We start from the raw sequence: 452861 nt of genomic DNA on the forward strand, positions 1-452861 counted from the left end.
CCTCGTCGTAACGGCCGCCCAGAAGGGCCACCCAGTGCGGCCCGAACTTCAGCTGGTCCTGCAGGTAGATTCCGGTCTGTTTCTGGTTCTGCAGCGCGCGGGTGGGGCCGGCCAGCGTGACGGCGCCACCGTAGACCGGGTTGTAGAGGTCGAGCGTAGTGCCGCTGCCGGTGCGCTGGTTGCGATGGAAGTCACGGTTGCTCCAGTCGACGCCGAACAGCAGCGTGTGGTCGATTGCGCCGGTCGCCAAACGGCCGACCAGCTGGTTGTCCAGGCTCAGGCCGCGGTCGGTGTCGTAACGTGCGAAGGCGCTGCGCGCGATGGTGCGCTGGCTGGCGCCGGTGACGCGCTGCGGAATGCTCAGGAACGCGTTGTCGCTGGTGAAGTCGAAGCCCAGCAGGTTCTGCCTGAATGCCCAGCCATCGGCGAACCGGTGTTCGAAAAGATAGCCCAGAGTGGAACCCTCGGTGTCGAACTTGTCGAAGCCCGGCTCGCCCACGAACAGCTTGCGCGAGATGCCGCCGTTGGCGTTGGGCAGCAGCGTTCCGTCCAAGGGCTTGCCGTAGTCGTAGACGCTCCTGCCCTTGTTGTAGCCCGCCAGCACCGTCAGGTCGGTGTCGCGACCGATCTTCCAGCCGAGCGCGGCATTCACCAGGGTGCGGTCGTCCGGTATCGCACGGATCATCGCGTCGCTGTCGCGTTTGAGCGCGGTCAGGCGATAGCTGAACCGGCCGTCGGCGGTCAGCGCACCGCCCAGGTCGGTGGCGACCTGCCTGCGGCCCCAGCTGCCGGCCTGGACCTCGACCTCGCGCAAGGGCTCGGTGGTCGGCCGTTTGCTCACCAGGTTGATCAGCCCGCCCGGCGCGGCCTGGCCGTAGAGGATGGAGGCCGGTCCCTTCAGCAGTTCGATGCGTTCGAAGGCGTACGGCTCCATGGTTCCGCTGAGCGAGTTGATGGGGAACCGGCTCCCGTTCAGGTAGAGCGGTGCCGAGCCGGTGACGTTGAACCCGCGGATGGTGAAGCCGGTGGCGGTGCGCCGCTGCACGCCGCCGCTGAGCGGCATGATGCCTGCCGTGTATTCGAATGCCTGGTCCAGCGAGTCGGAGGCGGTGGCTTCGAGCTGCTGGCGTGTGACTACTGAGACCGACTGGGGTGTCTCGTGGAGCGGGGTATCGGTCTTGGTGCCGGCGGTGGCGCGCCGGGCCCGGAAACCGGTGGTCGGCCCGGTGGAGGAGTCCTGCTGTCCGCTGACCTGAACTTCGGGCAAGGTGGCGGTGGTCTGGGCCGCGGCGGGTGCGGCCAGCAGGCAGGGCATGGCGGCGGCAAGGGCATGCGGGAGCCACGGGCGGGCGGCCCGTCGGAACGGATGGTGGGTCATGGCAATCGTCGTCAGCAGGGAAGGGGCCGGTCCACGTGATGGAGGGACCGGATCTTTTCGGTGGCTGGCGACCGCATCGCGCGTCGGCTGGCGTCCGTTTTGTCGCAGCGCGGATTGTAGATGGATGACAACGGTTCTCATCTGCGCGACGCAGGTTGAATTCGTCAGCGGTAACAATCACCGCCATGAAAAGGACCGACGCATGCTGAAATTCCTGCACACCGCCGACTGGCAGATCGGCCGGGTGTTCGCCCAGTTCGACGAGGACGACGCCGCAGCGCTGTTCGAGGCGCGTTTCAAGGTGATCGAACGCATCGCCGCCATCGCCACGCAGGAGTCGGTCGATGCGGTGCTGGTGGCCGGCGACGTGTTCGACGCGCAGACCGTGGCCGACAAGACCATCCGCCGCATGTTCCTGGCGATGGCAGGCTACACCGGGCCGTGGGTGATGATCCCCGGCAACCACGACGCCGCCCTTGCCGAATCGGTCTGGGAACGTGCCCGGCGGCTGCAGGCGGTGCCCGCCAACGTGGTCGCCTGCCTGACCGCGACGCCCCATGTGATGCCCGGCAAATGCGTGCTGCTGCCGGCCCCGCTGACCCAGCGCCATACCCACCACGACCTCACCGCCTGGTTCGACGGCGCGCCGACCGAAGCCGGCCTGCCGCGCATCGGCCTGGCGCACGGCAGCGTCACCGGCATCCTGGCCGAGGACATCGACTCGTCCAACCCCATCGCCGCCGACCGGGTGGCGACCGCCCGGCTGGACTACCTGGCGCTGGGCGACTGGCACGGCGCAAAACGGGTCGATGCCCGCACCTGGTACGCCGGCACGCCCGAGACCGACCGCTTCAAGGGCAACGATTCCGGCCAGGCGCTGCTGGTCGACATCGCCGCCGTGGGCGCCGAGCCGCAGGTGCGGATGCTGCCCACCGGCGACTACCGATGGGGCAGCCGCGACATCGTGCTGGCCGGGCCGAGCGATGTCGAACTGGTGCTGGCCGAACTGGCCGCGCTGGGCCGGCAGGACGTGGTGCAGATGCGCCTGAGCGGCAGCACCGACCTGGCCGGCCATCGCCGGCTGCGTGACGCCTCGGCCGCCGCTGCCGCCCAGGTGCGGGCGCTGCTGTGGGACGACGAGGCGCTGCGTCTGGAACCCACCGACGACGACATCGCGGCGCTCGACGCCAGCGGCTACGTGGGCGAGGTGCTGGCCGTGTTGCGGGCCGAACAGGCGGGTGGCGCGGGTGGCATGGCCGATGCGGACATCGCCCGCGACGCCTTGCTGGCCCTGGCGCGGGTGCTGGACGACAGCGGTCGGGTGGCGGCATGAACCGCGCGAACCACATGACCATGAAGATCCAGCGCCTGCGAATCGAGTCCTTCAGGCGTTTCCGCAAACCGCTCGAGATCGACGGTTTCACCGACGGCCTGAACCTGTTCGCCGCGCCCAACGAATCCGGCAAGTCGACCGTCGCCGATGCCATCCGCGCCGCCTTCCTGGAGCGCCACCGGTCCAGCGCGGTCGACTACCTGCGGCCCTGGGGCGAGGGTTCGGCATCGCCGTCGGTCGACATCGCCTTCACCCTGGGCGACCGCAACTGCCGGCTGACCAAGGTGTTCCTCGGCAAGAAACGCTGCGACCTGACCATCGACGGCGAGACCTTCACCGGCAATGCGGCCGAAGACCACCTGGCCGGGCTGCTGGGATTCCGTTTTGCCAGCCGGGGCGCCAGCGCGGCGCAGGACATGGGGGTGCCGGGCCTGCTGTGGATTGCCCAGGGAACATCGCACCAGATCACCGAAGCCGCCACCCATGCCGGCGACCATCTGCGCAGCGCGCTGGGCAGCTCGCTCGGCGACCTGGCCAGCACACGGGGCGACGATGTTCTGCTGGCGGTGGAAACCCGGCGCAACGCCCTGCTGCACGCCGGCAACGGCTCTCCCAAGGGCGACTACGCGGCGGCCCTGAAACGGCAGGAAGAACTGGGCGCCGAACTCGCGGCGATGCTGGCACGGGTCGCCGAATACCGTGAAGCGGTCGACCGGCTGGCCACCCTTCGCGCCGAACACATGCGGCAGGAGGCCGCGCGTCCCTGGGAAACCGCTGGCCGTTCGCTGGCCGAAGCGCAGGTCCGCCTGGCCGCCGCGGCCAGCCTGGAAACCCGGAAGCTGGACGCCGAACAGGGCCTGCGCCGGGTGACCTCCCAGGCCGATGCCTTGCGCCAGAAGCTCGCGTCCTTCGACAAGGACGAGCAGGACCACCAGGCGCGGCGCAGCGCGCTCGACGCAGCCGGGCCGCTGGCGGTTTCGGCGCGGGAAGCCGTGACCGCCCGCGAGCCCCGCCATGCCCAAGCCGTGGCGGCCGACCGCCTTGCGCGGCAGGTGCAGACCCAGGTCCGCAGCGCCGAGGCGCGCGCCCTGAAGGCCGGCGCCCTGGTCGCCGCCGACGAAGCCGTGGCGGCTGCAGCCGATGCGCTGGAACGCGCACGGCAGGCCCAGTCGGCGCACGGCAGACTGACCGCCGAGATGGCGGCGCTGCGGATCGACGAAACCGCCGTCCGCAAGCTGCGCAAGGCCGCGGATGCGGCACGCGATGCCGCTACCCGGCTGGAGGTCGCGGCCACCACGGTCGGCTTCGAGCTGCTGCCGGCGGCAAGCATCACGGTCGGGAACGAAGCCCTCACCGGCAGCGGCAGTCGCACGCTGATGGCGCGCACCGCGATCGAACTGCCGGGCATCGGGCGGCTGGAAATCTCGCCCGGCGGCGCCGGCATCGACGCACTGGCCGCGGAACATGAACGCTGCGCCGCGGAACTCGCGGCCCAGCTGCGTTCGCTCAACGTCGCCGGCGTCCACGAGGCGGACGAACGCCTGCAGCAGTTCAACCGCCGCAGCGCCGACGTCGCCGCCGCGGCCGCGGTGCTGAAGGCCCATGCACCGGCCGGTACCGGCGTACTGGAGACGTCGCTGGCCACGGCCACCGGCCAGCAGGCTGCCGCCCGGTCGGCACTGGAGTCCGACGGCGCGGCCCCGTCGGCAGACCCGGCCGGACAGCCCAGCCTGGCCGAAGCCGACCGCGAGGCCGACCGTGCCCGCGCAGCGCTCGATGCTTCCGGCGACACCCTGAACGCCGAACGCCTGCGGGTCGTCAAGGCCGAAGCCGACCTTGCCAACGCCCGCACCGAATGGCAGGCCAGCGCCGACCGGCTGGCCGATCCGGCCTGGCAAAAAGGTCGCGAGCAGGCGTCGGCCGATCTGCTCGAAACCCGTGCCCAGGAAGACGCCGCCCGCAGCACGCTCGACGGCCTGCTGGCCCTGATCCGCGACGCGCGGCCCGACCTGCTGCGCCAGGATGTGGAGCGTTTCGAAGCCAGCGTCCGCCAGACCCAGGCGGCGCACGCCAGCCGCGCGGTCGATATCACACGCCTGACGGCCACGCTGGAAACCACCGGCGCGCTGGGGTTGGAAGAGGCCGCAGCGGAACACCGGCGTGCGCTGGACCAGGTGGGCCGCCGGGTCGACGACCTGCGCCGCCGCGCCCGCGCGCTCGACCACCTGCTGCGGCTGCTGCGGCAGAAACGCGCGGCCCTGGCGCAGCGGTTGCGGGCACCGCTGCAGGTGCATCTGAACCATTACCTGCAGATATTGTTCCCGGGCGCCAGCGTGGAGATCGGCGACAACCTGGTGCCTTCGGCCATCACCCGCCAGGGCGCCAACGGCGGCGAGAGCGGTGCCTTCGACGACCTCAGCATGGGCGCCCGCGAACAAATGGGCATCGTCGCCCGGCTGGCCTATGCCGACCTCATGGCGGCGGCCGGCAAACCGACGCTGCTGATCCTCGACGACGCCCTGGTGCATTCCGACGATGACCGCCTGGAGCAGATGAAACGGGTGCTCTACGACGCCGCCAAAAGGCACCAGCTGCTGGTGTTCACCTGCCATCCGGAAGCCTGGAACGACATGGGTGTGGCGGTGCGCACGCTTCCATGAGCATGGATTGAGGTTCCGGAGTAGTAAGTGCTTGTGTCGGTGGTACGCGGCTTGCTTTAATGCCCTCCTTGCCGTTACGACTCCGCGTGCGGCTGGTTTTTGGGATCCCACTTTCGTGCCTAACGTGCCTTCCGCCGCGCCCCCGCTGCTCTCCGTCCAGGGGCTTTCCGTCGAGTTCGACACACCGAACGGCGTGTTCCGTGCGGTCGACGACCTGAGTTTCGACGTGGCGCCGGGCCGCACGCTGGCCATCGTCGGCGAGTCGGGTTCGGGCAAGTCGGTCACCTCGATGGCGATCATGCGGCTGACCGATTTCTCGCGCGGCCGCATCGCCCGGGGCCGCATGCTGTTCCAGCCACGTGCCGGCGCCGAAGTCGACCTGGCCAAAGCCGGCACCGACATGCTGTCGCAGATCCGCGGCAACCAGATCGCGATGATTTTCCAGGAGCCGATGACGTCGCTCAACCCGGTGTTCACCGTAGGCAACCAGATCGTCGAGGCCCTGGTGCTGCACCAGCGTCTGTCGCCGCGCGAGGCCCGCGCCCAGGCGCTGGCGCTGCTGCAGAAGGTGCGGCTGGCCGATGCCGAACGCCTGCTGGACGCCTATCCGCACCAGCTTTCGGGCGGCATGCGGCAGCGGGTGATGATCGCCATGGCGCTGTCGTGCCGGCCGGCGCTGCTGATCGCCGACGAACCCACCACCGCGCTCGACGTGACCATCCAGGCGCAGATCCTCAACACCATCCGCGAGCTGCAGCGCGACTTCGGCACGGCGGTCATCTTCATCACCCACGACATGGGGGTGGTCGCCGAAATGGCCGACGACGTGGTGGTGATGTGGCGGGGCCGCAAGGTCGAGCAGGGCGCGGTGGAGCAGATCTTCAACGCGCCGCAGCATCCGTATACCCAGACCCTGCTGGCAGCCGTGCCCCGCCTGGGCAGCCTGCGCGGGCAGCCCCTGCCGCTGCGCCAGCCGCTGGAAGTGCTGGAAGACGGCGTGCGCCGCGTCGTCGGCACGACGCAGGTGCAGGACACCGCGCGATACGACAAACCGCTGCTGCAGGTCGAGAAACTGACCACCCGTTTCGATGTCAAACGCGACTTCCTGGGGCGGGTCACCCACCGGGTGCATGCGGTCGAAAGCGTCAGCCTCGACATCTGGCCGGGCGAGACGCTGGCGCTGGTCGGTGAATCCGGCAGCGGAAAGTCGACCATCGGCAAGACGCTGCAGCAACTGGTCGATCCGACCTCGGGCTCCATCCGTTTCGACGGCCGCGAACTGGCCAGCCTGGACGCCGCCGGCAGACACCGGCTGCGGCAGGACATCCAGTACATCTTCCAGGATCCTTACGCCTCGCTGGATCCGCGCAAGACGGTGGGTTTCAGCATCGCCGAACCCATCCGCACTCATGGGCTGCTGAACGCCGACGAGGCCATCGACGAACGGGTGGCCGAACTGCTGGTGAGCGTCGGCCTGAAACCCGAGCACGCAAAACGGTTTCCCCACGAGTTCTCGGGTGGCCAGCGCCAGCGGGTGTGCATCGCCCGTGCGCTGTCGTGCAACCCGCGGCTGATCATCGCGGACGAATCCGTGTCGGCCCTCGACGTGTCGATCCAGGCGCAGATCATCGACCTGCTGATGCAGTTGCAGGCCGAGCGCGGGCTGGCTTTCCTGTTCATCACCCACGACATGGCGGTGGTCGAGAAGATCAGCCACCGGGTGGCGGTGATGTACCTCGGCCAGATCGTGGAGATGGGCACCCGGCAGGCGATCTTCGAGACGCCGACCCATCCGTACACCCAGAAGCTGCTGGCGGCGGTGCCAGTGGCCGAGCCCGGCCGGCACAAGAACCTGGCGCTGATCGAGGGCGAGATCCCCAGCCCGATGCGGCGTGTCGGCGACGAGCCGGCCATCCTGCAACTGGTCGATGTCGGCGTCGGCCACCAGGCCGCGGTGACTGCCGCGACGGCCTGAAATCCTTTCGAATTTTTCCCTGTTTCATCCACCAAGGACACCCCATGCGGACCTTCAAGAAAACCCTTCTGGCCGCCAGCCTGGCCATTGCCTCGCTGTGCAGCCCCCTGGCCATGACCAGCGCCCACGCCGCGGGCACGCTCACCGTCGCCCTGCACCAGGACCCGGGCAACTGGGACCCCATCGCCACCTTCCTGGTCGCCTGGGGCGCCGTGGGCGGCCAGGTCTTCGACGGCCTGATCATGCGCACCCCCGAGATGAAACTGGTGCCCGGCCTGGCCACCAAATGGGAGTTCATGGACAAGAACACCAAGATCCGTTTCACCCTCCGGCCCGGCGTCAAGTTCCACAACGGCGAACCCTTCGACGCCGAAGCCGTCAAGTTCACCTTCGACCGCCTGCTGGGCGAAGAAGGCAAGAAGGGCCCGCAGCAGAGCAACTATGCGGCCATCGACAAGGTGGTGGTGGTCAACCCGATGACGGTCGACATGCTGCTGAAGTCCCCCGACCCGGTGCTGCTGACCAAACTCGCCGGCTACGGCGCGATGATCGTGCCACCCAAATACATCAAGGAAAAAGGCAGCGAGTATTTCGGCATGAACCCCGTCGGCACCGGCCCCTTCAGGTTCACCGAATACAAACCCAAGGTGTCGCTGAGCTTCGCCCGCAACACCGACTACTGGGGCGGTGCGCCGAAGGTCGACAACGTCGTCTACCGTTTCATCGCCGAGCCGGCCACCCAGGCCGCCGAACTGCAGGCCGGCCGTGTCGACGTTGCCAACCAGGTGCCGCTGGCCATGCTCGAAACCCTGAAGAAGGACCCCAAGCTGGCGGTCGTCAGCATGGGCGGGCCGGTCGCCCTGGCCCTGCGCTACAACACCCAGCGCGGCATCATGAAGGACCGCGAGGTGCGGCGCGCGCTGATCATGGCGGTCGATCGCGACGCCATCATCAAGACCATCCTGCTGGGCCAGGCCAAACCCATCGCCAGCTTCCAGGGCGAGCTGTCGTTCGGCTACGACCCGTCGCTGAAACCGCTGCCTTTCAACCCGGTCCAGGCCAAGGCGATGCTGGCCAAGGCGGGCGTGAAACCCGGCACGCAGGTCCAGCTCGACTTCCGCGGTCCGGACAGCAACTTCCGCGAGGTTTCGCAGGCCGTGGCCGCCTACCTGCAGGGCGTGGGCATCAATGTTTCGCTCAAGCCTTACGAGACCAACGTGCTGCTGAACGACATCATCCCCAACGGCAAGACCGGCGAGATGTGGCAGAACCAGTGGGGCGGCTGGACCTTCGACTACGACAACACCGCGTACTCGATGTACTACACCAAACAGCGCTGGAACCCGTTCGACGACGACACCAAGCTGAACGCGTTGCTGCACACCCAGCGCAACAGCTGGGACCAGCCGGAACGCGAGAAGACGCTGCGTGAAATCGGCCGCTACGTGGCCGACCAGGCGCTGGAAATGCCGCTGTACAGCCTGAACACCGTGTACGGCGTCAACAAGCGCGCCAAGAATCTGGCGCTGCCGGCGGACGGCCGTTTCCGTTTCGTCGAAGCCACCGTCGAATAAGCGCCGAGCGCTGAAAGTAGCACCGCACCATGATCGGTTTTTTTGTCAAACGTTTGCTGCAGGCCGTGTTCGTGGTGCTGGTGGTGACCTTGTTCGTCTCCTACGCGGTGCGCCTTTCGGGCGACCCGGCGATCATGCTGGCGCAGGGCGCCGGCAGTGTCACCGAGGAGGACCTGCGCAACATCCGCATCGGACTGGGGCTGGACCGGCCCTTTCCGGTGCAGTACTTCGAGTTCGTCAAGGGCATGCTGGTCGGCGACTTCGGCCGCAGCTTTCTGGGCGGCACGCCGGTGTCGCGCCTGCTGGCCGATGCGCTGCCGGCCACGCTGTCGCTGGCGGCGTGTTCGCTGCTGCTGTCGCTGCTGATCTCCATCCCGCTGGGCATCCAGGCGGCGGTGCACCAGGGCGGCCCTATCGACCAGGTGATACGCATCGGCTCGCTGGTGGGCTTGTCTTTCCCCAACTTCTGGCTGGCCATCATGCTGGTGCTGCTGCTGTCCATCACCTTCCCGATCTTGCCGCCCTCGGGCTGGGACGGGCCGGTGAGCCTGATCATGCCGACGCTGACCATGGCCATCATCTTCTCGGCCACCAACATCCGGCTGGTGCGCACCTCGATGCTGGAAACGCTGTCCGCGCAATACATCATGGTGGCGCGCGCCAAGGGCCTGAAAAACCGCGTGGTGCTCTACAAACACGCGCTGCGCAACTGCGCCATTCCGCTCATCACCTACATCGGGCTGCAGTTCGGCAAGATGATCGGCGGCCTGGTGGTGGTCGAGAAAGTCTTCAACTGGCCCGGCATGGGCACGCTGGCCTTCGACGCCATTTCGGCACGTGACTACCCGGTGCTGCAGGCCTCGGTGACGGTGCTGGCGCTGCTGGTGGTCACCGCCAACCTGCTGGTGGACGTGGCTTACGGGCTGGTCGATCCCCGCATCCGCAACCGCTGAGATCGGCGTACTTCCTCATGTCCAACGTCGCCACTCCTGTCGTTTCCGCCACGCCGCGCTCGCTGCGCTGGCGCCATCTGCGCTCGCTCGAATTCGTCGTCGGCGTGCTGCTCACCCTCACCATGATCCTGCTGGCGCTGCTGTCGCCGCTGATCTTTCCCGACCAGGGCACCCGCATGGACCTGGCCGCCCGCCTGGTGCCGCCGCTGACCCAGTGGGCCCATCCGATGGGCACCGATCCGCTGGGCCGCGACGTGCTGGAACGGGTGCTGCTGGGCGGCCGCATCTCCTTGTTCGTGGGTTTCGTGTCGGTCGCCGGATCGGTCATCGTCGGTGTGGCCGTTGGCCTGATCGCCGGTTTCTATCGCGGTTTCTGGGACATGTTCCTGATGCGCTGCGTCGATGTGCAACTGGCCCTGCCCTTCATCCTGATCGCGCTGACCTTCATCTCGATCCTGGGCGGCGGCATCGGCAACATCATCCTGTTCATGGTGCTGTCGCAGTGGGTGCAATACGCCCGTCTGGTGCGCGGCCTGGTGCTGTCGCTGCGCGAGCGTGAATTCGTGCAGGCGGCGCGGGCCTTCGGCGTGCGCGACTTCTCCATGATCCGCCACCACATCGTGCCCAACGTGCTGGGGCCGGTGGTCATCCTCATGACCTTGAACGTTGCGGAAAATATCCTGCTGGAAAGCAGCCTGACCTTCCTCGGCCTGGGCGTGGATCCGCAAACTCCCAGCTGGGGTGGCATGCTGGCCGACGGCCGCACCTACCTGCAGACCGCCTGGTGGGTGAGCGTGATTCCCGGCCTGGCCATCATGCTGACCGTGCTCGGCCTGAACCTGCTGGGCGACTGGCTGCGCGACCGGCTCGATCCCCTGGGGCGACCATGAACATCCTGCTTGAACTGACTCTCCCGCGCACCCTCGACACCTGGGTGGCCGAACTGCTGGCGCATCGCCCGCACGGCACGGTCGAAGGCTGGTTGTTCGAAGGGCCGGCGGCCCGCCGCGCAGCCGAACGACGGCTGGCCGAAGCGGGCGTCAAGGCGCGTTTCTTCAGTGCCTACAAACCGCTGGTGTTCCATTTCCTGGAACAGGTCGACATGCCGGGCCTGAAGCGGGCGACGGTGCGTTATCCGCTGCATCCCAAGGCCTCGCCGCGGCGTTTTGCGCTGGAAGCCTACCCGCTCGCTGACATGCTCGCGGGCGTCGAGTTCTCGCTGCTGCCGCAGCCGCTGCCTACCGAAAAAGCCATCTACGAAGTCGAGCTCGAATGGCTCGACGGCCGGCACCGCAGCGACCATGTGTTCGCGCCCAACCACCTGCACCTGGACCCCATCGGCGAGACCTTGCTGTCACCCACCGCCTGGCTGCAGGACCTGCCGCGGGATTCCGACTACCAGGAGGTCTTCCGGCGCATCGTCGACTGCGTGCAGCAGCACGAATGGCCGACTGCCGAGCCGTATTTCGAGCGCCTCGACCTGCAGGTCGAGATGCCCGGCATCCAGCACCATCCGGACGCTGAAACCGGCTGGATCGACAGCCACGAGGCACTGCACGAAGACCTGTATTTCTCGCTGCTGGAAGTCTTTCAGCGGCGCAGCGGCCGCCCCACGGGCGACCGCCGGCTGCAGCCCGGGCAGATCGTGCCGGACGTTCGCGGCAGCGACGGCACGGTGCACCTGCGGGTGTCGACGCGGCCCTATGCGGCGGTGCCGGCGTTGCTGCCTTCCACCGGCGCCGAGCCGCTGGCCCAGGCCCTTGCGCCGTTGTCCGCCGAACGCATCGCACAGGCCTTCGAACGCATCGACGGACAACGTTTCCAGGCCGCCAGCCGGCAGGGCCGTACGGTGCTGGGCGTGTACCGCCGGGGTTCGGATCCGGCGGTCATCATCAGCGGCGGCCAGCATGCCAACGAGACGTCGGGTGTGGTGGGTGTGTTGCGGGCGACCGAGGCGCTGGCCGCCCGGCCCGGCAGCCATTTCGCGCTGATCCCCCTCGAGAACCCCGACGGCCATGCGCTGCACCACGAGTTGTGCGAACACGCGCCGCGACACATGCACCACGCGGCCCGCTACACCGCGCTGGGCGACGACCTGGAGTTCCGCGAAGCGGCGCCTTTCTACGAACGCGAGGCGCGGCACCAGGCGCTGGCGCTGACGGGTGCCACGCTGCACATCAACCTGCACGGTTATCCGGCGCATGAATGGACCCGGCCGATGTCCGGCTACATCCCGCGCGGCTTCGACCTCTGGACCGTGCCGAAGGGCTTCTTCCTGATCGTGCGGCACCACGCCGGCTGGGGCGAGAAAGCCCGAAAGCTGCTGGACCAGGTGTGTTTTGCGCTGAGCGAAATGCCCGAACTGATGGCGTTCAACGAAAGGCAGCGGGCGGTCTATCGCAAGCACGCCGGTGAACTCGGCTTCGAGATCATCCACGGCACCGCCTGCACCGTCAGCGAGGTCGACCGGCCGGGCGCGCCCATGACACTCATCACCGAATATCCGGATGAAACCGTCTACGGCGAGCCCTTCCGGCTGGCCCATGACACACAGACCGCCACCGTGCTGGCGGCGGTCGAGGCGCTCAGGACGCTTTGAGCGCCAGCGGTCTCAACGTGTCGCGGTCAGGCCGCGTTTGCCTCGGTGGCCCTGCTGGCCGGCCGAGCGGGCCTTGCTGATATTCTGCTGCTTGAGCATCTGGTTGACCAGCAGCGAAGCCTCGATGGCCATCTCGACCGCGGCCGGGCCTTCCGGGAAGGATTCGGGCATGCGGTAGGCCAGCCAGGCGTAGGCCGAATAGATCTTGCAGGCGTCTTCGGCGTCCTGCAGCGAACTGCGGCCCTGGCGCAATCCAACGGCTTGGATACGCGAAGGTTTTTTCGTTTCGACGCCTTTCGCCCAACCCCAGAGCTGATCCTGGAACTTCGGCAGCCGGGTCGACAGAGGCACCAGCGAAAAGTGGAAACGCTCGTCGAGCGACATCTTCATGCCGTCCAGCCACTTGGCCCGGTCCAACTGCTCCGTCAGCGAGGTCGGCACGAAGAACACGTCGTTCACGTCGATGTTGCGGCGGAACAGGGTGAGCAGTTCGAACAACCGCTGTTCGCCGGTCACCAGGGCGATCTGCTTCAGGTGTTCCTGCGACGGCGCGACATAGAAACCGGTGCGCGGAATGGGTTCCAGCGGCGCCGACAACTGCTTGCGGATACCTTTGTGCACCGGCCCGCCCAGGCCCAGCACGGTGCCGGTCTCGGCCATGCCGAAACGGCCGGCGCGGCCGCCGATCTGCTGCACCAGCCAGGCCGGGATGGGTCCTTCCTCCACGCCGTCGTACTTGCTGTCGGTGGTGAAGATCACGCGCGAGATCGGCAGGTTCAGGCCCATGCCGATGGCGTCGGTGGCCACCAGTACCTGCGCCTGGCCGCAGCGGAAGGCCTCGGCCTGCGCCTGGCGCACTTCGGGCGACAGGTTGCCGTAGATGGTGGCTACCGAAAAACCGGCCTGCGACACCTGCTCGGCCAGTTGCAGCACCTCGCGGCGCGAGAAGGCGATGACCGCGTCGCCGGCTTTCAGCTGGCGCAGCGATTCGAGCGGCTTCTCGCCCATCGCCAGCTTGGACTTGCGTTGCAGTTCGCGCACTTCGCATTCGCAGCCCAGGCGTTTGGCCAGCGATTCGATGGCGGCGCGGGCCGACGCCGAGCCCACCAGGTAGATGGTGCTGGCCGGCACGCCGCAGACAGCGGCGGTCCAGGCGGCGCCGCGGTCGGTGTCGCCCAGCATCTGGATCTCGTCGATGACGGCGACCTCGACCTGCGTCTGGGTATCCAGCATCTCGACGGTGCTCGCCACGTGGGTGGCGCCCGGCTGCATGCGGCGTTCTTCGCCGGTGATCAGGTTCACCGGCACCTGCACGCTGCGCATGCGTTCGTAATTCTCGAGCGCCAGCAGCCGCAGCGGTGCCAGGTAGACGCCCGACTTGGCGCTCTGCAGCGCCAGCATGGCTTCGTGGGTCTTGCCGGAATTGGTCGGGCCGAGCAGCGCGATGATCTTGCGGCGCATGCCGGCGGCGGTGCGGAAGGTGTCCGGAAACTGCGCCAGGTTGATCGACTGGCGGGTTCGGTCGGCGGCCAGCTCGGCCTTCTTTTCGACCGCGCGGGCGTCGATGCGGTCCATCGCCAGCTGGAAGGCGATGTCGGCGCGTTCGCGGGGCCGCGTAAGTGCGTCCCAGCAGTAGGCGCCGGTATCCACGCCGATGTCGGCGGCGCGGCGCAGCGCATTCATGACGAAGGTGGTGACCTCGCGTTCGAAGTCCTGCGCAGTACGCTCGTCCAGGCGGCTGGCCAGCAGCGCCACCTGTTTGTACGGTGCCAGTTTGACCCAGCGGCTCAGCTGCGACAGGACTCCGCCGACCGGTATGAGCGCGTATTCGACGGTGTGGCCGGCCACGCTGACGCTGCCCTTCACGCTGAAGGCGACGGCGGTGTCGGTCTTGACCAGGGTGGCCTGGGTCCTGGCCAGCAGTGCGTTGAGTTCGCGGACCTGGGCGGCGAGCGCTTCGGCGCTGGGTTCGTGCGCGTCGGCAGGGGCGTGCGGCACGGCGGAAGATGCCGCGTGGGCGGTGTTGGATTCTTTGTTCACGGAGGGTGTTCGGCCCTGAGACGGGCAGGGTGGGCGGGGCGTCGAGGCGGCCCGCAGAGCCCTATAGGGTAACCCCCTCCTGTGCCAATCGCGCAATCGACACAGTTCTGGCGTTTGTCGGGCGATCTGTACTGGTACTGTGATGGTCGCTCACTTTAAAGTAGAGCCCCTGTCACGGCCAGCCAAGAAAACGCTGGCCGCACCCCGTATTCCTGAGGATTTCCCGATGACCTGGACCCTGGCGGCACGTACCCGCAAGATGACGTCTTCCGCGATCCGCGACCTGCTCAAACTGACCGAGCGGCCCGGCATCATCAGTTTCGCCGGCGGCCTGCCGTCGCCCGAAGCCTTCCCGGTCGACGCCTTCGCCGCGGCCTGCGACAAGGTGCTCACCTCGTCCGACGCCCGCAGCTCGCTGCAATACGCCACCACCGAAGGCCTGCCCGCGCTGCGCGAAGCCGTTGCGGCTTCGCTGCCCTGGAAGGTCGACCCGGCCAACGTGCTGATCACCACCGGCTCGCAGCAGGGGCTGGACCTGGCCGCCAAGGTGCTGATCGATCCGGGCAGCAACATCCTGGTCGAGTCGCCCACCTACCTCGGCGCGCTTCAGGCCTTCCAGCCGATGGAGCCGAACGTGGTGAGCGTCGACTGCGACGACCACGGCGTGATCGTCGACGACCTGGTGGCCAAGGCGCCGGGTGCCCGTTTCCTCTATGCCTTGCCCAACTTCCAGAACCCCACCGGCCGCACCATGGACGAGGCCCGCCGCGCGGCGGTGTCCGAAGCCGCCCAGCGTGCCGGCGTGCCCATCCTCGAAGACAACCCGTACGGCGAACTCTGGTTCGACGCGCCTCCGCCGCTGCCGATGTCGGCCCGCACACCCGAAAACTGCCTGTACATGGGTTCGTTCTCCAAGGTGCTGGCGCCCGGCCTGCGCCTGGGTTTCCTGGTCGCTCCGACCGACATCCACTACCGCCTGACGATGGCCAAGCAGGCCGCCGACCTGCACAGCCCGAGCTTCAACCAGCGGGTGGTCGCCGAAGTGCTGAAAGACGGCTTCCTGGACCGCCACGTGCCCACCATCCGCGCGCTTTACAAGGGCAAACGCGATGCCATGCTGGCCGCGCTGTCGCGGGAGATGCAGGGCCTGGGCGCGCAGTGGAACAGCCCGGCGGGCGGCATGTTCCTGTGGGCCCGGCTGCCGGCCGGCCTGTCGGCCACCGCGCTGTTGCCGCGTGCGGTCGAAAAGGGCGTGGCCTTCGTGCCGGGCGAACCTTTCTACGCCGGCCATTCCGACAGCCGCACCCTGCGCCTGTCCTTCGTGACGGCCACCACCGAGCAGATCGACCGCGGCGTCGCCGCGCTGGCTGCCGCGGTGCGCGAGGCGCTCGACGCCCTGCCGCGCGCCGAGCGCGAAGCCGCGCTGGCCGAAGCCTGAGGACCGACGCCATGCTGCATCTCTGGGGACGCATGTCCTCCATCAACGTGCGCAAGGTGGTATGGGCGGTGCAGGAGCTCGAGCAGCCGATGCAACGTACCGACGCCGGTGGCCAGTTCGGCCTGGTGCGCGAGTCCGACTTCCTGGAACGCAACCCGAACGGCCTGGTTCCGCTGCTGGAAGACGGCGAGGTGCGGCTCTGGGAATCCAACGTCATCGTGCGTTACCTGTGCGCCCGGTACTCGCCGGGCCTGCTCTACCCCGAGCCGTTGCCTGCGCGCTTCGACGCCGAGCGCTGGATGGACTGGCAGCAGACCACACTCAACGCAGCCGGCAGGCATGCCTTCCTGCAGCTTTTCCGCACGCCGGCCGAACAGCGCGACGACTCGGTCATCGCCGAATCGATCCTTGCGATGGAGCCGCTGCTGGCACTGCTCGACAGCCATCTGGCCACCCGTGCCTACCTGACCGGCGACGAATTCACCATGGCCGACATTCCGGTGGCCTGCGAAATCCATCGCTGGTTCGCGCTGCCCTTCGAACGCAGCAGCTGGCCGGACCTCGAACGCTGGTTCCGGCAACTGGCCGACCGGCCGGGCGCGCGCGGCATTCTCGACATCACGCTGAGCTGAGCCGATGGTCGCCACCCGCCAGCGTGCGTTTCGCCAGGTCGATGTCTTCACCGACCAGGCCGGCTGGGGCAATCCGCTGGCGGTGGTGCTCGACGGCACCGGCCTGGACGACGCGGCCCTGCAGCGTTTCGCGCGCTGGACCAACCTGTCCGAAACCACCTTCGTCCTGCCGCCCACCCGGCCCGACTGCGACTACCGGGTGCGCATCTTCACGCCGGGCGGCGAACTGCCTTTCGCCGGGCATCCGACGCTGGGCACCTGCCATAGCTGGCTGACGGCGGGCGGCAAGGCCCGCAACCCGCGCTGCATCTTGCAGGAGTGCGGCGCCGGGCCGGTGCGTATCCGCAATACCGGCGGCCGGCTGGCGTTTGCCGCACCCGAATGCCGTCGCAGTGCCCCCGCGCCCTCGCAGCTGGCGCAGGTGGCCCGAGCGCTGGGCCTGGCACCACAGCAGATCAGCGTGGCCCAGCTGCTGGACAACGGCCCGGTGTGGCTCGGGCTGGTGGTCGACAGCCGCAGCACCGTGCTGGCGCTGGAACCCGACCACGCACGGCTCAAACAGCTGGGCGTGAAGGTCGGAGTGGCCCATGTGCCGGCGGATACCGCGGCCGACATGCTCACCGTGCGTGCTTTCGCAGCCCCCATCGGCGTGACCGAAGACCCGGTCACCGGCAGCCTCAATGCCAGCCTGGCGCAATGGCTGATCGCCGATGGCCTGGTGCCGCCGAGTTATGTCGCAAGCCAGGGCGAATGCCTGGGCCGCGCCGGCCGGGTGTTCATCGAACGCGACGCTGACGGCCAGTTGTGGGTCGGCGGCGACGTGGCCGACTGCATTTCCGGCACCGCGCTGCTTTAGCTCAGGTCGCCGGGCCGGAAATCTCTTCCAGCGACTTGCGTTCGGCATCCACGCCGTAGCGCCAGGCCAGCAAACCGGCTGCCATCGCCATGGCCGCGCCCACTGCATAACCGACGGCGACGGCGCCCCGGTTGCCGGTCTCGATCAGCAGGCCGAAAATCCACGGCGCGGCGAAGCCGCCGGCACCGGTGCCGACGGCATAGAAGAGCGAGATCGCCAGCGCCCGCATCTGCAACGGAAACACTTCGCTCACCGTGAGATAGGCCGAGCTGGCGGCAGCCGATGCCAGGAAGAACACACCCGACCAGGCCAGCGCCTGGGTCGTCGCATTCAGGTAACCGGCCATGAAGGCCCAGCCCGTCAGCGCCAGCCCCAGGCCCGACAACACATAGGTCAGCCCGATCATGCGGCGTCGTCCCCAGCTGTCGAACAGCGGGCCCAGCAACAACGGCCCCAGCACATTGCCCAGCGCGAACGGGAAGATGTAGAGCGCCACCCGGCCTTCCGGGACATGGTGGAAGCGGGTCAGCACCAGCGAATAGGTGAAGAAGATGGCGTTGTAGAAAAACGCCTGCGACACCATGAGGGCCAGCGCCACCACGCTCCGGCGGCGATAGCGGTGCAGCAGTGTGTGGGCGACCTGCCGGAAGGTGGGCGAGGCGGTGCCGGAGGGCGCAGCGCCCGCCGGCATTTTTGCCAGCGGCCCCGTTTCGCGGGACACCTCGGCCTCGATCCGATCCAGGATGGCCCGTGCTTCGTCAAGCCGGCCGTGGGCAGCCAGCCAGCGCGGGCTTTCCGGCACATCGCGGCGCACCAGCAGCACGGCCACCGCCAGCACCGCGCCCAGCCCGAAACCGACCCGCCAGCCGAGCACCGGCCCCAGCACACGCGGGTCGAGCAGGACCAGCGCCAGGCCCGCGCCGAGTGCAGCGCCCAGCCAGAAGCTGCCGTTGATCGCCAGGTTGACCCGGCCGCGGACCCTGGCCGGAATCAGTTCGTCGATGGCCGAGTTGATCGCCGCATATTCCCCGCCGATGCCCAGCCCGGTCAGGAAGCGGCACACCGCAAAAAACGCGAAACCGGGCGACAACGCGGTCGCCAGGGTGGCCGCGGTGTAGACCAGCAGCGTGAGGATAAACAGGCGTTTGCGACCCAGCCGGTCGGCCAGCCGACCGAAGACCAATGCGCCGGCCACCGCGCCGCCAATGTAGAGCGAGCCCGAAGCGCCGACCTGAGCAGCGCTCAGGCCCAGCGTGTCGCCGCGCTCCAGCACCGAGCCGATCGAGCCGACCAAAGTGACTTCCAGCCCGTCCAGCACCCAGGCCACGCCGAGGGCGATGACGACACGCCAGTGCCAGCGGGACCACGGAAGGCGGTCGAGGCGCGCAGGAATGTCGTCGGCGGGGTTCTCGGCGGCTGGGGCGGCGATTGTCATGCCGCCATTTTTCGGGAGGCCTCTGCCGGCCGTGTCAGAACCTGTTCGGTGGATCAGGAGCCGAACGCCTGCGATGCCAACACCGCGCTGCGGCGACGGCGGCTCCAGCCCCACACCAGCCCGCCGGCCACGGCCAGGGCCAGCAGCACCATCGCGCCAGTGGACGGGTCGATGGCGGAAAGCCTCTTCAGCAAGGCTTCGACTTCCTTGCCGAAGATGGCGCCCAGGCCCATGAATGCCAGCGTCCAGACCAGCCCGGACACCACCTCGGCCACTACGAAACGTTTGAGTGTCATGCCCATCGCGCCGGCCATCGGCGGCGCCACCGTCGACACACCCGGCACGAACTTGGCAGCCAGCAGTGCGCCGGCGCCCCAGCGGTTCATGGTGCGGGCACCGCGTTCGGCGCAACGGTCGTCCGCCTTGCCGCCGCATACCAGTTTCATGACACGGGCGCCGTGGCGGCGACCGGCCCAGAACCACACACCGTCACCCAGCACATTGGCCAGCACCGACAGTGCCACCAGCAACACCACGAAGGCCGGCGACCAGTGGCCGGCGGCGGCCATCGCGCCGGCGGCCATCAACAGCGCCGATGCCGGAACCGGCACGCCGATGCGCGCGGCCACCGTCACACCCAGCACCAGCAGGGGGCCGTTCTGCTGGAGGAGTGCGGGGAGGGCGGCGGCGGTCATGGTGTTTTCCGATGAGGGTTCAGGCAGGGCGGGTGGATTTACTGGGCCTTGGACGACGAGCCGTCGCTGTCGCCGACCACGGTGTTGGCCTGGCCGTTGCGGATGGCGCGGATGGTGTCTTCACGCACTTCGGCGCGGCTCAGGGTGCTGGACGCCTTGGCGGCCGCTGCCTGGATCTGGCTGCGGCCTGCTTCCTGTGCCGTCGCGGGCACGGCGGAAACGGTGCCGATGAAGGCGACGGCTGCGGCGGCGAAAGCGTTGCGGGCGTAGAGGGTGCGGGTGTTGTTCATGGCGGTCATTCTGGTGCGGTGCCGGGCTGGCGATGGATGAACTTTATTGTCCGGAGGCGAAGAGATAAACCACCTGATCTGAATAAGATCGTCAACGGATTGGAGACAATCCGCCGCATGGATGCACTCGACGACATGAAGATCTTCGTGGCCACGGTGGACGCCGGCGGTTTCACACCGGCCTCTGCGCGGCTGGGGCTTTCCAAACAATTCGTCAGCCGTCGGGTGGGTGCGCTGGAAGAACGTCTCGGCGTGCGCCTGCTGCTGCGCACCACACGCCGGCTGAGCGTGACCGACCTGGGCCGGGCCTATTACGAACGGGCGGTGAAGATCGTCGAGGACGTGGCCGACGCGGAGGGCCTGGTCAGCAACCTGGGCGGCCCTCCGCGCGGAGTGCTGCGCATATCGGCGCCCATGTCCTTCGGCACCCTGCACCTGGGGCCGGTGGTGGGCCGGTTCCTGGCAACCCATCCGCACATGCGGCTGGAGGTCTCGCTGAACGACCGCATGGTCGACATCATCGGCGAGGGTTTCGACATGGCGCTGCGCATCGGCGTGCTGCCGGATTCTTCCCTGGTGGCCCGCGCCATCGGTCAGACGCGCCTGGTGGTGTGCGGCAGCCCGGATTACTTCGAGGCCCGGGGCACGCCCGAGGCACCGGACGACCTCTGCGGCCACGACTGCCTGCTGTACGGCCACACCCGCAGCGTCGACTGGGGGTTCGTGGTGGACGGTCGGCCGCACCATGTCTCGCTGACCGGGCGGCTGCTGGCCAACAACGGCGAAATGGCGCTGGCTTCGGCGCTGCAGGGCATGGGCATCGTCATGTTGCCGCGTTTCATCCTGGGCGACGCGCTGGAGCGCGGCCTGCTGGTGCCGGTGCTCACCGGGTTCACGCCGCCACCGATCACCATCTATGCGGTCTACCCGCAGCACCGCCAAAGCTCGCGGGCCATCCAGGTTTTTGTCGATTCACTGAAGTCTGCTTTCAAGGGCGAGGAATGGCACCTGGGGCCGGGCGCCTGAAAGATAAGATCGCCGCGATGAACGCACAGCCCCTCCCCAGTCGCTACTGGCAAGACCTGAAGACCACGGACTTCCAGCGCCTGGCGCAGGACGGCATGCTGCAGCGAACCGTGGCGGTGCTCCCGGTTGCGGCCATCGAACAGCACGGCCCGCACCTGCCGTTGGGGGTGGACACGCTGCTGCTCGAAGCGGTGCTGGCGCAGGCGCTCGAACAGCTGCCGGCGGAGCTGCCCGTTCTGGTGCTGCCCATCCAGGCCGTCGGTTTCAGCCCCGAACACACAGCCTTTGCCGGCACGCTGACCTTCAGCTCCGAGACCCTGATCCGGATCTGGACCGAGATCGGCGAGGCGGTCGCCCGCACCGGCGTGCGCCATCTGCTGCTGCTCAACGGCCACGGCGGGCAGGTCGGCGTGATGGACATCGTCGGCCGCGACCTGCGCGCCCGGCTGGGGCTGACGGTGTGGTCGTCCAGCTGGTTCTCCCTGCCGCAGCCGCCGGCCGTGGCCGCTTTGTTTCCCCCGCGCGAACACCGCTACGGCATCCATGCTGGCGACACCGAAACCTCGATGGTGCTGGCCTTGCGCCCGGATCTGGTCGACATGTCGGCCGCCCGCGATTTCGCATCCGCCTCCGAGGCCCGGGCCGGCAGGTACACCCTGTTGGCGGACGGTCGCAGCGCCAAGCTTTCGTGGGCCATGCAGGACTACAACGCAGATGGAGCGGTCGGCAATGCAGCCGCCGCGTCGCCGGAAAAAGGCCGCGCGGTGATCGATGCCGCCGCCGCGCAACTGGCCCTGCTCATTGAAGAGGTCGCGGCCCAGGCGCTCTGAGTGAAACGTAACAGTCGCTTCAACCCTTGACTGAAAGCGCTCTCAGGCACAGCGGTTGCTATATCACGGCATGCCCGCGCCCCCGCATGTTTCCACTCCCTCCTTGCCAACGCAGGGGCCGCCGGCCCGAGTGGCTGCCGAATTACGCGACAGCTTCGGTTCGCTGCTGGTCGACCTGAGACTCGAACTGGTATGGCTCGATCAACGCCTGGCCGAACAGGCCGCGAGCAGCGGAGACGCGGTTCACACCCTGCGGATGGAAATGCGCATGCGCTGCGACAGCATGGCCGAGCAGATCGACCGGGCGGTGCACCGACTGGAACGCATGGCGGGCGAGCAGGGCGGCGCATAGAATCCCGGCCATTGCCGCCGTTCCCAGCAGCGGTGGTCGCAGCATCAACCGGATTCTTGCCCTTGCACCCACGCCTGCCCGTCCTGCCGCAATACGCGCTGCCCAAGAAGGCCCTGACCCGTTTCGCCGGCCGTGTGGCCGGAGACCAGGGCGGCGCCCGCACCACACGGCTGATCCGCTGGTTCATCCGCAAGTACGGCGTGGACATGTCCGAGGCCGCCGACCCGAATCCGTCGCACTACGCCAGCTTCAACGAATTCTTCACCCGCGCCCTGCGCGACGGCGTGCGCCCCATCGCATCGGCCGACCTGGTGAGCCCGGTCGACGGCGCCATCAGCCAGTTCGGCGCCATCAGCCACGACCAGATCTTCCAGGCGAAGGGGCATCGCTACTCGACCACCGCGCTGGTTGGCGGTGACGAAGTGCTGGCCAAACGTTTCGAGAACGGCCACTTCGCCACCATCTACCTCAGCCCGCGTGACTACCACCGCATCCACATGCCCTGCGACGGCATGCTGCGCCGCATGGTCTATGTGCCCGGCGACCTATTTTCGGTGAACCCCGTCACGGCGCGCGGCGTGCCGGGGCTGTTCGCCCGCAACGAGCGGGTGGTGTGCTTGTTCGACGGACCCTCCGGCCCGTTCGTGCTGGCGCTGGTCGGCGCCACCATCGTCGGCAGCATGGCCACCGTATGGCACGGCACCGTCAACCCGCCGCGCGGCACCGAGGTCAAGACCTGGAACTACGCCGACGGCGAAGTCAGCCTGAAGAAGGGCCAGGAGATGGGCCGTTTCATGCTGGGCTCCACCGTGGTGCTGCTGTTCCCGCAGGCCGGCCTGCAGTTCGAGCCCGGCTGGGTGCCGGCCGGCGCGGTGCGGCTGGGCGAGCCGATGGCCGACTGGCCCGCGAACTGAGCTCGGGCGCCGCAGGGCCGTCCCGCGGTCTCAGATCGCGCCGACGCTGCCGGTCACGGGCAGCACGATCCCGGTGATGTAGCTCGAACAGGCCGGAGCCGCCAGGAACACATAGGCCGGCGCCAGCTCTTCCGGCTGTGCGACCCTGCCGATATCGGTCTCCTTGCCGAACTTCTTCACGTCCGCCGGCTTCTTGTCGGCCGGGTTCAGCGGTGTCCATACCGGGCCCGGCGCAACTGCGTTCACTCTGATACCGCGCTTGATCAGGTTCGACGCCAGTGCCTTGGTGAAGGCGTGGATGGCGCCCTTGGTGGCGGAATAGTCCAGCAGGTTGGCGCTGCCCTTCAGACCGGTGGTCGAACCCGTGTTGATGATGCTGGCGTTCTTGCCCAGGTGCGGCAGGGCTGCCTGGACCATGTGGAAATAGCCGTGCACATTGGTGCGCAGCGTCAGGTCCAACTGCTTTTCGCTGATGTCCCCGATGTCGTCGGCATGCGACTGGAAGGCCGCGTTGTTGACCAGCACGTCGAGCCGGCCGAAAGCCTTCACCGCCCTGGCGACCGCCCGCTTGCAGAAGGCGGCGCTCTTCACGTCGCCGGGAATCAGCACGCAGCGACGGCCCTCGGCCTCGACGTGGCGGGCGGTTTCCTCGGCGTCGGCATGCTCGTTCAGGTAGACGATCGCCACGTCTGCGCCTTCCCGTGCGAACAGCACCGCCACCGCGCGGCCGATGCCGGAATCGCCGCCGGTGATGACGGCGCCCATGCCCTCCAGCTTGCCGCTGCCGAGATAACCGGGCGCGGTGAAACGTGGCCGCAGGGCCATGTCCGCCTCGCGGCCGGGCTTGGACAGCCGGCGGGCCGGCAGCGGTGCTTCCGGTTGTTTCGTGAGTCCGGCCTGCAGCGGCTTGCTGGCCGCAGCAGTGCCGGACGACGCGGCGTCGCGCCGTACCTGGGCGCGTTGCACCTTGCGCTGGCTGTCGACCAGCGTGCGGACCTCCGCAGAGTCCTTGACGGCTGAGGCCTTGCGGCCGGTTTTGGGGGAAGCAGTTGCGCGGGCCATGGTTGAATCCTTTCAGAAAGCTGACGACCCATGCTAGAGGTGGCGATCACTTCCCCTGTAACCGATGCCTGCATCGTCTCGGTGCATATCCAAATTAGGTGTTTACACCCTCCTTGAGACGATAAGCATATGAATATCATCGGCGCCCATTTGCACGTCCTTTCCACCTCTCTTGCCGCGCGCGAGGAACCCTTTCCATGCAAAAGCTTTTCTCCATTTCCGCCATCGCCGCGGTGACCGCACTGGTGTCTGTCGGTGCCCAGGCCCAGGAATTCCCGGCCGCCGGCCGCACCATCACCATCGTGGTGCCCTTCACCGCCGGCGGCCCGACCGACCGCGTGGCCCGTGACCTGGCCCAGGCGCTGATCAAGCCGCTGGGCGGCGTCACCATCGTCGTGGACAACACCGCCGGCGCCGGCAGTTCCATCGGCACCGCCAAGGTGGCCCGTGCCAATCCGGATGGCTACACCCTGCTGCTGAACCACATCGGCATGGCCACCATGCCCGGCCTGTACCGCAAGCTGCCTTTCAGCGTCGAGAACGACTTCGCCTACCTGGGCGTGATCAACGACGTGCCCATGACCCTCATCGGCAAGCCTTCCCTGCCTGCCAACACCTACAAGGAACTGACCAGCTACATTGCCGCCAACAAGGCGACGATCAACCTGGCCAACGCCGGCATCGGTTCGGCTTCGCACCTGTGCGGCCTGCTGTTCCAGAGCGCCATCAAGACCGAACTGACCGGCGTGCCGTACAAGGGCGCTGCCCCCGCCATCGCCGACCTGATGGGCAACCAGGTCGACCTGCTGTGCGACCAGACCACCAACACCAGCCAGCAGATCGAGGGCAAGAAGGTCAAGGCCTATGCCGTCACCACTGCCAAGCGCCTGACCACGCCCGGACTGAAGGACCTGCCGACCATGCAGGAAGTGGGCGTTGCCAACTTCGAAGTGACCATCTGGCACGGCCTGTATGCCCCCAAGGGCACTCCGGCGGCAGTCGTCAAGAAGCTCAACGACGCACTGAAGGTCGCGTTGAAGGATCCCGCGTTCGTGAAGAACGAGGAAGGTCTGGGCGCCGTGGTGGCCACCGATAAACGTATCGAGCCGGAAGAACACAAGAAATTCGTCGCCGCCGAGATCGCCAAGTGGACGCCGATCATCAAGGCTGCCGGCGTGTACGCCGACTGAACCGGCTGACCGGTTTTGACCAGACCGCCCGCGCCGCAAGGCCGGGCGGTTTTTTCATGCCGCCGCCAGCAGGCGGCGGTTGCGCTGGCCCATCACGCGGCGGCGGCGCAGCAGCCAGGTGAGGCGGTCGGCCATGGCGGCCACGCCGACTGCCGATACCCAGCCGATGGCCGCACCGACCACCACGTCACGCGGGAAATGCACACCCAGGTAGATGCGGCTCCAGGCGATGGCCAGTGCCAGCACCAGGCCGATCAGTCCCAAGGACGGGCGCACCCGCAATCCCGGCGAGATGGCCAGCCCGGCCCAGCAGGCGAGTGCGCCGGCAGCATGGTGGCTGGGGAAACCCGAGCTGCTGCTGTGCTGCATCCACTGCCAGCCCATCTTCAGGGCGGCCGGGCGTGGCATCGGGAAGCCGCGGCGCAGTGCCGACACGACCATCCACGAAAGCATCATGCCCAGCAGGCAGCGCACGACCGTCCTGCGTGCTGCCGGACCGCCGACCACCGCAGCGACCAGCAGACCGATGCCAGCCAGGTTGGGTGCGACGTCTGACATGAAGGTCGCGAAATACAGCATCGCGACATGTGGAGAGGGACCGGCGTTCAGCCAGAGGAAGAGGGTGTTGTCGAAACTGTTCAAGAGAATGTGTCCTGCTGGCAGACTCTTGCCACCAAGGCGGTATTCTGCTTCGTACTGGAAAACTGTAGGCGAAGGCTGACAATTTTTGACGAAAAAGCCTTACCCGGCGCCCGTTGTATCAGCGCCTTCTTTCAGCTTCGTGACACCTTTCCCGAACGCGGCTCAGTCGCGCGACGGTCGCCCGGTCTTGATGATGGGCACCTGGGCCAGCATCGTCAGCAGCGCCTTGTCGTTCAGCGCCTTCAGGGCCTGGATGCCGGCGCGCAGCACTTCGCTCTTCTTGGCCGGCTGGCCCAGGGCGGCGGCGCGTGCCTTGAGTTCCTGCAGCAGCGAGTATTCGGCGCGCGGGATGGTGAAGCTGTCACGCACCAGTTTCTCGGCTTTGGCGGGCTTGGCCGTCTTTTCAGCTTTTTCGATCTTCTCGCTCTTTTCTGCCTTCGGCGCCTTCACCGCCTTCGCGGCTTTTTCGACAGGCCCGGCACCGGCTTTTGCGACCGGCCTGGCGACCGTCTTCGCCGCAAAGGGAGCCTTGGCCGGAGCTGTTTTCCTTGCCGGTGATGCCTTCGCAGGGGCTGCGGTCTTGGCTGGAATTGCGGTGGCCGCCGGTGCGGCAGCCTGGGTCTTCTCGACGATGACGGGATCCATGGAAACTCCTTAAACGATATAAACAGTTTATACCGTTTAGCGGGGCTTCCTCGAAGCGGCGTCCTCAGTAGGTCTGCGGCACGATCATCGAAGCCGCCGGCGGATGGCGCAGGTAATCCGGATTGCGCACCCGGGCCGGCAGTTCGACCGGCGCGTGTTCCACCGCGTGGTAGGGCATCTGGCCCAGCAGGTGCGAAATGCAGTTCAGCCGCGCCTTCTTCTTGTCGTCGGCCGGCACCAGCCACCAGGGCGCTTCGGTGATGTGGGTGCGTTCGAGCATGGTTTCCTTGGCCTTGGTGTAGGCCTCCCAGCGGCGGCGGCTTTCGAGGTCCATCGGACTCAGTTTCCACTGCTTCAGCGGGTCGTGGATGCGGCCCAGGAAACGCAGATGCTGCTCTTCGTCGGTGATCGAGAACCAGTACTTCACCAGCTTGATGCCAGAACGCACCAGCATGCGCTCGAAGTCGGGCACGGTGCGGAAGAATTCCTCGTATTCGGCGTCGTCGCAGAAACCCATGACCCGCTCGACCCCGGCACGGTTGTACCAGCTGCGGTCGAACAGCACCATCTCGCCGGCCGCCGGGAGATGCGCGACATAACGCTGGAAATACCATTGCGTGCGTTCGCGGTCGTTGGGTGCCGGCAGCGCCGCCACGCGGGCCACACGCGGGTTCAGCCGCTGGGTGATGCGTTTGATGACACCGCCCTTGCCGGCTGCATCGCGTCCCTCGAACAGGATCACGACCTTCTGGCCGGTGTTCTGTACCCAGTCCTGCAACTTGACCAGTTCGCCCTGCAGGCGGAACAGCTCGCGGAAATACGCCTGGCGTGCAGCCTTGTCGCCGACGTCGCCGTCCAGCACGCGGTCGTCGAATTCCAGTTCCAGCTCTTCGTCGTAGCTGTCCACCAGGTCGCGCGACATGCGGCGCAACATATCCTGGTTGGCGGAGGTTTCTTGCAGGGACATCGGCTGGCTTTCTTCGGTTGGCCCGCCATGTTCTGCGTTGCCCGTGACCGGCATGTGACGCCGGTCACAAGGCGGGTCAGCCCTGCGTGTCGAGATTGGCCTGCACCTTGCGCAGCAGGCGCGCCAGCTGTTCACGCTCGGCCGTGCTGAAACCAGCCACCGCATCGCCGCCCAGCTGAAGAGCGCGTTCGCGCAACGATGCATGCAACGCCTCGCCGTCGGCGGTCAGGGCCAGGCGCACGTTGCGGCGGTCTTCCTCGTCGGCGGTCGCGGCCAGCAGCCCACGGTCGCGCAGGCCCTTCACAAGCCGCGCCAGCTGTGCCTTGTCGCGCCCGCTGTGGGCTGCCAAGTCGCTCTGCGTGGCTCCGGGATGACGGCCGAAATAGCCGAGCACCCGGCTGTCCATGTGCGTGATGTCGTGCGGTCCGTCGCGCAAATGCCGGTACTGCAGGGACCGCACCTGGTGCATCACGGTGTGCACGAGGTCGAGCACATCATCGCCGGAATGGTTGACAATATCAATTGCTTTGGTCATTATGGATGACATTGTCAACTACATGGCGGCAACACGCCACCACTTTCATCATGGCTTCCCTTCCCGAATCCGAATCCTTTCCGTCGCCGCGCCGGGTGCAGCGTGTGCGCCACGAGATCGTGCGCCGCCAGTTGCAGGTGCTGAACGTCGAGGACATCAGCCCGAGCTTCCGCCGGGTCACCCTCGGCGGCCCCGAACTGGCCGGTTTTGTCAGCGCATCGTTCGACGATCACCTGAAGTTCATCACCGATCCGGGCACCGGCACGCAGGCCATGCGCGACTACACCCCGCGCCATTACGACCCGGCGGCCAACGAACTGGTGCTCGAGTTCGTGCGCCATGGCGACGGGCCCGCCGCCACCTGGGCCGAGCGGGCGCAGGTCGGCCAGACGGCCACCATCGCCGGCCCGCGCGGCTCGACCGTGGTGCCGACCGACTTCGCCTGGCACCTCCTGGCAGGCGACGCTACCGCCCTGCCGGCCATCGCCCGCCGGCTGGAAGAACTGCCCGCGGGTTGCCGCGCCATCGCCGTCATCGCGGTGCCGCAGATCGAAGACCGCAGGACGCTGAGCAGCCGGGCCGACCTGGACGTGACCTGGGTCGACGGCAACGACGCGCTGGTCGCCGCCGTCCGCGCCCTGACGCTGCCGGCCGGTGACGGCTATGCCTGGTGTGCCGGCGAAGGCCATGCATCGGCTCTGCTGCGTTCGGTGCTGGTCGAGGAAAAAGGCCACGACCGTTACGCGATCACCGCCGCCGCGTACTGGAAGCTGGGCGAAGCGGGCCACGAACCGCGACGTGGCGGCTAAGCTTCGCGCCCCATGCCTTTCATCGTGACCGAGCCCTGCATCCGCTGCAAATACACCGACTGCGTCGAAGTCTGCCCGATGGACTGTTTTGTCGAGGGACCCAACTTCCTGGCCATCGACCCCGACGGCTGTATCGACTGTTCGGTATGCGTGGGCGAATGCCCGGTAGGCGCCATCGTCAATGCGGCGGAGGCCACCGAGGCGCAGCGACCTTTCATCGAGATCAATGCCCGACTGGCGCGCGACCCTCGCTGGACACCCATCCGGCGCCGCAAGCCGCCGCTGCCCGACCATGGCGACTGGCACGACGTGCCCGACAAGTTGCAGCTGCTGGAAGGTGCCGAATAAGCCCATCAGCCTACGGACGGCGACCCGGCCGTCCGACGTAGCTGTGGCGGGGCGGGCGCATCATCGGGTTTCTACCAAATCTTCAGGGGAACACGATGTCCGTCCACACTCTCCGCCGCGGTGGCTCGCTGGCTTCCCAGACCGCCGAACTGGCCTTCGCCGTACCGCAGGTGGTGGCGCACCGCATGGCCCGAATGGCGTTGGCGGGCTTGTCACCATCCAAGATCGACCAAGCCGAATTCAAGCTGATGAGCGATGAGAAATTCGCTGCCTTCCAGGAATCCTGGATTGCCATGGCCGGCCAGGTGATGCAGGTGCAGCAACAGGCGATGCTGCAGATGATGAAGGCGTTCTTCACGCCCACGGGCTGGAAGGCGCCCAGCTATCGCTCGATGGAACGCCAATGGAGCAATGCTTCCATCTCGGTGCTGGGCAAGGGCCTGGAGCCGATCAGCCGACGGGCCGTAGCCAACGCCAAGCGACTCGGCAGCATTTAAGGCGTCCCTGCGCTTTCCGGGCCGCTTTCAGGGCCGCTTTCCCAGCCGCCTCCCAGTGCCATGAACAGGTTGATCTGGTCGTCGGCAAGCTGCGCGTCGGAAGCGGCCAGGGCAGCTTCGCTGGCGGCCAGGACGCGCTGCGCATCCAGTGCTTCCAGGGAACCGGTCCGGCCGTTCAGATACAGCTGGCGCGCCTGCCCTGCCACGATGGAAGTCTGGTCGCGCGCTGCCTGCAGAGCGGCGCGTCGGTCGAGCTCACGGGCGTAGACGGTGAGTGCGGTCTCGGTCTCGCGCAATGCGGTCAGCACCACGCCGTCGAACTTTGCCACCGCGGCGCGGGTACCTGCTTCCGCCTCGCGGATGCGGGCATGGGCCGCGCCGGTGTTCGGAATGGTCCAGGAGATCAAGGGACCGAGGCTGTAGTTGAAGGTGTCCGAGCCGCCGAAGTCCTTCATCTTCCCGGCGCTGACAGCGCTGATGCCCAGCGATACCTTGGGGTACAGGTCGGCAGTGGCCACGCCGATACGGGCCGTCGCTGCGGCGATGTTGCGTTCAGCCTGCCGCACGTCGGGCCGCCGGCGCAGCAGCGCGGCGCCGTCGCCGACCGGGATGGCACCGGCCACGCGCGGCGGTGTGGCGCAGTCGGCGACCTCTGGCGGAAACTCGCGCGGCGGCGATCCGGTCAGGGTGGACAGCCTGAAAAGCGCACTCTGGCGCAGGGCCTGCAGCGGCGGCAGCGAGGCTCGCAGCTGTTCCAGCTGGCCACGCGCCCGGGCGGCATCGATGGCGCCGACCCGGCCGGCCTTCTGCAGCCGGTCCGACAGCTCGACGGTTTCCTGCTGCAGTCGCACCGAGGTGTTGGCGCTCTGCAGTCGCAGGCCGCTGGAGCAGACGTCGGCATAGGCATGAGCGGTGCCGGCTGCGACATTCACCTTCACCAGGTCGACGGCGGCCTGGGCCGATGCGGTGCCGGCTTCCGACGCCTCGATGGCGCGCCGGATCTGGCCGAAAAGGTCGAGCTGGTAGGACAGCCCGGCGGACACACCGTAGTTGAAGGTGCTCGGCGGTTCGTAGCCCGGCTTCACCAGGTCGATGCCCGACTTGTGCCCGAAGGCCGGGCCGCCGCTGACGCTTGCCGTCGGGTATTGGGCGCCACGCACCTCGTCGTCGACCGCTTGTTCGCGTTCGAGGTTGGCGACCGCCTGGCGCAGGTCGGTGTTGTGGTCCAGCGCCCGTTGCACCAGGGTGTCGAGTTCGGGGTTCCGGTACAGCCGCCACCAGTGCGCGGGCAGCGGGTCGGCCGATGCGGTGGTCGTTTCGGCCGATATGAAACGACCTGCCGACGAGGCGTGTTCGGGTGCCAGTACCGGCGGTGCCCGGTAGTGCGGCCCTACCGGCGGGGTGGTGCAGCCGGCCATCAGCATCGCCAGGGCCAGGGTGCCGATTACGGCGGTTTTCATGGCGTCACCACTTTCTCGATGGCGGGATGCCCGCCGGCCTCCAGCACTGCCACGGTAACCGTCTGGCCGGCGACCAGGCGTGTGTCGGCCGGCAGCGGGTCGAGTTTCACCCGCACCGGGATGCGCTGCGCCAGCCGAACCCAGTTGAAGGTCGGGTTCACGCTCGGCAGCAGGTTGCTGCTGGTGCTGCGGTCATGGTCGGCGATGCCGGCGGCGATGCTTTCGACCGTGCCCATGAGGTCGCTGCCGCCCATCGGTTTGACCCGAACCCGGTCGCCGATGTGGATGCGTGGCAGCTTGGTTTCCTCGAAGTAGCCTTCGACGTAGACCGAAGCGGTGTCGACCAGCGCCAGCACTGGATGGCCGGCGGCGGCATAGCTGCCCTGGCGCAGGTCCAGGTTGGTGATGCGGCCGTCGATGGGTGCGTGCACCGAGGCACGTTCCAGGTTCAGTTTCGCGCCGTCGAGCGTGACCAGCGCCTGCGTCAGGTTGGCCTGGGCGACATCCACCCGCACACGGGTCTGTTCGCGCACTTCCTGCGACACCAGGTTGCCGAGGTCGACGTTGCGGGCGTTCTCGCGTTGCGCCTGCGAAACCGCCACTTTCAGCGCGCCGATGTTGACTTCGGCCTGCCGCACCGCCAGGCCGTAGCGGGCGTGGTCCACCTCGAAAAGCAGGGCGCCGGCCTTCACTGCCTGGTTGTCCTGGATGGGGACCGAGGTGACCAGCCCGGCGACATCCGGTGCGATCTGGACCACGTTGGCGCGCACCCGGCCGTCGCGGGTCCAGGGGGCGAGTTCGTAGTGGTCCCACAGTTGCAATGCAGCCCAGACGGCGGCCAGCACGACGATCACGGTGAGGGCCACCCGGGCGAGCCGGGTCAGCCAGGTTTGCAGGAAGGGGCGGGAGTTTGCGGGGGCGGTCATCGCGGTCTCGGTACTTCTAGAATTTCAAACTTCACAAGGGGGCGACGGCTGGGGCGGTAAGCCGCACCAGGCCGTACAGCAGCAGGACGAAAAGACCCAGGTCGAACAGCGCCGGATGCCAAACCCAGCGATAGACGCCGGCCGCGGCGAGCAGCCGCCGCAGCAGCCAGTTGACGCCCAGCGCCACGCCGCACAGCAGCATCAGCCAGGGCAGATAGAGGCCATAGAAGCTGGCTTCGCCGATCATGGATTCGTCACTCCGGAAATAGCGGAAACAAGCGCGGCGGGCGCTTGCGGAAACAGGTTGCGGCGCAGGCCGACCAGGGAGGAAACCGCCTTGCGCGGGTCGCCGGCCGCATCGCCCGTTTCCCGCAGGGCGGCGCCCAGCATGCGGTCGAGTTCGGCGAGCAGAGGCGGCACGGTGGCGGGGGCGGCGCCCATGTCATCGTCACGCCCGGCGATGCGTTCGCGAAAGATGCCGCCCACGCCCGTCAGCAGCCCGGCGATGCTGGCGTGCGGCAGCCGGGTACGCACCTGCTGCAGCAGGGCGATGTCGTCGCCCACCCGCAGGTCGCGCAAGGCGCGCTGGGTGCGCGGCGAATCCGGCGCCGAGGCTCCCTGCGCCACCCGCGGCGCCAGCAGCGACAGGCGGTCGAGCATGCGGGCCGCATAGGCGTCGCGCCGAACCTCGCCGCGCCGCGCCTGCGCCATGCCTGCCAGGTCGACCCAGGTCGCGCGGCGGATGCGTTCGGCGGTCCAGTCGGCGCCCACCGAGCGGATCAGCCGGGTGACCCGCGCGGCCACCACGATGCCGACGATCTGCGCCAGGTTGGTGTTGAGGAAGGTGGCGATGTCGGCGGTGGCGGTGTCGTGCAGCGCCAGCGATCCCGATATGCCCATGATCATTCCCAGGCCGAGCAGCATGCTGGCCGGCCGGCTGGCATAACAGCCCAGCACCAGGAAGACCGGTGCGCACAGCAGCACCAGCATGCCGAAGTCGTGGATCAGCGGAAGCCCGACCAGCACGTAGATCGCAGCGATGGGGATCGACCACAGCGTGGCGATCAAAAAGCCGTGGATCGCCGGCACCGGGTCGTCCATGGTCGCGAAGAAGCTGCAGAAGACGCCGGCCATCATGGCCGCGACCGAACCGCTGGGCCAGCCGGTGGCGATCCAGAAAACGCAGCAAAGGCCGACCGCCACGATGGCCGCGAAGGCCGACAGCAGTGCCATGCCGGCATCGCGGTGCAGCACCCGCCGGCCGAGTGCGGCCGACCGGCGCAGCGGTGCGGCGCTGCCGGCCAGGCCGGCCTCGATGTCACGGCGCAACGCGGCGCAGGCGCGCCAGCCCGCGAACAGGTCGTCCAGGCGGATGGCCAGGTCGATGCGCAAGGCGCGGACCCAGGGTGCGGGTTGCGCCGGTACGGCCCCGGCCGCCTCTGCCAGTGCATTGGTGGCGGTGCGCAGGGCCGGCAGCCCGGCCGGATCGCCGCCGGCTTCCAGCCATTCGGACGCCTGCGCCAGCACCGCGATCACGTCCGGCGGCAGGCCGCCTTCGGCCTGTTCCATGGCATTCAGCCGATCCTCCACCGACGACAGGATGGGCGTCAAAGCGGCGATCCTGTCCTGCATCTCGCGGATGGCGCCGGCAGTCCAGCGCACATGGCTGGTGTCGAAGGGGATGTGGGTGGAAAGAATGCGCAACTGCGTGATGTCCAGCGCCAGCCGGCGCCGGTCCACCGCCAGCGCCTGTCGCCGGTCGGCCGCGCCGGCACCCAGCAGGTCGGCCAGCCAGCGGCGGGCGTCGCCGGTGGCGCGGTCCAGCATCGAGATCAGGGTCGGTCCCAGGCCCACGGGCAGCACGATGCTGTGGACCACGCTCGCACAGATGATGCCCAGGCCGATTTCGGTCACCCGGGCGCTGGCGGTGTCGAACAGCCGCGTCGGCGCTTCCACCGAAGGGAACCCGATCAGGCAGGCGGTGTAGCCCGCCAGCATGAAGACGTACGAACGCGGCGTGCGGTCGAGCAGCGACATGAAAAGGCAGAGGCCGAGCCACAGGCACAGGCACAGCGACAGCAGTTCGGGGGAGTTGGCCAGTGCCGGCACGATGAACAGGGTGGCGGTGCAACCCAGCAACGTGCCCAGGAAGCGGAACAAAGCCTTGGACCGGGTTGCGCCGGCCAGCGGATTGGCCACGATATACGCGGCCGTCATCGCCCAGAAAGGGCGCGGCAGGCCGGCCCGGCTGGCGATGTACATGGCCAGCATCGCGGCGGTGAAAGCCTTGACCGAAAACAGCCATTCCGCGCGGTTGAAGCGCAGGAAGGGCGGCAGCATAGTCGCGTTCATGCCGATGCGGCTCCCTTGCCGACGCGAGATTCGAGCACCGCGAGCACCCGCAGGCAGGCGGCCAGGTCGCCGTCTTCCACACCCTCGAACAGGTCGGCGCGCAACACATGGAGCGCCTTCTCGATCTTGCTGGTGGCCTCTTGCCCCGCAGCGGTCATGTAGAGGCCCTTGGCGCGGCGGTCCGACGTTTCTTCGCGGCGTTCGACCAGGCCGGCATCGACCAGCTGGTCGAGCGGGCGCACCAGCGACGCGCCCTCGATGTTCAGCAACTCGGCCAGCGCGCCGGCCCGAACACCGTCGCCCATGCGGCCGATCATCACCAGCGGCCAGGCCATCGCCTGAGACACACCGACATGGGCCACCGCCTTGTCGGCCGCGGCGCGGTAGCCGCGCTGGAGCACGGCCAGCAGGGTGGTCAGCGCCATCAGCGAGGCAGCGCGGTTCCTGGTGTCGGCGGATCTGGTCATGGGGTTTCTACCAATTTAAATTAGTTAGCTTGCTATCTATTTTAGGGGGAAATGGGCCAATAGACTTCACGTTGTTGTTTTTCCCCTGATCGCCGTGACCCTTTCCGACCCACCTGCCAGCCTCATCCGCCAGTGTTTCCGCCAGCCCGGGCTGCCCGCCGCACACGCTGCGGACGAGCTCCGCACCCTGCGGCTGCTGCTGGCCCAGGACGGTTCCACCACCCGCCTGTGCGAAACGGTGGCCGGCGGCCCGGTACAGCTTTATGTGCCGCACCAGATCGTCACCGGCGACGTGCCGGAGATCGTGCGCCAGCGCCTGCCGGGCCGCCGTTTCATCGAACGCCGCGTCTGCCTGGCGGCGCACGGCCAGGCGCTGATGGACAACCTCAGCTACATCGCCCTGGACGGACTGCCGCCCGACATGCGCCGCGACCTGGAAGCCGGCAGCGCGCCCATCGGCCATCTGCTGGAGCGGCTATGGGTTCGGCGGGTCTTCGATGCGGTCGGAGACGAAAGCGCCGAAGCGCTGCGGCGGAAGCTATGGCTGGCTTGCGGCCAGCCGGACCCCGAGGCCACCCGCACGCACACGCTGCACACGCCCGACGGCCCGCTGATGCTGATCACCGAAACCTGGCGGCGCGGCATGCTGTTTGCGAGGCCGTGACACTCGCACGAACACACCGGTAGACTGGCCGCACAGCCGGCCCGCCGGTGACAGGAACCCCGCATGACTTCCCCAGCCACCCTTCAGGCCGATCTGCCGGCCATCATCGCGTTGCGACGCGACATCCACGCCCACCCCGAGCTCGGTTTCGAAGAGATCCGCACCTCGAACCTGGTCGCCGAAAAACTCCAGTCCTGGGGCATCCCGGTGCACCGCGACATCGGCAGGACCGGCCTGGTCGGTGTCATCCGCGGCCAGCGCGACACCGGCAAACGCACCATCGGCATCCGCGCCGACATGGATGCGCTGCCGATCCAGGAAAAAAACACTTTCGGCCATGCCAGCCTCAACCCCGGCCGCATGCATGCCTGCGGCCACGACGGCCACACCGCGATCCTGCTGGCCGCAGCCCAGCATCTGGCGAAGAACCGCGACTTCGACGGCACCGTGCACCTGATCTTCCAGCCCGCCGAAGAAGGCGGAGGCGGCGGCCGGCTGATGGTCGAGGAAGGCCTGTTCGAACGTTTTCCGTGCGAAGCCGTGTTCGGCCTGCACAACTGGCCCGGCATGAAGGCCGGCCAGATGGCGGTGAGCGCCGGGCCGGTGATGGCGTCGTCCAATGAATTCAAGATTGTCATCCGCGGCAAGGGCTGCCACGCCGCCATGCCCAACATGGGCATCGATCCGGTGCCGGTCGCCTGCCAGATGGTGCAGGGTTTCCAGAACATCATCAGCCGCAACAAGAAGCCGCTGGATGCGGGTGTCATCTCGGTGACCATGATCCATACCGGCGAAGCCACCAACGTGGTGCCCGACACCTGCGTGATCGAAGGCACGGTGCGCACCTTCAGCATCGAGGTGCTCGACCTGATCGAACGCCGCATGCGCCAGGTGGCCGAACACACCTGCGCCGCCTTCGAGGCCAGCTGCGAATTCATTTTCGACCGCAACTATCCGCCGACCATCAACCACGCACATGAAGCCGACTTCCTGCGCGGCGTGGCGCAGCGGGTGCTGGGCGTCGAAAACGTGCCCGAGCAGGAACCCACCATGGGCGCCGAAGACTTCTCGTACATGCTGATGGCCAAACCCGGCGCCTATGCCTTCCTGGCCAACGGCGACGGTGGCCACCGCGACGCCGGCCACGGTCTGGGACCGTGCATGCTGCACAACCCGAGCTACGACTTCAACGACGAACTCATTCCGGTCGGCGCCAGCTGCTGGGTCGAACTGGTGAAGAGCTGGTTCGCGGCACCGGCGCCACAGCGCTGACTCAGGCCGGCGCCAGCGCCTGCAGCGCGGCAAGGCGCTCGGCCGCGGGCAATGCAGACAGTCGCCTGACCTCCGCATAGAACAGCGGCCACGCCTGCTGCGGCGTCGGGGCCTCGGCCGCCACCCTCGCGAACAGCGCCTCGAAGGCCGGCACCAGGGTGTCGTAGGCCGCCAATGCGCCGAACGACGCGTTGTTGGCTTCGGCCACCCAACGGTCGTATCCCGCCACGCCGGCCCCATCGCCTCCCCATTTTTCACGCAGCACCGCGTATCGCGCGCGGAAGTCGGCCATGACCCGCTGTTTCTGTTCGGTCTTTTCGGCAGCGGGTGCGTCGTCGGCGCGGTACACGTCTTCCAGCGCTCGCCGGGTGTCGCGGGTCAGGTCGCGGAAATCGTGTTGCCGGCCGGCGAAACGTGTGTAGACCGCCCGCGCTTCGGGCGAGGCTTCGCTGGCCAGCCAGCGGTCGCGGCCCAGCTGTTCGACCGCGGTGGCGAAGGACTCGTTGAAGGTGGTGTCGCCCTCGGCATAGACCACCTGGTGTGCCAGTTCATGGAAGACCATGCGGGCCAGTTCGCCCTCCGGGTAGCCGATGAAGGTGCTCAGCAACGGGTCTCCGCCGGCCCAGTTCAGCCAGCCCAGCGTCGAATAGGCCGGTACACCGTAAACCGACACTTCCAGCCCCTGGCCCGCCAGCCCGGCGGCTTCTTCGCGTGCGGTCGCCTCGCTGTAGTAGCCGCGATAGCCGATGCATCCGGTGATCGGGAAACACCAGGTCTCCAGCTTCAGCGACAGCGGCGGCGCGGCCACCACGTTCCAGACGGCGGCCGTGCGGTGAAGGTCGGCATACCGGCGATAGCTCGGGTTGTCGGGCAGGCCCAGCTCACGCGAGGCGAAGGCGCGGATGCGCTGCGACAGGCGCAAGCGGTCTTTCAGCGCGTTGCTGGTGCTGGCATCGTTCAGCCAGTCGTCCACCGGCCGTGCGGATCGCATCAGCTGCAGATGGCCGCTGAAGGATTGCCAGTAATAACCCACGCCACTGCCGCCAGGGCCGGCGCAACCGGCCAGTACCCCCAATGACGCAGCAAAGACCAACGGCCGTGAAAACTTCGAAATGAATGCCATGGACATGAATTTAAAAGCGAGTTGAAAGCCAGGTGGATGCCGATTGAAAGTGTTTCGAAAGATTCGGCATTTCTTAAAGTTCCGAGCTGATCTGGAGAGGGAAGTTGCGCATTTGTCTGACATGCAGGCTGTTGACGTTTCTTAACACCAGTAGAAAAATTTATCCCATGCATGCTTTCCAACGACAGATCGAGGAACGGCTGCGGCGACTTCCGGTAAGTGTCGCGCTGCAGCTACCCGGCGGTGAACGTCTCGGCCCGGCGCAAGCCGCGGTCATGCTCCGCATCGGTGACATGACGACCCTGGCCCGCCTGGTGGCTGGACAGATCGGCAGCCTGGCCGAGGCGGTGGTCGAAGGCCGGGTCGAGATCCAGGGCCGCATGCGCGACCTGATGCAGGTCGCGGCCGGCCTGCTGACCGGCGATCCCACACAGGACGACCGGCGATGGTGGTCACCCATTCTCCGCAAGGCCCGCTCCCTGGCGGCCCATACCAGGGAACGCGATGCTGCGCAGATCGAGTTCCACTACGATGTTTCAGACGACTTCTATGCGTTGTGGCTCGACCCGCGCCGTGTCTATTCGTGCGCCTATTACCGCGACACCGACATGACCCTGGCGCAGGCCCAGGAAGCCAAGCTCGACCACATCTGCCGCAAGCTCGACCTGCAGCCCGGCGAGCGTTACCTGGACGTCGGTTGCGGCTGGGGCGCGCTGCTGCTGTGGGCTGCCGAGCATTACGGTGTGAATGCCACCGGGATCACGCTGTCGCGCAACCAGCATGCCCATGTGCAGAGGCTCATCGAAGAGCGCGGGCTGGGTAGCCGGGTGCAGGTCAGGCTGTGCGACTACCGCGACCTGCCGACGGAACAACCGTTCCAGAAGATATCGTCGGTCGGCATGTTCGAACACGTGGGCCGTGCACGCATGGTCGAATATTTCGGCCAGCTGATGCGCCTGCTGCAACCCGGCGGCATGGTGCTGAACCACGGAATCACCGCTGGCGGGCTGGACAACCAGCAGCTCGGCGCGGGCATGGGCGACTTCATCGAGAAATACATTTTTCCCGGCGGCGAACTCATCCACATCAGCAATGTGCTGCACGACATGGCCGAAGCCGGCCTGGAGTCGGTCGACGTCGAAAGCCTGCGGCCGCATTACGCCCGCACGCTGTGGGCCTGGTCGGATGCGCTGGAAGCCCGGCTCGACCCGGCGCGCGAAGTGCTGACCGCCGCCGGCGGCGCCGAGCGGGCGGAGAAGGTGCTGCGCGCCTACCGGCTCTACCTGTCGGGTTGCGCCATGGGTTTCGAACGCAACTGGATCTCCCTGCACCAGATTCTGGCGACCCGTCCCGACGGCAACCTACATACAGGGCGTCTGCCCGGCGCACAATCGGTGTATCCCTTCGAGAGGGGATACATCTACACAGAAGAAAGGAAGGTCGCATGCTGAAGTTCAAGTCACGCGCCACGGCAGAAGTCATCTTGCTCGAAACGAGCGCACAGCAGGTCCTGCGCATCATCGGCAAGGATCCCGGCCCCCAGGGCATCATCACCGTGGACCAGATTCCCGACGCTGTCGCCGCACTGCGCAAGGCGGTCGCCGAGCACGATGCGCAGCCCGACGTTGCCGAATCCATCGGCGACCACCACCAGGGCGACGACCACATTCACACCGAAGGCAATATCAGCCTGCGCCGCCGGGTGGCTCCGTTCATCGACATGCTGACCCGCAGCCATGCCGAACACCAGGACGTCGTCTGGGGCGTCTGACACCCCTCCGGCGTCGCGCCTGAGACACAGTGGCACGCAGGGCCGGCACCGCAAGGTGGCCGGCCTTTTTTGATTCGCGTGCCGCGCGCTGCACAATGAATCCACGGCACACAGATGCCGGTCTGGAGACAAGCAGCGTGGATGAATTCACCTTCGACTACATCGTCATCGGTGCCGGCACCGCCGGCGCCCTCATGGCCAACCGCCTGTCGGCCGATTCGCAGAAGCGAGTCCTCCTCATAGAGGCCGGCCGGAAGGACGACTATCACTGGATCCACATTCCGGTCGGTTACCTCTACTGCATCGGCAATCCGCGTACCGACTGGCTCTACAACACCGAGGCCGAGGCCGGACTCAACGGCCGTGTGCTGCGTTACCCACGCGGCAAGACGCTCGGCGGCTCGTCCAGCATCAACGGCATGATCTACATGCGCGGCCAGGCGCGTGACTACGACGGCTGGGCCCGCATCACCGGCGACGACACCTGGCGCTGGCAGAACGTGCTGCCGGCCTTCAAGAAACACGAAGACCATTACCTCGGCGCCAACGAAATGCATGGCGCCGGCGGCGAATGGCGGGTCGACAAACAAAGGTTGCGCTGGGACATCCTCGACGCCTTCGCCCAGGCCGCGCAGCAGGCCGGCATCCCGCACAGCACCGACTTCAACCAGGGCGACAACGAAGGTGTGGGCTACTTCCAGGTCAACCAGAAGAACGGCCTGCGCTGGAACAGTGCCAAGGCATTTCTGCGGCCGATCTGTTACGGCCGCCCCAACTTCGAGCTGTGGACCAATGCGCAGGTGATGCGCCTGCTGATCGAGCCGCAGGCCGACGGTAGCCAGCGATGCGCCGGCGCCGAGGTGTGGACCGGCCACGAGGCCGTCACCGTGCATGCCGGGGGCGAGGTCATCCTGTGCGCCGGCGCCATCGGCTCGCCGCAGCTGCTGCAGCTGTCCGGCATCGGCCCCGGTGCCTTGCTGCAGCAGCACGGCATCGGCGTGACGGCCGACCTGCCCGGCGTCGGCGCCAACCTGCAGGACCATCTGCAGATCCGCGCGGTCTACAGGATCGAGGGCGCGCCCACCCTCAACATCCTGGCCTCGTCGTGGTGGGGCAAGGCGCGCATCGGCATGGAATACCTGCTGTCGCGCACCGGCCCGATGAGCATGGCGCCCTCGCAGCTGGGCGCCTTCACCCGCAGTTCGCCCGACCGGCCCTGGCCCAACATCGAATACCACGTGCAGCCGCTGTCGCTGGAAGCGTTCGGCGACCCGCTGCATGCCTTCGGCGCGTTCACCGCCAGCGTGTGCAACCTCAACCCGACCAGCCGCGGCAGGGTCGCCATCAAGGGCCCGGGCTGGGCCGATGCGCCGGCTATCGCACCCAACTACCTGTCGACCGCGGAAGACCGCCAGGTGGCGTCCGATTCCCTGCGGGTGACGCGCCGCATCGTCGCGCAGGAGGCACTGGCGCAATACCAGCCGCAGGAGTTCAAGCCCGGCATCCAGTACCAGAGCGACGAAGACCTGGCACGCCTGGCCGGTGAAATCGCCACCACCATCTTCCACCCGGTCGGCACGGCGGCCATGGGTGCCGACGGCGACCCGATGGCGGTGCTGGACGCCCGCATGCGGGTGCGTGACGGCAAGGGCGGTGTCATCGGCGGCCTGCGTGTGGTGGACGCCAGCGCCATGCCCACCATCACCAGCGGCAACACCAACAGCCCGACGCTGATGCTGGCCGAAAAGGCCGCCGAATGGGTGCGCGCCGACGCCCTGCGACGCGGCTGAACTATCCTTTTGCCTCCGCGCACGCTGCGCCCAGAAACGCCATGCCATCCATGAAGATCGTCTTCCTCGACCGCGACACGCTTTCACCGCAAACCGTGCTGCGCGCCGCCGCCTTCGAACACGAACTGCAGGTGTTCCACCGCACCGACCCCGGGCAGGTCGCCGAACGTATCGCCGATGCCGACATCGTCATCGTCAACAAGGTCAGGCTGGGCGCCGATGCCCTGGCAGCGGCGCCGAAACTGCGCATGGTGGCCGTGGCCGCCACCGGCACCGACAACCTGGACATCGCCGCCTGCGCCGCGCGCGGTATCGTGGTCAGCAACATCCGCGACTACGCCCGGAATGCGGTGCCCGAACACACCTTCGCGCTGATCTTCGCCCTTCGCCGCAGCATCGTGGCGTACCGCGACTCGGTGCGCGCGGGGCGCTGGCAGGCATCTCGACAGTTCTGTTTCTTCGATCATCCCATCCGCGACCTGGCCGGCTCCACGCTGGGCATCGTCGGCGATGGCGCATTGGGCAATGCAGTCGCCGACATCGGCCGCGCCCTGGGCATGAAAGTCCTGTTTTCAGCGCACAAGGGGCGCAGCGGCCAGGGTTCGCTCTACACACCGTTCGAGGAAGTTCTGGCGCGCTCCGACGTCATCACGCTGCACTGCCCGCTGCGGCCGTCCACCCGCGGCATGATCGGCGCGCCGGAGTTCGCGTCGATGGCCAGGAAACCGCTGCTGATCAACACCGGGCGCGGCGGACTGGTCGACGAATCGGCAGTCGGCCCGGCGCTGGAAGCCGGGCAGATATCAGGCGCCGGTTTCGACGTGGTCAGCGTCGAGCCACCGCCGATGGATCACCCCTTCATGGCGCTGCTCGACCGCCCCGATTTCATCCTCACGCCGCATGTGGCGTGGGCCAGCGACGAGGCGGTGCAGGCCCTTGCCGACCAGCTGATCGACAACATCGAAGGCTTCGTGCGCGGTCAGCCGGCCAACATGGTGAAACCCGCATGAACCCCTCCGTCGACCCGCGTGCGCTGTTGCGCCAGCTTTACGACGCCGCCGTGCAGCGCGCCCAGCCTTCGCACACCGTGCCTGCGTTCCTGCCGCCGCCACCGAAGGGCCGCACCGTGGTGATCGGCGCCGGCAAGGCGGGCGCCGCCATGGCGCAGGCGGTCGAGGCGCTGTGGCCTGCCGATGCACCGATGTCCGGCCTGGTGGTCACCCGCTACGGCCATGTTCCGCCTCGGCCGGCCGGGCTCGCCGAACGTATCGAGGTGGTCGAGGCGTCGCATCCGGTACCCGACGAAGCCGGGCAGCGCGCCGCGCAACGCATGCTGGACGTGGTCGCCGACCTGACCGCCGACGACCTGGTGCTGTGCCTGATTTCCGGCGGCGGTTCGGCCCTGCTCACGCTGCCCTGCGACGGCCTGACGCTGGCCGACAAACAGCGTATCAACCGTGAACTGCTGCTGTCAGGCGCCCACATCGGCGAGATGAACTGCGTGCGCAAACACCTGTCGCGCATCAAGGGCGGCAGGCTGGCGGCTGCATGCGGCCCGGCGAGGCTGGTGACTCTGGTGATCAGCGATGTGCCGGGTGACGATCCGGCGGTGATCGCCAGCGGCCCTACGGTGGCCGACCCCGGCACCTGCGCCGACGCCTTGCAGGTATTGCAGCGCTACGGCATCGACATTCCGCCAGCAGTGCATGCCGCGCTGGCATCGGGTTCGCTGGAGACCCCCAAACCCGGCGACGCGGTGTTCGACCGCAGCGAGGTACGGATGATCGCCGCGCCGCAGCAATCCCTCGAAGCCGCGGCCAGCGCTGCGCGCGTGATGGGTTTTGACGCCCACATCCTGAGCGATGAGATCGAAGGTGAATCGCGTGAAGTCGGCAAGGTTCATGCGGCGCTGGCGCGTGCGGTGGCGCGGCGCGGCGCGCCCTTCCGGGCACCCTGCGTGATTCTCTCGGGTGGCGAAACCACGGTGACCGTGAAGCCTCGACCCGCTGGCATGCCCAAGGGCAGGGGCGGTCGGGCCGGGGAGTTCTGCCTGGGCCTCGTGCAAGCCCTGCAGGGCGAACCCGGAATCTGGGCCATCGCCGCCGACACCGATGGCATTGACGGCATCGAGGACAACGCCGGCGCATTCGTCACGCCCGACACCCTGGAGCGGGCCGCCGCCGCAGGTCTTTCGGTCGCGGCCCACCTGGACCGCAACGACGCCCATGGGTATTTCGACACCCTGGATGACCTGGTCGTCACCGGCCCGACCCACACCAACGTCAACGACTTCCGCTGCCTGCTGGTGCTGGCGCGGCCGAGCGCGGGGTGATCACTCGCCCGATTTCTCCAGCACGTCGAGGAAGGTGCGCCGCCACCAGTGCACGTCGTACTGGCGGATGCCGGCCAGCAGTTTCTGATGGCGCTGCTGGCGTTCTTCCAGAGGCATGCGCAGGGCGCGCTGCAGGCTTTCCGCGGTGCCTTGCGTGTCGTACGGATTGACCAGCAGGGCTTCCTTCATCTGCTCGGCAGCACCGGCAAAACGCGACAGCACCAATACGCCCGGGTCGGCCGGATCCTGCGCCGCCACGTATTCCTTGGCCACCAGGTTCATGCCGTCGCGCAGCGGCGTGACCAGTCCGACCGCAGCCGCGCGGCAGAGCCCCGGAATCCGTTTGCGGGCCACCATCCGGTGGATGTACCGGATGGGCATCCAGTCCAGTTCGCCATAGTCGCCGTTGATGGCGCCGCACAGGCCTTCCAGCTCGACCCGGATGTCGTTGTAGGCATCCACGCTCTCACGGGTCGGCGATGCGATCTGGATCAGCGTTGCGCTGTCGCGGTTCTCGGGGTACTGCTTCAGCAGTTCACGGAAGGCCCGCACCCGGTGCGGAATGCCTTTCGAATAATCCAGCCGGTCGATGCCCAGCAGCAGCCGGCGTTTGGCGTATTCCTCCTTCATGCGGACGTAGGTGTCGCGGCCCTCCTTGGCATGGGTCAGGGCGGCGAACTCATCCACGTCGATGCCGATCGGGAAGGCCTGGCAGGTGATCGTGCGGCCGAAGGCCCTGAAGCGGTGGTTTCCCAGCGGTTCGGCACCCATCTCCGCTTCGGCATATCGGCTGAAGTGGGTCGCGTCGGCTTCGCTCTGCAGGCCTACCACGTCGTACGCGAACAGTGAACGCATCAGCCACTCATGCTGCGGAATGGCAGCCAGGATCAGCTGCGGCGGCAGCGGGATGTGCAGGAAGAAACCGATCTTCTGTTTGCAGCCCATGGCGCGCAGTTCGGCGGCCAGGGGGATCAGGTGGTAGTCGTGCACCCAGATCGTGTCGTCTTCCTTCAGCAGCGACATCAGCTTGCGCGCGAACAGCTGGTTGACCCGCCGATAACCGCCGATGTGGTCGGCATCGAAATGCGCCAGGTCGAGGCGGTAATGGAAAACCGGCCACAGAACGCCGTTGCTGTAGCCCAGGTAATAACTGTCGTGGTCTTCGCGGCACAGGTCGACGGTGGCGAGCTTGACCGGGCCGGCCTGCTGCTGGTGCAGCTCGCCTTCGCCGGGTGTGCCGCCTTCGACGATGTTGCCGCTCCAGCCGAACCACATGCCACCGGTCTTGTTGAGGGCTTCACCCAGGGCCACTGCCAGGCCGCCCGCAGCTTGTTTGCGCGGATCCGCCACGCGGTTGGATACGACGACTAATCTACTCATGCATGCACTTTCTCTAGATCACGCTGTCCCAGGGAGCGGACAGGCGCATGGCGGCATTGATGATGCCGACCATCGAATACGTCTGCGGGAAATTGCCCCACATCTCGCCCGTCTCCGGGTGGGTGTCCTCGCTCATGATGCCCACGTGGTTGCGGGCGGCGAGCATGGTCTCGAAGATGCTGCGGGCTTCTTCCTTGCGGCCGATGCGGGTGAGGGCGTCGATCAGCCAGAAGGTGCAGATGTTGAATGCGGTCTCCGGTTTGCCGAAGTCGTCCGGTGCCTCGTAACGGCGCATGTACGGGCCGTCGCACAGGCTCTTCTGCATGGCCTCTACCGTGGCGATGAAACGCGGGTCCTTCGGATCGATGAAACCCACCTCGGCCATCAGCAGCACACTGGCGTCGAGGTCACGGCCGCCGAAGCTTTCGGCGAATGCCTGGCGCTCCTCGCTCCACGATTTGGCGATGATCTCTTCCTGCATGCGTCTGGCATGGCCGTGCCAGTAGGCCGCGCGTTCGGGCAGCTTCAGGTGGTCGGCGATCTTGGCGATGCGGTCGCAGGCGGCCCAGCTCATCAGGGCCGACGAGGTGTGGATGCGGGCGCGGGTGCGCAGTTCCCACATGCCGGCGTCGGGCGTGCCGTAGACGGCAATGGCCTTTTCACCGATGTCTTCCAGCTGGTAGAACTCGGCCTTGCCGGCACGGTGAAGCAGGCGCTGGTCGTGGAAGGCCTGGGCTGCGCCCAGCACGATGTTGCCGTATACGTCGTGCTGGAAATGCTCCTGCGCCTGGTTGCCCACACGCACCGGACCCATGCCGCGATAACCGGCCAGATGGTCGACGAAGGATTCAGGCAGGTTCTGCTCCATGCCGATGCCGTACAGCGGCTGCACATGGCCGCCGCGCGCCGACACCACCACGTTGCCCAGCCAGCGCAGGTAGTCTTCCATGGTGCCGAGTTCGCTCAGGCTGTTGAGCGCCCGCACCACGAAGAAGGCGTCGCGCAGCCAGCAGAAACGGTAGTCCCAGTTGCGCTGGCTGCCCGGCGCTTCCGGAATGCTGGTGGTCATGGCCGCAACGATGGCGCCGGTCTCTTCGTAGAGCGACATCTTCAGGGTGATGGCGGCGCGGATCACCGCGTCCTGCCACTCCAGCGGCAGGTGCAGCCGCTGGGTCCACTTCTGCCAGTATGCGATGGTCTCGCGCTCGAAATTGCGGGCCGTCTCGGAGATGCCGTCGTGCAGCGTTTCATCCGCGCCCAGCATGAAATGCAGGTCCTGCGTCAGCATGAAAGGTGTCTTCGACAGGATGTGCGACACCGGTGCGTCGGTGTTCAGCCGCAGCGTCATGTCCTGCCCGACGAACCGGATGTGGTTGCTGCCGCGGGTGATCTTGGGAGTCTCGCGGCCCCAGTCGAAACGCAGGTCGAGGTTGACGCGGATGCGCGGAGAACCGTGCAGCGCCCGCACGCGGCGCACCAGCATCTGAGGGCGGAAGAAACGCTGGCGCGCGAAGAAGCGCGGCGCGAAGTCGATCACCTCGATGGCATGGCCCGACTTGTCGTACAGCCGGGTGCGTAGCACGGCGGTGTTGGGTTCGTAGTTCTGTTCGCTGCGGTCGAAATCCTCGATCTCGATGGCGAAGGCGGTGCCGTCGGTGCCCGGTTGCAGCAGGGCGTTGAAGACCGGGTCGCCGTCGAAGCGCGGCATGCATGACCAGACGATGCGGCCGCGGATGTCGACCAGCGCGCTCAGGCCGCAGTTGCCGATCATGCCGACCCGCAGGGACGGCGCAGCCGGCGGGCCGAAGCCGACGACCTGGGCGGATTCACGGGCGGCCTGACCGGCGATCTCGCCGGCCGACGCCGCCGCGCTGGTGGGGGTTTCGGGAAGGCTCATTCGGCAGTTCCTTTGCCAGACTCTGGATGGGATGGCGTGCCGGGCAAATCGCCCCAGCCGCCGGATTCGGCCAGCGGTGCCAGCGTGGTGCGGGCATTGGCCAGCCAGCCGCGCAAGGCGGCCGAACTGAGGCAGCGGTGCAGCGCCTGGCTGGCGCCTTCGCCGATCTTGATGCCGCGACCGCCCAGCTGCTGCACGGCGGCAAAACCGGATTCGTCGGTCACGTCGTCACCCGCGAAAATGGGCACCCGGCCGGCGAAAGGCGCGGCGGACATGAAGACGCCGATCGCCTGCCCCTTGTGAACACCGGCCGGTTTGACCTCGACCACGCACTTGCCGTAGAGCAGTTCGACGCCAGGCTTGCCGGCCACGATTTTCTGCATGCTGGAGCGGCACAGTGCTTCCAGGTCTGGCGCGTGGCGGTAGTGCAGGGCGACCGAATGCGACTTGCGTTCGACCAGCAGTCCGGCGTGCTGCCCGGCCATGGCGTTCATGGCCACTACCGCTTCTTCCAGCGGAGGCTGGTCGATGGCGGGGCTGCTGCCGTCCGCCATGCGGTATTGCGCGCCGTGCTCGCCCGCGATGGGCAACTGCAGCGGGTGCAGGAAGTGGTCGATATCGGCGATGGGTCGACCGGTAACAATGGCCAGCGCACCCCCGAGCTGCCTGTGCAGGGCGGCGAGGGTGGACACCAGTCCGCCCGGCACCTTGACGGCATCGGGCGTCGGCGCGATGTCGGCGAGAGTGCCGTCGAAGTCGAGAAAAAGGGCGGAGTCGGGGAGGACGGTAGGCAGCAATAACATCGTCCAGGACCTTACCAAAGGGCGGTGACGCCTTGCGTAGGCGAATTTCGCCGGTGCCGTCACCTGGGCGCCATCGGCAGGATTCAGCCCGTAAAGCCCCCGTAAAACCGGGTCGTCGCTGGGCGGCGCCTGCCAGCTGTCCGCGTAACATTCCGTTGTCACGCCCCACCCCAGCAAGCGCCCATGTCTTCACCCCTGCCACCCGAGTCTCCCCAACCCGTGCCCGCCCGCCCCACGCTCCGCCGCCGTCGATCGGGTGCCGGCTGGGCCTGGCTCGCGGTCATCGTGGCGCTGGCCGCGGGCGGCGGCTGGTACTGGAAACATCAGCGCGATGCCAAGGCCGCAGCGGCGGCGGTCCCCGGTTCGGTGCCCGGGCCGGGCATGTCGCAGGGGCCGGGTGGCATCGGCGGGCCGGGTGCACGGCGTTTCGCGCCCGGTGCGGCACAGCCGGTATCGGTCGGTGTGGTGCGGCGGCAGGACGTCCGGGTGCTGCTGCAGGCCATTGGCACCGTCACCGCGCAGAACACGGCGGTGGTGCGCACCAAGGTCGATGGGGAACTGAAGGCCATCCGTTTCCGCGAGGGCGACACCGTCAAGGCCGGCGCCTTGCTGGCCGAGATCGACCCGCGCAGCTACCAGGCCGCGCTGGCCCAGGTGGCGGGCGGGCTGGCGCGTGACCAGGCGCAACTGAAAAACGCGCAGATCGACCTGCAACGCTACCAGGACCTGCTCGGCCAGGATTCCATCGCCAAACAGCAGGTCGACACCCAGGAAGCCCTGGTGCGCCAGCTTCAGGGCACGGTGCAGGTCGATCAGGCACAGGTCGACGCAGCGAAACTCAACCTCGGCTACACCAGGGTCACCGCGCCGATCTCGGGCCGGCTGGGGCTCAAGCAGGCCGACCTGGGCAATGTGGTGCATGCGTCCGACACCACCGGCATCGTCACCATCACCCAGACGCAGCCGATCAACGTCATCTTTTCCATCCCCGAGGCCAGCCTGCCGCGCGTGACCGGCCCGCTGCGGGCCGGCCAGTCGCTGGCGGTCGAAGCCTGGGACCGCGACCGCCGCAACAGGCTGGCCACCGGCCAGGTCGACTTCATCGACAACACCATCGACAACACCACCGGCACCATCAAGGTCAAGGCGGTGTTCGCCAATGCCGACGCCCGGCTGTACCCCAACCAGTTCGTCAACATGGCGCTGCAGACCGATGTGCTGAAGGACACGCTGGTCGTGCCCAGCGCGGCCGTGCAGCGGGGCACGCAGGGCACCTATGTATACGCGGTGGACGATGCCGGCAAGGTGGCGGTGCGCAAGGTCACCCTGGGCCCGGTCGAGAACGACCGCACCAGCGTGACAGGCGACCTGCACGAGGGCGAGAAGGTCGTCACCGACGGCGCCGACCGTCTGCGTGAAGGCGCTCAGGTCGAGGTGATCGCCGCCAATGCCGCGGCTGCAGCCGACGCGGCCGCCGCGCAGCCCCGCCAGCGCAGCCTGGACCGGCTGCCGCCCGATGTACGCGCCAAGGTGCTGGCCATGCCGCCCGAAGAACGACGCGCCTATCTGCAGAAACTGCGTGAACAGCGCGGCGGCGCGCCAGCGGGTGCGAGGCCCAACACGCCCAACGCGTCCAACGCGGGGCCGGCCAGCGCCCCGGTCAGCCCCACGCCGCCGCCCGCAGCCGCCGCGCGCTGATCTTCAACGTCGGCCGCCGCGCCTCGCGCCATGAACCTGTCCCGCCTTTTCATCCTGCGGCCCATCGCCACCTCGCTGCTGATGGTGGCCGTGCTCATCGCCGGCCTGCTGGCCTGGCGTCAGCTGCCGCTGTCGGCGCTGCCGGAGGTCGACTACCCGACCATCCAGGTCACCACGCTCTACCCCGGCGCCAGCCCGGACGTGATGACCTCGGCCGTCACCGCGCCGCTGGAACGCCAGTTCGGCCAGATGCCCGGCCTGTCGCAGATGTCGTCCACCAGTTCGGGCGGCGCATCGGTCATCACCCTGCGTTTTGCGCTCGACCTGGGCCTGGACGTGGCCGAACAGCAGGTGCAGGCGGCCATCAACGCCGGCGGCAACCTGTTGCCCGCCGACCTGCCGATGCCACCCATCTACAGCAAGGTGAATCCCGCCGATGCGCCGGTGCTGACCCTGGCCATCACCTCGCCGTCGCTGCCGGTGATCAAGGTGCACGATCTGGTCGAGAACCGCATTGCGCCGCGTATCTCGCAGGTGGCGGGCGTCGGGCTGGTGGCCATCGCCGGTGGACGCCGGCCGGCGGTGCGTATCCGGGCCAACCCCGGCGCCCTGGCCGCCGCAGGCATGACGCTGGAAGACGTGCGCACCGTCATCGCGGCGGCCAACGTCAAGCAGGCCAAGGGCAGCTTCGACGGCCCGCTGCGTGCGTCCACCATCGACGCCAACGACCAGCTGCAGTCGGCCGCCGAATACCAGTCGCTGATCCTGGCCTTCAAGAACGGCAACCCGATCCGCCTGGCCGACGTCGCCGAGATCGTCGACGAGGCCGAGAACACCCGGCTGGCCGCCTGGGCGGGCACCACCGAATCGGGCATGAAGGCGGGAGTCATCTTGAATATCCAGCGTCAGCCCGGCGCCAACGTCATCGAGACGGTCGACCGGGTGATGGCGCTGCTGCCGCAGCTCAAGTCCACCCTGCCAGCATCGCTGGACGTGCAGGTGCTGACCGACCGCACCACCACCATCCGCGCATCTGTCTTCGACACCCAGCTCGAACTGCTGCTGGCGGTGGTGCTGGTGGTGGCGGTCATCTTCGTCTTCCTGCGCAGCGTGCGGGCCACGCTCATCCCCGCGCTGGCGGTGCCGCTTTCGCTCATCGGCACGCTGGGCGTGATGTATCTGCTGGGCTTTTCCATCAACAACCTGACGCTGATGGCGCTGACCATCTCGACCGGTTTCGTGGTGGACGACGCCATCGTGATGATCGAGAACATCGCACGTTACGTAGAGCAGGGCGAGACGCCGATGCAGGCCGCATTGAAGGGCGCGAAACAGATCGGTTTCACCATCATCTCCTTGACCATCTCGCTCATCGCGGTGCTGATTCCGCTGCTGTTCATGGGCGACGTGGTGGGCCGGCTGTTCCATGAATTCGCCATCACCATGGTGATCGCCATCCTGATTTCGGCTGTCGTGTCGCTGACGCTCACCCCGATGCTCAGCGCCCGCCTGCTGCGCCACGAGGAAAACGAAAGGCACGGCCGGCTGTATCACGCGGTCGGCAACTTTTTCGACCGCACCATCGCCGGCTACGGCCGCCTGCTCGACAAGGTCATCGACCACGGCGTGCTGACCATGCTGGTGTTCGCCGCCACGCTGGCGTTGACCGTGCTGCTGTACTTCGTCGTGCCCAAGGGTTTCTTCCCGGTGCAGGACACCGGCGCCATCCAGGCGACCACCGAGGCCGCGCAATCGGTCTCCTTCGCCGCCATGTCGGAACGCCAGCAGGCACTGGCAGACAAGGTGCTGGCCGACCCGGCGGTGGCCAGCGTGTCGTCCTTCATCGGTGTCGACGGTGCCAACGCCACCCTCAATACCGGCCGGCTGCTGATCGGCCTGAAACCCAAGGACCAGCGCGGCAGCATGTCCGAAGTGCTGGCCCGGCTGACCGAAATGACCCGCGATGTGCCCGGCATCCAGCTGTATCCGCAGCCGGTGCAGGACCTCACCATCGAGGACCGGGTGGCGCGCACGCAGTACCAGTTCCTGCTGTCGTCGCCGGACACGGCCGAACTGCGCACGGTGACCAGCGGCCTGCTGGAACGCCTGCGCGGCATTCCGGAGATCACCGACGTCGCCAGCGACCTGCAGGACCGGGGCCTGCAGGCCTGGGTGGAGATCGACCGGGCCGAGGCCAGCCGGCTGGGCGTGACGGTGGCGGCCATCGACACCGCCTTGTACGACGCCTTCGGCCAGCGGCTCATATCGACCATCTTCACCCAGTCGAACCAGTACCGGGTGGTGCTGGAGGTGGGGTCGCAGTTCCGGCTGGGTCCGGAAGCGCTGGCGTCGATGTACGTGCCCAGCACGACGGCCGCGATGCCGATTCCGCTGTCTGTCGTCGCGCGGGTCAGTGAGCGGCCTACCGCGCTGGCGGTGAACCATGTGGGGCAGTTGCCGGCGGCGACGATTTCCTTCAATGCGGCGCCAGGGGTGTCGCTGGGCGATGCGGTGAAGGCGATCCAGCGGGAGCAGGCGGCGATGAACCTGCCGATCAGCGTGGCGACGAGTTTCCAGGGGGCCGCGCTGGCGTTCCAGGCGTCGCTGGGCAACACGCTGCTGCTGATCCTGGCGGCCGTGGTGACGATGTACATCGTGCTGGGAGTGCTCTATGAAAGCACCATTCATCCGGTGACGATTCTCTCGACCCTGCCTTCGGCGGGGCTGGGGGCCTTGCTGGCCCTGCTGGTGGGCAGGCTCGACCTGGACATCATCGCCATCATCGGCATCGTGCTGCTGATCGGCATCGTCAAGAAGAACGCGATCATGATGATCGACTTCGCGCTGGATGCCGAACGGGAGCAGGGGTTGACGCCCCGGGAGGCGATCCGGCAGGCCTGCCTGCTGCGGTTCCGGCCTATCCTGATGACCACCCTCGCGGCGCTGCTCGGGGCCTTGCCGTTGATGCTGGGGTCCGGGGTCGGGAGTGAGTTGCGACACCCGCTGGGGGTGACGATGGTGGGGGGGCTGATCGTCAGTCAGCTGCTGACCCTGTTTACCACGCCGGTTATCTATCTGGCGTTCGAGGGGGTGGCCCGGCGGTGGCGTTCTTCTTCTTCTGCTTCTTCTGCTTCCGAGGTCGCTCATGGGGAGTGACGGTTTTCTGCGCTTCGCTCTGATGTTTCTTCTGCTACGCCGCAGGGGTGAGCCGCTTGCGCGCGGGGCGGTCACTTTCTTTTCTGGCAAAAAAGAGAGTGACCAAAGAAAGTTGCCTCGGGAGCGGGGAGTAGCTGGACGCTACATCGGACGTTTGTTCCACTTCGCTTCGCTCGTTCCCTCTCGGCCTCGCCAAAAGCTTCACGCTCCGCCGTCGGACTCGTTTGATCAACCACCGCCGTACGACCTGGTTGAAAACACGGCTCGGAGCGTGATCAAGCGCACTGCCGATTTGCGCGCAGAGCGTGCGACGGTCAGGCCGCCGGCCAGGCGTGGCGGGCGCATCCACCCAGGTGCATGTTCTGGCGCCAAGCTGAATTGCCAACAAACCGTACGGCGGTGGTCGGTCAGACCGAGCGAAGCGAAGAGCAGGACGAGCAGAACGGCGCCCTCCGCCCAGGGAGAGCGTCGGTGAACCTGTCAGAACCCTTCATCAGACGCCCCATAGCCACCACCCTGCTCACGCTGGGCATCGCCATGGCCGGCGTCATAGCCTTCCTGCTCCTGCCGGTCGCCCCGCTACCCCAGGTCGACTACCCGGCGATAACCGTCTCGGCCAGCCTGCCCGGCGCCAGCCCCGACACGATGGCGGCAACCGTGGCGACCCCGCTGGAAAGAGCCCTGGGCGCCATCGCAGGGGTCAACGAAATGACCTCGAGCTCTTCCCTGGGCAACACCCGGGTCAACCTCCAGTTCGACCTGGACCGCGACATCGACGGTGCGGCAAGAGACGTGCAGGCCGCCATCAACGCAGCCAGGGCCCTGCTGCCCACCGGCATGCCCAGCAATCCGACCTACCGGAAAGCCAACCCGGCCGACACTCCGATCCTGATCCTCGCGCTCACGTCGAAGACCATGACGCGCGGCCAGATGTACGACGCCGCCTCGACCGTGCTGTCGCAAAGCATCGCCCAGGTCGAAGGCGTGGGCAACGTGCAGATCGCCGGCGGCGCATTGCCCGCCGTGCGGGTCGAACTGGATCCGACCCGGCTCGCAGCCAATGGCATCGCCCTGGAAGACGTCCGCTCCGCCATCACCAACACCAACGCCAACCGGCCCCTGGGTTCGGTCGAGAAGGGCGAGCGCTATTGGCAGGTCGGCACCAATGACCAGGCCCGCAGCGCATCGGAATACGCGCCGCTGGTCATCCGTTACCAGAACGGCAATGCGGTCCGGCTGCAGGACGTCGCCGAGGTGGTCGACTCGGTGCAGGACGTGCAGAACTACGGCGCCACCGACGGCCAGCCGTCCATCCTGCTGCAGGTCTACAAACAGCCCAACGCCAACATCATCCGCGCCGTCGGCGAGATCAAGGCGATGCTGCCGCGGTTGCAGGCGTCGATCCCGCAGGCCATCGATCTCACCGTTGTCAGCGACCGCATTCCCACGCTGCGCGCCTCGCTGCAGGAGGTGGAAAGCGCGCTGGCCATCGCGGTCGGCCTGGTGGTGCTGGTGGTGTTTTTGTTCCTGCGCGATCGCCGCGCCGCGCTCATCCCCAGCGTGGCGGTGCCGGTGTCGCTGGCCGGCACTTTCGGCGTGATGTACCTCTGCGGGTACACGCTGGACAACCTGTCGCTGATGGCGCTGACGGTCGCCACCGGTTTCGTGGTCGACGACGCCATCGTAGTGCTGGAGAACATCACCCGCCACATGGAGCGCGGCAAGAGCGCGCTGCAGGCCGCGCTCGACGGCGCGCGCGAGATCGGCTTCACCGTGGTGTCCATCAGCCTGTCGCTGATAGCGGTGTTCATTCCCATCCTGCTGATGGGCGGCATCGTCGGCCGGCTGTTCCGCGAGTTCGCGGTGGTGCTGACATCGGCCATCCTGGTGTCGATGGTGGTGTCGTTGACCACCACACCCATGATGTGCGCCACGCTGCTGCGCCACCCGCCGACAGCGCGTCGGCCGCCCGGCCGGCTGGCCCGCGGCTGGGCTGCCTTCACCCATCGCCTGCAGTTGGCGACCGGCCGCACCTATCGCCGTTCGCTGGCCTGGAGCCTGCGCCACCAGCCGGTCACGCTGCTGGCGCTGGCGGCGGTGATCGGGCTCAACGTCTACCTCTACGGTGTCATCGAGAAAGGCTTCTTCCCGCAGCAGGACACCGGCCGGCTGAACGGTTTCATCCGCGCCGACCAGGCCACTTCGTTCCAGGCCATGCAGCAGCGGCTGCAGCGTTTCATGACGGTGGTGAAGGACGATCCGGCGGTGGCGCACGTGGCCGGTTTCACCGGTGGCGGGCAGCGCAATACCGCCTATATGTTCATGACCCTGAAGCCGCTTTCGGAGCGCACCGAAAACGCCGAACAGGTGCTGACGCGTTTGCGCGAGAAGCTGGCGCACGAACCCGGTGCGCGCTCCTTCATGAGCGCCCAGCAGGACATCCGCATCGGCGCGCGTGGCTCCAACGCGGCCTATGAATACACCCTTCAGGCCGACAGCAACGAGGAGCTGCGCACCTGGGAGCCGCGCATCCGCGCGGTGCTTTCGGCGCTTCCCGAAATCACCGACGTCAGCAGCGACCAGCAGGACAACGGCCTGCAGACCTCGCTGGTGCTGGACCGCGACGCCATCGCGCGCCTGGGGCTGTCGGTGCGGGTGGTCGACGCCACGCTGGGCGATGCCTTCGGGCAGAAGCAGGTCGGTGTGATCTACAACCCGCTCAACCAGTACCGGGTGGTGATGGAGGCGGCGCCGCGTTTCCTGCAGAGCCCGGAGACGCTGCGCGGCTTCTTCTTCATCAACAACGTCGGCCAGCAGATTCCGCTGTCGGCCTTTGCACGGCTGGAGCTGACCAATACGCCGCTGTCGGTCAGCCACGACCGGGGCACACCGGCCAGCACCATCAGTTTCAACCTGCCGGAGGGCGGAACGCTTTCGGCCGCATCCGATGCGGTGACCAGTGCGGTCGCCGAACTGGGCGTGCCGGTGGCGATCCGCGGCAGCTTCGGCGGCACGGCGGGTGCCTTCAAGGATTCGTTGTCGAGCCAGCCGTTGCTGATACTGGCTGCGCTGGTCGCCATCTACCTGGTGCTGGGTGTGCTGTACGAGAACCTGGTGCACCCGATCACCATCCTGTCGACACTGCCGTCGGCGGGCGTGGGTGCGCTGCTGGCGCTGATGCTGTTCGGCATCGAGTTCTCGCTGATCGCGCTCATCGGCATCATTCTGCTGATCGGCATCGTCAAGAAGAACGCCATCATGATGATCGACTTCGCCATCGTGCGGCAGGCTGCCGGCATGAACGCGCCGCAGGCGATCTTCCGCGCCGCCCACCTGCGGCTGCGGCCCATTTTGATGACCACCATCGCCGCGCTGTTCGGCGCCTTGCCGTTGGCGCTGGGCCACGGCGACGGTGCCGAACTGCGCAAGCCGCTGGGCATCGCCATCGTCGGCGGCCTGGTGCTGAGTCAGCTGCTCACCCTTTACACCACGCCGGTGGTTTTTGTGCTGCTCGACCGCCTTGCCCGGCGCGTCAAGGGCAGCGCCGCACGCCTGCCGCGCCTGATGCGGCAGAGCCGCCCCCCTGAGGAAACACCGAATGCGCCAGATGCCGTCTGAGCACCGCCACCTTCCTGTCCATCGCTGCGCCGTGCTGCTGGCAGCCGCCTTGCTGCTGGCCGGCTGCAAGATGGCGCCGACCTATGTCGTGCCACCCGTCGACATGCCGGCCAACTACAAGGAAACCGGCATTTGGCGGCAAGCCGACCCGGCAGCGGTGCCCGACCCGGCGGCGGTGCCCGAGGCCTGGTGGACGCTGTTCAACGATCCCGAGCTGAACCGGCTGCAGGACGAGGCGGTCGCCGGCAACCAGACCCTGGCCTCGACCATCGCGCAGCTGCGGGTCGCACAGGCCGCGCTGGACACCAGCCGAGCGCCCCTGCTGCCAACGCTGGGCCTGAACGCAGGCGGCACACGCAGCAAGACCGGCGGTGCGTCCAGCGGCACGGTGGATGCCAACGGCAACGTGGTCGGCAGCACGGCCAGCCGGCCGCGCAACCTCTACACCCTGCAGGCCAGCGCCAGTTGGGAACTCGACCTGTGGGGCCGGTTGTCGTCTGCGGTCGATGTGGCGGCCGCCCGGGCGCAGGCCAGCGTGGACGACCTTGCCGCGGCCCGGCTGTCCCTGCAGGCCAGCGTGGCGCAGACGTATTTCGCAGTGCGGGCGGCGGACGCCCAGCTGGCGGTGCTGGACGAGAACCTGACGGCCTACCAACGGTCACTGGACCTGACCCGCAACCGGTATCGGGCGGGAGTGGCGAGTGCGGCGGACGTGGCGCAGGCCGAGTCGCAGCTGTATTCCACCCGGGCGCAGCGGCTGGAACAGGTGGCCAGCCGGGCGCAGCTGGAGCATGCGTTGGCAGCCTTGCTGGGGCGGGTTCCGTCGGCGTTTTCTCTTGCGGTGACGGGCGTCCTGCCGGACGCGCCGGCCGTGCCTGTTTCCCTGCCTGCCACGCTGCTGCAGCGCCGGCCGGACATTGCGGCGGCCGAGCGGCGGGTGGCGGCGGCCAATGCGCAGATCGGTGTAGCGAAGGCCGCCTTCTTTCCGGCGCTGACCTTGTCTTCTGCGGTCGGGTATCGCAGTTCCACGGTCAACGACATCGTGAGTGCGCCCAACCTTTTCTGGTCCATCGGGCCGGCGTTGGCCTTGACCGCCTTCGACAACGGAGCGCGGCGGGCGGCTGTGGATTCGGCCACCTTTGCCCGCGATCAGGCGGCGGCTGTCTACCGGCAGGCGGTGATTACCGCCTTGCAGGAGGTTGAAGACAATCTGGTCGCCGCTGCGGTGCTGCAGGACGAACTGGTGGTCCAGCAGCAGGCCCTGGTTGCGTCTCGCAAGGCGCTCGAGGTTGCCAACAATCAATACCGGGCGGGAATCGTTTCGTACCTGAACGTGGTCACGGCGCAGGCGTCTGTCCTGTCGGCGCAGCGCTCGGTTCTGGATGTTTCCAATCGGCGGTTGGTGGCGGTCAATATTCTCCTGAAGAACATCGGCGGGCGTTGGGGGTAAAACAACCTCACAGAACTGTCACGAACGTATGTAAGAATAAAAATAGAAACCTCATACAACATTAAGTGAAGCTCCGTCCCTTCCTGCTAAGGCTCCTCTTGATCGCGGTGTTCTTCACCGGGTCGGCAGGCACGCCACTGCACGAAGCCGCGCACCTCCGTCAGCTGGCCGACGTCATCCGGCAGGCCGCCATGGCGCAGCATCCGGAAAACGAAGGCGGCGAGCCGCCCGCACAGGAAGCCGACGCACCCTGTGCCTGGTGCCTGGCCAGCTCCGTCGCAGCACTCGCGACACCCGCTCAGAACACCGCAGCGGCGACGCCCGAGACCCGCGGGTTGCCTGCAACCCCACGCAAGACGGCGTTCATCGTGTCCTCCGGCCGTTGGCGTTTCGCCTCCCGGGACCCGCCCGCCAGCAGCTGAAAGCCCCACCACCCGTGGTGGCGCGGTCGCAGAACGACCGCTCCGTTTTCAAAAATACCTCTCTCCGGCCGGGCCGCTGAACACCGCCCCGGCGGAGCGTTCCTGTCTGGCATTCCATGAAATTCCCTTCCGAGAACAAGCGGCCGTCTGCCCGCGTTCCCATCGCACTGGCGGCGGCTTTCTGCGCTTCACCGCTTCAGGCGCAAACCGAACTCTCCACCGTCCACGTCAAGGCAAACGCAGACACTCCGGCGTACCACGCCGAAGAAATCTCCGGCGCCAAGACCGAACTCCCGCAGCGCGAACTGCCACAGGCGGTCAAGGTTCTCAACCGCCAGGCCATCGACGACCTCGGCGCCACGCGGCTTGACGAAGTGCTCGACTACGCCAGCGGTGTCAGCCGGCAGAACACCGTCGGCGGGCTGACGGACGCCATCGCCATCCGCGGTCTGCCGGGCAATGAAGACACGGGCATGAACATGCTGCTCAACGGCTTCGCCGCCGCCCGTGGCTACAACGCTCCGCGCGACCTGGCCGGTGTGGAAAGGGTCGAGTTCCTCAAAGGACCGGCCGCAGCCCTGTACGGGAGCAGCGAACCCGGCGGCACCCTCAACATCGTTTCCAAACGCCCGTTGTGGGCCAACTACAGGTCGGTGCAGGTGCAGGGCGGCAACCAGGGCCTGCGGCGTGCGTCGGTCGATCTGAGCGGGCCGGTCAGCGACAACTTCGCGTACCGCCTGAACCTGGCGGCCGAGAAACGCAATGGTTTCCGCGACTACACAGGCTCCGAACGCGAGGTGGCGGCCCCGGCGTTCACCTGGAAGATCAACCGCGACACGGCGCTGGAATATGCCGGTGAATACCTGCGCCACTCGGCCCCGTTCGACCGTGGTGTGGTGGCCGTCAACAACCAGCTGGGCGCGCTGCCCGTCAGCCGTTTTCTGGGCGAGCCCGCCGACGGCGACGCCACCGCGCTCAACCAGAGCCACCAGTTCATCCTGTCGCATGACTGGAACGCCGACTGGCGCAGCCGGGTGTCGCTGTCGCAGCGCGAGGCTTCCATCAAGGGGTTCTCGACCGAAGCCACCGCGTTGCAGGCCGGCGGCCTGCTGACCCGCCAGCGGCGCTATCGCGACTACGGTTCGGACGACACCGCGATCCAGGCCGAACTGCAGGGCAAACTGAAAACCGGCGGCATCGAACATGAACTGCTGTTCGGCCTGGAGAGCTACCGCTTCAAGCTCAACACCTATCTGCTGCGGGCCAACCCTACGGCGGCCGCGCCTTACGGCATCGACATCTACCACCCGGTCTACGGCCAGGCGCAGCCCGACCCGCCGCTCAACACCAACACCCGCGAACTGCAGCGCAACACCGCCTTCTACGTGCAGGACGTGCTGAAGCTGTCGCCGCAATGGCGGCTGATGGCCGGCCTGCGGCTGGACCGGTACGAACAGACGCTGCTCAACCGCCGAACCAGCGGCAGCACACACCAGGAGCCATCTTCCACTTCGCCACGCATCGGCCTGAGCTGGCTGCCGACCGACCAGTGGACGGTGTATGCCAACGCCGGCAAGTCATTCCGCCCCAACAGCGGAACCGACGCGGCGGGCAACGGTTTCGACCCCGAGACCGGCCGGGCGATGGAATTGGGTGCCAAGTGGGAAAACGCCGAAAAGACGCTGGGTGCCAACGCCGCGTTGTTCGACATCCGCAAACAGAACGTGGTGACAGGTGACCCGGCCAACCCGGGCTTCTCGGCCGCTGCGGGTGAAGTCAAGAGCCGGGGTGCCGAGTTGGACCTGTCCGGCCAGGTCGGCCGTCACTGGCGCATCAACGCCGCGCTGGCATACACCGACGTGACCGTCGCCCGCGACAACACGCTGCAGGTCGGCGGCCGCCTGCTGAACGCGCCGCGTGTCAACGGCAGCCTGCTGGCGCTGTATGAAAACGCCCTGGCCGACGGCCGGCGCTACAGCTTCGGCGGCGGCGTCACCCATGTCGGCAAACGCCTGGGGGCCGCGCGCACCCAGGCCGAGGCCAATGCCGGCACACCGGCCTTCGAGCTGCCGGGCTACACCACGGCCAAGCTGGTGGCGTGGTGGCAGGTGTCGCCCAAGGTGCGCCTGACATTCGACGTGGACAACCTGTTCAACCAGACCTATTACGCCAGCTCCTACAGCCGGGTGTGGGTGGCCCCGGGCACCGCCCGGCTGGTCACCGCCGGGCTGCGGGCGCAGTTCTGACCGATGCCTGAAATGACCCTGACCGATCGCTCCGGACGACGTTTCCCCATCTCCCGCCGCCATGCGCTGCAGGCCGCCGTGGCCGGGCTGGCGACCGGCTCGCTGCGGGTTGCCGCGCAGCCCCCGGCCGCCGAACCCCGGCCGCTGCAGATCGTCGGTTCCTGGGAGATCACCGGCCTGGCGCCGGCCAACAGCGGCTACATGTTCACGCGACTGCAGGTGACCGAAACGCTGATGGGCGCCGCCGACGACGGCACGCCCGAGGCGGCCCTGGCCGAGCGCTGGGCCGTGTCGGCGGACGGCCTGGTATGGCGTTTCTTCCTGCGGCCGAAAGCCCGTTTTCACGACGGCACGCCCGTCACCGCAGCGGCGGCGGTGCGCTGCCTGCAGACCGCCCGCGTGGCACCTTCGCTGCTCAGCATCGCACCCATCCAGGCGGTGGAGGCCGAGGGCGACGGCACGGTGGTTTTCAGGCTCGGGTCAGCTTACGCCGGCCTGCCGTCGTTGCTGGCGCACAGCAGCACCATGGTGCTGGCGCCTTCGAGCTACGAACCCGGTGGCAAGGTGCGGCGCGTCATCGGCAGCGGGCCTTACCGCATCGAGACGCTGGCCCCGCCGCAGTCGGTGGAGACGGTGGTTTTCGATGGTTACGACGGTCCGCTTCCGGCTGTCCGGCGGGTGCGTTACCTGACGGTCAGCCGGGCCGAGACCCGCGCCCTGATGGCCGAGAGCGGCCAGGCCGACCTGGCCTGGGCCATCGACCCGGTCAGCATGACGCGGCTGAAGAAACGGGCCTCGGCGCACATCGAGGTGGCGACCCTGCCGCGCACCGCCGCCCTCAAGCTGAACGCCGGCCATCCGGCCATGAAGGATGTGCGGGTGCGCCGTGCGCTCAGCCTGGCCATCGACCGTGCCGGCATCGCCAGGGCCCTGCTGCGCGACCCGGAGCTGGCGGCCGGCCAGCTGTTCCCGCCCACCCTGAAGGGCTGGCATGACCCGAGCCTGCCGCCGCTGGTTCATGACCCCGCAAAGGCGGTGCACCTGCTGGCCGAGGCCGGCTGGAAACACGGCCCGGACGGCCTGCACGATGACCGGGGCCGTCCGCTGCGCCTGGTCATGCGCACCTTCGTCGACCGGCCCGAACTGCCCGTCCTGGCGTCGGCCCTCCAGGAGCAGTTCCGGCAGGTCGGCATCGCGGTGCAGGTGGCCGTCGGCAATTCGGGCGACGTGCCGCTGGGCCACCGCGACGGCAGCCTGGAACTCGCCCTCATCGCCCGCAACTACGCCACCGTGCCCGACCCCACCGGCACGCTGCTGCAGGACTTCGGCCCCGGGGGCGGCGACTGGGGTGCGATGGGCTGGTCCAGCCCGGCGCTGCAACAGGCGCTGACCGAACTGGCGCACGGCACGGCCGGCGCCGACCGCATGCTGGCCCGGCGCAGCCAGGTCGCCCGTGTGCTGCAGGACGAACTGCCCATCATCCCCGTCGCCTGGTACCGCCAGCAGGTGGCGGTCAGCCCGCGCCTGATGGGCGTGCAGCTGGACCCGCTCGAACGTTCCTATCGACTGACCCGCATGGCGTGGCAAGCATGAAATCCTCAAGTTCCGCCTGGACCACGCTGCTGCTGCAGCGGGCTTTCCAGATCGTGGCGCTGGCCTTCCTGGTCGGCACCCTGTGTTTTTTCATGGCGCGTTCGCTGCCCGGCGACATGGCGACCCGCATCGCCGCCGGTCGTTACGGTTACGACCTCGTCAACAACGCCGCCGCCGACGCGGTACGGCTCGAACTGGGACTCGACCGGCCGCTGTGGCTGGCGCTGCTGCATTGGTGGGGCGAGATCGCCCGGCTGGACCTGGGCCTGTCGGTGGTCTCCGGCAACACGGTCTGGGCCGAGGTGCTGCACCAGCTGGGCACGACACTCGAACTGTCGGTCGCCTCGCTGCTGGTCGCGGCGGCGGTCGGCCTGCCGCTGGGTGTGTGGTCGGGCCTGCACATCGGTGGCTGGGTCGACCGCGCCACGCTCGCCCTGGCGGTGCTGCTGCGCGCCATGCCACCCTTCCTGCTGGCAGTGCTGCTGATGGTGTTGCTGGCAGTGCAGCTGGACATGGTGCCGGTGGCTGGCGACGACCACCACGGCAGCGTGCTGCTGCCGGCGCTCACGCTGGGCCTGGGCCTGGCTGCCGGGCTGGCGCGGGTCACCCGTGCGGCCATGCGCGATGCGGCGGCCTCGCCTTCGTTCGAATTCGCCCGCATCAAGGGGCTGACCGACCGGCAGGCGCTGCTGAGGCACGGTTTGCGGCAGGCGGCGGTGCCGGTGATCGCCTACCTGGGCGTGCATGCGGTGTTCCTGGTCGAAGGCGCCGTGGTGGTCGAAACCCTGTTCGCCTGGCCCGGCATCGGCCACGCGCTGGTGCATGCGGTGTTCGGCCGCGACGTACCGATGATCCAGGGCACGGCGCTCTGCATGGGCCTGCTGTTCGTGTTGTTCAACCTGCTGGTCGATGCGGCCTGTCTGGCGCTCGACCCGCGCCGCCGGACGGGAGCCTCGTCATGAGCGCCGTGCTGGACATTCCGGAAGTGACGCACCGCCTGCGCCGCCGCCATTCGCTGCGCCGGCGCGCCGGACTGGTGCTGCTGACGGTGGTGGCGCTGTTCTCGTGGTTCGGCCCGTGGCTGATCGGCATCGATCCGCGGGTGCAGACCCTGGCCGACAGCCTGTCTCCGCCCGGTGCCACGTACTGGCTGGGCACCGATGTGCTGGGCCGCAGCGTGCTGGCGCGGCTGGCGGCTGCCGCGCAGCTGTCGCTGGGCCTGGCGCTGCTGGCGGCGCTCACCGCGGCTGTGCCCGGCGTGCTGCTCGGCGTGACGGCCGCCTGGCGCGGCGGGCGTGTGGAACGTGCGCTGGTCATGCTGTCCGACGCGGTGCTTTCGGTGCCCGGCCTGCTGCTGGTGCTGCTGTTCGCCGCTCTGGCACCGGGCCGGCACTGGGCGCTGTATGTCGGCCTGTCGCTTTCGCTGTGGGTCGAATATTTCCGGGTCAGCCGTGCGGCCGCACGGCCGGTGCTGGCGGGGGATGCGGTGCAGGCATCGCGCCTGCTGGGTTTCGGGTCCGGTCACCTGCTGCGCCGACACCTGCTGCCGGCCCTCGCGCCGGTGCTGGCCACCTTGCTGGCCTTCAGCGCCGCACAGGCCGTGCTGGCGCTGGCCGCGCTGGGTTTCGTGGGCGTCGGCCTGCAGCCCCCCACACCCGAGCTGGGCTTGATGATGATCGAATTCCTACCCCACTACGAAGAAGCACCGTGGCTGATAGCCGCCCCGGTCGCGCTGCTGATGCTGCTGGTGCTGGGCATGATGCTGCTGGCCGGCGACGGAGAAGAAACATGAGCGCCGCATCCGTCGATTCGGCCCTGCTGGCGGTCGAAGGCCTCAGCGTACGCATCGGGTCGCGTCACCTGCTGCGCGAACTGTCTTTCACCCTGCGCCCCGGAGAGGCGCTGACCCTGCTGGGCGAGAGCGGCGCCGGCAAATCGCTGCTGGCCGAGGCGGTGATGGGCAGCCTGCCCGACGCGCTGCAGGCCGGCGGTTCGGTGGTGATGGAAGGCCGCCGCAGCCGTGCCGACGACCAGCGGGCGCGCCGGTCCCTTTGGGGCCGCACGGTGGCGCTGCTGCCGCAGGAGCCGGCCATCGCGCTCGATCCGCTGATGCGCATCGCGCCGCAGTGGGCCGAGACCGGACGGCTGGTGCGTGGCCTGCCGGCGGCAGCCGCCGGAGCGGCGGCCCGGGCCGGGCTGGCCGGTGCGGGCCTGGCCGGTTCGGACGACAAGTTCCCCTGGCAACTTTCCGGCGGCATGGCGCAGCGCGCGGCGGCCGGCATCGCCATGGCGGGCGGTGCCCGGATCCTGCTGGCCGACGAACCCACCAAGGGCCTGGACGCCCACTGGCGCGACCGCACCGTCGACCTGCTGCGTTCGGTGCAGCAGGCCGGCGGTTGTGTCGTGGTCATCACGCACGACCTGCGTGTGGCGCAGGCGCTGGGCGGCCAGCTGATGGTGCTGCGCCAGGGCGAAGTGGTGGAGCAGGGCGACGCCCACACCATCCTGGCCCGGCCCGTCCATGCCTTCACCCGGCAGCTGATCGCGGCCGACCCGGCCCGCTGGCCGCGGCGGACGGCACCCAGGCAGGGCTCGCTGCTGCTGGATGCGCAAGGCCTGGGCAGGAGCTTCGGCGACAACATGCTGTTCGACGGCATCGACCTGCAGCTGTCTGCCGGCGACAGGCTGGTGGTGCAGGGTTCCAGCGGCTCCGGCAAAAGTTCGCTGGGCAATGCCCTGCTGGGGCTGCTGCCGCTCGATCGGGGCACGGTGAAACGCAGCGCCGGCGTGTCGGCCACCAGCTTCCAGAAGCTCTACCAGGACCCCGCCGCTTCCTTTCCGCCCAGGGTCAGCCTGGGCACCGCCCTGCGTGATGCCGCACGGCTGCACGGCACGGCCTGGTCGTCGGTGGAAGACCGGCTGGGCAGGCTCGGCGTGGCGGGCGACCTGCTGGCGCGGCGGCCTGCGCAGGTGTCCGGCGGCGAACTGCAACGCATCGCTCTGGCCCGGGTGCTGACCGCCCGACCGGCGCTGCTGTTCGCCGACGAACCGACCTCCCGGCTCGACCCGGTCACCCAGCAGCAGGGCGTGGCCGTGCTGCTGGACGCGCTGGACGAAACCGGCGCCGCCTTGCTGCTGGTCACCCACGACGACGACATCGCGCAGTCGGTGGGCACGAAATTCCTGCGCCTGGGGCGCATGCTTGCATGAGATTGCCTGCCCGGCCTCGGCCGTCAGCTGGCGCCCATCGCTCAGGATGTCGACCGAACCCGGCAGCGGCATCTGCACCAGGAAGAAATCGTCGAACGCACCGGAGTTGATCTCGACCTTGGGGCCGTAGTGCAGGATCATCATCTTGGCCCTGCGTGAATGGGCGATGTGCAGGCTGTAGTCGATGTCGCCCGCGCCGCAGCGCAACCGGTGCTCCGACAACTCGTGCCCCAGCTGGCGGCAGAAATCGTGGATGCTGGTGGTGCGGAACACCGGGCTGCGGTAGACCCGGGACAAATCCATGGCGTGGGGAACACGCTCATATCGGCCTCGTCGATGGGCTGTTTTGTGGAAGGGTTCAAGCAACATGCATGCCGATGGCGCGGCGGATCCCCTGATGCGATTTCTGGCCAGCAGACGCCATTTCCGGCTAGCGCGAGCTGGTGAATCCGTGTCTCATGCCACCATCGCACCCCACCCAGAAATTCAGTAACCCATGCATTCCACCTTGACCGTCACCGCCCTGGATGGCACCGGAATTTTCTCTGCCCACATCGCCTTCCCGGCCTCCGGCCGTGGCCCCGGCGTGGTCATCTGCCAGGAGATCTTCGGCGTCAACGCCGACATGCGCGCAGTGGCCGCGCAGTACGCCGAAGAAGGCTACGTGGCCATCGTGCCCGACCTGTTCTGGCGCGAGAAACCCGGCATCGAACTGGGCTTCGGCCCGGCCGATTTCGAGCAGGCCGTCGGCCATCTGCAGAAGTTCGACCTGGACAAGGGCATCGAGGACATCCAGGCCTGCCTGAACCTGCTGCGCACCCTGCCCGAGGTGGACACCACCGTGGGCCAGGGCCTGGTCGGCTTCTGCCTGGGCGGCCGGCTGGCCTACTTCGCCGCCTGCCGCACCGACGCGGCCGTGTGTGTCGGCTACTACGGCATGGGCATCGAAAACGCACTGCCGGAAGCGGTCAACATCGAGGGCCGGCTGGTGCTGCATTTCGCCGAGCTGGACCACTACTGCACGGCCGACGCGCGGGCGCAGGTCGCCGCCGCCATCGGCGGCATGAAAGGCGTGGAGATCTACACCTACCCCGGCGTGGACCATGCCTTCGCGCGCGCCGGTGGTGCGCACTTCGACAAACTCGCGTCGGCGATGGCGCACCAGCGCACCATCGCCGCGCTGAAACGCGAGATCGGCCCCGAGTTCGACCTGTCGGCCCTGTGGGAAAAACATTGCGAATACGAGTTCGGCACCCGCAATGTCGAAGACACCATGGCGACCATGGTGGCCGAGCCTTACGTCAACCACATCCCCACCATGACCGGCGGCGTGGGTTACCGCCAGCTCTACCGTTTCTACAAGCACCACTTCGTGCACGGCAACCCGCCGGACATGGCCATCAAGCCCCTGTCGCGCACCATCGGCGCCAATCAGATCGTGGACGAATTCATCATGGAATTCACCCACAGCACCGAGGTCGACTGGATGCTGCCCGGCCTGGCGCCGACCGGCCGCAAGGTGGCGATTCCCATGCTGGGAGTCATCCGTTTCATAGGCGACAAGCTGAGCCACGAACACATCTACTGGGACCAGGCAAGTGTGCTGGTGCAGATCGGCATGCTGAACCCGGCCGGGTTGCCGGTGGCGGGTGCCGAGACCGCGCACAAGCTGCTCGACGAAACCCTGCCGTCGAACACGCTGATGGCGCGCTGGAGCGGCAGCGAATCGCTCTGACCCAGGCATCCAGAAGCGGACAGCCGTCGGCTGTAAACGGATAGCGGCGGCGGGCGGCGGTTCCTAGACTGACTGCATGGAAACCACCGCCACCCACCGCATCCACCTGTTGCCCAGCGGCCTGGGCTTCGACTGCGGCGCAGAAGAACTCCTCCTCGACGCCGCGCTGCGCCAGGGCGTGCTGCTGCCGCACCAGTGCAAGACCGGCAGCTGCCGCAGTTGCCGGGCAACCGATACCGCGGACGGCAGCCCGCTGCTGTTGTGCCAGGTACGTCCGTCATGTGACATGCGCCTGAATGCCACCGTGCTGGCCGAGGGCCAGGTGGTCCGCAAGCTGCCGGTGCGGGTGCAACAGCTGCAACGCCTGGCAGACGACGTGGCGGTGCTTTTCCTTCAGCCGCCCGAGGGCCAGGAACTGGCCTTCCAGCCCGGCCAGTATGTCGACGTGCTGCTGCCCCGCGGCCTGCGCCGCAGCTATTCGCTGGCCGCCCGGCCCGGCGCCGGCCCGGTGCTGGAGCTGCATGTGCGGCATCGGCCCGGCGGCACCTTCACCGAACAGGTCTTCGGGCGTCTGAAGGAACGCGACGTGCTGCGTCTGGAAGGCCCTTACGGCGCCTGCGGGCTGCAGGTCGAGGGCGAAAGCCCGCTGCTGCTGCTGGCGACCGGAACCGGTTTCGCGCCGGTGAAAGCCATCGTCGAACACGCCATCGCCACCGGCAGCGAGCGGCCGATGACGCTCTACTGGGGCGGCCGTACCCCGGCCGACCTCTATCACCATGCGCTTTGCAAGGCCTGGGCGGCGGCGCATCCGTGGCTGGTCTATCGTCCGGTGCTGAGCCGGGCATCGCCCGAACACGCCTGGGGCGGCCGCACCGGGCGCATCCACGACGCGGTGATGGCCGATTTCCTGGACCTGTCGGCCTATGCGGTCTATGCCTGCGGTTCCCCGGCGATGGTGGACGAGGCCCGCTCCACGCTGTGCAGCCAGCGCGGGCTGCCGGCCGATGCTTTCCATGCCGACGCCTTCACCAGCGCGGCGGCGCCGGCCGCGGTCGCCTGAAGGCGCTCAGGCGTCGATCACCTTGCGGGTGAACAGCGTCAGGTAGTCCATCAGCTGGTTGGCGCCCTCGGCCGCCTCGGGGCCGTCGCCGCGGGCGATGCTCTCGGCCATGATCAGGTGGGCCTCAGCGCCTCGCACGATCTCTCCCTCGTGCTGGTAGGCGTACCAGAAACGTCGGCACTGCACGGTCAGCGGCACCACCGCGTTGACGGCGGCGAGGTTGTTGCAGGCCTGGTGGTTGACATGGTCGAGGTCCTGGTCGGCGGCCATGTAGTCGTCGAGGTTGCCGCGCTCGGCGGCCTTGACCATCTTTTGGGCGCAGGCCACCAGGGCCTTGCGCTGCACCGGGCTGGCGCGGCGTGCCGAATAGCTGGCGATGAGGCGTTCCAGCACCCGGCGGGTCTCGATCACGTCGAGGTGGTCGGCCACGTCGATGTTGGATACCAGCAGGCCGCGCCGGGGCTGCTGCACCACCAGGCCGATGGACACCATGCGCATCAGGGCCTCGCGCACGGGGGTGCGGCCCAGGCCGGTGAGTCCGGCCAGTTCGGCTTCGACGACGGGGCTGCCCGGCTCGATCTGCAGCTTGCAGATGTACGACTCGATCTTGTCGTAGGCCAGGTCGGCGGCGCGACGTTTGGGTTCGCGTTTGACGATGCTTACGGGCATGGAGAGTCGTGGAAAGAAGACAGTTGGAGATTATCCGGCCAGGGCCGGGCACCCCTGCCGGACGGTCACGCAGGTTTACAGCGTGGCGCCGACGGTGCGCAGTTCGGCGATGGCCGGTGCCTTGGGCAGCCAGGCCTTGTCGAAGGCCTCGATGGCGGGTTTGGTGTCGAAGCTCGACAGGTCGCGGAACACGATGGGCGTCTGCTTGAACTTCTCGATCAGGCCGGCCTCGGTGGTCACGATGTCGTTGATCTGCAGGTCCAGCGCCTGGCCGGTCAGCTGGCGGATCAGGTCGCGGTCCCTGACGTCCAGCGTGGCCCACACCCGGCCGGAGAAAAGCGGTGCGAAGGGCATGAACAGCGCGTTCATCGGCATCAGCACCTTGGACACCTTGTCGAAACGCTGGTTCCACGACAGTTCGACGTCGGCTTCCAGGCCATCGACCTGGCCGTTGGTCATGGCGTCGAACACACCCGGCGTGGGGATGGGCGTGGGCGCCGCACCGAAATATTGGTAGAAGTCGCGGTACACCGGCGTGGGGTTGATGCGCAGCTTCAGGCCCTTCAGGTCGTTGGGTGTCTTGATGTCCTTGGTGGACAGCACGATACGCATGCCGGTGATGCCCCAGCCCAGGCCGACGCAGCCGGTTTCGCGCGGCAGGACGTCGAGCAGCCTGACGGCGGCGGGGGTCTTCACCAGTTTGGCGACGGCCGGCGTGGAACGCACCAGGTAGGGCGCGTTGATGGCCGCCACGGACGATACCCGCGAGCCCAGTTCGGCCGCCTGGATCCAGCCCATGTCGAGGGCGCCTGACTGCATCTGCTGCATCATCACCGACTCGTTGCCGAGCTGGCCCGAGTGGAAGACGGTGACCGTCAGCCGGCCGTCGGTGGCCTTGGCCAGCGCCTCGCCGAACTGCAGCGCGGCCCGGTTCCACGAATGCCCGGCGGGCGTGATGATGCCCAGGCGAAGCTCCCTGGCGGCGGCCGCGCGCGACGGCGTGACGAAGGCCAGCGGCGATGCCGCGGCGGCAGTTGCGGCGGTGGTCTGCAGGAAATGACGACGGTTCAGGGTCATGGAAAAAGCTCCGTGAAGAACGATGGGTGGCGAGGACGGGAAACGGGCGAAGCCGGCGGTCAGAGCAGGCCCAGCGAGAGGCCAGGGAACAGCGACAGCATCACCAGCGCGACGCAGCTGATGACGAAGAAGGGAAGGGTGACGATGAACATCTTTCCGGGCTTGGCGCCGGTCACCGCGGCGGCTACGAAGAAGCTCAGGCCGACCGGCGGGGTCATGAGCCCGAGCACCAGGTTGATGACGATCACCACGCCGAAGTGGCGCGGGTCGATGTGATAGACCTCGGTGGCGATGGGCAGCAAGATCGGTGCGGTCATGATCAGCCCCGGAATGCCGTCGATGACGGTGCCGATGACCAGCAATATGACGTTGACCAGCAGCAGGAAGGTGACCGGGTCGTGCGCCACGGTCTGCACCCACGCGGCCACCATCTGCGGCACCTTGCCGTAGATCAGCAGCCATGAAAACACCGAAGCGGCCGCCACCAGGAACAGCACGATGGCCGAATAGATGGCCGAACGCAGCATGATCCCGCCGAGGTCCGAAAACCTGAATTCGCGGGTGACATAACGGCCCACCAGCACCGCGCTGACGGCACCGACGGCCGCCGCTTCGGTGGGATTGGCCAGGCCGGTCAGGATGGAGCCGACGATGACCAGGGGAATCAGCAGCGTGGGGCTGGACACCAGCACCGTATGGGCCCGCTGGCGCAGGGTGCGTTTCTCGCTGCGCGGATAGTTGTAGACCATGCCCATGCAGGCGATGACCACGAAGAAGAGCGCAGTCAGCAGAAAGCCGGGGAGGATGCCGGCGATCAGCATGTCGCCCACGGCCACCTGGGCCAGCACGCTGTAGACCACGAACATGACCGACGGCGGGATGATCGGGCCGAGCATGCCGCCGTACACGGTCAGGCCGGCGGCGAAGGTCTTGTCGTAGCCCTGCTTTTCCATCTCCGGAACCATCACCTGCGACATGATCGCCACCTGTGCGGTGGCCGATCCGATGATGGAAGACACCAGCATGTTCGCCAGGATGTTGACGTACGCCAGGCCGCCCTTGACCGAGCCCACGAAGGCCATCGACAGGTCGACCAGCCGGCGGGTGATGCCACCGCTGTTCATCACCTCGCCGATGAGGATGAACAGCGGGATGGCGATCAGGCCGTAGCTGTCCACACCCGCGAACATCTGGGTGGCATACGACTGCAGCAGCACCGGGTTGCCGGTGGCGTAGATGTAGAAGATGCCCGACAGGCAGAGGCACAGGCCGATGGGCACACCCACCAGCATGATCACGACGAAGAAGATCGAGGTCAGCATGTCAGTTCACCGCTTCGGGGTTGGCCGCGGCGAACGCGGGGTGCTTGCGCTGGGGTGCCAGCCGCAGGTCTTCGAGCAGGTTGGCCAGGGCGTGCAGGCTCATGCACAGGGCGAAGATCGGCATGATCAGCTGGAGCATCCACACCGGCCATTCGAGTGTCTGGGTGCGTTCGGTGTAGAGGAAGTTGAAGGAATCCGCCGCGTATTCCTTCGCATCGAAACCCTTGCGGGCGATGCCCACCGGGTCCATCCAGATCCAGCACATGGCCAGCAGCGCCAGCGCGAAGATCAGCACGCCGGCAGTGGCGACGATCTTGGCGATGCGGGCGTTTTTCTCGCCCAGCTTGTCGGTCACCATGGTCACCGCGAAGTCGAGCCGCAGCCGGGTCATGGCGGAGGCTCCGACGAAGGTCAGCCATACCACCGCGTACACCGACGCCTCGTCCACCCAGTAGAGCGGGAAACCGCTGTAGCGGGTGACCACGTTGAGCAGGATCAGCGCGGTCAGCAGCGACATCAGGAAGGTGAGCAGCCAGCGCTCCAGCCGCAGCAGGGCGTCGGAGGCGTTCAGTACCCAGCGCACGGGTGCCGGGGGCGGGCGTAGCGAGACGTTCGAGCTTGCGGTTTCGGCCATGTGCTTCTTCTGGACTGCGTGTTGTAGGAGCGGCTGGTGACTGCGGTCGTGGTCTGAAAATACCGTCGATATATTTTCGATATCCGATGAGAGGCCCAAGCAAATTGGATGCCCGGGGCCGCCTGCGGCGGGCGGTGTCAGGCCACCGACTGGTAGCGGGCCGGCCGGGTTTCCAGCGCCTTGCGTACCACGGCCTCGACGTAGGCGCGTTCGTCACCCACCAGCGGCAGGCGGGGGCGGCGGCAATGCTCGGTGCCCACGCCGACCAGTGCGTCGATCAGCTTCAGGTTCTGTACCAGCTTGGTCGACACGTCGAGGTGCAGCATCGGAGTCATCCACTGATACAGCTTCAGGGCTTCGGTGTAGTCGCCGGCCTTCATCAGGTCGTACAGGGCCACCGTCTCGCGCGGGAAGGCGCAACCGACGCCGGCCAGCAGGCCGTCGCAGCCCAGGGCCAGGCCTTCGAAGGCCAGGTCGTCCACGCCCAGGAACAGCTGGTAGCGGTCGCCCACGGTGTTGCGCAGGTCGGTTATGCGCCGGATGTTGTCGGTGCTTTCCTTGATGGCGACGATCCATTCGCAGTCGGCGAGTTCGACCATGTGTTCGGGCTTCAGGTCGACCCGGTAAGCCACGGGATTGTTGTAGACCATGATGGGTTGCTGCGCGGCCTCGGCCATGGTGCGAACGTTCAGCATGGCTTCACGGGCATCGGCCACGTAGATCACCGAGGGCATGACCATGAAGCCGTTCACGCCCAGCTTGTTGGCACCGTCGATGTAGCGCAGGGCTTCGGTGGTGCGGGTCTCGGACACGTTGGCCAGCACCGGGATGCGGCCGGCCGAAGCCTCGATGGCGATTTTTGCGACCTGCAGTTTTTCTTCCAGCGACAGGGTGCTGGCCTCGCCCAGCGAACCGCAGGTGACCAGGCCGTGGATGCCGTTGCGGATCTGGAAGTCGATGTGCCGCGCGGTGCCTTCGGCGTCGATGCTTTCGTCCGCATGGAACTTGGTGGTGATGGCGGGGAAGATGCCGGTCCAGGGCTTGGTCGTCATGGTCTGTGGTGCTCCGTTGAAAGTGCCGTTGGAAATACTGCAAATATATTTACAGTATGTTGACGACGTATCAGCACAAACCATGCCCGGCTTTTCCGGGTTTTCGGCAGTTTTCGGGCACCGGCCCGGGGCAGCACGATCCGTGGCGGTGCGCCGGGCGACTCAGCGGCGTGGAGTCCTCAGGGTGTGACCCAGCGGTCGGCCGCCGCACGGATGTGCGAACGCATGGCAGCTTCGGACGCCAGCGGGTCGCGCGACTGCAGGCAACGGAAGATGGCCTCGTGTTCGGCCAGGGCTGCATGCCAGGTGGGCTGGTCTTCCAGGCGTATGCGCATGTGGCTGGCCAGCGGACCGCTGCGTTCGTCGAAGAGGGTGCCCACCAGGGTCACCAGCACCGAATTTCCACTCATCTCGGCGATGCGGACATGGAATTCCCGGTCGTGTTCCATCACGTCCCGACCGGCCGCGATGTCGGCCCGCATGGCCTCGATGCTTTCCTGGATGCGGGCAAGTCCCTTGGCAGTGGCGTTGACGCAGGCCAGCACGATGACCGCGCCCTCGACCGCCGCCCGCGCCTGCATCAACTCGGCCGGGCTTTCGCCCATCGACGTCGGGAGCGCGCTGCGCCGTGTCGGCCGGTTGCAGACATAGACACCCGAACCCATGCGGATCTCGACGCTGCCTTCGATCTCCAGCGCGATCAGCGCCTCTCGCAACGATGGCCGAGACACCCCCAGTTGCTGTGCCAGGTCGCGTTCGGGCGGTAGCCGGCTGCCTTCCCGGTAGTCGCCCTGCTGGATCAGCAAACGCATCTTGTCGGCGATCTGGTGGTAGAGGCGGCGGGTGGGATCGTCCATCGGGATTGAGAAGAAAGGGAATTGGTCGACCGGATTGGCCTGACCAGACAGCCGGTCGATGGGTGATTGTCCGGTCGTTTTGCCGGTGTCTGGGCGGAATACTGCGAAATCCGGGTAAACACGGTAAGGCCAATTTTGATATTGGCTTCAAATTGGCCTGACCAAGAAACACGCCACAACACGCCACAAACGCGCAGCCCCGGCTGCCGTCCTTGCCGGGCCCCGCCTTGAAATATTCCTTCGACTTCTCCGCACCGCTGGCCTATTGGCCCGACCTGCTGGCCGGTGCGTGGACCACCCTCACGCTGTCGCTGGCCGCCACCTTCTTCGGGTTCCTGCTGGGGGTGTTCTGCGCGCTGGCCACCACCGGCCGCGCGAAGTGGGCGGCGCGGGTCGCCACCGTCTATATCGAGCTGATCCGCAACACGCCGCTGCTGGTGCAGGTCTTCATCGTCTACTTCGGCCTGTCGTCGCTGGGGTTTCAGGTGGGCGCGTTCACCGCCGCCACGGTGGCGCTGGTGGTCAACGTCGGCGCCTACACCAGCGAGATCGTGCGGGCCGGCATCGAGTCCATTCCCAAGGCGCAACTCGAAGCCGCCGACTGCCTGGGCCTCAGCCGCTGGCAAATGCTGCGCCACGTGGTGCTGCCGCCGGCCATCGAGAGGGTGTTTCCGGCGCTCACCAGCCAGTACGTGCTGCTGATGCTGGCGTCTTCCATCTGTTCGCAGATCTCGGCGGAAGAGCTCACCGCAGTCGCCAACCGCATCCAGTCGGACACCTTCCGGTCGGTCGAGACCTATGTGCTGGTGGCGGTGGCCTACCTGTTCATGTCGCTGGTGATGCGCGGCATTTTCTGGCTGGTGGCCATGGTCGCGTTCCCGCGGCTGCGCCGTCTCGGCACCGCGTTGTAAGGCGAAGACACCATGGGTTTCCTCTCCTTCCTGACCGCCGCGCACCTGAAGTTCCTGGTCGACGGCCTGCTGTGGACCGTCGGACTTTCGCTGATCGCCTTCGTCGGCGGCGGACTGCTGGGTTTCCTGGTGGCGCTGGGTTCTTCCTACGGCCCGCGCTGGTCGCGTTTCGCGGTATCCATCTACATCAAGCTGATCCAGGGCACGCCGCTGCTGGTGCTGCTGCCGCTGGTGTATTTCGGCCTGCCTTCGCTGGGCTTCAACATCGCGCCGCTGGCGGCTGCGGGCATCGCCTTGTCGATCTATGTGTCGGCCTACCTCGGCGAAATCTGGCGCGGCTGCATCGCCTCGGTGCCGCTCACGCAGTCCGAAGCCGCCGAATGCCTGGCGCTGCGCTGGCACCACCGCGTGCTGTTCGTGCTGCTGCCGCAGGCCGTGAAGATCGCCACGCCGCCGACCGTGGGTTTCATGGTGCAGATCGTCAAGAACACCTCGCTGGCTTCGGCCATCGGTTTCGTGGAGCTCGCCCGCGCGGGGCAGATCATCAACAACTCCACCTTCGAGCCCTTCGTCATCTTCGTGATCGTGGCGGCCCTGTATTTCGCCCTGTGTTATCCGCTGTCGGTGCTGAGCCGTCGCCTGGAGAGGAGTTTCCATGTCGCCCATCGTTGAAATCCGGAACATCTCGAAGTGCTTCGGCACCAACCGGGTGCTGGAGGACGTTTCCTTCACCGTGAAGAAGGGCTCGGTCGTGGCCATCATCGGCCAGAGCGGCTCGGGCAAGAGCACCGCGCTGCGCTGCATCGACCGGCTGGAAACCGTGGACAACGGCCACATCAGGGTCTGCGGCCACGAGGTCACGTCGGACAAGCTCGACCTGCACCAGCTGCGGCGCGACGTCGGCATCGTGTTCCAGAGCTACAACCTGTTCCCGCACCTGACGGTCGAGCAGAACATCATGCTGGCGCCCCGGCTGGTGAAGAAGACCGGCAAGGCCGAAGCCCGCCAGCGCGCCCTGGCCGTGCTGACCCAGGTCGGCCTGGCCGAAAAGGCCGACAGCTATCCGTCGCAACTGTCCGGCGGCCAGCAGCAGCGGGTGGCCATCGCCCGTTCGCTGGCCATGCAGCCGCAGCTGATGCTGTTCGACGAAGTGACTTCGGCGCTGGACCCGCAACTCACCGGCGAGGTGCTGCGGGTGATGGAAAAACTGGCGGCCGACGGCATGACCATGATCCTGGTCACCCATGAAATGGCCTTCGCCCGCAAGGTCGCGGACGAGGTGATCTTCATGCACAAGGGCCGCGTGTGGGAACACGGGCCTGCTTCCATCCTCGACCAGCCGGCGACCGTCGAGCTGCGGGATTTCGTCGGCAACGGGCTCTGAACCGGCCCCATTTTTCAATCAAAAAACGGAGACCACCATGACCAAGACATCCATTCGTTTCGCCAGCCTCGTCGCCGCATCGGCCTTCCTGATGCTGGGCGCCGGCGCGGCCCACGCCGACCTGCTGAAAGACATCCGCGACGCGAAGAAGATCCGCATTGCGCTCGACACTGGATCGCCACCCTACGGTTTTGTGAACGACGCCATGAAACCCGTCGGCTCGGACGTGGAAACCGCCCAGATGCTGGCGCAGGACCTGGGCGTGGCGCTGGAGATCGTGCAGACCACCAGCCCCAACCGCATCCCTTTCCTGCAGACCGGCAAGGCCGACATCGTGGTGGCTTCGTTGTCGGTGACGCCCGACCGTGAAAAGGTCATCGACTTCTCGACGCCCTATGCGCAGATCCTCGCGGTGGTGGCCGGCCCCAAGGCAATGCAGATCACCGGCTTCGACGACCTGAAGGGCAAGAAAGTCGCCACCACCCGCGGTTCGAACAACGACAAGGTGGTGACCACCGGCGCCAAGGACGCGCAGATCGTGCGTTACGACGACGACGCCACCCTGGTGACCGCCGCCGTGAGCGGCCAGGCCGACATCATCGCCACCTCGCCGGCCATCGTCAGCACCGTGCTGCAGAAGGCACCGCAGAAGGACATGGTCACCAAATTCACCATGTCGACCGTGCCGCTGGGCATCGGCCTGCGCAAGAACGAGCCCGAACTGAAGGCCTGGATCAACGACTGGGTGGTGAAAAACACCGCCAACGGCAAGCTGACCGCCATCTACAAGAAATACCACGGCAACTGAGCCGAGGCTCGCCCGTCGTCCCCACATCTTTTTTCCCCCTGGACACACCATGCTGACCGTCATCTGTGAAACCCCCGGCACCCTGCGGGCCGAACAACGCGAGCGCCCGGTGCGCGGTGACGGCGAAGTGCTGCTGCGGGTGAAGCGTGTGGGTGTGTGCGGCACCGACCTGCACATCTTCACCGGCAACCAGCCCTTCCTGCAGTACCCGCGGGTAATGGGCCACGAGCTGTCCGGTGTCATCGAGGAAGGCGTTCCGGGCGGCCGCCTGCAGGCCGGCGACGTCTGTTATGTGATGCCCTACCTGTCGTGCGGCAAATGCGTCGCCTGCCGCCAGGGCAAGACCAACTGCTGCGTGAACATCCAGGTGCTGGGCGTGCACCGCGACGGCGCCTTCACCGAATACCTGTCGCTGCCGGAAGCCTTCGTCCACAAGGCCGAAGGCGTGTCGCTGGACCAGGCGGCGATGGTCGAATTCCTGGCCATCGGCGCCCACGGCGTGCGGCGTGCGGACGTCAGGCCCGGCCAGCGTGTGCTGGTCGTCGGCGCCGGTCCCATCGGCATGGCGGCGATGATCTTCGCCAAGGCACGCGGCGGCATCGTCACCGCCATCGACGGCCGGCAGGACCGGGTCGATTTCTGCCAGCGCGAACTGGGCGTCACCCACGCCGTGGCGCTGGGCGAAGGTGATGTCGAGAAACTCTCGGCCGTGACCGACGGCGAGTTCTTCGACGTGGTGTTCGACGCCACAGGCAACGGCAAGGCCATCGAGCGCGGTTTCGGTTTCGTCGCCCACGGCGGCACCTATGTGCTGATCTCGGTGGTGCGGGACACCATCAGTTTCTCGGACCCCGAATTCCACAAGCGCGAGACCACGCTGCTGGGCAGCCGCAACGCCACGACGGAAGATTTCGAGACGGTGATCGCCGCCATGCGTGACGGCCTGGTGCCGACCGCGGCGCTCAACACCCACCGCATGGCGCTGGCCGACGTGCCGACCGATTTCCAGCAACTGCTGGACCCGGCACGCGGTGTCGTGAAGGCCATCGTCGAGGTCTGAAATTCGTATGGCGCAACCCATTCTCCAGTTCGGCACCAGCCGCTTCTTGCAGGCCCACGTAGACCTGTTCGTGTCCGAGGCGCTGGCAGGCGCGCCGGGCGCCGGCGATGCGCTCGGCGGCATCACGGTGGTGCAGACCACCGACCGGCCGGACGGTGCCGCGCGCATCGCCGCGCTGGCGGCTGGCGGCGGTTATCCGGTGCGCATCCGCGGGCTGGCCGGCGGTGAACGCATCGACCACACGGTGACCTGTTCGGCGGTGCGCGAGGCCTGGCAGGCCGGCGCGCAATGGCCGGCAGTGCGTGCCGCGGTGGCGGGCGAGGTGCAGGTCATCGTCTCCAATACGGCGGACAAGGGTTACCTGCTGGACGACCGCGACGGCCCTGCCGCGCTGGTGGATGGCAGCCCGGCGCCGCACAGTTTCCCGGCCAAGCTGCTGGTGCTGCTGTTCGGCCGCTGGCAGGCCGCGCCCACTTCGCCGCTGACGCTGCTGCCCTGCGAACTGGTGGAGAACAACGGCGATGTGCTGCGAGAGGTGGTCACCGGATTGGCCCGGCAATGGGGCCTGCCTGCCGAGTTCATCGAATGGCAGCGCGGCTTCTGCGTGTGGGGCAATTCGCTGGTCGATCGCATCGTGTCCGAAGCCATCGAACCGGTAGGCGCCGTGGCCGAGCCCTATGCCGTCTGGGTCATCCAGCGGCAGGACCGGCTGGTGCTGCCCTGCCGGCATCCTTCCGTCCTGCTGACCAACGACCTGGCCTTCTACGAGCGCCTGAAGCTGTTCCTGCTGAACGCCGGCCACACCTGGCTGGCCGACCGCTGGTTGAACGACGGACTGGCCCCCGGCCTCACCGTGCGTGAAGCCATGGCCGACCCCGTTCTGCGCGCCGGCCTTGAAGCGCTGTGGGCGGACGAAATTTTGCCGGTGTTCGGTGCCCTGAGCCCGGCCGCGCGGGTGCAGGCCGAGGCTTATCTGGTCGATGTGCGCGAGCGTTTCAGCAACCCCTTCCTGGACCACCGTATCGCCGACATCGCACAGAACCACGCGCAGAAGAAACAGCGCCGTTTCGGCCCCATCGTGGCGCTGGCGGCCGAACACGCGCCGCAGCTGTCCCAGCCGGTGCTGAAGGCGGCCCTGGCGACTGCCTGAGCCGATAAAGACATGAACATCCCCGTGAACTCTGCGCCGCTGGCCCTGCAATTGGGCGTGACCGACAACGTGGCCGTGGCCCGGCAAGACCTGGCGGCCGGCACGGTGCTGATGGTCGGCGGCCACACCGTCAGCCTGCTCCAGGACATCGCCTCCGGACACAAGCTGGCGTTGACGCCCATCGCGGCCGGCGCGCCGGTGCTGAAGTACCAGCAGAGCATCGGCATCGCGACCGCCGACATCGCGGCCGGCGAGCATGTGCACGTCCACAACGTCGGCATGGCCGAGTCGACCCACCAGCACAGCTTCGGCGCTGGCTACCGGGCCACGGTGGCGGTGGCCGAGCCGCTCACCTTCGAGGGTTATGTGCGCGACGACGGCCGGGTGGCCACCCGCAACTACCTGGGTGTGATTTCCAGCGTCAACTGCTCCGCCACCGTCTGCCGCCACATCGCCGATGCCTTCCGGGGCGAGGCGCTGGCCGACTGGCCGCATGTCGACGGCGTGGTCGCCATCACACACGGCAGCGGCTGCGGCATGGGCGGCAACGGCGAAGGCCTGGAATTGCTGCAGCGCACCCTGCGCGGTTATGCCAACCACCCCAATTTCGCCGGTGTGCTGGTGATCGGCCTGGGCTGCGAGGTCAACCAGATCGCGCCCCTGGTCGAGACGCTGACGGCCCGCGCGCCGGGCATGTTCGCCACCCTCACGATCCAGGAAGAAGGCGGCACCCGCGAGACCATCGCGCAGGGCAAGGAAATCATCCGGGACATGCTGGGCCAGGCCGAACAGGCACGCCGCCGGACGGTGCCGCTGAGCCACCTGGCGGTCGGGCTGCAATGCGGCGGTTCCGACGGTTATTCGGGCATCAGCGCCAACCCGGCGCTGGGTGCGGCGGTCGATCTGCTCGTGCAGCACGGCGGCACCGCCATCCTGTCGGAAACACCTGAAATCTATGGGGCCGAACACCTGCTCACCTACCGGGCGGCATCGCCCGCGGTGGCGGACAAGCTGTTGAAACGGCTGCGCTGGTGGGAAGGCTATGCCGAGATGCACGGCGGCGACCTCAACAACAATCCGTCGCCCGGCAACAAGGCCGGCGGCATCACCACCATTCTTGAAAAGTCGCTGGGCGCGGTCGCCAAGGCGGGCACCAGCGGGCTGATGGAAGTGCTCGAATATGCCGAGCCGATACGTGCCCACGGCCTGGTGTTCATGGATACCCCGGGCTACGACCCGGTGTCGGCCACCGGGCAGGTGGCGGGCGGCGCCAACCTCATCTGCTTCACCACCGGCCGCGGTTCGACCTACGGATGCAAACCCACGCCGTCGCTGAAGCTGGCCACCAATTCGGCCATGTTCAACCGCATGCGGCTGGACATGGATTTCGACGCCGGCGCCATCGTCGAAGGCAGGCAAAGCATCGCCGAGGCCGGCGCCGCCCTGCTTCAGCTGATGATCGCCACGGCCTCCGGCCAGGCCAGCAAAAGCGAGGAGAACGGCCTGGGCGACAACGAGTTCTTGCCGTGGCAACTCGGCGCGGTGATGTGATGGCGAGCGTGGAATCCGGTTCTCTCGACGTGCTGACCGTCGGCGAACCCATGGCCATCTTCATGGCCCATGCGCCGGGCGAGCTGCATGCCGTCGAACACTTCCAGCGGGGTGCCGCCGGAGCAGAACTGAACGTGGCGACCGGCCTCGCCCGGCTGGGGCTGCGCACCGGCTACATCACCCGGCTGGGCCACGATTCCTTCGGCCGTTTCCTGCAGGACCACCTGGCGCGCGAGAGCATCGATGGCCGTTATGTCGGTTTCGATGACAGCCGGCCGACCGGTTTCATGCTGAAGACCCGTGCGCACGATGGCAGCGATCCGCAGATCGAATATTTCCGCAAGGGTTCCGCCGCCAGCCAACTGGCGGTGCACCATGCGCCCGAAGGAACCGGTTTCCCGGCGCGCCACCTGCATCTGACCGGCATCACGCCCGCGCTTTCGGACAGCTCGCGTGAACTGGTGCTGCATCTGGCGCAACGTGCCCGCGACGCGGGTGCCGGCATCTCCTTCGACCCCAACCTGCGGCCACGGCTGTGGCCTTCCCGGGCGGCGATGGTCGAATGCATGAACGACCTGGCAAGCCGTGCCGACACCGTCCTGCCCGGCCTGGCCGAGGGCACGCTGCTGACGGGTGAAACCACGCCCGAGGGCATCGCCGATTTCTACCTGTCGCGTGGCGCCCGCCAGGTGGTCGTCAAGCTGGGGCCGCAGGGTGCGTTCTTCGCGCGCGAAGATGGCCTGCGGGGCATGGCGCCGGGCGTGCGTGTCGAACAGGTGGTCGACACCGTGGGTGCAGGTGACGGTTTTGCGGTGGGGATTGTCAGCGGCCTGCTGGAAGGGCTGGACCTGGCCGATGCCGTCGCCAGAGGCAACGCCATCGGCGCGCGGGTGGTCCAGTTCGCGGGCGATTCAGAAGGCTTGCCGAGGCGCCACGAACTGGGGTGAACCGGCGGCGGATGAGGGGCTGCACGAGGGTGTGGACGATACAATGCAATGAGATTCATTCTCATGACCGTGACCTCCTTCACCCCACTTGCTCCCGAAGACGCGCAACAGGCGCGCGACCTGTTCGTCGACCACCAGCCCTGGTTGCTGGGCCGGCTGCAGCAGCGGCTGCGGGACCACGCACATGCCGAGGACATGACCTCGGAAACCTTCGTCAAGGTCATCGCCCATCGCGGGCTGGACAGCATCCGCGAGCCGCGTGCTTTCCTGACGACGGTGGCAAAACGGGTGTTGTACGAGTTCTGGCGGCGGCGTGACCTGGAGCAGGCTTACATCGACGCATGCGCCCATCTGCCGAAGGCCGTGGCGCCATCCCCGGAAGATCGTGCGCTGCTGCTCGAATCGTTGTCCCAGGTGGCAGAGGCGCTCGACGGCCTGAGCGACAGGGCGCGCCAGGCCTTTCTGCTGAGCCAGCTCGACGGCCTGACCTATGCCGAGATCGCGGAACGCACGGGCGTGTCGGCCAGCATGGTGCGCAAGTACATGGTGCAGGGCTGGCGCGCCTGCGCTCTGGCCACCGGCGAGGCGGCTTGAGCATGTTGCTGGACACGGTCGTCGAACAGGCCATCGACTGGCTGGTGCTGATGCGTTCGGGCGAGGCGACGGCGGAAGACCGGCACGAACTCGAACATTGGCTGGGCCGGGCGCCGGCGCATCGCCAGGCCTGGGCGCGTCTGACCGGGCCGGTCGATGCCGCTTTTTCTGCGGCGCGGCAGGTCAACCAGCGGCATCCGGGACAGGCCGAACTGATCCATGCGACGGTGGCCGGCAGCGCAGCACATGCCGGCCGCCGCAGACGTTTGTTGCGTGGCGCGCTGGCCGTGGGCGGCGTGGGTGTGGCGACCGGCCTGCTGGTCGATCGCCAGATGCCTTTGCAGGAACTGCTGGCCGAATGGCGCACCGGCACCGCCGAGCGGCGTGTGGTGCGCCTGGCCGACGGCAGCAGCCTGCTGCTGGATGCGCGGTCCGCTGCGGACGATGCCACGACAGCGGTGCAGCGTGGCGTGCGTTTGCGCAGCGGCCAGGCCATCGTCGAAGCGGTTTCCGGACGGCAGCCTCTGGTGCTCTCCGGCTGGCACGGAAGCCTGTCCGCGGCAGGCGGGCAGGGCGCGCGTTTCCTGCTGCGCCAGGAAGAAGGGCGCAGCCTGGCGGTGGCCTTGCATCAGCCCTTGCGGATGGCTTCGGTCAACGGGCTGAACCGCAGGTTGTCCGAGGGCGAGGCGGCCTGGTTCGGCCCATCCGGCATCGAGTCGGCACCCGACATGGCAATGACCGCCGCCGCCTGGGAACACGGTCAGCTGGAGGTTCACGACCGGCCGTTGGGTGAGGTCGTCGCGGCGCTGCGAACGTATCGTCGCGGGTTCATCCGCATCAGTCCGGAGGCGGCGCGGCTGCGGGTGTATGGCAGCTATCCGCTGGACGACCCGGACCGCGCGTTGACGGCCATCGGCGAGACGCTGCCGGTGGCGATGCACCGCCATTCGGGCGGCTGGCTGGTGCGCATCGACGTCGCCTGAAGTTTTTTCAGGCGAATCGCTGACGCTTTTTCCGGCTGGCAACACATGCCAGTTGAGGAACCTGATTTCTCGCCAACCGGAAACCCTTTCTTCCCATGCACCGAGTCCCCGTTTTCCCTTTCCGTGGTCGCCTGCTGGCGGCGAGCATCGCCCTGGCCTTGCTGCACGCCACGGCCTCCCTGGCACAGCCCGCCGTTGCCACCGCTGCGCGTGCCTACGACATCCCCGCCCAGCCCCTGGGTGCGACGCTGGCGCGCATCGCCACCGAAGGCGGGCGGCCTATCTCCATCGACGCTGCGCTGGTGCAGGGGCTGTCGGCACCGGCCGTGCGTGGCCAGTTGAACGTCGAAGAGGCGGCGCAGCGGGCGCTAGACGGGAGTGGGCTGCAACTGGCGCGCACCCCCAGCGGAGCCCTGACCTTGCAGCGCGCTGCGGCGGCCGTGCCGGTGGCCACCTCCGTCACGCCGTCCCGGGAGGCGAACGCCGCCTATTCGCTGCGTGAAGTGCGGGTGGCCGGAAAACGCGAAGGCGAGACAGAAGGCACCGGCTCGTACACCAGCGACGGCATCACCATCGGCAAGACGGCCCAGGCCATGCGCGAGATTCCGCAGTCGGTCTCGGTGATGACCCGGCAGCGCATCGAGGACCAGAACGTCACCGACCTGGGCAAGGCGGCCGAACAGATCGTCGGCCTGACGGTGCAGGATTCGGGCCACCGGGTGACGGACATCTACTCGCGCGGCTTCGCCATCAACAGCGTGCAGATCGATGGTGGCGCGCCGATGTCGACCGACAACTACGCCTTCGTGTCCTACGACATGACCGAGTACGACCGGGTGGAGGTGCTGCGTGGCGCCACCGGCCTGGTCAACGGCACCGGCAACCCGGGCGGCGCGGTGAACCTGGTGCGCAAGATGCCCACGGCCACGCCGCAGTTCAAGTTCACCGCCAGCGCCGGCCGCTGGGACAACTACCGCACCGAGTTCGATGCCTCGGGTCCGCTGGCCTTCGACGGCAAGGTGCGCGGGCGGGCGGTGGTCTCGTATGAGAACCGTCATTACTTCACCGACCGACGTTCCACCGAGAAACCCACGCTCTACGGCGTGATCGAAGCCGACATCGGGCCGAGGGCCGTGCTGACGGTCGGCGGCCGCGACCAGGTGATCCACGAGAACGGCACGCCGCAGGGCTTTCCGCGCTACAGCAACGGCGCCGACCTGCGCCTGCCGCGCAACACCGCGCTGACGGCGCCCTGGGCCTACCAGGACAGCACCTCGCGCGAGATCTTCGCCAAGCTCAACTGGCGCCTGGCCGACCGCTGGACCCTGCGCGCCAACGCCACCCGTACCCAGGAGAAAGGCGACATCGACGGCGGTTACGTGTCGGGCGCGGTCAACCCGATCACGCTGGCCGGCTCCCGCTGGGTAGGGTCGGACGTGGCCTTCCAGAACGAACAGACGCTGCTGGACGTCAACCTGAGCGGTGCCTTCGACCTGCTGGGCCGCACCCATGAAGTGCTGGTCGGCGCCGACATGCAGGACATCGGCAGCCGCTGGCAGAGTTTCGTGGTGGCGCGGACCACCGGGCAGGCGGCCAACCTGTTCGACATCGGCAGCACGCCCTATGTGTCGGGCAACCTGGCGCGCGGCCAGATGTTCCGCAGCTACGACCCCAACGGCACCAGGCAGTACGGCGCGTACGGCACGCTGCGGCTGGACGTGGCCGACGGCACCAGGGTCATCGTCGGCGCGCGGGCCAACAAGTACAAATACAACCAGGTCTACGGCACCTACCTGAACAGCAGCTGGGTGATGACCGACACCTGGAGCGTGGCCAGCGCCACCCAGTACACCGAGCCCACGAAGATCGTGCCCTTCGCCGGGGTCATCCAGGACATCACGCCGGAGTGGTCGGCCTACGCGAGTCATGCGGAGATCTTCAATCCGCAGGCGTACTACAAGTCGGGCCCCGCGCCGGGTGTCGGCCTGGACCCGATGCACGGCAGCAATACCGAGTTGGGCGTCAAGGGCGAACTGCTGGACGGCAAACTGAACACCTCCCTCGCCCTGTACCGCGTGGTGCAGAAGGACCGGGCGGTGCAGGACGGCCGTTACCCGACGTCGGAGACGCTCTACGCCGGCTCGTGCTGTTACCTCAACGCCGGAAAGGTGGTGAGCCAGGGCGTTGACATGGAGGTCAACGGCGAGGTGGCGCGGGGGGTGAACCTGTATGCGGGCTACACCTTCAACAGCAACCACGACAAGACCGAGAACGCGGTCTTCAGCACCATCACCCCGAAGCACCTGCTGAAGTTCTTCGGCACCTGGCAACTGCCGGGCGTGGCATCGGCCTGGAAGGTGGGCGGCGGGGCGACCGTCAACAGCAGCCAGTATGTGAAGGGCACGGCGGTGAGCTGGAACGCCAGCACCCAGAGCTGGACCGGGCCGTCGGTGCCGTATTCGTACACCCAGCCGGGTTATGCGGTATGGAACTTCATGTCCGAATACCGCGTCGACCCGCGCTGGACGGTGTCGCTCAACCTCAACAACGTGTTCGACAAGTGGTACTACCGCACGGTGGGGAGTTCGGTGCTGAACAACTACTACGGTGACCCGCGCAACCTGGTGGTGACGCTGCGTGGGAAGTTCTGACTGCGGCGCGGACGGGCATCCCTGCCCATGCTGCCGCAGGCGTCAATCCAGGCCCGCGTCGATGCCTGGCCGAAGCCACCGGCCCAAATCCTTTTGCTGACCGATAGCATCGGCGTGTGCATCACCTGACTTTCCATCACTGGCTGTTCTCCGCCGCCCTGATCGCCGTGCACGGCGTGGCCGCTGCCCAACTCGACCTGGCGCGCGACAACGGCTGCCTCGTCTGCCATTCGATAGAAAAGAAGGTGATCGGCCCGGCCTGGCGGGACGTGGCACTCCGCAACGCGGGCCGCCGCGATGCCGAAGACGCCTTGCTGGCAGCCATCCTGCGCGGCAGTGTCGGCCGCTGGGGCACCGCGCCGATGCCGCCGAACCCGGATGTCGGCGAAGCCGATGCCCGCCAGCTGGCCCGCTGGATATTGGCTTTGCCTCCTTCCTGACTGAATCGTCGGGGAACCGCGCCTGGCGGCATGGCCGGTGGCGGCGCGGGCTGTCCGGAAATTGCGGGCGGTCGCGGCGCCGACCGACTGGCCCCGTTGCGGGCGGCCGGCGGACTTTTTTCAAAGTATTTTCAGGCGGGCTTTGACAAACGCCAAAAACATTGCATAATACGAGTCTTGGCGGCTGTAGCTCAGTTGGATAGAGTACTTGGCTACGAACCAAGGGGTCGTGGGTTCAATTCCTGCCAGCCGCACCAAAAATGAGATGCCCTGAAGTGGAAACGCTTCAGGGCTTTTTCATTTGTGCCGCCCGGTTCTTGCGCACGAGCGAAGTCACCCGGGAAACATCACACCGGCGCCAGGCTGGCTTCCTTCATCGTCCGCAGCACGAAGTGCGATTTGCTGTGGCGGATGCCCGGAATCTTGTAGAGCCGCTCCCGCAGCAGCCTCTCGTAGTCGCGGGTGTCGCGTACCGCCAGGCGGATGTAGTAGTCGTAGTCACCCGACACCAGGTAAGCCTCCATCACTTCCGGGATCTCCGCCAGGATGCGCCCGAATTCATACAGCGTTTCGTCGGTATGGCTCTCCAGGGTGAGCTGCACGATGACCGAATCGCGGTAGCCCAGCCGAGCCGGGTTCACGTCCACCGTGTAGCGGCGGATCACACCCTCTGTCTCCAGTCGTTTGATGCGGGTCCAGCAGGCGGTGGACGACAAACCCACATCCGCACCGATTTCGTTCAGCGTCTTGCGGCTGTCCTGCATCAGCAGCCGCAAAATGGCCATGTCGAGTTTGTCGAATGATTTTTCGGTCGAATCGCCCGATGATGGTTTGATTTTCGGCATGGCTGGCTAATTGGCTGAAAAAGACGAAGCATATTCCGGTCGTTCTCCGGAAAAATCTCCAGATGGAAAAAGTTCTGGAACGACCTCTCGGATTGCCCGCGCTGCCCGCGCTGGTTGCACCCCTCAACGGCGCGCAGACCTTGCTGGGCGCGCTGGTCGAAGCCGGCGTCGACACACTCTTCGGTTACCCCGGCGGCGCGGCCTTGCCGCTGTACGACGCCCTGCACGGCGAACCCCGCCTGCGCCACGTGCTGGTGCGCCATGAACAGGCGGCGGTCCACGCGGCCGAGGGTTACGCCCGCAGCACCGGGCGGGTCGGCGTCGTGCTGGTCACCTCCGGCCCGGGTGTGGCGAACACCATCTCGGGCCTGCTCGACGCCATCAGCGATTCGGTGCCCCTGCTGTGCATCAGCGGACAGGTGGCGACGGCGGTGATCGGCACCCAGGCCTTCCAGGAAAGCGATGCGCTCGGCATGTCCCGCCCGGTGACCAAGTGGAACCACCAACTGCGTTGCGCCGACGATGCGGCCGCCATGGTGGCCAAGGCGCTGGCCGTGGCGGCCGACGGCCGGCCGGGGCCGGTTCTGCTGGACGTGCCCAAGGACGTGCAACTGGACCTGGTCCGCCACACGCCCGTACCGTCGCAACACTGGAAACGCGCAGAGCCGGAACCCCCGTCACCGGCCAGCATCCAGCGAGCGGCGGAACTCATCGCCAGCGCTCGCCGGCCGGTGTTCTACGGCGGTGGCGGTTTGGTCAACGCCGGTCCCGAGGCCTGTGCCGATTTCACCGAACTGGTCCACCGCCTGGGCGCGCCCTGCACCCTGACGCTGATGGGCCTGGGCGCCTTTCCCGCTTCCGACCCGGCCTTTGTCGGCATGCTGGGCATGCACGGCACGGTCGAGGCCAACCTGGCGATGCACGAGGCCGACCTGGTGATCAACATCGGCGCGCGTTTCGACGACCGTGTCACCGGCAGGCTGGCCGACTTCTGCCCGCAGGCCCGCAAGATCCATGTCGACATCGACCCGGCCAGCATCCATCGCACGGTGAAGGTCGACGTGCCGGTGGTGGCCGATTGCGGCAGTGCGCTGAAGGCGCTGCTGGCCGAACCCGCGCTCGCTGCCGGCCAGCACGACCCGGCGCGGCTGACGCCATGGTGGGCCCGTATCGAAGCCTGGCGCAGCCGCGACTGCCTGGGCTTCACGCCGCGCAGCGATGCCATCCTGCCGCAGCAATTGATGGCCGCGCTGCAGCAGTCCCTCGCGGGGCACGATGCGTCGGTGTCGACCGATGTCGGCCAGCACCAGATGTGGGCGGCTCAATACCTGCGGTTCGACCGGCCGCGGCGCTGGCTGACTTCGGGCGGAGCCGGCACCATGGGTTACGGGCTGCCGGCGGCCATCGGCGCGCAGGTGGCTTTCCCCGAACGGACGGTGGTGTGTGTCAGCGGCGATGCGTCCATCCTGATGAACATCCAGGAGCTGTCCACGGCGGTGCAGCATGCCGCGCCGGTGAAGGTGGTGCTGTCGAACAACGGCTACATGGGCATGGTGCGGCAGTGGCAGGAGCTGAACCACGGCAACCGTCTGAGCCACAGCTGGAACGCGGCCCTGCCCGATTTCGTGGCCCTGGCAAAAGCGTTCGGATGGGGCGCGCGGCGGGTGGACGACCCGGCCGAACTGCGGGCCGCGCTGGACGAGTGCCTGGCGTATCCCGGTCCGTTCTTCCTCGACGTCCGGGTAGCGGCACAGGAGAACTGTTACCCGATGATCCCGGCCGGCTGTGGCCACCACCAGATCATGCTGGCCGGAGGTGTGTGGATGGAGCCAGAACCGCCTGTCAGTCCCGCGTGACGCGCAGCACTTCTTCGGGTGAGGTGATGCCTTCTGCCACCAGCCGTTCGCCGTCCTGGCGCATCAGCTGCATGCCGTTGGCCAGTGCGGTTTCGCGGATCTTGGCTTCGGCCGCCTGGCCGTGGATCTGCTCGCGGATGGCGTCGTCCACCACCAGCAGTTCGAACACGCCGGTGCGGCCGCGGTAACCGCTGACCTCGCCCGGGTCGAGCTTGCGCACCAGCCGCTGGGCCAGCACGCCCAGCAGCGAGCTGGACAACAGGAAGGGCTCGACCCCCATGTCGATCAGCCGGGTGACGGCGCTGGCGGCATCGTTGGTGTGCAGCGTGGCCAGCACCAGATGGCCGGTGAGGGACGCCTGGATGGCGATCTGCGCGGTCTCGAAATCGCGGATCTCGCCGATCATCACGATGTCCGGATCCTGCCGCAGGATGGCCCGCAGGGCGCGCGCGAAGTCCAGGTCGATCTTGTTGTTGACCTGGGTCTGGCCGACGCCGGGCAGCTCGTATTCGATCGGGTCCTCGACCGTCATGATGTTGTTCTGCGTGGCGTCCAGCCGCGCCAGCGACGCATACAGCGTGGTGGTCTTGCCCGAGCCGGTGGGGCCGGTCACCAGCACGATGCCGTGCGGCTGGCCGATGAGCTTCTGGAACCTGTGCAGCACCTCGCCCTGCATGCCGACCGACTCCAGGCTGATCTTGCTTTCGCTCTTGTCCAGCAGCCGCAGCACCGCACGTTCGCCGTAGGCCGAAGGCAGGGTGGACACCCGCACGTCGACCGCCCGGGTGCCGATGCGCAGCGAGATGCGGCCGTCCTGCGGCAAGCGTTTTTCGGAGATGTCCAGGTCGGCCATGATCTTCAGGCGCGAGATCAGGGCGGCATGCAGGGCCCGGTTGGGCTGCACCACTTCACGCAGCGCGCCATCGACCCGGAAACGCACGCTGGAATGGCGTTCATAGGGTTCGATGTGGATGTCGCTGGCGCCGTCGCGCGCGGCCTGGGTGAGCAGGGCGTTGAGCATGCGGATGATGGGTGCGTCGTCGGCGGTTTCGAGCAAGTCCTCGATCGCCGGCAGCTCCTGCATCATCCGCGACAGGTCGGCGTCGCTCTCGACCTCGCTGACGACCGTGGCGGCGCTGGATTCGCCCTGGGCATAGGCGGCGCTGATGCGCTGGGCCAGTGCAGGGGCGTCGATGCGCTGCAGTGAACGCACCGCATGGCGGCGGAGCACCTCACCGCAGGCAGAAGCGTCGGGCGCCGGGCCGTGCCACAGCGTCAGTTCGCCGTCGGTGTCTTCCAGCAGCAGCTGGTGCGCGCGGGCAAAACCGTAGGGCAGTGGATAGCGGGTCACTGGGTTTCCTGGCGGGACAGCGGGTCGGCGGTGGGGGCCAGGACACCACGGCGCGGCGGGCCCGAAGGGGCGGTGACGGTCGGCGGCATCGGCGGTGGTACCAGCGTGGTGCCGGTGATGGAGTCGTCGCCGCGGGCGCGCGAGTTGCCCGCGGGCTGCGGAAACACCGGCAGCACCGGCGCGGCGTTGATGCTGTTCAAGACCGGGCTCGGCGCGGGTTGCACGTTCTGCTGGAGTGTGCGGATGGCGTCGTAGCGGTCCTGGGTGAGCGCATCGCTTTCGGATGCGTCACGCACCACCACCGGCCGCAGGAAAACCATCAGGTTGCTCTTGTTGCGGGTGCGTTTCTCGCTGCGGAACAGGGCCCCGAAAACCGGCACGTCACCGAGGCCGGGAACCTTGTCCTGGCTGAGTGAGTAGTCATCGGCCAGCAGGCCGCCGAGCACGACGATGCTGCCGTCCTCGACCAGCACGTTGGATTCGATGGAGCGTTTGGTGGTGGTCGGTCCGTTGGTATTGGTGAGCGTGGCCGAGTCGACGCTGGAGACTTCCTGGAAGATCGCCATCTTCACCGTGCCGTTGGCGTTGATCTGCGGTTTGACCCGCAGCGTCAGGCCGACGTCCTTGCGCTCCACCGAGGTGTAGGGGCTGGTGGTGGCACCCGACGTCAGGATGGTCGAACCGGTGACGAAGGGGACGTTCTGGCCGATGACGATCTTGGCTTCCTCGTTGTCGAGCGTCAGCAGGTTGGGTGTCGACAGGATGTTGGCATCGCCAGTGTTCTGCAGGAAGGTGGCCAGCGCACCCAGGTAGTACTTGCCATTGATGCGGGGAACGATGGCCGCGTTGAAGCCGTTGCCCAGGCCGGACGCAGCCGATGCCAGGGCGGTGGTGCCGCTGGCGGCGGCCACGGCCGCGCTGATGATGTTGGTGCCGGCCACACTGGAGTTGGTGCCCAGCACGCCGATGGTGCTGCCCGAGTTACCCAGCACGCTCTGCCACTGGATGCCGAAGTCGGCCACCTTGTTGGCGTTGACTTCCACGATCAGGCTTTCGACCAGCACCTGTGCGCGGCGGCCGTCGAGCTTCTCGATGACGGCGCGCAACTGGCGATATTGCGGTTCGGTGGCCGTGATGATCAGCGAGTTGGTGGCCGGGTCCGCCTGGATGCTCCCGCCGGTGGACGGCATGGCGCTGTTGGCAAAGTTGCCCGATGCGCTGCTGCCCAGGGTCGAGCTGTTGCTGCTGGAGTTGCTGCTGCCGCTCAGGTTGGTGAGTGCGGTCGGCAGCGCGGTGGTGCCGGTCGACGCGGTGGGCGTCGACTGCGTGGCACCGCTGGTGCCAGCGGTGCCGCTGCCGGCCGTCAGCGAAGCCAGCGCCGCCCGCAGGGCAACCGCGATGCGCGTGGCTTCGGCGTTCTTCAGGTAGACGACATAGATGTTGCCGGCATCGCCGTTCGGGCCGAGCGCGGTCGGTGCGTCGAGCCTTGCCACCAGCGAACGCACCAGCGCCAGCCGTGCCGGGTTGGCGCTGCGCACGATGAGGGCATTGCTGCGCGGTTCGGCGATCAGCGTGGTGCGGTAGCTGTTGTCGCTCTGGCCGCCCGCGGCAGCGCCGCCGGGGGCCGCGCCTGCAGCGGCGGTAGACGTCGAGCCGGTGCCTTCGATCAGCCGCGACACCAGCGGCACCACATCGACCGCATTGGCATAACGCAGCGGAATCACCTCGACATCGGTGGCGTTGGACACGTCCATCGACGCGATGATCCGCGCCAGCCGCTGCAGGTTGTCGGCGTAGTCGGTGATGACCAGCGAGTTGTTGCCCGGGTTGACGTTGATGGTGTTGTTGGGGCTGATCAGCGGGCGCAGCACCGGCACCAGGTTGGCTGCGTTCTCGAAGTTCAGCCGGAAGATCTGGGTGACCACCTGGTTGCCGCCGGTGCGCGGTCCGTTGCCCACCGTCACCGATCCGCCCTGCAGCTTGGCGTCGGCCTCGGGCACCACCTTGTACAGGCCGGCGGATTCGACCACCGTGAAACCCTGCAGGCGCAGGGCGGCCAAGAACTGGTCGAAAGCGATGTTGGGCGGCACCGGCCGCTCGGTCATCAGCGACATGGTGCCCTTCACCCGCGGGTCGACCACCATGTTGCGGCCGGTGATGGTCGACAGCGTACGCGCCACCGCCTCGATTTCGGCATTGGTGAAATTGAGGGTGACCGGTTCACGCGAACCGACCACCGAAGGCAGCGCGCCGCGTGCGACCTGGGCGAACACCGCGCCCGGCTGGGCCAGCAGGATGGACAGCAGCGCGGCCATGGAGGCACGGGCAAAAGGCGCCGGACGGAACGAGGAGGGCGGGAAAGATGGCATGGCGTTAGCCCAAGGTGATGACGGAGGTTGCGCCGACGCGGCGCCCCAGGAGATTCAGGAGGACGGAGAGCGCGGCTTCGCGCTCCGGCAGGGCCCGTGCCTCGCCGATGAACCGCAGGCGGTTGCCGACCCACTGGCCGGTGCCCGAAAGCCGCAGCGGGCCGTCGAGTGTGCTGAGGTCCAGCCCCGGCACGTTGCCGCCCTGCACCGACAGCCGGTAGCTGCCCAGCGGGCGCAGCGGCGACAGGCTGGAGGCCATGTCGCGCAGGTTGAAGTCGGCACGGCCGGCGACCGACAGGCGTCCGGCGGCCAGGTGCAAGGCCAGTCCGCTGGTGCTGAGCGCCAGCGTGCCTTCGGGTTGCAGCGTGTTGAAAGGCGTGCCCAGGCCGCTGAGCAGGGCGGCGGGCCAGGACGACTGGCCGTTGTCGACGCGGATGCGGACGCCGTCGAAACCGGCATCGGCATGCAGCACCAGCGGCTGTGCCGTGCAGCAGGCGGCACGCAGGTGCAGCCGCAGGCCGGCGAGGGCCGGGCGCAACTGCCATTCGATGCGGTCGGGCAGGGCCGCGGCGTCGGTGCTGCCGCTGCCGCCGGCCAGCACCATCTGGGCCGAGCCGTTCCAGACGGTGCCGCGGGCATCGGTGAACAGCAGGTGGCCATTGCTGACGGAAGCGGCGGTCTGCGCCAGCCAGCGGGCAGGCGCGAACAGCACCAGCGCCAGCACGGCGCCCAGCACCGCGCCGATCAGCCCCGCGACGGTGATGGGCGTGCGGCGGCGCGCGGTGCGCGGCACCTCGCTGCGGATGTGGGCGGAGCGGCGGACCATCGGGCGGATCAGGAAGCCGGCAGGGCCAGAACCACCGTGCCGTCCCAGCGGGCGTCGTTGACGACGGCCGGGGCGGGTGCAGCGACTGCCGGCGGCACGTTCTGCATGAGCTCGGCCGCGGGTTGGCCACCCGGTGCGGCGGCGGCCGGGACATTGGGGCGTGCCGGCGGAGTGCCACGGCTGCCGGCCGTGGCCGACGTACGCACCGGGCTGCGCACCAGCCGGACCTCGACCGGAATGGCGCGTGCGTCGGTGCGGGCCTGGCCGAGCCATGCGGCAACGCTGGCGGCCGGCACGTTCTGCAGGGTGACGATGGCCCGTTCGCCGCTCGACTGCATCTGGGCGCCGGTGCCCAGTGCGGCGACCGATTCGCGCAGCGCCTTCTGCGCGGCGTCGCGGCCGATCTTCGGCTGAGCGGCCAGTTGCCTGGCTTCGGCCTGCAGCGCCAGCATCTGCTGCATCTGGCCGTCGAGCACCACCCGTTGGGCCTGGCTCTTCTGCAGCGACTTGAGGGCCGGTGCCAGCGCGATGGCCCACACCAGCAGGATGCCGACGGCCGATGCGGCGAGGGTGCTGAGATACCGCTCGCGCGGCGACATCAATGCCCAGCGGGCACGTAGTGGTGCCAGGGCGGCGTCGGCTCGGGCGGCCAGAGGCGACGTTGCGGTCGGGCGTTTCATGGCGCGGTCTCGGTGTGCAGCATCAGGGCTTCGCCCTCGGTGCGGGCGGCGATGCCGCGGGTGCGCAGGGCGCTGATCAGGTTGCCGGCTTCTTCGCCCTGCAGTTGCAGGCCGACCAGGCGGAGTTCGGTGCCCGAATATTCGAGCGCAGTGGCGCTGTGGCCGGCGGGCAATGCCGCGCCGACGGTCGCCAGCAGGGCTTCGGCGCCGGATGCCGAAGCGGCGCCGCTGGCCTGGCGCAGGTTCACCAGTTCGCGTTCCATCTGGACCGGAGCATCGACCACCACCCGCACGTTCGGGAAAGTGGTGGTGAGCAGTCCGCGCACCATGGCGTCCTGGGCCTGCACCGCGTTGTTTTCCTTCCAGGCCCAGGCGTTCAACCCGACGACCTGCGCGGCCACCAGCAGGCCGGCGCCCCAGCGGGCGGCACGCCATTGCGGGGCGCGCATCAGTTCGCCCATCAGGGCTCCGGCACGTTTGACGACACGGGTGCGGCCGCTGCTGGCCAGGTCGAATTGCGCCAGGTCCCATCGGCCTCGGGCGGCGGACAGCCAGCGGGCGGCGGGCGTTTCGAGTTGCGCGGGCCGGCCGGCGCAGGTTTCGGCCAATACGGCGATGGCGGGTTCTGCCAGCAGGGGCGCGGCGGCGACATCCAATGGCAGGATGGCCAGCGAACTGGCGGCCAGCGGCATCAACGACAGCGCGCCGCCGGGTGGCATGCCGGTGGCCAGCAGCCAGGCTTCGTCTGGTGTGCCGAAGGCGTGCAGCAGGGTTTCGTCTCCGCCCGGCGCCCATTCGGGCACCACGCGCGCGGCGGGGTGGCCGGCGGCCTCGAGCGTCAGCAGTGCGTTGCGCAGCCAGGCGCGGTTGCAGACGGCGATCCAGGCGGCTTCGCCCGCCGAAAGGTCGGGTGCCAGTGCGAAATGCAGCTGGGCCGGGTCATCGAGCAGGTGTTCTTCGAGCAGGCCGTCGAGCACGGCCCGCAGGCGTGGTGCCCCGTTGCCGCGCGATGTCGGCCGCACGCCCGGCGGCAGGGTGATGCGGTGCCACGACAGCGCGCGGACGGGCACCACTGCGACGGTCTCCCCGGCGCGGCCGGTGTGGGGCAGCAGGGCGGCGGGGGCGGCGGACTGCTGCAGTACCGAAACACCGTCGCCGGTCAGCACATAGGAGAAGTCCGCACTGCTGGGCGAGACGCCATCGGCCGCCGGCAGGGGAATGGAAACAATCAGTGTGCTCATGGGAAGTGCGCGCGATTGTAGAGAGGGCCTGTGACAGTCCGCCAGGCAGAAATGCGGTTCATCGCGCGACCGCCGGCAGGCTTTGCAAGCCCAGCGCGGCCCGTTCGCGCCAGATGATGCTCAGGGTATTGCCGTCGCGTCGCACCAGCGAACGTTCTTCGACGACGGCCTGCTGCAGGCGCAGCCGCCCCCGGACCTCGAAATAATGGGTGACGGTGGCGGTCTGGTCAGCCGTCGTGACGGGTTCGACATTGGCTACCTTCAGCGCTGCATCCACGCTCTTGAAAGGCGCATTGGTGCGTGCCGTCACCAGTCGCTGCGCCACCGACATGCCGGTTCCCAGCACCGCGGCCAGCACCGGCGCGGGCGCGGTGTTGAGGTTGATGGCGGTGTTGCGTTCGGGGAGGATGGTGGCGTAGGGTTTCAGTGCCTCGATGGTCGCAGGTGAAACGCCCAGCCAGCTCAGTTCCTGCAGCCGCTCGGGCATCAGCGGAGCGTCGGTCGATTCTCCCGCCAGGGCCGAAGCCAGGCCGCGGGCAATCAGTTGCGCCTGCTGTTCGGGAAGGTTGAGCTTGCTGAACAGCTGCAGCAGGACGGTCAGCCAGGTTTCGTCGACGACGTTCTTGACGTTGACCAGGTTGCGAAGATTGAACAGGGCCTGCGCATCGGAAATGGTGCCCGACAGGAACACGTCGTCGTCGCTGCCGTCGCCGGTGTCGTTCTGGTCGGCCGCCAGGAAGCTGGACAGGCGGGCCTCCTGGAGCGGCACCGCCCAGGGTTCGGTCAGGTCGTCCGACTGCGCGGTATTGGCAGCCACCGCCCGCACATCCTCGCGCAGGATCAGCCGCGACCAGTCGAGCGCGCCGCCCAGCATCCAGGCCGCCTGCACCCGGGCGCGTTCGGAAGTTTCGATTTCAACGTCGCGCCACTGCTGCCATAGCGCCGATGCCGCCAGCGTGGCGACCAGGGTGACGGTCAGCATGGCGGCCAGCAAGGCGGCGCCGTGCTGGCTTCGGAATGGTCGGCGGCGCGGTTTCATTGCTGCGACGGCGTGACGGTGGGAGCGACCCAGTCGCGGGTGAGGTTGCCCGAAAAGGCCTGTCCGGGCGACAGCGAAAGCACCAGCCGGACGCCGTCGGGAATGCTGGACGAAGTGACGGCGGTCGTGCTCCCGATGGACTGGGCGACCGCGGTCAGGTTGGCGGAATCATCCGAGGACAGCGGATTCGACCAGGCGTTGTTGCGGTAATAGAAAAGCTGCCAATTGTCGGCGCGCGCCACCGGCACCTCGCGCAGGCGCTCGGCTTCGCCCGGGTTCTGGGCCCACAGCGCCGCCTGGTTCCATGCCTGGCTCCACTGCGCGACCGAGACCAGGGGGCCGGAATCCCAGCGCAGCCACCAGCTGTTGCCGTCCGCCAGAGTGCGGCGCGACCAGGCGGCCACCCGCAGGCCGTCGGTGGGGTCGCCGTTGCCGCGGCGGGTGATGCGCAGCGCACGGCCGTCCCAGTCGATGGGCCTGGTGTGGGGGCGCTCGGTGATGGCGTCCAGGTCGACGCCCCATTGCGACAGTCCGGCCTGCAGCGCCAGCACTTCGTCGCCCCGCACGCGGGCCTGTTCGCGGGCGCGGGACAGCCCGTCGATTCCGCGCCAGCTCAGCACGGCCAGCAATGCCATCACCGCGATGGCGACCAGCACCTCGATCAGGGTGAAGCCCTGGGAGCGTCGTCTCGAACCCATCAATAGCGGCCCACCACGGTGGAAATGCGCAGGATCGGGAAACGCCCGTCGTCCACGTTGGCGTCGACCCTGCGGAAGCTGGGGTTGGGCGTGGGGCGGACCGACAGCCGCACATGCAGCACCCGGCCGGCCTGTTCGCAGTTGACGTCGTTGTCGCCGATGCCTGGCCACTGGCGCGCCAGACGGATGCGCGTGAGTTCGTTGCCGGCGCACAACTGGGCCAGCACCACTTCGGACTGCCGCTGTGCATTGCGGGTGAGCGCGCTGGTCGCCTGCAGTCCGGCGATGAGGGCGATCGACACGATGGCCAGCGCCACCAGCACTTCGATCAGGGTGAAACCGGCTTCGGCGCGGTCGGTGGGAGGGTGTTTCACGGAGCGGGTGTCAGCACGGTGAAAGGCCGTAGCCCGTCGGTGGCGATGCGCAGCACCCGCTCGGGTTTGGCCAGCACGGCGATGGTGATCTCCTGTCTTCCGATCAGCGGGTCGGGGCCCAGGCGGAGGACCGGATTGGCGCTGACGGTGCCGGTGCCGGACTCCAGCCAGCGGGTTGGCAGTGTGCCGGCCGGAAGCCCGTCGAACGCGAAACCTTCAGGCGTGGCGCGCCACACCACCGGAATGCCACTGGCGCGCGACTGTCCGCGCGCCGATTCCAGCAGGGCGGCAAGCCGGCTGGCCTCCCGCTCGAGACGGGTCTCGGAAGGATCGCGCATCGACAGCGCCACGCCGGCCGTGCCGAAGGCGATGATGGCCAGAACAACCAGCAGTTCGAGAAGGGTGAAGCCGGCGTCGCGGCGCTTGCCACTCGGTGGCGATGGAGGTGGGAGGCAGGACACACAGCCGCCCTAGGAATCGGTCGCCGTGCGGCCGCCGCCGGGCCGCCCCAGGGCGAGCCGCGCCGTCCCCACGGGGGATGGCGAATGACACGAAGTGAAGAGCCGGAGGGCCACTTTTATTGCCAGCTGCCGATATCCGCATTCTTCCCCTCGCCGCCCGACTGCCCGTCGGCACCGAAGGACATCACATCGACCTCGGCCTTCACACCGGGGTTGAGGTACTGGTAGGCGCGGCCCCAGGGGTCGTTGGGCAGCTTGTCCAGATAGGGTTTCCAGTTGGCCGGCACCGGTGCGCTGGTGGGCCGGGCGATGAGTGCCTGCAAGCCCTGCTCGGCGCTGGGGTAGCGCTGGTTGTCGAGGCGGTACAGCTTCAGCGCCTGGACCAGATTGTTGACGTCGGTGCGGGCGGCGGTCACGCGGGCGTCATCGGCGCGGTCGAGCACGTTGGGCACGATCAGCGCTGCCAGCACGCCGATGATGACCAGCACCACCATCAGTTCGATCAGGGTGAAACCCGCTTGCAGGCGTTTCGGAAGGCGTCGGAAGGTGCGTGAATTGAGGCGGGACATATGTCGGGAATGTGACGATGAAGCCGGGCACGAAAAGGATCGGCCGGGGCCGTCGCACCATGATAATCCCGTCATGCGACAGATCTTCCCCTCCCGTTTCGTGCCTCCGCTTACCACCACCGCCTTGTGGGCGCTGGCTTTCGGCAGTTGCGTGTTCTGGGGGCTGCGCCTTTCGGCGCCTGCGGCAGGCTCGCCGTATCCGCCTGCCGCGCGGTCGTCGGTGCCGGCGCCGGATACGAATGCACTCGCCCGCACGCTGGGTGCCTTGCCCGATGCCGGGCCCGCGGCTGCAGCGCCCGCCGCCAGCCGTTTCGTATTGCTCGGCGTGCTGGCCGGCAGCAGCCACGGCGGTGCTGCGCTGATGGCGGTTGACGGGCAGCCGGCCAAGACCTATCGGGTCGGCAGCACGGTGGTGCAGGGTTTCGTGCTGGAATCTGTCTCGCCGCGCCGTGTGGTGCTGGGGACCGATGGCAATGCTTCCGGCGGCCGCAGCCTGACGGTCGACATGCCCGCCCTGCGCTGAATCAGCAGTTCAGGCCGACCGATCAAGTTCCGGCAACCGCAGCCTGATCCAGCTGCCGAAGGCGATGGCCTGTGACGGCCAGTCTTCGGCCGACCTGATCTGCCGGCGGCCAGATGCGATGAGTCCGGCCGCGCGCACCACACCCGCATGGGTGATCCATACGGTGTCGCCTTCCGGCACCTCGTCCATCGCTGCCGCGACCCTGCCGATGAAGCCGCGCACCGTCTCGCCGCCTCCGGGCGCGTGATCGGCGAAGTCCGCAGTCCAGGCGTCGAGTGCGGCTGCGCCGATGTCCTGCCAGCTGCGACCTTCCCAGCTTCCGAAATGCATCTCCGCCAGTCTCGGATCGTGTCGGACCGGCATTGCGTTTTGGCGACTGGCCCACACGGTCGCCAGTTGCCGGCAACGCTGCAGAGGGGATGAAACCAGCATCGCGCCGGGCGGAAGCGCCAGGTCCAGGGCATCGGCGACGGTCGAGGTGTCTGCTGCATCGGCCGCGACGTCGAGGCTTCCGTAACAGGTTCCAGGCTCGATCAACGGCGTCGCATGACGCACCAGCCAGAGTGTGCGCATGCCGTGGATCAACGCAGGGCCGCAGCGGCCCCGGCATAGAAGGCGATCTCGCAGACCTGCTGCGCGGCGCCGAGGCAATCCCCGGTGAAGCCGCCCAACCGCCGCAGGAAGATGCGCCGCAGATGCCAGAGCGCGGCCACGGCGAAGACCAGGCCCAGCGCCACGAATGCCAGTCCCTGGCAGGCCGGCAGAACGACGAGAACCGGCAGGCACCAGAGCGCCGCGACGGTCAGCGTGTTGCGACTGATGCGGTCGGCCAGCGGCTTGCTCTTGGAGCGCGCGGTGTCGCCCACATGCGCCATCGAGCGCACCAGCAACAAGGGCAGAAAACGTGAGAAAACGTGGCCCCCGGCCAGCGCCGCCAGCACCGGACCCGGGCCGTGCCCGCCCAGCACGGCCAGCAGCGAAACCTTGGCTGCGATCGCCAGCACCAGGGCCAGCGTGCCGTAGGCGCCGATACGCGAGTCCTTCATGATGTCCAGCGCCCGTTCGCGGCCGGCGCTTCCACCCAGTCCGTCGGCTACGTCGGCCAGACCGTCTTCATGGAAGGCGCCGGTCATCAGCGCGGTCACGACGGTGCAGGCGACTGCCGCAGCCATCGGCACCGCCGGACCGCTGCCCCACAGCCACCAGGCTGCCGCGTAGGCAGCGCAGGCGCACATCGCCACGAGCCAGCCGACACCCGGGAAGTGCCCAGCCGCCGCCCGCAATCCTTGCGGCGTGAAACCGGCCCAGTCCGCCAGTGCACCCGTGACCGGAATGCGGGTGAAGAACTGCAGCGCCAGCAGGTAATGCCGCAGGGCTTCGGTCAGCATGGCGTATCAGTCCCGCAAGAACAGGCGGTAGGCGGGGTTGTCTGTCTCTTCGACCCAGGGGTAGCCGAGCGTGCCGAGGAAATCGGCAAACGCCGCGTCCTCCCCTTGCGGCACCTGCATGCCGACGAGGATGCGGCCATAGTCGGCGCCCTGGTTGCGGTAGTGGAAGAGGCTGATGTTCCAGCTTGGCTGCATCAGGCTCAAGAACTTGAGCAGTGCGCCCGGGCGTTCCGGGAAAACGATGCGCAGAAGTCGTTCGGGTGCACCGCTGTCGGCACCCAGCCGTCCGCCGACCAGGTGGCGCAGGTGTTCCTTGGCGATCTCGTTGTGAGTCAGGTCCAGCGTGGGGAAACCCAATCCGCCGAAATGCGCGGCGATGCTGGCCGATTCGCCGCGGGCGGCGGTGGTCAGCCCGACGAACACCTGGGCTTCGCGGGCATCGGCGCTGTCGCGCATGCGGTAATTGAATTCGGTCACGTTGCGCGGGCCGCCTGGCAGTTCTCCGATGGATTCGCAGAATCGACGGAAGCTGCCGCGTTCTTCCGGCACCGTCACCGCGAACAGGGCCTCGCGCTCTTCCCCGACCTCCGCCCGCTCGGCGACGAAACGCAGGCGGTCGAAGTTCATGTTGGCGCCGCAGAGGATGGCTGCATACGTCTCCCCCTGCGTGCCGTTGCGCGCGGCATATTGCTTGATGGCCGCAACCGCCAGCGCGCCGGCCGGCTCGACGATGCTGCGGGTGTCGACGAAGACATCCTTGATGGCGGCGCAGACAGCGTCGGTGTCGACCGTCATGAATTCGTCCACCAGGTCGCTGGCGATGCGGAAGGTTTCTTCACCGACCAGCTTGACTGCGGTGCCGTCCGAAAACAGGCCGACGTCGGCCAGCGTCACCCGCCGGTGCGCCGCCACCGACTGCATCATGGCGTCCGAGTCGTTCATCTGGACGCCGATCACCTTCACGCCCGGTCGCACCGCCTTGATGTAGTTGGCGACACCCGAGATGAGGCCGCCGCCGCCGATGGCGACGAACACCGCGTCGAGCCGGTCCGAACCCGGGCCCTGGCCGATGCCCTGCACCTGCCGCAGCACTTCCATGGCGATGGTGCCCTGGCCGGCGATCACGTCCGGGTCGTCGAAGGGGTGGACGAAAGTCAGGCCCTGGGCCTTTTCGAGCTCGACCGAATGCACATAGGCGTCTGAATAGCTGTCGCCGAACAACACGACTTCGCCGCCCAGCGCGCGCACCGCGTCGACCTTGAGTTGCGGCGTGGTGGTCGGCATGACGATCACCGCACGGGCGCCGAGCTTGCGGGCGCTCATGGCGACACCCTGAGCGTGGTTGCCCGCTGATGCGCAGATCACGCCGCGTGCCAACTGATCGGCTGAAAGGTGCGCCATCTTGTTGTAGGCGCCCCGCAGCTTGAAGCTGAACACCGGCTGCTGGTCCTCGCGCTTGAGCAGCACGGTGTTGCCGATGCGCTCGCTGAGATTGCGGGCGCGCTCCAGCGGAGTCTCGACAGCGACGTCGTAGACGCGCGCGTTGAGGATGCGGGTGAGATATTGGGCAGGGGTGAGCGGCAGCGGAGTCGGCGTTGACATGGCGAACGTATAAGCGCGGCGGTACGGCGACCGCCAGAGGCGCGAATGATAGGCGGCCAAGAAAAAAGCCCCGAGTTTTGCAACTCGGGGCTAAATCCACCAAAGGAGGAGGTGGAGGAGACAACTGGTGCGGCGCCGAATTTCCGGGCTCGTTTCCTGTTAGGGAAAGCACATCGGGAAAATCCTGATGGGCGCTGCGATGGTGTGAAGTATAGCGGTGTCTTGCTGCGACGCAACAACCCCCGAACCCATATGTAGGCGAAATGCCACAAAAGCGACAATGGCGTCTCCAAAGGTCGGAAGGAACTCAAACGATGGAATGCACAGTGAGCTGGACAGGCGGAGCGGGAACCCGTTCGCCGATGGGCTTTGCCGCCGAGACCGGCAGCGGCCATGTGATCAACATGGACGGCGCACCCGACGAGGCGCGCCCGGAAAACGGCGGCCGGAACCTTGCGCCGCGACCGATGGAGTTGCTGCTTGCAGGCACGGGTGGATGCACCGCCTATGACGTCGTGTTGATCCTCAAGCGTGGTCGCCACGATGTGCGCGGCTGCAATGTGCACCTGAGCAGCGAGCGCGCGACGGTCGATCCCAAGATATTCACCAGGATCCACATGCGCTTCGTGGTGACCGGTAAGGGAATTCCAGCCGGCGCAGTCGAGCGCGCGATCGCGTTGAGCCACGAAAAATATTGCTCGGCCAGCATCATGCTGGGCCAGATGGCCGAAATCACGACCAGCTTCGAACTCGTCGAAGCCGATTGAGAGCGAGGCCGGCCCGGAAGTCGTCAGATGTGGTGTGCCGTAGTCGTCATGACACGCGCCGCTCCGCGCATCAGCAACTTCACCGGGCCGGGCAGTTCGATCCCGCCAGCGCGCCGTGCCTCCTGGGCATGCTCTTCCTCGTCGAACTTCATCTGCGCGACGACGGCGCGTGACGCGAGGTCGTTGGCCGGCAGCTGTTTAAGGTGTTTGCCGAGATGCTCGCTGACCTGGTCTTCGGTCTCGGCGACAAAACCGAGGCTTACCCGGTCGCTGATCTTGCCGGCCACGAGACCCAGCGCAAATGCGCCCGCGTACCACAGCGGATTCAGCAGGCTGGGCCGCGAGCCCAGTGCGTCCAGCCGCTGCCGCGTCCAGGCAAGGTGATCGGTTTCTTCACGGGCCGCGGCTTCGAGCTGCTCGCGAAGGGCGGCATTGCGGGTCACGGCGGCCTGGGCGGTATAGAGCGCCTGGGCGCATATCTCGCCGACATGGTTGACCCGCATGAAACCTGCCGAGAGTTTCTTCTCTTCGGTGCTCAATTCGCCGGCACTCTGAGCCGAAGGTGGGGTCGGGCGGGCAGCCCGGTGCTCGGCAAACAGGGTGCGCAACGCCGCATCGGCGGTCACGAGGATTTTTTCCATGGTCTATTTCTCCGGTTCGGCTCAAGCATAGGCGCACTGCGGAGCCGGCCGGTTTCAGAGGAAATCGGTCCGTATCGCTCCACATCGGCAACAGCCTTTGTCGCTCACAAGCAACCGGGTTTGACGGCGTTGCCATTCACTCTGTAGGAGTCCTCCCACATGGCTGTCGGCGGTTGCCGATGGCTTGGTTTATCCGTTGTTGTGATGCAACGAAACCACGCTTTGTGACTGTTTCGCCTCACAAATGCTTTGCGCCACATCGGTCGGTCTGGTGGAATACGCCCAACTTCCGAAGAGGAGGTTGGCCCGGGGAACCGGTGGGAACATGGATGCGCGAAACAGCGCACGAGTGCTTCCTTCGATCCGGCGCCCTCTGTTTAACCTTGGAGAAACTCGCAATGAAAAAATCTCTGATCGCCCTGGCTGTGCTGGCTGCTTCCGGCGCCGCAATGGCTCAATCGTCGGTGACCCTGTTCGGTATTATTGACGCTGGCGTCGGCTACGTTAAGAACGAAGGCGCTGGCCACACCACCGGCCTGCTGAACGGCGGCAACGGCACCAGCCGTCTCGGCTTCCGCGGCACCGAAGACCTCGGTGGCGGCCTGGCTGCCAGCTTCTGGCTGGAAGGCGCTCTGAACAACGACGTCGGCGGTGGCGCTTCGCAAACCACCGGTTTCGACTTCCAACGTCGTTCGACCGTCAGCCTGTCTGGCACCTTCGGTGAAATCCGTCTGGGTCGTGACTTCGCTGCCACCTACCTGCCGTCCATCTCGTATGACGTGTCGGGCCAGCGCGGCTTCGAACAGATCGAACAGTACGGTGTTGCAGGTTCCGGTGTTACCGGCCTGAACGGCGCTACCCGCGTCAACAACTCCATCGCTTACTTCCTGCCCGCAACCCTGGGTGGCTTCTACGGTAACGTGCAGTACGCCTTCGGCGAACGTAACTCGACCACCACGGCTGTCACCCTGCCGAACGGCCTGAGCACCACCGCTGCTAACGCAATCACCGACAAGACCGGTAACTTCATCGGTGGTCGCCTGGGTTACGCAAACGGCCCGCTGGACGTGTCCGGTTCTTACGGTTCTTTCTCTGACGCAGTGCGCACCGTTGGTGCCGCTTCGTACGCAGAAGACTACAAGATCGCCAACATCGGCGCTTCGTACGACTTCGGTGTTGTCAAGCCCATGATCTTCGTCCAGCAAGACAAGATCGACGGCCGCGCAACGGTTGCTGATTACAAGCTGAACACCTACGCCATCGGCGCTACCGCTCCCCTGGGTGCTGGTGTCCTGCGTGCACAAGTTTCGCGTTACGACGTGAAGAACAGCAACAACGACGCTAACAAGTTCTCGCTGGGCTACGTGTACAACCTGTCCAAGCGCACCGCTGTGTACGCTGACGTTGCTCGTATCAACAACAAGGGCGGCGCTACGTACAACTTCGCCGGCGTGGGCGGCCTGGCAACGGCTAACCCCGTCGCTGGCGGCAACGCTACCGCTTTCGCTGTCGGCGTGAAGCACTCCTTCTAATCAAACGCTGGCCTTGTGCCAGTGTCTGTATAGAAACAAAAGCCCCCGGCGAAAGCCGGGGGCTTTTTTCATGGTTCATCCTTTTCTGGCTGGGGGAGGTAGACCAATCGGAGGGGATAAGACGCCAGGCCGCGTCGGCAGCGATTAAGCTTCCATCCCATGCCCCTGTATGAACGTACTGGCCTTGCTTTCCTGCCTGCTCTCTTATGCGCTGCTGCCCTTGCAGGTTGTGCATTCCATATGCCTGACCAGGTTTCAAGCGAGCCCGAAGAAACGGCCGAGCCGGCGCGTGTGCAGCCGGTTGCGATCACACCGGAAGAGCGCTCCTGGGGGCGTTCCCTGGGCAACGTCGCAGGCCGGATGCAGGCCTTGCCGGTTTGGGAGCATTACCGGCTTCCTGGCAAGGAAGCGACCCGATACGCCTTCGTTCGGGGTGACGGGCCCGAAGGCCGCGTGGCGGTACAGGCTTCCGCTGCCTCTTCCGCCAGCATGTTGCGCGCCGCCATGGCAGTCACTCCCGAGCAGATGGGGCAATTTCATTTTTCCTGGAAGGTCAGTTCGCTGATCGAAGGGGCCGACCTGGGCGCCCGTGAGTCCGATGACGCGCCTGCCCGGGTGGTGCTGGCTTTCGACGGTGATCGCAGCCGGTTTACCGCACGTGAATGGGCGATGGCCGAACTGGCACGCACGCTGACAGGCGAAGAGATGCCCTATGCCACGCTGATGTATGTCTGGTGCAACCAGCGTCCGGTCGGCACGGTGATCGTGCATCCGCGCAGTTCGAGGGTGCGCGCGATCGTCGTGGAATCCGGTCCCTCCCGCCTAGGCCAGTGGACGCTGTACCAACGCGATGTCAAAGCCGATTTCGAGCGTGCATTCGGCGAAACGCCGTCCAGGCTGACCGGCGTTGCGCTGATGACCGACAGCGACAACACCCGAACCAAGGCGCAGGCCTGGTACGGACCGTTGCGTTTCGATGTGGCTGCCGTGGCGCGCTGAAGCCCGGGGCTAGAAAAAATAGACCAGCACCGTGGTCATGATCAGGTAACGCAGAAACTTGCCGATCAGCATATAGGCGAGGCAGGGCCAGAACGGCAACCTCAGCCATCCGGCAACCGCACATAGCGGGTCGCCCACCAGCGGCAGCCAACTCAGCAGGCAGGCCTTCGGGCCCATCCTTTTCAGCCAGTCGATCACCCTTGTGTGATGTTTTGAGTGGCTGTATCGGTCGGTCACCTTGTGGGCTCCGTAGCCCATCCACCAGTCGAGCGCGCCCCCCAGCGTATTGCCTGCGGTGGCCACCAGAATGGCTGACCAGAACAGGTCGGGATTCAGATGAAGCAGGCCATACAACACTGGTTCCGAGCCGATGGGCAACAAAGTCGCCGAAATGAACGACGCGATGAAAAGTGTGCTCAACCCGAACTGAGGCAGTGCGAGGAACGAAAGGAGGGTGTCTAGCCAGGATTGCATGTGCTTGCCAGTATCGCAGCGGGTGTCCGAGCGCTGTAACGGCATTTGGTTTGCTGAAGTTTTAGGCAGCTAGAATCACGCCCTTCGCCCGCCGCGACCCCCTTTCGTTTTTCTGCTTTGCACCCTGTCCGCGCCATGCAAATAGGCCCCATCAAACTCACGAACCGTCTGTTCGTCGCTCCCATGGCGGGTGTGACGGATCGGCCGTTCCGGCAGTTGTGCAAGTCGCTGGGAGCCGGTTATGCGGTCAGCGAGATGGTGACTTCACGGCGTGATCTGTGGAACACCCTGAAGACTTCCCGACGGGCCAACCACGAAGGCGAGACGACGCCGATCTCCGTCCAGATCGCCGGCACCGATGCAGCCATGATGGCCGAGGCCACGGCCTACAACATCGACCGCGGTGCGCAGATCATCGACATCAACATGGGTTGTCCGGCTAAGAAGGTCTGCAACAAATGGGCGGGTTCGGCGCTGATGCAGGACGAACCCCTTGCGCTGTCGATCGTCGAGGCGGTGGTGGCGGCGGCGGCTCCGCACGGCGTCCCGGTGACCCTCAAGATGCGCACCGGCTGGGACGACGCACACCGGAATGCGGTGTCCATTGCCCGTGCGGCCGAGTCGGCCGGCGTGCAGATGCTGACCATCCACGGACGCACGCGCGAGCAGGCCTATCGCGGCCATGCCGAATACGAAACCGTGACCGCGGTCAAGAACGCGGTGCGTATTCCGGTGGTCGCCAACGGTGACATCAGCACGCCCGAACGCGCCCGCGACGTCTTTGCCGCGACCGGCTGCGACGCGGTGATGGTCGGCCGCGCAGCCCAGGGCCGTCCGTGGATCTTTCGCGAGATCGCGCATTTCCTGGAAACCGGGGAACACCTTGCCCAGCCACTGGTCATCGAGGTGCGCCGCCTGCTGCTGGATCACCTCGAAGACCACTACGCGTTATATGGCGAACTGACCGGTGTGCGCAGTGCCCGCAAGCATATCGGCTGGTACGTGCGCGGCTTGCCGGACGGCGACGAGCTTCGCCACCGCATCAACCGCATCGAGGACTGCCGCCTGCAATCCCTGGCCGTGGCCGATTATTTCGATGGCCTGGGCACTGTGTCCGACCGGCTGCCGGCGCCGCTGGCCACCGGCGACCCCGAAGAAGAATCCGTGCCCGCCGACAGCTGCGGCTAGCCGGTCGCGCACGGGCTGCCGGGCGCGGCGGCCGATACGAACACAAGAACATAAAGAGCACACAAGAGAAGAGCATGAGCAAGCAAATGATCGAAACCTGCATACGCGACAGCCTGCAGGGATATTTTCGGGATCTCGGCGGCGAACAGCCGCATGGCATGTACGACATGTTGATCCAGGTGATGGAACGCCCGCTGCTGGAAGTGGTGATGGCCGAAGCTGCGCAGAACCAGTCGCGCGCCGCCGACTGGCTGGGCCTCAACCGCAACACCCTGCGCAAGAAGCTCGTCGAACACAAACTCATCAAATAAGAAACCCGTCCTCATGAACGCACTGCTTTCCGTATCCGACAAGACCGGCATCGTCGACTTCGCCCGGGGCCTGCACGCCCTGGGCATCCGCCTGCTGTCCACCGGCGGCACTGCCGCGCTGCTGGCCAAGGAAGGCCTGCCGGTCACCGAGGTCGCCGAAGTCACCGGTTTCCCCGAGATGCTCGACGGCCGGGTCAAGACCTTGCATCCGATGGTGCACGGCGGCCTGCTGGCACGACGTGATCTACCCGAGCACATGGCTGCGCTGAAAGAACACGGTATCGCCACCATCGACCTGCTGGTGGTCAACCTGTACCCGTTCGAAGCCACCGTGGCCCGTCCCGGCTGCACGCTGGAAGACGCCATCGAGAACATCGACATCGGCGGCCCGGCCATGGTGCGCAGCGCCGCCAAGAACTGGAAGGACGTCGGTGTGGTGACCGACGCTTCGCAATACGCTGAGGTGCTGGCCGAACTGCAGGCCGGCGAGTTGTCGAAGAAAACCCGTTTCGCCCTGTCGGTGGCCGCGTTCAACCGCATCAGCCAATACGACGGCGCGATCAGCGACTACCTGTCGCGCATCCAGGACGACGACAGCCATGCGCTGTTTCCCGGCCAGTCCAACGGTCGATTCATCAAGCTGCAGGACCTGCGCTACGGCGAGAACCCGCATCAGCAGGCTGCGTACTACCGCGACCTGTACCCTGCGCCCGGCTCGCTGGTCACCGGCCAGCAGCTGCAGGGCAAGGAACTCAGCTACAACAACATCGCCGACGCCGATGCCGCATGGGAATGCGTCAAGAGCTTCGAACAACCGGCCTGCGTGATCGTCAAGCATGCCAACCCCTGCGGCGTGGCCGTCGGCCGCGATGCGCTCGACGCCTATTCGAAGGCCTTCAAGACCGACCCGACCTCGGCCTTCGGCGGCATCATCGCCTTCAACCAGCCGGTGGATGCCGCCGCCGCGCAGGCTGTTTCCAGGCAGTTCGTCGAAGTGCTGATGGCGCCTTCGTTCTCGCCGGAAGCGCTGGAGATCTTCAAGGCCAAGGCCAACGTGCGCCTGATGCAGATCGCGCTGCCGCCGGGCGGCGACACCGCCTGGTCGCAAGGCCGCAACGCCATGGACGTCAAACGCATCGGCTCCGGCATCCTCATGCAGACCGCCGACAACCGCGAACTGACCCTGGCCGAACTGAAGGTCGTCACCAAGGTGCAACCCACGCCGCAGCAACTGCAGGACCTGCTGTTCGCCTGGAAGGTCGCGAAGTACGTCAAGAGCAATGCCATCGTGTTCTGCAAGGACGGCATGACCATGGGTGTCGGCGCCGGACAGATGAGCCGCCTCGATTCCGCCCGCATCGCCAGCATCAAGGCCGAACACGCCGGCCTGGCGTTGAGCGGCACGGTGGTCGCGAGCGACGCGTTCTTCCCGTTCCGCGACGGCCTCGACGTGGTGGTGGATGCCGGCGCCAGCTGCGTCATCCAGCCGGGCGGCAGCATGCGCGACCCCGAAGTCATCGCCGCAGCCGACGAGCGTGGCGTGGCCATGGTGTTCTCCGGCGTGCGGCACTTCCGCCATTGATGCGGCTGCGCGAACTGCCGCTGCTGGCGTTTTCGCTTTGCAGCCTTTCCGCATTCGCCCAGGCGACTGCGGATACATTGCCCGTCGTCGAGGTCGAAAGCAGCGGCGCTGCCCAGCGGCGTTTCGATTCGGCGGCCAGCCAGACCAGCGTCGCGGTCGATGGTTTCCGGTCTGCGTCGCCGCTGGTGAACCTTTCCGAACTGCTGATCGGCCAGCCCGGCGTGGTGGTGATGGACCGCCAGAACTATGCGCAGGATCTGCAGATCGCGGTGCGCGGTTTCGGTTCGCGTTCCACCTTCGGTGTGCGTGGCGTGCGGATCCTGGTCGACGGCATTCCCGCCACCTCGCCGGACGGCCAGGGCCAGGCTGCGACGGCCCAACTGGCGTCCGCGGCGCGTGTAGACGTGTTGCGCGGCCCGCTTGCGCAGCAATATGGCAATTCAGCCGGCGGTGTGGTGCAGGTCTTCACACGCGACCCCAAGCCGGGCGGCGGTGCCAGCGCCTCGTTCTCGGCCGGCGCTTATGGTCTGCGGGCTGGTGATGTATCGGTCGACTTCGGCGACCGCACCCTCGGCGGCCTGCTCGACATATCGCACATGGAAACCGACGGCTGGCGCGATCACAGCGCCGCCGAGCGCACCCAGATCAACGGCAAGCTGGTGGCCCGCCCCAGCAGCGACACCAAAGTCACCGCGCTGGTGAACCTGTTCGACTCGCCCAAGGCGCAAGACCCGCTGGGACTGACCGCGGCACAGCTGCGCGCCAATCCACGGCAGGTGACGTCGGTGGCCAACACCTTCGACACCCGCAAGACCATCGGCCAGAACCAGCTCGGCCTGGTGATCGAGCAGAAGATCGGCGCGCAGGACCGTATCGAGGGCCGCATCTATGGCGGCACCCGCGATGTCACCCAATATCTTTCGATGAACGGCGCGGCCCTGACCAGCGCCGGCGGCGTGGTCGACCTGCAGCGGCGATACGGCGGCGTCGGCCTGCAATGGACCCATGACCTGCGCACCGCCGCCGGCCTGCCGCTGTCGGTCACCGCGGGTGTCAGCGTCGACCGGCAGCGCGAACGGCGCCAGGGTTTCGTCAACAACAACGGGATCCCGGGTGCCTTGCGTCGAGACGAGATCGACCGCGCCGGCAACAACGACCTGTTCGCCCAGATCGACTGGCAGGCCACGCCCGACTGGCGTTTCATCGGCGGCCTGCGCAACAGCCGGGTGCGGCTGTCGGTGGACGACCACTACGTCACCGCCGTCAATCCGAACGACAGTGGCTCACGCGATTACCGGCAGACCAGCCCGGTGCTGGGGGTCGTGTGGAGCGCGGCCGACAACCTGAACCTTTACGCCAACGCCGGCCAGGGTTTCGAGACACCGACGTTGGCCGAACTCGCCTACAGCGCCAACAACACCGGTCCCAATTTCGGGTTGAACGCTGCCAAGAGCCGGCAGCTCGAAATCGGAGCCAAGTGGCAGCAGCCGCGGTTCAACCTGGAAGCCGCGCTGTTCAACGCCCGCAGCCGCGACGAGATCGTGCCGGCCGCCACCGTCAATGGCCGCACGGTGTACCAGAACGCGGATTCGGTGGTGCGGCGCGGAGCCGAACTGGCGGTGACCGGCAAACCGATGGGCCGTTGGCAGGTCGCACCGCGGCTGGCCTATACCCGCCTGGACGCCTTCTTCGACAGCGCATATGCCAACGCTGCGGGCACCACCATCCGGCGCGGCAACCGGCTGCCCGGCACCGCGCGCGACACGGCGCAGCTGATCGTCGATGCCGCACCCGGCTTCGGCTGGAAGCTGGGCGCCGAGCTGCAGATGTCGGCCAAGGCTTTCGCCGACGACCTGAACAGCGAGGCGGCTGCCGGCTACGGCGTGCTCGCCCTGCGCGCCGGCAAGGAATTCAAGTCGGGCGGCATCGCCTGGTATGCCTGGGGCCGCATCGACAACGTGTTCGACCGCGGTTATGCGGGATCGCTGATCGTCAACGACGGCAACAGCCGTTTCTATGAATCCGCCCCCGGCCGCCGCCTCACCGTGGGGCTGCGCGGCCGGTTCGATTAGGACGTGTCAAAGGCCGGCGAAAACCTCGCCGGCTGCCGCCACCGTCTGGTCGATGTCGGCATCGGTGTGGGCGCCGCTGACAAACCCGGCTTCATACAGCGCCGGTGCGATATACACGCCACGGTCCAGAAGGCCGTGGAAGAGGCGGCCGAACCTGGCCGTGTCGGTGGTCATCACCTGCGTGTAGTGGCTGGGCAGGCTGTCCAGCAGGAAGAATCCGAACATGCCGCCCTGGCTGTCCTTGGAGAAGGGCAGGCCGGCCTTGGCGGCCTCGGCGGCCAGGCCGTCCACCAGGCGTGTGGTGCGGGACGAAAGCGCCTCGAAAAACCCGGGCTTGCTGATTTCGTTCAGCGTGGCCAGTCCGCAGGCGGTCGCCACCGGATTGCCCGACAGGGTGCCGGCCTGGTAGACCGGCCCCAGCGGCGCCAGGTGTTCCATGATGGCCTTCGATGCACCGAAGGCCGCCAGCGGCATGCCGCCGCCGATCACCTTGCCCAGCACGGTGATGTCGGGGCGGATGCCCATCACGCCCTGCGCGCTGTTCAGGCCCACCCGCAGGCCGGTCATCACTTCGTCGAAGATCAGCATCGCGCCGTGACGGGTGCACAGGTCGCGCGCGGCCTGGGCGAACGCCGGGCTGGCGCGTACGAAGTTCATGTTGCCGGCGATCGGCTCCAGGATCACGCAGGCGATGTCCACGCCGTATTCGGTGAAGGCCTGTTCGAGTTGTTCGACGTTGTTGAACTCCAGCACCAGCGTGTGCTGCACCACTTCCGGCGGCACGCCGGCCGAGGTGGGATGGCCGAAGGTAGCCATGCCCGAACCGCCCTTGACCAGCAGCGCATCGGCGTGCCCGTGGTAGCAGCCTTCGAACTTGATGATGGTCTTTCGGTTGGTCACGCCGCGCGCCAGGCGGATGGCGCTCATGCCGGCTTCGGTGCCCGAACTCACCAGGCGCACCATTTCCACCGAAGGCACCAGCTCGATGATCTTCTCGGCCAGTTCGATCTCGCGTTCGGTCGGCGCGCCGAACGAAAATCCGTCCAGCGCCGCCTTCTGCACGGCCTCGAGTACGGCCGGGTGGCCGTGGCCCAGGATCATCGGGCCCCAGGAGCCGATGTAGTCGATGAAACGCTGGTCGTTGGCATCCCAGAAATACGCGCCCTGCGCACGTTTCACGAATCGCGGCGTGCCGCCCACGGCCTTGAAGGCGCGGACCGGCGAATTGACGCCGCCGGGAATCACCGTGCGGGCGCGTTCGAAGAGGGGAAGGTTGCGGTCTTCTGAAGTCATGGCGATGGAAAAGGCAAAAGAGTTTCGGTGGCGGGTCAGTGTTTGGTGTCGGGCAGCGGCATCACGAAGCTTTCGAGCGCCTTGGTGACGTCCGAAGATGCAGCTTCTTCGGCCTCTTCGTCCTCGTCCGGCTGCGCCCAGAACAGGCGGTCGGGCAGCACGTTGCCCATGCCGGGGCGGAAACCTCCGTCCAGGCTGCGGTCCAGGTAATGCAGGGCTTCGCCGACGGCCTCGACCAGGTCGCTGCCGTTGGCGACCAGCGCCACCAGTGCGGCTGAAAGCGTATCGCCAGCTCCGGAGAACACGGCGTCGAAGAGTTCGAACTTCGCCGTGGCCATCACTGCGGTAGGCGATGCCAGCGTGTTCTCGACGAATTGTTCCGGCAGGGGAATACCGGTCACCAGGGTGTAGGGCACGCCCGATTCGCCGGCGGCGCGGGCGATGTCGCGGGCGGTGGGCGCACGCTGGTTCGACCAGTCCGGCAGCAGCCAGCGCCACAGCGTGCCGTGATTGCCGATGAGGACGGTGGTCTGGGGCAGCAGCAGTTCGCGGAAGGCGTCGTGATAGGCGTCGATCTCGTCTTCGGTCCACCACGACAGGTCGGGCATGTAGGCGATCAGCGGCAGGTCGTCGTAGTCGGTGGCGATCTCGGCGATGGCACCCAGGTTGGCCGGCGTGCCGGCAAAACCCACCTTGATGGCGTCGACAGGAACGTCTTCGAGCACCACCCGCGCCTGTTCGGAAACGGCTTCCTCGTCCAGCGGGAAGTGTTCGAAGATCTTCGCGCTGTCGCGGGCGTAGGCGCCGGTGGCCACCGCCAGGGCGTGGCCGCCGACCGAGGCGATCGCCAGCATGTCGCCCGACAGGCCTCCGGCTCCGCTCGGGTCGTTGGCGTTGAACACCAGCACGCAGGCCGGGCGGCCGTCGTCTTCGTCGTCCTGGAGTTCGTCGGGGGAGAGGTCGGGAGCGGAGGAGGGCGGCAGGGGCATGGGTCGGTGCGGGTGGAGCGCGTGAGGCACGTGGAGTACGTGAATGGGCAACCGGGTAGCAGGCTTCCATTGTGCAACGTGTCGCTTCGAGGCCGGTTCCAGCGCAGCGAGTTTGGTAAGCAGGCTGCAACGTCGGAACCAGTCGATACAATCGTTGCTTCGAATGTGAACGACCTATAAGCTGTGACTGACCCCAAAACCTGGATGTGCTTGATTTGCGGATGGATCTACGACGAGTCCGCCGGCGTACCCGACGACGGTATCGCACCCGGCACGCCGTGGGATCAGGTCCCGATGAACTGGACCTGCCCGGAGTGCGGGGCTCGCAAGGAAGATTTCGAGATGGTGCAGATCTAAACCGGTCTTCTTGCGCGAAGCCGGGCCTTTCCTTTCTGCAGACAGGAGCAGCTGTGAGCACAAGCGCAAGACGTTGCCGCGTTCTGGTGGTGGACGACAGCAACACCATCCGCCGTAGCGCCGAGATATTCCTGAAACAGGGCGGGCATGAAGTATTGCTGGCCGACGACGGCTTCGATGCGCTGGCCAAGGTCAACGACTACGAGCCCGAGCTGATCTTCTGCGACATCCTCATGCCCAAACTCGACGGCTACCAGACTTGCGCGATCATCAAACGCAACCCGCGTTTCGCCGCTACTCCCCTGGTCATGTTGTCCTCCAAGGACGGTGTGTTCGACAAGGCTCGCGGCCGCATGGTCGGCTGCCAGGACTACCTGACCAAGCCCTTTACCAAAGACCAGTTGCTCACGGTGGTGCAGCAGCTGGCGCCATCGCAGCCAGGAGTCCTCTGATGCCTATCCAGAAGGTGCTTGTCGTCGACGACTCCAAGACCGAACTGATGTTTCTCACCGACCTGCTGCAGAAAAACGGCATGGCGGTGCGCACCGCCGAAAACGCCGAGCAGGCCTTGAGCCGGCTGGCCGAGGAAAAGCCCGACCTCATCCTGATGGACGTGGTCATGCCCGGCCAGAGCGGTTTCCAGCTCACGCGCACCATCACCCGCAATCCGGCCTATGCCGACGTGCCGGTCTTCATGTGCACCAGCAAGAACCAGCAGACCGACAAGGTGTGGGGCATGCGCCAGGGCGCGCGCGCCTATCTCACCAAGCCGGTCGATCCGGCGGAGCTCAAGGCCCGCATCGCCGAGCTCGGCTGAGCCCCATGGCCAACCGCCAGGCGCTGCGCGAACTCCAGAGCCGCCTGGCCAGCCGTCTCCAGGCTGCACGCGACGAAGGCCCGTCGGTCGCCTGGCTGGCCGCGGAAGCCGGCGGCGCCGGTTACCTGTTCCCGCTGGCGCAGGCCGGTGAAATCCTTCCGTGGACGGCGGTCCAGCCGGTGCCCTATACCCGACCCTGGTTCCTGGGCGTGGCCAACCTGCGCGGCAACCTGTCCGGCGTGATCGACCTGGCTCAGTTCCTGTCCGCCGTGGCGGCGCCTTCCGGCAAAGCCGCGCCGCTCCGACCGGCAGAGGCACTGCGGGCCGATTCGAGCCTGCTCACCTTCAATGCCGCGCTCGGCGTGCAATGCGCGCTGGTGGTCGACCGGCTGGCCGGCCTGCGCGGCGGCGAGGCATTCGTGTCCGTTTCGCCGCGTGCGGACGAAGCGCACGACTGGCACGGCTCTGTCTACACCGATCCGCAGCAACGCAGCTGGCAGGAAATCGACCTGCAGGCACTTGCTGAATTCCCGCGTTTTCTCGACATCGCACTCGGCCTCGAAGGCTGAGCACGTCACCGTTCATTTCCGCCACATTTCCGCCAGGACCGCCATCCATGTCCGTCGCCGACAAACTCGGAAAAATCTTCGCCCGCAAACGGGGTCGGCCCGAAAGCGCCGGCACCGCCGGAATCGCCCGAGCCCGGGCCGGCGGTTTCGACCTGCCGCGCGGCGCTGCGGCTCCGCCGGCGGTCGCCGCCAGCGCACCGGCTGCACACGCCCCACACGCTGTCGACGCCGACGCCGCCTTCCAGCCCACCCGCATGGTCGAAGCCGGCACTTTCGAAGACTCCGAACTGGTCGCCTTGCCCGGCCTGGGTCTGGCTTCCATCAACCGGCACCAGCGGGTGCTATACCTCATGCTGGCCGCGTCCGTGCTGGCGCTGGTCGGCCTGGCGGCCTATGCCCTGCGCCAGGCCAACACCAACGCACAGCAACTGGCGGCTACCGGCCAGGCGCTGATGCAGTCGCAACGGCTGGCCAAGTCGGTCTCGCAGGCCATCGTCGGCAGCCAGCAGGCTTTCCCGGACGTGGCCGACAGCGCCGCCACGCTCGACCGCATCGGCACCGCGCTGCAGGAGGGCGACAGCGAACTGCGCATCGCCCCGGTGGCCTCGGGCTACAGCGAAGAACTCGAAGCCGCCGAGCCGCTCATCGCGCGCGCCGCCCGCAATGCCCAGGTGGTGATGAAGCAGGAAAAGACGCTGACCCAGGTCGGCTCGGCCCTGCGCGCCATCAACGGCCAATCGGCCGACCTGCTGGAGATCGCCGAGAACATCGCATCGCTGAAACTGCAGCAGAACGCATCCGACGGCGATGTGTCCGCCGCCGGCCAGCTGGTCATGCTGACCCAGCGGATCGGCAAGTCGGCCAACCAGTTCCAGACGGCGGAAGGTGTCAGTCCCGAAGCGGTTTTCCTGCTCGGCAAGGACCTGAATTCCTTCCGCGAGATCGCCCAGGGACTGCTCGACGGCAGCGTCGACCTGCGGCTGGCCGCCACCCGCGACCCGCAGACCCGCGAACAGCTGCAGGCGCTGCTGACGCAGTACCGCGAGACCCGCAGCCAGGCAGCCACCATCCTCGGCAACCTGCAGGGCCAGGTGTCCGCCCGCGAGGCGCAGGTCGCCATCGTGGCGGACAGCGAACCGCTGCGCCGCGCGCTCGAGGCTTTGCAATCGCACCTGTCGCGTGAAGCCGGCCTGAGCCTGCCGGTGCTGCTGGCCATGTTGCTGGCGCTGCTGGTGCTGCTCACCTCGGCCTTCGGCCTTTCGCGTGTGCTGCTGCTGGACAGCCGGGCGCGCCAGACGGCTTCGGACCAGCGCCGTGTCTCCGCCGAAGCCCAGCAGGTCCAGGCCGAGCAGATGCAGCAGGAAGCACGGCGGGTGAACGACGCCAACCAGGCCGCCATTCTTCGCCTGATGAACGAGCTTCAGGCCGTCGCCGAGGGCGACCTGACCCAGCAGGCGACGGTGACCGAAGACATCACCGGCGCCATCGCCGACTCGGTCAACTACACCGTCGAGGAATTGCGCGCCCTGGTCTCCGCGGTGCAGAACACCGCGGCCCGCGTGGCGCAGACCACCTCCCAGGTCGACAGCACCTCGAGCGACCTGTTGAACTCGTCCACCGAACAGCTGCGCGAAATCCGCGAGACCGGCAAGTCGGTGCTCGACCTGGCCGGCCGCATCACCGACGTGTCGACCCAGGCGCAGGAATCCGCCTCGGTGGCCCGCCAGTCTCTGCAGGCGGCCGACTCGGGCCTGCAGGCGGTGCAGAACGCCATCGGCGGCATGAATGCCATCCGCGACCAGATCCAGGACACCTCCAAACGCATCAAGCGCCTGGGCGAGTCTTCGCAGGAAATCGGCGAAATCACCGAACTCATCTCGGACATCACCGAGCAGACCAACGTGCTGGCGCTCAACGCCGCCATCCAGGCCGCATCGGCTGGCGAGGCCGGTCGGGGGTTTTCGGTGGTGGCCGAAGAAGTGCAGCGGCTGGCCGAACGTTCGGGTGACGCCACCCGGCAGATCTCGGCGCTGGTGCGCACCATCCAGACCGACACCCAGGACGCGGTGGCCGCGATGGAGCGCTCAACCCAGGGTGTGGTCGAGGGCGCCCGGCTGTCCGACAGTGCCGGCACCGCACTCAGCGAAATCGACCGCGTGTCGCGCCGGCTGGCCGACCTCATCGAGGCCATCTCGTCGTCCGCATCGCAGGAAGCCCGCCTGGCCAACGGCGTGGCCGACAACATCCAGCACATCTTCGCGGTGACCGAACAGACCGGCGAGGGCACACGTTCCACCGCGCTGCAGGTGCGTGAACTGTCCCGCATGGCCGACGAACTGCGCCAGTCCGTCGCCCGCTTCAAGATCGTCTGAACGACAGAACGGTAGCCTCGCCATGGCCATCAGCCACGAAACCCCGCCCCGGGCCGCCATGCCGGCGCGTCCCGACCTGGACATGGCGCCGCTGGCGTGGATCGAGGCGGAACTGCGGCGCCAGCTCGACTCGGCACTGAAGGGCCTGCGCCGCTATCTGCTCGACACCGGCCGGGCCGACGACCCCGATGCTCCCGGTCCGGACGAAACGCTGCTGCGGTCCGCGCGCCAGCATCTTCATCAGGCATCGGGTGCGCTCGAGATGATCGGACTGCGACCGCTGGCGCGCCTGCCGATTGCCATGGAAGCGGTGGTGCAACGTTTCATCGACCAGCCCGAAAGCTGCAATCCGGCAGCGGTCGGCATGGTCGAGCGCGCCATCTTCGCCATCGGCGAATACCTCGATGCGCTGCTGGCCGGCAAACACCATTCGGCGGTCGGGCTGTTTCCGCAATACCGTGAACTGCAGGCCCTGGCCGGCGTCGACAAGGTGCATCCGGCCGAGCTGTGGCTGGCAGATGCCGCGCCCGCCACGCCGGCGCTGATCGGCGAGCCCGCGCCGCTGGCCTACGGACCGGCCGCGCGCAGCCAGTTCGACCAGAAGGTGCTGAGTGTCGTCAAGACCGGCGACAGCGCCGCGGCCCGCACGCTGTCTGACCTGTCCCTGCGCCTGGCGGCCGGCCTGCCGGCCGGGGATGCGCGTGTGTTCTGGCAGGTCTGCGGCGGTTTCTTCGAAGCCCAGGCGCTCGACCTGCTGCCACACGACCTGCATGCCAAGCGGGTCGCATCGCGGGTGCTGATGCAGTACAGCGGCCTGGCCCGCGGCGACGCCGGGGTTCAGCCGCAACTGTTGCAGGACATGTTGTTCTTCTGCGCCCACGCACGGCCGGCGCCGGCCGGCGCGGCTCCGGCGCTGGCAGCGGTGCGGCATGCCTGGTCGATGCCGGCCGATGCGCCGTCGGACTATGAACGCCGCCGTTTCGGTCGCTTCGAGCCGGCCCTGCTGGCCCAGGCCAGAAAACGGATCCATACCGCCGCCGAAACCTGGTCGGCGCTGGCCGGCGGCGACCGCGCCCGGTTGCAGGCCGCGGCCGACCAGTTCGGCCTGGTCGCCGATTCGCTGCGCCGCCTGCATGCGCAGGACAGCCCGCTGGCCGACGCCCTGACCCGCGCGCTGGACACGGTGGTGCGGCGCGGCGAAGCACCCGGCACCGCCCTGGCGATGGAAGTGGCCACCTCGGTGCTGTACCTGCAGGCCGCCTACGAGGCCCTCGACACGCCCGAAGAAGTGATGGCCGAACGCGCTGTACTGCTGGCCCGCCGGCTGGACCGCGCCAGCGCGCCGGCCGCTGCGCCCGAAGCGCTCGACGCCTGGATGGAGGCGCTTTACCACCGCGTCAGCGACCGCCAGACGATGGGCAGCGTGGTGGACGAACTGCGTTCCACGCTGCAGCAGGCCGAACAGTCCCTCGATGCGTTCTTCCGTGCGCCCGACAACACCGCGCCGCTGGGACCGGTGCCCGGCCACATGGCGCAGATGCGGGGTGTGCTGTCGGTGCTGGGCCTGGACCAGGCGGTGCTGGCCGTGGTGCAGATGCGCGAACAGGTCGAACACCTGCTGGCGGGCGAACCGGCGGATGCCGGGGCGCGGGCCGGGGTTTTCGAAGCCCTGGGCAGCAGCATCGGTGCGCTGGGTTTCCTGATCGACATGCTGGCCTACCAGCCGATGCTGGCGCGGCGGCTTTTCGTGTACGACGAAAAGCAGGGAATATTGCGGGTGGTGATGGCGCAACCGACCGCAGCCGAACCCCTTGCCGAGCCGGAACCCGAACCGCAACCCGCGCCCGAAACCTCCGCCCCCGCCGCCGCCCTGGACAAGGACGAGGACGAGGACGAGGAATTCGACCTGCGCGAGGTCTTTCTGGAAGAAGCCCGCGAAGTCATCGCCGCCGGCCTGGAAGCGCTGGACGCACTTGATCGCCATGCCGAGGGCCTGAGCGAGCAGACCGCGCTGCGCCGGGTTTTCCACACCCTGAAGGGCAGTGCCCGCATGGTGGAACTGAACGATTTCGCCGAGGCCGCCTGGGCGATGGAGCAACTGCTCAACGTCTGGCTGGCCGAACAGAAGCCGATACCCGAGCCGCACCGTGTCCTGTCGCGCCAGACCCTGCTGGACCTGCGCCGCTGGGCGGACGACATCGAGCAGGGCACCGACGCCGGCTGGGATCCGCAGCCCTTCCGCGCCGCCGCCGATGCGCTGCGCACCGGCGTCGAACTTGCCGAGGCCGCAGCGCCGGTGGCCGGCGCGGACCGAACGGACGATCCGGACTTCCCCGCGCTGCCCGAGCTCGCGCCTTCGATGCCGCCCGCCGACGAGGACGAGGACGAGGAGTACGGGCCGGAACTGCCCGTGCTGGATGAAGTCGTCGAATGGCCGGAGCCGGAGCCGGAGCCCGTGCCGGAAGAAACGCACGAAGACGAGACCAAGGTCATCGGCGACTTGCGTATCTCCATTCCGCTCTACAACGTCTACCTCAACGAAGCCGACGAATGGTCGCGCCGGCTGCTAACCGAACTCGGCGAATGGTCGCTGGAACTGCACCGCCCGGTGCCTCCGACCGCCAGTCCGCTGGCGCATTCGCTGGCCGGCAGTTCGGCCACCGTCGGGTTCGAGCCACTGTCCGCACTGGCACGCCTGTTGGAGCTGGCGCTGGACCACATCCAGCACCAGCGCAGCGGCACGCCGCACCAGGCGGGCGTTTTCGTCGACAGCGCGGAAGACATCCGCCGATTGCTGCACCAGTTCGCTGCCGGTTTCCTGAAGGAGCCGACACCGCGGCTGCTGCGTCAGCTGCAGGCCATCATCGACACCGAACCGCATGACGTGGAGACGCCCGGCGCGGCTTTCTTCCTGCGCGATGCGGAGGTGAAAACGCTCGACGACCTCGATGCCTTCGATGCCCCGGAAGATCTGGAGCCCGAAGCCATGGCGGTTACCGCCGTCGAGGCTGTCGAAGCGCCTGCAGCGGTCCGGCCGGCCGATTTGCCGCCGCTGCCGGACACCATCGATCCGGACCTCTTCCCCATCTTCGAGGAAGAGGCGCAGGACCTGCTGCCCCGCCTCGGCACCGCGCTGCGCGATTGGGCCGGCCAGCCCGGCGACAAGGCGGCGCGCAGCGAAGTGCTGCGGCTGCTGCACACCCTCAAGGGCAGCGCACGCCTGGCCGGCGCCATGCAGCTGGGCGAACTGGCGCACCGTTTCGAGACGGTCATCGAAGGCCTGGATGCAGGCGACCTGCCGGCCGCCGAGGTCCAGGCGCTGTTCGTGCATGCCGATGCGCTGCAGGCCGAGTTCCAGGCGCTGTGCGAAAAGGATGCGCTGGCGCAGCTGGGTTCGGCCGCGGTCGAGGCCGTCATCGAGCCGGAAACCGATGCGCCGGCGGTGGAAACCAGCGCTCCGCCGCGCGGCGTACCGGTGCCGGAAAGGGCGCCTCTGGTCGCGCCGGCGCGCAATGCGGGCAGTTCGGTGCGGGTGCGCGCCGGCCTGCTCGACCGGCTGGTGAACGAAGCCGGCGAAGTGATGATCAGCCGTTCACGCATCGAGGCCCGCCTGGGCCAGATGCAGGGCTCGCTGGCCGAACTGACCGGCAACCTGGACCGCCTGCGCCGCCAGTTGCGGGACGTGGAAGTGCAGTCCGAATCTCAGATGCAGTCGCGTCTGGCGCTGGCCAAGGACAGCGCCGCCGGGTTCGACCCGCTGGAGTTCGACCGTTTCACCCGGGTCCAGGAACTCACCCGCATGATGGCCGAGTCGGTCGAGGACGTGGCGACGGTGCAGCGCAACCTGCAGCGCACCATGCAGGGTGCCGAGGACGACCTCGTCGCCCAGGGCCGCCAGGCCCGTGAGCTGCAGCGCGACCTGCTGCGCACCCGTATGGTCGAGTTCGACAGCATCGCCGAACGCCTGCACGCAGTAGTGCGCCAGACCGCCCGCGAAACCGGCAAGTCGGTGGCGCTGGAAATCATGGGCGCCAGCGTCGAAATGGACCGCGGCCTGCTCGAACGCCTGCTGCCGCCTTTCGAACACCTGCTGCGCAATGCGGTGGTGCACGGCATCGAGCCGGCCACCGTGCGGCTGGCGGCGGACAAACCTGCCGTCGGCCGCATCACGCTGGCCGTGCGGCAGGAAGGCAACGACGTCGCCATCGATGTCGCCGACGACGGCGCGGGCCTGAACCTCGACCGCATCCTCATCAAGGCCCTCGACATCGGCCTGCTGCCGGCGAACGCCGAGCCCACGCCTGCGGCGCTGTCCGAGCTGATCTTCACGCCCGGTTTCAGCACCGCAGCCGAAGTCGACGAACGCGCCGGCCGGGGCATCGGCATGGATGTGGTGCGCAGCGAGGTGCAGGGCGCCGGCGGCCGCATCGAGATCCACACCGAAGACGGCAGGGGCACCCGCTTCGCGCTGGTGCTTCCCCTGACCACTGCGGTCACCCAGGTGCTGCTGCTGCGGATCGGCAGCCTCACCATCGGCGTGCCGGCAACGGTCGTCGAACTGGTGCGGCGTGCCACGGCGCCGGAACTGGACGCGGCCTATGCCGACGGCACGGTGTCGCATGCCGGCGAGACCGTGCCCTTCTTCTGGGCCGGTGCGCTGCTGCAGTCTTCGGCGGCCAGCGACGAACCTGCCGGGCGCACCCGGCCGCTGATCGTCTTCCGCAGCACCCAGCAGCGGGTGGCCTTGCATGTGGACGAAGTGCTGGGCCAGCAGGAAGTCGTGGTGAAGAACCTCGGCCCGCAACTGGCGCGGCTGCCGGGCCTGTCCGCCATGACGGTGCTGCCGTCCGGCGCGGTGCTGCTGGTCTACAACCCGGTGGCGCTGGTGCATGTGGTCGGCGAACGGGTGCGAGCCCGGCAGGCGGCTGCCGCGGCGGGCCACGCTGGACAGGCCGACGGCCTGCCGGCGGTGGCCGAAACCGTGGTGCAACTGCCGCTGGTGCTGGTGGTGGACGACTCCATCACCGTACGCCGTGTCACCCAGCGCCTGCTGCGGCGCGAAGGCTACCGGGTGGCATTGGCAGCGGACGGCCAGCAGGCTCTGGAACGTCTGCGCGAAGAGCGGCCGGTGCTGGTGCTGTCCGACATCGAGATGCCTCGAATGGACGGATTCGACCTGCTGCGCCACCTGCGGGCCGACCCGACGACGGCCGACCTGCCGGTGGTGATGATCACCTCGCGCACGGCGGCCAAGCACCGTGAATACGCCGCCTCGCTGGGCGCCAGCCATTACCTGGGCAAGCCCTACCCGGAAGACGAGCTGCTGGCACTGGTGAGGCGTTACGCACTGATGGGGCCGCAGGCCTGAATCCGGCCCGGAGCGCGACGGCGCATGGTGCCGGTCGGCCCGCCACCACCGGCAGACCCGGGCCGAACCCCACCTCTGCCTGCACTGCCATACCGCACAGCTGGCAGTGCTGCTGGAGCCCGGGGGCCCATCTCAATCCTTCCGGGGACGCACCGCCGAATAACGCGCCAGGGTCTTCTGCCGCGCGGTTTCGTGCTCCACCAGCGGTTGCGGGTAGTCGCGACCCAGCACCACACCCGCGGCTTCCAGCTCGATCGGTGCGGCGGTCCACGGCGCATGGATCTCGGCGTCCGACAGGCGCGCCAGCTGCGGCAGGTAACGCCGGATGAACTTGCCCTGCGGGTCGAAACGGCGGCTCTGGGTGACCGGGTTGAAGATGCGGAACCAGGGTTGCGCATCGCAGCCGGTCGATGCCGCCCATTGCCAGTTGCCGTTGTTGCTGGACAGTTCGAAGTCGTTCAGGTGTTCGGCGAAATACGCCTCGCCGCGGCGCCAGTCGATGCCGAGGTCCTTGATGAGAAAACTCGCCACCACCATCCGCAGGCGGTTGTGCATGTAGCCGGTCTGGTTGATCTGCGCCATGGCCGCATCCACCAGCGGGTAGCCGGTGCGGCCCTCGCACCAGGCCTTGAAATGCGCGTCCGCCTGCTTGCCGTGTTCCCACTTCAGCGCGTCGTATTCGGGCCGGCAGGCGTGGCCGATCACATGCGGCTTGTGAAACATGATCTGCGTGAAGAAGTCGCGCCAGACGAGTTCGCTCAGCCAGGTTTCCGCGCCCTTGCTGCCCTGCTGCATGCGGTCCAGCGCGGTGGCTGCCAACGCGCGGATCGACACCGTGCCGAACCGCAGGTGCATGCCCAGGTAGCTTGGGCCTTTCACCGCGGGGAAGTTGCGGGTGTCGTCATAGCCGTCGATGCGGTCGATGAAGGCATCCCACAGCTGCCGGCCGCCGCTCATGCCGGTCGGGATCTGCAGGCTGTGCAGGTTGGTTTTCTCGAAACCCAGCGCGGCCAGTGGCGGCACCGCCTCGCGGAACTGATCCGGCCGCGGGGCCAGCAAATGGGCGTATTTCTCGATGGGATAGGGCCGCAGGTAGAAGCTGTCGGCGACCTTCTTCAGCCAGGCGCGTTTGTAGGGCGTGAAGACGCTGAAGACGGTGCCGGCCAGCGTCAGCACTTCGTCGCGCTCGAAGATGGTGTGGTCCTTGCCCAGCTGCAGCAATATGCCGGCATTGGCCAGCGCCCCCAGCACCTGGGCGTCGCGGTGCTGGGCATAGGGTTCGTCGTCGTGGCTGGCGAACACCGCCTGCACACCGAGATCGCGGGCCAGTTGCGGAAGCACCTCCTGCGACTTGCCGTGCAGCGTGATCAGCCCGGCGGCGGGGTCGTCTGCCAGCGTGCGCAGAGCCTGGTCCAGCTCGACCACCGAGTCGTGGATGAACTCCACCCGTCGGTCGGAGCGCGGCAGTTCGTCGAGGATGGCAGTGTCGAACACAAAGGCGCAATACACCTTGGCGCAAGTGCGCAGGGCGTGGTGCAGGGCGGCGTGGTCGTCGACGCGGAGATCGCGCCTAAACCAGACCAGACCCGCGGAATACTTCTTGTCCATTGAAGGGGTGTCTTGTAGCGGGCCTAAAATCGGGCCATGTCTGCCGATTCTGCCCCCATCAACCTGACGCATCATTTCCTGATCGCCATGCCGGGGCTTGAAGATGCCCCGTTCGTGCGCAGCGTGATCTACCTCTGCGAACACAGCCCCAAGGGTGCCCTGGGGCTGATCATCAACAAACCCAGCGACATCAGCCTTAAAAAGCTGTTCGACAAGGTCGAACTTTCGCTGGACCGCAGCGACCTCCGCGAGACGCCGGTGTTCAACGGCGGCCCGGTGCAGCAGGAGCGAGGCTTCGTGCTGCACGAGGCGGTCGAGGCCATCGGCGTGCCGGCCGACGAATCGGTCTACGCCTCCACCATGACCATTCCCGGCGGCCTGGAGATGACCACCTCCAAGGACGTTCTTGAAGCCATCTCTACCGGCGCCGGCCCCAGACGGGTGCTGGTCACCCTGGGTTATTCGTCCTGGGGCGAAGGCCAGCTTGAAAGCGAACTGGCCGAGAACAGCTGGCTTACCGTCGGCGCCGACCTGTCGGTGATCTTCGACACCCCGGTCGAAAAACGCTACGACGTCGCCCTGAAGCTGCTGGGCCTGGAGTCCTGGATGATCTCGCCCGAAGCGGGGCACGCATGAGCGGTGGCCCGCCTGCCGCTTCCCCCGTCCCTGCCGGCGTCCAGACCTTCCTCGCGTTCGACTACGGCCAGAAGCGCACCGGTGTCGCCAGCGGCAACCGGTTGATGAAGATGGTCACGCCGCAAGCCACCGTCAAGGCCGAGGGCGATGCCCGCTGGCCGCTCATCACCGCCCGCATCAAGGAATGGCAGCCCGACGCCCTGGTGGTCGGAGTGCCTTTCCACCCGGACGGCGCGGAACACGAAAACACGGTGAAGGCCCGCCGCTTCGCACGCCAGCTGCACGGCCGTTTCGGTCTGCCGGTGTTCGAGGTGGACGAACGCTACAGCACCACCGAAGCGCTTTCTCTGGGCGCCCGCGATGCCGACGCCGCGTCGGCCTGCATCATCCTTGAACAATTCCTCAGGAGCCTCGATTGAGTTCATCCACTCCATCCTCCACGGGCGCTTCGGGCGCCCTTTTTCTGGACGCAGAGGCGCTGTATGCCGACCTGCTGCGTGGCGTCCGCGGCCTGCTGACGCCGCGTACCCGGCTGGTCGGCATCGCCTCGGGCGGTGTCTGGCTGGCCGAGCGGATGCAGCCCGAACTGGGCTTGCCCGACGCGCCGGGTGTTATCTCTTCGGCCATGCACCGCGACGACTTCGCCCAGCGCGGCCTATCGGCCAGCGCGCACACCACTCTGCCGTTCGATGTCGACGGCGCCGACGTGGTGCTGCTCGACGATGTGCTCTACACCGGTCGCACCATCCGCGCGGTGCTCAACGAACTGTTCGACTACGGCCGTCCCGCCAGCGTCAAGCTGGCGGTGCTGGTCGACCGCGGCGGCCGCGAGCTGCCGGTACAGGCCGACTACGCCGCCGCGCGTGTGGCTCTGCCGGCGTCGCAGCAGCTGGCGCTGGTGCGCAGCGAGGCCGGCGGCAAATTCAACTTCCAGGTCGAGAGCGTCTGACATGCTCCAGAAACACAATCCCCAACTCAACAGGAACGGCGAGCTGATCCATCTGCTGTCCATCGAGGGACTGCCGAAATCCATCGTCACCCATATCCTCGACACCGCCGCCAACTTCACCAGCGTCAACGACCGCGAAGTGAAGAAGGTTCCGCTGCTGCGCGGCAAGAGCGTGTTCAACCTGTTCTTCGAGAACAGCACCCGCACCCGCACCACCTTCGAGATCGCGGCCAAGCGACTGTCGGCCGACGTGATCAACCTGGACATCGCGCGGTCTTCGGCCAGCAAGGGCGAATCGCTGCTGGACACCATCGCCAACCTGTCGGCCATGGCCGCCGACCTGTTCGTGGTGCGGCACAGCGAAAGCGGCGCGCCCTACCTGATCGCCCAGCACGTGGCGCCGCATGTGCATGTGATCAACGCGGGTGACGGCCGGCATGCGCATCCCACGCAGGGGCTGCTCGACATGTTCACCATCCGTCACTACAAGAAGGATTTCAGCAATCTCACCGTGGCCATCGTCGGTGACGTGCTGCATTCGCGCGTGGCGCGTTCGGACATCCACGGCCTGACCACGCTGGGCTGCCCCGAAGTGCGGGTGGTCGGCCCCAAGACCCTGGTGCCGAGCGACATGGCGCAGATGGGTGTGAAGGTGTTCCACAACCTCGAGGACGGTATCCGAGGGGCCGACGTGATCATCATGCTGCGGCTGCAGAACGAACGCATGACCGGCGCGATGCTGCCGTCCTCGCAGGAATACTTCAAGCACTTCGGCCTGACGCAGGAGAAGCTGCGGCTGGCCAAGCCCGACTGCATCGTGATGCATCCGGGGCCGATCAACCGGGGCGTCGAGATCGACTCCGCCGTGGTCGACGGCAAGCAGAGCGTGATCCTGCCGCAAGTCACTTTCGGCATCGCGGTCCGCATGGCCGTCATGTCCATCGTCGCCGGTAACGAAGCATAGACATGGTCCAACCCCAGGCTTCGCGCACTTCGTGTCGCCTCGCCAACCCCCTTCGAGGGGGCAGCACCGGCAGCCCGGCAAAGCCGGTTCCGCGGTGCTTCCCTGAAATGCCGCCCTTCGCACTGTCACTGGACATGCCATGAAAATTTTGATCAGCAACGGCCGTGTCATCGACCCGGCAAGCGGCTTCGACGGTGTTGCCGACGTGGCCATCGCTAGCGGCCGCATCGTCGGCATCGGTGCCGGTTCGGCACCCACCGACTTCACGCCCGACCGCACCATCGACGCCACCGGCCTGGTGGTCGCGCCCGGCCTGGTCGACCTGACCGCCCGCCTGCGCGAGCCCGGCTGGGAACACGAACGCATGCTCGAATCCGAGATGGCGGCGGCGGTGGCCGGCGGTGTCACCAGCCTGGTCTGCCCGCCCGATACCGACCCGGTGCTGGACGAACCCGGCCTGGTCGAAATGCTGAAGTTCCGCGCCGAAAAACTGCACCAGGCGCGGCTGTTCCCCCTGGGCGCGCTCACCCGCGGCCTGGCCGGCGAGGTGCTGACCGAAATGGCCGACCTCACCGAGGCCGGCTGCGTCGGTTTCGGCCAGGCAGACGTCGCGCTGCAGAACCCGCAGGTGCTGCAGCGCGCGCTGCAATATGCCGCGACCTACGGCTACACCGTCTGGCTGCGGCCGCAGGACGGCTACCTGGGCAAGGGCGTGGCAGCCAGCGGTGCCCTGGCCACTCGCCTGGGCCTGTCCGGCGTGCCGGTGGCGGCCGAGACCATCGCGCTGCACACCATCTTCGAACTTCAGAAGACCACCGGCGCCCATGTGCACCTGTGCCGCCTGTCCAGCGCGGCAGGCGTGGACCTGGTGCGCCGCGCCAAGGCCGAGGGCCTGCACGTCACCTGCGACATCAGCATCAACTCGCTTCACCTGACCGACAACGACATCGGTTTCTTCGACAGCCGCGCCCGCCTGACGCCGCCGCTGCGCCAGCAGCGCGACCGCGATGCGCTGCGTGCCGCACTGGCCGACGGCACCATCGACGCGCTGGTGTCCGACCACGCGCCGGTCGACGAAGACATGAAGGTGCTGCCCTTCGCCGAAGCCGAGCCGGGCGCCACCGGTCTCGAATTGCTGCTGAGCCTGGCGGTGAAGTGGGCAGATGAACGCGGTACGCCCGACGCGATGGCGCGTGCCATCGCCACCCTGACCAGCGCGCCTGCCGGTGTACTGGGCGCTGCGCTCGGCACGCTGCAGGCCAGTGCCGGACGTCTGGCGGTGGGCGGCGTGGCCGATGTCTGTGTGTTCGACCCGACGGCCCGCTGGACGGTGACCGACGCCGCCCTGCACAGCCAGGGCAAACACACGCCGTTCACCGGCTACGAACTGCCGGCCCAGGTGCGTTGCACGCTGGTCGGTGGGGTAGTGGTCTACGAAGCCTCGCCCGCTGCCTGAGATCCAGAGGAACCGGGTGGGATTGCTGCGTGACCTGAAGGCCGCCGGTCGCATCCTGCGTGCGGCCGCACACGGCGTGGGGGGGCTGTGGCTCATCCGTACCCGTTTCGGCCGCTTCAGCCAAGCCGAACGCGAAGCCTGCATCGAACGGTGGGCGGCCGGCATGCTGGCCATTCTCAACATCGACCTGCAGGTGGAAGGCGTCCGGCCGACCGACGGCCGCCTGCTGATCGTCGCCAACCACACCTCTTGGCTGGACATCCTGGCAATCCAGTCGGCGCGCTGCTCGCGGTTCATCGCCAAAGCGGAAATCCGCTCGTGGCCGCTGATCGGCGTGGTGGCCGACGGCGCCGGCACGCTGTTCATCGAACGCGCCCAGCGGCGCGACGCATTGCGCACCGTGCACCGTACCGCCGAGGCCCTGGCCGCCGGCGACGTGGTGGCGGTGTTTCCGGAAGGCACGACCACCGACGGATCGTGCATGCTGCCCTTCCACGCCAATATTCTTCAGGCGGCCATATCGGCGGATGCGCTGGCCTTGCCGGTTGGAATCCGCTTCGTCGATGCGGCCAGCGGCCGTCCTTCTTCGGTGGCGGCCTATATCGCGGACGACACGCTGATCGGCTCCCTGTGGCGCACCTTGCGGGCCGATCCGCTGAAGGCGGTGGTGCGATTCGGCTCGCCCGAACCTGCCGACGGCCGGAATCGCCGGCAATGGGCGGCGGACCTCCATGAGCGGGTCGATGCCCTGCGCCGCTGAGCCGCTTCGCAACGCCCTGAAACAACTCGGCGGGCCCATCGCGCCGTAAGCGCTCCGGGCTCGCGCATCATTGCCGGCTTTGCCGCAACCCTATTGCCGAGCCTCTGGGCGCGGCCGCATTTTTTCGACCCATGAGTGTGATCGCCCGAACCAAGAATCTGTTGCTGCAACCCCGAGCGGAGTGGCGTCGCATCGACGAGGAGCCGGCCGGCATCGGCCGTACGGTGGTACGCACGCTGCTGCCGCTGGCCGCCATACCGGCGATCTGCAGCGCCATCGGCTTGTGCCTGGTCGGCATCCGCGGCGGCGGCGCAGCCGTCACGTTGCCGTGGTCGGTCGGGGCGCTGCAGGCGCTGTCGTTGTACCTGCTGGCGGTGATCGGGCTGGCGGTCGTGGCCGTCATCACCACCCTGGTGGCGCCCACCTTCGGCGGCCGGGCCGAACGGGCGCGGGGTTTCAAGCTGGCGGTTCACGGAGCCACCGCGGCGTTGGTGGGTGGCATATTCCTGCTGGTGCCGCCGCTGGCGCCGCTGGCTTTGCTGGCGGCCTTGTATTCGGCCTATCTGGTGTTCACCGGCCTGCCGGTGATCATGCGTTGTGCGCCCAAGCGCTGCGTACCTTATACGGCGGTGGTGGTGCTGGCGGGGGCCGTGGTGGGACTTCTGGGTTCGTCGGCCATGACACACTTCCTGTCGGTCGGCCTGGGCGGCGCCGAGATCGCGCTGCACACGCCCGGCGGCCTGTTGCGGCTCGACGCTGCCGGCATGGTCACCGCATCGCAGCAGATGGCCGACGCGGCCCAGAAAATGGCCACGGCCAGCGAAAAGCAGGAAGCCGCTGCAGCCCAGCAACAGAAGACCGGCACGCCGCCGGTCACCGGAGGCGACCCCGACAAGGGCGTGGTTCCCGCCGCATCGCTGAAGGCCGCGCTGCCTGAAACGCTCGGCCCTTTTGCCCGCAAGTCGATCGAGATGCAGGGCGGCCGCGTCGGCGAGCGCGAATCCAGCAACGCCAGGGCCGACTACGCCAGCGGTGAACAGCGGCTGCGGGTCGAACTGACCGATCTGGGCCATATGCGCCGCCTGATGGCCGACGCCGGCGCGGTGGTGCAGGGCGAACGCGAGAATGCGGTCGAATCCGAGCGCACCTGGCAGGAAAACGGCCGCATCCTGCATGAGAACTACCGAAAGGACGGTAGTTTTGCGCAGGTGACCACCACGCTGCGCAACGGTGTGGTGGCCGAACTCACCGGCCAGCGCATGAGCCTGGACGAGGTCAAGGCCGCGTCCAGCCAACTGGACCTGAACCTGCTCGAGAACCTGAGGCGTAGTACGGCCCCATAAAAAACGGCCACCGCGAGGGTGGCCGTCAATGGCCTCTGTTCAAGCCTTGGAGAAAATTGTCCGGGTCGGTCGGTCAGAAGACGCCGAAAATCTTCAGCAGAATGATGACGGTGATCGGCACGCCGCAGATCCAGAGAATGAGTGATTTCATGTGGGTTCCTCTTCGATGTGGTTCGTTGTTGTCTTGTTGTCGTGTTGTGATCCGCGGTGATCTGCAACGGTTTCGAATATGCCGATTTCCCGGATTTCGGTGTGACAGCCAATAGGCGGAACAGACGTCCGTCCACCACCGACAGCCGAGGCCGCCAAGCATCTATGAGCCGCCGCTGACACGACGAGGCCCGGCTCGCTGAGGGACGGTTACACAAGGTCGGTTTAATCTTCGACGATCGATTCACTCGCATCGGAGCGCCCCATGGCCTTCTATCCTGTTCCTTCTGCCGCACGCGCTGCGCGGTCGGCTCTTCGGCTGCTCAGCCGTAGCCTGGTACTTGCTGCCGCCGCCTACGGTCTTTCCGCTACCGCCCAGGTATCTGTTGGCGCGGCTGCCGCGGCCAGCGCTCCGGGCGCCAGCAGTTCGGCCAACGGAGGCACCGGTGGCGTCGGATTGGGAGGCGTAGGCCAGGGCGTCACCATCAACCCGGGCGTGAACTCTGGAGCCGGCATCAATGTGCAGGGCCGGAACGTCGGCAACAACGCACTCAACGGCCCACGTGCCCGCAGCAATGCACAACGCGATCTTCCGCCCGTGGCCGACCCCCAGCTTGGACCGCAGAACAGCGGCCAGCGGGCTCTGGCGCTGGACCAGGCCAGCCGCGCCCGGCAGAACGCCCCGGCGCTCGACCAACCGGTGCCCGCCGCACGATGAGGACGGTCATTCTGTGCAGCGCCGGAGGCCTGTTGGCGCTGTCGCTGGCCGGCTGCATGGCGGCTCGCCAGGCGCCCATGCTGCCGGCAGTGCCTGACCCCTCGCTGGAGGTCGGCGGCACGTGCAATGCCGATGCCGCCCGTTTCCTGCTGGGCAAGACGGTCGACGAACGAATCGGCGAACTGGCGCGTGTGCGCTCCGGTGCCCGGCTGGTGCGGGTGCTGCGGCCGGGTATGCCGGCCGACGATGACAAACGTGACTCGCGTCTCGACCTGGAAGTCGATTCGCTGGGTCGTGCCGTGGCCGTGCGCTGCGGCTGATCAGATCTATCTGGAAGGAGACCCACCGTGAACGAACATCAACCCGACCCGGTAGAGTCCGACAAGGATCCGCATCCTTCGGACGCCCCGCCGGTGAAACATCCCAAACCCGGTACCGACGAAGCGCGCAACGAGGAGCGCAAGACCCAGCCCTCGCGCAACCGGGGCGTGACGGACGTCTGACGGATCAGACGTCGGTCGCGGCGGTCAGGTCGCTGGTGCAGGTCACAGCATTGGCTCGCAACGGAGCCACGGGCGATGGCGCGTAACCGGCCACCACCATATAGAGTGTCTGGCCGATGGCGGCCGCCCGGCAACCGGCAGCGATCTGTGCCGCGTCGGCCTGCACCGGCACACCCCGCAGGACAAAGTTCACCGAAGCCGACGACCAGTCGACACCGGACAGCAGGCCTTTGAGTTCCGTCACCGAACCGGTGCCGTCGTCGCCCGGCTGGCCGATGGGCGAGCGGCTGCGTTGCATCGCGCTGGCATCCGCGGTGATGCTCGCGGTGTTGGCCCGCACGAACTGCCCCACCGCCAGTGACGTGCTGTTCGAGTCCAGCCTCAGCGGCGTGCCCTGGATGGTGACGGTGGCGCTTGACGGATCGTACGCATTGGCCAGGCCGCCCAGCCGCAGGCTTTTGTAGCCCGAGAGGTCGGATGCGCTCAGGCTGGCATCCCTCACATCGTCCACGGTCAGGCTTCCGACGACCCCCCGGAACTGTGCGATGGCTTTTTCGGCCATGACATTGCTGCGGGCGGTTAGAAGCGCCACGATGGTGCCGGTGGCCAGGCTTGGCAGTCGCGCCGCGGAAACCTGTGTTCCGTCAGCGGAGCCGAGGCGGAAGCCGTTCGGGCCGGTCGCCGCCACGACGCCGCCGAGCAGCACCGGGTCGGCCGCCACCGCCAGCTTTTCGATGCGGGTGGCGACCAGCACGTAGGCCGCCTTGCTGTTGTCCCACACCCATGAGCCAAACACCACCGCATCGTCGCCTGCCGAAATGACGGGGCTGTTGGTTTCGGTGTCCGCGAAGCCTTCGACCAGCGTGATGCCGCTGCGCGAACTGTCGTCGTTGTTGTCGATCACCCGCACCCACTGGCCCGCCAGGCGCAACCAGCCGCTGTCGTCCAGCGACGCGGTGACGGGGCCGCGCAATTGCGGCAGTACCTCGATCGACTGCGCCGCGTTGTTGCTGTCGAACACCAGCCGCACCCGCTGGCCCAGACGCAAGGTGCTGCGTTCTGCCTGGCTCAAGGCCAGTTCGCCGTATTCGATGCCGTCCACGATGACACTGCCGAAGCCGCTGAGGGTGCCTTCGGCCACGCCGCTGCCGCCGCTGCCCACACCGGCTGTCAGGCCGCCGCCGCAGGCACTCAGCAGCGTGCAGGCCAGGGCCATGACCGCCTGGGGGAGACAAGAAAATACGGGCCGCTTCACGGAGGAGGATCTTTCAGGGCAGGAGCCGCCGGCAGCGATTGCAGCGACTCCATGCGGGTCGAATAACAGAACATGCCCAGCCGCAGGCGCTGGTCGGCTCGCGGCACCGCCACCGACGGGGATGGTCGACGGGCGGAAGCCGCCGCGTCACGCGCTTCCAGGACGGTAGCGGCCTTGACCATGTCGGCCAGCACCTTCTTCCACAGCTGGTTGCCCAGCGCTTCGAGTTCGCGTACCGAGGCTTCGCTCAGCTGGTCTGCGAACACGCTCTGTTCCAGGAAACGCACCGGGCCGTCGCCGGTGAGGTTGTGTACGCCTGCGGCCAGATGGTCGGCGGCGCTTTCCGACAGCAGCTGCCCGGCTTCGTCCAGCCGCCGGTCGGGCACGAAGGCTTCGCGACGCAGTTCGAGCTGGCCGTCGGCCTCGGTGGCAACCCCCAGTCGCAGCAGTTCGCGCATCAGCGTGCGGGGATGCACGTCGACCGATACCAGCCGGGCGAGTGCGTCGAACGAAGGCGCGTCGCCGGCGACAGGCATGCGATTCGGCAGCCCTTCGGCCAGCCAGCGGCTGACCAGCACCTGCGCAGGCGTGGCACGCGCGGGGCGCTCGGCAGGCACTCCCGCGGGCAGGGCCGTGCCGAGTGCCCGCACATCCTTGCGGTGCAAGCCGGAAAGCACACTCAGCGCCGAATCGGTCTCGCGCTGGCCGTGGCGCTGCATTTCGGCACGGGCGGCCTCCAGAAAAACAGCTTTCAGCGCATCGGCCAGCACCTTGTGGCCGATGCCGACCCGTACCAGCCATCGCGCCAGCGGACGCATCACCCGCAGCACATGGGCCAGAGCGGGCGAGGGCCCGTCAGGCGTCTCGGTGGATGCGGGATCGGTGGACATGGAAGCGTGGATTGTCGCTGGCCGGCGGCTGGGTCAGAGCGCCAGGCCGACCACCATGCTCCGGCTTGACGGAGCTTGTTCATGGTCGTGCGGCACCGCGCGGCCCTGGTGAAGCGCAGATTTCAACATATGTGTTTCTGGAAAAGTAACCGGGTATTTCTTGACTGTATGGGAAAAAATCCCATACAGTCAACGCACAAATGATGTTGTCCTGGGTTCGCGCCAGGCGCCTGCTCCCATGAAAAGTGCCGCTTCCAACCCCTTGCCGCCCCGTCGCCCGCTGGTATTGCTGGTCGATGACGACGTCGAACACACCGACCGCCTGGCCGACTATCTGCTTGATTTCGGATTCGATTCGCGGGTGGTTCAAGATGCCGCGGCAGTGCAGTCGGTGCTGGCCCAGCAGGCGGTCGACCTGGTGGTGATGGACGTCGTGCTGTCCGGCTGCAACGGCCTGACGCTGCTGCAGGACATCCGGCGCGCGGGGCGCATGCCGGTGGTCATCCTCAGCCGCCGCAGCGAGCCGGCGGACCGCATCGTCGGGCTCGAGCTGGGAGCGGACGACTATGTGTCCAAGCCCTGCGAACCACGCGAACTGCTGGCTCGGCTGCGGGCCATCCTGCGCAGGCTGCCCGAACCGTCCGCACAGCCCGCAGCGGCCGTCAGCACGGTGGAGGTCGGCCGCTGGCAACTGCGGCGCGACGAGCGCCGGCTGGTGTCGGCCGACGATGAGAAAGTGGCGCTGTCGGCGTCCGAATACCGGCTGCTCAACGCCTTCCTGGCGGCACCCGGCGTGGTCTTGAGCCGCGAACACCTCATGACCCATGCCCGCGGCCGCGAACTGCACAGCCTGGACCGCGGCATCGACCTCCTGGTGTCGCGCCTGCGCCGCAAGCTGGAAGACGAGACGGCGAGGGCGCCGCTGATCCGCACGGTGAGGGGTCGCGGCTACATCTACGAGGCGCCGCAGCGCGCGGGCGAGCCGCGCGTGGGTTTCGGTGCGCCGCGCTTCTTCGGCATGCCGTCGGCGTCGGGCTTCGGCCCGGCTTACGCGTAGCGTTTGCTGCGCAGGTTGGCCTTCATCTGCTGCAGCTGCGGTTGCAGCGGGCTGCCGATGCGCAGCGCCACGCAGGTGGCCAGGATGTCGATGATCAACAGGTGCAGCAGCCGGGACACCATCGGGCTGTAGCGGTCATAGCCTTCGGGATGATCGGCTGCCAGGTGGATGTGGCCGGCGGCGGCCAGGGGCGAGCCGCTGGCGGTTACCAGGATGGTGGTGGCGCCGTTGCGGCGGGCGATGTCGGCGGCGTCCATCAGGTCGCGGGTACGTCCCGAATTCGAAATGATCACCACGCAGTCGCCCGGGCCCAGCATGGTGGCGCCCATCACCTGCATGTGGCCGTCGCTGTAGGCGATGGAGGTGATGCCGAGGCGGAAGAACTTGTGTTGTGCGTCCTGCGCCACGATGCCCGAATTGCCGGCGCCGTAGAACTCGATGCGGCGGCCGGTCTGCCAGGTGGCGGCCAGCGCATCGGCTGCGCGCTCGAGCTGTGCAGTGCTGGCCTCGTTGCGATAACGCAGGAAGGCGGCGACGGTGTTGTCGATCACCTTGACCATCACGTCGCCGGTCTTGTCGTCGGTGTCCACGCTGCGATGCACGAAGGGCACGCCTTCGCTCACGTTGCCGGCAAGTTTCAGCTTGAAGTCGGAAAGCCCGTCATAGCCGATGCTGCGGCAGAAACGCACCACCGTCGGTTTGCTGACATGTGCGCGGTCGGCCAGTTCGGTCACCGGCAAGGTCGCGAACACCCGCGGATCGGCCAGCACCAGCCGCGCCACGCGCTGCTCGGCCGGCGCCAGGGAAGGCAGCGAAGCGCGAATGCGTTCCAGCATGCCGTTCGGTTCAATCATGTCGGTCAGCCGTTTTCTTCTGACCAGTTATGGCCGTCTCTGGCGATCATGGCGCTGGAAGCACTGGGGCCCCAGGTTCCTGCCGCGTAGCTGCGCGGCTTGCCGCTCTGCCAGTGGTCGAGGATGGGTTCGACCCAGCGCCAGGCGGCTTCCTGTTCGTCGGAGCGCACGAACAGGTTCAGGCGCCCGGCGATCACGTCGAGCAGCAGCCGTTCGTAGGCACCCACACGCTCGGAGCCGAAACGTTTGTCGAAGTCGAGGTCGAGCTGCACCGGCGACAGCGCGGTGCCGTCTGCCCGTGCGCCCTTGCCGCGGGTGTCCTGGCCCTGCGCCAGCAGGTGCAGTTCGAGCCCGTCCTTGGGCTGCAGGCTGATGGCCAGCTGGTTCGATGCACCTGCGGGCGTCGGGAAGATCGGGTGCGGTGTCGGCCGGAAATTGACCTCGATGCGGGCGTCGCGCGAGGCCAGCCGTTTGCCGGTGCGGATGTAGAAAGGCACGCCGCTCCAGCGCCAGTTCTCGATCTCGGTGCGCAGGGCCACGAAGGTCTCGGTGCGGCTTTCCGGGTCGACGCCGGGTTCGTCGCGGTAACCGGCCACCCGTTCTCCGTAGGCCGTGCCGGCGACGTACTGGCCGCGCACCGCATGACGTTCCAGCGATTCCTGCGTCCAGGGCTTGAGCGAACGCAGCACCTTGAGCTTCTCGTCGCGGATGGCGTCGGCGCCCGCGTTGATCGGCGGCTCCATCGCCACCGCGCACAGGAGTTGCAGCGCGTGGTTCTGCACCATGTCGCGCAGGGCTCCGGTGTTTTCGTAGAAGGCGCCGCGTTTCTCGACGCCCAGATCTTCGGCGATGGTGATCTGGATGTTGGCGATGTATTCGCGTTTCCAGATCGGCTCGAACAAGGCGTTGCCGAAACGCAGCGCGAACAGGTTCTGCACCGAAGGTTTGCCCAGGTAATGGTCGATGCGGAAGATCTGTTCTTCGGCGAACACCGAACGCACCGTCTCGTTGATCTGGCGGTTGGATGACAGGTCGTGGCCCAGCGGTTTTTCCAGCACGATGCGGGTGCGCGCCGTGGCCAGGCCGGACTTGCCGATCTGTTCGCAGGCCTGGGTGAACAGCGCGGGCGAGGTGGCCAGGTACATCACCACCGTGTCGGCCGAACGGGTGTCGAGCCGCTCTTTCAGCCGCGAGTAGTCTTCGGGTTTGGACAGGTCGAGCCGGACGTAGTGCAGCAGGCCCGCGAACTTGTCGAATTCTTCTGCATTGGGCCGCTTGGAGCCTTCGACCTCTTCGAAACGAGCGCGGATCAGGTCACGATAGGCCTGGTCGCTCAGGTCGTCGCGCGCCACGCCGATGATGCGGCCGCCCGCCGGCAGGCTGCCGTGGCGGAAAGCCTGGAAAAGCGCCGGCATGAGCTTGCGCCAGGCCAGGTCGCCGGTGCCGCCGAAGAGAACGAGGTCAAAGGACATGGGTGGGTTCCGGGGAAAGACGCCGCACTGTAATCGAGTTTCTTCGACTGTCGGCCGGGTGGGTTCCTGCCCGCTGGGAAGCGGTGATCGGGGCATTTTCCGACACAAAAGGCTTTGTAATCCGGTTACAGTTTTGGGGCCTTGATTTGCCTTGCTGCAGACAGAGCAGCGGCACCCGATCCAGTCCGAACGACCCATTGCCCATGACTCAACTTGATTCCCTGAAGCAGTTCACCACCGTGGTCGCCGACACCGGGGACTTCCGGCAACTGGCAACCTTCCAGCCCCAGGACGCCACCACCAATCCGTCGCTGATCCTGAAGGCGGTGCAGAAAGCCGAATACCGGCCCCTGCTGGACGAGACCGTGGCGCGTTTCAAGGGCCAGCCGCTGGAAGACATCGTCGACCGCCTGCTGGTGCGTTTCGGCACCGAGATCCTGTCCATCATCCCCGGCCGCGTTTCCACCGAAGTGGACGCCCGCCTGTCGTTCGACGGAGACGCCACCTACAGCCGTGGCGAACGCCTGATCGAGTTGTACGAGGGGCAGGGCGTGCCGATCGAACGGGTGCTGATCAAGGTGGCAGCCACCTGGGAAGGCATCCGTGCAGCCGAGCGGCTGGAGCGCCGCGGCATCCACACCAACCTGACGCTGCTGTTCTCCTTCGCCCAGGCCGTGGCCTGCGGCCAGGCAGGCGTGCAGCTCATTTCGCCGTTCGTCGGCCGCATCTACGACTGGCACAAGAAGAACGCCGGTGCCGCCTGGGACGAAGGTGCCAACGCCGGCGCGCGAGACCCGGGTGTGCTGTCGGTGCGCCGCATCTACGACCACTACAAACACTTCGGCATTCGCACCGAGGTGATGGGCGCCAGCTTCCGCAATGTCGGCCAGATCACCGCGCTGGCGGGCTGTGACCTGCTGACCATCAGCCCCGACTTGCTGGCGCAGCTGGCCGCAAGCGATGCGCCGCTGCAGCGTGCACTCGACCCGGAATCCGCAAAGTCCGCACGCCTCGACGCCTTCGACTACGACGAAGCGGGTTTCCGCTACGCCCACAACGAAGACGCCATGGCCACCGAAAAACTGGCCGAAGGCATCCGCGCATTCGCGGCGGACGCCGTCAAGCTCGACGCGCTGCTCTGCGCCTGAAACTCAACCACGGACCCTGAACGATGACATTCGTGCGTTGCGACAAGACCGCCGCCTGGCAACAGCTGCAAGACCATTTCGACCTCGTCGGGCGCGGCTTCGATGCCCGCCATGCCTTCGTCACCGATCCGCTGCGTTTCGCTGCTTTCAGCCAGCAGGCACCGCACGTTTTCGCCGATCTGTCGAAGAATCGCACCGACGCTGCGACCGAAAATCTGCTGCTCGACCTCGCCCGTGAATGCGGCCTGGAAACCCGGCGCGACGCCATGTTCGCGGGTGCCCATATCAATGCCACCGAAGACCGTGCGGTGCTGCACACGGCGCTGCGCAAACCCGGCGCCGGCGATGCCGAAGTGGCTTCGGTGCGCGACGCCATGCTGGCCTATGCCGAGCAGGTCCGCGCCGATGTGCAGATCACCGACATCGTCAACATCGGCATCGGCGGATCCGACCTGGGACCGCAGATGGCGGTGCTGGCGCTGGACGAGTTTCGTGCGCCGGGCAAACGTTTCCATTACGTCTCCAACGTCGACGGACACGAACTGGCCGGCGTGCTGAAAGGCCTGAAGGCCGAGAACACCCTTTTCCTGATCGCTTCGAAGACCTTCACCACCATCGAGACCATGACCAACGCGCTGAGCGCCAAGGCCTGGTTCGAGGCGGCGGGCGGGCGCGATGTTTCGCGTCACTTCGCGGCGTTGACCACCAATGTCGAGGCCGCTGCAAAGTTCGGCGTCGACACCACCTTCGGTTTCTGGGACTGGGTGGGCGGCCGGTATTCGTTGTGGTCGTCCATCGGCCTGTCCATCGCCATCGCCATCGGCGCGGACGGCTTTGGCCGTCTGCTGGCTGGTGCACACGCCATGGACGAACATTTCCGCACCACGCCGCTGGCGGGGAACCTGCCCGTGCGCCTGGGACTGCTCGACGTCTGGTATCGCAACTTCCATGGCTTCACCAGCCGTTGCGTCGCGCCCTACCACCAGGGACTGCGCCGGCTGCCGGCCTATCTGCAGCAACTGGAGATGGAGAGCAACGGCAAACGGGTCGACCATGACGGCGAGCTGCTGCCCTACGCCACCTCGCCCGTGGTCTGGGGCGAGCCCGGCACCAACGGCCAACATGCGTTCTTCCAGATGCTGCACCAGGGAACCGACGTGGTCCCGCTCGAGTTCATCGCCGTGCGCGACGCGTCCCACGAACTGCCGGGCCACCATCCCAAACTGCTGGCGAACGCACTGGCGCAAGCCCAGGCGCTGTTGCAAGGCAAACAGGACAACGGCGGCCACAGGAACTTCCCGGGCAACCGCCCCAGCACCTTCTTCGTGCTGGAAAAGCTCAACCCCGAAGCCCTGGGCGCGCTGATCGCGCTCTACGAACACCGCGTCTTCGTGAGCGGCGCCCTGTGGGGCATCAACAGCTTCGACCAGTGGGGCGTGGAACTTGGCAAGGTGCTGGCCAAGGAAATCGAGCCCCGCCTGACCAGCGGCGACACCACCGGCCTGGACCCATCCACAGCCGGCCTGCTGGCCAGACTGCGCCAGCCCAACTGATCGTCCCGGCGCAGGCTGGCGTCCAGCCCAAAAGTAAAAAACCCCCGCCGTCGAAAGACGCGGGGGTTTTTACTTGCCGGCTTCGTCACCGAACTGCATTCCTCCTGTGGAGTCGGACCACCCCCCTCGGGGGTGGCGAACCATACGGAGCGGCAGCGCAGTAAGAAGCTGGGGGGCTGAATTACATGCCCATGTCGCCCATGCCGCCCATGCCACCCATGCCGCCGCCAGGCATGCCGCCGGCGCCGGATTCGTCCTTCGGTGCTTCGGCGACCATGGCTTCGGTCGTCAGCAGCAACGAAGCGACGGATGCTGCGTTCTGCAGGGCAGTGCGCGTCACCTTGGTCGGGTCCAGGATACCCATTTCGATCATGTCGCCGTAGGTGTCGTTGGCGGCGTTGAAGCCGTAGTTGCCAGCGCCTTGCAGCACGGCATTGACCACCACGCTGGGCTCGCCGCCGGCGTTGTAGACGATTTCGCGCAGAGGAGCTTCGATGGCCTTCAGGATCAGCTTGATGCCGGCGTCCTGGTCAGCGTTGTCGCCCTTGATTTCGCCAGCAGCTTGCTTGGCGCGCAGCAGAGCCACGCCGCCGCCAGCGACGATGCCTTCTTCGACGGCAGCGCGGGTAGCGTGCAGGGCGTCTTCGACACGTGCCTTCTTTTCCTTCATTTCGACTTCGGTGGCAGCGCCGACCTTGATCACGGCAACACCGCCGGCCAGCTTGGCCACGCGTTCTTGCAGCTTTTCACGGTCGTAGTCGCTGGTCGCTTCTTCGATCTGGATGCGGATCTGCTTGACGCGGGCTTCGATATCACCGGCAACGCCGGCGCCGTCGATGATGGTGGTGTTTTCCTTGCCCACTTCGATGGTCTTGGCAGAGCCCAGGTCGGCCAGGGTCACCTTTTCCAGGGTCAGGCCGACTTCTTCGGCGATGACCTTGCCACCGGTCAGGATGGCGATGTCTTCCAGCATGGCCTTGCGACGGTCGCCAAAGCCCGGAGCCTTGACGGCCACGACCTTCAGGATGCCGCGAATGGTGTTGACCACCAGGGTAGCCAGGGCTTCGCCTTCGACTTCTTCGGCAATGATCAGCAGGGGACGGCCGGCCTTGGCGACTTGCTCCAGCACGGGCAACAGGTCACGGATGTTGCTGATCTTCTTGTCGAACAGCAGGACAAACGGGTTGTCCAGCAGCGCGGCTTGCTTTTCAGGGTTGTTGATGAAGTAGGGCGACAGGTAGCCGCGGTCGAACTGCATGCCTTCGACGACGTCGAGTTCGTTGTCCAGCGACTTGCCGTCTTCGACGGTGATCACGCCTTCCTTGCCGACCTTGTCCATCGCGTCAGCGATGATCTTGCCGATGGATTCGTCAGAGTTGGCCGAGATGGCGCCGACTTGAGCGATTTCCTTGGAGGTGGTGGTGGCCTTGGATGCGTTCTTCAGCTGGGCGACCAGGGCAGTGACTGCCTTGTCGATACCGCGCTTCAGGTCCATCGGGTTCAGGCCGGCGGCAACGTACTTGCTGCCTTCGCGCACGATGGCCTGGGCCAGCACGGTCGCGGTGGTGGTGCCGTCACCGGCGTTGTCGCTGGTCTTGGAGGCCACTTCCTTCACGAGCTGGGCGCCCATGTTCTGCAGCTTGTCCTTGAGTTCGATTTCCTTGGCGACGGACACACCGTCCTTGGTGACGGTGGGGGCGCCGAACGAGCGCTCCAGGACCACGTTGCGACCCTTGGGGCCCAGGGTGACCTTGACCGCGTTGGCCAGGATGTTCACGCCTTCGACCATACGGGCGCGGGCTTCACCGCCGAAGACTACGTCTTTTGCTGCCATGATTTTTAACTCCGAAATTCAGTAAATGAGGGATGGAATGAAACGAGTCGCGGGGAGGCCGATCAGCCTTCGACCACTGCGAACAGGTCTTCTTCCTTCATGACCAGCAGCTCGTCGCCGTTGACCTTGACGGTCTGGCCCGAGTACTTGCCGAACAGGACGCGGTCGCCGACCTTGACGCCAGGCGCCGAAACTTCGCCCTTGTCGTTCTTCTTGCCAGGGCCGACGGCCAGGACTTCACCTTGATCAGGCTTTTCAGCGGCGTTGTCAGGAATGATCAGACCGGAGGCGGTCTTGGTTTCTTGTTCGAGGCGCTTGACGATCACACGATCGTGCAGAGGGCGAAGGTTCTTCATGGCAACTCCTTGGAGGAAGCGAATCTGACGGACAAATGTTTTTTGCGCCTTGGCGCACCGCGTGGAAGCGGCTCTCGGCACGCCAGGTTGGTGTCGCAGCCTGTTTGGCATTGTTGGCACTCGTCCCCGGCGAGTGCTAATGATAGCGACGTTTTCTTGGGTTTCAAGAGGGCGATGGGCCCTAGGGCGGGTCGTCGGGTCGCCGCGTGGTGATGATGTCTGCCGTTGCTCTTCCCGCACGGCCAGCGTTGCATCCCGAAAAAACGAGCGCCGGCATGGGGGATCGCGCTGGTCGCGCCCACGGCGGTGGCGCCTTGCTACATTGCCGGGCATGTTCGTCGACGCCGATCCAGCAGGGCCCGTGAAGGGTCGTCTCCGCTCCTTTTTCTGGAGTGGCGAAGTCATCCGCAGCCGCAGCGTCGGCACCCGCGTTCTGCACTCCGCGCTGGACCTGCCGGTGTTGCCCCCCCGGCTCGTGGACGATTGCAGCCGAGAGATTTCAACCCGGCTGGCAATGGAGCCGGGCGATGTCAAGCCTCTGTCCCTGGCCCGTGCCCGCAGCCGCTGGCCCGATTACCGGCTGTGTGTCCGGACGCTTGCCCACTGGTTGCAGGCTTTCGGCCTGCAGGATCTCCTGGCCGATGCCGACCAGGCACTGATGGCTTGCCGCGGTGCGGCGCTCCACCACGATGGCGATCAATACGGCGGCGCTGCCTTCTGCAACCTGTTTGTCAGCGAGGACCGTGGACTGGATGTGCTGTTCCCGCTGGCCGAACTGCGTATTCCGCTGGTGCGGGGCACGGCCCTGGTATTCGACACCTGCCAGCCGCATGCGGTAGTGCCGCGAGGTCAGCATCGGTTCGATCCGGCGGAGTTCACGCCCGGACGTGACTGGGATCAGCTTTTCCTGACGTGGGAGCTTCCCATCGAGACAGCTCCCGTGGCGAAGGCATTCGGCATCGCCTTCGACATCGACCCGCTCGCCGCATCGGCGCTGGACAAGGAACAACTCCAGTTCGACGGTGCGCCGCTGGTCCTGTAGTTCAGGTCAGCCGGAACACGCCGATGCTATGCGCCGGTTGCTCGGCCTGGGGCCGCATCGCGGAGACCGCCAGCAGACTGGCCGGCCGGGCGTTCTCGGCCCTGTGCATCACGGTGCGGGCGGACAGGTCGTGGCTGCCCGTGTTTGCCCGAGCGATTTCGCCCGCGCATGCCGACTACAGGCGTTTCCCGGTCGGGTCCTTGTTCTCGGACAGGTTCTTGCCGTCGAGTCGGGCCGCATCGGGTGCATGAGCATGGTGGGCGTGAAATCGTTGATGCATAAATACTCGTCGCCGCCGTAGCGCATGGACTCGAGTGGGTCCATGACCTGCTGCCTGGCGGCTGCTTCGGTCAGCTTGGCCTCGGTACCCAGCTTGTGGAAATGCACCACCAGTGTGCGCACCGGCCAATGCGCTGGCGACCAATATGCCAGGCTGTTTGCCGGTGCGTAGAGGGTGCCGGCTGGACTGCAGTGCTCGGTGCGGCGACCCCCCAAACCCTCGTGTGCGGACCGCGACACGCCGAGTTTGCCGGCTTGCAGAGCCGCCTCAGGCCTTGACCGTTTCGGCGTTCTGTTTCATTGCCGAAGTAATGCCGGGGACGGTGCGCAGTACATGGGCGCGCATGCTGTTTTCCATGGCGGCGGCATCTCCGGCCTGCAGGGTCACCAGCAGGTCTTCGTGGACATCCTGCACATAAGAAGACGAAGGCCGGTTGTCCAGCCAGATGCGCATCAGCGGCTCGACGACCGAGTGGAGGGCGGAGATCTGGTACATCAGCCGCGGCGCATCGCTGATGGCGCACAGGCGTTCATGGAACTGGCGGTGCACCGTGATCCAGTCGGAAATGCTCGACGCGGCGTGCTGCATGCGCATCAGCAGTTGCTGCAGGTCCTGGATGTCGGCCGGGGTCACCCGGCTCACGGCCATGGATGCGGCCAACCCTTCGAGCACGGCGCGCATCTCGAACACTTCGCGGACTTCCTTCTCCGTCAGCCCGCGCACCACGGCGCCGCGGTTGGGCCGCATCACGATGAGGCCCTCTGCCGCCAGCCGGTTCAGCGCCTCGCGCACCGGCATGCGGCTCATGCCGATGGAGCTGGCGATTTCTTCCGGAACCAGCCGCACGCCCGGCCGCATGACACCCATCCGGATGGCGTGGCGGATGTGCTGGTAGGCCTCCTCCTGCGCGGTCGAATGCGCTGACTCGAAGGGAGGAGGGCGTTGCGACAGCATGAAGGGATCCTGGAATTTGAGCGCGGAAGCCGCGGATTTTAAAGGCCGTGAAGGCCGAGCCGGCAGCCGCTCCGTTTTTGGCACGTTTTCTGCTTTGACGGATTGACCAAAAATTGGATCCACGTATCCTGCGTCGGTCCATCCAGACGTTCCACTTCCGCCGAGGACTTATTCAATGCTTCTGAAGACAATGCGTTTCCCGATCCTTTCGGCCTTGCTGGCGGTCGCCGGCACATTCGCCCAGGCACAGGCGCCCGCCGCTGCCTGGCCGACCAAGCCGGTCCGGATCGTGGTGCCCTTCCAGGCCGGATCGGCCACCGACTTGCTCAGTCGTCAGATCGGCACGGGTTTGAGCCAGGCGCTGGGCCAGACCTTCCTGATCGACAACAAACCCGGCGCGGCCGCCATGATCGGCAGCGATGCCGCGGCCCGTGCGCCCGGCGATGGCTACACGCTGTTGATGAGCGGCCCGGCCTCGATGGTCACCAACCGGTTCCTGTACAAGAACCTGAGCTACGACCCGGACGCTTTCGAAAAGGTGGCCATCGTGGCCATCACACCGAACGTGTTGCTGTCCAACCCGTCGCTGCCTTTCAAGACGCTGCCGGAAATGGTCGCCTACGCCAAGGCCCACCCGGGTCAGCTGACCTATGCATCGTTCGGTGCCGGCACCACCTCGCACATGGCCGGCGAACTGCTGCGCCAGGTAGCCGGCATCGACATCGTGCATGTGCCGTACAAGGGTGCGGCCGAGGCCATTCCGGCATTGCTTTCGGGTCAGGTCTCGATGTATTTCGACACCATCATGACGGCGCTGCCGCAGGTCAAGGCCGGCAAGCTGCGTGCGCTGGGTGTCTCGAGCGCCACCCGTGCCGTGATGGCTCCCGACATCCCCACGATCGCCGAACAGGGCTTCGCGGGTTACGACATTGCGCCGTGGTATGGCATCGTGGCCAGCCACGGCACACCGCCGGCGGTGGTGAGCCGTCTCAACACCGAGATCAACAAGCTGCTGAAGACGCCGGAATTCAGGGATCGCCTGATCGCGACAGGCGCCGAGGCTCGGGGCGGAAGCGTCGCCGACTTCGACGCCTTCATCAAGTCCGAAATACCGCGCACCGAAAAACTGGTGCGTCAGTCCGGCATCGTCATGCAATAAGCGGTTGCGAATCCGCTCAGATGAGGAAAAGGCTGCGGTCCTTGCCGGCGATCCACAGCGGTGGCTTGCCGCGGCCGGTCCAGGTCTTGGCGGTTTCCGGATCCTTGTATTTGGCCAGCACCGGTGTCTTGGTGGCCAGCGGTGCGCGGGAAATGCTGCGGCTGAAAAGCTGGTATTCGGTGATGTCGTAATCGGCGATCAGCGCCTTGGCTTCTTCGATGGCACCTTGTTTCTCGGCTTTCTGGGCAGCTGCGATCTGTGCGTCGAGTGCGGATTTTTGTGCGGAGAGTTCTTTGTATGACAGGGACACGGATTTTCCTCGGGATGTGGATGGGAGTCAGCCGGTAATTGTACTGACCGGTCGACCTGGGCCATTGGGGGTGTCGGCAATCGCGTCGGCATTCGTGCGATGCAGTAACGATTCTAATTGAATTTATTATCTGAAGATAATCCTGACAAATTAAAGGGCGCAGCCGGATGTTTCGAACGATCTAATCGATTTCCGATTGGAAGAATGTGAGATATCCCGATGAAGTCTGCTCTACGATATTTGATTACCGTGACCGGAAGCTGGCTTTCACTTGCGTTCGCAGGCCGGTGCACCGCCGCCATTCCCGATCTATCCGATTTCCGCGACGCTTCGCAATCACGCTGGACCCTCTACGCTAGCCGGCTCGCCGATAACGATCTGCCGGGCTTTGCCGGTGACACCTTGCGCGGACGGTTGCGCTGGCGTGATTCATATTTTGTCGGCGCCGGTTATCTGCAGCCGATCACGCCGCCCGTTTGGCTGCGTGAGGCGGCCGGCCGAATCGGCCTGAAGCATGTTTCCCACGATATCGAATGGGCCGGGTTCCAGCATTTCAGCGGCCAGCACAATCCCGAAATCACGGTGGCTTATATGGTGCACACGCCGAAGGTGAACTGGGCCGGAATGCGGTTGCGCGTCGGCGGCGGTGTCGGCCCTTCACTGGCGTTGGGGCGGCCGTCGGCGGAAGACGGGCCGGATCGGCAGCCGGATAAACGTTCGCGGCTGCAACACTACATCGCGCTGGAAATCGAGGCGACCATACCCGAGCTGTCTCCCTATTCGATGGTGCTGCGGATGCACCACCGCTCGGGCGTGTATGGCATGGTCGCACCGAATGGCGTTGGTTCCAACTTCGTCACGCTGGGGCTGCGTGTCCCTTTCTGAGGGCCGGACGAAAACTCAGACCATCGGCGGCATGCCGAGCGTCGCATTGCGGCTGCGGATGAATTCCACCAGGTCCCGCATCGCCATCGGCCGGGCGAAAAGCCAGCCCTGGGCGTACTGCACGCCCGCTTCCCGCAGGATCTCGCGCTGCTTTTCGGTCTCCACGCCCTCGGCGATCATCTGCAGACCCAGCGAACGGGCGATTTCGATGATGTGGAAGGCGACCCGTTTGGTCGGCGCGTCCGAATCCAGCGCGTCGACGAACATCTTGTCGATCTTCAGGAAGTCCAGGTCGTAGGTGGCCAGGTAGGACAGACTGGAATTGCCGGTGCCGAAGTCGTCGATGGCCACCTTGAAACCGCTGGACCGCACCGAAATCAGCACGTCCTTGGCCTTCTCGGGTGTCATCAGTCCGCGCTCGGTGGCCTCGATCATGATGTTGCAAGAATTGGCCCCGGCGTCCCGGATCATCTTCTGAAGCCGTGCCTCGGTCTCGGGCGACTGCAGGTCCTCGGCCGAGAAGTTGATGGCGATATGCGTTTCGGGGTTCTCGCGGATCAGGTCGGCCGCGTCGCGCGCCACCATGTCCATCACCTGCAGGGTGACCTGCTGGATCAGCCCGCTTTCTTCGGCCGCCGGAATGAACACCAGCGGGCTGACCACCTGGCCGTCGCGCTGGTGCCAGCGGATGAGGGCCTCGGCACCGACGCAGCGGCCGGTCGTCAGTTCGATCACCGGTTGGTAGACCATGAAGAATTCCTTCTTCTGCAGCGCATATTGCAGCGCTGCCTTGAGCGACAACTGGCGGCGCGCCACCAGGAAGACCGCCACTGCCAGGGCCGCGCCGATCACCAGCCCGACCGGCCCGAAACGCCAGGCCGCATGCATCACCCGGCGCTGGGCCTCGGCCTGCGGCATGGCGGCGATGGCAAATGAATTGCCGGTGTTGGACATCTGCATCGCCAGGATGGTGTCGTCGAGTTCCAGGATGAGCGGCTGGCCGTGGAAAAGCGAAAACCATTCGGTCTTGTAAACACCTCGCGAGCGCACCACCCGGTGGTTGCGGGTGCCTACGTGGACTACCGAAACGGTGGAGTCGGGTCGCAGGAAGTCGATGATGCGGCCCGGCAGCGACAACGCGGCGTAGCCGTTCCGGGAAGCCAAATTGAACTGTTTTCCGGGAATGTCTGGGAACTCGACCTCCTCCCACCATGCGGTGCCGTCCGGGTCGATGCGGCTGGGTTCGTCCAGCACCACGGCTTCGCCGATGGTGGAACACTTGAGGCTGCCGTCTTCGATGAAACCCAGGCCTTGCAGGTAATCCGCCTTGGCGGCGATCACCCGCATCCTGTTCAGGTTGCCCGGCGAACAGGGCGTGCCGCCCGGATGGGCCAGCAAGGCATCGAAGGCGGCATGCGACTGCTCGCGTGATGCGCGCACCCGCTGCAGCAGATCGGTACTGATGTCCTGCAGATAGATCGCGGTCTGTTCGTCGGCGTAACGATGGGCGAACTGCAGCGCCCCGACCACCGGTGCCAGCAGCAGCAGCAGGCCGATGGCCCAGGCCGACAGGATCAACCGTTTCTTGTGGCGCGAAAGAGGCTCGTCTTTTTTCACTTGAGGGGCGAGCCGGTCGGCGTCAGGGGGCGCGGCGCGGCGCCGGCGGTCGATGCGGTGATCCAGTCGCTCAGCGTCACGACGATGCGTTTCCGCTGGGTTTTCAGGTAGCGGTCGGTTTCGAAGGTGCCCGGATTGTCCAGCGCGAACTGGCCGGCGAGGGCGAGCCGTTCGATGCGGCAGAGCCGTATGGCGGCGCTGGCGCTGGACTCCGGGTCACGGATCTGCCCGAAGTCTTCCGGCAGGTGCAGGGTGGCGCACATCTGGTAGCTGTCGAAGAACGCCCGCTGGGACGCCGAATCCACCACCGGCTCGGCAGCATGCGCGCCCGGTGCCAGGCAGGCCAACGCCAGCATCGACGCCGACACCAGCACCACTGCCGCAGCAGGTCTCGACTTCATGCCGCGGGCCTCATTCCGGGCGAAGTTGTACGGCGGGGCGTGCGGCTGCGGATTCAAACCAGCATCAGCCCACGGTCGCGGCTGAAGGCCTGCACCTGTTCTTCGCTGAACACCGACATCGCCTTGACCAGCTGTTCGGCCTGGGCGCGCAGGCCGGTGGCAGCGGCGGCGCTTTCCTCGACCAGTGCCGCGTTCTGCTGGGTCACCTGGTCCATCAGCACGACCGACTCGCCGACCTGCCGCACGCCCTCGCTCTGTTCGGCGCTGGCAGAACTGATTTCGCTCATCAGGCTGCTCACCCGCTGGATGGCGCCCACGACTTCCTTCATGGTGGTGCCGGCGTCGTCCACCAGATGGGTGCCGCGCGAAACCTGTTCGACGCTTTCGGTGATCAGGGACTTGATCTCCTTGGCGGCTGCCGCACTGCGGCCGGCCAGGTTGCGGACCTCACTGGCGACGACCGCGAAACCGCGCCCCTGTTCACCGGCGCGGGCAGCTTCGACGGCAGCGTTGAGCGCCAGGATGTTGGTCTGGAAGGCGATGCCGTCGATCACGTTGATGATGTCGCCGATCTTGCCGGAGCTGGCCTGGATGCCCTTCATGGTCTCGACCACCTGGTCGACCACATCGCCGCCGCGGATGGCGATGACCGAAGCCTCCGATGCCAGCTGGTTGGCGCTCTGGGCGTGGGCAGCGTTGTTCTGCACGGTGGAGCCGAGCTGCTCCATCGAGGCAGCGGTCTGCTGCAGGGCCGATGCCTGCTGTTCGGTGCGACGGCTCAGATCATGGTTGCCCTCGGCGATCTCGGTGCTGGCCGAGGCCACCGCCACCGCATTGGTGCGCACCGTGCCGACGATGCCGGTCAACTGCTCCTGCATGTTGCGCAGCGCCATCAGCAGCTTGCCGGTCTCGTCGTTGGTGACGATGACGATCTGGTTGTTCAGGTTGCCTTCGGCGATGTGGTCGGCCACCGCCACTGCCTGGTCGAGCGCACGGGTGATGCTCATGGTGATGCGGTAGGCGATGGTCAGCGCGATGCCCGCGGCGATCACGCAGAAGGCGATGATCATCATCCGCTGCTGTTCGAACTGGGTGGTGGCGTCGGTGATCAGTTCACGGGCGCGGCCTTCGGTGAACTTGGCGAATTCCTCGCTGGCCTGCACCAGTTGCTGCAGCAGAGGATTGCACTTTTCCATGATGGCGGCGGTGGCCTCGTCACGTTTCTGGTCTTGAGCCAGCTTCACGATATCGAGGGCGACCGGTGCGTATTTCTGCTCCACCGTCTGGATTCGATTGAAGAGCGTATTGGCGGTTTCGTTGGGGTCGGACGCGTTCCTGAGCATGTCGCCCAGCTTGGCCATGGAGTCGTGCACATCGGCATGCGACTTGACCACCTGGTCGTATTCGGCCTTGCGGTCTTCCGCCTTGACGGCCAGAACCAGGTTGCGCGCCGCGATGGCGCGTCGGTCGACGGAGGTCCGGACCTGTTCGGCCATGAGCGCCCGTGCATTCAGACCGTTGACGTAGCTGCTGAACTGAGCGTTGGCTTTTCCCAGCGCCAAAAGACAGGCCACGGCCACTACTGTCAGCAAAGCGGTGAGCGCGCCGAAATTCAAGGCGAGCTTGGCCTTGACGGAAATGTTCTTGAACATGAAAGACTCCTATATGAACGCTATGGACTCGCGACCATCGGTTGCCATTGAAGATCATGTAACCAGAAACGTCAATCGTTAAAAGTCAAAATCAGGCCCTTGTTCGGAGATGCCCTTCTTATTCAGGTTTATCCCTGACGAGCTGTCTCAAAATCAGGCCGATGAAGACAATGTTTTTGTATCTGGCCACCGCGCTCGCCGAGATCGTGGGCTGCTATTTGCCGTGGTTGTGGCTGAAGCAGGGCCGCAGCGCATGGCTGTTGTTGCCGGCGGCGGCCAGCCTGGCGCTATTTGCCTGGCTGCTCACGCTGCACGACAGCGCATCGGGCCGGGTGTACGCCGCTTACGGTGGTGTCTACATCGCCGTCGCGCTGACGTGGCTATGGGCGGTGGACGGTGTGCGGCCCAGCACCTGGGACTGTGCCGGCGTGGCGCTGGCGCTCGGCGGCATGGCGGTGATCGTGATGCAGCCGGGGCGCTGACTTCGCAGGTGGGGGCGCGGCCTCAGTCTCGCCAGAGTTCGACCAGCAGGCTCTTGTAGACGCCTTCCAGGGCCACTGTGTATTCGGGGTCGTATTGCCAGTTCTGCGGTGTGCCTTCCGGCAGTTCCAGCGCCATGCCGGTCAGGGCGTTGGCCAAGGCTTCCTTCTGGTCGAGCGTCAACAGGGGCAGCAGGGTGTCGACCACGTTTTCCATGGCTTCGGCCCGGCCGACATAGGTTCCCAGCAGGTTGGAGGTGGAAGAGGACATGTGGGGTCAAAAGCTTTAGGCGGCTGCAGCTGGCAGGGGAAGCCGATATTCTCGCGGCCGGCCGATGCGGGCGGAACCCGGCATCGAAGTTTTTATCCCACCCGGCCCTGGGCCTCGCTGTTTATGTCTACTCCCTTGCGCATCGATTTCGTGTCCGACGTGGCCTGCCCCTGGTGCGCCGTCGGGCTGGCCGGCCTGGAACGTGCGCTCGAAGAGTTGCAGGGCACGGTGTCCACCGAAATCCATTTCCAGCCGTTCGAACTGAACCCGGCCATGCCGCCGGAGGGCGAGGACGTGACCGAGCATATCGGCCGCAAGTACGGATCCACGCCCGAGCAACAGGCAGCCAACCGTGAAGCCATCCGTCAACGCGGGGCGTCGGTCGGGTTCACTTTCAACCCCGCGGGCCGCGGCCGCATCTGGAACACCTTCGACGCGCATCGCCTGATCTTCTGGGCCGGCCTGCAGGGGCTGGAGCACCAACACAGGATCAAACGCGCGTTGCTGGAGGCTTATCACGGCCTTTCGCTGAACCCCAACGATCCGCAGGTGCTGGTCGATTGCGCGGTGAAGGCCGGACTGGAGGCAGGGCAGGCGAGGGCGGTGGTCGACAGCCAGCAATACGCGGAGGAAGTCCGTGAGCAGGAGCAGTTTTTCCAGGAACACGGCATTACTTCGGTGCCGTCGGTCATCGTCAACAACCAGTACCTGATCCAGGGCGGCCAGCCGGCCGAGGCCTTTGTGCAGGCCTTGCGGCAGATCGCCAGCCAGGCCGAATAGCCCGAATCCGCCGCTCAGGTGTTGTTGAACCCGCCGCCGAGGCGCTGCTGCAGGAAGTCCAGAAAACAGGCGATGCGCGCCGCCAGCTGGGTGTTGAGGTAATAAACCGCGCTGATCGGCTGGCGCGACTCCACCGTGTCGCGCGCCAGCAGCTGCACCAGCGTCCCGGCGTCGCGGTCTGAGGCGCTCATGAAGTCCGACAGGCAGACGATGCCCGCGCCGGCCAGGGCCAGTTGCCGCAGGGTTTCGCCACTGGACGCCGTAATGTTCGGTGTGATCTGCCATTCGTCACCCAGGCTGCTGCGCAGCGGCCAGCGGTTGAGCGCTTCGGGCTGGGTGAACCCCAGAAGGCTGTGGCCGGCCAGTTCGGCCACGCTGCGCGGCTGGCCGTGCGCCGCCAGGTAGGCCGGGCTGGCCATCACCCGGATTCGGCTCGTACCCAGCGTGCGCGCGTGCAGGGTCGAATCGCGCAGCGCGCCGATGCGGATGGCGACGTCGGTGCGGCGCTGCAGCAGGTCGATGTTGAGTTCGTCGGTGTCCAGTTCCAGCTCGACCTGCGGGAAGGCGGCGCGGAAATCGGCCACCAGCGGCACCACCACATGCAGCATGAAGGGAGTGGCCGCATTCACCCGCAACCGGCCTGCGGGTTGCTGCCGTCGCGCCGCCATCTGGTCTTCGGCCTCGTCGATGGACGCCAGAATGACCCGGGCGCGAGCCAGGAAAACGCTGCCTTCTTCCGTCAGCCGCAGCCGGCGGGTGGTGCGGCTGAGCAGGGTGGTGTCCAGCTTTTTCTCGAGCCGCGCCAGCGAGCGGCTGATGCCCGAAACCGTCTGACCCAGCTGTTCGGCGGCCGCCGTGATGGATCCGGCATCCACCACCGCCGCGAAGGCCAGCAGTTCGTCGAGGGTGGTTTTCATGGGCCGATTATTGATCTGCAGGCAAGTATCTTCTGCTCGCGACCCCGTTTTTCTGCAAGGAAGAAACTTCGACACTGCCTCCATCAACCTGTTTGTGGAGAGTGTTCCCATGCCCATTGCCTTGCTCGCGCTGACGCTCAGCGCTTTTGCCATCGGCACGACCGAGTTCGTGATCGTCGGCCTGATCCCTACGGTGGCATCCGACCTCGGCATCGGACTGCCTTCGGCCGGCCTGCTGGTCAGCCTGTACGCGCTGGGCGTCGCGATCGGTGCGCCGGTGCTGACCGCGCTCACCGGCAAGCTGCCGCGCAAGGCGCTGCTGCTGGGCCTGATGGCGCTGTTCACGGTCGGCAACCTGCTGGCCTGGAAAGCACCTGGGTATGAGTCGCTGGTGGCCGCCCGCGTGTTGACCGGGTTGGCGCACGGTGTCTTCTTTTCCATTGGTTCGACCATCGCCACCGGCCTGGTGCCGCGCGAAAAAGCCGCCAGCGCCATCGCCGTTATGTTCACCGGCCTCACCGTGGCGCTGGTCACCGGCGTGCCGCTGGGCACTTTCATCGGGCAGCATTTCGGCTGGCGCGAAACCTTCCTGGCGGTATCCGCGCTGGGTGTCATCGCCTTCATCGGCAGCGCGATCTTCGTGCCGCGCGACATCCGCCATACGCCGCCGGCCTCGCTCGCCGAACAGGCCCGGGTGCTGGCGGAACCACGGCTGCTGCTGGTGTATGCCAAGACGGCCATCGGTTACGGCGGGAGCTTCATTCCCTTCACCTTCCTGGCGCCGATCCTGACCGACGTCGCCGGCTTCAGCGCCGGTGCGGTCGGCTGGGTGATGCTGGTGTACGGCGTCTCGGTGGCGGCGGGCAATCTGTGGGGCGGCCGGCTGGCCGACCGTCTGGGCGCCATTCCGGCGCTGAAAATCATCTTCGCCCTGCTGGCAGCCGTGCTGCTGTTGCTGCAGTTCACCGCGCCGCACAAGTGGCTGGCGCTGGTCACGGTGCTGCTGTGGGGAGCGGTCGCCTTCGGCAACGTACCCGGACTGCAGGTGTACGTGGTCAAGCAGGCCGAAAGGTTCACGCCACAGGCGGTGGACGTGGCCTCGGGCCTGAACATCGCGGCCTTCAACCTCGGCATCGCCGGCGCCGCGTGGGCGGGCGGTCTGATCGTCACCCACCTCGGCCTGATGCACACGCCCTGGATCGGAGCCCTGGTGGTGCTGGTATCCCTGGCGATCACCTACTGGAGCGGTGCGCTCGACCGCCGCGATTCGGCCCCTGAATTCAAGTTGCAAGGAGAACTCTCATGAATGCTTCGACCCGTCTTCCGATGTTCGGCCTGGGCACCTTCCGCCTGAAGGGCGATGTCGCCATCGACTCGGTGCGCACCGGACTCGAACTCGGCTACCGCCTGGTGGACACCGCGCAGATCTACGGCAACGAAGCCGAGGTCGGTCAGGCCATCGCCGCCAGCGGCGTGCCGCGCGACGACATCTTCATCACCACCAAGATCTGGACCGAGAACTACGCATCCGACAAACTCGTCCCCAGCCTGAAGGAAAGCCTGCGCAAGCTGCGGACCGACCGGGTCGATATGACGCTGATCCACTGGCCGTCGCCGGGCAACGCGGTGCCGGCGGCCGAGTTCATGGGCGCGCTGGCCGAAGCCAAACGGCAGGGGCTGACCGGGCTGATCGGAGTCTCCAACTTCAACATCGCGCTGCTGACGGAAGCCATCGCGGCGGTCGGTGCGGCGGAGATCGCCACCAACCAGGTCGAGCTGCACCCCTACCTGCAGAACCGCAAGCTGGTCGATTTCGCCGCCACGCAAGGTGTAGGCATCAGTTCGTACATGACACTCGCCTACGGCAAGGTGCTGGCCGACCCGCAGGTGCACGAAATCGCCGAACGCCGTGGCGCCACGCCGGCCCAGGTGGTGCTGGCCTGGGCAATGCAGTCCGGCCATCCGGTGATCCCGTCCTCGACACGGCGCGCAAACCTGCAATCCAACCTGGCTGCACAAGATCTGCGCCTGGAAGACACTGAAATGGTGCGGATCGCCGGCCTGGACCGGGGCGACCGCCTGGTCAGTCCGGAAGGGCTGGCACCGGCCTGGGATTGATGAAGCTAAGGTAAAGCCCAGGAGGCCTTAAGAAGATATTCACGTTTCTACGGTAGAAATTGGGAGTGAGTCCGCGCCGTCGTCAGGCCAGAATGGCGAGGGCGCGGAATTTGCAACAAAATGCTATGGCGTCCCCGGTGAAACCTTCGCCCCGCCTCAGGCTCCTAACTACCCATGACTGTCTTTCGCCCGCTGCGCAGCGCAGCGCAACGGCTGCCCGCGCTTGGCGCGATGGCGGCAATCGCCTTCATTGTTGCCGCCTGCTCGGACAAGGCCGCGCCTCCGCCGCCCGCTGGCCCACCCGAGGTCGGTGTCGTCACCCTCAAGCCGGAACCCATGGTGTTCACCACCGAGCTTCCGGGACGCACGAGTGCGTACCTCAGTGCCGACATCCGTCCGCAGGTCGGCGGCATCGTGTTGCAGCGGCTGTTCACCGAAGGTGCGACGGTCAAGGCCGGGCAGCCGCTGTACCAGATAGATCCTTCGACTTACCAGGCGGCACTGGCCAGCGCCCAGGCCGCCCTGGCGCGCAGCAAGGCGACGGCAACTGCGGCGGACGCCACGGCCGGCCGTAATGCCGAACTGGTGAAGATCGACGCGGTCAGCAAACAGATCAACGACCAGAGCCAGGCCGCGCTGGCCCAGGCCAAGGCCGACGTGTCGACCGCCCAGGCTTCGGTGCAGACCGCCAGCATCAACCTGGCCTTCACCCGGCTGACTTCGCCCATCACCGGGCGCATCGGCACTTCGACCGTGACGCCGGGCGCCCTGGTCACCGCCAACCAGACGGTGGCGCTCACCACGGTGCAGCAGATCGACCCGCTGTACGTGGACGTCACCCAGTCCAGCGCCGAAGTGCTGCGCCTCAAGCGCGACTTCGCCGCCGGCCGCCTGACAAAAAGCGGTGCGGATGCCGCCCGCATCCGCTTGCTGCTGGAAGACGGCAGCAACTACGGCCGTGACGGCAAGCTGCAGTTCGCCGGCATCAGCGTGAACCCCACCACCGGCGCCGTCACCCTGCGCGCCACCGTTCCCAACCCGGACGGCCTGCTGCTGCCAGGAATGTATGTGCGTGCCGTGGTGGAAGAGGGCGCCGACCAGGACGCCCTGCTGGCACCCCAGCAAGGCGTGCTGCGCGATGCGGTCGGCCGGGCCACCGCCCTGGTGGTCGACGCAGAAGACAAGATCGCCCGCCGCGCGGTGACTGTCGGCCGTGCCGTGGGCAACCGCTGGCTGGTGCGCGACGGGCTGAAGGCAGGCGACCGCCTGGTGGTCGAAGGCTCGATGCGGGTCAAGCCGGGCGACAAGGTGAAGGTGGCCGAAGCCAACCTGCAGGCTCCGGCCGCCGGTGGCGGCGCTGCCGCGCCTGCTGCCCCCGGTGCACCCACCGCAGCCACCGCAGCCACCCCGGCAGCCGCCGCGGCGGCCCGCTGATCCCGGGGCCGCGCGCAAATGGCACGTTTTTTCATCGACCGGCCCATCTTCGCGTGGGTCATCGCCATCGTCATCATGCTGGCGGGCGCCATCTCCATCCGCACTCTGCCGCTGGAGCAATACCCCAACATCGCGCCGCCTTCCATCTCGATCACCGCCAACTACACAGGCGCATCGGCCAAGACGGTGGAAGACTCGGTCACCCAGGTGATCGAGCAGCAGCTGAAGGGCCTGGACAACCTCATCTACATGGGAGCGACCAGCAGTTCGTCCGGCCAGTCGCGCACCACGCTCACCTTCAATGCCGGCACCAATGCCGACGTGGCCCAGATGCAGGTGCAGAACAAGCTGCAGCAGGCCATGCCGCGCCTGCCCACGGCGGTGCAGAGCCAGGGCGTGACGGTCACCAAGGCCGGCAACGATTTCCTGCTGATCGTGTCGCTGTATTCCGAAGACCCGGCCATGACCCGGACCGACATCGGCGACTACATCAACAGCAACCTGGTCGACCCGGTCAGCCGCCTCGACGGCGTCGCCGAAGTGCAGGTGCTGGGCTCGGGTTACGCCATGCGTATCTGGCTCGACGCCACCAAGCTCGAGAAATACGCTCTCATCCCGTCGGACGTCACTGCCGCCCTGAACGCGCAGAACGCCCAGGTTTCGGCCGGCCAGCTGGGCGGCCTGCCGTCGGTGGGTTCGCAGCAGCTGAGCGCCACCGTCACCGCCCGCAGCAAGCTGCAGACGCCGGAGCAGTTCGGCAACGTGGTGCTGCGTGCAGGCACCGACGGTTCGCTGGTGCTGCTGAAGGATGTCGCCCGGGTTGAACTGGGGGCGGAAAGCCTGACCGTGCAGAGCCGGCTCAACGGCCGCGCCGCCGCCGGCATGGGCATCGTGCTGGCCAACGGCGCCAATGCGCTGAAGGTGTCCGACGCGGTGATCGCGAAGGTCAAGGAACTGGAGCCGTACTTCCCCAACCAGATGAAGTCGCTGGTCGGCTACGACACCACGCCTTTTGTGCGCGCATCCATCCACGAAGTGGTCAAGGCGCTGATCGAGGCCATGATCCTCGTGGTCCTGATCATGTATCTGTTCCTGCAGAACTTCCGCGCCACGCTGATTCCGACGATCGCGGTGCCGGTGGTGCTGCTGGGCACCTTCGGTGTGCTTTCGGTGCTGGGTTATTCCATCAATACCCTGACCATGTTCGGCATGGTGCTGGCCATCGGCCTGCTGGTGGACGATGCCATCGTGGTGGTCGAGAACGTCGAGCGGGTGATGACCGAAGAAGGCCTTTCGCCCAAGGAAGCCACCCGCAAGTCGATGGACGAAATCACCCCGGCGCTGATCGGCATCGCGATGGTGCTGTCGGCGGTGTTCATTCCCATGGCGTTCTTCGGCGGCTCGACCGGCATCATCTACCGGCAGTTCTCGATCACCATCGTGGCCGCCATGGCGCTGTCGGTGCTGGTGGCGCTGACGCTCACCCCTGCGCTGTGCGCCACCATGCTCAAGCACCACGAGCACGACGAAACCGGCCACAAGAAGATCCGCCGCGGCCCGCTGGGTTGGCTTGACCGGTTCTTCGCGTTGTTCAACCGGGGTTTCGACCGCACCGCAGCCGTCACCGAATCGGGTGTCAGGCAGGTGGTCAAGCGCGGCAAACGCAGCATGCTGCTGTACTTGCTGATCGCAGGCGTGATGGCCTTCATGTTCGTGCGGCTGCCGACCTCTTTCCTGCCGGTCGAAGACCAGGGCACGCTGCAGGCCGACATCCGCCTGCCGCCCGGCGCCACCGATGCGCGTACCCAGGCGGTCATGCGGCAGTTCGAGGACGTGATGCGCCGCCAGCCCGAGGTGGTCAACATCAACACCAGCACCGGGCAGAACGGCGACCAGGCTTCGGGCCGGGCGTTCATCAAGCTCAAGTCATGGGAAGAACGGCCGGGCGAAGACCACACCTCGGCGGCCATCGTCAAACGCGCCAACGCCGAGCTGGCCAAGATCCGCGACGCACGGGTGCTGCTGCTGCTGCCGCCCGCCGTGCGGGGGCTGGGCGCCTCGTCGGGTTTCAACTTCTATATCCAGGACACCGCGGCGCTCGGCCACAACGCCCTGGTGTCGGCCACCAGCCAGTTCCTGCAACTTGCCGGCAAGGACAGCGAGCTGACCGGCGTGCGCAACAACAACCTGGCGGACACGGCGCAGTTCGCGGTGGACATCGACGACCGCCGTGCCGGTGCGCTGGGCCTGGCCACCGCCGACATCAACACCACGCTGTCGGCCGCGCTGGGCGGCACTTATGTCAACGACTTCCTGGACCGTGGCCGCGTCAAGCGGGTCTACATCCAGGGCGACGCTCCCTACCGCATGCTGCCGACCGACGTGAACAAATGGACGGTGCGCAACGCTACCGGCCAGATGGTTCCCTTCTCGTCTTTCTCGAGCCAGCGCTGGGACTTCGGTTCGCCGCAGCTGCAGCGCTACAACGGCCTGCCCGCCTATGAAATCCTGGGCGCCTCGGTGGCCGGCGTCAGCTCGGGTGTCGCCATGGACAAGGTGACGAAGATGATCGACCAGCTGCCGCAGGGCATCGGCATCTCGTGGACCGGCTCGTCGTTCGAGGAGCGCCGCTCCGGTGCACAGGCACCGCTGCTGTACGCGGTGTCGATCCTGTTTGTCTTCCTCTGCCTGGCGGCGCTGTACGAAAGCTGGTCGGTGCCGTTCTCGGTGATCCTGGTGGTGCCGCTGGGCATCATCGGCGCGCTGGCGTTCACCGGGTTCCGCGGCATGTCGAACGACGTGTATTTCCAGGTGGGCCTGCTCACCACCGTCGGCCTGTCGTGCAAGAACGCCATCCTGATCGTGGAATTCGCAGTGCAGCTGATGGACCAGGGCCGCACGCTGATCGAGGCCACGCTGGAATCCGTGCGCCTGCGGCTGCGCCCCATCCTGATGACCTCGCTGGCCTTCGGTTTCGGTGTGCTGCCCCTGGTGGTCGGCACCGGCGCCGGTGCGGCCGGCCGGCAGGCCATCGGCACGGCGGTCTTCGGCGGCATGGTCACTGCCACGGTGCTGGGCATTTTCTTCGTGCCGGTGTTCTTCGTGCTGATCCGCAGCATCTTCCGCAAACGTGAACCCGAGCCGAAGGACGATCAGCCGCATGGCGACCAAATTCACGGCGAAGTGGCGCACGGAGGTGCCGCATGAAAAAGCTGCACCTGATTCCATTGATCGGCGCATTGTCGATGGCCGGCTGTACCAACCTGGCACCCGCCTACCAGCAGCCCGTCGCGCCCATCGCCGAAGGCTGGAAGGCCAACACCGTGCCGGTCGCCGGTGCGGTGGCCACGCCTGCGCCGGCCCTGTCGTACGAATCGTTCTTCGTGGACGACCGGCTGCGCCAGGTGGTCACGCTGGCGCTGGCCAACAACCGCGACCTGCGGGTGGCGGCGCTCAACATCGAACGTTCGCGGGCGCAATACAACATCCAGCGCGCCAGCCTGCTGCCCACCATCAACGCGACCGGCTCGGGCACCCGCACCCGGACGCCGCAGGACCTGACGGCCAACGGCCGGGCCACCACCCTCAACACGCTGAACGCCAGCGTCGGCCTGTCCAGCTACGAACTCGACTTCTTCGGCCGCGTCGCCAACCTCAACGATGCCGCGCTGCAGGCCTACCTGTCGCTGGACGAAACCCGCCGCAGCGTGCAGATCAGCCTGCTGTCGGACGTGGCCAACGCCTGGCTCGCCCTGGCCGCCGACCAGCGCCGCCTGCGGCTCGCGCAAGAGACGCTGCGCAGCCAGCAGGCGTCCTATGACCTGACCGCCAAGGCGCGCGAGATCGGCAACGAATCCGGGCTGACGCTCGCGCAGGCCCGCACCACCGTCGATAGCGCCCGTTCCGATGTCGCGGCCTACACACGCGCCGCCGCGCAGGACCGCAATGCGCTGACCTTGCTGGTCGGCTCTGCCGTGCCCGAGGTTTTGCTGCCGGCGGTCGATGAAGGCCTGAAGTCGGTCACCGCGCTGGTCGACGTGCCGGCCGGCCTGCCTTCCGAGTTGCTGCAGAAACGCCCGGATGTGCTCGCCGCCGAACACACGCTGCAGGCGGCCAACGCCAACATCGGCGCGGCGCGTGCGGCTTTCTTTCCACGCATCAGCCTGACGGCCTCGGCCGGCAGCGGCAGCCGCGACCTGGGCGACCTGTTCAACAGCGGCAACGGCGCCTGGACCTTCGCGCCGCAGATCGTGTTGCCGATCTTCAGCGGCGGAGCGTTGCAGGCCAGCCTCGACGTCGCCCGGCTGACCCGCGACATCAACGTGGCGCAGTACGAGAAGTCGGTGCAGACGGCTTTCCGGGAGGTGTCCGACGCACTGGATGCCCGGGCCACGCTGGGCGAGCAGCTCGATGCGCAACGCTCGCTGCGCGATGCCTCGGCAACGGCCTACCGGCTGTCGCAGGAGCGCTACCGCACCGGAGTCGACAGCTACCTCGACACGCTGGTCACCCAGCGCGCCTTCTACGCAGCCGGGCAGACACTCATCACGCTCGAATTGGCCGAACAGGCCAACCGGCTGCAGCTCTACAAGACCATGGGCGGAGGCTGGCAATGAGGCGTCCGGCTGCATGCGCGATGTGAGCGGAAACAGGCGTTTCTCCGGATGACACGCACCCGGGTAAACACTCCTAATAGCCCATCGGCCATGAGCCGTCGGACAGACACAGGAGACACCCCGAAATGCAACGCCGCCACATCGTAAAAGGCGCCCTCGCCGTCGCCGCCACCACGGCCCTCGGCGCGCAGGCCCAGCCCGCGGGCAAGTTCCCCAGCAAGCCGATCCGGCTGGTCATCGCCTTCCCCGCCGGCGGCCCCACCGACATCACCATGCGCCAGCTCGCCGAGAACGCATCCAAGGTTCTGGGCCAGCCGGTCATCGTCGAGAACAAGCCCGGCGCCGGTGGCACCCTGCCGGCGCAGATGCTGCAGAGCAGCCCGGCCGACGGCTACCTGCTGGCGCAGATTCCGCTGGGCGTGTTCCGCATCGGCTACACCACCAAGATCGCCTGGGACCCCATCAAGGACATCCGCTACGTCATCAACGTCACCGGTTATGCCTTCGGAATTGTGGTGCCGGCCAACAGCCCGTTCAAGAACTGGGCCGAGTTCGTGGCTTATGCCAAGGCCAACCCGGGCAAGGTCAACTACGGCTCCACCGGCACGCTGACCAGCCCGCACCTGACCACCGAACTCATTGCCCAGAAGCTGGGCATCGAACTCACCCACGTGCCCTTCAAGGGCAGCGCCGACCTGATGCAGGCGGTCGTCGGCGGCCACGTGATGGCAGCGGCCGACTCCACCGGTTTCGCCCAGCAGGTCGACGCCGGCAAGCTGCGGGTGCTCAACACCTGGGGCGAACATCGCCTCGAAAAATTCCCCGACGCACCCACGCTCAAGGAGCTGGGCCTGGACATCGTGCAGAACTCGCCCTTCGGCATCGGCGCACCGCGCGACACGCCGAACGACGTGGTGGCCACGCTGCAGGCCGCCTTCAAGAAAGCCATGGACGACCCGGCCTATGTGCAGGCGCTCGGCCGCTACGACATGGTGCCCAACTACATGGACTCGGCCCAGTACACCCGCTTCGCGCAAGACACCTTCAACCGCGAGAAGGCGCTGATCGAGAAGCTGGGACTGGCCAAGCCGGTCTGACCCGGCGGTTCCGGCCTGTTCAGGCTTTCGCCAGGCCGCTTCGACATGACAATCCCCCCATGTCCGCCGACGCCTGGCAACCCATCCTCATCCACCGCGCCGCCCCGCCCCATCCAGGGCTGGGGCGGCCCTGCAATGGCTGCGGGCAGTGCTGCCTGGTGGAGCCCTGTCCGGTCGGCATTCTGGTGTCCCGCAGACGCAGCGGCGCCTGCCGGGCACTGCGCTGGAACGACGCCGGCCAGCGTTACCTTTGCGGCCTGGTGGCCGAACCCCGCACGGTGATGGGAAAAGGCTGGCGCTGGCTTTCGCCGGTGGCCGCACGGCTGGCGCGGCGCTGGATTTCCGCCGGTTCCGGCTGCGATGCCGAACTGCTGGAAGAACCGGACAACCCGCCGGCCTGAACGCCTCCACCATTCGTACACAAACACTCGACTTCCGATCAAGGTTGCCGCCGCAGACTGCGACTCACTTGCCCGCGGCCCATGTCTGGAACGCCGGGTTTTTCGAGAGACCACCCCGGAGTTTTCTGTTCATGGATAACGCACAGCTGCTGGCGGACGAAGCAAAATATTGCTCGTTCGGCGATACCGTCCACTACGTCACGCCCCCCAAGATCTTCGCCGGCTGCGACGGCAGCTACATGCACGACGACCAGGGCGTGCGTTACCTCGACTTGCAGATGTGGTATTCGGCCGTCAACTTCGGCTACAAGAACAAGCGCCTCGAAGACGTGATGATCAAGCAGCTGCAAGAGCTGCCGCAGATCGCCAGCCAGTACCTGCACCCGACCAAGATCGAACTGGCCAAGTGGATCGCCCAGGATGCGCAGGCAAAGTGGGGCAACGAAGGCCGCGTGCATTTCAACGTCGGCGGTGCGCAGGCCATCGAAGACTCGTTGAAGGTGGTGCGCAACGCCAGCAACGGCAAGAGCCTGATGTTCGCCTTCGAAGGCGGCTACCACGGCCGTACCCTGGGCGCTTCGTCCATCACCTCCAGCTACCGCTACCGCCGCCGTTTCGGCCACTTCAGCGACCGCGCCCAGTTCATTCCGTTCCCTTACCCGTTCCGCCGCCCCAAGGGCATGACGGCCGAGGAATATTCCGAATCCATCGTCAAGGACTTCGCCCGCAAGTTCGAGAACGAATACCACGCCATCTGGGATCCCAAGACCAACCAGTGCGAATACGCCGCCTTCTATGTCGAGCCGATCCAGGGCACCGGCGGCTACGTCATCCCGCCGCAGAATTTCTTCAAGGGCCTGAAGAAGGTGCTGGACGACCACGGCGTGCTGCTGGTGGTCGACGAAATCCAGATGGGTTTCTGGCGCACCGGCAAGCTGTGGTCCATCGAGAACTTCGGTGTGAAACCCGACGTGCTGGTGTTCGCCAAGGCGCTGACAAACGGCCTGAACGCCCTGTCGGGCCTGTGGGCTCGTGAAGAACTCATCAATCCCACCATCTTCCCGCCGGGCTCCACCCATTCCACCTTCGCGTCCAACCCGCTGGGCACCGCGCTGGGTCTGGAAGTGCTGAAGATGACCGCCGAGGTCGACTTCGGCAAGCAGGTCTGCGAAAGCGGCGCCTACTTCCTGGAGGGGTTGAAGGACCTGCAGAAGCGCCACAAGGAAATCGGCGATGTCGACGGCCTGGGCCTGGCGCTGCGTGCCGAGATCTGCACCGAAGACGGCTTCACCCCGAACCGCGCCCTGCTCGACAAGATGGTCGACATGGGACTGGAAGGCAACCTGGAATACCAGGGCGAGAAACGCGGCCTGGTGCTGGACGTCGGCGGCTACTACAAGAACGTGATCACCTTCGCACCGTCGCTGATGATCAGCCGCAGCGAAATCGACGAAGCCATGGTCCTGCTGGACCAGTTGCTGACGCGTGCCAAACGCGCCTGACAGGCCGCTGAACTCGCTGGAGCCGACGACACTGCTCCGGCAGTTCGCGGCCTTCCCGCCAGACGGTTTCGCGGTCGGCGAGGTCGCTGGTGCACCACTCTTCGTGGCGCCCTTCGACCTGCTGACCACCGCCGACGACGACCTGAAGAAACGCGCTTCCGCACTGCCCGGTTTTGCCTGGTGGTCGCGGTTTCTGCGCATCCGGACCGCCTTCGTCGGCACCACGGTTTCCGAATACGCACCGATGCCGCCCGACGTTGCGCCGTCGCTGCTGGCCGATGCCCTGCGCGCCGGCCCGGGACGCCGCCACAGGCTGACCATCGTCAAGGATCTGCCGCAGCAGTCTCCGCTGCTGTCGCCGCATGAAAACGCCGCGGCCGACGCATTGGTCACGGCGCTGTCTGCCAGCGGATTCGTCACCGTCGAAGGCCAGGCGCTGGCCTATGTGCCGATCGACTTCGCCGATGGCGAGGCCTACCTCTCGCGGCTTTCCACCAGCCGCCGCAAGAACCTCAAACGCAAGCTGCGCAGCCGCGCCGAGATGCGCATAGAGCGGCTGCCGACCGGTGCCGCGTATGCGGACGACAAACGTGTGGATGCGTACTACGCGCTGTACGAAGGCGTGTTCGCCCAGAGCGAGATCCACTTCGACCGGCTGGGCCGCGAGTTCTTCGCCGCGCTGCTGCGCGACGGCAGCAACGGCGGCATCGTGTTCGAGTACCGGCGCGCCAGCGACGACCTGCTGCTGGGCTGGAACCTCTGCTTCGAATACGGCGGCAAACTGGTGGACAAATACATCGGCCTGTCCTATCCGGCCGCCCGTGAGGCCAACCTGTATTTCGTGAGCTGGATGGTCAACCTCGAACACGCGGTCGAACGCGGACTGAGCCACTACATCGCCGGCTGGACCGACCCCGAGGTGAAGGCCCAGCTGGGTGCGAAGTTCACCTTCACCCGTCACCTGGTCTATGTACGCAACCCCTTCCTGCGCGCCCTGGCGAAGCGGTTCTCGGGCCATTTCGAAAGCGACCGCGCATGGAGCGAACAGGCGTGAACCATCCGCTGCATCCGGTGGTGCTCGACATCGACCGCTCCATCGGCGCGCTGCCGCACGAACAACGCATCGACATGGCCGACTGGCAGGAAAGCCTGCGTTTCGGCTGCCGCCTGCCGCGCCTGAAGACCTTTGCGCAGGCGCTCGACGCCTGCCTGCCGCCGGCCCAGACACACGGCACCGTGTTCTTCGGCAGTGGTGACTTCCATCACCTCAGCTGGCCGCTGATCGCCCGTGCCGTCCGCCAGGGCCGTTACCGCGCCGACCGGCCACTGCGCATCGTGGTGCTGGACAACCATCCGGACAACATGCGCTTCCCGTTCGGTGTGCATTGCGGCTCGTGGGTGCGCCGGGTGGCACTGATGCCCGAGGTGTCGCATGTGTTCGTCGCCGGCATCACCTCGACCGACATCGGGCGTGGCCATGCCTGGGAAAACTACCTGCGCCCGCTGGCCGCCGGCAAGCTGAGCTACTGGAGCTGCGGTGTCGACACCGGCTGGGGCAAACGCCTGGGACTCGGCCGGGCCTTCCGGAATTTCGACGACCTGGCCACGCTGTCGGCCACGCTCTGCGAAACACTGGCGGCCGATCCCCGGCCCACCTACCTGTCCATCGACAAGGACGCGCTGTCGCCCGACGTGGTGCGCACCAACTGGGACCAGGGCAGCATGACCGAGGCGCAGGCGATGGCCATCGTGGCGTCGCTGCAGGGCCGCATCGTCGGCAGCGACGTGACCGGCGAGGTTTCTTCCTATCGCTACACCACGGCCTGGAAACGCTGGCTCAGCGCCGGCGACGGACAGGACACCGAGATCGACGCGCACACCCTGCGCCAGTGGCAGCACGGCCAGACGAGCTTCAACCAGCGCTTGCTGGCGGCCATCCGGCAAGCCTCCGCGGCACCGGCCTGACGCCGGGTCCGTCGCAGTCACTACACTGCCGCCCCATGCCCTGGCACGCCCGACTCCAACTCGACTACACCCGCGACCCGTCCGACCTGCAGAGGACAGTGGCCCGTTACCGCCACGAAGGCCCGCTGCGGATCCTGCAGAGCCTGTACCCGGAGGGCGACGGCGTCTGCCACAACGTGCTGGTGCATCCGCCCGGCGGCCTGGTCGGCGGCGATGTGCTGGACATCACGGTGAACGTGGGTCCGGGCGCTCACGGCCTGGTCACCACACCCGGCGCCACGCGGTTCTATCGTTCGCAGGGCGAGGTTGCGAAACAGGTCACCCGCATCACGGTGGGCGAGGCCGCCCGCATCGAATGGCTGCCGCTGGAAGCCCTCTGTTATGACGCCTGCGATGCCGAGAACCACCTCAGCTTCAGCCTGGCGCCCGATGCCGGCCTGATCGGCTGGGACGTCAGCGCCTTCGGCCTGCCGCACGCCGGCCTGCCGTTCCTGCGCGGCCGGCTGCGCCAGCACATCGAGATGCCGGGCGTGTGGCTGGAGCGTGGCGCCATCGAGGCATCCGACAAGCTGTTGCTCGACAGCCCGCTGGGCCTGGCCGGCCACCGCTGCATGGCGTCCATCTTTCTGGCCAGCGGGACGCCGCTGTCGCGCACCGAACGCGAGCGCGCGCTCGATGCGGCACGCGCCGTCATCGACAGCCACCCAATGCGCGACACGGCCGGCGCCACCAGCCCGGACGGCCGCCTGGTAGTCGTGCGGGTGCTGGCACCGGTGGTCGAACCCGCGATGGACCTGCTGCGTTCGGTGCGCGCGGCCTGGCGCGGTGCTTGCTGGGATATGGCGACCACCACGCCGCGCATCTGGAGCATGTAGGCACCCGCCTGCCTGCCGGCTGCATACGCCATCCGCCGTACAAGGCGGCGCGGCAATACGCCGCGGCCTGATTTACCATCGTTTTTTTACCGACACGCCAGCCTCCGAGGCCGCCCGCATGGAACTCACGCCCCGCGAAAAAGACAAGCTGCTGATCTTCACCGCCGCTCTGCTGGCCGAGCGCCGCAAGGGCCGCGGCCTGAAGCTGAACTATCCCGAGGCGGTGGCGCTGATCAGCGCGGCCGTGATGGAAGGTGCCCGCGACGGCAAGACCGTCGCCCAGCTGATGAGCGAGGGCCGCGAGGTTCTCAGCCGTGCCGAAGTGATGGACGGCGTCGCCGAGATGATCCCGGACATCCAGGTCGAGGCCACCTTTCCGGACGGCACGAAACTGGTGACGGTACACCAGCCCATCCCATGAAATCCCTGACCACTGGAGAACGCCGATGACCCCCGGTGAACTGCTCGTCGACGACGGCGAACACGTGTTGAACCCCGCCCGCGAACCGGTCGCCGTGCTGGTGAAGAACGCCTCCGAACGGCCGATCCAGGTCGGGTCGCACTACCACTTCGCAGAAACCAACGGCGCGCTCGACTTCGACCGCGTGCTGGCACACGGCAAACGCCTCAACATCGCCAGCGGCACGGCGGTGCGTTTCGAGCCGGGCCAGCAGCGCACGGTGGAACTGATCGACTATGCCGGCGACCGCGTGGTCCATGGTTTCAGAGCACTCGTGCAGGGAGCCCTTTGATGGCCACCATCGGTAAACGCGCCTATGCCGAAATCTTCGGCCCCACCGTCGGCGACCGGGTCCGCCTGGCCGACACCGACCTCCTGGTGGAGGTCGAACGCGACTACACCCTGCTGGCCGGCGGCTACGGCGAAGAAGTGAAGTTCGGCGGCGGCAAGACCATCCGCGACGGCATGGCGCAAAGCCAGCGCACCAACGCTGCCGGCGCGATGGACCTGGTGCTGACCAACGCGCTGATCATCGACCACTGGGGCATCGTCAAGGCCGACATCGGCATCCAGGGCGGGCGCATCGTCAAGATCGGCAAGGCGGGCAATCCGGACACGCAGCCAGGCGTGGACATCGTCATCGGCCCGGGCACCGAGATCCTCAGCTGCGAAGGCAGCATCGTCACCGCCGGCACCATCGACAGCCACATCCACTTCATCGCTCCGCAGCAGATCGACGAAGCCCTGGCGGCCGGCACCACCACCATGCTGGGCGGCGGTACAGGCCCGGCGACCGGCACGCTGGCGACCACATCCACACCCGGCCCGTGGAATATCGAACGCATGATGCAGGCGGCCGATTCGTTCCCGATGAACCTGGGTTTCCTGGGCAAGGGCAACGCCAGCCGGCCCGAGGCGCTGCGCGAGCAGGCCGAAGCCGGCGTCATCGGCCTGAAACTGCACGAAGACTGGGGCACCACGCCGGCCGCCATCGACAACTGCCTGGACGTGGCCGAAGAACACGACATCCAGGTGGCAATCCACAGCGACACCCTGAACGAATCGGGGTTTGTCGAGAACACCATCGCAGCCACCCGGGGCCGTGGCCTGTGCGCCTTCCATACCGAAGGCGCGGGCGGCGGGCATGCACCCGACATCCTGCGCGTGGTCGGCGAGGCCAACTTCCTGCCTTCGTCGACCAACCCGACGATGCCCTACACCGTCAACACGCTCGACGAACACGTCGACATGCTGATGGTGTGCCACCACCTGGACGCCGGCATCGCCGAAGACCTGGCCTTCGCCGAAAGCCGCATCCGCAAGGAAACCATCGCGGCCGAGGACGTGCTGCACGACATCGGTGCGATCAGCATGTTCAGCTCCGACAGCCAGGCGATGGGCCGGGTCGGCGAGGTCACCATCCGTTGCTGGCAGACGGCCCACAAGATGAAGGGCCAGCGCGGCACGCTGCCCGAAGACAGCAGCCGCCACGACAACTTCCGGGTCAAGCGCTACATCGCCAAGCTGACCATCAACCCCGCGGTGGCGCACGGCATCAGCCATGAAGTCGGCAGCATCGAAGAGGGCAAATGGGCCGACCTGGTGTTGTGGAAACCGGCTTTCTTCGGCGTCAAGCCGAGCGTGGTGCTGAAGGGTGGCTTCATCGCGCTGGCCGCCATGGGCGACCCGAACGCTTCCATCCCCACGCCGCAGCCGGTGCATTACCGGCCGATGTTCGGTTCGTTCGGCCGGGCGATGCACCGCAGTTCGTTCACCTTCGTATCGCAAGCCGGCCTGGCCAACGACATCGGCGGCAAATACGGGCTGCAGAAGATGCTGTCGCCGGTGAAGAACGTGCGCGGCGTCCGCAAGCAGCACATGGTGCACAACGCCGCCCTGCCGGTGATGGAGATCGACGCGCAGACCTATGCGGTGCGTGCCGACGGCCAGTTGCTGACCTGCGAGCCGGCCAGGGTGCTGCCGATGGCGCAGCGGTATTTCCTGTTTTGAGTCTTCATGCTTACCGTCAACAAACTCATGCCCCAGGGCAAGGGCCTTGCGCCCGTGCTGCTGAAACGTGCCACCACCGTCGAACTGGACTGGGACGTGCGCCAGAAGAGCCGTTTCGACGCCGAGGATTCCGGCGGCCGCCGCCTGGGCGTGTTCCTGCCGCGCGGCACTCTGGTGCGCGGCGGTGACGTGCTGGTGGCCGATGACGGCTCGCTGGTCCGCGTCATTTCCGCGCCGCAGAAGGTGCTGCGGATCACGCCTTGCGCCAACCACGGCAGCCCGTTCGACCTGGTGCGGGCGGCCTACCACCTGGGCAACCGCCATGTGCAGATCGAACTCAAGCCCGATCACCTGAAGATCGAGCCAGACCATGTATTGGGCGACATGCTGCGGTCCATGCACCTGATCGTGGTGGATGCGGTAGAAGCCTTCGAACCGGAAGGCGGGGCTTATGCGGCGGGTGCGCACTCGCATGGATCCCAGGATCACGGTCACGACCACGGCCACGGCCACGGCCAACCCAAGACGAAGCCCCATGTGCACGGCCCGGATTGCAAACACGACCACCATGACCATGGTCATTCGCACGCTCCGGCTCCGGCCGTCCTGCAGTTCCACAAGACCCGTCCCGACTCCCTGTGAACGCCTTCACTCCCGGCCTGCTCCAGCTGATCTGGCTGGCATCGCCTGCGCTGCCGGTCGGCGGTTTCTCCTATTCGGAAGGGCTCGAGGCGGCCGTCGAATGGGCCGGTGTCTCCACCGAGGCGAGGGCGGCGGACTGGATCGCCGACCAGCTGCACCTGAACCTGTCCCGCTGCGACCTGCCGGTGCTCCTGCAGGCAGTGACGGCCGCCCGGGCCGGTGAAGGCGAACGCCTGAAGCAACTCGACGCCTGGGTGCGCCAGACCCGCGAGACCAGCGAGTTCCGTCTGCAGACCGAGCAGATGGGCCGTTCGATGGCCGACTGGCTACGAGGCCTGCATGCCGACGACGCGGTGCTGTTCACCGGCTGGCAGCCGAGCTATCCGGTGGCCTTCGCGGTCGCCGCGGCACGCACGCAGGCGGCGGCCGCCGACATCGCCGCAGCCTTCTGTTTCGGCTGGGCCGAGAACATGGTGCAGACCGCCATCAAGTCGGTTCCGCTGGGCCAGAGCGCCGGGCAACGCATGCTGGCGCGGCTGGCCGATGAAATTCCCCGGGCGCTGGCCCATGCGGCCACGCTGGACGACGACGACCGGCAGGCGCTCAGCCCGATGCTGGCGATCCTGTCAGCGCGCCACGAAACCCAATACTCCCGGCTCTTCAGAAGCTGACCGAACCCATGACCTCCGCCTTCCACACCATCCCCAACCGCACCAAGAAACTCCCGCCGCTGCGGGTCGGCATCGGCGGCCCGGTCGGATCCGGCAAGACCACGCTGCTCGAAATGCTCTGCAAGTCGATGCGCGACAAATGGGACCTGGTGGCCATCACCAACGACATCTACACCAAGGAAGACCAGCGCCTGCTGACGGTCAGCGGCGCGCTGGACGCGGAGCGCATCGAGGGTGTGGAAACCGGCGGTTGCCCGCACACGGCGATCCGCGAGGACGCCTCGATCAACCTGGAAGCCATCGACCGCATGCTGGAGAAATTTCCGGACGCCGACGTGGTGTTCGTCGAATCCGGCGGCGACAACCTGGCCGCCACCTTCAGTCCTGAACTGAGCGACCTGACCATCTATGTGATCGACGTCGCGGCCGGCGAAAAGATCCCGCGCAAGGGCGGCCCCGGCATCACCAAGAGCGACCTGTTCGTCATCAACAAGACCGACCTGGCGCCCTATGTCGGCGCCGACCTGTCGGTGATGGAGGCCGACACGAAACGCATGCGGCCCAACCGTCCCTACGTGATGACCAACCTCCGCACCAACGCCGGCCTGGCCGAAGTGGTGGCCTTCATCGAGAAGAAAGGCATGCTGATTTGAGCGCCTGGCAGACGTTCTCGAAGCCGGTCTCGTCCAGCCACGGGCTGTTGCTGATCGCCAGCAGGCGCGAGGCCAGATCGCGTGCATTGGGCAGCGCGTCGTGTGCGGCGGCGGGCACTACGGAGGCATAACGTTCGTAGTCGGCCAGGGTGTGCACGAACGGCAGCGAGACGCCGCAGCCAGCGCCCCACAACTGGCCGATGGCGCGGTCGCGCGAGGCGGCGTCGGGCATCAGCACCATCAGCACCGGCCAGCTGCCGGCGGCCCCGGTGACGGCGGGACTGTCGCCCAAAACCTTCAGGCCCCTGTTGGCGGAAAGGCGGGTCGCCCGGCGCCGTCCGCGTTCCGCGGCCGAAGCCAGGAAAGCGGGCAGCCGGGCCAACGCACGAACGCCCACCGCCCGGCGCCAGCGGCCGACGGTGTGCATGGGGATGTCGGTGTCGAAGTCGTCGCCTGCAGCCGCCACCCAGTCGCCCCTGGCGAGTTCACGGCGCAACGGATTTCCATAGGCGCGGCGCAGGCCCGAAGGCCGGTACAGCGCGGCATAACCCAGCAGTTCGGCACTGCGGCGCAGTTCCCAGCCGGGCTTGTGCGGTGCCAGCTCGGCAGACACCTCACGCAGCTTGCCGCGTAGTCCGGCGTCGCGCGCCAGCAGCACGCCGCCTTCGAAAATGGTCAGTCCCTTGCCGACGGCGAGGCTGAAGAAGGCGATGTCGCTGTCCAGCCCGACACTGCGCCGGCCGACCCTGGCGCCCAGCGCCTGGGCAGCGTCTTCGATCACCCAGGCACCGGCGGTGCGGGCGAGGATGCGCACCCGCGCGACGTCGCTGACCCGGCCGCCCAGGTGGGTGGGCAGCACGGCGAGGGTGTCGGGCCCGCACAGCGCGGCGAGGGCGCCGGGGTCCAGGTCCAGCGACTGCGGCTGAAGGTCGCACAGCGCCAGCTTCAGGCCGCAGCGTGCCACGGCCAGGGCCACCAGGGGGCAGGTGTAGGCGGGCACGACGACAGTGCGGCGCTGCGGCGCCATGCGGCTGAGCGTGGTCAGCGCGATGACCAGCGCCGAGGTGCCCGAGCATTCGACCAGCACCTCGGGGGCGCCGATGAAACGCGCCAGCGCGCCGGCCAGGTCGGCGTCGCCGCGCCAGCCCAGGTCGGACTTCAGCAGGGGCAGGCCGGCGGTGGGCGGAACGTCGAATTCGGTTTTGGGTGTCTTGTCAGTCATGCGCCAGGGCGGCTCCGCCGGTGGGTTCGTCGTCCGCGGTTTCGGAGACCGCCAGGCAGCCGATACCGGCGACGATGAACAGCCCGCCGACGATCTGCGGCCAGCCGATGGTTTCGTCGAAAAGCCAGACCGATAGGGCCAGCACCGAGATGATCTCGAGATGCGACGCGGCGAAAGCCGGCCCGATGGGCGCATGTTTCAGCAGCGTCATCCAGGTGAAGAACGCACCGATGTAGCCGATGAAGGCGCCGTAGATCCAGGGCTGGCCGAACACGCGGGCCAGCCAGGCCGGGCTCATTTCCAGCGGCAGCGCATGCATGCCGGCAGTCTTGAAGCTGAGCTGGGCGAGGGTGTCGAATGCCATCAGCACCAGGAAACCGATGATGTAGAACTTCTTGCTCATAGTGATCAACCCGGCAGACCGACGACGGCCACTCCGATGGACACCAGCACGATGCCGGTCACCCGCATCGGCGAGAGCTTTTCCTTGAACAGCAGTCGGCCGGCCACCATGATGGCGACGATGTTGATGGAGCCCAGCAGCACGCCTTCGGACAGCGGCACCAGCGACAGGAAGGCCAGCCAGACGACGAATTCGGCGACGTAGCAGGCGACGCCGATCCACAGCCAGGGTCGCGCCGCCATGAACTTCCAGCGGGCCAGTCCGTCACCGGCATGCGGGTCGCCGGCAGCGGCCTTGAACGCCAACTGGCCGGCGCTGTCGACCAGCACGTTCAGCACCCACAGCACCCCGACCAGGACGCTCATGCAGCCGCGCCCTGCAGGCCCTGCACGAAGGTGACGGTGCGGCGGATGACGGTGCGGCGCTCGCGGTCAACCGTCACCATGTGATAGCTGTCGTCGAGCAGCACCAGTTCGACCGGCGCGTGTTTCACGCCACGGACGATGGCACGGGCGTTGTCCACCGTGGCGACATCGTCTTCGCGCGCGTGGATGACGAGGCAGGGCGCGCTGACCAGCGACAGACGGCTCAGCACGCGGCGCGACAGGGCACGCATCTCGACCACCGACCACCACGGATTGCCCGGCAGGCCGGCCGCCGCGCTGTCGCCAGCATGCATCTGCGCGACGATCTGGCGGCGCAGCGCCTCGTCCTTGATGCCATAAGGCGGCTGCTCCATGAACACCTTGTGTCTGCCGATGCCCAGCGCGCGGAACAGTGGCAGCAGGAAGTCGCCCATGCGGGTGTAGACCGGCATGCTCCAGCCGTCATAACGAAAGATGACCGACAGCGCTGCGACGCCATGCACCAGCTCTGGCCGGTCCTCGGCCAGAGCCAGCGACAGCACCGCGCCCATCGACAGACCCGCCACCACCATCTGGTCGACCTGGCCGCGCAGACGTTCGGCGCCGGCTTCGACCGCGCCGTACCAGTCCTGCCAGCGGGTGGCCAGCAGGTCGTCCATGGTGCCGCAGTGGCCGGCCAGCTGTACCGCGTAGACGGTGAAGCCGGCCTTGTTCAGGCCACGCGCCAGCAGGCGCATTTCGTTGGGGGTGCCGGTCAGGCCGTGAACCAGCAGCACGCCGGTGCGACCTGCGGCACCGCTGCCCTGCAGGAAGAATTCATGCGGCGTGACACAGACGCCGGCCGGCGCTGCGGCGTAGCGGGCGTCGTCGTTGGCGGCTGTGTCGCGGGCGATGTTCAGGGCGGCTGTCATGGGGGAGTCTTCAGGCGGCCATGCTCGCGGCGGACATGCTGACCGTGGCGGGCAGCAGGGCCAGCGCTTCGCCGAAGTCGGCATACACGGCGTGCGGAATGCCGCGGGTGCGGCAATAGTCGATAAGTTTGTATTTGGCGAACACGAAGTCGGCCTTGCCAGAGACGCAGAAATCCGACGTGCTGTCGCCGACGAACAGCACCCGGCCGCCGACATTCTGGGCGGTGGCGGCGCGTTCGCACTTGCAGTTGCCGCTGGCGCGCACGCACGCGGCGTTGGCATGCGGCGACTGCAGCTGCCAGCTGCGCGCGCCGGTCTGCACCAGGCGGTTGGCATACACCGGCAGGTCACCCAGGCCATTGAGCGCCAGCACGGTGGAGATGCAGTGGTCGATGCCGTCGCTCACCACCTGCACCGGCAGGCCCATGGCGCGGGCAGCGCGGGCAAAGGCGGCGAAGTGCGGGTCGACCTGGATAGTCGCCAGATGGGCCTGCAGTTCGGACAGAGACATGTCGAGCAGGGCAACCTGGCCCTTCATGCATTCGCGCGAACCGATTTCGCCGCGTTCCCAGGCGTCTTCGAGTTCGATCCAGCCGGGTTTGCCGAAGCGCTGCAGCAGGGAATCGGTGACGTCCTCGACGCTGATGGTGCCGTCGAAGTCGCACTGGATGGTCCAGGGGCCGTCGGCCGGCTGGCGGGCCTGGCCTGAGGTCGGCGAAACCGGCGCAGCCGGTGCGATGGGGATGGAGCGGCGCAGGGCGGGCTTGGAAACCGGTGCGTCGACAACAAGCATTTCATTCATGGAAGTTCACCCTGACGTTTTGGCCGACGCGCCATGCGACGGACCCGTTCGCGCCTGCTGCAGGCGCCTGCTCTAAAACCAGAAAACAATCGACGACCCGCTGACCGGCGCGCGATGCACCGTCGTCCTCGAGCCGCGTGGGGCCGACCAGCGGCGCCACGCGGACCACCTTGGCCTGGCGCGACGGGGAGGCGGCACCGACGGTGCTGTCCAGCGTCACCTCGGCGACCATGCCGGGGCGCACGGCCGACGCAAAACTCTCGTTGAGTTCGGCACGCACCATCAGCGGTTTGTTGGGCAGCAGCACCAGCAGGCTGTGGCCGGACTGGGCATCGACCCGGGTGCCGGCGTGCACCGACAGGCGCACCACCGTGGCATCGGCAGGTGCGGACAGCACCAGCCGCGACAGCAGGGCACGCGACTGGGCAAGCTTTCCGGCGGCCACCTGGACATCGGCGGCAGCCACGGCGGCAGCGGCTTCGATTTCACGGGCGGCCTGCTGGGCGTCGTCGGCGCGCTGGCGGTCGATGCCGCCGGCCGCGGCGGCCTCGGCCAGGCGTGCGGCGTATTGGCGGGCTGCCGGCAGCCGCACCGACTGGGCCTGCTGGCGGGCCTGCGCCGCCTTCAGTTCGGCCTCGAAGACGGTAGCGTCGGCGCGGGCGGCATCGGCCTCCAGCCGCACCAGCGGCTGGCCCTTTCTGACCGTGTCGCCTTCATTGACGGTGACCGACTCGACCAGGCCATTGGCCGGTGCGGCGAGTTCGATCAGGCCGCCCTGGACTTCGATCTTTCCGCGTGCGATGGCGATGCTGCGGGGGCCGGCGGGCATCTGGGCCTGGCCCTGGGCCTGCGCGATGGCGATGGGCCGGTCACTGCCGCCGCAGGCTGCCAGCATCAGGGCGGCGAGCAGCGGCACGGCGCGCAGGGCGAACTCTTTGGGATGGAAATTCACGAAGCGTGGGCTCCAGAAGCGGCGCGGCCCAGCGTGTCGGCGGGCTGCCAGTCGTTGCAGATCAGGCCGTCCTCCATGCTGAGCACGCGGTCTGCGTGGCGCACCGCGCGCGGGTCGTGGCTGACGCACAGCACGGTGGTGCCGTGCGAACGCGCGATGCGGTGCAGGATGTCGATCACGCGCTGGCCGTTTTCGGCGTCCAGCGCGCTGGTGGGTTCGTCGGCGAACAGCAATTGCGGTTCCTTGGCCAGTGCCCGGGCGATGGCCACCCGTTGTTTCTCGCCGCCGGAAAGCTGGGCCGGGCGCAGGTCGGCGCGGTGTGCCATGCCGACTTCGTCCAGCACCTGCAGGGCACGAGCGGCGGACTTCTTGTTGTCCATGCCCAGGTAGCCCAGGGGCAGCTGCACCTGTTCGCGGGCGGTCAGGGCCGGGAACAGGTTGAAGCCCTGGAACACGAAGCCGGTGTGCAGCAGACGGAACCGCTCGAGCGCGCGTTTGTCCATCTTGGCGAGGTCTTCGCCAAGGGCCCGCACCTCGCCGGCGTCCGGCGCCTGCAGGCCCGACAGCAGCGACAGCAGCGTGCTCTTGCCGCAGCCGGACGGACCGGAAATCAGCGTGAGTTCACCCGGATAGATGGACGCCGACAGGCCGTGCAGCACCTGCGCCCGCACCACGCCGGTGACAAATGACTTGTTGACCCGACGGGCTTCCAGCGTCGGCGCGACGGCGCGGCGCGGCGCGGCGTTCGGGCGCTGGTTGGGGCTGATGACACTCACCGCAGCAACTCCGCCGGATTGGCGCGCAGCAAGCCGCGCATGGCCAGCAGGCCGGACACCAGGGCCAGCACGGCGACCAGTGCGGCGCAGAGCAGCGACACCCGCAGGTTCATGGCGACCGGAACATCCTGGCTGCCGGCCACCGAAAGCAGGGCCGCGCTGAGGACGCTGGCCATCAGCAGGCCGAGGCCGCCGACCCAGCAGGCCTGTTCGACGACCACCCGGCCCAGCGCCACCATGCTGGCGCCCAGGGCGTGCAGCACGGCGTATTCACGCGACGAAGAAGCCACCACGCCCATCAGCGACTGGCTGGTGACCACCGCGCCGACGACACACACGATGACGGCCATGAACAGCACCGCGACGCCTGCCCCGGTGCCGAACAGCCAGTAATGCTGGGACTGGCGGGCGAATTCGGCCGCGGTCCAGACCTGGAACGGGCCGAAGGCGCGGTCGGGTTGCAGGCGGGCGCGCACGGCGGCGGGGTCGACGCCGCTTCGCACCTTGCCGACGTAATAGGTGGCGCCGCGCGGCACATCGGCACCGGCGATGCCGCGGGCGGTGTCGAGCGAGGCCAGCACGTTGACGCCGCCCAGCGCACGCAGGCCCGGCAGTGCGGCGATCACACGAACCTGGTGGCCGCCGATGTCGCCGCGGCCGCCGATCACCACACCGAGCTGGTCCAGGTCGGCCCGGTCGACGATGACGGCACCGGGCTCGTCCAGCCGCTGGCGCAGGCTGACGGGCAGCAGTTCGGAAAACAGCATGCCCTCGGCCTGGGTGCGGATGCCCGATACATAGACACCGACGGTGCCGCCGGTCGTGCCGGCCGTATGCCAGTCGCTTTCGACCCACTGATAAGGCTCGACGTCGGTCACGTCGGGGTCCATCCGCAGGCGCATCTCGACATCGGGCGACACCGCGCGGCCGAAACTGACGCTCTGGGTGCCCGGATAACCGGCCCAGACATCGGCCGACGACTCGCTGACATACAGGGCGGCGCTGTCGAAGATGCCCAGCACCAGCGCGGCCTGCACGGTCAGCAGCACGCCCGAGAAACCCAGCGCGAACACGGCGGGCAGGAAACGGCGCCATTCGTAGACCAGGGTCTTGCGGGCGAGCGCGATCACCGGGCCACCTCGGGGGCTGGGGCGGTGGATGCCACGGCGCTGGTGTCGACTGCCGGAAACGGTGCGCCGCCGAGGGCCTTGTAGAGGTCGACGAAAGCCAGCGACTGGGCAGCCTGCGCTGCGCTGCGTTCCGCCTCGGCCTGGAGCGCGGAGCGGTCGAAGGACAGCTGTTCGTAGTCGCTCGAAAGACCGCTGGCCAGCAGGCTGCGCTGGCTGCGCGAGCGGCGCTTGAGCGCGGCCGATGCGTCGGTGAGATGGATCAGGCGTTCGCGCTGCTGGGCCAGCGCCGACAGCGCGGTCTCGGCTTCGGAAACGCCTTGCAGCACCGTCTGGCGATAGGCCAGCACGCTGGCCTGCAGTGCTTCGCCACGGGCGTCGGCACGTGCACGGCGCAGGCCCCAGTCGAACAGCGGCAGGTCGATGAAGGGACCGAATGCGGGGATCTGGTCGGTGGTCGAGGCGCGCCGGTTCTGCGTGATGTTGAAGGCGTAGAGGTACGAGGCGCCGAAAGAGATGCGCGGGTACAGCTCGGCGTTGGCGACGCCCAGTTCGCCGGCAGCCTGCAGCACCGCGGCTTCGGCCTGGCGTATGTCGGGGCGCACACGAAGCAGGTCCGAAGGAAGTTGCGCCACGGCGACCGCGCCCAGCTGGGGCTGTCGGGCCGGCTGCATCCATGCGGCGTCGGGCGCGGTGCGGCCCAGCAGCACGGCCAGCGCCTGCGCCGCCTGCACGGCGGCCTGGCGCGAGGGCGGCAGCAGGGCGGCGGTCTGGGCCTGGCGCGCGCTGGCTTCGTCGGCTTCGCTGGCGGCGCCGACGCGGCTGCGGGCGCGCACGCCCGACAGGTCGAGCGCACGGCCGTCGATGGTCAGCAGCTGTTCCAGCAGGGCGGTCTGGCGCTGGGCGCCGCGCAGCGTCAGGTACTGGTGGACCACTTCGGAGACGACCGAAACCCGCGCTGCCTGCACCGCGGCTTCGCTGGTGTCGAGTTCGGCCTTGGCCATCTGCTGCGCGCTTTCGCGCATGCCGAACAGGCCGAGTTCCCAGGTCACGTCGAGGCTTGCGTGCAGGTAGGAGTCGGTGGCCGACACGTCCTGGAGGCTGCGCATGTTGGCGGAAACGGTCGGCAGGTAGGGCGCATCGGTGCGCAGGGCCAGCCGACGCGCCTGGCGCAGCTTGCTGCCGGCCTTGGCCACGTCGATGTTCTGTGTCAGGGCTTCGTCCACCAGCCGGTCGAGCTGCGGATCGCCCAGCAGCTTCCACCAGGACTGCAGATCGACCGGCGGCGTGCCGGGTGCGACCGCGGGCGCGGCGTGGTTCCAGGCGGCGGGCAGGTCGGTCGGCAGGGTGGGTGGGGCCATGCCGCCGCATCCGGCCAGCGTCAGCACCAGGGCCGCCACGGCAACGGCCGCTTCCGCACGCGAAAACGGCAGGGCGATAGTGGAGCGGTGCGGCACGGAAATCATCGAGCCTGCATTGGACCGGCCGGTGCTTGCGCGGCAGTGCAGGGAATGTGGAGGAAACGTGGAGGCGCCCCGGCGCGGCCTGCCAATGGCCCGCTCGGAGTTCGGGACGTCGCGCCATGTGAGCGGACGCTTCGATTCTGACGACCCATAATGCCGCGCATCAGCATGAATGCCACCCTAGCCCCCACCGGACCCCTGGTGCTGGTCGTCGAGGACGAACCGGCCATCGCCGACATCCTCGTCGCCTACCTGCGGCGCGACGGATTCCGCACCCACTGCGCCGCCGACGGCCAGGCCGGCCTGGCCGCGTTCGCGCAGGAACGGCCGGCGCTGGTGCTGCTGGACATCCATCTTCCCGGCATGGACGGCGTAGACGTGCTGAAGAACATCCGCGCCGAGGACGACACGCCGGTCATCATGGTCACCGCGCTGGCCGACGACGTCGACAAGCTGCTGGCGCTGCGCATGGGCGCCGACGACTACGTGGTCAAGCCCTACAGCCCGCCAGAGGTGGTGGCCCGTGTGAAGGCGGTGCTGCGGCGCACCACCGCGCGGCAGCAGCCCAAGGCGCAGGCGGTGCTGAAGGTGGGCCGGCTGGAGATCGACGAAGAAGCCCACATCGCCCGCGCCCAGAACGCCGACGGCCGTTTCGAGACCTTGCCACTGACGCTGACCGAATTCCGGCTGCTGTCCTGCCTGGCCGCGCAACCGCGCCGATGTTTCTCGCGCAGCCACCTCATCGAGACCTGCCTGCCCGAAAGCGACGCACTCGACCGGGTCATCGATTCCCATCTCTCCAAGCTGCGCCGCAAGCTGCAACTGGCCGACAACGGCGAACTGATCGAGACGGTGCGCGGCATCGGCTACCGCCTGTGGCCCGGGGAATAGAACGCATCTGGGTCCGGTTCGGGCTCTGGATCGCCGGCACGGTGCTGGTCACCATGGGCCTGCTGGGCGCCAGCGTGATGCTGTTCGCCGAGCTGCAATACCGCAGTTTCTACGGCGCGCTCCCGCAGCCGGTTCGGGTCGAGCTCGACGCCCTCAACGACCTCGACATGGAAGACAGCCCGCGAGCTGTCGAGATCTACGGCCAGTACTGGAAGGGCGACCTGCTGTTCGGCGAGAAGTGGTCGCTGGTGATCGGCCTCTTCGTGTGCCTGCCGATCGGGCTGGGTGTCGGGTTCTGGGTGTCACGCATCGTCACGCTGCCGCTCGCATCGATGGCCGAAGCCGCGCGGCGGGTGGGTTCCGGAGACTTTTCGGTGCGTGCCGAGCCGGGCCGTGCCAAGGGTGAAATCGTCGGCATGGTGCGCGACTTCAACCAGATGATCGATGCGCTGGAAGGCCTGGAGCGCGAACGCAAGGCCACTGCGGCCGCGGTCTCTCATGAACTGCGCACTCCGCTGGCCGTTCTCCGGGCGCGACTGCATGCGGTCTGCGACGGTGTGATCGACGCCGACGAGACCGAATTCCGACGGCTGCTGGGCGAAGTCGAACATCTGGGCCGGCTGGTCGACGACCTGCACACGCTGTCGGTGGCCGAAGCTGGCCGGCTGTCGCTGCAACGGGCACCGCTGGATCTGGTCGCGTTGGTCGAAGACACCCTGACCGGCATGGAGCCCCGCATCACCGCGCGGGGCGTGGTGCTGGAATGGGTGCCCGCGGTGTCCGAAGTGTTGGTGCCGCTCGACCGCGACCGCATGCGCCAGGTGCTGACCAACCTGGTCGAAAACGCCTTGCGCCACGCGTCGCAGGGCGGCTGGTTGAAGGTTTCCCTGGATATCGACGGCAACGAGGCCGTGCTGTCGGTAGCCGACGATGGTCCCGGCCTGCCCGAAGACATGCGGCACAACCCCTTCAGGCGGTTTCAGAAGCCACTGCATCGCAACAGCGAAGGAGTCGGGCTGGGCCTGTCCATCGTGCAGGCGCTGGTTTTGCAGCAGGGCGGCGATGTGTCGGCCGACGACCGGCCGGGCGGCGGCACGGTTTTCACCGTGCGTCTGCCGCAGGCCTGAGCCGGCGTTTCAGACTGGTGGCCAGGTTTTGAACAGCGCCTCGAGATAGGCAGCGGAAGAAACGACGTGGGGATCCGTGCTGGCGCCGACGAAGCCGGCACGGTCGAACGGGCGGCCGGCGTTGCGCGCGGTCTGTTCGGCCTTCATCACCTGGTAGAGCGCAGTCGTGCGCTCCACGTAGGCGCCACCGGAAACGAACCCGGCCTCGTTGTGTTCGAGCCCGACACCTTCGTCCAGTTCGTCCACCGCATCCTTGTAGCGTTGCATCGAATCCGGCATGGCATGCGCGCCCGCGCCGGACGCGCCTGCGGAAGCCGATGCAGTCGCGGCGACCGGTGTGGGTACCTGCGCCGGCTTTGCATTCTTGACGGCGAACGGATCGGTCATGAAGCCGTACCAGTGGTCGATATAGGTATGCGCCGATGCCATGAGTGCTTTGTGCATCGCACCGCGGATATTCTGTTTTCTCGCAATTTCTCCGGTATGGGTCAGTTTGAATTCGAGAATCATGTTTTTCAGGGCCGTGCCCATTTTCAATTTCGATTCCGGGCGAACCATCAAGGGCAATATCTGCATGTAGAACGTGACGACCCGTGCTATTTCGGTATGGGGTCCGGTGCCGCGGCCGAACGCACAATTTTTGCCCTGCCTCAACAGAAAGCTGTGACTCAGGATTTCCTCACACTCTTCCAGGGTGGTGGGTTGCCGTGCAACGAACGTTCGTACGCTGTGGGTGAATACCGAAAGATGCTCCAGCCCGAGCGTTTCGACCATATGGTGAAAATGCAGCAAGCCATTGGAGAGAAGGGCGTCGATCCGGCCTGGTTCGACGTCGTGGGCCTGTGCCAGTCGGTGCAGGGCCGGGTCGTTGGCAAGTTTCTTGACGATGAGCCGGGCGTAGGTTTCTATCAGTGCCTGATTTTTGCGGAATCTGTCACTGACCCCGCCGCTCAGGTAGGGGCCGAATCGCGCTGGCGAATGGTATTCCCCGACTTGGAAACTATGCTCTGGATATTCATCCACGAGTTGCCGGAAGATGTCGCGATCCACCTTGTCCAGCAGAAAAGCCGAAAACGAGGAATGGTCGGCAAATGTGCCCTGCGCGATATCGGCGCGCAGCGCACCGTATTCGGCGTTGGTCAGTAATGGCGTTTCCGGGGGCGTGGCGATTCTCGTTGCATCGACGAGTTCGCCGATGATGGCCTGGTTCTTTGCCAAAAAAGCCGGGTAATTGCCGTTCGAATCCAGCTGCGCCTGCGCTGCGGCAACCGCTGCCGCTACAGCCGGATTGGCAGCCGCGGCGACATGTTGGAAAGCGGCGGACCACACGGCGTTCTTGAGTGCCTTGCCCACCGACTTCGCGTCGGCGGATTCAATTTGCATCAACTGCGCCTTGAGGTTTTCGAAATCCCGGAAAGCAGGCCCGCCTGAGTGGCGAGGATTGAAGGCATAACCCAGAATGTCCAGTATGTCGAGCGGCGCCGACTGGGAGAGCTCGCGAAAATATTTCGATTGCAGGATGGTGGATCGCAAATGCCGGTCGATAGCCGTGCCCTCGTCGGTTCGGGCGCCGGCTTGAACAAAATATGCGTGGTCCGGTTCGTGATGCGAATCCTGAACAACCAGGTTGCTCAGCAGGCTGTCGATATTCGAAAATGCATGCGGTTTTGTCGTTTCGATCGACGGCTTGCTGTCTTTTCCTTTCGTGCTTGAAAAATTTGGACTGGGTGGTGTCGATTGGAAAGTAGGTTTGTCCGGCAGCATGACGATATTCCTGGCGTTGAAGCTGGATCGGTCGAAACACGTGTCGACCATTCTCCAGAAATCGACTCTAGAAATTGCCGGGTATCAACATCACAGGAAACCGAAATCAAAATCTTTCAGCCGAAGATAAATCCGCCGGCACTACGGTGCCAGGCGCGCGGCCAGCACCGTCGCGGCGACTTCCGCGAACCCCGTGCCGCGTTCGGAGGTCGAGACGTAGCGCGGCAGGCAACGCAATTTCGGCACGAAGCGCCGCACGTTGGCCACGCCGATGCTGTTGTCGAAGGCCTCGAACATCAGCTGGTCGTTGGTCGAGTCGCCGACGTAGGCCCAGCGGTCGATTTCGGTTTCCAGGTCGCGGCCCAGCAGGGTGCGCACGATCCAGCGTGCACCGACCCATTTGTCGTGGTCGCCGAGCCAGCCGTTGATGTGGATGCTGCTGACCGTGGCGTGCAGTCCTTCGGAGCGCATCAACGCAACGACTTCGGCGATGCGGGCGTCGTCGAGGTGGGTGAACTCGCTGTGGTCGATGGCGATGTCAGTCTCGCGGCCTGCCGAATCGGTGGCACGGACGGCGCCGGGAACCTCGCGCTCGATCCGTTCCAGCACCTGCTGCAGTCGCCGGAAATTGGTGGAGCGGGTTGCGGCATCGTCCCGGTAGTGCCTGGCGAGCGACACCGTGCCGTCGGCGGCGCGTGCCGAAACCAGCGCCACGGCGCCGTTTTCGGCCACCAGCGCATCGAGCGGCCAGGTTGTGGCGAATTCAAGGCTCCAGCCCACCGGACGCCCGGTGATGGCGATCCGGTGCAGGCCGGCGGATTGCAGGGCATGCAGCGCGGCGAGCGCGTCCGGCGTGATGACGCCTTCGGTGGTGAGGGTGTCGTCGATGTCGGTCATGACACCGATCAGGTCGCGCCGGGTCTGCAAGGGCCAGTCGGTCAATGGTTGCAAGGGGTGTGTTTCCTTCGTTGTCTGAAAACCATCCAGCGAGCGCTGCAAAAGTTGATCGCAAGGCCGGCCAGGCTTCCCAGCGCCACTGCTGCAATCGGATGCACGCCCGCCTGCAGGGCGAGGACGTAAGCCAGGTAATTGAGCGCCGCACCGGCCAGCATCGAGACGATGTAACGGGCGTACTGACGCCTCCAGCCGTGCCTCGCCGTGCAGGCCGGGTCTGCCGGTTCGAAGGTGTAGCGCCGGTTCAGCAGCCAGGTGACGGTGGCGGCGGCCCAGAATGAAACGACGCGCCCCAGGTACCAGCCCAGATGTTCCGCCGCCGCATACAGCACGGATGCATCGACCAAGAAGCCGACCGTGCCCACCGCCGCGAAACTCAGCAACTGGCAAGTCAGCCGGCGGCTCATGGGTTCCGGTCCTTGGTGAGGCCGCGGTGCAGCGGCACCACGCGGATGCCTGTGCTGCGGTCGGGTGTCGCAAGCATGGCGGGCGGTCAGCCGGCGTTCTGCAGCGCCAGGCCCGCATGCTCGCGCAGCGGGTGGAAATGGATCTTGGGAAAACGTTCCTGGGCCAGCCGAACGTCGTACGGGCTGGTGCACAGGTAGGCCAGCGTATCCGCTGCGTCGTGCGCCAGGCGCAGGGGGTAGGCGTCGGTGAAGGCGCGCAGGTCGGCGGCGTTGTCGGCGGTGATCCAGCGGGCGCCGGTGTACTGGCAACCCTCCAGGCGGATGTCGGCGTCGTATTCCGCCTTCAGTCGGTGCTGCACCACTTCGAACTGCAACTGGCCGACGGCGCCCAGCAGCATCGCGCCGCCCGCGTCGGGCTTGAATACCTGGATCGCGCCTTCCTCACCCAGCTGCGCCAGACCCTGCTGCAGTTGTTTGGTGCGCAGCGGGTTCCTCAGGATCACGGTCATGAAGAGCTCGGGTGCGAAGAAGGGCAGGCCGGTGAACTGCAGGGCCGCACCGTTGGTGATGGTGTCGCCCAGCTGCACGCCGCCGTGGGTGGTGAAACCGATGATGTCGCCGGCATAGGCTTCATCCACTGCCTCGCGGCGCTGGCTCATGAAGGTCACGACGGAGGTGGGCCGCAACTCTTTCGCCGTCCGCTGCACCTTGAGTTTCATGCCGGGCGTGTATTTGCCCGAAGCCATGCGCACGAATGCGATGCGGTCGCGGTGATTGGCGTCCATGTTGGCCTGCACCTTGAACACCACGCCGGCGAAGTCTTCGTCTTCAGGACGGATTTCCTTCACCACCGGCTGGCGGTTGACGAGCGTGGTACTGATGCGCGGCTGCGGCGACGGCGCCAGGTCGACCAGCGCATCGAGCACTTCCATCACGCCGAAGTTGTTCACGCCGGAGCCGAAGAAAACCGGCGTCTGCTTGCCCGCGAGGAAAGCCTGGCGATCCCAGGTGGGCGAGGCGCCGGTGGCGAGTTCCATGCTTTCCATGGCGACGTCCCATTCGGCGCCAAAACGTTCGCGCAGGGACTTTTGCTCGGTCAGCGGCACGGTCTCGAAATCCTGCGGCAGGCGTTCCGAACCCGACTCGAAAACCGTCATCGCCTGGGTCCGCAGATTGACGATGCCACCGAACGCCTTGCCCTGGCCGACCGGCCAGGTCATGGGAACGCAGGGCATGCCGAGTTCCCGTTCGATCTCGTCGAGGATGTCGAGCGGCTCGCGCACTTCCCGGTCCATCTTGTTGACGAAAGTGATGATGGGCGTGTCGCGCTGGCGGCAGACTTCGATCAGGCGACGGGTCTGGGCTTCGACGCCGTTGGCCGCGTCGATCACCATCAGCGCCGAGTCGACCGCGGTCAGCACACGGTAGGTGTCTTCCGAGAAGTCCTTGTGGCCGGGCGTGTCGAGCAGGTTCACCACATGGTCACGGTAGGCCATCTGCATCACCGAAGAAGCCACCGAGATGCCGCGCTGCTTCTCGATTTCCATCCAGTCGGAGGTGGCATGGCGGCTGGCCTTACGGGCCTTCACCGAGCCGGCGATCTGGATCGCGCCGGAGAACAGCAGCAGTTTTTCCGTCAGCGTGGTCTTGCCCGCGTCAGGGTGGGAAATGATCGCAAAGGTGCGGCGGCGGCGGGTTTCCGCCAGGAATTTCGATGACAAGGAGCTTCTCCGGAGGCGGTTTCCGGCGCTTGGTCGGCCGGGGAACGCAACCCATGATTGTCGCATCGGCTGCCGGCGTCCCTATAATTCGCGTTTTCCGAGGAGCGTTGCAGCGCCATCAGGCGTGAGGCTCGGAATTCATCAAAGCAACGACGCTCGCCCACCGGTTCCTGACGGCGAGCGAGTCTTTCGTTCTCGTGCGTCTGGTGCCGGTGGCTGATCCACCTGCCTACCGGAGCCACCATGAACGCTTCCCTCAAGACATCCAACCCAGCCGATACCGCCATCGCCGACATCACGCTTGCCGCCTGGGGCCGCAAGGAAATCCGTGTCGCCGAAACCGAGATGCCCGGCCTGATCGCCATCCGCGACGAGTTCGCCAAGGCCCAGCCGCTGAAGGGCGCGCGCATCACCGGCTCGCTGCACATGACGATCCAGACCGCGGTGTTGATCGAGACCCTGGAAGCGTTGGGCGCCACCGTGCGCTGGGCTTCGTGCAACATCTTCTCCACGCAGGACCACGCCGCCGCCGCCATCGCCGAAAACGGCACGCCGGTGTTCGCCATCAAGGGCGAGTCGCTGGAAGACTACTGGGACTACACCCACCGCATCTTCGAATTCGCCGGCAAGGGCGAGGCGGGCGAAGGCCCCAACATGATCCTGGACGACGGCGGCGATGCAACTTTGCTGATGCACCTGGGCCAGAAGGCCGAGAAGGACCTGTCGCTGCTGGCCAACCCGACCAGCGAGGAAGAACGCATCCTCTACGCCGCCATCAAGGCCAAGATCGCAGAAGACGGCACCTGGTACACCCGGAAGTCCGCCGAGATCATCGGCGTGACCGAGGAAACCACCACCGGCGTGCACCGCCTGAACGAGATGTCGGCAAAGGGCACGCTGCTGTTCCGTGCCATCAACGTCAACGATTCGGTCACCAAGAGCAAGTTCGACAACCTGTACGGCTGCCGTGAGTCGCTGGTGGACGGCATCAAGCGCGCCACCGACGTGATGATCGCCGGCAAGGTGGCCGTCGTCGCCGGCTACGGCGACGTGGGCAAGGGCTCGGCCCAGGCGCTGCGTGCCCTGTCGGCGCAGGTGTGGGTCACCGAGATCGATCCGATCAACGCCCTGCAAGCCGCGATGGAAGGCTACCGCGTGGTCACCATGGAATATGCCGCCGACAAGGCCGACATCTTCGTGACGACCACCGGCAACAAGGATGTGATCCGCCATGAACACATGGTGGTGATGAAGGATCAGGCGATCGTCTGCAACATCGGTCACTTCGACAACGAGATCGAGGTCGCCTCGCTCGAGAAGTACCAGTGGGAAGAGATCAAGCCGCAGGTCGACCACATCATCTTCCCGGACGGCAAACGCATCATCCTGCTGGCCAAGGGCCGCCTGGTGAACCTGGGCTGCGGCACCGGCCACCCCAGCTATGTGATGTCGTCGTCGTTCGCCAACCAGACCATCGCCCAGATCGAACTGTTCACCAAGCCGGACGCTTACGAAGCCGGCAAGGTCTACGTGCTGCCCAAGCACCTGGATGAAAAGGTCGCGCGCCTGCAGCTGTCCAAGCTGAATGCGCAACTGAGCGTGCTGACGGACGCACAGGCCGCCTATATCGGCGTGGACAAGAACGGCCCCTACAAGCCGGACACCTACCGTTATTGATCCGCACACCTCGACCGAGGCATGCGGGCTGATCAACTTCTCGTCGAACGTGGCATCGCCACCACGCGTTCGCAGGCGCAGCGGCTGATAGCCGCCGGCCTGCGCTGGCGGGTGGCGTCCGGTCCGTGGCGTACCGCGGGCAAGAACGGCGACGAGATCATCGATGGCGCGGAACTGGAACTGGCCGATGCCGCCGAGGCACGTTATGTGTCGCGCGGCGGTCTGAAGCTGGAAGCGGCGCTGCGCGAGGCGGCTGTATCGGCGGAAGGCCGCGCCTGCCTGGACGTTGGCCAGTCCACCGGCGGTTTCACCGACTGCCTGCTGCGCCACGGCGCGACGCGGGTGGTCGGTGTGGATGTCGGCCATGGGCAGTTGCATGCCTCTCTTGCACACGATCCGCGGGTACGGGCCTTCGAAGGCCTGAACGCACGGGCCCTGACGACGGCCGACCTGGACGATTGCGCGCCCGACGGCGGGTTCGGCCTGATCGTGGGCGACCTGTCGTTCATCTCCATGACGCTGGTGCTGCCGGCGCTGGCGCCCTTGCTTGCGGCGGATGGCGACCTGCTGATGCTGGTCAAGCCGCAGTTCGAGTTGCAGCCCGGCCAGGTCGGCAAGGGCGGCATCGTGCGGGACGCATGCTTGTATGCGGTGGTCGAGACACGTATCCGCAAGGCCTGTGACGACGCGGAGCTGGAGGTGCGGCACTGGCTGGACAGCGCCATCGTCGGCGGCGACGGCAACCGCGAATTTTTCATTCATGCAGGGAGGGCGCGATGAGCGCACTGGTTTCCCCGGTCAGTTTCGAGTTTTTTCCACCCAAGACCGCCGAAGGGGCCGTCAGGTTGCGCGCGGTGCGCCAGGCGCTCTACGCGCACCGGCCGGAGTTCTGCTCGGTGACCTACGGCGCCGGCGGCTCCACCCAGGAAGGCACTTTCGCCACGGTGGCCGAGATCCTGGCCGAGGGCATGGACGCCGCGTCGCATTTCTCGTGCGTGGGCGCCACCCGCGCCTCGGTGCGCGAACAGTTGCAGCAACTTCGGACCATGGGTGTCAAGCGCCTGGTGGCCTTGCGCGGCGACCTGCCGAGCGGCTACGGCATCGGCGGCGAATTCAACTATGCCAGCGACCTGGTGGCCTTCATCCGCGAAGAAACCGGCGATGCCTTCCACATAGAAGTGGCGGCCTATCCGGAAGTCCATCCCCAGGCCCGGTCCCCGCAGGCCGACCTGGAGGCCTTCGCTGCCAAGGCCCGTGCCGGCGCCGATACCGCCATCACCCAGTATTTCTACAACGTCGATGCCTACTTCCGGTTTGTCGACGATGCCCTGGCGATGGGTGTCGAGCTGCCGGTGGTGCCCGGTGTCATGCCCATCACCAGCTCGACGCAACTGCTGCGTTTCTCGGATGCCTGCGGCGCCGAGATCCCGCGGTGGATCCGGCTGCGGCTGCAGGCCTACGGAGACGATGTCGCATCGATCCGCGCCTTCGGGCTGGACGTGGTGACCGACCTGTGCGAACAGCTGGCCGCCGGCGGCGCGCCGGGTCTGCACATCTACACCATGAACCAGTCGGTCGCGCCGCTGGCACTGCTGGACCGGCTCGGTCGCAGCGAATGACGATGCCTGCGGCCCGGCTGTTGTCGGTGGTCGCCGCGCTGGCCTTCGTCGCCGCGGCGATCGAGGGCTGCGCGGTCGAAACACCGGTAAACCCGCCCCCGGCTTCCGCTGACCCGCCGGTCGCCCGTGCGTCGGCGCGGCCGCCGCTGGCACCGCTGCAACGCCTGCCCGAGACACCGACAGCCGGCGCGCAGTCGCGGGTCGCGGCGGTGACGGCCGACAACGCCGTCGACCCCGAAGAAGAGCGCGCAGCGCCGGGCGAGGAGTTCGAGCGCGGTGGTGCCTCGTGGTACGGCAGTCGCTTCCAGGGGCGTCGCACGGCCAGCGGTGAACGTTTCGACATGGCCGATCACACCGCAGCCCACCGCACCTTGCCCTTCGGCACGCTGATCTGCGTGCGCAACCTTGCCAACCGCGAAGCGGTGATGGTGCGGATCAATGACCGGGGGCCTGCATCCAGGCGCCGGGTAATCGACATCAGCCAGGCCGCGGCCGAAGAACTCGCCATGGTGGGCATGGGGGTCCAGAACGTCGCCCTGGAGCGCCCCGTCTCGGGGCAGACGCGCTGCGAATAAGTGCATACAAAAAGTGCATACGCGAGCGCGTGCGCTTTTTTGGAGATCTGTCGCACGGTTGTAATGAACGTTGGGCTGGCATGGGCTTTGCGTACTCGCTTACGAAATTTCACAAGCCATTCGTTTTTCATTCCCTTCAAGAGAGCCACACACCATGAAGAAGTCGCTTATCGCCGCATGCGTCGGCCTGGCCTGTGTTTCGGGCGCCCGGGCGCAGAGCACGGTGAACCTGACCGGCCTGGTCGACCTGTACGTCGCTTCGCAGAAGCAGCCCGGTGACACCGGCCGTACCAACCTGCTGGGCAGCGGCGGCATGACCACCTCGTGGTTCGGTTTCACCGGCACCGAAGACCTCGGTGGCGGCCTGAAGGCCAACTTCAAGCTGACCTCGTTCCAGCGCATGGACACCGGTACCCCGGGCCGCTTCACCGGCGACCAGTTCTTCACCCGTGACGCCAACGTCGGCCTGTCGGGCGGCTTCGGTGCGGTGACCCTGGGCCGCGGCCTGGCGCCCAACTTCCTGCCGACCATCCTGTTCAACCCCTTCGGCGATTCGTTCAACTTCTCGCCGCTGGTCCTGCACAAGAACGTCGGCCTGTTCAACGGCACCAACTGGGCCGCAAGCACCCCGGCCGACACCGGCTGGTCCAACGAAGTCATCTACACGACGCCCACTTTCGGCGGCCTGACCGTCAACCTGCATTACCAGTTCGGCGAGCAGAACAGCAGCACCAACAACGACAACCGCAAGAACCTGGGCATCAACGCCCTGTACTTCAACGGCCCGTTCGCGCTGACCGGTTACTACGAACATGACCAGGTCAACAACTACAACGCCACCGCCGGCACGCTGATCACCACCGGCACCGCGCTGGAGACCAAGAAGGACTGGCTGCTGGGCGGCAGCTACGACGCAGGCGTGGTGAAGGGCTTCCTGACCTACGGCCAGACCAAGGCGGACGTCAGCGCCGTGGAGTTCAAGACCACGCAGATCGGTGCCTCAGCCCCGATCGGCGCCGGCAAGCTGCTGGCCAGCGTCGCCAGCACCAAGCTGGACAACAACGCCGCCACCGTGCCCGGCAAACGCGTGACCGCGACCATCGGCTACGACTACTTCCTGTCGAAGCGCACCGATGTCTATGCCAATCTGATGTACGACAAGCTGACCGGCAACATCAACTACAGCAAGGGCAACAGCGTTGCCGTGGGTATCCGCCACCGCTTCTGATCGATACCGCCCGGCAAGGGCGGCGGACCGGAAAGGTTCAGCCGCCCGATTCGAGCGTGAACGAGGCCCTGGAGTCCTGCTCCAGGGCTTTTTTCATTTGCGGCAGTGCTTCGGCCAATTGCTCCTTCAGGGTGAAGGGCGGGTTGACGATGAACATGCCGCTGGCCGGCAGGCCCGGCCGTTTGTGGTCCACGCCCGGCAAGGCGACGGGCGGAGCCGTGGTGCCGCCCTTTACGGTAAGGGTTGCATGCAGCCAGGGTTTGCGTGCCTGGTTGGACAAGGTCTTGAGGCGGCGCGGCAGGTCGTGTGCCTCGGCGCGTCCGATGATCGGATACCAGACGGCATAGGTGCCGGTCGAAAACCGTTTGAGACCGTCGGCCACCATGGCGGCCGCGTGGCCGTAATCGGCCTTCATCTCATAGCTCGGGTCGCACAGCACCAATGCGCGACGGGCCGGCGGCGGGATGAATTTCTTCAGGCCTTCGAAGCCGTCTTCGCGGAGGACTGCCACGCTGCGGCCGACATCCAGCTGGGCGATGTTGCCGGCCAGGGCGCGGGCATCCGTGGGGTGCAGCTCGAACAGCTTGATGCGGTCGCGGTCACGTTCGCGCAGCAGGCGCTGCGTCACGAACGGCGAACCGGGATAGACCGTTGCGCCGTCGCCACGGTTGAATTCGGCCACCAGCGACAGGTAGTCACGCAACAGGGCGGCGGGTTCCGGCGCCCCCGCGGCTGCAAAAAAAGCGCGCAGCCGGCCGATGCCTTCGAGGGACTCGCCGCTCTTGGTGGCGTAGTCGCCGTCGAGCCGGTAGAGGCCGGCTCCGGCGTGGGTGTCGATCACCGTCAGCGCCGCCTCCTTCTGCACCATGTATTGCAGGATGCCGATCAGCGTCGTGTGCTTGAGCACATCCGCATGGTTACCGGCGTGGAAGGCGTGTCGATAGCTGAACATAAGTGTCGATGGTAACCAGCGAAAAGGCTGCTTGCTCCCTTGCTGGATAACTTTCTATAATGGAGGGCTTCGCAGCGTTTGGCAGGTCCCGCGGCGAAGCTTGTGGATCTGTTCTGGAACGTTCTTTCAAAAGTTCGTGGAAAAAGCAGTTTCGCTGCCCCCGCCTAAGAGGTTTCCTTCAGAGAAACGCCGACCGCGGAAAAGGACCAATGCCGAAACTCACTCGAAAGCATGCAAATGTCTACATTCAGCGCAAAACCCGCTGACGTGGTGCACGAGTGGTTTGTGATTGACGCGACCGACAAGGTCCTCGGACGGGTAGCCAGCGAAGTTGCCCTCCGTCTGCGCGGCAAACACAAAGCCATTTATACGCCTCACGTCGACACCGGCGATTTCATCGTCATCGTCAACGCAGCCAAGCTCAAGGTCACCGGCACCAAGTCCCTGGACAAGGTGTACTACCGTCACTCGGGCTATCCCGGCGGCATCACTGCCACCACCTTCCGCGATCTGCAAGCCAAGCACCCTGGCCGCGCACTCGAAAAGGCCGTCAAGGGCATGCTGCCCAAAGGTCCGCTCGGCTACGCCATGATCAAGAAGCTCAAGGTCTACGGCGGCGCGGAACATCCGCATACCGCCCAGCAGCCGCAAGCGCTGGAAATCTGAGGAGCCCCGAATGATTGGTGAATGGAACAATGGCACCGGCCGTCGCAAATCCAGCGTCGCCCGTGTGTTTATCAAAAAAGGCACCGGCAAGATCACGGTCAACGGCAAGGACGTGCAAGCGTACTTCGGCCGCGAAACCTCGATCATGATTGCCAAGCAGCCCCTGTTTTTGACCAACCATGTCGAAACTTTCGACATTCAGGTCAACGTGCATGGCGGCGGTGAATCCGGTCAAGCGGGTGCAACCCGCCACGGTATCACCCGTGCCCTGATCGATTGGGACGCGACCCTGAAGCCCGTGCTGTCCGCAGCCGGCTTCGTGACCCGCGATGCCCGTGAAGTCGAACGTAAGAAGGTCGGCTTCCACGGCGCCCGTCGTCGCAAGCAATTCTCGAAGCGTTAATTCGTCTTCGAACATTGTTGCAAAAACCGCCCTCGTGGCGGTTTTTGCATTTATGAGTTGCCGTGACGCGCGCCGGCATCGCCCTGGCGGCCGGGCGGCCATCGTGTAACGCTCAGCTTGAAATCGCCAATCTTGCTAGCATGTCCCCCTTGCGAATCGCACATCCCCACGGAGTCCCCACATGAGCGCTGTTGCCGAAGCCATCTCCCCCGACACCATTTCCGCTCCGGCCATGCCCGAGCCGATCCTGTTCACCGACAGCGCCGCGGCCAAGGTGGCGGACCTGATCGCCGAAGAAGGCAACCCCGACCTGAAGCTGCGAGTGTTCGTGCAGGGCGGCGGCTGCTCCGGTTTCCAGTACGGCTTCACCTTCGATGAAGTGACCAACGAAGACGACACCACCATGACCAAGAATGGTGTGTCGCTGCTGATCGACGCCATGAGCTACCAATACCTCATCGGTGCCGAAATCGACTACAAGGAAGATCTCCAGGGCGCCCAGTTCGTCATCAAGAATCCGAACGCAACCTCCACCTGCGGCTGCGGATCTTCGTTCTCGGCCTGATCTTGTCGACGCCCTTCGGGGCGTTTATTGTTTGTGGGTTTACTGGCCGCCGCGAGGCGGCCTTTTCGTTGCCTCGCCATGCAGCCCGATACCAGCAATCCGCTTTCCAAGGCCCCCACGGCCTCCACCGCCGTCGCCCGCAGCTACAAACCGCTGCTGTGGCTGGTGGCCGCCGGGTTCTTCATGCAGACGCTGGACACCACCATCGTCAACACCGCGCTGCCTTCGATGGCGCGCAGCCTTGGCGAAAGCCCGCTGCGCATGCAGTCGGTGGTGGTGGCTTATTCGCTGGCGATGGCCATGCTGATACCGGCTTCCGGCTGGATCTCGGACCGATTCGGCACCCGGCGGGTGTTTTTCTGCGCCATCCTGACCTTCGCCCTGGGATCGTTGTGCTGCGCGTTCTCGCGCAATCTGGGTGAATTGGTCGCCTCGCGGGTGTTGCAGGGGCTGGGCGGTGCGCTTCTGTTGCCGGTAGGTCGGGCGGCCGTGCTGCGTGGTGTGCCCCGGTCGCAGTTCCTGCAGGCCATGAGTTTCGTGGCCATTCCCGGGTTGGTGGGGCCGCTGCTGGGGCCCACGCTGGGCGGCTGGCTGGTGCAGTACACCAGCTGGCACTGGATCTTCCTGATCAACCTGCCGGTCGGCCTTGTCGGCTGTATCGCCACGCTGATGATCATGCCGGACGGTCGGGCGTCGAAGCCGGGCCGCTTCGATCTGGTCGGCTACTTCTGGCTGGCGTTCGGCATGGTGGCGGTTTCGCTTTCGCTCGACGGTGTGACCGAACTGGGTCTGCCGCAGGTCACCGTGGTGCTGTTGCTGGTGTTCGGACTGGCCAGCCTGGCTGCCTACTGGCTGCATGCACTGCGCCGGCCGGATCCCTTGTTTTCGCCGGCGCTGTTCTCGGTACAGTCGTTGCGCGTCGGTTTGCTAGGCAATCTGTTCGCCCGGGTCGGCAGCAGTTCCATGCCGTTCATGGTGCCGTTGCTGCTGCAGGTCGGGCTGGGTTTTTCGCCGCTTCACGCCGGCATGATGCTGCTGCCCGCCGCTCTTGCCGGCATGGCGATGAAACCAGTCGCCGCACGTTTCATCGAACATTGGGGTTACCGCAAGGTCCTGGTCGGCAACACGGTGGCGGTGGGGCTGTCGATGGTGTCGTATGCATTCATCGGCCCGGACCAGCCCGTGTGGCTGCGCCTGGTGCAATTCGCGTTTTTCGGTGCGGTCAACTCGATGCAGTTCACCGCCATGAACACCGTCACCCTGAAAGATATGGAAGGCCCCCTGGCCGGCAGTGGCAGCAGCCTGTTGTCGATGGTGCAGATGCTGGCCATGGGCATGGGTGTCGCCTGTGCCGGGGCCGTGCTGGCGGGTTTTACCCAGCGATACGGCAGCGGCACGCTTGAAGCGTTCCACGCCACCTTTGCGACGATGGGACTGATCACGATGGCCTCGGCGTGGATCTTCTGGCAGCTGGAGCCGGAAACCGCTGCGACATCCGCAGAGGTGAAGGCGGTCGATGCCGACACCGTCGACCGCGCCTGATCAGGCCGGATAGACGGCGCCCAATACCCTCGGGCCGTGTGCGCCGGTCGCTGCCGGCAGGTTGCCCGGCAGGCGTTCGATGCAGCGCTGCGCCAGCCAGGCGAAGGCGGTGGCCTCGACCTGCAGCGGCGGCAGGCCGGCGTCTTCGCTGGAGGTGACCTCGATGCCAGGCAAGGCGTCGGCCAGGCCGCGCATGAGGGCTTCGTTGAGCGCACCACCCCCGCACACATACAGCGTGCGCGTGCCGGGCGCGGTCGCCAGCAATGCCTGGCCGGCGGTGGTGACCGTCAGTGCCGCCAGCGTGGCCTGCACGTCGGCCGGCGTGAGGTCGCCGAACCCGGCAAGCCGCGCGTCGAGCCACGCGGGGTTGAACAGGTCGCGCCCTGTGCTCTTGGGTGGCGACAGTGCGAAGAACGGTTCGTCCAGGAGTGCCCGGAGCAGCGCCTGGTTCACACGACCCGACGCTCCCCACACACCGCCTGCGTCGTAATCCCGCCCGGTGTGTCGCTGGCACCAGAAATCCAGCAACGCATTGGCCGGGCCGCAATCGAACCCCGATGGTCCGCCGTGCGCCGGCAGCAGGCTCAGGTTGGCGATGCCGCCCAGGTTCAGCAGTGCAACATCGCTTCGGCCGTGGCCGAACCATTTCTGGTGAAAGGCCGGAACCAGCGGAGCGCCCTGGCCGCCAGCGGCCACGTCACGGCTGCGGAAGTCGGCCACCACGTCGATGCCTGTCCATTCGGCCAGTAGCGCGGGGTTCTGCAATTGAAGGGTGTAGCCGGTGCCGTCGAATCCTTGTGGCTGGTGGCGCACTGTCTGGCCGTGTGCGCCGATGGCGACGACATCGGCACGGGCCGCAGCGCCAGACGCCAGCAGGGATTCGACGACCTGCGCATACAGGCGGGACAACGCGTTGCCGGCCAATGCCGCACGGTGCAGTTCGTTGTCGCCGGGCGTGTTCAGGGCGAACAGCTCGGCCTTGAGTCCGGCAGGCATGGGCGCGCTGTCGAAAGCCAATACGCGGGGCGGTCTGCCGGCGGAAAGGTCGCACAGCACACCGTCCACGCCGTCGAGCGAGGTGCCCGACATCAGCCCGATATAACAGCTGCCGGGCACGAAGGATCAGTTGGCGATGGCGACCGACTGCAGCCCGGCTTCGAGCTGCATGCGGGTGGCGGCGGCCAGCTTGCCGAATGCCGGCTTGTCGGCCGCACCGAGTTCGACCGCTTCGCTCTGGCGAGCCATCACCATCGGGTCCTTCTGCACGCCGCCTACCCGGAATTCGAAATGCAGATGCGGGCCGGTCGCCCAGCCGGTCTGGCCGACCAGGCCGACGTTCTGGCCCTGCGAAACCTTCTGGCCGCGGGTGACGTTGATCTTGCTCAGGTGCGCATAGACCGTCATGTCGTTGCCGCGGTGTTTGATCATGACCACGTTGCCGTAGCCGTTCTGCTGGCCGGCGAAGTCGATCACACCATCGCCGACGGCTCGCACCGGTGTCCCGCTGGGCGCCGCGAAATCGGTGCCAAGATGCATGCGCCACTGCTGCAGGATGGGGTGGAAACGGTTGGAGAAACCGCTGGAAACCCGGCTGAACTCCAGCGGTGCGCTCAGGTAGGCTCGATTGGCGCTCTTGCCGTCCATGCTGAAGTAGGTGCCCTTCTGGCCCTTGGGTTCGTACCACAGTGCGGCATAGGCGCGGCCGTCGTTGACGAACTCGGTGCTGAGCACGCGGCCTGCACGAATCACTTCGCCTTCGGCTTCGATGGTCTCGTAGATGACCGAAAAACGGTCGCCCTTGCGCAGGTGACGGCGGAAATCGATGTCGTTCGAGAAGATTTCCGCGACCTGGTTGGCCACGCTTTCCGGAATGCCGGATTCGTCGGTGGCGGCCAGCAGGGAACTGTTGATGGTGGCGCTGGCCAGCCGGCTGGAAACCGTGGTCGGCACCGTGGCGATGCTGGTGGTGAAACCCTTGTCGGCCTTCCCGGTTTTCTCGATCACCAGTTTCTGGACCTGCTGGGCATCGTCGCCGCCCCAGCGCACGGTCAGGCGCAGCAGGCTGTTGGTGTCCGATGCCTCGGCAGAAACCAGGCGGCCCGACCGGCCGAACAAGGCCTGGCGGGCTTGCGGATCGTTGCGCAGGTAGGCGGCGGCGGCAGCATCGACAATGCCCAGCCGGCGCAGCAGCGCTTCGGCCGAATCGCTGCTGCGGGTGGTTTCGCTGCGATACAGCCGCATCGGCGGCCGCTCTACTTCGGCGAGGTCGCCGTTGAAAGCGAGCGGCTGGACCGAATGCAGGATCTGTCTGACAGGCAGGTCGGACGGATCGGGTGCGTAGTTGGCGACGGCGAACGCGCCGCCTCCGCCGCACAAGAGCAGGGTGCCGAGAGCAGCGCCGATGCGCCGTGGATGTTGCTGGATGCCGTTGGCGACGCGCTGCAACACTGCATGCGCGACGGCCTGAAAACCGTTGTTCAAAGGAGCTGTCCCCGAGTGAAACCGCTGATGCACCGGCCGCGGCGCATGGTGGCCTGCGGTGTTACGGTGAGCGAAGAGGAGGTGTTCTTTGCCGTCCTCGGCAAAAAATCCGGGCGCAAAAACCGGGCCACTTAAAATGCGGGAGAGCCGGCTGCGGCGAAGTATAGCGGCGCTCACTTTTGAGACGTCCGAAAAAACCCTTATGAATCAACCTTCTGTTACACAGGACACCGTCTCGGATGGTGTAGGACGAGCGCTCGAAATCTCGCTGCGCGGCGCCGACGAACTGCTTCCGCGCGCCGAGTGGGTGCAGAAACTTCAGCGCTCGGAAACCACCGGGGTGCCGTTGCGCATCAAGCTGGGGCTGGACCCGACCGCGCCGGACATCCATTTCGGACACACGGTGGTGCTCAACAAGATGCGTCAGTTGCAGGACCTGGGGCACAACGTGATCTTCCTGATCGGCGATTTCACCAGCACCATCGGCGATCCGTCCGGCCGCAACAGCACCCGTCCGCCGCTGACACGCGAACAGATCGAGTCCAACGCCGAAACCTATTACCGCCAGGCCAGCCTGGTGCTGGATCCCGCGCGCACCGAGGTCCGCTACAACAGCGAATGGTGCGATGCGCTGGGCGCGCGCGGCATGATCCAGCTGGCTTCACGCTACAACGTGGCCCGCATGATGGAACGGGAAGACTTCCACAAGCGCTACACCACCGGCCAGTCGATCGCGGTGCACGAGTTCCTCTACCCGCTGATGCAGGGCTACGACTCGGTGGCGCTCAAGGCCGACCTGGAACTCGGCGGCACCGACCAGAAGTTCAACCTGCTGATGGGCCGCCATCTCCAGGCCGAGTACGGCCAGGAACCGCAATGCGTGCTGACGATGCCGCTGCTCGAAGGCCTGGACGGCGTCGACAAGATGTCCAAGAGCAAGAACAACTACATCGGCATCTCGGAAGAGCCCAACACCATGTTCGCCAAGGTGCTGTCCATCTCCGACACCCTGATGTGGCGCTGGTACCTGCTGCTGAGCTTCAGGTCCATCGCCGAGATCGACGCCCTCAAGGCCGAGATCGCGGCAGGTCGCAACCCCAAGGACGCCAAGGTGGCACTGGCCCGCGAGCTGACCACACGTTTCCACAGCGCGGCCGCGGCCGATGCGGCGGAACTCGATTTCCAGCAGCGCAGCAAGGGCGGCGTGCCGGATGAAATCCCCGAGGTGAGCCTGTCTGGCGCGCCGCTGGGCATCGGGCAGTTGCTCAAGCAGGCCGGCCTGGCGCCTTCGACATCCGAGGCCAACCGCCTGCTGGACGGCGGCGGCGTGCGGATCGATTCGGTGGTGATCAGCGATAAGGGCCTGAAGCTCGAAGCCGGCAGCTACGTGGTGCAGGTCGGCAAACGCAAGTTCGCCCGCGTGATGCTGGGCTGAAGGTCGGTAGTCGGTCCTCAGTCGTCAATCCAGCCCGTCCTCCATGTCGGGGTCCGGCTGGTCGCCGATGGTGTTGCGTGTCAGGCGGGCTTCGGCGCGCAGCCAGTCGCAGAAGGCCTGCACTTCCGGCCGCTGCGCACTGCGCGGGCCGATCAGCAGCCAGTAGGCAAGCGACGAATCCAGTCTCCGGTCGGGCAGGGCTTCGACCAGGTCGCCGGCGGCCAGGCTGTCTGCCACCAGCGGCAGCCGGGCCAGCGCCACACCCTGCCCGGCCAGCGCCGCCTGGGCGATCTGCGACGCGTAGTTGAAGTACAGCCAACGGCGCGGCTCGATCTGGGTGTCCTGCGCCAGAAACCAGCGCTGCCAGCTGAGCGTGGCCATCTGCGGCGAATGGTGCAGGTCTCCGGCCTCGATCAGGGTGAAGGCGTTCAGGTCGTTCGGCACCCGCAGCGGCGGCGCCGACTTCAGCAGCCAGGGACTGGCCACCACCGCCAGCGACTCCCCGAACAGCCGTTCGGCGCGCGAATTCACCCGCGACGGCGGGCAGTAACGCAGGGCCAGATCGACATCGGATGTTTCCAGGTCTACCGAGGTATCGGTGGCGTCGATGCGGATGTCGATATCCGGATGGCTGCGCTGAAAAGCCTCCAGCCGAGGGATGAGCCACAGCGAGGCGAACGACGCCCAGGTGCTGACCGACACGGTGCGCCGGCCGCTTTCGTTGCGCAGTTGCCGCACCGTGGTGTCGATGGCATACAGACCCGACGTCACCACCCTCAGCAATCGCGCGCCGGCGCTGGTCAGTTCGACCGCGCGGGTATGGCGCAGGAAAAGCACCAGGCCCACATCGTCTTCCAGCGCCTGGATCTGCCGGCTTACCGCCGATTGGGTCAGCGCCAGTTCTTCGGCCGCCATCCGGAAGTTGAGATGGCGTGCCACCGCCTCGAAAGCCCGCAGGTTTCCGGCGGCGATGGGGCGGGTGCGCAAGGCGGATCGGGCGACGGCCATGGTTTGCAGCGGAAAAGATTTAAAAATCGCGGCGGTCCGTTCATTCATGCGTGAATGGAATCAGTGGGCGGGCTCTAAATCATGGTCGCCCGCCCAGGCCGCCGGGGATGATCAGCATATCCCGCACACCCCTCCGAGACCGCCATGCGTCCACCATTCGTACCCAATTTGCAACAATCCCGCCTCGACGCCGGGACTGCGATCACCTGGCGTTTTGACCGGGCGACCGTCTTGAGCGTGCAGCAGGGCAGGGTCTGGATCACGGTCGACGGCGAGGGCGGCGACTGGTTCCTGGATGTCGGCACGGCGATGCGGGTCGCGCCGCGCCAGCGCCTGGTGCTCGAAGCTGCCGGTCGGCCGGGCGAGCCGGCAATGGTCGCCGTCTACGCCGAAGCCGTGCCGCTGGTCGGCGCGGTGCAGACCTTGCGCCGCCGACTAGCGCTCCAGGTCGAAGCCTGGGGTCAGGGACAGGAAGGCTTGAATCGCGGCGTCGGCGTCCAGCGCACGTAGCACTTCGCTGGTTGGCGGCCCATCGCCGTATGCGTAGCCGCTGAGGAAGTTGCGGAAGCGGCGTTCGTCGCATCGCCCGTGTTGCATCACTTCGAAGGCTTCCAGACGCAGGTCCGACTTGAAGTGGTCGATGCAGGTCAGCACCGCGCGGTGTTCACCTTCGATGTAGTGGCAGAAGCCGGCGCCGTCGAACGCCATCAGGCCGGTCACGCCATGGGCGACGGCATGCTGCCGGGCACGGGCGAACATGGCCGATACGGCCTTGACCGAGGTGCCGGGGCTGAGTTGGGAGACAGCGAGAAGAGCGAATGAAACAGGCATGGCGTCGGATCAAGGGCGGCGCAGTTTAGGAAGCCGCTGCCAAACCTCCAATGTCAAAAGACATGCCTGCGACTCTTAAAATGCGGCACCTTGAAAGCCCTCACCGATCCTCCCGGGTGCCCGCCGGCCTGCAGGCGCTGCGAACTGCGCCAGACCGATGCGTTCGTCGATTTTTCGGAGCAGAAGCTCGACTACATCCAGAGCTTCCGCGAGAGCGCCATCGAGCTGGCGGCCGGTCGCCAGATCATTGCGGAACACAAGTCGAGCACCCGCCTGTTCACTCTCTACGGGGGCTGGGCGTTTCGCTATAAGACGCTGTCGGACAGCCGTCGCCAGATCCTCAATTTCCTGGTGCCGGGCGACTTCATCGGCCTCCAGGAAGAGTTCGCCGATGGCGCCACGCCGGGCGTCGAGGCGCTGACCGATGTCACGCTGTGCGTGTTTCCGCGCGACGGCCTGTGGCAGATGTTCCGCGACGATCCGCAGCTGGGCTACGACGTGACCTGGCTGGCGGCGCGCGAGGAAAGCCTGGTAGACGAAGGACTGCTCACCACCGGTCGGCGTACCGCGCTCGAACGTGTCGCCATGCTGCTGGTTCACCTGTATCGCCGGGCCGAGCGGGTCGGACTGGCGCAGCAGGGCAGCATCGCATTTCCGTTCAGCCAGCAGCACATCGCCGACGCGCTGGGGCTTTCGCTGGTGCACACCAACAAGACACTGCGGCGGCTCGGCCGCATGGGCATGCATTCGCTGGACGGCGGCCGGCTGGTGATGCACGACCCGCGGGGCCTCGAAATGGTGGCCGACTACTACCAGCGGCCGATCCGGAAGACGCCGCTCATCTGACCGGCCGCAGGCACATGTAGGCAAGCGCTGACAGACGTCGGCCAAACCAGATGACACCCCTGGCCATCGCGCGTTTCTATGCTGTTGGTTCGCGCCGAAAGGCGAATAAAAACCAGTCGAGAGACAAGCATGTCCATCCATTCACTGACCTCGGCACAGGCGGCTCGCAAGCGTTTTCCGCAGCGGCAGCAGCAACCCGCGCGCTTCTGGCTCAACCGCCAGCAGCAGCAGCAGGGTTCGTCCGAATACCAGTACGGCCGCACGGGCCCCAGCGCCGCCACCGACATGGTGCCGGACTCCCACGCTTTCCAGACCCAGCAGAAATCGAGGACTTCATGAAGACAGTCGCGCAAACTTCCGAAGGCATGCAGAAGATCGTCGATCTCATCAAGGGCATCGGCCCGGGCATGCTCACCACTCCCGACAGCCACGGCGTGCTGACCAGCCGGCCGATGATGCCGCTGGAGGTGGATGCCAACGGTGCCATCTGGTTCTTCACCAAGCCGTCCGGTGACAAGGAAGCACCGGCCGGCAAGGTCAATTTGGCCTTCGCCGATCCATCCGATGCCAAATACGTGTCGATCAGCGGAAGTTCCACCCTGATCTTCGACCGCGCAAAGGTCGAGGAACTCTGGTCCGCAGCGGCCAAGCCCTGGTTCCCCGAAGGCAAGGACGACCCGTCGCTGGCCCTGCTGCGGGTCGATGTGGACGACGCCGAATATTGGGATTCCAACTCCAGCCGCATGGTGCGCATGCTGGCCATGGCCGCCTCCGCCGTGTCCGGTAAACCGGTGGGCATGGGCGAAAACCGCACGGTACATAACCCGGTGGCACCCGCGCCGGCGGCCTGATCCACGCCATCCGTCCAAAAAAAGGGCTGCCTCGGCAGCCCTTTTCATTGCCGCATCAGGATTTCTCGGCCAACTCCACTGCGCTCTGCCGATATTGCTGAAGCCGCTTCACCGCATGCGCGCGCTGCGTATCGTTGGTGCTGTTCTGCACCTCGGCCATGGTTTCGCAGCCTGCGCGCCGCACTTGCTGCTGATGGGCTCTTCCTGCGGCGTCGGATGCGTCGAAGCCATTGTCGATCAGGGCGCCGATGGCCTTGCGGGCGTCTGACAGCGAGGTGTCGGGCGTGGCCTGCAATTTTTCAAGGGTTCGCAGCACTTCGCGTTGCTGGCGTAGACGCCGCTCGTTGTCGTACACAGGATCGAAGCCGCCGTTGTTCACATATTTGCGGATGCTGTCGCGCTGCGGCGCGTCCAGCTTGCCGTACAGGTTTTCGGCGTAGTCGACGATTTTTTTGTAGCGTTTCTCGTCGCGTTTGGCCGGCGACATGTCCAGCCATTCCTTGCGGTAGTCCGCGTTGTTCTTGTCGTAGCGCTTGCGCAATCCGGCCAACTGATCGGAGGTCAATGTTAGTGCCAGGGTGGCCGCAGACGGCTCGGCCTGCGAACCCACCGCGCGCAGCCGGTTGCGCACCGAATCGACCAAACCGCAGATCTGGTCGGCCGTCACGTCCTTCACCGCCATCAGGCTCATCTGGTCGAGCAGGTTGGCGATCTGCGGCAATTCTGCCTTGCGATGCCAGGACTGCAGCGCTGCCAGGTCGTCCTTCACCCGTTCTTTTTGCGCTGCGCTGAAGTCCACATAGCCGTCCAGCCACCAGTAACTCACTTCCGGCAGCGTCTGGTAGCCGAGCTTCACCGCGCTGCACGCCTGCAGAACAAGGGCTGCGGCGGCCACCCCGATAATCCTGCGCCAGGGGCGCTGCTTTGCGCGTGAATGAAATCTAGGAGTTGTGATGGGTGTGAACGGCATGTTGGATGTGGTGGTCATGGCCGCTGGCAAGGGTACGCGGATGAAAAGTGCGCATCCGAAAGTGTTACATCGCCTTGCCGGCCGCGCCATGCTGCGCCACGTACTCGACACCGTGGCAGACCTGGGTGCGCGACGGGTGGTGGTGGTCACGGGCCACGGTGCCGATGCAGTGGAAGCCGCACCCGCACCGGATGCGCTGGCCGGCCGCCTGGGTTTTGCCCGCCAGATTCCCCAGCGCGGCACCGGAGACGCGGTGCGACATGCCGCACCGCAACTGGCCGGCGACGGCACGGTGCTGGTGCTCAACGGCGACGTACCGCTGATCGCCGTGGACACCCTTCGCTCCCTGGCTGACGCGGCTGCCGGGGGCGCGCTGGCCTTGCTCACCGTGGTGCTGGAAGACCCCACCGGGTACGGCCGCATCGTACGGGCCGGCGACGGAAGCGTGCAGGCCATCGTCGAGCAGAAGGACGCCAGCGAAGAGCAGCGTGCCATCAACGAAACCTATACCGGCGTGATGGCCGTGCCCGGCGACCGCCTGGCCGGCTGGCTGGCCCGCCTGTCCGACGACAACGCCCAGAAGGAGTTCTACCTGACCGACCTGGTATCGCTCGCCGTGTCGGACGGCGTGCCGGTGGTGGCGGTGGCGACACCCGACCTGATCGAAGTCGCCGGCGTCAACAGCCCGGCCCAGCTGGCGGCCCTGGAGCGCGCCTACCAGCGCCGGCAGGCCGACGCCCTGCTCGAGGCCGGCGTACGGCTGGCCGACCCGTCACGTTTCGACCTGCGCGGCCAGTTGCTGTGCGGCCAGGACGTGGACATCGATATCGGCTGCATCTTCGAGGGCCGTGTGTCGCTGGGCGACGGCGTGCGTATCGGCGCGCATTGCGTGCTGTCCGACGTGCAGATCGCTGCAGGCACGGTGGTGCATCCCTTCAGCCATATCCAGGGCGAGTCCGCCGGCATCGAGGTGGGCCGCGACGCCCGCATCGGCCCGTTCGCCCGCCTGCGGCCGGGTGCGCGGCTGGGCGACGACGTCCACATCGGCAATTTCGTCGAGGTCAAGAACAGCTCGCTGGCCGCCGGTGCCAAGGCCAACCACCTGGCCTACCTCGGCGACGCCATCGTGGGTGCCCGCGTCAACTACGGCGCCGGCAGCATCACCGCCAACTACGACGGTGTGAACAAGCACCGCACCGTCATCGGTGACGATGTTTCCATCGGCAGCAATTGCGTGCTGGTGGCGCCTGTCACCATCGGGGCCGGCGGCACCGTGGCCGGCGGCTCGACCGTCAGCAAGGACACCCCGCCCGCGGCACTTACCGTGGCCCGTTCACGGCAGGTGACCATCGAGCGCTGGAAGCGCCCAATTCGTAAGACCCCGAAATAAACGTGCAACAGTCAGTACAAATGCGGTACACAGGCGTTGCGCCATGAACACGAGTCCATATTCCTCATCTTCGCCGGTCACGGCGGATCGGCCCGAGCGTCGTGACCGCCGCAACCCGCGTGCCGACCTGGACGACCTGTTCCGCGCCATCTCGCACGATCTGCGCGCGCCGGTTCGACACATGAGCGCTTTCGGCATCATGTTGCGCGAGCGCCTGGGCGAACTCGGCAGCGACGGCGAGGCGATGTCCTGCCTGGACGCGATGGACGAGGCCACCCAGAACCTGGGCCGCATGATCGACGGTGTGCTCGAGCTATCGCGCATCGCCCGTGCACCGCTGCTGCGCCAGCCGCTCGACCTTCGCACCCTGCTCGAAGAGGTCCGCGCCGAACTCGAAGTCCAGGCCCGCGGCCGACATATCGACTGGCAGCTGGCCGATGACTGGCCGCCCTGCGAGGGCGATGCGGCGCTGGTGCGGCAGCTGTTCGAACGGCTGCTGTCCAACGCACTCAAGTTCACCCGCAAAAAGTCCGACGCCAGCATTTCGGTCTTCTGGCAAACCACGGCGGACGGGCGACCGGAATTCGTGGTGCGCGACAACGGCGCCGGTTTCAATCCGGCCCATGCTTCCGGACTGTTCGGCATCTTCGAGCGGCTGCATCCGCAGTCCGAATTCGAAGGCCTGGGCGTCGGCCTCGCGGGTGCGCGGCAGATCGTCGAACGCCACGGCGGCAGGATCTCGGCCGAAGCCGCGCCGCACGCCGGTTGCACCGTCAGTTTCACCCTCGGTTGATCATGCGCAAGTTTTTCGTGGCGGCCCTGCTGGCGGCCGTGTCTTCCGTGCCCGTGATTGCCGGCACGATCTGCACCATCGTCGCCGACGCTTCCGATGGCCGTGTGCTGCTGGAGCAGGGCGATTGCCGTACCCGCGTCACGCCGGCATCCACCTTCAAGATTCCGTTGGCGGTGATCGGTTTCGATACCGGTTTCCTGACCGGCGACCACACGCCGGTGCTGACCATGCGGGTCGGCGACCCCGACTGGGGTGGCGAACCCTGGCGGCAGCCGACCGATCCGGTGCGCTGGCTGAAGTATTCGGTGGTGTGGTATTCGCAGCGCATCACCCACGCGCTGGGTGAACCGACCCTGCATCGTTACGCACAGGGCTTCGGTTTCGGCAATGCCGATTTCGCCGGCGACCCCGGCCAGGACAATGGCCTGGACCGTGCCTGGATCATGTCGTCGCTGAAGATCTCTCCGCTGGAGCAGGTCGTGTTTCTGCGCAAGCTGGTCAACCGGCAGTTGCCGGTGAGCGCCTCGGCGACTGAGCGCACCCTGAGCATCGTCGAAACCTTCCATGCTCCGGACGGCACACAAGTGCAGGGCAAGACCGGTTCGGCCTTTCCACGCCGGCCGGACGGCAGCTTCGACGAAGCCCGAGCCTACGGATGGTTCGTCGGCTGGACGCTCGGAAGCGGGCGGCACCTGGTGTTCGCCCGGCTGGCGCAGGACGAACGGCTCGAATCGCCGTCGTCAGGCCTGCGCGCACGCGACGCCCTGTTGCGCGACCTGCCCGCCCTGAAAGCCGGTTTTCAGTAGGCCTTGAGCGGCAGGGCCGGGTCGAACTTCGACCGTTTCACGCTGAAGAAGGCCTTGACGTTGCGCACGTTGGCGTCGGCATGGAACAGGCGCCGTGCCAATTCCTGGTAGTCGGGCATGTCGCGGCAGCGCAGGATCAGGATGAAGTCAGGCCCGGGCGATACCCTGTAGCACTGTTGCACCGCCGATTCCGCTCCGGCGCGCAGTTCGAAGGCGTCCAGCCGCTCGGTGTCCTGCCGGTCCAGCGTCACTTCGACGATCACGCTCAGTCCGTGACCCAGCAAAGGTGCCAATCGGTCGCTGTCGAGCAGCGCCACCTGCCGGCTGACGACGCCGGATTCGACCAGCCGTTTCACCCGCCGCAGACATGTGGCCGGTGACATGCCCGCGGCGTCCGCCAGTGCCTGGTTGCTGCGTGAAGCATCTTGCTGGAGCAAGGCCAGCAACTGCCAGTCTGCCGAGTCGATGGAGATTTCGTTCATATGTGGAGATTATGTGAACGAAGATTCCATATTTCATGCATACCGAAATTTTCGCCCAAACTTGCCGATTAATTGGCTGAAAATTTTTGCGCGTCGGTCATACGATCGACTTGCAACTTCATTCCAAGGTAAGTCATCTATGTGCGGCATCGTCGGCGCGGTCTCCACCCGAAACATCGTTCCTATCCTCGTCCAGGGCCTCCAGCGCCTTGAATACCGCGGTTACGACTCCTGCGGCGTGGCGGTCTACGATGCGGCGGCAGTCAATGCCACCGAAGGACCGCTGCGCCGATCGCGCAGCACCTCGCGTGTTGCGGAACTGCTGGCCCAGGTCGCCACCGACAAGGTCGAAGGCGGTACCGGCATCGCCCACACCCGCTGGGCCACCCACGGCGCTCCGGCGGTGCACAACGCCCACCCGCATTTCAGCCACGGCCCGAACACCATCGACGGCCTGACCCACCGCCCCGGCCGCATCGCGCTGGTGCACAACGGCATCATCGAAAACCACGACCAGCTGCGCGCCGCACTCGAGGCCAAGGGTTACGAATTCGCCAGCCAGACCGACACCGAGGTCATCGCCCACCTGATCGACAGCCTGTACGACGGCGACCTGTACGAAACCGTGCAACAGGCGGTCAAGCAGCTGCATGGCGCCTACGCCATCGCCGTGTTCTGCCGTGACGAGCCGCACCGCGTGGTCGGCGCGCGCGCCGGCTCGCCGCTGATCATGGGTGTCGGCGCCAAGGACAGCGGCGGTGGAGAACTTTTCCTGGCGAGCGACGCCATGGCGCTGGCCGGCGTCACCGACCAGATCGTCTACCTGGAAGAAGGCGACGTGGTCGATCTGCAACTGGGCCGTTACTGGATCAGCAACCTGGGCGAAGGCGGCGAACATGTCAGGGTCGACAACGCCGCACGTCCGGTGCGCACCGTGCAGGCGCACAGCGGCGCGGCCGAACTCGGCCCGTACCGCCACTACATGCAGAAGGAAATCTTCGAGCAGCCCCGCGCCATTGCCGACACCCTCGAAGGCGTGGCCGGCATCGTGCCCGAGCTGTTCGACGGCCAGGGCCGGGACGGCCAGACCGGTGCCAGCGCCTGGCGTGTGTTCCAGGAAATCGACAACGTGCTGATCCTGGCCTGCGGCACCAGCTACTACAGCGGCTGCACCGCCAAGTACTGGCTCGAATCCATCGCCAGGATCCCGACCCAGGTCGAGATTGCCAGCGAATACCGCTACCGCAGCTCGGTGCCCAACCCGCGCACGCTGGTGGTCACCATCAGCCAGTCCGGCGAAACGGCCGACACCCTGGCCGCGCTCAAGCATGCCCGCAAGCTGGGTATGGAACAGACGCTGACCATCTGCAACGTGGCCACCAGCGCCATGGTCCGCGAATGCAAGCTGGCCTACATCACCCGTGCCGGTGCCGAGATCGGCGTGGCCAGCACCAAGGCCTTCACCACCCAGCTGGCCGGACTGTTCCTGCTGACGCTGGTGCTGGCGCAGAGCCGGGGCTTCCTGGACGCCGAAGCCGAGGCCGCCCACCTGAAGGCCATGCGCCACCTGCCCATCGCGCTGCAGTCGGTGCTGGCGCTCGAACCGCAGATCATGGCCTGGGCAGACGAGTTCGCCGCCAAGGAAAACGCCTTGTTCCTGGGCCGCGGCCTGCACTACCCCATCGCCCTGGAAGGCGCGCTGAAGCTGAAGGAAATCACCTACATCCACGCCGAGGCCTATGCCGCCGGCGAACTCAAGCACGGCCCGCTGGCGCTGGTCACCAGTGAAATGCCGGTGGTCACCGTAGCGCCCAACGACACCTTGCTGGAAAAGCTGAAGAGCAACCTGCAGGAAGTGCGGGCACGCGGTGGTGTGCTGTATGTGCTGGCCGACGCCGACACCCGCATCGAGCGGTCCGAGGGCATGAACGTCATCCGCATGCCCGAGCACTACGGCGCGCTGAGCCCGCTGCTGCACGTGGTGCCGCTGCAGCTCCTGGCTTATCACACGGCGGTGGCGCGCGGCACCGACGTCGACAAGCCGCGTAACCTGGCCAAGAGCGTGACCGTCGAATAAGGCGTCGGGCCTGCCGCTCCACCACTCGAACGCATCAGCCGTGCCCCGGTATTCATGCAGCGCCCGATGCTGTCACTCCGCTCCGGCTACAGAGCGCTTGTGATCGGCGCCTCGGGCGCCATCGGTGGCGCTCTGGTCATGCAGCTGCGCGCCGACCCCGAATGCGCACATGTGCGTGCGCTGGGACGCGCCAGCCGGCCGGCGATCGATTTCAATTTGCCGGCGAGCATCGGCGAAGCCGCTCAGGCTCTGCTCGACGAAGGCCCCTGGCACCTGGTGATCGTGGCCACAGGCATGCTGCAAGGCCCCACCGGCGGCCCCGAGAAACGTCTTGGCGACATCGACGCGCAGCACATGGCGGCCAGTTTTGCGGTCAACACCATCGGACCCGCCCTGGCGCTGGGGCATTTCGTGCCGCAGCTGGCGCGTGGGGAGCGCAGCGTGTTCGCCGTGCTGTCGGCCAAGGTGGGCAGCATCGGCGACAACCGCCTGGGCGGCTGGTACAGCTACCGTGCCTCCAAGGCTGCCCTCAACATGGTGGTCAAGACGGCCGCCATCGAACTGGCGCGTACCCATCCACAAGCGGTGATCGCAGCGCTGCACCCCGGGACCGTGGACTCGGCCCTGTCTGCACCGTTCCGCGGCGCGCTGGTCGGGCGGCCCGCCAGCGACGCGGCCCGGCAGTTATTGACCGTGCTCGACGGCCTGATGCCGGATGAAAGCGGTGGTTTCCGCGCGTACGACGGGCAGTGCCTGCCCTGGTGAATCAGCGCCTGGAACGACGCCGGGTGCCGGCCTTTTCAACCGTCCGCCGGTTGCTCAGATCGCCTGCGCGACTCGAAGAACCGTTTTGCCGCGCGTGCGGCCGGTTTCGGATGGTTCCAGGGCCTGCCGTACATCCGCCAGCGGCAGCACGGTTCGCGATCGCCTTCCGGCAGGTCACGACCATGGAACCGATGGAGTTCATCGAAAGGTCGACGGTCACCCGCCCCGACGCGGAATCCAGCACCCCAGCGCCGCCGCCGCCGCCAGCGCGACCGCCCCGGTGACCGCGATGCCGGCGGCCAGCGACAGGCTGCCGGCCAGCAGTGACAGCAGGGCAGGGCCGCCCGACGAACCGATGTCCGACAGCAGGCGCCACACCCCCAGAAAGTGCGGCCGCCCGTGGCGCGGCGAATGGTCTGCGCCCAGCGTCATGATCATTCCCGAGCCGATGCCGTTGCCGAAACCGATGGCCATGGCCACCAGCAGCAAGGTGGTCGCACCGGCCGTCAGCGGCATCGCCAGCAGGGCCAGGCCCATGATCAGCATCGACGGCACGGCCACCCAGCGCCGGCCGAAATGGTCCATCACCTTGCCGGCCGGATAGAACACCAGCATGTCGATGCCACCCGACATGCCGTAGATCAACGATGCCACCGACGGCGCCAGGCCCAGGTGGTCGGCCCAGAGCGGAATCACCGCCTGCCGCGATGCCCGCACCGCACTCACCAGCAGCACCGCCAGACCCAGGGTGAGGAAAACACGGCGATGTTCGCGCAACGTCGAGGCTACCGTGACGCGGGCCGGTTCGGACTGGCCGGGCGGCACGGGCGGTGCCTGCAGGTCCGGCATGCGGGCACCCAGGGCGGCGGCCGCCAGCACCGCCACCAGCCCGACCACATAAGCCGCCTCCAGACCGAACAGGTGCACCGCGCCGGCCGCGATGAATGGTCCGGCGAACATGCCGATCCGCATCACCCCACCCAGCGCCGACAGCGCGCGCGCCCGGTAGTTCGGCGGCACCACTTCGCTCATGTAGCTCTGGCGCGCCAGGTTGTAGACCGCCTGCGACATGCCGACCATCAGGCATCCGGCCGCCAGCAGGATGAGCTGCGAAGTCAACAGGCACAGGCCCATGCCGACCGCGCTCCACAGGCCGGCCGCGACCATCGCCCAGCGTTCACCGAAACGCATGGTGATCGCCGACGCCGGGATGTTGTTGATCAGCGAACCGATGCCGATGAGCGCGATGATCATCGCAGCCATCGGGATGGAGGCGCCCAGTTCGCGTGCGGTGAGCGGGATGATCGGCAGGATGGCCCCTTCGCCGATGCCGAAAAGCAGGGAAGGCCCGAAGGCCACGACGGCGATGCGGCGCAGCGAGAACGAATCGGGTTTCGCCTCGCTGGCGGTGGCGGCTGGATTTGACATGGAAAGGCTGGCTTCGAAACGACGCGCCCCGGCGGGCGGATGCACCCCATTCTGCTATCGCCGGCACACGGGCTCCGGGTCACGGCGGTCAGCGGGGCATGGAAGACACCGGCCCGCGACTGTTTCAACAGCCCGTTCCAGCCGCTTCAGAAAAATAGAGGAGCTTGGGATACGGCGCATTGAAGGTGTCCAGGTGGCCGTCCGTCGGGTTGCGGTCGCCGCCGATGGCGTATGCCCCCAGGCGCGAAGCGCGGACCCGCCGGCAGGTGGCGCGTACACCATCGAAGCTGCGTCGCACGTTCGGGACTTTTTTGAACGGCTGCTGATACCTCTTCGGAGACTTTCATCTTTTCGAGTTTCGTTCGGCTTACCGGGAGATGACTACCAAGAACCACTCCGAACTGCCGCATCTGCCTGGAGCGCCATTGCTGCGCAGCCGCCGCGCCGCCCTGCTGTCCGCGAGCCTGCTTGCCACCAGCCTGTCCCGGCCCGCATTCGCCGCCCTGGCAACGCCCGCCAGGAAGATCTTTCTGGTCGTGCGCATGGAAGGCAAGAGCCTGCCGGTCGACCAGCAGATCCGGCAATACCTCACCGACCGCGGTTTCGCCGTCACCCTGCAGAGCCAGTACGCGCCTGCCAGCGCCGCGCTCGAGGCCGACCTGGTCGTGCTGTCTTCCACCGTCCGTTCCAACGACTTGCTGGGGGCCTACCGCAACCTGCCGGTGCCGTTGCTGACCTGGGAAAGCGACTTGCTCGACGACATGGCGATGACCGGCAAACGCGTCGACACCGACTTTGGCAGTGCGGAAAAGCAGCGCTACGTCTGGCTGGTCAACGCGCCGCACCCGATGGCGGCGGGCCTGCCTGCCGGTGTGGTGAAGGCCTACGAAAAACAGGTCCCCATGAACTGGGGCAAGGCCGGCCCGGGAGCCACGACCATCGCCACGCTGTACGGCCAGCCTGAAAAGGCGGCCATCTTCGGCTACGAGAAGGGCGCCACGATGGATTACGAATCGCTGGCGCCCGCGCGGCGCGTGATGTTTTTCCTGGACAACGAAACCTTTCCGGTTCTGTCCGATGCCGGCAAGAAACTTTTCGACGCTGCCGTCGATTGGGCAATGGCCTGAGCGATTATCAAAAAAAACCCGTCATATTGACCATGTACATCCGTCGCACGCCCTCCCTTCGCAAGAATAATGTCACGCTCGGCATATTGCGGTTTTCTTCATCCGTCGCATTGACCGCGGGTTCCTCCCTGGTTTTTGCGCAATCCGCCACTCCGCCGGGTTCGGAGCTGCAGACCGTCACCGTCCAGGCCGAAAAGCGCCAGGATAATGAAAAGACCTATGCGGCCAAAACGGCGCCCAGTGTTTTGCGCTCCGACGCCAGTCTGTTCGACACCGCGCAATCCGTCAGTGTCATTACCGGCCAGCAGATCGCCGAACGCCAGAACCGTTCGGTGGCCGAAGCCCTGGAAGGTGTGGCCGGAGTGTCTTCCGGCGTTTATGGCCGGCGCGGCTGGGACGACTTCATCATTCGCGGCCAGATTTCCAGCGCACAGACTTATGTCGACGGCCTGCGCACCCAGTCTTCCACCAACGTATTGCGCGCCGAGGATATTTCCGGAATCTCTTCCATCGAAGTGCTGAAAGGGCCGACCTCGGTGGGTTTCGGCATGACATTACCCGGCGGTTTGGTCAACCTGACCACCAAACGCCCGCAGCCGGAATCGTTCAACCGTGCCGAAGTGACCGTGGGCAATTACGGGCTGAAGGAAACCACTTTCGACGTCAACCGGTCGCCCAACGGCACGGCAAAAGGTGCATTCCGTGTCGTCGGACGGGTGTCCGATCAGGATGATCCGACGGATTATGTGTACTTCAAGAATTACTACATCTCGCCGTCGTACAACTTCGACCTGGACCGCCGCAACGACCTGTCGGTCATCGCCAGCTACCAGCACCGCAATTACGTGCGCAACCAGGGTGTGCCGGCCAATTACGCCAGTTACGGTCGCAACGTCTTCACCGGCGAACCGGATCGCCATTATTCGGTCGACGTCTACCGCATCGGCTACAGCTACGCCCATTATTTCGACAGCGAATGGGTCTACAAACAGAACTTTGCGATCAGCCAGGGCCGCAGCTGGAGCAACTCGGTGTTCTCCGCGGCGAATGCCACGTTCCCGGTAGTCACCCGCCAGATCAATTATCAGGACAAGCAGGACGTCAATTTCGCCTGGGATAATTACCTGCAGCGCAACTTCAATTTCTCGCGGATCAATTACGACCTGACCGTCGGTGTCGACCTGATGCGTGAAAGAAGCGATTACTACAGCCGCGTCGACAACATCAACTCCTTCGACGTGCGGACCATGAAATACGGCGTCACATCCATCAGGACCGGAACCCCTTCGTATAACCTGACCTATAACCAGTACGCCGGCATCTATACCCGCAACACCATCAAGATCGACGACAGATGGGTCATCGGCCTGTCGGGCCGGCAGGACTTCACGCAGGTCGAGATCCGCAACCGCATCAACAACACCACCGTCAAGAACTCGGACAGCCCTTTCACCGGCAGCGCTTCGGTCATGTACCGCATCAACGAACATGTCGCGCCGTATGTCAGTTATTCCACCTCTTTCCAGCCGGTGACCGATTCGGGTGCCAACGGAACCCTGCTCAACCCCGAGACCGGCAAACAGGCCGAAATCGGCATGAAGTTTCAGGCGCTGGCCGAGCGGCTGCAGGGTTATGTGGCGCTGTATGACCTGAAACGCACCAACGTCACCGAGACCGACGCCACCCTGAATTACTCCATTCAGACCGGCGAGCAGACCACGCGCGGTTTCGAGGCCGAACTGGCAGCTGCCGTCACCCGCCAGTGGAATGTCTCGGCGGCCTACAGCTATATCCCGAGCGCTGAAACCACCGCGAGCGTGACCGCCAGCGAAATCGGCAAACGTATCAACCACGTGCCGAAAAACGCAGCTTCGCTATTCAGCCAATATTATTTCCAGCCCGACAGGATGGGCTGGAACATGGGCGCGGGCATTCGCAGCCAGGGCGATCGCACGGCGCAACGCGGCACCTATTTCGTCAACCTGCCGGGGTATGCGCTGTTCGATGTCAACGCGGGTTTCCAGCAGAGGAGCTGGGGTGTGAACCTGAGCATCAAGAACCTGTTCGACCGGGATTACCTGCAGGGCACGACGCCCAATGCCCAACTCATCGCATTCGGCAGTCCGCGCACCATCTCGGTGAACGCCAGGTTCGACTTCTGACCGGCGCCAGGCAGGCACGGAGCCTTGAATCGGACCCGTGCGCAACTGCCCGGATGTACCGACGCATGTAAAAAGACATGGAATCCGCAGCTTGAAGACGTAAGCGTAGGAAACGGCTGACAAGGATTTCGGTTTGAACCGACGATGATCCTGGGTTTTCCATCGCATCAACTGCCGCTTTCGCCAGCGGGCCTCCGTTCGATCCATGCCCGCCATCGACATCACCGCCTGTGACCGCGAGCCCATCCGGGTGCCGGGCGCGATCCAGCCGCACGGTTACCTGCTGGCGCTGGATGCCGAGGCGCTGGAGGTCAGGTTCTGGAGCGCGAACTGGGGCGATGTCTCGGTCGCCCGGGCTGCACGGTCCGGCCTGGGCGAAGCAAAACTCCGGTCCTTGCCGCCTGGCCATGCGGCCGTCGCGGTGGGCGGTTTCGATCTGCATGGGCAGGCGCTTTCCGCCTGGGCCCATCGGCTGGGTGATGTGGTCATCGTCGAATTCGAAGCACGCGTCCCCAAGGCGGCGCTGGAAGCCCCGCTCTACGAGTTGGCGCGAGACTTCCTGCCGCAGCTGCAGGGCGTATCCGAGGTGCAGGCGCTGCTCGATATCGCGGCGCGCGAACTGAAACGGCTCACCGGTTTCGGCCGTTGCCTTATCTATCGCTTCGACCCAGACGGCCACGGCGAAGTGCTGGCACAGGCCCTCGACGCCGGCTACGACAGTTATGCCGGCCACCACTTCCCGGCCTCTGACATTCCGCGCCAGGCTCGCGAGCTGTACCTGGCCAACCGCTTCCGGCTGATACCCGACGCGGGTTACGAACCGGTCGCCCTGCTCGCCACCGACACGACCGCCGTCGAGCCCGGCAGCCTGGACCTGTCCCTGGCCTACCTGCGCAGCGTGTCGCCGGTGCATCTGGAATACATGCGCAACATGGGCACGCTGGCGTCCATGTCGGTCTCCATCGTGGTCGATGGAAAACTCTGGGGCCTGGCTTCATGCCACAACCACGAGCCCCGTTTCCTCGTACCGGAAGTGCGCGCCGCCTGCAGTCACCTGGGGCAGTTGCTGTCGATGCTGGTCGAAGCCAAGGAGGCCAACACCGAGGTCGAATCCCGCCTGTCGCTGCGCAAGATCACGCTGCAACTGGTGGCGCATCTCTCCGACAGCGACCCGACCTTGCGCGGCCTGGTTTCCGAACCCACGCTGCTGCTGCGCATGGCCCACGCCACGGGTGCGGCGGTGGTGCTGGACGACCAGGCGTGGACGGCAGGCGAAACGCCCGACGAAACCCGGCTGCTGGAGATGGCCGACTGGGTTTCCAACACGGGCCGCGACGTTTATGACGTCGACCAGCTGTCCACGGCCTTCCCGTCTGCAAATGCCGAGGCCGGGCAGGGCGCGGCTGTCGCCGGTGTGCTGGCGCTTTCCATTTCACGGGTGCACCGCCATGTCATCCTGTGGTTTCGCCCGGAAATCGTGAAGACCATCACCTGGGCCGGCGAGCCGCACAAGAAGATGGTCGCCGACGCCACCGGCCGCATCCACCCCCGGCGCAGCTTCACGAGTTGGGTCGAACAGGTCGGCGGACGCAGCCGGCCCTGGTCCACCGCCGAGGTCAGCGCCGTCAACGAACTGCGCCAGGCCCTCATCGGCATCGTGCTCAAACGTGCCGAAGAAGTGGCGGCGGTGGCCAATGAACTCAGCAAGGTCAACAAGGAACTGGAAGCCTTCTCGTACACCGTGTCGCACGACCTGCGTGCACCCATGCGCCACATCGCCGGTTATGTCGACCTGGTGCTGGAATCCGAAGGAAGCCTGCTCAGCCCCCGTTCGCACCGCTACCTGGGCCATGTGAAGGACGCTTCGGCCTTTGCCGGCCAGCTGGTCGATGCACTGCTCGACTTCTCCCGCATGGGCCGCTCGGCGCTCAAGCTGCGCGACGTCAACGCCGAGGAAATGGTCGCCAGCCTGATCCGCGAGCTGTCCCGCCAGGATGCGACCCGCGACATCACCTGGAAGGTCGAGCCCGGCCTCCGCTCGATGCCGGCCGACCCGGTGCTGCTGCAGGTGGCCGCACGCAACCTGCTGTCCAACGCAGTGAAATACACCCGCAAGCAGGCCGCGCCGGTCATCACCATCCGGCCGGTGGCCAGCGAGGGTTTCGTCGGCATGGAAGTGGAAGACAACGGCGTCGGTTTCCAGATGCAGTACGTCGCCAAGCTGTTCGGCGTGTTCCAGCGGCTGCACAAGTCCGAAGACTTCGAAGGCACCGGCATCGGCCTGGCCAACGTCAAGAGAATCGTGGAGCGGCACGGCGGCAGTGTCTGGGCCAGGGGCGAACCGGGCGTCGGTGCGACCTTCGGCTTCCTGCTCCCGCAAAAGAGTGAATCGAATCCCGCAAATCCTGCGCAAGCTGAAAAATGATTAAACCGATCCTGCTGGTCGAGGACGACCCACGTGACCTCGAACTGACCCTGCTCGCCCTGGAACGCAGCCAGCTCGCCAACGAAGTCGTGGTGCTGCGCGACGGTGCACAGGCGCTTGAATATCTTTTCCGTGAAGGCGAACACGCTGACCGCGAAGCAGGCAATCCGGCGGTCATCCTGCTGGACCTGAAGCTGCCGAAGGTCAACGGCCTCGAAGTGCTCGAAGCCGTCCGCAAGAGCCCCACGCTGCGCGCTACTCCGGTGGTCATGCTGACCTCTTCGCAGGAAGAAACCGATCTGGTGCGCAGCTACGAATTGGGCGTCAACGCCTATGTGGTGAAGCCGGTCGAATTCAAGGTCTTCGTCTCGGCCATCGCCGACCTGGGCATGTTCTGGGCGGTACTCAACGAGCCGCCGCCGGGTTCGCTCAAGGCGATCCGAAGCTATGACTGAACGCAAGCTGTCGGAGTCTTCCGACCTGCCTCTCAAGCTGCTGTTGCTGGAAGACTCGCCCTTCGATGCCGAACTGCTGTCGGAAGAACTGAAGGAAGCCTATCCGCGTGCAACGCTGGTGTTGGTGTCGGACGGCGATGGTTACGTCGATGCCCTGGCCCGAGGCAGCTTCGACGCCATCCTGTCGGACTACGAGTTGGCGGGCTACAGCGGCAGCGAGGCCCTGGCCCACGCGCGGGAGCACGCGCCGTTCGTGCCCTTCATCTTCGTGTCGGGTGTCATCGGCGAAGACAACGCGGTCGAACTATTGAAGCAGGGCGCCACCGACTACGTGAGCAAGGGCCGCCTGTCGCGCCTGCCGGTGGTGCTGGAACGGGCCATGCGTGAAGTGGCCGAGCGTGCCGCGCGCAGCAACGCAGAAATATTGCTGCGCGCCGCCAAGGACGAAGCCGAGCGGGCCAATCAGTCGAAGGATCGTTTCCTGGCGGTGCTGTCGCACGAGTTGCGCACCCCGCTGTCGTCGATGAAGTTCGCCGCGCATCTGCTGGAAAAGGTCGCCACCGTGCCCGACAAGTACGCCGACCTGCTGCCCACCATCCGGCGCAACGTGGTGCTCGAGGCGCGGTTGATCGACGACCTGCTGGACGTTTCCGCCATCTCTACCGGCAAGCTGAGCATCAAGCCTGAAGTGGTCGACATGCGTGAAGTGCTGGGCCAGGTGGTCAAGACCAGCCAGGAACAGAGCGAACAGAAGGGCGTGCGGCTGGTGTACGAGGCCGCCGACGAACCGGCCTGGGTGGTGGGCGACGACGCACGACTGCAGCAGGTGCTGTCGAACATCGTGCGTAATGCGCTCAAGTTCAGCGAGACCGGCGGGGAGGTGCGGCTGTCCAGCCGCATCGACGCCGACGGTTTCATCACCTGCAGTTGCACCGACCAGGGCGTGGGCATCAAACCCGAGGTGATGGAACGTATCTTCGTGGCCTTCGAGCAGGCCGATAAGGATGTCGCCCGCCGTTTCGGCGGCCTGGGCCTGGGACTGGCCATCGCAAGGCACCTGACGCAGCAGCACGGCGGAACGCTGAGCGCGTACAGCGACGGGCCGGGGCAGGGAGCGACCTTTACCGTGCGGCTGCCGCTGGTGGCGGCGAAAACCGCCGAAATCAGGCGGCCGGCCGCCGCGCCTCAGCTCAAGGCCGCGTCAGAGACCGAGGGTTTCAGGGTGCTGCTGGTGGAAGACAACCTGGCCGCGGCGCAAACCCTGAGCCTGTGCCTGGAAGCCTTCGGCTGGTCGCCGGTGCATGTCGAGACCTGTGCCGCCGCGCTGCAGATCGCAGCGAACGATTCCTTCGACATCGTGCTGACCGACCTTGGCCTGCCGGACGGCAGCGGCATCGACATCGGCCGCGCGCTGAGCGGGCGCCTGCCGGTGGTGGCGCTGACCGGTTACGGCGCCATCAGCGATATCGAGAGCACTACCGGCGCGGGGTTCGATGCCCACCTGGTCAAGCCGGCTGACCCGGCGGTGATTCATGAAGTGCTGGGGAAGGCGCTGCGGGCGAGGAGCCGGGTCGGGGTGGCGGGGTAGTTTGGTTTTTCGGGTTTTTGGGGTTGGGACTTCGCGAGACGGATCCGCAACGACGATGTCCATGGTTTCCGGTGGGTGAGGGTGTTTCAGCTGGTCGCGGATTCTGGCTGTCCGCCGAATATGGTTTCGGTCGTTCCCCCAGCAGCGACCTGCCGGGCATGCCAATGCGCTTCGAACGTCCTGCTGTTCATCGGTTTGCCAAACAGATATCCCTGAGCCAGTCCGCAACCGATGTTTTCGAGGATCACCGCCTGCGCACTGGTTTCCACGCCCTCCGCCACGACCCGCATGCCCAGCACCGCCGCCATCGACACGATGGCTTCCGCGATACCTTTGTCGTTGATGTCGGTTTCGAGGTCCCGGACAAAGGTCCGGTCGATCTTCAACACTCCCACCGGGAAAGTCTTCAGGTACGCCAGCGACGAAAACCCGGTACCGAAATCGTCGATGGCAATGGTCAACCCGATATCCCGCAGTCGCGCCATGATCCTGGCGACGTCTTCCGGGTCTTCCATCAGCACGCTTTCGGTTACTTCCAGTTCGAGTTGGTCTGGTCGGATGCCGTGCCGGGCGACGATGCGCGCGATATCTTCAGCCAGATCGTGAGAGCGGAACTGTACGGCCGATATATTCACCGCGACCCGAATGCCCGGCATGCCGCCATCGTTCCAGGCACGAATCTGGCGACAGGTTTCATCGATGATCCAATGGCCCATCGGGATGATCAGGCGGGATTCTTCGGCAAGGGGAATGAAACGGTCGGGGCCGATCATGCCTTTGTCCGGATGGTTCCAGCGCATCAGGGCCTCGGCCCCGACGATTTTTCCGCTGGCCAGTTCGACCTTCGGCTGGTAATGCACCTGAAACTCCTGGCGTGCCAAAGCAACATGCAGGGCGAGTTCGAGTTGCGACCGTTCGAGTTTGTCGGTCTCGATCTCTTGCGAGAACAAAACCAGGCGGCGTTTGCCCATTTCCTTGGCCTTGTACAGCGCCATGTCTGCGCGGCGCAGCAGGTTCGCCACATCCAGCCCGTCTTGTGGGAAAGCCGCGGCACCCACACTGGTGCTGATCTGGATATCGTGGTTCTCGATCGAAAACGGCATATCGAAGGTTTCGATGATGGATTTTCCGATTTGCCGTACCGAGTCGACGGTTGCATTGGGCAAGAGCAGCGCAAATTCGTCGCCACCGATACGCCCGAGAAAATCTCCGTTGCCCAGGCAGCGTGTGATGCGCTGGGCGACACTCGCCAGTAACAGGTCGCCAATATGGTGACCCAGCGAATCGTTGACGTTCTTGAATCCGTCGAGATCGAGATAGCAGATGAACAATGGGCGGTTGCCCACACCGGCCATTTCGATGGATTTTCCGGCGCGTTCCATGAACATCCGCCGATTGGGTAATGTCGTGAGCGAGTCGAAGTAGGCCAGGCGATAAATGGTTTCTTCGGCTCTTTTGCGTTCGGTCGTATTTTCCATGACCGATACGAACTGGACCGGTTTTCCGTCCCGGTCGAGGACCACCGAAACGGTCAGGCCGCACCACAATTCCGAGCCGTTCTTGCAGCGGTTGACCATTTCGCCGCGCCAGATGCGGCCGGCACGCACCGCAGACCACAGTTCCGTGTAAATCGCCGGGTCCACTTGTCCGGATTTGAGAAACCGGGGTGTCTGCCCGCAGATCTCTTCGAATGCATAACCCGTCATGGCAGTGAAGGTCGGGTTGGCATATTCGATACGGCCGGCCGAATCGGTGGTCAATATGGCGCTCGCGGCATGTTGCACCGCGAGGGAAACCCGCTGCAGGTCGCGACGTATCGCGTGGTCCTGCGTGACGTCGCGAAACGCCAATACCTCGCCCGACAACGAACCCTGCTGGTCCTGCAACGGCGCACGCGACAGTTCGAGCACGGCTGAACGATTACCCGGCAGCGCCACGTTGACAAATGCGTTTGCGCCTTTGCCGTCCATCGGCAGAACCTCGTCCAGCGCCTGCCCCTGCAATGCGCCGCGGGCCTGCCTGAGAATGCGCTCGGCTGCCAGGTTGGCATAGGTGACACGGCAGGCCGGGTCCAGTGTGATGACGCCGTCTGCAATCGAATGCAGCGTGACCTCGGCACGTTTCTTCTCGTGTTGCAGCGTCGATACGAAACGCGCGACAACCGAGTTGAACTGCTCGAGCGTCTTGCGGATTTCGTCGGGTGCGTCGGTCGGCACATCGGCTTTTGCATCGAGCTGACCGGACTGGATCTGTTCGACAAAAAGCTGCAGATGCGCCAGCTTGGATAACCATCGCGCGAGCAGGATCCGCATCAGGGCCAAGCCACCGGTGGTGGCAAGGGCACCAAATATCAGGGCATGCAGAAACGTCTTCCAAAGATAATCGGAGACACCTTCGGTTGAAAATGCCAGGCGTAATACACCATAATCGCGTCCGCCGACTTCGATGATGCGGTTGGCGTCCGGCAGACGTTCTTTTACCCTGTCCTCGATAAACTGAGGCGCACCGGACTTTCTGGGGGACGCGGTAGAGGTGGTAGGGATTCCGGTGACCTCGAGATAAGACGCCGTGGCGAAAGGCGTCCGGTTGACCGCTGCGTCCAGAGTGCGTTTGATCGCGTCGAGGTCATTTACCACGGCGGCATCCGCGACCGATTGTGCAATGATCTCCACGACCATGACACTCATGTCGTTCGCATCGTCGATCTCGCGCACCAGCTGGCCGCGAAGAAACATGGCAATGCTGCCGAACAGCAGGACAATCGATATGCATGCGCATAACAGAAAGACCCGATTCAGCAGGGAGCGTGGAAGTAATTGCACAGCGTGGTCAAAAGGTCCGAGGCAGACCTTCAGCGTAATTTTTGAGGGGCGGTTTCATAAAAACGCCGGTAGTTGTCATATTCCCGGTCGTCGGTGGCGATGAACCCGGTGGCGTTGGACAATCCGGCCGTGTCGGACGATCTCTGCAGTACCGCTCGTCCTTCGGCGGTCGTGGCCATGCCGACAAAAGCGTCACGCACCGCGCGTACCTGAGCGGCGGGCACCCTCGGCGACACCATCAGCGCCAGGTCTTGATATGGCTCCGAGCTCCAGAGAATGCGCAGCTTTCGGCCTTCGCGTGTGGCATAACCCGCCAGCAATTGCGAATTGCCGCCAACGGCGGCCACCTTGCCATTGACCAGCTGGGTCAGCGCGCTGTCCATGTTTCCGCCAAAAACCACTCTGACGGGTACGTTCTGGTTCAGCAGTTGGGCATATGAAACCTTGTATGCAACAAAAGCCTCGGGACCGGGGAAACCGACTTCCTTGTCTTTCAAATCACCCAGCGTTTGAGCCGGGGAGTCATCCATCACCGCAATTTGCGAGCGTACCGGCGGTGCGTTACGGCGCGCCACTACGGTCCAGCCCATTCGCGCGCGGCTGGGGCTGAATAGATGGTTGGTGAAAGCAAAATCGACTTCCTGGGCCAGGACATAACTGGTGGTGTCTGCCGAGGTGCGACCGATTTTCAAACTCAAATCGACACCGCTGACCTTGGATACATAATGAATGATGGGGTTCCAATAACTCGCCGTCAGTTGTACGCCATATTGGTTGACGGGTGAAAATTGATAATGTGGGCGTTCGGCTGTCTGTGCACATGCGCAGGTGGCTGCACCGGCCCAGAATATAATATGAGGCAGTGGCCTGATTATGGATATGCAAGACATGCCGTGTAATGTACGGCAAGCTGCTGGTCGGCTGGCTAATCAGGCGCTGGATTGGGCGATTTACACCACGCTCAAGGTACTGGACGCGCGGTCAGTGTCGGTTAATCGATGAATTTCTCGGCCGCTTACTCATCGATACCGCGGCTGGCGAAGCAGGTCAGCGTGACATCCACCGGCGTAATAGATAACTCAGCGCATCCACCAGCGCCACCAATACCAGCATGGCGATCAGCACGGTGGCGGTACGCCCCATCTGGAACAGCCCCATGTGGAAGGCCAGCATCTGCCCCAGGCCGCCCGCTCCGACCACACCCAGGATGGCGGCGGCGCGGATGTTGTTCTCCCAGCGGTACAGGGTGTAGGAAACCAGCTGCGGCAATATCTGCGGCAGCGTGGCATAAAAGAACACCCGGACGCCGCCGTTGCCTTGGGCCCGCAAGGCCGCCGCGGGGCCGCCCGGGCTGTTCTCGATGGCTTCGGCAAACAGCCGGCCCAGCACGCCGGTGGTGTGCAGCGCCAGGGCCAGCGTGCCTGCGAACGGGCCGAGTCCGGCCGATATGAGCAGTAATGCGGCCCACACCAGTTCTGGCACCGCCCGCAGGGCGTTCAGCAGCAGCCTGACAGGCGACCGCACCCAGGCCGCGCCGCTGGCGGGCAGCGACAGCACCACGCCGCCGATGGCGGCCAGCAGGGTGCCCAGGGCCGACATGGCCAGCGTCTCTCCCGATGCGGCCAGGATCCTGCGCAGGAAGCCGGGCGACATCTCCGGTGGGTAGAACTCGCCGACGAATCGGGTCATGCCCTGCACCGCGCCGGGCGACAAAAAGGCGGCCCATTGCAGATCCAGCTCCCGAAAACTCGCCACCACCAGCACCGCCAGGCCGACGCAGAACCACCAGGCCTTGCTGCGGAGCATGTCGACGGACCTCATGCCAAAGCCCCCCGCAGCCAGGCACTCGCACGGTCGGCCAAAGCCACCAACAGGACGAAGACGATCAGCATGGTCGCCACCTCGCCGCCGGCGAACATCCTGGTGGAGGTGTCCAGCATCTGTCCGAGTCCGCCGGCGCCGACGAAACCCAGCACCACCGATGAGCGGATGGCGCATTCCCAGCGGTACACGGTGTACGACGCCAACTCGGCCGCGCTCTGTGGCAGCAGGCCGTAGAAGAAGGCCTGCAGCCGGCCGCTGCCGTTGACCAGCAGCGCGGCCGTTGTGCTGTTGTCGCTGCTTTCCAGGATGTCGCCGTAGACCTTGCCCAGCATGCCGCCGTAGGTCAGGGCGATGGCCAGCACACCGGCCGTGGGGCCGAGGCCGACCACCCGCACGAAGACCAGGGCCCACACCAGTTCGGGGATGCTGCGCAGCACGATCAATGCCCAGCGCAACGATTGCCGCGCGGTGGCGGGCAGCCGGGCCATGCGGCCGGAAAGCGCCGAGACCGACAGCGAACGCGTCACCAGCAGGCTGCCGGGCACGGCGATCACCATTCCCAGGCTGATGCCGGCGGTGGCGATGGCTACGGTGCGCCAGGTCTCGTGGGCGACCAGGCGGAGGAATCCAGGGTCGGCGGCCGGCGGGAAAAACGCCGACAGAAAACGACCGGTCGATTGCCGTGCGGTCGGGTCGAACAGCAGCCAGGGGCGGAACTCGGTGGCGACCAGCGCAGGCCACAAAAGCAGCAAGGCCGCGGCGACCCACAGCAGCCGGCCGCGCCACGCGGGGTCACGGTGGGTCACCGGCATTGCATCAGGACGGTTGCGCGCTCTGCCGTGGCTTCGGATGGGGTGGCAGGCAGCGGCTCGGTCAGTTCGTGTTCATGCTGCGCATACAGCGCGGCCAGCCGGTCGGCACCGACCTGCGATGACGGTAGGTCGAAGGCCACCTGACCATCACGCAGGCCGACGATGCGGTCGAAATGCGCCAGCGCGATGTCCACCTGGTGCAAGCTGGCCAGCAGAGTGATGCCGCGTTCACGGGCGGCAGCGGTCAGGCCGGTGACGGCCTGTTGCGATCGGGTCGGGTCGAGGGCCGACAGCGGTTCGTCGATCAGCCACAGCCGGGCCGGCGAGATGAATGCACGGGCCAGTCCTACCCGTTGGCGTTCGCCGCCGGAAAGGCGGTCCACGCGTGAAAAAAGCTTGTCGCCCAGGTCGAAACGCTCCAGCGCAGCCTGCGCCCCGGCGATGTCCTGCGGATGGAAGAGCGACAGCAGGCTCTTGCCCAGGCTCCACTCCGGCAGCCGGCCGGCCAGCACGGCGGTGACCACCCGCTGGCGGGGCGGCAGCGGCGGCGTCTGGTGCGAAAGAAAGAGCCGGCCGCGCTGGCGTTGCAGCGCACGCACGCTCAATGTCCAGGGGTCGGTGCCGTCCAGCGAAACGCTGCCGGCCACCGGCTTCAGCCCGGCGCTGGCCAGTTGCAGCAGCGTGGTCTTGCCAGCACCCGAAGGTCCGATGACCGCCACCTGTTCACCCGATTCGAGCGAGAGGTCGACGCCCCGCAGCACCGCACTGCCGCGAGGCGCCGATGGGTGCCGTGCGAACACGGCGCACAGCGCCAGCTTCATTCGGCGGTCAGAGCAGGCCGGCGCTCTTGGCGGCGGCTTCGATGCCCTTGTAGTTCTCGGCCCTGGTCGGCACGAAACGGGTGGCGCGCTGCAGGCCCAGCACTTCCTTGCCTTCGGGCGTCGATGCGTCCAGTGCCAGGAATGCCTGCGTGATCCTGTTGCGCAGTTCGGCGGGCATGTCGCTGCTGACCGACCAGTTGTAATCGTAGTACGGCGGCGTCGTATAGAACACCCGCACCTTGTCGGTGTCGACCTTCTTGTCGGCCACGAACTTTTCCCAGACCGAAATGTTGACAGCGCCGGCCTGGACCTTGCCGCCGGCGACGGCTGCGATGGTGGCGTCGTGCGCGCCGCTGTAGGCCACGCGGCGGAAGTCCTTGTCAGGGTCGATGTTGGCCTGCAGCAGGAAGCTGCGCGGCATCAGGTGGCCGCTGGTGGAGCTTTGCGCGCCGAAACTCACGTCCTTGCCTTTCAGGTCGGCCAGGGTCTTGATGGCCGGGTCGGCGGTGATGAAGACCGACTTGAACTTCTCGTCCTCCTCGCGCTGCACCAGCGGAATCACCTTGCCGCCCGAGCGGGCCGATGCCTGAACGAAGGTGAAACCGCCGAACCAGGCGAGGTCGATCTTGTGGTTGATGAGGGTCTCGACCGAGGCCGCGTAATCGGTCACCGGGGTGAACTCGACCTTCATGCCCAGCTTGCCTTCCAGGTACTTCACCAGCGGCGCCGCCTTGCGGGCCAACTCGGTGGGAGACTCGTCCGGAATGGCGGTGATGCGGAACACCTTCTGCTGCGCCTGGGCACACATGGCGGTGGCCAGCACCAGGGTCGCGAAGACGGGTTTGAGCCAGCGGGAATGGAAAATTTTCATGGGTCGCGCCGGAGAGGTCCCGGTGGGTTTTGATTGACGCGGCATTACAACCGAAAAGCATGTCGGTGCGACACTTCGGGGGATGAACCAAGCCCCCACTCCTGCCCTGTCGCCTGCACCTTCGCCACGCCTCACATCCCTCTCGCACGGCGGTGGCTGCGGCTGCAAGATCGCGCCGGGCGTGCTGAGCGACATCCTGCGCAGCACCAAGGGCATGCCGGTGCCGGCCGAACTGCTGGTGGGCATCGAGACCGCAGACGACGCGGCCGTCTACCAGCTGACCGACGACATAGCCCTGATCGCCACCACCGATTTCTTCATGCCCATCGTGGACGATCCCCTCGAGTTCGGCCGCATCGCCGCCACCAATGCCATCAGCGATGTGTACGCCATGGGCGGCAAACCCATCATGGCGCTGGCGCTGGTCGGCATGCCGGTGAAGGTGCTGTCGACCGAAGTCATCGGCCAGATCCTGGCCGGCGGCCAGGCGGTCTGCCAGGCGGCCGGTATCCCCATCGCGGGCGGCCACACCATCGATTCGGTGGAACCCATCTATGGCCTGGTGGCGCTGGGTGTGGTGCACCCCAAACGCATCAAACGCAATGCCGATGCCAAGGCCGGCGACCGGCTGGTGCTGGGCAAGCCGCTGGGGGTCGGGGTCATGTCGGCCGCTCTCAAGAAACAAGTGCTGGGCGAGGCGGCCTATGCACGAATGATCGCCGTCACCACGCAGCTGAACACCCCGGGCCCCGACCTGGCGGCGCTGCACGGGGTGCACGCCATGACCGATGTCACCGGTTTCGGCCTGGCAGGCCATGCACTTGAAATGGCGCGCGGCGCGCAGGCGGGAGTGCGGCTCGACTGGTCGAATGTGCCGCTACTGGAAGGCGTGCGCACGCTGGCCGAACAGGGCGCCGTCACCGGGGCGTCAGGCCGCAACTGGGAAGGTTACGGCGCCGAAGTGCAGTTGCCCCCCGGTTTCGCCGACGCCGACCATGTCCTGCTGACCGATCCGCAGACCAGCGGCGGTCTGCTGGTGGCCTGTGATGCGGGCTCGGTCGACGAAGTGCTGGCGGTGTTCCATCGCCACGGTTTCACGGAGGCTGCGGTGATCGGGGAAGTGACCGACAAGCCGGCCGGCGGCATACGCCTGACGGTGGCCGCATGAGCCAGCGCCCGCTGGTGCGTGCCGGCGACCTGGCCGGTTTCGACGCCGTCGTCGACGCCCGTTCGCCTGCCGAGTTCGCGCTGGACCACATTCCCGGCGCGGTCAATTGCCCGGTGCTGGACGACGAAGAGCGCCGCATCGTCGGCACGCTCTACAAGCAGACCGGTGCCTTCGAGGCGCGCCGGGTCGGCGGTGGAATGGTGGCGGCCAACCTGGCGCGCCACCTGGACGGTTATCTGGGCGACAAACCGGCCAGCTGGAAACCCCTCATCTATTGCTGGCGTGGCGGCCTGCGCAGCGGCTCGATGGTTACCTGGATGCGCCTGGTCGGCTGGAAGGCCGAGCAGTTGACCGGCGGCTACAAGAGTTTTCGCCGCCATGTCATCGACCAGATCGACGCGGCCAGCCCGCGGCTGAAACTGGTGGTGGTGTGCGGCGCCACCGGCAGCGCCAAGACGCGGGTTCTGCAGGCACTGGAAGCGCAAGGCGCGCAGGTGCTGGACCTGGAACACCTGGCCAGCCACAAGGGTTCGCTGCTGGGCGAAATGCCGGGCCGGCCGCAGCCTTCGCAAAAGGGTTTCGAAACCCTGCTGGGCGTGCGGCTGGAAGGCTTCGACCTGTCGCGCAACGTGTATGTGGAAGGCGAAAGCCCGCGCATCGGCCAGATCAACCTGCCGGTCGAACTGGTGGCGCGGATGCGTGCCGCGCCCTGCGTGGAAGTGCTTGCCACTGCAGAAGCCCGCCAGTCCTACCTGCTGGAAGACTATGCGTACCTCGGAGATGCGCCCGATTCACTGGTCGAGAAGCTGGGCAAACTGAAGGAGCTGCAGGGCAGGGAAAACGTCGCCCGCTGGCAGCAGTGGGCACATGAACGGGCTCTGGCGCCGCTCTTCGCCGAGCTGGTGTCGCTGCATTACGACCCGCATTACGAACGTTCGCAAGCACGGCATTTTGCGCTGTGGGCGCGTCGGGACCGGATCGAAACGGCCGATCTTTCGGCGGCCGGCATCGAGTCGGTGGCTGCGCGGATATTGGCGCGCACCGGGGGCTGATCCCCCGCCGCATCCAGGCCTATTTCTTCTGCGAGGGATCGGTAGAGGCCGAAGCGCCTTCACCCGCGCCGGGTGCCGGTGCCTCGGTCTTCGGGTCGTGGTTCCTGAGCGAATCCGGCTTGCTCGGATGCTCGGTGGAAGCCGGCGCCATCGACTGCGCGGTGGGCGTCGGCGGCGTGCTGGCGGGGCTGTCGCCCGGCGCCTTGTTGCAGCCTCCGAGCAGGGCGCCAGACAGGGCCAGGCCGAGGAGGGGAAGACAGGTTTTCATGGGAAACCGACCTTTCGTCAAACTTTCAGTTCGGCGCTTTCCTCACCGTCCCAGTAATGGGCGCGGGTGGCGTGCACCTTGATCATCACGACACCTTCGGTGTCGACGCCGTCCTTGAACCATTCGTTGAGTTCGGGGGTCCAGTGCTCCTGGAACCGGGCCTTGTCGCGCACCAGCTCGGCCACGCCTTCCACCGCGACCATGAAACCCTTGCTACCCTGGAAGGCCAGTGAAACCTTCGAGTCGGCCTCGATGTCATCGACCATGCGGGATTCGTCCCAGGTGAAGTAGTACGAATCGCCTTCGCTGTTCACTTCGCCGTTGTTGCTCATCGGCCGGCTGGCGATGTTGCCGCCCTCGGTGTGGGTCGACAGCATGCAGATGTCGATGGCGGCAATCTTTTCGGCGAGCTCGTTCAGTGTGGTGATCTTGGACATGCGGCGTCTCCGTCATTCGGTTGGTTGGACAGGACTCACAAGCTAAACCAGACCCGATGCCCCGTCGTAGCCAAATGCACTCTTCAGTACGCAGGAGAACGTGCCGCGATGAATCGGTCCAGATCTCCGGCCGACATCGGTTTTCCATAGAAATAGCCCTGGATGGCCTGGCAACCGTGGGCGAGCAGGAAGTCGCGCTGCCCGGCGGTTTCCACGCCCTCGGCGATGACGCCGAAATCCAGGCTGCCGGCCATCGAAACGATGGCATCCACGATGGACGCATCGGCCGGATCGGTGCACACGTCCTCGATGAAACTGCGGTCGATCTTCAGTCGGGTCAGCGGGTAGCGCTTGAGCAGGCTGAGCGATGCGTAGCCGGTGCCGAAATCGTCGAAGGCGATGCCCACGCCGCGCGCATGCAGGGTGCGCAGCGGGGCCAGCATCATGTCGTCGTGCCGCAGGATGATGTTCTCGGTGATCTCCAGCTCCAGCGCTTCGGCGGGCAGGCCCGTCTGCGCCAGTATGTCGGTCACCTCGGCAGCCAGCAGGCCGGTGCGGAATTGGGCGCCGAACAGGTTCACGCCCATGGTCAGCCCCGGCACCGATCGCCGCAGGTGTACGGCATGGCGGCAGGCGGCGGCCATCACCCAGCGGCCGATGGCGGCGGCGAAAGGGCCGGACTCGACGGTCGGCAGAAACGACCCGGGCGCGAGCAGGCCCTGGACTGGATGGCGCCAGCGGATCAGGGCTTCCACGCCCAGCAGCGCACCGTCGGTGGCTCGCACCTGGGGCTGGTAGAAAAGCTCGAATTCCTCCTGCTCGACCGCCCGCCGGATCTCGGTCTCGAAGGCATGGCGGTGCAGCACCGCGTGGCGCATGTAAGGCATGAAGAAACGCATGCAGTTGCGGCCGTCGGTCTTGGCCTGGTACATGGCCAGGTCGGCGGCCGACAGCAGGTCGGCCACACGCTCGCCGTGGCGGGGCGAAAACGCCACGCCGATGCTGGCGGTGACATGCGCCGAACCACCGGTGATGTGGCAGGGCAGGGCCAGCGCGGCGCGCATGCATTCGCCGATCCTCAGCACCCTCGCCTCGTCGTCGCAGTCGGGCAGCAGCACCGAGAATTCGTCCCCGCCGAGGCGGGCCACGGTGTCGGTCGGCCGCACGCATTCCACCAGCCTGCGGGCCACCTCGCGCAACACCTCGTCGCCGGCGTTGTGGCCGCGGGTGTCGTTGACGTCCTTGAAGCCGTCTAGGTCCAGCATCAGCAGCGCGAAATGCTGCTGGCGGCCGATCTGGTCGGCGATGCGGTCGAGCAGCACCCGGCGGTTGGGCAGGCGCGAAAGAGCGTCCACGTGGGCCAGTTCGAACAACCGGTCCTCGTCGGCGCGGCGCGCGCTGATGTCACGGATGATGGCGCCGAAACAGGCCAGGCCGGCCTCGCGCCACATCGACAGCGACAGCTCGATCGGGAACTGCCGGCCGCTGATGTGCGCGGCCTCGAGTTCCACCGTGGTGCCGACCAGCCGTGGCGTGCCGCCGGCCGCGACCCGTTCGAGGCCGCCGCCGTGACCGCCGCGCATGGCCAAGGGCACGATGATGTCGATGTTGCAGCCGATGGCGGTGACGGCGTCGTAGCCGAAAAGGCGTTCGCAGGCCTCGTTCCAGAAGGTGATGCGGCCCTGGTTGTCGGCGCAGATGATGCCGTCCGGCGAAGTGGCGGTGATGTTCTCGAAACGCGACTGGCTGTACGACTGCACCAGCGCCGCCCGCCGTGCTTCCAGCTTGTCCATCACCAGTGCTGCGAGGTCGGCCAGGCTTTCCCGGTGGGCCGCCGAAAAACCGCTGCGCGGCCTGCCGTCGACGATGCACAGCGTGCCCAGCACGTGGCCGGCCGGCGTGCGCAGCGGGCAGCCCGCGTAGAAACGCACGAAGGGTGGGCTGGCCACCAGCGGGTTGTCGGCGAAACGGCGGTCGAGGGTGGTATCGGGTATCACCAGCATCTCGTCGATGCCGAGGTCCAGCGCGTGGCCGCAGAAGGAGATGTCGCGGGCGGTTTCGCAGACATCGATGCCGTGCCGCGCGATGAAGACCTGCCGCTGGTGTTCGACCAGCGTGACCAGCGCCATTTCCACGTTGAAGACTTGTGCCGCGAGCCGCACGATGCCGTCCAGGCCCAGGTCCGCACCCCCCTGGGTGAGGCGATATTCGTCGATCACGGTCTGGCGTTGAACTTCGTTGAAAAGATGAGGCGGCGCTTTCATTTCAGGTCCCGGTCCAGCCAAGGTTTCTGAAACATATCGCAAGCGGCCGTGGACACCAAGGGTGTCCGGCAAAAGCGTGGATTTTGCGCAGTCGGCTGACAGCTCAAGGGCGGAAAGCAGCCGGAGTCGAACCGACCAGGGAGCGGCTGGCGCCCCCTACCGGGTTTGAAGCCCGGGCGCACCACCGGGTGCGATTGCCTTCCTTTTCCTGATTTCCGACGGGGATTTTAAGAGGAGCCGACGGGCCCCTGTTCGGTCCACCGAATGCCGGTCCGCACCCAGCGGCGTTCGCCCGCACGCCGGGTGTAGCCGACGCGGTCGAAGAACTCCAGGATCTGGATGGCGCGTTTGCGGCCCAGCTGCACCGCATCGCGGAAGGTGCCGACCACCACTTCGCCGGGCGCCTGTTCAGCCACGGTCCGGGCCAGCGCGGCGATGCGCTCGGCGGGGTAGAAAAGGTCCTTCACCACCTGGTGGACCGCACCGCCGCGGGCCGACTTGCGCAGCAGTTCGCGCACCGCCGTTTCGGGTGCGCCGGTGGCCGCGGCAAGGTCGCGCACCCAGGGCGGATCGTTGCCGCCGGCCGCCAGCAGGGGCATCAGCTGCGCGGCCAGCCTTTCGTCGGCTTCGCTCCAGGTGATGCGATGGGCTGGCCGATGCAGCCATTGACCGCTGCGGGCGAGGGTGTCTTCTTCGGTCGACAGCCGGTCGATCCAGGCCGACCAGCCGAGGGCCGGCAGACCCGTCATGCGTTGCAGTCGCGCGCTGTTGAGGCCGGGCTCGTCCGGCGACTGGCGGTGGTGCTGGTCCAGCATGTCGACCACCCTTCGGCGCACGGCGGCCCAGGCGGCGGGGGCCAGCCACAGCAGGTCGCCATCGGCAAGCTGAAAGGCCTGCGCATCGGCGCCGGCCGCATCGGCTTCCGGCCAGCGTCCCAGCAGGTGGGCCAGGCCGCTGCGGGTCAGGCCGGCCGGCGCGGCGGCCAGCAGCGGGCGCAGGTCGCCGTCGGTCACCAGGGTTTCCATCGCGTCCAGCCAGGCGATGCGTTCTGCGCTGCGGCGTCGGCGTTCGGGGGCCGCCGGGTCGAGTACCACCCCGCCGCCGACGGTGCGCCGGCCCTGTGCGTCACGCAGGATCAGCCGGTCGCCGGGCACCACGAATACCGGCGTGTCCAGCACCAGCTGCACCCGCGCCTCGGTGCCGGGCGCCACGCTGTCGGCCTGCAGCGGCACCGCATGGGCCAGCACATGCGCGGCGCCCAGATGCACATGCAGAGGCGTCCACGAGCCGATGGCCGGCGCATCGGCCAGCAGGCGCAGGCGGAGGTCCAGGCGGCGGGTCGGCTGCAGCACCCGGGCGTCGGCGATCCAGTCGCCGCGGGCAATGCTGTCCTTGTCGATGCCGGCCAGGTTGAGGGCTACCCGTTCGCCGGCCACGCCTTCGTTCGCCGGCCGGTTCTGCGCATGCAGGCTGCGCACCCGCACCGGCTGGCCGCTGGCGGAATGCACCAGCATGTCGCCCTCGCGGGCGCGCCCCCCGTGCACCGTGCCGGTGACGACGGTGCCGTGGCCGGCAAGGGTGAAGACACGGTCGACCGCCAGCCGGAACAGGCCGTCGGCGCGGCCCTGCCGCCAGCCACGTGCCGTGTCGAAAAGATGTCCGCGCAGGGCCAGGATGCCGGGATTTTCGGTCGATGTGCCGGGTGCGGGCGCCGTTTCGAAAACCGCTGCGCCGCGCAGCGGCGAAGTCGCCAGCAGCGCATCGATGTCGGCCCGCACCTGGGCGATGCGCGCGGCGTCCACCCGGTCGGTCTTGGTGATCGCAACGCTGCCGTGGGTGATGCCGAACAGCTCCACGATGGCGAGGTGTTCGCGGGTCTGCGGCATCACGCCGTCGTCGGCCGCCACCACCAGCAGCACATGGTCGATGCCGGACGCACCGGCTGCCATGGTGTGGACGAACTTCTCGTGGCCCGGCACATCGACGATGCCCAGCACGCCGCCGTCGGGCAAGGGTGTGTAGGCATAGCCCAGCTCGATGGAGATGCCGCGCGACTTTTCTTCCTTCAGCCGGTCGGTGTCCACGCCGGTGAGGGCGCGGACAAGCGTGGTCTTGCCGTGGTCGATGTGGCCTGCGGTACCGACGATCATGGTTGCGAGAGCAGCGTCTTCAAGGCCGGCAGCTGATCGGTGAACGCCGTTTCGTCGGCGGCTTCCAGGCAGCGCAGGTCGAGCCACAAGGCCTGGTCTGCGATGCGGCCGATGACCGGTCGCGGCAGGCCGCGCAGGGCGGCTTCTAGCCGCGCCAGCTGGCGTCCGGCACGTTTGCCGTCGCGTGGCTCCAGCCGCAGGCCGGCGCTGGGCAGGGTTTCGACCGGCAAGGCGCCGCTGCCGATCTGGCTCGACATGGCGGCGACGGTCACCTCGAAATCCATCGCCGTCGCCTGCACCGTCGGCAGCAGGCGCTGCGCCAGCAACGCCATCTGCGACTGCGGCCGGGTGAACAGGCGCAAGGTGGTCAGCCGTTCGGCCAGGTGTTCGGGCGAAAGGTACAGGCGCAGCACCGGTTCCAGCGCGGCAAGGGTGAGTTTGCCGACGCGCAGGGCGCGTTTCAGCGGGTTCTTCTTGATCTGCGCGATCAGGTCCTTGCGGCCGACGATGAGTCCCGCCTGCGGGCCTCCCAGCAGCTTGTCGCCGCTGAAGGTGACGATGTCGGCACCGGCGCTCACCACGTCGCGCACCGTGGGTTCGTGCGGCAGGCCCCACCGCGCCATGTCGACCAGCGTGCCGGAGCCCAGGTCCACCGCCAGCGGCAGGCCGCGCTGGTGGCCTATTGCGGCGACCTCGGCCTCGCTCACGCTCTTGGTGAAACCGGTGACCGCGTAGTTGCTGCAGTGCACCTTCATCAGCAGCGCGGTGTCGGTCGTGACGGCCTCGGCGTAGTCCCGGGCATGGGTGCGGTTGGTGGTGCCGACCTCGACCAGCCGGGCGCCGGCGCGGGCCATGATGTCCGGTATGCGGAAGGCCCCGCCGATCTCGACCAGTTCGCCGCGCGACACGATGACTTCCTTGCCCTGCGCGAGTGCGTTGAGGGTCAGCAGCACCGCGGCCGCGTTGTTGTTGACCACGGTAGCGGCCTCGGCGCCGGTCAGTTCGCACAACACGCCGTCGACCAGGTCGTCGCGGTCGCCGCGTCCGCCGGTTTCCAGGTCGAACTCGAGGTTGGCGGGCGCGGCCAGCATGCGCACCACCGACTGCACCGCCACGTCGGGCAGCAGGGCACGGCCCAGATTGGTATGCAGGACCGTGCCGGTGAGGTTGAAGACGGCCCGCAGGCGCGGTGCAAAACGCGTGGCCAGCCGGCTTTCGCAGGCGGCCGCCAGCCGGGCTTCGGTTGTGGCCTGTTCGGTCAGCTGGCCGGCCAGCGCGGCAGGACGCAGTTCGTCGAACTCGGCCCGCAAAGCGGTGGCGACAGCGCTGTGTCCGTAGCGGTCGGCCAGCGCCTTGAAAGACGCGGCCGCGAGTACCCGGTCGACCGATGGCAGGCGGAGCGGCGGCACCGTCATCACACCACCAGCGGTTTTTCGATGGCCAGCAATGGGTTGCTGCTGGCCCGCGCAAAATCGGTTTCGCCCATCAGCAGGTCGAGGGTGATGGTCGCCAGGTCGTCGGCCAGCGGCTCGACGTAGGGGTCCTGTTCCTGGTTCAAAAGCTTGCGGTAGGTGTGGCACTGGTCGCAGGTTTCGGCCAGCACGGGTTTCTTCGTGTCGGCCTTCCCGGCGGCTGTGGCGGCCGCGTCTTCCACGCCCTGGTAACGGACGCCTTTGGTCGATTCGCAGTGGGTGCACTTGACCCGCACCATGTGCCATTCGGTGGCGCAGCTGCCGCAATGCAGGTAGCGGTGGCCGCCGGCTTCGCCGCCGATGCGCTGCACGCTGGCGACCGGTGCGCCGCCGCAGACCGGGCAGATGGTGGCGGGCTCGGCATAAGGCACCGTCTGTTCGTCCAGCGAAGCGGCACGCAGCGACAACTGGACCTGCAGCGCGGCCATCACCAGCGGCGCGGCGGCCAGGTCTTCACGGCCGATGTTGTCGGCCAGCACCTGGCGGGCCAGGGCGTCCAGGGCGCCGTCGTCCAGCACCGAGAGCTGGGTGAAGACAGTCGACAGGCCGGCGGGAACGGCCGGGTCGTTCTGCAGTCGGGCGAGCAGGCCGCGCAGCGTAGCCTGCCACGCGGCCGGCAGGTTTTCGGAGGCCGGCAGCAGCGGCATGCCGTGTGCGTTGGCCCGCTCGACGACGCCGGCCGCCACGGGTTCGGGCGGTGCGGCGGCAACCACCGCATGGTGCTGCGCCTCGACCAGCAGGGCGGCGAACGACAGGTAGTCGGCGATGGGATTGCCCGGCGCCAACTGCCTCAGGCGCGCCGCACGTTCCTGGAAAAGCACCGCCGGCTGCGGCAGGCGCACACGCGGAAAATGGATCTGGTCGAGGGCTTCGATTTCGCCGGGCTGGAGGATGCGTTGCACAGGCAATGTCCAAGAAGAGAGGGACCAAAAAAGAATCGCCGGGCGAGCCCGGCGATCATCACTGCGGAATCGGTGGCGAGAGTCTAGACATCACGCCGGTCACGCGCCAGCGAACGTTCACGGTCGACCACCTCGTCATACCATTCCTTGTGGTGCTTGCGCGCCCAGGCATAGGTCACCCAGCCGCGTGTCATGGCCCGGATGGACCCCTTGATCCACAGCGCCGCATAGATGTGCACGATGATGGAACAGATGATGACGAAGCCCAGGAACGCATGCAGCAGGGCTGCGGCGCGCACCACGGTGATCGGGAACAGATAGGTGAAATACGCCCGCCAGATCACCAGCCCGGTCAGCAGCAGGCCGAGCATGCTGGCCAGCAGCACCCAGAACAGGATCTTCTGGCCGGCGTTGTAGCGGCCGATGGGCGGCAGCTTTTCCTCGTGGTTGGTCAGCACGTCGCCGATCTGCCGCATCCACTGCACGTCGTTGCGTTCCAGGAAGTTGTGGTGCCAGAAACGCAGCACCAGGATCATGAACGACACGAACATCACCAGCCCGATGAACGGGTGCAGGATTCGGGTCCACGGCCCGCCGCCCAGCAGCCCGCTCAGCCAGAACATGGCCGGGTGGAACATCGACAGGCCCGACAGCGCCAGCAGCACGAAGCAGATGGCGGTGATCCAGTGGTTGCTGCGGTCGTTGGCGGTGTAGCGCTCGATCACCGGTTCTTCGCTGGCGGTCGCGAAGTCGCGGCTGGTGGGCAGTTCAGGCTTGCGGGTGCTGCTCATGGCGGGCCTCCTGTTCCTTCACTTCGACCAGCGGATCGATGCCCACCCCGGCGGCCTCGCGGCGTTCGCGGGCCTCGATGTCGGCGTCTTCTTCTTCGTGCGCATTGACCTCGTTCGGCCCCACCCGTGTGTAGTGGAAGAACCCCGCCAGCGCGGTGATGGCGATGCCCGCCAGTGCGATGGGTTTGGCCGCGCCCTTCCACAATCCGACCAGCGGGCTGATCGTCGGCTTGTTCGGCAGGCCGTGGTACAGCGAAGGCGTGTCGGCATGGTGCAGCACATACATCACATGGGTGCCGCCGACACCGACCGGGTCGTACAGGCCGGCCTTGGCGAAACCGCGTTCCTTCAGGTCGACGATACGTTCCTCGGCCTGGTCCTTCATGGCCTGCTTGGTGCCGAACATGATGGCGCCCGTCGGGCAGGTCTTCACACAGGCCGGCTCCTGGCCCACCGCCACGCGGTCGGAGCACAGGGTGCACTTGTAGGCCTTGTTGTCCTTCTTCGAGATCTTCGGCACGTTGAACGGACAGCCGGCGATGCAGTAGCCACAGCCGATGCAGGCCTCCTCATGGAAGTCCACGATGCCGTTGGTGTACTGCACGATGGCGCCCGGCGAAGGGCAGGCCTTCAGGCAGCCGGGGTCTTCGCAGTGCATGCAGCCGTCCTTGCGGATCAGCCATTCGAGGTTGCCGGATTCGTCGTTCTCGTATTCGGTGAACCGCATCACGGTCCACGAATCCGGGGTCAGTTCGGCCGGGTTGTCGTACACACCGACGTTGGTGCCGACGTCGTCGCGCAGGTCGTTCCATTCCATGCACGCGGTCTGGCAGGCCTTGCAGCCGATGCACTTCGAGACGTCGATGAGCTTGGCCACCTCGCCGGAGTGCGGGGAGCGCGCCATCGGCTCCGGCAGGGTGGTGGCGGAGCGGCGCTTGATATCCAGGGATTGCATTGACATGACGGCTCCTTAAACCTTTTCCACCTTGACCAGGAAGGTCTTGAACTCGGGTGTGTTGGTATTGCCGTCACCCACGAATGGCGTGAGCGTGTTGGCCAGGAATCCGGCCTTGGTCACGCCCTTGAACCCCCAATGGATCGGTATGCCCACGTGGTGCACCGTGCGGCCCTCGATGGTCATCGGCTTGATCCGTTTGGTGACCAGCGCCACCGCCTTGATGTAGCCGCGCTTGGAACTGACCTTCACCATCTGGCCGTTGGCGATGCCCAGTTCCTTCGCCATCGCCTCGCCGATTTCCACGAACTGCTGCGGCTGCACGATGGCGTTCAGCAACGCATGTTTGGTCCAGTAATGGAAATGCTCCGTGAGCCGGTAGGTGGTGCCGACGTGCGGGAATTCCTTGGCCGTGCCGAAGGTGTCCCAGACCGACTTGAACACCCGCGCCGCCGGCGAACTGGTGGCCTTGGGATTGTTGGGGTTCATCGGGTTGAAACCCAGCGGTGTGTCGAACGGTTCGTAGTGCTCGGGGAACGGTCCTTCGTTGAGCCCCTTGCGGGCGAAGAAACGGGCCACACCCTCGGGATTCATGATGAACGGGCCGGCGCCGCTTTCGGGTGCCAGGGTGGCACCGAAGTCGGCCACATCGGGGCCGACCCAGGCGCTGCCATTCCACTGGGTCAGCGTCTTTTCGCGGTTCCAGGGTTTGCCGGATGGATCGCAGGACGCCCGGTTGTAGAGGATGCGCCGGTTGGCCGGCCAGGCCCAGGCCCAGTTCAGGGTGTTGCCGATGCCGGTCGGGTCGGAGTTGTCACGCCGGCCCATCTGGTTGCCGGCCTGCGTCCAGGCGCCGGCGAAGATCCAGCAGCCGCTCATGGTGCTGCCGTCGTCGCGCAGTTCACCGAAACCTGAAATCTGCTCGCCCGCCTTGCGCAGCACCTTGGTCGGGTCGGTCGGGTCCTTCAGGTCGACCAGCGCACGGCCGTTGTATTCCTTGGCAACTTCGGCGGGTGTCGGTTCCTCGCCATGGGCATAGGGCCACCACAGGTTGAGGATGGCGTCTGGGTACTTGCCGCCGTCCTTCTGGTAGAGCGCCTTGATCCGCAGGTAGAGCTCCGACATGATGCGGATGTCGGTCTCGGCCTGCCCCGGAGGGGCGGCGGCTTTCCAGTGCCACTGCAACACCCGCGACGAACTGACGACCGAGCCTTCTTCTTCCGCGAAACAGGTGGTCGGCAGGCGGAAGACCTCGGTCTGGATCTTTGAAGAATCCACGTCGTTGTGCTCGCCGTAGTTCTTCCAGAACTCGGACGTCTCGGTGGCCAGCGGATCCATGATGACCAGGAACTTGAGCTTGGACAGCCCCTCGCGCACCCGGTCCTTGTTGGACAGCGCCGCCAGCGGGTTGAAGCCCTGCGCCAGGTAACCGTTGACCTTGCCCTCCTTCATCAGCTCGAAGATCTGGAGCATGTCGTACTCCTTGTCGAGCTTGGGCAGGTAGTCGTAGCCCCAATTGTTTTCCAGGGTGGCGGCCGGGCCGTACCACGCCTTCATCAGGCTGACGTGGAATTTGGGGTAGTTCTGCCAGTAGCTCATCTGGCCGGCACGCAGGGGTTTCTGCGTGCGGCTGGTGATGTAGCCCTGGTAGTCCTGCTCTGCTTCCTTGGGCATGGTGAGGTAGCCCGGCAGGCTGGCCGACAGCAGGCCCAGGTCGGTCAGGCCCTGGATGTTGCTGTGGCCTCGCAGCGCGTTCATGCCGCCGCCGGCGACGCCGATGTTGCCCAGCAGCAGCTGCACCATGGCCCCGGTGCGCAGAATCTGCGCGCCGATGGAGTGCTGGGTCCAGCCCAACGCATACAGGATGGTCGCGGCCCGGCCGGTGGTGGCGGTGCTGGCGAGCTTCTCGCAGATGTGTAGGAACTTGGCCTTGGGGGTGCCGCAGACGCTTTCGACCTTCTCGGGTGTGTAGCGCGCGTAGTGCTGCTTCATCAGCTGGTAGACGCAGCGCGGGTTCTGCAGCGTGGGGTCGGTCCTGACGAAACCGTCCTCGCCCAGTTCGTAGTCCCAGCTTGCCTTGTCGTACTGGCGTTTCTCTTCGTTGTAGCCCGAGAAATAGCCGTCGGCGAAGCTGAAGTCGTCGCGCACGATGAAACTGAAGTCGGTGTACGCCTTCACGTAGTCGTGCTGGATGCGGTCGTTTTCGAGCAGCCAGCGGATGACGCCGCCCAGGAACACGATGTCGCTGCCCGACCGGATGGGCGCGTAGAAATCAGCGACCGATGCCGAGCGGTTGAAGCGCGGATCGACCACCATGAAGTACGCCTTGTTGTGCGCCTTCGCCTCGGTCACCCACTTGAAACCGCAGGGGTGTGCTTCGGCGGCATTGCCGCCCATGACCAGAATTACGTCCGCATTCTTGATGTCGACCCAATGGTTCGTCATCGCTCCACGGCCAAACGTCGGGGCAAGACCTGCCACCGTCGGGCCGTGTCAGACACGGGCTTGGTTATCGAATGCGACGAGGCCCCAGGAGCGGGCGATCTTGTGGGTGATGTAGCCGGCTTCGCTGCTGGAGGCTGATGCAGCCAGCATGCCGGTGGTGGTCCAGCGGTTGACGCGTTTGCCGTCGGCCGTGGTCTCGATGAAGTTGGCGTCGCGGTCGGCCTTCATGAGGCCGGCGATGCGGGTGAGTGCATCGTCCCAGGACATCCGTTTCCATTCGGTGGAGCCCGGTGCGCGGTACTCGGGGTACAGCAGGCGGTTGGGGCTGTTGACGATGTCCAGCAGGCTGGCGCCCTTGGGACAGAGCGTGCCGCGGTTGACCGGGTGGTCGGGGTCGCCCTCGACGTGGATCACCGAGGGTTTGGCGTTCTTCGCGCCGTCGCCCAGGGAATACATCAGGATGCCGCAGCCGACCGAGCAGTAGGTGCAGGTCTGGCGTGTGACGGTGGTGGCGGCGAGCTTGTACTGACGGACTTCTGCCAGCGCGGTCGCCGGTGAGAAGCCCATGAGCGCCAGGCTTGAGCCCGCCAGGCTGGAGCCAGTCACTTTCATGAACTGGCGGCGGGAGAGTTCCATCGTGGGTACCTCTTTTATAGGGTTCCCGGATTATTCTAGGCAGCCAGGTTTTTCCTGCAACCGGGTTGCGGAGCGCTTGAGTCGGATGCTGCGCCTTGTCGCCCGGTCGGGTGGCGGTCAGGTTCTGCGAGGTGCCAGCGCCGCCAGGCAGACCAGGGCGGCTCCGCCGAATGCCAGCACGTCCTCGGCGCCGGCGATGGGCCAGTCGCGGCCGATGGCCTTGGAAACCCGGGTGCGGATGGTGTAGCCGAGGTAGGTGGCGGCCAGCGCGCCCACCGCGCCTGCCAGGGCGGCCTCGGCCGAGCGGCCGCCTGCCAGAGTGGCGCCCGACAGGGCGCCGGTCGCCACACGGACCGCCACGCCGGCCGGTTCGGTGCGGCTCGGTGTACTGGGAAGTTTGTCGGCGATCAGTTCACCCAGGGCCATCGGCGTCGTCATCCACACCGCCTTGGGGCTGGCCAGCGCCGACAGTTGCGAATTTTTCAGGTTGACCAGCCCGAGGCGGGCGGCCCAGCTCACGGTTGCCAGCGGCGCAGAAGTGCGGGGGCCGGCCGTCGCACCCAGCAGGAAGGCCAGGCGCAAGGTGCGCCAGCGGCCAGGGCCTTCGATTTCCAGCGGTTCGGGCGTCTCGCCCTTCTGCAGCACTTCGACGCCGGCCTTCACATCACCGAAGAAACGCCGGAAGAACTTGCGCGCCGCCTCGGTCGCGGTGCCGAAGACGGTGTGGGAAACATACGAATAGGGGTGCGACACGGCCGGCGCCTTCCAGACCGGGTCGCCCAGCTTCATCGCGGGCACCAGGGTTTCATCGACCACGGTGGCGGCGACCACACCGAAGGCGGCGCCCTGGCCGGCCTTGACGCGGGGTTCGATCTCGGCGGCCATGCCGTACAGCGCACCCACGAGGCCGCCGAAGGCGTAATGCACCGCCTCGCCGCCGGCGGGACGCACCGAGCGGGCCAGCGGCCGGCCACTGGCCAGGATCGAGAAACGGTCGGCGGCCTTTTCGGTGGAAGGCGTACCGGACACACCCGAGGTGATGTTGCCGCGCGCCAGCAGGTTCTGGAACTCGGTCATGGCCCAGGCGCCGACGACACCCGCCGCCAGCCCCGCGACCAGGCCCAGCACGGGCGAATCGCTCTCGTTGAAATCAGTGCCCATGTGGCGTCCTTGTTGGATGGTTTCGGGCCAGTCTAGGGGCGCTGCGGCGGGTAGATGTGACTGGTTGTCGAACAGGTTTTTCGACATCGGAAAAGAACGAAACAACCCTGTGCCGGCCCGAATCGCTCGCTGCATAGAATCGGCCACTGCCCCGCATCGTCGGTGGGGCGCTTTCGTGAAAGGGCCCCATGCAAGCAGCCCATCGCCGTGCCAATGAAATCGAGAGCCTCGCAGCACTGCACGACCTGCTGGTGCTCGACACCGCTCCCGAGGCCGAGTTCCAGGCGCTGGTGGACGTGGCTTCCACCGTGTGCGGCGTGCCCGTCTCGCTCATCAGCCTGATCGACGAGAACCGCCAGTGGTTCAAGGCCAACGTCGGTCTGCCGGACGTTGCCGAAACCTCGCGCGAGGTGTCGTTCTGCAGCCACGCGGTGCTGGGCGACACGCTGTTCGAGGTCGACGACGCTCAGGCCGACGCCCGCTTCGCGGACAACCCGCTGGTCACCGCGCCTGGCGGCATCCGTTTCTATGCGGGCGCGCCGATCACCCTGAGCAGCGGCATGCGGGTGGGCACGGTCTGCGTGATCGACAGCCAGCCGCGCGAGCTTTCCGCCACCCAGCGGCTGGTGCTTCAGCAGCTCGCCAGGGCAGCCGCGCTGGCCCTCGAGCGTCGCGCGGAAGTGCAGCAGTTGCAGCGCCAGGCGCGCTCGATGGGCGACCGCGAACGCACCTTCCGGCTGGTGCTCGACGCGGTGCCTTCGGTGATGATCTATTGGGACGGCCGGCAGGTCTGCCGTTTTGCCAACCGCGCCTGTGCCGAATGGTTCGGTCTGGCGCAGGACGCCATGCCCGGCATGTCGGCGCGGCAGGTGCTGGGCGCCGATCTGTACGAACGCAACGAACACCATCTGCGGGCCGCCCTGAACGGCGAGCCGCAGCGTTTCGAGCGCTCGTCCACGCTGCCCGACGGCTCGCCCCGGCACAGCCTGACCTTCTACGTGCCGGACCATATCGACGGCCAGGTGGCCGGTGTGCTGGTGCAGGTGACCGACGTCACCTCGCTGAAGGAAACCGAGCGCGCATTGCGGCGCGAGGCCGAAGGCCTGCAGCGGGTCAACCTGCTGCTGCAAAGCACCGCCAGGGCGCTGAACGAAGCCCAGACCCTCGGCCGTATCGGCAGCTGGGAATGGGACCTGGCGACCGGCGTCAACAGCTGGTCGCCCGAGCTTTTCCGCATCAGCGGCCGCGACCCGGCGTTGCCGCCGCCTCCGGTCGACGAGCGGCTGCGTGCCTTCCTGCCGGGTAGCCGCGAACGGCTGTCTGAAGCCATCGCGCAATGCCGCCTGCTCGGCAAACCGTATGCGCTGGAAGTCGAATTCCGGCGTGTATCCGACCAGCAACTGCGCTGGCTCGACGCACGTGGTGTGCCCGTCCGCAACAGCGCCGGCATGGTGGTGGCGGTACGTGGCACGGCACAGGACATCACCGGCCGAAAGAACGCCGAACAGGCCCTGCACAAGAGCCAGGAATTCCTGCGGCGCACCGGGCAACTGGCCGGTGTGGGCGGCTGGGAGGTCGATCTTGCCGAAGGCGCGGTTACCTGGTCGGACGAGGTCTGCCGCATACACGGCATGGCGCCCGGCCATCGCCCGTCGATGCAGGAAGCGCTGGATTTCTATGAACCGCGCTCGCGGCCTGCCATCGAGCAGGCGGTCAGGGCGGCCATCGACGGCGCGGACAGTTTCGATGTCGAACTGGAAATCGTGCGAGCCGACGGCCAGGTGCGAAGTGTTCGTGCCGTGGGTTCGGTCGAGCGCCGTGACGGCGTGGCGGTGCGCCTGGCCGGCGCCTTCCAGGACGTGACCGACCGCCGCCGCCTGGCCCGGGAGCTGGAAGAACAGCACGAACTGCTGCGGGTGACCCTGCATTCCATCGGCGACGCAGTCATCACCACCGACCCGTCCGGCCACATCACCTGGATGAATCCGGTGGCCGAACGCATGACCGGCTGGCTCAGCGCCGAGGCCATGCGGCGGCCGCTGACCGACGCCTTCCATATCGTCCATGAAGACACCCGCGCCATCGCGCCCAACCCGGTGGATGTCTGCCTGGCCGAACGCAAGGTGATGGGCCTGGCGCATCGCTCGCTGCTGCTGTCGCGCGACGGCAGCGAACGCGGCATCGAGGACTCGGCCGCACCCATCCTGAACGAGGCCGGAGAACTGCTGGGCGCGGTGCTGGTCTTCCACGACGTGTCCGAACAGCGGCGGCTGTCGAACGAGATGAGCTACCGCGCCAGCCACGACTGGCTGACCGGACTGGTCAACCGGGCGGAATTCGACCACCGGCTGGAGCGCACGCTGTCGCAGTGCCGCGCGGTGCCGTCCGACAACGTGCTGCTGTATATCGACCTGGACCAGTTCAAGCTGGTCAACGACGCCTGCGGCCATGCGGCGGGCGACGAATTGCTGCAGCAGGTCAGCAAGCTTTTCGGCGAGTCGCTGCGCAGCCGCGACACCCTGGCCCGGCTCGGCGGCGACGAGTTCGCGGTCATCCTCAGCCACTGCAACACCGTGCAGGCACGGCGTGTGGCGCAGAAGCTGTGCGACCGGCTGGACGTGTACCGTTTCCTGCACCAGGACAAGCGTTTCCGCATCGGCGCCAGCATCGGCCTGGCGCCGCTGGATGCCCGCTGGCCCACCATCGATGCGGTGAAGCAGGCGGCCGACGCCTCGTGTTACTCGGCCAAGGAGGCCGGCCGCAACCGGGTGCACGAATGGCGCGACACCGACGCCAACATGCGCACCCGCCACGGCCAGATGCAGTGGGTGACCCGCATCGAGAAGGCGCTCGACAACGACGAGTTCGTGCTGTTCGGCCAGCGCATGAAGGCACTGGCCGCACCCGATGCCGGCCTGCATGCGGAGGTGCTGCTGCGCATGCGCGACGAGGACGGCTCGCTGATCCCGCCCGGTGCTTTCCTGCCAGCGGCAGAACGTTTTCATCTGGCGACGCGGGTCGACCGATGGGTGGTGTCGCATGCCGTCGAATGGCTGCGCGGCCTGCCGACGCTGGCCAGCATCGAATGCCTGTGCGTGAACCTGTCCGGCCAGTCGGTAGGCGACAGCGCCTTCCATGCCTGGGCGCAGGCCCTGCTGGCCGAAGCCGGCCAGGACATCCGTTCGCGCCTGTGTTTCGAGATCACCGAGACCTCGGCGGTCACCAACATGGCCGACGCGGCGCTGTTCGTCGATGCGGTGCGGGCGGTCGGCGTGCGGGTGGCGCTGGACGACTTTGGTGCCGGCGCATCGTCGTTCGGTTACCTGCACAAGCTGGCGGTCGACTACCTGAAGATCGACGGACAGTTCATCCGCGGCCTGGTGTCCGACCCGCTGCACGAGGCGGCGGTGCGCTGTTTCATCGACGTTTCCAGGATATTGGGTGTGAAGACCGTCGCCGAGTTCGTGGAAGAGGCCGACGTGATGGCCCGCCTGGGTACCTATGGTGTGGATTTTGCTCAGGGTTACCTGGTCCACCGGCCAGCGCCCATCGACGAGATTCTGGCGGGCCCATGAAAAAATCAGCCGCGGCCTTCGGGCCGTTCTCACGTCATCCACCTTTGTCCAAACCATGAAACTGCAGCGTCAGCTCCTCTGTCTTTCCCTTTCCATCGGCGCCGCCTTCGCGCCCATGCTGTCGCATGCCCAGGAAGCCAAGCCCGGCGTCACCATCTACGCCACCGGCGGCACCATCGCCGGCGCGTCGAAAAGCAGCACCGACACGACCGCCTACAAGGCGGGTTCCATCGGCGTACAGGCCCTGATCGACGCGGTGCCGGAACTGACCGGCGTGGCCACCATCAGCGGCGAACAGGTCGCCAACGTGGCCAGCAACGACATCACCACCACGCTGCTGCTGAAGCTGTCGCAGACCATCAACAAACAGCTGGCCCAGCCCGGCACGCATGGCGTGGTCGTCACCCACGGCACCGATACGCTCGAAGAAACCGCCTTCTTCCTGGACCTGACCACCTCCACCAGCGGCAAGCCGGTGGTGATCGTCGGCGCCATGCGCCCGGCCACGGCCGTCAGCGCCGACGGCCCGTTCAACCTGCTGCAGGCAGTGTCGCTGGCGGCCAGCAAGTCGGCCGAAGGGCGCGGCGCGATGGTGGTGCTGAACGACCGCATCGGCTCGGCCTTCTACAACACCAAGACCAACACCACCGCGGTCGACACCTTCCGTTCGGTGGAACAGGGCTACCTCGGCATGTTCATCGGCACCGAGCCGCGTTTCTATTACTCGCCCGCGCTGCCCACCGGCAAGATGGCCTTCGACGTTTCGGGCGTCACCGCGCTGCCCAAGGTCTCCATCGTCTACATGCACGAGGACCAGGACAACGAGCAGCTCGACGCCGCCATCCGTGCCGGCGCCAAGGGCGTGGTCATTGTCGGCAGCGGCAACGGATCGGTGCCCACCATCGTCAAGAACCGCATCGACGAACTGACGAAGCAGGGCTTCCCGGTGGTGCGCGCCAGCCGCACCGGCAGCGGCTTCTCGACGAAGAAGGTCGAAGGCATCGGCGCTGGCACCCTGAACGCACAGAAGGCCCGCATGCTGCTGATGCTGGGTCTGGCGCAAGGCGCGGACATCACCCGCCTGCGCAGCTATTTCAACGGCTGAGTCCCGTTACCGGACGCCGCCCCGAGTTTCCACCTCGTGGATCGTGACGCTGTCCGGCCTGCTGGACTGCAAGGTGGATGCGCAGGCCGCCATCCGCTTTTTCAGCCGAAGGGGTGCAGTTCGGGCGCCATGCGATAGACCTCGGTCTGGCGCGCCGCCAGCCGGAACTGCGGCAGTCCGATGTTGTGCGCCAGCACCTGGGACATCTCGTAGACCGGTGTGTAGTCGTCGGCATTGTCGTAACGCTGCCAGGCCAGGTTGACGGATTCGTCCAGCAGGCCGACTTCGCGGCATTCGACGCCTCGGAGGGAGAAGTCTTCATGCATGGGCATGGCGTGCAGCATGCCCAGCACCAGCACACCCTTGGCGTTTTTCTTCAGCGCGCGGCGGCTGTGGCGCACCATGGCGTCTTCTCGCGCGGCGTCGGAGCCGCCTTCAATGCCCAGCGGGTCGACATGGACGACCTGGACGCCGCTCCGCAGGATGTCGAAGTAGCCCAGCAGTTCCGGCAGGAATTTCTGCAGCAGGGACCGGTCCGGAGAGTTGCGCACATGGTCCCAGATGATCCGTTGCGCCGATCTCGAAAGCAGCACCTCGCCCGCGAGTTTTTGCCGCAGCGCGGGGTTCATCGACAGCAGCCTGATCAACAGCCGCAAGTTTTCGAACGTGTGCGCGTCGATTTCCAGCAGCAGCGGCCAGCCGTGTTTCTGGCAGACATCGACTGCTGCATGAAACTGCATCAGGCTGCCCGGCGAATGGTGGCCGCCGCTGAGCATCAGCACGCCCCGGCCCGGCCGTGCCGCCAGGGCTGCGGCGGCAGTGTCGATGCGGTCGCACAACTCCGCCGCGGAACGGAGTTCGGGAAAGGACTTCAGCGCGTCGATTCCCCTGGCCAGGTTGAGTCCGTCGGGAGTGAGGAAGATGACCGCTTGCGGCTGCAGCGCCGGGTCTATTTCCGCGGCAGCCATCAGCGGGGCCAGCGGGCCGGCCACCGTTTCTGCACCCAGGTGCGACGGACTGCAGGAGGGGCGGGCGGGAACAAGGGCCGCTGGCGGCCTGATGTGGTGGGCGGGCGCGGTGTGCCCGGGCGGCAAGTTGATCTGGGCGGGCGTCGATGTCAGCATGGACCGGTCCTCTGCAAAACTTCGGAGTATTCGGTTGCCGGTTTCGAGCACCGGCCACGCTGCCGAAACCGTGGGCGGTGCGACGAACTTTCCGCCGGCGTCCGCTGAGGAGCCGCATCGAAAACGAGTTTTTCTCCATGCGCTGGAGACTCCGTCCGACAACCGGTGACTTTCGGGCGGCCTAGAGTCGTTCAGCACTTTCGCCGATTCACGTTCTTCCCGATGCCACGTTCCGCCACGGCCCCCGAGCCGTCCACGCCCGCCCGCGCCTCGCGGCGGCGCAGGTCGCCCACCCTGTCGATGGAGGCATGGCGGCAGTTCATGGAAGTGGCGCGCCCCTATTGGACCGGGGACAAGAAACGCGTGGCCTGGTCGCTGATCACCTTGCTGGTCGTGCTGATGCTGGCCGAGACCCAGCTGGCGGTGATGCTGAACAACCAGGCCGGCGAGATGACATCGGCGCTGGCCGGCCGCGAGGCCGACCGTTTCTGGACCGCGGTGCGCGGCGCCCTGCTGGTGCTGGTCTTCGCGGTGCCGGTCTACGCGTTCTATTACTACATGCGCGACAACTTCGCCAACCACTGGCGGCGCTGGCTGACCGGGAGGTTCCTGGACGGCTACCTGGGCAACCGGAAGTACTACGAGATCGGTTCCATGGCCGAGATCGACAACCCCGACCAGCGCATCAGCGAAGACATCGACACGTTCACCGGTCGGTCCACCAACTTCCTGCTGATCTTCGTCGGCTCGCTCATGCAACTGATCGCCTTCAGCGCCGTGCTGTGGTCCATATCGCATGTGCTGGTGGGTTTCCTGGCGCTGTATGCCTTCGTCGGCACCTTCGGGGCGTTGTACTTCTTCGGGGCGCCGCTGATCCGGCTGAACTTCTGGCAGCTGAGGCGTGAGGCCGACTTCCGTTTCGGCCTGATGCGGCTGCGCGAGAACGCCGAATCCATCGCCTTCTACCGTGGCGAAGCGCAGGAGCGACAAGCCATCGACCAGCGTTTCGATGCTGTCTACAGCAACTACGCGCGGCTCATCAGGAAGCAGCGTTCGCTCAACCTGTTCCAGCGTGCCTTCAGCCAGCTGACCCTGGTGGTGCCCAGCATCATCCTGGCCAACGACGTGCTGTCGGGCGAACTCGAAGTGGGCCGGGCGGTGCAGGCTGCCGGCGCCTTCGTCGCGGTGCTGGGCGCGGTGTCGCTCATCGTCGACAACTTCGAGGCGCTGAGTCGTTTCGTGGCCGGCATCGCGCGGCTGCACACGCTGTCGAAGGTGGTGATGCCGAATGTGGACGAAGTCCCGTCCGCTTCCGCTTCCGCTTCCGCTTCCGCTTCCGCTTCTGCATCGTTGCCTGCGGCGGCGGTGCCGCCGACCGAGATCCGCCGCGAATCCGGCCCGCACCTCGAAGCGGACGATGTCACGCTCTACACGCCGCAGTTCGGCCGCATGCTGGTAGAGGACCTGCAGTTCAGCCTGCAGCCGGGCGACGGCCTGCTGATCGCCGGGGCGAGCGGTTGCGGCAAGAGTTCGCTGCTGCGCGCCATCGCCGGTTTGTGGCGCACCGGCAGCGGCACGGTGCGTTCATTGCCGGCAGAGGAGGTTTTCTTCCTGCCGCAAAAGCCGTACATGCAGGTCGGCAGCCTGCGCAGCCAGATCCTCTATCCCAGCCACCATATCGAGATCGACGACATGGACCTGCTGAAGCTGCTGCGCGACGTCCACCTGGGCGACCTGGCCGAACGGGTCGGCGGGCTGCATGCGGTGCACGACTGGGAAAAGCTGCTGTCGATGGGCGAACAGCAACGCCTGGCGTTCGCCCGGGTGCTGATCCACAAACCCCGCATCGCCATCCTCGACGAAGCGACCAGCGCACTGGACAACACCAACGAGGCTTCGTTGTATGCCCGGTTGCGCGCCACGGGCGCAACGGTGGTCAGCATCGCCCACCGGGCGGCGGTGCTGAAACATCACACCCATGTGCTGAAGCTGGACGGCACCGGCGGGTGGGAGCTGATGGATGCGGAGGATTACCGGTTCGAGCAGTGATGACCTGGCAGCTCAGCGGCCGAAGGGCAGCCAGCGTTTTTCGGCGGGTTCGTACAGCTTGCAAACCCGCGCCGTCCGCCAATACCAGCGCCACGAAAACGGCCGCACCACGATATGGCCAGTCAAGCGCTTTTCCAGCAAGGCTTGAGCAGCTTTCAGGCGGTAGAGCGGTATGCCCATGTCCACATGGTGCGCGGTGTGTTCCATGATGTGGTGCAGCGCACGGCCGATGGCGGACCGGAAGGTCAGGTGCACGGTGGTCGACACGAAGGGCTGCGCCGCCGACCAGGCCTTCTTGTCCTGGTGCCATTCGACGTCTTCATGGGTGTGGTGCACGTAGACGACAAAACCCATCATGCAGTTCCAGAAAACGAAGGGCACGCCGAAACCCAGGACCAGCAGGCGGGCGACCGACTGGCCGGTGGCGTTGGCAGCCCACGCCAATGCAGTTGCCCACAGCACGGCGTAGGCGCTCACCAGCAGGCCGTCGAGCGTGAAGATGCGGCGCCGGGTCGGCATGTAGCGGGCGCTCGGGAACAGCATGCGTTTCCACCAGATTTCGAGTCCGTAATACACGCCCGGTCCCCAGCCGCTGCGATAGAAACGTTCCAGGCCGCGCCGCCAGGCCGGCAGGGCGCGGTACTCGTCCGGTGTCATCGGCGCCCAGATGAAATCGAAACCCTTCAGGTTGGTGTAGCCGTGATGCACCACGTTATGCCCCACTTCCCACAGGCTGTAGGGAGTGAGCGAGGGCAGGAACAGCAGCCGCCCCAGCCACCGGTTCAGCCGTCGGTGGACGGTGAAACTCTGGTGGCAGGCGTCGTGGCCCAGGATGAAAAGCCGGCCGATCACAAAACCGGTTGCCAGCGCCGCAATCAGTTGCAGCAGCGGATGCGGCGCCAGCACCGTGGCCGCCATGCCGGCTGCGTACAGCAGCAGGTCGACGGCCACCAGCCACAACGCGCGTGGCGTGCTGGGGCGGCTGATCGGCATCAGCCATTCACGCAGTACACGGCGGTGCGGCATCGGCGGCGCCAGATATTCGATGTCGTTCTTCATTCGTCTTCGGGCAGGTGGAACTCATGCCACATGCCGTTGAGCACGCCGAAACCGACGGCCAGGAAAACACCCAGGATCCAGGTGAAGTACCACATGGTTTTCTCTCTTCTCGAAATTCGGTACGGGTTCAGTACAGGTCGGGGTTGACCGTCAGGTCGTGCTGCGTCACGCGGCCACGCATTACCCGCAGCGCCCAGGCGGTATAGGCCAGGATCAGCGGCAGAAACACCACCGTCACAGCGAGCATGATTCCCAGCGTGTGGCCGGTGGACGACGCGTTCCACAGCGTCAGGCTGGAGTGGGCATCGGCGCTCGACGGCAGGATGAAAGGGAACATCGACACCCCGACCGTGGCGACGATTCCCGCCACGGCGACGGTCGAACCTGCAAACGCCAGGCGCTCGCGGCGGGCGATGTTTCCCAGCAGGGCCAGCAGCACGCCGGCCAGTCCGGCAACGGGTGCCAGCAGGGTCGGCGTTGCGGCTGCGTAGTTGGACAGCCATGCGCCCGATGCGGCTTCCACCGTGGTCCGCAGAGGGTTCGACGGACCGGCATGGTTCAGCGCACCGACGATGCGGTAGCCGATGTCGCCCCAGGCCACCCAGGCCCCTCCCGCGATGAACAGCACCAGGCTCAGCACGGCGGCCACGCGGCCGAATAGCCGGGCGCGCCGGTGCACCCCGCCGGGCTCGACCTTCATCGCCAGCCAGCCGCTGCCGTGCATCACCAGCATGGCGACGGAGAGCAGGCCGCACAGCAGCGCGAAGGGGCGGAACAGCCCGAGGAAACTGCCTGTGTAGAACACCCGCAGGTCGCCGTCGAACCGGAAGGGCACGCCCAGCAGCACGTTGCCGACTGCCACGCCGAACACCAGCGCCGGCACGAAACCGCCGACGAACAGCGCCCAGTCCCAGCGGGTGCGCCATGCGGGATGAGTGCGTTTGGAGCGGTACTTGAAGCCCACCGGCCGCAGGATGAGCGCCGCCAGCACCACGAACATCGCCAGATAGAAGCCCGAAAAGCTCACCGCATAGACCAGCGGCCATGCCGCGAAGATGGCGCCGCCGCCGAGGATGAACCACACCTGGTGGCCTTCCCAGTTGGCGCCGACGGTGTTGATCACCATGCGGCGTTCGTTGTCGGTGCGGGCCACGAAGGGCAGCAGCGCGCCGACGCCGAGGTCGTAGCCGTCGGTGATGGCAAAGGCGATCAGCAGCACGCCCAGCAGCGCCCACCAGATGAAACGCAGGGTTTCGGTGTCGAAAAATGACATGCTTGGCACTCCTTCAGGCGGCCAGGGGATGGGCGGGAGCGCCGTGCGGCGCCGGAGCGTCGTGGCGCACGGCTTGCGGCCCGCTGCGGATGGCGGCCAGCATCAGCCGCACCTCGATGAAGGCGAGTCCGCCGTACAGCGCGGTGAAGCCGGAAAGCGTGATCCACAGCTGCGCGCGGCTGAGCGACGAAGGCGCGAGAAAGGTCGGCAGCACGCCGTCGATGGCCCAGGGCTGGCGGCCCATCTCGGCCACGATCCAGCCCAGTTCGACCGCGATCCAGGGCAGTGGCAGGGCGAACACCGCGCATTTCAAGAACCAGCGGGTGCTGGTGTGGCGGCGCAGCGAACACAGCACGAAGGCGGTGGCGAAGAGCGCGATCAGCGCGAAGCCGATGGCGGCCATCAACCGGAAGCTCCAGAACATCAGCGACACGTCCGGCACCGTGTCCCAGGCGGCAGCGGCGATCTGCTGCGGCGTCGCCTGGCGCGGATCGTCCAGCGTACGCTTGAGCAGCAGGGCGTAGCCCAGGTCACGTTTGTGCTGTTCGAACTGCGCGCGGGCGGCGGTGTCGTCCGGTGCCTTCTTCAGGCGTTCCACGCCGTCGTAGGCGATCACGCCCGAGGCGATGCGTTCCTGCGCCTTCAGCACCAGTTCGCTCATGCCGGCGACCTGGCCGTCCAGGCTGCGGGTGGCGATCAGGCCGAGCAGCCACGGCACCTCGACCGCATACCGGGTCTTGCGTTCCTCGAAATCGGGCAGGCCGAAGAGGGTGATGCCGGCCGGTGCCGGCTCGGTATGCCAGGCCGCCTCGATGGCGGCAAGTTTCATCTTCTGGTTGTCGGTCAGTGCATAACCGCTCTCGTCGCCCAGCACCACCACCGAAAGCGACGCGGCCAGGCCGAAGGCGGCAGCCACCGTCATCGACCGGCTGGCCACGGCGGTGAAACGGCCACGCAGCAGATAGAAGGCCGACACGCCCAGCACGAACACCGCCGCCACCACATAACCCGCGCTGACCGTGTGCACGAACTTGGCCTGCGCGATGGGGTTGAGCAGCACGGCGACGAAGTCGGTGACTTCCATGCGCATGGTGTCGGGGTTGAACTCGGCGCCGACCGGGTTCTGCATCCAGCCGTTGGCGACCAGAATCCACAAGGCCGACAGGTTGCTGCCCAGCGCCACCAGGAAGGTGACCACCAGATGGGCCACCTTCGACAGCCGGTCCCAGCCGAAGAACATCACGCCGACCATGGTGGCTTCGAGAAAGAAGGCCATCAGGCCCTCGATGGCCAGCGGCGCACCGAAGATGTCGCCCACGTAGTGCGAAAAGTACGACCAGTTGGTGCCGAACTGGAACTCCATGGTCAGGCCGGTTGCCACGCCCAGCACGAAATTGATGCCGAAAAGCTTGCCCCAGAAGCGGGTGACTTCGCGCCACACGGGGCGGCCGGTCATCACGTACACAGCCTCCATGATGACCAGCATGAAGGACAGACCGAGCGTGAGCGGCACGAAGAGAAAGTGGTAGAGCGCGGTGAGTGCGAATTGCAGCCGCGAGAGATCGACTAGTCCGGGTTCCATCTGGGCCTTCTTGCCGGCAGGCGGCCGGCGGTTTGGATGCCGGTGGATCTTGGTCGTGCCCACTGCGGCCGGCCTTGATCTGCATCAAGGACCGTGCGTCTGGTCGCGGCAATAGTCGTGGCCATGAACCTTTTCCTGAAAGAAGCCGAACGCGGAAGCCTCACCTGGCTGCGCCGTTCGACCGGCTGGCTGCTGACCGACACGGTGGCCGCAGTCGGGTTTGCCGCCGGGCTTGCCGGCGCGGTGTCGGCTCTTGCCGGTCAGCCGGTCACCGCCTGGCCCTGGCTGCTGCTGGCCCTGGTGTCGGCCGGCCTGCGCGGCGTGGCGTCCATGGCGGCCACGCGCTGCGGTGCGCGCGCTTCGGAGGCGGCGCGCCGGCAACTGCGTCAGCGTGCGGTGGCGGGAGCGCTCGCCGGCGGAGTCGACGGCGGCACCACCGGCGGCGGCCTCATGCACACCGTCGTCGACGGCGTCGATGCCTTCGACGCCTACCTCGCGCGTTTCGTGCCGGCTCGCCGCGCCGCCACGGTGGCTCCCTTGCTGGTGATGGCGGCGGTGGCATGGGCGAGCCCGGTCAGTGCACTCATATTGCTGGGCACGCTGCTGCCTTTCGTGGTGCTGATGGCTTTTGCCGGCGTGGCCTCGGCCGACGAGTCGGACCGGCAGTTCCGGGCGCTTAACCGCCTTTCAGGCCTTTTCGCAGACCGGCTGCGGGCCTTGCCGGTGGTGCTGGCCTTCGGTGCCCAGGCCCGCGAGGCCGATCGGCTGCAGGGCGCGGCGCAGGACGTGGCGAACCGCACGCTGCGGGTGCTGAAGCTGGCTTTCCTGTCGTCTGCCGTGCTGGAGTTTTTTGCCGCGCTGGGTGTGGCGCTGGTCGCTGTCTACGCCGGTTTTCAGCTGCTGGGCTTGCTGCCTTTCCATGTGCCGGAACACCTGGATCTTGCACAGGCTTTTTTCGCGCTGGCGCTGGCGCCCGAGTTCTATGCGCCGATGCGCCGCCTGGCTGCCGCGTACCACGACCGGCAGGCCGCCATGACAGCGGCCGAACGGCTGGCGCCGCTGGTGACGGCCGCGGATCGGCCGCTGCCGGCGGTGGCCACGGAGACCGCGCTGCCGGATGGTGCCGCGCCTTCGCTGCGGTTCGACAACGTCACCATCCAGTACCCCGGCCAGCCCGTACCCGCGGTGCAGGGCCTGAGTTTCACCGTCGGCGCCGGCTGCACGGTCGCCATCCTCGGGCCGACCGGCAGCGGCAAGACCAGCCTGCTGCGCCTGCTGCTGGGCGTCGCGCCGCTGGTCGCCGGCCAGGTGCTGGTGGGAAACCATGTGCTGGACGAAGGCGAAAGCATCGCCGCGCAGGCCGCCTGGGTGGGCCAGCATCCGCTGATGGTGCCCGGCACGTTGCACGACAACCTGGTGCTGGCCTGGCCCGAGGCCAGCAGGACGATGGTGGCCGACGCGGTAACGGCGGCCGGCCTGGGCCCGCTGCTGATGCGGCGCGGCATGGATCTGCAAAGCCCGATGGATGCGCGCGGCGGCGGCCTGTCGGGTGGCGAGCGGCGCCGGCTGGCACTGGCCCGTGCGGTGCTGAAACCCGCCCCGGTATGGCTGCTGGACGAACCGACGGCCCACCTGGACGAAGCATCCGAAACCGGCCTCATCGCCAGCATCGCCCGGGCCCGCCGCGGCCGGACCACCCTCATCGCCACCCACAGCGAAAAGCTGGCGGCCATTGCCGATGTGGTGATCCGACTGGAGCTACCTGCATGAAAAACTCCGCCGCCGCCGGTCAAGCCGGACTCGCAAGCCTGCTGGCTGCCGAACAGCAGCGCCATCGCCGCACCTTCCGGCGGGCCGCTGCCTGTGCGGCTGCTGCCGCCATGGCGGGTGTCGCCCTGCTGGGGCTGTCGGGCTGGTTCCTGTCCGCGGCGGCTGCCGCGGGGCTGGGCGGACTGGCAGCGGCGCAGGCCTTCAACTACCTGCTGCCCAGCGCCACGGTGCGCCTGCTGGCCATCGTGCGGACCGGCGGGCGTTACGGCGAACGGCTGTTCGGCCACGCTGCTGCGTCGAGGGCGATGGCGGCGGTGCGGGCGGGAGTGTTCCGGGCCGTAGCCGCAGCGCCGATGGCGCAGTCGCTGGCCTGGGGCACCGGCGAGGCGACGACCGTGCTGATGCAGGACGTCGCCGCCATCGAGGACCGGCAGGTGCGCCGAACCGCGCCCTGGGCTGCGGGCAGCGCCCTGGCCAGCGGCCTGGCCCTGGCGGCGCTGGCGGGCTGGGCGCCGGCCGTATCCACCGGAGCTTGTGCGCTGCTGGTGGCCGCGTTGTCGAGCCGCCTGGGCCGTCGGCGGCGGGCGTCGGCGCTGCAGCTGCGTACTGCCCAGGGCGCACTGAAGGACCGGCTCGGCCTGCTGGCCGCATCGTCGGCAGAATTGCGCTGCTACGGCCTGGAAGGCTGGGCCGGCGACCAGGTCGAGGCCGACAGCGCCGCCCTGCTGGCCTCCCAGCGCCGGCTGGTCTTCGACGGCAGCCGCCTCGAACTGATGCTGGCTGCGGGCACCGGCATCGCTGCCGTGGCGGCCCTCGCGCTGGCGATGGGGCAGGGGGCGCCGCTGGCGGCACTGGCCGCGCTGTCCGCCGCCATGGCGCTGGAAGGACTGTCGCCGCTGTTGCGCAACCGCCAGCTGGCAGAGACTTTCGCTGAAGCCGCCCTTCGCCTCGACGGCCTGCTCTCGGCCGGCCTGCAGCAAGAGACCTCGCTTCGGGTGAGCCCCCATGCCTCCATCGAACTGCCGCTGTTCCCCGCCAGCCGGCTGGCCCCTGGTTCCCATGTCGCCATCGTCGGCCCCTCGGGCTGCGGCAAGACCACACTTGTCGAGACCCTGGTCGGCATGCGGCCCGCTGCGCCGGGGCGGTTCCGCCTCGGCAGCGTGGACATCGCCCGGCTGAGCGCCGATGCGTTGCGCCGCCATTTCGCCTGGCTGCCGCAGGACGCCGGCCTCATCGCCGGCACCGTGCGTGAAAACCTGCGGCTGGCCAATGACCAGGCTTCCGACGCCGAGCTGTGGCTGGCCCTGCACGACGCCGCGCTGGCCGACCGCGTGCGCGCCGCGCCGCAGGGCCTGGACGCCTGGATTGGCGAAGACGGCGCGTTGTTCTCGGGCGGTGAGCGGCGCCGCCTGGCGCTGGCCCGCGCCTACCTGTCGGGTGCGCCCTGGCTGTTGCTGGACGAACCCACGGAAGGCCTGGATGCGGCCACGGAATCAGTGGTGGTGCAGCGACTGGCCGAGCGCCTGGGCCGCACTGGTCAGGGCCTGCTGGCGGTCACCCACCGGGCTGCCGTGGTGGCGTGCTGCGGCCAGGTCCTGCAACCGGCCGCCGAGCCTGTTCAAAGCACTCTCGAATACCGGGCTCGGGCCGAATCGGCCTGAAGATAACGGTCGAACACCATGGCGATGGACCGCACGAAATACCAGCCCAGCGGCGTAACGGTCACGCCGTCGGCGTCGATCATCACCAGGCCGTCGTGGGCCAGCGGGCGCAGCGCCTGCAGTTCGGCGGCGAAGGCGGTCCGTACATCGACCAGCCAGGCATCCGAGAAGGATTCGAAGTCGATGGAGCCCTGGCACATCACCGCCATCACGATGGCACGCCGCACCAGGTCGTCGCGTGTCGGCGCCAGGCCGCGCACCACCGCGAAGCTGCCTCGTCCGAGCGCGTCGTAGTACTCCGCCAGGTCCTTGGTGTTCTGGCTGTAGCAGCCGCCGACGCGGCCGATGGCCGACACGCCGAGGCCGATCAGGTCGCCTTCCGGCTGGTCGGTATATCCCTGGAAATTGCGGTGCAGCCGGCCCTGACGCCGTGCCACAGCCAGGCTGTCGTCTGGCAGCGCGAAATGGTCCATGCCGATGTGTTCGTAGCCGGCCTCCACCAGTCTGGCCATGGCGGCGCCCAACATCTCGATCTTCTGCCCCGCCGATGGCAGGTCGGCCGCTGCGATGCGCCGCTGCGGCTTGAAACGCTCCGGCAGGTGGGCATAGGCATACAACGCGATGCGGTCGGGACGCAGCTGTATCACCTGTTCGATGGTGCGGGCAAAACCGGCCGGCGTCTGCAGCGGCAGGCCCTGGATCAGGTCGAGGCTGGTCGAACGGAAACCCAGCGCACGAGACGCCTCCAGCAAACGCGCCACTTGTTCGAAACTCTGCTCGCGGTGCACCGCTTTCTGCACCGCCGCGTCGAAGTCCTGCACACCGAAGGACAGGCGGTTGAAACCCATCTGCGCCAAGCGGTCCAGCCGGGTGGCGTCCACCGTGCGCGGGTCGACCTCGATGGCGATCTCGGCATCGGCCTCGAGGGCGAAGGCGCGGCGCAGCGTGGCGATGAGGCGGGCCAGCTGCAGGTCCGTCAGGAAGGTGGGTGACCCGCCGCCCAGGTGCACCTGCGATACGCGGGCCCGGGCGCCCAGGGCGTCCACATGCAGGGCGATCTCGCGGTCCAGCGCCAGCAGGTATTCGGCGGCGCGGTCGTGCTGCCGCGTCACGATCTTGTTGCAGGCGCAGTAGTAGCAGACCGATTCGCAGAACGGGATGTGCAGGTAAAGCGCCAGCGGCTGCGCCGGGTGGCCGCCCGGGGCGACGGTGCGGGCCGCCAGGGCGCGCCGGTAGTCGTCGGTCCCGAAAGCCTCGACGAAACGGTCGGCCGTGGGATAGGAGGTGTAGCGCGGGCCGGGCGCGCCCAGCCGGGCCAGCAGCTCGGCGGAGGGGGCAGCGGCAAAGAGTGAATGTTCGGCAGGCATCGCGGCACTTTGCCGCCGCGCGCCGCGCGCAGGCTTGACCTGCGTCAAGCCTTGGTCGTTATGCGGACGGCATACTGGCGATCAGTCGAACGCCTTCATGGAACCCCAGATCACCCCCATCGCCTGCGCCCCCGGCGCGCCTACCGCGCAAGCCCTCAAGGTGGCCTGCTCCAACTGCAACCTGCGCGAGCTGTGCCTGCCGGTCACGCTTGCCGAGGACGAGATGCAGCGCCTGGATTCGCTGGTCGAAGGCCGCAAGGTGATCAAGCGTGGCGAGATCCTGTTCCGTGCGGGCGACACATTCCATTCGATCTACGCGGTGCGCACCGGTTTCTTCAAGACCTGTGTGTCGGCACCGGACGGCCGCGACCAGGTGACGGGTTTCCTGATGGCCGGCGAGTTGCTGGGTTTCGACGGCATCGGGACCGACCGCCACACCTGCGATGCGGTGGCGCTGGAAGACGCCCAGGTCTGCACCATTCCCTTTGCCCAGCTCGAAGCGCTGTCGCGTGAATTCACCCCGCTGCAGCGCCAGTTCCACAAGATCATGAGCCGCGAGATCGTGCGTGACCACGGTGTCATGCTGCTGCTGGGCAGCATGCGCGCCGAAGAGCGGCTGGCGGCGTTTCTGCTGAACCTCACCCGGCGGCTGCATTCACGCGGGTTCTCGGCATCCGAACTGGTGCTGCGCATGACCCGCGAAGAGATCGGCAGCTATCTCGGGCTGAAGCTCGAGACGGTGAGCCGGGCTTTCTCGAAGCTGCAGGACGACGGTGTGCTGGAAGTGAAGCAGCGGCAGGTGCGGGTGCTGGATGAGGCGGCGCTGCGGGCGTTGATCGACAGCGGGCGTTAGGGGCGCAGTCAGTCCGTTGCCGCCGGTCGTCGGTGGGCATGCGATGTCGCGGAATCACCGATGGTGCGGGTGCGCGCCGACTGCCAGACTCGCGGTCCGATTTCATCCAGAAGAAGAGAGACATCCATGGCATTCAGGTTCTGCGTCAGCGCACTCGCGGTCGCCGCCGCGTCCGTGTGGGCCGCCCCATCCATCGCCCAGGGCGCCTATCCGGACCGCCCGGTCACCGTCGTCGTGCCGCAGGGCGCGGGCGGCGCCAACGACACCATCGCCCGCATCGTGCTGCAGAAGATGAGCACGCTGCTGGGCCAGTCGATGGTGGTCGACAACCGTCCGGGCGCGGGCGGCACCATCGGCACGGCCTTTGCGGCCAAGGCCAGGCCCGACGGCTACACGCTGATGCTCACCGCCGACAGCGCACAGGTCATCAACCCGGCGCTCTACAAGAACCCGGGTTTCGACCCGGTCAGGGACTTCGCGCCCATCGCCACGCTGGCATCGGCCGGTTATGTGCTGGTGGCCAACCCCACGTTCGCGCCCAATTCGGTGAAGGAGTTGCTCGGTTACGCCAAATCGGCACCGGCCGGTTCGCTGTCGTATGCATCGCCCGGCAACGGAACACTCAACCACCTGGTCGGCGAAATGCTGAAGACCGCCGGCGGCATGGACCTGGTGCATGTGCCCTACCGCACGGCGGCGGCGTCGGCGGCCGACGTGGTGGGCGGGCAGGTGCCGCTGTCGGTGCAGAGCCTGCCGTCGTCCATCGGTTTCATCAAGGCCGGCAAATTGAAGGTGCTTGCAGTGGTCAACGACAAACGCATCGCCGCCCTGCCGGACGCGCCCACCATCGGCGAGACCCTGCCCGGCGTGGCGGCCACTCCCTGGTACGGCCTGCTGGCCCCGGCCGGCACGCCCCAGGCGGTGCTCGACAAGCTGCATGCGGCAGCCGAAAAGGCAGTGGCGAGCAAAGAGGTGCAGGAGCAGTTGGCTGCGCAGGGTTGCGAGGTGTTCTTCGGAACGCCGGCGCAGTTCGCCGCGCTGATCCGGGCCGATTTGCCGAAGTGGGCGCGCATCGTGAAAGAGTCGGGCGCCAAGCTCGATTGAAGCGTCCGGGCCGCGGGCAGGCCTTTAGGGGGCTCGGGGATAATAGAAGTTCTCATCTGCGACCGATATGACCTCTTCTTCCCCGATCCCGACCCCGATGCCCGCGCCACCCACCGATCTGCAAGCCGTCCGGTCCATGACCTCGGCGCAATGGAAGGCGGTGCTCGCGGCGCCGCCGGAAGAAGCCATGCAGTGGATGGTCGCCGCGGCCGACCTGGGCCACGCTGGTTCGCAGACCCTGCGCGGCCAGTGGCTGCTGGACGGCCGGGGTGTCGACCGCGATCCGGCGCAGGCTTTCGCCTGGTTCGAGAAGGCCGCTGCCCAGGGTGATGCGATGGGCATGAACATGGCGGGCCGATGCCTCGAAAACGGCTGGGGCGTCGAGCGTGACCTGCCGGCCGCCGTCGACTGGTACCGCCAGGCCGCCAGCCAGGACCTGGATGCGGGTCTCTACAACTTTGCCAACCAGCTGGCTTCCGGTGAAGCCCTGCCGCGCAACGACGGCCAGGCCTTCGCGCTTTACGCCCGTGCGGCGGCGCTGGGCCATGCCAAGTCGATGACCAAGGCTGGCCGTTTCCATGAAGAAGGCCTGGGCGTGCCGAAGAATGTCGCCAAGGCCATCGGCTGCTATCGCCAGGGTGCGGAGGGCGGTGATTTTCGCGGGCAATACCACTACGCCCGCCTGCTGGCGGCGCGTGGCGAAACCGAACAGGCGCTGCAATGGCTGCGCCGGGTTCCCCTGACCGCCACGCCGCGTTTCCTGGAAGAGGTGGGCCGCTTGTTGTCGGGCTCGACCCACAATCGTTTCATGGTGCTGGGTCGCGACATGCTGGCCCTGGCCGAACAGTCGCGCGAAGAGTTGGGCGATTCGCCACACGCTGCCTACTGGCCGGCCGCCGCGGTGGTCGGCGAGTGACGGCATGACCGCAGTTCCGTTGAACCCGGCCGCCATCCAGGACTGGCACGCACATGTCTATTTCGACGCTTCCACGCGGTCGGACGCCTGGAGCCTGCGCGAGGACATTTCCACCGAACTGGGCGAGCGGGTGCAGGTGGGACGATTCCACGAAAAGCCGGTGGGACCGCATCCGATGTGGAGTTATCAGCTGGCCTTCGGTCCGGCGGACCTGGCCCATGTGCTGGGCTGGCTGGCTCTGAACCACGGCGCGCTGGATGTGTTAGTGCACCCCAATACCGGCGATGGATTGCGTGACCATCGCGACCGTGCGGTGTGGGTCGGCAATTCGCACGCCCTGAAGCTGACGGCGTTTACCTCGCCTTCCTGAAATATTCGAAATTGCTGCCGGTCCGGATGAAGTACGAGTCGTTCTTCCGGAACAGGGTGATCCCGGGAACGTCCGCCGCCGGGAACACCAGCGACACGCTGCTGGCGCTGAAACCGTCCACCTCGTAAGCCCACGAATGCCGCGTGGACTGGCCGTTGAAGGTTTCTTCGACCGTGAAACGCGTGGGCGTGATGGTGTGGCTCAGCTTGCCGAACATCTGCGCCATGCGGCTTCGCATTTCGGGTGTCGGCCGTTGGCCCTCGAAGGTGAAGTTGGACATCGTCTGCTCCACATCCGACTGCCAGGTGCCGAGAATCCACTGGCATTCGGCCGGCAGATTGCGAGGGCGAGCCGAGGCCAGCAGCGGCAGGGTCGCCAGGCTTGCGACAAGGGTGCGGCGGTGCAACATGAAGATCCCGGGAAAGTGACCGCCGAGCTTACATTCAGCCCTCCGCCGGCTGGCCCAGCAGCTGGCGCATGGCCTTGCGCACCGCCGGGTCGGGAGAGTCGAGCAGGGCGCTCGCCTCGCCGTGCCAGCTCGGGTCGCCCAGCATCTGCAGGCACAGCGCACGCAGTTCGGGGAAACGTTGGGTGTGCAGGCTGTTGAGGTGCTGCAACGCATCGAGCGACCGGCCGCGCTGGATGGCGATCAGGACCGGAAACACCGCCATGTCTTGCGCGGCAGGGTGGGATTCGCACATCTGCTGGTAGAGCGCATCGGCATCGTCCAGCCGGTTGTCGCGCAGTGTGACGACCAGCGTCCGCGTCAGTTCCGACAGGACGGACGCGTCCGGGTCCGGTCTCTCAAGCGCGCAAACGGCTGAATTATTGGCCGCTGCCATGGCTGTTCGTGCCGTTCTGCCGGGCGCCGGTCGCCTGCGCGAGCATGGCCTGGATGCGGGACATTTCGCGGTCCATCAGCGTATTGCTGGCCCGGGCAGCGCCGTCTGACATGTCGTCGATCTGGTTGTCGTCGTCCTGACCGTCGGCCCCGTTCAGATTCATCATCTGGCTGGCCTGTGCGTTTTGCGCCGCTCCGTTGCCGAGGGCGTCCTTGATGGTCTTGACGATTCCGACGATGGCTTGGATGGGGATCATGAGAGCTCCTGGATGGGTCGTATGGCAACCCGGGTGAAAGAACCGGGCCATGGTCGTTCCCGCGTTTGCCGGGCAGACACCGATCTGCGAAATCCGGCTCGCCAAAACGAAGAACTCCGCTTTGGGAAAATGTCCGAAATCCTGAGCCCATGACTTCTGACAATCTTGCCGCGTGGACTCTACGATGCCTGTCTGGACGCGCCGCCTGAACAAAGCATGGAATTCATGCGCATGTTCCCAGCGGACCGCCTGCTTGCGGAGGCGCGCCCGAAGGCGCCTGGTCGACCGACGCGTCGCTGCCAGGCTCACCAGACTGACCAACGACGGAGATGCCATGGACCCCAAGAGCAAGTCGCTTGAACGCTTTGTCGAGGCGCAGGAGCCTATCTATTCGGAGGTCTGCGAGGAGCTGGCCGCGGGACGAAAAGAGTCGCACTGGATGTGGTTCATTTTTCCGCAGCTGCAGTCGCTCGGTCGGAGCTCGACGGCCCGGTATTTCGGCTTGGCTGGCAGGGCTGAGGCTCTCGCGTACTGGCAGCATCCGGTGTTGGGTTTGCGACTGAAAAAGTGCTGTGAACTCATCCTCCAGGTCGACGGCCGTTCCGCCCTCGAGATCTTCGGCAGCACAGACGCGATGAAGCTACGGTCGTCGATGACTTTGTTCGCTGAAGCGGTGCCCGAGTCGACCGTTTTCGAGGCGGTCCTGCAGAAATATTGTCATGCCGAAAAGGACGCCGCCACCCTGGCATTGCTTGGCCACTGAGCGGCCTTCACTACCCCTGCGCGCGCCCGCGAATGCGCGCGTAGTTAACTCTGCTGAGGTGGGTGTTTTAGAGTCCAGGCTCACAGGAGACTCTCCTAAATACCAGTGACCAGGGGAACAGCCTCACCTCGTTTTAACTCGGTGTAGCGAACGACGTTTGCGCCGTAAGGTTGAGGCGGAAGTACCGTAATCAGGATTCGTGCCGCAAGCAGCCGTCGAGAACCAAGCTGCGATGGGCTGGCCCTTCACCACGGCTTCCATCGCTTCGGGGGACTTTTCCTTCAGCGAGCCCAGCATGGGCGTGTCTATCGCCCCGGGGCGCATATTCGAGCCCAACGCTCTTGGCCGGGCCGATGACGCCGTGCTTGGCACCGTGGTACGAGGCCCTGTCTGCCTGGCCAGCAAAGTCATACCTGGGGTGGGAATGCATCGACTGGCTCATTCCACGATCTTCATCTGGTCGGCGTTCATCCGGCCGCCGGCGACGGTGAAGGCGGCGAACGCCTGGTCGAGCGCCTGCAGGTCGGCAGCAGTCAACTTCAGGTTCACGGCTGCCAGGTTTTCACGGAGATGGTCCTGGTTGCGGGTGCCGGGAATGGGCACGATGAAGGGCTTGCGCGCCAGCAGCCAGGCGAGCGAGACCTGCGCCGGCGTCGCATTACGCTCGGTGCCGAACTGGCGAAGAAAGTCCACGATGGGCTGGTTGGCCGCCAGTGCCGACGGCTGGAAGCGGTCGAAGCCGGAGCGCAGATCGGCCTCTGGGTCGAACGTGGTTTGCGGCGTCAGCTTGCCGGTCAGGTAACCCATGCCGACCGGCCCCCAGGGCACGAAACCGATGCCGAGTTCTTCGCATATCGCCAGCACGCCGTTGTGTTCCGGGTTGCGCTCCATGAACGAATATTCGGACTGCACGGCGGACACGGGCTGCACCGCATGGGCGCGGCGGATGGTGGCGACGCTGGCCTCGGACAGCCCGAAGTGCAGCACCTTGCCCTGGCGAATCAGGTCCTTGACGGTGCCGGCGACCTCCTCGATGGGCACGCTGGGGTCGACCCGGTGCTGGTAGTACAGGTCGATGCGGTCGGTCTGCAGACGCTTGAGCGACGCTTCCACGACCTTGCGGATGCGCTCGGGCCGGCTGTTGAGGCCACCCCCGGGCGCTTCCAGTTCGAAACCGAACTTGCTTGCGATGTGCACCTGGTTGCGGATGGGAGCCAGCGCCTTGCCGACCAGTTCCTCGTTTTTATACGGGCCGTAGACCTCCGCGGTGTCGAAGAAGGTCACGCCGGCGTCGTGGGCAGCGCGGATGGTCGCGATGCCTTGTTCGACAGGTGCGCCCTCACCATAGTTCGCGCTGATGCTCATGCAGCCAGCGCCGAGTTCCGATACCTGTAGCGTTCCGAGTTTGCGGGTGTTCATCTTGGTGGTTCCTTTGGATGGCGTGGTGGTTTGCGCGGTGGCGCGGCTGCTTCCGGCACCCGCGGCCAGCACCAGGCTTGCCGCCGCTGCAGAGCGCAGCACGTCACGCCGGTTTGCTGCCGTGGTAGCCATGGGCTGAAGGTTCGTTGTCATGCGGAGGCTCCTTTGTCAGGTAGTGCGTGGCGCTGGCTGAACGGCCAGGCCGCTCCAATGCGTCAGCCAGTAGGCGTATGGGGTGGGCAGCACGGCTTCGGGCGAGGTGATGCATGGCCGGCCGGAACGGGCGCACCGCCGTCCCAGGGTGCCGTGCAGCCCGCCTTGCGGCCGGCGTGCCCGAGCTGGATGCCCGGCACGGAGCCGGCACCCTTGATGGCGCTCGCCAATGACGCGAGGCCGGCGACATGCCCATCGCTCCAGATGCCGAGATCCGGGCGTGATGCGGCCTTCCGGCGACACGGCGGTGACCTCGAGGATGACCAGACCCACCCCGCCCTTGGCCAATCCGGTGTAGTGCGCTTGATGCCAGTCGTTGGCGATTCCGCCGCGCGCCATGTACTGGCACATGGGGGACGCCACGATCCGGTTGCGAAGGGTGACCCCCTTCAAGGTGTAGCGGTCGAACAAGCCCGGCATCTCGAAACCTCCTGAATGACTTGCACTCTAGAAGTCGAGAAGCAATAGAAAAAGGGGTCAATGCCGCATGAGCCTTTAAGATAATCTTCAAGATGAAGCTCAAACAACTCGATGGTCTGATTGCCTTCTGGAAGGTTTCCCAGCACAAGGGTTTCAGTGCGGCGGCTGCGGAACTCGAGGTTTCGCCGTCGGCCTTGAGCCAGGCGATCCGGCACCTGGAAACGCGATTGGGGGTGCGCTTGCTGCACCGGACCACCCGCAGCGTCAGCCTGACCGAGGCGGGCGAGGCCTACCTGGCGCGGATCGGGCCGGCGCTGAGCCAGGTCATCGAGGCAGGGGAAGAACTCAACGTCATGCAGGGTCGGCCGGCGGGCGTGCTGCGCATCAACGCCGCCCGCGTGTCGGTCGCCATGGTCCTGCAGCAGAAGCTGGCGGGGTTCTTCCAGGAATATCCGCAGGTGCGGATGGAGCTGACGAACGACGAGGGGTTCATCGACATCGTCGAAGGCGGATTCGATGCCGGCATCCGCATGGGCGAGAGCGTGCAGCAGGACATGGTGGCGGTGCCGTTGGGCGGGCCGGTCACGATGGTCGTCGTGGCTTCGCCCGGATACCTCCAACGCATTCCGCCGCCGCGCCATCCGAACGACCTGCACCGCCACGACTGCATCCGCTTCAGGGGTGCCGGGTCGGGGGCCATCTACAAGTGGGAATTCACCGTGGATGGCCGGCCGGTGGAGTACGAGGTGCAGGGCAGCCTGACGATCACCGACACGCTCTTCGGGTTGGACGCGGCGCTGGAAGGCGTGGGTCTCGCCTACACCTTCGAGCAACTGGCCGAACCGCATGTGCTGGCCGGCCGGCTCGAGCGGGTATTGGCAAAGTATTCAGCCACGTTCCCTGGCTTCTACCTTTATTACCCCAGCCGGCACGACCAGCCTACGAAGTTGAAGGCGCTCATCGAATACGTCGGGCGGGCTGTCGCCGAGCGCGCGAGTTCCTGAAAGCCGACGTTCGGCCTCGGCTGCGCGAGGCCACCGCTCGTTACGCCTCCGCGTAGCGGGACAGGAATTTCCTGGCCCTGTCAGTTTGCGGGTTGTTGAAGAACCGGTCCGGCGTGTTCATCTCGACGAGCTTGCCGCCGTCGAGAAACATGACCTGGTCCGCCACGTCGCGCGCGAAACCCATCTCGTGCGTCACTACCATCATCGTGAGGCCATCGGCCGCCAGGTCGCGCATGACCCGCAGGACCTCCCCGACCATCTCCGGGTCGAGTGCGCTGGTCGGTTCGTCGAACAGCAGGACCTGCGGCCGGATGGCCAGCGCACGGCTGATCGCCACCCGCTGCTTCTGCCCGCCCGAGAGACGGTGCGGGTGCACGTCCGCCTTGGCGGCCAGGCCGACGCGCTCCAGCAGCGCCATGGCTTCCTTGCGCACCTCCGCATGCGGGCGGCCGTGCACGTGGACGGGAGCCTCCATGACGTTCTCCAGTACGGTGAGATGCGGCCACAGCGCGAAGTTCTGGAACACGGTGCCGATGCGGCCGCGTGCGGCTGCCAGTTCCTTGCGCGACATGGCGCGGGTCGCGTCGCCTTCGCCGATGCGACCCATCCAGTCGCCGCCGATGCGGATGGAGCCCCGGGCCGGTACCTCCAGCCAGTTCATGCAGCGCAGCAGGGTCGACTTGCCGGAACCACTGGGGCCGAGCAGGCAGGTCGTGGTGCCGGGCGCGACGTCGAAGGCGATGTCGCGCAGGACTTCGACGCCGTCGTAGTCCTTGCTCAGGCCCCGAACCGAAATGGACGCTGGATTCGAAAGAGGATGGTTCATGTTCTAGCGGGAGTGATTCACGCCGACTCGGCGTACGGCCAGGTCGATGCCGAGCGACAGGACCCAATACAGCGCCACGGCCAGCAGGAAGGGCGCGAAGGGCGAGAAGGCATTGGTGCTGACGAAATTCGCGGCGAAGGTGATGTCCTCGATGGTGATGACCATCAGCAGCGCGCTGTCCTTCATGACCATGACCGCCTGATTGCCCAGCATCGGCGCAGCCGCGCCCAACAACTGGGGAAACACGATGCGCTGGTAGAGCTTGCGGCGGGAGAAGCCGAAAGCCTCGGCGGCCTGACGGGATTCCGGCTCGATGACCTGGGCCTGGCTGCGAAAGATCTCGAAGAAGTAGGCGGTGTTGTAGACCACCAGCGTGATGAGGCCCGCGGCGAACGGCTCCAGGCGCAGGCCCAGCGCGGGCAGGCCGTAATAGACGAGGTAGGCGAACAGCAGGAAAGGCACGCAGCGCAGCCCGTCGGCCAGCAGGCGGCCGAACTTGGCGAGCGCAGGCGGTCCTTCGGCGAGCAGGGCGAAGCCCAGCATTCCGAGCGGAATGGCGAGCGCCAGGCAGCCGCCCAGCAATTGCAGCGTGGTCCAGGCGCCCGCGACGAAAAGATCGCGGGCCTGCCAGAGGGCGTCGAGTCCGTTCATGGCCGGGCGTATCCGTGACGCCGGGCGATGCGGCGCTCCAGCAGGCGCTGGCCCTGCACGACGACGGCGATGATGGCGGTATAGAGCATGGTGGCGGCGATGAAGGCGGGCAGGGGTTGGTAGGTCTGGGCGCCGATGCGGCTGGCGGCGCGGGTGATGTCGACGATGCCGATCACCGAAACGGCAGGCGTCACCTTGAGCAGCAGCGTCATTTCGCTGACCAGCGGTCCCAGGCTGGCACGCCAGAGTTGCGGCAGCACGATGCGCCGGAACACCTGTCCTTGCGACATGCCGAAGGCGGCGGCGGCCTCCAGCTGGTCGCGCGGAATCGACGCCATGCCGGCGCGCCAGATCTCGCAGTTGAATGCGGCCGTGTTCAGCGCCAGGGCCGACATGGCGGCCGCCAGCGGCGGCAGGTCCAGTCCGGTGGCCGGCAACAGGAAGAACACGAACAGGCACAGCGTGACCATTGGCGTCGGCCGCATCACGCTGACATAGGCGCGGACCAGCGCATCGGCCACCGGCACGCGCCGCCAGCGCAGCAGCGCCAGGGCCAGCCCGAGCGGCACCCCGGTCGCGATGGCCGCGAGCGCCAGCAGCAGGGTCGTGCCGGCGCCCTGCAGCAGGGTCAGGAACGATGCGGTCGTCATGGCCGGCCGTCGTCCGCAGGGTGGTTGCAGGCGGGGTCGTGCATCACTGGCCCAGCGGCGCGGCGGTCGGCATGTCCCGGAAGCTGCGTCCCAGCCACTTCTCTTGCAGGCCGTACAGGCTGCCGTCGGCACGCACCTTCGCCATGAAGGCGTCGAGCTGCTTCAGCAGGCCGGAATTGCCTTTTTCCACCGCCCAGGCCGCGTAGGTCGGCACCCCCACCGCCGTTCCGATCTTGAAGCGTTGCGGCTGTTCCTTCACCAGGCTGCTGAGGTTGACGACGCCATTGACGACGTAGTCGATGCGGCCGTTCGCGAGGTCCTGGTAGGCGTCGGGAAAGGACCGGTACTGCACCACGCGTCCCAGGCTGCCGCCGCTGGCCGCCAGCAGCTTGCGCAGGTTGTCGAGCGCAGCGAAAGAGCCCCCGCCGGCCTGCACCCCCACCACCTTGCCGTTCAGGTCGGCGACCGAGCGGATGGTGGCGTCGTCGGCGCGCGCGGCATAGAACTGCGTGGCGTCGGCGATAGGCATCGTGAAGTCGAGGCTCCTGGCCCGTTCGGCCGTCACCACCACCGCGGTCACCGCGACGTCGTACTTGCCGGTCGTCACGCCCGGCAGCAGGCCCGACCACGGGATGATCTGCTGCTCGACCTTGAAGCCGACCTGCTTGCGGTACAGGGCCAGCAGCTCGTGGTCGAGTCCCATGGGTTTGCCGTCGACCACGAATTCGAAGGGCTTGTAGTCGTCTTCGGTGGCCACCGTCATGACGCCCCTGGCCTGCACTTCTTCGAGGGTGGCGGCCACGGCCTGCAGCGTGACGGCGGACAACAGCAAAACGCACAGGGCGGCAGCGGCGCGCGGGAAGGATGGATGAAAAGACATGTCGGAACCTTTGAGAAGTTGGGGGCCGGCCTCAAGCCGGGCGGCGGGCGATGAAATCGACTTCGACCAGGGCGTCGTAAGCCAGGCCGGTGACACCGACACAGGTGCGCGCGGGCAGCCGGTCGACCGGAAAGAAGCTCCGGTAGGTGTCGTTGAATGCCGGGTAGTCGCGAGAGAAGTCGGTCAGGTAGGCACGTGCCACCAGCACGTGTTCCAGGTCCAGGCCCAGGCCGTTGAGCACGGTGCGCAGGTTGGCCATCACATGGCCGGTCTGCGCTTCGATGCCTTCGGGCAACTGGCCGGGGGCGTCTGGCGTGTCGGGCATCTGCCCGGTGACGAAAACGAAGCCGTCGGCCTCGGTGGCATGGCTGAAAGGTGCCACGGGTCGCGGTCCTCCCGCGATCATGTGAAAGGCAATGGGACTGGGGGCGTTGTGCATCGGTTCTCTTGCAGGCGGTTGATGAATCGCCGAGAGAATTGCAACGCCTGTGCCATGGCACGAATCATGCAATTTGTACTGTTTTTTGTTTGCAAGCCTCAGGCAATTTGTGTTCGTCACCGCCGTGGTGCGCGCGTTACCGGTGCAAATCACGCCATAAATCAGGGCATTTTTTTGTGATTCAGTACATTGACCAGAACAATTCTTTCCCGCGCGCCCGCACGGGCCGGGCTCCGTGGATGCTGGCCATCGAGGTCATCGGCGGGCCGCGCTACAAGGCCATCGTCGAAGGGGTCCGCGTCGCGCTTTCGAATGGCTCGCTGAAGGTCGGCGAGCGCCTGCCGCCGCAGCGGGAACTGGCGCGGATGCTGGGCTTGAACCTGGGCACCGTGACCCGTGCCTTCGAAGAGCTGTGCAAGGCCGGATACGCGAAGGGAGAAGTCGGGCGGGGCACCTATCTCACCTTGCCCAGTGCGGCCGTCGACAGCCCGCCATCCCTCTGGGCGCATTCGCAGCCGGCTGGTTTCATCGACCTGTCGCACAACTTTCCCGAGCGCAGCCCGACCCTGGCGGGCGCCGAACGCGTGCTTGCGGAGCTCTTGCCGGCGGTGGGCGCAGACCGCCTGCTCGCTTGCCAGGTCGACGCTGGCCGCATGGACCACCGGGGCGCGGCGGCGCGCTGGCTGGAGCGCATGGGCGTGGGCGTCGCGCTGGACGACGTCACCATCACCTGCGGCGCCCAGCACGGCTTGCTGCTGTCGCTGGCGGCGCTGACACGCCCGGGCGACATGGTGCTGGCCGAGGAACTGAGTTTCTACGGCATCAAGTCGGCCGCCGCGATGATGGGCCGCAACCTGGTCGGCGTGCGCATGGACGGGGAAGGACTGCTGCCCGAAGCGCTCGACCTGGCTGCGCAGCGTTCAGGAGCGAAGGTGCTGTTCTGCTGTCCCACGCTGCACAACCCCAGCACCGCCACCATGGGGATGGCACGCCGCCGCGCCATCCTGGAGGTCTGCCGCAAGCACGACCTGGTCGTGGTCGAGGACGACGTATACGGCTTCATGTCGGAAGACATCTGCCCGCCGCTGGCATCCATGGCGCCGGACCGCGTGGTCTATGTCACCGGCCTGTCGAAGCTGGTCGGGCCCGGATTACGGATCGGTTATATCGCCGCGCCGCACAGATTTCGCCAGGCGCTGGGCGTGGCCCTGCGTGCGACGACCTTGATGGCATCCCCGCTGAATGCGTCGACAGCCCAGCGCCTGATGGATTCAGGTGCGATGCCGCTCATCGCCGACGCCATCCGTGAGGAAACACGGACTCGGCAGGCCATCGTCGCGGACTGCGTTCCGGCCCGTGCCTGCATCACACGCGCCGGCTCCTTCTATTTCGGGCTGCGGATCGGTCCCCACTGGACATCGCAAAGCTTCGCCCGTGCGGCTGAACAGGCCGGAATCGGCATCACGCCCTACGACCTGTTCGAGGTGACGCCTGCGGCGGGCAGTGGCCTGGTCCGCGTCTGCCACAACGCCGCGCCTGACCACGACAGCCTGCGCCGCGCGCTGGTCGGGCTGGCGGAGCTGATGGGTTTGAGCCCCTGAACCAGTTCACCGGCGAGCTGCGAGACCAATGACAAGGATCGAGATTGACCTCACCGGACTTGCCGACGCCAAGTTGGTCCTTGCGCGCGTCGGAGAGTGCCTGCAGTTAGGCGGTCCCGATGGCAACCACACTGTGCGGCCCAATGAGGAGAGCGGATGGGGCATGAACTGGGACGCCCTCTTCGACTGCTTTCTGAATCTGCACTCTGGAGGCATCTGGGGCACAAGTCCGGTTTTAGCGTTCCCGCTCCGGCTCTCTTTCAAAGGCAGCGGGGACCTGCAGTGCGGCGCCCCGCAAGCCTTTTCGATACTGAAAGACATCTTGGAGCAGACCCGCGAGATATACGGGCGCCGCGGGATGGACTTTGAGTTCGAGCTCGGTTTGGAACCATGGGTGGCTCAGTAGACTTCGGCCTGTGCCCGATCCGCAAAAGGGCGCCTTCCCGCCCTCGAGACAATGCCTGACTGCTTCACGGTGTTCGACCTCCACCGAACCATTTCCGGTAAACGCGTGCGAGCTCTTCGTGATTTGGGCTGCCATCGCTTGCCCACGCAACCACTCCATCCGGACGAACCAGAAGCGCGCAAAGTCCGAGCCTGTCCGCCACATCTGCGGTCAAGTACCGGACCGCGCTATTGCAGCGACTGGCGAAAGCTCCCAGCTGTGCGTCACCGCGGAAATCCAGCAGCAGGCCTTTGCCGCCCTTGAGTTCTTGCCCGACCGTCGCACCGTCTTCGAAAGTGAAATCCGGGACGCTTCGCCCGACAAGCGCGTGGCTCCCGCCGAGCTCGTACCGTAAGGATGTGCCCCAGACGCGTGCCGCGAAATAGGTAGCTCCGTCCGGTGTGTCGATGAGATCTCGAAGGATCGCTTCAAGCGCGCGTGAACTAGCGCTCGGCCGCATGACGCCCACCTGCGCCCGGGACCAGTCGAGCACCTGGGCGCCCACCGGGTGCCGTTCTTCGACATAGGTGTCGAGCAGCGCTTCCGTCATATCGCCACGCACGACGGCCGCGAGTTTCCAGCCGAGGTTCATCGCATCACCCAGACCGAGGTTCAAGCCCTGGCCGCCCAGCGGCGAATGGATGTGAGCAGCGTCGCCGGCCAGCAGCAATCGGCCTTTGCGATAAGACGTAGCCTGGTAGGCGCGATCCGTCCAGGTCGTCGCCAGGTGAAGTGCAGTCAAGCAGACATCGGTGCCGGAAATACGCTGCAGGACCGCTTGAACATGTTCAAGCGTGATGGGTCCGTTGCGATGGAAGGCGCCTTTGTCGAAATCGACCATCGCAATGGTTCCCGGTGCCTGATAGGTGTACATGCCCGATGGCGTGTAGTGCCGGCCAGGCGCGAGTTGCCCGGGGTCGGCCATTTCGACCTCGACTGAATAGCCGGTGAACTCGGGGTCGGTCCCGGCGAACTCAAAGCCGCCCAGCTTGCGCACCGTGCTGCGCCCCCCGTCGCATCCGACAAGCCAGCGGCCCCGGAACGTTTCCGTGGCTGTGCGGATGGTGACGTCGTGCTCCGATTGCTCCAACGCAGTGACTCCGAGACCACGCCGTATGCAGACGCCCATCGCTGTTGCGCGAGCAGCCAGAACGGTCTCGATGTGCTCCATCGTCGTAGCCTGGACCTTTGCCGCCGGGTTGGGCAGGCGATACGGCCATTGGGCTTCATCAATCCTGTCGTTGAAGAACTGGATTCCGGCGAAGTGACCTCCCGGGCTGCGCGCCTGTTGTGTCCAGTGGGCGGCCTGTGCGGCCGCGGGCTGGGTGGTGAACTCGTCGAGCAGGCCGCGTCGGTAAAACGCCTCGACGCTCGGAACAGACAGCCCACGCATTCCGAAAGGCAAGCGTTTGAATGGCGTTGACGGGTCTTCGGCTTGCTCCAGCACGAGTACGAGCAGCCCTGCTAGACGAAGCTCGCAGGCCAGAAAAAGGCCGACCGGGCCAGCACCTGCGATGACGACGTCGTAAAGGAAAACTTCGCGCATGAACGGCTCCACGTGATCGTTCGGCCGGAGCAATTCATCGACTTGAGAACCACACGGACGAACGGCGGATGCCCAGGGCATCCGGATTCGTCGTGGGGTCCCTGGAGAGGTAGGGGACAGAGCTTCCCTTGCGGGATAGGGCCCGGGCTTACCAAACCGGGCCTGCCTTTTTCGACAAAGGGAATTCTAGCGGCGCAAAAGAGCACGATTGCGACTGGGGCGGCATTGCCCTGGAACCCCTCATTGCCTGCACCCGTTGGTCCCGCTAAGTATTTAGCCAGCTTTTGTCATGGAGTATGGCAACTCCCGGGGCAATCGGGCTCTACCGCCGAAGGAGTGGTGCCTGATTGACGCTGCGTCAGCCGATGGGCGATCTCCAGTGCCTCATCCCGGTCGGCCGCAACGTCGTGCGGAATGCCAAAAGCCTTGACCGCGATGGCAGCAGTCGCTTGTAAGGCCGCGCGCCTGGCGGGGTCGGGCTCGATGCTAATCATCGTCTTGCAGACAGCCCTCAGCTCCAGCTTGTGGCGCTTGAGCCATATCCCGCGGCGGCGCCGGTCCTCGTGGTCTTCTTCTGCACGCAGTTGGTCGAAAACGATGACGAAGGGCTGGTTGTGTGCGATGAGCGCGGCCATTTCCATTTCCCAAATCTCCGCGAAACCCGTTAGAGCGGCCTCTCCGTTGAAGACGACGAACGGAAACTCGGAGATGTCGTGAACGGTAAACAGGCTGGTGTCGAGTGGCATGGTGATTTTCCTTCTTGAAATGATCGCGGCGTCTCAGCTCTCGGCATGACCGGAGTTCCATCCACGCCCCAGAGCTTTGTAGAGTTGCACCAGCGCCAGGGACACGCCGGTGGTGGTGTCGACCCACTGCTGCTCGTTTTCCAGCAGGCTCTTCTGCACGGTGAGCACCTGAACGAAGTCGATGGCACCTTCCTTGTATTGGTGCTGCGCCATGTCGAGGGCGGTACGGGCTTGCTGCACGGCTTCCTTCAGCCGCTCGCGGCGTTCTTCGCGGGCCTTGTAAAGACCGATCACGTCGTCGATTTCATGCCATGCCGCCAGCACGGTCTGCTGGTATTGCAATGCCGCTTCGCGCTGCTGGCCTTCGCGCAGCGTGAGCATGGCGCGCAGCCTTCCGCCGTCGAAAAGCGGCAGGCTGATCTGCGGACCGAAGCCGTAGTGGCGCGAGTTCCACGAGCCCAGGTCCGACAGCTGCAGCGATTGAAAACCCAGGTCCGCGGACAGCCGGATACGTGGATAGAAGTCGCCCTGCGCGACGCCGACCGATGCGGTGGCTGCATGCAGGCGGGCCTCGGCGCGGCGGATGTCGGGGCGGTGCTCGGCCAACTCCGAAGGCAGACCCAGCGCGAACTGCGGCTGGATGGCCGGCAGGGGCGCAGGCGGCAGCAGCTGGGCCCTCAGGCTGCCGGGTTCCTCCGACAGCATCAGGCTCAAGGCGTTGATGAGCTCGGCCTGATGCTGTTCCAGCAAGGGCAATCCTGCCTGCAGCGAGGCCAGCTGCGAGGCGGCCTCGGCCACGTCGAGCCGGGTCACCACGCCGTCCTCGAAGCGCAGCTTCGACAGGCGCAGGCTTTGCTCTGCGCGCTCGATGTTGCGGCGGGTGACGGCCAACGTGGCTTGCACACCGCGCAGCTGCAGGTAGTCGAGTGCCGTCTCGGCCAGTACCGCCAGCTGCACGGCGTGGAAGTCCTCGCGTGCGACGTCCACGTGGGCATCGGCCACTTCCAGTTCACGCCGGATGCGGCCCCAGAAGTCGGGCTCCCACGAAGCCGCCGTCTCGGCATTCCAGACGCTATAGGCGTGAAGGCCCGAATGGCCCGAGGCATCCAGCAAGCCGTTGGCACTGTTGCGTCCCCGCTGGGCGCCGCCTTCGGCCGTGATCTGCAGCCCCTGGGATGCCTTCGTGGCCTGGCGGGTCGCACCGATCTGTTGCAGGTGCGTGGCAGCGATGGCCAGGCCGAGGTTGGCATCGGCGGCGCGTTGCATCAGCGCGGAGAGTTCATCGTCATGGAATTCCAGCCACCAGCGTTCATCGACGGGCGCGTGCCCATATTCGGCCGCCTGGGCCTCCGGCCAGCGCGCCGGCAAGCGCGTGGGTGGACGCCGGAAATCGGTGCCGACACTGGCGCATCCGGCAAGTCCGATCAGCACGGAAAGCGCCAGAAGCCACTGGGGCAAAAGAGCGGTCCTGTCTTTCATTGCACACGCGCCTCCACGATGTCGTCCGACCGGGTCTGGATACTCACATCGGCCGACATGCCGACCCGCAAGCGTTCCACCAACGGCTGGCCGGGGTCGAGCGTCACCTTGACGGGGATGCGCTGGACCACCTTGGTGAAGTTGCCGGTGGCGTTGTCGGGCTTGACCGCGGCGAAGGTCACGCCGGTGGCCGGCGCGATGCTCTGCACACGCCCGTGCAAGGTCTCGCCCGCAAAGGTATCGACCTGGATATCCACCACCTGGCCGGCAGAGACATGCGCCAGCTGGGTTTCCTGAAAGTTGCCGACGACGTAGGCCTGCTTCAAAGGCACCACGGCCAGCAGCCGGGTGCCGGGGGTGACATAGGCGCCGGCCCGCAAGGCGCGTTCGCCGACGACGCCGTCCACCGGTGCCACCAGGCGGGTATAGGACAGGTCCAGCCGCGCCTGCGCCAGGCTTGCTTCGGCCTGGCGCAGGCCGCCGGTGGCGGCGTCGATTTCGGCGGCCTGTAGTTCGAGCTGCTTGCGTGCCGCCGCCAGGGCGGCCCTGGAGTTGGCCAGCCGCGCCACGGCCTGGTCGACCCGGCTGCGGGACTGCTGCGCGTTCTGCACCGAGCCGGCGCCTTCGCCAGCCAGGCGCTCGTAGCGGGTCAGCTCGTGTTGGGCGAAAGACAGCCCGGCCTCGTCGGACTGCACCACGGCCTGGGCCTGCTGGATGAGCGATGCCTGCCGCTCGCGGCTGGCCACGCTGTTCGCATGGTGGGCCTGCGCGACCAGCAGGCGGGCCTGCGCGGCGTCCAGTGAAGACTGGAAATCGCGGTCGTCCAGGGTGGCCAGCAACTGACCGGCGACGACCGCCTGGTTGTCCTCGACCAGCACGTCCTTGATGAAGCCGGCGACCTTGGGCGCGACCAGGGTGTAGTCGGCCGATACGTAGGCGTCGTTGGTGTCCTGGCGGTCGGGGCTGGACAGCAGGGATCGCCAGCCGAGGTAGACCAGCGCACCGGCCAAAAGGATGCCGGCCAGGAGATATGCGGGGTTCCGCGAAGAGGATTGACGCATGGAGAGTTTCAGGGTTTCGAAGGAACAGGCGCTGGCGCAGGCGCTGGCGCGCGCGGCGCATAAATGCGCGTGGCCACCAGCGGAATGACGAAAATCAGCGCAATGGAGACGGCAGCCATGCACTGGTAGAGATCGGCCGATACCAGCACCGCCACCTGCTGGTGGATACGGCGGGCCAGGCCCGCCTGGTCGGCCAGCGCGGGAGAGTTGCCCAGGCGGTCCACCAGCATGGTCGAGTGGAAGTGGGACCGCACGGTGCCAAGGGCGTCGAGCACGCCGCCGGCCAGTACCGCGGCAAAGCCCTTCACCGTGTTGAACCAGGCCGAGGCGAACGGACCGTCCTGTGGAGCCAGGCCGCCGGTGGCCAGCATCAGCAGCGGGAGGACGGCCATGGGCTGCGCCACGATCTGCAAGCCCTGCGAAAGGTAGAAGTTCTCGCGGCTCCAGGCCGAGGTCAGCCCCGATGCAAGCCAGCAAGAACAGGCCAGCAAGCCGAGGCCCGTGGCCAGTACCCAGCGGCAGTCCACCCGGCGCAGGTTGCACAGTGCGGCCGCTGCGGGCAGCGCGATGAGCTGGGGCAGCGCCAGCAGCAGCATCAGCGGTGCGGTCTGCAGCGGCCGGTAGCCCTGCACCACGGCGAGATGGGCCGAGGGAATGCGGATCACCGCGAGCAGCACGAAGAGCACTCCGCCCAGCGTGATGAGTGAGTGCGTCAGGTTGCGGTTGGCCAGCAGCTGCAGCTTGAAGAAGGGCAGCGGATGCGACCACTCGTGCAGCAGGAAAAAGCCCAGCAGCAGCGCTCCGCCGCCCAGCAGCATCACCACCAGCCCGGACTCGAACCAGTCGAGGCGCTCTCCGAGCGTCAGCCCGATCACCAGGCTGAAGATGGCCGCCAGCCCGAGGGCCATGCCGAGCCAGTCGAAATGACGAAAACGCTCCAGCCGCATCGGGTCTTGCGGAATGCCCCAGGCGACGCCTGCCATGGCCAGCGCGCCGAGCGGCATCACCTGCCAGAACGCCCACCGCCAGCCGCCGTAGTCGGTCCAGAAAGCGGCCAGGGGCGTGCCCATGGCTGGGCCGAAGGTGGCAGTCAATGCATAAGCCGCCAGGCCGTACAGCCTGATGCCCGGCGGCAAGTAACGCAGCGCCACCGTCATCAGCATCGGCGGCAGTGCGCCACCGGCCAGGCCCTGCAAAACACGCAGCGCCAGCAGCGTGTGCCAGTTCGTCGCCAGCGGGGCCGGCAGGCCCAGCACCATGAACGTGGCAATCGCGCCCAGGGTGAATCGCCGCAGCGACAGCGTCACCGAGAACCAGGGCGCGAACGCCATCGCGCTGACCGAGGCCGCCGCATACAGGGCCAGCAGCCAGCTGCCTTCGTCGCTGCCGATGCCCATGCCGCCCCGGATATCCGAGAGCGCTACCTTGGTGATGTTTTCGTTGAGGCCTGCGGCCAGCACGGCCAGCAGGACCCCGCCCAGGCCGACACCCAGCCTGAACCCGAATACGGGGGGCTTGCCCGGTGCGGTAGGCGGCCCTTGAACGCTTGCCATCGTCTGCGATTTCCTGAAGAACATCCGTCCATTCTGGAAATGGGCGAGACCGAAATAAATGCCGTGGGCCTTACGTCACGATTGCGTCAGATGGAATCCGCGAACCCCGAATCGGCTTTTGTGAAAGTTATGCTGACCGCATGAAACCGCTCGACATGAATCTGCTGGCCGCCCTGCATGTACTGCTGGAAGAAGGCAGCGTGGTGAAGGCTGCGCGTCGCATGGACATGAGTGTCCCGGCCATGAGCCGCACCCTGGCGCGCATTCGCGAGATGGTCGGCGACCCGGTGATGGTGCGTGCCGGCCGCGGCCTGCTGCCCACGCCGCGTGCGCTCGAGCTGCAGGATCAGGTGGTCAGGCTGGTCGAGCAGGCCCAGGGACTGTTCGCTTCCTTCAGCCATCAAGACGATCTGTCGACCCTGCGCCGCACTTTCAGCCTGCGCGCCAACGACGTCTTCGTCGGCGCCTACAGCGGCCTGCTGCGTGAAAGCCTGCATCGCCAGGCACCGCTCAGCACCCTGCGTTTCGTGCCGGAGGCGGACGACGAGGACTTCTTCAACAAGGGCACGGTCGACCTGTACATCGGGGCGCCCCATCGCTTCGGCGCCGACGTCAAGACGCAGGCGCTTTTCGACACGGCCTTCGTGGGCCTGGCACGCAAGGACCATCCGATCTTCGATGCGGAAATCGATGTGGCACGTTTCGCCTCGTTCAGCCACATCAGCGTGTCCCGCCGCGGCCGCGCCAGCGGGCCCATCGACGCAGCCTTGGCCGAGCAGGGATACGAGCGCCAGGTCTCGCTCATCACGCCCGGTTTTCATGCCGCCATATTCGCCTTGCTCGACTCCGACCTGGTTCTGCCGCTGATGCCTCGCAACATGCTGCCGAACGTCGCGCGCATGGGGCTGGCCGTGCGCCCGTTCGTGCTGCCCATTCCCTTGAAGACAGTGGTGATCGTGCAAGCCTGGCAGCCCCGCATGGATGGCGACGCGGTGCACCGGTGGTTGCGCCAGGAAATCAAGCGGACATGCGCAGACGTACGGGAGCGATGAGCATCGGCAATAGTGCAGACATCTTTGGCGGCGCCGCGATGCCTTTGTCGGCCTTGCAATCATCGTCGGCAAGCTGCTCAAAAGACCGATGCGGAATTAACGATGGTCCATGAGAGGCGGCTGGTGGCCACGTCGTTGCCATTCGGGCTGACGTATCCAGGGAATACGAGGCCCTGAAATTGCCGCGAAGTGACTTCCTGGCCTGGGGATCTGGTCCGCAGTCGGCCAGGGGCGGGCGTCCATCCGAGGCGTCATCAATGAGAATGGTTTGCATTCATCGGTAGAATCGAGGGGATGGAACTGTCATCCTCGTTTACGCGCGCATTGCTGGATGGTTTCGCGTCGGCATATGACGAGCTGTTGCGCGTGGCAGAACGGCGGACTTCTTCCCGAGAGGATGCCAAGGACCTGGTTCACGATGCCTGGATGCGTTTGGCCGAGCACGATCGCAGGCTGCGCGGCGCTGCCGCCGAAGCGGTGGCAGCGCATGGAGAAGTCGAACTGCTGAATGCGCGCGCCTATTTGGCGACGATCACCGACAACCTCGCGCTGGACCAGCTGCGCCGCTCCGCAAGCCTGCGCAAGTACCAAGGGGAGCAGCAGCTGCAAGCGGCGCTGGCACCACAACAGGCGCCGGACGTTGCCGAGTCAGTCATGTACGGCCAGGCGCTTGCGGTGCTGCAGTCGGTCCTGGATGGCTTGCCATCCCGACCGCGGGAAGCCTTTGTCGCCCACCGCATTCGGGGTGAAGGGTTAACCGCACTTGCCGGCAGGCTGGGCGTATCGGAAAACACCGTCGAACGTGACCTGATGCAGGTGTCGGCCTGCATGGAGGATGCACTTCAGCGCTGGCGTGGAGGAGCCTCCGCTGCCGCGACTGCCCAGGGAAAGCGGCGGCGCGACCTGGCCGCCCTGCTGGGCCTCGCAACCCTGGGCGTCAGCGGGCCCCTCGCCTGGTGGCAATGGCGGGCCTACCTCCAGGACCACGTGCAATGGGGCCTTTCCGCCAGCACTCATCGGGGGCAGCAGCAAACGCACACGCTGGAGGACGGAAGCACCGTGGTGCTGGACGCCGGCAGCCGGGTCGACGTGCGCTACTACGCAGGCCGCCGGGTGGTCGCGCTGCTGCAAGGCGCGGCGTTTTTCTCCGTGGTCAGGCAGCCGGAGCGGCCTTTCATCGTGGAAGCCGGGTCTGTGCGGGTCACCGTGCTGGGCACACGATTCGGTGTGGAACGCCTGCCAGTCGGTGGTGGCGAAAGCGTGTGGGTGCAGGTGGAATCCGGCCGCGTCCGCGTCGAGCAGCCGCTCGGCCCGGCGCGCGAGTTGACGGCTGGCGAAGGCCTGCGGATCTCGGCTTCTGGCGAAGCCGCTCGCACTGGTGGAGACGCGGCTGCCTGGCGTTCCGGGTTGCTTGAGTTCGACAACGCCACACTCGGTGAAGCCCTGTCGCGGCTGAGCCGCTACGGCCGTGCCGACCTGCAGGCCAGCGCCGCCGCCGAGAGTCTGCCGCTGACGGGCCGTGTGCGTGTGCATCAGTTGGGCCATTGGCTTGAGGCTCTGCCCCGTGCCATGCCCGTCCGGCTGATCCATCTGCCCGGCGGCGCGGTCCGCGTGGTGCTGCGTACGGAATAGCCGAAGGAATTATTTTTCAGGAGTTTTGCGGGCCGTTCGTCTAACAGGTTGAAGCCCAAACAACCTGATGAGGAGGACGAATTCCATGAAACCCGCACAGTCCCGATGCCAGCGCACGCTGGCCCAAGCCGCGGCCTGCCTGGTCCTGGGCATATCCATCCAGGCCAGCCTGGCGCAGACAGTCGAGTTCCACATAGGCAGCCAACCCCTGGCCGCGGCGCTGAGCCAGTTCGCCAAGCAGGCCAACCTGCAGTTGGTGTTTTCTCCTGCGCTTGCCCAGGGCCGGCAGGCACCCGCACTCGACGGTACGCGCGATGTGCGCCGGGCGCTGGAGCGGCTGCTGGAAGGCAGTGGGCTGGAGGGCCGCCTGGACAACGGCACGCTTACCATCCACAAGACTCCGAGTCCGAACGCCGCGGCGGGAACGCTCGCCCCGGTGACCGTTTCGGCCATCGCGGATGCCACATCCGAAGGCACCGGCTCGTATGCGCCCGTAGGCAACAGCGTCACGGCCACCGGCTTGGCGCTCACGCTGCGGGAGACGCCGCAGTCGGTCAGCGTGGTGACGCAACAGCAGATGCGCGACGGCAATATGCAGTCGTTGGACGATGTGGCCGCCGCCGCCCCGGGCCTGAGCTACAGCAAGCTGGGTACCGAGCGTTCCTCCTTCTATTCGCGCGGCTTCCAGGTCACCGACCTGCAGATTGACGGCATGCCGACCAGCATCGCCGAGAGCTATTCCAACGACGCGCTGTCGCTCAACAACATGGCCATCTACGACCGGGTGGAAGTGGTGCGCGGGGCCAATGGACTGCTGCAGGGCTCGGGCAACCCCTCGGCCGTCATCAACATGGTGCGCAAGCGGCCTACCCGCGAGTTCCAGATGAGCGCCGAGGTCGGTGCCGGTTCCTGGAACGACTACCGCGCTCAACTCGACGTGTCCGGCCCGCTGAACGCTGCCGGCACCCTGCGCGGGCGCGCGGTGCTGCTCGACAACCAGGCCGACAGTTTCAAGAACGGTGCCAGCACCGACAACAAGATGCTGTATGCCATCGGGGAGCTGGACATCGATGCGTCCACCACCGCCAGCCTGGGCTTCAGCATGCAGAAAGACAAGCACCAGGGTTATGACTGGGGAGGCTTCAGCACCCGCACCGACGGCTCCTTCTATGACCTGGACCGCTCCGCTTCCCTGGCAGGCCCGGCGTCTCATCTGAACCGCGACAACTACACCCTCTTTGGCGATGTGCAACATCGTTTCGAGAACGGCTGGAACCTGACTGCCGCCTTCAGCGCGGTGCGCTCGGAGGCCAGCTTCCTCGCCAACTATCCCGCACGGGTCTCGGGCGATACCTACAGCCTGACCTTTGTCGACGCGGAATACACCGACAGGCAACTCGCTTTGAATCTCAGGGCGAGCGGCCCGTTCACCTTGTTCGGCCGTCAGCACGAACTGATGCTGGCCGCCAGCAGCCGCAAGGACAACTTCGATTACGACGTCTACACCGCCGCCGGAACGGCTGCGCGCGTCAATTTCAACACCCTGGACTTCTCATCCATCCAGGTACCGGCACTGAACGCGACGCCCAACCACTTCGAGCTGGAGCGCACGGAAAAAGGAGTGGTCGCCGCCACCCGCTTGCGCGCGACCGACAGCCTCAGCGTCATTCTGGGTAGCCGCGTGAGCTGGTCGGAGTACAAGTCCAAAGGCGCCTCCACGAACTCGAGCTATGACTCGGGCCGCCAGTTCATTCCCTATGCTGGCGTGGTGTACGACGTGAACAGGGCACACGCGCTCTACGCCAGCTACACCGAAATCTATTCCATCCAGCAGTATTACAGCCCCTCGGGCCTGCTCGACCCGGTGACCGGGAAGAACTACGAAGCCGGCGTGAAGAGCCAGTTCTTCAACGACCGGCTGCAGACCTCGGTGGCTTTGTTCCAGACCGACCAGCTCAACCTGCCGGTGGCGCTGGCCGTGGCCTCCACCTGCGGTCTGACGGGCGCCGTGCGCTGCTACACCGAGGGCGCCAAGGTGCAGAACCGGGGCATCGACCTTGAGGCCACCGGTCAGCCGGCCGCGGGCTGGAACATCGCCGCGGGCCTGACCCTCAGCAACCCCGAGTACGTCGCCGGCCCCAATGACGGCAAGAACTACAACACGAATGTGCCGCGCAAGGTCTTCAAGTTCTCCACCGACTACCGCCTGCCCGGTGGCAAATGGCGCGTGGGCGGCAATGTGCAGGCGCAGAGCGCCATGTATTACGACGGCACCGGCTACAGCATCCGCCAGGGCGGCTACTCGCTGCTCAACCTGCAGACCAGCTACCAGTTCGACAGCCATCTCCGGCTGCAGCTCAATGTGCGCAATGCCCTCGACAGGTACTACTACCAGACGATCCCGACGAGCAACAACTACGGCGGCGTCTTCGTGGGCGCACCGCGCAGTTTCGCGGTCACTTTGCGCTACGACTACTGAGCGGTAGATGACGATCGGGAGGCTGATCTGATGCGGGCCGGAAGCGACGCACGCCGCCGGGTGTCGGGCGCCGGCGCGCTGGCCCTGCCGCGCCCACCTGGCAGAGCGTGCCCCCTGACGCGCGGCCGCATCGAGGCGGCCGTGGGCATCCTGAAGCCGCTGGAAGTGGTGGGGCTGGATTGCAGCGGCCGAGAGGAGAGCAGCTTCTGCCTCAAGCGCGCCGGTTGATTAAGCAGAGCTTGGCTGCTCCGTATAAGACGCTGCGCGGTAGCGCTCTCACTGAGCTGGAAGTTTCTTGATAGTAGTGACGTCACATATACGCGGACACCGCGGTGAGGTTGCAGCAGGTCCCAGCCCTACGGTGCGCCCACGTCGCCGAATTTCCTTGTGCCGCGACATTTGACTTGCCGTCATCCGCCACGCAGGTGGCCATGCAGCCCTGTGTTGCAAGGCCATCGACTCCCAGCCACGGCACGCCACTCGAGTAATGCTGAGCTCAGCGACGGCGACCCACAATTTTGGGTCGACCGGAGCTTGAGCTCCCGACGGAGGGTAGGAATGGCGCCAAAGATTCCCGATGAGGCTGCCGCCCGATACACGCACCTTGAGAATGACACTTTCCCGCCTTTGCTGCCCGACTGCCGGCAGGAGGTGGAGACGGTGACGCTCAGCTGGCCAGCCTCAGGCCTGGTTGCGCGGCAATGGTGTCCGAGATGAAATCCATCACGCCGCGCACGGGTGCCGTCCGACGCAGATCGCGGTGCACCAGCAGCCAGAGATCGCGGGAAAATGGTACAGCGGCGGGAGCAAGTCGAACCAGGCCTGGTTCTGCGTCTCCGATGAAACACGGCAAACCTGCGACGCCCGCGCCGCTGCGCGCGGCCGCGACATGGCCGGTGATGTCGCTGAGCGCGCAACTCACGGCCCGGCCCGCCGCAACGTGCATCAGCCATTGCTGCTGTGGCAGTGCGTGCAGTTCGGCACCGTAGGCAATGAAGGTCCATTCGGCAGGCCGGCGTGCCGCCTGGTAACTACGACTCGCATACAAGGCAAATGGCATATGCCCCACTTTCTTGATGAAGCAGTCGGACTCCTCAGGGCGCACAAGTCGCAACGCCAGGTCGGCGTCTCGTCGGCTGAGCGAAATCTGCTGCGCCTGGGCGAGCAACGAAAGCCGGATGCCGGGTGAAGAGCGCTGGAACTCCGCCATCCTGCCGGCGAGCAGGTGAGCAACGAGCACCGGCGGTGCGCTGAGCTTCACGTCCCCGACTAAAGGGTGCTGGGCGGCACGCGCCAGCCGTTCCACGCCGAAGGCAGCAGATTCCATTGCCTTGGCCTGCTCGAATACCGCCGTTCCGACTGGCGTCAACCGGCAAGAGCGGGGGAGGCGCTCGACCAGGGGCACCTGCAATTCGGTCTCGAGTGCGCCGAGGCGGCGGCTGACCGTCGCGTGGTCGACACCCAGGTCACGGGCCGCGCCCGACAGCGTGCCGGCGCGCCCGAGCGCCAGCAGGTAACGAAGGTTTTCCCAGTCGGGCATCTGTGCGTTTTCGCCAGGTATGTTGGTATTCCTGGAGAATTTACGCCATGTCGCTCGCTTCCTAGCATGAGGACTTCTTCACGGCGAAAGTTTTCATGCGTAGGGTCCTGCTTTCAGCCCGCGGCACCTTGGTGGCTTCAGCGCTCGGCTTCGTGGTCGTGCTGCTGGATGTCAGCGTCGTCAACGTCGCCCTGGACGATCTTCGAAGGGCATGGAGCGCGGATGTTGCGGCCTTGCAGTGGGTGGTCAATGCCTATGCACTGGTCTTCGCCGCGTTGTTGCTGACCGCCGGCGCGTTGGGTGACCGCTTGGGAGCACGTCGCGTGTTCATCGCGGGTTTCGTGGTGTTCACGCTGGCGTCCGCGGCCTGCGGACTGGCGCCCAGCATTCGAATGCTCGTCGCCGCACGCTTGTTGCAGGGGCTGGGCGCCGCGTTGCTGGTACCCAACTCCCTGGCCATGCTGCAACTAGCTTTCAAGGACAACCGGTTGCGCAGCCGGGCCGTGGGATGGTGGGGTGCGGCAGGCGGTGTCGCGCTGGCGGCCGGCCCGGTGGTGGGCGGCCTGCTCATTGCGCATTTCGGGTGGCGCAGCATATTTCTCGTCAATCTGCCCCTGGGCGCCGCGGGTGTCCTGCTGACACTGCGGTTCACCGAACCCCATCAAACCACCGTGGTGCGCAGCTTCGATTGGGCCGGTCAAATCGCCTGCATCGTCGCCCTGGCTTCATTTGCATGTGCGATCAGCATGGCCGCGAGCCTGGGCTGGAATCACGCCTTCGTGGTGGCCGGTTTGCTGTCGTCGGGATCCTCTGCGTGGTGCTTCATTCGTATCGAAGGCCGCGCCAAGTCGCCGATGCTGCCTCTCGACCTGTTCCGCATCCCCACCTTCACGGTCGTTTCGGTGACAGGCCTGGTGGTGAACTTCGCCTACTACGGGCTGATCTTCGTTTTCAGCCTGTTCTTCCAGTTGCAGCAAGGCCTCTCGCCGCAGCGCACCGGACTGGCATTTCTGCCGATGACCGTGGTCTTGGTATTGGTGAACGTGGTTGCTGGTCGCTTGCTGCCACGGACGGGAATTCGCAGGCTGATGGTCACCGGCCTGGTCATGGCTGCGGCGGGGTATGCGCTGCTGATGGTCAGCACCATCGAAGGCCCTTACGGCTTGTTGGTCATACCCATGCTGATGGCCGCTTCAGGTATCGCCATCACGGTCCCGACCATGACCAACGCGACCTTGTCGTCGGTGCCGGCATCCCGCACGGGCATCGCATCGGGTGTTCTGAATTCTTCGCGGCAGGTCGGCGGCATGGTGGGTGTCGCGGCATGCGGCTATCTGATACGGGACACCAGCCCGGCAGCCTTCATGTCGGGAATGCACGCGGCGCTTGGCATCGCGGCGTTATTGCTGTGCGTTGCGGCATGGCTCAACTGGACCTATCTAAGAGGCGCTGATGGCAGCACATGCCCTTCCGTCAACGCTGATATTTAGGTCAACGACCTGAGGCAGGATCAGAACGCCAGGCGTGCGCTGACACGCACGGTGCGCGGTTCCATCGGATGTACATGGCGGTCTTCGATGCCGGCGCCACAGCTGCCGCCCGTCACCTCGCGTGCGCTGCACGATGCGTAGTAGTACTCGATGTCGTTGCCCTTGCGGCCCGCGATGTTGAACACATCCAGGCCCAGAGTCAGCTGCGGATTGAGCTGATAGCGGGTGCCCAGGTTGAGCAGGGTGGCGGCATGCGAACGCACCGAATTCAAGGTGTCCAGCGCGCGGGGTCCCAGGTAGCGCAGCCGCAGCGAAGCCGTGAGCGGGCCTGACTGGTAGGTCAGTCCGCCGGCCAGCACCGCCTCGACTGCGTTGTCGATGTAGTTGCCTTCGCCGGCCGGTGCGTCGCCACGGAAACGGGCGCGGGAAAACGCTAGGTCCGCCTCGGCGCGCCAGGCCGCGTTGATGCGCTGGCGCAGCGTGGCCTCGATGCCCCGGCGCTGGCTGGACCGGCCGGGTTCGGTGGTGCCGGCGTCGCCCACGTAGACCAGTTCCGAATCCAGCTTCAGCTGCCACAACGCCAGCGTCGCGGTGGTGTCAGGGCCGGGCTGGTAACGCCAGCCGATCTCTGAGCCCGTGCCCTTGACCAGCGCCGCCACCCGGTCTGTGGCCTGTCCGGAAGCCGGGTCGACGGTGATGGTCGCGCCCCGCACGTCGTTGCTGTGGAAACCGCGCCCGGCGTTGACGTACAGCTCGCTGGACGGCGTAAGGGTATAGGCCAGGCCGAACTTGGGGCTGGCGACGGCGTCGTCGCCGCGCCCGCTGTTGAGGGTTCCGTAGGTCGCTTCCCGGCCGTTCACGTCGTAGCGCAGCATGTCGGCACGCAGGCCGGCATAACCGCGGAACCTGTCGGTGAAATTCACCAGTTGCTGGGCGTGTACCGAGAACAGGTCTTGCGACACCTTGTCGTCGCGTACGGTGCCCAGGCGTTGCCGAGCCTCGGTGTTGTAAAGCGCCACCTGGCCGATGCGGTCGCCACGCCACGCCACGCCGAAACTCAGGATGCCGTCCAGGCCGGCGACATGGTTGGCCATGCTGTGCGAAGCATTGGCGCCGTATACCTGGCGGCGGTCGACCTGCTCGAACTGGTCGCCGTTGACCGGGTTGTTCAGGAAATAGCTGAAGTTCGAGAACAGATCGAAGCGGTAGTCGATGGCGTAGAAGCCGAGTTGTGTATCGCCACCGGGGCGTTTGTCGAACCATTTGCCCGAGAGGCTCAGCCGGCGTGTGCTGCCGCCGTCGCTGCTGTCGAGCGATCCGTAGCGGCCGATCTGGCCGCTGTCGATCAGCCGTTGCGGCACCTGGTCGGTGGAAGTCCAGCTGCTGCGGTAGGCCATGCCGGTCAGGCTGAATCCGCGGCGTTCGGAGCCCTGCGAATAACGCAGCACCGCGTTGATCTTCTTCAGGTTCTCGGAGACGTCCCAGGGGCCGTCGTTGCCCTCGGCCTCGATGGCGCCCATCCAGGTCTGGTCCTGCAGCGTGCGCGAACCCGCCGCCACGACACGGCGGAAACCGTGGCCGCCAAGCGTGACCTCGGCAAAAGGCGCGTCGAGCGCACTCACGTAGTCCAGCGCGGCGCTGCCGGCCAGCGAGAAGTCGCCGCCGTCGGCGAAGTAGGGACCCTTGCGGTAACGCACGCCGGACACCAGTTCGGGTATCAGGAAGTTGAGGTCGGCATATCCCTGGCCGTGGCCGTGCGTCGGCATGTTGACCGGCATGCCGTCGACGGTCACGGCGAAGTCGGTGCCGTGGTCGAGGTTGAAACCACGCAGGAAATACTGGTTGGCCTTGCCGTCACCGGAATGTTGGGTCGCCACCACGCCGGGCACCGCCTCGACGATGTCGCCGGGTCGCAGCTTGGGCCGGTTCTGGAACGAATCCTTCTCGGCCGCGCCCTCGCTGGCGCTGTCGGCGGTGCCTACGGAGGCATCGCGCGGACCGGTCACCTCCACCTCCGGCAGATGGGCCTGCACACCGACCGGCAAAAGCGCGGCACCGCTTAACAGGGCGGTGACGAGAAGAGAGCGTGCGTGGCGGCTGCAAGGCATGTTGTTTTGTCTTTGTGTGAAGAACAGCAAATTATTCACACCAACTGTGACGATTTAAAGCGGATTTGTATGCGTCCGATTTGTCACGGCTTCGTCACTACTACGTAATGACTTGTTTTTAGGATGAACTTCTTCGGCCGATCAGAGTCGCGGGCCCCGCCCGGCGCTCACCACACCATTTCCAGAACCGTCCCCGAAAGGCACCCATCCATGGTTTCGCAACGATTCATCTTCCGCGGCGTGGCGACCGCCGCACTGCTCGGCCTGCTGGCTGCCTGCGGTGGCGGCAGCAACGACCCCATCGTCGTCAGCGCACCGGTCACCCCGGTCGCGCCGGCCACGCCCACGCCGGCCCAGCAGTTCGCCACCGACTACAGCGCAAGTGTCGCGGCCCTCGGCACCACCGCCGGCCTGACCAGCGGCGCCATCCTGGACTCCATCGACGACGGTTTCCTGGACGCCGGCTACACCAAGCCGGCCATGCGCGCCCAGCTGGCGCAGGAAGCCGCTGCCCGTGCCGAAACGCCCGACCTGGCTTTCCCCGGCGTGACCCTGTCCAACATCGCCATCAGCGCATGCGATGCCGCCGGCCTTTGCACCATGACCGCCACGCTGACCAACGCCGACGCCGACAGCACCTCCACCACCTTCACCACCCGCGTGAAGCTGACCTCCAACAAGTACCGCCTGTACGGCGACCAGACCCAGGCCCCGACGGTTTGAAATCACAGGACCTCATTTCCATGAAGCACACCTCTTCCAAGATGCGCGAAACCGCAGTCGCGCTGGCTGCCGTCGCCGCCGCCGCCGCACTGCCGCACGCAGCATTCGCCGCCGACAAGGCCGCCAGCAAAGCCACCGGCACCTATGTGACCGGCGACTTCCACAACCACACCACCTGCTCCGACGGCACGCTGTCGCTGCAGAAGCTGATCAGCAAGTCGGCCGGCACCTTCAACCTGGACTGGTTCGTCCAGGCCGACCACGGCGGCAGCAGCACCCGCAACTGCACGCTGGCCGAAGATCCGTTCGAGCCGGTCGCGCCTGCGCTGGGCATTCCTTTGGGCACGACCATTCCGTCGAACGGCCAGCCAGCCTCCGACGCCAAGGGCCCCAATCAGACCTGGGAAGCCACCATCGGCCGCGACGCCATCAAGGGCAACAGCACCGCAACGCCCAAGGCGATGTTCCGCTGGCAGGAAATCTCGGAATTCCAGTATCCCAAGACCGAAATCGAAAGCCGCAACCGCAAGAAACCCATCTGGATCGGCGTCGAGCAGAACGCTCCGGGCCACGAACACGTCTCGACCACGGTGCTGAACGGCCAGTTGCCGTTCCCGTCGACCGCCACCGGCGGCAACGCCAACCTGCAGGCGCAGTACGAATATTGCTTCGACCGCAGCGACACCGACAACAGCCGCGGCGCCACCAACCAGTGGGACTGCTCGGTCACCGGCAGCGCCAACAACGGCCTGCTGGACGCCACCGCCCGCAAGATCACCGGCACCAATTCGGCTTCCACCGCCGACCTGGGTCACCTGAAGACCGTCGAAGGCATCAAGTGGATGGCCGAAAAAGCGCCCGACACCAGCTATTTCGTCCCGGCCCACCTGGAACGTGCCGGTGCGTACAACGCCAACGGCAACAACGGCTTCAACATCGAGCACCTGCGTAACTTCAACAACGCGGCTCCGCGCATCGCCTTCGGTTTCGAATCGATGCCCGGCCACCAGGCCGAAGCCAGCCGCGGCAGCTACGGCACCGGCGCGGTCGGCGGCGGCACCTACGGCGGCACCGGTGTCTATGCGGCGCAGGTCGGCGGCGTCTGGGACGCCCTGCTGGGCGAAGGCCGCAACTGGTGGTTCTTCGGCAGCTCCGACTATCACAACCGTGGCAGCTTCGGCCCGGACCAGCGTGAATCCACCGCGGACTTCTTCCCTGGCGAATACACCCGCGATTTCGTGATGGTCCGCAAGGGCAAGAACGACCTGACCGCCGGCGGCGTGATCGACGGCCTGCGCAGCGGCAACAGCTTCGTCGCCAACGGCCAGCTGATCGACCGCCTGTCGTTCAACGTCTGCGCCGCCCACCCGGGCCTGCCGCGCAACGCCGGCAAGGCACTGATGGAAAAAGCCGGTGCCAACGCGGTCGCCGCCAACGGCGACGTGCGGATCGACGGCTGCGCCACCATGGGCGAAAAGCTGGTGGTCCGCCCCGGCACCGACCTGGTCGTGACCATCGTCCTGCGTGACCCCACCGGCACCAGCAACGCGCCGTATTCGTTCCCGAATCCGTCGCTGAAGCAGGTCAACATCACCCAGCCGCTGAACCAGCCCGTGCTGGACCACGTGGACGTGATCAACGGCAACGTCACCGGTTATGTGAGCCCGACCAACACCGCCCGCTACGCCGGCCTGCTGAACTCGGTGGCCGCCACCAACAGCTCGGCCAAGGTCGCGAAGGTGTTCAACAGCAAGAACTGGACGGCGGCTGCCGACGGCACCATCAGCATGAGCTACATCGTGCCGGCTGCCAACGTCTCGCAGTACTTCCGCCTGCGCGGCACCAACCTGCCGGCTTCCGTGCCGGGTGAAACCGATGCCAACGGCAACCCGCTGCTGGACTTCGGTTCGAGCCCGGCAGACAGCACCCAGCCGGGCACCATCCCCTGTACCGATGCCGCCTGCCCGGCGCACCTGCGTACCGTGGGAGGCGTGAAGTACTCCACCTTCGACGTGGCCGGCTGGTCGGACCTCTGGTTCTACAGCAACCCGGTCTACATCGAAGTGACCAACTCGACCAAGGTCGCAGGCGTCAAGTAAATGCCGGGTGCATCCGCACCGGGGGCGCAGGCTCCCGGTGTTCTTCACCCGCCGGCGGCCCTGCTGCCGGCGGGTCTGAAACAAGCCGGCCTCGTGCCGGCCTTGTTCGTCATGCTGCTGTCCGGCGCCGCGGGCCTGGGCTGGCAGGTGGTGTGGACGGCGCAGTTCGGCGCCGGCCTCGGCCACGAGATCGTCGCCGTGCTGGCGGTGCTGGCCGCATTCTTCGGCGGGCTGGCACTGGGCGCCTGGGCACTGGGCCGCGCTATCGCGGCGAGCCGCCATCCCGGCCGCTGGTACGCCGGCTGCGAAGCCGTGCTGGCGGTCTGGGGCCTGGCCTTGAGTTTTTTCCTGCCCGCGCTGGTCCAGTCCGCCGCGCGGCTGATCGGTGCCGAGCCATCGGCGGGCTGGCATTGGGCCGTGTCCTTCGCCCTGCCTTTCATCGTGCTGCTGCCAGCCAGTGCAGCCATGGGCGCCACCCTGCCGGCGCTCGAAAGCCAGCTGCGCGCCGCGCACAGCCGCCTGGGAGCGCTGTATGCGGTCAACACCCTGGGCGCGGTCGCCGGTGTGTTGCTGGTGGTGTTCGTCGGCCTGCCGATGTGGGGCCTGTCCTTCACCGCCTGGCTGTGCGCGGCGGCCAACGGCCTGTGTGCGCTGGTGGCCTGGCGGACGTGGCGCAAACGGCCGGTGGTGCCCGGGCCCGTGGTTTCGATCCAGCCGTCGGGCCGGCGCCTGACCGGCCTGCTGCTGGCCACCGGCCTGCTCGGCATCGGCTATGAAGTGCTTGCCGTGCGGGTGCTGAGCCAGGTGACCGAAAACACCGTCTACAGCTACGCCTTGCTGCTGGCCATGTACCTGACGGGAACCGCGGCCGGGGCTGCGATCTACCAGCGCTGGTCGCCCATTGCGGCCGATTCCGACCGCTTGCGCGACCAGCTCCTGCGGGGCCTGGCGCTGGCCGTACTGCTGTCGGGCGCCGCCCTGCGCTGGTCTGACCTGCTGGCCGCCTTGCCGGCACGCTGGCTGGGGCAGGGCGCTTCCGCCGCGCTGGTCGGCGAAGCCCTGGCGGCGGCGGCGGCCATGTGGGCGCCGACCTTGCTGATGGGTGCCCTGTTCACCCATCTCTGCCTGCAGTCGCAGGCGCGCGGCTGGCCGCTGGGCCGTGCGCTGGCGCTCAACACGGCGGGCGCCGCGCTGGCGCCCGCCCTGGTCGGCGTATGGCTGCTGCCGGCGACCGGCGCCTATTTGCTGATCGCCCTGCTGGTGCTGGCCTATCTGCTGCTGCAACTTCCAGCGCACTGGCGCCGAGCCGACGCCATCATGGTGGCCGCGCTGGCACTGCTGATGGTCGTCGGCCTGCCGCCGCTGCGTTTCGTCGACGTGCCGGACGGCGGCCAGGTGCGAAGCTACCGCGAAGGCGTGATGGCCGCGGTCAGCGTGGTCGAAGACGACGAAGGCGTGTCTCGCCTGCGCATCAACAACCGGGCGCAGGAGGGCAGCAGTGCCAGCGGCCTGGTCGAATGGCGGCTGGCCCAGTTGCCGCTGCTGCTGCATACGGCGCCGCAACGGGCGCTGCTGCTGGGCGTGGGCACCGGTTTCACCGCAGCGGCTGCCGCCCAGCAGGGCAGCCTGCAGGTCGACGCGGTCGAACTGCTGCCCGAGATCGTGGCGGCAACCCGCCTGTTCGCCGATTCCCCTCAGGCACCGAAACCGGTGCGCCCGGTGCACATGGTGTCGGCCGACGCGCGTCGTTTCGTGCAGGCTGCCGGTCCGGCCTACGACGTGGTGGTGGCCGACCTTTTCCATCCGGCGCGCAGCGGTGCAGGGGCGCTCTACACGGTCGAGCAGTTCGAGGCGGTGCGCGCGCGGCTGGCGCCCGGCGGCCTGTTCTGCCAGTGGCTGGCCATCCACCAGATGGACCTGGACACCCTGCGCAGCATCGTCGCGGCCTTCCAGCAGGTGTTTCCCGGCGCCATCGCGGTGCTGGCCAGCAACAGCCTGGACACCCCGGTACTGGGCCTCGTCGCCCTGCCCGGCGACGGACGCATAGACCTCGGCGAAGTGCGCGCGCGCAGAAATGCCGCGCCGGCATCGCCGAGCCTGGCGCGTGGCCTGGCGACCGCCCACCTGGAAGACGAATTCGCCATCGCCGGCAGCGCCATCGCCGGCCCGGCCGCGCTGCGCCGGTTCGCCGGTACGGCCACCGTCAACACCGACGACCATCCGGTGGTGAACCACCGTGCGCCCTGGGCGACCTATGCGCCGGAATCACGCCCTCGCGACCGGCTCATGGCGCTTGTCGCGTTGCTTCAGCCCGATGCCGCCGAACTGCTGCACCAGCCGCAGCCCGGCGACGCCGAACGCATGGCGGCTTACTGGCAGGTGCGCCGCAGCTACCTGCAGTTCGGCGCCACGGTGCGGCCCGATCCCGACCCGGCCGTGATGCTGGCGAATGTGCAGGTGCCGCTGCTGGCGCTGCTGCAGCAAAGCCCGGAATTCCGGCCCGCCTGCGAGCCGCTGATCGCCATGGGCCGCGCGCTCGCTGCCAGCGACCCGCAACGGGTTCGCCAGCTGCGCGCCACGCTCGACCAGCTGCGGGCGCGCTGCCTGCGCGCGCCCTGAACAGCGCTCGAAAAAGACACCGACCGTCAACGACGTTTCACACCTTCACTGCAAGCTCATCCTTCATGAACCCGTCCAATCTTTTCAAACGCGCGCGCCGCGAGCCGCTGGTGCACTTCCTGCTGCTCGGCGCCGTCATTTTCGGTGTCGACCACCTCATCGATGGTCGCCGCGAAGACCCGCAGACCATCATCGTCAGCAACGAAGTGCAGAAGGAAGCCCGCGACATCTTCAGCGCCGGCCTGCAACGCCAGCCCAGCGCCAGCGACATGAAAAAGCTGGTCGACCGCTGGACCGACAACGAGATCCTCTACCGCGAAGGCCTGTCCCTGGGCCTGGACCGTGGCGACGCCACCATCCGCGAACGGGTGATCTTCAAGGCGCTTAGCGTGGCGCAGGCCGGCATCACGCTGCCGCGCATCGACGAAGCGGGCCTGAAGGCCTGGTTCGAGGCGCGCCACGAGAAATACGACGCGCCGGCGCTCTACACCTTCCTCGAAGCGGTGGTGACCGGCGACAGCACACCCGAATCCACCCAGGCCTTCGTGGCCGCGCTCAACAGCAACGAAAAGAGCGATGTGCAGAGCGACCTGCGCTCGTTCCAGCAGCGGCCGCGCGGCAACCTGCTCGAAAGCTACGGCGCCGATTTCGCCAGGGCCCTGGACGAAGCACCCGTCGGCCAGTGGCGCGCGGTGCCCAGCACCAGCGGGCTGCGGGTGGTGCAGGTCGAGGCGATCCGCCCGCCGGTGGCCGCGCAGTTCGACAACATCAAGGAAGCCGTCTACCAGGACTGGCGTGACGACACCATGGCCGAGATGACCACCATGGCGGTCCGCGAGATGGGCAAGAAGTACGCCGTGCGTGTGGAGAGTGTTCAGCCATGAGGACGTTCTTCCGATGGATGCTGGCGGGCATCGTGGTCGCCATGTCCGGTTTTGCCGGCCTGGCCCAGGCCCACGAGATGAGCCTGGCCGAGATGACCATGCGGGAAGTCGGCCCCGGCCAGTTCATCTATTCGTGGGGCGCGCCGGCCAAGAGCAAACCCATCGCCGAAGACCTGACGCCGGTCTGGCCCGAAGGCTGCCAGGCCACGACGCAGGTGGTGCAGTGCGGCCCGGGCGGGCTGGCCGGCACGTTGTCGGTGAAGGGTGTCGGCCAGGCGTATTCGGCGGCCATCGTGCGGATCGTCTGGCGCGATGGCCAGCAGAGCGTGGTGACGGTCAGCGGCGCGCAGCCTTCGGTGCAGCTGTTCGGCGGCGCCCGCGACGAACGCGGCGGGCTCGAGCTGGCGAAGCTCTACACGGTGCTGGGCGTGGAGCACATCCTGGGCGGCATCGACCACCTGATGTTCGTCATCGGCCTGCTGTTCCTGGTCGGGCTGAACCGACGCCTGGTCGGCACCATCACCGCCTTTACCGCTGCCCACAGCCTGACGCTGGCGGCAAGCGCGCTGGGCTGGCTCACGCTGCGGCCGCCGCCGGTGGAGGCCTGCATCGCGCTGTCCATCGTGCTGGTGTGCGCCGAGGCCCTGCGCGACCGGCAGACGCTCAGCCGACGCTGGCCGGCGCTGGTGGCCTTCCTGTTCGGTCTGGTGCACGGCCTGGGTTTCGCCGGGGCGCTGAAGGACATCGGCCTGCCGCAGCAGAACATCACGGTGGCGCTGCTGGGTTTCAACGTCGGCGTCGAGGTGGGGCAGTTGCTGGTGGTTTCTCTGGCTTGGGGGGCGGTCAGGCTGTTTGGCCGCATGCGTGGGTTTGTTTCGTTGCGGCAGCCGGCGCTTTATGTGATCGGGGCGGTGGCGGCCTATTGGTCGTTGACGCGGATCGTGGCCATTGCCAATTGAGGATGGCCCTTTTTTTATCTCCGCTTCGCTCTGATGTTTCTTCCGCGACTCCGTAGCGGGTCGACACCCAGAAGTAATAGAAGAAAAAACCAGGGCGAAACGGAAAAAAATCCCAGGCATATACATCCACAAAACCATTTCATAAATCCATCCATACCCCCTCGAGACACCAGAAAAATGGCAACGTCACAGGTATTCGCACTGTTCCCGACGCCAGTCATGCGAGTCGAACAGGTCATCGACGCCGACCAGGTGCAGACCCTGCGCAACACTCTCCTGAACGAGGCGGCGCTCACCAACCACCAGTCGCCCGACCTGCAGCACACCCGCATCCTGAATGCCGACGACCAGCCGGAGCTGCTGCAGAACCTGGCCCGCCGGCTAGGCCCGCACATCGTCGAACTCGGCGGCCTGCTGTTCGGCGAAAAGCTCCATTGGGGCATCAAGGAGATGTGGGTCAACGCCATGCAGACCGGCGGACGGCAGACGGTGCACAACCATGCCAACTGCTTCATTTCCGGCGTGCTGTACCTGAGCGATTGCGACCCATCCGCCAACACCGTCTTCATGCGCAACCTCGGTGGCCGCGACTACGTATTCGGCAACACCCATGCGCGTGCGACGGTCGGTGAGTTCAACGCCGACAAGTGGATCGGCCCGCCGCCGACGGCCGGCGACCTGCTGCTGTTTCCCAGCTACCTGCTCCACGAGGTGCCGGCCAACCGCGGCGGCCCGCGTGTGACGCTGGCCTTCAATGCCATTCCCCAGCGGCTCGACGCCTGGGGTTATTCGATTTCGTTCTCTTCCTGATTTCCGGACACCATGAAGCTTCATGACATCTTTTGCGCCGTGGCCGTGCTGGGAGCGACCACGCTCACGACGACCGTGGCCGGCGCCCACGAGTATTACGTGCCCGGCATGACCGTCGTCCACCCTTGGGGTGAAGCCACCGCGCCGGGTGCCACTTCGGCGCCCATCTATTTCACGGTGGACAACGTCACCAAGGCCGACCGCATCGTCAAGGTCGTCACGCCGCTGGCGGAGACCGTCGAGTTCCGCGATGCCGGCCCCGACAGCAAGCCGCCGCTGAAGAATCTGGCCATCAAGCCCGGCGACACCGAGTTCACCGCCGGCAAGCGCCACCTGCTGCTCAAGGGCCTGAAGATGCCGCTGGAATGGGGCCGCAGCTACGAAATGCTGCTGATGTTCGAAAAGGGCGGGCCGCTGCAGGTCCAGGTGTCGATAGGGGCGCACTGACCGGCCGCTGGAGATGGGTTAGCCTTGCCGGTTTTTTGCGGAAGACGGGGAAGCGGCATGGGCATGGATCAGGAACACGACGAAAACGCCGGCCAGGAAGACATCCGCGAACCCCGGCTCTGGCAGGTCGACGGCTGGACCGCCCGGGTCATCAAGAACGAGGACGACGAAGGCTGGGCGGTCGCCATGACCCAGGCCGGCCACGTCGAACCCGCCCTGGTCGGCCCGTGGACCATGGGCCGCGACAAAAAGAACCCCAAGCCGCTCGACACGGCGGCCTTCAATACGCTCGTGAAGACCGCCTACGAAGTGGTGCGCCGGGCCGAGCAGCACCTGCAGGCCACGCTGCACCGCCAGTTCGACATCGAAACCGACCGGGGCCGCATCACCGTGATGCTGGACATCGAGCCCGACGAGGACCATCCCAGCGCCACCCTCAGCGCGCAGGACGTCGCCGGTGAAAGCCTGGCCAGCATCAAGGTCTCGCCCGGTTTCGTGCTCAACCGCGCTTCGGCCCGGCGCTGGATCGAAGCCGACTTCGCCAAGCCCCGTTGATACACCGCAGTGCAAGCTGGCGACGATAATTCGGCCATGCTGATTCCGTTCACCAAGATGCAGGGTGCCGGCAACGACTTCGTCGTGCTGGACGAAACCCGCGGCCTGCTGGGCCTCTCGCCCGACCAGCTGCGTTTTCTGGCCGACCGCCATTTCGGCGTCGGCGCCGACCAGATCCTGTCGGTGCGGCCTTCGCCCGCGCCGGACATCGATTTCGAATACGTCATCTACAACGCCGACGGAGGCGAGGTGGAGCAGTGCGGCAACGGCGCGCGCTGTTTCGTGCGTTATGTGCGCCAGCGCGAGCTGACGCAGAAGGACGAGATCCGTGTGCGCACCAAATCCGGTGTCATCGTGCCGCGGCTCGATGCCGACGGCCGGGTGACGGTCGACATGGGCCAGCCGGTGTTCGAACCGTCGCGGGTCCCCTTCGACACCGCCGGCATCACCTCGCAGGCCGAAGGCGGCTGGGTAACCTGGCCGCTGGCGCTGGGCTCCGACGCCGCCGATCCGGTGGCCCATGTGGCCGTGGTGTCCATGGGCAACCCGCACGCGGTGTGGCTGGTCGACGATGTCGAGACCGCGCCGGTCGCCCGATACGGCCCGGTCATCGAGCGGCACACCCGTTTCCCGCAGCGGGTCAATGCCGGTTTCCTGCAGGTCGTCGACCGCAGGCATGTGCGGCTGAGGGTGTACGAACGCGGCGCTGGCGAAACCCTGGCCTGTGGCACCGGCGCCTGTGCGGCCGTCGTCGCCGGCATCCGCCTGGGGCTGCTGGACGCACGGGTCGATGTCGCCACCCGCGGTGGCACCCTCACCATTTCCTGGGCCGGCGGCAGTTCACCGGTCACCATGACCGGCCCCGCCGTCACCGTCTTCGAGGGCAGCATCGAGGTGCCCGATTCCCTCCGTCAGCCCTGAACATCGAAATAGCCCATGACGATCACCACCACCACACCCGAGCTGCCGGACGCGACTTCGGTGCCGCCCATCACCGAAGACGACATCGTCGATTACCTGGTCAACAACCCGGAATTCTTCGAGCGCCATGCCGAGGTGCTGACATCGGTGCAACTCACCAGCCCGCACGGGGCGCGCGCCGTCAGCCTGCAGGAACGCCAGGCCGAAATGCTGCGCGAGAAGATCAAGGCGCTGGAGCAGAAGGTGATGGCCATGGTGCGCAACGGCCATGAAAACACCGGCATCGCCGACAAGCTGCAGCGCTGGTCGCTGGTGCTGGCCGGCACCGCCGACCCGGCACTGCTGCCGGGCCGTGCGGTCGGCGCCGCACGTGAACAGTTCGGTGTGCCGCAGGCGGCCATCCGCCTGTGGGACCTGGCGCCTGCCCACAAGCTGGCGGCCTTTGCCGCCGACGCGGGCGAGGACCTGCGTGCGTTCGCCTCTTCGCTGGGCGAGCCGTATTGCGGCCCCAACCGCGGTTTCGATGCAGTGCGCCTGCTGGACAGCCCCACCGAAGCCGCCTCGATGGCGCTGATGCCGCTGCGGGATCCGAAGGACGGCGCCTGTTTCGGCCTGCTGGTGCTGGCATCCAACGAAATCGGCCGTTTCGACGCCAGCATGGGCACCGACTTCCTGCAGCGCATGGCTGCTCTGGCCGGCACCTCGCTGGCACGGCTGCGCTGAAGATGTCGGGCGGGGAGGGCGTCACCGCACCCGCCGGCCATCCGCTGGTCCTGCGTTATCTCGACCATGTGCGTTTCGAGAAACGCCTGGCCGAACGCACCGCCGTCCTCTACGGCATCGACCTGCAGAAACTGCTGTCGGCCTGCCAGGCGGTCGGCTTGGCGCCGGAGGCGGCGCACCACGCCCACATCCGCCGTTTCGCCGCCCAGATGCACGCCGAAGGCCGCAGCGCACGCGGCATCGCGCTGGTGCTTTCGGGCTGGCGCGGTTTTTATGCCTGGCTGGGCCGCGAGGGGCTGATCGCGCAGAACCCGGTGGCCAACGTGCGGGCGCCCAAGGCCGGCAAACCTCTGCCCAAGGCGCTGGGGGTGGACGACGCGGCGCAGCTGGCCGACTTCACCGCCGACGCCTCCGCTGCGGACAGTGAAGAATCCGCCTGGCTCGACCAGCGCGACGCCGCCATGGTCGAACTCTTCTACGGCTGCGGCCTGCGCGTCGGCGAACTGGTGGCGCTGGACGCCGCCGAAACCGCTGCCGGCCAGAAAGCCGGCCACGGCTGGGTCGACCTGCAGGACGGCATGGTCCATGTGCGCGGCAAGGGCAGCAAATGGCGCGCGGTGCCGATTGCCGGCAAGGCGTCGGAAGCCATCGCCCTGTGGCTGCCGGTGCGGGCCAGCGTGCTGCCGGCAGATGCACTGTCGCAGGCCGCAATGTTCCCCGGCCGGCGCGGCACCCGGCTCACGCCGCAGGCGGTATGGCAGCGGCTGCGTTCGCGCAGTACGGCGGCCGGGCTGGCCATGCCGGTGCATCCGCACATGCTGCGGCATTCGTATGCCAGCCACCTGCTTCAATCCAGCGGCGACCTGCGGGCGGTTCAGGAACTGCTGGGCCATGCCAGCATCACCACCACGCAGGTGTACACACGCCTGGACTTCCAGCATCTGGCGCAGGTGTACGACACGGCGCATCCCCGTGCCAGATCCAGGACCGGCAAACCCGCCAAACCGGGCGAGCCTGGAAATTCCTGAACCCCTTGAACGGGCGGCATCTCCGCCCCGAGCTACCCCATGAAAACCCTTCGACTCCGCGACGGCAAGGAACGCTCCCTGCTGCGCCAGCATCCCTGGATCTTCGAATCGGCCATCGCCCGCGGGGCCGCCGACAGCGGCGAGACCGTTCGGGTGGAAAGCCATGACGGCAGGTTCCTCGGCTGGGCGGCCTTCAGTCCCAGCTCACGCATCCGCGCCCGCATGTGGAGTTTTGTCGAGTCCGACCGCATCGACGCCGCCTTCTTCCTGGCGCGCGTAAAGGCCGCCGTCGACATGCGGCCGCACCTGGGCATCGCCAGCAACGGCGTGCGCCTGGTACACGGCGAGTCCGACGGCTTGCCGGGCCTGGTGGTCGATCGTTACGACGACACCCTGGTGGCCCAGTTCGGCAGCGCCGGCGTGGAGCGCTGGAAAACCGTGCTGGCCGACGCCCTGCTGGCGGCGACCGGCCTGAGCAAACTCTACGAACGTTCCGATGCGAGCGCGCGCGGCCTCGAAGGCCTGCCCGAAGTCACCGGATGGCTGCGTGGCGAAGGCCCGACCGAACTGGTGCTGCAGGAGCACGGCTGGCGGCTGGGCCTGGACATCGCCACCGGCCACAAGACCGGTTATTACCTGGACCAGCGTGACAGCCGCAAGGCCTTTGCCGACACCGTTGCCCGGCTGGGTTCGCGCCGCGTGCTGAACTGCTTCAGCTACACCGGCGGCTTCACCGTGGCAGCGCGCGCCGGCCAGCGGGCAGCGGGCGTCGAGGGCGGCGAGGTGACCTCCATCGACTCGTCCGGCCCGGCGCTGGAGCAGGCACGTGAAAACCTGAGGCTGAACGGCTTCGACGACACCGGCTGCGAATTCCTCGATGCCGACGTCAACGCCAGCCTGCGCCGCTTCGGCCAGGAAGGCCGGGTGTTCGACGCCATCGTGCTCGACCCGCCCAAGTTCGCCCCCACCTCGGCCCATGCCGAGCGCGCCGCACGCGCCTACAAGGACATCAACCGGCTGGCCCTGAAACTGCTGGTGCCGGGCGGCGTGCTGTTCACCTATTCGTGTTCGGGCGGCATACCGCCGGACCTGTTCCACAAGATCGTGGCCGGCGCGGGCGGCGATGCCGGGGTGGACGGCTACGTCATCCAGCGCATGACCGGTGCGGCCGACCACCCCATGACACTCAACTTCCCCGAAGGCGATTACCTCAAGGGCCTGGCGGTCATGCGGCGAGCTGACACCGCGGCTTGACGGCTTCGCTAAACTCATTTGCTGCCTCCGGGCACCCCCTCCCAGACTTCCGTTCAGCCCCAGGATCCGACCCATGAGCCTCATCCCCGCCACCATCCTCACCGGCTTTCTCGGCTCGGGCAAAACCACCTTGCTCAAGCGTCTGCTGTCCGAGAACCACGGCATGAAGATCGCCGTCATCGAAAACGAATTCGGTGAAGAAAACATCGACAACGACATCCTGGTGAGCGAGTCCACCGAGCAGATCGTGCAGATGAGCAACGGTTGCGTCTGCTGCACCATCCGCGAAGACCTGCGCGAAGCCCTGCAGCTGCTGGCCGCCAAGAAACGCAAGGGCCTGCTGGACTTCGACCGGGTCGTCATCGAGACCACCGGCCTGGCCGACCCCGGTCCGGTGGCCCAGACCTTCTTCATGGACGAGGAGATCGCCGAAAGCTACCTGCTCGACTCCATCCTCACCCTGGTCGACGCCAAACACGCGCCGCAGCAGCTCAACGACCGGCAGGAAGCACGCCGCCAGGTGGGTTTTGCCGACCAGCTGTTCATCAGCAAGACCGACCTGGTGTCCGCCGAAGAGACCGACGCGCTGATCCACCGCCTGAAGCACATGAACCCGCGTGCGCCCATCCAGGCGGTCAACTTCGGCAACGTGCCGCTGACCAACGTGCTGGACCTGCGCGGCTTCAACCTGAACGCCACGCTGGACATCGATCCGGACTTCCTGAAGGAAGACGACGGCGGCCATGGGCACGACCATGAACACCACGACCATGAGCACGGCGAGCATTGCGACCATCCCTCGCATGCCGGAGGTGCGCACGCCGGCCACGGTCACCACCACCACCACGACGACGATGTGAAGAGCTTCGCCTTCAAGTCCGAACGTCCGTTCGACCCGGCCAAGCTCGAGGATTTCCTGGGCGCCATCGTCAACATCTACGGCCCGCGCATGCTGCGTTACAAGGGCGTGCTGAACATGCAGGGAACCGAGCGCAAGGTCATCTTCCAGGGCGTGCACCAGCTGATGGGCAGCGACCTGGGACCGGCCTGGGCCGAAGGCGAGACCCGCAACAGCAAAATGGTGTTCATCGGCATCGATCTACCCCGAGACATCTTTCTGCAGGGACTTCAGCAATGCCTGGTCGGATGACGGCTTTTCCGGCTGTTTGAGCCTATACAATCGCGCGCCGGCAAACAGCCGGTCCGTCCCAATCAGGACACCGCCCAACCGTAAGGAGGCAGCGAGTGAACGCCATGTCGAGCAAATCCCCTGCCGCAACGCCGTCGGGGAAACGTTCCGCCGCCGCGAAGGTCCCCTCCGACACGTCGGTCGGCCTAACGCCGGCTTCCCGCGCCGTCCGCCAGCCCCTACCATTGCCGGGTTCGCCTTTGTCGGCCTACCCCGCAACATCTGCCAGCCCTTCCAAGACCATGCCTTCCATCGTTCCTGCCCCCGTGAAGAAAGACCCGAAGCTTGCCCAGAACTGGAAGAGCAAGTCGGGCGACACCCTGACCGATCCCGAAGTGATCGCCATGCCTGACAGCGAGTACATGAACGAGAAACAGCTGGCGTTCTTCCGCCACAAGCTCGTCGTGCTCAAGCAGGACATGCTGGCCAATGCCGGAGAAACCACCGAACACCTGCGCGAAGACACGGTCGTCGTGCCCGACCCGGCCGACCGTGCCACCATCGAGGAAGAACACGCACTCGAACTGCGCACCCGTGACCGCGAACGCAAGCTGCTGAAGAAGATCGAACAGTCCATCGCCCGCATCGACGCCGGCGACTACGGCTACTGCGACGAGACCGGCGAACCCATCGGTGTCGGCCGCCTGCTGGCGCGTCCCACCGCCACGCTGTCGCTCGAGGCGCAGCAACGCCGCGAACTCAAGCAGAAGATGTTCGGAGACTGAGCGCAACTCGCCGCTCTCGATGCTTCCCGACTCATCCCCAGCAGCCCGGCGCGTCATCGCGCCGCGGGCCTGACGCCATGCCGCGTCGCGACGTTCCCGGATTTTTCGGAAAGCTGGCGCGCTGGGTCGGATTCGGCAGTGGCGACACACCGCCGCCCCTGGTCGGAGCCCTGGTTCCACAGGGGTTCGCCGAATCGGAAATCGATCCTGACGGCGAGGGTGGCAAGGGTAGACAGCTGCTGCGTGAACTGATGGAGCGGCGGCGCCGTAACGACCTGGTCCGAAAACGCGAATTCGACCAGTTGCGCCGCTTGCGCCGCATGGCGGCCGTTTCGTCCTCGGCGCAAGAAGAAGATACCGGCCTGGACAGCGAGCCCGGGGGCACCTCCTTCCTCGACACTGCCATCGACAACGGCTCCGAAGAGCGGGCCATGACGCTGCGCAAGATCAACGAGATCGAAGAGCAGATGTCGCGCCAGTGGTGGAAGACCCGGCCGGCCGAAGGCATGGAACGCAGCCGGGACGCGCCCCATGGCGGCTCTTCGTCCGCTGCGACGGAAGGCCATGCCAGCGGCCCGGTTTCGACGGCACAGCATCGCCCGCCCGCATCCACCTTCGCCACGACCGCGCTGCACGGCGATCAAAGCCGTTTCGCCACCACCGGCCGCACCTGGTCGCCTCCGCCGAGTCGTCCCATGTCGATCGGCATGACCGAAACAAACACGACGCCTTCGGAGCGCGGCGTGCGCGACGGAGTGCCGCCGACCTCGGCCCAGGTGCTGACCCCTGACCTGGAGCTTCCCGACCTCGAGCTTCCGCGGGTGGACAAGCGCGATCCCTCGGTTTCCCTGCTGGTGGATACCGGTCCCGGTCCCTTGCCCGGTCCGCAACCGTCTCTGCCCGGCTTCGCGCACGACCCGGCGCTGGAAGAAGCCGCCATCGAATTTGCCAATGCGGATTCCGCAGCCGCGCAGGACAGCCTGCGTGGGCTGATCGACGCCGGTGCCCGCGACACCTCGGGCAGCCCGGTGGCGCACCGCGAATACTGGCACACGCTGTTCGACCTGTACCGCGCGCTCGGCCAGCGTGATGCTTTCGAGGCATCGGCCATCGCCTATGCCGAACGTTTCGGGCTTTCGCCGCCGGCCTGGGTTTCGCTGGCCGCCGCCACCACGCCGCCGCCGGCCAGCACCTCCGACAGCTACTGGCGTGCGCCTTTGCTGGTGGGGGCCGACGCGGTCACCCACCTGAAGCGCGGCACAGCGGCCGCCACCGGCGCCTGGTGGCTCGACTGGTCGGGGCTCGAAGGTTTCGAATACGGCGCCGTCGCTCCGCTGCTGGAGGTATTCGTCGCCTGGGGCAAGCTGCCGGTGAGGGTCTATTTCGAGGGCGCCGAGCGCCTGCTGGCCGCCCTGGAGGCCCGTACGCTGACCGGTGCCGCCGATGCCGAAGCCGACTGGTGGCGGCTACGCATGGAAACCCTGCGGCTGCTGCGGCGGATGGACGACTACGAGGAGGCCGCCCTCGACTACTGCATCACCTACGAGGTGTCGCCGCCGTCGTGGCTGGCGCCGCTGTGCGATTGCCGCGCGCTGCCCATCGGCAGTTACCAGACGGCGGTCGCCGACCCGATGCTGCACGGGGCAGATGTGCTGGCGCTGGTCGGCGCGCCCGAGGCGGCCACGCTGGCGGGCGAGATCGGCAGCGATGTTGCGACGGTGCTGGCGCATCTCGACGCCGCCATCGCGCTGCAGCAGCAAACCCCGTTACCGGGCCGCGAAGACCTGCTGGTGATCGATTGCACCCGCCTCGTACGGCTCGATTTCGTGGCGGCCGGCTCGGTGCTGGGGTGGGCCGCCACCCGTCATGCGGAAGGCCTGGCCATCGAATTCCGCAACATGCACCGCCTGGTCGGCATCTTCTTCAATGTGACCGGCATCAGCGACTACGCACGGGTCTACGTACGGCTCGATTGATTCCAGCCATTGAAAAGCGGGGCGGCGTCCCTAGTTCAGCCGGATGGACCATTCGAGCGAAAGCGCCGTTTTTCACGGCACCACCATTCTCAGCGTGCGCCGCCAGACGCCTACCGGTTGGCAGGTCGCCATCGGTGGCGACGGCCAAGTGACGCTGGGCAACATCGTCATCAAGGGCACCGCCCGCAAGGTGCGCAAGCTGCACCACGACAAGGTGCTGGCCGGTTTTGCCGGCGCCACCGCCGACGCCTTCACGCTGTTCGAACGTTTCGAGGCCAAGCTCGAGAAACACCAGGGGCAGCTGACCCGCGCGGCCATCGAACTCACCAAGGAATGGCGTACCGACCGGGTGCTGCGCCGGCTCGAGGCCATGCTGGCGGTGGCGGACCACACTGCCTCGCTGATCATCACCGGCAACGGCGACGTGCTGGAGCCCGAGCAGGGCATCGTCTCCATCGGGTCGGGCGGCGCGTATGCCCATTCGGCAGCGAAGGCGCTGATAGACAACACCGACCTGCCGGCCGCCGTGGTGGTCAAGAAGTCGCTGGAGATCGCAGGTTCGCTCTGCATCTACACGAACATGAACCACACGATTGAAACTCTGGATTGATCGAGAACGTATGTCCTTTTCCATGACCCCCCAGGAAATCGTTTCCGAACTCGACCGCCACATCGTCGGCCAGCAGCAGGCCAAACGAGCCGTCGCCATCGCGCTGCGCAACCGCTGGCGCCGCCAGCAGGTGGACGAGAAACTGCGCCACGAAATCACACCCAAGAACATCCTGATGATCGGCCCGACCGGCGTCGGCAAGACCGAAATCGCCCGCCGCCTGGCGCGACTGGCCGACGCGCCCTTCATCAAGGTCGAGGCCACCAAGTTCACCGAAGTCGGTTATGTCGGCAAGGACGTCGACACCATCGTGCGCGATCTGGTCGAGGTGGCGGTCAAGCAGACGCGCGACTCGGAAGTGAAGCTCCACCGCGCCCGCGCCGCCGATGCCGCCGAGGACCGCATTCTGGACATCCTGCTGCCGCCGGCACGGCCGACCGGAGCCGCCGCGGAAGGCGATGGCACGCCGGCCATCGCGGCACCCGAAAGCACCGCCCGCCAGTCCTTCCGCAAGAAGCTTCGCGAAGGCCAGCTCGACGACAAGGAAATCGAACTCGACGTCGCCGAGGCGCCGCCGCCGGTCGATGTCGTCGGACCGCCCGGGATGGAAGGCATGGCCGAGCAGCTGCGCGGCATGTTCGGCCAGATGGGCGGCCGTCGCAAGACCCGCAAGATGCGGATCGCCGAGGCGCTGCGGGTGATCACCGACGAGGAGGCCGGCAAGCTGGTCAACGAGGAAGAGATCCGGACCCGGGCCCTGCACAACGCCGAGCAGAACGGCATCGTCTTCATCGACGAGATCGACAAGGTGGCTTCACGCGGAGGCGACGGCGGCAGCAGCACCGCCGAGATTTCACGCCAGGGCGTGCAGCGGGACCTGCTGCCGTTGGTCGAGGGCACCGCGGTGACCACCAAGTACGGCATCGTCAAGACCGACCACATGCTGTTCATCGCCTCGGGCGCATTCCACCTGGCCAAGCCCAGCGACCTGATTCCCGAGCTGCAGGGGCGTTTCCCGATCCGGGTCGAACTGCAGTCGCTGTCGGTGCAGGATTTCGAGGCGATCCTGGTGCAGACCCATGCATCGCTGGTGCGGCAGTACCAGGCGCTGATGGCGACCGAGGGTGTGGCGGTGGAGTTCACGCCCGAGGGCATCACGCGCCTGGCGCACATCGCCTACGACGTCAACGAGCGCACCGAAAACATCGGCGCACGCCGCCTGGCCACGGTGATGGAACGCCTGCTGGACGACGCCAGCTTCGATGCGGCCGGACTGAAGGGTCAGACCATCACGGTGGATGCCGCCTATGTGGACCAGCGCCTGGGCGAACTGAGCCGCGACGAGGATCTGTCGCGGTTCATTCTCTAGGCCCGCCTGCTCATTCCGCTTCGATCTTCGCGGCCTTGACGACCTTGCCCCACTTGGCGAGGTCGGACTTGATCAAGGCTGCGTATTCCTGCGGCGTGCCGCCCTGCACCTCAATGCCTGCCGCTTCGAGTTTGGCGCGCACGTCGGGCATCTTCAGCACCTTGTTGATGTCGGCATTCAGCTTGTCGATGATGGCCTTGGGGGTGCCGGCCGGCGCCAGGATGCCGCCGTTGGTGTTGGCGTCGTAGCCTTTCAGTCCCTGTTCGTCGGCGGTCGGCACATCGGGCAGGGCCTGGGTGCGTTTTTTCGTCGATACGGCGACCGCGCGCACGTTGCCGCCCTTCACCTGGGCCTGGATGGCGCTCACCGTGTCGATGTAGAGGGCGGTGCGGCCGGCCATCAGGTCGGGCTGGGCAGCCGACGATCCCTTGTAGGGCACCAGCAGCATGTCGGTGTTGCTGGCCAGGCGGAACATCTCGGCGGCCATTTCCTGCGCACTGCCGCGGCCCGACGTGGCGACCTTGGCGCTGTCCGGATTGGCTTTCAGCCAGGCGATGAACTCGGGCAGGGTCTTGGCCGGGATCTGCGGATAGATGGCGAACACCAGCGGCACCTCGTGGGTGTAGACGATGGGTTCGAAACTCTTCTCCGGGTCCCAGCCCAGGTTCTTGAAAAGGAACTTGTTGATGTTGTGGCTACCGCCCACGATGCCGATGGTGTAGCCGTCGGCCGGAGCCTTGGCCAGCATGTCGGTGCCCAGGTTGTTGGAGGCGCCGGGTTTGTTGTCGACCACCACCGCCTGGCCGAGCATCGGCCCGAGCTTGTCGGCCACCACGCGGGCAATGATGTCGATGGCGCCGCCCGGCGGGGCCGGCACGATGAAGCGGATGGGGTGTGTCGGGTAGTTGTTCTGTGCCGATGCGCCGAAGGGCAGCACCGCCAACGCGGCCGAAAGGGCCAGGGCCTTGACCAGGGTCGAGCGTGTCATTGGTTTCATGTCTTTGTCTCCTTCTTGATGTCTTCCGTGTGCCGGCCCGGCCTCAGCCGCGCCCGACAAAAGGCATGCTGCTGGCCATGACGGTCATGTTCAGGATGTTGGCGTCCAGCGGCATTGCGGCAATGTGGCGCACCGCGTTGGCGACGTGGCTCGCATCCATCATGGGTTCCGGCGCGACCGTGCCGTTGGCCTGCATCACGCCGCGGGTCATGCGTTCCGACAGCTCGGTCAGGGCGTTGCCGATGTCGATCTGGCTCACCACGATATTGAAAGCCCGGCCGTCGAGCGCCAGCGCCTTGGTGATGCCGGTCACCGCATGTTTGCTGGCGGTGTAGGGCGCGGTGAAAGGTCGTGGGGTGTGTGCCGAGATGGAGCCGTTGTTGATGATCCGCCCGCCCTGCGGCGACTGTCGGCGCATCAGCCCGAAGGCGGCCCGGGCACACAGGAACACGCCGGTCACGTTGGTGTCGAGTGCGTTGAACCATTTGTCCAGCGGCAGTTCGTCGACGGGCACGGCCGGCGCGTTGACACCTGCGTTGTTGAACAGCACGTCGAGCCGGCCGAAACGTTGTTCGATGGTGTCGAACAGGGCCTGCACGCTGGCCGGCTCGGTCACGTCGGTGGGCACGGCGACTGCGGTCTGGCTGCGTGAAGCGGCTTCGTCGACCAGCTTCTGGAGGGGCTCGGCGCGGCGGCCGGCCAACACGACGGTCCAGCCGTCCGCCAGCAGCCCGATGGCGGCGGAACGGCCGATGCCGCTGCCCGCGCCGGTGACGAGGGCGATCTTCTGTCCGGTTGTCTGGTTCAAGGCTGTGTTCCTCCGTATGTGTCTTGAAGTTCGTCGGGGAATGGCCCGACGGTCATGGAAAACTCGCCGAGGCCGTCGATGCCGGCGCGCACCACATCGCCAGGCTGCAGCGGCCCGACCCCGACCGGCGTGCCGGTGAAGACCAGATCGCCGGGCCGCAGCGTCACCGAGCGGGACAGCATGGCGACGAGTTCGGGCACCGGCCACAGCAGGTCGGCCAGGTCGGCGCGTTGCCGCTCGACGCCGTTTACGCCGAGCCAGACGGCACCACGCCGTGGGTGGCCGCAGGCGGCGACCGGTACCAGCGGGGCGCAGGGTGCGGACCGGTCGAAAGCCTTGGCGGGTTCCCACGGGCCGCCGAGTTTCTTGGCCTGTTGCTGGAGGTCGCGCCGGGTCAGGTCCAGGCCGGCGGCATAACCCCAGATGTGACCGTCCTCTACTTCGGCGGGATCCAGGTCGCGACCGCCGCGACCGATGGCCACCACCAGCTCTATCTCGTGGCAGAACTCGGACGTCGCCGCCGGGTAGGGCAGGACGCCGGTCGCCGGCACCACCGCATCGGCCGGCTTCATGAACCAGGCCGGCATGTCGGCGGGCCGTGCCTCCGCGGCGGCCCAGGGGTAGTTGCGACCGATGCAGTACACCCGTCCGACCGGGAATAGTTCGGTGCTGCCGGCCACGGCCAGTGCGATGGGCTCCGCAGGCGCGATGACGAATCCGCTCATGTCGTCAGGCTCATCTCGGGGCGCTGGCCGGCGAATGCCTGTGCGACGCTGGCAAGCACCATGCGGCCCATCGCCTCGCGGGTCTCCCAGGTGGCGCTGGCGCGGTGGGCCTGCAGGGTGGTCTTGTCGGACTGGCGCAATGCGGCCGGCACGCGGGGTTCGTCGACGAACACATCCAGGCCGGCGCCAGCGATGCGCCCGGCGGCCAGGGCGGCGGTCAGGTCGGCTTCGTTCACCAGCCGGCCACGCGCCACGTTGACGATGAAACCCCGCGGCCCCAGCGCGTCCAGCACCGCGGCATCGACGATGCCTTCGGCCTTGTCGGCGGCAGCACACAGCACCAGCGCGTCGGACTGGCCGGCCAGGGCCGTCAGGTCGGGTTCGAAGGCGTAAGGCAGGTCCTCCATGCGGCGCAGGTCGGTGTAGGTGATCGGGCAGCCGAAGGCGGCGGCACGGGTGGCCACCGCGCGACCCACCCGGCCCATGCCGACGATGCCGATCCGCATGCCGCTGAACCGCCGGCCCAGCGGGATGGCGCTGGGCTGCGGATGCAGTTCCCATTGGCCGTCGCGCACGAAGCGGTCCACCGCACACAGGTTGCGGCAGGCGGCGATCAGCAGGCCGATGGCGAGGTCGGCGACGTCTTCGGTGAGCGCACCCAGCGTGGCGGTGACCGGCAGTCCGCGCGCCTTGCACCAGGCAAGGTCGACCGCATCGGTGCCGACGCCATTGACCGCCACCACCTGCAGGGCCGGCAGCTGTTCCAGCATCTCCCGCGAAATCCCGGTGTGGCCGCCGGTGATCACCGCGCCGATGCTCGCGCCGTGTACACGCAGCCAGGCCTGCGGGTCGGACAGCTCGAAGAACTTGTGCACCTCGTACAGCGCGGCGAGCTCGTCGTTCACGGCGGGGACGAGGATCGGATTGAGTTGCAGGACCTGGGGTTTCATGGGCGCTCGGCTGGCTGTCTTTTGAGGTGGGGCCATCCTAGTAACTACTTGACTAGTCAAGCAACATTGACGGATAAAATCAATGCTTGGTGCTTTCCCTGATCTGAATGGCTCGAATCGAAATGGCTTCCTGGATATCGATGGACGAGGTGTGCAGCCTGCTGGGCGTGCGGCCGCAGACGGTCTATGCCTATGTCAGTCGCAAGAAACTCGAGGTGATGGCCGACCCGGCCCATCCGCGCCGCAGCCTCTATCGCGCCGAAGACGCGGCGGCCCTGAACAAACGCAAGCAGGCCGGCCGCAAGTTCGAGACGCTTGCGAACAACACGCTGTTCGGTGCCGAGCCCAGCATCGCCACCGCCCTGTCGGCCTTTCACCGCGGCCGTCTGTACTACCGCGGCCAGGACGCTGTCGTGCTGGCCCGCACTGCAACACTGGAAGACGCTGCCTGCCTGTTATGGGCGGGCGAGCGGCCGGCCGACTTTTCGTGCAATGCCGCGGTGCCGGCCGCCGAATCCGCACGGGCCGCGGCATTCACCACGCTGGCGGTGCGCGCAGCCAACGGCCATTCCACGCGGGGGCGCCTGACACGGGTGCTGCAGCAGGAAGGGCAGGGCCTGGTCGGGCAGTTGGCGAATGCCTTCGGCGCCCGGCCGGGCTCGGAGCCGCTGCACCTGCGTTTCGCCACGGGCTGGGGCCAGGATGCCGCGGCAGCCGAGTTGCTGCGGACCGCGATGGTGCTGCTGGTCGATCACGAACTGACCAGTTCTGCCTTCGCCGCGCGCGTCGCCGCATCGACCGGTGCGTCGCTGCCGGCCTGCCTGCTGGCGGGCCTGACCACGCTGTCCGGCCCGCTGCACGGCGACGCTTCCGGCCAGGTTCAGGCGCTTTTCGAAGATGTGCAGCGCCTCGGGCAGGAGCCGGTCGTGAGGCATTACCTGTCGTCGGGCCTGCCGCTGCCGGGCTTCGGCCATCACCTCTATCCGGACGGCGATCCGCGGGCCGCCGCCTTGCTCGCGCTGTTCGAACCGCCGGAGGTCATCGCGGCCTTCGTCCGGAGCGTGACCGAGTTGACCGGCCTGCCGCCGAACATCGACGTCGCCCTGGCGGCTCTTTCAGCCCACCTGAACCTGCCGGCCGACGCGGTGTTCGGCATGTTCGCGACGGCGCGCAGCATCGGGCTGCTGGCGCACAGCCTCGAACAGCTCGGCGTCGCCCAGGTGATTCGCCCCCGCGGACGTTATGTCGGATTGCCGCCGGCACGGATTTGAATCGTTCCGGTCTTTTTGCGCCCGTGACTGCACCAGCTTGGGTACTGTTACATGTGAGTCCGGGTCTCAACTTTCACTTTGACATGGGTGTGTAAGTGCTTCATCTAGAAGGTTTTTCCTATGGAAACACTTCTTTGAGTCTGTGCTAAGTCCTTGATTTCATTGTGAAAGTTGCCCTTGCCCGCTCTTGTGGGTGATGCGTTTCCTGATACAGTGCAAAAAAGTGCAATTAAGTGGGGAAAAGTGGCCCGGCCAGGCAGTTCACCCGCACTACCAGCAAGTCGCATTTGCGCATCTCCCGGAGGTTTGACTGTCGTGTTCCAAGGGGCTTCATCGCTGAGTCTCGATGCCAAGGGTCGCTTGTCGGTCCCGACGCGTCACCGCGATGTCCTGGGCGCGACGGCTTCGGGGCAACTCACCATCACCAAGCATCCGCACGGCTGCCTGATGGTCTTCCCGCGCCCCGAATGGGAGAAATTTCGCGAACGCATCGCCCAGTTGCCGATGTCCGCCCAATGGTGGAAGCGCATTTTCCTGGGCAATGCGATGGATGTCGAAATGGACGGTACCGGCCGCGTGCTGGTGTCGCCCGAACTGCGCACGGCGGCCGGCATCAGCAAGGACTGCGTGCTGCTCGGCATGGGCAACCATTTCGAGCTTTGGGACAAGGCGAGCTACGAGGCCCAGGAGGCCGAGGCGATGAAGGGCGAAATGCCCGACGCCTTCCAGGATTTCTCTTTCTAAGTCATGACCAATCCTGCAGCTCATACGACCGTCATGCTCCACGAGGCGGTCGACGCCCTGGTGCAAGACCCGGACGGTACCTATGTCGACGCCACCTTCGGTCGCGGCGGTCACAGCCGACTGATCCTTTCGCGCCTGTCTCCCGCCGGCCGGCTCATCGCCTTCGACAAGGATCCTGAAGCCATCGCGGCGGCCGGGGCCGTCGACGACAGCCGGTTTTCCATCCGGCACCAGGGGTTCGCCAACCTGGGGGAGCTGCCTCCGGGCAGCGCGGCCGGGGTCCTGATGGACCTCGGTGTCAGCTCCCCCCAAATCGACAGCCCCGCACGGGGTTTTTCTTTTCGTTTCGACGGCCCGCTCGACATGCGCATGGACACCACCCGTGGTGAAAGCGTGGCCGAGTGGCTGGCCGTGGCCGATGTTCAGCAGATCGCGGAGGTGATACGTGACTATGGAGAAGAACGGTTTGCTGGCCCCATTGCGAAGGCGATTGTTGCTCGCCGGGAAGAAAGAGGCCCGCTTTCAACCACCACCGATCTGGCCGACCTCGTGGCTGGCCAGGTCAAGACCCGCGAGTACGGCCAGAACCCTGCAACACGCACATTTCAGGCTTTTCGGATTTTCATCAACGCCGAACTCGAAGAACTGCAGCAGGCACTGGACGCCAGCCTGACGGTGCTGAAGACCGGCGGCCGGCTGTCGGTCATCAGTTTCCATTCGCTCGAGGACCGGATCGTCAAGACCTTCATTGCCCAGCAATCGAAGGAGGTCTACGACCGTCGCGCCCCGTTCGCGCCGCCGGCTCCCATGCGCCTGAAGGCCCTTGGCCGCGCCAAGCCCAGCGAGGCCGAAGTCTCGGCCAATCCGCGTTCGCGCAGCGCCATGCTGCGTATCGCCGAGCGGACGGAGGTGCCCGCGTGACGCGTCTGTCCATCGTGCTGCTGCTGGCCGTCCTGGCCAGCGCCCTGTACCTGGTGCATGTGCAGTACGAATCGCGCCAGCTCTTCACCGAGATGGAGCGTGCCACTGCCGAGGCGCACCGCCTGGATGTGGAGCGCGACCGCCTCCAGGTCGAAAAACGCGGCCAGGCCACGCCGCTGCGGGTCGAAAAACTCGCGCGCGACAAGCTCCAGATGCGCAACACCACGCCGGCCATCACGCAGTACGTGCCGTATTCAGGCGCGACCGTGGCCGCTGCGCCAAAGGCGGCAGCGCAATGAGCCGTGGAAGCCGCAGCGTCCAGTACGCGTCGAGCCCCTTGCTGGCCAGCAAGACGCCAGTCTGGCGCAGCAAGTTCATCGTCGCCTGCATCGCGCTGGGCTTCGTGGGACTGGCGGCGCGGGCTTCTTATGTGCAGGTCATCAACAACGCCTTCTTCCAGCGGCAGGGCGAGGTGCGTTTCGCCCGCAACATCGAATTGCCGGCCAATCGCGGCCGCATCCTCGACCGCAACGGCCTGCTGCTGGCGTCCAGCGTGATCGCGCCCAGCATCTGGGCCATTCCGGAAGACGTCGACAAGGAGGACCCGGCCGTGGCCGCCAAGCTCAAGCAGCTGGCCAAGCTGCTGAACATGCCGCCCGCCGCACTGAACAAGAAGCTGGCCGACGAGGACAAGACCTTCGTCTGGATCCAGCGCCAGGTCGACGAACCCGTCGCCAAGCAGATCGCCGCGCTGGACATCAAGGGCATCTACCAGCGCAAGGAATACAAACGCCAGTACCCCGAAGGGGAGGCTGCGGCGCACATCGTCGGTTTCACGAACGTCGAGGACCGGGGCCAGGAAGGCATCGAACTCGCCTTCAACACCGAACTCGGCGGCAAGCAGGGCACCCGACGTGTCATCAAGGACCGCCTGGGCCGGGCCGTCGAAAGCGTGGGCGACGTCGTGCCGCCGCTGGACGGCAAGGACATCCAGCTGTCGATCGACAGCAAGGTGCAGTTCTTTGCCTACCAGAAGCTGCGCGACGCGGTGCTTTTCCACAAGGCCAAGGCCGGCAGCGTGGTGGTGCTCGACTCCATCACCGGCGAAATCCTGGCGTTGGCCAACTACCCCAGCTACGACCCGGCCAACCGCCAGCACCTGTCCGGCGAGCAACTGCGCAACCGCGCCCTCACCGACACCTTCGAGCCCGGCTCGACCATGAAACCCATCACCGTCGCCGCCGCGCTGGAACTGGGCCGCGTCACGCCGCAGACCATCATCGACACCTCGCCGGGCCGCATCAACGTGACCGGCTCGACCATCACCGACACCCACAACTACGGCGTGCAGACGGTCGAGGGCGTGATCCAGAAGTCGAGCAACGTCGGCGCCACCAAGATCTCGCAGCGCATGTCGCCCCACGAGATGTGGGACGCCTTCAGCCAGGTCGGTTTCGGCCAGAAACCCCAGCTGACCTTCCCCGGCGCCGTCACCGGCCGGCTGCGTCCCTGGAAGACCTGGCGCCCGGTGGAGCAGGCCACCATGTCCTATGGCTACGGCCTTTCGGCTTCGCTGTTCCAGATGGCGCACGCCTACACCGTGTTCGCCCACGACGGCCACCTGATTCCCGCCACCATTCTCAAGAGCGACCAGCCGGCCGTCGGCACGCAGGTGTTCTCGCCCAGGAACGCTGCCGCAGTGCGCCGCATGCTGCAGATGGCCGCCGGCCCCGGCGGCACCGGCCCGCGTGCGCAGACCATGGGTTATTCGGTCGGCGGCAAGTCGGGCACCGCCCACAAGCAAGAGGGTCGCGGTTATGCGGCCCATAAATACAGGGCCTGGTTCAACGGCATCGCGCCGATTGAAAACCCGCGAATCATCGTCGCGGTGATGGTCGACGAGCCCAGCAACGGCACCTATTTCGGTGGCACGGTGGCCGCGCCCGTTTTCAGCGAAGTAGTGGCCCAGACCCTGCGCATCATGGGTGTGCAGCCCGACTTGAGCGTGCGGCCGCAGGTGGTTTCCAAGGAAGTGGAGGAGTCGTTCTGATGGTTGCCACCGAACTCCTCTTGCTGAAGAACGCATCCGAAGCAGTCGCCTGGCTGCGTTCGAAAGTCACCGGCACGCTGCGTATCGACAGCCGCCAGATCGAGCCGGGAGATGGCTTCATCGCCTGGCCGGGCGCGGCGGTCGATGGCCGCGCGTTCGTCGCCGACGCTTTCGCACGCGGTGCCTCGGCCTGCCTGGTCGAACAGCAGGGCGTCGAAGCCTTCGTGTTCGCCGACGGCTCGGCGGTGGCCGCATGTCCGCAGCTGAAAGCTGCCACCGGGCACATCGCCGCCGACTGGTTCGGCCAGCCCTCCAGGCAGCTCGACGTCCTGGCCGTCACCGGCACCAACGGCAAGACCACCACCGCCTGGTGGCTGGCGCAGGCGCTGGCCCACACCGGCCGAGGCTGCGGCCTGGTCGGCACTCTGGGCACCGGCGTTCCGCCGAACGTTGTTTCCAACGGCCTGACCACTCCCGATCCGGTGCTGCTGCAACGGGTGTTCCGCCAGTTCGCCGACGACGGCCTGGTGGCATGCGCCATCGAGGCGTCTTCCATCGGCATTGCCGAGCGGCGGCTGGACGGCACCCGGATCCGTGTCGGCCTGTTCACCAATTTCACGCTGGACCACCTGGACTACCACGGCGGCATGGAAGCCTACTGGGCTGCCAAGGCCGAACTGTTCGCCTGGCCGGGCCTGCAATCGGCGGTGGTCAACATCGACGACGCCCACGGCGCCGCACTGGCCGATCAGTTGGCCGCCGGCCCGCTCGACCTGTGGACCTATTCCGCCGAGGGCGCAGCAGCCGCCCGCCTGCGTGCCGAGGACATCGGCCATGCCGATACCGGTGGGCTGCGTTTCGCCCTGGTCGAGGGCGGCGAGCGCCACACGCTGTCCACCCGGGCCGTCGGCCACTACAACATCGCCAACCTGCTGGCTGTCATCGGCGGCTTGCGGGCGCTCGGCCTACGGCTGGCGCAGGCGGTGGCGGCCTGCGCCGACCTGGCGCCAGTGCCCGGCCGGATGGAAAACATCGCACGTGCCGGTCAACCGCTGGTGGCGGTCGACTACGCCCACACGCCGGACGCACTCGACAAGGCACTCACCGCGCTGCGTCCGTTGGCCGCGGCACGTGGCGGACGGCTGGTCTGCGTCTTCGGCTGCGGCGGCGACCGCGATCCGGTCAAACGACCGGTGATGGCGGCCGTTGCCGGGCAAGGCGCCGACATCGTCTGGATCACCAGCGACAACCCGCGCAGCGAAGACCCGGCCGCCATCGTGGCGCAGGTCGCCGCCGGACTGCCCGCTGGTCATTCGCACCATATTGAAATCGACCGCGCCCGCGCGATTGCCGGCGCGGTGGCGCAGGCCGACGTCCAGGATGTCGTCCTGGTCGCCGGCAAGGGCCACGAAACCTATCAGGAGACGGCCGGACGCCGCACTCCCTTCTCCGATCGTCAACAGGTCGAGGCCGCGCTGGACCAGCGTGCCGTCTCCCTGTCGCAGGCATCGGCCAACCTCTTTCGAGCTCCATGAATCCCGCACCGCACATGATGACCCTGCAGCAGGCCTTTGCCTGGACCGGCGGCACCCGCCTGGTCGGCAACGGCGAACTGCCGATTGCCCGCATCCATACCGATACCCGCAGCCTGCAGCCGGGCGATCTGTTCGTCGCCCTGCGCGGCGAGCGTTACGACGCCAACGACTTCCTGGCCGATGCCCGCAGCAGCGGCGCCGTGGCGGCCATCGCCCACGGCGGTCTCGAAGCCGCCGGCCTGCAAGGTATCGAGGTGGCCGACAGCCGCGCCGCCCTGGCTGCGCTGGCCGCCGGTTGGCGCCATCGGTTCACACTGCCGCTGGTGGCCGTGACCGGGAGCAACGGCAAGACGACGGTCACCCAGATGGTCGCCAGCATCCTGCGTGCAGCCTATGGAGACGCCGCCTTCGCCACGCAAGGCAACTTCAATAACGACATCGGCGTGCCGCTGACGCTGCTGCGCCTGCGCGACAGCCACCGGGCGGGTGTGGTCGAGCTGGGCATGAACCATCCCGGCGAAATCACCGTGCTGGCGCATATCGCGCAGCCCACCGTGGCGCTGGTCAACAACGCGCAGCGCGAACACCAGGAATTCATGCACACGGTCGATGCCGTGGCCCATGAAAACGGCAGTGTCATCTCGGCCCTGCCGGCGGACGGCTGTGCCGTGTTCCCGGCCGGTGACGCCTTCACCGTGCTGTGGCGTTCGCTGGCCGGCCAGCGCCAGTGCCTGACCTTCGCCGAGACTGCAGCCGACGGCGCCGACCTGTGGCTGCGCTCTGCCGCATGGCAGGGCGATGCCTGGGCCGTGGTGGCTGCCACGCCCGCGGGCGACATCGCTTTCAGGCTGGCCGTGGCCGGCCGCCACAACCTGCTCAACGCGCTGGCTGCATCGGCCTGCGCACTGGCAGCCGGTGTCGATGTCGCAGCCATCGCCGCTGGGCTGGCGGCTTTCGCTCCGGTCAAGGGCCGGTCGCGTGCGGTACAGCTCCGCATCGCCGGACGTCCGGTCACGCTGATCGACGACAGCTACAACGCCAACCCGGATTCGGTGCGTGCCGCCATCGACGTCCTGGCCTCGCTGCCCGGCCCGCGCCTGCTGGTGCTGGGCGACATGGGCGAGGTGGGCGATCAGGGTCCGGCCTTCCATGCCGAAGCCGGCGCACATGCGCGTGACCGCGGCATCGAGACCGTCTTCACCCTCGGCGCCCTGTGCGCCTCGGTCGGCGGCGATGCGGTGCATTTCGACCATTACGCCGCGCTCGAAACCGCGCTGCTGCAAGCTCTGCCGAAAGCCGGCAGCGTGCTGGTGAAGGGTTCACGGTTCATGCAGATGGAACGTGCCGTGTTGGCCGTCGAAGCCCTGGCCGCCCGCGAAGCCGCCGAGGTGCGCGCATGCTGATCAGTCTCGCCCAGTGGCTGCAGACACTGTCGCCCGAGTTCGGCACCCTGCGGGTGTTCCAGTACCTGACCTTCCGCGCGGTGATGGCCGCCATGACCGCGCTGCTCATCGCGCTGGCCGCCGGCCCGTTCGTCATCCGCCGCCTGACCGCGCTCAAGATCGGCCAACCGGTGCGCGGCTACGGCATGCAGACCCATCTGGTGAAGAGCGGCACGCCGACCATGGGTGGTGTGCTAATCCTGTTTTCCATCGCCATGTCGACCCTGCTGTGGGCCGATCTGTCCAACCGTTTCGTCTGGATCGTGCTGCTGGTGACCGGCGGTTTCGGCGCCATCGGCTGGGCCGACGACTGGCGCAAGGTGGTTCATAAAGACCCCGAAGGCATGCGGTCGCGCGAGAAATACCTCTGGCAATCGCTGATCGGCCTGCTGGCGGCGCTCTACCTGGTGTTCAGCATTTCGGAATCGTCCAACTGGAAGGTGCTGCAACTCGTCGGCACCTGGATCAGCTCGGGTTTCGACGTCGACCTGCCGCCCAAGGCCGGCCTGATGGTGCCGTTCTTCAAGGCGGTCAGCTACCCGCTGGGCGTGATCGGTTTCGTGATCCTGACCTATCTGGTCATCGTCGGTTCCAGCAACGCGGTCAACATGACCGACGGTCTGGACGGGCTGGCCATCATGCCGGTGGTGATGGTGAGCGCGGCGTTGGGCATTTTTGCCTACATCAGCGGCAGCGCCACCTTCTCGAGGTACCTGTTGTTCCCGCACATCCCCGGCTCGGGCGAATTGCTGGTGTTCTGCGCGGCCATCGCCGGTGCGGGCCTGGCTTTCCTGTGGTTCAACGCCCATCCGGCGCAGGTCTTCATGGGCGACGTCGGCGCTCTGGCGCTGGGCGCCGCGCTGGGCACGGTGGCGGTGATCGTGCGGCAGGAAATCGTGCTGGCCATCATGGGCGGCGTGTTCGTGGCCGAGGCGCTGTCGGTGATGTTGCAGGTGGTCTGGTTCAAGATCACCAAGAAACGGACCGGCGTGGGCCGCAGGCTGTTCCTGATGGCTCCGCTGCACCATCATTTCGAGAAAAAGGGCTGGAAGGAGACGCAGGTCGTGGTCCGTTTCTGGATCGTGACCATGCTGCTGTGCCTCATCGGTTTGTCCACCTTGAAGCTGCGCTGACATGAAGCACCTTCAAGACCTCCCCGTCCTGATCCTGGGCCTCGGCGCCTCGGGTCTGGCCATGGCGCGCTGGTGTACCCGCCACGGCGCTCGGGTGACGGTGGCCGATACCCGCGACGCCCCGCCGCAACTGGAAGTATTGCGGGCCGAACTTCCGGAGGCGGGTTTCGTCGCAGGACCGTTCGACGACACCCTGGTGCAGGGCGGCGTGGTGCGGGCGGTCTATGTTTCGCCCGGCCTGGCGCCTCCGCAGACCGCCGCAGTGGTCGATGCGGCCCGGGCCATCGGTCTGGTGGTCGGTGGCGAACTCGACCTGCTCGCCGCGGCGCTGTTCGACATGCGCGGCCCCGACATCGAGGTGGTGCTGCCGCAGCGCGTGGATCCCTATGCGATGGACGACGAACTCGACGAAGAGCCGCTGCCTGTCGAGCCCGAGGATGGCGACGAGGACCGTCCGGCCGACGCGGTGCCGGCCGAAAGGGCGCCCGTCGGGGAACCGGCCCCACCCCAATACCGCCCGGCCGTGCTGGCCATCACCGGCACCAATGGCAAGACCACCGTCACCTCGCTGACCGGCCAGCTGGTCGAACGAGCCGGCAAGACGGTGGCCGTGGCCGGCAACATCGGCCCGACCCTGCTCGACACGCTCGCCGCCCATATGGACGCCGGCACGCTGCCGCAGGTGTGGGTGCTCGAACTCTCCAGCTTCCAGCTCGACGCGGTGAAGGGTTTCGAGCCCACCGCCGCGACCGTGCTCAACATCAGCCAGGACCACCTGGACTGGCACGGCGGCATGCCGCAATACACCGGTGCTAAGGCCCGCATCTTCGGCGAGTGGGGCCTGATGGTGCTGAACCGCGAAGACCCGGCCGTGATGGCGATGCTGCCCGAGCCGGTGAAAGTGAAGCTGCAGAAACCCCGCCAGCGTGCCCATGTCACCTTCGGCGGCGACATGCCGCAGCGTCCCGGCGATTTCGGCATCGAGGTGGTCAACGGCATGGCCTGGCTGGTGCGCGCCACCGAGGCCGACGAGACCCGCCGCAAACGCAACGAAGCCGCCGACGACCTGCACATCCAGCGCCTGATGCCGGCCGATGCGCTGCGCATCCGCGGCCGCCACAACGCCGTCAATGCCCTTGCCGCGCTGGCATTGGCCCAGGCCGCCGGCTGCATGCTGGCGCCGATGCTGTACGGCCTGCGTGAATACCGCGGAGAACCGCATCGGGTCGAGTCGGTCGCCATCTTCGAAGGCGTGGAGTTCTTCGACGACAGCAAGGGCACCAACGTCGGCGCCACCGTGGCCGCGCTGGCCGGCCTGGGTGCGGACCGCCGCATCGTGGTCATCCTCGGCGGCGTCGGCAAGGACCAGGACTTCAGCCCGCTGGCCGCACCGGTCGCCCGCTACGCCCGCGCGGTGGTGCTGATCGGCCGCGATGGCCCGCTCATCGGCGATGCCCTGGCCGATTCCGGCGTGGCCATGCATTCGGCGGAAACCATGCAGGACGCCGTGGCCATCGCCAGCCGCCTGGCCCATGCCGGCGATGCGGTGCTGCTGTCGCCGGCCTGCGCCAGTTTCGACATGTTCCGGGGTTACGACCACCGGGCCGAAGTGTTCTGCGAAGCGGTGGCCGATCTGGCCGACCAGCAGACGAGCCTTTCGCAGAGCCTGCACGAAGGAGCCGACGAATGAGCGCGACCCCGGAAACCGCAGGCTTGCGCGGCCGTGTCGGCGGCTGGTTCAGCGGCCTGTTCCATGCGGCCAGCGAAGCCCTGCCGGTGCGCATCGGTTCGCAGGAATACGCCCGCACCCAGACCGCGCCGGCTCGCCTCATGGGTTTCGACCAGGCCTTGCTGTGGGTCACGGTGGCGCTGCTGGCCTGGGGCCTGGTGATGGTCTATTCGGCCTCGATCGCCATGCCGGACAACCCGCGCTTCGGACGCCTGGGCTACAGCCAGACCTATTTCCTGACCCGCCATGTCATCGGCCTGGTGCTGGGTTTCGTGGCTGCGCTGCTGGCCTTCCAGATCCCGATCCGCACCTGGGAGCGGATGGCCCCTTACCTCTTCATCTTCTCGCTGCTCCTGCTGCTGGCGGTTCTGGTTCCCCACGTGGGACGCAGCGTGAACGGCGCCCGCCGCTGGATTCCCCTGGGCGTGATGAACTTCCAGCCGTCCGAACTGGCCAAGCTGTCGGTGGTCATCTACGCCGCCGACTACATGGTTCGCAAGATGGACGTGAAGGAACGGTTCTTCCGAGCCGTGCTGCCGATGGGCGCTGCGGTGGCCGTGGTCGGGGTGCTGCTGCTGGCCGAACCCGACATGGGCGCCTTCATGGTGATCGCCATCATCGCCATGGGCATCCTGTTCCTGGGCGGCGTCAATGCGCGCATGTTCTTCCTGATCGCGGCGGTGCTGGTGTTCGCCTTCAGCATGATGGTGATGATGAGCGAGTGGCGACGCGAGCGGATTTTCGCGTACCTCAACCCCTGGGACGAGAAACTCACGCTGGGCAAGGGCTACCAGTTGTCGCATTCGCTGATCGCCATCGGCCGCGGCGAGGTCTTCGGTGTCGGCCTCGGCGGCAGCGTCGAGAAACTGCACTGGCTGCCCGAAGCGCACACCGACTTTCTGATGGCCGTCATCGGCGAGGAATTCGGCATGGTCGGCGTGCTGATCGCCATCGGCCTGTTCCTGTGGCTGACGCGCCGGATCATGCACATCGGCCGCCAGGCCATCGCGCTGGACCGGGTGTTCGCAGGCCTGGTGGCGCAGGGCATCGGCATCTGGGTGGGTTTCCAGTCCTTCATCAACATGGGCGTGAACCTGGGCGCGCTGCCGACCAAGGGCCTGACCCTGCCCTTCATGAGTTATGGCGGGTCGGCGATCCTGATGAACCTGGTGGCGGTGGCCATCGTCTTGCGGATCGACTATGAGAACCGCGTCCTCATGCGTGGAGGGCGGATCTGATGGGCAAGACCGCACTCGTCATGGCGGGCGGCACCGGCGGCCACATCTTCCCCGGCATCGCCGTGGCCGAGGCGCTGCGTGAACGCGGCTGGACGGTGCATTGGGTCGGCGCGCCCGACAGCATGGAACAACGCCTGGTTCCGCCACGCGGTTTCGCTTTCGAAACCATCCACTTCGGCGGCGTGCGCGGCAAGGGTTTCACGACCTTGCTGATGCTGCCGATCCGCCTGCTGCGTGCCTTCGGCCAGAGCCTGGCGATGGTGCGCCGGGTCAAGCCCGATGTGGCGGTCAGCCTGGGCGGCTACATCGCGTTCCCGGCCGGACTGATGACGGTGCTGAGCTGGCGGCCGGTGATCCTGCACGAACAGAACTCGGTTCCGGGCCTGGTCAACCGTGTCCTGGCGCTGGTGGCCGACCGTGCATTCACCGCCTTCCCGAACGTGCTGAAGACCGGCGAATGGGTGGGCAATCCGCTGCGCGCCGAATTCCTGAAGGTGCCCGCACCGGCCGAACGTTTTGCCGGCCGCACCGGTCCGCTGCGCCTGCTGGTGGTGGGCGGCAGCCTGGGCGCCAAGGCGCTCAACGAGATCGTGCCGGCCGCGCTGGCGCTGATTCCTGCCGCCGAGCGTCCGGTCGTGCTGCACCAGAGCGGCGAAAAGCAGATCGCCGAACTCAAGGCCAACTATGCCGCTGCCGGCGTGGAAGCCGAACTGACCCCTTTCATCCGGGACACGGCCAGCGCCTTCGCCGAAGCCGACGTGATCGTCGCCCGGGCGGGCGCCAGCACGGTGACCGAGATCGCCGCCGTCGGTGCCGCAGCGGTGTTCGTGCCTTTCCCGTTCGCGGTGGACGACCACCAGACCACCAATGCCGCCTTCCTGGTCGAAGCCGGCGCCGCCTGGCTGGTGCAGCAGAAAGCCATGACCGCGCAATCGCTGGCCGACATGCTGCGTTCCATGACCCGCGCCGACCTGCTGGCCCGCGCCGAAAAGGCCCGCGGCGTGGCTAAGCTGGATGCCGTCGGCGCGATGGTCGCGGCCTGTGAAGAGGTGGCCCGATGAAACCGAATTTCCGCACACGACAACAATGAAACACGCCATCCGCCATATCCATTTCGTCGGCCTCGGTGGCTCCGGCATGAGCGGCATCGCCGAGGTGTTGTTCAACCTCGGCTACACCGTTTCGGGCTCCGATCTTTCCGACAGCACCACGCTGCGCCGGCTGGGCGCACTGGGCATCACGACGCATATCGGCCACGCTGAAAGCAACATCGACGGCGCCGACGCGGTAGTCACCAGCACCGCCGTGCAGCAGACCAACCCGGAAGTGGTGGCAGCCCGCACCAAACGCATTCCGGTGGTGCCGCGCGCCATGATGCTGGCCGAACTGATGCGCCTGAAGCAGGGCATCGCCATCGCCGGCACTCATGGCAAGACGACCACCACCAGCCTGGTGACCAGCGTTCTGGCCGAAGCCGGGCTGGATCCTACGTTCGTCATCGGCGGGCGGTTGAACAGCGCCGGCGCCAACGCCAAGCTGGGCACCGGCGACCACATCGTGGTCGAGGCCGACGAGTCGGACGCATCGTTCCTGAACCTGCTGCCGGTGATGGCGGTCGTCACCAATATCGACGCCGACCACATGGAAACCTACGGCCACGACTTCAATCGGCTGAAGCGCGCGTTCGTCGACTTCCTGCACCGCATGCCCTTCTATGGCGTGGCCATCCTGTGTGTGGACGACGCGGCCATCCGCGAAATCCTGCCCCAGGTCAACTGCCCGGTGACCAGCTACGGTTTCTCGGAAGACGCACAGGTGCGGGCGGTCAACGTGCGGGCCGACGGCGGCCAGATGCATTTCACAGTGCATCGCCGCAACGGCGTCACGCTTCCCGACCTGGACATCACCCTCAACCTGGCCGGCCGGCACAACGTGCTGAACGCGCTGTCGGCCATCGCGGTGGCGGTCGAACTGGGCATCGCCGACGAGGCCGTGCAGAAAGCGCTGGCGGGTTTCCGCGGCGTGGGCCGGCGTTTCCAGCGTTACGGCGAACTGCGCGCAGCCGACGGCGGCAGCTTCACCCTGATCGACGACTACGGCCACCACCCGGTCGAGATGGCGGCCACGCTTTCGGCCGCGCGCGGCGCCTTCCCCGGCCGCCGGATCGTGCTGGCCTTCCAGCCGCACCGCTACAGCCGCACCCGCGACTGCTTCGAGGACTTCGTCAAGGTGATCGGCGACAACGCCAACACCGTGCTGCTGTCCGAGGTGTATGCCGCCGGCGAAGCGCCTATCGTCGCGGCCGACGGCCGGGCGCTGGTGCGTGCGCTGCGGGTGGCCGGCAAGGTCGAACCCGTTTTCGTCGGCGACATCCTCGACATGCCCACGGCCATCGCCGGCCAGACGCGCGACGGCGACGTGGTGATCTGCATGGGTGCCGGCTCCATCGGCGCAGTGCCCGGCAAGGTCGCCGAAATGCTGGGCGCCGCCAGCAACCTGACGGCCGGAGCCGCACTGTGAATCCACACGACATCACCTCCCGGCTGCCCACGCTGCCGCCGGCCGCATCGTTCGGCAAGGTCGCCGTGCTGATGGGCGGCTTTTCCGCCGAGCGCGAGATTTCCTTCATGTCCGGCACCGGTGTGCTGGCCGCCCTGCGCGGTGCGGGCGTCGATGCCTATGCCTTCGACCCTGCCGCCCGCGACCTGTCCGAACTGCGCACTGAAAAATTCGACCGCTGTTTCATCGCACTGCACGGCCGTTTCGGCGAAGACGGCACGGTGCAGGGCGCGCTCGAGCTGATGGGCATTCCCTACACCGGCCCGGGCGTGATGGCGTCGGCCATCTCCATGGACAAGGTGACCAGCAAACGGGTGTTCCTGGCAGACGGCCTTCCGACCCCCCGATATGTACGCCTGGCCCCCGATCAGCAGACGGCCGAACAGATCGCCGCCGTGCCCGGCCTGCTGGGCCTGCCGTTGATCGTCAAGCCGCCGCGCGAGGGTTCGTCCATCGGGGTCACCAAGGTGATTGACGCGGCCCAGATGGCCGCCGCCGCAGCGCTTTCGGTGCGTTACGACCCCGACCTGCTGTGCGAGGAATTCGTCACCGGCGAAGAAATCACCGTGCCGGTGCTGGGCAGCGGCGCCGACGCCGTCGTGCTGCCGGTGATCCGCATCAGGGCGCCGGAAGGTGCCTACGACTACCAGAACAAGTACTTCACCGACGACGTGCAGTACCAGTGCCCGAGCGGCCTGCCGGAAGCCGAGGAACGCGAGATCCAGCGCATCGTGCTGGCCGCCTATCGCACGCTGGGCTGCCGTGGCTGGAGCCGCGCCGACCTGATGATCCGCGCCAGCGACCGCAAGCCCTTTCTGCTCGAGATGAACACCTCGCCGGGCATGACCTCGCATTCGCTGGTGCCGATGTCGGCCCGCTGCGCCGGCATTCCGTACGACGAACTGTGCCTGCGCATCCTGGCGACGGCGGCGCTCGACTATTCGGCCGGCCAGCGCGCCATCTCGCAGAAGACGGAGCCATCCGCGTGACCGACGCAACGCCCGCACCATTCGACGTCCGCCTGATGAACGCGACCGCCGCGGTCCTGTTCGCCGGCTGCGCCGCGATGCTGCTGGCGGCGGCCGGCCTGTGGGCGCTGCGCAATCCGGCGTTCGCGCTGGGCGGCATCGTCATCGAAGGCAAGCTGACCCACAACAACGCCGTCACCCTGCGGGCCAACGTGGCGCACAAGCTCGACGGCAGCTTTTTCACCGTCGACCTGCGGGCGGCACGGGCGGCTTTCGAATCGGTGCCGTGGATCCGCCACGCCGACGTGCGTCGCGAGTTTCCCAACCGCTTGCTGGTGACACTCGAAGAACACCAGCCGGTGGCGTTCTGGGGACCGGAATCGGGCTCGGCGATGGTCAACACTTATGGCGAAGTGTTCGAAGCCAACGTGGCTGACGTCGAGGACGACGACCTGCCGCGCCTTTCGGGCCCCGACGGCCACGCGCCCGAGGTGCTGGCCATGCAGCGTGCGCTGCAGCCGCTGTTCACTCCGCTCAACATGCAGCTGACCCAGCTCGCCATGTCGGGCCGCGGTGGCTGGCGGGCCACGCTGGACGACGGCCCGACGGTCGAACTGGGCGGCGGCACGACCGCCGAATTGATGGCGCGCACCGCGCAGTTCACCCGCACCCTGACGCAGGTCACCGGCAAGTACGGCCGCCGACCCGACGCACTGGTGTCGGCCGACCTGCGCCATGCCGACGGATACGCACTCAAGCTGAACGGCGTGACCACCATGACGGTGGAGCAGGCCGCGGCGATGGCGCGCAAGAACACAGTCAAGGCGGTCGATTGAGACCGCCCGGACAAAAAAGAAGGATCGAGGGAAAGACGTATGGCTAAAGAGTACAAGGACCTGGTGGTTGGCCTGGACATCGGTACCGCCAAGGTGATGGCGGTGGTCGCCGAGGTGATGCCCGACGGACAGCTGAAGCTGGCCGGCCTGGGTGTCGCGCCGTCCAACGGGCTGAAGCGGGGCGTGGTGGTCAATATCGACGCCACCGTGCAGAGCATCCAGCAGGCGCTGAAAGAGGCGGAGCTGATGGCCGACTGCAAGATCACCCGCGTCTATACCGGCATCACCGGCAGCCATATCCGCGGCCTCAATTCCAGCGGCATGGTCGCGGTGAAGGACAAGGAAGTCACGCCGGCCGATGTCGCCCGGGTGGTCGAGACCGCCAAGGCGATCAACATCTCCACCGACCAGCGCCTGCTGCTGGTCGAGCCGCAGGAGTTCGTGATCGACGGCCAGGACGTGCGCGAACCCATCGGCATGAGCGGCATCCGCCTGGAAGCCAAGGTGCACATCGTGACCGGCGCCCAGAGTGCGGCCGAAAACATCATCAAGTGCGTGCGCCGCTGCGGCCTCGACGTCGAACAACTCATGTTGAACCCGCTGGCAAGCAGCCAGGCGGTGCTGACCGACGACGAACGCGAACTCGGCGTGGCGGTGGTCGACATCGGCGCCGGCACCACCGATGTCGCCATCTTCACCAACGGCGCGATCCGCCATACCGCGGTCATTCCGATCGCCGGCGACCTGATCACAAGCGACATCGCCATGGCGCTGCGCACGCCCACCAAGGACGCAGAAGACATCAAGGTCGATTCCGGCTGCGCCAAACAACTGCTGGCCGACCCCGAGGCGCAGGTCGAAGTGCCGGGCCTGGGCGACCGCGGCCCGCGCATGCTGAGCCGCCAGGCGCTGGCCGGTGTCATCGAGCCGCGCGTGGAAGAGATCTTCTCGCTGGTGCAGCAGGTGATCCGCGAGTCCGGCTACGAAGAGATGCTGTCCAGCGGCATCGTGCTGACCGGCGGCAGCGCGGTCATGCCCGGCATGGTGGAACTGGCCGAGGACATCTTCCTGAAGCCGGTGCGCCGTGGTGTGCCCAAGTACCGCAGCGCCCTGGCCGACATGGTCAGCCAACCGCGCGCCAGCACGGTCATGGGCCTGATGGAAGAAGCCCGCCTGGCCCGCATGCGCGGTTTCAAGGTTGCACAGAAGCATGGGTCCGTCAAAACGGCCTTCGGCCGCTTCAAGGACTTCATCGTGGGGAACTTCTGACCATGTTCTCCACCGACAAGCTCTGGCTGGCGCGGGGCAGCCCGCCCGGCCGACCGCCACGATGGCGGCGACGATGGCGATGTCAAAGCACAGCACCGCCAGCCGTCGCATCGACACCGTTTTCGTCCCCGATTTTTTCCCCGTTTTCAAGTCTTTCCGTACAAGTTTCAGGAGATCCGTCATGACCATCGAAATGATCGAAGTCGAAGAATTCCATCAAGGCACGCAGATCAAGGTGATCGGCGTCGGCGGTGGCGGCGGCAACGCCGTGGATCACATGATCGAGCGCGCCGTCCAGGGCGTCGAATTCGTCTGCGCCAACACCGATGCACAGGCGCTGGGCCGCAGCCACGCGCACCGCACCATCCAGCTGGGCCAGAGCGGCCTGGGCGCCGGCAGCAAGCCCGACAAGGGCCGCGAAGCCGCCGAAGCCGCGGTGGACGACATCCGTGCCGCCATCGACGGCGCGCACATGCTGTTCATCACCGCCGGCATGGGCGGCGGCACCGGCACCGGCGCCGCACCGGTCATCGCGCGTGTGGCCAAGGAAATGGGCATCCTGACGGTGGGCGTGGTCACCAAGCCCTTCGAATTCGAAGGCGGCCGCCGCATGTCCAACGCCGATGCCGGCCTGACCGAACTCGAAGCCAACGTCGATTCCCTGATCGTCGTGCTGAACGAGAAGCTGCTCGAAGTGCTGGGCGACGACGTCACCCAGGACGAAGCCTTCGCCCACGCCAACGACGTGCTGAAGAACGCCGTCGGCGGCATCGCCGAAATCATCAACGTGCCCGGCCACGTCAACGTCGACTTCGAGGACGTTCGCACCGTGATGGGCGAACCCGGCAAGGCCATGATGGGCACGGCCCTGTCCGACGGCCCGGATCGCGCTCGCATCGCCGCCGAACAGGCCGTCGCCTGCCCGCTGCTGGAAGGCATCGACCTGTCGGGCGCCAAGGGCGTCCTGGTGCTGATCACCGCAGCCAAGGGCAGCCTGAAGCTGAACGAGTCGAAGTTGGCGATGAACACCATCCGCGCCTACGCTTCGCCCGACGCGCATGTCATCTACGGCACGGCCTATGACGACAGCCTGGGCGAAAGCATCCGTGTCACCGTGGTGGCGACCGGCCTGTCGCGCCAGGGCCAGCAACGCCGCACCGCGCCGCCGCTGCAGGTGCTGCGCACCGGCACGCACGACGTCGCTTTCGGCATGCCGGTGGCGACCGCCGGCGGCGCGATGGCGGCCGGTTCGGGCCACGGCAACGGCCTGGGTTCCCTGGGCAACGCCTCGGCGACCGACTACGGCAACATGGCGGTCCCGAGCGTGTGGCGCACCAACCGCACCCAGGCCGCTGCGCGTGTCGACGCCTTGGCATCGGGCGGCATGGACGACCTGGAGATTCCGGCTTTCCTGCGCAAGCAGGCCGACTGAGTTTCTGCTGGCGCAGCGGTGTCATGCCGCTGCCGCGGATTACCCGCGCCTCTTCGGAGTCGCGGGTTTTTTGCTTTCTGGCGCAAGCGGTTCAGCGGGGCGATTACTGCCCGGCATTTGACAGAGGCCCCTGTTGTGGGTTTTTGGTCATATTCCCCGTGGGTTGTGTGCCATGGATTTTGCGGAAAAGCGCGGATGTCCTAGCATTCTGGGTAATGGGTTGCGGCCGTGTCTTCATTGCGCCACCGACTCGATAACAAGATATTGAGAATTATCCAAAATATCCGGTGAAACCAAGCATGAAACCATCTGACCTCAATCTGGCAACCAAATTGCCGGTCGTCGTATTCCTGGTGGTCAGCGTGGTATTCGCCGGTTTTGTAGCCGGTATCAGCCACTCCATTTCCAAGTTGGTGGACGACCGGGCGAATGTCGAGGTGTCGGAAAAAACCAGGCTGATATCGGACCTGCTGGAAGCGCTCGACAAGGACCGGCGCGAACGAACCGCCGAACTGGCCAGGTCGTTCCAGACCAAACTGACAGGCACTTTCGAGCTGGACAGCACGGTGTCGCAAACGAACGGCGTGCCCGTGCCCACCCTGAAACTGAACGGCAACCCGGTCGATGCCGACATGGGTCTGATTGATCGGTTCACGTCCGACACCGGCGCGGTGGCCACCGTGTTCGCAAGGCGTGGCGACGATTTCGTGCGTGTCATCACTTCGCTCAAGAACGGTAATGGCCAGCGATCCATCGGTACGCTGCTCGACCTGGCCCATCCGGCATACAAGGCGATATTGAGCGGCAACAGTTTCATCGGTTTTGCCACGCTGTTCGGTCGCCAGTACATCACGCAATACGATCCCATTCGTGATGCGGGTGGCAAGGTAATCGGCATCTCGTTCGTCGGGCTGGATATCTCGGGATATATCAAACAACTCAAGTCGACCGTCACCAGCCTGAAAGTCGGCAAGACCGGTTATTTCTACATTCTCGATGCCAGGCCGGGCGCCACGCTTGGCACGGCAGTGGCACATCCCGATGCGGAAGGCCGGAATCTTCTGGCCGCCAAGGATGCCGATGGACGGGAATACATCAAGGAAATCATCGAACGGCAGAACGGCACGCTGCGGTACCGGTCGCAAGACGAAGAAAAGGCCGGAGGCGGCCCGCGGGAGCGGGTCGTCTCGTTCAGTCACTTCGGCAGTTGGCAATGGGTCATCGCCGGCGGCGCCTATGCCGATGAATTCACCGAAGAGGTGCGCCATCTGCGCAACCTGTATGCGGCCCTGGGCGTCGTCCTGGTGCTGCTGATCGCAGCCCTGGTGTACGGGCTGATCCGACGGCTGGTCATTGCGCCGCTCGCGCATGCCAACACCGCGGCGCAGGCACTCGCCCTAGGTGACCTGAGCGTGGATGTCCGGGTGGAACGCAACGACGAGATCGGGCGGCTGATGACATCCATCAACCAGATCGGCCGTGAACTCACCGATGTCGTCAGCACCGTGCGTGAAGGTTCCGAGAGCGTGGCGACGGCCAGCGCCGAGATCGCCCAGGGCAACCAGGATTTGTCGATGCGAACCGAATCGCAAGCCAGCGCGCTGGAAGAAACGGCGGCCAGCATGGAAGAGCTGAGCACGACCGTCAAACAGAATGCCGACAACGCCCGCGAGGCCAACCAGCTTGCCCTGAATGCCAGCACCGTGGCCGTCCAGGGCGGCGATGTGGTGGCCCAGGTCGTCGAGACCATGCAGGGCATCAACGTCGCATCGCGCAAGATCACCGACATCATCAGCGTGATCGACGGCATCGCTTTCCAGACCAATATCCTGGCGCTCAATGCCGCGGTGGAAGCTGCACGGGCAGGTGAACAAGGGCGTGGGTTTGCGGTGGTGGCCGCCGAGGTGCGGGCGCTGGCCGGACGTTCGGCGGCAGCGGCCAAGGAGATCAAGGCGCTGATCGACGACAGCGTGTCACGGGTGGAGCAAGGCAGTGCGCTGGTAGACCGGGCGGGCGCCACCATGCAGGATGTGGTGACCTCCATCCGTCGGGTCACCGACATCATGGGAGAGATCAGCAACGCCAGCACCGAACAGAGCCTGGGCGTCAGCCAGGTCGGCGGCGCGGTCACCCAGATGGACCAGGCGACACAGCAGAACGCTGCGCTGGTCGAGGAAATGGCCGCCGCCGCCAGCAGCCTCAGGTCGCAGGCGCAGGCACTGGTGAGCACCGTGGCGGTGTTCAAGCTGAGTCCCAGACATGCATCGGGCCCCGTCGCCATCGGCCGGGATTGAGCGGGTAATGCCTTATGCCGGCGATAGAGAAAACAGAAGCCCTTTGAAGGGTTCGAGGCGGCCCTCCGCCACTAAAATCGCCCGATGCTCCAGCAACGCACCCTCAAGACCCTGACCCGCGCTGTCGGCGTGGGCCTGCACTCAGGCCAGAGGGTCGAACTCACCTTGCGGCCGGCCCAGCCCGATACCGGCATCGTCTTCCGCCGCATCGATCTTCCGGAGCCGGTGGACATTCCGGTCTCGGCCATGGCGGTCAACGACACCCGGCTGGCATCGACCATCAATGTCGGCAATGCCAAGGTCCATACCATCGAACACCTGATGTCGGCCTGCGCGGGCCTGGGCATCGACAACCTCTACGTGGACATCACGGCAGAAGAGGTGCCCATCCTCGACGGTTCGTCTTCTTCGTTCGTGTTCCTGCTTCAAAGCGCCGGCATCGAAATGCAGAAAGCCCCGCGCCGCTTCATCAAGGTCGTCAAGCCGGTCGAGGTGCGTGAAGGCAGCGGCCCGTCGGCCAAGTGGGCCCGGCTCGACCCGTACCACGGCTACAAACTCAGCTTCGAGATCGACTTCGACCATCCGGCGGTCGATTCCACCGGCCAGCGGGTCGAATTCGACCTGGGCGGCGACAATTACAGCCGTGACATCGCCCGCGCCCGCACTTTCGGTTTCACCCGTGATGTCGAAATGATGCGGGCCAACGGCCTGGCGCTGGGCGGCGGCCTGGACAACGCCATCGTGATGGACGACTACAAGGTCTTGAACGTCGGCGGGTTGCGTTACGACGACGAATTCGTCAAACACAAGATCCTGGACGCCATCGGCGACCTGTATTGCGTGGGCCGCCCGCTGCTGGCGGCCTATAGCGCGTTCCGGTCCGGCCATGCCATGAACAACAAGCTGCTGCGCGCGCTGCTGGCAGACGAGAGCTGCTATCAGATCGTCACTTTCCAGGACGAGAAACAGGCACCGCGGGGTTTCGCGCAAGTCGCGCGGGCCTGGTGAGTTGCCGGTGATTCTCTGGCGGAGCGCCTAGCCCTGTGGGCCGGTAAATGAGGCGGTCTCGACCTGGTTGGCCGCCGGCGCACTCACATACAGCCGGCCGTCGGCCGGATTCATGAGGAGTTTCAGCCCCTCGAGCGAAATTTCATGGGCTTCGAGGCGGGACAGCAGATGCTGGAAGCTGCCCAGCGTCGCACGCGTCATGAAGGGTGAATTCAGCCTGCCGTCGGGTGTCAGGTCGACCCTGACCATCTGAGGCATCAGGCGCGCCGAATAACCGCGAAAACTGCCGGTCGACTGGATCGGCGTCACCGGAATGCCGATGTCCTGCAGTTCGGCCAGGTGCCGCACCTCGTGCGGCGTGGCCCGCGCATGCGGGTTCCGTTCGACCACGAGCACATGGCCGGAGAAGTCGCCGGTTCCGGGCACCAGCACGGGCAGGACTACCTTGTTCCGACCCTCGTGCAAGGGCCTGCCGACCGGCAGGCAGTCGTAGACCGTGTCGCCCGGAATGCGCCGCATCGACGATGTGCCGATGGCCATGGCCGGCCGGCTCATCTGCATCTGCATCCATGCCGGGGCCTGCGCCGGTTGCATGAAACAGTTCGCCACGTTCTGCTGCGGCCGTTGCGCCATCGCCCAGCCGGCGAAGCCGTGCGGCTGCACCGGTGCCCGCATCTGCGCCGGATAAGGCTGCGGCAACTGCCGCATTTGCGGTGCATGCGCGAAGGGTGCCGATGCGGCGCAGGTGATCGCGCAGAAAGTTTGATGTTGGGACAATGTCAGCATGGATTGACCTCGGGTCGGCTTGCCTGGCCCACCCGGAAGAGCGGTGCCAGAAGCGGTTACGAGTATCAATTCCTCGCTTTTTCCTGCATTCCCGTTGGCGAAAATGCGGGTCTTGCGACGAAGGCCCTTGCCTCAATAAACCGATCCGTCCCGCACCCGGTGGATCTCGCCGATGTCTACCACCCAGACCAGGCCGTCGCCGATCTGCCCGGTGCTGCAGGACTCGATGATGGCTGCGCGGATGGGCGGCACCATGGCGTCTTCGCACAGCACGCTGAGGCTCACCTTGTCACTGAAATCGACCAGTGCCTCGCGCACGGTGCGGGCGTCCACGGAAGCCGGGGCGGTGAAACCCTCGGCCTTGAAAAGCGTCACGCCCGGAAAATTGGGAATGGCGCGCAGGGCGTCCCGCAGGCGCTGGACGCGGCTGGGACGAACGATCGCTCGTATTTCTTTCATGGAGTCAGGCCTCGAGGGGTTTTTCGTCGAACCAGCGGTACAGCGTCGGCAGCACCACCAGCGTCAGCAGGGTGGACGAGATCAACCCGCCGATCACCACGATGGCCAGCGGCCTCTGCACTTCGGATCCGGGTCCGGTCGCGAACAGGAAGGGCACCAGGCCCAGCAACGCGACGGTGGCGGTCATCATCACCGGCCGGAACCGGGCGATGCAGCCTTCGCGCACCGCGTCGACCACGTTCATGCCGTCTTCGCGCAGGCGCCGGATGTAGCTGACCAGCACCACGCCGTTCAGCACCGCGATGCCCCACAGCGCGATGAAACCGACCGAGGCCGGCACGCTGACGTATTCGCCGGTGACGAACAGGCCCACCAGGCCGCCGATGGAGGCGAAGGGCAGCACCAGGATGATCAGCCCGGCCAGCTTGACCGAGTTGAACAGCATGAACAGCAGGAAGAAGATGGCCGCGATGGTCAGCGGCACGATCACCGCCAGCGTGCTCATGGCGCGTTCCATGTTCTCGAACTGGCCGCCGTAGACCAGGTAATAACCTTCGGGCAGTTTCACTTCTCGGTCGATCTTCGCTTGCGCTTCGGCGACGAAGCCGGCCAGGTCGCGGCCTTCCACGTTGGCACCCACCACCACACGGCGCTTGCCGCCTTCGCGGCTGATCTGCGCCGGGCCGTCGACCAGCGCGATCTTCGCCACCGCCGACAGCGGAACCTGGGCGCCGTCGGCGGTCGGCAGCATCATCCGCGAGATGGTCTCGATCGAATTGCGCTGCTCTTCAGGGAAGCGCACCGCCACCGCGTAGCGACGCTCGCCTTCGTACAGCGTGGTCACCGCCTTGCCGCCGATGGCGGATTCGATCAGCGCCTGCACGCTGGCCACGTTGAGGCCGAAACGGGCGATCGCCTTGCGGTCGATGTCCACCGTCAGCGCCTGCTGGCCCGACAGCCGCTCGATCCGGATGTCGGTGCTGCCCTGCAGGCTCTTCAGCACCCGGGCGATGTCTTCGGAAACACGTTTCAGCTCGGGCAGGGTGTCGCCGAACACCTTCACCGCCACCTGCGAACGCACACCGGTCACCATCTCGTCGACCCGCTCGGAAATGGGTTGCGACAGCACGATCTGCACGCCCGGGATGGTCGACAGGCGCTTGCGGATGTCCTCGTCGATCTCGTCCTGGGTGCGGTTGCTTTCGGGGTCCAGGATCACGATGGGATCGGACTCGTTCGGACCGGCCGGATCGGCCGGCGATTCGCCGCGACCGATCTTCGACACCACCGACTTCACGCCCGGGACCTCGGCCACCATCTTCATGGCGGCCATTTCCATGCGCAACGATTCTTCCAGGGAGATGCTCGGCACCCGGTTGATCTGGGGTGTCAACGCGCCTTCCTTCATGGTCGGCATGAAGGACTTGCCCAGGAACGGGAACAGCGCCATGGAGCCCAGCAGCAGGGCGACGGCGATGGCCAGCGTCATGCGGTTGTGTTTGCTGGCCGCGTCCAGCATCGGCAAGTAGCCGCGCTTCAGGAAGGCGATGATCCTCGTGTCGTGATCCGCGCCGCCTTTCAGGAAGTACGAACACAGCACCGGCGACAGGAACAGAGACACCAGCAGCGACACGAAGAGCGAGATGGCGATGGTCAGCGCCAGCGGGCCGAACATCTTGCCTTCGATGCCCTGCAGCGTCATCAGCGGCAGGAACACCAGGATGATGATCATGATGCCGAAGATGGTCGGTGTCGCCACCTCGGTGGTGGCCTGCAGGATGGTGCGCACCTTGGTCGCGCGGCTGTCGTCCTTCACCTGGCCGAGCTTGTGGAACACGTTCTCGACCACCACCACGGTGGCGTCCACCATCAGGCCGATGGCGATCGCCAGCCCCCCCAGCGACATCAGGTTGGCCGAGATGCCGTAGCGGTTCATGACGATGAAGGTGGTGAGCGGCGTGATGAGCAGCGTGGCGACCACGATCAGGCTGGAGCGCACGTCGCCCAGGAAGATGAACAGCACCACCACCACCAGCAGCACGCCCTCGATCAGCACCTTGCCGACCGTCCACAGGGCCGAATCGACCAGGTCGGTGCGGTCGTAGAAGGCCTTGATCTGCAGGCCGCCGGGCAGCATGTTCCTGGCGTTGATCTCGTCTACGCGGGCCTTCACCCGGGTGACGACTTCCTTGGCATTGCCGCCGCGCATCATCAGCACGATGCCCGACACCGCCTCGGTGTAGCCGCCCTTGACGATGGCACCCTGGCGCACTTCGTCGCCGATGCGCACCTCGGCCAGGTCACGCACATACACCGGGGTGCCGCGCTCTTCCTTGACCACGATGTTGCCGATGTCCTCCAGCGTCTTGATCAGGCCCGAGCCCTGGATCAGGTACTGCTCGGTGCCCAGCGGCAGGATGCCGCCGCTGGCGTTGGAGTTGTTGGCCGCGATGGCGTCCACCACCTGCTGCACCGACAGGTTGTAGTGGCGCAGCCGCACCGGGTCGACCAGCGCCTGGTACTGGCGCACATAACCGCCCTGCGAGTTGATTTCGGCCACGCCGGGAATGCTGCGCAGCAGCGGCCGCGCCACCCAGTCCTGGATGGTGCGGCGCTCGGCCAGTTCCTCGGGTGTCAGCGCGCGCTGGCCGTCGTCGGGATGGTCGAGCGTGTATTGGTACACCTCGCCCAGGCCGGTCGACACCGGACCCAGCACCGGCAGGATGCCGGCCGGCATGCGTGGCGTGACCTCGATCAGCCGCTCGGTGACGAGTTGCCGCGCGAAGTAGACATCGGTCGCGTCGGTGAACACCAGCGTGATGATCGACAGGCCGCTCTTGTTGAGCGAACGCATCTCGGTCAGGCCGGGCAAGCCGGTCAGCGAGATCTCCAGCGGCACGGTGACGAAACGCTCGATTTCCTCGGGCGAACGGCCGGGCGCCTCGGTGGCCACCTGAACCTGCACGTTGGTGACGTCGGGGAAGGCATCCACCGAAAGTTTGGTGGCCGCGCGGAAGCCGAAGGCGCACAGCACCAGGGCCAGCACGATCACGATGAGCCGCTGCCCCAGCGCGGCTTTTATGAGTGAAGCAATCATCTTTCGATCACTCCAGTTCGGCGCGCTTGCGCTCGTTGTTCAGGTGGAAAGCGCCTTCGGTGACGACTTCGGTGCCTTCGCGCGGGCCCTGCAGCAGCGGTCGCATGCCGTTGCTGGCAGCGCCAAGCTCGACCGGGGTCAGCCGATACCTGTTCTCGGCGGTCTTCACATAGACGTTGTCGCGGTCGTTCTCGCGCACCACGGCGGCCGGCGGCAGGGCCAGCATCTTCTTGGCGGCGCCGGAAATCCGCATGGTCGCCAGCATCTGCGGCTTGAGTGCGCGTTTGGTGTTGTCGACCTCGGTACGCACACCGACCGTGCGCGTCTCGGCGTTGACGGTGGCACCAACCGCGACCACCTTGCCGGTCAGCGGGGCGCCGCCGAGCGCCGGCACGGTGATTTCCATGGACTGGCCGACCTCGACCGAACTCGCGGCCTGTTCGGGTACGGCGCCCACCACCCAGACCTTGTCCAGGTCGGCGACGGTGAACAGCGGGTCGCCCGGCTGCGTCACCTGGCCCTGGCTGACGTTGCGTTCGATCACCACGCCGGCGCGCGGCGACACCACCACGGTCGCGGGTGCCAGCGTGCCCTGGCTGCGCAGTGCCGCGATGTCGCCGGCCGACATGCCGAGCAGGCGCAACTGGTCGGTGTTGGCACGCAATTCGGCATTGGCGACCGCCAGTTCCGATTCGCGGCGCTGCAGTTCTGCCGAACCGATGACGTCGGCCTGGAGCAGCTGGCGGGCACGTTCCACCGCGCGGCTGGCCAGGCTGCTGGCGGCGTTGGCGCGCAGCACGGCCAGCTGGGCCTGGGTCAGTTCGGGACTGGCGACCCGCGCCAGCGGCTGGCCGGCGCGCACGTTGTCGCCGACATCGACGAACACTTCCATGGCACGGCCGGTGACGGCAGCGCCGATGCGGCTGACCCGCTGTTCGCTGGCGTCGATGCGGCCGGTGATTTCCTGCACCTGGGCGATCTCTGCGGTTTCCAGCTTCGACACCTTGAAGTTGGCAGCCATGGCAGGCTGCACCGTGACCATCAGCGGGTCCTGCGGCGCTTCGGCAGCGGCAGCGGGGGCTTCGTCCTTCCTGCCGCAGGCGGCCAGGGCGGCAAGCAGGCAGACGGTGAGGGCGGTGCGAGCCGTACGGTAGGAGAGGGCAGGGCGTTGCATGGATGGCCTTTCGGTCGGCATCGGGTTCGGGTTCTGATTGGGGGATGGATGGATGGCGGCGCGGCTCATTGCAGGCCTCCGCGTTGCAGCGCGGCAGAAGGCAGCGGCGGCAGGGCGTCGGCCCAGCGGCCCGCCAGAAAGTCGAGTTCGGTACGGGCGGCCTGCGCCTGGAAACGGGCGGTCAGCAGGTCGGCGCGCACGGTGCGCAGCACCCGCTGGGCGTCCAGCACGTCCAGGATGCCGCGCTCGCCGAATCGCCAGGCGGCGTCAGCCACCCGCAGGGCGGCTTCGGCGTCGCGGATGGCACCTTCGGACAGCGCGCGGATGCGCAGCCGGGCCATCTCCAGCGCCTTCTCGGCCGACTGCAGCTGCTGTTCCAGTTCGGCCTGGCGACCGTCGAGGCGGCCGCGCGAGCGTTCCAGTTCGGAGCCGGCTTCGGCGATGGGGCCGGTGCGGCGGTCGAACAGCGGGATCTGCACGGTCACGCCGAGCACGTTCTGCCGGATGTCGGGCTCACGGCTCTGGCTGAGCTTGAGTTCCACGCCCGGCAGGCGGCCGGCTTCGGCCAGGTCCAGGTTGTTGCGGGCACGTTCCACTTCGGCCTGCAGCGACAGCAGTTCGGGGTTGCGGGCCATCATTTCCTGCCGCAGCAACGCCATGTCCGGCAGCGGCCGCGGTGTCTCGTTCAGGGCCGCATCCAGCGACCATTGCGGTGGCAGCGCACCGGCAGCCAGCCGGTTGAGCGTGATGGCGGCCTGCTGGGCCTGCAGCAGCGATGTCTGCTGCAGCGAACGGGCGTTGATGCTTTCGGCATCGGCCTTGATCAGTTCGTAGCGCGGCGCCTCGCCGCTTTCCACCCGGGCCCGCACGCGGCTGTTGACCTGTTCCAGCAGGGAGGACGCCTCGGCCGCGGCTGCCGCTTCGGCCTGGCGCAGCAGCAGGTCGTAGGCCCGCAACCGCACCTGGCTGACCAGGTCGTTGCGGGCCATCTGTGCCTGGAAACCGCTGACCCGTTCTCCCGAGCGGGCAGCGTCGATGCGGGCTTCGCGCAGCCAGGGGTTCTCGATCAACTGGGAAATTCCGTAAGTCGACAGGTTGCCGCCCACGCCGCCCGCAGTTCGGGCGCTCTGGCTGCCGCCGCTGTATTCGAGCCGCGGGTTGGGGAAGGCCGATGCGCTGTTGATGGCGGCCGATGCGGTGTTGCGGGCGCGTTGCGCCGACAGCAGTCCGGGGTTGTTCAGCAGTACGGTTTCGGTGAGCTGGTCGATGTTGATCCGGGCACCGCTGACCAGCGATGCGGTGACGGCCTCGCCACTGGCTGCTGCGGCCGGCAGGTTGAGCGGTGGGGCTTCCGAGCCCCGGCGTGGCGGTGTGTTGGCTGCGGCGGGCACCGGTGCCGGCGCGGGTGTTGGCGCCACACGCTGGACCGCACGGGGCGGCGCGGCCGGAGCCGGAGCGGGCGTTGCGGCGGCGGGCGTTCCCGGTGCGGGATTCAGCGCGAACTGCGCGGCGGCAGGCAGCGCCAGGCCGCCAGCGGCGACCAGCGCCGCGGCAGCCGTGGCGTGGAACATGCGAAAAGACATGATTCGAAGCTGCCCGGGCGGAGGGCAGGAATAGAGGCGAACGCCGGCGCGGATCGCGTCGGACGAACGGGATGAAGACAGAAAGACGGAAGGTCACCGCCCGGCTGGGCGGTCAGGTGTCACCGGCCGCCGCCAGGGCGGCACAGCGGATCAGGCGCGGGCGTACACGCCGGGTGCGGCGGCCTTGGGAGGGCGCAGCAGCACCGTCGGCCAGCCGCTGGTGCTGGCCGGATGCGGTGTCTGCGCCCTGGCTTGCGGCAGCGCCGGCACCTCGGACCGATCGAAGTCGGCCGTTATCATTTCCGTCCGGTCGTCATTGGTGGCCTGTAGATCGAAAGCCACCTGGGCCGCCGCGGCGGTCAGGGAGGATTCGTTCAGCTGGTCCAGGCGTGGATGGCAGAAGACGAAAGTGGGATGGGTCGCCTCGGCCCGATGTTCGGCCAACCGCGCCGATGCGGCCAGCGCCAGCGGATGCACTGTGGCCAGCTGCGCCGGGTGGCTCATTCGGACCGGCATCGAATGTGTCGGTCCAGAACCCGCCAGCGACCGCTTGCAACCATTGCCGGCGATCGCGGTCAGCGCCAGCAGCAGAAGGAAGAAAGCGGAAATGGCGATTCGCATGGCGGAGGAAACTGGGGATTCCGAATGGTCAGGTCGTGGTCAGCAAGACTGGTGTTGAACGGTAATTGTGCCTCAGCCGGCGATCCCGGCTTCCGACACAACCGGACTAACCCTGTAAATCGCCGGTTTAACCGAGGCATGGCACGGATGCTGCAGCGGTCGAAAGTCACAGGTATGTCGGCACCTTTGCCCGGCGTCTTCCTTCCAATTCAGGGCCCGGCTCGATGAGTGGCAATGTTCCTGGCGAAGCCGATCCGGCTGCCGCACCGCCGCAGCGGGTGGTGAAGATCCGTCGCGACTACAACACCTGGGTCGGCCGCGAGACGCTGGAGGATTACGCCCTGCGTTTTGCGCCGCGGCGCTTTCGCAAGTGGTCTGAGTGGCGGGTGGCCAACACTGCTTTCGGGGCCGCCTCGTTCCTGATCCTCGAAGCCGTGGGCGCCACGCTGCTGGTGCAGTACGGCGTGATGAACGCCTTCTGGGCCATCCTGGCGACCGGACTGATCATTTTCCTGGCCGGCCTGCCGATCAGCGTCTATGCGGCGCGTTACGGCGTCGACATGGACCTGCTCACTCGCGGCGCGGGTTTCGGCTATATCGGCTCGACCATCACATCGCTGATCTACGCCAGCTTCACCTTCATCTTCTTCGCGCTCGAAGCCGCGGTGATGGCCTACGCGCTCGACCTGGCGCTGGGCATACCGCCGCGCTGGGGTTACCTCGTCTGTGCGCTGGTCGTCATACCGCTGGTCACCCACGGGGTTTCGGCCATCAGCAAATTGCAGTTGTGGACCCAGCCGGTCTGGCTGGCCATGCTGGTCGTGCCTTTCGTCTACGTGCTGATGAAGGATCCCGGTGCCTTCGACGGAATCGTGCATTACGGCGGCGAGAACGGCGTGGGCGCCGGTTTCCACCTGCATGCCTTCGGCGCGGCGCTGACGGTCGGCATCGCGCTCATCACCCAGATGGGCGAACAGGCCGACTACCTGCGGTTCATGCCTGAACGCACCGCCGGCAACACCCGGCGCTGGTGGCTGGGCGTGCTGGCCGGCGGACCGGGATGGGTGGTGCTGGGGGTCGTCAAGATGCTGGGCGGCGCGCTGCTGGCCTGGCTGGCGCTGTCGCACAGCGTACCGCCCGACCGTGCGGTCGACCCCAACCAGATGTACCTGGCGGCCTACGAATACGTGTTCCCGCACTACGGATTCGCGGTGGCGGCCACGGCCTTCTTCGTGGTGCTGTCGCAGCTCAAGATCAACGTCACCAACGCCTATGCGGGGTCGCTGGCCTGGAGCAATTTCTTCTCGCGGGTGACCCACAGCCATCCGGGCCGGGTGGTGTGGGTGGTGTTCAACACCCTCATCGCCTTCATGCTGATGGAGATGAACGTGTTCGATGCGCTGGGCGACGTGCTGGGCCTGTTTTCCAACATCGCCATCGCCTGGATGATGGCGGTGGTGGCCGACCTGGTGATCAACAAGCCGCTGGGCCTGTCGCCGGCCGGCATCGAGTTCAAGCGCGCCTATCTGTACGACATCAACCCGGTCGGCGTCGGCGCGATGGGACTGGCTTCGGCGCTGGCGATCGCGGCGCACCTGGGCATGTTCGGGCCGCTGGCGCAGGCTTTTTCGGCGCTGATCGCGCTGGGCACCGCGCTGGTCGCATCGCCGCTGATCGCCTGGGTTACGAAGGGCCGCTACTACCTGGCGCGTGAACCGCTGGCGCTGGTGCCGGCGGCGCCCAGCGGTGCGCCGCGCACCCTGCGCTGCACCGTCTGCGAGCGCGACTACGAGGGGCCCGACATGGCCCACTGTCCAGCCTACCAGGGGCCCATCTGTTCCCTGTGCTGCACGCTGGACGCCCGCTGCGGCGACCTGTGCAAACCGCATGCGAGTCTCAAGGTGCAATGGTCGGCCACCTTGCGCGGCCTGCTGCCGCGCCGGGTCTGGCCCTACCTGGACACCGGGCTGGGCCACTTCCTGCTGCTGATGATGGTCATCGTGCCGCTGCTCGGCGTGGTGTTCGGCCTGCTGTACCGGCAGGAGGTCGGGGCGGTGGTGCAGACGGCGGACGCCGCCACCGCGAGCTCCCTGGCGGCGGGTTTCCTCAAGGCCTACATGGCGCTGCTGGTCATCTCCGGCATCGTCGCCTGGTGGATGGTGCTGGCGCATGAAAGCCGGCGGGTGGCACAGGAAGAATCCAACCGCCAGACCCACCTGCTGGTGGAAGAAATCGAGTCGCACCGCCGCACCGACGCCGCCCTGCAGCAGGCGCGGCAGGTGGCCGAGGCGGCACGTGCGCAGGCCGACCAGGCCAACCAGGCCAAGAGCCGCTACATCAGCGCCATCAGCCATGAACTGCGCACGCCGCTCAACAGCATCCTGGGTTATGCCCAGCTGATGGGCGAGGACGCCGCCGTGCCGCCGCACCGGCGCCAGGCGGTGGAGGTCATCAAGCGCGGCGGCGAACACCTGCTGGGCCTGATCGAGGGAACGCTGGACATCGCCCGCATCGAGGCCGGCAAACTCACGCTCGAAGTGGCGCCGATGCGTTTCGCCGACTGCGTGCAGGAAGTCGCCGCCATGTTCGAACCGCAGGCGCTGGACAAGGGCCTGCGCTTTCATTTCGAGGTCACCGGCAAGCTGCCGCAGGTGGTGCGGGCCGACGAAAAACGGCTGCGCCAGATCCTCATCAACCTGATCGGCAACGCCATCAAGTTCACCGCGGCCGGCAGCGTCACGCTGCGGGTGCGGCACCGGCGCGAGCTGGCCACCATCGACATCGCCGACACCGGCCCCGGCATGGATGCCGAAGAGCTGGCGCGCATCTTCGAGCCCTTCGCCCGCGGTTCGTCCAGCGGCACCCGGGGAGCACCCGGCGCCGGCCTGGGCCTGAGCATCGCCGAGATGCTGACCGGCCTGATGGGCGGCCAGCTGACGGTGCAGAGCGTGCCCGGCCAGGGTTCGACCTTCAGCGTGCGGCTGTTCCTGCCCGAGGTCGACCCGAGCCGCGCCCTGCCGCGCAGCGCCACGCCGCGGCCGCCGCGCCGGGGCTACCAGGGCAAGCGCCGCGACGTCCTGGTGGTCGACAACGAGGAGCCCGACCGCGAACTGCTGGTGCAGCTGCTCACGCCGCTGGGCTTCCGTCTGCGCACCGCCGCCAGCGGCCACGACTGCCTGGACCTGCTGGCCGCCGGTTACCGTCCCGACGCCATCCTGATGGACCTGGCCATGCCGGGCATCGACGGCTGGGAAACCATCCGCCGCCTGCGGGCGGCCGGCCATGAGCGCATCGCCGTGGCGGTGGTCTCGGCCAACGCCTTCGACAAGGGCCTGGAGAACGACGTGGCCATCGGGCCCCAGGACTTCATCACCAAGCCGTTGCGGCACAGCGAACTGCTCGACTGGCTGGAGCGCCGCCTGTCCATCGCCTGGCGCAGCGAGGTCGTCGCGCCGCCGGCGCCCGCACCGCCGCCGTCCGCGACCGTGCTGCCCGACGCGGCCTCCCTGCAGGCGCTGCGCGAAGGCGTCGACCTGGGCTATTACCGCGGCATCCTCAACACGCTGGCCGACATCGAGCGGCGACAGCCGGCCTGCGCCGCCTTCGTCGAGGAAATGCGGGGCCTGGCCCGACAATTCCGCTTCGAAGACATGGCTGCGAAACTCGCCGAACCCGCCACGCCCTGACCGATGGATTCCTTGCCGCCCTCCCTGCTACCACCCGACCTGGCCCTGAACCAGGCGCTCGACCGCGCCAACAGCGACCTGGTGCTGATCGTCGACGACGTGCCCGACAACCTGGCCCTGCTGCACGACGCGCTGGACGAGTCCGGCTACACGGTGCTGGTCGCCACCTCCGGCGAATCGGCGCTGGCACGGACGGCCCAGGCGCGGCCCGACATCGTGCTGCTCGACGCCATGATGCCGGGCATGGATGGCTTCGAGGTGGCACGCCGGCTGAAGGCAGACCCGGCCACCGCTCACATTCCCATCGTCTTCATGACCGGGCTGACCGAGACCGAACACCTGGTCGCCGCCTTCGGTGCCGGCGCCACCGATTACGTCACCAAACCCATCAAACCCAAGGAGGTGCTGGCCCGCATGAACGTCCACCTGGCCGGCGCTCGACGTGCCCGGCAGGACGCCAGCCAGGCCGGCCAGGCCCGCAACGCGCTCGATGCCTTCGGCTACGCCAGCATCACCGTGCGGGCGGGCGACGGCCGGCTGATGTGGCAGACCCCGCTGGCCCGCGAACTGCTCGGCCGCTGGTTCGGCACCGCCGCGCCGGTCACACCCGAAGCAGTGCTTGTGTGGTTGCGCACCCATGTGATGGACGGCCCCCCGACCGCCGAACCGCCGCGCCTGGCCTTCGAACAGGGTGCCAGCCGGCTGACCTTCCGCCTGCACCAGCAGACCGGTGAAAGCGACGGCGGCGGCGACTGGCTGCTGGTGATGCGCGAAGCCAGCGACGCCACGGTGATCGACGCCATGCGCCTGAGTTTCGCGCTCACCGCACGCGAGGCCGAGGTGCTCTATTGGGTGGTCAAGGGCAAGATCAACCGCGACATCGCCGACATCCTCGGGGCCAGCCCGGCAACGGTGAAAAAACACCTCGAACGCATCCTCGCCAAGATGGGCGTGGAGACCCGCACCGCAGCCGCCGGCATGGCGATGAACCGCATCCGGCAACTGCATCCCCAGTTCGAGGCCTGAGGCTGCCGGAAGGCTGCGTTCGGCACTGGCGCCAGTCGTTCGGAATGTTCTCGCAGGCGTGCAGTGCCGGCCGTCAGAGTGACGGTTTCACTGTTTCGGGAGCGTCGGATGCAATCGTTTTTCAATCCTGCAGTCGCCCGCGCCGGCGCTGCTGTTCCTCTCCTCTGGCAGACGCTGGACGCGAACCCGCGGCCGGGTGACACGCCCTCCTCGCAAGACGCCGCCGGTGTTCGCTGGCGGGCAGACCCGGACGGTGAAGGCGGGCAGCTGGAGATGCATCTCAGCCAGGATATGCAGGCTCTCCTGGAAATCCGGCCGGACCGCGATCGCCGGCAGGATCGGCCGCCGTCTTCGCTACGGGGCGGGCCGCCGCTGCAGCTGGCCACCGAACTGCTGGATCTGCGGCTGGTCGATGTCTTCCACTGGCTTTCCACCGCCGACATGCAGGTCAAGCTGGCGGCGCAGCGGCTGACCCGCGCCCAGGTCGTGGAACAGGTTCACTACAACGCCGAGGCCGCCATGGCGAGGTTGCAAGAGGGCGCGAACCGCGGTGTGGTGAACCTGAGCGAGAAGGTGCCCAGCGCGCACGAGCTTTTCACCTCGTCGGTGCTGGATGCCTATGCCGCCGAACTGGTTCCCGGCCCGGCGTCGACGAACACGGCACCGGACGCCACCACGGGCACCGCGGTGGCCACGACCACCGCCACGACAGCAAACGCGGCCGGTGCAGCCGGCCCGGCGGCCGCCGGTCAGGCCGATCCTTGGGTCGACCTGGCGCGCCGGCAGAAGTCGCTGGAGCACATCGGCCAATTCCAGACGCGTTACTACCGGCTGTTGCCGCAGATCGCATTCCGACAGTTGCGCGGCCTCTGGGATTTTGTTCAGGGCGACATCGAGTTCGCCGACGCAGCACACGTGGCGGCGGTTTTTCCCTGCGCGCTGCGATTGAAACGAGACCAGCCCGACGGTCGGTGGCGAGGAACCTACCCGATGGGAGAAGGCCGGCGGCTGCACCTGCGCGAGCCCTTCCTGCGCGGCGTGCCGGTGACCGTGGCGCGGGCCGAAGACGCTCCGGTGGTGCGCATCTGCACCGACGGATCCAGATGGCGCAACACGCCGTTCTATACGGACGACACCGTCGAAGCCGCCAAGGTGGCCATGTGGGAAAACGTGCTGCGCGCAGGTGACGACGTCTACCGCAAGGTGGTGGAACGCAGCCTGTGGCGGCGTTGAATCCGGCCGTCTTCCCACCGCCAGGGATGTCTCCATGCAAACCTTCGTTCCACCCGTATCCACCGCCGCTGCGTCGGCGCCCGTCGGCTGGCCCCGGCCCGTCGCCGCCGCAGCGCACCCGCTGCGCCACACACCGCAGGATGCCGGTATCGACACCGGCGGCACCGGACCGCTGCACATGGCGCTCAGCGCCGAAATGCGCGAACTGCTGCAGCTCGAAGCCGATGACGGGCATGCACACCGCAGCCGTTCGCCTTCACTGGATCACCCGGTCTTTGCGCCCGTGGTGCGTACCGGCCGCGCCCTGTCCGCCGCGGATGTCCACGGCCCGCGAGACGCTCCTATCGACCTGGGTCGGCGCACTGCCGCTTTGCGTTTTCTGCGCCGGTTCGAATACAACTTTGTGAACCGCCTGCATTTCGATGCCGGGCCCTGGGGTTATCTTTATGAAGACCTGGTCGCCGGCAATCCGAATTTCAGAAATGCCGACGACATGGTGCGCACCGTCCCTTGTGCATCGTCGCTGCGCCATTCGCCTGCCGGATATTTCCCCATCTATCCGCAGGGCCTGGGGCTGGATGCGGGGGTCAGGACGGTCTACCTCCAGGGCAGGTTCGCCATCGTCGCGCATGGTGACGACCAGCGTCGCGTCCGGTGGCGCGCCGACCTCGATCCGCAATGGACCACGACCGATGTCTATACCGACGACGTCGTCGAGGCAGAAAAAGTGCAGATGTGGCAACGCATCCGCGCGCAGGCCCAGGTGCTGCTGAAACAGGTAAGGACGCAGCAGCGCTGGATGCGCTGGCGCTGACTGCGGCGATGCCGTTTCGGTTCGTCTTCCCAACCTATTACCGGAGACCCTCATGCAGCGTTTCGACTTTCCGATGGCGAACAGCAGTTTCGGGTTCGGCCTCGCGCCGCTGGCCAGACAGGCCGGCCCCGCCCCTCGGCCGCTCGGTTCCGACGGCACGACCGATGTGGATCCCACCGCCTATCCTCTGCAGATCGATCCGGGGATGCGGCCCCGGAGAGGCGCGCCCGGGCGGGAGGGAAAAGAACTCGCCATGCATCTCAGCCCGGAAATGCGTCGGCTGTTGGATATTCCGGAGAAGCAGGACGACGGCACGGCCCGCTTCGCGGCATCTGCCGAAACCGCCGTGGCCACCACGGCGACGACGGCGGTATCGACCGTCCGGCCGCCCCTGAGCGCGGACGAACGGGAACGGCTGCTGGCGCACGGCCCTGCTGAACTGTTGAGGAAATACGTCGCGATGTGGCATTCGGCCCCGATGCGGGCAATGCCGCAACGCGATGTGGTGCTGCGGCAGTGGACCGTCGCCTTGCTGCGCGACCTGAAGACCGCCAAGGTCAGCCAGCAAAATATCGACCGCCTGGCGTTCGCCTTCGGCGCCATGCGCGACGCATCCGACCTGCTGGAACGCCGGATGCGGCTTGCGCTGGCCGATATCGGCACCTCGCCTTTTGCAGAGCGTATGCAGCGCGCAGGCGTGACGGCCGATCAGGTGCGCGCCAGCCTCTACCGCCATGCCAACGATGTGCTGCAAGACCTTCAGCGCGAAGCCCTCCGTGGAACCGTGGTTTTCCCGCTGGTGCCCGGTGCACGTCAGCTGATGACCCAGGCGCTGCGGCACGCCGCGCAAGGCAGTGCCGACGGTGCAGCCAAACCTCCGGAAGACGAAAATACCGGCCGCAGCCAACCGCCCTCGGAAGCACCGACGGCTCAGGTCGCGACCCAGTTGCCGCCGCAGTCGCCCGATTTGCCCGCCATCGGCAACCGGGCCCAGGCGTTGCAGGCGTTGAAGGACTTCGAAGCTGCAAAAATGGCGCGCCTTCCGCAACTGGGGCAAGGTGACGGTGCGACGGTGCAGCTGTCGCTGGGAATCGTGCATTTCAACGACCTCCACGACCTGGTTTCAACCGTTCCCTGCGCGGCGATCCGCACACCGCAGGGGCGGCAACAGGCGGGCGTGCGCGACGATGTCTACCGGCCCCTGCCCGACATCGTCCACGCGCCGGGCTACACCGCTGTGTACCCGTTCATCGACAACCTGCTGTCGGCGCCACTCAGAACCTATGTCTGCGGTCAGGTGGTGGTGGCCGCCCGCCTCAATACGCAGTCGAACAATGTCCGGTTCAGCAGCGACTTCGAATATTGGCGCGGCACCGACGTCTATACCGACGACGTGGTCGAAGCACAGAAACTCGCCATGTGGAACCGCATATTCCACGAGGCTTTCCGCATGTCGCTCGGCGCCGATATCGAGACCGCGGATCCGATATTGCCGCCGGCTTAGCCCGGCGGGCGGTGGGCCTCGACAGATCTCAGCGGACGGTGTTCTGGCGCGCACGGGTCTGGTTGTGACCCCCGATGTGGTCGTCGCGGTCGCCGCGGCTTTCCGGTGTCCGCCGCGCTTCGTTGCGCTGGGTGGCGCTGCCGCCGTCCTGGTTGTTTCCGGCGTCCCGGGCCACTGGCAGGCCGCCAGTATCGCGACGATCACCGGGCTTGTCCTGATTGGTTCCCTGTTTGGCACGTTGCATGAGATCTCCTTGTCATCGTGAATCGGTTTCGGAGCTTTCATGCTGGACCTCGAGCATTCGGCCTGTGTGTCGGACAACTTCGCCGCTGACGTAAGCCCGGAGGAACGCGGCATACGCCACCCGGCGTATTGGCCCGGCGGACCGGTCTCCCTACAGTCCGTTACGTCCCCTGCCGGCTTTTCTGCGGAATCCGCGAGATCCCGCAAGACCCCATCGCCGGCAGCGCGGCCACAACACTTTTACTGGAGAGAGTCATGCAACGTCGCTTCACCCTCAAGGCACTCACCGCCTCCCTCGTCCTGGCCGGTGCCGTTCCGGCATTCGCCGCCGACACCATCAAGGTCGGCATCCTGCACAGCCTGTCGGGCACCATGGCCATCTCCGAAACCGCGTTGAAGGACGTGGCGCTGATGACCATCGCCGAGATCAACGCCAAGGGCGGCGTGATGGGTAAACAACTCGAAGCGGTGGTGGTCGATCCGGCCTCCAACTGGCCGCTGTTCGCTGAAAAGACCAAACAGCTGCTGGGCCAGGACAAGGTCTCGGTCATGTTCGGCTGCTGGACCTCGGTGTCGCGCAAGTCGGTGCTGCCGGTGGTCGAGGAAATGAACGGCCTGCTGTTCTACCCGGTGCAGTACGAAGGCGAAGAGCTGAGCAAGAACGTCTTCTACACGGGTGCCGCTCCCAACCAGCAAGCCATTCCGGCCGTCGAATACCTGATGAGCAAGGACGGCGGCTCGGCCAAGCGTTTCGTGCTGCTGGGCACCGACTACGTGTACCCCCGCACCACCAACAAGATCCTGCGCGCCTTCCTGAAAAGCAAGGGCGTGAAGGACTCGGACATCGACGAGAAGTACACCCCCTTCGGCCACAGCGACTACCAGACCATCGTTGCCGACATCAAGAAGTTCTCGCAAGGCGGCAAGACAGCTGTCATCTCGACCATCAACGGCGATTCGAACGTTCCTTTCTACAAGGAACTCGGCAACGCGGGCCTGAAGGCCAAGGACGTGCCGGTCGTCGCCTTCTCGGTGGGCGAAGAAGAACTGCGCGGCGTGGACACCAAACCCCTGGTCGGCCACCTGGCTGCCTGGAACTACTTCATGTCGCTGAAGAACCCGACCAACACGGCCTTCATCAAGTCGTGGAGCGACTACGCCAAGAAGATGAAGATCCCCGGCCAGATGGACAAGCCGCTGACCAACGATCCGATGGAAGCCACCTACGTCGGCATGTACATGTGGAAGCAGGCAGTCGAGAAGGCCAAGTCCACCGACACCGACAAGGTCATCGCCGCCATGTCCGGCCAGACCTTCAAGGCCCCGGACGGCTTCACCATCAAGATGGACGAGAAGAACCACCACCTGCACAAGCCGGTGTTCATCGGTGAAATCAAGGCCGACGGCCAGTTCAACGTGGTGTGGAAGACCCCCGCTCCGATCAAGGCCAAGCCCTGGAGCCCGTACATTGAAGGCAACGACAAGAAGAAGGACGAGCCCGAGAAGAAGTGAGCGCCTGAGCCCGGCGGCAGGCGCCCCGGGCTGCGTTCGACTGCCCTGCATGCCCGTTTTTCGCGGGCTTGCAGGGTTTTTTGTTTCTGGCCGGAGCGCGCTCTGTTTCGGTTCGCCGAACCCGCTTGCGCCAGGGTCCGGCGCCATGTTCGGTTCATGCCAAGAATCCTGATGCCCCGTCTTGGGGTTTCCATCTCAGGTGCCTTCGTGACCGGTTTCAGTTCCATCCGTTTTTCGGGCACTCCGGGTGACCCGGCGCCTCCCGCCTTGGCCTCGTCCGTGTCGTCGTCCTTGTCCTCGTACGGAGGCGAGCACGCGAACGGCGTACGTCCGCCGCACTACGCCCGCCCTCTGGCGCCGGAAGATGTCCTGTCGGGGTTGCCGGCCTACGGGCCCCGGCAGGCGACGTATTCGCAGTCCTGGGACGGCGAACATGACTTCAGTCCGGTGGCCCGGACCTACGCAACGCCGAAGATTCTGAGCGAAGACTTCGGCGCGGTCCGAACTCCACAGGGAATGCGCGAGAAGATTGCCCACGCCTTGCAAAGGCTGAAGGAGCAGCAGCGCGATCCGTCGCAGCCGGCCCTGCTGCTGGTGGGCGAAGTGCATCAAAGCGCGACTTCCCAGCGGGCCTTGCGCGAGGTCATGCGGCAGGTGCCTGCGGGCAGCCGACTCCACATGGAGTTCGACTTGTCCACGATGGCGGACATGGAAGACTGCATCCGCGCCGAGCCAGGCTTCGTGCAACCCACGCTCGCCCAGCGCGCGCAACAGTGGGGCGAGATCTTCGCGCAACCCATGTTCCTGCCTGGCCGGATCGTGAACACCGAACGCGACTGGGGCCTGGGCCGACTCATGTTCCTGGAGCTGATGGCCTACGGGCTGGAACACGTGCGGCCGGTGGACTCCCGGCGCGTCGCTGCGGCCGAACGGTACGGCGTGTTCAACCACGCGGGCATGACGCGGCTGCGCGAGCAGGGCATGCTGGTCAGTCTGCGCAAGTCGGGTCCGTTCGGCGTAGCGGTCGTCGGTGCGGCACATGTGGCGCGCCTGGGCGCCGAGCTGCGGTCAGAAGGCTTCAACGTCCAGGAGATTTCCTTTGTTCCCGTCGGCACCGACGTCGACGACCAGGCGGCCGATTTCCTGCGCACCACAAGCAGCCGTGTCGGTGCCACCGGCCGGGTCTACGTGGTGCCGGACGCCAAACGGTTTCCGGCATACGACGAAGACGAACTTCGCGACGAGGTGGCAGGCGAGTGACGCAGCGGGCGCCGGCGGTCGATTTCCGGGGCCCGCCTGCTGGCGCCGTGCCACCCGCGTGCGGCCGATACGCCATGCGACGTATGGTCGGCCCGCGGGGCGGCACCTAGCATGGGGGCCTGATCCGTAAAGGCCGATTTCCCATGCGCTATTTCGCCGTGTTTTTCCTACTGCTGTCGGGGGCGATGACCGCATCCCATGCGCTGACACCGGAGGCCGCCCGAGCCATGGCCACAGGCGATACCGACGACCGGATCGCGGCCCTGCAAAAAGCCACCGCATCCCCCGACGCCGCCACGGCCGCCTTCGTGCAGGCGATGTCCGACGACGCGGTGAAGATCACGCCCCGGCATGTCATCGTGCTGAAGGACGACAAGGGTTTCGACGCCGCCACCGGCGCCGAAGTGCCCGTCCCGGAAGACGCCGAGGACATCGTCAACAACAACCGCATGCGCGGCGCCTTCGACGGCACCCTGGCATCGCTCAAACTGCTGTCGAAGGACAAGGCGGAACGCGCCGCCGCCATCGATTCGCTGCGCGAGGAAACCGACGAATCGCGCCTGCCGGTCATCGACCAGGCACTGGCCGCCGAGACCGACGAAGGCCTGAAGGACCGGCTGGTCGCCATCCGTTCACGCATCCAGCTTTCGTCCAGCGACGCCACCAAACGTGCTGCAGCGGCGGCCGAACTGGGCAGCAGCGCCAGCCCGGCCACCCGCACATTGCTCATCGAGCAGATGAAACAGGAAGAAGACCCGGCCGCCAAGGCCGCGATGCAGCAGGCCTTGTCGGCCGTCGAAGGCCGGCTGGTGTGGGGCGAACGCCTTGCGGCGCTGTTCTCGGGCATCAGCCTGGGGTCTATCCTGTTGCTGGTGGCGCTCGGCCTGGCCATCACCTACGGCCTGATGGGTGTCATCAACATGGCCCATGGCGAGTTGATGATGATCGGCGCCTATGCCACCTACGTGGTGCAGGGCCTGTTCCAGAAGTACCTGCCCGGCGCCTTCGATTTCTACCTGCTGGCGGCGGTGCCTGTGGCCTTCATGGCGTCGGCGCTGGTGGGTGCGGCGCTGGAACGCAGCGTGATCCGTTTCCTGTACGGCCGGCCGCTCGAAACACTGCTGGCCACCTGGGGCATCAGCCTGATGCTGCAGCAGCTGGTGCGCACCGTCTTCGGCGCGCAGAACGTCGGTGTGGAAAACCCCGCCTGGATGAGCGGCGGCCTGCAGCTGATGGAGAACCTGCAGCTGCCCTGGAACCGCGTGATCATCGTGGCCTTCGCCTTCATCGTGCTGGGCGCCATGGCCTGGCTGATCGGACGCACCCGGCTCGGCCTGTTCGTGCGGGGCGTCACCCAGAACCGGCCCATCGCTTCGTGCATGGGCGTCAACACGGCCCGCATCGACACCTACGCCTTCGCGCTGGGTTCCGGCATCGCCGGGCTGGCCGGCTGCGCGCTGAGCCAGGTCGGCAACGTCGGCCCCGACCTGGGCCAGGGCTATATCGTCGACGCCTTCATGGTGGTGGTGCTGGGCGGCGTGGGCCAGCTGGCCGGCACCGTGTATGCGGCGCTGGGCCTGGGTGTGCTGAACAAGCTGCTCGAAGGCTGGACCGGCGCGGTGCTGGCCAAGATCGCGGTGCTGGTCTTCATCATCGTGTTCATACAGAAAAGGCCGCAGGGCATCTTCGCGATGAAGGGCCGCAGTGCGGAGGCTTGAAACCATGAACAACCATTCCATCCTTCCCCAACGCGCGCCGCTGCTGTCCACCCCGGGCTGGAGCGCCTTCTTCGGCGCCCTGCTGGTGGTCTGCGCCCTGGTGCCGGTGCTGCATCTGGCGACCCCGGTCGACAGCATCTTCCACATGTCCGAATACATGCTGGCGCTGGTCGGCAAGATCATGTGCTACGCCATCGTGGCGCTGGCCATGGACCTGATCTGGGGCTACACCGGCATCCTGTCGCTGGGCCACGGCCTCTATTTCGCGCTCGGCGGCTACGTGATGGGCATGTACCTCATGCGCCAGATCGGCCGCGACGGCAACTACAAGAGCGACCTGCCCGACTTCATGGTGTTCCTGGACTGGAAGACGCTGCCCTGGCACTGGCAGCTGTCGGACAGCTTCGTCGCCACGCTGATCCTCATCGTGCTGGTGCCCGGGCTGGTGGCCTATGTCTTCGGCTATTTCGCCTTCCGTTCGCGTATCAAGGGTGTGTATTTTTCGATCATCACGCAGGCCATGACCTTTGCGGCCATGCTGCTGTTCTTCCGCAACGAGACCGGCTTCGGCGGCAACAACGGCTTCACCGATTTCAAGCGCATCCTCGACATGCCCATCGCCACCAAGAGCATGCGCATGACCCTTTTCGTGATGACCGGCTGCACGCTGCTGGTATTTTTCCTGTTGTCGCGCTGGCTGGTGGCCAGCAAGTTCGGCCGGGTGCTGCAGGCCATCCGCGATGCCGAGACCCGTGTCATGTTCTCGGGCTACAAGCCGCTGCCCTACAAACTCACCATCTGGGTCATCTCGGCGGTGATGTGCGGTGTGGCCGGCGCGTTGTATGTGCCGCAGGTCGGCATCATCAACCCGAGCGAGATGAGCACGTCCGCATCCATCGAAATGGCGGTGTGGGCCGCGGTCGGCGGACGGGCCACCCTCATCGGGCCCATCCTGGGCGCCTTCCTGGTGAACGGCGCCAAGAGCTGGCTGACGGTGACAGCACCCGAATACTGGCTGTACTTTCTGGGGGCGCTGTTCATCGTGGTGACGCTGTTTTTGCCCGACGGCATCGTCGGCCTGTGGAAGCGCCTCAGCCGCAAGGGCCAGGCGAAGTCGCCCGCCATCGCCGCTGCGCAGAAAAGCGCCGCACTCGAAGAAGGGACCGCCCCATGACACCCGAACTCATGCAGGAAGGCGCACGCCGCGCCAGTGGCCTCAAGCGGCAGATGCCCGGCCAGAGCACCGAATCCGGCGGTCGCGAGGCAGGCTTCTCGCGTGTGGCGGAGGCCGGCCAGGTCGATGTGGCCCATGGCCGCATCCTGTACCTCGAAGACGTCCATGTGAGCTTCGACGGCTTCAAGGCCATCAACGGGCTTTCGCTGGACATCGCACCCGGCGAGCTGCGCTGCATCATCGGCCCCAACGGTGCGGGCAAGACCACGATGATGGACATCATCACCGGCAAGACGCGGCCCAACACTGGCAGCGTCTTCTTCGGCAGCACCATCGACCTGCTGCGCCATACGGAACCCGAGATCGCCCAGTTGGGCATCGGCCGCAAGTTCCAGAAACCCACCGTGTTCGAGCACCTGAACGTGTTCGAGAACCTGGAACTGGCGCTGAAGACCCACAAGGGCGTGAAGTCGTCGATGTTCTTCAGACTCGATTCGGAGCAGAAGGACCGGCTGGTCGAAATGCTCCACACCATCCACCTGGCCGATTCGGCCTCGCGCCGCGCCGGCGATCTGAGCCACGGCCAGAAGCAGTGGCTGGAGATCGGCATGCTGTTGATGCAGGATCCGAAACTGCTGCTGCTGGACGAGCCGGTGGCTGGCATGACCGACGAGGAAACCGCACGCACCGCCGAACTCTTCCTCAGCCTGAAGGGCAAACATTCCTTGATGGTGGTAGAGCACGACATGTCGTTCATCCGCACTATTTCCGACATCGTCACCGTGCTGTGCGACGGTTCGGTCCTGGCGCAAGGCACGCTCGACCAGGTGCAGGCCGACGAGCGTGTGATCGAGGTTTACCTGGGCCGATGAAATGCTGAAAGTCAACAACATCCACCAGTACTACGGCGGCTCCCACATCCTGCGGGACGTCAGTTTCGAAGCGAAACCCGGGCAGGTCACCGTGCTGCTGGGCCGCAACGGCGTGGGCAAGACCACGTTGCTGAAATCGCTCATGGGACTGGTACCGATCCGCAGCGGCAGCATCCTGCTCGACGGCAAGGAAATCCAGCGCGCCACGCCTTACGAAAGGGCCCGCGCCGGCATCGGCTTCGTGCCGCAGGGCCGGGAGATCTTCGCTCGCCTGACGGTCGAGGAAAACCTGCGCATGGGCCTGGCCTACCGGCCGGCACGCACACCGATTCCGCCGCAGCTGTATGAACTTTTCCCGGTCCTGAAACAGATGCTGCACCGGCGCGGCGGCGACCTGTCGGGCGGCCAGCAACAGCAACTGGCCATCGCCCGCGCCCTGGCCGCCGGCCCGCGCCTGCTGGTGCTGGACGAACCGACCGAAGGCATCCAGCCGAGCATCATCAAGGACATCGGCCGGGTCATCCGCAGGCTGGCCACCGACGGCATGGACGGCTCGCCGATGGCCATCCTGCTGGTCGAGCAGTACTACGACTTCGCCGAAGAACTGGCCGACGCCTACCTGGTGATGGAGCGCGGCGAGTTCATCGCAATGGGCCCGGGAGCGGAGATGCAGGAAAAGGGGATCCGGCAGATGGTGGCGATCTGAAGCTTCGGGCGGCTGGCGAAACCGCGCTTGCGCCGGCACCGGTCGGCTGAAAGGGGGCCGCCGCGGGATTCAATTCACGGGTCTGGTTCAGGATCTTCGCATCGACGCTCGCCAGCACGCCGAAATCTTCGACGTCGCCTGCCGAGGCGACCACGGGGTGGTGCGGAGTCCAGCCCTGCTCGGATATGCAGTCCGCGATGGCCTGCTGGAGTTTTTCGGAGCCCTGCACACCCAGCACGAACTGGGTCTTTTCGTTGATGAGGCCCTTCTGTAGCAGCCGGTAGAAAAGCGCGCGGGCCATGTCGGGATGCACGCAATTGTTGGGGTCTCCGACACGCCGGCGTTCCTGGAGGACGGCGATGTTGTGCAGGTTCAGGCGGTTGCGTGTCGCGTCGAAACCCATCGACTCGCGCACCAGGCCCTGGCGGACCGCCATCGCCAGCAGCTCGGGCAGGTCGCCCGCGGGACACGAGGCAAACAGGGCGTTGTAGGTCGGTACGTCGGGCACGATGCCGCGCCTCGCTCGGGGGTCGCACATGCCGTCGAAGATGCGCCGGGCGTCGGCATGGCGCCCGGCCTTGCCGCAGGCCAGGATGACCGTGTTGCAGGTGGCGGCATCGGGTTCCAGTCCCAGCGCCGGGCCGTGTTCGAGGACGTACTCGAACAGTCCGAAAACGTCGTCGATCCGACCGCTTTTTTCGCAGGCATTGAGCGCCAGGTTGACCAGTCCGATGGTGGGCATCACGCCACGCCGTGGTCCGTGGTCCAGCAGGTGCTGCAGCAGGCCGATCACCAGGTCCGGCCGGCCGCCGTGGCGGCAGCACTGCATGGCGATCGAATAACACTCCAGGTCCGGCGTGATGCGGCGGGGCGCCATGTCGTTGAACCAGCGTACGACTTCGTCCGTCAGGCCCCATTTGTCGCAAGTGCCCATCGCCACCTTGAAGAGACTGATGTCGGGCTGGATGCCGGCACCGGTCAGGGGGTTGCGCGCACTCTTCAGCGCTTCCAGGGCGGCCTGGGCGAGCGGCCAGTCGGTAGCGTGGTCGCGCAGGACGCGGGTGGTCATTCGGAGTACGTCGCCGGCCTCGGCACGGCGGTTGTTGAACCGCGTGATGATCGAGGCATTGGGTGCGTCGGGCGGCAGTGGCGGCGGCAACTGCCGCGCGGTGTCGGCGGGTGGCTGGAACGCCGAGTCCTCGGCGGGCTTCGGATGGGACGAGCCGGCGCCGGTCGGCGTCGGACCGGCCGCGGGGTCGGCGATGGTTGCCCGATCGGGATCTTCGGGCGTCAGGAAGGGCAGGCTTCCGGCTCCCTGCAGGGGTCGCTGGAAGAAGATCGGTGAACTGGAGGGGAATGTCATGGCAGCACCGTAACGACCGTCCCGGCCCGCTTCGGCCAGCGGACGCAGTGCCGTCGCACCAAACGAATATCCCCCGCGCGGCCCGGCTTGGTGTCGCCGGATAAAGTCGGGTTTTCCCGATTGGCGGCCTCGGGGCGTGAGCCTGAATCACCGGTTCGCCTCCTGGGTCGTCCCTCTTTTCCATCTGCTTGCCGAACGTGTCTTTTTCCAATCCAGCCATCACTCCCACACAAGCGCGCAAGGCGGCCCTGGCCCTGGCGGTCGGCAGCTTCGGCATCGGTACCGGCGAATTCGCCATCATGGGACTGCTGCCCGAGGTCGCCCGCGACATCGGGGTGACCATCCCACAGGCCGGCCATGTCATCAGCACGTATGCCATCGGTGTGGTGGTGGGCGCTCCGGTGTTGGCGGTGCTGACCGCCGGCTGGCGCCAGCGTTCGCTGCTGGTGGCGCTGATGCTCTTCTTCGCGCTGGGCAACTTCGCCAGCGCCATGGCGACCTCTTACGGCCCGCTGGCGCTGCTGCGCCTGTTCGCCGGCCTGCCGCACGGGACCTATTTCGGTGTCGCCGCATTGGTGGCCGCCAGCTTGGCGCCGCCGGGCAAACGGGCGCAGGCAGTGGCGCAGGTGATGCTGGGCCTGACGGTGGCCACGGTGATCGGGGTGCCGCTGGCGGCCTGGCTGGGACAGGCCTTCGGCTGGCGTGCGGCCTTTGCGATGGTGGGTGCCATCGGCGTGCTGGCGGCTGCGCTGGCCTGGTTGTGGATTCCGGATCGCGCGCCCGTCGCCGGTGCCAGCGCCATGCGTGAGCTTGGCGCGCTGGCGCGGCCGCAGGTTTGGATCACCCTGGGCATCGGTGCCATCGGGTTCGGTGGCCTGTTCGCGGTGTTCAGTTATGTCAAACCGACACTGCTGGAAGTGACGGGTATGGGCGAGTCCGTGATCCCCTGGGCGCTGGCGCTGCTGGGGTTGGGCATGGTCGCCGGCAATCTGGTGGGCGCCAGGCTGGTCGACCGGGCGCTGATGCCGGCGATCGGCGGCATCCTGCTGTGGTCTGCGGCGGTGCTGGGCCTCTTCACGTTCACGGCGCATTACCCGCTGCTGGTGTTTGCCAACCTGTTCCTGGTCGGCACCACGGTTGCATTGGCACCGGCGCTGCAGGTACGGCTGATGGACGTGGCGGGCGATGCCCAGGCGCTGGCGGCGGCGCTCAACCATTCGGCTTTCAATTTTGCCAACGCGCTGGGCGCCTGGCTGGGCGGAGTGGCCATTTCGGCCGGCCTGGGCTGGACATCCACCGGGTGGGTGGGGGCGTTGCTTGCCCTGGCGGGGCTGCCCCTGTTCCTGCTGGCCCTGCGTCCGCAAAGACAGATGGCCGCCTGAGTCTTTTCAGCGTCAACCCTCAAGCGCAATACGCCTCTTGCTGCTACCGTTACACCTCCAAACATCGCAGGAGAGGTACGCATGTCAGCTGTCAATGCCCCCGCCCCCACCGCGCCCCTGGCGAGTTTTTTCGAGGGCCTGCAGTTGCCCACCTTGCCGGAGGTGGCGCACACGCTGGTTTCGACGCTGAACGATGAGGACATCCCCTTCGAGAAGGTGCGGCTGGCGATTTCCCGCGACCCGTCCTTGACCGCCAAGCTGATCCGGCTCGCCAACAGCGCCCGTTTCGGCCTGCCGCGGCAGGTGGTTTCGCTGGACGACGCAATCACCATGGTGGGCTTGAACCAGGTTCGCACATTGGCGATGGCTGCCTGCATGGCTGGTTCGTTCACAGCGGTCAAGGGGGTCGACAGCAAGACCTTCTGGCAGGCGAGCAGCGCGACCGCCGGTTATGCGCAGTGGCTGGCACGCACCCTGGGAACCGATGTCCAGCAATCCTGGCTGGCGGGTTTCATGGTGCGCCTGGGCGAACTGATCATTGCGCAGAAACTGCCCGACCAGATTGCCGACTTCGAACGATTGCCGCATCTGGCCGGCGTTCGTTGGGAGCGGGAAAGCAGTGCGCTCGGGTTTACCGAAGCGCATGTAGCGGCTGAACTGGCCAGCCGATGGAAATTTCCGGACAGCATTGTCGGTGCGCTCAAGTCAGCCGCCGAACCGCTGACATCCGACCCGTTCAATCGCCTGGGTGCGATCATCCACCTTGCCGCGCTGCTGGCCGAACTCGAACTGGACGAACACAAATCGCCCGACGACGCCATCGCGGCCCTGCCGGGCGAACTGGTCCAGTTGCTGCAACTCGATCCCGTCTGGCTGCGGGAACACATGCCCGACGTTCAGACCTTCATCGACAGCTCGTTCGGCTGAAAGGGTCTCGATACGCAGCGTTAATACGCAGCTTTGGTCGGCACCAGCAGCACCGGGTCGGCGGTACGCGGCTCGATGCGCGCCCGACCCGAGGCCGGCAGCACGATGGTCTCGACTTCGCGCACCACCCCGCCACCGGCGACGTTGCCGCTGGCCTGGCCTTCGCCCTGGACACGCGCTGCGCAGGCAGCACGGTCCTCGCTGCCGGCGGCGAAAACTTCACAACGCTTCGACTGATTGGCTGCGTAGTCGAAAGGGTTGTCGTTCAGCGCACCACGGCGCTTGTCTGCGGCGGCGTTGCGCGCTTCTTCCATGCAGGTGGCCTGCGCCTGCTGGGTCTTGCCGGCCATGCAGGCGGCGCGTTCCTTGGCGAACACTCCGCTGTCGTCCGCACCAGTGAAACCGGTGGCGACCTGGGCGGTGGCAGACGCCATCGCCAGCACGGCGGTGGCACCGAAAAGCGCAAGACCGGCACCAAGGCGCGCAGGGGCGGAAGCGGTGGAATGCGATTGCAGGTTGAGCGGATTGGAAAGGTTGGACATGGGTTTCTCCGGTGCGTTCAGGATGCTGCAGAAAACCCGCAGCCGATGGGGTCACACCGTAGGATTGCCCGCCAGGCGCGGATGCAGGCGCAGGCAGCGCCTCACCCCGGGAGCCTGTCCGACCGTCCTATAGGACGAGTCTGGCGCGCCTGTAGTCGCGCGCGGTCGTTTTCAGAGCATCGCGGCGCGCTGGCTCATCGTCGGCGGCGCCCATTCGTACACCCAGGTCTCGCTCAGCGCCTGACCGTTGACCCGCAGGAAAAGCCGCAATGCGATGGGCTCGGTGCGGTCGTCGGGCACCACGTCGAACATGGCACGCCAGCCCTGCACCGCGATCTGTGGTCTGGCCGACACCAGTTCGACCTGGCCACGAGAGGTGGTCACCACCGCCTCCACCTGTGCATCCGAATCCAGCAACGCCAGGTTGCCGCCCGAAAAGTCGACCGCGAAACGCCAGGAGAACTTGTTGCGTTTGCGGCCGATGACGCCGCCGAGCCCGGTGCGGGTGGCCACGCAGCGGGCCAGCGTGGGTCTTACCGGGGCGGTCGTGCCCCAGGTCAGCCGGTAGCTGTGCAGAAGCTCTTGCCCCGGTTGCGGTTTCTGCTGGGGCCACCAGTGGCAGATGATGTTGTCGAAGGTCTCGTCGGGGGACGGAATCTCGAACAGCTGCACCTGTCCGACACCCCAGTCGCCGCGCGGCTCGACCCACAGCGAGGGGCGGCGTTCGTAGTTGGCACTGTCGTCCTGGTAGTGGTCGAAATTGCGGTCGCGCTGCAACAGGCCGAAACCCTTGGGGTTGTTGTCGGCGTAGGCATTGATGCGCAAGCTGGACGGGTTGTTGAGCGGTCGCCATATCCATTCGCCGCTGCCGGTGCGCATCTGCAGGCCGTCGGAATCGTGGATCTCGGGCCGCCAGTCGTTGGCGGCGCGCCGGTTGTTTTCGCCGACCACGAACATGCTGGTGCCCGGTGCGATGCCGATGCGGTCGATCTCGCGGCGCGGGTACAGCGCGCTGTCGATTTCCATCACCGTGTTGTCGCCCGGGGTGATGGCGAAACGGTAGGCGCCGGTGACGCCCGGCGAGTCGAGCAGGGCGCTGACGATGAGCGTCTGCGACTGCGCCGACGGCCGCTCCAGGAAGAATGCGGTGAAGTCCGGAAATTCTTCGTCGCGGCCCATGGCGGTGTCGACCGTCAGGCCGCGCGCCGACAGGCCGTACTGGCGTGATCCGCCCACGGCGCGGAAATAGCTGCCCCCCAGGAACGCCACCATGTCGTTGCGAGGCGCGGTCGCCACCGAAATGCGGAAACCGGCGAAACCCAGGTCGGCGGTGAGCTTGGCGCCGTCCAGGCCGCTGCGGCCGTAGTCGAACAAGGCCGGGTCGTAGGCGATTTCCTGGGATTTCCCGTCCTTCACTTCGTAGATGTGGACCCGGCGCTTGAAATACAGCCCGGCATGGAACAGACGTATTTGGAAACGCAGGCCGTCGTTGGCCCACAAGGCTTTTTCGCCCTTGAACTGGATCTGCTGGTAGGCGTCGAAATCAAGCGCCGCCACGGCCGGCGGCAAGGCGGCGCGCGGATTCTGCTGCGGTGCCTGCCAGGGCAGCAGCGCCATCGCGCGGGCACGGTCCTTGAGCATGGCGAACTCGAAGGCTTTGGGCTCGCCGAGCATCACCAGTCCGGGTGCAGGCGACCCCGGCGGGGCCGCGAGGGCGGTGGCGGGAACCAGGGCGGGCGAGAGGGCGCCGGTGGCGGTGCCCAGAAAACTTCTTCTCTTCATGGACCGCAAGGTTACAAGCTGCGGAGCCACTCCGTGTGACCGCGGTAACAATCGCTTGGTTTTTCCATCGCCCCTTTTCAGCCCCAAATCCACGTCCGCGTGGAGAAAGCCGCAAGACATGAAAGCCACCTGGAACGGCAAGACCATTGCCCAGAGCGACGACACCGTGCTGGTCGAAGGCAACCACTACTTTCCCGAAAGTGCGCTGGACAAGTCCTTCGTCACCTTCAGCAACCACCACACCATGTGCCCCTGGAAGGGCCAGGCGAGCTATTACTCGCTGCTGGTGGACGGCGAGATGAACACCGACGCCGTCTGGTATTACCCCGACCCCAAGCCCGAAGCCGCCGAGATCAAGGGCCGCGTCGCCTTCTGGAAAGGCGTGAAGGTCGAAGCCTGATCAGGCCTTGAGGCGGCGGTCGGCAGCCGAAGGCAGAAACCGGTCGGTCCAGATGTCGGCCACGGCAGGCGCGGATTTCAGTCCGAAGGCAGCCACCGTCTCGTCGATGGTGGCCTGCAGGCGCACCGGTGTGGCCGCGCCCCAGCCGTTGGCGGCGGTTTCGGCAGTTTTCATGGTGCCGTCGACGATGAGCTGCAGGCGTTCGTGTTCGAACGGTTCGTTGGCCAGCGGTTCGCGCTGCTTCACCGCGGCGGCGCCGGCTTTGGGGTCGGCCATGGCTTCGACCCAGCCGCGAGTGCTGGCCTTGACGAAGGCGCGCATGGCGTCGACCTGTTCCATGCTTCTGGTGTTGGCGACAAAACCGTTGCCGTAGGACTTCATCACGTCCGAAAAACGGAAGACGTTGATCATTTCCGGGCCCATGCCACGCGCCTTCAGGTTCAGCAGGCCAGTGAAGAAGAAATAGGCCGACGCATCGAAGTCGCCCTTCACGAAACGGGTGTTGCCGATGTCGGGTGCGACGTTTTCCCATTTCACGCCGGAGCCGTCGAAACCCTGGGCCCTGGCAAATGCCGGGAACAGCTTGCGGGACGCATTGAAGGGCTGGCCGAGGATGGTCTTGCCGGCCAGGTCTGCCGGTTTCTTGATGCCGCCGTCCTTGCGGACCAGGATCGCATTGGGGTTCAGGTCGTACATGATCGCCACCGCCTTCAGGCCCGCCGTCGGGTTGTTGACGTTGAACTCGATCATCGAGGCCAGGTCGGCCGAGGCGCAGTCGTAGGCGCCGCTGGCCACCAGGCCGATGGCGGCCGAAGAGCCGTTGCCGGTGTCGATGGCGACGTCCAGTCCTGCGTCCTTGTAATAGCCGCGCTGCTGGGCCAGCAGAAAACCGGCGGCGGTGGCCTCGACCTTCCAGCCGAGGTTGAACTTGAACTTCTGCAGGGAACCCTGGGCACGCACGAATGCGGGTGCGGCGACGAGGCCGGATGCGGCGGAAAAAAGAAGGGAACGGCGTTGCATGGGGCGGCTTTCTCGAAGGCGTTGTGTGGGAACAGGTCCGGGCTTCAAGAGCAATTTCCTACGGCCGCGGGCCGCTGAACGCTTCTACTCCTGGCGGCCCCGCAAGCAGCAACCGTGCCTGCCCCAGGCCGGTGCCGCCCGCAGGGAAAATCGGCGGCATGGGTTTTGCATGCAAAAGGCGCGAGAGTAGAAGCGTTCACCAGAGCCGTGCATCCACGCCGGCGCTGACAGGGAATTGCTCTTGAAGTCCGGTCCCCCCTTGCAGGGGACCGTGTCCCCACAGGAGAAAACCGCATGAGCACCGCTGTCCCGAAGAACGACTATTCCCTCGACGAACTGCAGAAGGAATCCCGCATGGGAGCCCTGGGTTCGGAAACCAGCAAACGCGAGATCCGCCGCATCGACCTGCGCGATTTCGCCACCCGCAAGGCTGAGATCGCCGACCAGTTGTGGGATGCGGCGATCGACGTGGGTTTCTTTCAGATCGAACACCACGGCATCGACATCGCCCAGGTCCGCGATGCTTTCGCGATGACCGAGCGCTTCTTTGCCTTGCCCGACGCGGTGAAGGCGCAATACCCGCTGAAGAAGGCGCTGAACGTAGGCTGGGAAAGCAAGGCGCAGGTACGGCCTTCTACCGGCACACCGGACCAGAAGGAGTCCTACCAGATCACCCGGCCGCACATGGACGGCCTTTGGCCGAGCGATGCGGAATTGGCCGATTTTCAGAAAACGATGCTGGATTTCGAGGCGAAGTGCTGGACGGTGGGTATGCAGGTCCTGTCCTGCTTTGCCTACAAGCTGGGTTTCGACGACGGATTCTTCAGCCGCGCCCACGAGCCGACCAAGGCCAGCTACCAGAGCACCCTGCGCCTACTGCACTATTACGCGATCCCGGCCGAATTCCACGACAAGCTGGGCCTGTGGCGCGCCGGTGCGCATACCGATTTCGACTGCTTGACACTGCTGTTCCAGCGTCCCGGCCAGGGCGGCCTGCAGGTGTGCCCGGGCAAGGAGATGGATGCGCAGGAATGGACTTCCATCGAGCCCGACGAGAAGGTCATCACCTGCAATATCGGCGACATGCTGATGCGCTGGAGCGACGACGTGTTGCCGTCCAACTTCCACCGGGTGAAGAACCCATTGCCGGGTGAGTACATGGGTGCACGCTATAGCCTGGCCTTCTTCTGCCAAGCGAACCGTGACGCCGTCATCCAGAGCCCGAGCGGCAAATATCCGGACATCAGTGCCGGCGACTACCTGAACCAGCGCATCGCCGCCAACTTCAAGGCTTACTAGCTAGTAACTGCGGCCGTTCCGGTACATCGCGCTGCTGCGCCGGGACAGGGCGGCAGCCTCGGCCAGGCGGTCCATCGACCGGCCGGCGTGCGCGTGGGTGATGGCCATGCCCAGCGCGTCGGCCGCGTCGGTTCCCGGCAGGCCGGGCAGCGACAGCAGGCGCCGCACCATTTCCTGCACCTGGCTCTTGGCGGCCCGGCCGGAACCGACTACCGCCTTCTTCATCTGGAGCGCGGTGTATTCGGCCACCGGCAGGTCGCGGGACACCAGCGCGGTGATGCAGGCGCCGCGCGCCTGGCCCAGCAACAGGGTGGACTGCGGATTGACGTTGACGAAGACGATCTCGACCGTGGACGCGTCGGGCCGGTAACGCTCTGCCACCTCACGGATGCCGTCGTACAAAACCTTGATGCGGCCGGGCAGGTTGCCCAGGTCCAGATGGGTGGTGCGGATGGTGCCGCTGGCGACGTAGGAAAGTTTCTGGCCGTCGACATCGATCACGCCGAAACCGGTGGTCTGCAGGCCCGGATCAATGCCGAGGATCCTCACGGAATCTCCACCCCGCCCATGCGCGCCACGATGGTGCCCGCGCGGCCCGAAAGATAGCCGGATTGGGGCACACGCTCGAAGAACTTGGGCCGCGGCAGCATCACCGCCAGCCGCGCGGCTTCGTAGCTGCTCAGGCGGGCGGCGGGTTTGTGGAAGTAATGCTGGGCAGCGGCTTCGGCACCGAAGATGCCTTCGCCCCATTCGACGCTGTTGAGGTAGATCTCCAGGATGCGCTGCTTCGACAGGAAGGTTTCGAGCAGCACGGCGACCACCAGTTCCTGGCCCTTGCGCGCCAGGCTGCGTTCACCGGCGAAGAACAGGTTCTTGGCCAGTTGCTGGGTGATGGTGGAGCCGCCGACCACCTTGGCGCCCGGCAGGTTCGAGGGCGAACGACCGCGGGCCTCGGCCTGTTCCAGCCGCCTGGCGGCCTGAGCTTCGGCGCGGGCGTTGCGTTTCCAGGCGCCTTGCACGGCTGCCCATTCCACGCCGTGGTGATGCACGAAATCGGCGTCTTCCGATGCGATGACCGCGCGTTTCAGGTTGTCGGGCAGCACGCGATAGTCGATCCACTGCTGGCGCCAGCCGCCCAGCGTGTTGGCCCGGCCCAGTCGGGCGGCCTCGCTGCGCTGGAAGGCGGTGGACGACGGGTCGAACACCATCATGAGAGCGATGCGGGCCGCGAAGAAAAGCTGCAGCGCCACCATCAGTACCAAGGCCAGACCGAGCCAGCGCAGCATCAGTTTCATGGCGAGCGGCCGTTCAAAGCCCGGAATCGACGATGGCGCGCAGCTCGGCCAGCACCTGGGCTGCCGGCGGACGGATGCCGCGCCACTGGAAGAAGGCCTCGGCTGCCTGTTCGACCAGCATGCCCAGGCCGTCGCGCGCCATCGCGCCGTGCTGTCGCGCCCACTGCATGAAACCCGCGGCGGAAGGGCCGTACATCATGTCCAGCGCCAGGGCGCCGGGCCGCAGCACGTCGCCCGAAACCGGCACGCCGCCACCCGACAGGCTGCTGGCGCTGGCATTGATCACGATGTCGAAGGTGGCTCCCAGGCTGTCGATGGGCATGGCCTGCAGCAGGGTGTCGGCCACCCGGGCCAGCGGCTGGTGGCTGTCGACCAGCGCGCGGGCGCGGTCGGCGGTGCGGTTGACGACCACCAGGCGAGCCGGACCGGCGTTGAGCAGCGGGCCGAGCACGCCGGCGGCGGCGCCGCCGGCGCCGATCAGCAGCACGTCGCGGCCGGCTATGGCCACGCCGGCATTCCGTTGGATGTCGGCCACCAAGCCGGCGCCGTCGGTGTTGTCGCCGTGGATCTCGCCGTTCTCGAAACGCAGCGTGTTGGCGGCGCCGGCGATGCGTGCGCGGTCGCTCAGCCGGTGCGCCAGCGCGGCGGCCTCGAACTTGAAGGGCACGGTGACGTTGCAGCCGCGGCCGTCCGCCTCCATGAATTCACGCACGCCGTCGGCAAATCCGTCGAGCGACACCAGATGGGCGCCGTACCAGACACGGTCGCCCGCCAATTCGGCGAAACGGGCGTGGATCCAGGGCGAGCGGCTGTGGCTCACCGGGTTGCCCATCACGCAGTAGCGGTCGGCGTCGGGGGGGGAAGAAGGGGCGTCAGCGGACATTGGCTTCCAGCGTTTCGTCGCGGGTGAACTTGAAGCGCGAGACGACCACGATCTGGTCGACCTCGCGGCGCATCTGGGCGTCGAAGTCGCCGAACGGAGCAGCGCCCCGCACGATGGCTTCGGCGCGGCGGTCGAGCAGCTTGTTGCCCGAACTCTGCACCACTTCGGTGGACAGCACGGTGCCGTCGCGGTGGATGGTGACCACCATGGTCAGCTGGCCGTAGAGCTTGGCGCCCTTGGCTTCCGGAAAGAACTGCGTTCCCCGGTCCTCGATGCGGCGGCGCAGGTGGTCGTAATAAATGGCATAGGCCACCTCGCGGGTGGCCGGGCTGATGTAGCGCTTGCGGGGCCGGGCGTTTTCTTCGTTGATCCGGCGCTCGATCTCGGCGAGCAGCTTGACCAGCTGGCGGCGGCGTTCTTCCTGGGCGGCCCGCTCCGGCGTTTCGGCCGCCTGTTTCGGGTCGGGCACCGGCAGCACCGCGATTTCCTTGCGGATTTGCGCCATCAGCTGCTCCTGCTGCTGCATCAGGGTGTCGATCTGGCGGCGCGCGTCGTCGGCGCTTTCGCCGGTGCTGGTCAGCGCGGAATAGGGCAGGGGCGATGTGGCGCGGCCTTCCGCGGCCTCGCCGCCGCCGGCCATCGAGCTTTGTGCCAGGGCCTGCGCCTGCACCGGTTTCTCGTTGCTGCGGGCATTGACCAGCACCACTTCTAGCGGCGTGTCCTGGAACACCCGGTTGAAGGTCTCGGGCGCGCCGAAACGCAGCGCCAGCAGGGCGACATGCAGCCCGACCGAAACGCCGAGCGCGACCTGCAGTGTGCTGAAACGGCGCATGGGGGGCAGGGGGCGCGGTGGAGTGCGAGCGCCGGTCAGGCGGCAGCGGGCGCGTCGGCCTGCGGCTCGGCGTCGGCCACGTCGACGGCGATGGCGATCGGGCCGGAGATGGCTTCCTCGTCGTCGCCGCCGGTGTCGTCTTCGGCGTCGGCCTCGGCACCTTCGGCCGATGCGTCGAGATGTTCGATGACCGTGCCGCCGACGTCCAGCGCGATGTCGTCGATCTCGCCCAGCTTCACCCGCACCCGGGCATTGCGCGGCAGTGCCTGCGAGCCCAGCACCGGCATGACCAGCGGCAGGTCTTCGGCGCGCACCAGCATGCTGCCGCCCTGGCCTTCCTTGATGACCGTGGCGATGACTTCGGTGATTGCGTTCTGGCGCAGGTACTGCAGTGTCCAGAAACGTTCCATCGCACCTTGGTAGCCGTTGTAGGCGCTGTAGGCGGCGTCGAAACCCGAAATGATCGAATACAGCTCGGCGTCCTTCGGTTTGAAGGGCGCGGCCAGTGCGGCGGTGCTGCCGTGGCGCGCTGCGGCGATGATCTGCCACTGATTGACCAGGTCGACATAACGGCGCAGCGGCGAGGTGCTCCAGGCATAACTCGGCACGCCGATGCCGGCATGCGGCAGCGCCTTGGTGCCCATGCGCACCTTCACGCCGGGCAGCATGCTGGCCTGGCTGCGGTAGATGCCGGGCACGCCCAGCGTGCCGAGCCAGCTGCCCCAGGTGCTGTTGGCCAGGATCATGGCTTCGGCCACGATCAGGTCGAGCGGCGCTCCGCGTTTTCGCACGGTGATGCGCACGGTCTCGTCGCCCGCCGGTTCGCCGTCCCGGTCGGATTCGAGGCGGAAGTTGTAGTCGGGCCGGTTGAAGTTCTCCGGCTTGCCGCGCACCAGCTCGCGGCCGGCCTTCAGGTGGCGGGCCAGGCGGAACAGGAAGGACATTTCCGGCCGCAGCGGCGCAACTTCGGGCGCTTCGACCGCAGGCTGGAAGGACGGGTCGGTCAGCCACGTTTCGGTGACGGTTTCATCCAGCCGGTCATGGCGCAGGTTGGCCAGGATCGGCACCCGTTCCAGCCTGGTGACGCTGGACTTCACTTCGAGAGTCGCCTCGTCCATGGTGACGTACAGCGACACGGCGGGGCGTGCCAGGCCGGCTCCGAGGGTATAGGTCTGCACCACGCTGTCGGGCAGCATGGTGATCTTGTGGCCGGGCATGTAGACGGTCGACAGGCGATGGCGCGCCACCTGGTCGAGCGGGCCGCCGGGCTGGAATGCCAAGCCGGGCGCGGCGATGTGCACGCCGACGGTGACCGTTCCGCTGCCCAGGCCCTGGACCGACAGCGCATCGTCGATTTCGGTGGTCTGCGAATCGTCGATGGAGAAGGCCGAAACGCCCTCGGCCAGCGGCAGGTCGTCCGGAACCGGCGGTGCCTCGAGGTTGGCGGCGAAACCGATGCCCTTGGGGAAATAGTCGAACAGGAAACGTTTCCAGTGGAACTGGTAGGGCGAGGCGATGGCGCCGGCGCGGCGCAGCAGGTCCAGCGGATTGGTCTGGGTGGCACGCGATGCCTCGACCACGGCCTTGTATTCGGACGAATTCTTGTCGGGCCTGAAGAGGATCTTGTAGAGCTCGTCGCGGATCGACTGCGGCGTTTCGCCGGCGGCCAGGGCCTGCGCCCAGTCTTCGATCTGCTGGGCGACGGCCTTCTTGCGTTCGATGGCCAGCAGCGCCTGCTGGATGATCTCGGGCGGCGCCTTGCGGAAACGTCCCTTGCCGGCGCGCCGGAAGTAGTGCGGCGCCTCGAAGAGCTTGACCAGCATGGCGGCCTGCTCCGGGATGGTGGCGGCGGCGCTGAAGTAGTCGCGCGCCAGGTCGGCGAAGCTGAATTCTTCGTCGGGCGCGAATTCGTAGGCCATTTCCAGCTCGATGCCGGCGGCGCCCTCGTGGGCCTGGGCCAGCAACACGTCGGGCTGCGGTTTCTCGAACTTCAACAACAGGTTGGCGGCCTTGACCTTCACCCGTTTGCCGGAGGCGAGTTCCACCTGGGCGGACGACTCGGCTTCTGACAGGATGCGGCCCGCGAGGAATTTGCCGGCTTCTTCGAACAATGCGTACATGCCCGCGATTGTCCCATTTGCCGGGAGCCGATTTTTCTAGCGAAGGGCCAGAAAGGATTCGATCGTCTCGAGGTGGTCGGAGAAATCGGACAGCGCGTGGTCGCCGCCTGGCAGCACATGAAGCCGGGCGCCGGCGCACCAGGCGGCCATTTCGCGCCAGTCGAGCACCTCGTCGCCCTGCGCCACCCAGGCCATGGTGCGCTGCGGGTCGGCTGGCGGCGTGTGGGCCAGGGCACGCAACTGGTCCACGTATTCGGGCCGGAAATAAAAGCTTTCCGCCGGGTCGTGCCAGGAGGTCTGCTCGCCGATGTAACGGGCCAGGTCACGCGCGGGGTGGACGGCCGGGTTGATCATCACCGTCTTGCCACAACCGCTGGTGGCCTGTAGCCAGCCTGCATAGAAACCGCCGAGCGACGAGCCGATCACCGCCATGGTTTCGCGCGGCCAGCCCGCGGTGCCGGCCGCGACCAGGGCCATGGCCTCGGCGGGCGAGGGCGGCAGTTGCGGGCACCACCACACCACGTCCGGGTGGCGGTCGCGCATCCGCTCGGCCATCAGCACGGCCTTGGCGGAGCGGGGGGAAGAGCGGAATCCGTGGAGGTAGAGCAGGTGTGTGGTCGGCATGAGACGGAGTCTGCACGTTTGATTGCAAATTGCGGTAAAGCTTGAAATACCCTGGCTATCGGGCCCCTGCCCCCCGATAGGAATGCGCGGAAAGTCGTACATTCCTTTACACATCCCTCTTCAGCCCCTCTTGCCTCGATGCCGCTGGTTTCCGACTCCCTGACATCCCCTTCTTCAGGTGCGCGGCGTGATGCTGCCCTGGAGTTCCTGCTGCGCCGCATGCGTCATCGCAGCGATTTTCCGGCGCTGTCCGAGTCGGTCGCGCGGATTCTGAAGACCACCGATTCGGAGGACGACAGTCTGGCCGACCTTACCGCCGAGATCCTCGAGGACGTGGCGCTGACCCACAAGCTGCTGCGGCTGGTGAACAGCGCGCAGTTCATGCACCTGGGTCAGGGCGGCACCATCAGCACGGTGTCGCGTGCGGTCAGCCTGGTCGGCTTCAACACGGTGCGCAACGTGGCGCTGAGCCTGGTGCTGCTGGACCACATGGAAGACAAGACCCATGCCCAGCAACTCAAGCAGGAATTCGTCAAGGGCCTGATGGCGGGTTCGGTGGCGGGCGAGATCGCGCCGGCATCCCGCGAAAGCGAGGGCGCCTTCATCGGCGCACTGTTCCAGAACCTCGGCCGCATGCTGGTCACCTTCTATTTCCGTGAAGAGGACGCGGAGATACGCGCCTTGCTGGTCGACGCTGCCTTCGAGGGTGACGAGGACGCGGCGTCCCTTCAGGTGCTGGGCCTTGCCAACGAAGACCTGGCACTGGGTGTGGCCCAGGCCTGGGGGCTGCCCGAAAGCCTTCAGCGCGCGATGCGCAAGCCGGTCGGTGCCGCGCCGGCCAAGGCACCCGACGATGCCGGCGAACGCCTGCGCTGGATCGGCGCCGCAGCCAACGAAGTGGCCACCGCGGCCATGGCTTTCACGCCCGCCGAGCTGCCGGCCGAACTGGCCCGCATCGCACGCAAGTACGGCAGTGTCGTGTCCGGCGGAACCGATGGGCTGGTCCAAGCCGCGACTCGCGCCCACCGGAAACTCGTCGCCCTGACCGACGCGATGCAACTGCAGGTGGTGGCCGGTTCTCCGGCGGCGCGTCTGCTGCAGTCGGCGCCGCCGGTGCCGCAGGACATTGCGCCGCCGCCCACGCCGCTGACGCCCGCCGAGGCCCGCACCGTGGAAGAAAAACGGGTGGCCTATGCGCAGGCCCGGTCGGCCAGGACGGAGGCCATCAACGCCCCGGGGCGTGACGCGATGCCGGCGGTCTCGACCATGCTGGCAGCCGGCGTGCAGGAGATCGTCGACGCCATGAGCGACCCGGACTTCCGCCTGGACGAAGTGCTGCGCCGAGTGCTGGACACCATGTACCGCGCCCTGGGATTCCGACAGGTGGTGCTGTGCCTTCGGGATGCCAAGACCGACGAGATGCGTGGCCGCTTCGGCGTCGGCGAGAACCACCAGCAGGCGGTGCTGGCGCTGAAGGTGCCGCTGGATACCGCGGGCGATCTGTTCGCCGCCATCTGCCGAAAGGGTGGCGATCTGCTGATGGCCGACACATCCGACCCGCAGTCGCGCAGCAAGCTGCCCGACTGGTACCTCAAATCCTTCAATGCCGGCGCCTTCGTGCTGCTGCCGCTCATGCACAAGGGGCGGCCGCTGGGACTGATCTATGCCGACCACGCCAGCGCGGGCGGCATCCTCATGGACGAAAAGGGCTTTGCGCTGCTGCGCACGCTGCGCAATCAGGCAGTGATGGCTTTCCGCCAGGCTTCGTGATCACCGGCTAATCCCGGCTCTCGTGCTGAGGCCTGCGCCGGCACGGGATAATCGGCGGTTATGTCCGCAGTCTTCGACAAGCCTTCACTCCCCCGGCGCCTGCTGCCGCTACTGCAGGGCTTCGACTGGCCACTGGCCGCTGCCGTGCTGCTGCTGTGCGGTGCAGGCCTGCTAACCATGTATTCGTCCGGCTACGACCACGGCAGCCGCTTCATGGACCACGGCCGCAACATGCTCCTGGCCGCCGGGATCATGTTCCTGATCGCCCAGGTGCCGCCGCAGAAACTCATGCTGGCAGCGGTCCCGCTTTATGTGGCGGGTGTCAGCCTGCTGGTGGCGGTTGCCTTGTTCGGCATCACCAAGAAGGGCGCCACCCGCTGGATCAACCTGGGTGTCGTGGTGCAGCCGAGCGAACTGCTGAAGATCGCCATGCCGCTGATGCTGGCCTGGTGGTTCCAGAAACGCGAGGGCCAGCTGAGGCCGCTGGACTTCATGGCGGCCGGCGGACTGCTGCTGGTGCCGGTCGGCCTCATCATGAAACAGCCCGACCTGGGGACTTCGCTGCTGGTGCTGGCGGCCGGACTGTCGGTCATCTTCTTTGCCGGACTCAGCTGGAAGCTGGTACTGCCGCCGCTGCTGCTGGGCCTGGCCGGCATCGTTCTGGTGGTGTGGTTCGAACCCGAGCTATGCGCTCGCGGCGTTCGCTGGGCAGTGCTGCACGACTATCAGCAGCAACGCATCTGCACCCTGCTCGACCCGACCAAGGATCCCCTGGGCAAGGGTTTTCACATCATCCAGGGGATGATCGCCATCGGATCCGGCGGGGTATGGGGCAAGGGTTTCATGGCCGGCACGCAGACCCATCTCGAATTCATACCTGAACGCACCACCGATTTCATCTTTGCCGCCTTTTCCGAGGAGTTCGGCCTCGTCGGCAACCTGACGCTGATGTTCGGTTTCTGTTGCGTGATGCTGCGCGGCCTGTGGCTGGCCATGCATGCGCCCACCATGTTCTCGCGGCTGCTGGCGGGCGCCATGGCCATGATCTTTTTCACCTATGCCTTCGTCAACATGGGCATGGTCAGCGGCATCCTGCCGGTGGTGGGTGTGCCCTTGCCCTTCATCAGTTATGGCGGCACCGCGATGGTGACGCTGGGCATGGCGCTCGGGATCCTGATGTCGGTGGCGCGTTCGCGTCGGCCGGCGACGGGCTGATGCGGGCGTCTTCACGCACCGGGCTGGCGCTGGCCTCGCTGACCGGCGCCTTCGCGATGAGCCAGTTCTTCCGCAGTTGCCTGGCGGTGATGGCACCCGAACTGTCGCGTGACCTGGCGCTGGACCCGGCCGGTTTCGGTGCCTTGTCCTCGGCTTTTTTCCTCGCGTTCGCGGTGGCGCAACTGCCGGTGGGCGTGGCATTCGACCGCTGGGGTGTGGGACGGCCGACTTCGGTGCTGCTGGGCGTCGGTGTGGTGGGCGGCTTGCTGTTCGCCATCGCTCCGCACGGGTCGGTGGCCATGCTCGGGCAGGTGGGCCTGGGGCTGGCCTGTGCGCCGGTGTTCATGGGCCTGATCCACTACGCATCCAGCCAGCTGGAAGAGCGGCGCTACCTGAAGGTGCTGTCGTTCACCAATGCGCTGGGCATGCTGGGCGTCTTGTGTGCGGCGTCTCCGCTGGGCTGGTCGGTGCAACATTTCGGCTGGCGGCCGGCCATGCTGGTGGCCACCGGCTGCATGCTGGTGGCTTGCGTGGCGGTAAGGCTCAACGTGCGCGACATCGGCCATGCCGATTCGCACGGACAATCTCCGCTGGCGCTGCTGAAGGGCTCCCTGGTGCTGCTGAAGGTGCCGGCGCTGTGGGCTCTGGTGCCGGTCTGCCTGGGCATGGCGGCGGGCACGGCTTTCAGAAACGCCTGGGGTGGCCCGTACGTGGCCGATGTCTTCGGGCTGGACCCGCTCAGCCGCGGCACGGCGATCACCGCCATCAGCCTGGGTGCTTTCGCCTGCGCCTTCGCGCTCCCGCTGCTTACCCGGCGGTTCGGCGCCAGCGCGGTCATCGGCGGAACCATGCTGGTCTGCGTGCTGGCCGGATTGCTGCTGACACTGATGCCCGACGTTTCGCTGGTCTTCGACCTGGTGCTGCTCACCATGCTGGCGGCGGCTGGAACCCTGCATCCCATCGTGATGACGGCAGGCCGTGGAACGGTGACGCCGGCTCTGCGCGGGCGTGCGCTGGGGGTACTGAACACCTTCGTTTTCCTGGGTATGGCCTGTGCGTCCGGCGGCTATGGCTGGCTGGCACGCCAGGGTTTTCGTGCCGGTCGCAGTCCGGGCGCGATCTACGGCAGCCTTTTCGCCGTCGCGGCGGTGATGCTGCTGCTGGGGCTGTTGCCTTACCTGCTGCGTTCGCTGAGGCGTCCGCCCAAATCCGCTTGAGACCATCGTCGCCATAGTCCCGCCCTGATGGGCAGGGCCATGCCCCCCGTCCTAGAATGGGCGGATGATTTCCCGCGAACCCACCATCGAACGTCTCGCCATCGCCCAGCGCCTGTTGCTGGAACCCTTTGGCCTGGATGAATCCCACCTGTCGCGCGCGCTGTCCGAAATCCGTTCGCACAAGGTCGATGACGCCGACCTGTACTTCCAGTACACCCGCAGCGAAGGCTGGAGCCTCGAGGAGGGCATCGTCAAGACGGGTTCCTTCAGCATCGACCAGGGCGTCGGCGTGCGGGCGGTGAGCGGCGAGAAAACCGCCTTTGCCTATTCGGACGACATTTCCGAAGCCTCCCTGCTGGACGCGGCTCGCACCGTGCGTTCCATCTCGCAGGCATCGCGCAGCGGCCGCGCCAAGGTGGCCACCCGCAAGATCGCCGGCAGCCGTTCCCTGTACCCCGAGGTCGACCCCATCGCCTCGCTGGACAGCAATGCCAAGATCGCCCTGCTGGGCCGTGTCGAGCAGCTGGCGCGTGCCAAGGATCCGCGCGTGGCGCAAGTCATGGCCGGCCTGGCTGCCGAATACGACGTGGTGCTGATCGCCCGCGCCGACGGCACGCTGGCGGCGGATGTCCGTCCGCTGGTGCGACTGTCGGTCACCGTCATTGCTGAACAGGGCGGCCGGCGGGAAGTCGGCTCGGCTGGCGGCGGCGGCCGTTTCGGCCTGGCGTATTTCGACGATGCACTCATCACGCATTACGTGGACGAAGCGGTGCGCCAGGCGCTGGTGAACCTGGACTCGCGTCCGGCGCCGGCTGGCGAGATGACGGTGGTGCTGGGTTCCGGCTGGCCCGGCATCCTGTTGCACGAAGCCATCGGCCACGGTCTCGAAGGCGACTTCAATCGCAAGGGTTCCAGTGCGTTTTCCGGCCGTATCGGCCAGCGGGTGGCGGCCAAGGGCGTCACCGTGCTGGACGACGGCACCATCGCCGACCGCCGCGGTTCGCTCAACGTCGACGACGAAGGCAACGCCAGCCAGCGCAATGTGCTGATCGAGGACGGCATCCTCAAGTCGTACATCCAGGACGCGATGAATGCGCGCCTGATGGGCGTGCCTGCCACTGGCAACGGTCGCCGCGAAAGCTACGCCCACATTCCCATGCCGCGCATGACCAACACCTACATGCTGGGTGGCGACAAGGATCCGCAGGAAATCGTCGCCAGCATCAAGAAGGGCCTGTACGCCACCAACTTCGGCGGCGGGCAGGTGGACATCACCAGCGGCAAGTTCGTTTTCTCGGCCAGCGAGGCCTACTGGGTCGAGAAGGGAAAGATCCTCTACCCGGTGAAGGGCGCGACCATCGTCGGCGCCGGCCCGGAGGCGCTGAAGAAGGTCACCATGATCGGCAACGACATGGCGCTGGATCCGGGCGTCGGAACCTGCGGAAAAGAAGGCCAGAGTGTTCCGGTGGGCGTCGGCCAGCCGACCCTGCGCATCAATGACCTGACCGTCGGCGGCACTGCTTAAATTCTCTGTGCTACATTTCGCCGCTATGCAAATCCGCGCCGTCTACTCGTTTTATTTCTGGTTTCCGACCTTCGGCGGACCGGAAGCGCGCGCGTAAAGCAAACACTCTTCCCTGGAACCGCCGAGCTGAAAAGCCCGGCGGTTTTTTTTTGCCCCAACGGATCCCGAACCCACCGTCACCGATCAAGCCGATCAGGACACAGAAAAAGGAGTTAGCACCATGAACGCTTCCGTCAACACCACCAGCGAGCCTTGGTATGCGCGCGCCGAGAAAACCAGCCGCACCGACGACGAACGTATCAAGGACATCACTGTGTTGCCGCCTCCAGAGCATCTGATCCGCTTTTTCCCGATCAACGGCACTCCGGTCGAGACCCTCATCGACAACACCCGCCGCCGGATCCACGACATCATGGCCGGCACCGACGACCGCTTGCTGGTGATCATCGGTCCGTGTTCCATCCATGACCCGGTCGCAGCTGTCGAATACGCCCGCCGCCTCGCGGTGCAGCGCGAGAAGTACGCCGACACGCTGGAAATCGTGATGCGTGTGTATTTCGAGAAGCCCCGCACCACGGTCGGCTGGAAGGGCCTGATCAACGACCCCTACCTGGACGAAAGCTTCCGCATCGACGAAGGCCTGCGCATGGCGCGCCAGCTGCTGATCGACATCAACCGCCTGGGCCTGCCGGCCGGCAGCGAGTTCCTCGACGTGATCTCGCCCCAATACATCGGCGACCTGATCTCCTGGGGCGCCATCGGTGCCCGCACTACCGAAAGTCAGGTGCACCGCGAGCTGGCTTCGGGCATTTCGGCGCCCATCGGCTTCAAGAACGGCACCGACGGAAACATCCGCATCGCCACCGACGCGATCCAGGCGGCGGCGCGTGGCCATCATTTCCTGTCGGTCCACAAGAACGGCCAGGTCGCCATCGTGCAGACCGAAGGCAACAAGGACTGCCATGTGATCCTGCGTGGCGGCAAGGCCCCCAACTACGATGCCGCCAGCGTGGCAGCGGCCTGTGCCGACCTGGCAAAGTCCGGCCTGCCGCCGACGCTAATGGTCGATTGCAGCCATGCCAACAGCAGCAAGCAGCATGAACGCCAGCTGACGGTGGCGCAGGACATCGGTCAGCAGATCGCCGGCGGTTCACGGAGCGTGTTCGGTGTGATGGTCGAAAGCCACCTGCAGGCCGGCGCCCAGAAGTTCACGCCCGGCAAAGACGATTCGGCCGCCCTGACCTACGGCCAAAGCATCACCGATGCCTGCATAGGCTGGGACGACTCGCTGGAAACGCTGGAAGTGCTGTCCGCAGCTGTCAAGACCCGCCGCGGCTGAACGGCGCTGCGCAGCAGGGCTCAGCCCTTGGCCTGCAGCGCAGCCAGCAGCAGCGGATGGATGCCGCCGAAACTGCCGTTGCTCATGCAGACGATGTGATCGCCGGGCTGGGCGGCTGCCGCCACCTGCGTGACCAGTTCAGCCACCGATCCGGCCGTGTGGCCTCGTTCCCCGAGCGGTGCAAGGGCGGCCGCAGCATCCCAGTCCAGCCCGCCGGTGTGGCAGAAGGCCAGATCGGCGTCCTTCAGGCTCGCCGGCAACTGGGCGGCCATCGTGCCCAGCTTCATGGTGTTGCTGCGCGGTTCGAACACCGCCAGGATGCGCGCCTCGCCGGGCTGCCGGTCGAGTTGCCGGCGCAGGCCGTCCAGGGTTGTACGGATGGCGGTGGGGTGGTGGGCGAAGTCGTCGTAAACCGTCACCCCGTGCGCGACGCCGCGCTGCTCCATGCGTCGGCGCGGGCTGATGAATTCGCCGAGAGCGGCACATGCTTCAGCCGCTTTGACGCCAAGATGTTCAGCCGCGGCGATGGCGGCCAGGGCGTTGTTCTGGTTGTGCACGCCGGTCAGCGGCCAGCGCACCTTGCCGACGGGTGAGCCATATGCCACGACGGTGAATTCGCTGGGTTCGCCCTCGGCGCTGAAATCACTGAAGGCCGCGCCTTCGGTACCGAAACGCCGCAGTTCACTCCAGCAACCCTTTTCAATCACCCGCTCCAATGCGCTTTCAGTGCCGTTGGAGACCACGCGACCACTTGCCGGCACCGTGCGCAGCAGGTGATGGAATTGTCGTTCGATCGCCGCCAGGTCGTCGAAGATGTCTGCGTGATCGAATTCCAGGTTGTTCAGCACCGCGGTCCTTGGACGGTAATGCACGAACTTGCTGCGTTTGTCGAAAAACGCGGTGTCGTACTCGTCCGCCTCGATCACAAAGGCCTTGCCACTCCCGAGCCGGGCCGACACGCCGAAATTGAGCGGCACACCACCCACCAGGAATCCCGGGTGCAGTCCGACCCGTTCGAGGATCCAGGCCAGCATGGCGGTGGTGGTCGTCTTTCCGTGGGTGCCGGCGACGGCCAGCACGTGCCGGCCGTGCAGCACGTTTTCCGCCAGCCACTGTGGGCCGCTGGTGTAGCGGGCGCCGGTGTCCAGGATGGCTTCCATGAGCGGAAACTTCGGCGTCCCATCTGCCAGGCGAGCCCGGCTGACCACGTTTCCCACTACATAGATGTCCGGCGACAGTGCCAGTTGCTCTGCGCCGAAACCTTCGATGAGCTCGATGCCCAGTGAGCGCAACTGGTCGCTCATGGGGGGATAGACGCCGGCATCACAACCGGTGACGCGGTGTCCGGCTTCGCGTGCGAGGGCGGCCACGCCTCCCATGAACGTGCCGCAGATGCCGAGAATGTGGATATGCATGGCGCAGGATTCTACGGACCGGCCGTTGGCAGGCAGCGCTGCTTGAGGCGAGAATTGCACAACTTCTGCGAGCCCCGCCATGGAAACTGCCACCGCTGAAATCGCCGCCACCGCCGCCAGGCTGGTGGTGGAAGAGGGCCTTGAATACGGCCCTGCCAAACGCCGCGCCGCCAAACAGCTGGCGCTTTCAGGTCGCGCGCCCTTGCCCGACAACGAAGCCGTCGAAGACGCGGTTCGCGAACACATATCCATCTTCTGCGAAGACACCCAGCCGGCCGAACTGCGCGCCTTGCGTGAACTGGCCCTGGTCTGGATGAACCGCATGGCTGAATTCCGTCCCTACCTCGGCGGCGCCGTATGGCACGGAACGGCCACCAGGCTTTCGGACATCTATATTCAGATGTTCTGCGATGACTGCAAATCGGCGGAGATCTCGCTGATCGACCATCGGGTGGATTACGACCCGCAGACGGTCATCGGGTTTCATGGCGAGTCCGTCGAGGCGCTGAGTGTGGCGGGGCGCTCGCCCGACCTGGACGTCGTGGTGGGTGTGCACCTGATGGTCTACGACCTGGACGACCTGCGCGGCGCGCTGCGCCTGGATGGCCGAGGCCGTCCTCCGCGGGGGGACATTGCCGCCGTGCGGGCTTTGCTGGCGGCCGGTTGAACCACTTGTGCGACGATTCCGGCATGTCCGATCCAGATCACACCATCACGACTGAACGCCCGTCACGCCGGAAGGTGGTTCTCTGGACGACAGCCGGTGTCGCGGCGGCGGCCGGTGCCGGCGTGGCGTGGCGCATCAACGCCAAGAATGCCGGCGACAGCGGCGCGGTGCTCTGGCAGCAGCAGTTCGACCAACCCGATGGCCAACCGCTCGACCTGGCCGCATTCAGGGGCAAAGGCAAACTCATCGTCAACTTCTGGGCAACCTGGTGCCCTCCGTGCGTTGCCGAACTACCCATGCTCGACCGCTTTGGTCATGAGTTCTCCGACAAGGGCTGGCAAGTGCTGGGCCTGGCGGTCGACCAGCCGAGTTCGGTGCGCAAGTTCCTGGCAGCGAGACCTATCGCTTTTCCGGTTGGCATGGCCGGGCTGCAAGGGACCGAGCTTTCTCGCAGTTTGGGCAATTCCCAGGGTAGCCTGCCGTTCACGGTGGTCTTTGCATCGAACGGCGCTGTTCTTCACCGTAAAATCGGCCAACTTACCGAAGCCGACCTGAGTAGCTGGACTTAGCCGGTCGACGACCCCCAATCCTCCTTCAACGCGGTTTTACGCAAAGATAGGTCACGGTTTTGTGAAAAGACCGCTGATAAGCGTAATTTGCCGCTGAGTTGGGGTACATTCGCCCTCTGTTTTTTACAGGCGCCTCTCCGGGTGCCGAGCTTCCCCATGGACCTGCGAAAACTCAAGACCCTGATCGACCTCGTCTCCGAGTCGAACGTTTCCGAACTCGAGATCACCGAAGCCGAAGGCAAGGTGCGTATCGTCAAGGGCGGTGGTGCCATCGTTCAGCAATACATGCCTGCACCGGTCGCCGCCGCACCGGCACCTGCCGCCGCCGCGCCCGTCGCCGCTGCCGCGCCGGCTGTCGTGGCAGCCCCGGAAGCTCCGGCCGGCCATATCGTCAAGTCGCCGATGGTCGGTACGCTGTACCACGCGTCCAGTCCGGGCGCCAACAGCTTCGTGCAGGTCGGCAGCGTCGTCAAGGAAGGCGACACCATCTGCATCATCGAAGCCATGAAGATCCTCAACGAGATCGAAGCCGACAAGTCAGGCACGGTCATGCAGATCCTGGCGGAGAACGGCCAGGCAGTGGAATACGGGCAGCCCCTGTTCGTGATCGGCTGAAGCGACATGTTTAAAAAGATCCTGGTTGCCAATCGCGGTGAGATCGCCCTGCGGGTGCAGCGCGCTTGCCGTGAAATGGGCGTGACCGCGGTCATGGTCTATTCCGAGGCCGACCGCGATGCCAAATACGTCAAGCTGGCCGAAGAGGCGGTCTGCATCGGGCCGGCGCCTTCGGGCCTGTCCTACCTGAACATGCCAGCCATCATTTCGGCGGCCGAAGTGACCGATGCCGAGGCGATCCACCCCGGCTACGGTTTCCTCAGCGAAAACGCGGCTTTTGCCGAACGGGTCGAGAAGAGCGGTTTCCAGTTCATCGGCCCGACGCCCGAGTCCATCCGCATCATGGGCGACAAGGTTTCGGCCAAGGCCGCGATGATCAAGGCCGGCGTGCCCTGCGTGCCCGGCTCCGAAGGAGAACTCGGTGACGACGCCGCCACCAACAAACGCATTGCCAAGGCGATCGGCTACCCGGTCATCATCAAGGCGGCGGGCGGCGGCGGTGGGCGCGGCATGCGGGTGGTCCACACCGAGGCCGCCCTGGTCAACGCGATCCAGATGACCAAGGCCGAAGCCGGCGCTGCTTTCAACAATCCCGCGGTGTACATGGAGAAATTCCTCCAGAACCCTCGGCACATTGAAATCCAGATCCTGGCCGACAAACACAAGAACGCCGTCTACCTGGGCGAGCGCGACTGCTCCATGCAGCGCCGCCACCAGAAGGTGATCGAGGAAGCACCGGCGCCGGGCATTCCGCGCAAGCTGATCGAACGCATCGGCGAACGTTGCGTGGCGGCCTGCAAGAAGATCGGCTACCGCGGTGCGGGTACCTTCGAGTTCCTGTACGAGAACGGCGAGTTCTATTTCATCGAGATGAACACCCGCGTGCAGGTGGAGCATCCGGTGACCGAACTCATCACCGGCGTGGACATCGTCAAGACACAGATCATGGTCGCAGCCGGCGAAAAGCTGCCCTTCACCCAGCGCGACATCGTGCTGCGCGGGCATGCCATCGAATGCCGCGTCAATGCCGAGGATCCATACAAGTTCACCCCGTCGCCCGGCCGCATCACGACCTGGCACGCGCCGGGCGGACCTGGCGTTCGGGTGGACTCGCATGCGTATTCCAACTATTTCGTGCCGCCGAATTACGACTCGATGATCGGCAAGATCATCACCCACGGCGACAGCCGCGAGCAGGCCATCGCCCGCATGCGGACCGCGCTGCTGGAAACTGTCATCGAGGGCATCAAGACCAACGTGCCACTGCATCGCGAAGTGATGGTCGACGCACGGTTCCAGGAGGGTGGCACCAACATCCACTACCTGGAAGAGTGGCTGGCCGCCCACAACCGCTGATCGGGGTAGGCACCTGATGTCCTTGTACGAACTGCACCTGCTGGTGCCAGAAGACGGCGTCGAGCCGGTCAGCGATGCGCTGGAAGCGCTGGAAGCCCTGTCGGTCGGCGTCGAGGACGCCGATGCGCAGACGCCTGCCGAGCGGGCCCTGTTCGGCGAGCCCGGCATGCCGCCGCCGGCCGAAGGCTGGCTGCGGTCGCGTATCACCGCTCTGTTTCCCGACGAATCTTCGGCGAAGGAAGCAGCCGGTCTGCTGGCTGCGCAGGACTTCTTCGAAGGCTGCACGGTACAAGGCATAGGTCCTGTCGCCGAGCAGGACTGGGTGCGACTGACGCAATCGCAGTTCGCACCGGTCGAGATCACACCGGACTTCTGGATCGTGCCGACCTGGCATGAGGTTCCGGCGGCGGCGCGCCGCATGATCCGGCTCGATCCGGGCCTGGCGTTCGGCACCGGTACCCATCCCACGACCCGCATGTGCCTGCGCTGGACGGCCGGCCGGCGGCCAAGTGAACTCGGGCGCGTGCTCGACTACGGTTGCGGTTCGGGCATCCTGGCCATCGGCGCGGCGCTGTACGGCGCCAGTTCGGTCGATGCAGTGGATATCGACGAAGCTGCGGTGCAGTCGACCCGCGACAACGCCACCGCCAACGGCGTGGTGCTGCAGGCCGGCCTGCCGGATGCGGCACAGGGCGTTTACGGCACTGTGCTGGCCAACATCCTGGCCACGCCGCTGAAGGTGCTGGCGCCGCTGCTGTGCGCCCATGTCGATGCCGGCGGCTCGCTGGTGCTGGCGGGCATCCTGTCGCGCCAGGCCGACGAATTGAAGGAAGCCTACGCGCCGTATATGGCGCTGTCGGTGGACGACGAGGAAGACGGCTGGATCCTGATGACGGCTTCCCGGCCCGCCTGATGGTGTGGCGGGCGCCGTGGCGCTGCCTACAATCGGCGTGCCCATGAGCCTGTCCACCCGCTGCCCCGCATGTTCGACGACCTTCAAGGTCGTTCCCGATCAGTTGAAGATCTCCGAAGGCTGGGTGCGCTGCGGCCAGTGCGGTGAGGTCTTCGATGCCGCGGCCCACCTGCGGCCCCTCGGCGAGCCGTTTCCTGATCCGGAGCCCCTGTCCGCGCCGGAGCCCCTGTCCGCACCGATGCCCGAACCCGGATCGCCGGTGTTCATGGAGAGGCCCGCAACCCTTCCGTCCGAGCCTGCAGCCGTCTGGTTGCGTCGCTCGCCTGCAGCGCGTGTCGTCCTGAACGGTGAAACCCTGGAACGCCCGGCACCGCTACCGGAACCGGATTTTGCCGACCACGATGAGAACGAGGAAGACGAAGAGGGCGACGTGCCTTCCGCGTTGCTGCTGCAGACGGCCGACAACGACGAGCCCCAGCAATCCCTTTACCAGCCGGCGTTCGTTCCTCCGGCGCCCGTCGCCGGAACGCTGGAAGCTCGCGATGAAGCGGGCGACGCCGCAGCCACGCTGCGGGAACTCGGTTTCGTTCGTGTGGCCGAACGCCGGGCCTTTTGGCAGCAGCCGATGGTCGTCTTCGCCAGCCTGCTGGTCTGTGCCGCGTTGGCGCTGGCCCTGGCGCTGCAGTTCGTGCGCACCGAGCGCGACCGGCTGGCGGCGCATCTGCCCGGGCTCAGACCCGCGCTGGCTTCGTTATGTGTTCCGCTGGGCTGTGAAGTGCGTCCGCTGCAGCGCATCGATTCGGTGGTGATCGATGCGTCTTCCTTCAACAAGGTACGCGGCGATCTGTTCCAGTTCGATGTCGAGGTGCGCAACACGGCAGCCGTGCCATTGGCGATGCCGGCCTTGGAACTCACCCTGACCGACAGCCAGGACCAGCCCCTGGTACGCCGCGTGCTGATGGCGAAGGAGCTGAACGCGCCGCCGGAACTGGGTGCCAGCGGTGCGTGGAGCGGCAGTCTTCCCGTCGGGCTGCAGGCGTCCGTCGGTGCCGACCGCGTGGCCGGCTATCGCGTGCTTGCCTTCTATCCCTGAGCACCCGCAGACGCCGTCGGCAGAGTTTCTTCATCTTTCTACTCATCAGCGAGCTTCCATGTCAGCCATCATTTGTGGATCCCTGGCCTTCGACACCATCATGGGTTTCGAAGGGCGTTTTGCCGAACAGATACTGCCGGAGCAGTTGCACATCCTCAATGTGTCCTTCCTGGTGCCTTCGCTGAGCCGCGACTTCGGCGGCTGTGCCGGCAACATCGCCTATGCATTGAAGGCGCTGGGCGGCACGCCCCTGCCCATGGCCACCGTCGGCAGCGACGGCGCGGAATACCTCGCGCGCCTGCAGGAACTCGGCATCTCGGCCGAATACGTGCACACCGTGGACGGCAGTTTTACCGCGCAGGCGATGATCATGACCGACCGCGACAACAACCAGATCACCGCCTTTCACCCGGGCGCCATGATGCAGGCGCATGTCACCCGCATCGAGGCCCGGCCGGATGTGAAGGTCGGCATCGTCTCGCCTGACGGTCGCGACGCGATGCTGCAGCATGCGCAGCAGTTCGCCGAGGTCGGCATTCCTTTCGTCTTCGACCCGGGCCAGGGCCTGCCGATGTTCGACGGCGCTGCGCTTTCCGCCTTCGTCGAGCAGGCCAGCTGGGTGACCGTCAACGACTACGAAGGCCGCATGCTGTGCGAACGCACCGGCCTGAGCCTGGCCGAACTTTCGAAGAAGGTACGCGGTCTCGTCGTCACGCTGGCGGCCGAAGGCTGCGAGGTCTGGGTGGATGGCGAACGTACGCACGTTCCCGGTGTCCAGCCCGCGGCGGTGGTCGATCCGACCGGCTGCGGCGACGCCTGGCGCGGCGCACTGCTGTTCGGCCTGGAGCAGGGCTGGGACTTGGTCCGTTGCGCGGAACTCGGCAACAAGGTCGGCGCGGCCAAGGTTGCACAACGCGGTCCGCAGAACTACACGCTCGCCGGCATCCTGTAAGGCAAAAAAAAGCCCGATGCCGGGAGGCATCGGGCGAGAGACGGTGTGTCTCTAACCGATCAGGGCTTGGTGCCGGTCGGGAACGGCCATGCGGCCTGCGGGTTCAGCGTGGTCTGTGCAGCGGGCGCAGTTGCGGCGGCGCTGGAAGGCGCGGCTGCAGGAGCAGTGGCCTTCTTGGCGGCGGCTTTCTTTGCGGGTGCTGCCTTCTTGGCCGGAGCTGGTGCGGGCGTTGGTGCAGGTGCCGGAGCAGCGGCCTTCTTCGCCGGTGCTGCAGCCTTCTTGGCAGGAGCAGCGGCTTTTGCCGGAGCGGCAGACTTTGCCGGAGCCGCGGCTTTCTTGGCTGGCGCAGGAGCAGCAGCTTTCTTGGCCGGAGCGGTAGCCTTCTTCGCAGGAGCCGGAGCAGCCTTCTTAGCAGGTGCAGCAGTCTTCGCAGGTGCAGCAGTCTTCGAAGGAGCCGCCTTCTTGGTCGGTGCCGGAGCAGCCTTCTTGGCGGGGGTCGCAGCCTTCTTCGCAGGAGCCGGAGCCGCCTTCTTTGCCGGAGCAGCAGCCTTCTTGGCAGGAGCTGCAGCCTTCTTGGCGGGAGCGGCCTTCTTCGCGGGAGCCACTGCCTTCTTGGCGGCGACAGCCTTCTTCGCAGGTGCCGCTGGTGCCGCAGCCTTCTTGGCCGGTGCTGCTGCCTTCTTGGCGGCTGCCGGCGCCGGTGCTGCAGCCTTCTTGGCCACGACCTTCTTCGCAGGTGCCGGTGCTGGTGCGGCCGCCTTCCTGGCCGGCGCTGGTGCCGGAGCCGCTGCCTTCTTCGTCACGACCTTCTTCGTAGCTGGTGCCGCCGTCTTTGCGGGGGCGGCCTTCTTGGCGGCCGGTTTTTTCGCAGTTGCCATTATTTTCTCCTTGGTCACATTACAAAGAGCACTCCGCTCGCGCTTTGGGCGACGGAATGATCCATGGTGCTGAAGCTCGCGCACTCGCAGGAGGCGGGGCTTCAGCACCATGAACGCAGGAACGCCTGCCGCTCCGCGCTCTGACGGCGCAGTGAGGGGCAGGCGTGAATCGGGGGGCCATGACGGATTGCAGTGTCAGCCTTCTAGTCCCAGGAAAGGGCGCCACCGGATTGGTATTCGATGACCCGGGTTTCGAAGAAATTGCGTTCCTTCTTCAGGTCGATCATTTCGCTCATCCAGGGGAACGGGTTTTCCTCGTTGGGGAACAGGGGCTCGAGGCCGATCTGCGTGGCACGACGGTTGGCGATGTAGCGCAGATAGCCCTTGAACATCGACGCGTTCATGCCCAGCACGCCACGCGGCATGGTGTCTTCGGCGTACTTGTATTCGAGCTCGACGGCCTTCTGGAACAGTTGCTTGATTTCGGCCTTGAACTCGTTGGTCCACAGCTGCGGATTTTCGAGCTTGAGCTGGTTGATCAGGTCGATGCCGAAGTTGCAGTGCATCGACTCGTCGCGCAGGATGTACTGGTACTGCTCGGCCGCGCCGGTCATCTTGTTCTGGCGGCCCAGCGCCAGGATCTGGGTGAAACCGACGTAGAAGAACAGGCCTTCCATCAGGCAGGCGAAGACGATCAGCGACTTGAGCAGGGTCTGGTCGGTCTCGAAGGTGCCGGTGTGGAAAAGCGGGTCGCTGATGGCTTCGATGAAGGGGATCAGGAACTCGTCTTTTTCACGGATCGACGCCACTTCGTTGTACGCGTTGAAGATCTCGGATTCATCGAGGCCGAGCGACTCGACGATGTACTGGTAGGCGTGGGTGTGGATGGCTTCCTCGAATGCCTGGCGCAGCAGGAACTGGCGGCACTCGGGTGCGGTGATGTGGCGGTACGTGCCCAGCACGATGTTGTTGGCGGCCAGCGAGTCGGCTGTGACGAAGAAGCCGAGGTTGCGTTTGACGATGCGGCGTTCGTCCTCGGTCAGGCCGTTCGGGTCTTTCCACAGCGCGATGTCGCGGGTCATGTTGACCTCTTGCGGCATCCAGTGGTTGGCACAGGTGGCGAGGTACTTTTCCCAGGCCCACTTGTACTTGAACGGGACCAGCTGGTTGACGTCGGTCTTGGCGTTGATGATGCGTTTGTCGGCCGCGTTCACGCGGCGTGCGACAGGGGCTGCCGAAGTCGTCATGGTGGCTTGTACCGACGTAGCGGGCGCAGCCACGGATGCGGTCGCAGGTGCCGCAACAGGTGCCGGATCGACACGCGCAGCAGGCGTCTCGCCGTACGTCGTGGACGGCGTTGTGGGAATGGTTTCTTCGTCCCAGGTCAGCATGGATTTTCCGATCGTTCGATTATGAAAGCAGGCCTGTGAAATGAAAAGCGGCTGACACAGCTGCATGCATTTCGGCAGGCCTTCGATGTTGTGTTCGAGCATCGTGCCGAGCCTGTTCTGAGGCATGTCCGGCACGGTGTCGATAGGCCTTTCGGCCTCGACTCAAATTACTGGCAGGCTTCGCAACCCGGGTCGTCGATGGCGCAGAACTTGATGTCGGTCGCAGGCACCGAAGCGGCATCGGCTTCGGCCTGCGCACGAGCCTGCGCAGCAGCGGCTTCGAGTGCCGAAGGGGCTGCCTTCTGCGAAGACGAAACTGCGTTGAGGCGGTCCGAATGCACGGTCGATTTTTCGGCGTGCGTGGCACTGATGGTGCGCAGGTAATAGGTGGTCTTGAGGCCGCGGGTCCAGGCAAGCTTGTAGGTGTCGTCGAGCTTCTTGCCCGATGCTCCGGCCATGTAGATATTGAGCGACTGGGCCTGGTCGATCCACTTCTGGCGGCGCGACGCGGCCTCGACCAGCCAGGTGGTCTCGACTTCGAAAGCGGTGGCGTAGAGCGACTTGATTTCGGGCGGCACGCGGTCGATGGGACGCAGCGATCCGTCGAAGTGCTTCAGGTCCATGACCATCACGTCGTCCCAGAGGTTCAGGCGTTTCAGGTCACGCACCAGGTAGCTGTTGATGACGGTGAATTCGCCGGACAGGTTCGACTTGACCGACAGGTTGCCGAAGCAGGGTTCGATGGATGCGTCGACGCCGATGATGTTCGAGATGGTGGCGGTCGGAGCGATGGCCACGCAGTTCGAATTGCGCATGCCGTCGGCGGCGATCTTCTTGCGCAGGCTGTCCCAGTCCAACGATACCGAGCGGTCTACCTCGACATAACCGCCGCGGGCTTCGGCCAGCAGGTTCAGGGTGTCCAGCGGCAGGATGCCCTGGTCCCACAGCGAACCCTGGTAGGTCTCGTAGCGGCCGCGTTCGCGGGCCAGCTCGGTCGATGCCCAGTAGGCGTAGTAGCAAATGGCTTCCATCGACTTGTCGGCGAACTCGACGGCCTGTTGCGATGCGTACGGAATGCGCAGTTCGTACAGGCTGTCCTGGAAGCCCATCAGGCCCAGGCCGACCGGGCGGTGGCGCAGGTTGGAGTCACGTGCCTTCTTGACGGCGTAGTAGTTGATGTCGATCACGTTGTCGAGCATGCGCATGGCCGTGGAGATGGTCTTGCGCAGCTTGTCGTGGTCGAGCTTGCCGTCCTTCAGATGCTGCTGCAGGTTGACCGAACCCAGGTTGCAGACGGCGGTCTCGGTGTCGCTGGTGTTCAGGGTGATCTCGGTGCACAGGTTGGAAGAGTGCACGACCCCCACGTGCTGCTGCGGCGAGCGCACGTTGCAGGCGTCCTTGAAGGTGATCCAGGGATGGCCGGTCTCGAACAGCATGGTGAGCATCTTGCGCCACAGGTCGGTTGCCTGGAGGGTGCGCGACGGCTTGATCTCGCCGGCCTTGGCACGGGCTTCGTAGGCCACGTAGGCGCGTTCGAAGTCGGCACCGAACAGGTCGTGCAGGTCGGGCACGGTGGAGGGCGAGAACAGCGTCCATTCGCCCTTTTCCATGACGCGGCGCATGAACAGGTCGGGGATCCAGTTCGCGGTGTTCATGTCATGGGTGCGGCGGCGGTCGTCGCCGGTGTTCTTGCGCAGTTCCAGGAACTCCTCGATGTCCAGGTGCCAGGTCTCGAGGTAGGTGCAGACGGCGCCCTTGCGTTTGCCGCCCTGGTTGACCGCCACGGCGGTGTCGTTGACCACCTTCAGGAAGGGCACGACGCCTTGCGATTCGCCGTTGGTGCCCTTGATGTGGGAGCCCAAGGCGCGCACGCGGGTCCAGTCGTTGCCCAGGCCGCCGGCGAACTTGCTCAGCAGGGCGTTTTCCTTGATGGACTCGTAGATGCCGTCGAGGTCGTCGGGCACGGTGGTCAGGTAGCAGGACGACAGCTGCGAGCGCAGGGTGCCGCTGTTGAACAGCGTGGGGGTGGACGACATGAAGTCGAACGACGACAGCACTTCGTAGAACTCGATGGCGCGGGCTTCGCGGTCGGTTTCCTGCAGCGCCAGGCCCATGGCCACACGCATGAAGAAGGACTGCGGCATTTCGATGCGGGTCTTCTTGACGTGCTGGAAGTAGCGGTCGTACAGGGTCTGCAGGCCGAGGTAGTCGAACTGCAGGTCGCGCTCGGCCTTCAGGGCACGTGCCAGGCGAGGCAGGTCATAGCCGCCCAGGCGTTCGTCCAGCAGGTCGTTGTCGATGCCGGTCTGGATGAAACGGGGGAAGTACTCGATGTAGGCGGCCGCCATCTCGTGCGGCGCGGTTTCGCGGCCGAACACTTCGCGGGCGATGGTGTGCAGCAGCAGGCGGGCGGTGGCGTAGGTGTAGTCCGGGTCTTTTTCGATCAGGGTGCGGGCAGCCAGGATGGCGGCCTTGAACACTTCGTCGATCGGCACGCCGTCGTACAGGTTGCGCATGGTTTCGGCGACGATCGGGTCGGCCTTCACGTCGGCGCCCAGGCCGGAGCAGGCCGAGGTGATCAGCGCCTGCAGCTTGCCCATGTCCATGGCGACCCGCTGGCCGTTGTCCATCACGTGCATGGTCGGCGCGGCGGGCTTGGCTTCTTCGACCTGGCGGGTGCGTTCCTGGGTGCGGCGCTCGCGGTACAGCACGTAGGCGCGGGCGACTTCGTGGTGGCTGCCACGCATCAGGCCGAGTTCGACCTGGTCCTGCACGTCCTCGATGTGGAAGGTGCCGCCGCCCGGACGAGAACGCACCAGCGCACGCGAGACGTTCTGGGTCAGCAGGTCGACCGTTTCACGAACGCTGGCCGATGCCGCGCCGCCTGTGCCGTGGACGGCCAGGAAAGCCTTCATCAGCGCGACCGCGATCTTCTGCGGCTCGAACGGCACGACCGAGCCGTTGCGGCGAATGATCTGGTAATGCGAATGCGTGCCCGCATTGGCGGCAGGCGGGTTCTGGCCGGTCGATGAGGCGGATGCCTGGAAGGGTTGGCCGGCTTCGGCAATGGGCGTGCTGGTGGCAGTTTGCATTCGGGTATTCCTCAACGTTGTTCAGTGGCTTTGACCGTGTACGCGGCACGTGGCGGCGGCAGGAAACGCGCTATCTCGGCAATCGCTGCCAACCGGGGCTGGCAGTCTTACGGCAGTGGCTGGTGCCGGATCAAAGCCCTATATGTAGGGTCGGGGGTTCATTCTAGACACCACAGGTTGTGTTGAACACACAAAAAATTGTGCCGTTCCTCTTGACATGCCGGATGCCTAAAAACGGCGAAATTGCGGAAACCCGGCAAACCCAGCGCCCATGCGGCCTGCGGCGTTTGTCCGTCCAAACCAGCGGCGGAAAAAACGTTCTGAAATTTTTTCGGAGTTTTTTTACACGCTGGCGGGGCTGCCTGGAAATGAGGCATCCGACCAGCCGAGCAGACGCTGGAAGCGTTTCCAGTCGAAGCCGGGGCCGGGATCGTTCTTGCGCCCCGGTGCGATGTCCGAGTGGCCGGCGACGAAGGTCACCGGGTAACGCCGGGGCAGCGCCTGGCAGACCCGGGCCAGAGTGATGTATTGCGCAGCTTCGAAGGTCAGGCCCTCCAGTCCCTCCAGTTCGATGCCGATCGAATCGTCGTTGCAGTTGTCGCGGCCGCGCCAGTGCGACCGGCCGGCATGCCAGGCGCGAGCGTCGCAGTCGACGAACTGCCATAACGCGCCGTCGCGGCGGATATAGAAGTGACTAGAGACCTCCATGCCGCGAATGGTGGCGAAATAAGGATGGCGATCCCAGTCCAGCCGGTTGGTGAACAGTTCGAAGACTTCGGGGCCGCCGTATTCGCCCGGCGGCAGGCTGATGGAGTGCACCACCGCCAGGTCGATCACCGCATCGGCCGGACGCGGGCCGAAATTGGGTGAGGGGCAGTGCAACGCGCTGCGCAGCCAGCCGCCGTCCCAGGTATCGGACCCGGCGGGGCCGTCAGTCGCCGTCTGCGGCACTGGCGGCATTTTCGGCTTCATGGGTATCGCCCGGTTCGGTGATGCCGAGCCGGGCGATGCGGTAGCGGATCTGCCGCAGGCTGATCCCCAGTTGGGCGGCCGCGGCGGTGCGGTTGAACCGGTTGTCGGCTAGCGCCTTTACCAGGATCTCGCGCTCGCGGGCGTCGAGGTAGGCCTGAAGGTCGTCGGGCATGGGAACCGCGCTCGGTATGGGCGGCGGCCCGGCATCGGCGGCGCATTCGTCGTCCTCCGCGGCTTCCAGTTGCAGCAGCTCGCCTTCGCTGAGCGCCACCGCCCGGTGCAGCAGGTTCTCGAGTTCTCGCACATTGCCGGGTAGCGGAAGGGTCTGCAGGCGCTCCAGCGCGGCTTCGGACAGCCGGGGTGTCGGCATGCCCGACTCGGCCGAGATACGTTCGAGCAATGCCGCGCACAACTGGGCCAGGTCTTCGCGGCGTTCGCGCAGAGGTGGCACTACCACCTCGATCACGTTGAGCCGGTAATACAGGTCTTGCCGAAACCGGCCGGAACGGACGTCAGCGCCCAAATCGCGATGGGTGGCGCTGACGATGCGCACGTCGATGGTGTCTTCCTGGGCCGACCCGACCGGCCGCACGCAGCGTTCCTGGATGGCGCGCAGCAGCTTGGACTGCATGGCCAGCGGCAGGTCGCCGATCTCGTCGAGGAACAAGGTGCCGCCACGGGCAGCCTGGAAGTAGCCTTCGCGGTCGGCATTGGCACCGGTGTAGGCACCCTTGCGGGCGCCGAAGAACTCGCTTTCCAGAAGGTTCTCGGGGATGGCGCTGCAGTTGACCGCCACGATGGGGCCTGCTGCCCGGTGGCTGCTCGCATGCAGCGCGCGCGCCACCAGTTCCTTGCCGGTGCCGGATTCACCGCGGATCAGCACCGGCGCCATGGTGCGTGCCACCTTGGCGATGCGGCTGCGAACCGACTGCATGACCACCGAATCGCCGACCATGCGCGCCAGCGCGATGCCGCCGGCCGCCCCGGGCGCGGACGCGGGTGCGAGCGGCACGCCGGGCGTCGGCCGCGCTGCCGGACCGACGGCGACCGGGGGCGCAGCGCCGGTCTGCACCGCGGCCGCCACCACGGCGCGGAACTGCCGCAGGTCCACGGGTTTGGTCAGGTAGTCGAACGCACCGGCCTTCAGGGCTTCCACCGCGTTTTCGGCAGAACCGAACGCAGTCATGACGATGCAGCGTTCGGGCCGGTTGCCGCTGCGCAGCATCTGCAGCACCGCCAGGCCGGAACCGTCGGGCAGCCGCATGTCGCTGATGATGGCGCCAAAGCGCTGCTGCCCCAGCAGGTCGAGCGCTTCGGCCAGCGTGCCGGCGGCCTTCACCCGGTAGCCCTCGCGCAGCAGCGTCAGTTCGTAGAGCGTGCGCAGGTCCGGTTCGTCGTCGATGACGAGAACGGTCGTGTCGACATGGGCGGAGCGGGTGGCGGCTGTCACGGCGCTATTGTGTCAAACGGCATGGCAGGCATGGTGCCGGCCGCCTGGCGGAAGGCCAGCGTGAAGGCATTGCCCTGTACGGGACCGCGTCCGGTCGGCCGGGCGACCCGCCGGTAGCCGATGGCCGCGCCGTGTCGTTCGCATAGTTCGCGGCAGATGAAAAGGCCCAGGCCGCTGGAGCGGCTTTCGGACGAGAAGAAGGGTTCGAACAACCGTTCGGCCACGGTGGGTTCGAGCGGTGGGCCGTCGCTCCAGACTTCCATCAGCGCCTGTTTGCCGGTGCTCCAGGTGCGCACCTGCAGGGCGTCGTCCTGGCTGCTGATGTAGCGCAGCGCGTTGTCCAGCAGGTTGACCAGCACACGACGCAAGTGGTCGGGGTCGAACTCGACCATCAGGTGCGGCGCCCCGGGTACGAACTGCAGGCCGCAACCGCGTCCGGCATTGACATGCCAGTCGATGGAGATCGTGCCGGCCTGTTCGTCCAGCGCCAGGGTGGCCGCGTCGAAATGGAACTGCTGCTGCGCGCGGGACACGTCCAGCACCTCTTCGGCGATGCGGGCCAGCCGTTGGGCGTTCTGGCGCACCATGGCGGCCAGGCGTTTCTGGCCGGGATCGGTCAGGTCTTCGTCCAGCAGCTGGTTGGCCTGCACGATGGCGGCCAGCGGATTGCGGATCTCATGGGCCACCGCCGCCGACATGCGGCCCATGGCGGCCAGTTTTTCGGTACGCAGCCGCGCCTCGGTCTCGCGCTGGTCTTCGAGGAACATCACGCACAGCCGTTCGGCACGGGTGTACCAGGGCGTGGTCAGCCGGGTCTTGACGTGCAGCCGCCGGGGGCCGCCGCCCTCATGCTGCAGTGCGATGTCGCCCGCAAGCGCATCTTCGCCGTCGCCCTGCGCGAAGGTGCGACGCGCCATTTCCAGCAAGGGATACCAGCCCGGCGTGCCGGCCAGCGAGAACGGCAGTTGCACCTTCACCACCTGGTCCAGCAGCAGGCGTGCGGCCGGGTTGGCGGCACGCACGTTGTCTTGGTCGTCCACCACCAGCACACCGTCGCTCAACGATGCGATGACGAGTTCGTTCACCTGCGCCTGCACCACGGCGGCCTGCTGGCCCTGGCGGGCCAGTTGTTCCTCGCGCGCCAGCCGTGCCGCGACCGGGTGGACCAGCGAGGCCACCAGGAAATAGCCGGTGCCGGTGAGCCCGGCCTGGGCGAATTGCGCCGGGATCGGGCCGTGCCCCTGGAGCCAGGCAAGACAGGGTTCGGCCAGCAGCAGCAGGGTGACGGCCGCGGCGGTTCCGAGGGCGGTGCGGCGCGAGCCCAGCACCGCGGCCATCAGCACCGGCAGGCCGAGCAGCGGCGTGTAGTTCATGCCACCGGGCTGCAGGTTCTGCATGGCCGAGAAGGCGATCAGGTCGACGCCGATGGTCGACAGCCAGCGCTGACCCAGCAGCGGCGCATGGAGCCGGGGCCGCAGCGTGATGCGCACGAAAAGCGTGGCCACCATGTAGGTGCTGCACAACGCGATGAAGGTCTTGTGGACGTCCTGCCCCATCAGATAGACCAGGCCCTGCAGTAGCAGCACGGCCAGCGCGACCATCACCCGCGCGGTGGCGAAGCCGTTCCAGATCCGCAGCCCCGCGCTTTCGGGTGGCTCGTACCACGGCGGGGTCTTTTCCGTCATGCCGGCGGGCGCAGCGGGCTAGGAGCGGCCACGGCGGTGTTCGGCGCAGCAGAACTGCCGGCCGTCAGGGCCGGCCAAGGCATCTGTGGCTGGCAGGTGCAGGCCGCAGACGGCGCAGCTCACCATGGGTTCGGGGCCGCGTACCCGTGTTGTCGATGCCGCGGATGCCGCTGCCGCCTTGTCCTGCCTGACCGCGCGTCGCCGGTCGCCGCGCAGCAGCCAGACCAGCAAGGCCACCGTCGCCAGTATCACGAGCAGTTTCATGATGGCAGCCGCCCCAGCACCACTTCGAGTACGAAGCGCGAGCCGACATAGGCCAGCAGCAGCAGCATCGAGCCGGCATACAGCCAGCGCAGGGCACTGCGTCCGCGCCAGCCGAAACGCGCCCGGCCCAGGATCAGTACCAGGAAAGTCGCCCAGGACAGCAGCGAGAAGATCGACTTGTGGTCCCAGCGCCAGGCGCGGCCGTAGATGTGTTCACCGAAGAAGATGCCGGCCAGCAAGGTGGCGGTGAGCAGCACGAAACCGGCAGTGACGAAACGGAAGGTGAGCCGTTCCAGCGTCAGCAGCGGCATGCCGCTGTGGGCGTCGCCGCCGCGGCGCATCTGGCGTTCGCTGCGGGTCATCAGCCAGGCATGGACCAGCGCGGCGGCGAACAGGCCATAAGACGCGATGCCCAGGGCCAGGTGCAGCGCGAACAGGGTGGCGCTGCCGCTCACGTGTAGCGGAGCCCCGGGGAACACCAGCGCCAGCAGCACCGCGAGGGCGCCGAGTCCGGACAGGGCCCAGCGGGCGCGCAGCAGGGGGAACATCCGGCTTTCGACGGCATAGACCGTCAGCACCAGCCATGCGGTGACCGAAAGTGCCGGGCCGAAACCGAAACGGGCGGGTTCCACCAGCAGGGTGCCGCCCAGCACCACGGCGTGCAGCAGCCAGGCCAGCACCAGGGCGGCACGGCCGGCGGCGTCGGAAATACGCCGCGCAAAAACGGCCGGAACTGCATAGGCTCCGGCTGCGGCCAGGCCCAAAGCCAACACCACCCCGGCCGGAGACGCACTCGCTAGAATCATGGCGTCCGAGTGTAGTGGCGTTTGCCGCCCACTTCAGGCGTCGCCGACGCCTTCGCGCCCAGCCCTCGTCGCGGTGCCGCGCTGCCCGACGCCGCATTTCTCCGCTTTCGATTCCCCTACTCCCCACACCTTCCATGGCCTCCGCACTTACCGAAAAGCTCTCCCGACTCGTCAAGGAAATGCGCGGCCAGGCCCGCATAACCGAATCCAACGTGCAGGACATGCTGCGCGAGGTGCGCATGGCCCTGCTGGAGGCCGACGTCGCCCTGCCGGTGGTGCGAGACTTCATCGCCCGCGTAAAGGAGAAAGCCCTGGGCACCGACGTGCTCGGCTCCCTCAAGCCCGGCCAGGCGCTGGTCGGCATCGTCAACCGCGAACTCGCCGCCACCATGGGCGAGGGTGTCGCCGACCTGAACCTCAACGCCCAGCCGCCGGCGGTGATCCTGATGGCCGGCCTGCAAGGCGCCGGCAAGACCACCACCACCGCCAAGCTGGCCAAACACCTAATCGAGAAACGGAAGAAGAAGGTGCTGACCGTGTCGGGCGACGTCTACCGCCCGGCCGCCATCGAACAGCTGAAGACGGTGACCGCCCAGGCCGGCGCCGAGTGGTTCCCCAGCACACCCGACCAGAAACCGCTGGACATCGCGCGTGCGGCCATCGACTACGCCCGCCGCCATTATTTCGACGTCCTGCTGGTCGACACCGCCGGCCGCCTTGCCATCGACGAAGCGCTGATGCGTGAAATCAAGGAACTGCACGCCGAGTTGAATCCAGTTGAAACCCTGTTCGTGGTCGACGCCATGCAGGGACAGGATGCGATCAACACCGCCAAGGCCTTCAAGGAAGCGCTGCCCCTCACCGGCATCGTGCTGACCAAGCTCGACGGCGACTCACGCGGCGGTGCCGCGCTGTCGGTGCGGCAGATCACTGGCGCGCCCATCAAGTTCGCCGGCGTGTCCGAAAAGATCGACGGGCTGGAAGTGTTCGACGCCGAACGCCACGCCGGCCGGGTGCTGGGCATGGGCGACATCGTGGCGCTGGTCGAGCAGGTCACTGCGGGCGTCGACATGGAAGCCGCGCAGAAGCTGGCGGCCAAGGTCAAGAGCGGCGACGGCTTCGACCTGGAGGATTTCCTGGGCCAGCTGCGCCAGATGAAACAGATGGGCGGCCTCGGCAGCCTGATGGAAAAGATGCCGACCGAACTGACGGCCAAGGCAGGCGCGGTCGACATGGACAAGGCCGAACGTGAAGTGCGCCGCAAGGAAGGCATCATCTGCAGCATGACCGCGCAGGAGCGCCGCAAGCCCGAGCTCATCAAGGCAACCCGCAAGCGCCGCATCGCAGCCGGCGCCGGTGTGCAGGTTCAGGACGTCAACCGCCTGCTCAACGAATTCGGCCAGATGCAGACCATGATGAAGAAGATGAAGGGCGGCGGCCTCATGAAGATGATGAAACGCATGGGCGGCATGAAGGGCATGGGCGGAATGCCCGGCATGCCGGGAATGGGCGGAAAACGGCCCTTCTGAACAGACGCGCTTTGGCAGCGCGCATAAAAAAACCGGCTCATCGAGCCGGTTTTTTTGTGTTTGCCTGATCCAGGAATCAGGCAGCAGCGGCAGCAGGTGCAGCCAGGCGCGGACGCGACAGGCGGTTGGCATGCAGCCGTGCGCGACGCAGCACCGAAGGCGACCAGCGCTCTTCCGGGATCAGCAGGAAACCGCGGCTGCGCATCACGCTGCCCAGCTCGACGTGGCTGGTGTACACACTGACCGGCACCGAAAGCAGCAGCGGCAGGCCGACCGGCAGCAGCCACAGCAGGGCGCTGGGGTCGATGGCGGCGATGCCGGCAGCCAGCACGGCGACCACGGCGCTCATAGGTGCCAGGCTCGCTGCAGCGGTGCGCCAGCCCAGGCCGTTGGCTTCACGGGGAGGCGACTTCCAGTCCAGCTTGATGCCGGTCAGGGCGGTCGCCACGAAGAGTGAATGGGCCAGCATGCGAACTGGCGATTGCAGCACGGCCAGCACGCTTTCCAGCAGCGAACTCTTCAGCAGGCCGACGACACCGCCGAACATGCGTTGTTCGCCCTTGATCAGCACGGCGGCGATGCCCAGGACACGCGGCAAAAACAGCACGGCCACGGTAAAGGCCCACAGGCCCATCAGTTCGCCCGGCAGGATGTCGAAGTTCTGCACCAGACGGCTGCCGGACAACCACAGGGCGGTGCCCAGGGTCATGAAGGCCAGCCACAGTGGGGCGGAAACATAAGACAGGGCGCCGGTCAGGAACATGGCGCGGTGCACCCGGTGCAGGCCCGGCTCGGCGATGAGGCGGAAGTTCTGCATGTTGCCCTGGCACCAGCGGCGGTCACGCTGCAGTTCGCTCAGCAGGTCGGGCGGTTGCTGTTCGTAGCTGCCAGCCAGGTCGGACACGAGCCATACCTGGTAGCCGGCGCGGCGCATCAGCGCTGCTTCGACAAAATCGTGCGACATGATGCCGCCGGACATGCCGCCAGTGCCTTCGATGGGAGCCAGGGCGCAGTGTTTCATGAACGGCTCGACGCGCAGGATGGCGTTGTGGCCCCAGTAGTGCGATTCGCCGAGTTGCCAGAATTGCATGCCCAGCGTGAACAGGCGGCCCGTCATGCGCGAGGCGAACTGCTGCGAACGTGCATGCAGGGTAGCGTGGCCGATCGACTGGGTGGCCGTCTGGATGATGCCGGCCTTGGGATGGGCTTCCATCAGCTTGACCAGGGTCGACAGGCAGTCACCGCTCATCACGCTGTCGGCGTCCAGCACCACCATGTATTTGTAGTCCTTGCCCCAGCGACGGCAGAAGTCGGCAACGTTGCCGGCCTTGCGGTGGGTGCGGCGGGTACGCAGGCGGTAGTACACCTCGATCTGCGGCTGCTCGGGGTTCTGGGCCAGCGCGGTACGCAGGTCTTCCCAGGCAGCACGTTCGGCCTTGGCGATTTCGGGGTTGTAGCTGTCGGACAGCACGAACACGTCGAAAACCTTGGCATTGCCGGTGGCGGCAACCGATTCGCAGGTGGCGCGCAGGCCGGCGAACACGGTGGCGACGTCTTCGTTGCAGATCGGCATGATGATCGCGGTGCGTGCTTCCGGGTTCATCGTGTGGTCGCGGACTTCCTTCGAAGACAGGGTGTGCGGGTCGCCACGCAGCGACACCCAGAAACCCATCAGGGCGGTGGTGAAGCCTGTAACCACCCAGGCCGACAACACGGCGAACAGCACGATCTGGCCGTACTGCAGCAAGGCGTTGTCGTAATCGGGCTGCACACCGGCGAACAGCGCCGTGGCGATGCCGGTCGTGAAGATGGTGAGCAGCAGGAAAGTCATGCGGCGGGCATTGGCTGCGCGCTGCCAGGCTTCAGGCGACTTGCGTTCGGCATCGATGACGCTGGGCGCGCCGCGACGACCGGTAACCGCCATCAGCATGCCGGTGCCGACGCTGTTCCAGAAACCGCGCCATGGCAGGGGAGCCATCGATCCACGATTCACCGGAGGCGCGGTAACCGCATTCGGGTGACGTTCCTCACGCAGCTTGCTGCGGGCGGCGCGGAGCCGGAGGGAGGTGGCATTTAGGATTCGCATGGGAGCATTACTGCAATGCCCGTGCCAGCATTTTAAATGGCTTTTTAATCAAGGACTTAGCGCTTTATTTTGAAGTATTCTCTTCGAATTTTTGCCGCCGCCCGGTCGAAAACACGTCTTTTTGTCGCCAAACCCCGACATCTCAGGGTTGTCCCGCAGTCCATCCCATATAAATCAATGACTTAGCATTGTCGTCAGTCAGCGACGCCGTTCTGGCCATCGGCGACAGCATCGGCCTTGAAATGTCCTGGTGTGAGTGCATGCTTCTGCAGCAGGCGATAGAACTCGGTCCGATTGCGATCTGCCAGCCGTGAGGCATCGGCGACGTTACCGTCTGTTAATTTGAGAATGCCGACGAGGTAGTCGCGTTCGAACTTGGTTTTCGCGTCGGCGTAACTCAGCACTTCGACCGACGGCGTGCGTAATGCACGCTGCACCAGCGCCAGCGGCACCAGCGGAGTGGTCGACAACGCGCAAACCTGTTCCACCACGTTGTAGAGCTGGCGCACATTGCCCGGCCAGGATGCGGTGGTCAGCGCTTTCAGGGCCTCGGGCGCAAAACCCGACAGCCGTTTGCCGTACTTCTTGCTGAGCTTGTGCAGGAAATAGTTCGCCAGCAGCGGCACGTCTTCGCGCCGCTCGCCCAGCGTGGGCAGCGTCAGTGTCACCACGTTCAGCCGGTAATAGAGGTCTTCGCGGAACTGGCCGTTGCGCATGGCCACGTCCAGGTCGCGGTGGGTAGCCGAGATGATGCGGACATCCACCGGGATCGACGCGCTGGAGCCCAGCGGCCGCACTGCGCGTTCCTGCAGAACCCGCAGCAGCTTGACCTGCAAGGCGGGCGGCATGTCGCCTATCTCGTCCAGCAGCAGCGTGCCCCCGTCCGCCTGCTGGAACAGGCCCTTGTGATTGGCATGGGCGTCGGTGAAGGCGCCCTTCATGTGGCCGAACAGTTCGGATTCGAGCAAGTTCTCCGGGATGGCCCCGCAGTTCACCGCCACGAAGGGTTTGCGGGCACGGGGGCTGGCGCGGTGGATGGCGCGTGCCAGCAGTTCCTTGCCGGCACCGCTGTCTCCGCGCAGCAGCACCGATGCATCCGACTGCGCGATCATCCGCGCCTCGGCCAGCACCTCGGCCATACGGGGGGAACGGCTGACGATCTCGGCGCGCCAGGATTCGTCGAAGTCTTCTTCGGCCGCCTGCGGTGCGCTCAGGGCCAGCGCCTGGCCGATCTTGTCGAGCAGTTCCTTGCCGTCGAAAGGTTTGGTGAGGTAGGTGAACACGCCTCGGGCCGTCGCCTCGACCGCGTCGGGGATGGTGCCGTGCGCGGTCAGCAATATGACCGGCAAGGAAGGGTGTTTGGCCCGCACGTTGTCGAACAGCGCCAGGCCGTCCTTGCCGGGCAGTTGCACATCGGACAGCACCAGTTGCGGCAGCGACATCTCGAGCTGGTTCAGGGCAGATTCGGCCGAACCGACCGCGGTGACCTTGTAGCCCGCAGCGGTCAGCCGCATCGACAGCAGCCGCAGCATGTCGGCGTCGTCGTCCACCACCAGGATGGGGGCGCCTTGCCCCGGGCTGCTCATGGGCGGGCTCCGCCGGCCGGCGCGGCGGCGCCGTTGGACCGGGTCAGGCTGCGTTCGATGGCACGCACCGCCTCGAGCCGTTCGTTCAGCTGGTCCATCCGGCGCTGGGTGTCGCGCATGGCGGCGTTCTGTTTGTCCAGCAGGTCTTCCACCCGGCGTTGTTCGGCATAGCGTGCAGCGATCAAACGAGCCATCGGCTGAAGGCGGCGGGCGTCTTCGCCAGTGCCGCTGGCCAGCCGTTGCAGCACGCCGATGGCCCGTTGCATGTCCTGAGGCTGCCGGGTCTGGCCCAGGGCGATGGCCAGTTGCAGGTCGGCATAGGCGCCGCGGCCGGCTTCGGGCATGTCGTTCAGGCGGGCGATCTCGGCGCCGAGTTCACCGATGCTCATCACTCGCACACGGTCGGCGTAGGTCAGCAGGGCGACATTGCCTTCGGCCTGGGCCAGGACCGTGGTGCGCGGACTGCTGCTGGAAACCGCAGCGCTGGTGCTGGCAGGTGTTTCTTCGACCGGAGGACGTTCGCAGACGACCGGAGCGGGCGGCGGCGGAGCGGGCGGCGGCGGCGTGGCGCAACCGCCGAGCCAGGCCGCCAGCGAGCCGAGCAGCAGCGTGCGGAAGAGATATCCGTTGGGGGTGGGGCGGGAACTAGAGGGCATTGGGTAATTCGATGCGGAAATGAGCGCCGCTGGTGTCGGTCAGCAGCGCGATCGTGCCGCCATGGGCAGCAATGTATTCATGGACGATGGACAGGCCCACGCCGCTGCCGCGTGGCGCGTCGGTGGGTTGCACCTGGCCGCGGTAGAAGGGTTCGAAGATGCGGGCGCGGTCGTTCTCGGCAACGCCCGGACCTTCGTCCTGCAGTTCGATGCGCACCCGGCCGTCGACCTTGGCCAGCCGCAGCCACAGCCGGCCGTTGCGCGGCGAGAAACGGATGGCGTTCGACAGCAGGTTGGCCAGCGCGGTGCCCAGCTTGCCGGCATCCACCTGGGCCGATACCGGCGTGCCTTCGAGGTCGATGGTCAGGCCGCGCGCCTGCCACTGCAGCCGCTGCGAATCGACCTGTTCTTCCAGCAGTTGCAGCAGATCGGTCTTTTCGCGTTTCAGCTGGCGCGCCTCGAAGGCGGCCGCGTTGAAGCGCAGCAGCGCCTCGATCTGCGTCTGCAGGACGGCGGTGTTCTGCTGCAGGATGCCGGCCACTTCGCGCTGGCTTTCGTTCAGCTCGCCGGTCACGCCGTCTTCCAGCAGCGACACACCTTCGCGCATGGCTGCCAGCGGGGTCTTCAGTTCGTGCGAGATGTGGCGCAGGAAACGCGCCTTGTCGGCGTCCAGCTCGGTCAGCCGCAGGCGCAGCCATTCCAGCTGCTGGCCGATGCGCTGCACGTCGGCCGGCCCGCGGATGTCGATGGGCACATCCAGCCGGTTTTCGCCAAGGCCGACGATGGCACGCTCCAGCCGCTTGAACGGCCGGCCCAGCCAGACACCCAGCAGCACCGCCAGCACCACCGCCAGAAAGATGGTGCCGATGACCAGCCGGGTGAGCCGTTCGCGGCTCAGGTCGAGTTCGCTGGCCATGGCGCGGTTGCGTTCCTCGATGGCCCGCTGCACCTCCTGTGCCACCACGGCGGTCATGCGTTCCAGTTCGCGGAACTGCCCGGACATGGCCCTTTCCCGTTCCAGTGCGGTGTCGGGCGCCCCGGCGAACAGCGCGGTGATGTCACCCAGCTCTTCGCGCCACCGGGCCGCCACCTCACGCGGAACATCGCCCGGCACCAGTTCGTCCAGCAGGCCGTCGGCTTCCCTGGCGGCTTCGTCGAAACGTTTGCGCAGCATGCCGTCGTTCAGGATGAGCGACTGCCGGCCTGCACGTTCCATGGTGGCGCTGCGGTCGCCCAGGCCCTGGACGGCAGCGTTCAGCTGCAGCGCCCGCGCGGCGAAACCGCGGCTCTGGCCCATCAGGCCGTCGAAGGTGAAGACCGCCCGCAGCGAGATGCCGCCCAGCAGCGCCGCGATCAGCAGGAAGGCCAGCAGCAGCATCTGCTGGAAAGACACCCGCAGCAGCCACATGCGGCGTTTGGGTTGCAGCCGGCCGCTGGCGGCGGCGCCGTGTTCCGTGAGCGACAGGTCCTGGTGCAGCGGCGCCGTCATGCCGCGACCGGCACCGCGTTGCCTTCGACCACCACCACCGCGCCGCGCAGCGAATAACCCAGCAGTTCGGTGACGTTGACATCGACCATCTGGCCGATCAGGCGGCTCGGTCCCTGGAAATTGACCACCCGGTTGCACTCGGTGCGGCCCATGAGTTCAGGTGCATCGGCGCTGGATTTCTTCGACGGTCCCTCGACCAGGATGCGCTGCACGGTGCCGACCCGGCTGGCGCCGATGTCGCGGGTGTTGGCGTCGATCACGGCCTGCAGTTCCTGCAGGCGGCGCAGCTTGACCGATTGCGGTGTGTCGTCGGTCAGGTTGGCCGCAGGCGTGCCGGGACGCGGGCTGAAGATGAAGGAGAACGAGTTGTCGAAATGCACGTCGTCGATGAGTTTCATCATCTTCTGGAAGTCTTCCTCGGTCTCGCCCGGGAAGCCGACGATGAAGTCGCTGCTCATCGACAGATCGGGCCGCACAGCGCGCAGCTTGCGCACCGTGCTCTTGTATTCCATGGCGGTGTAGCCGCGTTTCATGGCCATCAGGATGCGGTCGCTGCCGTGCTGCACCGGCAGGTGCAGATGGCTCACCAGCTGCGGCAGTTTTGCGTAGGCCTCGATCAGGCGCGGCGTGAATTCGTTCGGATGGCTGGTGGTGTAGCGCAGGCGGGCGATGCCCGGAATCTCGGCGATGTACTCCAGCAGCAGGGCGAAGTCGGCGATTTCGGCGGTGCCGCCCATCGCGCCGCGGTAGGCGTTGACGTTCTGGCCCAGCAGGGTGATTTCACGCACACCCTGGTCGGCCAGGCCCGCCACTTCGACCAGCACGTCGTCCAGCGGCCGGCTGACCTCCTCGCCGCGGGTGTAGGGCACCACGCAGTAGCTGCAATACTTGGAGCAGCCTTCCATGATCGACACGAAAGCCGTCGCGCCCTCGACGCGTGCCGGCGGCAGGTGGTCGAACTTCTCGATCTCCGGAAAGCTGATGTCGACCTGGGGTTTGTCCAGCCGTTCGCGGGCGTTGAGCATCTCGGGCAGGCGGTGCAGCGTCTGCGGACCGAACACCACGTCCACATAGGGCGCACGCGCGATGATGGCCGCGCCTTCCTGGCTGGCCACGCAGCCGCCCACGCCGATCTTCACGCCGCGCGCCTTCAGGTGCTTGATGCGGCCCAGGTCGGAAAACACTTTCTCCTGGGCCTTCTCGCGTACCGAACAGGTGTTGAACAGGATCAGGTCGGCCTCTTCGACATCCAGCGTGGGCACATAGCCCTGGGCGCTGCCCAGCACATCGGCCATCTTGTCCGAGTCGTACTCGTTCATCTGGCAGCCGAAGGTCTTGATGAAAACTTTTTTGGTGGTCATGGGGGAATCTTTTTCTGGGCGTGTGGGGCTTTGGCGGGGCGCCGGATCAGAGTCCGAACCAGCGCTGCAGCAGCGTGGGATTGGCGGTGGCGCGTTTAATGGCGGCCTCGGCCTCGGTCAGCACCCAGACCTGGCTGATCAGGCCGAAGCCGTCGCGCAGGTAGTTCACCGCATGGGTTTCGCCGTCGGCCAGCGTGGCCGATGTGACCAACAGGTTGCGCTGGTCGCGGATGCGGGCGCCCATCGACAACTGGTCGTCCTTGCCGTCGAGCACGACGGCCGGCGGCGTGACCACCTGCAGGCGGCCACGCAAGGCGTTTTCAGGGAAGGCTCGGAGATCATCTGCCCAGGCCATCGGGGCGATGCCGGCGGCCAGCACCAGCAGTGCGGCAGCGGTCCAGCGTGTCATGGTGTTCATCCAGGGGCTGAGAGGCGATCGATTTTAGCGGCTGCAGCTTCAGGTCCGGCTGGGTATCCTTCGGTCCGACGAGACAACCGGACGCCCTGCCGTGAATTCACCCCTCCGTACAGACGCCACCCCCGATGTGGACGCCGCCATCCGCAGCCGCCGTTCGGTGCGCGCCTTCCTGCCCCGGCCGGTCGATGCCGCGCTGATCCATGAAGTCCTCGACGCCGCCCGCTGGGCCGCATCGGGCAGCAACACCCAGCCGTGGAAAGTGGCGGTGCTGCAAGGCCTTTCGCTGGCCGACGTGGTGCGGCAGGTCACCGCGGCCGACCAGGCGACCAATGCCGACCCGTCCCTGGCCGCGCGGTTCCAGAACGAATACGACTATTACCCCCAGACCTGGACCGAGCCCTACATCGGCCGCCGTCGCCAGACCGGTTGGGGACTTTACGGCCTGCTGGGCATCCGGAAAGGCGAGAGCGAACGCATGCAGGCCCAGCACAACCGCAATTTCCAGTTCTTCGATGCGCCGGTCGGACTCGTCTTCACGGTGGATCGGGTGATGGGCCGCGGCTCGCTGCTCGACTACGGAATGTTCCTGCAGAACATCATGCTGGCCGCCCGGGCGCGGGGCCTGCACACCTGCCCGCAGGCGGCCTGGAACCGCTTCGGCGACATCCTGCGTCCGGTGATCGGCGCGAAACCGTACGACATGATCGTTTGCGGCATGGCGCTGGGATATGCCGACGGCGACGACCCGGTCAACGGTTTCCAGCCGCCGCGCATCGAGGTAGCCGACTTTGTGAAATGGCTGGATTGACACCATGAAACGCAAGATGTTCCTGGTGTTCTTCCTGGCGTTCTTCGCCCAGTACGCAGTCGCGACCGAAACCTGCCAGCAGTCGGCCGGCCCCGGCTGCTATCGGAGCTTCGACATTCCCGGGGCGGGCGGCAGACTGAACTACTACGCCTCCATGCCCACGGGTGCGACACCCAACCGCGCCCTGGTCGCCATGCACGGCCATCCGAGAGACGCCAACCGCACATTCGACGCCAGCCTGAAAGCGGTGAAAAACGCCGGTGCGCTCGACAACACGCTGGTCATCGCGCCGGTGTTCCAGGTGGCGGCGGCCGACGCCGGCAAATGCGATGCGCCCGGCACACCCGATCCACAGGACGGCGACCTGCTGTGGACCTGTGCTTCGTGGCTGGAAGGCGGTGCGTCGGCCAACGGAGGACACATCACCTCCTTCGCCGCGATGGACGCGCTGGTCGCCGAAATATCGGCCCGCTGGCCCAGCCTGCGCGGCATTACCGTGGCCGGTTTTTCGGCGGGCGGGCAGATGGTGCAGCACTACATCGCGTTCGCCCGGCCGCCGGCGAACGGCCCGGCGCTGCGCTACGTGGTCGCTGACCCCGGCACCTGGCTGTATTTCGATCCCCGGCCGGGCGCCGATGCCTGCGCCGGCATAGACCGCTGGAAATACGGCATCGATGGCCTGCCGCAGGCGCTGGGGCGCAGTGCGGCGGAAGCCCGGGCGACCTATGTCGCCGCCGACGTCCAGTACCTGGAAGGCGCACTCGACAGCGGCCCCGGCCCCGGCACGGCCTACCGGGTGCTGGACAAGTCCTGCGCCGCCATGGCCCAAGGCCCGTTCCGCCTGCAGCGCGGCCAGGCCTTCGTCGAATATGAACGCACCGTGCTGAGGCCGGGCCGCCCCCGTCCGCTGACGATCGTGCCGGGTTGCGGCCACGACGTGGCCTGCGTGTTTCCCTCGGATACCGCCCGCGCCGCCTTGCTTGGCAACATGCCCTGATCCCAACGCACAACCTGAAAGACCTTCCGACATGGCCGACAAGATCCTGGTGTTTTATGGCTCCTACCGTTCCGACCGCCTGGGCATCCGCCTGGCCGATTACCTGGTCGAGAAACTCGGGGCGCGCGGTGCCGAGCCCGAACTGATCGACGCCAAGGCGGTGGGCCTGCCTATGCTTGACCGCATGTACAAGGAATATCCCGAGGGCCAGGCCCCGGAGGCCATGGAAACGCTGGCCGGCAAGATCCGCGAGGCCGACGCCTTCGTCTTCGTCACCGGCGAATACAACTGGGGGCCGCAACCCGGCCTCAAGAACCTGACCGACCACTTTCTGGAAGAGTGGTTCTGGCGCCCGGCGGCGGTGGCCAGCTATTCGGCCGGCCGGTTCTCGGGCGTGCGTTCCGGCACCGCCTGGCACGGCATCCTTTCGGAGATGGGCATGGTGCCGATCTCCAGCACGCTGGCCGTCGGGCCCATTTCGCAGACGCTGGACGAACACGGCAAACCGACCGGCAGCGCAGGCGAGTCGCTGGACAAATCGTTCGGCCGTTTCGCCGACGACCTGGCCTGGTGGACCGAGGCTGCCCGCGCCCAGAAGGCGCGGAAAGCACCGCCTTACTGAACTGAGCCAGGCCGCACGGCACGCGCATTGCTTGCCTGCCGGACATGTCTGTCCCAGAAGCCGAATCCACCGCCTGGACCGAGCGCCTGGGGCTGCTGCTCGAATCCACCGGCGAGGGCATCTTCGGTATCGGCCTGGACGGCCATTGCGTCTTCATCAACCGGGCCGGCGCCAGCATGCTCGGTTATGAAGCCGCCGACGTGCTGGGGCGCAACATGCACGAGCTTACCCACTACAGCTGGCAGGACGGATCGGCCTATCCGGACAGCGCGTGCCCCATCTTCCGCGCCTTCCGCCGGGGCCAGCCCTGCCGTATCGACACCGAGGTGTTCTGGCGACGCGACGGGTCGGCGGTGCCGGTCGAATATTCCAGTCACCCGATCCTGGACGGCAGCAAGGTGCGAGGCGCGGTCATCACCTTCGTCGACATCACCGAACGGCGGCGCGCCGACCTGGCCCTGCGCCAGTCGCGCAACGTACTGGAACAGAAGGTGGCGGAGCGCACGGCAGAGCTGACCGCCGCACTGGAACAACTCAGGGCACTTTCGGCCTGGATGCGGGACGACGGCGTGGGCGCTGCGCCGCGGGTCGAGAAGAACGTCGGGCTGGTCGGCCTGAGCCATGCCATCGACAAGAAACCTACGCAGTTGTCGGGCGGCATGAAACAGCGGGTGGGCATTGCCCGCGCTTTTGCCATCCAGCCCGAGATGCTTCTGCTCGACGAGCCTTTCGGCGCTCTCGACGCCCTGACCCGCGGGACCATCCAGGACGAACTGATGGCCATCGTGCGGCAGACGCAGCAGACGGTTTTCATGAACACCTACGATGTGGATGAAGCCATCCTGCTGGCCGACCGCATCCTGCTGATGAGCAACGGCGCCGACAGCGTGGCCGGTTACCAGCCCGGGCGCATTGCCGAAGTGGTGGTCAACCCGCTGCCGCGCAACCGCACGCGCGCGGCGCTGCACCACCTCGACGGCTACTACGCGCTGCGCAACGACATCGTCGATTTCCTGGTCGGCCGGGCCGTCGCCCACTGACTCTTTCCCTGTCCAACATTCATTCAAGGAGCTTTTTCCATGAGCCGCAACGACGTTACCGAAAAGATCATGACCGCCAAGGTGCTGAAGGGCATCAGCTGGGCCAGCGTGGCCGAGAAGGTCGGCCTGTCCAAAGAATGGACCACGGCGGCCTGCCTGGGCCAGATGACACTGACTGCCGAACAGGCGGCGGTGTTGGCCGAGGTCTTCGACCTGGATGCCGACGACCAGAAGTGGCTGCAGGTCGTGCCCTACAAGGGCTCGTTGCCTACCGCTGTGCCGACCGATCCGCTGATCTATCGTTGGTACGAACTGGTGAGTGTGTATGGCACCACCATCAAGGAACTTATTCATGAAGAGTTCGGCGACGGGATCATGAGCGCCATCGATTTCTCGATGGACATGCGGCGGCAGAATGATCCCAAGGGGGATCGTGTGCGGGTGGTTCTTTCGGGTAAGTTTCTGCCTTACAAGACTTATTGATGCGGCTGCTGCGGGTGGGAGGAACGGCCTGGGTTTGCGGGTTTTGGGTTGTTCTTCTGTTAATCGCTATTGGGGGGTGTCTCCGCTTCGCCCTGTTTATTTCTTCTGCTACTCCGTAGGGGTGAGCCGCTTATGCGCGGGGCAGTCACTTTCTTTTCTGGCAAAAAAGAAAGTAACCAAAGAAAGTTGCCTTAGGGAGCGGGGAATCGCATGAGCGATGGTCGGGACTTCGTTCCGCTTCGCTCCCCTCTCGTCCTCACGGTGGCATTGATGACCGCACCCGGAAAGCCATCGCACGAGGTTCGGGACGCTCTTTCACCAAAAGCTTCACGCTCTGGCATCGGCCATGTTCGATCAACCGCCGCCGTACGACTTTGAAGAAAACACCGCTTGGAGCGGGATCGTGCGCACTGCCGATTTGCTGGCGAATGGCGAATGGCGGTGGGCCGGGGGCTCTCAACTGGCATCGGTGGTTGGCATCACCCCAGGTAGTCGTTCTGGTGCCAAGCTGTATTTCCCACACAAGCCGTACAGCGGTATTCGATCAAACAAGGCCGATGCCAGAGCGTGAAGCTTTTGGTGAACGGGCGTCCCGATTCGCGAGCATTGAATACGGCTGGGTGATCAATTCGTCTAGGCCAGGACGAGAGGGGAGCGCAGCGGAACGAAGTCCCGACCATCGCTCATGCGATTCCCCGCTCCCAAGGCAACTTTCTTTGGTTACTTTCTTTTTTGCCAGAAAAGAAAGTGACTGCCCCGCGCATAAGCGGCTCAACCCTACGGAGTAGCAGAAGAAAGAACCAGAGCGAAGCGGAACTAAAAACCACACAAAAAAATCAAGAACAAAAAAACAGGACTTACGCCAAAACCATAAAAACAGCCACCCATCGGATGACTGTTTAATAATAAATGAACATAAGCCCCGGGATAATCCTGAAAGGCCGGCACCCGCCGGCCCTCGAACATCAAGGCGTGTAGGTATCCCCCAGCACGATGCCTTCACGGCGCGGATCCGAACCGCCCGTCAGCACCGAAGTGGTGCCGGTGGTCCGACGCACGATGGTGCTGATGCCGCTCGACTGTGCGCTGGTCGACACGGTGTGGCCCAGGGCACGCAGGCCGATGGCCAGCGGATCGTTCAGGCCGTTGCTGGCCGCCACGATGTTCGGATGTTCGCCGCCCAGCGAAGTGGTGGCGCTGTTGCTGGCGCCGAAGTCCACCATCGAGGTCGCCTGTTGGGCATCCAGGCCCCAGTCCAGGGCACCGACCAGGGTCTTCACCACGTACTGGATGATGGTGCCGCCGCCGGGCGAACCGGTAGCCATCAGGAAGTCGCCGGGGCCGGTGCCGTTGAACACCAGGGTCGGTGCCATGGTGCTGCGAGGACGTTTGCCCGGTGCCACGCGGTTGGCGATCGCCACGCCGCCGCTGTCGGTCGGTGCGGCGCTGAAGTCGGTCAGCTGGTTGTTCAGCATGATGCCGCGCGCCATGTGATACGAACCGAAGGACGATTCAACGGTGGTAGTCATCGAAACGGCATTGCCTTCCTTGTCGACGATGGAGAAGTGGGTGGTGCCGCTCTCCGGTGTCCGGTCGATGCCCAGCGGCACGGCGCCCAGGTCACCCGCCGGGGCCACGCCCATGCTCCTGCTGAAGCTGATCAGGCCGGCGCGGGTGCGCAGGTAGGTCTTGTTGGTCATGGTCGCCACGCCGGCTGCCAGATTGGCGGCGCCGGGTGCGGATGAGCCGGGCAACGGCACGAAGTCGGTGTCGGCCACGTACTTGTCGCGGTCGGCATAGGCCAGGCGTTCTGCTTCTGTCACCAGGTGCACACCCATCACCGAAGGCTTGCCGCCTTCGATGTCGATTGCGGTCGGCGGGTACAGACCCAGGTTGTAGTTTTCCAGGATGCCCAGCGTCTGCGCCACGCCCAGGCCGCCGGACGACGGCGGCGGCATGCCGCAGACGTAGTAGCTGCGGTAGGTCGTGCAGACCGGTTCGCGGCGCACCGCCTTGTAGGCGGCCATGTCGGCCATGGTGGTCACGCCGGGCGTGATGACCGAGCCGTCGATGCCGGCGGTGATCTGGATCTTGTTGACGATGTCCTGCGCGATGGGGCCGGTGTGAAGTGCGTTGACGCCCTGCGTCGCCATGGCGCGCAACACGCCGGCGTAGGCCGGGTTCTTCAGCGTCTCACCCAGCTTGCGCGGGTTGCCGGAAGCATCCAGGAAGTAGGCAGATGCCTCGTTGTCACGCTTGAAGTTGGCAGCCGAACCCTCGATGGCCGCAGCCATGCGGCCGCCGATCTTGAAGCCGTTCTCTGCCAGGTTGGTGCCGTCGTTGAACAGGTTCATCCAGGCCAGCTTGCCGTGATCGCCGTGAGCCAGTTCCAGCATGCGCATGGCGCCCGGGGTGCCGATGGAACGACCGCTGGCGCGGGCGCTCGGGAGCGGCGGCGCGATGGAAACGCCGGTCGGGTCGATGTATCGCAGGTAGTTGCCGGTGGCGGCAGCCGGTGCGGTCTCGCGGCCGTCATACGCCTGGACCTTCTTGGTCTTGGCGTCGTAATACAGCATGAATGCGCCACCGGCCAGGCTGCTCGACTGCGGCTCGACCAGTGCCAGCACGGCCTGCACGGCAACGGCCGCATCGGCTGCGCTGCCGCCGTTCTTGATGATGTCGCAGCCGGCCTTGGTGGCCAGCGGGTGGTTGGCCACCACCATGTACGTCTTGGAATAGGTGAGCTTCTTGCCCAGCACGTAGCCGCTGGCGGCTTCCGGTGCGGCCGCATCGCCGGCCAGGCCTGAGCCGACCACCACGGGGGTGGCGCCGGTCGAACTGGTCAGGCAGCTGTTGTCGACGGTGACCACCGGTGGTACCACGGGCGGTGCGACGGCCGGATCGGCCACGATCACCGGGTCATTGGAGCCGCCGCCGCAACCGGCGAGCGCAAGTGAAAACGCGATAGGAGTCAGCAGCCACCAGGGCTTTTGGTTTTTCATGGAGTTGAGTCGCTTTTCGATCAGTGAAAAGCCGCCATTGCAGCGGCCGGTCATGTACCAGCATTTTGTATGCCATACATGAAATTGATACGAATCGAAAACCCCTATCCGGGTCGACTCAGCGGACCCTGGAAACCCCGGCGTCGATGTCGCCGAAAACCGTCACACCGCTCCGGTTGCCGTCGGCGCGCGTGGAAGAACCGGCGGTGGTGCAGCCGGTGTTCAGCGACGCCGCGAGCATCGCCAGCGCCATCAGCAAAATCGTGGAAAAACGTTTCATGCAGACCCCTCATTCATGCCGGACATCCGGGCGCATTGCATCACGGAAGTGAACTCACATGTGCTGCAACCACTCGCCAGCCATCCGGCGTACGTATCCAGGTCTGGCTTTGTCGTCCGGTCCTTTCGTTGCCGGCGCGGCGGAACTCGCAGTTGGCACAGGCGAAGTCGCGACCGTAGGTGGTGATGACCACGGTGATCAGTTCTCGGGCCAGGCCGGTAGATGGGCGCGAGGCGCGGAATTCGCGGATCTCCTCGTAGCCGTACAGGTTTTCGGTGGCGCCGTACCTCAGGGTCTCAGGGCTGTTCCAGAACAGCTCGTCGAGCACCTCGACCTTGTTGTGCACCAGGGCGTCCTCATAACGCTGGAAGACGGCTGTCACCTCTTCCAGGATTTCCGGCAGGTTGATTTCGTGGTTCATATGAAATTGTGTCCGATCAGCCCGGCACCGTGTCGCACGCCAAGGCCGGCTCACCCACCTGAAAGCGCAAGGTGGGCCGCCGGCCGTGGTCTGCGCGCCGGCCCAGGGCGGACGGTCGATGGGCGAAGCGCCGAATGTCCCACAGCGCAAATGGGGTCGAGGCCGCCGTGCGGGTGCGGCCCTGGCTGACAGGCCGCGCGGCCCGTTGCGGCGAGGATCGATCCATCGCATTCAACAGGAGAACCTCCATGAAAAAAGCACTCGTGATCCTCGCCGCCACCTTCACCATGCTCGGCGCCCATGCCCAGATCGGAAAGGCCGCTTCCGAGGCCACCGATGCCGCACAGCACAAGGTGGACCAGAAGCAGGCCGAGAGCGAAGCAAAGAAGAGCGGCCCGGTCGGCAAGGCCGTCAACGACGTGAAAGCCGGTTATCACAAGAACCGCGCGGACGCCTCGGCTGACAAGGCCAGGGAATCGTTGAAAAATACCGGCAAATAAGCCGGATCCGGTCCTTCCGGCCAGCGTACGCGACGGCACCCTCAGGGTGCCGTTTCCATTCAATCTCAGATCGTCGCGCCTTTGGCGTCGACTTCCCCCAAGACATCGAGCAACACGCGGTTGACCCGGCCCTGCTCGATCTCGTGCAACTTACACAGCGCCTGTAGCGGAAACGCATCCGCTGCTTCCAGAGCCAGCGTGATCTCCAGGCTCGGCCCGTAAGGCCCGGTGCGGGTCGTGGCGGCATCCTGCACCCGGCGCGACAGGCGTATGCGGGGCAGCAACACACCCAGCGGTTCGTTCAGCAGCAGGTCCAGACCCGAGAAAAGTCCGCACAACGAGACCTCTCGGCGCAGGGCTTCCTCGATGCCGGCGTCCAGCAGTCCGTCCATCAGGCGAGCGCGCAGCACCAGCTGCGCATTGAGCGGCCGCATGGCCGGTTCCCGGCTGGCAAAAGGCAGTTGTTTGCCGAGCCAGCCGCGCAGGGTCTCGATGCCCAGCATCATCATTCCGTGGCGTACCGATTCGATGGCCGTACGCAGGCCCAGTGCTGGCGAATTGGCATAGATCAGGAAGCGATACACCAGCAACGGATCTTCGCTGAGGATGCGTTCCACCGTCTCGGCCGATCGATCGCTTTCCAGTGCCATCAATGTCTGCTGCACGACCGCGTGCGAGGGCTGCATCGGCTGGTGGCGCAGGCTGTAGACCACGTCTTCGCCCGGCCAGCCGGCGAGCGCGAAGGCGTTGCAGCGGTCCAGGCAATATTCCATCAGCACCCGGCTTTCGATGCCGCCGAAGATGTGGCCGGGCGGTAACCGTCCGGGGCCCATCTGGTAGCCGACCTCGGTCTTGCGGGTGGCGTCTTTCAGCGCGGCGGCGGCCCAGGGCGGCGGCAGGGTCAGCCAGTAGCGGTGAAAGCTGTGGCGGATGTCTTCCGGCGGCGGCATGTCGGCGCTGCCCATCCACACCAGTCGCAGGCCGCGCTGCTGGGCCAGGCGCACGCCGGTGGCCACCAGGCTGCTGCCTTCGAGCATTTCGGACTGCACGACCAGGGTGGGAACCAGTGCGGTGCGGCTGGCAAAACGGGGGCCGGGCGCAGCCTTGGGGGTGGGCGGATCGACCAGGGTCAGCAGGTCGATCAGCAGCGCCTGCGACTGCGGCACCAGGAACAGCGGCGGGCCGTCGGCTGGCAGCCGGTCGCCCAGGGTGTCGAGTAGTTCGCGGGCGTCGATGGGGCCGTCCAGCGGACCGTCCGGAACCGGGGCGACGAACAGGCCCATGCCGACCAGCGAACGGCCGCGGCCCCAGAGGGGTTGATAGGAAAGCGAAATGCAGTCGAGGACAGAAGCCGTCATGCGCCTGGAGCCAGAAGAGGTGGTTTTCTCAAACCACCGGATTCTCCACGCTCCGGCCAGAAGCCTTCAATCACCCGCTGATATAGGTGAACAGCGACAGCTTCTGGATCTGCGCATACGAACTCAGCGCAGCCTGGTAACCGGTCTGCTGGCTGGAGAATTCCGACACCGCCTTGATCATGTCCAGGTCTTCGGCGGCGGACTTCTCGGCCTTCAGCTGGTCGGTTCGAACGCCCTGCGCGTCCTTGATGCGGTCGGCCTGGTTCAGGATGTCGCCCGCCAGGCTGCGCGCCGACGAAACCCGGGCCATGCCGGCGTCGATCTGCGACAGCGACTGCGCGATCTGCGTGGGCAGGGCGCCGGAGTTGCTGGTCGCGTTCTTGATGTTGGCGATGGTCTGGTCGAGGGTGGTGAACAGGTCGCTGCGGGCGCTGGGCGCCACGCTCAAGGTGTCGCCGGCGACTGGCGAGCCCTTGACCGTCATCGAGATGCCGTCGAAAGCGATGGCGCCGTTTTCCTTGTAGGTGCCGGTGGCGGCGGTGGTGCCGGCGGTGATGTCGGTGACGGTATAGGTCTTGGCGCCGCTGGTGGCGTCCACCGCGAAGGCGATGGTGTAGTTGTGGCCGGTGACGGCGGTGGGGCTGGTCACGCTGCCGGCGTCCGCCGACACGGTGCCGATGTTGCCGCTGCCGGTGGCCACGGTGAAGGTGCCGTTGCCGCTCGGCACGTTCATGAAGGCCGCCTGGCCGTCGAGCGTCGGCGACACCGTGTTGCCGCCGCCCACCCGCTGGCCCGACAGTCCTTCGAACTGCACGGTCTGCGTGTTGGTGAAGGGCGTGGTGGCGCTGCCGAGGCCGCTGAACAGCGGCGTGCCGTTGCTGTCGGTCTTGTTGGTATTGGCGAAGATCTCGTCGCGCAGGCTGGTCAGCTGCTGGGCGATGGAGGCCCGGTCGGTGGGCGTCAGTGTGCCGCTGCCGGCGCTGACCACCAGTTCGCGGAAGCTCTGCAGCGCGTCGGTGGTGGCGCCAAGGGTGGATTCGGCGGTGGCGATGGTGTCGCGCTGCGAAGCCAGCAGCCGCTGGTCCGCGGCGATGCGGGCGATGCGGGTGCCGGCGCGTTCGGCCTGGGCGGCGCCGGTCGGGTCGTCGCTGGTGCGGTTGATCTTCAGGCCCGAGGTCATGTTCTGCTGCAGCGTGACCAGTGCCTGCTGGCGCTGCGACAGGTTCTGCAGGGCGGTGGCGTAGCTGGTGGCGGTGCCGACGCGGCTGTTGGTGCTCATGGATGTCGTTTCCTATTGCCGATTGCCGATGTCAACGCATCGCCGACAGCACCGAGTCGAACAGACTCTGCGCCACCTGGATCATCTTGGCCGAGGCCTGGTAGGCCTGCTGGTACTGCAGCAGCTTGGCGGCCTCTTCGTCGAGGTTGACACCGCTGACCGACGACACGCTGTTGTCCAGGCTGGTCGAGATGTTCCCCGACACGCTGGCGTTGAACTGCGCGCTCTGCACCCGCGTGCCGATCTGCGACATGAGGCCGGCATAACCGTCGGACAAGGGCGAGCCGTCGTACACCGTCTTGTCGCGCAAGGCGGCGATGGCGTCGGCATTGCCGGCGGTGGTGGTGACGGGCCCGCCGACGGTGGTGGCCGGCGTGGCGGTGTAGGTGGTGGGCCAGGTGCCGGCGGCGCGCATCGGCGTGCCGATGCTGGCGTCGTTGGCCTGCACCATCACCACGTCGCCGGCGGTGGGTACGCCCTTCAGGCTCAGTTCCCAGCCGTTCAGCTTGATGGTCTGGCCGCTGGTGTAGGCCTGGCTGGGGCCGGCTGCAGCGGGCGGCACCGTGACCGTGTAGCTGGTCGGCGTGTCGAAAGTCAGGATGGCGTCGCTGGCCAGGTTGGCGTTCTTCGACGTGGCCATCAGGCCCTGCACCGTCACCGTCCCCTTGTTGTCGGCGGCAGCCGAGGCCACCACCGGGCTGGTCACGGCCAGCTGGCGGGGCGACGCGAACACCGTGCCCATCTGGCTGGCCGCGGCGGCGAAGGGTTTCACCGAATAGCTGTCGCCGCCGACGCCGCCGGCGCCGATGTTGAAGGCCAGGCCGTCCACCGTGGGCTGGCCGGCGCTCAGGTCGAAATTGGTGATCTGGCCGTCGGACACCCGGGTGATCGAACCGGTGCTGCCCGATGTCAGCGTCACCTTGTAGTCGGACGGCGTCAGCTTGCTGATGTCGGCCGCCTGCACGCCCACGGTCGCGGTGCCGGTGTTGTAGGACGCGGCATAACCGTTGGGGATGCTGATCGGGTTGAGCAGGTTGGCGCCGGTGTTGCCGTCGAGGTCCAGGCCCAGCGAATGCTGTTCGTTGATGGCGCTGGTGGTGGTCAGCGCCAGGCGGCCCAGCAGGTTGCGGCCTTCGGCGATGTCGGTGTTGTTGAACTTCAGCAGGCCGGCCATTTCGCCGCCGCCCATCTGGTTCTCGTCCAGAGTGGTGGTGAGGGTGCCGGCGCGCTGCACCGACAGTTTCATGATCGAAGGATCGCCGTTCGGGTCGGATACCAGCGACACCTGGGCGGTGGTGGTGCCGAGCACCAGCGGCTGGCTGCCCAGGAAGATGTTGGTGCTGCCGTCGTCCGCCGGGATCTGGCTGGTCTGGACGTACTGGTTCAGGTTGCGGATCAGCGTGTCGCGCTGGTCCAGCAGGTCGTTGGGCTGCTGCGCCTGGCCGTGCGAAAGAGCGATCTGCTGGTTGACCGCAGCGATGCGGGTCACCAGTCCGTTGACGGCGGTGACGTCGTCCTGCAGCTTCTGCTGGGTGGTCGACTGCAGTTCGTTCAGCTGCGACGAGGCGGTATTGAAGCGCCCGGCCATTTCGTTGGCGCGGGTCAGCACCACCGAACGGGCTGTCAGGTCGGTGGGGGCGGCCGACACATCGGTGAAGGCGTTCAGCATGTCGGTGATCGACGCGCCGAGGCCGGTGGTGCCGCCGGGAAAGATGTCCTCCAGCTGCGACAGGCTGGCCGAGCGCGTCGAGTCCGATGCGGCCACGGCGGCGGCCTGGGTGGCCTGTTTGGTCAGGAACTGGTCGGCGTTGCGGGTGATGGTGGCGACCGTCACGCCCCGGCCGATGAAACCCGCGCCGGTGTATTGCCCGCCCGCCGTTTCCAGCTGCACCGTCTGCTTGCTGTAGCCCGGCGTGTTGACGTTCGAGATGTTGTGCCCGATGGTCGACAGGGCCGTCTGGTTGGCCGTGAGCGCCCGTGCACTGACGTTGAGCAGGCTCATGAATGTTGACCTGCGTCGGCTACGACACTGCGTTGTTGCCAGTGCGCGGCGCTGGCGATGGCGCGGCTCAGCTTGCTGGCGTAGGCGGGGTCGGTGGCGTAACCGGCGCGCTTGAGTTCGGTCGCATAGGCGTGGGCCGAATCGGTCTTCTGCCTGGCGTTGGCGTAGCGCGGGTTCTCGTTGATCAGCTTGGAATAGTCGCGGAACGAGTCTTCGACCGAGTCGTACGAACGGAACTTGGCCACCACCTTGCGTGGCTGGCCGTTGATGTATTCGGTGGTGGTCACCTCGGCGACCTTGCCCTTCCAGTCGCCGGTGGCCTTCACGCCGAACAGGTTGTTGGCGCTGCTGCCGTCCTTGTTCTTGATGAGGTGTTTGCCCCAGCCGGTTTCGTGGCCGGCCTGGCCCAGCATGAAGCTGGCCGGAATGCCGCTCTCGGCGCTGACCGTGGCGGCGGCGTCGCCCATTTTCTGGACGAAGTCGCCCTGCGCGCTGCCGGTCGGGGCGGCGGCCACCGGCGTGGGTTTGGCCGCGCTGACGCCGCCCAGCGAAATGGTCGAAGGAGGCAGCGTGCCGGCTTTCAGGCCGGACTGGGCGCTGAGCTGTTTCTCGATGATTTCCGACAGGCCGCCGGGCTGGCCGGACATCGACACGGCGAACTGCTGGTCGAGCATGTCGGTGCCCAGCTTCTCGCCTTCGCTGTCATTCATGCCGGATTTCATGGTGGCTTCGCGCATGGACTTCATCAGTTCACGCATGAACAGCGACTCGAACTGCTTGGCAGCCGCCTTGATGGCCTTGGGGTCGCTGCTGTTGCCGGCCTGCAGTTTGAGGGCGTTGAGCGAGCGGGAGTCGGCCGCCAGCGCCTCGTTGGGCGTGGTGCTGCCGCTGCCCAGCCCGAATGAAGATGAAGTGGATGAAATCGCCATGGTCAAGCCCTTGCCGCGTGGGTGCGGTTGGTCAGATCACTTCCAGCTCGGCGTTCAGCGCGCCGGCGGCCTTGATCGCCTGGAGGATCGCCAACAGGTCTTGTGGCGTGGCGCCCAGCGCATTGAGCGCGCGCACCACGTCGGCCAGCTGGGGCGATGCGGGGACCTGCATGAGGATGCCGGGTTCCTGCTTGATCTGGATGTCGCTCTTCTGCGCCACCACCGTCTGGCCGCCGCTGAAGGCGCCTGGCTGGCTGATGACGGGCGTCGAATTGATGGTGATCGACAGGTTGCCGTGGGCGATGGCGCATGGGCCCAGGGTGACCGACTGGTTGAGCACGATGGAGCCGGTGCGGGCGTTGATGACGACCTTGGCCGACGGTGCGCTCAGTTCGAGCGGGATCTCTTCGAGGTCGGCCAGGAAACTGACCCGCGAATTGGCATCGGTGGGCGCCTGCACCTGCACGGTACGGCCGTCCAGCGCGCGAGCCAGCCCGCTGCCCAGCCGGCGGTTGATGGCTTCGGCCACCCGGCGGGCGGTCTGGAAGTCGAAGGAATTCAGGTCCAGCTTGATCGAATCGCCCTCTTGCAGCGGCGTCGGGATGGCCCTTTCGACCTGGCCGCCCTGCGGCACGCGGCCGGCGCTCAGGTGGTTGATCTGCACCTTGCTGCCACCGGCCGCGGCACCGGCGCCGCCGACGGCCACGTTGCCCTGGGCCAGTGCGTAGATCTCGCCGTCCACGCCACGCAAAGGGGTGGTGATGAGGGTGCCGCCCTTGAGCGACTTGGAGTTGCCGATGGACGACACGTTGATGTCGATCATCTGGCCCGGCTGGGCGAAGGCGGGCAGCTGGGCGGTGACGATCACCGCGGCCACGTTCTTCAGCTGCAGCTGCGATGCGGTCGCGGCCGGCAATGTGATGCCGAGCTGCTGCATGTAGTTGGTCAGGCTCTGGGTGGTGAGCGGCATCTGGGTGGTCTGGTCACCCGTGCCGTCGAGGCCGATGACCAGGCCATAGCCGGTCAGCTGGTTGGTGCGAACGCCCTGCACCGACGCGACTTCCTTGATACGCATCGCCTGGGCCGGCATTGCGCCGAAAACCAGGCCGAAGGCGGCGACCCAGAGGGCGGTCAGCCGGAGGAAGGAGGAAGTAAGGGCGGGGTGCATGGGAGGATTCTCCCAAGCATCAGAAAGGCAGAACGTTCAAAAAGACCCGGGAAAGCCACCCCATTTGCTGGGCTTCGCCGGCTTGACCCCGACCGCGGGACTCGATCCGCACGTTGGCGACCTGGGTCGAGGACACCAGGCTGCCCGCCTGGATGGCCCGCGGATCGATGGTGCCGCTGAAACGCATCACGTCGACGTTCTCGTTCACGCCGATCTGTTTTTCGCCGGTGACCACCAGATGCCCGTTCGGCAGCACCTGCACCACGGTGGCGGTGATGGCGCCCGAGAACGTATTGGCGCTCTGCGTGCCGCCCTTGCCGGCGAAGGTGTTGGCATCGGTCGCGGCGATGTTGGTCTTGGCGGCGAGCGAGGCGGCGCCGAAGAAGGGCAGGGCGGTGATGCCGGCCTTGACCGTGCCGTTCTTGTCGACTGTCGAGGTGGAAGTCTGGCTGGCGCTGACGTTCTCGACGATGTTGATGGTGACCGTGTCGCCCACCAGCCGCGCCCGGCGGTCTTCGAAGGCCTGGCGGTAGGTGGCGGTGCTGAAGAGGCCGCCGCTGGCGGAGACCGGTTCGCGGGCCGGATAGATCAGCTGCGGCGCGGCAGTGACAGGCATGTCCACCTTGGGCTGCATGGTTTCGCAGCCGGTGCAGAGCAGGGCGACCAGGGGCGCGGCCGCGAGAAGGGAGGTGAGGCGTTGCATGGGGCGTGTCTCCGTGCGGTATGTCTCTGGGTGCTATTCAGAGTTGGGCCAGCTTCTGCAACATCTGGTCGGATGTCTGGATGGCCTTGCTGTTCATTTCGTAGGCGCGCTGGGTCTGGATCATCCCGACCAGTTCCTGCACCACGTTGACATTGGAGGTCTCGACGAAACCCTGCATCACCGTACCCAGGCCGTTGGTGCCGGGCGTGCCGGTCTGCGGCGTGCCGGAAGCGGCGGTTTCGGTGAACAGGTTCGAGCCGCGCGGCTCGAGGCCGGCCGGGTTGATGAAGTTGACCAGGGCGATGGTGCCCACCTGCTGCGGCGTGGCGCTGGTCGGCAGCACCACGCTGACGGCGCCGTCGGCACCGATGGTGATGCTCTGCGCGTTGGCCGGGATGGTGATGCCGTTGGCGATGGCCAGGCCGTTGTTGGTCACCAGCTGGCCGGATGCGTTGAGTTCGAACGAACCGTCGCGGGTATAGGCCAGCGTGCCGTCGGGCTGCGTCACCTGGAAGAATCCGTTGCCCTTCACCGCCACATCCAGCGGGTTGGTCGACTGCTGCAGGCTGCCCTGGGCATAGGAACGCGCGGTGGCCACGGTGCGCACGCCCAGGCCGAGCTGCAGGCCGGTGGGCAGCTGGTTCTGCTCGGTGGTGTTGGAGCCGACCTGGCGCAGGTTCTGGTACATCAGGTCTTCGAACACGGCGGTGGCGCGTTTGTAGCCGTTGGTCGAGACGTTGGCCAGGTTGTGGGAGATGACGTCCAGCTGGGTTTGCTGGGCTTCCATGCCGGTCTTCGAGATCCAGAGGGAATTGATCATGGCGGTGTACTCGCAGGAATGGGGTTAGGGCGCTTCAGCCCACGGACAGCAACTGGCTGGCCGATTTGTCACCCTGCTCCGCGGTCTGCAGGATGCGGGTGTTGGATTCGAACTGGCGGGCCGCTTCGATCATGGCCACCATGGTTCCGACGGCATTGACGTTGGAGCCTTCGAGCATGCCGGTCTGCAGGCGGGCGTTGGCGTCGGCGGCCATCGGGTTGCCCGAGGTCGGACGAAACAGGCCGTCCTCGCTGCGGCGCAGCGGGTCTTCGGCGGTCGGCGTGGCCAGCTTGAGCCGGCCCACCGTGTTGATCGGCTGGCCGTCGACCTTGGCGGTGATGGTGCCGTCGGCGCCCAGCGCGACCTGTGCGTTCTGCGGAATGTCGATCGGGCCGCCGTCGGCCGACAGCACCGTCATGCCGACGCTGTTGACCAGCGTGCCGTTGGCATTGACCTGGAAACCGCCATTGCGGTTGTAGGCTTCGGTACCGTCGAGCGCCTGCACCGCGAAGTAGGCGTTGCCCTGCGGCATGGCGTCCAGGTTGCGGTCGCTGTACTGGATGGATCCGGGCGTGTCGTCGTGCGTGCTGGCGGTTTCCAGAGCGAACACCCGGGTGCTCGAACCGTCGCCGTTGATCGGCACCGCACGAAAGTTGAACAGCTCCTGGCGGAAGCCGTTGGTGGACACGTTGGCCAGGTTGTTGGCCAGCACCGCCTGCCGCTCGGAAGCGGCGGAAGCGCCCGTCATCGATGTGTAAATCAAACGATCCATCTAGCTCACCTCGACGTTTGTCTGGTTTGTTCGATCAGCGCAGGTTCACGAGCGTGCTCATGATCTGGTCCTGCGTCTTGATGGTCTGGGCGTTGGCCTGGTAGGCGCGCTGGGCGGTCATCATGTTGACCAGCTCGGCCGTCAGGTCGACGTTGGAGTCTTCCAGCGAGCCCGACGAAATCTTGCCGAAGTTGCCCGAGCCGGGAGCGTTCTTGATGGGAGCGCCGGAGGCCACGGTTTCCTTCCAGTAGTCGCCGCTGGAGGGCTCCAGGCCCTGCACGTTGCGGAAGTTCGCCAGCTGGATCTGTCCGGTCGACTGGGTCTGGCCGTTCGAATAACGCGCGGTCAGGGTGCCGTTTTCCGAGAAGGCCATGCCGGTCAGCTCGCCCGGTGCGTAGCCGTCCTGCTTGAGGCTGGACACGTAGAACGACGAGGCGTTCTGGGTGAGGCTGGTCAGGTCGACCTTGACGTCGAATGCCGGCGTGGCCGCGCCTTTGATCTGGATGCCCGGCAGGGTCAGCGTGCTGCCCGAGGAAATGTTGCCGTTGGCGTCGAAAGTCACCGAACCGACCGGCGTGCCGGTGGTCGAGGTGGTGCTGTTGCCCTGCGGATAGTCGGCGTAGACGTTCCAGGTGTTGGCGTCGGTCTTCTGGAAATACAGGCCGACCGGCACGGCCGCGCCCTGCGAGTCGTAGGCGGTGACCGAGGTGCCGTAGGTGCTCAGCGCGGTGTTGGGCGTGACCGAGTTGTAGACCACGGCCTGGGTGTCCAGGTTGGCGGAGATGTTGATCTCGGTGCTCTGGTGGCCCGCCACTCCCTTGCCGGTCGGCAGCGAAAGCGTGCCTTTGGTCACCGCGCCGGTGATCGGGTCGAAGATGTTGCCCTGCAGCTTGGCGCCGCCGTTGGTCACGATGTTGCCGTCGGAATCCAGCTTGAAGGTGCCGTTGCGGGTGTAGGCCGTTTCGCCGTTGGGCAGTTGCACCGTGTAGAAGCCGTTGCCGTTGATGGCCAGGTCCAGGTCGTTGCCGGTGGTAGTCAGGTTGCCCTGGCTGAACTGCTGCGAAATGGCGGCGGTCTGCACGCCGATGCCGGGCGTGTTGGCGCTGCCGCCACTGCCGAGGTTGGATGCGTACAGATCCGAGAACTCGGCCCGCGAGGCCTTCATGCCGGTGGTGTTGACGTTGGCGATGTTGTTGCCGATCACGTCGAGGTTGCGACTGGCGGCGTTGAGGCCCGAAAGACCTTGTTGGAAAGCCATGGCTGGTGCTCCTTAGCGCTGGGAGAGTGGGTGGCGAAAACGGTCGGGATCGATCAGAGGATCGTCTTAACGGAGGTGTAGGCGGCCGAATTGCCGTCCTTGAACTTGAGCTGCAAGGCGCCGGCGGTGTCGGAGCCGATCGATGCGACCGTGCCCTTGACCAGGCCGGTCGAACCGACCGTTGCCTTGTCGTTGGTGGCGGTGACGGTGAACTTCAGGCCGTCGGCGCTGGTGTAGCCGGTGGAGTTGAAGTCGAAGCTGTGCTGGCCGGCTTCCATGGCGCCCAGGTTGAGCGAACCCACGGTGGTGCCGCCGGCGGTGCTCACCTTGACGGTGACGTTGCTGGCGGTGCCGTCCAGGGTGAACAGGCCGCTGCCCTTGTTGCTGGTGCTGTCGATCGACACGGTGTCGCCCGATGCCAGCACGTCGTGGCCGATCAGCGCGCTGGCCTGGATGCCCTGCATGGCGGCCATCTGCGTGGCCAGGCTGCTGACGGTGGTGTTGAGTTTCTCTATGCCCGACACCGTGTTGATCTGCGCGATCTGGGTGGTCATCTGCGCGTTGTCCATCGGGTTCATCGGGTCCTGGTTGTTCAGCTGCGCGACGAGCAGCTTCAGGAACCGGTCCTGCTGGTCGTCGGCGCTGGTAGTCCCGGTGGTGCCCGAGCTGGACGTGCTGCCGCTCAGCGACGAAGTCGGCTGGTAGGTGGTGGTGGAGGCGAGCGCGGCGGTGGCGGTACTGGATGTCATGGCGGGTTTCCCGTGGACGGGTTGTTTACTGGCCCATCTGCAGCGTCTTCAGCAGCAGGGTCTTGGCGGTGTTCATCACTTCGATGTTGTTCTGGTAGGAACGCGAGGCGGAAATCATGTTGACCATCTCTTCCACCGCATTCACGTTGGAGTGGGTGACGTAGCCCTGCTCGTCGGCGGCCGGGTTGGAGGGGTCCATCACCTTGCGGCCGGGCGTCTGGCTTTCGGTGACCTGGGCCACCCGCACGCCGGCGGTGCCCGCGTCGCCCATCGGCACCGTCTGGAACACGACCTGGCGGGCCTTGAAGGGTTTGCCGTCCGGACCGGCCACGGCTTCGACGTTGGCCAGGTTGGAGGCCACCGCGTTCAGCCGCTGCGACTGCGCGCTGACCGCGCTGCCGGAGACGTTGAAGATCGAGAACATGGACATGGTGGTTTTCCTTGTTCGTTGTTTCTTATTGGCCCTGGATCGCTGTCAGCAGCGTCTTGGCCTGGCCGTTGATGAAACGCAGCGTGGCTTCGTAGTGCACCGAGTTGTCGGCGAAGGCGGCGCGTTCGCGGTCCAGGTCCACGCTGTTGCCGTCCATCGCGGGCTGGGTCTGGATGGAATAGGCCAGCTTGCCGTCGCCCGCACTGCCGCCGATGGCGCCGGGGATCGGCAGGAAACCCGAATGCCCGAGGTCGCCGCCCTTGTAGGCGCCGCCGATGCTGTTGCCCTGCGCGGATGCCAGCTGCAGCGAAGCACCGTTGGCCATGGTGCTGCCGCTGCCGTTGCCGCCGGTGGCGTTGCGCAGCGCGCTGGCGAAGTCCAGGTCGCGCGCCGCATAGCCGGGGGTGTCGGCGTTGGCGATGTTGCTGGCGATCACCCGCTGGCGTTCGGCGCGCAGCACCAGGGCCTTCGAATGGAAGTCCAGCTGGTTGGTGAGTCTTTCGAGCATGGTGTTTTGCTCCGCGGAAGGTGGTGGCTAAGGGCGTGGTGGGTGAGAGGTCCGACGCACCGATTATCAAAACGCACCGGCCGAACTAAAGCGCGATGAAGCGGGGAAAGCGGCCTCTCTTCAGCTCTTGCTTCGAGGGGGGTATGCCTAAAGTGCGTCCTCGGGGCCGTGCCTGTTCAACGGGTATCCGCCGCCCCCTGCCGCCAACTGCCGTTGACCGCGGCGAACCTCTATTCAAGGAGCTGCCGCCATGGCCCTTTCTTCGAAATCCGCCTTCTCCGTGATGGCCGCAGTCGTGCTCGGTGCCGCATCCCTGGCTGCCGTGGCGCAGACCGCGGGCGGTCCGGAAGCCTCTCCTGCGCTGCTGGAGTCGTCGAGCCAGAACTGGCTGACGCAGGAAGTCGCCAAGCTGCCTCCGCCGAACGGCATGCCGTTGCGCATGGAGGTCACTGTCGGCAACCTCGACAGCCGGCTGCGCCTGGCGGCCTGCAACAAGGTCGAACCCTACATTCCCGCCGGCATGCGCCTGTGGGGCCGCACCCGCCTGGGCCTGCGCTGCATCGACGGCCCCGTGCGCTGGAACGTCTTCTTGCCGGTGCAGGTCAAGGCCTTCGGCCCGGCATGGGTGGTGCGCAGTGCCGTTGCCGCCGGAGCCACGCTGCAGGCCGGCGATGCGATGCAGGCAGAAGTCGACTGGGCCGACGACGCCATGCCGGTGCTGGGCGACGCCGCCCAGTGGATGGGCAGCACGGTGGTGCGCAACCTCAATGCCGGCCAGGCGTTGCGCCAGGCCATGGTGCGGGCGCCGCAGGTGTTCGACGCGGGCACCAACGTGCGGGTGGTGGCCGAGGGCCCGGGTTTTTCGGTAACGTCGGACGGCCAGGCCGTGGGCGCCGGAATCGTCGGCCAGACGGTCCGTGTCCGCATGGACGGCGGCCGTTTCATGAATGGAACCGTTGTCGACGCCCGCACTGTCCGCGTTGCGATCTGAGGACTCACTCTTCCGCCAATTGCGTTGAAATCACGACCTTTGTTGCACATTTGCCGCAGTGGGCACGTGACCACTTCAGGTTTCCGCCCAAAAAGATGTAAAAAAACCGAATCGGACTAAAGTCTGCCGAGAAAACGCCGAAGACCTTCCTACGAAGCCTCACCCCCGGGGCCCAGGAGAGAGAGATGAAGATAGGTCAAACCCCTGATATTTCCGACCTCGCCGCCCCTGCGACGAAGACGGCTGCGGGCGCGTCTTCGGCAGCTGCAACGGCCGCCAAGGCCGCCACCACCACCCAGGCCGACCCCGCAGCCGCCAGGCAGGCGGGTGTTTCGGTCACCGTATCGTCCCTGACCCGTTCGCTGGAAACCTCCGGCGCCAGCGGCTCTTTCGACGCCGAAAAGGTGGCCGCGATGAAATCCGCGATTGCCAACGGCACCTTCAAGGTCGACCCGGAAGCCATTGCAGACAAGCTGCTGTCCAACGCCCAGCAGGTGCTGCGCAAGGGCGCTGTCGGCTGATTTTCCTTTGTTGCCTGAACGATGAAACCCAACAACGTCTCTGTTCACGATATCGACACCCGACTGGGCCGCCTTGAGCGCCAGCTCGACGCTGTGTCGGCTGCGTTGATCCAGGGCGATGGCGATGCACTGCTGCTGGCGACCACGCTGCTGCGGGATGCGTCCGTCGATGTGGCCGGTTTGTTACCGGTGCCGACTTTGGCGGTGCGTGAGGGTGGGGCGGATCTGCAGCGTCGGCTGAAGGCTGCGGGGCAACGGTTTGCGATGTGTCGGGACAATCTGGCGCGGAGGTCGGCGGGGGTCGACCGTGCGCTGGAGGCGTTGTTGCCTTCTTCTGCAGGGGACAAGGCCACTTATTCGAAAGCGGCCGGGCGGGCTGGTGGCGGGAGCCGGTTCGGGTCTCGGTTCTTTTGATTTTTTTCGGTCGTCTTCGCTTCGCTCTGGTTATTTCTTCTATTGCTTTTTGAGGGGTGAGCCGTCTGTGCGCGGTGCAGTCACTTTCTTTTCTGGCAAAAAGAAAGTAACCAAAGAAAGTTGCCTCTGGAGCGGGGAATCGCATGAGCGATGGTCGGGACCAACAGCTTCACGCTCTGGTATCGGCTCCTTTTGATCAATCACCACGTCCAAATCCGGAGCGAAACCGGCGCACTGTCCGTTGTCGGTCTTCCTGCAACCTGTAGGGCGTGAAGCTTTGGTGCGCCGATGTCCCAAACCTCGACACAAAATAACAAAAGGCCCCGAAGGGCCTTTGAACAAAAAAACTCAGTGATGCCGCATCTTGGACCGCAAGCGTGCAATCGACTGACTGTGCAACTGGCACACCCGTGATTCGGTAATTCCCAGAACAGCAGCAATCTCCTTGAGATTCATGTCATTCTCGTAATACATGCTCATGATGTACTGCTCCCGTTCCGGCAGCACCTTGATGGCCTCGACCAACGCCGTCCGTAGCCGCTGATCCCGCAACTGCTGCATCGGATCGACATCCGGATCGTCCGCGTGGCGGTCCAGGAACCCGTCTTCGTCATCCCCGCGGGACATGTCCTCGATATAGACCAGCTGCGTCCCGCGAACCTTGGCCAGCATGCTCTGGTATTCATCAAGCCCCATGCCCATCTCGGCGGCGATCTCGGACTCGATCGGCGTGCGCCCCAGCTTCTGCTCCAGCCGGTGCAGGGCGTGCTCGATGTCCTTCTGGCTCTTGCGCGAGCCCCGGCTCATCCAGTCGCCCTCGCGCAGTTCGTCGATCATCGCGCCGCGGATGCGCTGGGTGGCGAAGGTCTCGAACTGCACGCCCTGGGTGACCTGGTAGCGCGACAGGGCTTCCGCGAGACCCATCATCCCGACCTGGATCAGGTCGTCGATCTCCACGTTGGGAGGCAGTTTGGCGATCATGTGATGCGCCAGCCGCCGCACCAGTGGCACGTACTGCCGGAGCATCGCATCGCGGTCGAGCTGGCCTTTGGCGGTGTACATCAGTGACTCCGAAGAGGGCGTTCGAATCGGGAAGAAAAACCAGCGTCGGGGGCAGGAGCGAGCGGCGTGGCCACACTGGCAAGCGTAGCCGCGCCTTCGATCAGCCGCAAGGCGAGGCGGTGCACTTCGCTGGAGGCCGGGGCGCCGTCCGCCGCCGCCCGTACCCGCAGCACGTCGACCCGCCGGCCCAGCCAGCTTTCTGCGCAGCGCTGCAGGTTGTCGCGTGCCGCCAGCGCGATGCCGGCGGTGGCGATGCCGGGACGGGTGACCACCGACGCCAGCGTCGGCACCACACCGGCCTCGACCAGCGCCTTGAGCGATCGCCAGGCGGCCAGCAGGCTTTCCTTTTGCGGCGCGGCGGGCAGCACCGGCGCGATGGCGCAGTGGTGCGACCAGCCGGCCAGCGCTTGGGCCGAGCCGAACATCACCGCCATGTCGTAGGCGCGCAGCGCGCGGCCCAGGCGGATGCAGGCGTCTTCGCGCGGCTCGCCGCGCGAGGTGATCAGGCCGGCCAGGCCGCGCCGGGCCGGAAAAACCGCCAGGTTGTAGCAGGGCATGTGACCGGCGATGTCGTGTTCGTCGTCGTCGGTTGCCAGGCTGCCGTCGAGCAGTCCGCGCAGGCCGGGCGATTCGAAATCTTCGTCGGCGGAGACGTCGAGCACCGCCACGCGGTAACCCAGGGAACGCATCGCGTCGCACAACTGCCACAGCAACGGCAGCTCGGTGTCGGTGTCGCCATGGCCGACCAGCGCGGCCAGGCGGGGCGCGCTCTGCGGCATCTGCAGCCGCAGGCCGGCGCCCTGGTCGAGGCAGGACTCAAGCATCGAGCAGGCTCCCCGCGGCGGCTCCCGAGCCGTAGGCCGACGACGCTGCCGGCACGGGCGACGAGAAGAAGAAGCTCAGGTCGGCCGCCTTGGGGTCGAAGGCCGACTTGGCCGGCGAACGCATGGACGCGCGCACCAGTTGGCCGGCGTCTGCTTCTTCCCAGTCTTCCGGCACACGCTGGCCGTTGGTCACGCCGCGCAGCACCAGCTGGTGACGGATCAGGGCGTCTACCGCCGGGCCCAGCTTCACGGCTTCATCGACCTTGGACAGGATCGCCTGCTGCGCGCCGGTGGTCTTGAATGAGGTGACGACTTCGTCGAGCGTGTCGCCATGGCCGCCGGCGTTGAGCACGAGCATGCGTTGCACGCCGGGCAGGTCGAGCACGTCCAGCAGGTCGCGTTTGCGCGGATCGCGCGGGGCGACGCCGGTGGTGTCGATGAGGACCATCTTCTTGTTGGCCAGCAGGCCCAGCAGGTCTTGCAGGGCAGCGCGGTCATGGGCCAGGTGGGCGACGACACCCAGCATGCGGCCGTAGGCGCGCAGCTGTTCGTGGGCAGCCACGCGGTAGGTGTCCAGGGTGATCAGGCCGACGCTTTGCGGACCGTACTGGCGGGCGCACTGGGCGGCGAGCTTGGCGGCGGTGGTGGTCTTGCCGACGCCGGTGGAGCCCACCAGCGCGAAGATGCCGCCCTCTTCTGCCAGCGGCAGGTTGTCGGGTGCGGTGTGCAGGTTGCGCTGCAGCACGTCCATCAGCCAGCGCACGGCTTCACCGGCGGTGGCGTCCTGCGGCAGGCGTTCCAGCACGGCACGGGCGAGGGCGGGCGAATAGCCGGCGCGGATCAGCTTCAGCATCAGGTTGGACTGGATCGGGTCCTGCTTGGCCTGGCCGAGCCATGCCAGGGTGTTGAAGCGGTCTTCGATGAGTTCGCGCATCGAGGCCAGCTCGTCGACCACACCCTTGGAGGGGGCGGCGGGTGCGGTGGCGACGCGGCGTTGCGGAGCGGGTGCGGCGGTGCGGGCGGCGGCAGCGGCCGGAATGGCGTGCTGCACCGTGCGGGCCTGTCCGGCGGCACGCGGAGGCGCGTTGCCCGACAGCGCCGGAGCGACGCTGCGTTCCATGCGTTCGACACGTTCGGCGACGGGCATGGTGAGCGGTGCCGCGTCGACCAGCGCTTCGTCGGCGGACAGGCCTTGTGCCTGGCCGGTCAGCGCTTCGTGGCGGCGGCGCAGCATGCGTTCACGCACGTACTCCTGGAAGGACAGCGTGCTCATCGACATCTGTTCGGCGTCTTCCTGCACCGAGCTGCGCGTGGAAGCGGCTTGCGGAGCAACGGAGCGGGCCGGAGTACGGGCGGCACCCAGTGCAGGACGTCCTTCGACCTGGGCGGCAGCACGGGCCTGCAGGCCGCTGGCGGCCGGCTTCGGTGCCAGGGGCTTGGCCGCAGCGGCGGGACGGGCAGGGGCCAGACCGACATCGGCGTCGTGGCTGGCCTGCAGATCGGACAGGGATTCCTCTGCGGTCGCCACCACTTCGACGCCGTTGGCGACGGGGCGGTTCGACAGGATCAGGGTGCCATCGCCAAAAGCGTTGCGGGCCTTGGCCAGTGCCTCGCGGGCGGTGGCGGCGGTGAAACGGCGGATGTTCATGCGGTGGCTCCTCGGAGGATCGGGCCGATGCGGATCGAATGGGTTTCAGGGATCTCGCTGTGGGCGAGAACCTGCAGGCGGGGTGCCACGCGGCGCACCAGGCGGGCGATGGCGCTGCGGATCTGGTCGGGCACCAGCAGGCAGGCGGGCAGGCCGATTTCTTCCTGCTTGAGCGCCACTTCCGCCGCCGACTTGGTGAGCATTTCTGCCACACCCGGATCCAGCGAAGGACCGTTGTTGCTGCCCAGGGCCTGCACCAGCAGGCGCTCCAGGTTGGGTTCGATGGCGATCACGCTGAGTTCGCGTGCCTGGCCATAGATCTGCTGGACGATGGAAGGCGACAGCGCCACCCGCACGCGGCGGGCCAGCTCGGCCGGGTCCTGCACGGAGCCGGCGTGTTCTGCCAGGGTTTCGATGATGGTGCGGATATCGCGGATGTGCACCGACTCGTCCAGCAGCAGCTGGAGAACCTTCTGGAACACGGCGATGGAGACCATTTTCGGAACCACTTCCTCGATCAGCTTGGGGGCCAGCTTGGCGACGTGTTCGACCAGTTGCTGGGTTTCCGTCCGGCTCAGCAACTTGGCTGCCTGGACTTGCATCAAGTGTGAGAGATGTGTGGCCATCACGGTCTCTGAATCAACGACCGTGAAACCGGCCATTTGCGCGGCTTCCTTCTGCCGTTCGTCGATCCAGTGCGCCGGCAAGCCGAAAGCGGGGTCGGTGGTCGGCGTGCCGATCAGCGGCGTGGTGATGCCGCCCGGGTTGATCGCCAGGAACATGCCGGGGAAGGCCTCGCCGTCGCCCACCACCACGCCGCGCAGGGTGATCCGGTAGCCGCTGGGCTTCAGCTCGAGGTTGTCGCGCACATGCACGGCCGGCGGAAGGAAACCCACTTCCTGCGCAAACTTGCGGCGGACGCCCTTGATGCGGGTCAGCAGGTCGCCCTGGCGGTTCTTGTCCACCAGGATGATCAGCCGGTAGCCCAGTTCCAGGCCCAGCAGGTCGACCGGCTGCAGGTCGTCCCAGCTGGCCTCGCCGTCGTTGTTGACGGCGGCGGCCTGGGCGGCTGCGGCAGCTTCCTGGGCGGCGACTTCCTTCGGGTCCGGCGGAGGCGGGCGCTTGGACAGCATCCAGGACATATAGGCGCAGCCGCCGCCGATCATCAGGAACACCAGGTGCGGCATGCCGGGGATGATGCCCAGCGTCAGCAGGATGCCGCCGGTGATGCCCAGGACGCGGGGCGAATTGAACAGCTGGCCGATCACCTGCCCGCCGACGTCCTTTTCCTTGCCGACGCGGGAGATCACCATGGCCGCGGCCACCGAGATCAGCAGGCCGGGGATCTGCGCCACCAGCGCGTCGCCGACGGCCAGCAGGATGTAGGTGTCGGCCGCCTTGGACGCGGTCAGGTCGTGCTGCAGCACACCGATGGCGAAGCCGCCGATGATGTTGATCAGCAGGATGATGATGCCGGCCATGGCGTCGCCGCGCACGAACTTGCTGGCACCGTCCATCGAGCCAAAGAAGTTGGCTTCCTCGCCCACTTCGGCGCGGCGCTTGCGGGCTTCCTTCTCGTCGATCACGCCGGCGTTCAGGTCGGCGTCGACAGCCATCTGCTTGCCGGGCATGGCGTCCAGCGTGAACCGGGCGGACACTTCGGCGATGCGTTCGGAGCCCTTGGTCACCACCACGAAGTTGATCACCACCACGATGGCGAACACGATCAGGCCGACCGCGAAATTACCGCCGATCAGGAAGTGGCCGAAGGCCTCGATCACCGCGCCGGCCGCGCCCGCGCCGGTGTGGCCTTCGAGCAGCACCACCCGGGTGGAGGCCACGTTGAGCGACAGCCGCATCAGGGTGGTCAGCAGCAGCACCAGCGGAAAGGCCGCGAAGTCCAGCGGCTTGACCATGTAGGCCGCCACCATCATCACCATCAGTGCGACGGCGATGTTGATGGTGAAGAAGGTGTCCAGCAGCCACGCTGGCATGGGCAGCACCATCATCGCCAGGATCATCACCACGAACAGCGGCGCCGCGATGCCCTTGATGGCTTCTCCGTTGGCGCCCATCCAGTTGCGGGCGGTCATCACACGGGCTTTCATGCGCAAGCTCCTGCAGTGGCTGATGGGCGGTTTTGGATGGTCATGGGCGGGGTGGTGGTGCCCGTCCATTGTCGGAAACGTCCGACTTTTCTAAAGCCCGATAAGCGGCGGTTCCGGCCGCTGTATCGGCTTTCTTCGGTCCCGGCGGCAATGCCGGGCGGCACGCATCAGCCGGCCGCGTCGGCGATCTTCCTGGCCTTTGCCAGCCCGGCTGCCGGATCGTGAGGGTCCAGTTCCGGCGGCACCATGGGCACCGGCAGTTCGCCCGGCATCTGGGCTTCGCCCCGCAGGGCCGCCTTCAGGCGATAGACATAGGCCAGCACCTGGGCGACGGCATTGAAAAGCGCCGACGGAATCGGCTTGTCCAGTTCGCCGTGGGCGTACAGCGCCCGGGCCAGCACCGGCGACTGCAGCACCGGGATGTCGTGTTCCCTGGCGATGTCGCGGATCTTCATCGCGAGCAGGTCGGAGCCTTTGGAAATGACCTGGGGAGCGTCCATCACGCCTTCTGCGTAGCGCAGGGCCACGGCGTAGTGGGTCGGGTTCATCAGGATGAAGTCGGCCTGGGGCACCTTGGCCACGCTGGCCCGGTTGGCGATCTCGCGTGCACGCTGGCGGATCTTGCTCTTGATGTGAGGACTTCCTTCGGAGTTTTTGTGCTCCTGCTTTACTTCCTCGTGCGACATCTTCAGTCGTGACCGCAGGAAGAAACCCTGCAGCGGAACGTCGACCACCGCTGCCGCGAACACCACCAGCAGCATGGTGCTGACGCCGGACACCAGCCAGTCGCCGAGGTCGCGCAACGCCATGGCCGAGGGCTGCATCACCAGCGAGGTGACACGTTGCAGGCTGTCGCGCAGAAAGATCCAGGTGACGAAAAACATGATCGCCGTCAGCACCGACAGCTTGGCGATGTTGAACATCTGCTGCTTGGAGACCAGGTTGGTCAGGCCGGTCAGCGGGTTGAGGCGGCTCAGGTCGGGAGTGATGGGTTTCAGGCTGGCGATCCAGCCGCCGGAAGCGATCGCGCTGACCACGGCGGCGGCGCCCACCAGGATGGCGAACACCAGCGAAATCAGCAGGCCGAGCATCGTCATGTCCTGCATGCGGTCGACCATGTTGGTGGGCGTCTGCAGGGTGGCGGCGTCGAAGTGCAACTGGTCGATCATGGCCAGTTGCAGGCGCCGGAAAACGGTGGGCGTGAGCAGCACCACTGCGGTCGCACCTGCCCCCAGAACCGCCAAATTGGCCAGGTCGCGGGAGCGTGGGGCCTGGCCATCGTCCTTGGCCTGCTGGAGCTTGCGTGCGGTGGCGGGTAGTTGGCGGTCTGAGCTGGAGTCCATGGGCGGCCTGGGTGGGTGCGCCATTGTCGGCAGCGGCTGGCGTTCCTAAAGCCTGAAAAGAAGGCTGAGGGCTGGCTTGTCCGCGCGTTTGCGCAGGCGGCGTCTGGCTGCTGGTTATTTCAAAATAAATCGATTGAATTGTCTGGTGGTGCCATATGGATTTGATGACAATAAAATAAAACCACCATGAGAGATAATCTTTATGCTCCGCTCCTTACAAATGGATGGAGTAATGCATGGAAAGAAAATTAATCGTCGTCGGAGATTCGCCTGCCTGTGGAGGTGCAGTGCTGCCTTTCGAGGTGCATCCACCATCGCACATTATGTATCACCAAATTGCGCTTATCGGTGGCCGTGTTTTCTGTGCAGGCTGCAACAGCGTGGGTCATATCGCCAAGGCGGGTGGTCCTTATCGTGGTTTTTATTGCGATGCGGAGAAGGCGCTGGAGGGCGACGTGGTGGTGTGTGCTTGCCCGGCGCCGCAGCCTTTGGTTTCTAGCAGGCAGAGTATGTCGAGTTGCGAGGATCGAAGTGGGGTGGAGGGAGTTTTTTCTGCTGCGGCCATGGGCACCGGCTGGTACTGCCCGAATCCTCGGGCGTTGGCAAGCAGTAAAAAGGTGGTTGATGCGTTAGTGACGTACCCCTCTAACGTAAACGCCGCGGGCAATATCTGTCCCAATATGACTGATAAAGCTTTCTTTGATTTGATGCTTGATTTGCGTGATCGGGCCGTCAGGCTTATTGAAAAACGAATCCTCGAGCTTTCGATATGGAATATGTCGGCTAAGCACAGAGTCAAGCAATGGTTTGGCAAGCAGGATGAGGAAACAAGAGTTTTCCTGCAGGCTGGACTTAAACGAGGCGTCTTCGTTCTAAATGGATTGAGCGAAAAGAATTTTGTTAAATATACAGGTGATTTTGGTGATGCTTTAGGCTGCTTGCCCAGCAGTCCCCGCGACCAAGCGGCTGCCGTTTGCAAAACCGATGCGGCAACTCATACCATCGCCGTGACGGATATTTACTGTGTGCTGCGTCCGACGTCGGGATCCAAGGACTCCAAGTTGAGTGTGCTTGTTCATGAGATAACACATTTCATTGATGTCTTCGGCACAGATGATCCATTTTATTATTTGAGTGAATCGTTGAAATTGGCGCAGATTGATACAGAGACGCCTCGGAAGAATGCCGATAGTTTTGCTGGCTATGTAGTGTGGGATATGGCATATCCCGATTGATCAATATTATTGCTATTTCAATTAAGGTTGACGTTATGAGTTTGCTGAATAAATTTTTTGTCGTTGCCGTGAATTTTGTATTGCCTTCAATTTCGGCATCGGCCTGCAGTGTAATTGTCGCGACAGATGTCGTCTTTGATAAGAATTCGTCGGTAATTTCTGCAATAGAATTCTCTAAGCTGTCTTCTTGGCTGAAAAAAGCGCGCGCAGACTACCCGAGCGCTTTACCAATCGGCCTGTCGTCCAATGTCGAACAGAACGAGTTGGATGGCGAGCATCTGGGTCGTCAGCGCGAGCTTGCTGTCAGGCTGGCCATTATTGATATTGACCCGTCTTCCCCGACAACGAGTGTTTCGGAAAAAATCTTTTATGGGAATGCCGGCGCGTTTGGCGGCGGCCTGAGGGACGACGTGAAGCGGGTTGAGCTCCAGTATTTTCCGAAAGGCAATTTGTGTGCGGGCGACCAATGGAAGCTCACCACACCCGAGTCGCCCCGCTGAGCGCGGGCGGGACGACTCGGTCTAAATCAGGCGGTGGGTTTCAGAAACCCAGGCTGGCCAGCAAGTCATCCACTTCCGACTGGCTGGTCACCACGTCTCCCGACGCCTTTTCGGAGTCGACCACAGGCCCATTCAGACGCGGATGCGCCGAACTCACCGGCTCCGGCAGGCTTTCCACTGCCGCTTCGGCATCTGCCACCGCCGCTGCCGTGGCAGCCGTGGCCGCAGCGGCGGCTTCCGGCGGCGCAGAACCCGGCGGGGCCGTCTGGATCAGCAGCTGCAGCAACTGGTCTTCGATGGACGCCGTCAGGCTCACCACCCGCGCGATCACCTGACCGGTCAGGTCATGGAAGTCCTGCGCCATCATGATTTCGGTCAGATGGCCGTCGGCTTCCTGGGTGGTGCGTTCCATGTCCTCCAGGAAGTTCATGATCCGCCCGGTCGCCACCGCCGCCACGGGATCCTTCTTGACGTTGGCGACCATGGCCCGCGCCTCGTTCAGGATGAACTCGTGGTTGGCCTTGGCCATTTCCACCCGGTTCAGCACCTTTTCGGCCGCGTCGTTGGTCAGGCGGGCGATGTACGAAAGGCGGCTCTTGGCGTCCGGCAGTTCGCTGGCGCTGTCGCGCAGCTTGTCGGCGAAGCCCAGTGCATTGAGCGAGTCGTGCAGCTGGCGGGTCAGCTGGCCGATCTTCATGTGGACGATGGCCGGTACCGGAGACAGTGCGCCGGCCGCCGTGTCCTGCGAGGAGGTGGCGGGCGCATTCATGCCACCAGCCCCGTCTTCTTCAGGATGTTGTTGACCTTTTCCTCCAGCGTCGCCTTGGTGAAGGGCTTGACGATGTAGCCGGCGGCACCGCCCTGGGCAGCGGCCACGATGTCTTCCTTGCGGGCTTCGGCGGTCACCATCAGCACCGGCAGATGGCGCAGTTTTTCATCCGACTTGATGTTGCTGAGCAGTTCGAAGCCGTTCATGTTGGGCATGTTGATGTCGGTCACCACGAAGTCGAAGCGGCCGTTACGCAACTTCTGCATGGCAGCGGAGCCGTCTTCGGCCTCGTCGGCCTCTGCAAAACCGCATTCCTTGAGCAGGTTGCGCACGATGCGGCGCATGGTGGAGAAGTCGTCGACGATCAGGAAACGCAAGGCAGTGGCCACGGATGAGCCTTTCAGTGGGGAATGGGGGGAAAACAAGAAACGGGGATGAACACCGGCGTCAGGGCCTGCTGTTCGGCTTGGGGTCCGGCTCCTCCGCCTCGTTCTTCACGGGGCGGGCGGGCAGCGGAATCATGGGTTTCGCGGGAGGGAAACTGGCAATCGGCCGGCCGTTGGCCTTGCCGTCCAGCATTTCCACCGCTTCCGGGACTTCGTCCGGCGGCACCGCGGGCAGCCCGTGGCCCAGCAGGCGCTCTTCGGCCTCGCGGGTCAGCACGGTGACGGTGATGCGGCGGTTGGTCGGTGCGCGCGGGTCGGTCTTGTCGAAAGGGTCGCTGGCGGCCACGCCGACCACCCGGGCCAGCTGGGCGTCGGGCATGCCGGCGCCTACCAGCTCGCGCCGCGTGGCGTTGGCGCGGTCGGCGGACAGCTCCCAGTTGCTGTAACCCCGGTCGCCGTTGCCGTAGGGCGTGGCGTCGGTGTGGCCGGCGATGCTGAGCTTGTTTTCCACGCTGCCCAGTGCGGAGCCGATTTCCTTCAGGATGTCGCGCATATAGGGTTTGACCAGCGCGCTGCCGCTGTCGAACATGGGTCGTTTCTGGTCGTCGACGATCTGGACCTGCAGGCCATCGGGTGTGATGTCGATCTTGATCTGCGACTTGAACTCGGCCAGCTTCGGGTTCACCGCGATCAGCGCGGCGATCTTCTCCTGCAGCTCGTTCATGCGTTTGGCGTCCTGCTGGGCCTGCTTGCGCTTCTCCATCCTGGCAGCCATCTTGGTCTTCTTGTCGGCGTCGGATTCGGAACGCCGCACCTGGCCGTGGACCTTGGTCAGGTCGTTGCCGCCACCGGGAAGAATGCTCGAACTGTTGCCCGAACCATCGCCGCCGCCCAGCGAAACCTGGACCGGGTTGGTGAAATAAGAGGCGATGCCCTGCAGCTCACCCTTGGCGGTCGAGCCCAGCAGCCACATCAGCAGGAAGAACGCCATCATGGCCGTCACGAAGTCGGCATAGGCGATCTTCCACGCGCCGCCATGCGGGGCATGGCCGCCCTTCTTGATGCGCTTGACGATGATGGGCTGGAGTTTCTTCTCTGCCATGGCGTGTCGACTGCCGGTTTCGGGCGCCTGCTACTTCTTGCCTTTGACGTGGGATTCGAGCTCGGCGAAGGTCGGTCGCTCGGTCGAGAACAACACCTTGCGACCGAATTCGATCGCCGTAGTCGGGTTGTAGCCCTGCATGCTGGCCAGCAGGGTGGTCTTGATGCATTGGAATTCCTTGCCGGCATCCTCGGATTTCTGTTCCAGCAGGCCGGCCAGGGGTTCGACCACACCGTAGGCAAGAAGAATGCCCAGGAAGGTGCCGACCAGCGCCGAGCCGATCATCCCGCCCAGCACCGAAGGTGGCTGGCCGACCGAGCCCATGGTGTTCACCACACCCAGCACCGCGGCCACGATGCCGAATGCGGGCAGGGCGCCGGCCAGCCGCGCCAGCGCGGCGATGGGCGCATGTGCCTCGTGGTGATGGGTTTCGATCTCGCTGTCCATCAGCGACTCGATCTCGTGCGAATTGAGGTTGCCCGACACCATCATGCGGAGGTAGTCGGTCATGAACTCCACCACGTGGTGGTCGCTGCCCACCGCGGGGTACTTCTTGAAGATCTCGGAGTCGTGCGGCGTCTCGACGTCTTTCTCGATCGCCATCAAACCGTCCTTGCGAGCCTTCTGCAGGATGTCGTAGAGCAGCGACATCAGCTCCATGTAGCGCGCCTTGGTGTACTTGGAACCCTTGAGCACCGTCGGCAGCGTCTTCAGCACTGCCTTCAGCACCTTGCCCTGGTTGTTCACCACGAAAGCACCGAGCGCACCACCCATGATGGTGATGATCTCGAACGGCAGCGCATGCAGGATGACGCTGATGTTGCCCCCGTGCGCGACGTACACCCCGAAGATGCACCCCAGGCAGACGATGTAGCCAATGATGACGAGCATGTGGTTTTGAGAAAAAGCCGGCAGAAAAGCGAATTTCGCGATCCGGCGATGGGCTGGGAAAACGGCCAAGCCTAAGGTAGGAATGTATCGGAATGCTAACTTAGTCAGATTACTTAGCTCAGCAGAAAAGCCGGGGCTTTGGCTGCCTGATCCCCACTTCCCGTTGTCAACACGCATCACAATGGCGCGAATGAAAAAACCGCGACCACCGGCAGCTTCACGCACGGCAAAAAAAACAGCGTCCACCCCGTTTTTGGCACAAGAAGCGCGGGATGCATTGGCGGATGCGGCGGCATTCGAGCGCCGGCAGATGCTTCAGGAAGCATTGATCAAATACACCTTGGCTTTGTCGTACGAGCCACGACTTGTTCATGCTTGGTTACGCATCGGCTATATCTATCTGGTGGGTTTGCTCTGGCAGCAGGGCATCGATGCCCTGCAGACGGCGCTGGCCCTGGAGCCGGACTCGCCTGAAGGCTTGCGCTACCTGGCTTACGCCGAATTCAACCTGGGGCGGCTCGAAGAAGCCAAACGGGTGATCGAGCGGGCCGCCAGCCTCAGCAACGATTCAGCCACCTGGGTCATGCGGGCTTATGTGCATAGCAATATCGACAAGGATCCGGCTCGCACGCTGCAGGTCTACCGTGATTGGGGTCAACGTGTTCCGGATCGTTTGACGGCTGCGGCCAGGCCGCTGGTGGTGGCCGATCGCGATCCGCGCCGCAAGCTTCGGATCGGCTACGTGACGGCGGATTTTCGCCAGCATTCCATCGCCTTCTTCATGATGCCGGTGCTGGCCCACCACAACCATGACAACGTCGACGTGCATGTTTTCTCCAGCGGCGGCGTGGACGACATCACCGTCAGCATGCGCAAGCTGGTGCCGCATTGGCACAACGTCAACGAACTCGACCACGAGGCCTTGCTCGAATACATCCGGGAGCAGCGCATCGATGTGCTGGTCGACCTGTCGGGCCACACGCTCGGCGACCGACTGGCCGTTTTTGCCATGCGCGCCGCGCCGGTGCAGGTGACCTGGCTGGGTTTCATGAACACCCTGGGCATGAAGGGCATGGACTACCGGCTGACCGACTACAGCATGGACCCGCCGGGCCGCGAAAAATACTACGTCGAGACCTTGTTCCGGCTGGAGTGCATGGCCAGCTATGCGCCGCCGATCCACGCGCCGCTGCGCGAAACGCCGCCGATGCTGGAGCTGGGTCACCCGACGCTGGTGTCGTTGAACAATTCCCTGAAGGTAACGCACGAGATGCTGCTGTTGTGGGGACGCATCCTGGAGGCGAGGACGGACGCCCGGCTCATCGTGATGGTCAAGGAACGCACGGCCGAGGCCGCGCGGGAAGCCATGCAGGGTCGTATCGAAGCTGCGGGTTTGCCGGTCGACCGGGTGTTCGTGATGCATCAGCAGGCACTGGAGCAGTTCATGGAAATGGGCCATATCGCGGACGTTGCGCTCGACACCTCGCCGATCTCGGGCGGTACCACCACGCTGCATGCGCTGTGGATGGGGCTGCCCATCGTGGCGATGGATGGCGAGCGGGGAACCGATGCCTCGACGGCGCGCACGCTTCAGGGCATGGGCTTCGGTGATTGGGTCGCGACCGACGAAGACGATTACGTGGCGAAGGCCTTGGCGTGGATGGCGGATCCGGAGGCGCTGCTAAAACGCAGGGCGGTGGCGCGGGAACAGATGCGCCAGACCACCCTGATGGATTACCGCAGCCGTACCGCCGAGCTCGAGAAGGCATTCCGGCTGATGTGGCTCAACTATCTGCGTGGTCAGAAGAAAAGCCTGGATTTCCGCGACGACCTGGAGACGGAAATCCGGTCGTGCGAGTGCCTTGAGGCGGCCCGCTCATGATGCAGGCCGGCCAGGCGCCGAACGGCGTGCCCTTGCTGGTGCCAGAACTGCCCAGCCCCGAAGCGCTGATGCCTTACCTGCAGCGGATGCATGCGGCGCAGCAGTATTCCAATTACGGTCCCCTGGTGCGCGAACTGGAAACAGGCTTGCGTCAACGGTTCGAGGAGCGCGCCGTCGCGCCCGTGGCTCTGACGACCGTGGCGAGCGCCACGCTCGGCCTTGAACTCGCGCTGGCGGTGCTGGACCTGCCTGCACACAGCCGGGTGCTGCTGCCGTCCCTGACGTTCGTCGCCACCGCCACTGCCGTGCTGCGCGCCGGGCATACGCCGGTGCTGGCCGATGTGGACGCCGACAGCTGGCTGCTCACGCCGGCCATTGCCCGCGCGGCGTTGCAGCAGGTGCCGGTCGACGCGGTGATGCCGGTCGCGGCTTTCGGTGCGCCGCACGACATGGCCGAGTGGGATGCCTTCCAGCAGGAAACCGGTGTGCCGGTCATCCTGGACGCCGCGGCAGCCTTCGGCAGCCAATGGCTGACAGCCTTTCGCGGCACGGCGGTGTTCAGCCTGCATGCGACCAAGTCGCTGCCGGCCGGCGAGGGTGGCTTCGTTGTTTCGAACGATGCGGCGTTCGTTCGGCAAGTCCGACAGTTGTCCAACTTCGGCATCAACCTCGACCAGGCCGCGAGCCTGCCCGTGGGCATGCTGGCGAGCGTCGGCACCAACGCCAAGATGAGTGAATACCACGCGGCTGTCGGGCTGGCGTCGCTGGCGGCCTGGGATGCCGGAGCCGAGCGCCGCCGCCACAGACATGCCGGGCTGCGTGAGCAACTCGATACCGTGGCGGGCGCAGGTGTGCTGCGCTGGCAGCGCACGTTTCAACCCGTGGCGGCACCCACGCTGATGTGCCTCCGTCTGCCCGGAGCGCAACGGCGCGAACGACTGGAGAACATCTGTTCTGAGCGTGGTATCGGCACACGGCGCTGGTACCAGCCCCTGCTGGCCCGCATGCTGGCCGTGGCGCCGCACTGCGTGTGCCTGCCGACGCCGCACGCCACTGTCATAGCCTCCGAAATGTGCGGCGTTCCGTTCTTTCCCGGCATCAGTCCCGCGCAGATGAACGCCGTCGCTTCGGCCCTGCGCGACAGTCTGGCCTGACATGCCGGCCGTCCCAGAACCGGTGCCGGCCGGGCCGCGGCGATTCGCGGCGCCTGGCATCACCACAACAATTTCGGACCACTGAATGAAAGCCATCATCCTGGCCGGCGGGCTGGGCTCGCGCCTCAGCGAAGAAACGCTCTACAAACCCAAGCCCATGGTGGAGATCGGCGGCAAGCCGATGCTCTGGCACATCATGAAGCTGTATTCGCAGCACGGCATCAACGACTTCGTGGTCTGCTGCGGTTACAAGGGCTACCTGATCAAGGAGTACTTTGCCAACTACTTCATGCACCAGTCCGACGTCACCTTCGACCTGGCCAACAACCGCATGGAGGTCCACGAACGTTATGCCGAACCCTGGCGGGTCACGCTGGTCGACACCGGCGAGAGCACCCAGACCGGCGGCCGCATGAAGCGGGTGCGCCGGTTCGTCGAGGACGACCAGGCCTTCTGTTTCACTTACGGCGATGGTGTGGGCGATATCGACATAACCGCGACGCTGGACTTCCACCGCCGCCACGGCAAGTGGGCGACCATGAGCTGTGCGGCACCGCCCGGCCGCTTCGGCGCGGTCCAGCTGGAGGGCAGCGCGGTGCGTGCTTTCAAGGAAAAACCGGAGTCCGACGGTGCAGTCGTGAACGCCGGTTTCTTCGTGCTCTCGCCGCGGGTTTTCGACCTGATCGAAGGCGATTCGACCGCCTGGGAACTGCAGCCGATGGAAGCCCTGGCACGGAGCGGGCAGCTCGAAGGCTATCGGCATGCCGGTTTCTGGCAGCCGATGGACACACTGCGCGACAAGAACCTGCTCGAAGAACTCTGGCGTGGCGGCCGGGCGCCTTGGCGGGTGTGGGAATGAGACGGGCACCGGATGCCGCCTACTGGCGCGGGCGACGGGTTTTCCTGACCGGGCATACCGGATTCAAGGGTTGTTGGCTGCTGGCATGGCTGGAAAGCATGGGCGCGGTGGTCACCGGTTATTCGCTGCCGGCAGAGCCCGGCTCGCTCTACCTGCGCGCCGGTTTCGGCGACGTCGGGCAGGCGCACTACATCGGGGACGTGCGCGACCGTGCGCAGCTCGAAAGCGCTCTCGCGGCCGCGGCGCCCGATGTCGTCTTCCACCTGGCCGCCCAGGCGTTGGTGCGTGCCGGCTACGACGATCCGGTCGGAACCTTCGCCACCAATGTCATGGGCACCGTCTACCTGCTGGATGCGGTGCGGCGAACGCCCTCGGTGAAGGCCGTGGTGGTGGTCACGACCGACAAATGTTATGAGAATCGGGAATGGGACTGGGGCTACCGCGAGTCCGACCGGCTTGGCGGCCGCGATCCCTACAGCAGCAGCAAGGCCTGCGCCGAACTGGCGACAGCCAGCCTGCGCAATTCTTTTTTTCCGGCTGGCGGCACCGCTGCGGCGGTTGCGACCGCACGCGCCGGCAATGTCATCGGTGGCGGCGACATCTCGCCGGACAGGCTGGTACCCGATGTGCTGCGAGCGCTTTCTGCGGGTGAACCGGTCCGCTTGCGCCATCCGGACGCCGTGCGCCCGTGGCTCAACGTGCTGGACGCGCTGTCCGCCTACCTGCTGCTGGCCGAGCGGCTGCACCTGGAAGGCCATGCCTGGACCGGCGCATGGAATTTCGGACCCGACCTTTCGCAGGATTTCACTGTCGAGCAGGTGGTCGCCGGCCTGATCGAATCCTTGGGCGTGGGTTCCTACCGCGTGGATGGATCGAACGATGGCAAACACGAGGCCCGTTTGCTGAAGCTCGACAGCACGCTGGCGAGGCAACGGCTCGGCTGGCGTCCGGCATGGACGGTCGAAGCTTCGCTCGCGGCCATTGCCGAATGGCACGGCCTGGCGCACGACCACGAAACCGTCGACGCCTACCTGCAGCGCCAGCTGGCGCGCATGGCGGAGAGCTGAGCGATGGCGGACATTTCCGGAAACCCGGCGGAGAACCGCTCGGGCCGCACTGTGCTGGTGGTGGGTGGCGACGGTTTCGTCGGGCGCGCGACCTGCACGCAGCTGCTCGCCGACGGCTGGGCGGTGTACCTGACGCAGCGCCATCCGCTGCCGACCGGCCTGCCTTCGGCAACCGAGGTCCGGCGCCTTGACTGGCAGGGCGACTACCCCACGCTGGTGGGCATCCTGGAAGCGGTCCGGCCCGCGGTGATCGTGTTTCTGGCGTCGGCGTTCCGGGCGGACCATACGCCGGCGGACCTGGGGGCGCTGGTCGACTCCAACATCCGGCTCGGCCTGGTGGTCGCCGAAGCGGCGCTGCATTGCGGCGGCATCGGCATCGTGAATGCCGGCACCGTCTGGCAGTTCGGCGCGCATGAAGGCGACCCGGTGCCGGTCAACCTCTACGCCGTCACCAAGCAGAATTTCGAGGACCTTCTGCATTGGTGCCACCAGGTTCGCAGGCTGTCGTGCCTGACGCTGTTGCTGAGCGATACCTACGGTCCCGGCGACACCCGGCGCAAGATCCTCCCGCTGCTGCTGGACGCCATCGGCCGCGAGCAGACGCTGGATGTTTCGGGTGGCCGGCAGACGCTGGAATTCGTCCATGTGCAGGATGTCGCGCGGGCGTTCTCGCTGGCCTGCGCCCTGCTTGCCGATGCCCCGCAGGCGCTGTGGCTCCGGTATGTGCTGCCGGGCGAAACGACCGACCTGCGCGGCTTGGCCGACCGGATTGCCGCGGAATGCGGCAAGCCGGCCCGACTCAACTGGGGGGGGCGCCCGTATCGGGTGCGCGAAGTCATGGCGCCGGTCGCGACCGGGCTGCCTCCCTTGCCGGGATGGGCTCCCCGCATCAGCCTGCAGGAAGGCCTTTCGCAGCTCTGCCGGACCCCACCGACCCTGCCATGACCATCGAAACAGACAAGTTCATCTTCAGCCGCTGCGCGCTGCCCGACGTGTGGGTGGTCGACCGCAAGCCGATGTTCGATCACCGGGGATTCTTCGCGCGTTTCTACTGCCGCGAATCGTTTTCCCGCATCGGTATCGAACAGCCCATCAATCAAATGAACCACTCGTTCTCGGCGCGGGCCGGCAGCGTGCGTGGCCTGCATTACCAGCATGCTCCCCACGCAGAAACCAAGATCGTCGCCTGCATCGCCGGCAGCCTCCTCGACGTGGTGGTCGATATCCGGCCAGACTCGCCGGACTATCTTCGCAGTGCCGCGGTGGTCCTGTCGGCGGCCAACCGCCGGAGCCTGGTCGTGCCGCCTGGATTCGCCCACGGTTTCCAGACCATGGAGCCGGACACCGAAATCCTGTATCTGGTCGACGCGGCTTACCGCGCCGATGCGGAAGACGGCCTGAACCCGCTCGACCCCGCGCTGGCTATCGCATGGCCGTTGCCGGTCACCGAAATATCCGGGCGAGATGCGGCACGGGCCTTCATCCAGGAGCCCTCGGCGACGAAACCCTGACCTGCGGCGTACGCGGCATCAGCCGTTTCAGGGCGCGGGCGAGCGCCGGCCAGAACCGCTGCAACGGCGCTTCAGCAGAGCCGGCCCTGAGCCACGAGGCGAAGCGCCGGATATCGGGCGTTTCGCCACTGCACGATTTCGCCGAGGTAGTTTTCGTTCATCACGACAGCAGTGCGCACACCGCGCGGCGCCAGGTTTTCGGCGGCCACGATGGCATGGCCGGTCCCGGCCAGGAAACGGCCCTGCTTGTGCGGATTGATGTCCACCAGGCAGTCTATGGCAGCGGCGTCGGGGTCCAGCATGTGGGCCAGCGTGGCGCCCTTGGCGCCTGCGCCCCAGAGCGCGACCGGACCTGCTTCCGACCAGCGGCCGATGTCTGTGCGCCAGCGGGCCATCACACCCGATTCGGCCGTCGCGTAGTGGTGCACCAGCTGCAGGAAATCGTCGATGGCCGGCGGTTCGTCGGGCGCAGCCGGCGTGCCGGCCACCCGCCCGGTTGCGGACATCCACAGGTACTGCTGCTGGAAAGTCGTTTCCACCGCAATGTCTCCATAACCATGCTTCCTGAACAACGCGGTCAGTGAAAGCGGGTTGTAGAGCGAGCAATGTTCGTAGAAGAAATCCCAGAAGACGGTGTGGCGCAGCGACCATCGGACATCAGGTGTTTCGAAGAATAGGTCGGTGCGGGCGGGCGGGGTGCCCAATAAGCTGCGGAGAAACTCGCCGGGCTTTTCGATGTGCTCGATGACATGCCGGCAGATGATGGCGTTCGGTGGCGCCGCCGCGGCTTCGGGCCGGTAATACGCCGTCGAGAATTTCAGCCGCCCGCCGGCTTCCGACAGGGCACCCCGGTAACTCGGGTCGTAACCCGTTCCGGTATTGCGGCTGTCGGCATGCAGAACGAGTTTTCGCAAGAAATCACCCTTGCCGCAGCCCACCTCCACCAATCGGCCGTTGCGCAAGGAAGGTATTCGGATCAGGGAATCGACGCGGCTGTCGAGATACTGGTCGAAAAAGGCCGAGTGCGACTGGGTATTGTCGTAATGGTGGTCGTACTTCAGCGCCGATGCATCGAAAGCCCGATTGAAGACAAAACTGCATGTGCAGCAGACCGCCATTAACAGATTGCCCCGTGCCACCGAACGTGCCGCTTCCGGCGAGTTTTTCAAACCGTTCTGCAGCGTCGGTACGCCGTGCCGCTCCATGAAATCTTTCAGGTCGGCATGTCCGCAAACGGGACAGTGCTGCCTGACCCTGTCGTTTTCCTCGGTAGTCACGGCGTTCACCAGACGTTGTTGCGCAGCAAGTCGGCGACGGTTCGTGGTGCGTTCGATATCGCCCGCAAGCGCTGGACGGTATTCTCGATATCGGCCATCGATTCTTTCCACGAATCCAATGAATGTGTCAGTCGTTTGTCGAACCTGAGATCGAAAAGCGTGAAATGCCTGAGCGACATCATCGAAGCGTCCTGGTCCAGCGGCAGCAGCTTGGCGTGCGCGAACCGGTAGGCGTCTTCGAGTGTCTCGGCCGGATACCCGAGGCTGCTGGCGTAGTGGGTCCAGAGGTAATGCTCGAACGTGAGATGACGATATTCCAGAAAATGCGCTTCGGGCGAAAGCACGAATGCCGGCGGGGGCCTGTCGTCCAGCGGAATCGACCAGAAGCGCAGCATGTCCGGTGCTCTGGCCAGAATGAGCTTGTCCGAAAAATGGAAAGGCATGTAAGCCCAGGAGGGGCCCAGGAATATGCCGAACTTGCCGGGATTCCGATCGCCGTCGCCGAACATGCGGTCGATGCTCTGGTGCATGGATCCGGTCACGATGGAATCCGAACGGCACCGCACCACATATTCCGCCCCGATCTCCAGCATGCGGCGGCTGGCGGCGTGGCAGCTGTAGATCACCTGGTTGCGCGGGTCGTGGCTTTGCACCGGCGGCTGCGGCAGTACGATGATTTCGTCGACCCAGCGCCCACACGACTCCAGCAATTCCGGCGGCTGGCCCTCCCAGGTCACCAGCGAAAGATGGGCACCCGGGTGGCGGGTGCGGTTGTAGCAGGCCGCCAGCGGCGTGAAGGGATAGACGGGCCCCTGCATGAAGATGCCGAGGTGGGGCGGCGCATCGGTAGCCCGAGTCAGCCCGGCGGATGAAGCCACGATGGGTTGAAGGCCGGCGAGTTCGTGAAAGGTGGCGGTGTCGTTGTCGAACGCCACGGCGCCGATGGTGCGGAAGTCGCCGAACTGCTCGCGTACCTGGCGTATGACCTCATGGTAGTGCGCCGCAAATATCACGATCAGGATGTCTTCGCGTGATTCGGACAGCAGCGCCTGAGGCGCCTTGACCTCCACGCCGTGGATGACCTTGCCCTGGTTTTCCGGGTACGGACAGATTGTGTATTCGACCGGCAGGTCGACCAGTGGGTAATAGTCGGTGAAGGCCTGTCCGGCACCCCAGCCGACCAGGCGGACCGTCGACAGGTCCAGGCCGGGAAAACGGATCAGCGCGCGCTGGAGGGAACCTCGGATCTGTGCCATGGCAATGAGGAAAAATGAAGGGCGGAGAAAGGTTGTCAGTCGCCGTTGCCGTGGTCGACCACCACCGCGCCCAGGGGGAAACGGGCGTCGACGAAGCTCCTGGCCGGCATGTCGGTGGCACGCCGACCCGCGACATCCAGCAGGCACTGCCGGCCGATGGTCACGCCGTCTTCCAGGATGACCCCCCAGCCCAGCGTCGCATGCGCTTCCAGGATGGCACCTGCGCCCACACGCACACCGTCCGCCAGCCAGACCGAGTTGGCCAGGCGGGCCGCAGGGCCGACCGAAGCCAGGCTGCCGATACGGCAATTCATGCCGACCTGGGCGCCGGCCGCAAGCACCGCGCCCGGACCCACGAAGGTGTTTTCGCCCAGGCGAACGTCGGAGGCCACGGTGGCGCCACGGCAGACGAGGGGCGGCATGCGGAAACCGCGGGACTTGAGTTCACCCATCAGTTCAAGGCGCCGGAAGTTCAGGAACTGGGCGTTCCAGGCGACGAAGGCGGTCGCATTGTGGGCGTCGATGTCCTTCAGCGCGCCCAGATCGAAGCGGTAGCCCGAGTCCTGTCCGACATCGATGGCATGGAGTGCCGTGGCGGGCTCGACTTCCGCCCATGCCGCGAGCGCCCATTGCAGCAGGTGCCCGTGGCCGACGACATACTTGATGGCGGAATTCATAAGGCGTGCCGCCCTTCCATCACATCCATGTACCAGCGTTCGACGACCCGGTTGGGAAACTCGAAATCACCCAGCCGTGCGCGGGGGCTGCCGATGCGCAGCGCGCCCTGCACCTTCTCCATCACGTCGATGTCTTCGCGAAGCACCTTCTCGGCACCTTCGAGGTGGGACATCAGCACCGCCGCCGAGGTGGCGTAGCGCCGCTTCTTGCGCGCGGTGACGTAATAGACCGTGAGGTCGGTCCGCCCGGCGCTGACCGGCTGGTGGTGTTCGATGATGAAGCTGTAACCCGCCGAACCTGAAGCCACGTGCAGGTTGGGATAGACCAGCCAGTTGAGGTACCAGTCGTCGGAACCGTAGCGCTCGACGTTGTCGTGCCAGGCGTAGTGCGGCAGCTGGACCAGTGGTTCGTTCAGCCCGCCGCCGCTGAAGGTTCGCAGTGCCGCCAGATGGCTATCCCGATCGACGCTGCCGGCTTCGGCAAAACAATTTGCAGCCTGCAGCGCCGCTTCGTTGAAGTCGGCCTGGAACTTCACCTGCTGGTAGACGGTTTTCTGGTGCAGGTATCGCGGATGCAGGGAGTCGCGCAGGTTCTCGTAGGCCAGTTTCCAGTTGAAGCGGCAGGGCAGGGTGGTGACCAGCACCTCGCTGTCGAAATGTTCGGAAGCTGCCCGCAGCGACTCGACCGCAGCCGGTGAAAACTGCTGCTCGAAGGCCACCGGCCGCGCGCCCACGTTCACGAACACCAGGTTGCCCAGCAGATGCACCGGAAAGCGTCGCAGGTGAAGGCAGGCCCGTTCTTCCGCGGGAAATCGGTAGGCACTTTCGTGGAAGGGTATGTTGTCGACCCGTCCTGCCTCGTCATAGCCCCAACCGTGATAGCTGCAGACCAGCGGGCGTATTCCATGGGCCTGCTGCTGCAGCGGATTTTGCCGGTGCACGCAGATGTTTTCAAAGGCGCGGATTTCGCCCTGGAAGTTCTGCACCACCACCTCCACGCCGCATACCTGGCGGGTGACGAAGGCGTTGTGGCGAGCCAGCATCATGCGAGGCGCCACGAACTGCCAGAGCGGCGTCATCAGCAATGCGCGTTCGCGTTCGAACCAGGTCTCGTCGAAATAGGCTTCTGGCGGGATGGTGGCCTGCATGTTCTGAGCGCTCAGCGCCTTTTCTCGAAGCTGTAGCCGGCGCCCACCAGCCGTGCGGGCCGGGAGAAACCGGGATGGATGAATGTGCCCGGTTCCAGGTCGACGGCATGGTGGCCCGGTATCTCGATGACGCAGGATTTGCCCACGCGCAAGCCCGCCGCCAGCTGGACGTCGGCACCGATCACGCAGTGCGCGCCGATGTCGGCGCCCGAACCCACCGATGCGCCCGGCCCGATCCAGCCGTGCATGCCGACCTTGGCGCGGGCGTCGATGCGACTTGCCGGATGGACCAGCACATCGCTCCCCAGCCGGACCCCGTTGCCGACCAGCGCGCCGGGACCCACCCAGGTGTTGTCGGCCGTTATTGCATCCGGCGCCACGATGGCTCGTGCATGGACCAGGCTGGCCATCCTCAGGCCACGCAGCCGAGCTGCACCGTAGAGTTCTAGGCGCAGGTAGTTGAGTGCGTGTTGGTCAATCGCCACGAACAGACGGGTCGTCGTAATGTCGAGACCGTCCAGCAAGCTGGCTGCCGAGACCGGCAGGCCCTCGACGCTGTCGGCGCGGCGCAGCGTCCAGCCCTCGGGCAGGTCGTAGCCGTGCGGATCACCGGCGATGCTGTCGAAGACTTCTCCGATGCCGACCAGACAGAAGCCAGCGGGCGTGTTCATGGGGTATCGGCCTCCATGAGTCGGAGATAGATGCTGGCGGCGCCGACGAGTCTTTCTTCATAGGCACCATGCCGGGCGCGTGGAGCGTTCTGGTGCAATCCGGCCTGTAAGGCTTCCAGGTGGCCGACATCCTCGTCAAGCACGGCGACCTCGCTTTTCAGGTGGCCCCAAAGAATGGCGGGAAGGGCCGGCAGGCGACGGGTTTCCTGTGCGGCGCACAAGGTGAATCGGACTTCGGTCCGGTCCGGCGCGAGCGGATGGAACTGCTGCAGCAGGAATGTCAGCCCACCCAGCGAAATGAAGTTGACATTGGGGTACAGGAAAAAGTTGTAGTAGTAGTCGCCGTCGCCGTAGCGCCGCACCTGGTCGTGCCAGGCCGACGCGTCGATGCGAATCGGCGACCGGCTCCAGAAACTCTGGGCCGCCAGGCTGTCGGCAGGTGGCTTCGCCGACGCTGGCAGACCGCCGGCCGGGTCTTCCCGATCGTGCGATATGCCTTCGCGCAGCAGTGGCTGGAAACTCTTGGGGTGGATGTACGGAACGTGGTTGTAGTCGAGCACGTTC

409 protein-coding genes, 2 tRNA genes, 2 pseudogenes and 1 riboswitch (2 of these 414 cut by a window edge) are annotated in these 452861 nt (G+C 66.3%); of the genes and pseudogenes, 226 read left to right on the forward strand and 187 right to left on the reverse strand.

The window, feature by feature from the left end:
• Nucleotides 1-1378, reverse strand: partial view of a TonB-dependent siderophore receptor gene (locus AC3ANW_RS00855; RefSeq protein WP_488343323.1) — the 5' portion only. 761 nt of this gene lie to the left of the window's left edge; 1378 of the gene's 2139 nt are visible here — the first part of the coding sequence; the start codon lies at nucleotides 1376-1378; its stop codon lies beyond the left edge, outside the window.
• 202 nt (nucleotides 1379-1580) lie between these two features.
• On the opposite strand from AC3ANW_RS00855, the gene AC3ANW_RS00860 reads away from it, so the two are divergent.
• From AC3ANW_RS00860 to AC3ANW_RS00890, 7 genes are all read left to right on the forward strand, one after another.
• Nucleotides 1581-2711, forward strand: coding sequence for a metallophosphoesterase family protein (locus AC3ANW_RS00860; protein ID WP_488343324.1), 1131 nt, complete (start codon nucleotides 1581-1583; stop codon nucleotides 2709-2711).
• Entirely contained in the window at nucleotides 2708-5371 is a 2664-nt protein-coding gene (locus tag AC3ANW_RS00865) for an AAA family ATPase (RefSeq protein ID WP_488343325.1), read from the forward strand. The genes AC3ANW_RS00860 and AC3ANW_RS00865 overlap by 4 nt, the downstream gene beginning before the upstream one ends.
• A gap of 115 nt (nucleotides 5372-5486) precedes the next feature.
• Nucleotides 5487-7346: an ABC transporter ATP-binding protein gene (locus tag AC3ANW_RS00870; RefSeq protein ID WP_488343326.1), complete on the forward strand. Its 1860-nt coding sequence runs from the start codon at nucleotides 5487-5489 to the stop codon at nucleotides 7344-7346.
• Nucleotides 7347-7390: 44 nt separating this feature from the next.
• Nucleotides 7391-8920 carry an ABC transporter substrate-binding protein gene (locus tag AC3ANW_RS00875; RefSeq protein ID WP_488343327.1) on the forward strand — a complete coding sequence of 510 codons (1530 nt, stop codon included), beginning with the start codon at nucleotides 7391-7393 and terminating at the stop codon, nucleotides 8918-8920.
• A gap of 29 nt (nucleotides 8921-8949) precedes the next feature.
• The gene (locus AC3ANW_RS00880; protein ID WP_488343328.1) at nucleotides 8950-9873 is read left to right on the forward strand and encodes an ABC transporter permease; all 924 of its coding nucleotides are present in this window, start codon (nucleotides 8950-8952) and stop codon (nucleotides 9871-9873) included.
• A gap of 17 nt (nucleotides 9874-9890) precedes the next feature.
• Nucleotides 9891-10763, forward strand: coding sequence for an ABC transporter permease (locus AC3ANW_RS00885; protein ID WP_488343329.1), 873 nt, complete (start codon nucleotides 9891-9893; stop codon nucleotides 10761-10763).
• Nucleotides 10760-12472 (forward strand): M14 family metallopeptidase, encoded by a 1713-nt coding sequence (locus tag AC3ANW_RS00890; RefSeq protein WP_488343330.1) that lies wholly within the window; start codon nucleotides 10760-10762, stop codon nucleotides 12470-12472. Before AC3ANW_RS00885 ends, AC3ANW_RS00890 begins: the two co-directional genes overlap by 4 nt.
• Before the next feature lie 12 nt (nucleotides 12473-12484).
• Here AC3ANW_RS00890 and AC3ANW_RS00895 read toward each other — a convergent pair whose 3' ends face one another.
• Nucleotides 12485-14512, reverse strand: a complete 2028-nt coding sequence (locus AC3ANW_RS00895) for a helicase-related protein (protein WP_488343331.1) — start codon at nucleotides 14510-14512, stop codon at nucleotides 12485-12487.
• 226 nt (nucleotides 14513-14738) lie between these two features.
• Here AC3ANW_RS00895 and AC3ANW_RS00900 point away from each other — a divergent pair, with 226 nt between their 5' ends.
• The 3 genes from AC3ANW_RS00900 to AC3ANW_RS00910 are packed head-to-tail and all read left to right on the forward strand — an operon-like array spanning nucleotide 14739 to nucleotide 17438.
• A complete protein-coding gene (locus tag AC3ANW_RS00900) occupies nucleotides 14739-15950 on the forward strand; it encodes an aminotransferase-like domain-containing protein (protein ID WP_488343332.1) in 1212 nt (403 codons plus the stop codon).
• Between the two features lie 11 nt (nucleotides 15951-15961).
• A complete protein-coding gene (locus AC3ANW_RS00905) occupies nucleotides 15962-16582 on the forward strand; it encodes a glutathione S-transferase family protein (protein ID WP_488343333.1) in 621 nt (206 codons plus the stop codon).
• A gap of 4 nt (nucleotides 16583-16586) precedes the next feature.
• Nucleotides 16587-17438: a PhzF family phenazine biosynthesis protein gene (locus AC3ANW_RS00910; protein ID WP_488343334.1), complete on the forward strand. Its 852-nt coding sequence runs from the start codon at nucleotides 16587-16589 to the stop codon at nucleotides 17436-17438.
• Nucleotide 17439: 1 nt separating this feature from the next.
• On the opposite strand, the gene AC3ANW_RS00915 is transcribed toward AC3ANW_RS00910, so the two are convergent.
• From AC3ANW_RS00915 to AC3ANW_RS00925, 3 genes are read right to left on the reverse strand one after another with little or no spacing between them, the layout of a single operon-like run.
• Complete coding sequence (locus AC3ANW_RS00915) at nucleotides 17440-18873, reverse strand: MFS transporter (protein ID WP_488343335.1); 1434 nt, start codon at nucleotides 18871-18873, stop codon at nucleotides 17440-17442.
• 53 nt (nucleotides 18874-18926) lie between these two features.
• A complete protein-coding gene (locus tag AC3ANW_RS00920; RefSeq protein ID WP_488343336.1) occupies nucleotides 18927-19568 on the reverse strand; it encodes a DedA family protein in 642 nt (213 codons plus the stop codon).
• A 38-nt stretch (nucleotides 19569-19606) separates the two neighbouring features.
• Nucleotides 19607-19858, reverse strand: coding sequence for a hypothetical protein (locus tag AC3ANW_RS00925; protein WP_488343337.1), 252 nt, complete (start codon nucleotides 19856-19858; stop codon nucleotides 19607-19609).
• 117 nt (nucleotides 19859-19975) lie between these two features.
• Between AC3ANW_RS00925 and AC3ANW_RS00930 the strand changes: the two genes are divergently transcribed.
• The 4 genes from AC3ANW_RS00930 (at nucleotide 19976) to asd (ending at nucleotide 22980) form a co-directional block, all read left to right on the forward strand.
• Nucleotides 19976-20884 carry a LysR family transcriptional regulator gene (locus tag AC3ANW_RS00930; RefSeq protein ID WP_488343338.1) on the forward strand — a complete coding sequence of 303 codons (909 nt, stop codon included), beginning with the start codon at nucleotides 19976-19978 and terminating at the stop codon, nucleotides 20882-20884.
• A 17-nt stretch (nucleotides 20885-20901) separates the two neighbouring features.
• Nucleotides 20902-21714 carry a creatininase family protein gene (locus AC3ANW_RS00935; protein WP_488343339.1) on the forward strand — a complete coding sequence of 271 codons (813 nt, stop codon included), beginning with the start codon at nucleotides 20902-20904 and terminating at the stop codon, nucleotides 21712-21714.
• Between the two features lie 130 nt (nucleotides 21715-21844).
• Nucleotides 21845-22066 (forward strand): hypothetical protein, encoded by a 222-nt coding sequence (locus AC3ANW_RS00940; protein WP_488343340.1) that lies wholly within the window; start codon nucleotides 21845-21847, stop codon nucleotides 22064-22066.
• A gap of 62 nt (nucleotides 22067-22128) precedes the next feature.
• Nucleotides 22129-22980: an archaetidylserine decarboxylase gene (gene asd, locus AC3ANW_RS00945; protein ID WP_488343341.1), complete on the forward strand. Its 852-nt coding sequence runs from the start codon at nucleotides 22129-22131 to the stop codon at nucleotides 22978-22980.
• Between the two features lie 30 nt (nucleotides 22981-23010).
• Here the strand turns inward: asd and AC3ANW_RS00950 are convergent, their stop codons facing one another.
• Nucleotides 23011-24042 carry an SDR family oxidoreductase gene (locus AC3ANW_RS00950; RefSeq protein WP_488343342.1) on the reverse strand — a complete coding sequence of 344 codons (1032 nt, stop codon included), beginning with the start codon at nucleotides 24040-24042 and terminating at the stop codon, nucleotides 23011-23013.
• A 197-nt stretch (nucleotides 24043-24239) separates the two neighbouring features.
• Between AC3ANW_RS00950 and AC3ANW_RS00955 the strand changes: the two genes are divergently transcribed.
• On the forward strand, nucleotides 24240-25232 hold the full coding sequence (locus AC3ANW_RS00955; protein ID WP_488343343.1) for a tripartite tricarboxylate transporter substrate-binding protein: 993 nt from the start codon (nucleotides 24240-24242) through the stop codon (nucleotides 25230-25232).
• A 54-nt stretch (nucleotides 25233-25286) separates the two neighbouring features.
• Here AC3ANW_RS00955 and AC3ANW_RS00960 read toward each other — a convergent pair whose 3' ends face one another.
• The 4 genes from AC3ANW_RS00960 to AC3ANW_RS00975 form a co-directional block, all read right to left on the reverse strand.
• Nucleotides 25287-25874 carry a phosphatase PAP2 family protein gene (locus tag AC3ANW_RS00960; protein ID WP_488343344.1) on the reverse strand — a complete coding sequence of 196 codons (588 nt, stop codon included), beginning with the start codon at nucleotides 25872-25874 and terminating at the stop codon, nucleotides 25287-25289.
• Nucleotides 25875-26036: 162 nt separating this feature from the next.
• Nucleotides 26037-26519: a hypothetical protein gene (locus AC3ANW_RS00965; RefSeq protein WP_488343345.1), complete on the reverse strand. Its 483-nt coding sequence runs from the start codon at nucleotides 26517-26519 to the stop codon at nucleotides 26037-26039.
• A 64-nt stretch (nucleotides 26520-26583) separates the two neighbouring features.
• Nucleotides 26584-27486 (reverse strand): polyphosphate kinase 2, encoded by a 903-nt coding sequence (gene ppk2 / locus AC3ANW_RS00970; protein WP_488343346.1) that lies wholly within the window; start codon nucleotides 27484-27486, stop codon nucleotides 26584-26586.
• A gap of 76 nt (nucleotides 27487-27562) precedes the next feature.
• Nucleotides 27563-28021 (reverse strand): MarR family winged helix-turn-helix transcriptional regulator, encoded by a 459-nt coding sequence (locus tag AC3ANW_RS00975; RefSeq protein WP_488343347.1) that lies wholly within the window; start codon nucleotides 28019-28021, stop codon nucleotides 27563-27565.
• A 50-nt stretch (nucleotides 28022-28071) separates the two neighbouring features.
• Here AC3ANW_RS00975 and AC3ANW_RS00980 point away from each other — a divergent pair, with 50 nt between their 5' ends.
• The 3 genes from AC3ANW_RS00980 to AC3ANW_RS00990 all read left to right on the forward strand — a co-directional run bounded on the left by AC3ANW_RS00980 (nucleotide 28072) and on the right by AC3ANW_RS00990 (nucleotide 29675).
• The gene (locus AC3ANW_RS00980) at nucleotides 28072-28830 is read left to right on the forward strand and encodes a siderophore-interacting protein (RefSeq protein WP_488343348.1); all 759 of its coding nucleotides are present in this window, start codon (nucleotides 28072-28074) and stop codon (nucleotides 28828-28830) included.
• Between the two features lie 12 nt (nucleotides 28831-28842).
• Entirely contained in the window at nucleotides 28843-29178 is a 336-nt protein-coding gene (gene fdxA, locus AC3ANW_RS00985) for a ferredoxin FdxA (protein WP_488343349.1), read from the forward strand.
• A gap of 95 nt (nucleotides 29179-29273) precedes the next feature.
• Nucleotides 29274-29675: a polyhydroxyalkanoate granule-associated phasin gene (locus tag AC3ANW_RS00990; RefSeq protein ID WP_488343350.1), complete on the forward strand. Its 402-nt coding sequence runs from the start codon at nucleotides 29274-29276 to the stop codon at nucleotides 29673-29675.
• Here the strand turns inward: AC3ANW_RS00990 and AC3ANW_RS00995 are convergent.
• From AC3ANW_RS00995 to AC3ANW_RS01015, 5 genes are read right to left on the reverse strand one after another with little or no spacing between them, the layout of a single operon-like run.
• Nucleotides 29672-31135, reverse strand: coding sequence for a TolC family protein (locus AC3ANW_RS00995; RefSeq protein WP_488343351.1), 1464 nt, complete (start codon nucleotides 31133-31135; stop codon nucleotides 29672-29674). The two genes, AC3ANW_RS00990 and AC3ANW_RS00995, sit on opposite strands and share 4 nt — an antisense overlap.
• Nucleotides 31132-32061, reverse strand: coding sequence for an efflux RND transporter periplasmic adaptor subunit (locus AC3ANW_RS01000; protein WP_488343352.1), 930 nt, complete (start codon nucleotides 32059-32061; stop codon nucleotides 31132-31134). Before AC3ANW_RS01000 ends, AC3ANW_RS00995 begins: the two co-directional genes overlap by 4 nt.
• A gap of 31 nt (nucleotides 32062-32092) precedes the next feature.
• Complete coding sequence (locus tag AC3ANW_RS01005) at nucleotides 32093-32308, reverse strand: DUF1656 domain-containing protein (protein ID WP_488343353.1); 216 nt, start codon at nucleotides 32306-32308, stop codon at nucleotides 32093-32095.
• Nucleotides 32305-34413, reverse strand: coding sequence for an FUSC family protein (locus AC3ANW_RS01010; RefSeq protein ID WP_488343354.1), 2109 nt, complete (start codon nucleotides 34411-34413; stop codon nucleotides 32305-32307). Before AC3ANW_RS01010 ends, AC3ANW_RS01005 begins: the two co-directional genes overlap by 4 nt.
• On the reverse strand, nucleotides 34410-34880 hold the full coding sequence (locus AC3ANW_RS01015; RefSeq protein WP_488343355.1) for a MarR family winged helix-turn-helix transcriptional regulator: 471 nt from the start codon (nucleotides 34878-34880) through the stop codon (nucleotides 34410-34412). The genes AC3ANW_RS01010 and AC3ANW_RS01015 overlap by 4 nt, the downstream gene beginning before the upstream one ends.
• Before the next feature lie 94 nt (nucleotides 34881-34974).
• Here AC3ANW_RS01015 and AC3ANW_RS01020 point away from each other — a divergent pair, with 94 nt between their 5' ends.
• Entirely contained in the window at nucleotides 34975-35544 is a 570-nt protein-coding gene (locus tag AC3ANW_RS01020) for a chorismate--pyruvate lyase family protein (protein ID WP_488343356.1), read from the forward strand.
• A 63-nt stretch (nucleotides 35545-35607) separates the two neighbouring features.
• Nucleotides 35608-36816, forward strand: a complete 1209-nt coding sequence (locus AC3ANW_RS01025; RefSeq protein ID WP_488343357.1) for a M20 aminoacylase family protein — start codon at nucleotides 35608-35610, stop codon at nucleotides 36814-36816.
• 1 nt (nucleotide 36817) lies between these two features.
• On the opposite strand, the gene AC3ANW_RS01030 is transcribed toward AC3ANW_RS01025, so the two are convergent.
• The gene (locus tag AC3ANW_RS01030; RefSeq protein WP_488343358.1) at nucleotides 36818-37939 is read right to left on the reverse strand and encodes an aminopeptidase; all 1122 of its coding nucleotides are present in this window, start codon (nucleotides 37937-37939) and stop codon (nucleotides 36818-36820) included.
• A gap of 167 nt (nucleotides 37940-38106) precedes the next feature.
• On the opposite strand from AC3ANW_RS01030, the gene AC3ANW_RS01035 reads away from it, so the two are divergent.
• The 5 genes from AC3ANW_RS01035 to AC3ANW_RS01055 all read left to right on the forward strand — a co-directional run bounded on the left by AC3ANW_RS01035 (nucleotide 38107) and on the right by AC3ANW_RS01055 (nucleotide 43832).
• Nucleotides 38107-39390, forward strand: coding sequence for a class I SAM-dependent methyltransferase (locus AC3ANW_RS01035; RefSeq protein WP_488343359.1), 1284 nt, complete (start codon nucleotides 38107-38109; stop codon nucleotides 39388-39390).
• Nucleotides 39384-39710 carry a DUF1840 domain-containing protein gene (locus tag AC3ANW_RS01040; protein ID WP_488343360.1) on the forward strand — a complete coding sequence of 109 codons (327 nt, stop codon included), beginning with the start codon at nucleotides 39384-39386 and terminating at the stop codon, nucleotides 39708-39710. Before AC3ANW_RS01035 ends, AC3ANW_RS01040 begins: the two co-directional genes overlap by 7 nt.
• A 137-nt stretch (nucleotides 39711-39847) precedes the next feature.
• Nucleotides 39848-41500, forward strand: coding sequence for a GMC family oxidoreductase (locus AC3ANW_RS01045; protein ID WP_488343361.1), 1653 nt, complete (start codon nucleotides 39848-39850; stop codon nucleotides 41498-41500).
• A gap of 50 nt (nucleotides 41501-41550) precedes the next feature.
• Nucleotides 41551-42510 (forward strand): D-2-hydroxyacid dehydrogenase, encoded by a 960-nt coding sequence (locus AC3ANW_RS01050; RefSeq protein WP_488343362.1) that lies wholly within the window; start codon nucleotides 41551-41553, stop codon nucleotides 42508-42510.
• On the forward strand, nucleotides 42507-43832 hold the full coding sequence (locus AC3ANW_RS01055; RefSeq protein ID WP_488343363.1) for a glycerate kinase type-2 family protein: 1326 nt from the start codon (nucleotides 42507-42509) through the stop codon (nucleotides 43830-43832). The genes AC3ANW_RS01050 and AC3ANW_RS01055 overlap by 4 nt, the downstream gene beginning before the upstream one ends.
• On the opposite strand, the gene otsA is transcribed toward AC3ANW_RS01055, so the two are convergent.
• Genes otsA through otsB form a run of 3 tightly spaced genes read right to left on the reverse strand, consistent with a single transcriptional unit; the run spans nucleotide 43833 to nucleotide 47912 of the window.
• Nucleotides 43833-45212: an alpha,alpha-trehalose-phosphate synthase (UDP-forming) gene (gene otsA, locus AC3ANW_RS01060; RefSeq protein WP_488343364.1), complete on the reverse strand. Its 1380-nt coding sequence runs from the start codon at nucleotides 45210-45212 to the stop codon at nucleotides 43833-43835. It lies immediately after the preceding gene.
• A gap of 13 nt (nucleotides 45213-45225) precedes the next feature.
• Nucleotides 45226-47109, reverse strand: coding sequence for a glycoside hydrolase family 15 protein (locus AC3ANW_RS01065; RefSeq protein WP_488343365.1), 1884 nt, complete (start codon nucleotides 47107-47109; stop codon nucleotides 45226-45228).
• The gene (gene otsB, locus AC3ANW_RS01070) at nucleotides 47106-47912 is read right to left on the reverse strand and encodes a trehalose-phosphatase (protein WP_488343366.1); all 807 of its coding nucleotides are present in this window, start codon (nucleotides 47910-47912) and stop codon (nucleotides 47106-47108) included. The genes AC3ANW_RS01065 and otsB overlap by 4 nt, the downstream gene beginning before the upstream one ends.
• A 183-nt stretch (nucleotides 47913-48095) precedes the next feature.
• On the opposite strand from otsB, the gene AC3ANW_RS01075 reads away from it, so the two are divergent.
• From AC3ANW_RS01075 to AC3ANW_RS01120, 10 genes are all read left to right on the forward strand, one after another.
• Entirely contained in the window at nucleotides 48096-49610 is a 1515-nt protein-coding gene (locus tag AC3ANW_RS01075; protein ID WP_488343367.1) for an MdtA/MuxA family multidrug efflux RND transporter periplasmic adaptor subunit, read from the forward strand.
• Between the two features lie 30 nt (nucleotides 49611-49640).
• Nucleotides 49641-52766 carry an MdtB/MuxB family multidrug efflux RND transporter permease subunit gene (locus AC3ANW_RS01080; RefSeq protein ID WP_488343368.1) on the forward strand — a complete coding sequence of 1042 codons (3126 nt, stop codon included), beginning with the start codon at nucleotides 49641-49643 and terminating at the stop codon, nucleotides 52764-52766.
• Nucleotides 52767-53237: 471 nt separating this feature from the next.
• Entirely contained in the window at nucleotides 53238-56384 is a 3147-nt protein-coding gene (locus tag AC3ANW_RS01085; protein ID WP_488343369.1) for a multidrug efflux RND transporter permease subunit, read from the forward strand.
• Nucleotides 56365-57834, forward strand: a complete 1470-nt coding sequence (locus AC3ANW_RS01090) for an efflux transporter outer membrane subunit (protein WP_488343370.1) — start codon at nucleotides 56365-56367, stop codon at nucleotides 57832-57834. Before AC3ANW_RS01085 ends, AC3ANW_RS01090 begins: the two co-directional genes overlap by 20 nt.
• 65 nt (nucleotides 57835-57899) lie before the next feature.
• A complete protein-coding gene (locus tag AC3ANW_RS01095; protein WP_488343371.1) occupies nucleotides 57900-58256 on the forward strand; it encodes a DUF2946 family protein in 357 nt (118 codons plus the stop codon).
• A gap of 116 nt (nucleotides 58257-58372) precedes the next feature.
• Nucleotides 58373-60502 (forward strand): TonB-dependent siderophore receptor, encoded by a 2130-nt coding sequence (locus tag AC3ANW_RS01100; RefSeq protein ID WP_488343372.1) that lies wholly within the window; start codon nucleotides 58373-58375, stop codon nucleotides 60500-60502.
• A 12-nt stretch (nucleotides 60503-60514) separates the two neighbouring features.
• Nucleotides 60515-62095 (forward strand): ABC transporter substrate-binding protein, encoded by a 1581-nt coding sequence (locus AC3ANW_RS01105; protein ID WP_488343373.1) that lies wholly within the window; start codon nucleotides 60515-60517, stop codon nucleotides 62093-62095.
• Nucleotides 62092-63057 carry an ABC transporter permease gene (locus AC3ANW_RS01110; RefSeq protein ID WP_488343374.1) on the forward strand — a complete coding sequence of 322 codons (966 nt, stop codon included), beginning with the start codon at nucleotides 62092-62094 and terminating at the stop codon, nucleotides 63055-63057. Before AC3ANW_RS01105 ends, AC3ANW_RS01110 begins: the two co-directional genes overlap by 4 nt.
• Nucleotides 63054-63887, forward strand: a complete 834-nt coding sequence (locus tag AC3ANW_RS01115; protein ID WP_488343375.1) for an ABC transporter permease — start codon at nucleotides 63054-63056, stop codon at nucleotides 63885-63887. The genes AC3ANW_RS01110 and AC3ANW_RS01115 overlap by 4 nt, the downstream gene beginning before the upstream one ends.
• On the forward strand, nucleotides 63884-65305 hold the full coding sequence (locus AC3ANW_RS01120) for an ABC transporter ATP-binding protein (RefSeq protein ID WP_488343376.1): 1422 nt from the start codon (nucleotides 63884-63886) through the stop codon (nucleotides 65303-65305). The genes AC3ANW_RS01115 and AC3ANW_RS01120 overlap by 4 nt, the downstream gene beginning before the upstream one ends.
• Nucleotides 65306-65365: 60 nt before the next feature.
• On the opposite strand, the pseudogene AC3ANW_RS01125 reads toward AC3ANW_RS01120, so the two are convergent.
• Nucleotides 65366-65674 (reverse strand): annotated as a pseudogene (locus AC3ANW_RS01125) (AraC-like ligand-binding domain-containing protein); the annotation flags it as partial.
• A gap of 127 nt (nucleotides 65675-65801) precedes the next feature.
• On the opposite strand from AC3ANW_RS01125, the gene AC3ANW_RS01130 reads away from it, so the two are divergent.
• Both AC3ANW_RS01130 and AC3ANW_RS01135 read left to right on the forward strand, forming a co-directional pair.
• Nucleotides 65802-67040, forward strand: coding sequence for a dienelactone hydrolase family protein (locus tag AC3ANW_RS01130; protein ID WP_488343377.1), 1239 nt, complete (start codon nucleotides 65802-65804; stop codon nucleotides 67038-67040).
• A 76-nt stretch (nucleotides 67041-67116) separates the two neighbouring features.
• A complete protein-coding gene (locus AC3ANW_RS01135; protein ID WP_488343378.1) occupies nucleotides 67117-68100 on the forward strand; it encodes an FAD-binding oxidoreductase in 984 nt (327 codons plus the stop codon).
• A 6-nt stretch (nucleotides 68101-68106) separates the two neighbouring features.
• On the opposite strand, the gene AC3ANW_RS01140 is transcribed toward AC3ANW_RS01135, so the two are convergent.
• From AC3ANW_RS01140 to AC3ANW_RS01165, 6 genes are all read right to left on the reverse strand, one after another.
• Nucleotides 68107-68769: a GntR family transcriptional regulator gene (locus AC3ANW_RS01140; RefSeq protein ID WP_488343379.1), complete on the reverse strand. Its 663-nt coding sequence runs from the start codon at nucleotides 68767-68769 to the stop codon at nucleotides 68107-68109.
• 75 nt (nucleotides 68770-68844) lie between these two features.
• Nucleotides 68845-69846, reverse strand: a complete 1002-nt coding sequence (locus tag AC3ANW_RS01145; protein ID WP_488343380.1) for a TRAP transporter substrate-binding protein — start codon at nucleotides 69844-69846, stop codon at nucleotides 68845-68847.
• 59 nt (nucleotides 69847-69905) lie between these two features.
• Nucleotides 69906-71168, reverse strand: a complete 1263-nt coding sequence (locus AC3ANW_RS01150) for a TRAP transporter large permease (RefSeq protein ID WP_488343381.1) — start codon at nucleotides 71166-71168, stop codon at nucleotides 69906-69908.
• 1 nt (nucleotide 71169) lies between these two features.
• A complete protein-coding gene (locus tag AC3ANW_RS01155) occupies nucleotides 71170-71802 on the reverse strand; it encodes a TRAP transporter small permease (protein ID WP_488343382.1) in 633 nt (210 codons plus the stop codon).
• A gap of 137 nt (nucleotides 71803-71939) precedes the next feature.
• Nucleotides 71940-72854, reverse strand: coding sequence for a dihydrodipicolinate synthase family protein (locus AC3ANW_RS01160; protein ID WP_488343383.1), 915 nt, complete (start codon nucleotides 72852-72854; stop codon nucleotides 71940-71942).
• Between the two features lie 179 nt (nucleotides 72855-73033).
• On the reverse strand, nucleotides 73034-73711 hold the full coding sequence (locus AC3ANW_RS01165) for a FadR/GntR family transcriptional regulator (protein ID WP_488343384.1): 678 nt from the start codon (nucleotides 73709-73711) through the stop codon (nucleotides 73034-73036).
• Between the two features lie 227 nt (nucleotides 73712-73938).
• On the opposite strand from AC3ANW_RS01165, the gene AC3ANW_RS01170 reads away from it, so the two are divergent.
• The 13 genes from AC3ANW_RS01170 (at nucleotide 73939) to AC3ANW_RS01230 (ending at nucleotide 86447) form a co-directional block, all read left to right on the forward strand.
• The gene (locus tag AC3ANW_RS01170; RefSeq protein WP_488343385.1) at nucleotides 73939-74622 is read left to right on the forward strand and encodes an amino acid ABC transporter permease; all 684 of its coding nucleotides are present in this window, start codon (nucleotides 73939-73941) and stop codon (nucleotides 74620-74622) included.
• A gap of 12 nt (nucleotides 74623-74634) precedes the next feature.
• A complete protein-coding gene (locus AC3ANW_RS01175) occupies nucleotides 74635-75294 on the forward strand; it encodes an amino acid ABC transporter permease (RefSeq protein ID WP_488343386.1) in 660 nt (219 codons plus the stop codon).
• Complete coding sequence (locus AC3ANW_RS01180) at nucleotides 75278-76006, forward strand: amino acid ABC transporter ATP-binding protein (RefSeq protein ID WP_488343387.1); 729 nt, start codon at nucleotides 75278-75280, stop codon at nucleotides 76004-76006. Before AC3ANW_RS01175 ends, AC3ANW_RS01180 begins: the two co-directional genes overlap by 17 nt.
• Before the next feature lie 37 nt (nucleotides 76007-76043).
• Nucleotides 76044-76814: a transporter substrate-binding domain-containing protein gene (locus AC3ANW_RS01185; protein WP_488343388.1), complete on the forward strand. Its 771-nt coding sequence runs from the start codon at nucleotides 76044-76046 to the stop codon at nucleotides 76812-76814.
• A gap of 49 nt (nucleotides 76815-76863) precedes the next feature.
• Nucleotides 76864-77874 carry a zinc-binding alcohol dehydrogenase family protein gene (locus tag AC3ANW_RS01190; protein ID WP_488343389.1) on the forward strand — a complete coding sequence of 337 codons (1011 nt, stop codon included), beginning with the start codon at nucleotides 76864-76866 and terminating at the stop codon, nucleotides 77872-77874.
• A 7-nt stretch (nucleotides 77875-77881) separates the two neighbouring features.
• Entirely contained in the window at nucleotides 77882-79024 is a 1143-nt protein-coding gene (locus AC3ANW_RS01195) for a mannitol dehydrogenase family protein (RefSeq protein ID WP_488343390.1), read from the forward strand.
• Nucleotides 79025-79036: 12 nt separating this feature from the next.
• Nucleotides 79037-80575: a UxaA family hydrolase gene (locus AC3ANW_RS01200; RefSeq protein ID WP_488343391.1), complete on the forward strand. Its 1539-nt coding sequence runs from the start codon at nucleotides 79037-79039 to the stop codon at nucleotides 80573-80575.
• Complete coding sequence (locus AC3ANW_RS01205; protein WP_488345323.1) at nucleotides 80575-81522, forward strand: sugar kinase; 948 nt, start codon at nucleotides 80575-80577, stop codon at nucleotides 81520-81522. Before AC3ANW_RS01200 ends, AC3ANW_RS01205 begins: the two co-directional genes overlap by 1 nt.
• 63 nt (nucleotides 81523-81585) lie before the next feature.
• Complete coding sequence (locus tag AC3ANW_RS01210; RefSeq protein ID WP_488343392.1) at nucleotides 81586-82116, forward strand: sigma-70 family RNA polymerase sigma factor; 531 nt, start codon at nucleotides 81586-81588, stop codon at nucleotides 82114-82116.
• Nucleotides 82117-82118: 2 nt separating this feature from the next.
• Entirely contained in the window at nucleotides 82119-83099 is a 981-nt protein-coding gene (locus tag AC3ANW_RS01215) for a DUF4880 domain-containing protein (RefSeq protein WP_488345324.1), read from the forward strand.
• Nucleotides 83100-83194: 95 nt separating this feature from the next.
• Nucleotides 83195-85750 (forward strand): TonB-dependent siderophore receptor, encoded by a 2556-nt coding sequence (locus AC3ANW_RS01220; protein WP_488343393.1) that lies wholly within the window; start codon nucleotides 83195-83197, stop codon nucleotides 85748-85750.
• Nucleotides 85751-85866: 116 nt separating this feature from the next.
• Nucleotides 85867-86190 carry a c-type cytochrome gene (locus tag AC3ANW_RS01225; RefSeq protein ID WP_488343394.1) on the forward strand — a complete coding sequence of 108 codons (324 nt, stop codon included), beginning with the start codon at nucleotides 85867-85869 and terminating at the stop codon, nucleotides 86188-86190.
• A gap of 180 nt (nucleotides 86191-86370) precedes the next feature.
• Nucleotides 86371-86447 (forward strand) — tRNA-Arg (locus tag AC3ANW_RS01230).
• A gap of 90 nt (nucleotides 86448-86537) precedes the next feature.
• Here the strand turns inward: AC3ANW_RS01230 and AC3ANW_RS01235 are convergent.
• Nucleotides 86538-87035, reverse strand: coding sequence for an Lrp/AsnC family transcriptional regulator (locus AC3ANW_RS01235; RefSeq protein ID WP_488343395.1), 498 nt, complete (start codon nucleotides 87033-87035; stop codon nucleotides 86538-86540).
• A gap of 62 nt (nucleotides 87036-87097) precedes the next feature.
• Here AC3ANW_RS01235 and ilvB point away from each other — a divergent pair, with 62 nt between their 5' ends.
• Entirely contained in the window at nucleotides 87098-88891 is a 1794-nt protein-coding gene (ilvB, locus tag AC3ANW_RS01240) for a biosynthetic-type acetolactate synthase large subunit (RefSeq protein WP_488343396.1), read from the forward strand.
• Here the strand turns inward: ilvB and AC3ANW_RS01245 are convergent.
• From AC3ANW_RS01245 to gspG, 10 genes are all read right to left on the reverse strand, one after another.
• Nucleotides 88878-90242: a GspE/PulE family protein gene (locus tag AC3ANW_RS01245; protein ID WP_488343397.1), complete on the reverse strand. Its 1365-nt coding sequence runs from the start codon at nucleotides 90240-90242 to the stop codon at nucleotides 88878-88880. The two genes, ilvB and AC3ANW_RS01245, sit on opposite strands and share 14 nt — an antisense overlap.
• Complete coding sequence (gspD, locus tag AC3ANW_RS01250) at nucleotides 90239-92611, reverse strand: type II secretion system secretin GspD (protein WP_488343398.1); 2373 nt, start codon at nucleotides 92609-92611, stop codon at nucleotides 90239-90241. Before gspD ends, AC3ANW_RS01245 begins: the two co-directional genes overlap by 4 nt.
• A 4-nt stretch (nucleotides 92612-92615) precedes the next feature.
• Nucleotides 92616-93437: a type II secretion system protein N gene (gene gspN, locus AC3ANW_RS01255; RefSeq protein WP_488343399.1), complete on the reverse strand. Its 822-nt coding sequence runs from the start codon at nucleotides 93435-93437 to the stop codon at nucleotides 92616-92618.
• A gap of 8 nt (nucleotides 93438-93445) precedes the next feature.
• The gene (locus AC3ANW_RS01260; protein WP_488343400.1) at nucleotides 93446-94117 is read right to left on the reverse strand and encodes a type II secretion system protein M; all 672 of its coding nucleotides are present in this window, start codon (nucleotides 94115-94117) and stop codon (nucleotides 93446-93448) included.
• Nucleotides 94114-95358 (reverse strand): type II secretion system protein GspL, encoded by a 1245-nt coding sequence (gspL, locus tag AC3ANW_RS01265; protein ID WP_488343401.1) that lies wholly within the window; start codon nucleotides 95356-95358, stop codon nucleotides 94114-94116. The genes AC3ANW_RS01260 and gspL overlap by 4 nt, the downstream gene beginning before the upstream one ends.
• A gap of 58 nt (nucleotides 95359-95416) precedes the next feature.
• Nucleotides 95417-96397 (reverse strand): type II secretion system minor pseudopilin GspK, encoded by a 981-nt coding sequence (gspK, locus tag AC3ANW_RS01270; protein WP_488343402.1) that lies wholly within the window; start codon nucleotides 96395-96397, stop codon nucleotides 95417-95419.
• On the reverse strand, nucleotides 96394-97095 hold the full coding sequence (locus AC3ANW_RS01275) for a PulJ/GspJ family protein (RefSeq protein WP_488343403.1): 702 nt from the start codon (nucleotides 97093-97095) through the stop codon (nucleotides 96394-96396). Before AC3ANW_RS01275 ends, gspK begins: the two co-directional genes overlap by 4 nt.
• Nucleotides 97095-97469, reverse strand: coding sequence for a type II secretion system minor pseudopilin GspI (gene gspI / locus AC3ANW_RS01280; protein ID WP_488343404.1), 375 nt, complete (start codon nucleotides 97467-97469; stop codon nucleotides 97095-97097). Before gspI ends, AC3ANW_RS01275 begins: the two co-directional genes overlap by 1 nt.
• Nucleotides 97466-97930: a prepilin-type N-terminal cleavage/methylation domain-containing protein gene (locus tag AC3ANW_RS01285; protein WP_488343405.1), complete on the reverse strand. Its 465-nt coding sequence runs from the start codon at nucleotides 97928-97930 to the stop codon at nucleotides 97466-97468. Before AC3ANW_RS01285 ends, gspI begins: the two co-directional genes overlap by 4 nt.
• A 116-nt stretch (nucleotides 97931-98046) precedes the next feature.
• Complete coding sequence (gspG, locus tag AC3ANW_RS01290) at nucleotides 98047-98499, reverse strand: type II secretion system major pseudopilin GspG (RefSeq protein WP_488343406.1); 453 nt, start codon at nucleotides 98497-98499, stop codon at nucleotides 98047-98049.
• A 73-nt stretch (nucleotides 98500-98572) separates the two neighbouring features.
• Here gspG and AC3ANW_RS01295 point away from each other — a divergent pair, with 73 nt between their 5' ends.
• Nucleotides 98573-99022: a type II secretion system protein N gene (locus AC3ANW_RS01295; protein WP_488343407.1), complete on the forward strand. Its 450-nt coding sequence runs from the start codon at nucleotides 98573-98575 to the stop codon at nucleotides 99020-99022.
• A gap of 9 nt (nucleotides 99023-99031) precedes the next feature.
• Here AC3ANW_RS01295 and AC3ANW_RS01300 read toward each other — a convergent pair whose 3' ends face one another.
• Genes AC3ANW_RS01300 through ilvA form a run of 3 tightly spaced genes read right to left on the reverse strand, consistent with a single transcriptional unit; the run spans nucleotide 99032 to nucleotide 102012 of the window.
• Nucleotides 99032-99595, reverse strand: a complete 564-nt coding sequence (locus AC3ANW_RS01300; RefSeq protein ID WP_488343408.1) for a histidine phosphatase family protein — start codon at nucleotides 99593-99595, stop codon at nucleotides 99032-99034.
• A gap of 8 nt (nucleotides 99596-99603) precedes the next feature.
• The gene (locus tag AC3ANW_RS01305; protein WP_488343409.1) at nucleotides 99604-100410 is read right to left on the reverse strand and encodes an adenosylcobinamide-GDP ribazoletransferase; all 807 of its coding nucleotides are present in this window, start codon (nucleotides 100408-100410) and stop codon (nucleotides 99604-99606) included.
• 6 nt (nucleotides 100411-100416) lie between these two features.
• Nucleotides 100417-102012, reverse strand: a complete 1596-nt coding sequence (gene ilvA / locus AC3ANW_RS01310) for a threonine ammonia-lyase, biosynthetic (protein ID WP_488343410.1) — start codon at nucleotides 102010-102012, stop codon at nucleotides 100417-100419.
• Between the two features lie 314 nt (nucleotides 102013-102326).
• On the opposite strand from ilvA, the gene AC3ANW_RS01315 reads away from it, so the two are divergent.
• Nucleotides 102327-102779 (forward strand): OsmC family protein, encoded by a 453-nt coding sequence (locus AC3ANW_RS01315; protein ID WP_488345325.1) that lies wholly within the window; start codon nucleotides 102327-102329, stop codon nucleotides 102777-102779.
• Between the two features lie 23 nt (nucleotides 102780-102802).
• On the opposite strand, the gene coq7 is transcribed toward AC3ANW_RS01315, so the two are convergent.
• Nucleotides 102803-103420, reverse strand: coding sequence for a 2-polyprenyl-3-methyl-6-methoxy-1,4-benzoquinone monooxygenase (gene coq7, locus AC3ANW_RS01320; protein ID WP_488343411.1), 618 nt, complete (start codon nucleotides 103418-103420; stop codon nucleotides 102803-102805).
• A gap of 398 nt (nucleotides 103421-103818) precedes the next feature.
• Here coq7 and AC3ANW_RS01325 point away from each other — a divergent pair, with 398 nt between their 5' ends.
• On the forward strand, nucleotides 103819-104952 hold the full coding sequence (locus AC3ANW_RS01325) for a porin (protein ID WP_488343412.1): 1134 nt from the start codon (nucleotides 103819-103821) through the stop codon (nucleotides 104950-104952).
• Between the two features lie 240 nt (nucleotides 104953-105192).
• Nucleotides 105193-105951, forward strand: coding sequence for a DUF3047 domain-containing protein (locus AC3ANW_RS01330; protein ID WP_488343413.1), 759 nt, complete (start codon nucleotides 105193-105195; stop codon nucleotides 105949-105951).
• 9 nt (nucleotides 105952-105960) lie between these two features.
• On the opposite strand, the gene AC3ANW_RS01335 is transcribed toward AC3ANW_RS01330, so the two are convergent.
• Nucleotides 105961-106425 carry a YqaA family protein gene (locus AC3ANW_RS01335; protein WP_488343414.1) on the reverse strand — a complete coding sequence of 155 codons (465 nt, stop codon included), beginning with the start codon at nucleotides 106423-106425 and terminating at the stop codon, nucleotides 105961-105963.
• A 135-nt stretch (nucleotides 106426-106560) separates the two neighbouring features.
• Here AC3ANW_RS01335 and dusB point away from each other — a divergent pair, with 135 nt between their 5' ends.
• From dusB to AC3ANW_RS01355, 4 genes are all read left to right on the forward strand, one after another.
• Nucleotides 106561-107613 carry a tRNA dihydrouridine synthase DusB gene (gene dusB, locus AC3ANW_RS01340; protein WP_488343415.1) on the forward strand — a complete coding sequence of 351 codons (1053 nt, stop codon included), beginning with the start codon at nucleotides 106561-106563 and terminating at the stop codon, nucleotides 107611-107613.
• Nucleotides 107614-107687: 74 nt separating this feature from the next.
• The gene (locus AC3ANW_RS01345) at nucleotides 107688-107924 is read left to right on the forward strand and encodes a Fis family transcriptional regulator (protein ID WP_488343416.1); all 237 of its coding nucleotides are present in this window, start codon (nucleotides 107688-107690) and stop codon (nucleotides 107922-107924) included.
• 13 nt (nucleotides 107925-107937) lie between these two features.
• A complete protein-coding gene (gene purH / locus AC3ANW_RS01350; protein ID WP_488343417.1) occupies nucleotides 107938-109506 on the forward strand; it encodes a bifunctional phosphoribosylaminoimidazolecarboxamide formyltransferase/IMP cyclohydrolase in 1569 nt (522 codons plus the stop codon).
• Entirely contained in the window at nucleotides 109506-111578 is a 2073-nt protein-coding gene (locus tag AC3ANW_RS01355) for a TonB-dependent receptor family protein (protein WP_488343418.1), read from the forward strand. The genes purH and AC3ANW_RS01355 overlap by 1 nt, the downstream gene beginning before the upstream one ends.
• Nucleotides 111579-111584: 6 nt before the next feature.
• Here the strand turns inward: AC3ANW_RS01355 and hemL are convergent, their stop codons facing one another.
• Complete coding sequence (gene hemL, locus AC3ANW_RS01360; protein ID WP_488343419.1) at nucleotides 111585-112871, reverse strand: glutamate-1-semialdehyde 2,1-aminomutase; 1287 nt, start codon at nucleotides 112869-112871, stop codon at nucleotides 111585-111587.
• A gap of 35 nt (nucleotides 112872-112906) precedes the next feature.
• Entirely contained in the window at nucleotides 112907-113860 is a 954-nt protein-coding gene (gene thiD / locus AC3ANW_RS01365; protein WP_488343420.1) for a bifunctional hydroxymethylpyrimidine kinase/phosphomethylpyrimidine kinase, read from the reverse strand.
• Between the two features lie 204 nt (nucleotides 113861-114064).
• Here thiD and AC3ANW_RS01370 point away from each other — a divergent pair, with 204 nt between their 5' ends.
• The 6 genes from AC3ANW_RS01370 to AC3ANW_RS01395 are packed head-to-tail and all read left to right on the forward strand — an operon-like array spanning nucleotide 114065 to nucleotide 123343.
• Nucleotides 114065-114217, forward strand: coding sequence for a rubredoxin (locus AC3ANW_RS01370; RefSeq protein WP_488345326.1), 153 nt, complete (start codon nucleotides 114065-114067; stop codon nucleotides 114215-114217).
• A 53-nt stretch (nucleotides 114218-114270) separates the two neighbouring features.
• The gene (locus tag AC3ANW_RS01375) at nucleotides 114271-114669 is read left to right on the forward strand and encodes a response regulator (RefSeq protein ID WP_488343421.1); all 399 of its coding nucleotides are present in this window, start codon (nucleotides 114271-114273) and stop codon (nucleotides 114667-114669) included.
• Complete coding sequence (locus AC3ANW_RS01380) at nucleotides 114669-115034, forward strand: response regulator (RefSeq protein ID WP_488343422.1); 366 nt, start codon at nucleotides 114669-114671, stop codon at nucleotides 115032-115034. Before AC3ANW_RS01375 ends, AC3ANW_RS01380 begins: the two co-directional genes overlap by 1 nt.
• A gap of 5 nt (nucleotides 115035-115039) precedes the next feature.
• Entirely contained in the window at nucleotides 115040-115603 is a 564-nt protein-coding gene (locus tag AC3ANW_RS01385; RefSeq protein WP_488343423.1) for a chemotaxis protein CheW, read from the forward strand.
• Nucleotides 115604-115650: 47 nt separating this feature from the next.
• The gene (locus AC3ANW_RS01390) at nucleotides 115651-117975 is read left to right on the forward strand and encodes a methyl-accepting chemotaxis protein (RefSeq protein WP_488343424.1); all 2325 of its coding nucleotides are present in this window, start codon (nucleotides 115651-115653) and stop codon (nucleotides 117973-117975) included.
• A gap of 22 nt (nucleotides 117976-117997) precedes the next feature.
• Nucleotides 117998-123343 carry a hybrid sensor histidine kinase/response regulator gene (locus AC3ANW_RS01395; protein WP_488343425.1) on the forward strand — a complete coding sequence of 1782 codons (5346 nt, stop codon included), beginning with the start codon at nucleotides 117998-118000 and terminating at the stop codon, nucleotides 123341-123343.
• Between the two features lie 132 nt (nucleotides 123344-123475).
• Here the strand turns inward: AC3ANW_RS01395 and AC3ANW_RS01400 are convergent, their stop codons facing one another.
• On the reverse strand, nucleotides 123476-124951 hold the full coding sequence (locus tag AC3ANW_RS01400) for a cryptochrome/photolyase family protein (protein WP_488343426.1): 1476 nt from the start codon (nucleotides 124949-124951) through the stop codon (nucleotides 123476-123478).
• Nucleotides 124952-124987: 36 nt separating this feature from the next.
• Between AC3ANW_RS01400 and AC3ANW_RS01405 the strand changes: the two genes are divergently transcribed.
• From AC3ANW_RS01405 to AC3ANW_RS01450, 10 genes are all read left to right on the forward strand, one after another.
• Nucleotides 124988-125587 (forward strand): YqgE/AlgH family protein, encoded by a 600-nt coding sequence (locus tag AC3ANW_RS01405; RefSeq protein WP_488343427.1) that lies wholly within the window; start codon nucleotides 124988-124990, stop codon nucleotides 125585-125587.
• A complete protein-coding gene (gene ruvX / locus AC3ANW_RS01410) occupies nucleotides 125584-126006 on the forward strand; it encodes a Holliday junction resolvase RuvX (protein WP_488343428.1) in 423 nt (140 codons plus the stop codon). The genes AC3ANW_RS01405 and ruvX overlap by 4 nt, the downstream gene beginning before the upstream one ends.
• Nucleotides 126003-126536, forward strand: a complete 534-nt coding sequence (pyrR, locus tag AC3ANW_RS01415; RefSeq protein WP_488343429.1) for a bifunctional pyr operon transcriptional regulator/uracil phosphoribosyltransferase PyrR — start codon at nucleotides 126003-126005, stop codon at nucleotides 126534-126536. Before ruvX ends, pyrR begins: the two co-directional genes overlap by 4 nt.
• Nucleotide 126537: 1 nt before the next feature.
• Entirely contained in the window at nucleotides 126538-127500 is a 963-nt protein-coding gene (locus tag AC3ANW_RS01420; RefSeq protein ID WP_488343430.1) for an aspartate carbamoyltransferase catalytic subunit, read from the forward strand.
• Nucleotides 127501-127639: 139 nt separating this feature from the next.
• Entirely contained in the window at nucleotides 127640-128956 is a 1317-nt protein-coding gene (locus AC3ANW_RS01425; protein WP_488343431.1) for a dihydroorotase, read from the forward strand.
• A 22-nt stretch (nucleotides 128957-128978) separates the two neighbouring features.
• Nucleotides 128979-129716, forward strand: coding sequence for a lysophospholipid acyltransferase family protein (locus AC3ANW_RS01430; protein ID WP_488345327.1), 738 nt, complete (start codon nucleotides 128979-128981; stop codon nucleotides 129714-129716).
• Nucleotides 129717-129847: 131 nt separating this feature from the next.
• Nucleotides 129848-131059, forward strand: a complete 1212-nt coding sequence (locus tag AC3ANW_RS01435; protein WP_488343432.1) for a Yip1 family protein — start codon at nucleotides 129848-129850, stop codon at nucleotides 131057-131059.
• A 415-nt stretch (nucleotides 131060-131474) separates the two neighbouring features.
• A complete protein-coding gene (locus AC3ANW_RS01440; RefSeq protein WP_488343433.1) occupies nucleotides 131475-131927 on the forward strand; it encodes a hypothetical protein in 453 nt (150 codons plus the stop codon).
• On the forward strand, nucleotides 131924-132247 hold the full coding sequence (locus tag AC3ANW_RS01445; RefSeq protein WP_488343434.1) for an I78 family peptidase inhibitor: 324 nt from the start codon (nucleotides 131924-131926) through the stop codon (nucleotides 132245-132247). Before AC3ANW_RS01440 ends, AC3ANW_RS01445 begins: the two co-directional genes overlap by 4 nt.
• Before the next feature lie 27 nt (nucleotides 132248-132274).
• Nucleotides 132275-132430, forward strand: a complete 156-nt coding sequence (locus tag AC3ANW_RS01450) for a hypothetical protein (RefSeq protein ID WP_488343435.1) — start codon at nucleotides 132275-132277, stop codon at nucleotides 132428-132430.
• A 4-nt stretch (nucleotides 132431-132434) separates the two neighbouring features.
• Here the strand turns inward: AC3ANW_RS01450 and AC3ANW_RS01455 are convergent, their stop codons facing one another.
• Nucleotides 132435-133685: a hypothetical protein gene (locus tag AC3ANW_RS01455; RefSeq protein ID WP_488343436.1), complete on the reverse strand. Its 1251-nt coding sequence runs from the start codon at nucleotides 133683-133685 to the stop codon at nucleotides 132435-132437.
• Nucleotides 133682-134575 carry a DUF6502 family protein gene (locus AC3ANW_RS01460; protein ID WP_488343437.1) on the reverse strand — a complete coding sequence of 298 codons (894 nt, stop codon included), beginning with the start codon at nucleotides 134573-134575 and terminating at the stop codon, nucleotides 133682-133684. The genes AC3ANW_RS01455 and AC3ANW_RS01460 overlap by 4 nt, the downstream gene beginning before the upstream one ends.
• Before the next feature lie 238 nt (nucleotides 134576-134813).
• Between AC3ANW_RS01460 and AC3ANW_RS01465 the strand changes: the two genes are divergently transcribed.
• Nucleotides 134814-135632, forward strand: a complete 819-nt coding sequence (locus AC3ANW_RS01465) for a response regulator (protein ID WP_488343438.1) — start codon at nucleotides 134814-134816, stop codon at nucleotides 135630-135632.
• Here AC3ANW_RS01465 and AC3ANW_RS01470 read toward each other — a convergent pair.
• Nucleotides 135623-136468, reverse strand: a complete 846-nt coding sequence (locus AC3ANW_RS01470) for a MurR/RpiR family transcriptional regulator (RefSeq protein ID WP_488345328.1) — start codon at nucleotides 136466-136468, stop codon at nucleotides 135623-135625. The genes AC3ANW_RS01465 and AC3ANW_RS01470 overlap by 10 nt on opposite strands.
• 23 nt (nucleotides 136469-136491) lie before the next feature.
• Nucleotides 136492-137958 (reverse strand): glucose-6-phosphate dehydrogenase, encoded by a 1467-nt coding sequence (gene zwf / locus AC3ANW_RS01475; RefSeq protein ID WP_488343439.1) that lies wholly within the window; start codon nucleotides 137956-137958, stop codon nucleotides 136492-136494.
• 203 nt (nucleotides 137959-138161) lie between these two features.
• Between zwf and tal the strand changes: the two genes are divergently transcribed.
• Nucleotides 138162-139106, forward strand: a complete 945-nt coding sequence (gene tal / locus AC3ANW_RS01480; protein WP_488343440.1) for a transaldolase — start codon at nucleotides 138162-138164, stop codon at nucleotides 139104-139106.
• 23 nt (nucleotides 139107-139129) lie between these two features.
• Nucleotides 139130-140659, forward strand: coding sequence for a glucose-6-phosphate isomerase (gene pgi, locus AC3ANW_RS01485; protein ID WP_488343441.1), 1530 nt, complete (start codon nucleotides 139130-139132; stop codon nucleotides 140657-140659).
• Nucleotides 140660-140840: 181 nt separating this feature from the next.
• Here the strand turns inward: pgi and groL are convergent, their stop codons facing one another.
• Nucleotides 140841-142493 carry a chaperonin GroEL gene (gene groL, locus AC3ANW_RS01490; protein WP_488343442.1) on the reverse strand — a complete coding sequence of 551 codons (1653 nt, stop codon included), beginning with the start codon at nucleotides 142491-142493 and terminating at the stop codon, nucleotides 140841-140843.
• Nucleotides 142494-142555: 62 nt separating this feature from the next.
• On the reverse strand, nucleotides 142556-142849 hold the full coding sequence (locus AC3ANW_RS01495; protein ID WP_488343443.1) for a co-chaperone GroES: 294 nt from the start codon (nucleotides 142847-142849) through the stop codon (nucleotides 142556-142558).
• Nucleotides 142850-143210: 361 nt separating this feature from the next.
• On the opposite strand from AC3ANW_RS01495, the gene AC3ANW_RS01500 reads away from it, so the two are divergent.
• Nucleotides 143211-143891: a hypothetical protein gene (locus tag AC3ANW_RS01500; protein WP_488343444.1), complete on the forward strand. Its 681-nt coding sequence runs from the start codon at nucleotides 143211-143213 to the stop codon at nucleotides 143889-143891.
• Nucleotides 143892-144179: 288 nt separating this feature from the next.
• Here the strand turns inward: AC3ANW_RS01500 and AC3ANW_RS01505 are convergent.
• Nucleotides 144180-144410: pseudogene (locus AC3ANW_RS01505) on the reverse strand (hypothetical protein); the annotation flags it as partial.
• A gap of 28 nt (nucleotides 144411-144438) precedes the next feature.
• A complete protein-coding gene (locus tag AC3ANW_RS01510) occupies nucleotides 144439-145125 on the reverse strand; it encodes a GntR family transcriptional regulator (RefSeq protein ID WP_488343445.1) in 687 nt (228 codons plus the stop codon).
• A 190-nt stretch (nucleotides 145126-145315) separates the two neighbouring features.
• Here AC3ANW_RS01510 and AC3ANW_RS01515 point away from each other — a divergent pair, with 190 nt between their 5' ends.
• Complete coding sequence (locus AC3ANW_RS01515) at nucleotides 145316-146284, forward strand: Bug family tripartite tricarboxylate transporter substrate binding protein (RefSeq protein ID WP_488345329.1); 969 nt, start codon at nucleotides 145316-145318, stop codon at nucleotides 146282-146284.
• Nucleotides 146285-146300: 16 nt separating this feature from the next.
• Here the strand turns inward: AC3ANW_RS01515 and AC3ANW_RS01520 are convergent, their stop codons facing one another.
• Complete coding sequence (locus AC3ANW_RS01520) at nucleotides 146301-146594, reverse strand: H-NS histone family protein (protein WP_488343446.1); 294 nt, start codon at nucleotides 146592-146594, stop codon at nucleotides 146301-146303.
• Nucleotides 146595-146813: 219 nt separating this feature from the next.
• Between AC3ANW_RS01520 and AC3ANW_RS01525 the strand changes: the two genes are divergently transcribed.
• On the forward strand, nucleotides 146814-147479 hold the full coding sequence (locus AC3ANW_RS01525; protein ID WP_488343447.1) for a hypothetical protein: 666 nt from the start codon (nucleotides 146814-146816) through the stop codon (nucleotides 147477-147479).
• A 15-nt stretch (nucleotides 147480-147494) separates the two neighbouring features.
• Here AC3ANW_RS01525 and AC3ANW_RS01530 read toward each other — a convergent pair whose 3' ends face one another.
• Genes AC3ANW_RS01530 through AC3ANW_RS01540 form a run of 3 tightly spaced genes read right to left on the reverse strand, consistent with a single transcriptional unit; the run spans nucleotide 147495 to nucleotide 151149 of the window.
• Nucleotides 147495-149096: an EAL domain-containing protein gene (locus tag AC3ANW_RS01530; RefSeq protein ID WP_488343448.1), complete on the reverse strand. Its 1602-nt coding sequence runs from the start codon at nucleotides 149094-149096 to the stop codon at nucleotides 147495-147497.
• Nucleotides 149093-149497, reverse strand: coding sequence for a hypothetical protein (locus tag AC3ANW_RS01535; RefSeq protein ID WP_488343449.1), 405 nt, complete (start codon nucleotides 149495-149497; stop codon nucleotides 149093-149095). Before AC3ANW_RS01535 ends, AC3ANW_RS01530 begins: the two co-directional genes overlap by 4 nt.
• A 53-nt stretch (nucleotides 149498-149550) precedes the next feature.
• On the reverse strand, nucleotides 149551-151149 hold the full coding sequence (locus tag AC3ANW_RS01540) for a methyl-accepting chemotaxis protein (RefSeq protein ID WP_488343450.1): 1599 nt from the start codon (nucleotides 151147-151149) through the stop codon (nucleotides 149551-149553).
• A 152-nt stretch (nucleotides 151150-151301) separates the two neighbouring features.
• On the opposite strand from AC3ANW_RS01540, the gene AC3ANW_RS01545 reads away from it, so the two are divergent.
• Nucleotides 151302-151631: a YnfA family protein gene (locus AC3ANW_RS01545; protein ID WP_488345330.1), complete on the forward strand. Its 330-nt coding sequence runs from the start codon at nucleotides 151302-151304 to the stop codon at nucleotides 151629-151631.
• Between the two features lie 22 nt (nucleotides 151632-151653).
• On the opposite strand, the gene AC3ANW_RS01550 is transcribed toward AC3ANW_RS01545, so the two are convergent.
• Nucleotides 151654-151899, reverse strand: a complete 246-nt coding sequence (locus AC3ANW_RS01550) for a hypothetical protein (RefSeq protein WP_488343451.1) — start codon at nucleotides 151897-151899, stop codon at nucleotides 151654-151656.
• 123 nt (nucleotides 151900-152022) lie between these two features.
• On the opposite strand from AC3ANW_RS01550, the gene AC3ANW_RS01555 reads away from it, so the two are divergent.
• Nucleotides 152023-152679 carry a DsbA family oxidoreductase gene (locus AC3ANW_RS01555; protein WP_488343452.1) on the forward strand — a complete coding sequence of 219 codons (657 nt, stop codon included), beginning with the start codon at nucleotides 152023-152025 and terminating at the stop codon, nucleotides 152677-152679.
• 14 nt (nucleotides 152680-152693) lie between these two features.
• Here AC3ANW_RS01555 and AC3ANW_RS01560 read toward each other — a convergent pair whose 3' ends face one another.
• The gene (locus tag AC3ANW_RS01560) at nucleotides 152694-153596 is read right to left on the reverse strand and encodes a LysR substrate-binding domain-containing protein (protein WP_488343453.1); all 903 of its coding nucleotides are present in this window, start codon (nucleotides 153594-153596) and stop codon (nucleotides 152694-152696) included.
• A gap of 109 nt (nucleotides 153597-153705) precedes the next feature.
• On the opposite strand from AC3ANW_RS01560, the gene AC3ANW_RS01565 reads away from it, so the two are divergent.
• The 17 genes from AC3ANW_RS01565 (at nucleotide 153706) to ureG (ending at nucleotide 172040) form a co-directional block, all read left to right on the forward strand.
• Nucleotides 153706-154902, forward strand: a complete 1197-nt coding sequence (locus AC3ANW_RS01565) for an MFS transporter (protein ID WP_488343454.1) — start codon at nucleotides 153706-153708, stop codon at nucleotides 154900-154902.
• Complete coding sequence (gene dkgB / locus AC3ANW_RS01570; RefSeq protein WP_488343455.1) at nucleotides 154899-155714, forward strand: 2,5-didehydrogluconate reductase DkgB; 816 nt, start codon at nucleotides 154899-154901, stop codon at nucleotides 155712-155714. Before AC3ANW_RS01565 ends, dkgB begins: the two co-directional genes overlap by 4 nt.
• Before the next feature lie 174 nt (nucleotides 155715-155888).
• Nucleotides 155889-157148 (forward strand): efflux RND transporter periplasmic adaptor subunit, encoded by a 1260-nt coding sequence (locus AC3ANW_RS01575; RefSeq protein ID WP_488343456.1) that lies wholly within the window; start codon nucleotides 155889-155891, stop codon nucleotides 157146-157148.
• Between the two features lie 18 nt (nucleotides 157149-157166).
• Nucleotides 157167-160355 (forward strand): efflux RND transporter permease subunit, encoded by a 3189-nt coding sequence (locus AC3ANW_RS01580; protein ID WP_488343457.1) that lies wholly within the window; start codon nucleotides 157167-157169, stop codon nucleotides 160353-160355.
• Nucleotides 160352-161764: an efflux transporter outer membrane subunit gene (locus AC3ANW_RS01585; protein WP_488343458.1), complete on the forward strand. Its 1413-nt coding sequence runs from the start codon at nucleotides 160352-160354 to the stop codon at nucleotides 161762-161764. The genes AC3ANW_RS01580 and AC3ANW_RS01585 overlap by 4 nt, the downstream gene beginning before the upstream one ends.
• A 125-nt stretch (nucleotides 161765-161889) precedes the next feature.
• Nucleotides 161890-162861 (forward strand): tripartite tricarboxylate transporter substrate binding protein, encoded by a 972-nt coding sequence (locus tag AC3ANW_RS01590; RefSeq protein ID WP_488343459.1) that lies wholly within the window; start codon nucleotides 161890-161892, stop codon nucleotides 162859-162861.
• Nucleotides 162862-162920: 59 nt separating this feature from the next.
• Entirely contained in the window at nucleotides 162921-163262 is a 342-nt protein-coding gene (locus tag AC3ANW_RS01595; RefSeq protein ID WP_488343460.1) for a hypothetical protein, read from the forward strand.
• 131 nt (nucleotides 163263-163393) lie between these two features.
• On the forward strand, nucleotides 163394-164764 hold the full coding sequence (locus AC3ANW_RS01600; protein WP_488343461.1) for an aspartate aminotransferase family protein: 1371 nt from the start codon (nucleotides 163394-163396) through the stop codon (nucleotides 164762-164764).
• The gene (locus AC3ANW_RS01605) at nucleotides 164748-165818 is read left to right on the forward strand and encodes a GNAT family N-acetyltransferase (RefSeq protein WP_488343462.1); all 1071 of its coding nucleotides are present in this window, start codon (nucleotides 164748-164750) and stop codon (nucleotides 165816-165818) included. Before AC3ANW_RS01600 ends, AC3ANW_RS01605 begins: the two co-directional genes overlap by 17 nt.
• Nucleotides 165800-166729, forward strand: a complete 930-nt coding sequence (locus AC3ANW_RS01610; RefSeq protein ID WP_488343463.1) for a hypothetical protein — start codon at nucleotides 165800-165802, stop codon at nucleotides 166727-166729. Before AC3ANW_RS01605 ends, AC3ANW_RS01610 begins: the two co-directional genes overlap by 19 nt.
• A gap of 35 nt (nucleotides 166730-166764) precedes the next feature.
• Nucleotides 166765-167604, forward strand: a complete 840-nt coding sequence (locus AC3ANW_RS01615) for an urease accessory protein UreD (RefSeq protein ID WP_488343464.1) — start codon at nucleotides 166765-166767, stop codon at nucleotides 167602-167604.
• 118 nt (nucleotides 167605-167722) lie between these two features.
• Nucleotides 167723-168025: an urease subunit gamma gene (locus tag AC3ANW_RS01620; protein WP_488343465.1), complete on the forward strand. Its 303-nt coding sequence runs from the start codon at nucleotides 167723-167725 to the stop codon at nucleotides 168023-168025.
• 25 nt (nucleotides 168026-168050) lie between these two features.
• Complete coding sequence (locus AC3ANW_RS01625; protein ID WP_488343466.1) at nucleotides 168051-168356, forward strand: urease subunit beta; 306 nt, start codon at nucleotides 168051-168053, stop codon at nucleotides 168354-168356.
• Nucleotides 168356-170074 (forward strand): urease subunit alpha, encoded by a 1719-nt coding sequence (gene ureC / locus AC3ANW_RS01630; protein ID WP_488343467.1) that lies wholly within the window; start codon nucleotides 168356-168358, stop codon nucleotides 170072-170074. The genes AC3ANW_RS01625 and ureC overlap by 1 nt, the downstream gene beginning before the upstream one ends.
• Nucleotides 170075-170080: 6 nt before the next feature.
• On the forward strand, nucleotides 170081-170716 hold the full coding sequence (ureE, locus tag AC3ANW_RS01635) for an urease accessory protein UreE (protein ID WP_488343468.1): 636 nt from the start codon (nucleotides 170081-170083) through the stop codon (nucleotides 170714-170716).
• Nucleotides 170713-171387: an urease accessory protein UreF gene (locus tag AC3ANW_RS01640; RefSeq protein WP_488343469.1), complete on the forward strand. Its 675-nt coding sequence runs from the start codon at nucleotides 170713-170715 to the stop codon at nucleotides 171385-171387. Before ureE ends, AC3ANW_RS01640 begins: the two co-directional genes overlap by 4 nt.
• A gap of 8 nt (nucleotides 171388-171395) precedes the next feature.
• Nucleotides 171396-172040: an urease accessory protein UreG gene (gene ureG, locus AC3ANW_RS01645; protein WP_488343470.1), complete on the forward strand. Its 645-nt coding sequence runs from the start codon at nucleotides 171396-171398 to the stop codon at nucleotides 172038-172040.
• Here the strand turns inward: ureG and AC3ANW_RS01650 are convergent.
• The 9 genes from AC3ANW_RS01650 to AC3ANW_RS01690 are packed head-to-tail and all read right to left on the reverse strand — an operon-like array spanning nucleotide 172012 to nucleotide 180064.
• Nucleotides 172012-173262: a DegT/DnrJ/EryC1/StrS family aminotransferase gene (locus tag AC3ANW_RS01650; RefSeq protein ID WP_488343471.1), complete on the reverse strand. Its 1251-nt coding sequence runs from the start codon at nucleotides 173260-173262 to the stop codon at nucleotides 172012-172014. The two genes, ureG and AC3ANW_RS01650, sit on opposite strands and share 29 nt — an antisense overlap.
• Nucleotides 173255-173665, reverse strand: a complete 411-nt coding sequence (locus AC3ANW_RS01655; protein ID WP_488343472.1) for a DMT family transporter — start codon at nucleotides 173663-173665, stop codon at nucleotides 173255-173257. The genes AC3ANW_RS01650 and AC3ANW_RS01655 overlap by 8 nt, the downstream gene beginning before the upstream one ends.
• A gap of 5 nt (nucleotides 173666-173670) precedes the next feature.
• Nucleotides 173671-174030, reverse strand: coding sequence for an EamA family transporter (locus AC3ANW_RS01660; RefSeq protein WP_488343473.1), 360 nt, complete (start codon nucleotides 174028-174030; stop codon nucleotides 173671-173673).
• The gene (locus tag AC3ANW_RS01665; protein WP_488343474.1) at nucleotides 174027-174941 is read right to left on the reverse strand and encodes an alpha/beta hydrolase; all 915 of its coding nucleotides are present in this window, start codon (nucleotides 174939-174941) and stop codon (nucleotides 174027-174029) included. Before AC3ANW_RS01665 ends, AC3ANW_RS01660 begins: the two co-directional genes overlap by 4 nt.
• 10 nt (nucleotides 174942-174951) lie before the next feature.
• Complete coding sequence (locus AC3ANW_RS01670) at nucleotides 174952-175743, reverse strand: MtnX-like HAD-IB family phosphatase (protein ID WP_488343475.1); 792 nt, start codon at nucleotides 175741-175743, stop codon at nucleotides 174952-174954.
• On the reverse strand, nucleotides 175736-176695 hold the full coding sequence (locus AC3ANW_RS01675) for an HlyD family secretion protein (protein WP_488343476.1): 960 nt from the start codon (nucleotides 176693-176695) through the stop codon (nucleotides 175736-175738). Before AC3ANW_RS01675 ends, AC3ANW_RS01670 begins: the two co-directional genes overlap by 8 nt.
• The gene (locus AC3ANW_RS01680) at nucleotides 176692-177471 is read right to left on the reverse strand and encodes an ABC transporter ATP-binding protein (protein WP_488343477.1); all 780 of its coding nucleotides are present in this window, start codon (nucleotides 177469-177471) and stop codon (nucleotides 176692-176694) included. The genes AC3ANW_RS01675 and AC3ANW_RS01680 overlap by 4 nt, the downstream gene beginning before the upstream one ends.
• Complete coding sequence (locus AC3ANW_RS01685) at nucleotides 177468-178601, reverse strand: FtsX-like permease family protein (protein WP_488343478.1); 1134 nt, start codon at nucleotides 178599-178601, stop codon at nucleotides 177468-177470. The genes AC3ANW_RS01680 and AC3ANW_RS01685 overlap by 4 nt, the downstream gene beginning before the upstream one ends.
• The gene (locus tag AC3ANW_RS01690; RefSeq protein WP_488343479.1) at nucleotides 178598-180064 is read right to left on the reverse strand and encodes an efflux transporter outer membrane subunit; all 1467 of its coding nucleotides are present in this window, start codon (nucleotides 180062-180064) and stop codon (nucleotides 178598-178600) included. Before AC3ANW_RS01690 ends, AC3ANW_RS01685 begins: the two co-directional genes overlap by 4 nt.
• Nucleotides 180065-180229: 165 nt before the next feature.
• Between AC3ANW_RS01690 and AC3ANW_RS01695 the strand changes: the two genes are divergently transcribed.
• Nucleotides 180230-180952, forward strand: coding sequence for a response regulator (locus AC3ANW_RS01695; protein ID WP_488343480.1), 723 nt, complete (start codon nucleotides 180230-180232; stop codon nucleotides 180950-180952).
• Nucleotides 180937-182079: a sensor histidine kinase gene (locus tag AC3ANW_RS01700; protein WP_488343481.1), complete on the forward strand. Its 1143-nt coding sequence runs from the start codon at nucleotides 180937-180939 to the stop codon at nucleotides 182077-182079. Before AC3ANW_RS01695 ends, AC3ANW_RS01700 begins: the two co-directional genes overlap by 16 nt.
• A gap of 9 nt (nucleotides 182080-182088) precedes the next feature.
• Here the strand turns inward: AC3ANW_RS01700 and AC3ANW_RS01705 are convergent, their stop codons facing one another.
• The 4 genes from AC3ANW_RS01705 to AC3ANW_RS01720 form a co-directional block, all read right to left on the reverse strand.
• Nucleotides 182089-183843, reverse strand: coding sequence for a hypothetical protein (locus AC3ANW_RS01705; RefSeq protein ID WP_488343482.1), 1755 nt, complete (start codon nucleotides 183841-183843; stop codon nucleotides 182089-182091).
• Between the two features lie 141 nt (nucleotides 183844-183984).
• Nucleotides 183985-184794, reverse strand: a complete 810-nt coding sequence (locus tag AC3ANW_RS01710) for an HAD-IIB family hydrolase (protein WP_488343483.1) — start codon at nucleotides 184792-184794, stop codon at nucleotides 183985-183987.
• Complete coding sequence (locus AC3ANW_RS01715) at nucleotides 184782-185204, reverse strand: GtrA family protein (RefSeq protein WP_488343484.1); 423 nt, start codon at nucleotides 185202-185204, stop codon at nucleotides 184782-184784. Before AC3ANW_RS01715 ends, AC3ANW_RS01710 begins: the two co-directional genes overlap by 13 nt.
• Before the next feature lie 86 nt (nucleotides 185205-185290).
• Entirely contained in the window at nucleotides 185291-186925 is a 1635-nt protein-coding gene (locus AC3ANW_RS01720) for a peptide chain release factor 3 (RefSeq protein ID WP_488343485.1), read from the reverse strand.
• A gap of 93 nt (nucleotides 186926-187018) precedes the next feature.
• A riboswitch (S-adenosyl-L-homocysteine riboswitch) is annotated at nucleotides 187019-187090 on the forward strand.
• A 78-nt stretch (nucleotides 187091-187168) separates the two neighbouring features.
• On the opposite strand from AC3ANW_RS01720, the gene ahcY reads away from it, so the two are divergent.
• From ahcY to AC3ANW_RS01745, 5 genes are all read left to right on the forward strand, one after another.
• Entirely contained in the window at nucleotides 187169-188602 is a 1434-nt protein-coding gene (gene ahcY, locus AC3ANW_RS01725) for an adenosylhomocysteinase (RefSeq protein ID WP_488343486.1), read from the forward strand.
• 21 nt (nucleotides 188603-188623) lie between these two features.
• Complete coding sequence (locus AC3ANW_RS01730; protein WP_488343487.1) at nucleotides 188624-189382, forward strand: TlyA family RNA methyltransferase; 759 nt, start codon at nucleotides 188624-188626, stop codon at nucleotides 189380-189382.
• Nucleotides 189379-190221: a methylenetetrahydrofolate reductase [NAD(P)H] gene (metF, locus tag AC3ANW_RS01735; RefSeq protein ID WP_488343488.1), complete on the forward strand. Its 843-nt coding sequence runs from the start codon at nucleotides 189379-189381 to the stop codon at nucleotides 190219-190221. Before AC3ANW_RS01730 ends, metF begins: the two co-directional genes overlap by 4 nt.
• Nucleotides 190218-190796, forward strand: a complete 579-nt coding sequence (locus tag AC3ANW_RS01740) for a septal ring lytic transglycosylase RlpA family protein (RefSeq protein ID WP_488343489.1) — start codon at nucleotides 190218-190220, stop codon at nucleotides 190794-190796. Before metF ends, AC3ANW_RS01740 begins: the two co-directional genes overlap by 4 nt.
• 154 nt (nucleotides 190797-190950) lie before the next feature.
• Complete coding sequence (locus tag AC3ANW_RS01745) at nucleotides 190951-192024, forward strand: porin (protein ID WP_488343490.1); 1074 nt, start codon at nucleotides 190951-190953, stop codon at nucleotides 192022-192024.
• Between the two features lie 37 nt (nucleotides 192025-192061).
• Here the strand turns inward: AC3ANW_RS01745 and AC3ANW_RS01750 are convergent, their stop codons facing one another.
• The gene (locus AC3ANW_RS01750; protein WP_488343491.1) at nucleotides 192062-192976 is read right to left on the reverse strand and encodes a 23S rRNA (adenine(2030)-N(6))-methyltransferase RlmJ; all 915 of its coding nucleotides are present in this window, start codon (nucleotides 192974-192976) and stop codon (nucleotides 192062-192064) included.
• A gap of 237 nt (nucleotides 192977-193213) precedes the next feature.
• Here AC3ANW_RS01750 and rplM point away from each other — a divergent pair, with 237 nt between their 5' ends.
• The 4 genes from rplM to mdtD all read left to right on the forward strand — a co-directional run bounded on the left by rplM (nucleotide 193214) and on the right by mdtD (nucleotide 196152).
• On the forward strand, nucleotides 193214-193642 hold the full coding sequence (gene rplM, locus AC3ANW_RS01755; RefSeq protein ID WP_318632129.1) for a 50S ribosomal protein L13: 429 nt from the start codon (nucleotides 193214-193216) through the stop codon (nucleotides 193640-193642).
• A 10-nt stretch (nucleotides 193643-193652) separates the two neighbouring features.
• Nucleotides 193653-194045 carry a 30S ribosomal protein S9 gene (gene rpsI / locus AC3ANW_RS01760; protein ID WP_488343492.1) on the forward strand — a complete coding sequence of 131 codons (393 nt, stop codon included), beginning with the start codon at nucleotides 193653-193655 and terminating at the stop codon, nucleotides 194043-194045.
• A gap of 181 nt (nucleotides 194046-194226) precedes the next feature.
• Nucleotides 194227-194610 (forward strand): iron-sulfur cluster insertion protein ErpA, encoded by a 384-nt coding sequence (erpA, locus tag AC3ANW_RS01765; RefSeq protein ID WP_488343493.1) that lies wholly within the window; start codon nucleotides 194227-194229, stop codon nucleotides 194608-194610.
• Between the two features lie 78 nt (nucleotides 194611-194688).
• Nucleotides 194689-196152: a multidrug transporter subunit MdtD gene (gene mdtD / locus AC3ANW_RS01770; protein WP_488343494.1), complete on the forward strand. Its 1464-nt coding sequence runs from the start codon at nucleotides 194689-194691 to the stop codon at nucleotides 196150-196152.
• Here the strand turns inward: mdtD and AC3ANW_RS01775 are convergent, their stop codons facing one another.
• Together AC3ANW_RS01775 and AC3ANW_RS01780 are read right to left on the reverse strand one after the other, a co-directional pair.
• Complete coding sequence (locus tag AC3ANW_RS01775; RefSeq protein ID WP_488343495.1) at nucleotides 196153-197268, reverse strand: anhydro-N-acetylmuramic acid kinase; 1116 nt, start codon at nucleotides 197266-197268, stop codon at nucleotides 196153-196155.
• Between the two features lie 6 nt (nucleotides 197269-197274).
• A complete protein-coding gene (locus AC3ANW_RS01780) occupies nucleotides 197275-198633 on the reverse strand; it encodes a peptidoglycan DD-metalloendopeptidase family protein (protein WP_488343496.1) in 1359 nt (452 codons plus the stop codon).
• A 202-nt stretch (nucleotides 198634-198835) separates the two neighbouring features.
• Between AC3ANW_RS01780 and tyrS the strand changes: the two genes are divergently transcribed.
• Nucleotides 198836-200068 carry a tyrosine--tRNA ligase gene (tyrS, locus tag AC3ANW_RS01785; RefSeq protein ID WP_488343497.1) on the forward strand — a complete coding sequence of 411 codons (1233 nt, stop codon included), beginning with the start codon at nucleotides 198836-198838 and terminating at the stop codon, nucleotides 200066-200068.
• A 24-nt stretch (nucleotides 200069-200092) separates the two neighbouring features.
• Here tyrS and AC3ANW_RS01790 read toward each other — a convergent pair whose 3' ends face one another.
• Nucleotides 200093-201076 (reverse strand): LysR substrate-binding domain-containing protein, encoded by a 984-nt coding sequence (locus AC3ANW_RS01790; RefSeq protein WP_488343498.1) that lies wholly within the window; start codon nucleotides 201074-201076, stop codon nucleotides 200093-200095.
• Between the two features lie 144 nt (nucleotides 201077-201220).
• Here AC3ANW_RS01790 and AC3ANW_RS01795 point away from each other — a divergent pair, with 144 nt between their 5' ends.
• On the forward strand, nucleotides 201221-201586 hold the full coding sequence (locus AC3ANW_RS01795; protein ID WP_488343499.1) for a DUF2917 domain-containing protein: 366 nt from the start codon (nucleotides 201221-201223) through the stop codon (nucleotides 201584-201586).
• Here the strand turns inward: AC3ANW_RS01795 and AC3ANW_RS01800 are convergent.
• The gene (locus tag AC3ANW_RS01800) at nucleotides 201512-201907 is read right to left on the reverse strand and encodes a BLUF domain-containing protein (protein ID WP_488343500.1); all 396 of its coding nucleotides are present in this window, start codon (nucleotides 201905-201907) and stop codon (nucleotides 201512-201514) included. The genes AC3ANW_RS01795 and AC3ANW_RS01800 overlap by 75 nt on opposite strands.
• Before the next feature lie 90 nt (nucleotides 201908-201997).
• Between AC3ANW_RS01800 and AC3ANW_RS01805 the strand changes: the two genes are divergently transcribed.
• The 3 genes from AC3ANW_RS01805 (at nucleotide 201998) to AC3ANW_RS01815 (ending at nucleotide 203604) form a co-directional block, all read left to right on the forward strand.
• Nucleotides 201998-202753, forward strand: a complete 756-nt coding sequence (locus AC3ANW_RS01805; RefSeq protein ID WP_488343501.1) for a Crp/Fnr family transcriptional regulator — start codon at nucleotides 201998-202000, stop codon at nucleotides 202751-202753.
• Nucleotides 202754-202882: 129 nt separating this feature from the next.
• A complete protein-coding gene (locus AC3ANW_RS01810) occupies nucleotides 202883-203092 on the forward strand; it encodes a hypothetical protein (RefSeq protein WP_488343502.1) in 210 nt (69 codons plus the stop codon).
• On the forward strand, nucleotides 203089-203604 hold the full coding sequence (locus tag AC3ANW_RS01815; protein ID WP_488343503.1) for a pyridoxamine 5'-phosphate oxidase family protein: 516 nt from the start codon (nucleotides 203089-203091) through the stop codon (nucleotides 203602-203604). Before AC3ANW_RS01810 ends, AC3ANW_RS01815 begins: the two co-directional genes overlap by 4 nt.
• 55 nt (nucleotides 203605-203659) lie before the next feature.
• On the opposite strand, the gene AC3ANW_RS01820 is transcribed toward AC3ANW_RS01815, so the two are convergent.
• Nucleotides 203660-204592 carry a DUF6279 family lipoprotein gene (locus AC3ANW_RS01820; protein WP_488343504.1) on the reverse strand — a complete coding sequence of 311 codons (933 nt, stop codon included), beginning with the start codon at nucleotides 204590-204592 and terminating at the stop codon, nucleotides 203660-203662.
• Here AC3ANW_RS01820 and glmU point away from each other — a divergent pair.
• From glmU to blaOXA, 3 genes are read left to right on the forward strand one after another with little or no spacing between them, the layout of a single operon-like run.
• Nucleotides 204573-205964, forward strand: coding sequence for a bifunctional UDP-N-acetylglucosamine diphosphorylase/glucosamine-1-phosphate N-acetyltransferase GlmU (gene glmU / locus AC3ANW_RS01825; protein ID WP_488345331.1), 1392 nt, complete (start codon nucleotides 204573-204575; stop codon nucleotides 205962-205964). The two genes, AC3ANW_RS01820 and glmU, sit on opposite strands and share 20 nt — an antisense overlap.
• Before the next feature lie 43 nt (nucleotides 205965-206007).
• Nucleotides 206008-206757 carry a sensor histidine kinase gene (locus AC3ANW_RS01830; protein WP_488343505.1) on the forward strand — a complete coding sequence of 250 codons (750 nt, stop codon included), beginning with the start codon at nucleotides 206008-206010 and terminating at the stop codon, nucleotides 206755-206757.
• A 2-nt stretch (nucleotides 206758-206759) separates the two neighbouring features.
• The gene (gene blaOXA, locus AC3ANW_RS01835) at nucleotides 206760-207563 is read left to right on the forward strand and encodes a class D beta-lactamase (RefSeq protein WP_488343506.1); all 804 of its coding nucleotides are present in this window, start codon (nucleotides 206760-206762) and stop codon (nucleotides 207561-207563) included.
• Here blaOXA and AC3ANW_RS01840 read toward each other — a convergent pair.
• The gene (locus tag AC3ANW_RS01840) at nucleotides 207557-208045 is read right to left on the reverse strand and encodes an Lrp/AsnC family transcriptional regulator (RefSeq protein WP_488343507.1); all 489 of its coding nucleotides are present in this window, start codon (nucleotides 208043-208045) and stop codon (nucleotides 207557-207559) included. The genes blaOXA and AC3ANW_RS01840 overlap by 7 nt on opposite strands.
• 139 nt (nucleotides 208046-208184) lie before the next feature.
• Between AC3ANW_RS01840 and glmS the strand changes: the two genes are divergently transcribed.
• Entirely contained in the window at nucleotides 208185-210122 is a 1938-nt protein-coding gene (gene glmS / locus AC3ANW_RS01845) for a glutamine--fructose-6-phosphate transaminase (isomerizing) (RefSeq protein WP_488343508.1), read from the forward strand.
• 66 nt (nucleotides 210123-210188) lie between these two features.
• Complete coding sequence (locus tag AC3ANW_RS01850; protein ID WP_488343509.1) at nucleotides 210189-210887, forward strand: SDR family NAD(P)-dependent oxidoreductase; 699 nt, start codon at nucleotides 210189-210191, stop codon at nucleotides 210885-210887.
• Nucleotides 210888-211103: 216 nt separating this feature from the next.
• Here the strand turns inward: AC3ANW_RS01850 and AC3ANW_RS01855 are convergent, their stop codons facing one another.
• A complete protein-coding gene (locus AC3ANW_RS01855; protein ID WP_488343510.1) occupies nucleotides 211104-212315 on the reverse strand; it encodes an MFS transporter in 1212 nt (403 codons plus the stop codon).
• A gap of 124 nt (nucleotides 212316-212439) precedes the next feature.
• Nucleotides 212440-212613: a hypothetical protein gene (locus tag AC3ANW_RS01860; protein ID WP_488343511.1), complete on the reverse strand. Its 174-nt coding sequence runs from the start codon at nucleotides 212611-212613 to the stop codon at nucleotides 212440-212442.
• Nucleotides 212614-212692: 79 nt separating this feature from the next.
• Between AC3ANW_RS01860 and AC3ANW_RS01865 the strand changes: the two genes are divergently transcribed.
• From AC3ANW_RS01865 to AC3ANW_RS01885, 5 genes are all read left to right on the forward strand, one after another.
• A complete protein-coding gene (locus AC3ANW_RS01865; protein WP_488343512.1) occupies nucleotides 212693-213442 on the forward strand; it encodes a hypothetical protein in 750 nt (249 codons plus the stop codon).
• Between the two features lie 32 nt (nucleotides 213443-213474).
• Nucleotides 213475-215604 carry a TonB-dependent siderophore receptor gene (locus AC3ANW_RS01870; RefSeq protein WP_488343513.1) on the forward strand — a complete coding sequence of 710 codons (2130 nt, stop codon included), beginning with the start codon at nucleotides 213475-213477 and terminating at the stop codon, nucleotides 215602-215604.
• Between the two features lie 205 nt (nucleotides 215605-215809).
• On the forward strand, nucleotides 215810-218029 hold the full coding sequence (locus AC3ANW_RS01875) for an ATP-binding protein (protein ID WP_488343514.1): 2220 nt from the start codon (nucleotides 215810-215812) through the stop codon (nucleotides 218027-218029).
• Nucleotides 218026-218484 (forward strand): response regulator, encoded by a 459-nt coding sequence (locus AC3ANW_RS01880; RefSeq protein ID WP_488343515.1) that lies wholly within the window; start codon nucleotides 218026-218028, stop codon nucleotides 218482-218484. The genes AC3ANW_RS01875 and AC3ANW_RS01880 overlap by 4 nt, the downstream gene beginning before the upstream one ends.
• Nucleotides 218477-220072, forward strand: coding sequence for a hybrid sensor histidine kinase/response regulator (locus AC3ANW_RS01885; protein WP_488343516.1), 1596 nt, complete (start codon nucleotides 218477-218479; stop codon nucleotides 220070-220072). Before AC3ANW_RS01880 ends, AC3ANW_RS01885 begins: the two co-directional genes overlap by 8 nt.
• Nucleotides 220073-220158: 86 nt before the next feature.
• On the opposite strand, the gene AC3ANW_RS01890 is transcribed toward AC3ANW_RS01885, so the two are convergent.
• The 6 genes from AC3ANW_RS01890 to AC3ANW_RS01915 form a co-directional block, all read right to left on the reverse strand.
• Nucleotides 220159-222894: an EAL domain-containing protein gene (locus tag AC3ANW_RS01890; protein ID WP_488343517.1), complete on the reverse strand. Its 2736-nt coding sequence runs from the start codon at nucleotides 222892-222894 to the stop codon at nucleotides 220159-220161.
• Between the two features lie 29 nt (nucleotides 222895-222923).
• Nucleotides 222924-223784, reverse strand: coding sequence for a phosphate/phosphite/phosphonate ABC transporter substrate-binding protein (locus AC3ANW_RS01895; protein ID WP_488343518.1), 861 nt, complete (start codon nucleotides 223782-223784; stop codon nucleotides 222924-222926).
• A gap of 157 nt (nucleotides 223785-223941) precedes the next feature.
• Nucleotides 223942-224700, reverse strand: a complete 759-nt coding sequence (phnE, locus tag AC3ANW_RS01900; protein WP_488343519.1) for a phosphonate ABC transporter, permease protein PhnE — start codon at nucleotides 224698-224700, stop codon at nucleotides 223942-223944.
• Nucleotides 224701-224711: 11 nt separating this feature from the next.
• Nucleotides 224712-225530, reverse strand: a complete 819-nt coding sequence (locus AC3ANW_RS01905; protein WP_488343520.1) for a PhnE/PtxC family ABC transporter permease — start codon at nucleotides 225528-225530, stop codon at nucleotides 224712-224714.
• On the reverse strand, nucleotides 225521-226351 hold the full coding sequence (locus AC3ANW_RS01910; RefSeq protein WP_488343521.1) for a phosphonate ABC transporter ATP-binding protein: 831 nt from the start codon (nucleotides 226349-226351) through the stop codon (nucleotides 225521-225523). The genes AC3ANW_RS01905 and AC3ANW_RS01910 overlap by 10 nt, the downstream gene beginning before the upstream one ends.
• 7 nt (nucleotides 226352-226358) lie before the next feature.
• A complete protein-coding gene (locus tag AC3ANW_RS01915) occupies nucleotides 226359-227159 on the reverse strand; it encodes a putative selenate ABC transporter substrate-binding protein (RefSeq protein ID WP_488345332.1) in 801 nt (266 codons plus the stop codon).
• Between the two features lie 145 nt (nucleotides 227160-227304).
• Between AC3ANW_RS01915 and selD the strand changes: the two genes are divergently transcribed.
• Together selD and mnmH are read left to right on the forward strand one after the other, a co-directional pair.
• Nucleotides 227305-228390: a selenide, water dikinase SelD gene (gene selD / locus AC3ANW_RS01920; RefSeq protein WP_488343522.1), complete on the forward strand. Its 1086-nt coding sequence runs from the start codon at nucleotides 227305-227307 to the stop codon at nucleotides 228388-228390.
• Complete coding sequence (mnmH, locus tag AC3ANW_RS01925) at nucleotides 228387-229442, forward strand: tRNA 2-selenouridine(34) synthase MnmH (protein WP_488343523.1); 1056 nt, start codon at nucleotides 228387-228389, stop codon at nucleotides 229440-229442. The genes selD and mnmH overlap by 4 nt, the downstream gene beginning before the upstream one ends.
• Nucleotides 229443-229461: 19 nt before the next feature.
• On the opposite strand, the gene AC3ANW_RS01930 is transcribed toward mnmH, so the two are convergent.
• The 11 genes from AC3ANW_RS01930 to AC3ANW_RS01980 form a co-directional block, all read right to left on the reverse strand.
• The gene (locus AC3ANW_RS01930; protein ID WP_488343524.1) at nucleotides 229462-229710 is read right to left on the reverse strand and encodes a hypothetical protein; all 249 of its coding nucleotides are present in this window, start codon (nucleotides 229708-229710) and stop codon (nucleotides 229462-229464) included.
• 17 nt (nucleotides 229711-229727) lie between these two features.
• Nucleotides 229728-230147, reverse strand: a complete 420-nt coding sequence (locus AC3ANW_RS01935; protein WP_488343525.1) for a pyridoxamine 5'-phosphate oxidase family protein — start codon at nucleotides 230145-230147, stop codon at nucleotides 229728-229730.
• Between the two features lie 83 nt (nucleotides 230148-230230).
• The gene (locus AC3ANW_RS01940) at nucleotides 230231-232411 is read right to left on the reverse strand and encodes a putative bifunctional diguanylate cyclase/phosphodiesterase (RefSeq protein WP_488343526.1); all 2181 of its coding nucleotides are present in this window, start codon (nucleotides 232409-232411) and stop codon (nucleotides 230231-230233) included.
• Nucleotides 232412-232521: 110 nt separating this feature from the next.
• Nucleotides 232522-232614 (reverse strand) — tRNA-Sec (locus tag AC3ANW_RS01945).
• Between the two features lie 24 nt (nucleotides 232615-232638).
• Nucleotides 232639-234561 carry a selenocysteine-specific translation elongation factor gene (gene selB, locus AC3ANW_RS01950; protein WP_488343527.1) on the reverse strand — a complete coding sequence of 641 codons (1923 nt, stop codon included), beginning with the start codon at nucleotides 234559-234561 and terminating at the stop codon, nucleotides 232639-232641.
• Nucleotides 234558-235976, reverse strand: coding sequence for an L-seryl-tRNA(Sec) selenium transferase (gene selA / locus AC3ANW_RS01955; RefSeq protein ID WP_488343528.1), 1419 nt, complete (start codon nucleotides 235974-235976; stop codon nucleotides 234558-234560). The genes selB and selA overlap by 4 nt, the downstream gene beginning before the upstream one ends.
• Nucleotides 235976-236935 (reverse strand): formate dehydrogenase accessory protein FdhE, encoded by a 960-nt coding sequence (gene fdhE / locus AC3ANW_RS01960; protein WP_488343529.1) that lies wholly within the window; start codon nucleotides 236933-236935, stop codon nucleotides 235976-235978. The genes selA and fdhE overlap by 1 nt, the downstream gene beginning before the upstream one ends.
• Before the next feature lie 83 nt (nucleotides 236936-237018).
• The gene (locus tag AC3ANW_RS01965) at nucleotides 237019-237726 is read right to left on the reverse strand and encodes a formate dehydrogenase subunit gamma (RefSeq protein ID WP_488343530.1); all 708 of its coding nucleotides are present in this window, start codon (nucleotides 237724-237726) and stop codon (nucleotides 237019-237021) included.
• Nucleotides 237704-238687 (reverse strand): formate dehydrogenase subunit beta, encoded by a 984-nt coding sequence (fdxH, locus tag AC3ANW_RS01970; RefSeq protein ID WP_488343531.1) that lies wholly within the window; start codon nucleotides 238685-238687, stop codon nucleotides 237704-237706. Before fdxH ends, AC3ANW_RS01965 begins: the two co-directional genes overlap by 23 nt.
• 9 nt (nucleotides 238688-238696) lie before the next feature.
• The gene (gene fdnG / locus AC3ANW_RS01975; protein WP_488343532.1) at nucleotides 238697-241762 is read right to left on the reverse strand and encodes a formate dehydrogenase-N subunit alpha; all 3066 of its coding nucleotides are present in this window, start codon (nucleotides 241760-241762) and stop codon (nucleotides 238697-238699) included.
• Nucleotides 241763-241879: 117 nt separating this feature from the next.
• Nucleotides 241880-242923 carry a DUF1440 domain-containing protein gene (locus AC3ANW_RS01980; RefSeq protein ID WP_488343533.1) on the reverse strand — a complete coding sequence of 348 codons (1044 nt, stop codon included), beginning with the start codon at nucleotides 242921-242923 and terminating at the stop codon, nucleotides 241880-241882.
• A gap of 188 nt (nucleotides 242924-243111) precedes the next feature.
• Here AC3ANW_RS01980 and AC3ANW_RS01985 point away from each other — a divergent pair, with 188 nt between their 5' ends.
• Together AC3ANW_RS01985 and AC3ANW_RS01990 are read left to right on the forward strand one after the other, a co-directional pair.
• Nucleotides 243112-246498: an EAL domain-containing protein gene (locus AC3ANW_RS01985; protein ID WP_488343534.1), complete on the forward strand. Its 3387-nt coding sequence runs from the start codon at nucleotides 243112-243114 to the stop codon at nucleotides 246496-246498.
• Between the two features lie 55 nt (nucleotides 246499-246553).
• Nucleotides 246554-247603 (forward strand): asparaginase, encoded by a 1050-nt coding sequence (locus AC3ANW_RS01990; protein ID WP_488343535.1) that lies wholly within the window; start codon nucleotides 246554-246556, stop codon nucleotides 247601-247603.
• A gap of 101 nt (nucleotides 247604-247704) precedes the next feature.
• On the opposite strand, the gene AC3ANW_RS01995 is transcribed toward AC3ANW_RS01990, so the two are convergent.
• Complete coding sequence (locus AC3ANW_RS01995) at nucleotides 247705-248727, reverse strand: hypothetical protein (RefSeq protein WP_488343536.1); 1023 nt, start codon at nucleotides 248725-248727, stop codon at nucleotides 247705-247707.
• 222 nt (nucleotides 248728-248949) lie between these two features.
• Here AC3ANW_RS01995 and AC3ANW_RS02000 point away from each other — a divergent pair, with 222 nt between their 5' ends.
• A complete protein-coding gene (locus AC3ANW_RS02000; protein ID WP_488343537.1) occupies nucleotides 248950-250776 on the forward strand; it encodes an ABC transporter ATP-binding protein/permease in 1827 nt (608 codons plus the stop codon).
• A gap of 12 nt (nucleotides 250777-250788) precedes the next feature.
• On the opposite strand, the gene AC3ANW_RS02005 is transcribed toward AC3ANW_RS02000, so the two are convergent.
• Genes AC3ANW_RS02005 through AC3ANW_RS02020 form a run of 4 tightly spaced genes read right to left on the reverse strand, consistent with a single transcriptional unit; the run spans nucleotide 250789 to nucleotide 254690 of the window.
• Nucleotides 250789-251835 carry a fatty acid desaturase gene (locus AC3ANW_RS02005; protein ID WP_488343538.1) on the reverse strand — a complete coding sequence of 349 codons (1047 nt, stop codon included), beginning with the start codon at nucleotides 251833-251835 and terminating at the stop codon, nucleotides 250789-250791.
• Entirely contained in the window at nucleotides 251832-251930 is a 99-nt protein-coding gene (cydX, locus tag AC3ANW_RS02010) for a cytochrome bd-I oxidase subunit CydX (protein ID WP_488343539.1), read from the reverse strand. The genes AC3ANW_RS02005 and cydX overlap by 4 nt, the downstream gene beginning before the upstream one ends.
• 32 nt (nucleotides 251931-251962) lie before the next feature.
• Nucleotides 251963-253108, reverse strand: a complete 1146-nt coding sequence (gene cydB, locus AC3ANW_RS02015) for a cytochrome d ubiquinol oxidase subunit II (RefSeq protein WP_488343540.1) — start codon at nucleotides 253106-253108, stop codon at nucleotides 251963-251965.
• 13 nt (nucleotides 253109-253121) lie between these two features.
• A complete protein-coding gene (locus tag AC3ANW_RS02020; protein ID WP_488343541.1) occupies nucleotides 253122-254690 on the reverse strand; it encodes a cytochrome ubiquinol oxidase subunit I in 1569 nt (522 codons plus the stop codon).
• Between the two features lie 123 nt (nucleotides 254691-254813).
• Here AC3ANW_RS02020 and cydD point away from each other — a divergent pair, with 123 nt between their 5' ends.
• A complete protein-coding gene (cydD, locus tag AC3ANW_RS02025; RefSeq protein ID WP_488343542.1) occupies nucleotides 254814-256460 on the forward strand; it encodes a thiol reductant ABC exporter subunit CydD in 1647 nt (548 codons plus the stop codon).
• On the forward strand, nucleotides 256457-258121 hold the full coding sequence (locus AC3ANW_RS02030) for an ATP-binding cassette domain-containing protein (RefSeq protein ID WP_488343543.1): 1665 nt from the start codon (nucleotides 256457-256459) through the stop codon (nucleotides 258119-258121). The genes cydD and AC3ANW_RS02030 overlap by 4 nt, the downstream gene beginning before the upstream one ends.
• Here AC3ANW_RS02030 and hemN read toward each other — a convergent pair.
• Nucleotides 258079-259488 carry an oxygen-independent coproporphyrinogen III oxidase gene (gene hemN, locus AC3ANW_RS02035; protein ID WP_488343544.1) on the reverse strand — a complete coding sequence of 470 codons (1410 nt, stop codon included), beginning with the start codon at nucleotides 259486-259488 and terminating at the stop codon, nucleotides 258079-258081. The two genes, AC3ANW_RS02030 and hemN, sit on opposite strands and share 43 nt — an antisense overlap.
• Before the next feature lie 97 nt (nucleotides 259489-259585).
• On the opposite strand from hemN, the gene fnr reads away from it, so the two are divergent.
• The 4 genes from fnr (at nucleotide 259586) to AC3ANW_RS02055 (ending at nucleotide 262731) form a co-directional block, all read left to right on the forward strand.
• Complete coding sequence (gene fnr / locus AC3ANW_RS02040) at nucleotides 259586-260341, forward strand: fumarate/nitrate reduction transcriptional regulator Fnr (protein WP_488343545.1); 756 nt, start codon at nucleotides 259586-259588, stop codon at nucleotides 260339-260341.
• Nucleotides 260342-260467: 126 nt separating this feature from the next.
• Nucleotides 260468-261445 carry a Bug family tripartite tricarboxylate transporter substrate binding protein gene (locus AC3ANW_RS02045; RefSeq protein WP_488343546.1) on the forward strand — a complete coding sequence of 326 codons (978 nt, stop codon included), beginning with the start codon at nucleotides 260468-260470 and terminating at the stop codon, nucleotides 261443-261445.
• A 67-nt stretch (nucleotides 261446-261512) separates the two neighbouring features.
• Entirely contained in the window at nucleotides 261513-262361 is an 849-nt protein-coding gene (locus tag AC3ANW_RS02050; RefSeq protein ID WP_488343547.1) for a tetratricopeptide repeat protein, read from the forward strand.
• A 4-nt stretch (nucleotides 262362-262365) separates the two neighbouring features.
• A complete protein-coding gene (locus tag AC3ANW_RS02055; protein ID WP_488343548.1) occupies nucleotides 262366-262731 on the forward strand; it encodes a DOPA 4,5-dioxygenase family protein in 366 nt (121 codons plus the stop codon).
• On the opposite strand, the gene AC3ANW_RS02060 is transcribed toward AC3ANW_RS02055, so the two are convergent.
• From AC3ANW_RS02060 to AC3ANW_RS02070, 3 genes are read right to left on the reverse strand one after another with little or no spacing between them, the layout of a single operon-like run.
• On the reverse strand, nucleotides 262715-263140 hold the full coding sequence (locus AC3ANW_RS02060; protein ID WP_488343549.1) for a hypothetical protein: 426 nt from the start codon (nucleotides 263138-263140) through the stop codon (nucleotides 262715-262717). The genes AC3ANW_RS02055 and AC3ANW_RS02060 overlap by 17 nt on opposite strands.
• 34 nt (nucleotides 263141-263174) lie before the next feature.
• A complete protein-coding gene (locus AC3ANW_RS02065) occupies nucleotides 263175-263573 on the reverse strand; it encodes an HrpB1 family type III secretion system apparatus protein (RefSeq protein ID WP_488343550.1) in 399 nt (132 codons plus the stop codon).
• Nucleotides 263557-263829, reverse strand: a complete 273-nt coding sequence (locus AC3ANW_RS02070; RefSeq protein WP_488343551.1) for a hypothetical protein — start codon at nucleotides 263827-263829, stop codon at nucleotides 263557-263559. The genes AC3ANW_RS02065 and AC3ANW_RS02070 overlap by 17 nt, the downstream gene beginning before the upstream one ends.
• 334 nt (nucleotides 263830-264163) lie before the next feature.
• Between AC3ANW_RS02070 and AC3ANW_RS02075 the strand changes: the two genes are divergently transcribed.
• Nucleotides 264164-264592: a DUF1810 domain-containing protein gene (locus tag AC3ANW_RS02075; RefSeq protein WP_488343552.1), complete on the forward strand. Its 429-nt coding sequence runs from the start codon at nucleotides 264164-264166 to the stop codon at nucleotides 264590-264592.
• Between the two features lie 438 nt (nucleotides 264593-265030).
• Here the strand turns inward: AC3ANW_RS02075 and AC3ANW_RS02080 are convergent, their stop codons facing one another.
• Together AC3ANW_RS02080 and AC3ANW_RS02085 are read right to left on the reverse strand one after the other, a co-directional pair.
• Nucleotides 265031-266011 (reverse strand): aldo/keto reductase, encoded by a 981-nt coding sequence (locus AC3ANW_RS02080; protein WP_488345333.1) that lies wholly within the window; start codon nucleotides 266009-266011, stop codon nucleotides 265031-265033.
• A gap of 168 nt (nucleotides 266012-266179) precedes the next feature.
• A complete protein-coding gene (locus AC3ANW_RS02085; RefSeq protein WP_488343553.1) occupies nucleotides 266180-266644 on the reverse strand; it encodes an oxidoreductase in 465 nt (154 codons plus the stop codon).
• Between the two features lie 92 nt (nucleotides 266645-266736).
• Here AC3ANW_RS02085 and AC3ANW_RS02090 point away from each other — a divergent pair, with 92 nt between their 5' ends.
• Nucleotides 266737-267648: a LysR family transcriptional regulator gene (locus AC3ANW_RS02090; protein WP_488343554.1), complete on the forward strand. Its 912-nt coding sequence runs from the start codon at nucleotides 266737-266739 to the stop codon at nucleotides 267646-267648.
• 40 nt (nucleotides 267649-267688) lie between these two features.
• Here the strand turns inward: AC3ANW_RS02090 and AC3ANW_RS02095 are convergent, their stop codons facing one another.
• From AC3ANW_RS02095 to AC3ANW_RS02115, 5 genes are read right to left on the reverse strand one after another with little or no spacing between them, the layout of a single operon-like run.
• The gene (locus tag AC3ANW_RS02095) at nucleotides 267689-268474 is read right to left on the reverse strand and encodes an amino acid ABC transporter ATP-binding protein (protein ID WP_488343555.1); all 786 of its coding nucleotides are present in this window, start codon (nucleotides 268472-268474) and stop codon (nucleotides 267689-267691) included.
• A 3-nt stretch (nucleotides 268475-268477) separates the two neighbouring features.
• On the reverse strand, nucleotides 268478-269125 hold the full coding sequence (locus AC3ANW_RS02100; protein WP_488343556.1) for an amino acid ABC transporter permease: 648 nt from the start codon (nucleotides 269123-269125) through the stop codon (nucleotides 268478-268480).
• Nucleotides 269122-269775, reverse strand: coding sequence for an amino acid ABC transporter permease (locus AC3ANW_RS02105; protein WP_488343557.1), 654 nt, complete (start codon nucleotides 269773-269775; stop codon nucleotides 269122-269124). Before AC3ANW_RS02105 ends, AC3ANW_RS02100 begins: the two co-directional genes overlap by 4 nt.
• Nucleotides 269776-269818: 43 nt before the next feature.
• Nucleotides 269819-270655 (reverse strand): transporter substrate-binding domain-containing protein, encoded by an 837-nt coding sequence (locus AC3ANW_RS02110; RefSeq protein WP_488343558.1) that lies wholly within the window; start codon nucleotides 270653-270655, stop codon nucleotides 269819-269821.
• A gap of 31 nt (nucleotides 270656-270686) precedes the next feature.
• A complete protein-coding gene (locus AC3ANW_RS02115; protein WP_488343559.1) occupies nucleotides 270687-271094 on the reverse strand; it encodes a RidA family protein in 408 nt (135 codons plus the stop codon).
• A gap of 176 nt (nucleotides 271095-271270) precedes the next feature.
• Between AC3ANW_RS02115 and AC3ANW_RS02120 the strand changes: the two genes are divergently transcribed.
• Complete coding sequence (locus tag AC3ANW_RS02120; RefSeq protein ID WP_488343560.1) at nucleotides 271271-272695, forward strand: aminotransferase-like domain-containing protein; 1425 nt, start codon at nucleotides 271271-271273, stop codon at nucleotides 272693-272695.
• Nucleotides 272696-272723: 28 nt separating this feature from the next.
• Nucleotides 272724-273101 (forward strand): barstar family protein, encoded by a 378-nt coding sequence (locus tag AC3ANW_RS02125; RefSeq protein ID WP_488343561.1) that lies wholly within the window; start codon nucleotides 272724-272726, stop codon nucleotides 273099-273101.
• 64 nt (nucleotides 273102-273165) lie between these two features.
• On the opposite strand, the gene AC3ANW_RS02130 is transcribed toward AC3ANW_RS02125, so the two are convergent.
• From AC3ANW_RS02130 to AC3ANW_RS02150, 5 genes are all read right to left on the reverse strand, one after another.
• Nucleotides 273166-274686 carry an FAD-dependent monooxygenase gene (locus AC3ANW_RS02130; protein WP_488343562.1) on the reverse strand — a complete coding sequence of 507 codons (1521 nt, stop codon included), beginning with the start codon at nucleotides 274684-274686 and terminating at the stop codon, nucleotides 273166-273168.
• Nucleotides 274687-274973: 287 nt separating this feature from the next.
• Complete coding sequence (locus tag AC3ANW_RS02135) at nucleotides 274974-275432, reverse strand: hypothetical protein (RefSeq protein WP_488343563.1); 459 nt, start codon at nucleotides 275430-275432, stop codon at nucleotides 274974-274976.
• A 33-nt stretch (nucleotides 275433-275465) separates the two neighbouring features.
• On the reverse strand, nucleotides 275466-276890 hold the full coding sequence (locus AC3ANW_RS02140) for an efflux transporter outer membrane subunit (protein WP_488343564.1): 1425 nt from the start codon (nucleotides 276888-276890) through the stop codon (nucleotides 275466-275468).
• A 17-nt stretch (nucleotides 276891-276907) separates the two neighbouring features.
• Nucleotides 276908-277972 carry an HlyD family secretion protein gene (locus AC3ANW_RS02145; RefSeq protein WP_488343565.1) on the reverse strand — a complete coding sequence of 355 codons (1065 nt, stop codon included), beginning with the start codon at nucleotides 277970-277972 and terminating at the stop codon, nucleotides 276908-276910.
• A gap of 8 nt (nucleotides 277973-277980) precedes the next feature.
• Complete coding sequence (locus AC3ANW_RS02150) at nucleotides 277981-279525, reverse strand: MFS transporter (RefSeq protein WP_488343566.1); 1545 nt, start codon at nucleotides 279523-279525, stop codon at nucleotides 277981-277983.
• A gap of 140 nt (nucleotides 279526-279665) precedes the next feature.
• Between AC3ANW_RS02150 and AC3ANW_RS02155 the strand changes: the two genes are divergently transcribed.
• From AC3ANW_RS02155 to AC3ANW_RS02165, 3 genes are all read left to right on the forward strand, one after another.
• Entirely contained in the window at nucleotides 279666-280577 is a 912-nt protein-coding gene (locus AC3ANW_RS02155) for a LysR family transcriptional regulator (protein ID WP_488343567.1), read from the forward strand.
• 294 nt (nucleotides 280578-280871) lie between these two features.
• On the forward strand, nucleotides 280872-282209 hold the full coding sequence (locus AC3ANW_RS02160) for a sigma-70 family RNA polymerase sigma factor (protein ID WP_488343568.1): 1338 nt from the start codon (nucleotides 280872-280874) through the stop codon (nucleotides 282207-282209).
• A gap of 85 nt (nucleotides 282210-282294) precedes the next feature.
• Nucleotides 282295-284688 (forward strand): TonB-dependent siderophore receptor, encoded by a 2394-nt coding sequence (locus AC3ANW_RS02165; RefSeq protein WP_488343569.1) that lies wholly within the window; start codon nucleotides 282295-282297, stop codon nucleotides 284686-284688.
• A 667-nt stretch (nucleotides 284689-285355) separates the two neighbouring features.
• On the opposite strand, the gene AC3ANW_RS02170 is transcribed toward AC3ANW_RS02165, so the two are convergent.
• Nucleotides 285356-286228: a LysR family transcriptional regulator gene (locus AC3ANW_RS02170; RefSeq protein ID WP_488343570.1), complete on the reverse strand. Its 873-nt coding sequence runs from the start codon at nucleotides 286226-286228 to the stop codon at nucleotides 285356-285358.
• Nucleotides 286229-286359: 131 nt separating this feature from the next.
• Between AC3ANW_RS02170 and AC3ANW_RS02175 the strand changes: the two genes are divergently transcribed.
• The gene (locus AC3ANW_RS02175) at nucleotides 286360-287718 is read left to right on the forward strand and encodes an MFS transporter (RefSeq protein WP_488343571.1); all 1359 of its coding nucleotides are present in this window, start codon (nucleotides 286360-286362) and stop codon (nucleotides 287716-287718) included.
• A gap of 20 nt (nucleotides 287719-287738) precedes the next feature.
• On the opposite strand, the gene AC3ANW_RS02180 is transcribed toward AC3ANW_RS02175, so the two are convergent.
• Complete coding sequence (locus AC3ANW_RS02180; protein WP_488343572.1) at nucleotides 287739-289826, reverse strand: TonB-dependent receptor; 2088 nt, start codon at nucleotides 289824-289826, stop codon at nucleotides 287739-287741.
• Nucleotides 289827-290036: 210 nt separating this feature from the next.
• Here AC3ANW_RS02180 and AC3ANW_RS02185 point away from each other — a divergent pair, with 210 nt between their 5' ends.
• From AC3ANW_RS02185 to hslU, 17 genes are all read left to right on the forward strand, one after another.
• Nucleotides 290037-290549 (forward strand): hypothetical protein, encoded by a 513-nt coding sequence (locus AC3ANW_RS02185; RefSeq protein ID WP_488343573.1) that lies wholly within the window; start codon nucleotides 290037-290039, stop codon nucleotides 290547-290549.
• Between the two features lie 20 nt (nucleotides 290550-290569).
• On the forward strand, nucleotides 290570-292648 hold the full coding sequence (locus tag AC3ANW_RS02190; RefSeq protein WP_488343574.1) for a hypothetical protein: 2079 nt from the start codon (nucleotides 290570-290572) through the stop codon (nucleotides 292646-292648).
• A complete protein-coding gene (locus tag AC3ANW_RS02195; protein ID WP_488343575.1) occupies nucleotides 292649-295267 on the forward strand; it encodes a spermine/spermidine synthase domain-containing protein in 2619 nt (872 codons plus the stop codon).
• A gap of 65 nt (nucleotides 295268-295332) precedes the next feature.
• Nucleotides 295333-296151, forward strand: coding sequence for a peptidyl-prolyl cis-trans isomerase (locus AC3ANW_RS02200; protein ID WP_488343576.1), 819 nt, complete (start codon nucleotides 295333-295335; stop codon nucleotides 296149-296151).
• Nucleotides 296148-297110: a HupE/UreJ family protein gene (locus tag AC3ANW_RS02205; protein WP_488343577.1), complete on the forward strand. Its 963-nt coding sequence runs from the start codon at nucleotides 296148-296150 to the stop codon at nucleotides 297108-297110. Before AC3ANW_RS02200 ends, AC3ANW_RS02205 begins: the two co-directional genes overlap by 4 nt.
• A 177-nt stretch (nucleotides 297111-297287) precedes the next feature.
• Nucleotides 297288-297920 (forward strand): putative 2OG-Fe(II) oxygenase, encoded by a 633-nt coding sequence (locus AC3ANW_RS02210; protein ID WP_488343578.1) that lies wholly within the window; start codon nucleotides 297288-297290, stop codon nucleotides 297918-297920.
• Between the two features lie 12 nt (nucleotides 297921-297932).
• A complete protein-coding gene (locus AC3ANW_RS02215; protein WP_488343579.1) occupies nucleotides 297933-298367 on the forward strand; it encodes a copper chaperone PCu(A)C in 435 nt (144 codons plus the stop codon).
• 57 nt (nucleotides 298368-298424) lie between these two features.
• Nucleotides 298425-298922: a hypothetical protein gene (locus tag AC3ANW_RS02220; RefSeq protein ID WP_488343580.1), complete on the forward strand. Its 498-nt coding sequence runs from the start codon at nucleotides 298425-298427 to the stop codon at nucleotides 298920-298922.
• Nucleotides 298923-298958: 36 nt separating this feature from the next.
• Nucleotides 298959-299843: a diaminopimelate epimerase gene (gene dapF / locus AC3ANW_RS02225; RefSeq protein ID WP_488343581.1), complete on the forward strand. Its 885-nt coding sequence runs from the start codon at nucleotides 298959-298961 to the stop codon at nucleotides 299841-299843.
• 15 nt (nucleotides 299844-299858) lie between these two features.
• The gene (locus AC3ANW_RS02230; protein ID WP_488343582.1) at nucleotides 299859-300566 is read left to right on the forward strand and encodes a DUF484 family protein; all 708 of its coding nucleotides are present in this window, start codon (nucleotides 299859-299861) and stop codon (nucleotides 300564-300566) included.
• Between the two features lie 2 nt (nucleotides 300567-300568).
• On the forward strand, nucleotides 300569-301594 hold the full coding sequence (locus tag AC3ANW_RS02235; RefSeq protein WP_488343583.1) for a tyrosine-type recombinase/integrase: 1026 nt from the start codon (nucleotides 300569-300571) through the stop codon (nucleotides 301592-301594).
• Between the two features lie 39 nt (nucleotides 301595-301633).
• Nucleotides 301634-302848, forward strand: coding sequence for a class I SAM-dependent rRNA methyltransferase (locus tag AC3ANW_RS02240; RefSeq protein ID WP_488343584.1), 1215 nt, complete (start codon nucleotides 301634-301636; stop codon nucleotides 302846-302848).
• A gap of 73 nt (nucleotides 302849-302921) precedes the next feature.
• Nucleotides 302922-303998, forward strand: coding sequence for a CobW family GTP-binding protein (locus tag AC3ANW_RS02245; protein WP_488343585.1), 1077 nt, complete (start codon nucleotides 302922-302924; stop codon nucleotides 303996-303998).
• Nucleotides 303999-304102: 104 nt separating this feature from the next.
• A complete protein-coding gene (gene dksA / locus AC3ANW_RS02250; protein WP_488343586.1) occupies nucleotides 304103-304762 on the forward strand; it encodes an RNA polymerase-binding protein DksA in 660 nt (219 codons plus the stop codon).
• A 77-nt stretch (nucleotides 304763-304839) separates the two neighbouring features.
• Nucleotides 304840-306738, forward strand: coding sequence for an STAS domain-containing protein (locus tag AC3ANW_RS02255; RefSeq protein ID WP_488343587.1), 1899 nt, complete (start codon nucleotides 304840-304842; stop codon nucleotides 306736-306738).
• Between the two features lie 43 nt (nucleotides 306739-306781).
• Complete coding sequence (gene hslV, locus AC3ANW_RS02260) at nucleotides 306782-307348, forward strand: ATP-dependent protease subunit HslV (RefSeq protein WP_488343588.1); 567 nt, start codon at nucleotides 306782-306784, stop codon at nucleotides 307346-307348.
• A 10-nt stretch (nucleotides 307349-307358) separates the two neighbouring features.
• Complete coding sequence (gene hslU / locus AC3ANW_RS02265; RefSeq protein ID WP_488343589.1) at nucleotides 307359-308717, forward strand: ATP-dependent protease ATPase subunit HslU; 1359 nt, start codon at nucleotides 307359-307361, stop codon at nucleotides 308715-308717.
• Nucleotides 308718-308727: 10 nt separating this feature from the next.
• On the opposite strand, the gene AC3ANW_RS02270 is transcribed toward hslU, so the two are convergent.
• The 4 genes from AC3ANW_RS02270 to AC3ANW_RS02285 are packed head-to-tail and all read right to left on the reverse strand — an operon-like array spanning nucleotide 308728 to nucleotide 312197.
• Nucleotides 308728-309705, reverse strand: coding sequence for a Bug family tripartite tricarboxylate transporter substrate binding protein (locus AC3ANW_RS02270; RefSeq protein WP_488345334.1), 978 nt, complete (start codon nucleotides 309703-309705; stop codon nucleotides 308728-308730).
• 52 nt (nucleotides 309706-309757) lie between these two features.
• Nucleotides 309758-310522, reverse strand: coding sequence for an SDR family oxidoreductase (locus AC3ANW_RS02275; RefSeq protein WP_488343590.1), 765 nt, complete (start codon nucleotides 310520-310522; stop codon nucleotides 309758-309760).
• Complete coding sequence (locus AC3ANW_RS02280; RefSeq protein ID WP_488343591.1) at nucleotides 310519-311247, reverse strand: fumarylacetoacetate hydrolase family protein; 729 nt, start codon at nucleotides 311245-311247, stop codon at nucleotides 310519-310521. Before AC3ANW_RS02280 ends, AC3ANW_RS02275 begins: the two co-directional genes overlap by 4 nt.
• Nucleotides 311244-312197 carry a 2-hydroxyacid dehydrogenase gene (locus AC3ANW_RS02285; RefSeq protein ID WP_488343592.1) on the reverse strand — a complete coding sequence of 318 codons (954 nt, stop codon included), beginning with the start codon at nucleotides 312195-312197 and terminating at the stop codon, nucleotides 311244-311246. Before AC3ANW_RS02285 ends, AC3ANW_RS02280 begins: the two co-directional genes overlap by 4 nt.
• 122 nt (nucleotides 312198-312319) lie before the next feature.
• Between AC3ANW_RS02285 and AC3ANW_RS02290 the strand changes: the two genes are divergently transcribed.
• From AC3ANW_RS02290 to lpxC, 18 genes are all read left to right on the forward strand, one after another.
• Entirely contained in the window at nucleotides 312320-313468 is a 1149-nt protein-coding gene (locus AC3ANW_RS02290) for a citrate/2-methylcitrate synthase (RefSeq protein WP_488343593.1), read from the forward strand.
• Nucleotides 313469-313783: 315 nt separating this feature from the next.
• A complete protein-coding gene (mraZ, locus tag AC3ANW_RS02295) occupies nucleotides 313784-314212 on the forward strand; it encodes a division/cell wall cluster transcriptional repressor MraZ (RefSeq protein WP_488343594.1) in 429 nt (142 codons plus the stop codon).
• A 3-nt stretch (nucleotides 314213-314215) separates the two neighbouring features.
• Nucleotides 314216-315133, forward strand: a complete 918-nt coding sequence (gene rsmH / locus AC3ANW_RS02300) for a 16S rRNA (cytosine(1402)-N(4))-methyltransferase RsmH (RefSeq protein ID WP_488343595.1) — start codon at nucleotides 314216-314218, stop codon at nucleotides 315131-315133.
• Nucleotides 315130-315432, forward strand: coding sequence for a cell division protein FtsL (gene ftsL, locus AC3ANW_RS02305; protein WP_488343596.1), 303 nt, complete (start codon nucleotides 315130-315132; stop codon nucleotides 315430-315432). The genes rsmH and ftsL overlap by 4 nt, the downstream gene beginning before the upstream one ends.
• On the forward strand, nucleotides 315429-317183 hold the full coding sequence (locus AC3ANW_RS02310; RefSeq protein ID WP_488343597.1) for a peptidoglycan D,D-transpeptidase FtsI family protein: 1755 nt from the start codon (nucleotides 315429-315431) through the stop codon (nucleotides 317181-317183). The genes ftsL and AC3ANW_RS02310 overlap by 4 nt, the downstream gene beginning before the upstream one ends.
• On the forward strand, nucleotides 317183-318718 hold the full coding sequence (locus AC3ANW_RS02315; RefSeq protein ID WP_488343598.1) for a UDP-N-acetylmuramoyl-L-alanyl-D-glutamate--2,6-diaminopimelate ligase: 1536 nt from the start codon (nucleotides 317183-317185) through the stop codon (nucleotides 318716-318718). The genes AC3ANW_RS02310 and AC3ANW_RS02315 overlap by 1 nt, the downstream gene beginning before the upstream one ends.
• 14 nt (nucleotides 318719-318732) lie before the next feature.
• Complete coding sequence (locus AC3ANW_RS02320) at nucleotides 318733-320121, forward strand: UDP-N-acetylmuramoyl-tripeptide--D-alanyl-D-alanine ligase (protein ID WP_488345335.1); 1389 nt, start codon at nucleotides 318733-318735, stop codon at nucleotides 320119-320121.
• On the forward strand, nucleotides 320115-321293 hold the full coding sequence (gene mraY, locus AC3ANW_RS02325; RefSeq protein ID WP_488343599.1) for a phospho-N-acetylmuramoyl-pentapeptide-transferase: 1179 nt from the start codon (nucleotides 320115-320117) through the stop codon (nucleotides 321291-321293). The genes AC3ANW_RS02320 and mraY overlap by 7 nt, the downstream gene beginning before the upstream one ends.
• 1 nt (nucleotide 321294) lies before the next feature.
• A complete protein-coding gene (gene murD / locus AC3ANW_RS02330) occupies nucleotides 321295-322983 on the forward strand; it encodes a UDP-N-acetylmuramoyl-L-alanine--D-glutamate ligase (RefSeq protein ID WP_488343600.1) in 1689 nt (562 codons plus the stop codon).
• Nucleotides 322980-324260, forward strand: a complete 1281-nt coding sequence (ftsW, locus tag AC3ANW_RS02335; protein ID WP_488343601.1) for a putative lipid II flippase FtsW — start codon at nucleotides 322980-322982, stop codon at nucleotides 324258-324260. Before murD ends, ftsW begins: the two co-directional genes overlap by 4 nt.
• Nucleotides 324257-325321 carry an undecaprenyldiphospho-muramoylpentapeptide beta-N-acetylglucosaminyltransferase gene (gene murG / locus AC3ANW_RS02340; RefSeq protein ID WP_488345336.1) on the forward strand — a complete coding sequence of 355 codons (1065 nt, stop codon included), beginning with the start codon at nucleotides 324257-324259 and terminating at the stop codon, nucleotides 325319-325321. Before ftsW ends, murG begins: the two co-directional genes overlap by 4 nt.
• Before the next feature lie 25 nt (nucleotides 325322-325346).
• Nucleotides 325347-326780, forward strand: coding sequence for a UDP-N-acetylmuramate--L-alanine ligase (gene murC / locus AC3ANW_RS02345; RefSeq protein ID WP_488343602.1), 1434 nt, complete (start codon nucleotides 325347-325349; stop codon nucleotides 326778-326780).
• A 71-nt stretch (nucleotides 326781-326851) separates the two neighbouring features.
• Entirely contained in the window at nucleotides 326852-327808 is a 957-nt protein-coding gene (locus AC3ANW_RS02350; protein ID WP_488345337.1) for a D-alanine--D-alanine ligase, read from the forward strand.
• Complete coding sequence (locus AC3ANW_RS02355; protein WP_488343603.1) at nucleotides 327805-328623, forward strand: cell division protein FtsQ/DivIB; 819 nt, start codon at nucleotides 327805-327807, stop codon at nucleotides 328621-328623. The genes AC3ANW_RS02350 and AC3ANW_RS02355 overlap by 4 nt, the downstream gene beginning before the upstream one ends.
• A 39-nt stretch (nucleotides 328624-328662) precedes the next feature.
• Nucleotides 328663-329892, forward strand: a complete 1230-nt coding sequence (gene ftsA, locus AC3ANW_RS02360; RefSeq protein ID WP_488343604.1) for a cell division protein FtsA — start codon at nucleotides 328663-328665, stop codon at nucleotides 329890-329892.
• A 181-nt stretch (nucleotides 329893-330073) separates the two neighbouring features.
• Nucleotides 330074-331324, forward strand: coding sequence for a cell division protein FtsZ (gene ftsZ / locus AC3ANW_RS02365; RefSeq protein WP_488343605.1), 1251 nt, complete (start codon nucleotides 330074-330076; stop codon nucleotides 331322-331324).
• Nucleotides 331325-331623: 299 nt separating this feature from the next.
• Complete coding sequence (locus tag AC3ANW_RS02370; RefSeq protein ID WP_488343606.1) at nucleotides 331624-333618, forward strand: methyl-accepting chemotaxis protein; 1995 nt, start codon at nucleotides 331624-331626, stop codon at nucleotides 333616-333618.
• Between the two features lie 84 nt (nucleotides 333619-333702).
• A complete protein-coding gene (lpxC, locus tag AC3ANW_RS02375) occupies nucleotides 333703-334626 on the forward strand; it encodes a UDP-3-O-acyl-N-acetylglucosamine deacetylase (protein ID WP_488343607.1) in 924 nt (307 codons plus the stop codon).
• 27 nt (nucleotides 334627-334653) lie between these two features.
• On the opposite strand, the gene AC3ANW_RS02380 is transcribed toward lpxC, so the two are convergent.
• The 6 genes from AC3ANW_RS02380 to AC3ANW_RS02405 form a co-directional block, all read right to left on the reverse strand.
• Complete coding sequence (locus AC3ANW_RS02380) at nucleotides 334654-335412, reverse strand: hypothetical protein (RefSeq protein ID WP_488343608.1); 759 nt, start codon at nucleotides 335410-335412, stop codon at nucleotides 334654-334656.
• Nucleotides 335413-335544: 132 nt separating this feature from the next.
• Nucleotides 335545-335871, reverse strand: a complete 327-nt coding sequence (locus AC3ANW_RS02385) for a P-II family nitrogen regulator (protein ID WP_488343609.1) — start codon at nucleotides 335869-335871, stop codon at nucleotides 335545-335547.
• Between the two features lie 4 nt (nucleotides 335872-335875).
• Nucleotides 335876-338968: an efflux RND transporter permease subunit gene (locus tag AC3ANW_RS02390; protein ID WP_488343610.1), complete on the reverse strand. Its 3093-nt coding sequence runs from the start codon at nucleotides 338966-338968 to the stop codon at nucleotides 335876-335878.
• A gap of 7 nt (nucleotides 338969-338975) precedes the next feature.
• On the reverse strand, nucleotides 338976-340142 hold the full coding sequence (locus AC3ANW_RS02395) for an efflux RND transporter periplasmic adaptor subunit (RefSeq protein ID WP_488343611.1): 1167 nt from the start codon (nucleotides 340140-340142) through the stop codon (nucleotides 338976-338978).
• Between the two features lie 65 nt (nucleotides 340143-340207).
• The gene (locus AC3ANW_RS02400; protein WP_488343612.1) at nucleotides 340208-341725 is read right to left on the reverse strand and encodes a TolC family protein; all 1518 of its coding nucleotides are present in this window, start codon (nucleotides 341723-341725) and stop codon (nucleotides 340208-340210) included.
• A gap of 150 nt (nucleotides 341726-341875) precedes the next feature.
• Nucleotides 341876-342346, reverse strand: coding sequence for a hypothetical protein (locus AC3ANW_RS02405; RefSeq protein ID WP_488343613.1), 471 nt, complete (start codon nucleotides 342344-342346; stop codon nucleotides 341876-341878).
• Between the two features lie 224 nt (nucleotides 342347-342570).
• On the opposite strand from AC3ANW_RS02405, the gene AC3ANW_RS02410 reads away from it, so the two are divergent.
• The 5 genes from AC3ANW_RS02410 to AC3ANW_RS02430 all read left to right on the forward strand — a co-directional run bounded on the left by AC3ANW_RS02410 (nucleotide 342571) and on the right by AC3ANW_RS02430 (nucleotide 350609).
• Nucleotides 342571-346032: a hybrid sensor histidine kinase/response regulator gene (locus AC3ANW_RS02410; RefSeq protein WP_488343614.1), complete on the forward strand. Its 3462-nt coding sequence runs from the start codon at nucleotides 342571-342573 to the stop codon at nucleotides 346030-346032.
• Between the two features lie 3 nt (nucleotides 346033-346035).
• The gene (locus tag AC3ANW_RS02415) at nucleotides 346036-347058 is read left to right on the forward strand and encodes a response regulator (RefSeq protein WP_488343615.1); all 1023 of its coding nucleotides are present in this window, start codon (nucleotides 346036-346038) and stop codon (nucleotides 347056-347058) included.
• Nucleotides 347059-347166: 108 nt separating this feature from the next.
• Nucleotides 347167-348291 carry a hypothetical protein gene (locus AC3ANW_RS02420; protein WP_488343616.1) on the forward strand — a complete coding sequence of 375 codons (1125 nt, stop codon included), beginning with the start codon at nucleotides 347167-347169 and terminating at the stop codon, nucleotides 348289-348291.
• Nucleotides 348292-348325: 34 nt separating this feature from the next.
• Nucleotides 348326-349105 (forward strand): hypothetical protein, encoded by a 780-nt coding sequence (locus tag AC3ANW_RS02425; protein WP_488343617.1) that lies wholly within the window; start codon nucleotides 348326-348328, stop codon nucleotides 349103-349105.
• Between the two features lie 52 nt (nucleotides 349106-349157).
• Nucleotides 349158-350609, forward strand: coding sequence for a hypothetical protein (locus tag AC3ANW_RS02430; protein WP_488343618.1), 1452 nt, complete (start codon nucleotides 349158-349160; stop codon nucleotides 350607-350609).
• Between the two features lie 28 nt (nucleotides 350610-350637).
• On the opposite strand, the gene AC3ANW_RS02435 is transcribed toward AC3ANW_RS02430, so the two are convergent.
• Nucleotides 350638-350853, reverse strand: a complete 216-nt coding sequence (locus AC3ANW_RS02435; RefSeq protein WP_488343619.1) for a hypothetical protein — start codon at nucleotides 350851-350853, stop codon at nucleotides 350638-350640.
• 254 nt (nucleotides 350854-351107) lie between these two features.
• On the opposite strand from AC3ANW_RS02435, the gene urtA reads away from it, so the two are divergent.
• The 6 genes from urtA to urtE all read left to right on the forward strand — a co-directional run bounded on the left by urtA (nucleotide 351108) and on the right by urtE (nucleotide 358094).
• The gene (gene urtA / locus AC3ANW_RS02440; RefSeq protein ID WP_488343620.1) at nucleotides 351108-352364 is read left to right on the forward strand and encodes an urea ABC transporter substrate-binding protein; all 1257 of its coding nucleotides are present in this window, start codon (nucleotides 351108-351110) and stop codon (nucleotides 352362-352364) included.
• A 171-nt stretch (nucleotides 352365-352535) separates the two neighbouring features.
• Nucleotides 352536-353624 (forward strand): hypothetical protein, encoded by a 1089-nt coding sequence (locus AC3ANW_RS02445; RefSeq protein ID WP_488343621.1) that lies wholly within the window; start codon nucleotides 352536-352538, stop codon nucleotides 353622-353624.
• Between the two features lie 143 nt (nucleotides 353625-353767).
• Nucleotides 353768-355342, forward strand: a complete 1575-nt coding sequence (gene urtB, locus AC3ANW_RS02450; RefSeq protein WP_488343622.1) for an urea ABC transporter permease subunit UrtB — start codon at nucleotides 353768-353770, stop codon at nucleotides 355340-355342.
• Nucleotides 355343-355346: 4 nt separating this feature from the next.
• On the forward strand, nucleotides 355347-356516 hold the full coding sequence (urtC, locus tag AC3ANW_RS02455) for an urea ABC transporter permease subunit UrtC (protein WP_488343623.1): 1170 nt from the start codon (nucleotides 355347-355349) through the stop codon (nucleotides 356514-356516).
• On the forward strand, nucleotides 356513-357388 hold the full coding sequence (gene urtD, locus AC3ANW_RS02460; protein WP_488343624.1) for an urea ABC transporter ATP-binding protein UrtD: 876 nt from the start codon (nucleotides 356513-356515) through the stop codon (nucleotides 357386-357388). The genes urtC and urtD overlap by 4 nt, the downstream gene beginning before the upstream one ends.
• 1 nt (nucleotide 357389) lies before the next feature.
• Complete coding sequence (gene urtE, locus AC3ANW_RS02465) at nucleotides 357390-358094, forward strand: urea ABC transporter ATP-binding subunit UrtE (RefSeq protein WP_488343625.1); 705 nt, start codon at nucleotides 357390-357392, stop codon at nucleotides 358092-358094.
• Here urtE and AC3ANW_RS02470 read toward each other — a convergent pair.
• Complete coding sequence (locus AC3ANW_RS02470) at nucleotides 358030-359457, reverse strand: pentatricopeptide repeat-containing protein (protein ID WP_488343626.1); 1428 nt, start codon at nucleotides 359455-359457, stop codon at nucleotides 358030-358032. The genes urtE and AC3ANW_RS02470 overlap by 65 nt on opposite strands.
• 197 nt (nucleotides 359458-359654) lie before the next feature.
• Here AC3ANW_RS02470 and AC3ANW_RS02475 point away from each other — a divergent pair, with 197 nt between their 5' ends.
• Both AC3ANW_RS02475 and AC3ANW_RS02480 read left to right on the forward strand, forming a co-directional pair.
• Nucleotides 359655-360839 carry an MFS transporter gene (locus AC3ANW_RS02475; protein ID WP_488343627.1) on the forward strand — a complete coding sequence of 395 codons (1185 nt, stop codon included), beginning with the start codon at nucleotides 359655-359657 and terminating at the stop codon, nucleotides 360837-360839.
• Between the two features lie 81 nt (nucleotides 360840-360920).
• The gene (locus AC3ANW_RS02480; RefSeq protein WP_488343628.1) at nucleotides 360921-361766 is read left to right on the forward strand and encodes an HDOD domain-containing protein; all 846 of its coding nucleotides are present in this window, start codon (nucleotides 360921-360923) and stop codon (nucleotides 361764-361766) included.
• Nucleotides 361767-361786: 20 nt separating this feature from the next.
• On the opposite strand, the gene AC3ANW_RS02485 is transcribed toward AC3ANW_RS02480, so the two are convergent.
• Together AC3ANW_RS02485 and AC3ANW_RS02490 are read right to left on the reverse strand one after the other, a co-directional pair.
• Entirely contained in the window at nucleotides 361787-362308 is a 522-nt protein-coding gene (locus tag AC3ANW_RS02485; protein WP_488343629.1) for a hypothetical protein, read from the reverse strand.
• A gap of 171 nt (nucleotides 362309-362479) precedes the next feature.
• The gene (locus AC3ANW_RS02490; protein ID WP_488343630.1) at nucleotides 362480-364090 is read right to left on the reverse strand and encodes an OpgD/OpgG family glucan biosynthesis protein; all 1611 of its coding nucleotides are present in this window, start codon (nucleotides 364088-364090) and stop codon (nucleotides 362480-362482) included.
• Between the two features lie 118 nt (nucleotides 364091-364208).
• On the opposite strand from AC3ANW_RS02490, the gene AC3ANW_RS02495 reads away from it, so the two are divergent.
• Nucleotides 364209-364490: a DUF427 domain-containing protein gene (locus AC3ANW_RS02495; RefSeq protein WP_488343631.1), complete on the forward strand. Its 282-nt coding sequence runs from the start codon at nucleotides 364209-364211 to the stop codon at nucleotides 364488-364490.
• Here AC3ANW_RS02495 and AC3ANW_RS02500 read toward each other — a convergent pair whose 3' ends face one another.
• On the reverse strand, nucleotides 364491-365510 hold the full coding sequence (locus AC3ANW_RS02500) for an ABC transporter substrate-binding protein (protein ID WP_488343632.1): 1020 nt from the start codon (nucleotides 365508-365510) through the stop codon (nucleotides 364491-364493).
• Nucleotides 365511-365804: 294 nt separating this feature from the next.
• On the opposite strand from AC3ANW_RS02500, the gene AC3ANW_RS02505 reads away from it, so the two are divergent.
• A complete protein-coding gene (locus AC3ANW_RS02505) occupies nucleotides 365805-366809 on the forward strand; it encodes an isopenicillin N synthase family dioxygenase (RefSeq protein ID WP_488343633.1) in 1005 nt (334 codons plus the stop codon).
• Here the strand turns inward: AC3ANW_RS02505 and ruvC are convergent, their stop codons facing one another.
• From ruvC to AC3ANW_RS02535, 6 genes are read right to left on the reverse strand one after another with little or no spacing between them, the layout of a single operon-like run.
• Complete coding sequence (gene ruvC, locus AC3ANW_RS02510) at nucleotides 366810-367358, reverse strand: crossover junction endodeoxyribonuclease RuvC (RefSeq protein ID WP_488343634.1); 549 nt, start codon at nucleotides 367356-367358, stop codon at nucleotides 366810-366812. It lies immediately after the preceding gene.
• Nucleotides 367355-368104: a transglycosylase domain-containing protein gene (locus AC3ANW_RS02515; RefSeq protein ID WP_488343635.1), complete on the reverse strand. Its 750-nt coding sequence runs from the start codon at nucleotides 368102-368104 to the stop codon at nucleotides 367355-367357. The genes ruvC and AC3ANW_RS02515 overlap by 4 nt, the downstream gene beginning before the upstream one ends.
• A 13-nt stretch (nucleotides 368105-368117) precedes the next feature.
• Nucleotides 368118-368987, reverse strand: a complete 870-nt coding sequence (gene aroE, locus AC3ANW_RS02520; protein WP_488343636.1) for a shikimate dehydrogenase — start codon at nucleotides 368985-368987, stop codon at nucleotides 368118-368120.
• On the reverse strand, nucleotides 368977-369819 hold the full coding sequence (locus AC3ANW_RS02525) for an energy transducer TonB (RefSeq protein WP_488343637.1): 843 nt from the start codon (nucleotides 369817-369819) through the stop codon (nucleotides 368977-368979). Before AC3ANW_RS02525 ends, aroE begins: the two co-directional genes overlap by 11 nt.
• A 35-nt stretch (nucleotides 369820-369854) precedes the next feature.
• Nucleotides 369855-371939 carry a ribonuclease catalytic domain-containing protein gene (locus AC3ANW_RS02530; RefSeq protein ID WP_488343638.1) on the reverse strand — a complete coding sequence of 695 codons (2085 nt, stop codon included), beginning with the start codon at nucleotides 371937-371939 and terminating at the stop codon, nucleotides 369855-369857.
• 36 nt (nucleotides 371940-371975) lie between these two features.
• Nucleotides 371976-372563 (reverse strand): YqiA/YcfP family alpha/beta fold hydrolase, encoded by a 588-nt coding sequence (locus AC3ANW_RS02535; protein WP_488343639.1) that lies wholly within the window; start codon nucleotides 372561-372563, stop codon nucleotides 371976-371978.
• 138 nt (nucleotides 372564-372701) lie between these two features.
• Between AC3ANW_RS02535 and AC3ANW_RS02540 the strand changes: the two genes are divergently transcribed.
• From AC3ANW_RS02540 to AC3ANW_RS02560, 5 genes are all read left to right on the forward strand, one after another.
• Complete coding sequence (locus AC3ANW_RS02540) at nucleotides 372702-374333, forward strand: HDOD domain-containing protein (RefSeq protein WP_488343640.1); 1632 nt, start codon at nucleotides 372702-372704, stop codon at nucleotides 374331-374333.
• A gap of 60 nt (nucleotides 374334-374393) precedes the next feature.
• On the forward strand, nucleotides 374394-375548 hold the full coding sequence (gene rodA, locus AC3ANW_RS02545) for a rod shape-determining protein RodA (protein ID WP_488343641.1): 1155 nt from the start codon (nucleotides 374394-374396) through the stop codon (nucleotides 375546-375548).
• Nucleotides 375548-376765, forward strand: coding sequence for an MFS transporter (locus AC3ANW_RS02550; RefSeq protein WP_488343642.1), 1218 nt, complete (start codon nucleotides 375548-375550; stop codon nucleotides 376763-376765). The genes rodA and AC3ANW_RS02550 overlap by 1 nt, the downstream gene beginning before the upstream one ends.
• A 64-nt stretch (nucleotides 376766-376829) precedes the next feature.
• Nucleotides 376830-378290: a metalloprotease TldD gene (tldD, locus tag AC3ANW_RS02555; RefSeq protein WP_488343643.1), complete on the forward strand. Its 1461-nt coding sequence runs from the start codon at nucleotides 376830-376832 to the stop codon at nucleotides 378288-378290.
• A gap of 220 nt (nucleotides 378291-378510) precedes the next feature.
• A complete protein-coding gene (locus AC3ANW_RS02560; RefSeq protein WP_488343644.1) occupies nucleotides 378511-379629 on the forward strand; it encodes a 3-deoxy-7-phosphoheptulonate synthase in 1119 nt (372 codons plus the stop codon).
• Between the two features lie 20 nt (nucleotides 379630-379649).
• Here the strand turns inward: AC3ANW_RS02560 and mpl are convergent, their stop codons facing one another.
• Nucleotides 379650-381044, reverse strand: a complete 1395-nt coding sequence (mpl, locus tag AC3ANW_RS02565) for a UDP-N-acetylmuramate:L-alanyl-gamma-D-glutamyl-meso-diaminopimelate ligase (protein ID WP_488343645.1) — start codon at nucleotides 381042-381044, stop codon at nucleotides 379650-379652.
• A 79-nt stretch (nucleotides 381045-381123) separates the two neighbouring features.
• Between mpl and AC3ANW_RS02570 the strand changes: the two genes are divergently transcribed.
• The 7 genes from AC3ANW_RS02570 (at nucleotide 381124) to AC3ANW_RS02600 (ending at nucleotide 387209) form a co-directional block, all read left to right on the forward strand.
• Nucleotides 381124-381711 (forward strand): hypothetical protein, encoded by a 588-nt coding sequence (locus tag AC3ANW_RS02570; protein WP_488343646.1) that lies wholly within the window; start codon nucleotides 381124-381126, stop codon nucleotides 381709-381711.
• A gap of 23 nt (nucleotides 381712-381734) precedes the next feature.
• Complete coding sequence (locus tag AC3ANW_RS02575) at nucleotides 381735-382280, forward strand: TlpA disulfide reductase family protein (protein WP_488343647.1); 546 nt, start codon at nucleotides 381735-381737, stop codon at nucleotides 382278-382280.
• Nucleotides 382281-382436: 156 nt separating this feature from the next.
• Complete coding sequence (gene accB, locus AC3ANW_RS02580; protein WP_488343648.1) at nucleotides 382437-382895, forward strand: acetyl-CoA carboxylase biotin carboxyl carrier protein; 459 nt, start codon at nucleotides 382437-382439, stop codon at nucleotides 382893-382895.
• A 6-nt stretch (nucleotides 382896-382901) separates the two neighbouring features.
• The gene (accC, locus tag AC3ANW_RS02585; protein WP_488343649.1) at nucleotides 382902-384251 is read left to right on the forward strand and encodes an acetyl-CoA carboxylase biotin carboxylase subunit; all 1350 of its coding nucleotides are present in this window, start codon (nucleotides 382902-382904) and stop codon (nucleotides 384249-384251) included.
• 22 nt (nucleotides 384252-384273) lie between these two features.
• On the forward strand, nucleotides 384274-385164 hold the full coding sequence (gene prmA / locus AC3ANW_RS02590) for a 50S ribosomal protein L11 methyltransferase (protein ID WP_488345338.1): 891 nt from the start codon (nucleotides 384274-384276) through the stop codon (nucleotides 385162-385164).
• A gap of 43 nt (nucleotides 385165-385207) precedes the next feature.
• Nucleotides 385208-386257: a DUF3426 domain-containing protein gene (locus AC3ANW_RS02595; protein ID WP_488343650.1), complete on the forward strand. Its 1050-nt coding sequence runs from the start codon at nucleotides 385208-385210 to the stop codon at nucleotides 386255-386257.
• Nucleotides 386258-386315: 58 nt separating this feature from the next.
• On the forward strand, nucleotides 386316-387209 hold the full coding sequence (locus AC3ANW_RS02600) for a carbohydrate kinase family protein (RefSeq protein ID WP_488343651.1): 894 nt from the start codon (nucleotides 386316-386318) through the stop codon (nucleotides 387207-387209).
• A 59-nt stretch (nucleotides 387210-387268) separates the two neighbouring features.
• Here the strand turns inward: AC3ANW_RS02600 and AC3ANW_RS02605 are convergent, their stop codons facing one another.
• From AC3ANW_RS02605 to AC3ANW_RS02640, 8 genes are all read right to left on the reverse strand, one after another.
• On the reverse strand, nucleotides 387269-388087 hold the full coding sequence (locus AC3ANW_RS02605; protein WP_488343652.1) for a hypothetical protein: 819 nt from the start codon (nucleotides 388085-388087) through the stop codon (nucleotides 387269-387271).
• Between the two features lie 203 nt (nucleotides 388088-388290).
• Nucleotides 388291-389478, reverse strand: coding sequence for a ribonucleotide-diphosphate reductase subunit beta (locus AC3ANW_RS02610; protein WP_488343653.1), 1188 nt, complete (start codon nucleotides 389476-389478; stop codon nucleotides 388291-388293).
• Nucleotides 389479-389645: 167 nt separating this feature from the next.
• Nucleotides 389646-392570 carry a ribonucleoside-diphosphate reductase subunit alpha gene (locus AC3ANW_RS02615; RefSeq protein ID WP_488343654.1) on the reverse strand — a complete coding sequence of 975 codons (2925 nt, stop codon included), beginning with the start codon at nucleotides 392568-392570 and terminating at the stop codon, nucleotides 389646-389648.
• 342 nt (nucleotides 392571-392912) lie between these two features.
• Nucleotides 392913-393530, reverse strand: coding sequence for a 1,6-anhydro-N-acetylmuramyl-L-alanine amidase AmpD (gene ampD / locus AC3ANW_RS02620; RefSeq protein ID WP_488343655.1), 618 nt, complete (start codon nucleotides 393528-393530; stop codon nucleotides 392913-392915).
• Nucleotides 393502-394992, reverse strand: a complete 1491-nt coding sequence (locus AC3ANW_RS02625; protein ID WP_488343656.1) for a sigma-54-dependent transcriptional regulator — start codon at nucleotides 394990-394992, stop codon at nucleotides 393502-393504. Before AC3ANW_RS02625 ends, ampD begins: the two co-directional genes overlap by 29 nt.
• Nucleotides 394989-396677 (reverse strand): ATP-binding protein, encoded by a 1689-nt coding sequence (locus AC3ANW_RS02630; protein WP_488343657.1) that lies wholly within the window; start codon nucleotides 396675-396677, stop codon nucleotides 394989-394991. The genes AC3ANW_RS02625 and AC3ANW_RS02630 overlap by 4 nt, the downstream gene beginning before the upstream one ends.
• An 18-nt stretch (nucleotides 396678-396695) precedes the next feature.
• Nucleotides 396696-396941, reverse strand: coding sequence for a PP0621 family protein (locus AC3ANW_RS02635; RefSeq protein ID WP_488343658.1), 246 nt, complete (start codon nucleotides 396939-396941; stop codon nucleotides 396696-396698).
• A complete protein-coding gene (locus AC3ANW_RS02640; RefSeq protein ID WP_488343659.1) occupies nucleotides 396938-397747 on the reverse strand; it encodes a cytochrome C assembly family protein in 810 nt (269 codons plus the stop codon). The genes AC3ANW_RS02635 and AC3ANW_RS02640 overlap by 4 nt, the downstream gene beginning before the upstream one ends.
• A gap of 134 nt (nucleotides 397748-397881) precedes the next feature.
• Between AC3ANW_RS02640 and ffh the strand changes: the two genes are divergently transcribed.
• Nucleotides 397882-399276, forward strand: a complete 1395-nt coding sequence (gene ffh / locus AC3ANW_RS02645; protein ID WP_488343660.1) for a signal recognition particle protein — start codon at nucleotides 397882-397884, stop codon at nucleotides 399274-399276.
• A gap of 76 nt (nucleotides 399277-399352) precedes the next feature.
• Here the strand turns inward: ffh and mdoH are convergent, their stop codons facing one another.
• From mdoH to AC3ANW_RS02675, 6 genes are all read right to left on the reverse strand, one after another.
• Nucleotides 399353-401362 (reverse strand): glucans biosynthesis glucosyltransferase MdoH, encoded by a 2010-nt coding sequence (gene mdoH, locus AC3ANW_RS02650; protein WP_488343661.1) that lies wholly within the window; start codon nucleotides 401360-401362, stop codon nucleotides 399353-399355.
• A 194-nt stretch (nucleotides 401363-401556) separates the two neighbouring features.
• Nucleotides 401557-402948 carry a sigma 54-interacting transcriptional regulator gene (locus AC3ANW_RS02655; RefSeq protein WP_488343662.1) on the reverse strand — a complete coding sequence of 464 codons (1392 nt, stop codon included), beginning with the start codon at nucleotides 402946-402948 and terminating at the stop codon, nucleotides 401557-401559.
• Nucleotides 402945-403604: a hypothetical protein gene (locus tag AC3ANW_RS02660; protein WP_488343663.1), complete on the reverse strand. Its 660-nt coding sequence runs from the start codon at nucleotides 403602-403604 to the stop codon at nucleotides 402945-402947. Before AC3ANW_RS02660 ends, AC3ANW_RS02655 begins: the two co-directional genes overlap by 4 nt.
• Nucleotides 403594-405012, reverse strand: a complete 1419-nt coding sequence (locus tag AC3ANW_RS02665) for a HAMP domain-containing sensor histidine kinase (RefSeq protein ID WP_488345339.1) — start codon at nucleotides 405010-405012, stop codon at nucleotides 403594-403596. Before AC3ANW_RS02665 ends, AC3ANW_RS02660 begins: the two co-directional genes overlap by 11 nt.
• A gap of 77 nt (nucleotides 405013-405089) precedes the next feature.
• Nucleotides 405090-406454, reverse strand: a complete 1365-nt coding sequence (miaB, locus tag AC3ANW_RS02670) for a tRNA (N6-isopentenyl adenosine(37)-C2)-methylthiotransferase MiaB (RefSeq protein ID WP_488343664.1) — start codon at nucleotides 406452-406454, stop codon at nucleotides 405090-405092.
• A gap of 46 nt (nucleotides 406455-406500) precedes the next feature.
• Nucleotides 406501-406863 carry a hypothetical protein gene (locus AC3ANW_RS02675; RefSeq protein WP_488343665.1) on the reverse strand — a complete coding sequence of 121 codons (363 nt, stop codon included), beginning with the start codon at nucleotides 406861-406863 and terminating at the stop codon, nucleotides 406501-406503.
• Nucleotides 406864-406963: 100 nt separating this feature from the next.
• Here AC3ANW_RS02675 and AC3ANW_RS02680 point away from each other — a divergent pair, with 100 nt between their 5' ends.
• From AC3ANW_RS02680 to AC3ANW_RS02705, 6 genes are all read left to right on the forward strand, one after another.
• Nucleotides 406964-407680: a nitroreductase gene (locus tag AC3ANW_RS02680; protein ID WP_488343666.1), complete on the forward strand. Its 717-nt coding sequence runs from the start codon at nucleotides 406964-406966 to the stop codon at nucleotides 407678-407680.
• 4 nt (nucleotides 407681-407684) lie between these two features.
• Nucleotides 407685-408677 carry an alpha/beta hydrolase family protein gene (locus tag AC3ANW_RS02685; RefSeq protein WP_488343667.1) on the forward strand — a complete coding sequence of 331 codons (993 nt, stop codon included), beginning with the start codon at nucleotides 407685-407687 and terminating at the stop codon, nucleotides 408675-408677.
• Nucleotides 408678-408708: 31 nt separating this feature from the next.
• A complete protein-coding gene (locus AC3ANW_RS02690) occupies nucleotides 408709-409299 on the forward strand; it encodes an NADPH-dependent FMN reductase (protein ID WP_488343668.1) in 591 nt (196 codons plus the stop codon).
• Nucleotides 409300-409343: 44 nt separating this feature from the next.
• Complete coding sequence (locus AC3ANW_RS02695; RefSeq protein WP_488343669.1) at nucleotides 409344-410339, forward strand: ABC transporter ATP-binding protein; 996 nt, start codon at nucleotides 409344-409346, stop codon at nucleotides 410337-410339.
• A gap of 39 nt (nucleotides 410340-410378) precedes the next feature.
• Nucleotides 410379-410822: a cyanase gene (gene cynS, locus AC3ANW_RS02700; protein ID WP_488343670.1), complete on the forward strand. Its 444-nt coding sequence runs from the start codon at nucleotides 410379-410381 to the stop codon at nucleotides 410820-410822.
• Nucleotides 410823-411168: 346 nt separating this feature from the next.
• Complete coding sequence (locus tag AC3ANW_RS02705; RefSeq protein ID WP_488343671.1) at nucleotides 411169-411393, forward strand: hypothetical protein; 225 nt, start codon at nucleotides 411169-411171, stop codon at nucleotides 411391-411393.
• Nucleotides 411394-411787: 394 nt separating this feature from the next.
• Here the strand turns inward: AC3ANW_RS02705 and AC3ANW_RS02710 are convergent, their stop codons facing one another.
• From AC3ANW_RS02710 to hpxZ, 3 genes are all read right to left on the reverse strand, one after another.
• Complete coding sequence (locus AC3ANW_RS02710) at nucleotides 411788-413824, reverse strand: gamma-glutamyltransferase family protein (protein WP_488343672.1); 2037 nt, start codon at nucleotides 413822-413824, stop codon at nucleotides 411788-411790.
• 118 nt (nucleotides 413825-413942) lie between these two features.
• Nucleotides 413943-414104, reverse strand: coding sequence for a hypothetical protein (locus AC3ANW_RS02715; protein ID WP_488343673.1), 162 nt, complete (start codon nucleotides 414102-414104; stop codon nucleotides 413943-413945).
• 40 nt (nucleotides 414105-414144) lie between these two features.
• Complete coding sequence (gene hpxZ, locus AC3ANW_RS02720) at nucleotides 414145-414525, reverse strand: oxalurate catabolism protein HpxZ (RefSeq protein WP_488343674.1); 381 nt, start codon at nucleotides 414523-414525, stop codon at nucleotides 414145-414147.
• A 248-nt stretch (nucleotides 414526-414773) separates the two neighbouring features.
• Between hpxZ and AC3ANW_RS02725 the strand changes: the two genes are divergently transcribed.
• A complete protein-coding gene (locus AC3ANW_RS02725) occupies nucleotides 414774-415025 on the forward strand; it encodes a hypothetical protein (RefSeq protein WP_488343675.1) in 252 nt (83 codons plus the stop codon).
• A gap of 65 nt (nucleotides 415026-415090) precedes the next feature.
• Here AC3ANW_RS02725 and AC3ANW_RS02730 read toward each other — a convergent pair whose 3' ends face one another.
• The 12 genes from AC3ANW_RS02730 to flgB all read right to left on the reverse strand — a co-directional run bounded on the left by AC3ANW_RS02730 (nucleotide 415091) and on the right by flgB (nucleotide 427001).
• Nucleotides 415091-416383, reverse strand: a complete 1293-nt coding sequence (locus tag AC3ANW_RS02730; protein ID WP_488343676.1) for an HDOD domain-containing protein — start codon at nucleotides 416381-416383, stop codon at nucleotides 415091-415093.
• Between the two features lie 70 nt (nucleotides 416384-416453).
• Nucleotides 416454-417662, reverse strand: coding sequence for a flagellar hook-associated protein FlgL (flgL, locus tag AC3ANW_RS02735; protein ID WP_488343677.1), 1209 nt, complete (start codon nucleotides 417660-417662; stop codon nucleotides 416454-416456).
• Nucleotides 417663-417693: 31 nt separating this feature from the next.
• A complete protein-coding gene (flgK, locus tag AC3ANW_RS02740) occupies nucleotides 417694-419664 on the reverse strand; it encodes a flagellar hook-associated protein FlgK (protein WP_488343678.1) in 1971 nt (656 codons plus the stop codon).
• On the reverse strand, nucleotides 419661-420593 hold the full coding sequence (flgJ, locus tag AC3ANW_RS02745) for a flagellar assembly peptidoglycan hydrolase FlgJ (RefSeq protein WP_488343679.1): 933 nt from the start codon (nucleotides 420591-420593) through the stop codon (nucleotides 419661-419663). Before flgJ ends, flgK begins: the two co-directional genes overlap by 4 nt.
• 31 nt (nucleotides 420594-420624) lie before the next feature.
• Entirely contained in the window at nucleotides 420625-421761 is a 1137-nt protein-coding gene (locus tag AC3ANW_RS02750; protein WP_488343680.1) for a flagellar basal body P-ring protein FlgI, read from the reverse strand.
• A 19-nt stretch (nucleotides 421762-421780) separates the two neighbouring features.
• Nucleotides 421781-422464: a flagellar basal body L-ring protein FlgH gene (locus AC3ANW_RS02755; protein WP_488343681.1), complete on the reverse strand. Its 684-nt coding sequence runs from the start codon at nucleotides 422462-422464 to the stop codon at nucleotides 421781-421783.
• A gap of 37 nt (nucleotides 422465-422501) precedes the next feature.
• Nucleotides 422502-423284 (reverse strand): flagellar basal-body rod protein FlgG, encoded by a 783-nt coding sequence (gene flgG, locus AC3ANW_RS02760; RefSeq protein ID WP_488343682.1) that lies wholly within the window; start codon nucleotides 423282-423284, stop codon nucleotides 422502-422504.
• A 34-nt stretch (nucleotides 423285-423318) separates the two neighbouring features.
• The gene (locus AC3ANW_RS02765) at nucleotides 423319-424056 is read right to left on the reverse strand and encodes a flagellar basal body rod protein FlgF (protein WP_488343683.1); all 738 of its coding nucleotides are present in this window, start codon (nucleotides 424054-424056) and stop codon (nucleotides 423319-423321) included.
• A gap of 34 nt (nucleotides 424057-424090) precedes the next feature.
• Entirely contained in the window at nucleotides 424091-425314 is a 1224-nt protein-coding gene (gene flgE, locus AC3ANW_RS02770; protein ID WP_488343684.1) for a flagellar hook protein FlgE, read from the reverse strand.
• A 53-nt stretch (nucleotides 425315-425367) separates the two neighbouring features.
• Nucleotides 425368-426063: a flagellar hook assembly protein FlgD gene (locus tag AC3ANW_RS02775; protein ID WP_488343685.1), complete on the reverse strand. Its 696-nt coding sequence runs from the start codon at nucleotides 426061-426063 to the stop codon at nucleotides 425368-425370.
• Between the two features lie 25 nt (nucleotides 426064-426088).
• Nucleotides 426089-426493: a flagellar basal body rod protein FlgC gene (gene flgC / locus AC3ANW_RS02780; RefSeq protein ID WP_488343686.1), complete on the reverse strand. Its 405-nt coding sequence runs from the start codon at nucleotides 426491-426493 to the stop codon at nucleotides 426089-426091.
• Between the two features lie 25 nt (nucleotides 426494-426518).
• Complete coding sequence (flgB, locus tag AC3ANW_RS02785; protein WP_488343687.1) at nucleotides 426519-427001, reverse strand: flagellar basal body rod protein FlgB; 483 nt, start codon at nucleotides 426999-427001, stop codon at nucleotides 426519-426521.
• Between the two features lie 250 nt (nucleotides 427002-427251).
• Here flgB and flgA point away from each other — a divergent pair, with 250 nt between their 5' ends.
• The 3 genes from flgA (at nucleotide 427252) to AC3ANW_RS02800 (ending at nucleotide 428927) form a co-directional block, all read left to right on the forward strand.
• On the forward strand, nucleotides 427252-427992 hold the full coding sequence (gene flgA, locus AC3ANW_RS02790; protein WP_488343688.1) for a flagellar basal body P-ring formation chaperone FlgA: 741 nt from the start codon (nucleotides 427252-427254) through the stop codon (nucleotides 427990-427992).
• Between the two features lie 185 nt (nucleotides 427993-428177).
• Entirely contained in the window at nucleotides 428178-428513 is a 336-nt protein-coding gene (flgM, locus tag AC3ANW_RS02795) for a flagellar biosynthesis anti-sigma factor FlgM (RefSeq protein ID WP_488343689.1), read from the forward strand.
• A gap of 21 nt (nucleotides 428514-428534) precedes the next feature.
• On the forward strand, nucleotides 428535-428927 hold the full coding sequence (locus AC3ANW_RS02800; protein ID WP_488343690.1) for a hypothetical protein: 393 nt from the start codon (nucleotides 428535-428537) through the stop codon (nucleotides 428925-428927).
• A gap of 348 nt (nucleotides 428928-429275) precedes the next feature.
• Here AC3ANW_RS02800 and AC3ANW_RS02805 read toward each other — a convergent pair whose 3' ends face one another.
• From AC3ANW_RS02805 to AC3ANW_RS02825, 5 genes are all read right to left on the reverse strand, one after another.
• Nucleotides 429276-429989, reverse strand: coding sequence for an RNA polymerase sigma factor FliA (locus tag AC3ANW_RS02805; protein WP_488343691.1), 714 nt, complete (start codon nucleotides 429987-429989; stop codon nucleotides 429276-429278).
• The gene (locus AC3ANW_RS02810) at nucleotides 429989-430813 is read right to left on the reverse strand and encodes a hypothetical protein (protein WP_488343692.1); all 825 of its coding nucleotides are present in this window, start codon (nucleotides 430811-430813) and stop codon (nucleotides 429989-429991) included. The genes AC3ANW_RS02805 and AC3ANW_RS02810 overlap by 1 nt, the downstream gene beginning before the upstream one ends.
• Nucleotides 430806-432461: a flagellar biosynthesis GTPase FlhF gene (gene flhF, locus AC3ANW_RS02815; RefSeq protein ID WP_488343693.1), complete on the reverse strand. Its 1656-nt coding sequence runs from the start codon at nucleotides 432459-432461 to the stop codon at nucleotides 430806-430808. The genes AC3ANW_RS02810 and flhF overlap by 8 nt, the downstream gene beginning before the upstream one ends.
• Complete coding sequence (flhA, locus tag AC3ANW_RS02820; protein ID WP_488343694.1) at nucleotides 432458-434569, reverse strand: flagellar biosynthesis protein FlhA; 2112 nt, start codon at nucleotides 434567-434569, stop codon at nucleotides 432458-432460. The genes flhF and flhA overlap by 4 nt, the downstream gene beginning before the upstream one ends.
• A gap of 167 nt (nucleotides 434570-434736) precedes the next feature.
• On the reverse strand, nucleotides 434737-435912 hold the full coding sequence (locus tag AC3ANW_RS02825; RefSeq protein WP_488343695.1) for an EscU/YscU/HrcU family type III secretion system export apparatus switch protein: 1176 nt from the start codon (nucleotides 435910-435912) through the stop codon (nucleotides 434737-434739).
• 236 nt (nucleotides 435913-436148) lie between these two features.
• On the opposite strand from AC3ANW_RS02825, the gene AC3ANW_RS02830 reads away from it, so the two are divergent.
• Nucleotides 436149-437147, forward strand: coding sequence for a M35 family metalloendopeptidase (locus AC3ANW_RS02830; protein ID WP_488343696.1), 999 nt, complete (start codon nucleotides 436149-436151; stop codon nucleotides 437145-437147).
• A gap of 35 nt (nucleotides 437148-437182) precedes the next feature.
• Nucleotides 437183-437647: a hypothetical protein gene (locus AC3ANW_RS02835; RefSeq protein ID WP_488343697.1), complete on the forward strand. Its 465-nt coding sequence runs from the start codon at nucleotides 437183-437185 to the stop codon at nucleotides 437645-437647.
• A gap of 40 nt (nucleotides 437648-437687) precedes the next feature.
• On the opposite strand, the gene AC3ANW_RS02840 is transcribed toward AC3ANW_RS02835, so the two are convergent.
• From AC3ANW_RS02840 to motA, 4 genes are read right to left on the reverse strand one after another with little or no spacing between them, the layout of a single operon-like run.
• A complete protein-coding gene (locus AC3ANW_RS02840; RefSeq protein WP_488343698.1) occupies nucleotides 437688-438416 on the reverse strand; it encodes a protein phosphatase CheZ in 729 nt (242 codons plus the stop codon).
• Nucleotides 438413-438805, reverse strand: coding sequence for a chemotaxis response regulator CheY (cheY, locus tag AC3ANW_RS02845; RefSeq protein WP_488343699.1), 393 nt, complete (start codon nucleotides 438803-438805; stop codon nucleotides 438413-438415). Before cheY ends, AC3ANW_RS02840 begins: the two co-directional genes overlap by 4 nt.
• Nucleotides 438806-438863: 58 nt before the next feature.
• A complete protein-coding gene (gene motB / locus AC3ANW_RS02850) occupies nucleotides 438864-439904 on the reverse strand; it encodes a flagellar motor protein MotB (RefSeq protein WP_488343700.1) in 1041 nt (346 codons plus the stop codon).
• A 30-nt stretch (nucleotides 439905-439934) separates the two neighbouring features.
• The gene (motA, locus tag AC3ANW_RS02855) at nucleotides 439935-440795 is read right to left on the reverse strand and encodes a flagellar motor stator protein MotA (RefSeq protein ID WP_488343701.1); all 861 of its coding nucleotides are present in this window, start codon (nucleotides 440793-440795) and stop codon (nucleotides 439935-439937) included.
• 82 nt (nucleotides 440796-440877) lie between these two features.
• Here motA and AC3ANW_RS02860 point away from each other — a divergent pair, with 82 nt between their 5' ends.
• From AC3ANW_RS02860 to AC3ANW_RS02885, 6 genes are all read left to right on the forward strand, one after another.
• Nucleotides 440878-442677 (forward strand): O-linked N-acetylglucosamine transferase, SPINDLY family protein, encoded by a 1800-nt coding sequence (locus AC3ANW_RS02860; RefSeq protein WP_488343702.1) that lies wholly within the window; start codon nucleotides 440878-440880, stop codon nucleotides 442675-442677.
• Nucleotides 442674-443831, forward strand: coding sequence for a DegT/DnrJ/EryC1/StrS family aminotransferase (locus tag AC3ANW_RS02865; protein ID WP_488343703.1), 1158 nt, complete (start codon nucleotides 442674-442676; stop codon nucleotides 443829-443831). Before AC3ANW_RS02860 ends, AC3ANW_RS02865 begins: the two co-directional genes overlap by 4 nt.
• A gap of 85 nt (nucleotides 443832-443916) precedes the next feature.
• A complete protein-coding gene (gene rfbF, locus AC3ANW_RS02870; RefSeq protein WP_488343704.1) occupies nucleotides 443917-444690 on the forward strand; it encodes a glucose-1-phosphate cytidylyltransferase in 774 nt (257 codons plus the stop codon).
• Complete coding sequence (gene rfbG / locus AC3ANW_RS02875; protein ID WP_488343705.1) at nucleotides 444687-445757, forward strand: CDP-glucose 4,6-dehydratase; 1071 nt, start codon at nucleotides 444687-444689, stop codon at nucleotides 445755-445757. The genes rfbF and rfbG overlap by 4 nt, the downstream gene beginning before the upstream one ends.
• 3 nt (nucleotides 445758-445760) lie before the next feature.
• Nucleotides 445761-446702, forward strand: coding sequence for an NAD-dependent epimerase/dehydratase family protein (locus tag AC3ANW_RS02880; protein ID WP_488343706.1), 942 nt, complete (start codon nucleotides 445761-445763; stop codon nucleotides 446700-446702).
• Nucleotides 446699-447268 (forward strand): dTDP-4-dehydrorhamnose 3,5-epimerase family protein, encoded by a 570-nt coding sequence (locus AC3ANW_RS02885; protein WP_488343707.1) that lies wholly within the window; start codon nucleotides 446699-446701, stop codon nucleotides 447266-447268. Before AC3ANW_RS02880 ends, AC3ANW_RS02885 begins: the two co-directional genes overlap by 4 nt.
• Nucleotides 447269-447339: 71 nt before the next feature.
• Here AC3ANW_RS02885 and AC3ANW_RS02890 read toward each other — a convergent pair whose 3' ends face one another.
• The 6 genes in view from AC3ANW_RS02890 to AC3ANW_RS02915 are tightly spaced (at most 35 nt apart) and all read right to left on the reverse strand, a layout consistent with a single transcriptional unit that may run on beyond the window.
• Nucleotides 447340-448545 (reverse strand): class I SAM-dependent methyltransferase, encoded by a 1206-nt coding sequence (locus AC3ANW_RS02890; RefSeq protein WP_488343708.1) that lies wholly within the window; start codon nucleotides 448543-448545, stop codon nucleotides 447340-447342.
• Nucleotides 448546-448550: 5 nt separating this feature from the next.
• Nucleotides 448551-449801: a hypothetical protein gene (locus tag AC3ANW_RS02895; RefSeq protein WP_488343709.1), complete on the reverse strand. Its 1251-nt coding sequence runs from the start codon at nucleotides 449799-449801 to the stop codon at nucleotides 448551-448553.
• Nucleotides 449802-449836: 35 nt separating this feature from the next.
• Entirely contained in the window at nucleotides 449837-450478 is a 642-nt protein-coding gene (locus AC3ANW_RS02900; protein ID WP_488343710.1) for an LbetaH domain-containing protein, read from the reverse strand.
• Nucleotides 450475-451626 carry an aromatic ring-hydroxylating oxygenase subunit alpha gene (locus AC3ANW_RS02905; RefSeq protein WP_488343711.1) on the reverse strand — a complete coding sequence of 384 codons (1152 nt, stop codon included), beginning with the start codon at nucleotides 451624-451626 and terminating at the stop codon, nucleotides 450475-450477. The genes AC3ANW_RS02900 and AC3ANW_RS02905 overlap by 4 nt, the downstream gene beginning before the upstream one ends.
• Before the next feature lie 11 nt (nucleotides 451627-451637).
• Nucleotides 451638-452297, reverse strand: coding sequence for an LbetaH domain-containing protein (locus tag AC3ANW_RS02910; protein ID WP_488343712.1), 660 nt, complete (start codon nucleotides 452295-452297; stop codon nucleotides 451638-451640).
• A protein-coding gene (locus AC3ANW_RS02915) for an aromatic ring-hydroxylating oxygenase subunit alpha (protein ID WP_488343713.1) crosses the window boundary here: on the reverse strand, nucleotides 452294-452861 show its 3' portion. 554 nt of this gene lie beyond the right edge of the window; only the last 568 of its 1122 coding nucleotides appear in the window; its start codon lies beyond the right edge, outside the window; it ends in the stop codon at nucleotides 452294-452296. Before AC3ANW_RS02915 ends, AC3ANW_RS02910 begins: the two co-directional genes overlap by 4 nt.

The sequence above is a fragment of the Xylophilus sp. PBN-3R genome (assembly GCF_057747805.1).

Excerpts from the sequence above, each read along its gene's own strand:
- AC3ANW_RS00860 (WP_488343324.1), top strand. The coding sequence starts at position 1,581 with ATGCTGAAATTCCTGCACACCGCCGACTGGCAGATCGGCCGGGTGTTC.
- AC3ANW_RS00865 (WP_488343325.1), top strand. The coding sequence starts at position 2,708 with ATGAACCGCGCGAACCACATGACCATGAAGATCCAGCGCCTGCGAATC.
- AC3ANW_RS00875 (WP_488343327.1), top strand. The coding sequence starts at position 7,391 with ATGCGGACCTTCAAGAAAACCCTTCTGGCCGCCAGCCTGGCCATTGCC.
- AC3ANW_RS00880 (WP_488343328.1), top strand. The coding sequence starts at position 8,950 with ATGATCGGTTTTTTTGTCAAACGTTTGCTGCAGGCCGTGTTCGTGGTG.
- AC3ANW_RS00885 (WP_488343329.1), top strand. The coding sequence starts at position 9,891 with ATGTCCAACGTCGCCACTCCTGTCGTTTCCGCCACGCCGCGCTCGCTG.
- AC3ANW_RS00890 (WP_488343330.1), top strand. The coding sequence starts at position 10,760 with ATGAACATCCTGCTTGAACTGACTCTCCCGCGCACCCTCGACACCTGG.
- AC3ANW_RS00900 (WP_488343332.1), top strand. The coding sequence starts at position 14,739 with ATGACCTGGACCCTGGCGGCACGTACCCGCAAGATGACGTCTTCCGCG.
- AC3ANW_RS00905 (WP_488343333.1), top strand. The coding sequence starts at position 15,962 with ATGCTGCATCTCTGGGGACGCATGTCCTCCATCAACGTGCGCAAGGTG.
- AC3ANW_RS00910 (WP_488343334.1), top strand. The coding sequence starts at position 16,587 with ATGGTCGCCACCCGCCAGCGTGCGTTTCGCCAGGTCGATGTCTTCACC.
- AC3ANW_RS00915 (WP_488343335.1), bottom strand. The coding sequence starts at position 18,873 with ATGACAATCGCCGCCCCAGCCGCCGAGAACCCCGCCGACGACATTCCT.
- AC3ANW_RS00920 (WP_488343336.1), bottom strand. The coding sequence starts at position 19,568 with ATGACCGCCGCCGCCCTCCCCGCACTCCTCCAGCAGAACGGCCCCCTG.
- AC3ANW_RS00925 (WP_488343337.1), bottom strand. The coding sequence starts at position 19,858 with ATGAACAACACCCGCACCCTCTACGCCCGCAACGCTTTCGCCGCCGCA.
- AC3ANW_RS00930 (WP_488343338.1), top strand. The coding sequence starts at position 19,976 with ATGGATGCACTCGACGACATGAAGATCTTCGTGGCCACGGTGGACGCC.
- AC3ANW_RS00935 (WP_488343339.1), top strand. The coding sequence starts at position 20,902 with ATGAACGCACAGCCCCTCCCCAGTCGCTACTGGCAAGACCTGAAGACC.
- AC3ANW_RS00950 (WP_488343342.1), bottom strand. The coding sequence starts at position 24,042 with ATGGCCCGCGCAACTGCTTCCCCCAAAACCGGCCGCAAGGCCTCAGCC.
- AC3ANW_RS00955 (WP_488343343.1), top strand. The coding sequence starts at position 24,240 with ATGCAAAAGCTTTTCTCCATTTCCGCCATCGCCGCGGTGACCGCACTG.
- AC3ANW_RS00965 (WP_488343345.1), bottom strand. The coding sequence starts at position 26,519 with ATGGATCCCGTCATCGTCGAGAAGACCCAGGCTGCCGCACCGGCGGCC.
- ppk2 (WP_488343346.1), bottom strand. The coding sequence starts at position 27,486 with ATGTCCCTGCAAGAAACCTCCGCCAACCAGGATATGTTGCGCCGCATG.
- AC3ANW_RS00975 (WP_488343347.1), bottom strand. The coding sequence starts at position 28,021 with ATGACCAAAGCAATTGATATTGTCAACCATTCCGGCGATGATGTGCTC.
- AC3ANW_RS00980 (WP_488343348.1), top strand. The coding sequence starts at position 28,072 with ATGGCTTCCCTTCCCGAATCCGAATCCTTTCCGTCGCCGCGCCGGGTG.
- fdxA (WP_488343349.1), top strand. The coding sequence starts at position 28,843 with ATGCCTTTCATCGTGACCGAGCCCTGCATCCGCTGCAAATACACCGAC.
- AC3ANW_RS00990 (WP_488343350.1), top strand. The coding sequence starts at position 29,274 with ATGTCCGTCCACACTCTCCGCCGCGGTGGCTCGCTGGCTTCCCAGACC.
- AC3ANW_RS00995 (WP_488343351.1), bottom strand. The coding sequence starts at position 31,135 with ATGAAAACCGCCGTAATCGGCACCCTGGCCCTGGCGATGCTGATGGCC.
- AC3ANW_RS01000 (WP_488343352.1), bottom strand. The coding sequence starts at position 32,061 with ATGACCGCCCCCGCAAACTCCCGCCCCTTCCTGCAAACCTGGCTGACC.
- AC3ANW_RS01005 (WP_488343353.1), bottom strand. The coding sequence starts at position 32,308 with ATGATCGGCGAAGCCAGCTTCTATGGCCTCTATCTGCCCTGGCTGATG.
- AC3ANW_RS01010 (WP_488343354.1), bottom strand. The coding sequence starts at position 34,413 with ATGAACGCGACTATGCTGCCGCCCTTCCTGCGCTTCAACCGCGCGGAA.
- AC3ANW_RS01015 (WP_488343355.1), bottom strand. The coding sequence starts at position 34,880 with ATGACCAGATCCGCCGACACCAGGAACCGCGCTGCCTCGCTGATGGCG.
- AC3ANW_RS01025 (WP_488343357.1), top strand. The coding sequence starts at position 35,608 with ATGACTTCCCCAGCCACCCTTCAGGCCGATCTGCCGGCCATCATCGCG.
- AC3ANW_RS01030 (WP_488343358.1), bottom strand. The coding sequence starts at position 37,939 with ATGGCATTCATTTCGAAGTTTTCACGGCCGTTGGTCTTTGCTGCGTCA.
- AC3ANW_RS01035 (WP_488343359.1), top strand. The coding sequence starts at position 38,107 with ATGCATGCTTTCCAACGACAGATCGAGGAACGGCTGCGGCGACTTCCG.
- AC3ANW_RS01040 (WP_488343360.1), top strand. The coding sequence starts at position 39,384 with ATGCTGAAGTTCAAGTCACGCGCCACGGCAGAAGTCATCTTGCTCGAA.
- AC3ANW_RS01050 (WP_488343362.1), top strand. The coding sequence starts at position 41,551 with ATGAAGATCGTCTTCCTCGACCGCGACACGCTTTCACCGCAAACCGTG.
- AC3ANW_RS01055 (WP_488343363.1), top strand. The coding sequence starts at position 42,507 with ATGAACCCCTCCGTCGACCCGCGTGCGCTGTTGCGCCAGCTTTACGAC.
- otsA (WP_488343364.1), bottom strand. The coding sequence starts at position 45,212 with ATGAGTAGATTAGTCGTCGTATCCAACCGCGTGGCGGATCCGCGCAAA.
- AC3ANW_RS01065 (WP_488343365.1), bottom strand. The coding sequence starts at position 47,109 with ATGAGCCTTCCCGAAACCCCCACCAGCGCGGCGGCGTCGGCCGGCGAG.
- otsB (WP_488343366.1), bottom strand. The coding sequence starts at position 47,912 with ATGTTATTGCTGCCTACCGTCCTCCCCGACTCCGCCCTTTTTCTCGAC.
- AC3ANW_RS01075 (WP_488343367.1), top strand. The coding sequence starts at position 48,096 with ATGTCTTCACCCCTGCCACCCGAGTCTCCCCAACCCGTGCCCGCCCGC.
- AC3ANW_RS01080 (WP_488343368.1), top strand. The coding sequence starts at position 49,641 with ATGAACCTGTCCCGCCTTTTCATCCTGCGGCCCATCGCCACCTCGCTG.
- AC3ANW_RS01090 (WP_488343370.1), top strand. The coding sequence starts at position 56,365 with ATGCGCCAGATGCCGTCTGAGCACCGCCACCTTCCTGTCCATCGCTGC.
- AC3ANW_RS01100 (WP_488343372.1), top strand. The coding sequence starts at position 58,373 with ATGAAATTCCCTTCCGAGAACAAGCGGCCGTCTGCCCGCGTTCCCATC.
- AC3ANW_RS01105 (WP_488343373.1), top strand. The coding sequence starts at position 60,515 with ATGACCCTGACCGATCGCTCCGGACGACGTTTCCCCATCTCCCGCCGC.
- AC3ANW_RS01110 (WP_488343374.1), top strand. The coding sequence starts at position 62,092 with ATGAAATCCTCAAGTTCCGCCTGGACCACGCTGCTGCTGCAGCGGGCT.
- AC3ANW_RS01115 (WP_488343375.1), top strand. The coding sequence starts at position 63,054 with ATGAGCGCCGTGCTGGACATTCCGGAAGTGACGCACCGCCTGCGCCGC.
- AC3ANW_RS01120 (WP_488343376.1), top strand. The coding sequence starts at position 63,884 with ATGAGCGCCGCATCCGTCGATTCGGCCCTGCTGGCGGTCGAAGGCCTC.
- AC3ANW_RS01130 (WP_488343377.1), top strand. The coding sequence starts at position 65,802 with ATGCATTCCACCTTGACCGTCACCGCCCTGGATGGCACCGGAATTTTC.
- AC3ANW_RS01135 (WP_488343378.1), top strand. The coding sequence starts at position 67,117 with ATGGAAACCACCGCCACCCACCGCATCCACCTGTTGCCCAGCGGCCTG.
- AC3ANW_RS01140 (WP_488343379.1), bottom strand. The coding sequence starts at position 68,769 with ATGCCCGTAAGCATCGTCAAACGCGAACCCAAACGTCGCGCCGCCGAC.
- AC3ANW_RS01145 (WP_488343380.1), bottom strand. The coding sequence starts at position 69,846 with ATGACCCTGAACCGTCGTCATTTCCTGCAGACCACCGCCGCAACTGCC.
- AC3ANW_RS01150 (WP_488343381.1), bottom strand. The coding sequence starts at position 71,168 with ATGCTGACCTCGATCTTCTTCGTCGTGATCATGCTGGTGGGTGTGCCC.
- AC3ANW_RS01155 (WP_488343382.1), bottom strand. The coding sequence starts at position 71,802 with ATGGCCGAAACCGCAAGCTCGAACGTCTCGCTACGCCCGCCCCCGGCA.
- AC3ANW_RS01160 (WP_488343383.1), bottom strand. The coding sequence starts at position 72,854 with ATGACGACCAAGCCCTGGACCGGCATCTTCCCCGCCATCACCACCAAG.
- AC3ANW_RS01165 (WP_488343384.1), bottom strand. The coding sequence starts at position 73,711 with ATGGACGATCCCACCCGCCGCCTCTACCACCAGATCGCCGACAAGATG.
- AC3ANW_RS01175 (WP_488343386.1), top strand. The coding sequence starts at position 74,635 with ATGGGTTTCCTCTCCTTCCTGACCGCCGCGCACCTGAAGTTCCTGGTC.
- AC3ANW_RS01180 (WP_488343387.1), top strand. The coding sequence starts at position 75,278 with ATGTCGCCCATCGTTGAAATCCGGAACATCTCGAAGTGCTTCGGCACC.
- AC3ANW_RS01185 (WP_488343388.1), top strand. The coding sequence starts at position 76,044 with ATGACCAAGACATCCATTCGTTTCGCCAGCCTCGTCGCCGCATCGGCC.
- AC3ANW_RS01190 (WP_488343389.1), top strand. The coding sequence starts at position 76,864 with ATGCTGACCGTCATCTGTGAAACCCCCGGCACCCTGCGGGCCGAACAA.
- AC3ANW_RS01195 (WP_488343390.1), top strand. The coding sequence starts at position 77,882 with ATGGCGCAACCCATTCTCCAGTTCGGCACCAGCCGCTTCTTGCAGGCC.
- AC3ANW_RS01200 (WP_488343391.1), top strand. The coding sequence starts at position 79,037 with ATGAACATCCCCGTGAACTCTGCGCCGCTGGCCCTGCAATTGGGCGTG.
- AC3ANW_RS01205 (WP_488345323.1), top strand. The coding sequence starts at position 80,575 with ATGGCGAGCGTGGAATCCGGTTCTCTCGACGTGCTGACCGTCGGCGAA.
- AC3ANW_RS01210 (WP_488343392.1), top strand. The coding sequence starts at position 81,586 with ATGACCGTGACCTCCTTCACCCCACTTGCTCCCGAAGACGCGCAACAG.
- AC3ANW_RS01215 (WP_488345324.1), top strand. The coding sequence starts at position 82,119 with ATGTTGCTGGACACGGTCGTCGAACAGGCCATCGACTGGCTGGTGCTG.
- AC3ANW_RS01220 (WP_488343393.1), top strand. The coding sequence starts at position 83,195 with ATGCACCGAGTCCCCGTTTTCCCTTTCCGTGGTCGCCTGCTGGCGGCG.
- AC3ANW_RS01235 (WP_488343395.1), bottom strand. The coding sequence starts at position 87,035 with ATGCCGAAAATCAAACCATCATCGGGCGATTCGACCGAAAAATCATTC.
- ilvB (WP_488343396.1), top strand. The coding sequence starts at position 87,098 with ATGGAAAAAGTTCTGGAACGACCTCTCGGATTGCCCGCGCTGCCCGCG.
- gspD (WP_488343398.1), bottom strand. The coding sequence starts at position 92,611 with ATGCCATCTTTCCCGCCCTCCTCGTTCCGTCCGGCGCCTTTTGCCCGT.
- gspN (WP_488343399.1), bottom strand. The coding sequence starts at position 93,437 with ATGGTCCGCCGCTCCGCCCACATCCGCAGCGAGGTGCCGCGCACCGCG.
- AC3ANW_RS01260 (WP_488343400.1), bottom strand. The coding sequence starts at position 94,117 with ATGAAACGCCCGACCGCAACGTCGCCTCTGGCCGCCCGAGCCGACGCC.
- gspL (WP_488343401.1), bottom strand. The coding sequence starts at position 95,358 with ATGAGCACACTGATTGTTTCCATTCCCCTGCCGGCGGCCGATGGCGTC.
- gspK (WP_488343402.1), bottom strand. The coding sequence starts at position 96,397 with ATGAAACCGCGCCGCCGACCATTCCGAAGCCAGCACGGCGCCGCCTTG.
- AC3ANW_RS01275 (WP_488343403.1), bottom strand. The coding sequence starts at position 97,095 with ATGGGTTCGAGACGACGCTCCCAGGGCTTCACCCTGATCGAGGTGCTG.
- gspG (WP_488343406.1), bottom strand. The coding sequence starts at position 98,499 with ATGTCCCGCCTCAATTCACGCACCTTCCGACGCCTTCCGAAACGCCTG.
- AC3ANW_RS01295 (WP_488343407.1), top strand. The coding sequence starts at position 98,573 with ATGCGACAGATCTTCCCCTCCCGTTTCGTGCCTCCGCTTACCACCACC.
- AC3ANW_RS01300 (WP_488343408.1), bottom strand. The coding sequence starts at position 99,595 with ATGCGCACACTCTGGCTGGTGCGTCATGCGACGCCGTTGATCGAGCCT.
- AC3ANW_RS01305 (WP_488343409.1), bottom strand. The coding sequence starts at position 100,410 with ATGCTGACCGAAGCCCTGCGGCATTACCTGCTGGCGCTGCAGTTCTTC.
- ilvA (WP_488343410.1), bottom strand. The coding sequence starts at position 102,012 with ATGTCAACGCCGACTCCGCTGCCGCTCACCCCTGCCCAATATCTCACC.
- AC3ANW_RS01315 (WP_488345325.1), top strand. The coding sequence starts at position 102,327 with ATGGAATGCACAGTGAGCTGGACAGGCGGAGCGGGAACCCGTTCGCCG.
- coq7 (WP_488343411.1), bottom strand. The coding sequence starts at position 103,420 with ATGGAAAAAATCCTCGTGACCGCCGATGCGGCGTTGCGCACCCTGTTT.
- AC3ANW_RS01325 (WP_488343412.1), top strand. The coding sequence starts at position 103,819 with ATGAAAAAATCTCTGATCGCCCTGGCTGTGCTGGCTGCTTCCGGCGCC.
- AC3ANW_RS01330 (WP_488343413.1), top strand. The coding sequence starts at position 105,193 with ATGCCTGACCAGGTTTCAAGCGAGCCCGAAGAAACGGCCGAGCCGGCG.
- AC3ANW_RS01335 (WP_488343414.1), bottom strand. The coding sequence starts at position 106,425 with ATGCAATCCTGGCTAGACACCCTCCTTTCGTTCCTCGCACTGCCTCAG.
- dusB (WP_488343415.1), top strand. The coding sequence starts at position 106,561 with ATGCAAATAGGCCCCATCAAACTCACGAACCGTCTGTTCGTCGCTCCC.
- AC3ANW_RS01345 (WP_488343416.1), top strand. The coding sequence starts at position 107,688 with ATGAGCAAGCAAATGATCGAAACCTGCATACGCGACAGCCTGCAGGGA.
- purH (WP_488343417.1), top strand. The coding sequence starts at position 107,938 with ATGAACGCACTGCTTTCCGTATCCGACAAGACCGGCATCGTCGACTTC.
- AC3ANW_RS01355 (WP_488343418.1), top strand. The coding sequence starts at position 109,506 with ATGCGGCTGCGCGAACTGCCGCTGCTGGCGTTTTCGCTTTGCAGCCTT.
- hemL (WP_488343419.1), bottom strand. The coding sequence starts at position 112,871 with ATGACTTCAGAAGACCGCAACCTTCCCCTCTTCGAACGCGCCCGCACG.
- thiD (WP_488343420.1), bottom strand. The coding sequence starts at position 113,860 with ATGCCCCTGCCGCCCTCCTCCGCTCCCGACCTCTCCCCCGACGAACTC.
- AC3ANW_RS01370 (WP_488345326.1), top strand. The coding sequence starts at position 114,065 with ATGTGCTTGATTTGCGGATGGATCTACGACGAGTCCGCCGGCGTACCC.
- AC3ANW_RS01380 (WP_488343422.1), top strand. The coding sequence starts at position 114,669 with ATGCCTATCCAGAAGGTGCTTGTCGTCGACGACTCCAAGACCGAACTG.
- AC3ANW_RS01385 (WP_488343423.1), top strand. The coding sequence starts at position 115,040 with ATGGCCAACCGCCAGGCGCTGCGCGAACTCCAGAGCCGCCTGGCCAGC.
- AC3ANW_RS01390 (WP_488343424.1), top strand. The coding sequence starts at position 115,651 with ATGTCCGTCGCCGACAAACTCGGAAAAATCTTCGCCCGCAAACGGGGT.
- AC3ANW_RS01395 (WP_488343425.1), top strand. The coding sequence starts at position 117,998 with ATGGCCATCAGCCACGAAACCCCGCCCCGGGCCGCCATGCCGGCGCGT.
- AC3ANW_RS01400 (WP_488343426.1), bottom strand. The coding sequence starts at position 124,951 with ATGGACAAGAAGTATTCCGCGGGTCTGGTCTGGTTTAGGCGCGATCTC.
- AC3ANW_RS01405 (WP_488343427.1), top strand. The coding sequence starts at position 124,988 with ATGTCTGCCGATTCTGCCCCCATCAACCTGACGCATCATTTCCTGATC.
- ruvX (WP_488343428.1), top strand. The coding sequence starts at position 125,584 with ATGAGCGGTGGCCCGCCTGCCGCTTCCCCCGTCCCTGCCGGCGTCCAG.
- AC3ANW_RS01420 (WP_488343430.1), top strand. The coding sequence starts at position 126,538 with ATGCTCCAGAAACACAATCCCCAACTCAACAGGAACGGCGAGCTGATC.
- AC3ANW_RS01425 (WP_488343431.1), top strand. The coding sequence starts at position 127,640 with ATGAAAATTTTGATCAGCAACGGCCGTGTCATCGACCCGGCAAGCGGC.
- AC3ANW_RS01435 (WP_488343432.1), top strand. The coding sequence starts at position 129,848 with ATGAGTGTGATCGCCCGAACCAAGAATCTGTTGCTGCAACCCCGAGCG.
- AC3ANW_RS01440 (WP_488343433.1), top strand. The coding sequence starts at position 131,475 with ATGGCCTTCTATCCTGTTCCTTCTGCCGCACGCGCTGCGCGGTCGGCT.
- AC3ANW_RS01445 (WP_488343434.1), top strand. The coding sequence starts at position 131,924 with ATGAGGACGGTCATTCTGTGCAGCGCCGGAGGCCTGTTGGCGCTGTCG.
- AC3ANW_RS01460 (WP_488343437.1), bottom strand. The coding sequence starts at position 134,575 with ATGTCCACCGATCCCGCATCCACCGAGACGCCTGACGGGCCCTCGCCC.
- AC3ANW_RS01465 (WP_488343438.1), top strand. The coding sequence starts at position 134,814 with ATGAAAAGTGCCGCTTCCAACCCCTTGCCGCCCCGTCGCCCGCTGGTA.
- AC3ANW_RS01470 (WP_488345328.1), bottom strand. The coding sequence starts at position 136,468 with ATGCTGGAACGCATTCGCGCTTCGCTGCCTTCCCTGGCGCCGGCCGAG.
- zwf (WP_488343439.1), bottom strand. The coding sequence starts at position 137,958 with ATGTCCTTTGACCTCGTTCTCTTCGGCGGCACCGGCGACCTGGCCTGG.
- tal (WP_488343440.1), top strand. The coding sequence starts at position 138,162 with ATGACTCAACTTGATTCCCTGAAGCAGTTCACCACCGTGGTCGCCGAC.
- pgi (WP_488343441.1), top strand. The coding sequence starts at position 139,130 with ATGACATTCGTGCGTTGCGACAAGACCGCCGCCTGGCAACAGCTGCAA.
- groL (WP_488343442.1), bottom strand. The coding sequence starts at position 142,493 with ATGGCAGCAAAAGACGTAGTCTTCGGCGGTGAAGCCCGCGCCCGTATG.
- AC3ANW_RS01495 (WP_488343443.1), bottom strand. The coding sequence starts at position 142,849 with ATGAAGAACCTTCGCCCTCTGCACGATCGTGTGATCGTCAAGCGCCTC.
- AC3ANW_RS01510 (WP_488343445.1), bottom strand. The coding sequence starts at position 145,125 with ATGCTGTCGCAACGCCCTCCTCCCTTCGAGTCAGCGCATTCGACCGCG.
- AC3ANW_RS01515 (WP_488345329.1), top strand. The coding sequence starts at position 145,316 with ATGCGTTTCCCGATCCTTTCGGCCTTGCTGGCGGTCGCCGGCACATTC.
- AC3ANW_RS01525 (WP_488343447.1), top strand. The coding sequence starts at position 146,814 with ATGAAGTCTGCTCTACGATATTTGATTACCGTGACCGGAAGCTGGCTT.
- AC3ANW_RS01535 (WP_488343449.1), bottom strand. The coding sequence starts at position 149,497 with ATGAAGTCGAGACCTGCTGCGGCAGTGGTGCTGGTGTCGGCGTCGATG.
- AC3ANW_RS01540 (WP_488343450.1), bottom strand. The coding sequence starts at position 151,149 with ATGTTCAAGAACATTTCCGTCAAGGCCAAGCTCGCCTTGAATTTCGGC.
- AC3ANW_RS01550 (WP_488343451.1), bottom strand. The coding sequence starts at position 151,899 with ATGTCCTCTTCCACCTCCAACCTGCTGGGAACCTATGTCGGCCGGGCC.
- AC3ANW_RS01555 (WP_488343452.1), top strand. The coding sequence starts at position 152,023 with ATGTCTACTCCCTTGCGCATCGATTTCGTGTCCGACGTGGCCTGCCCC.
- AC3ANW_RS01560 (WP_488343453.1), bottom strand. The coding sequence starts at position 153,596 with ATGAAAACCACCCTCGACGAACTGCTGGCCTTCGCGGCGGTGGTGGAT.
- AC3ANW_RS01565 (WP_488343454.1), top strand. The coding sequence starts at position 153,706 with ATGCCCATTGCCTTGCTCGCGCTGACGCTCAGCGCTTTTGCCATCGGC.
- dkgB (WP_488343455.1), top strand. The coding sequence starts at position 154,899 with ATGAATGCTTCGACCCGTCTTCCGATGTTCGGCCTGGGCACCTTCCGC.
- AC3ANW_RS01575 (WP_488343456.1), top strand. The coding sequence starts at position 155,889 with ATGACTGTCTTTCGCCCGCTGCGCAGCGCAGCGCAACGGCTGCCCGCG.
- AC3ANW_RS01580 (WP_488343457.1), top strand. The coding sequence starts at position 157,167 with ATGGCACGTTTTTTCATCGACCGGCCCATCTTCGCGTGGGTCATCGCC.
- AC3ANW_RS01585 (WP_488343458.1), top strand. The coding sequence starts at position 160,352 with ATGAAAAAGCTGCACCTGATTCCATTGATCGGCGCATTGTCGATGGCC.
- AC3ANW_RS01590 (WP_488343459.1), top strand. The coding sequence starts at position 161,890 with ATGCAACGCCGCCACATCGTAAAAGGCGCCCTCGCCGTCGCCGCCACC.
- AC3ANW_RS01595 (WP_488343460.1), top strand. The coding sequence starts at position 162,921 with ATGTCCGCCGACGCCTGGCAACCCATCCTCATCCACCGCGCCGCCCCG.
- AC3ANW_RS01600 (WP_488343461.1), top strand. The coding sequence starts at position 163,394 with ATGGATAACGCACAGCTGCTGGCGGACGAAGCAAAATATTGCTCGTTC.
- AC3ANW_RS01610 (WP_488343463.1), top strand. The coding sequence starts at position 165,800 with ATGGAGCGAACAGGCGTGAACCATCCGCTGCATCCGGTGGTGCTCGAC.
- AC3ANW_RS01615 (WP_488343464.1), top strand. The coding sequence starts at position 166,765 with ATGCCCTGGCACGCCCGACTCCAACTCGACTACACCCGCGACCCGTCC.
- AC3ANW_RS01620 (WP_488343465.1), top strand. The coding sequence starts at position 167,723 with ATGGAACTCACGCCCCGCGAAAAAGACAAGCTGCTGATCTTCACCGCC.
- AC3ANW_RS01625 (WP_488343466.1), top strand. The coding sequence starts at position 168,051 with ATGACCCCCGGTGAACTGCTCGTCGACGACGGCGAACACGTGTTGAAC.
- ureC (WP_488343467.1), top strand. The coding sequence starts at position 168,356 with ATGGCCACCATCGGTAAACGCGCCTATGCCGAAATCTTCGGCCCCACC.
- ureE (WP_488343468.1), top strand. The coding sequence starts at position 170,081 with ATGCTTACCGTCAACAAACTCATGCCCCAGGGCAAGGGCCTTGCGCCC.
- ureG (WP_488343470.1), top strand. The coding sequence starts at position 171,396 with ATGACCTCCGCCTTCCACACCATCCCCAACCGCACCAAGAAACTCCCG.
- AC3ANW_RS01650 (WP_488343471.1), bottom strand. The coding sequence starts at position 173,262 with ATGACTGACAAGACACCCAAAACCGAATTCGACGTTCCGCCCACCGCC.
- AC3ANW_RS01655 (WP_488343472.1), bottom strand. The coding sequence starts at position 173,665 with ATGAGCAAGAAGTTCTACATCATCGGTTTCCTGGTGCTGATGGCATTC.
- AC3ANW_RS01660 (WP_488343473.1), bottom strand. The coding sequence starts at position 174,030 with ATGAGCGTCCTGGTCGGGGTGCTGTGGGTGCTGAACGTGCTGGTCGAC.
- AC3ANW_RS01665 (WP_488343474.1), bottom strand. The coding sequence starts at position 174,941 with ATGACAGCCGCCCTGAACATCGCCCGCGACACAGCCGCCAACGACGAC.
- AC3ANW_RS01670 (WP_488343475.1), bottom strand. The coding sequence starts at position 175,743 with ATGAATGAAATGCTTGTTGTCGACGCACCGGTTTCCAAGCCCGCCCTG.
- AC3ANW_RS01690 (WP_488343479.1), bottom strand. The coding sequence starts at position 180,064 with ATGATTTCCGTGCCGCACCGCTCCACTATCGCCCTGCCGTTTTCGCGT.
- AC3ANW_RS01695 (WP_488343480.1), top strand. The coding sequence starts at position 180,230 with ATGAATGCCACCCTAGCCCCCACCGGACCCCTGGTGCTGGTCGTCGAG.
- AC3ANW_RS01705 (WP_488343482.1), bottom strand. The coding sequence starts at position 183,843 with ATGCTGCCGGACAAACCTACTTTCCAATCGACACCACCCAGTCCAAAT.
- AC3ANW_RS01715 (WP_488343484.1), bottom strand. The coding sequence starts at position 185,204 with ATGAGCCGCCGGCTGACTTGCCAGTTGCTGAGTTTCGCGGCGGTGGGC.
- ahcY (WP_488343486.1), top strand. The coding sequence starts at position 187,169 with ATGAACGCTTCCCTCAAGACATCCAACCCAGCCGATACCGCCATCGCC.
- AC3ANW_RS01730 (WP_488343487.1), top strand. The coding sequence starts at position 188,624 with ATGCGGGCTGATCAACTTCTCGTCGAACGTGGCATCGCCACCACGCGT.
- metF (WP_488343488.1), top strand. The coding sequence starts at position 189,379 with ATGAGCGCACTGGTTTCCCCGGTCAGTTTCGAGTTTTTTCCACCCAAG.
- AC3ANW_RS01740 (WP_488343489.1), top strand. The coding sequence starts at position 190,218 with ATGACGATGCCTGCGGCCCGGCTGTTGTCGGTGGTCGCCGCGCTGGCC.
- AC3ANW_RS01745 (WP_488343490.1), top strand. The coding sequence starts at position 190,951 with ATGAAGAAGTCGCTTATCGCCGCATGCGTCGGCCTGGCCTGTGTTTCG.
- AC3ANW_RS01750 (WP_488343491.1), bottom strand. The coding sequence starts at position 192,976 with ATGTTCAGCTATCGACACGCCTTCCACGCCGGTAACCATGCGGATGTG.
- rplM (WP_318632129.1), top strand. The coding sequence starts at position 193,214 with ATGTCTACATTCAGCGCAAAACCCGCTGACGTGGTGCACGAGTGGTTT.
- rpsI (WP_488343492.1), top strand. The coding sequence starts at position 193,653 with ATGATTGGTGAATGGAACAATGGCACCGGCCGTCGCAAATCCAGCGTC.
- erpA (WP_488343493.1), top strand. The coding sequence starts at position 194,227 with ATGAGCGCTGTTGCCGAAGCCATCTCCCCCGACACCATTTCCGCTCCG.
- mdtD (WP_488343494.1), top strand. The coding sequence starts at position 194,689 with ATGCAGCCCGATACCAGCAATCCGCTTTCCAAGGCCCCCACGGCCTCC.
- tyrS (WP_488343497.1), top strand. The coding sequence starts at position 198,836 with ATGAATCAACCTTCTGTTACACAGGACACCGTCTCGGATGGTGTAGGA.
- AC3ANW_RS01790 (WP_488343498.1), bottom strand. The coding sequence starts at position 201,076 with ATGGCCGTCGCCCGATCCGCCTTGCGCACCCGCCCCATCGCCGCCGGA.
- AC3ANW_RS01795 (WP_488343499.1), top strand. The coding sequence starts at position 201,221 with ATGCGTCCACCATTCGTACCCAATTTGCAACAATCCCGCCTCGACGCC.
- AC3ANW_RS01800 (WP_488343500.1), bottom strand. The coding sequence starts at position 201,907 with ATGCCTGTTTCATTCGCTCTTCTCGCTGTCTCCCAACTCAGCCCCGGC.
- AC3ANW_RS01810 (WP_488343502.1), top strand. The coding sequence starts at position 202,883 with ATGTCCATCCATTCACTGACCTCGGCACAGGCGGCTCGCAAGCGTTTT.
- AC3ANW_RS01815 (WP_488343503.1), top strand. The coding sequence starts at position 203,089 with ATGAAGACAGTCGCGCAAACTTCCGAAGGCATGCAGAAGATCGTCGAT.
- glmU (WP_488345331.1), top strand. The coding sequence starts at position 204,573 with ATGTTGGATGTGGTGGTCATGGCCGCTGGCAAGGGTACGCGGATGAAA.
- AC3ANW_RS01820 (WP_488343504.1), bottom strand. The coding sequence starts at position 204,592 with ATGACCACCACATCCAACATGCCGTTCACACCCATCACAACTCCTAGA.
- AC3ANW_RS01830 (WP_488343505.1), top strand. The coding sequence starts at position 206,008 with ATGAACACGAGTCCATATTCCTCATCTTCGCCGGTCACGGCGGATCGG.
- blaOXA (WP_488343506.1), top strand. The coding sequence starts at position 206,760 with ATGCGCAAGTTTTTCGTGGCGGCCCTGCTGGCGGCCGTGTCTTCCGTG.
- AC3ANW_RS01840 (WP_488343507.1), bottom strand. The coding sequence starts at position 208,045 with ATGAACGAAATCTCCATCGACTCGGCAGACTGGCAGTTGCTGGCCTTG.
- glmS (WP_488343508.1), top strand. The coding sequence starts at position 208,185 with ATGTGCGGCATCGTCGGCGCGGTCTCCACCCGAAACATCGTTCCTATC.
- AC3ANW_RS01850 (WP_488343509.1), top strand. The coding sequence starts at position 210,189 with ATGCTGTCACTCCGCTCCGGCTACAGAGCGCTTGTGATCGGCGCCTCG.
- AC3ANW_RS01855 (WP_488343510.1), bottom strand. The coding sequence starts at position 212,315 with ATGTCAAATCCAGCCGCCACCGCCAGCGAGGCGAAACCCGATTCGTTC.
- AC3ANW_RS01865 (WP_488343512.1), top strand. The coding sequence starts at position 212,693 with ATGACTACCAAGAACCACTCCGAACTGCCGCATCTGCCTGGAGCGCCA.
- AC3ANW_RS01870 (WP_488343513.1), top strand. The coding sequence starts at position 213,475 with ATGTACATCCGTCGCACGCCCTCCCTTCGCAAGAATAATGTCACGCTC.
- AC3ANW_RS01875 (WP_488343514.1), top strand. The coding sequence starts at position 215,810 with ATGCCCGCCATCGACATCACCGCCTGTGACCGCGAGCCCATCCGGGTG.
- AC3ANW_RS01880 (WP_488343515.1), top strand. The coding sequence starts at position 218,026 with ATGATTAAACCGATCCTGCTGGTCGAGGACGACCCACGTGACCTCGAA.
- AC3ANW_RS01885 (WP_488343516.1), top strand. The coding sequence starts at position 218,477 with ATGACTGAACGCAAGCTGTCGGAGTCTTCCGACCTGCCTCTCAAGCTG.
- AC3ANW_RS01895 (WP_488343518.1), bottom strand. The coding sequence starts at position 223,784 with ATGTCTTGCATATCCATAATCAGGCCACTGCCTCATATTATATTCTGG.
- phnE (WP_488343519.1), bottom strand. The coding sequence starts at position 224,700 with ATGCTCCGCAGCAAGGCCTGGTGGTTCTGCGTCGGCCTGGCGGTGCTG.
- AC3ANW_RS01905 (WP_488343520.1), bottom strand. The coding sequence starts at position 225,530 with ATGCCGGTGACCCACCGTGACCCCGCGTGGCGCGGCCGGCTGCTGTGG.
- AC3ANW_RS01910 (WP_488343521.1), bottom strand. The coding sequence starts at position 226,351 with ATGAAGCTGGCGCTGTGCGCCGTGTTCGCACGGCACCCATCGGCGCCT.
- AC3ANW_RS01915 (WP_488345332.1), bottom strand. The coding sequence starts at position 227,159 with ATGTGTGCCCAGGCGCAGCAGAAGGTGTTCCGCATCACCGCCATTCCG.
- selD (WP_488343522.1), top strand. The coding sequence starts at position 227,305 with ATGAACCAAGCCCCCACTCCTGCCCTGTCGCCTGCACCTTCGCCACGC.
- mnmH (WP_488343523.1), top strand. The coding sequence starts at position 228,387 with ATGAGCCAGCGCCCGCTGGTGCGTGCCGGCGACCTGGCCGGTTTCGAC.
- AC3ANW_RS01930 (WP_488343524.1), bottom strand. The coding sequence starts at position 229,710 with ATGAAAACCTGTCTTCCCCTCCTCGGCCTGGCCCTGTCTGGCGCCCTG.
- AC3ANW_RS01935 (WP_488343525.1), bottom strand. The coding sequence starts at position 230,147 with ATGTCCAAGATCACCACACTGAACGAGCTCGCCGAAAAGATTGCCGCC.
- AC3ANW_RS01940 (WP_488343526.1), bottom strand. The coding sequence starts at position 232,411 with ATGAAAGCGCCGCCTCATCTTTTCAACGAAGTTCAACGCCAGACCGTG.
- selB (WP_488343527.1), bottom strand. The coding sequence starts at position 234,561 with ATGATCGTCGGTACCGCAGGCCACATCGACCACGGCAAGACCACGCTT.
- selA (WP_488343528.1), bottom strand. The coding sequence starts at position 235,976 with ATGACGGTGCCGCCGCTCCGCCTGCCATCGGTCGACCGGGTACTCGCG.
- AC3ANW_RS01965 (WP_488343530.1), bottom strand. The coding sequence starts at position 237,726 with ATGAGCAGCACCCGCAAGCCTGAACTGCCCACCAGCCGCGACTTCGCG.
- fdxH (WP_488343531.1), bottom strand. The coding sequence starts at position 238,687 with ATGTCAATGCAATCCCTGGATATCAAGCGCCGCTCCGCCACCACCCTG.
- AC3ANW_RS01980 (WP_488343533.1), bottom strand. The coding sequence starts at position 242,923 with ATGGGCACTGATTTCAACGAGAGCGATTCGCCCGTGCTGGGCCTGGTC.
- AC3ANW_RS01985 (WP_488343534.1), top strand. The coding sequence starts at position 243,112 with ATGCAAGCAGCCCATCGCCGTGCCAATGAAATCGAGAGCCTCGCAGCA.
- AC3ANW_RS01990 (WP_488343535.1), top strand. The coding sequence starts at position 246,554 with ATGAAACTGCAGCGTCAGCTCCTCTGTCTTTCCCTTTCCATCGGCGCC.
- AC3ANW_RS01995 (WP_488343536.1), bottom strand. The coding sequence starts at position 248,727 with ATGCTGACATCGACGCCCGCCCAGATCAACTTGCCGCCCGGGCACACC.
- AC3ANW_RS02000 (WP_488343537.1), top strand. The coding sequence starts at position 248,950 with ATGCCACGTTCCGCCACGGCCCCCGAGCCGTCCACGCCCGCCCGCGCC.
- AC3ANW_RS02005 (WP_488343538.1), bottom strand. The coding sequence starts at position 251,835 with ATGAAGAACGACATCGAATATCTGGCGCCGCCGATGCCGCACCGCCGT.
- cydX (WP_488343539.1), bottom strand. The coding sequence starts at position 251,930 with ATGTGGTACTTCACCTGGATCCTGGGTGTTTTCCTGGCCGTCGGTTTC.
- cydB (WP_488343540.1), bottom strand. The coding sequence starts at position 253,108 with ATGTCATTTTTCGACACCGAAACCCTGCGTTTCATCTGGTGGGCGCTG.
- AC3ANW_RS02020 (WP_488343541.1), bottom strand. The coding sequence starts at position 254,690 with ATGGAACCCGGACTAGTCGATCTCTCGCGGCTGCAATTCGCACTCACC.
- cydD (WP_488343542.1), top strand. The coding sequence starts at position 254,814 with ATGAACCTTTTCCTGAAAGAAGCCGAACGCGGAAGCCTCACCTGGCTG.
- AC3ANW_RS02030 (WP_488343543.1), top strand. The coding sequence starts at position 256,457 with ATGAAAAACTCCGCCGCCGCCGGTCAAGCCGGACTCGCAAGCCTGCTG.
- hemN (WP_488343544.1), bottom strand. The coding sequence starts at position 259,488 with ATGCCTGCCGAACATTCACTCTTTGCCGCTGCCCCCTCCGCCGAGCTG.
- fnr (WP_488343545.1), top strand. The coding sequence starts at position 259,586 with ATGGAACCCCAGATCACCCCCATCGCCTGCGCCCCCGGCGCGCCTACC.
- AC3ANW_RS02045 (WP_488343546.1), top strand. The coding sequence starts at position 260,468 with ATGGCATTCAGGTTCTGCGTCAGCGCACTCGCGGTCGCCGCCGCGTCC.
- AC3ANW_RS02050 (WP_488343547.1), top strand. The coding sequence starts at position 261,513 with ATGACCTCTTCTTCCCCGATCCCGACCCCGATGCCCGCGCCACCCACC.
- AC3ANW_RS02055 (WP_488343548.1), top strand. The coding sequence starts at position 262,366 with ATGACCGCAGTTCCGTTGAACCCGGCCGCCATCCAGGACTGGCACGCA.
- AC3ANW_RS02060 (WP_488343549.1), bottom strand. The coding sequence starts at position 263,140 with ATGTTGCACCGCCGCACCCTTGTCGCAAGCCTGGCGACCCTGCCGCTG.
- AC3ANW_RS02065 (WP_488343550.1), bottom strand. The coding sequence starts at position 263,573 with ATGGCAGCGGCCAATAATTCAGCCGTTTGCGCGCTTGAGAGACCGGAC.
- AC3ANW_RS02070 (WP_488343551.1), bottom strand. The coding sequence starts at position 263,829 with ATGATCCCCATCCAAGCCATCGTCGGAATCGTCAAGACCATCAAGGAC.
- AC3ANW_RS02075 (WP_488343552.1), top strand. The coding sequence starts at position 264,164 with ATGGACCCCAAGAGCAAGTCGCTTGAACGCTTTGTCGAGGCGCAGGAG.
- AC3ANW_RS02080 (WP_488345333.1), bottom strand. The coding sequence starts at position 266,011 with ATGAACACCCGCAAACTCGGAACGCTACAGGTATCGGAACTCGGCGCT.
- AC3ANW_RS02085 (WP_488343553.1), bottom strand. The coding sequence starts at position 266,644 with ATGCCGGGCTTGTTCGACCGCTACACCTTGAAGGGGGTCACCCTTCGC.
- AC3ANW_RS02090 (WP_488343554.1), top strand. The coding sequence starts at position 266,737 with ATGAAGCTCAAACAACTCGATGGTCTGATTGCCTTCTGGAAGGTTTCC.
- AC3ANW_RS02095 (WP_488343555.1), bottom strand. The coding sequence starts at position 268,474 with ATGAACCATCCTCTTTCGAATCCAGCGTCCATTTCGGTTCGGGGCCTG.
- AC3ANW_RS02100 (WP_488343556.1), bottom strand. The coding sequence starts at position 269,125 with ATGAACGGACTCGACGCCCTCTGGCAGGCCCGCGATCTTTTCGTCGCG.
- AC3ANW_RS02105 (WP_488343557.1), bottom strand. The coding sequence starts at position 269,775 with ATGACGACCGCATCGTTCCTGACCCTGCTGCAGGGCGCCGGCACGACC.
- AC3ANW_RS02110 (WP_488343558.1), bottom strand. The coding sequence starts at position 270,655 with ATGTCTTTTCATCCATCCTTCCCGCGCGCCGCTGCCGCCCTGTGCGTT.
- AC3ANW_RS02115 (WP_488343559.1), bottom strand. The coding sequence starts at position 271,094 with ATGCACAACGCCCCCAGTCCCATTGCCTTTCACATGATCGCGGGAGGA.
- AC3ANW_RS02125 (WP_488343561.1), top strand. The coding sequence starts at position 272,724 with ATGACAAGGATCGAGATTGACCTCACCGGACTTGCCGACGCCAAGTTG.
- AC3ANW_RS02130 (WP_488343562.1), bottom strand. The coding sequence starts at position 274,686 with ATGCGCGAAGTTTTCCTTTACGACGTCGTCATCGCAGGTGCTGGCCCG.
- AC3ANW_RS02135 (WP_488343563.1), bottom strand. The coding sequence starts at position 275,432 with ATGCCACTCGACACCAGCCTGTTTACCGTTCACGACATCTCCGAGTTT.
- AC3ANW_RS02145 (WP_488343565.1), bottom strand. The coding sequence starts at position 277,972 with ATGCGTCAATCCTCTTCGCGGAACCCCGCATATCTCCTGGCCGGCATC.
- AC3ANW_RS02150 (WP_488343566.1), bottom strand. The coding sequence starts at position 279,525 with ATGGCAAGCGTTCAAGGGCCGCCTACCGCACCGGGCAAGCCCCCCGTA.
- AC3ANW_RS02155 (WP_488343567.1), top strand. The coding sequence starts at position 279,666 with ATGAAACCGCTCGACATGAATCTGCTGGCCGCCCTGCATGTACTGCTG.
- AC3ANW_RS02160 (WP_488343568.1), top strand. The coding sequence starts at position 280,872 with ATGGAACTGTCATCCTCGTTTACGCGCGCATTGCTGGATGGTTTCGCG.
- AC3ANW_RS02165 (WP_488343569.1), top strand. The coding sequence starts at position 282,295 with ATGAAACCCGCACAGTCCCGATGCCAGCGCACGCTGGCCCAAGCCGCG.
- AC3ANW_RS02170 (WP_488343570.1), bottom strand. The coding sequence starts at position 286,228 with ATGCCCGACTGGGAAAACCTTCGTTACCTGCTGGCGCTCGGGCGCGCC.
- AC3ANW_RS02180 (WP_488343572.1), bottom strand. The coding sequence starts at position 289,826 with ATGCCTTGCAGCCGCCACGCACGCTCTCTTCTCGTCACCGCCCTGTTA.
- AC3ANW_RS02185 (WP_488343573.1), top strand. The coding sequence starts at position 290,037 with ATGGTTTCGCAACGATTCATCTTCCGCGGCGTGGCGACCGCCGCACTG.
- AC3ANW_RS02190 (WP_488343574.1), top strand. The coding sequence starts at position 290,570 with ATGAAGCACACCTCTTCCAAGATGCGCGAAACCGCAGTCGCGCTGGCT.
- AC3ANW_RS02195 (WP_488343575.1), top strand. The coding sequence starts at position 292,649 with ATGCCGGGTGCATCCGCACCGGGGGCGCAGGCTCCCGGTGTTCTTCAC.
- AC3ANW_RS02200 (WP_488343576.1), top strand. The coding sequence starts at position 295,333 with ATGAACCCGTCCAATCTTTTCAAACGCGCGCGCCGCGAGCCGCTGGTG.
- AC3ANW_RS02205 (WP_488343577.1), top strand. The coding sequence starts at position 296,148 with ATGAGGACGTTCTTCCGATGGATGCTGGCGGGCATCGTGGTCGCCATG.
- AC3ANW_RS02210 (WP_488343578.1), top strand. The coding sequence starts at position 297,288 with ATGGCAACGTCACAGGTATTCGCACTGTTCCCGACGCCAGTCATGCGA.
- AC3ANW_RS02215 (WP_488343579.1), top strand. The coding sequence starts at position 297,933 with ATGAAGCTTCATGACATCTTTTGCGCCGTGGCCGTGCTGGGAGCGACC.
- AC3ANW_RS02220 (WP_488343580.1), top strand. The coding sequence starts at position 298,425 with ATGGGCATGGATCAGGAACACGACGAAAACGCCGGCCAGGAAGACATC.
- dapF (WP_488343581.1), top strand. The coding sequence starts at position 298,959 with ATGCTGATTCCGTTCACCAAGATGCAGGGTGCCGGCAACGACTTCGTC.
- AC3ANW_RS02230 (WP_488343582.1), top strand. The coding sequence starts at position 299,859 with ATGACGATCACCACCACCACACCCGAGCTGCCGGACGCGACTTCGGTG.
- AC3ANW_RS02235 (WP_488343583.1), top strand. The coding sequence starts at position 300,569 with ATGTCGGGCGGGGAGGGCGTCACCGCACCCGCCGGCCATCCGCTGGTC.
- AC3ANW_RS02240 (WP_488343584.1), top strand. The coding sequence starts at position 301,634 with ATGAAAACCCTTCGACTCCGCGACGGCAAGGAACGCTCCCTGCTGCGC.
- AC3ANW_RS02245 (WP_488343585.1), top strand. The coding sequence starts at position 302,922 with ATGAGCCTCATCCCCGCCACCATCCTCACCGGCTTTCTCGGCTCGGGC.
- dksA (WP_488343586.1), top strand. The coding sequence starts at position 304,103 with ATGTCGAGCAAATCCCCTGCCGCAACGCCGTCGGGGAAACGTTCCGCC.
- AC3ANW_RS02255 (WP_488343587.1), top strand. The coding sequence starts at position 304,840 with ATGCCGCGTCGCGACGTTCCCGGATTTTTCGGAAAGCTGGCGCGCTGG.
- hslV (WP_488343588.1), top strand. The coding sequence starts at position 306,782 with ATGGACCATTCGAGCGAAAGCGCCGTTTTTCACGGCACCACCATTCTC.
- hslU (WP_488343589.1), top strand. The coding sequence starts at position 307,359 with ATGTCCTTTTCCATGACCCCCCAGGAAATCGTTTCCGAACTCGACCGC.
- AC3ANW_RS02270 (WP_488345334.1), bottom strand. The coding sequence starts at position 309,705 with ATGACACGCTCGACCCTGGTCAAGGCCCTGGCCCTTTCGGCCGCGTTG.
- AC3ANW_RS02280 (WP_488343591.1), bottom strand. The coding sequence starts at position 311,247 with ATGAGCGGATTCGTCATCGCGCCTGCGGAGCCCATCGCACTGGCCGTG.
- AC3ANW_RS02285 (WP_488343592.1), bottom strand. The coding sequence starts at position 312,197 with ATGAAACCCCAGGTCCTGCAACTCAATCCGATCCTCGTCCCCGCCGTG.
- AC3ANW_RS02290 (WP_488343593.1), top strand. The coding sequence starts at position 312,320 with ATGGCTTCCTGGATATCGATGGACGAGGTGTGCAGCCTGCTGGGCGTG.
- rsmH (WP_488343595.1), top strand. The coding sequence starts at position 314,216 with ATGACCAATCCTGCAGCTCATACGACCGTCATGCTCCACGAGGCGGTC.
- AC3ANW_RS02310 (WP_488343597.1), top strand. The coding sequence starts at position 315,429 with ATGAGCCGTGGAAGCCGCAGCGTCCAGTACGCGTCGAGCCCCTTGCTG.
- AC3ANW_RS02315 (WP_488343598.1), top strand. The coding sequence starts at position 317,183 with ATGGTTGCCACCGAACTCCTCTTGCTGAAGAACGCATCCGAAGCAGTC.
- AC3ANW_RS02320 (WP_488345335.1), top strand. The coding sequence starts at position 318,733 with ATGATGACCCTGCAGCAGGCCTTTGCCTGGACCGGCGGCACCCGCCTG.
- mraY (WP_488343599.1), top strand. The coding sequence starts at position 320,115 with ATGCTGATCAGTCTCGCCCAGTGGCTGCAGACACTGTCGCCCGAGTTC.
- murD (WP_488343600.1), top strand. The coding sequence starts at position 321,295 with ATGAAGCACCTTCAAGACCTCCCCGTCCTGATCCTGGGCCTCGGCGCC.
- ftsW (WP_488343601.1), top strand. The coding sequence starts at position 322,980 with ATGAGCGCGACCCCGGAAACCGCAGGCTTGCGCGGCCGTGTCGGCGGC.
- murC (WP_488343602.1), top strand. The coding sequence starts at position 325,347 with ATGAAACACGCCATCCGCCATATCCATTTCGTCGGCCTCGGTGGCTCC.
- AC3ANW_RS02350 (WP_488345337.1), top strand. The coding sequence starts at position 326,852 with ATGGGCGGCTTTTCCGCCGAGCGCGAGATTTCCTTCATGTCCGGCACC.
- ftsA (WP_488343604.1), top strand. The coding sequence starts at position 328,663 with ATGGCTAAAGAGTACAAGGACCTGGTGGTTGGCCTGGACATCGGTACC.
- ftsZ (WP_488343605.1), top strand. The coding sequence starts at position 330,074 with ATGACCATCGAAATGATCGAAGTCGAAGAATTCCATCAAGGCACGCAG.
- AC3ANW_RS02370 (WP_488343606.1), top strand. The coding sequence starts at position 331,624 with ATGAAACCATCTGACCTCAATCTGGCAACCAAATTGCCGGTCGTCGTA.
- lpxC (WP_488343607.1), top strand. The coding sequence starts at position 333,703 with ATGCTCCAGCAACGCACCCTCAAGACCCTGACCCGCGCTGTCGGCGTG.
- AC3ANW_RS02380 (WP_488343608.1), bottom strand. The coding sequence starts at position 335,412 with ATGCTGACATTGTCCCAACATCAAACTTTCTGCGCGATCACCTGCGCC.
- AC3ANW_RS02385 (WP_488343609.1), bottom strand. The coding sequence starts at position 335,871 with ATGAAAGAAATACGAGCGATCGTTCGTCCCAGCCGCGTCCAGCGCCTG.
- AC3ANW_RS02390 (WP_488343610.1), bottom strand. The coding sequence starts at position 338,968 with ATGATTGCTTCACTCATAAAAGCCGCGCTGGGGCAGCGGCTCATCGTG.
- AC3ANW_RS02395 (WP_488343611.1), bottom strand. The coding sequence starts at position 340,142 with ATGCAACGCCCTGCCCTCTCCTACCGTACGGCTCGCACCGCCCTCACC.
- AC3ANW_RS02400 (WP_488343612.1), bottom strand. The coding sequence starts at position 341,725 with ATGTCTTTTCGCATGTTCCACGCCACGGCTGCCGCGGCGCTGGTCGCC.
- AC3ANW_RS02405 (WP_488343613.1), bottom strand. The coding sequence starts at position 342,346 with ATGCGAATCGCCATTTCCGCTTTCTTCCTTCTGCTGCTGGCGCTGACC.
- AC3ANW_RS02410 (WP_488343614.1), top strand. The coding sequence starts at position 342,571 with ATGAGTGGCAATGTTCCTGGCGAAGCCGATCCGGCTGCCGCACCGCCG.
- AC3ANW_RS02415 (WP_488343615.1), top strand. The coding sequence starts at position 346,036 with ATGGATTCCTTGCCGCCCTCCCTGCTACCACCCGACCTGGCCCTGAAC.
- AC3ANW_RS02420 (WP_488343616.1), top strand. The coding sequence starts at position 347,167 with ATGCAATCGTTTTTCAATCCTGCAGTCGCCCGCGCCGGCGCTGCTGTT.
- AC3ANW_RS02425 (WP_488343617.1), top strand. The coding sequence starts at position 348,326 with ATGCAAACCTTCGTTCCACCCGTATCCACCGCCGCTGCGTCGGCGCCC.
- AC3ANW_RS02430 (WP_488343618.1), top strand. The coding sequence starts at position 349,158 with ATGCAGCGTTTCGACTTTCCGATGGCGAACAGCAGTTTCGGGTTCGGC.
- AC3ANW_RS02435 (WP_488343619.1), bottom strand. The coding sequence starts at position 350,853 with ATGCAACGTGCCAAACAGGGAACCAATCAGGACAAGCCCGGTGATCGT.
- urtA (WP_488343620.1), top strand. The coding sequence starts at position 351,108 with ATGCAACGTCGCTTCACCCTCAAGGCACTCACCGCCTCCCTCGTCCTG.
- AC3ANW_RS02445 (WP_488343621.1), top strand. The coding sequence starts at position 352,536 with ATGCCCCGTCTTGGGGTTTCCATCTCAGGTGCCTTCGTGACCGGTTTC.
- urtB (WP_488343622.1), top strand. The coding sequence starts at position 353,768 with ATGCGCTATTTCGCCGTGTTTTTCCTACTGCTGTCGGGGGCGATGACC.
- urtC (WP_488343623.1), top strand. The coding sequence starts at position 355,347 with ATGAACAACCATTCCATCCTTCCCCAACGCGCGCCGCTGCTGTCCACC.
- urtD (WP_488343624.1), top strand. The coding sequence starts at position 356,513 with ATGACACCCGAACTCATGCAGGAAGGCGCACGCCGCGCCAGTGGCCTC.
- urtE (WP_488343625.1), top strand. The coding sequence starts at position 357,390 with ATGCTGAAAGTCAACAACATCCACCAGTACTACGGCGGCTCCCACATC.
- AC3ANW_RS02470 (WP_488343626.1), bottom strand. The coding sequence starts at position 359,457 with ATGACATTCCCCTCCAGTTCACCGATCTTCTTCCAGCGACCCCTGCAG.
- AC3ANW_RS02480 (WP_488343628.1), top strand. The coding sequence starts at position 360,921 with ATGTCAGCTGTCAATGCCCCCGCCCCCACCGCGCCCCTGGCGAGTTTT.
- AC3ANW_RS02485 (WP_488343629.1), bottom strand. The coding sequence starts at position 362,308 with ATGTCCAACCTTTCCAATCCGCTCAACCTGCAATCGCATTCCACCGCT.
- AC3ANW_RS02490 (WP_488343630.1), bottom strand. The coding sequence starts at position 364,090 with ATGAAGAGAAGAAGTTTTCTGGGCACCGCCACCGGCGCCCTCTCGCCC.
- AC3ANW_RS02495 (WP_488343631.1), top strand. The coding sequence starts at position 364,209 with ATGAAAGCCACCTGGAACGGCAAGACCATTGCCCAGAGCGACGACACC.
- AC3ANW_RS02500 (WP_488343632.1), bottom strand. The coding sequence starts at position 365,510 with ATGCAACGCCGTTCCCTTCTTTTTTCCGCCGCATCCGGCCTCGTCGCC.
- AC3ANW_RS02505 (WP_488343633.1), top strand. The coding sequence starts at position 365,805 with ATGAGCACCGCTGTCCCGAAGAACGACTATTCCCTCGACGAACTGCAG.
- AC3ANW_RS02515 (WP_488343635.1), bottom strand. The coding sequence starts at position 368,104 with ATGAAACTGATGCTGCGCTGGCTCGGTCTGGCCTTGGTACTGATGGTG.
- aroE (WP_488343636.1), bottom strand. The coding sequence starts at position 368,987 with ATGTCCGCTGACGCCCCTTCTTCCCCCCCCGACGCCGACCGCTACTGC.
- AC3ANW_RS02525 (WP_488343637.1), bottom strand. The coding sequence starts at position 369,819 with ATGCGCCGTTTCAGCACACTGCAGGTCGCGCTCGGCGTTTCGGTCGGG.
- AC3ANW_RS02530 (WP_488343638.1), bottom strand. The coding sequence starts at position 371,939 with ATGTACGCATTGTTCGAAGAAGCCGGCAAATTCCTCGCGGGCCGCATC.
- AC3ANW_RS02535 (WP_488343639.1), bottom strand. The coding sequence starts at position 372,563 with ATGCCGACCACACACCTGCTCTACCTCCACGGATTCCGCTCTTCCCCC.
- AC3ANW_RS02540 (WP_488343640.1), top strand. The coding sequence starts at position 372,702 with ATGCCGCTGGTTTCCGACTCCCTGACATCCCCTTCTTCAGGTGCGCGG.
- rodA (WP_488343641.1), top strand. The coding sequence starts at position 374,394 with ATGTCCGCAGTCTTCGACAAGCCTTCACTCCCCCGGCGCCTGCTGCCG.
- AC3ANW_RS02550 (WP_488343642.1), top strand. The coding sequence starts at position 375,548 with ATGCGGGCGTCTTCACGCACCGGGCTGGCGCTGGCCTCGCTGACCGGC.
- tldD (WP_488343643.1), top strand. The coding sequence starts at position 376,830 with ATGATTTCCCGCGAACCCACCATCGAACGTCTCGCCATCGCCCAGCGC.
- AC3ANW_RS02560 (WP_488343644.1), top strand. The coding sequence starts at position 378,511 with ATGAACGCTTCCGTCAACACCACCAGCGAGCCTTGGTATGCGCGCGCC.
- mpl (WP_488343645.1), bottom strand. The coding sequence starts at position 381,044 with ATGCATATCCACATTCTCGGCATCTGCGGCACGTTCATGGGAGGCGTG.
- AC3ANW_RS02570 (WP_488343646.1), top strand. The coding sequence starts at position 381,124 with ATGGAAACTGCCACCGCTGAAATCGCCGCCACCGCCGCCAGGCTGGTG.
- AC3ANW_RS02575 (WP_488343647.1), top strand. The coding sequence starts at position 381,735 with ATGTCCGATCCAGATCACACCATCACGACTGAACGCCCGTCACGCCGG.
- accB (WP_488343648.1), top strand. The coding sequence starts at position 382,437 with ATGGACCTGCGAAAACTCAAGACCCTGATCGACCTCGTCTCCGAGTCG.
- accC (WP_488343649.1), top strand. The coding sequence starts at position 382,902 with ATGTTTAAAAAGATCCTGGTTGCCAATCGCGGTGAGATCGCCCTGCGG.
- AC3ANW_RS02595 (WP_488343650.1), top strand. The coding sequence starts at position 385,208 with ATGAGCCTGTCCACCCGCTGCCCCGCATGTTCGACGACCTTCAAGGTC.
- AC3ANW_RS02600 (WP_488343651.1), top strand. The coding sequence starts at position 386,316 with ATGTCAGCCATCATTTGTGGATCCCTGGCCTTCGACACCATCATGGGT.
- AC3ANW_RS02605 (WP_488343652.1), bottom strand. The coding sequence starts at position 388,087 with ATGGCAACTGCGAAAAAACCGGCCGCCAAGAAGGCCGCCCCCGCAAAG.
- AC3ANW_RS02610 (WP_488343653.1), bottom strand. The coding sequence starts at position 389,478 with ATGCTGACCTGGGACGAAGAAACCATTCCCACAACGCCGTCCACGACG.
- AC3ANW_RS02615 (WP_488343654.1), bottom strand. The coding sequence starts at position 392,570 with ATGCAAACTGCCACCAGCACGCCCATTGCCGAAGCCGGCCAACCCTTC.
- ampD (WP_488343655.1), bottom strand. The coding sequence starts at position 393,530 with ATGCCGCCAGTGCCGCAGACGGCGACTGACGGCCCCGCCGGGTCCGAT.
- AC3ANW_RS02630 (WP_488343657.1), bottom strand. The coding sequence starts at position 396,677 with ATGACGGAAAAGACCCCGCCGTGGTACGAGCCACCCGAAAGCGCGGGG.
- AC3ANW_RS02635 (WP_488343658.1), bottom strand. The coding sequence starts at position 396,941 with ATGAAACTGCTCGTGATACTGGCGACGGTGGCCTTGCTGGTCTGGCTG.
- AC3ANW_RS02640 (WP_488343659.1), bottom strand. The coding sequence starts at position 397,747 with ATGATTCTAGCGAGTGCGTCTCCGGCCGGGGTGGTGTTGGCTTTGGGC.
- ffh (WP_488343660.1), top strand. The coding sequence starts at position 397,882 with ATGGCCTCCGCACTTACCGAAAAGCTCTCCCGACTCGTCAAGGAAATG.
- mdoH (WP_488343661.1), bottom strand. The coding sequence starts at position 401,362 with ATGCGAATCCTAAATGCCACCTCCCTCCGGCTCCGCGCCGCCCGCAGC.
- AC3ANW_RS02655 (WP_488343662.1), bottom strand. The coding sequence starts at position 402,948 with ATGAGCAGCCCGGGGCAAGGCGCCCCCATCCTGGTGGTGGACGACGAC.
- AC3ANW_RS02660 (WP_488343663.1), bottom strand. The coding sequence starts at position 403,604 with ATGCCCTCTAGTTCCCGCCCCACCCCCAACGGATATCTCTTCCGCACG.
- AC3ANW_RS02665 (WP_488345339.1), bottom strand. The coding sequence starts at position 405,012 with ATGTGGCTGCTGCGGGTGTCTTTCCAGCAGATGCTGCTGCTGGCCTTC.
- miaB (WP_488343664.1), bottom strand. The coding sequence starts at position 406,454 with ATGACCACCAAAAAAGTTTTCATCAAGACCTTCGGCTGCCAGATGAAC.
- AC3ANW_RS02675 (WP_488343665.1), bottom strand. The coding sequence starts at position 406,863 with ATGACACGCTGGACCGCTGCCGCACTGCTGGTGCTGGCCGCCGGCATC.
- AC3ANW_RS02685 (WP_488343667.1), top strand. The coding sequence starts at position 407,685 with ATGAAACGCAAGATGTTCCTGGTGTTCTTCCTGGCGTTCTTCGCCCAG.
- AC3ANW_RS02690 (WP_488343668.1), top strand. The coding sequence starts at position 408,709 with ATGGCCGACAAGATCCTGGTGTTTTATGGCTCCTACCGTTCCGACCGC.
- AC3ANW_RS02695 (WP_488343669.1), top strand. The coding sequence starts at position 409,344 with ATGTCTGTCCCAGAAGCCGAATCCACCGCCTGGACCGAGCGCCTGGGG.
- cynS (WP_488343670.1), top strand. The coding sequence starts at position 410,379 with ATGAGCCGCAACGACGTTACCGAAAAGATCATGACCGCCAAGGTGCTG.
- AC3ANW_RS02705 (WP_488343671.1), top strand. The coding sequence starts at position 411,169 with ATGTTCGATCAACCGCCGCCGTACGACTTTGAAGAAAACACCGCTTGG.
- AC3ANW_RS02710 (WP_488343672.1), bottom strand. The coding sequence starts at position 413,824 with ATGAAAAACCAAAAGCCCTGGTGGCTGCTGACTCCTATCGCGTTTTCA.
- AC3ANW_RS02715 (WP_488343673.1), bottom strand. The coding sequence starts at position 414,104 with ATGAAACGTTTTTCCACGATTTTGCTGATGGCGCTGGCGATGCTCGCG.
- hpxZ (WP_488343674.1), bottom strand. The coding sequence starts at position 414,525 with ATGAACCACGAAATCAACCTGCCGGAAATCCTGGAAGAGGTGACAGCC.
- AC3ANW_RS02725 (WP_488343675.1), top strand. The coding sequence starts at position 414,774 with ATGAAAAAAGCACTCGTGATCCTCGCCGCCACCTTCACCATGCTCGGC.
- AC3ANW_RS02730 (WP_488343676.1), bottom strand. The coding sequence starts at position 416,383 with ATGACGGCTTCTGTCCTCGACTGCATTTCGCTTTCCTATCAACCCCTC.
- flgL (WP_488343677.1), bottom strand. The coding sequence starts at position 417,662 with ATGAGCACCAACAGCCGCGTCGGCACCGCCACCAGCTACGCCACCGCC.
- flgK (WP_488343678.1), bottom strand. The coding sequence starts at position 419,664 with ATGAGCCTGCTCAACGTCAGTGCACGGGCGCTCACGGCCAACCAGACG.
- flgJ (WP_488343679.1), bottom strand. The coding sequence starts at position 420,593 with ATGGCGATTTCATCCACTTCATCTTCATTCGGGCTGGGCAGCGGCAGC.
- AC3ANW_RS02750 (WP_488343680.1), bottom strand. The coding sequence starts at position 421,761 with ATGCACCCCGCCCTTACTTCCTCCTTCCTCCGGCTGACCGCCCTCTGG.
- AC3ANW_RS02755 (WP_488343681.1), bottom strand. The coding sequence starts at position 422,464 with ATGCAACGCCTCACCTCCCTTCTCGCGGCCGCGCCCCTGGTCGCCCTG.
- flgG (WP_488343682.1), bottom strand. The coding sequence starts at position 423,284 with ATGATCAATTCCCTCTGGATCTCGAAGACCGGCATGGAAGCCCAGCAA.
- AC3ANW_RS02765 (WP_488343683.1), bottom strand. The coding sequence starts at position 424,056 with ATGGATCGTTTGATTTACACATCGATGACGGGCGCTTCCGCCGCTTCC.
- flgE (WP_488343684.1), bottom strand. The coding sequence starts at position 425,314 with ATGGCTTTCCAACAAGGTCTTTCGGGCCTCAACGCCGCCAGTCGCAAC.
- AC3ANW_RS02775 (WP_488343685.1), bottom strand. The coding sequence starts at position 426,063 with ATGACATCCAGTACCGCCACCGCCGCGCTCGCCTCCACCACCACCTAC.
- flgC (WP_488343686.1), bottom strand. The coding sequence starts at position 426,493 with ATGTCCATGTTCTCGATCTTCAACGTCTCCGGCAGCGCGGTCAGCGCG.
- flgB (WP_488343687.1), bottom strand. The coding sequence starts at position 427,001 with ATGCTCGAAAGACTCACCAACCAGCTGGACTTCCATTCGAAGGCCCTG.
- flgA (WP_488343688.1), top strand. The coding sequence starts at position 427,252 with ATGGCCCTTTCTTCGAAATCCGCCTTCTCCGTGATGGCCGCAGTCGTG.
- flgM (WP_488343689.1), top strand. The coding sequence starts at position 428,178 with ATGAAGATAGGTCAAACCCCTGATATTTCCGACCTCGCCGCCCCTGCG.
- AC3ANW_RS02800 (WP_488343690.1), top strand. The coding sequence starts at position 428,535 with ATGAAACCCAACAACGTCTCTGTTCACGATATCGACACCCGACTGGGC.
- AC3ANW_RS02805 (WP_488343691.1), bottom strand. The coding sequence starts at position 429,989 with ATGTACACCGCCAAAGGCCAGCTCGACCGCGATGCGATGCTCCGGCAG.
- AC3ANW_RS02810 (WP_488343692.1), bottom strand. The coding sequence starts at position 430,813 with ATGCTTGAGTCCTGCCTCGACCAGGGCGCCGGCCTGCGGCTGCAGATG.
- flhF (WP_488343693.1), bottom strand. The coding sequence starts at position 432,461 with ATGAACATCCGCCGTTTCACCGCCGCCACCGCCCGCGAGGCACTGGCC.
- flhA (WP_488343694.1), bottom strand. The coding sequence starts at position 434,569 with ATGAAAGCCCGTGTGATGACCGCCCGCAACTGGATGGGCGCCAACGGA.
- AC3ANW_RS02825 (WP_488343695.1), bottom strand. The coding sequence starts at position 435,912 with ATGGACTCCAGCTCAGACCGCCAACTACCCGCCACCGCACGCAAGCTC.
- AC3ANW_RS02830 (WP_488343696.1), top strand. The coding sequence starts at position 436,149 with ATGGAAAGAAAATTAATCGTCGTCGGAGATTCGCCTGCCTGTGGAGGT.
- AC3ANW_RS02835 (WP_488343697.1), top strand. The coding sequence starts at position 437,183 with ATGAGTTTGCTGAATAAATTTTTTGTCGTTGCCGTGAATTTTGTATTG.
- AC3ANW_RS02840 (WP_488343698.1), bottom strand. The coding sequence starts at position 438,416 with ATGAATGCGCCCGCCACCTCCTCGCAGGACACGGCGGCCGGCGCACTG.
- motB (WP_488343700.1), bottom strand. The coding sequence starts at position 439,904 with ATGGCAGAGAAGAAACTCCAGCCCATCATCGTCAAGCGCATCAAGAAG.
- motA (WP_488343701.1), bottom strand. The coding sequence starts at position 440,795 with ATGCTCGTCATCATTGGCTACATCGTCTGCCTGGGGTGCATCTTCGGG.
- AC3ANW_RS02860 (WP_488343702.1), top strand. The coding sequence starts at position 440,878 with ATGTATCGGAATGCTAACTTAGTCAGATTACTTAGCTCAGCAGAAAAG.
- AC3ANW_RS02865 (WP_488343703.1), top strand. The coding sequence starts at position 442,674 with ATGATGCAGGCCGGCCAGGCGCCGAACGGCGTGCCCTTGCTGGTGCCA.
- rfbF (WP_488343704.1), top strand. The coding sequence starts at position 443,917 with ATGAAAGCCATCATCCTGGCCGGCGGGCTGGGCTCGCGCCTCAGCGAA.
- rfbG (WP_488343705.1), top strand. The coding sequence starts at position 444,687 with ATGAGACGGGCACCGGATGCCGCCTACTGGCGCGGGCGACGGGTTTTC.
- AC3ANW_RS02880 (WP_488343706.1), top strand. The coding sequence starts at position 445,761 with ATGGCGGACATTTCCGGAAACCCGGCGGAGAACCGCTCGGGCCGCACT.
- AC3ANW_RS02885 (WP_488343707.1), top strand. The coding sequence starts at position 446,699 with ATGACCATCGAAACAGACAAGTTCATCTTCAGCCGCTGCGCGCTGCCC.
- AC3ANW_RS02895 (WP_488343709.1), bottom strand. The coding sequence starts at position 449,801 with ATGGCACAGATCCGAGGTTCCCTCCAGCGCGCGCTGATCCGTTTTCCC.
- AC3ANW_RS02900 (WP_488343710.1), bottom strand. The coding sequence starts at position 450,478 with ATGAATTCCGCCATCAAGTATGTCGTCGGCCACGGGCACCTGCTGCAA.
- AC3ANW_RS02905 (WP_488343711.1), bottom strand. The coding sequence starts at position 451,626 with ATGCAGGCCACCATCCCGCCAGAAGCCTATTTCGACGAGACCTGGTTC.
- AC3ANW_RS02910 (WP_488343712.1), bottom strand. The coding sequence starts at position 452,297 with ATGAACACGCCCGCTGGCTTCTGTCTGGTCGGCATCGGAGAAGTCTTC.